Consider the following 423,220-nt stretch of genomic DNA (forward strand, 5'->3'; position numbering starts at 1 on the left):
GACAAGGCCAAGGCGCAGATCGAGGACACCTGGGCCCACGAGGGCGGCGACAACAAGCCAGAGGCCTTCGAGCCCGGCAAGGGCTTCGCCATCATGTACATCCCCAAGCTCGACGTCGTCGTCCCCATCGCCGAAGGCATCAGCAAACCCAAGGTCCTCGACAAGGGCATGGTCGGCCACTACGGCGAGGGCAAGCTCAAGACCGCCATGCCCGCCGACAAACAGGGCAACTTCGCCGTGGCCGGCCACCGCAACACCCACGGCGAACCCTTCCGGTACATCAACCAGCTCCGCCCCGGCGACCCCATCGTCGTCGAGACCAAGAGCGCCTACTACACGTACGAGATGGCCAGCATCCTGCCCCAGACCTCGCCCTCCAACGTGTCCGTGATCGACCCCGTACCGAAGCAGTCCGGCTTCAAGGCCCCCGGCCGCTACATCACGCTGACCACCTGCACACCCGAGTTCACCAGCACGTACCGCATGATCGTCTGGGGCAAGCTGGTCGACGAACGCCCGCGCAGCAAGGGAAAGCCGCAGGCGCTCGTAGGCTGAGACCCCACACCTCCGGACGGGACGACGGGACGACCTAGTGGCACGCGCGCGCAACCGGATCGCCGGGATCATCAGCCTCTTCGGCGAACTCCTCATCACTGCGGGCCTGGTACTCGGCCTCTTCGTCGTCTACTCCCTGTGGTGGACCAACGTCCTCGCCGACCGCGCCGCCGACAAGGACGGCGCCCAGGTCCGCGACCAGTGGGCCGACCAGGGACCCGGCGCCCTCGACACCAAGGACGGCATCGGCTTCCTCCACGTACCCGCCATGAAGAACGGCGAGGTCCTGGTGAAACAGGGCACCGGCAGCGACGTCCTCAACCACGGTGTCGCCGGCTACTACACCGACCCGATCAAGTCCGCGCTGCCGCGGGACAAGCAGGGCAACTTCACGCTCGCCGCGCACCGGGACGGGCACGGAGCCAAGTTCCACAACATCCACAAGCTGAAGACCGGGGACGCGATCGTCTTCGAGACCAAGGACACCTGGTTCGTCTACAAGGTCTACAAGACCCTGCCCGAGACCACGAAGTACAACGTGGACGTCCTCCAGCCCGTCCCGAAGGAATCGGGGAAGACCAAGCCCGGCCGCTACATCACGCTGACCACCTGCACCCCCATGTACACCTCGGACTACCGCTACATCGTCTGGGGCGAACTGGAACGCACGGAGAAGGTCGACCGCGACCGCACACCCCCGGCGGAGCTGCGCTGACCCCCCTTCCTTGACCCCCGTGTCCTGACCCGCGGACGCGGGAGAGCCCCGGCATCCTCACGGATGCCGGGGCTCTCCCCTTCGTGCGTGCCGCGTGCGGCCGGGCGTCAGTCGAAGAAGCCGCCACCGCCGCCGGGGTTGCCGTTGTTGTTGTCCCCGCCGCCTCCGCCGCCCATCGTCATGACGGTGATCGGCTGGTTGCTGGGAACCGTCGAACCCTCCGGCGGGTTCGTACCGAGGACCATCGCGTCCTCCTTGTCCGAACCCTGCTGGACGACCGTGAGGCCCATGCTCTGCAGCAGGTCCCGGACCTCCTTGAACTTCTTGCCGGTCAGGCCGGTCGGAAGCTGGACCTGGGTCTGCTGCGGGCCCTTGGAGACCTTCAGCGTGATCTGGACGTCCTTCGGCTGGTTCGAGGGACCCTGCGGAGTCTGGTCGACGACCGTGCCCGCGGGCTGATCGTTGTCGACCTCCTCCTTGGTCACGTTCGTGAAGCCGAGCGAGTTCAGCTGCTGGACGGCCTGGTCGTAGGTCCGGCCCTTGACGCTGGGAAGCTCGGACAGCTGCTTCTTCGCGACCGTGATCGTGACCTCGGAGTTCTGCTCCGCCTTGGTGTTGCCGTCCGGGTTCTGGCGCAGGACCGTGCCGGGGTCCTCGTCGGACTCCTCCTGCTCGACCTTGACCTTGAAGCCCTTGTCCTTGAGGCTCTGCTCGGCCCGCTCCTGGGACTGCTCGACGACGTCGGGGACCTCGATGAGCGGTGCGCCCTCGGAGATGAACACCTGGACCGTGCCGTCGGCGTCCATCTTCGCGGTGCCGTCCGCGACCGGGTCCTGGCGGCAGATCGCGTCCTTGGGCTGGTCGCAGCGCTCGGTGCCGGCCTGCTGGACCTTCACCTGGGCGTTCTTCGCGAGGCCCTGCGCCTGCTCCATCGTCTGCCCGACCAGCTGCGGGACCTTGACCTGCTGCTGCCCGTCCTTCTTGTCGAAGATCGAGACACCGATGAAGATCGCGCCGACGAGCACCAGGATGCCCGCGAGGACCAGGAGGATCGTCGAGGTGTTCGACTTCTTCTGGCCACCGCCGCGACGGCGGTCCGGACGGTCGTCGTAGCCGTAGCCGCCGTCGTCCGGGTTGACCGGCGGCAGCATCGACGTCTGGCCGCCCGGGTCGGCCTGGCGCAGCGCGGTGGTCGGCTGGTCCTCCGGCGGATAGCCGCCGTAGCCCCCGCCGTACGCGGGCGCGCCCGCCATGCCCATCCCCATGCCCATCGCGGCGGCGGCCGCGACCGGCTGACCGTCGAGGCAGGCCTCGATGTCCGCGCGCATCTCGTCGGCGGACTGGTAGCGGTAGTCGGGGTCCTTGACCAGCGCCTTCAGGACGATGGCGTCCATCTCGGGCGTGATCTCGGGATCGAAGTTGCTCGGCGGCTGCGGCTCCTCGCGGACGTGCTGGTACGCGACCGCGACCGGGGAGTCGCCGATGAACGGGGGACGGACGGTGAGCAGCTCGTAGAGCAGGCAGCCCGTGGAGTACAGGTCGGAGCGGGCGTCGACCTGCTCGCCCTTGGCCTGCTCCGGGGAGAGGTACTGGGCCGTGCCGATCACCGCGGCGGTCTGCGTCATGGTCATGCCGGCGTCGCCCATGGCGCGCGCGATGCCGAAGTCCATGACCTTGACCTGGCCGGTGCGCGTCAGCATGACGTTCGCCGGCTTGATGTCACGGTGCACGATGCCGGCGCGGTGCGAGTACTCCAGCGCCTGGAGGATGCCGACCGTCATCTCGAGGGTGCGCTCGGGCAGCAGTTTGCGCCCGGAGTGCAGCAGCTCGCGCAGGGTCGACCCGTCGACGTACTCCATCACGATGTACGGGATGGAGACCTGGTCGACGTAGTCCTCGCCGGTGTCGTAGACCGCTACGATCGCCGGATGGTTCAGCGAGGCGGCGGACTGTGCCTCACGGCGGAACCGGGCCTGGAAGGACGGGTCGCGGGCCAGGTCGGCCCGCAGCGTCTTCACGGCGACGGTGCGGCCGAGCCGGGTGTCCTGGGCGAGGTACACCTCGGCCATGCCACCACGGCCGAGCACCGGGCCCAGCTCGTACCGGCCGCCGAGGCGACGCGGCTCTTCCATAGCTAATCCAGCCCTCTCCGTCTGTCCCGACCGCACCCATGGGTGGTCCGGCGGTGTGTGCTGTTCGCGCATACGCTACCGGCCCCGGGAAGGCGTTCCGCCCGGGGCCGATAGCTGATACCTGACCGGTACCTGGCTCGTACGGGATCCGGGGGGTCAGCCCCGGGTCTTGATGACCGCCTTCATCACGGCCTTGGCGATCGGGGCGGCCAGGCCGCCACCGCTGATGTCCTCACGGTCGGTGCCCGCCGAGTCCTCGACGACGACGGCGACCGCGACCGGGGAGCCCTCGGACGTCTTCGCGTACGAGATGAACCAGGCGTACGGCCGCTTGGCGTTCTTCTCGCCGTGCTGGGCCGTACCCGTCTTGCCGCCGACCTTCACGCCGTCCATGTTCAGGTCGGCGTTGCCGCCGGTGCCGTTGGTGACGACGCTCTCCATCATCTGCTGGAGCAGCTGGGCGTTCTCCGGGGAGACCGGCCGGCTCATCTCCTCCGGCTCGTTCTGCTTGATGATGTCGACGTTCGGCGCCCGCAGCTGGTCGATCATGTACGGCTTCATCAGCTTGCCGTCGTTGGCGATCGCCGCTGTGACCATCGCCATCTGCAGCGGGGTCGTCGCGGTGTTGAACTGGCCGATCGACGAGAGCGCGTTTCCACCGCGGTCGGCGTTCTTGTCGTAGACGGAAGCCGAGGAGCGGACCGGGGTGAACTGCTCGGCGTTGAAGCCGAACTTCTCCGCCATCTCGACCATCTTGTCGCGGCCGACGTCGTCACCGAGCTTCGCGAACACCGAGTTGCAGGAGATGTCGAGGGCGCGCTTCAGGCTGGCGTTGGCGCAGCCGCTGGCGTGGTTCTTCATCTCCCGGTTGGAGAGGGGGATCTTCCAGCCCTCGGGGGTCTGGGTCGCCGCGTTGATGTCGGTGACCTTGCCGTTCTCCAGCGCCGCGGCGGCGGTGACGACCTTGAAGACGGAACCGGGCGGGTAGATCTCGCGGATCGCGCGGTTCAGCTTCGGCTTGTTCTTGTCCTTCTCCAGCGCGACCCAGGCCTTCTCGTCCTTGCCGGAGTAGCCGGCGAAGGTGGAGGGGTCGTACGAGGGCGTGGACGCCATCGCCAGGATCTTGCCGGTCTTCGGCTCGATGGCGACGACGGCGCCGGTCTTGCTGCCGAGGCCCTCGTAGGCGGCCTTCTGCGCGGCACCGCTGAGGGTGGTGATGACATCGCCGCCCTTCTTCTTCTCGCCGGTGAACATGGCGAGGGTGCGGTCGAAGAAGAGCCGGTCGTCGTTGCCGGTGAGGATGCCGTCCTCGATCTTCTCGATCTGGTTGGCGTCGTACGCCTGCGAGGCGTAGCCGGTGACCGGGGCCCACATGGGGCCGTCCAGGTAGGTGCGCTTGAACTTGTAGAACTTGTCGCCCGAGTCGACGGATCCCGTTATGGGCTTGCCGTCGACGATGATGTTGCCGCGCTCGTTCGAGTACCGCTCGATCTGGACGCGTCGGTTCTTGGGATGCGCGTTCAGCTCGTCGGCTCGGACGAGCTGGAGCCAGTTGTCCCGCAGGAGCAGGGCGAGGACCAGCAGGCCGCAGAAGATCGCGACCCGCCGCAGCGGCTTGTTCACGGACGGACCACCTGGGTCATCTCGGCGTCGGGGGACGGTGCGGGCGCGGGCGCGGGACGGCGCGCGGTGTCGCTGATCCGGATGAGGATGCCGATCAGGGCCCAGTTGGCGATCACGGAGGATCCGCCGTACGCGAGGAACGGCATCGTCATGCCGGTGAGCGGGATGAGGCCCATCACACCGCCGGCGACGACGAAGATCTGGAGCGCGAAGGCGCCCGAGAGGCCCATCGCGAGCAGCTTGCCGAAGGGGTCGCGGGCGGCGAGGGAGGTACGGATACCGCGCTCGATGATCAGCCCGTACAGCAGCAGGAAGACCATGACGCCGGTCAGGCCGAGCTCCTCGCCGACGGTGGCGAAGATGAAGTCGGAGTTGGCGGCGAACTGGATGAGGTCGGAGTTGCCCTGGCCGAGACCGGTGCCGAGGATGCCGCCCGAACCGAACGACATGAGCACCTGCGTCATCTGGTCGCAGGCGTAGGCCATGTTCGAGTTCGGGGGCGCCGTCTTGAGGCACTCGAAGGGGTCGAGCCACGCGGCCACACGGGACTGCACGTGGCTGGCGGTGGAGCCGACGACCACCGCTCCGGCCACGGCCATCAGCAGACCCATGACGATCCAGCTGGTCCGCTCGGTCGCCACGTACAGCATGATCACGAACATGCCGAAGAACAGCAGCGACGTACCGAGGTCGTTCTCGAAGACCAGGATGAGGAGGCTGACCGCCCAGATCGTGATGATCGGGCCGAGGTCACGGCCGCGGGGCAGGTAGAGCCCCATGAAGCGGCGGCTGGCCAGGGCCAGCGCGTCGCGCTTCACCATCAGGTAGCCGGAGAAGAAGACGGCCAGTACGAGCTTGGCGAACTCACCGGGCTGGATCGAGAAGCCGCCGATGCGGATCCAGATCTTGGCGCCGAAGCTGTCGGTGCCGAGGCCCGGGACGAGCGGCAGCAGCAGCAGGACGAGGGCCGCGACCATGGAGATGTACGTGTAGCGCTGGAGGACGCGGTGGTCCTTGAGCACCAGCAGCACGCCCACGAACATGGCGACGCCGATCGCCGAGTACATCATCTGGTTCGGCGCGGACTCGCTGAACGCCCCGTACTGGCGCTTCGCCAGCGCGATCAGCCGCGGCGACTGGTCCAGACGCCAGATCAGCACCAGGCCCAGGCCGTTCAGCAGGGTCGCCAGCGGCAGCAGCAGCGGGTCCGCGTACGGGGCCCACTTGCGCACCACGAGGTGGGCGACGGTCGCGAGCAGCGCCAGGCCCAGGCCGTATCCGGCCATTCCGGCCGGGACCTTGCCGTCCATGGCCAGGCCCACGTTGAGATACGCGAACACCGGGATGACGACGGCGAACGCCAGCAGCGCCAGCTCGGTGTTGCGGCGGCTCGGCGCCTCGATCGCGCCGATGGTGGTCGTGTTGGTGACAACGCTCATGGTGGTGAAAGGCCCCCTACGGGTGCTTACTGCTTGCCGCAGTTCGAGGCCAGCTTCTGCTCCTCCGCGGTGAGGGTGGGACCCGGGGACGGAGCGGCTGTGGTGGGCTTGGAGTCAGGGGTGGCGGTGCCGTCGGGCTTCTGCGTGGCCGGCGGCTTGCTCGCCTGGTCGGCGGCCTTCTCGGCGGCGGCGTGACGCTGCTCGGCCTTCTTGCAGGCCGAGGCCTGCACGGCCAGCTCGGAGATCTTCGTCTCGGCCTTGCCGAGGCTGCCGCCCGCGATCGTGTCCTCGACCTGCTTCCGCTGGTAGGCGGGCAGGTACTTGAGTTCGATCTCGGGGTGGTCCTTCTCGACCTTCGAGAGCGACACCCACGCCAGGTCCTGGCTGATGCCCTGGTACAGCGCCACGTGCTGGTCCTTGGAACCCACGAAGTACTGCGTCTGCGTCCAGCGCCAGCCGCCGTACAGCCCGCCGCCGACGAGGCCGAGGACGAGGAGCAGGAAGAAGGAGCGCTTGAGCCACTTGCGGCCCGTGCGCGGCTTGACGAAGTCGTCGTCCGTGTAGGAGTCGAAGGAGCTCTGCGGGGGCATGCCGCCGTAGCCGTGGTCGTCGCCGCTGCCGGGCGGGCCGAAGCCGCCGGCGGGCGGCTGCTGGTGCGGCGCGGGCCGGCCGAGACCCGAGGCACGACCGGCCGGGGTCTGCATCGCCCCGCCGTCGTTCAGCTGGGCCTGGTTCTCCGCGACGGCACCCACGATGACCGGGGTGTCGCTGAGGTGACCCGCGAGGGTGTCACCGCCGTCGACGTCGAGGACGTCGGCGACGATCACCGTGATGTTGTCGGGGCCGCCGCCGCGCAGCGCGAGCTGGATCAGCTCCTGCACGGTCTCCTGCGGGCCCTGGTAGCTGGCGAGGGTGTCCTCGAGGGTCTGGTGGGAGACCACGCCGGACAGGCCGTCGGAGCAGATCAGGTAGCGGTCGCCCGCCCGGACCTCACGGATCGACAGGTCGGGTTCGACGTGGTCGCCGCTGCCGAGCGCGCGCATCAGGAGCGAGCGCTGCGGGTGGGTGGTGGCCTCTTCCTCGGTGATCCGGCCCTCGTCGACGAGCCGCTGGACCCAGGTGTGGTCCTGGGTGATCTGGGTGAGGACGCCGTCGCGGAGCAGATAGGCGCGCGAGTCTCCGACGTGCACGAGCCCGAGTCGCTGGCCGGTCCACAGGAGGGCGGTGAGCGTGGTGCCCATGCCCTCCAGCTGCGGGTCCTCCTCGACCATCATCCGCAACTGGTCGTTGGCGCGCTGCACCGCCGTACCCAGCGAGGTGAGGATGTCGGAGCCGGGGACGTCGTCGTCGAGCGTGACGAGCGTGGAGATCACCTCGGAGGAGGCGACCTCACCGGCGGCCTGGCCGCCCATGCCGTCGGCGATGGCGAGGAGCCGGGGCCCGGCGTAGCCCGAGTCCTCGTTGCCCTCGCGGATCATGCCCTTGTGCGAGCCCGCGGCGAATCGCAGGGACAGAGTCATGCGCACCTGCCCTGTCGACGCTGCATCGGGGTACAGCCGGTCTCGACCCACACTGCCCACCCTCCGGTCGCTCCGGTCGCTTCAGTCGCTCCGGTCGGGAGCGCGGCACGTCCCGCGGCGGGGACCGTCCCGGCTCGCTCGCTCCGCTCGCGCCTATTCATGATGTAGCACTACTTCCGCAGCTCGATGACGGTCTTGCCGATGCGGATCGGCGCGCCCAGCGGAATCGGTGTGGCGGTGGTGAGGCGCGTCCGGTCGAGATACGTGCCGTTGGTGGACCCGAGGTCCTCGACGATCCACTGGCCGTCACGGTCCGGGTAGATCCGGGCGTGGCGGCTCGACGCGTAGTCGTCGTCCAGCACGATCGTCGAGTCGTGCGCCCGGCCCAGCGTGATCGTCTGGCCCTGCAGGGCGACGGTCGTGCCGGTGAGGGTGCCCTCGGAGACGACCAGCTTGGTCGGGGCGCCACGCCGCTGGCGGCCGCCCGTGCTCTGCTGGCCGCGCTGCTGCGGAGGCGCGGCGGCCTGGCGCGCGTTCTGCTGGGGTCGCGCCTCCTGGCGCCGCGAACCGCGCTGGGTGACCCGCGTACCGAACAGGTCGCTGCGGATGACCTGGACGGCCACGATGACGAACAGCCACAGAACGGCCAGGAAACCCAACCGCATGACCGTCAGGGTCAGCTCTGACATTGCCCCCGCTTCACCCTTCGGCTTGCCGGTAAACGATGGTGGTGCTGCCCACGACGATCCGCGAGCCGTCGCGGAGCGTAGCGCGGGTGGTGTGCTGCCCGTCCACCACGATGCCGTTGGTGGATCCCAGATCCTGGATCGTCGAGGGCGTTCCGGTCCGGATCTCGCAGTGCCGGCGGGAGACGCCGGGATCGTCGATCCTCACGTCCGCGTCGGTGCTGCGGCCGAGGACCAGGGTCGGGCGGGAGATCTGGTGGCGGGTGCCGTTGATCTCGATCCAGCGGCGCACCGGGGAGCCCGATCCGGCGTGGGTGCCGGGGCCGGGCATGGATCCGGGGCCGCCCGCCGGGCGCCCGGCGGGCGCCGTCGGCCGGTGGCCGGGCGCGCCGGGAGGCGGAGAGGCAGGCATGGGCGGGGCGCCGGCCGGGGGGTACCCGTAGCCGCCGCGGCCCTGCTGCTGTGCGTGCTGCTGCGGCCCCGCGGAGGGAGGCTGCGGCTGTGACGTACTCGACGCGAGCGTGCGGCTGCGGACCCGGTACAGGCCGGTGTCGAGATCCTCGGCCTTCTCCAGGTGGACCTTGATCGGGCCCATGAAGGTGTACCGCTGCTGCTTCGCGTAGTCCCTGACCAGGCCGGCGAGCTCGTCGCCCAGCTGGCCCGAGTAGGGGCTGAGACGCTCGTAGTCCGGCGTGCTCAGCTCCACGATGAAGTCGTTGGGGACGACGGTCCGCTCGCGGTTCCAGATCGTCGCGTTGTTGTCGCACTCGCGCTGGAGCGCGCCGGCGATCTCGACGGGCTGGACCTCGGACTTGAAGACCTTGGCGAAGGTGCCGTTGACCAGGCCTTCGAGACGCTGCTCGAAACGCTTCAGGACTCCCATGGGGCACCTCCTCCGTCGTTGTCGCCCTGGTACTGCTTACTGATCGTATCCACGCGTCGGGAAATCGGCTGGTTCCCCTTCTCTGCCCTGTGGACGAGTGTCACCTCTCACAGGCTTTCCCCACGGATCGTAGAGGCGGCCTGTGGACAGTGTCCCGCACCCGGCTGTGGGAGCGGAGGCTCGGGCCGGAGTTCGGGGGCGGTCCGTCCCCTTCCTCCCTTCTTCGTCCCTCCTCCGTTCCTCCTCCATCCCTCCTTCGTCCCTCCTTCGCCCTTCCGTCTCCCCGGTCGCAGGTCCTTGTCCCGCCCCGGTCTTTTTCCTCCTCTCCTCGCCCCTCGCTCCTCATTCCTCCCGGCACCGCGCGCTTCAGGGTCCCGGCGCGCCTCCCTCCCCTCTCCTTGTTCTCCGGGAGCGAGGGCGAAACAACGGATGTGAATCCACGGTCTGCGACGTGCTAATCTTCAGATGTCGCCAGGCGCTCCCACTGAAAAGTGAGAGGGCAGGGAGACCACCCAATGCGCGGGTGGCGGAATAGGCAGACGCGCTGGATTCAGGTTCCAGTGCCCGCAAGGGCGTGGGGGTTCAACTCCCCCCTCGCGCACCAGACGGAAGCCCCGTAGGTCATCGACCTACGGGGCTTCCGCGTTTCCCGGCGTCGGTGTGAGCCTTCCCACGTCCCCGTCGAGGATCTTCGAAGTGTGTCGGCAGGCCTCGGCGGACGCACGACTTTTGTCGTCGGACGGCGAGACGAAAGAGGGACGTCCGGGGCACCCGCCGCTGCCTAGGGTTCGAGCGTGGACGCTATGTCGAAGTCGGGGAGCTGGACCGCACGGGAGATCCGGGCCACCGCCGCCGCCTGGTGGCGCTGGTTCGCCGTGCCCGGACAGTGGTCACGGCGCAGGATCACCGGCGAGGTGGCCCTCGCCGTGGTCGTCGCACTGCTGGCCGCCGGGACCGAGGAACTCCTCGGCGGCGAGGGATGGCGGCTCGCCGCGGTCGCCGCCGGCGCGGCCGTACTGTCACTGCTGCGGCGCAGACTTCCCGCGAGCGTGCTCGTCCTGACCGCCGGCCTCACCCCCTTCGTCCCCGGACTCGGGCCCCTGCTCATCGTCGTCGGCTGGTCGTCCGGCCGGTACATCGCGACCGCCGGGCAGGCGCTGGCCGCGTTCATCGCCGCCTTCGTCCTCAACGTCGGCGGGACACTCCTGGAGACCTGGGACCGGCAGCGACTGCTCACCGTCGCCTTCATGGCGACCCTCTACTACCTGGGCACCACCCTGGCCCCCGGGCTCGCCCACCGCTACTGGACCCAGCGGCGGACCCTGCTGCACGCGCTCCAGGAGCGCAACGCCCAGCTGCTGCGCGAGCGGAACATGGTGGTCTGGCACGCCCGGCTGCGAGAACGCCAGCGGATCGCCCAGGACATGCACGACAGCCTCGGCCACCAGCTGGCGCTGATCGCCGTGCACACGGGCGCCCTGGAGGTAGACCGGGAGCTGAGCGACCGGCAGCGCGAGGTGGTCGGCGTCCTGCGGAACGCGTCGGTGACCGCCATGCACGAGCTGCGGGAGGTCGTCGGGATACTCCGCGACGGGGTCGCGGCCGACGACGGGACCGCGGCGGCGCCCGCGCCGGCCGGCGACGAGACGGGACGGGCCGCGCGCGGGACCGCCGGCATCGAGGGCCTCGTCGGAGCCGCCCGGGCCACCGGCACCTCCGTCGGGCTGAAGCGGCTGGGGGAGCCGAGACCGCTGGCGCCGGCCGCCGACCACGCCGCGTACCGGATCGTGCAGGAGGCCCTGACCAACGCCTACAAGTACGCGCCGGGCGCGCCGATCGCCGTCGAGCTGCGGTACGAGCCGGACACCTTCGTCGTGGAGGTCGTCAACGGCGACCCCGTGGACGGACCGGTGAAGGACGTCGTGAGCGGAGGGCAGGGACTCACCGGGCTCATCGAGCGGGCCCGGCTGGTGGGCGGCATGTGTCACGCGGGTCCCGCCGACGACGGCGGGTTCCGGGTCGCCGGGATGCTCCCGTACGGGGCGGCGCCCGTCGCCGAGGCCGCGCCTTTGGTCGATGCGGCGGACGACTTCCGGCAGCAGACCACGAAGCCGCTCCTCGGCGATGGTCGTCCGGTCACGGTCGGACCGGCCGACTGGACGTTCACGGAGCGGGAGCTGGCCATGGCGATGCGCGGGGGCAGAAGCAGGAGCACGGGCGGAGCGGTCGCGCTGGGCTGCGGGATCGCGTTCGCGGCGCTCGTCCTGCTGGTGGTGGCGGCGGGCTTCGGTCTCTACTTCCTGATGGGCTCGCTGAAGGACGGGATGATCGACCCCGGTCAGTACGAGGCCGTGAAGGTCGGGATGACCGAGAGGGAGGTCCGCGACCAGCTGCCCTCGGGCGACACCATCGCCACGGCCGGCCTCAAGGGCTCCGGGCCCACGAGGCCGGAAGGCTCCGAATGCCTGGTGCTGATGTCCTCGGAGCTGGGCGAGACCTACGAGGAAGAGCCCGTTTTCCGGTTCTGCTTCAAGGACGGCAAGCTGATCGAGAAGAAGTCGTACGTGGTCGAGCAGCGGTAGCGCTGAACCGCCCGTACCGGAGGCGTGGGGGAGAAGCTGTGGCAGGGCAGCCCATCAGGGTCGTGATCGCCGACGACGAGCCTCTGATCAGGGCCGGAATCCGGATGATCCTCATCTCGGACCCGGAGATCGAGGTCGTCGGGGAGGCCGCCGACGGGCGGGCGGCGGTCGAGGCCGCACGGGTGCACGCCGCCGACGTGGTGCTGCTCGACATCCAGATGCCCGTACTCGACGGCCTCTCGGCCCTGCCCGAACTGCGCCGTGCCGCGCCCGCGGCCCGGGTGATCATCCTGACGACCTTCGGGGAGCGGGAGAACGTCCTGCGGGCCCTGGAGCACGGGGGTGCCGGGTTCCTGCTCAAGGACACGGCGCCCGCCGAGCTGATCGGGGCGGTGCGGGCGGCCGCCGCGGGAGACGCCTACCTGTCGCCGGCGGCCACCCGGCACGTGGTGGAGCGCCTGGCCACCGGCCGGGAGGCGGCGCGCGCCGAGGAGGCGCGGACGCGGGTGGCCGCGCTCAGCGAGAAGGAGCGTGACGTCCTGTCACTGCTCGGGGAGGGCCTCTCCAACGCGGACGCCGGGAAGCGGCTGCACATGAGCGAGGCCACGGTGAAGACGTACGTGAGCCGGATCCTGGCCAAGCTGCACTGCGAGAACCGGGTGCAGGCGGCGCTCCTCGCGCGGGACGCGGGGCTGTAGGGGAGCTGGGGGGCGTGGCGCGCCGGCGAGGGGTGCTTCTCGGGCGAGGGGCGATTCTCGGGCGGGGTGCGGGGTGCGGGGTGCGGGGTGCGGGGTGCGGGGCCGCGGGCGGGCCCGGGGGTGGTTCAGCTCGGAGGGGGGACGGGGGCGGGGTTCGTGGCCGCGGCGTTGTAGCGCAGCAGGTACGCGGCGAAGCGCGCCAGGTCCTCGGCAGGCCAGTCCTCCAGGCGCTCCTCGAAGGCGGCGAGGCGGTTCGTCTGGGCCGCGGCGAGGACCTTGGTGCCGGCCTCGGTGGGGTGCAGGACGTGCACCCGGTGGTCGTCGGGCGCGGGGCGGCGCTCGACGAAGCCCAGCTTCTCCAGGCCGGCGACCTGACGGCTCACCGTCGACTTGTCCAGGAAGTAGTGGGCCGCGAGGTCCGTGGCGCGGCAGCCGCGCTGCTCCTCGATGTGGGCGAGGAGGGTGTACGAGACGAGCGGGAGCTCGGGGTGGACCCGGGCCGCCGCGGCACGGGCCCGGCGGGCGAAGGCCGTCAGCTCGCGCTGGATGACGTCCACGGACGCCTCGCGGGGTGGCTGTGCGCCGCCGGTCATCGTGCGCTCCCTCGGGGGTCGTTCTCAGGGCCGTATTCGGGGCCGTATTCGGGGCCGTACTCGGGGTCGTTCTCAGGGGTCGTTCTCGGGCGCTGATCGCTCACCGCGGGCTTTCGGTTGTATAGTACAACGAGTACTTAGTTGTAAAAGCCAACCATGGAGGTCTCGGTGTCCGCAGGACCGAACACCAGCGGTGCGTTGCGGCATGTCCTCGGACATCTGCTCACCCCCCTGTTGATGTGCGTCGGCATGGGGCTCGCCTACCTCGGTGCCTTCCACGCGCCCGAACCCCACGATCTGCGCGTCGACATCGTCGGCTCCGGTCCCACCACCCAGGTCCTCGCCCAGACGCTCCAGAACAAGGGCGCCGGCGCCCTCGACGTCCGTACCGTCGCCGACCGGGACACAGCCGCCTCCGCACTGCGCGAACAGCGCAGCTTCGGCGCCTACATCCCCGGCGAGAAGCCCGAACTGCTCGTCGCCTCGGGCTCCTCCGACACCAGCGCCATGGCCGTCGAGAAGGTGTTCACGAAGGTCGCCGCCGCCCAGGACGCCCCGCTCGAGGTCACCGACATCGCCCCCACGGCCTCCGGCGACCCCACCGGCCAGGGCGTCTTCTTCCTGCTCGTCGCCCTCAGCATCGGCGCGTACGCCTCGGTCGCCGTCATCGGCGGAGCCGGAGCCGTCCTGCCCATGCGCATCAGGGCCCTCCTCGCCGCCGGCATGTCACTCGTCGTCAGCCTGATCGGCACCCTCTTCGCCGGGCCGGTGTTCCACCTCGTCGACCAGGGGCTCGGCGGCGTCTGGGCGATGTCCTGGCTGTACGCGGCGGGCATCCTGGCCGTCGGCGTCGGCCTGCACACCTTCCTGCGCCGCTGGACCACGCTCGGCGTGATGGTGCTCTTCGTCATGCTCAACTTCACGAGCTCCGGTGGCATCTACCGGCCCGAACTCCAGCCCGGCTTCTTCGGCGCGCTGCACGCCTTCTGGAACGGCGCGGGCTTCGTCGAGGGTGTGCGCGGCCACGTCTACTTCGACGGCCACGGGCTCGGCAGGAACATCCTGGTCCTCACCCTCTGGCTCCTCGCCGGTGCCGTTCTCGTCGTCCTCGCCGGACTCACGGAGGCGCGGCGCCGGAAGGCCGGCGGCCAGGGCCAGGGCCAGGGGCAGGCGCCGGGCGGGGCCGGCGCGGTGGCGGCTGGTGCTGGTGCTGGTGCTGGTGTCGGACGCGGGGCCGAGGCCGAGGGCGAGATGGAGGAGGAGATGGAGGAGGAGATGGAGGAGGCCGTCGCGGTCTGAGGCCCGGGGCGAGGGCCGGGTCGGGAGGTTGTCCACAGGCTCGGGGAGGCGTTGTCCACAGGGGGAGACGGTCGATCGGGAACGGCGGTACGGTCAGGGCCGGATGATGTTGGACAACGCATCGGGGGAGGGCGTCCCATGGACGAGATCCGGGCCGTCGTGCCAGGACAGCGCGGTACGGACGGAGCACAGGGCGGGGCACGCGTCCCGCACGTGCCGGGGTTCGCGCGCCGCGCCGCCCCAGGCGTCGGCGTCTCCCCCAAGGACCGGGGCAAGCAGCTGCGCGAGCGGGTGCCCCGCTCCTCGCACGACCTGCCCGCCCTCGCCTCCGACCGCCCGGACGCCGTGCGCGCCGTCGAGGAATCGAGCCGCGGCCGCGTCCCCGAGCTCGCGCCGATACGGGTCGGCAGGATGGCGGCGAGCCCCTTCGCCTTCCTCCGCGGCTCCGCCGGGCTGATGGCCCAGGACCTCGTCGGCACACCCGTCACCGGGATCGCCGCCCAGATATGCGGCGACGCCCACGCCGCCAACTTCGGCCTCTACGGTGACGCCCGCGGCCGGCTCGTCATGGACCTCAACGACTTCGACGAGACCGTCGTCGGCCCCTGGGAATGGGACCTCAAGCGGCTCGCCACCTCCCTCGTCCTCGCCGGACGCGAGGTCGGGGCGGACGAGGACGTGTGCCGGGCCGCCGCGTTCGACACCGTCGGCGCGTACCGGCGGACCATGCGCCTCCTCGCCCGGCTGCCCGCACTCGACGCCTGGAACGCGATCGCCGACGAGGAACTCGTCTCGCACACCGACGCCCGCGACCTCCTCGGCACCCTGGAGCGGGTCTCCGCCAAGGCCCGCAACAACACCAGCGCCCGGTTCGCCGCCCGGTCGACCGAGGCCGTCACGGACGCCGAGGGCGGCGGCCGCAGGTTCGTCGACGCTCCCCCGGTGCTGCGCAGGGTCCCGGACGCCGAGGCGGCCGAGGTGGCCGACTCCCTCGGCGCGTACCTGGAGACCGTGTCCGAGGACAGACTGCCGCTCCTCGCCCGGTATGCCGTCCACGACGTGGCCTTCCGGGTGGTCGGCACCGGCAGCGTCGGCACCCGCTCCTACGTGGTCCTGCTCCTCGACCACCGGGGCGAGCCGCTGGTGCTGCAGGTGAAGGAGGCCCGGCCGTCGGCCCTGCTGCCCCATCTGCCGGCCGCCGGGTTCACCGTGCCGGACGCCGGCCACGAGGGGCGGCGCGTGGTGCTCGGGCAGAAGCGGATGCAGGTGGTCAGCGACATCCTGCTGGGCTGGACCACGGTCGAGGGGCGCCCGTTCCAGGTGCGGCAGTTCCGCAACCGCAAGGGCAGCGTCGACCCCGCCGCCCTCACCCCGGACCAGCTCGACGACTACGGGCGGATGACCGGCGCCCTGCTCGCCCGCGCGCACGCGCACAGCGCCGACCCGCGCCTGATATCCGGCTACTGCGGCAAGAACGAGGAGCTCGACGAGGCCGTCGCGGCCTTCGCCGTCACGTACGCGGACCGCACCACGGCCGACCACGCCGACCTGCTCTCGGCCGTTCGCACGGGTCGGATAGCGGCGGAACTGGGCGTCTGAGGTCTGCCGCGGGCGGGGCGGGGCGGGGGGAGACGAGAAAAGGGGGGAGGGGAGGGAGGGGGAGGGAGGGGGGAGGCCCCCTGGAGGACCGTAGGCTGGGTGGGACGAGGCGGAACGAGGACTTGGGCGGCGTGGACGTGAGCGTGGACCAGGGTGTGAACGAGGGACCCGGGGACGAGCGGCCCGAGGCCGGTTCGGCCGGGGACCAGCAGGCTTCGGCGGGCGAGGCCGTGGGGTCGCGGGCCGGGGACCAGCAGGTTTCGACTGCCGAGGCCGCGGGGTCGCAGGTCGGGGACCAGCAGGCTTCCGGTGCGGAGGCCGCGGGGGCGCAGGCCGGGGACCAGCAGGCTTCCGGTGCGGAGGCCGCGGGGGCGCAGGCCGGGGACGCGCAGGCTTCGAGTGCGGAGGCAGCGGGGTCGCAGGTCGGGGATGAGCGGCCTGAGGCTCGGTTGGAGCGGGCTGTGCGGGTGGCCGAGCAGGCACTGATCGAGTTCGAGATCGCCGTCGAGACCTTCCGGGTCGAGGTGGAGAACTTCTCGCGGCTGCACCACCAGAAGCTCGGGCCGATGTACGCGCGGCTCGACGAGCTGGACGCGCGGATCGCCGAGGCGCGGGCGGCGCGTACCGGGGACCCCGAGGATCTGCGGCGGGCGCAGGAGGCGCGGGCCGCGGTGCTGCCGATGCCCGGCGTGGACGAGCTGTTCCACGACTGGATCGACACCGACGGGCTCTCCCCCGAGGCCGCCGCGATGCTCACCGACCGGCCGGTGCAGTCCCCGAAGCGGGTCCGGCCCGGTGAGGAGGCCCGCAGGCTCTACCGGGAGCTGGCCCGCAAGGCCCACCCCGATCTGGCGCGTGAGGAGGACGAGCGGAAGCGGCGCGAGGAGTTCATCACGCGGGTGAACGCCGCCTACGCCCGGGGCGACGAGGCGCTGCTGCGTGAGCTGTCCGCGGAGTGGGAGGCCGGTCCCGCGCCGGCGGAGGAGCGGCTCAGCGAGAGCGAGGAGCTGTACGCGCGCCTGGAGTGGCTGGCCGAGCGCAAGGACATGCTGTCGGCGGTGGCGCGTGAGCTGGAGGAGAGCGCGATCGGCGCGATGCTGCGGATGGCGCCCGATGATCCGGACCGGCTTCTGGAGGAGATCGCCGAGCAGCTGCTGGCGCAGGTCTCCGAGCGGGAGAGCGAGCTCGCGGGGCTGGTGCAGTAGGTTTTCCGTGCGCCCGAGCCCTTCGGGCGGTTCTGACGAGAGAAGGCTTGTCCCATGAATTTCTCCCCGCTGCCCTCGGTGGACGCGGCTTCCGTGCCGGCCGATGCCCTGGTGCTGGACGTCAGGGAGGACGACGAGTGGACGGCCGGTCATGTCGAGGGTGCGCTGCACGTGCCGATGAGTGACTTCGTGGCCCGCTTCGGTGAGGTGACGGAGGCCGTGGCCGAGCGCGGTCGCGCCTTTGTGATGTGCCGGGTGGGTGGCCGGTCGGCGCAGGTCACGCAGTATCTGGTGCAGCAGGGCTTCGACGCGGTGAACGTGGACGGCGGGATGCTGGCCTGGGACGGTGCCGGGCGGCCGATGGTGGCGGAGAGCGGCAGCCCGGCGTTCGTCCTCTGACGGTGTTCTGAGGCGTCAGCCGAGGGGGTGGGTGGCCAGCAGGTCGCCGAGGGCCTCCTCGTGGGCCGCGGCGGGGCCGAGCGACAGTTCGAGGTGCTTGGCCCAGGCGTGGTAGCGGTGCAGCGGGTAGTCGGTGTCGGCGCCGAAGCCGCCGTGCAGGTGCTGGGCGGTCTGGACGACGCGGCGGACGCCTTCGGAGGCCCAGATCTTCGCGACGGCGATGTCTCCCGCTGCGGGGAGCGCGCCGGCGGTGTCGCCGGTGAGGCGCCAGGCGGCCTGCCAGAGGGTGGCCTCCATGGCGCGCAGGTCGATGTAGCGGTCGGCGGTCTGGACGGCGACGGCCTGGAAGGTGGCCACGGGGTGGCCGAACTGTTCGCGTTTTCCGGTGTATTGGCTCGTCATGGTGAGGACGGTCTCGCCGAGGCCGAGGGCGAGTGCGCAGGTTCCGGTGGTGAGCAGGTCGCGCAGCCGTTCCCAGGCGCCGTCGGTGGTGATGACGTCTGTCTCGTCGAGGCGTAGGGCTTCGAGGTGCAGTTCGGCGAGGAGTTCGCCGCTGGTGGAGTACTGGGCGGTGAGGTCGAGGCCCTGGTGGTCGCGGGGCACCAGGGCGAGGACGGTGCCGCCTTCGGGGGTGTGGGCGGGTACGGCGATGATGTCGGCGCTGTGGGCCCAGGGGACGGCGGTCTGGAGGCCGTCGAGGATCCAGGTCGTTCCGTCGTGGTGTGCGGTGACGGCGCGGTCGGCGGGTTCGTGGCCGGTGCGTCCGTGGGAGGCGGCGGTGAGGACGAGTTCGCCGCGGGTGACGCGGGGGAGGAGTCCGGCGGCCGTGTCGGGGTGGGCGTACCGCTCGACGGTCATGGCGACGGCGCTGGTCTCCAGGAGCGGGACGCGGGCGAGGACGCGGGCGGATTCGCGCAGGAGGAGGCAGAGGGCGACGGGGTCGAGTCCGGCGCCGCCGTGTTCGGGGGCCAGGGTGAGGCCGAGGAGGTCGGCGGTGGCGAGGCGGGTCCAGAGGGGCCGGTCGAGGTCGTCGGCCACGGCGCCCGGGGTGAGGGCGGGGCTGGGGACCGCGTCGGGGGTGACGTCCGAGAAGACCGCCTTGGCGGCTTCCACGGCCGCCTGCTGTTCTTCGGTGAAGGTGAAGTCCACTGTGCTGCCTTCCCGTTGCCGACCGTGTCTTCCTGACGGGTCGTCAAGATAGAACAGGTTCTAGGGGAAGGGAATGGTGGCGCCGCCCGCACTTGGGTGGCGCCACCTCTTCGTCGGTGTCCCGGACGGGTCAGCGGTCGAAGTCCAACTCCACGTCCGCGGTGGCCGGATGGGACTGGCAGGCCAGGACGTATCCGGCTTCCGTCTCCTCCGGTTCCAGGGCGAAGTTGCGGTCCATCCGCACCTCTCCGCCGACGAGGAAGGCGCGGCAGGTGCCGCACACTCCGCCCTTGCAGGCGTACGGGGCGTCCGCGCGGGCGCGGAGCACGGTGTCGAGGAGCGTCTCGCCCCGCTCCACCGGCCAGGTGCCGGACCGGCCGTGGAGGGTGGCCGTGAGGGTGGCGTGCGCCGGGGCGTCGGCCGCGGGGGCCGGGGCGGGCGCGGAGCCGTCGTCGACGTGGAAGATCTCCTGGTGGATCCGCCCGCGGTCGACGCCGAGGCCGCGCAGTGCCCGCTCGGCGCCCTGGACGAGTCCGAAGGGGCCGCAGAGGAACCAGCCGTCGATCGTGTCGACCGGCAGGAGCGCGGGCAGGAGTTCGGCGAGGCGCTCCTGGTCGAGGCGTCCGGACGGCAGGCCCGCCTGCTGCTCTTCCCGGGAGAGCACGGTGACCAGCTGGAACCGGTCCGGGTGGCGGTCCTTCAGGTCGGCGACCTCGTCGAGGAACATCGTGGAGGAGGCGGTGCGGTCGCTGCGGATGAGGCAGAACCGGGCCTCGGGTTCGCGGGCGAGCAGGGTGGCCGCCATCGACAGGACCGGGGTGATGCCGCTGCCGCCGACGACGGCGGCGAAGTGGCCGGGGCGCGGGCTGAGCGCGAAGCGGCCCATCGGTTCCATGACCTCGACGAGGTCGCCGACGGCCAGTTCCTTGAGCGCGTACGTCGAGAAGGAGCCGCCGTCGACGAGCCGGATGCCGACGCGCAGGACGGGGGGTTCGCCGGGCGGGGACGCGGGGGCGCAGATCGAGTAGGTGCGCCGGATCTCCTCTCCCTGTTCGCCGGTGCGGCGCAGGGCGAGGTGCTGGCCGGGGAGGTGGCGGTAGGCCTCGTGGAGTTCGGGCGGGACCGCGAAGGTGACGGCTACGGAGTCGTCCGTGAGGCGGTCGACCTCGCTCACCCGGAGCGGGTGGAATCCGGCCCGTCCGGCGGCTGAGGACTCCATCTACAACTCCTTGAAGTGGTCGAACGGTTCGCGGCAGGCGGTGCAGCGGCGCAGTGCCTTGCACGCGGTGGAGGAGAAGCGGCTCAGGAGCTCGGTGTCGGTGGATCCGCAGTGGGGGCAGCGGATCGCCAGGGTGAGCGGCACGGGGCCGCCGGCGGGTCCCTGGGGGCGTGGTGGGGCGATGCCGAACTCGGTGAGTTTGCGTCGTCCTTCGTCGCTGATGTCGTCGGTGGACCAGGCGGGGGCGAGGACGGTGACGACGGAGACGTCCGGTATGCCGTGCCGGTGGAGGGCCTGCTCGATGTCGGAGGCCATGGCCTCGATCGCGGGGCAGCCCGTGTAGGTGGGGGTGAGGGAGACCTCGACGCGGCCGGGGCCGAGGACCTGCACGCCCCGCATGACGCCGAGTTCCTCCAGGGTGAGGACGGGCAGCTCCGGATCGGGGACGGAGCCGGCGATGCGGCTCAGTTCCTCTTCCAGGGCCGTCATGGTCACCATGTCGCCCCCGGGTGGCTGCGGTGCAGGTGCTGCATCTCGGCGAGCATCCGGCCGAAGGACTCGGTGTGCAGGCCCTGCCGGCCGGCGCCCGCGCTCCAGGCGCCGGTGCGCGGTCCGGAGGGGACGGTGAGCGTGGCCCGGCCGAGGGTGTCGGTGACGGAGTCGAGCCAGGCGGTGTCGAGGGCGGAGAGGTCCAGGTCGAGGCCGTCGACGGGCTGGAACAGTTCGCCGGTGTACCGCCAGAGGGCGTCGACGGCTCGCTGCATCCGTCGGTGGCTCTCGGGGGTGCCGTCGCCGAGGCGCAGGGTCCAGTGCTCGGCGTGGTCCTGGTGGTAGGCGACCTCCTTGACGGCCTTGGCCGCGAGGCCGGCGAAGGGGCCGTCGCCGGAGGCCAGCTGTCCGTACAGGAGGCGCTGGTAGGTGGAGAAGTAGAGCTGGCGGGCGATGGTGTGGGCGAAGTCGCCGTTCGGCTGCTCGACCAGCTGGCTGTTCCGGAAGGAGCGTTCTTCGCGGAGGTAGGCCAGTTCGTCCTCGTCGCCGGCGAGGGAGAGCAGGACGCGGGCCTGGCCGAGGAGGTCGAGGGCGATGTTGGCCAGGGCGACCTCCTCCTCCAGGACGGGGGCGGAGCCGGCCCACTCCCCCAGGCGGTGGGAGAGCACGAGGGCGTCGTCGCCGAGGGCGAGCGCCGCGGCGGTGGTGCGGGTGTCGGTGGTGCCGGTCACAGGTGCTTCACCCCCTCGGGGATCTCGTAGAAGGTCGGGTGGCGGTAGGGCTTGTCCGCGGCCGGCTCGAAGAAGGGGTCCTTCTCGTCGGGCGAGGAGGCGGTGATCTCCGTGGAGGGGACGACCCAGAGGGACACGCCTTCGGACCTGCGGGTGTACAGGTCGCGGGCGTTGCGCAGGGCCATCTCCGCGTCGGGGGCGTGGAGACTGCCCGCGTGGGTGTGGGACAGTCCGCGGCGGGAGCGCACGAACACCTCCCACAGCGGCCAACCGTCGGTCGTCATGCCTGTGCCTCTCCGTGCTTGCCGGTGTGCTTCTCCGCGTAGGCCGCGGCTGCTTCTCTGACCCAGGCGCCGTCCTCGTGGGCCTGGCGCCGCTTGCTGAGCCGCTGGTCGTTGCAGGGGCCGTTCCCCTTGAGGACGTCCCAGAACTCGGTCCAGTCGATGGCGCCGAAGTCGTAGTGCCCGCGCTCCTCGTTCCACCGGATGTCGGGGTCGGGGAGGGTGAGGCCGAGGGCTTCGGCCTGGGGCACGGCGATGTCGACGAAGCGCTGCCGCAGTTCGTCGTTGGTGTGGCGCTTGATCTTCCAGGCCATGGCCTGGGCGGTGTGGGTCGACTCGTCGTCCGGCGGGCCGAACATCATCAGCGAGGGCCACCACCAGCGGTCCACCGCGTCCTGTGCCATGGCGTGCTGGGCCTCGGTGCCGTGGGAGAGGGCGAGCAGTGCCTCGTACCCCTGGCGCTGGTGGAAGGACTCCTCCTTGCAGACCCGGACCATCGCGCGGGCGTACGGGCCGTAGGAGCAGCGGCAGAGGGGGACCTGGTTGGTGATGGCGGCGCCGTCCACGAGCCAGCCGATCGCGCCGACGTCTGCCCAGGTCAGCGTGGGGTAGTTGAAGATCGAGGAGTACTTCTGGCGGCCGGTGTGGAGCTTGTCGAGCAGCTCGTCGCGGCTGGTGCCGAGGGTCTCGGCCGCGCTGTACAGGTACAGGCCGTGGCCGGCCTCGTCCTGCACCTTGGCCATGAGGATCGCCTTGCGGCGCAGCGAGGGCGCGCGGGTGATCCAGTTCGCCTCGGGCTGCATGCCGATGATCTCGGAGTGGGCGTGCTGCGCGATCTGTCGGACGAGTGAGGCCCGGTAGGCCTCGGGCATCCAGTCGCGTGGCTCGATGCGCTCGTCGGCGGCGACGGCGGCGTCGAACACGGCCTCGTAGGCGGCCTGCTCCGCCGCCGCGGCCGTGTCCGACACGCCGGGCACGCCCGTGGTCCCTGCCGTCCCTGCCGTCACTGCGGTCATTCAGATCCCCTACCGACCGATCGTTCGGTTGAATGACTTCAATGGTGGGTCGGCGGCCCGTATGGTGTCAACCCTGTGGATAACCGAGGTGGGCCGATCGGGATCGGGGCGGGATGGACGCGTACGTCGAAAAGGACGCGGTCGAGGTGAGCGACGACGGGCGGAGACCCCCCGAGGACCCGCCGGTCACCCCTCGCGAGGCCCCGGATCACGAGGCCCCGGAAGACCCCGTCGATGCCGGGACCGAGGGCTCGGGCGGCTCTGCCGGGACCACCGGGCCGGGCACCGGGATCATGGCCCTCTCGATGCCGTACCAGGTCGTCGTCGCCGTGGCGCTCGCCGTCGCCGGCGTTTTCGCCTGCGTCCACCTGGCGATGGTGTTCCTGCACGTGGCCCCGTCCAACACGCTGACCAAGCGGCACGGCGAGGCCGTCGGCGACTGGATCTACCCCGAGTTCGAGCAGAACTGGAAGCTCTTCGCGCCCAATCCGCTCCAGATGAACATCTCCCTCGAGGTCCGCGCCGAGCTCGCCACGGCCGACGGCGGACACCGCACCACCGGCTGGATCGACCTCACCGCCCAGGACATCGAGGCCATCCGCCACAACCCGATGCCCAGCCACGCGCAGCAGAACCAGCTCCGCCGGGCCGTGGACTTCTACCTCAACACCCACACCGACGACGGCCGCCCCAACGGCTCGCGCAGCACCTTCTCGGAGCAGTACATGCGGCGGCTCGCGATGCAGAGGCTCTACGCCCTCGAAGGCTCCGACGGACGGGCCCTCGGCCCCGACACGCGGCGCATCCAGATCCGCACCGTCACCCGGCCCGTTCCCGCCGCACGGTGGAGCGACGAGAAGGCGCGGACCAACCCCGGCTACCGCCAGTTCCCGTGGTGGACGATCACCGAGACCGACCGGTCCGTCGGTGACCGCGCGAGCCGTACGGAGGCGGGCCGATGAGCACCCCTCCCGCCACGCCCGCGCGTGCCCGCGAACCCTTCGACCGCAAGCTCGCCCGCGGCGTGCAGGCCGTCACGGGCCGCACCCTCGCCCCGTACCAGAGCGCGATCGTGCGGATCGGCTTCTCGCTGACCTGGCTGCTCTACCTGCTGCGCGAGCTGCCGCACCGGCACCAGCTCTACGGGCCCGACGGCCCCTGGTCCTGGGAGCTGGCGCAGCGGCTGATCGCCGACAACCGGGCCTTCACCGTCCTCATGTGGTCGGACGGCCGGATCTGGTTCGAGTTCGTCTACGGGGCCGCGGTGCTCTCCGCCGTGCTGCTCCTGGTGGGCTGGCGCACCCGGGCCGTGTCCGTGGTGTTCATGGTCGGCGTGCTGTCGCTGCTGAACCGCTCCATCTTCGTGGGCGACGGCGGCGACAACGTCCTCCACCTCGCCGCGATCTACCTCGTCTTCACCCGCTGCGGCCGGGTGTGGTCCCTCGACGCCCGGCGCGCGGCCCGGGAGGCTCGCGCGGAGAGCGCCGGGGAGCCCCCGCGACGCGATGTCGTCGGACCGCTGCTGTGGACCGTGCTCGGCGGCTTCCTGCTCGCCGCCACCTGGTTCAGCGACGTCAGCGGCGAGTGGTGGGTGATGGTGCTGCTGTGGGTGCTGTGGCTCGGGAACGGCCTGTGGTGGCTGGTCTGCCGGCTCGCGCCCGGGGAGCCGCGCACCCTGCTCGACGCCCTCGCCAACCTCGCGCACAACGGTGTCCTCGTCGTGCTCATGGTGGAGGTCTGCCTGATCTACGCCACGGCCGGCTGGTACAAGATCCAGGGTTCGCGCTGGCAGGACGGGACCGCGCTGTACTACCCGCTCCACCTGGACTACTTCTCGCCCTGGCCCGGCCTCTCCGACCTGCTCGGAGCCAGCGGGATCATGGTGATGCTGCTGAGCTACGGCACGGTGATCGTCCAGGTCGCCTTCCCGTTCACCCTCTTCAACCGCAGGGTCAAGAACGTCCTCCTCGTCGCGATGATGCTGGAGCACGCCGGGATCGCGGTGCTCCTCGGGCTTCCGGTGTTCTCGCTCGCGATGATCTCCGCCGACGCCGTGTTCCTGCCGACCGCGTTCCTGGTGGCGCTGGGGACCGGGGCGACCCGGGGCAGGGACCGGCTGCTGAGGCGGACCCCCGCCGGCACGGCCCCCGCCGAGACGCTGCCCGAGCAGCGCCGTACGGGTGAGGAGCACGGCCCCCGTACCCTCGTCGGGTGAGCACCACGGAAGAACAGCCCGAGCCGGTCCAGTACGACGAGGGCTTCGGCCCCGAGATCGGCGTCGGGCCGCACCCGGAGCCGTGGCCGCGGGACGAGCGCTACGACCCGGAGCTGCTCGCCGGCGGCGACCGGCGCAATGTCGTGGACCGCTACCGGTACTGGACGCGTGAGGCGGTCGTCGCCGACCTGGACACCCGCCGCCACGACTTCCACGTCGCGGTGGAGAACTGGGGCCACGACTTCAACATCGGCTCGGTGGTGCGGACCGCCAACGCCTTCCTGGCGAAGGAGGTCCACATCGTGGGCCGGCGTCGCTGGAACCGGCGGGGTGCCATGGTCACCGACCGCTACCAGCACGTCCGGCACCACCCGGACACGGCGTCGCTGACCTCGTGGGCGGCGGCCGAGGGCATCCCGGTCATCGGGATCGACAACCTGCCGGGAGCCGTGCCGCTGGAGCGGACCGTGCTGCCCCGCCGCTGTGTGCTGCTCTTCGGGCAGGAGGGTCCGGGGCTGACCGAGGATGCCCGCGCCCACGTGGAGATGGTCTGCTCGATCGCCCAGTTCGGCTCGACCCGGTCGATCAACGCGGGCGCGGCGGCCGCGATCGCCATGCACGCATGGGTGCAGCGGTACGCGGAGATCGAGGCGCCGTAGGCGTCGTGGAGGCCCCGGAGGGCCTCCACGAGCCCGTGCATCAGGCCTGGCGGCGGACCTCCACCACCCGGAAGCGGTTGGAGACGAAGGCGCCGTCGCACAGCGCGGCGTTCGCCGCCGGGTTGCCGCCGGAGCCGTGGAAGTCGGAGAACGCGGCCGTCTGGTTCACGTACACCCCGCCCGTGAGGTTCAGCGAGAGCTGGGCCGACTCCTCCAGGCAGACCTCCTCCACCGCGCGCTCGGTGTCCGCCGAGGTCGTGTAGGCGCCGACCGTCATGGCGCCCTTCTCGCGGACCGTGCGGCGCAGCAGCTCCAGGGCGTCGGCGGTGGAGTCCACCGAGACGGCGAAGGAGACCGGGCCGAAGCACTCCGAGAAGTACGCGGCCTCGGCGTCCGGCTTGGTGCCGTCCAGCTTCACGATGACCGGCGTCCGGACCACGGCGTCCGGGTACTCCGGGTTGACCACCTCGCGGGAGGCCAGCGCGACCTCGCCGAGGCCGGCGGCGGCCTCCAGGCGCGCCTTCACGTCCGGGTTGACCAGGGCGCCCAGCAGGCCGTTCGCCCGGGCGTCGTCGCCGAGCAGGCCGCCGACCGCCGCCGCGAGGTCGGCGACGACCTCGTCGTACGACTTGGGGCCCTGGTCGGTGGTGATGCCGTCGCGGGGGATCAGCAGGTTCTGCGGGGTGGTGCACATCTGGCCGCTGTACAGGGACAGCGAGAAGGCCAGGTTGGCGAGCATCCCCTTGTAGTCGTCGGTGGAGTCGACCACGACCGTGTTGACGCCGGCCTTCTCGGTGTAGACCAGGGCCTGGCGGGCGTTGGCCTCCAGCCAGTCGCCGAAGGCGGTGGAGCCGGTGTAGTCGATGATCCGGATCTCGGGGCGGACGGCCAGGGTCTTGGCGATGCCCTCGCCGGGCCGCTCGACGGCGAGCGTGACCAGGTTCGGGTCGAAGCCGGACTCGGCGAGCACCTCGCGGGCGACCTCGACGGTGAGCGCGAGCGGCAGGACGGCGCGCGGGTGCGGCTTGACCAGGACCGGGTTGCCGGTGGCGAGGGAGGCGAACAGGCCCGGGTAGCCGTTCCACGTGGGGAAGGTGTTGCAGCCGATGACCAGGGCGATGCCGCGGCCGACCGGGGTGAACTCCTTGCTCAGCTCCAGGGGGTCGCGCTTGCCCTGGGGCTTGGACCAGCCGGCCCGCCCGGCGGGTGTGCGGGTCTGCTCCGCGTACGCGTACGCCACGGCCTCCAGGCCGCGGTCCTGGGCGTGCGGGCCGCCGGCCTGGAACGCCATCATGAACGCCTGGCCGCTGGTGTGCATGACGGCGTGCGCGAACTCGTGGGTGCGGGCGGAGATCCGGGCGAGGATCTCCAGGCAGACCAGGGCGCGGGTCTCGGCGCCGGCGTCGCGCCAGGCGCCCATGCCCGCGCGCATCGCGGGGAGCAGCACGTCGAGGTCGGCGTGCGGGTACTCGATGCCGAGCGACGGGCCGTACGGCGAGGTCTCGGCGCCGGTCCAGCCGTCCGTGCCGGGCTGGTCGAGGTCGAAGCGGGTGTTCAGCAGGGACTGGTGGGCGGCGAGACCCGCCGCCGCGTCGAGCGAGCCGTCCGCGCCGTACGCCTTCGGGTGCTCGGGGTACGGCGACCAGTAGGCGCGGGTGCGAATGGTGTCGAGCGCCTGGTCGAGCGTGGACCGGTGCTTCTCGGCCAGACGGTCGGTGGTCAGCTGAGCGGTGGCCATGGATGGACCAACTCCTCGTCGAGCTGGGCAGGGAGACGCGTACGGAGTTAGAGTAACCGAACGATCGGTCGGGACAAGGGGGTCCGTCGATCCTGTGGAAAACCCATCGGGGAGGATCACTCCTATGAGCGCCAACGTGACCGTCAGGGGGAGCGACGACGTGACCGCCAGTGAGACCGCCGCCGTGGGACAGGACCGCATTCCGGGCATCGGAGGCGACCGCACCGTCGCCGTCGTCGGCACCGGGACCATGGGCCAGGGCATCGCCCAGGTCGCGCTGGTCGCCGGCCATCCCGTGCGCCTCTACGACAGCGCCCCCGGCCGGGCCGCCGAGGCCGTCGCCGCCCTCACCGCCCGCCTGGACCGGCTCGTGGAGAAGGGACGCCTCGACGCCGCCGCCCGGGAGGCCGCCGTCGGCCGGCTGCACGCGGCCGAGGACCCCGCCGAGCTCGCGGACGCCGCCCTCGTGATCGAGGCCATCGTCGAGGACCTCTCGGTCAAGCGGCGGCTCTTCGCCGACCTGGAGAAGATCGTCGGAGACGACACCGTCCTCGCCACCAACACCTCCTCCCTCTCCGTCACCGCCATCGCGGGAGGGCTGCGGCTGCCCGGCCGTTTCGTCGGCCTGCACTTCTTCAACCCGGCGCCGCTGCTCCCCCTCGTCGAGGTCGTCAGCGGCTTCGCCACCGACCCGGACGTCGCCACGCGCGCGTACGAGACGGTCAAGGGCTGGGGCAAGACGCCGGTGCGCTGCGCGGACACCCCCGGCTTCATCGTGAACCGGGTCGCCCGCCCCTTCTACGCCGAGGCGCTCCGTGTGTTCGAGGAGGGCGGGGCCGACCCCGCCACCATCGACGCGGCCCTGCGCGAGTGCGGCGGCTTCCGCATGGGGCCCTTCGAGCTGACCGACCTCATCGGCCAGGACGTCAACGAGGCCGTCACCCGGTCGGTCTGGGACTCCTTCCACCAGGACCCGAAGTTCACCCCCTCGCTCGCCCAGCGCCGGCTCGTCGAGTCGGGACGCCTCGGCCGCAAGTCGGGGCACGGCTGGTTCTCGTACGCGGAGGGCGCCGAGCGTCCCGAACCGCACACCGCGCCTCCGGCCGAGGCGCCCGAGCGGATCGCCGTGCGCGGCGACCTCGGGCCCGCCGAGCCGCTGGTCGGGCTCTTCGAGGAGGCCGGGATCAAGGTCCGGCGCAGGAGCGGCGAAGGGTACGTCCAGCTGCCCGGCGGCGCCCGGCTCGGTCTCGCCGACGGCGAGACGGCCTTCGAGTACTACGGCGAGGAGATCATCTACTTCGATCTCGCGCTGGACTACGCGCGCGCGACCCGGATCGTCCTGGCGACCGGCGAGCACACCTCGGCCGAGTCCCTCGCCGAGGCCGTGGGCCTCTTCCAGGCGCTCGGCAAGCAGGTGTCCGTGATCGGCGACGTCCCCGGCATGATCGTCGCCCGGACGGTCGCCATGCTCGCCGACCTCGCGGCCGACGCGGTCGCCCGGGGCGTCGCCACCGCCGAGGACGTCGACACGGCCATGCGGCTCGGGGTCAACTACCCGGCCGGCCCGCTGGAGTGGGCCGGGAAGGTGGGGCACGCGCGCGTGCGGGACCTTCTCCTGGAGCTGCACACGCGCTATCCGACGGGGCGGTACGCGCCGAGCCTGGCCACCGCCCGCCGGGGATACGCCGAGGAAGGGCAGGACTCCTGATGACCACGGCGAAGCGCGACACGTACACCCCCGAGACGCTGCTCTCGGTCGCGGTGCGGGTCTTCAACGAGCGCGGTTACGACGGCACGTCGATGGAGCACCTGTCCAAGGCGGCCGGGATCTCGAAGTCCTCGATCTACCACCACGTGTCCGGCAAGGAAGAACTGCTGCGGCGCGCGGTCAGCCGGGCGCTCGACGGGCTCTTCACGGTGCTCGACGAGCCGGGGGCCGGGCGCGGCCGGGCCGTCGACCGGGTCGAGTACGTCACGCGCCGCACCGTCGAGGTGCTGATAGCGGAGCTGCCGTACGTGACGCTGCTGCTGCGGGTGCGGGGCAACACCGCCACCGAGCGGTGGGCGATGGAGCGGCGCCGCGAGTTCGACCACAAGGTTGCCGATCTGCTGAAGGCCGCCGCCGCCGAGGGCGACCTGCGGGCCGACGTGGACATCCGGCTCGCGACCCGGCTCCTCTTCGGCATGATCAATTCGCTGGTGGAGTGGTACCGGCCGCATCCGGACGCGACGGCGGAGCGGGAGCAGCTCGCCGAGACCGTCGTCCACCTGGCCTTCGACGGGCTGCGGACGGCCCGCTGATCCCTCGTACGGGCCCGGGGCGGCGGCCCGCGCGGCCCGCTGATCCTCCGTACGGGCCCGGGGGTGGCCCGTACGGTCGCCGTTCCCTCGTACGGGCTACCGCGGGCTACCGCGGGCTCAGCGGCCCGGGTCGCGGTGGTCCGGGTCCAGGTCCGTCTCCTCGAAGACCAGCAGGGTCCGGGTGGAGAGCACCTCGGGGATCGACTGGAGCTTGGTGAGCACCAGCTCGCGCAGGGTCCTGTTGTCGGGGGTGTGGACGAGCAGCAGGACGTCGAAATCGCCGCTGACCAGCGCGATGTGCGCGGCTCCCGGCAGGGCCTGGAGCTGTTCGCGCACGGTGCGCCAGGAGTTCTGGACGATCTTGAGCGTGATGTAGGCGGAGGCGCCGTGCCCCGCCCGTTCGTGGTTGACGCGCGCGCTGAAGCCGCGGATCACCCCGTCGTCGATGAGCCGGTTGATGCGCGCGTACGCGTTCGCCCGCGAGACGTGCACCCGCTCGGCGACGGAGCGGATCGAGGCGCGGCCGTCCGTTTGCAGGATGCGCAGGATGTCGCGGTCGATGGCGTCCAGCGGGCGTGCCGGAGGCCCGGTGAGCCCCGCCGTCGGCGCCGGTGCGACGACCTGCTCCCAGTCCTCGGCCATTTGTTCATCCGCCATGTGCCCCCGCCTCTCTCCCGTGGACGACCTGCCCTTATCCCAGGCTGTGGAGAACCGTTTGTCCACAGGCTGGAGGTGCCTGTAGCCAAAATGCCTCCACGACCGAACAATCGGTAGGTGAGGCGCGCCACACTCGCGCCACCCGCCTTCGGGTCTTATGCCCGCTCCCACGAGGAGGTGGACTCGTTGCAACAGCGCAGTTCGACAGTCCAAGAGCCGCCCGGTGCCGTTCCCGCCCACCGGCACACCCCGCCGCCGGCCTGGCAGCCGCGCACCGACCCCGCGCCGCTGCTGCCCGAGGCCGAGCCGCTGCGCGTGCTCGGCACGGAGGCCGTGGCCGACGCCGACCCCGCGCTGCTGCTCCGGCTCTACGCGGAGCTGATCCGCGGCCGCCGGTACAACACGCAGGCCACCGCCCTCACCAAGCAGGGACGGCTCGCCGTCTACCCGTCCACCACCGGCCAGGAGGCGTGCGAGATCGCCGCCGCCCTCGCCCTGGAGGAGCGGGACTGGCTCTTCCCCTCGTACCGCGACACGCTGGCGGCCGTCGCCCGGGGCCTCGACCCCGTCCAGGCCCTGACCCTGCTGCGCGGCGACTGGCACACCGGGTACGACCCGCACGAGCACCGCATCGCGCCGCTCTGCACCCCGCTGGCCACCCAGCTCCCGCACGCCGTGGGCCTCGCCCACGCCGCCCGCCTCAAGGGCGACGACGTCGTCGCCCTCGCCATGGTCGGCGACGGCGGCACCAGCGAGGGCGACTTCCACGAGGCGCTGAACTTCGCCGCCGTCTGGCAGGCCCCCGTGGTCTTCTTCGTCCAGAACAACGGCTTCGCGATCTCCGTGCCGCTCGCCAAGCAGACCGCGGCCCCCTCCCTCGCCCACAAGGCCGTCGGGTACGGGATGCCGGGCCGGCTCGTCGACGGAAACGACGCGGTCGCCGTCCACCAGGTGCTCACCGAGGCCGTGGCCCGCGCGCGGCGCGGCGGCGGACCCACCCTCGTCGAGGCCGTCACCTACCGGATCGACGCCCACACCAACGCCGACGACGCCACCCGCTACCGCGCGGCCGGCGAGGTCGAGACCTGGCGGGCGCACGACCCGATCCTGCTGCTCGAACGGGAACTGACGGAGCGTGGCCTGCTCGACGAGGACGGCAGGCGCGCGGTGGCCGAGGCCGCCGAGACGATGGCGGCGGAGCTGCGTGAACGGATGAACGCCGACCCGGTGCTCGACCCGATGGAGCTCTTCTCCCACGTCTACGCGGAGCAGACCACGCAGCTGCGTGAACAGGCGGCGCAGCTGCGCGCCGAGCTCGAAGCCGAGGGTGAGGCGTGATGACGACCGCGACGACCGGCCCCGCGGCGGCCAGGACCGGCGGGAACGCCGGGAAGTCGAAGCCGGCCACGATGGCGCAGGCGCTCCAGCGCGCCATGCGCGACGCCATGGCCGAGGACCCGACCGTCCATGTGATGGGCGAGGACGTCGGCACCCTCGGCGGCGTCTTCCGGGTCACCGACGGACTCGCCAAGGAGTTCGGCGAGGACCGCTGCACGGACACCCCGCTGGCCGAGGCGGGCATCCTCGGCGCGGCCGTCGGCATGGCCATGTACGGCCTGCGGCCGGTCGTGGAGATGCAGTTCGACGCGTTCGCGTACCCGGCGTTCGAGCAACTGCTCTCGCACGTGGCGAAGATGCGGAACCGCACCCGCGGCGCGATGCCGATGCCGATCGTCATCCGCGTGCCGTACGGCGGCGGGATCGGCGGCGTCGAGCACCACAGCGACTCCTCCGAGGCCTACTACACGGCCACGCCCGGACTGCACGTCGTCACCCCGGCGACCGTCGAGGACGCCTACGGGCTGCTCCGCGCGGCCATCGCCTCCGACGACCCGGTGGTCTTCCTGGAGCCCAAGCGGCTCTACTGGTCCAAGTCCGACTGGTCCCCCGAGGCGCCCGCGGCCGTCGAACCGATCGGCAAGGCCGTCGTGCGGCGCCGGGGCACCGGCGCCACCCTGATCACCTACGGTCCCTCGGTGCCGGTCTGCCTGGAGGCGGCGGAGGCCGCCCAGGCCGAGGGCTGGGACCTGGAGGTCGTCGACCTGCGCTCGCTCGTGCCGTTCGACGACGAGACCGTCTGCGCCTCGGTGCGGCGCACCGGCCGCGCGGTCGTCGTCCACGAGTCGACCGGCTTCGGCGGCCCCGGCGCGGAGATCGCCGCGCGCGTGACCGAGCGCTGCTTCCACCACCTGGAGGCGCCGGTGCTGCGGGTCGCGGGCTTCGACATCCCGTACCCGCCGCCGATGCTGGAGCGGCACCATCTGCCGGGCGTGGACCGGGTCCTGGACGCGGTGGCGCGGCTGCAGTGGGAGGCGGGGAGCTGATGGCACAGGTGCTGGAGTTCAAGCTGCCCGACCTCGGTGAGGGACTCACCGAGGCCGAGATCGTGCGCTGGCTCGTCGCCGTCGGCGACGTCGTCGCCATCGACCAGCCGGTCGTCGAGGTCGAGACGGCCAAGGCGATGGTCGAGGTGCCCTGCCCGTACGGCGGTGTCGTCACCGCCCGGTACGGCGAGGAGGGCACCGAACTGCCCGTCGGAGCACCGCTCCTGACGGTCGCCGTGGGTGGCACGGGCGCGCCGGAGGAGCTCGCGGAGGCCGCTCCGGGAGCGGCACCGACGGTGGCCGGCGCCGACGCGGACGCGGCGGTCTCCTCGGAGTACTCGGGCAACGTGCTCGTCGGCTACGGCACGGCCGGGCCGGCCGCCCGGCGCCGCCGGGTGCGCCACGCGAACCCGGCGGCCGCCCAGGCTCCCGCCGGGACCGGGGCTCCGGCGGCCGTCCAGGCTCCGGCCCCCGCCCGAGCCTCCGTGGCCGCTCCGGCTCCGGCGGCCGCTCCGGCTCCGGTGCCGGCGTCGGCCGGGCACACGGGCCCCTTGCCCGTCATCTCTCCGCTGGTGCGGAAGCTGGCCCGTGACCGGGGTCTCGACCTGCGGGAGGTGCGCGGATCCGGGCCCGAGGGGCTGATCCTGCGGGCGGACGTGGAGCTGGCCCTCGCCGCCCTGGAGCGGCCGGTCGCCGCCCCGGCGCCCGTACCCGCCGCGGCGGTCGCGGCGCCGGCCGGTGAGCGGGTGCCGTTGCGCGGGGTCCGTGGCGCGGTGGCGGACAAGCTGTCCCGCAGCCGTACGGAGATCCCGGACGCGACCTGCTGGGTCGACGCCGACGCGACCGAGCTGATGGCGGCACGGACGGCGATGAACGCGGCAGGCGGGCCGAAGATCTCGCTGCTCGCGCTCCTCGCGCGCATCTGCGTCCACGCCCTGGCCCGGTTCCCCGAGCTCAACTCCACGGTGGACACGACCGCCCGGGAGATCGTCCGGCTGCCGTCCGTGCACCTCGGCTTCGCGGCCCAGACCCCGCGCGGACTCGTCGTCCCCGTGGTCAAGGACGCGGGGAGCCGGACGGCCGAGTCGCTGACGGCGGAGTTCGCCCGGCTGACGGAGGCGGCCCGGCAGGGCGCGATCACCCCGGCCGATCTGACCGGCGGCACGTTCACCCTCAACAACTACGGGGTGTTCGGGGTCGACGGCTCCACGCCGATCATCAACCACCCCGAGGCCGCCATGCTCGGTGTCGGCCGGATCATCCCCAAGCCCTGGGTGCACCAGGGCGAACTGGCCGTCCGTCAGGTGGTGCAGCTCTCGCTCACCTTCGACCACCGCGTCTGCGACGGCGGCACGGCGGGCGGCTTCCTGCGGTACGTGGCGGACTGCGTCGAACAGCCCGCCGTCCTGCTCCGCACGGTCTGACGCGGACGGCCGCACCGGACGACCCGTCCGGTGCGGCCGACCGAGCCCGCCTCTCGGCGGAGCCGCCCGTCTCAGCCGACCCGCCCGTCTCAGCAGAGGAGACGGGCCCGACAGCGGTGAGCCCCGGCGGCCCATACTGCTGGGGTGACCACCGCATACGACGCCGTCGTGCTCGCCGGGGGCGCCGCCCGGCGCCTCGGCGGCTCCGACAAGCCCGGCGTACGGGTCGGGGGACGGACGCTCCTCGACCGGGTGCTCGCGGCCTGTCCCGACGCCGGCCGGACCGTGGTCGTCGCGGACCCCCGCCCGACCGCCCGCCCCGTCCGCTGGACCAGGGAGGACCCGCCCGGCGGCGGCCCGCTGGCCGCCCTCGACGCGGGTGCCCGGGAGACCGGCGCCGACGTCCTCCTCGTCCTCTCCGCCGACCTGCCCTTCCTGGACGGGGCCACCGTCCGCCGGCTCCTCGACGCCCTCGACGAGGCTCCCGGGGCCGAGGCCGCGCTCCTCACCGACGACGAGGGCCGGGACCAGCCGCTCGTCGCCGCGTACCGCCGCACCCCGCTCCTGCGGGAACTGGCCCTCCTCGCCGAACGGCGGGGCACCCTCGCCGGCGGGCCGCTGCGTCTCCTCACCGGGGGACTGCACCTCACCCGGGTCGCCGCGGCCCCCCTCGCCTCCTTCGACTGCGACACCTGGGAGGACATCGCCACGGCCCGCGCCCGCATCAGGGAGCATGGGACCGTGCTGGATGAATGGATCACCGCAGTCAAGGACGAACTGGGCATCGAACTGGACGTCGACACCGGCGTGCTGCTCGACCTCGCCCGGGACGCCGCCCACGGCGTGGCCCGCCCCGCCGCGCCCCTGACCACCTTCCTGGTCGGTTACGCGGCGGCCCGCGCGGGCTCCGAGGGCGGACCCGAGGCCGTCGCCGAGGCCGCCCGCAAGGCCGCGGCGCTCGCGCAACGCTGGGCCGCCGAGCAGGACGAGGCCGGATGACCCTGAAGGAGCCCGTCCCCGTGGCCCCGGGAACCGCCACCGGAGCGAAGGCCGAGCCGCCGCACCGCGCCACCGCCTGGCCCGAGGCCCGGGCCGCCGCCGCCCGCGCCGGGACCGCCGCCCGGGCCGGGCGCGAGCCACGGCGGCTCCCGCTCGGGCAGGCGCTCGGCCACACCCTGGCCGAGCCGCTCCTCGCCCTCACCGACCTGCCCTCCTTCGACACCTCCGCCATGGACGGCTGGGCCGTCGCGGGCCCGGGGCCCTGGACGGTGCGTACGGAGACCCCCGTCCTCGCCGGTCACGCGCCCGCCGCCGCACTGACCGACGGCGAGGCCGTACGGATCGCCACCGGCGCCCCCGTCCCGCCCGGGACCACCGCCGTCATCCGTACCGAGCACTCCCGTACGGAGCGGACGGAGCGGACGGATACGGAGCCGGCGGATACGGAGCTGGCGGACACGGAGCCGGCGGACACGGAGCCGGCGGACACGGAGCGGCCCGGAGCCGTCGCCGCGCCGGGGCCCGTGCTGCACGCCCTGCGTGATGTGGTCCCCGGACAGGACATCCGGCCCCGGGGGCAGGAGTGCCGCGCCGGGGACGAACTGCTTCCCGCGGGCACCGAGGTCACCCCCGTCGTCCTCGGCCTGGCCGCGGCCGCCGGATACGACGAGCTCCCCGTACCGCCGCGCCCCCGGGTGGAGGTCCTCGTCCTCGGAGACGAGCTGCTCACGGCCGGACTCCCCCACGAGGGACTCATCCGTGACGCCCTCGGCCCGATGCTCGGCCCCTGGCTGGCGGCGCTCGGCGCCGAGGTGCTCGCCACCCGGCGGATCGGTGACGACGCCGAGGAGCTGTACGCGGCCGTCACGGGCTCCGCCGCCGACCTGGTCGTCACCACCGGAGGCACCGCCGCCGGGCCTGTCGACCACCTCCACCGCGTGCTCGACAAGGCGGGCGCCACGCTCCTGGTCGACGGGGTGAAGGTCCGTCCCGGCCACCCGATGCTCCTCGCGGCCCTGGGCGGCCACCGCCACCTCGTCGGCCTGCCCGGCAACCCGCTCGCCGCCGTCTCCGGGCTCCTCACGCTCGCCGAACCGCTGCTCGCCGCCCTGGCCGGCACCTCCGCCTCCGGTGGCCGCGCGCCCGTTCTGGACGAGGTGCACGGGCATCCGTACGACACCCGGCTCGTCCCGGTCGTCCGCCGGGGCGAGCAGCTGGTTCCCCTGCGCTACAACGGGCCGGCCATGCTCCGGGGCATCGCCGTCGCGGACGGCATGGCCGTCGTCCCGCCCGGTGGCGCCCGGTCCGGCCAGGAGCTGGACGTCCTCGACCTTCCCTGGCCGCCGACGTCGGGCGCCGTACCGGCCCAAGGAGCGTGTTTCACGTGAAACTTCCCAGTCGTGACGTGATGGCCCGCCACGCGGACGAGCGGATCACGGGCCCGCAGATCCGGCTGCCGCGCAGAGTGGTCGAGAGGCCGCTGCGTCAGGTCGGCAAGCGGCTGCTCATGGCGCTCGGCGTGCTGCTGGTGACGATCCTCATCGTCTACGTGGACCGCGACGGCTACCACGACAACGCCGACGAGACGCTCGACTTCCTCGACTGCGCCTACTACGCGACCGTGACGCTCTCCACCACCGGATACGGCGACATCGTCCCGTACAGCGACACGGCGCGGCTCGCCAACATCCTGCTGGTCACGCCCCTGCGCGTGCTGTTCCTGATCATCCTGGTCGGCACCACTCTCGAGGTCCTCACCGAGCGGACCCGGGAGGAGTTCCGGCTGAACCGCTGGAGGTCCACCTTGCGCGACCACACCGTCATCGTCGGTTTCGGGACGAAGGGGCGGTCCGCGATCCAGACGCTCTGCGCGACCGGGCTCCGCAAGGACCAGATCGTCATCGTCGACCCCTCCACCAAGGTGATCGAGACGGCGAACGCGGACGGGTTCGTCGGCGTCATCGGCGACGCGACGCGCAGCGACGTGCTGCTCCGTGCCGAGGTGCAGCGGGCCCGGCAGATCGTGATCGCCACCCAGCGCGACGACACGGCGGTCCTGGTCACCCTGACGGCACGCCAGCTGAACAGGGGCGCGAAGATCGTCGCCGCGGTCCGCGAGGAGGAGAACGCGCCGCTGCTCCGCCAGTCCGGCGCGGACGCGGTCATCACCAGCGCCAGCGCCGCCGGGCGTCTGCTCGGCCTCTCCGTGCTCAGCCCCAGCGCCGGCACGGTGATGGAGGACCTCATCCAGCAGGGCTCGGGCCTGGACCTCGTGGAACGGCCGGTGACCAAGAGCGAGGTCGGCAAGAGCGTGCGCGAGACCGGCGACCTGGTGGTGAGCGTGCTCCGGGGCCACCGGCTGCTCGGTTACGACGACCCCGCGGCCAGCCCGCTCCAGCTCACCGACCGGGTGATCACCATCGTGCGGGCCGCACCGGTGACGCCGCTCTCCACGCCGCCCGAGGACTGACGCGCGCCCCGCGGGGCCGGAGTAGCCTCGCCGCCATGTATGCGATCACGATTCCGGAACCCGGTGGTCCCGAGGCCCTCGTCTGGGCCGAGGTGCCCGATCCCGTACCCGGCGAGGGCGAGGTGCTCGTCGAGGTGGTGGCGAGCGCGGTCAACCGTGCCGATCTGCTCCAGCGCCAGGGCTTCTACGACCCGCCGCCGGGCAGCTCGCCGTATCCCGGCCTGGAGTGCGCGGGGCGGATCACCGCGCTCGGCCCCGGGGTGGCCGGCTGGGCCGTCGGCGACGAGGTGTGCGCGCTGCTCGCCGGCGGCGGCTACGCGGAGAAGGTCGTGGTCCCGGCCGGCCAGCTGCTGCCGGTCCCGGAGGGCGTCGACCTCGCCACGGCCGCCGCGCTCCCCGAGGTCGCGTGCACCGTCTGGTCCAACATCTTCATGATCGCCCACCTGCGCCCCGGCGAGACGCTGCTCGTGCACGGCGGCGCTAGCGGCATCGGCACGATGGCGATCCAGCTGGCGAAGGCCGTCGGCGCGCGGGTCGCGGTGACCGCCGGCGGCCCCGAGAAGCTGGCGCGCTGCGCGGAGCTGGGCGCGGACATCCTCATCGACTACCGCGAGCAGGACTTCGTCGAGGAGCTGGCGAAGGCGACGGACGGGGCGGGCGCGGACGTCATCCTCGACATCGTGGGCGCCAAGTACCTGGAGCGGAACGTGAAGGCCCTGGCCGTGAACGGGCGGCTGGTCGTCATCGGCCTCCAGGGCGGGGTGAAGGGCGAGCTGAACCTCGGGGCGCTGCTCGCGAAGCGCGCCGCCGTCATGGCGACCACGCTGCGGTCCCGTCCGGCGGCGGAGAAGGCGGCGATCGTCGCCGCCGTCCGCGAGCACGTCTGGCCGCTGATCGGCGCGGGCACGGTCCGCCCGGTCGTCGACCGGTCGGTGCCGATGCCGGACGCCGCCGAGGGGCACCGGGCGCTGGAGGACGGCGGCCACGTCGGCAAGGTCCTGCTGCTCGTGCCGGGCGCCTGACCCGGAGGAAGCGAAGGGCCCGGCACACCCCGTGTGCCGGGCCCTTCTCCGTGTACGGCCTGCGTGACCTGTACGACCTTCGTGGCCTGCGCGATCTACAGGTACGGTCCCGAGCGCACCGCGTGCCCGTGGCCGTGGTCGTCGTCATCGTCGTGCGACGCACCCGGAGGCAGTGCGCGGCGCATCTGCTCCAGCTGGGCGCGGGCCGCCATCTGCTGCGCGAAGAGCGCCGTCTGGATGCCGTGGAACAGGCCTTCCAGCCAGCCCACGAGCTGCGCCTGCGCGATGCGCAGCTCCGCCTCGGAGGGGATCGCCTCGTCCGTGAACGGCAGGGAGAGCCGCTCCAGCTCCTCGACCAGCTCGGGTGCGAGCCCGTCCTCCAGCTCCTTCACGGAGCTCGCGTGGATGTCCTTGAGCCTGACCCGGCTCGCCTCGTCCAGAGGTGCCGCCCGTACTTCCTCCAGGAGCTGCTTGATCATGCTGCCGATCCGCATGACCTTCGCAGGCTGCTCGACCATTTCCGTCACCGGGACCTCGCGGGGTTCGTCGTCGCCCTGAGCGCCGCCGAGGGCCATCCCGTCCTGTCCCACGATGAGGACCTGGGGGCTCTCCTGCGACCTGTCATTCCTCGGCATCTCCATGCCGCCATTCTCTCGTACACATGCGTCACCACAGGGTGTGCCCCTGTACGGGGGTGATCCACCCTCGTACAGGGGCACAGGACGGGAACGAGGACCGTCAGGTCGCCGCGCGCCGGGCCAGTGCCCCGCGCGAGCGGGTCACCAGGGCGGCGAGGAGCGCGGCGCCGAGCGGGACGGCGACGAGCAGGCCGGCCAGCGTCTCCCAGGGGACGACGATCGGCACGTGGGGCGGGGTGAGCTCGCCGCTCCAGCCCTCGGCGACGTTCTGCTCGTACATCCGGATCTGGTTGCGCTCCTCGGTGAGCCGGAGTCCGACGGCCGGCAGCAGTCCGGCGGCCGAGCCGAGGATCACACCCATCGCGGCGACCACTCCGCACTGGAATCCGCTGAGCGTGCGGCGGACCCGGGGCGGGGCTCCCACGGCGGCGAGCGTCTTCAGATCGGCCTCGGCGTCGGCCTGGGCGAGGCCGGTGGCGATGCCGGCGGCGCCGATGGTGACCAGGCCGGCGAAGATGGCCAGCGAGAGCAGGACGATGCCGTTGTCGTTGACGAAGCCCTCTTCGAGGTGCAGCTCGACGTTGCTGCCGAGCTTGGCGAGGTCGCCGTCGAGCTTCTGGCGCTGCTCGCTGTCCGGGAGCCGGTCGGTGCTGACGTACACGCCCATCGGCACCGTGGAGAGGCCGGCGGCCTTGGCGGTGGCGGGGGTCATGAGGGCCTGGAGGCCGTAGGACTTCTGGTCGCCGGGCACCAGGTAGGCGGGCAGGGAGCTGACCTTGCCCGGGGCGGGGCGGTTCTCCTCGGAAGCCTTGTCGGCGGCGGCGATGTCGGTGATCTGCTTGATCGCGATGGTGCCGTTCTTCTGGACCAGGGCGCGGTTGAAGCTGACGATCTTCCCGTCGGCGAGGGCCTTCACGGTCGCGGGGTCGTCGACGCCGAGGACCTGGAGCAGCTTGGCGTCACCGACGACCAGGCCTCCGTCGGAGAGGTACATCCCGCTGCTCGCGGAGTCCATGCACCGCCAGTCCTCGGTGACCAGCTTCCGCCGCTGCTCGGGCGTGTACTTCTCCGAGGGGTCGCCGCCGCCGGGGAGCGACGCGTACAGCGGGCACTCGTTCGCCCGCGGGACGATGACCTCGTAGCGGCCGCAGGCCGGGTCGCCGCCCCAGGGCGGGCAGCCGGGCTTGCCGACCGAGACGCGCTCGACGTCGGCACGGACGTCGACGGGGAACTGGCGCTGGATGGCCTCGCGGACCGCGGGGACGTCCCGGCCTCCCTCCTCCTGGACGAAGGCGGCGGCGACGCCGTAGGGCAGCGTGGCCTCGTACTCGGCCCTGTTCTGAGCCTCGCGGCTGGCCATGTACGTGGAGACGGCGACCGTGCCCGCGACGGCGGCGAGGACGGCGGCGACGGCCGGTGCCGTGCGGCCCCGGTTGCGGACGGCGTCCCGCAGCGCGAGGCGCGGGGAGAGCGGCAGCCAGCGGCCCGTCCGCCCGAAGAGGCCGACCAGGGCCGGGGTCATGGCGACGACGCCCAGTTCGGCGAGGGCGGAACCGGCCGCCACGAGGGTGACCTGCTCGGAGACCGTCGAGCCGAAGAGGGCGACCGCGCCGCCGAGGAGAAGGGCCGCAAGACCGATCAGGGGCAGCACCCGGCTGCTGCGGCGGATCCCGCGCCGGCCCGTGAGCGAGGCGAGGACGGTCTGCCGGGAGGCGGTGACGGCCGGGACGATCGCGGCGAGCAGGCCGGTCAGGACGGCGAGCAGCGCGATGCCGAGGAGTTCGAGGGGCCGGATGTCGAAGGCCCCGAACCGCTGGCCCATGGTGCTTTCGAGGACCGGCTGCAGCAGCAGGGTCAGGATCAGGGCGAGGACGGTGCCGGTGACGGCGGCGGCGATGCCGATGACGAGGCCGCCGCTCAGCACGATGGCCCGGATGTGGCTGCGGGCACCGCCGTTGGCCCCGACCAGACCGAGCTGGCGGCGCGAGCGGCGGGCGCCGACCGCGAAGGCGGGTCCGGCGAGAAGGCAGATCTCCAGCATCGCCAGGCCGACCACGGTGGCGAGGGAGGCGAGCTCGGCGGCGCCGGCCGCCGGGCTGGACTGGTAGTTCCCCCAGCCGTCCTTCTGGTAGAGCGGGACCTCGGAATCGGCGGGCGGGTCGATCATCACGGCGCGCGAGACGACGGCGACACCCTTGGTGTTGATCTCCTTGACGGTGTTCCACGTGAAACCACCGGCCTTGCGCACCAGGTACGAGAGGGAGGTGTCGGGCGCCGGCAGACCGGCCTTCTCGACCGCCTTCGCGTACGGGGCGAGGAAGGCTCCCGGCAGTGCGTTGACCTGGTCGGTGCCCAGCGCGTCGGGAAGTTCGTAGGAGCCGACGATCCGGTAGGGGCGGTCGAAGTTGCGGGCGGAAAGGGTCGAGCCGACCGACAGACCGCTGCTCTCCAGGAAGTGCGAGGTCGCCATGACCTCGTCGTTCTTCTCCGGGAAACGCCCGTCCAGGAGCGTCATGATGCCGCGGGCGACCGGATCGGAGGCCTTGAGCTCACGCACCTCGGTCATGAGCAGACCGTGGGTCGTCGTCAGCTTGGCCGAAGCGTTGCTGTCGGTGAGGACGGTGGAGCCCGCGGGTATCGCCTTGGTGACGTCCGTGGCGCCGCTCGGCCAGGGCTCGTTCTCGTACTCCTTGACCGGCGTGTGTATGTCGCCGGTCGGGTCCTGGAAGATCGGGACGCCGCCGACCTGGGCGTCCCTGAAGCGTGCGTCGGCCGCGCCGATCGTCCGCTCCACCCGTTCGGCGGGCGAGAGTTCGGAGCTGCGGTAGGTCAGATCGAGGGCGCTGACGCCCAGGATGGGCAGCGCGATCATCGCGAGGACGAGGGAGCTGCGGCCCTTGGAACGCCAGGCGTCGCGGCGGGCGATGCGGATCGCGGCCCGCCAGGAGTGGAACCAGGTCTTCACGCCTCAGCCACCTGGCCCGAGAGGAGCGAATCGGCCTCGCTGCGCACGGTCTGGTCGACGATGGCGCCGTCCCGGAGGAACACGACCCGGTCGGCCCAGGCGGCGAACCGCGGCTCGTGGGTGACGAGGACACCGGCGGCGCCCGCGTCGCAGCGGGTGCGGAGCAGGGCGAGCACGGACTCGCCGGTCTCGGAGTCGAGGGCGCCGGTCGGCTCGTCGGCGAGGACGAGCCGGCGGTCGCCGACGAGGGCGCGGGCGATGGCCACGCGCTGCTGCTGGCCGCCGGACATCTCGTCGGGGAAGCGGTCGGCGAGGTGGCCGAGCCCCATCTCCTCCAGGGCGGCGACGGCCTCGACACGCGCCTTGCGGGCGGAGGTCCCGTCCAGCTCGCGGGGCAGGGCGACGTTCTCGGCGGCGGTGAGGGCCGGGATGAGGTTGTAGTCCTGGAAGACGTACCCGATGCTGCGGCGGCGCAGGGCGGCGAGCTCCTTGACGCTCGCGGTGGTGATGTCGGTGTCCTCGACGATCACGCGGCCCGAGCTGGGGGTGTCCAGGCCGCCCGCGATGGTGAGGAGCGTGGACTTGCCGGAGCCCGACGGGCCCATGACGGCGACGAGTTCGCCGGGGTACACGGCGAGGTCGATGCCGCGCAGGGCATGCACCTCGGTGGCACCCGCGCCGTGGACGCGGGTGAGGTTCTGGAGTTGCAGCACGGGCTGCTGTGTCGACATGGAGGGGTCCCCCCGTTGGCCGTACGCGGCGGGTCGGCCGGGTACGGGAGCGTGCGGTGGAAGGTGGTGCGTCGGCGGTACGGGCGGGGCGCGAGCGTGCGGTCAACACGCCCCGGGCGTACCGGTGGTCGAGTGGGCCGAGCGGCGGCGCGCTAGGGGATCGACGTCCCGGGGGCGATCGAGGTGCTCGGGGCGGTCGGGCCGTTCGGTGCTGCTGCCGGGGGCGCCGGGGCTGCAGGGGCTGCAGGGGCGGCCGGGGCCGCGGGTGCGGACGCCGGGGCGCCCGTGGCGGCCGTCGCCGACAGGCGGATCAGACGGGACTCGCAGTGGTCCAGCCAGCGGGCCTCCGCCTCGGTCTGGAAGATCAGCTGCTCCAGGACGAGCAGCCAGGCCACGTCGTCGCGCTCCCGGGCCCCGCCGCCCTCGACGGCGAGCAGGGCCTGCGCCTTGAGCCGGGTGTAGTCCTGCATCGCCTTCACGGTGTGCCGGCGCTGGGACTGGATGACGGCGCGGATGTCGACGCCGGGTGCGCCCACGGCCATGGCGAGCTTGATGGCCAGCTCGTCGCGGGCGGGGCTGGTGCGGTCCACCGGCTTCTCGAACCAGGTCCTGAGCTCGGTGCGGCCGCTGTCGGTGATCGCGTAGAGCGTGTGACCGGCGTCGTCCTCGCCGCCCTGGGCGACCATGCCGTCGCGCTCCAGCCGGTTGAGGGTCGTGTAGACCTGGCCGACGTTGAGCGGCCAGGTGGAGCCGGTGCGGGACTCGAACTCCGTACGGAGCTGGGAGCCGTAGCGAGGGCCGCGTTCGAGGAGGGCGAGGAGCCCGTGGCGGATCGACATACTCAGTATGTATACCGGGTATGCCGCGGCGGACAACCGTCCTGAGGGGGAAGCGGGAGGTCCGACTCAAGGGGGACCCGGGCCCGTTCCGGACGGGTCAGCGGCGGCGCATCCGCAGCCCGAGGAAGCCGATGCCGAGCCCCATGAGGGCCATCCCCACGCCCAGGGTGAGGACGGGAATCCGCTGGTCGACGAGGGTGGGGGCGGCCTCGGCCGACAGTCCGGGCGCCGCGGCGGGCAGGCTGGCGGGCGCCGCCTCGGGCAGCACCGGGTCCTCCTCACGTACCGGTTCGTCCTCCTCCTCGGCGACCTCGTGCTCGCGCGGGCTTGTAGCAGTTTCGGTACGCGAGGGGCCCGGCGACGGCGGCGGGGCGCTCTCGGAGCGTCCGGGGCGCGGCCGGCCCTCACCGGCCGGCCGGCCCGCGAGGGAGGCGGAGTCGCCGGGGGTGGGTGCGTCGGAGGGCCCGGCGCTCGGCGAGGCCGCCGCGGACGCCCCGGTGCCGGTGGGCGCGGGCACGGGGGAGGCGGGCGGGCGGGTGCCGCCGGTGCCTTCCGGAGAGGGAGAGGAGGACGGGGCCTCCGGCGTCGGCGCGGACGGCGCCGCGGAGGACGGGCTCGCCGCCGGAGCGGTGGCGGTCGCGGCTGGCGTCGGGGCCGTGCTGCCCAGCGGGGTGCCGGGGACCTCCGCCGCGTACGCGAGGGGAGCGGCGTACAGGGCGCAGGTGAACGCGCAGGTGAGCGCGGGGCGGAGAGCCCGCGCGCGTGCCGTGCGGAGTGCTGGAGTCACGGGGTGACCCCCTCCCGTACCGAGCCGCCGAGGTGTTCAACTCAGCGTCACATGCCGGAACATTTCCGGCATCCGGGACGGGGGCAGGGGGCGTACGGCGGTCCCGTGACTACTGCGGCGGGTTGCCCGTCGAGATCTTCAGGGTGAACTCGGCGTCCTCGTCCGTGATGTCCTCACCGGCCGGCGGGAACTGCTCCAGGACCGTGCCCTCGCCGTACGTCGACTCGTCCACCGGGGTCTGGGTCATGATCTTCCAGCCCGCCGCCTGGACGCAGGCCTTCACCGACTGGATGTTCTTGTAGGTGAAGTTGGGGACCTCGAACTTCGTGGGGTCGTCGCTCGACTCCGAAGGCTGCGTGCACTTCTTCATGTCGATCGTCTTGGTCAGGTCGGGGCCCTTGTGCCCGGGCGCCGCCGACTCGCTCTGCTGCGTCTGCGTGCCACCGGTGCCGCCCGCCTGCGGGTCGGATTCGTCGTCCATGTTGAGCACGACGAGCAGACCGCCGATCGCGAGCAGCGCGACGGCGATCGCGCCGCCGATCACCCGGGTGTTCCGCCCGCGGCCGGAGCCGGAGCCGCCGGTCGCGACGGGGGCGGGCATGGGCATGGGCGCAGGCGTCGGGGCGTACGGGGCGGGGGCCGGCGTCTGGGCGTACGGCGCGGGCGTCGGGGCCTGGGCGTACGGCGCGGGCGTCGGAGCCTGCTGCGGGTAGCCGTACGAGGGGGCGGGCGCGGGCGTCGCCGGGCCGTACGGGCCGGGCTGCGGCGTCGGCGGGAGGTACGGCTGCTGCACACCGTGCGGGGCGGGCGGCGGGGTCTGTCCGACGGGCGGGAAGACCGCCGAGCCGACGCCCGCGCCGCTGCTGACCGGACCGCCCTGGACGATCACCGGCGCGCCGGTCTGGCCGGCCGCCAGCACCCGCAGGCACTCGTCGCGCATCGCCGCGGCGCTCGGGAACCGCTCGTTCGGGTTCTTCCGCAGCGCGCGGGCGACGAGCGCGTCCATCGCCGGGGTCACCGAGCGGTTGACGGAGGACGGGGCGACCGGCTCCTCCTGCACGTGCGCGTAGGCGATGGCGAGCGGCGAGTCGGCGTCGAAGGGGAGACGGCCCGTCAGCAGCTGGAAGAGCATGATGCCGACCGAATAAAGGTCGGAGCGCGCGTCCACCGCACGGCCGAGCGCCTGCTCGGGGGAGAGGTACTGAGGGGTGCCGACGACCATGCCGGTCTGCGTCATCGAGGTGACACCGGACTGCATGGCGCGCGCGATGCCGAAGTCCATGACCTTGACCACGCCGCGCTTGGTCGTCATCACGTTGCCCGGCTTGATGTCGCGGTGGACCAGGCCCATCTCGTGGCTGACCTCGAGCGCGGCCAGTACGTCGGCCGTGACCTTCAGCGCCTTGTCGGCGGGCATCGCGCCGTACTGCTGGACGTCGGCGGCGAGGACCGAGCCGAGCGGCTGCCCCTCCACGTACTCCATGACGATGTACGGCATGACGGCGCCGTCGAGGGTGTCCTCGCCGGTGTCGAAGACCGAGACGATGTTCGTGTGCGACAGCTTCGCCACGGCCTGCGCCTCGCGCCGGAACCGCTCGCGGAAGGACTGCTCCCGGCCGAGCTCCGTGTGCAGCGTCTTGATGGCGACCTGCCGGTCGAGGGCGCTGTCGTACGCCAGGTACACCGACGCCATGCCGCCCTCGCCGAGAAGATCGCGCAGCTGGTACCGGCCGCCCGCGACCGAACCGCCCGCATAGCGGCCCTGTGCGCCGTCCTGGCTCATCTGTGCTTCCCCCTACGCGCGCGTGGCGGCGTTGATCCGGAATTTCCTGGCGCAAGTCTGCCGTAGGGCAGTGACACGTCAAGCCGGGCACCGGTTCGGTACCCGTTCCGTGACCCTCCGCACAGGAAGCGTTTCCGCGCTCTCGGAGGAAACCCGTCGAATTTGCACAGGTGTACGTCGTGGGGGTTGGATGGCCGGTCCATCTCGGACCGTGGTGTCGTACGGAGCCTGTAGCGTGACGACTGGACACGGCACGACAGACGACGGCGAGGACTGATGGCACCCGAATCCGGAGCAGGTGGCGGTGTGCCGGACGCGTCGGCGGAATCCTGGGGCGAGGGCGGAGTCGTCGGCGACGGCCGGTACCGCCTGACGCACCGTCTGGGCCGGGGCGGCATGGCGGAGGTCTTCGCCGCCGAGGACGTACGGCTCGGCCGCACCGTGGCCGTCAAGCTGCTGCGCGCCGACCTCGCCGAGGACCCGGTCTCCAAGGCCCGCTTCACCCGCGAGGCGCAGTCCGTCGCCGGACTCAACCACCACGCCATCGTCGCCGTGTACGACTCCGGCGAGGACCTCGTGGGCGGCCGGCCCGTGCCGTACATCGTCATGGAGCTGGTCGAGGGCCGCACCATCCGCGACCTGCTGCTCAGCGCCGAGGCGCCCGGTCCCGAGCAGGCGCTCATCATCGTCTCCGGGGTCCTGGAGGCGCTGGCCTACTCGCACCAGCACGGCATCGTGCACCGTGACATCAAGCCGGCGAACGTGATCATCACGCACACCGGCGCGGTGAAGGTCATGGACTTCGGCATCGCGCGCGCCCTGCACGGCGCGCAGTCGACGATGACCCAGACCGGCATGGTCATGGGCACCCCGCAGTACCTCTCCCCCGAGCAGGCCCTCGGCAAGGCGGTCGACCACCGCTCCGACCTGTACGCGACGGGCTGCCTGCTCTACGAGCTCCTCGCGCTGCGTCCCCCGTTCACCGGCGAGACCCCGCTGTCCGTCGTGTACCAGCACGTGCAGGACGCGCCGATCCCGCCGTCCGACGTGACGGGGTCCGTGCCGCCGGAGCTCGACGGCCTGGTGATGCGCTCGCTCGCGAAGGACCCGGACGACCGGTTCCAGAGCGCCGAGGAGATGCGCGGCCTCATCCAGTACAGCCTGCAGATGCTCCAGCACCAGGGCGGCCACGTCGGCACGTGGAACACCGGGCCGGTCGAGATGGTGCACGACGGCGGGCACACCCCGGGCGGCGGCATGGCCGTGACGACCGCGATGGGTCACCCGATGCACGGGGAGACCGCGCAGGGTCCGATCCTGCCGCCGATGAACCCGGACGACGGCGGGTACGGCGGATACGACGCCGGCACGGTCGGCACCGGCGGCTACGGCCCTGACGGATACGGCGGCAACGGCGGCAGGGGCGGCCGGGGCAAGGTGTGGCTCTTCGCCGCGCTCGCGCTGATCGCGGTCGTGGCCGGGGTCGTCTTCGCCCTCGACAAGGCGGGCGAGAAGGACGGCGGTACGGGCGGCACCCCGCCGACCGTCAGCAACTCGCCGTCGACGGTCTCCGAGGAGCCCAGCCCCTCGGAGGAGCCCTCGGAGGAGCCCTCCGAGGAGCCGGGCACGTCGACCGGCGGCTCGACCGAGCAGCCGTGGACCCAGCCGCCGACGCAGGAGCCGACCGAGGCCACGGGCACGCCGACGACCGAGCCGCCGACGCAGCCGACGACCGCGCCGCCGACGGAGCCCACGAACACGCCGTCGCAGCCGACGACCGCGCCGCCGACCGACACCCCGACGGAGCCGACGGACGAGCCGACCGACGACTCCTCCGGCGGCAACACCAACCCGGACACCCCGCCGACGGGCACGGGCGCGCAGACCGGCTGACGGAGCCCGGCGGGGCCCGAATGACGCAGCCGCCGGGGACCGGCTGACGGAGGCCGGCAGCCGGAGTCCGGCTCAAGGCGGGACGGCTCACGGCCGCCCCGCCTTCGCCGTCCGTGCCGGTCAGCCGGCGAAGGCGTCGCGGACCGCCGCGTACTCGCGCGTCCACCAGACCGCCAGGGCCGACACCGCGGGGAACTGCGGGTCGGCCCGCCGGTCGTGCAGCTGGTAGCGCCAGCGCAGCGTCCAGAAGTCGTTGAGCCGCTCCCACCACACCCGTCGCGCCGCCGCGGCGAGCTCGGCGCCGTCCGCGCCCGTCGCCCGCCGGTACGCGCGCGCGTACGCCCGGACCTTCTCCAGGGCCAGCTCCCCCTCCGGCCGTACGAAGAAGATGGCGGCCGCCCTGACCGCCTCCTCGGCCCTGGGGCGGACCCCGAGCCGGTCCCAGTCGACGATCGCGGCGGGTTCGGCACCCCGGTAGAGCAGGTTCAGCGGGTGGAAGTCGCCGTGCACCCAGCCGGCGGCGGAGGCGGGCGGCGGCCGGTGGTGGGCGTGCTGGGCGAGCAGCCTGCGCCGCTCCCTGAGCCGGTGCTCGGCGAGCGCGTCGAAGCTGTCGCGGGGGCGGTGCGCGCGGGCGAGGCGGAGCAGTTCCTCGATGGCCCGGAAGGTGTCCTCGGGGCGGGCGCTCTCGTGGTCGCCGGCCGGGGGCGGGGACTCCATGACCTGCTCCAGGCAGGTGTGGACGCGGCCGAGGAGGGTGCCGAGGCGGCGTGAGCAGCCGGTGGAGAGCTGGGTGCCGTCGCGGTGCCGGCCGTCGACCCAGGGGTGCAGGGCGTAGCAGTGGCCGCCGAGGAGCGCGACCGTGCGGCCCCGGCTGTCGGGGAGCGGCGGGGCCACGGGCAGGCCGAGGGCGTGCAGGCGCTGGGTGGCCCGGTGCTGGCGGGTGATGGTGGCCCGGTCGGAGGTCGGGGCGTCCAGGTGCTGCTTGAGGAAGTAGGCGCCGCGGGTGGTGGAGAGCCGGTAGCCGCGGTTGAGCAGGCCCTCGGTGACGGGGACGCAGGAGAGGGGCTCGCCGATGCCCGTGTAGCGGCGCAGGAGGGGGCGGACGGGCGGAGCGAGGGGTACAGATGAGCGCGGCACTCCGCAGATGTTAGATCACGCTGCGTGGTGGAGATGTCGCTCCGTGGGAGGGGCCTCGGGGAGCGCCTCGGCGGACGTCCCGGAGGGGCGCTCGGCGGGACTCCCGGCGAGCTGTCCGGCGGGCGTCGCGGTCTCCTGGCGGCCGCTGTAGTCGAGCTCGTGGACCGTCACGAACTGCGGCTCTATCCGCATGAACACCGGGGTGAAGGGCTCGCCGTCCACCCGTACGGGCTCGGGGCCGAAGGCCGCCGTCTCCTCCGCGGTCGGCTCGACGATCTCGGCGGTGCCGGTGAACTGCACGGACCAGATGCGCTCGGCGCCGGAGTCGAAGTTGTCCGCGCCGTACGCGACGACGCTGCCGTTGCACGCGCGGTGGTAGCCGAGGCCCCGGTGCATCCGGAGCAGGACGCGGCCGTCGGCCACGATGTGCCGGGCGGGGGCGACGAACGGCATCGCCCGCATGCTCGTCGCCACCCGGCCGTACGACACGCGGCTGAGCAACTCGATGGCGCGGATCTCGTCGGAGGACATGGTTTCCACTCTCCGCCACCGGCACCGTGTCGGAAAAGGGGCCCCTGCCCCGGTTCGACGGGGACGTAGGTCCCGAGATCGGGCCGTCGGCCCCGCCCTCGCCCGTACGGGTGAGCGGGGATCAGTGGCGCTCGGCCTGGAGCCGCGCCACGTACGCCGCGGCCTGCGAGCGCCGCTCCATGCCCAGCTTCGACAGCAGGCTGGAGACGTAGTTCTTGATGGTCTTCTCCGCGAGGTGGAGGCGCTCGCCGATGACCCGGTTCGTCAGGCCCTCGCCGATCAGGTCCAGGATCCTGCGCTCCTGGTCGGTGAGGTTGGCGAGCTTGTCGTCCCTCTTCGGGTTGTTGCCGTCGCGCAGCCGCTCCAGGACCCGTGCGGTGGCCACCGGGTCGAGCAGGGACTTGCCGGCCGCCACGTCCCGCACGGCGTTGAGGAGTTCGTTGCCCCGGATGGCCTTGAGGACGTATCCCGAGGCCCCGGCCATGATCGCGTCGAAGAGCGCCTCGTCGTCCGCGTACGAGGTCAGCATCAGGCACTTGATCGACTCGTCCTGCGAGCGGATCTCCCGGCACACCTCCACCCCGCTGCCGTCGGGCAGCCGGACGTCGAGCACCGCGACGTCGGGGCGCGTCGCGGGGATCCTGACCAGCGCGTCCGCCGCCGTCCCGGCCTCGCCGACCACCTCGATGTCGTCCTCCACGGAGAGCAGCTCGTGGACGCCGCGCCGGACGACTTCATGGTCGTCCAGCAGAAATACCCGGATTTTTCCTTCTTCGCGCACGCAGTCAGTCTCACATATTGGGTCTTCCGGCGCCCGGGGTGCGCGGGATAACGTGCCGGATGTTCCGACGACGGCGTCGGGTCGTTGTCCATGCGCTGACCAGCGGCGCTTCCCCCATTTCTCGATTTACTTGGAAATCCAAGCAAAATCGCAGGTCAAGTGGGGTTTCGCGGTAATGCCGCGTAATGGGTAACGTGCCTATGACGGCGTTCGCCGGAGCACCTGTCACGCCCGACTCCGGCCGCGTCGCACCCACCCCGTGCGAAGGTACGGACAAGGCGGAGCCGCACTGGCCTCACCGGCGAACCCGGGGGCCGGACCGACGGAGGAGCACGCACGTGACCGTGGAGAGCACTGCCGCGCGCAAGACGACGCGACGCAGCAGCGGCACCAAGCGCACCGCAAGCGCGAGCACGAGCACCACCAAGAAGGCGACGGCGAAGCCCGCCACGGCCTCGGAGCCCGAGCTCGTTCAGCTGTTGACGCCCGAAGGGGAGCGCGTCCAGCACCCCGACTACGACATCGACCTGAGCGCCGAGGAGCTGCGCGGTCTCTACCGCGACATGGTCCTCACCCGCCGCTTCGACGCCGAGGCGACCGCCCTGCAGCGTCAGGGCGAGCTGGGCCTGTGGGCCTCGCTGCTCGGCCAGGAGGCCGCTCAGATCGGTTCCGGCCGGGCGCTGCGCGACGACGACTACGTCTTCCCGACCTACCGTGAGCACGGCGTCGCCTGGTGCCGCGGGGTCGACCCGACGAACCTGCTGGGAATGTTCCGCGGGGTGAACAACGGCGGCTGGGATCCCAGCACCAACAATTTCCACCTGTACACGATCGTCCTCGGCTCGCAGACCCTGCACGCCACCGGCTATGCCATGGGCATCGCCAAGGACGGCGCGGACTCCGCCGTGCTCGCGTACTTCGGTGACGGCGCCTCCAGCCAGGGCGACGTCAACGAGGCGTTCGTCTTCTCCGCGGTCTACAACGCCCCGGTCGTGTTCTTCTGCCAGAACAACCAGTGGGCCATCTCCGAGCCCATCGAGAAGCAGACGCGCGTCCCGCTCTACCAGCGCGCCCGCGGTTTCGGCTTCCCCGGCGTCCGCGTCGACGGCAACGACGTCCTGGCCTGTCTGGCGGTGACCCGGTCCGCCCTGGAGCGCGCCCGCCGCGGTGAGGGCCCGACGCTCATCGAGGCGTTCACCTACCGCATGGCCGCCCACACCACCTCCGACGACCCGACCCGCTACCGCCGCGACGCGGAGCGCGAGGCGTGGGAGGCCAAGGACCCGATCCTGCGCCTCAAGGCCTACATGGAGAACGAGGGCCACGCGGACGCGGCCTTCTTCGAGGAGCTCGAGGCGGAGAGCGAGACGCTCGGCAAGCAGGTCCGTGAGGTCGTCCGCGCCATGCCCGTCCCGGAGCACATGGCGATGTTCGACCACACGTACGCGGACGGGCACGCGCTCGTCGACGAGGAGCGCGCGCAGTACGCCGCCTACCAGGCGTCCTTCGAGGGCGGAGAGGCCGAGTAATCATGGCTGTTCAGAAGCTTCCCCTGGCGAAGGCGCTCAACGAGTCGCTGCGCAAGGCCCTGGAGACCGACCCCAAGGTCGTCATCATGGGCCTGGACGTCGGCAAGCTCGGTGGTGTCTTCCGGATCACCGACGGTCTGCAGAAGGACTTCGGCGAGGACCGGGTCGTCGACACCCCGCTCGCCGAGTCCGGCATCGTCGGCACCGCGATCGGTCTCGCCCTGCGCGGCTACCGGCCGGTCGTGGAGATCCAGTTCGACGGCTTCGTCTTCCCGGCGTACGACCAGATCGTCACCCAGCTGGCGAAGATGCGGGCCCGTTCGCTCGGCACGGTGAAGATGCCGGTCGTCATCCGCATCCCGTACGGCGGCGGCATCGGCGCCGTCGAGCACCACTCCGAGTCCCCCGAGTCGCTCTTCGCGCACGTCGCGGGCCTCAAGGTCGTCACCCCGGCGAACTCCTCGGACGCCTACTGGATGCTCCAGCAGGCGATCCAGAGCGACGACCCGGTCATCTTCTTCGAGCCCAAGCGCCGCTACTGGGACAAGGGCGAGGTCGACACCGAGGCCATCCCCGGCGAGCTGCACAAGGCCCGCGTCGCCCGCGAGGGCACGGACCTCACCCTCGTCGCGTACGGCCCGATGGTGAAGACCTGCCTGGAGGTGGCCGCGGCCGCCGCCGAGGAGGGCAAGTCGATCGAGGTCGTGGACCTGCGCTCGATCTCCCCGCTCGACTTCGACACCATCCAGGCCTCGGTCGAGAAGACCCGCCGCCTGGTGGTCGTCCACGAGGCGCCGGTGTTCTTCGGCTCCGGCGCCGAGATCGCCGCCCGGATCACCGAGCGCTGCTTCTACCACCTGGAGGCCCCCGTCCTGCGGGTCGGCGGCTACCACGCGCCGTACCCGCCGGCGCGCCTGGAGGAGGAGTACCTGCCGGGCCTGGACCGCGTGCTCGACGCCGTCGACCGCTCGCTGGCGTACTGAGGAGAGCACCGTGACGATCCGCGAATTCAAGATGCCCGACGTGGGCGAAGGCCTGACCGAGGCCGAGATCCTCAAGTGGTACGTCCAGCCCGGTGACACGGTCGAGGACGGACAGATCGTGTGCGAGGTCGAGACGGCCAAGGCCGCGGTCGAGCTGCCGATCCCGTTCGACGGCACGGTCCACGAGCTGCTGTTCCCCGAGGGCACGACGGTCGACGTCGGCCAGGTCATCATCTCGGTGAACGTGGGCGGCGGCGCCGCTCCCGAGGCGCCGGCGGCCCCCGCCGCCGTCGCGGCCCCGGAGCCGGTCGCCGCGCCGGCGCCGGCCGCCGAGCCCGAGCCGGAGGGCCGCCAGCCGGTCCTGGTCGGCTACGGCGTGGCCGCGAGCTCCACCAAGCGCCGCGCGCGCAAGGCGGCGCCGACGGCCGTCGCCCCGGCCGCCCCGGCGGTCGTGCCCGAGCAGCTGAACGGCCACGCGCCGGCCGGCCCCCGGCCGCTGGCCAAGCCGCCGGTCCGGAAGCTCGCCAAGGACCTCGGCGTCGACCTGGCGTCGGTCACCCCGACCGGCCCGGACGGCATCATCACCCGCGAGGACGTCCACCGCGCGGCGGCCCCGGCGCCCGCTCCGGTCGTCGAGGCCCCGGCGCCCGTGGCGGCTCCGGCCCCGGTCGCGGCGCCCGCCGTGGCGACGGCCGTGGCGTCCGACGCCCGGGAGACCCGTGTGCCCATCAAGGGCGTACGGAAGGCCACGGCGGCGGCGATGGTCGGTTCGGCCTTCACCGCGCCGCACGTCACCGAGTTCGTGACCTTCGACATCACGCGCACGATGAAGCTGGTCGAGGAGCTCAAGGCCGACAAGGACATGGCGGGCCTGCGGGTCAACCCGCTGCTCCTCATCGCCAAGGCGGTCCTGGTCGCGGTCAAGCGCAACCCGGAGATCAACGCGGCCTGGGACGAGGCGGCGCAGGAGATCGTCCTCAAGCACTACGTGAACCTGGGCATCGCCGCGGCCACCCCGCGCGGTCTGATCGTGCCGAACATCAAGGACGCGCACGCCCAGACCCTGCCCGAGCTCTCGAAGTCCCTGAGCGAGCTCGTCGCCACCGCCCGCGAGGGGAAGACGACCCCGGCGGCGATGCAGGGCGGCACCTTCACCATCACCAACGTCGGCGTCTTCGGCGTCGACACCGGTACGCCCATCCTGAACCCCGGCGAGTCCGCGATCCTCGCGGTCGGTGCGATCAAGCTCCAGCCGTGGGTCCACAAGGGCAAGGTGAAGCCGCGCCAGGTCACCACGCTGGCCCTCTCCTTCGACCACCGCCTGGTCGACGGCGAGCTCGGCTCCAAGTTCCTGGCGGACATCGCCGCGATCCTGGAGCAGCCGAAGAGGCTCATCACCTGGGCGTAGCGGGCGGGTTCGTCCGTTTCACGTGAAACATCCGGCGGTGGCTCATGCCACCGCCGGATGTCTACGTTGGGGGACATGGAGCTGCTTCTCGAACCCCCGCACGGCGCCGGGCCCGTACGTCTCGGCATGACCCTCGACCAGGCGGTGGCGGCCGTCTCCCCCTGGGGCGAGCCCCGGGTGCGCACCCGGCCGAACCGCGTCCTGGTGACGGTCTCGGCCGCCTGCGACGGGGTCGGCGTCCAGGTGCTCCTGGAGGAGCGGGACACGGTCACGGCCGTGGAGCTGTGGTGGCCGGGCGAAGGGCGGCAGAGCTCGACGCGGGTCCTCCTGGGTCAGGTGGATGTGTTCCGTACCCCCGCCGACGAGTTGCTGAAGGGGCTCCCGGCGCACGACGCCGACGGTGAGGACCCGTTCGTCCCGGGTCTCTCGCTCGGCTTCACCCGCCGCACCTCCCAGGAGGTCCCGCGCCGCCCCGACGGCCTTCCGCTCGGCTTCACCTCCGTGCTCGTCGGCGGCGCGGACTACTACGACCACCGCCTCCGGTAGGCGGTCCAGGATGCGGACGTGACTGCCTGTTGCACCTCTGTTGTATCTATTCTGTGCGCATGCCATCAGCGCCAGCCGGTCCCGCCCCCCAGCCCACCAAGCAGCCACCCGCCGCCGATCGCGTCTACATGCACGTCAAGCAGGCCGTGCTCGACCGGCGCTACGAGGGAGGGACCCTCCTCACCGAGGGCGAACTCGCCCAGGCCGTGGGAGTGTCCAGGACCCCCGTCCGCGAGGCGCTGCTCAAGCTGGAGATGGAAGGGCTGCTGAAGCTCTACCCGAAGAAGGGCGCCCTCGTCCTCGCCGTCTCCGCGCAGGAGATCGCCGACGTCGTCGAGACCCGGCTGCTCGTCGAGGAGTTCGCCGTCCGCCGGGCCGTGCCCGCGCCCGCCCCGCTGATCGCCCGCCTGGAAGAGCTCCTGGAGGAGCAGAAGCGGCGCGCCGAGGCCGGGGACCTCGCCGAGGTCGCCGTCACCGACCGCTGCTTCCACGCCGAGATCGTCAAGCACGCCGGCAACCAGATCCTCTCCCGCCTCTACGACCAGCTCCGCGACCGCCAGCTGCGCATGGGCGTCGCCGTGATGCAGTCCCAGCCCGACCGCGTCGCCAAGAACATCACCGAGCACGCCGAGATCCTCGACCGCATCAAGGCCGGCGACGTCGAGGGCGCCGCCCACTGCGTCCGCCAGCACCTCAGCTGGGTCAAGGTCCTGGTCCGGGGTGAGGACCGGTGAACAGCTCCTACGGATCGGCCGTCACCCTCCCCGGAGATCCGCCCGGCGGCCGCCGCGCCGCCCTCGTCTGGGGCGTCGGCGTCGCCGTCTACTTCGTCGCCGTCATCTTCCGCACGTCCCTGGGCGTCGCCGGGCTCGACGCCGCCGACCGCTTCGACGTCAACGCCTCCGCCCTCTCCACCTTCTCCATCCTCCAGCTGCTCGTCTACGCCGGCATGCAGATACCCGTCGGCCTCATGGTCGACCGGCTCGGCACCAAGAAGGTCCTGGCCCTCGGCGTCGTGCTCTTCACCGTCGGCCAGCTGGGCTTCGCGCTCTCCCCCTCGTACGGCACGGCCCTCGCCTCCCGCGCCCTCCTCGGCTGCGGCGACGCCATGACCTTCATCAGCGTCCTGCGGCTCGGCAGCCGCTGGTTCCCCGCCCGGCGCGGTCCGCTCATCGGCCAGGTCGCCGCCCTCTTCGGCATGGCCGGGAACCTGGTCTCCACCGTCTTCATCGCCCGCGCCCTGCACGGCCTCGGCTGGACGACCACCTTCGTCGGCAGCTCCCTCGCGGGCGTCGTCGTCCTCGTCCTGCTGCTGCTCCTCCTCAAGGACCACCCCGAGGGGTACGAGCCGGAGCCGGCCACGCACGCGGGTGCCGCCTTCGTCCGCCGCCAGATCGCCCAGTCCTGGCGCGAGCCCGGCACCCGGCTCGGCATGTGGGTGCACTTCACCACCCAGTTCCCGGCCATGGTGTTCCTGCTGCTCTGGGGCATGCCGTACCTCGTCGAGGCACAGGGCCTGTCCCGGTCCACCGCCGGGACGCTGCTCACCCTCGTCGTGCTGTCCAACATGGTCGTCGGCCTCGCGTACGGGCAGATCATCGCCCGCCACCACGCGGCCCGCGCCCCGCTCGCCCTCGGTACGGTCGCGGCCACCGCCCTGCTGTGGGCGACCACCCTCGCCTACCCCGGCGACCACGCGCCGATGTGGCTGCTCGTCACCCTCTGCCTGGTCCTCGGCGCCTGCGGACCGGCCTCGATGATCGGCTTCGACTTCGCCCGCCCGGCCAACCCGCCGGAGCGTCAGGGCACCGCCTCGGGCATCGTCAACATGGGCGGTTTCGTCGCCTCGATGACGACACTGCTCGCCGTCGGCGTGCTCCTCGACGCGACCGGCGACAACTACCGGATCGCGTTCTCCTCGGTCTTCGTCCTGGAGGCCCTCGGCATCGTGCAGATCCTGCGCCTCAAGGCCCGCACCCACCGCAGGGAACGGGAACGGCTCGTCGCCAGCCGCGTCGAGGCCGTGCACGTACCCGTCTGAGGGATCAGCGGGGCGTCACCGCGATGTTGTCCAGGATCGCCGCGGCCAGCCCGGCGTCGCCCTCGGTCTTGACCCGGTCGGCCACCTCGGCCGGCCGGACCCGGCCGCAGGCCAGGCGCACGAACGTCTCCCAGTCCGTCGCCAGCGTCACCGCGGGGCCGAGCGACGGCGCGCCGTCGATCGAACCGCGGCCCTCCGCGTCGACCCGTACCGTCCGCAGGAACTCCACCGGACCGGTCACGTCGAGCACCACCGCCGACGACGCGGGCGCCCCGGCGTCCTTCGCGACCACGTCCGGCAGCGCCTCCAGGAGCACGTCCCGGGCCACCAGCGCACCGGCCGAATCCAGGTTGCCCGGCACACCGAGCGCCGCCCGCAGGTCCTGCTCGTGCACCCACACGTCGAAGGCACGGTCCCGGTAGGCCAGTTCCAGGGTCTGCTCGGCGCCGAGGGGAGCGCGGATCAGATGCTCGGGGGAGCGGTTCTCGTTGCGCAGCTGACGGGCCCGCCGGATCAGGATGTACTCCAGCTCCGAGGTCATCTCCGGGGCGGTGTGGTGCCGCCGCACATCGACCTGGACCTCCATGTAGCGGGCGAAGTCACTGCGTACGTGGTACAGGTCGCGCGGCAGGGAGTGGATCGGCCGGGGGTCGCCGAGCATCTCCGTCTCCATGCCGATCACATGGGACACGATGTCCCGCACCGACCAGCCGATGCACGGTGTCGGCCGGTTCCACTCGCCCTCCACGAGCGGCTGCACCAGCTCGGCTATCGCCTCGATGGAGTGGGTCCAGGCGTCGGCGTAGTTCTGGAGGCTGGGATGGACGGTCACGGGACCCCTCGGCGGTTCTTCGGTGCGCGGGCTGAAAACACGACTGGGTGGGAGGCTCGGACGCTAAGTTACGCTGCCCGAAGGCACCCCGGCAGTGCTTTCGTGTGACGATCGTAGGCCGGTGTTGACGGCTCGAATGCCAGGACGGTGGTAGTGTGCGCGCCTCGCTGATCCAGATCGCGGTAGACCCGGACGAACCGGTCGACGCCCGTCGCGCCCGCGCGGCGCGTCTCGTACGGGAGGAATCCGGCCACGCCGACCTCGTCGTCCTGCCGGAACTGTGGACCGTCGGCGCCTTCGCGTCCGACCTCTTCGCCGCCGAGTCCGAGCCGCTGAACGGCCCCACCCACCGGGCGATGGCCGCCGCCGCCCGCGACGCCGGGGTCTGGCTGCACGCCGGCTCCTTCGTCGAGGCGGAGGCCGGCGCCCTCTACAACACCTCGCTCGTCCTCTCCCCCGACGGCGAACTCGCCGCCTCCTACCGGAAGATCCACCGCTTCGGCTTCGACAAGGGCGAAGCCGTGATGATGGCCGCCGGCGAGGACCTCGTCACCGTCGACCTGCCGCACCTCACGGTCGGCGTCGGCACCTGCTACGACCTGCGCTTCCCCGAACTCTTCCGCGGCCTCGTCGACGCGGGCGCCCAGGCCTTCGTCGTCCCGGCCGGCTGGCCCGCCCTCCGCCGCGCCCACTGGACCCTCCTGGCCCGCGCCCGCGCCGTCGAGAACCAGGCGTACGTCCTCGCCTGCGGCACCGCCGGCACCCACGCGGGCGTGGAGCAGGCCGGACACTCGATCGTCGTCGACCCCTGGGGCGAGACCCTCGCGGAGGCCGGCCCGGACGAGGAGATCCTGCGGGTCGTCCTCGACCCGGCGAAGGTCCGGACGACCCGGGAGCAGTTCCCGGCGCTGAAGGACCGGGTCCTCGGCATCGCACCACCGCGCACCCGGCGCGCCTGAGCTTTCACCGGGCGCGCCTGACCCCCGTCGAGTGCGCCCGCGCTTTCGCCGGGCGCGCCTGACCCCCGTCGAGTGCGCCCGCGCTTTCGCCGGGCGCGCCTGACCCCCGTCGGGTGGGCCCGCGCTTTCGCCGGGTGCGCCTGACCTCCGCTGGGTGCGCCCGCGCTTTCACCGGGCGCGCCTGACCCCCACCGGGCCCGTCCGAGCTCTGGCAAGGTGCGCCCGGCTCCCACCTGGCGCGCCCGAGCCCCCCACCCGGCGCGCCCGAGCCCCCTCCCGAGAGGCCCGCATCCTCGTGAACGACCGTGACAAGGCGGCGGTCGCCGCCTTCGCCGCGCTCTTCGGCCCGCCGCCCGAGGCACCCGCCGCACCCGCACCGCCCGTCGACTGGGACGCGGTCGAGGAGTGGCTCGGCCTGCGCCTGCCCGCCGACTACAAGGCGATCGCCGACGTGTACGGCCCGCTCGACATCGGCGAACGGCTCTGGCTGCACACCCCGTTCGCCGGCACCGCGCGCCTGTTCTCCTACGGCGGCTTCGTCGAGGAGGGCCGCCGCGACGCCCCCGGCGTCCTCCCCTTCGGCGCCACCCGCATGTCCGACACCCTCTACTGGGACACCACCGCCTCCGACGACCCGGACCAGTGGCCCGTCGTCGTCCACGTGCGGAACCTCGCGAACGCGGGCAAGGACCCCTGGCTCCGCCCCGGCACCACCCTCCTGCCCACCCTCACCGGCTTCGTCGCCGACGGCCTGCGCCCGGACCTCGCCCGCAGCGGCCTCGCCGGCGGCGACCTGTCAGCCTGGACCCCGCCGCCCCGGCGCCCCGAACCCACCCCCGCACAGCGGGCGGCCCTCGCCGGCGACGGCACCGGCCTCGACACCCTCACCGCCCTGCTGCCCCCGCCCCCCACCCCCCGCCTCGGCGAACAGAGCTGGGAGTGGCTGTACGCACGCCTCGGCACCCGCCTCCCCACCGAGTACGTCCGCCTGATGGAGACGTACGGCGCCGGGGAGTGGTGCCAGTGGCTGCGCTTCAGCTTCCCGCTGGGCACGGGGAAGTACGACCTCGCGCCCTGGGCGGAGTGGTACGGCGAGACCTACCGCGGCCACCGGGACAACTTCCCCGAGTTCCATCCGCTGGCCGCGTGGCCCGAGCAGGACGGGCTGTTCGCCTTCGCCGACTCCATCGACGGCGACCAGCTGTGCTGGCTCACCGAGGGCGACACCCCCGACGACTGGCCGCTGATCGTCGTCCCGCGCCACGCCCGCCAGGGCCCGCCGCTCTCCGGCACCCTCACCGGGACCCTCCTCGCCTGGCTGCGCGGCGAACTCCGCACCGAGGGCCTCCCCAGCCTCGTACACCCCCACGAGGACCCGCTGGACGTCATCGATTTCGAGCCGTACGGAGAGGACGGAGACGAGGGAGAGGAGACCGACTAGCCGGGCCGAGGTCAGTACTGGGACTCGGTCCAGAAGTGGGTCACGCGGGAGAGCCCGGCCCTCACCGCGCCGGCCCGCGTCAGCGCCGAGCGGTCCACACCCGCGAAGATCAGGGCGAGGGACAGGTCCCCGCCCTCGGCGCGCCCGTCGACGTGCACGGAGAGCCGGCGGCCCTTGCCCCGCCCGCTCTCGCGGACGGTGATCCTGACGCCGGGGTCCTCGTCGTCCGCCGCGCGGCTCAGGACGTGGCCGCGCTTGTCCAGGGCCGCGAGCCGGTAGTGGTCGCCCGCGTACCGCATCTCCAGGGCACGCTGCTCCAGGGTGGCGCCGAAACGGTTCCGCGTCACGTACACGATCCGGTCGCCGACCCGCAGCGTGGACCGGTTCAGGCCGGGCAGCCTCATCCCCTCGACGTGCATCCCGCGCGCCTCGAACGAGGCGGTCGGCAGCCGCCCGCCGCGCACCTCCGAGACGAGCGACTCGGGAGAGGTACGGGGGAGGGGACAGGTCAGCGTGATCTCGCCGAACTCCGGCGAGACCCCCTTCCAACCCGCCCGGTGGTCGTGCCGGTTCCCCTCCTTCCACGCCCGGAGGTCGAACGGCGTGACGTGCGTGTGCATGGGGATGTGACTCCTGCTCGGTCGAAGGGATCGGCTCCGTGCGCTGATGCCCGGAGGCCGGACGCTGATGCCCGGATGTCAGACGGTGATGCCCCGGAGGGACGACCGCCCCGGCGCCGCGGCCCGCGCCGGCCCCGGGGCGTACTCCTCCCAGGCGCACGCCAGTCTCCGTACCGCCTCCGTCAGCACCTCCGGCGACGCCAGGAAGTGCAGCCGCAGACGGCGGAGGCTGCCGCCGAGCGCGTCCGTCGTGGCGCCTGGGAGGACGGCCACCCCATGGCGGAGGGCGAGCTGCGCGAAGGAGACGCCGTCGCCGTGGGGGAGCCGCACCCAGAGGGTCTGGCCGCCGGCCGTCGGCGCGCAGGACCAGGAGGGCAGCAGCCGGGCCAGCTCGGCCCGCAGATGGTCGTGGCCCGCACGGGCCGCCCGCCGCCGGGCCTCCAGCACCGGCCCGTACCCGTCGAGCAGACGGACCGCCGCCAGCTGGGACGGCACGTCGCTGCCCAGGTCCTGCAAGGCCTTCAGCCGGGCGAGGCGCGCGATCAGCGGCGCAGGCCCGCGCACCCAGCCGACCCGCAGCCCGCCCCACACCACCTTGCTCAGCGAACCGACCCCGATGACCTCGCCGTACGAGGAGAGCGACGGCCCGCCGGCGTCCGTGTCCGCGTCCGCGTCTGCGTCCGCGTCGAAGGACAGGTCGGCGAGGACCTCGTCGTCCACGAGCGGCACGCCCAGCGCGTTCGCCGCCTCGACGAGCCGCCGGCCCGCGAGCGGCGGGAGGACCGTCCCCGTCGGGTTCTGGAACCGGCTGATCACATAGGCCAGGGCCGGGCGGTGACGTTCCATCACCCGCACCGCCTCCGGCACGTCCACCCCGTCCGGCCCCACGGCCACCGGCAGCGGCACGGCCGCCGCCTCCCGGAACAGATCCAGCGCCCCCGGATACGTCGGTGCCTCCACGAGCACCCCGTCGCCCGGCGCGAGCAGCAGCCGGACCAGCAGCGAAAGGGCCTGCTGGGCACCGGTGGTGACCAGGATCTGCTCCGGCCCGGTCGGCACGCCCCGCGCCGCGTACCGGGCCGCGACCGCCGCCCGCAGCGCCCCGATCCCCGCCGGGTGGTATCCGAGGTCCCCGTCCGGCAGCACGAGCGAGCGGTACGCCTCCGCCAGCTCGGCCGGCGGCCGTTCCGGGGCGGCGCAGCTCAGCAGGATCACGTCGTCCGGCGCCTCCAGGAGATGCAGGAAGAGCGGATTCGACGTCTCCTTCACCCGCGGGGTGTCCAGCGTCAGCGCGGCCGCGGCCACCCGGGTCCCGCTGCCCTGGCGCCGCACCAGCGCGCCTTCCCGCCTGAGCGTCTCGTACGCGGCGACCACCGTCGTACGGCCCACGGAGAGGGCCACCGCGAGCCGCCGGTCCGGAGGCAGGAGCGCGCCCGGCGGCAGCGCACCCTCGTCGATCAGCCGGCGCAGCCGGGCGGCGAGCAGCAGGTACAGCGGCCCGCGCCCGGCGGACCAGCGGCCGAGCCGGGCGACGAGGTCGTCCGGGCCGGGCAGGGATCCGGCGGGGGCAGGCAGGGGCCCGGTGGGGGCGGGCAGGGATCCGTCCGGGGCAGGCAGGGACCCGGCGGGGAGGGGCAGGGACCCGGCGGGGAGGGGCAGGGGCCCGTCTGGGTCAGGCAGGGACCCGGTGGGGCCGGGCAGGGATCCGTCCGGGAGGGGCAGGGGCACGTCCGGGAGGGGCGGGGACCCGGCCGGGACGGGGAGAGGCGTGTCGATTGGCTCCATCGCCGAACCAATCTGCCGGGATTGGACCTGTGAAGGCAACCGGCGCCGCACGAAACTGAGTTCATGACCGACTCCCCGCGCCCCGAGACCCTCGCCGTTCACCCGCCCCGCGTCGAGGTCACCGGCAGCAGGCCCCTCGGCGTCCCCCTCCACCAGGGACACGTCTTCGCCTTCGACTCGGCCGACGCCCTCGCCGAGGGCTTCACCTCGCCGGACGCCTTCCTCTACGCCCGCCTCGGCAACCCCACCGTCCGCACCCTGGAGGACGCCGTCGCCCGCCTGGAGGGCGGGACCGCCGGGCTCTCCTTCGCCTCCGGCATGGGCGCCATCAACGCCGTCCTCCTCGGCCTGCTCGGCAGCGGCGGCCACGTCATCGCCCAGACCTGCCTGTACGGCGGCACGTACGCCGTCCTCAGCGACCTCGCCGCCCGCTGGGGCGTCGACGTCACCTACGTCTCCGGCACCGACCCGGAGGAGGTGCGGGCGGCCCTGCGCCCCGAGACCCGTCTCCTCTACCTGGAGACCATCGCCAACCCCACCACCCGCGTCGCCGACCTCCCGGGCCTCGCCGCCGTCGCCGCCGAGGCCGGGGTCCCCGTCGCCGTCGACAACACCTTCGCGTCCCCGCTGCTCTGCCGCCCCCTCGACCACGGCGCCGACATCGTCGTCCACTCCGCCACCAAGTACCTCGCGGGGCACGCGGACGTCCTCGGCGGCATCGCCGTCTTCAAGGACACCGAGCTGTACGGGAAGGTCCGCCGCCACGCGGTCGAACAGGGCGCGTCCACCGACCCGTTCGCCGCCTGGCTCACCCTGCGCGGCATGCAGACCCTGTCCCTGCGCATCGAGCGCCAGTCCGCGAGCGCCGCCGAGCTCGCCGCCCGCCTCGAAGCGCACCCGGCGGTCGAGGCCGTCCGCCACCCGGCCCTCGCGAGCCACCCGGACCGGGCGATCGCCGCGCGCCTGCTGCCCGGGGGCGGCGGCGGGGTCGTCTCGGTCGACCTCGCGGGCGGCCGGGAGGCGGGCCGCACCTTCGTCGAGGCGGTACGGCTCGCCTCCCTCAGCGTCTCCCTCGGCGACGTGAAGACCCTGGTGATGCACCCGGCGTCCACCTCCCACCACCAGCTCGACGCGGCCGCGCTCGCGGCGGCCGGCATCGGCGCCGGCACGGTCCGGCTCTCGGTCGGCATCGAGCACGTGGAGGACCTGTGGACGGACCTGGAGCAGGCGCTGACGAAGACCGGCTGAGGTCAGTCCTCCCGCTCCCGCTCCGCCATCCGGATGACGCACACGGCGACGGCGATCTGCAGCGCCGCGTCCGCGTCCTCACGGACCACGTTCACCGCGTACGTCTCCCGGACGTGGAACCACTGCCGGGAGATGTGGGCCAGGAGCTCGCCCTCGTACTCGACGGTGAACTCCCGGTCCAGGATCCGGCCGCTGACATCCAGCCCGGTGCCGTCGACGAGCGTCACCCGGTAGTGGTTGCGGAGCAGGGAGAGCCGCTTGCGCCGGACGGTCGCGAGCGGCCGCTCGTCCCGCTCGATCGTCATGGCGTCCCGGAGGCTGAACATCTTCTGCCGCAGCGTGACGAGGACCTGCCCGTCGGGGTCCTTCAGCTCCAGGGTGTCGCGCAGCCGCAGGGCCTTCCCGTCGACGAGAAAGGCATGCCGCCCCCGCTCGTCCTCGATCCAGTAGTCGTCGCCGATCGCGAAGATCTTGTCCCGTACGAGATATTTCACGCGCCTATGTCTGCCCGGCGCCGGGGGTTTCTCACCCGAAGCGGCGGGTGAACGCGGGGAGCGGTTCGTTCCCGGGCGGCGCGTTCGGATCCACTGGGCGCGACCGGCCGTGGCCGGCGGATGGCAAGCTTGAACCATGAACGATGCCGCCCCGGCGCCCACCCCCGCGCCCGCGCCCCGACGTGCCCGTGTCCGTGCCCCCGAGCTGATCGGCAAGGGCGGCTGGCTGAACACGGGCGGAGAAGAACTGACCCTCGCCGACCTGCGAGGAAAGATCGTTCTGCTCGATTTCTGGACATTCTGCTGTGTGAACTGCCTGCACGTCCTCGACGAGCTTCGGGATCTGGAGGAGAAGCACCGCGACACGCTCGTGATCGTCGGGGTGCACTCGCCGAAGTTCGTGCACGAGGCCGAGCATCAGGCCGTCGTCGATGCCGTCGAGCGGTACGAGGTGCATCACCCCGTGCTCGACGACCCGGAGCTCGCGACCTGGAAGCAGTACGCCGTGCGGGCGTGGCCGACGCTCGTCGTGATCGACCCCGAGGGGTACGTCGTCGCCCAGCACGCCGGTGAGGGGCACGCCAACGCCATCCGGACGCTCGTCGAGGAGCTGGAGGCCGAGCACGAGTCCAAGGGGACGCTGCGGCGCGGGGACGGGCCGTACGTGGCGCCCGAGCCCGTCGCGACCGACCTGCGCTTCCCCGGGAAGGCCGTCATGCTCGCCGGCGGGAACTTCCTCGTCTCCGACACCACCCGGCACCAGCTCGTCGAGCTGGCCGAGGACGGCGAGACCGTCGTGCGGCGGATCGGGGAGGGAGTGTTCCGGGAGCCTCAGGGGCTCGCGCTCCTGCCGGACGGCAAGGTCGTCGTCGCCGACACCGTGAACCACGCCCTGCGCACCTACGACCCGGAGACCGGTGCGATCGAGCTCGTCGCCGGCACCGGCAAGCAGTGGTGGCAGGGGTCCCCGACCTCCGGGCCGGCCCTCGACGTCGACCTTTCCTCGCCGTGGGACGTCGCCTGGTGGCAGGGCAAGGTGTGGATCGCCATGGCCGGTGTCCACCAGCTGTGGACGTACGACCCCGAGAGCGGGACCGTCGAGGTCGCCGCCGGTACGACGAACGAGGGCCTCGTCGACGGGCCCGCCGCCGAGGCCTGGTTCGCGCAGCCCTCCGGGCTCGCCGCCACCGAGGACCGGCTGTGGATCGCCGACTCCGAGACCAGCGCGGTCCGCTGGATCGACACCGACGGCGTCGTCCACACCGCCGTCGGCACCGGGCTCTTCGACTTCGGTCACCGCGACGGCGCCGCCGAGCAGGCCCTCCTCCAGCACCCGCTGGGTGTGACAGCCCTGCCCGACGGCTCGGTCGCCGTCTCCGACACGTACAACCACGCCCTGCGCCGCTACGACCCCGCGACCGGTGAGGTCACCACCCTGGCCACGGATCTGCGCGAGCCCAGCGACGCGGTCCTCGTCGGCGGCGACATCGTGGTCGTCGAGTCCGCCCGGCACCGGCTGACCCGGCTGCGGCTGCCCGAGGAGGCCGTCCAGGTGGAGTCCGCCGCCTACCGGACGCAGCGCGAGGCCACCGACATCGCCCCCGGCCGGCTCCGGCTCGACGTCGTCTTCCAGGCGCCGACCGGGCAGAAGCTGGACGAGCGGTACGGTCCCTCGACCCGCCTCCTGGTCTCCTCGACCCCGCCGGAGCTGCTGGCGGGCGGCGAGGGGACGGGCACCGATCTCTTCCGGGAGCTCGAACTGAACCCGGACGTGACCGAGGGCGTGCTGCACGTGTCCGCGATGGCCGCGTCCTGCGACGACGACCCCGCGAACGAGTACCCGGCCTGCCACGTCCACCAGCAGGACTGGGGCGTCCCGGTGAAGGTCACGGAGACGGGAGCGACCCGCCTGCCGCTGATCCTCGCGGGCATGGACGGCTAGGTCCTAGCGGACGATCCCCTGGTTCCTGGACGGGCGCCCCGCGGCCCCGTCCAGGCAGCCCTCCACCCAGGCCGCCGGGTCGTGCACGGCCCGGTCGCCGCCCATCCCCCGCCGTTCCATCAGCGCGCACTCCCCGGCGAGCAGCGCCTTCGTGCGCGAGCCGTCGACGTCGTAGCCGCGGATGCGGGAGGCCTGGGTGAAGCCGCCCTCGTAGGCGATGTCCGTGCCCCACGGGGGCCGTTCGTCGTACCGGCCTATCAGGACGCCCGCCGCCGCCGTGGCGAGCACGGCGGCGGTGGTGACTGCGGCGGTGAACTTCCCCCGCGAGGGGCCCTCATGACGGTGCATGAGGGCGACGCTGTCAGGCGGGGGCTTTCGCGGATGTTTCGCCGGGGAGGTCAGCCCTCCAGGAAGGCGACCAGCGCGTTGGCGAGGAGGTACGGGTCGTCCGCGCCGCAGAGTTCGCGGGCGCTGTGCATCGAGAGGATCGCGACGCCGATGTCGACGGTCGAGATGCCGTGCCGGGCGGCGGTGATCGGGCCGATCGTGGTGCCGCAGGGCATGTCGTTGCTGGAGACGAAGGACTGCCAGGGCACCCCCGCCTTCTCGCAGGCGGCGGCGAAGACCGCGCGGCCGCTGCCGTCGGTGGCGTACCGCTGGTTGACGTTCACCTTGAGGATCGGGCCGCCGTTGACGCGCGGGTGGTGCGTCGGGTCGTGGCGCTCCGCGTAGTTGGGGTGGACGGCGTGGCCGGTGTCGGAGGAGAGGCAGACGGTGCCGGCGAAGGCGCGGGCCCGGTCCTCGTAGGAGCCGCCGCGGGCGTAGACCGAGCGCTCCAGGACGTTGCCGAGGAGGGGGCCCTGGGCGCCGGTGTCGGCCTCGGAGCCGTTCTCCTCGTGGTCGAAGGCGGCGAGGACGGGGATGTACGGGAGGTCGTCGCGGCCCGCGAGGGAGGCGAGCGCGGCGGTGGCGGCGTGGACGGAGAGCAGGTTGTCCATGCGGGGTCCGGCGAGGAGTTCGCGGTCGCGGCCGAGGTAGGCGGGGGCGTCGACGGCGTGGACCATGAGGTCCCAGCCGGTGACGTCCTCGGCGTCGACGCCGGCCTCGGCGGCGACGAACTCGATGAGGTCGCCCTCGTGGACCTGGCCGATGCCCCAGATGGGCTGCATGTGGCGCTGGCGGTCGAGCTTGAGGCCGTCGTTGACCTGGCGGTCGAGGTGGATGGCGAGCTGCGGGACGCGCAGCAGCGGCCGGTCGACGTTGACGAGGTGGTGGCTGCCGTCGCGGAGGGTGAGGCGGCCGGCGAGGCCGAGGTCGCGGTCGAGCCAGGTGTTGAGGAGGGTTCCGCCGTAGATCTCGACGGCGACCTGGCGCCAGCCCTGGGCGCCCATGTCGGGCTGCGGCTTGACGCGCAGGTTGGGGGAGTCGGTGTGGGCGCCGACGATGCGGTACGGGGTGTGGGCGGCGGCGCCCTCCGGCACGTACCAGGCGATGATCGCGCCGCCGCGGATCACGTATTTCCCGCCGCTCGTCCCGTCCCAGGCCGCGGTCTCCTCGACGCGGCGGAAGCCGACCTTCTCCAGCCGGTCGGCGGCGCTCGCCACCGCGTGGTACGGCGAGGGCGAGGCCGTCAGGAAGGCCATCAGGTCGTCGGTGTGGCCGCGGTCGAAGGGGCCGGCGGTGGGACGGGAAGCTGCGCTGCTCATGGGTTCACCTTACGCAGGGACCGGAATACGAATACGGGACCCCGGAGAATGGGAACCGGGAGCTTCGGGGTGCCCCGGGGGAACGGAACGCGGGCGGTCCCGGGCAGCAGAACGGCCCGCCCCCCTCCCCGGGGACGGGCCGTGCTCTCAGGACGAAGCGCGTCTTAGAACGCGGCCTCGTCCAGGTCCATGAGCGAGCCGTCGACGGTGTCGGCGAGCGCGCGCTCGGCGGAGACGCCGGGCAGGATGTTGGCGGCGAAGAACTTCGCGGCCGCGATCTTGCCCTGGTAGAAGGCGACGTCCTTGCCCGTGGCGCCGGCGGCCAGCTTCTCGGCGGCGACGGCCGCGCCCTTGAGGAGCAGGTAGCCGACGACGACGTCGCCGGAGGCGAGCAGCAGGCGGGTGGTGTTGAGGCCGACCTTGTAGATGTTCTTGACGTCCTCGCCGGTGGCGGTGAGGTCGGTGATCATCTTGCCGACGATGCCCTCCAGGTCGACGGCGGCCTTGGCGAGCGCGTCGCGGGCGCCGGCCAGCTCCTCGCCGCCGGTGCCGACCGCGAGGAACTTCTTGATCTCCTCGGACAGCGCGTTCAGGGAGGCGCCCTGGTCGCGGACGATCTTGCGGAAGAAGAAGTCCTGGCCCTGGATGGCCGTGGTGCCCTCGTAGAGGGTGTCGATCTTGGCGTCCCGGATGTACTGCTCGATCGGGTACTCCTGGAGGAAGCCGGAGCCTCCGAAGGTCTGGAGCGACTGCGCGAGCTGCTCGTAGCCCTTCTCGGAGCCGTAGCCCTTGACGATCGGGAGGAGCAGGTCGTTCAGGCCGTGGAGCGCCTTGGCGTCCTCGCCGGCCGCTTCCTTGACCGCGATCGCGTCCTGCACGGAGGCCGTGTAGAGGACGAGGGAGCGCATGCCCTCGGCGTACGCCTTCTGCGTCATCAGCGAGCGGCGGACGTCGGGGTGGTGCGTGATGGTGACCTTGGGCGCGGCCTTGTCCATGAAGTTGGCCAGGTCGGTGCCCTGGACGCGCTCCTTGGCGTACTCCAGGGCGTTGAGGTAGCCCGTGGAGAGGGTGGAGATCGCCTTCGTGCCGACCATCATGCGGGCGAACTCGATGATGAGGAACATCTGGCGGATGCCGTCGTGCTTGTCGCCGATCAGCCAGCCCTTGGCGGGGTGCTGGTCGCCGAAGGTCATCTCGCACGTGTTGGAGGCCTTGAGGCCCATCTTGTGCTCGACGTTGGTGGCGTAGACGCCGTTGCGCGCGCCCAGCTCGCCGGTCTCCCAGTCGAACTCGAACTTCGGGACGAGGAAGAGGGAGAGGCCCTTGGTGCCGGGGCCGGCGCCCTCGGGGCGGGCGAGGACGTAGTGGAGGATGTTCTCCTCCATGTCGTGCTCACCGGAGGTGATGAAGCGCTTGACGCCCTCGATGTGCCAGGAGCCGTCCTCCTGCTGGATGGCCTTGGTGCGGCCGGCGCCGACGTCCGAGCCCGCGTCGGGCTCGGTGAGGACCATGGTGGAGCCCCAGCGCTTCTCGACGGCGATCTGCGCGACCTTCTTCTGCGCCTCGTTGCCCTCGTTGTAGAGGATGCCGGCGAAGGCCGGGCCGGAGGAGTACATCCAGATGGCCGGGTTCGAGCCGAGGAGGAGCTCCGCGTAGGCCCAGATGAGGGAGCGCGGGGAGACGGTGCCGCCGATCTCCTCGGGGATGCCCAGGCGCCAGTACTCGGACTCCATGAAGGCGTTGTACGACTTCTTGAAGGTGGCGGGGACCGGGGCGGTGTTGGTCTCCGGGTCGAAGACCGGCGGGTTGCGGTCGGCGTCGGCGAAGGACTCCGCGAGCTCGTTCTCGGCGAGACGGCGGATCTCGTCGAGGATGCTCTTGGCGGTCTCGACGTCCATCTCCTCGAACGGACCGGTGCCGTAGACCTTGTCGCGGCCGAGGACCTCGAAGAGGTTGAACTCGATGTCGCGGAGATTCGACTTGTAGTGGCCCATGGCGACGGCTCCGTAAGGCTCGGGGAGGCAGGTTCCTCGTACACGTACCAGCGAGTAGCAACACGCTCTCTACGATGATGCTACCCACCGGTAATAAGAGCAACCCCTTTCGGGTCATCTGTGACGCAGTAGGCTCATGGCCCATGTACGGCTACGAGCAGAACCCGGGTGCCCAGCAGCAGTACGCGCCGCCTCCGCAGGGGCAGTACGCGCCGCCGCAGGCCGGCATGCAGGCCGGTATGCAGGGCGGCGGATACGCCCAGCAGCAGCCGCCGCTGTACCCGGAGCCCTCGCCGCCCTCCCTCGCGGACGCCGTGCGCGCCTTCACGACCGGCACCCTGGCCGCCGAGGACTTCCAGCAGATCTTCGCGACCTCCAAGGTCTACTGCCCGCGGGGCGACAACCCCGGTTTCCTGGCCCTGCACAACACCCAGCAGCCGGTGATCCCGATGTTCACCTCGCTCAAGGAGCTGCGGCGGTACGCGGGCAAGGAGTCGAAGTACTTCGTGATCACCGGTGCCGAGGTGATCGACCTGCTGCCCACCGGCTACGGCTTCGTCCTCGACATGGAGGGTGACCACCGCATGGTCTTCGACGCGAAGGCCGTGGAGCAGATGGTCGACTTCGCGATGCGGCGGATGTACGGCTGACGGAGGCTGGACACAAGGGAGAGCGCCCGGGAGGAATTCCTCCCGGGCGTTCCGCGTTCTGGGTGGCAGAAAGTTCAGTGTTCAACTAAAGTGGACGTACAAGGTCGCACCTAGGAGGTCCGGTCATGCCCGCTGTGACTGTCGAGAACCCGCTCACCCTGCCGCGCGTCGCCGCCCCGGCCGACGCCGTCTCCCGCCCCGTCCTCGCCGTCACCACGGCTCCCTCGGGCTTCGAGGGCGAGGGATTCCCGGTCCGCCGCGCGTTCGCCGGGATCAACTACCAGTACCTCGACCCGTTCATCATGATGGACCAGATGGGTGAGGTGGAGTACGCGCCCGGAGAGCCCAAGGGCACGCCCTGGCACCCCCACCGCGGCTTCGAGACCGTCACCTACATCATCGACGGGACCTTCGACCACCAGGACTCCAACGGCGGCGGCGGAACCATCACCAACGGCGACACCCAGTGGATGACCGCCGGCTCCGGCCTCCTCCACATCGAGGCCCCGCCGGAGTCCCTCGTCGTCAGCGGCGGCCTCTTCCACGGCCTCCAGCTCTGGGTGAACCTCCCCGCCTCCGACAAGATGATGGCCCCCCGCTACCAGGACATCCGCGGCGGCCAGGTCCAGCTCCTCACCACCCCGGACGGCGGCGCGCTGCTCCGCGTCATCGCCGGCGAGCTCGACGGCCACGAGGGCCCCGGCGTCACCCACACCCCGATCACGATGATCCACGCCACCCTGCGCCCCGGCGCCGAGATCAGCCTGCCCTGGCGCGAGGACTTCAACGGTCTCGCGTACGTGCTCGCCGGCCGCGGCACCGTCGGCACGGACCGGCGGCCGGTCCACACCGGCCAGACCGCCGTCTTCGGCAAGGGCGGCGCGCTCACCGTCCGCGCCGACGAGAAGCAGGACGGCAACACCCCGGACCTGGAGGTCGTCCTCCTCGGCGGGCAGCCGATCCGCGAGCCCATGGCCCACTACGGCCCGTTCGTCATGAACACCCAGGCCGAACTGCGCCAGGCCTTCGAGGACTTCCAGGCGGGCCGCCTCGGCACGATCCCGGCGGTCCACGGCATGGGCGAGTAACACCCGCCCGTACGCCGCTTGACGGGCCGTCACCCGTACGGCCCGTCAGCGCGCGACGACGCGCCGACGGGCGTGGTCCGGTGGTCGGGTGCAGACGAGCCGAGCGCCCCTCCTCCCCGAACCCGCCCGCCGGTTCGCCGCCTGGTGCGTCGTCCTGCTCCTCGCCGCCGGGGTCGCCGCCGTCTTCATCTGGCTCTGCGTCGTCTTCAAGACGGCCGTCACCCCCGCCCTGCTCGCGATCCTCGGCACCGCCCTCCTCGGGCCGCTCTACCGGCGCCTGCTGCGGATGAAGGTCGGCAAGGGGCTCGCCGCGGCGCTCACCGTCGTCGCCGTCCTCGTGGTCGTCGGCGGTGCCACGTACATCGTCGTCCTCGCCCTCATCGACACCGGCGACCAGATCGTCGCCTCGCTCCGGCAGGCCGCCCTCGACATCGCGAAGCACTTCGGCGCGGCCGGGACCTCCCTCGACGACCTCGCGAAGAACGCCAAGGTCCTCCTGGAGAAGTTCGGCGGGACCGCGGCCTCCGGGGTCATCAGCGGCGTCAGCATCGTCGGCCAGATGCTCGCCACCGCCGTCCTCGCGCTGCTCCTCATCTTCTTCTTCCTGAAGGACTCCGACCGGGTCGCCGGCGCCCTGCGCTCCCTCGCCCCCCGCACCACCGGCGACCTCGTCGAGGCCATGGCGCGCCGCGCCTTCGAGGCCGTCGAGGGCTTCATGCGCGGCACCACCTTCGTGGCCCTCGTCGACGCCGTCCTCATCGGCATCGGCCTGGTCGTCCTCGACGTGCCCGGCGCGGTCGGGCTCGCCGCGCTCGTCTTCGTCACCGCCTACATCCCGTACCTCGGCGCCTTCCTCTCCGGCGCCGTCGCCGTCCTCGTCGCCCTCGCCGACCGGGGCTTCGTCATCGCGCTCTGGGTCCTCGGCATCGTCCTCGCGGTCCAGGTCCTCGAGGGGAACGTCCTCCAGCCCATGGTCCAGAGCCGGACCGTGCAGATGCACCCGGCCGTCGTGATGCTCGCGATCACCGCCGGGGCGTCCGTCGCGGGCGTCCTGGGCATGCTGCTCGCCGTACCGCTGACGGCGGCGGCGACGGGGATCCTGGGGGAACTGCGGACGCGGTACGGGACACCACCACCGCCCTCGGAGGAGAAACCCCAGGCCGGGGCCGGCCCGCCCGGCTCGAACGAGGAACCCTAGGCCGCGGTCAGCCCGCCCGGCTCGAACGAGGCCAGCATCTGTTCCAGCGCCGCCTGGTCCGGCCCCACGAACGGGTCGGCGTCCGGAGCGCCCGCGATCGTCCGCAGCATCCGGTCGGTCATCCGCACGGCCGGCGGCAGGTGCGTGCACAGCACGATCTCCGGGTTCATCTCGGCCAGCGGCGCGAGCGTCGCCCGGTACTTCTCCGGGTCCACGAGGTGCACCCACGGGCTGTCGAGCGTCGCCCAGAGCAGCTGGGCCCGCTGCAGCTCCTCCGGCTTCAGGTCGCTCGCGTGCCCGCTCTCCGCGATCTCGGCGCTCGGCATCGGGCCGCCGAAGCAGTCGGAACTGAAGCAGATCCGCGTGCGGTCGTCGTAGAAGCCGACGGTCGCCGGGTTGTCGAAGAGCGGCGGACGGAAGGCGTGCAGCGTGCGGTCGCCGACGTCGAGGGACTCGCCGGGGTTGAGGAAGTACACCCGGTCCAGGGGCAGCGGCCGCTCGGTCATCATGATGCCCATGCCGAGGAAGGTCGTGATCACGCGCGCGCGTGGGGCGGCGTCGAGCAGGTCGAAGATCCCGCCGGTGTGGTCCCGGTCGGGATGGGTGAGCCAGATCCAGCGCACGTCGGCCGGGTCCATGACGCCGCCGAGCGCGGCGACGAAGTCGCGGTCCTCGACCGAGAGCCCGGTGTCCACGACCACGGGCTCGGCGGCGGTGAGGACGTAGGCGTTGGCGGGGATGTGCCCGACGCCCGGGGCTTCGAGACTGTCGGCGATCACCGTGGTGTCGCTGCCGACCTTGTGCGTGTCCATGGCGTACTCCGTGGTCCCCCCGGCGGCCGTACGAGACCAGTGTCCTCCGGAGGTCCGGGGCCCGCCCGTCCGGCGGCGCCCGCCTACGCGCGGCAGGCGTCCCCCGTGGGGGTCTCGTTCAGCTCGAACCAGATCGCCTTGCCCTCGCCCCGCGGGTCGACGCCCCACGCGTCCGCCAGCATCTCCATCAGGACCAGGCCGCGTCCGCTCGACGCCATCTCGCCCGGATGCCGCTTGTGGGGCAGCTCGTCGCTCCCGTCGGAGACCTCCACGCGCAGCCGCCGCGCCTTCTCGCCGCAGGCCACCTCCGCCACCAGGAGCGCGTCGCCGTCGGTGTGGACGAGGACGTTCGTGACCATCTCGGAGACCATCAGGACCGCCGAGTCGAGCTGGTCCTCGTCCGACCAGTCGTGCAGCAGCTGCCGGACCTGCTGGCGCGCCTCGGCGATCCGTTCCGGCTCGGCCTGGGCGATCGTCATCAGGGTGCGGCGCGGGGCCTCCCGGACGGTGCCGGCGGGCCGCCGGGAGAGCAGCAGGACGGCGATGTCGTCCTCGCGGCGGTCGGCGAGCGGACCCGTCGTGTGGTGCGAGCCGGGGCCGTGGACGGCCTCCACCAGGGCGTCGGCGAGCCGCTCCAGATCCTCGCCGTCGTGGGACTCCAGGAGCTCCCTGACCCGCTCCCAGCCGCTGTCCAGGTCGTGCCCGCCGGTCTCCAGGAGCCCGTCGGTGCAGATCATCAGGGTCTCGCCGGGGTCCAGGGTGAGCCGGGTGGTGGGGTAGTCCGTGTCGGGGTCGATGCCGAGGGGCAGCCCGCCGGCCGTGGGCCGCAGCAGAACCGTTCCGTCGTTCATCCGTACCGCCGGGTCCGGATGCCCCGCCCGCGCGATGTCGACCGTGCCCGTCTCCAGGTCGACCTCCAGATAGAGGCAGGTCGCGAAGCGGGGCCCGCCGCTCTCCTCCCCGTCGTCCCCGTCGGTGATCCCGTAGAGGAAGCGGGAGGCGCGCGAGAGGACCGCGTCCGGGCGGTGGCCCTCGGAGGCGTACGCGCGCAGGGCGATCCGCAGCTGCCCCATCAGACCGGCCGCCCGCACGTCGTGCCCCTGCACGTCGCCGATGACGAGGGCGATCCGGCCCGCGCCGCGCCCGCCGGTGCGGGAGGTGCCGCCGGGCAGCCGGATCATGTCGTACCAGTCGCCGCCGACCTGGAGCCCGCCGCCGGTCGGCACGTACCGCGCGGCGACCTGGATGCCGGGGATGCCCGGCCCGAGGACCGGCATCATCGTCCGCTGGAGGCCGAGCGACAGCTCGCGCTCGGACTCGGCCACGCCCGCGCGTGCGAGGGCCTGCGCGAGCATCCGCGCGACCGTCGTCAGCACCGAACGCTCGTCGGGAGTGAACGCCACCGGGTGCTTGAAGGCCGCCATCCAGGCGCCCATCGTCCGCCCGGCGACGACCAGCGGCACGAAGGCCCAGGAGCGGCGCCCGAAGCGCTGGGCGAGCGGCCAGGTCATGGGGAAGCGGCGCAGGTACTCCTCGGGCGTCGGGAGGTAGATGGCGCGCCCGGTCCGTGCGACCTCGGCCGCCGGATAGTCCGTGTCCAGCGACATCGACGTGAACGGCCCCTCGTCGCCCTCGCTGTGCCCGTGGTGGCCGATCACCGTCAGCCGTTCGCCCGCCACGCCGAAGACGGCGAGCCCGTCCGGAGAGAATCCGGGCATCGACAGGGAGGCCGCCACGCGCAGCACCTCGGCCGTCGACCGCGCCTCGGCGAGTGCCCGCCCCGCGTCGAGGAGGAAGGCCTCCCGGGAGCGGCGCCAGTCGCCGGTGATGGGGGTGCGGGCGGCGGTGCCGGGCAGCTGCTCGGCGACCTCCTGGAGGGTGCCGACCAGCTGGTAGTCGTTCCCCTCGATGAGCGGCTTCGACCTGCTCCGTACGGTACGGAGGACCCGTCCGTGCTCGTCCATGATCCGCAGCCGGGCCTCGGCGAGGGTGCCCTCGGCCACGGCGAGGTTGACGACCCCGTCGATCTCGTTCCAGTCGACCGGATGAAAGCGGGACCGTACGGCCGCCTCGGTGAGCCGCACGGGTTCGGCGGGCAGCCCCAGCAGCCGGGCGGCCTCGGCGTCGAGCGTGACGATCCCGGACGCGTTGTCCCAGCGCCACAGGCCGGTCGCGATCGCGGCCAGGACGTCCTCGGTGCGCATTGCCCCACTTTATGAATATCGGACAGCAGGTCGCCACCGAGAGTATTCGAAATCCGATCTTGGCCCGGCCGGTACTCTGGGTGGGTCTGCCCTCGTGTCCTGTGACATCCGTGACAGGGGCCACAGGGCGGCGTCCCTCACCCGAGATCCCGAAGACTGGATGAACGACGATGCATCGGTACAGGTCCCACACCTGCGGCGAGCTCCGCGCCTCTGACGTCGGCACCGACGTCCGGCTGAGCGGCTGGCTGCACAATCGGCGCGACCTGGGCGGCATCCTCTTCATCGATCTGCGCGACCACTACGGCATCACGCAGCTCGTCGCCCGGCCCGGCACCCCCGCCGCCGAGGTGCTCGACAAGCTGACGAAGGAGACCGTCGTCCGCGTGGACGGCAAGGTCGTCTCCCGCGGCGCGGAGAACGTCAACCCCGAGCTGCCGACCGGCGAGATCGAGATCGAGGCCCTCGAGGTCGAGGTCCTGGGCGCCGCCAAGCAGATCCCCTTCACCATCAACGCCGACGACGGCGTCAACGAGGAGCGGCGCCTGGAGTACCGCTTCCTCGACCTGCGCCGCGAGCGCATGCACCGCAACATCATGCTGCGCTCCGCCGTCATCGCCTCCATCCGCTCCAAGATGGTGGCCCTCGGCTTCAACGAGATGGCGACCCCGATCCTCGCCGCGACCTCCCCCGAGGGCGCCCGCGACTTCGTCGTCCCGTCCCGCCTGAACCCGGGCAAGTTCTACGCGCTGCCGCAGGCGCCGCAGCAGTTCAAGCAGCTGCTGATGATCTCCGGCTTCGACCGGTACTTCCAGATCGCGCCCTGCTTCCGCGACGAGGACGCCCGCGCCGACCGTTCGCCGGGCGAGTTCTACCAGCTCGACGTCGAGATGTCCTTCGTCGAGCAGGAGGACGTCTTCCAGCCGATCGAGAAGCTCATGACGGAGCTCTTCGAGGAGTTCGGCGGCGGCCGCCACGTCACCTCCCCGTTCCCGCGGATCCCGTTCCGCGAGTCGATGCTCAAGTACGGCAACGACAAGCCGGACCTGCGCACCGACCTCGAACTCGTCGACCTCACCGACGTCTTCGAGAACTCCGAGTTCAAGGCCTTCGCCGGCAAGCACGTCCGCGCGCTCGCCGTCCCGAACACCGGTGACCAGCCGCGCAAGTTCTTCGACCAGCTCGGCGACTTCGCGGTCTCCCTCGGCGCGAAGGGCCTGGCCTGGGTCCGCGTCGGCGAGGGCAACGCCCTCACCGGCCCGATCGCCAAGTTCCTCACCGAGGAGAACGTCAAGGTCCTCGCCGAGCGTCTGGGCCTGGAGCCCGGTCACGCCGTCTTCTTCGGCGCCGGCGAGTTCGACGAGGTCTCCAAGATCATGGGCCCGGTCCGGGTCGAGGCCGCCAAGCGCGCCGGCCGGTTCGAGGAGAACGTCTTCCGCTTCGCGTGGATCGTCGACTTCCCGATGTACGAGCGGGACGAGGAGACCGGCAAGATCGACTTCTCGCACAACCCGTTCTCCATGCCGCAGGGCGGCCTCCAGGCCCTGGAGACCCAGGACCCGCTGGACGTCCTCGGCTGGCAGTACGACATCGTCTGCAACGGCATCGAGCTCTCCTCGGGCGCGATCCGCAACCACGAGCCCGAGATCATGTTCAAGGCCTTCGAGATCGCGGGCTACTCCCGCGAGACCGTCGAGTCCGAGTTCGCGGGCATGCTCCGCGCCTTCGAGTACGGCGCCCCGCCGCACGGTGGCATCGCCCCGGGCGTCGACCGCATCGTGATGCTCCTCGCCGACGAGCCCAACATCCGCGAGACGATCGCCTTCCCGCTCAACGGCAACGCCCAGGACCTCCTGATGGGCGCCCCGACGGAGCTGGACGAGTCCCGCCTGCGCGAGCTGAACATCCAGCTCCGCAAGCCGGTCGAGAAGAAGACCACGGACATCACGGACGCGGTCCACCCGGACGCGGCGCGGTAGGAGTTCTTTGATGGCCGGAAGGGCCCGGAATCCCCAGGGGTTCCGGGCCCTTCTGATGTGTGTGAGCCGCGATGGCTACGCGTCGTCCTCCGCGAAGATCGCCTCGGCGGTGGCGACGGTGACGGCGCGTACGAGCCACCGGCGCAGCGTCTCGGGGTCGTTGCAGCCCTCGACCCGCTCCCGCACGGAGTCGGACACCGCGAGTCCACGCTGCTCCAGCACGATCAGTATGGCGTCCGCATTGCCCTGGGCTCGGCCTTCGTCCCGGAGCTCTTCGGACAGGTAGGAGGTGTAGAAGGAGAGGTCCACGGCCACCAGATTCCTCCAGACTTCTCTGGCAGGGCGGTTGCCCAGCCCCTGAGCGGTGAATTCGATGATCGGGTCCGCGACGTCCTCGGGGACGTCCCGCAGCGCGCTGGACAGGGCTTTCAGTATGGCACCGATGTCCGGATCGCCCGCGTGCGTGAGGGCCGACAGAGTGGCCAGTGCCAGGTCGGCCCGGGCCTCTGCCGGATCGGTGATCACCGGCATGTTGTGGGGGCCGACGACGATGGGCTGAACGGTGAGGGTGGGCATGTGCGGCGGCCCGCTGGCCACGGGCCGACCGGCCCATTCGGCGGTGCCCCGGTCCTGGCACACGACCAGCAGCGCCGTCGGAAGCCGGTACTTCGTCCACAGGTAGGCGGTGTAGTACGCCAAGCTCGCCGGTTTGGCCGGGTCCTTCTTTCCCTGCGCCTCGATGGCGAGGAGGAGAGAGCCGTCCCTCTCTGTGTCGAGCCGCAGGAGGGTGTCCACTCTTCGTTCGACCGGACTCGCCTCGGTCAGGTCGGTGGGCAGGAGAGAGATCTCGATCGGGGGCGGGAGAGAAAGTCCGAGCAGGTCGGAAAGACGGCTGAACAGTCGGGGGTCGTGCCGGAAGATCCGGTGCATCGCCTCATGGGGTGCGCTGACGATGGGATTCCTCCGCTTGGCAGTCGTTGCACGCGCCCGGTTCCGGGCCCCGGTAGGCGCGGTCGCAGGTGTCGCAGTTGTGGAGGGGGTGCCGGACGGAAGGCTGCTCAGGCGGACGGAACGGCGGCAGGGGCGGTAGTTGGGCCGTCAGCCGGTGGGCCAGGAGGGCGGCGGGGCGGTGGAGGGGTTCCGGGGGGAGGGTGGTGGTGAGGGCGCGGTGGACGGACTCCGGGGTGAACTCGCGTTCCAGCCAGGTGACGACGCCTGGTGCGAGGTGCTCGGCGTCGCTCTCGGAGATCAGCAGGCGGGGATCCGCGTGTCGGAGGCCGGAGAGGATGCCGATGGCCGTCCGGAGCAGGTCAGGGGTGGGGTAGGCGGGTTGCGGAACGGCCGGCAGGGCGGCCCGTCGGCGGGGTTCGCGCTGCTCGCGCCGTCGTGGTGGAGGCTCCGCCTCGGGCCTCGGAGGGGGGCCGTCACCCTTGGCGGGACGGGGCGAGGGGGCGCTCGTGCGTCGCGGGCCGCCGCCCGTGCGGCCCGGGCGGTTGCAGGAGACCGTGCGGGTCACGACCCGACCGGCCGCCGTGCGTTCTTTGGTGCGGCGCAGGTAGCCGTGGGCCTCCAGTTCGCGGAGGGTGGCGGCGATCCGTGTCGTGCCCTCCGGGAAGCGCCGGGCCAGCGACCTGATGTCCACGGGCGATCCGGCCGGCAGCGACTGGATGTGGGTCGCGAGTCCGATCGCCGTCAGCGAGAGCTCCGCGTGCTGTGCGAGGTGGTTGCCGACCACCGTGAAGTGAGTGGCGTGGCGGGTGTTCTCGTGCACCACTCCGCAGGAAGTACCCCGGGAAGGGTGGTTCTTGGCCCCGTTACGGGACAGGGCGGGCGCCTGGGCGCTACGGTTTTCTTCATCCATCGGGAAGGGGCTTACTTCCTTGGTGGTCAGGCCCTCGCATTGGGATTGCCGTCCCGGCGAGGGCCGACGCATGTCTGCGTCCGGATCGGTTGGGCAGAGCGTAGATCAAGCAACCCACCCCAAAGCCAGCTGAGTTGGGCATATTCACCCTCGCGAGTGAGACGGGCGTGAGTGGGAGGAGGGGTGGGGTTTGGTTCGGTTTCTTTCTCCCGGTGGTCGTTTCTTGGGAGACCGTCCAGCCGACCGGAGACCGGATTCGCGGGATTCGGTGAACCAACCCTTCGTGCAGGTCAGGGGCGTGGCAGGTCGAGTTCGGCCCAGACGGCCTTCCGGGGCACGGGACCGAGCTCGACGCCCCATCGGTCGGCCAGCGCCTCGACGAGGAGCAGCCCGCGCCCGGAGTCGCCCCCGGGGCAGGCCGGTTGGATGCGCGGGAGGTCCTCGCCCCGGGTGTCCGCCACCTCGATCCGGAGGGTGTCCGGTCGCGACTGCAGGACGAGCCGGAAACTCCGGCCGGCGACCCGGCCGTGCGTCGCCGCGTTCGCGGCCAGTTCGGCGACGACCTGGGTCGCCCCCTCAGTCACGCCGTACGGCAACTCCCTGTCCCGGAGCCACTCCACCGCGAGCAGCCGCGCGAGACGGGCCCCACGAGGGGTGGGCGAGAGGAGGACACCGAAGTGCGCTGGTGAGAGGGGTACTTGGGTGGTGTTCTTCTGATTCACGTCACCGAGCGTGGCGGCCCTCGCCTAGCGTGAACAGTGACGGCGTCGATGCGTACGGTGACTGTCCGGCGCTTGTCCACTGCTGTCCGGGCTGTCCGGACCCTCTTCACGGGTAGGGGCGTCGCGCCACGAAGGGGCGAGGGAAGGGTGCGGTATGTCGGTGGATGGTGCGGCACAGCGGCTCAAGACCGAGGCGGACGAACCGGGGTGGGAGGTCGACCCGGACGACGACTGGGGCGTGGCCGTGGTCGCCACCGTGGGTCGGCAGCTGAGGCTGCGGAGGGAGTCGGTGGGGATGCGGGCCGCCGAGCTGGGAACGGCCACCGGCTACGGCGAAGACCTCATCTACAAGATCGAGAGCGGCAAGCGGATCCCGCGCCCCGAGTTCCTGGACAAGGCGGACGAGGTACTGGGGGCGGGTGGCCTGCTCTCGGCGATGAAGGAGGACGTGGCGAAGGTCCGGTACCCGAAGAAGGTGCGGGCGTTGGCGAAGATGGAGGGTACGGCGGTGGAGATCGGGGTGTACGAGTGCAACATCATCGCCGGTCTGCTGCAGACGCCGGAGCACGCAAGGGCCGTGATCGAGGCGGCGCAGCCTCCGTACTCGCCGGACGATGTGGAGCGCATGGTGGCCGCTCGTGTGGCCCGGCAGTCGGTCTTCGAGAGGGACCCGGCTCCGTCGATTCATTTCGTGTTGGAAGAGGCACCGTTGCGTCGACAGGTGGGGGGCACAATGGTCTGGCGACGGCAGCTCGAACATCTGCTGGAGGTGGGGCGGTTGCGCAACGTCACGCTTCAGGCCATGCCCACGAACACTGAGGCCCACCCGGGACTGGACGGCCGGATCGAGCTGCTGAAGTTCCCGGACGGTACGGCCGTGGGGCGCTCCGACGGCGCGTTCAGCGGGCGGCCGATCACCGATCCCAAGCAGCTGCGCATCCTTGAGCTGCGATATGGCACCATCCGGGCGCAGGCTTTCTCGCCGAGGGAGTCGCTGGCGTTCATCGAGCAACTGCTGGGAGAGACATGATCCACAAGGCCTCCGCCGGGAATGCCTCCGAACTGGCGTGGTTCAAGAGCAGCTACAGCGGCGGCACCGACGGCGAGTCGTGCGTCGAGGTCGCCTGGCGCAAGAGCAGCTACAGCGACGGCAACGAGGGCGACTCCTGCGTCGAGGTCGCCACCACCCCCGCCACCGTCCATGTCCGCGACTCCAAGTGCCTCGGCGGCCCGCAGCTCGCGTTCCTGCCCGGTGCCTGGGCGGGCTTCGTCTCGTACGCGACGGCCGGCTGATCCCGTAACCCACACGTGTGAAGAGCCCGGATCCCTCGGTCCCGGGCTCTTGGCACATGCCGAACCGGGTCCACTGAAGTTTCGTCGCGCGGGCTGTCACACATCCCGTTCCGGCTCCGTCAGTGCAGTGTCCGGCTCGGTCGAGGCGGATACGGGAAAGGCCGAAGGAGCCGAGATGTTCGCCGAGATGTCCACCACCGCCATCGTCGTCACCGCCGTCGCCGCGTTCATGGCCGGCTTCTCCGGAGCCTCGATCTTCTTCCGGGCGAAGTTCGTCGTCGAGCCCCTCGCCCAGTACGGCGTGCCGCAGGCCTGGTGGAACTGGCTCGGGGCCGCCAAGGCCGCCGGGGGCGCCGGGCTCATCGTCGGGTTCTACGTCCCCGTCATCGGGACCCTCGCCGCCATCGGGCTCATCCTGTACTTCACCGGCGCGGTGATCACCGTGCTGCGGGCCCGCGCCTACGGCCACGCGCCCTTCCCGCTCGTCTACATGGCGCCCGCCGTCGCCGCCCTCGTCCTCACCTGGTGACCGTGGAGAAACGAGAAGGCCGCCGTCCCCGCAGAGCGGAGACGGCGGCCTTCGGCGTTGCGTCAGTCCTTCTTCGGCTCCTCCAGGCGCGGGAACAGCACCGCGCCCTTCGTCACCGTCGCGCCGGCCGGCAGCTGTCCCCACATGGCGGAGGACTGGACCGGCTGCGTGGCCAGGGCACCCAGGGACGCCTCGGCGCCCAGCGAGTCCCAGAGGGCCTGCGAGGTCTCCGGCATGATCGGGTTCAGCAGGACCGCGACGGCGCGGAGCGACTCGGCGGCCGTGTACAGGATCGTGGCGAGACGGGCGCGGCCCTCCTCGCTCTCGTCCTTCGCGACCTTCCACGGCTCCTGCTCCGTGATGTAGCCGTTGACCTGCTTCACGAAGTCGAAGATCGCCAGGATGCCGCCCTGGAAGTCCAGCTCCTCGCCGATCTTCAGGTCGGCCGTCGCGACCGCCTTGGCCAGGCCGTCCTGGATCGCCTTCTCCGCGTCACCGTCGGCCGTCGAGGCCGGCAGCTCGCCGCCGAAGTACTTGCCGACCATGGCCGCGACGCGCGAGGCGAGGTTGCCGTAGTCGTTGGCCAGCTCGGAGGTGTAGCGGGCGGAGAAGTCCTCCCACGAGAACGAGCCGTCGCTGCCGAAGGCGATCGCCCGCAGGAAGTACCAGCGGTAGGCGTCCACGCCGAAGTGCGAGGTCAGGTCCTGCGGCTTGATGCCCGTCAGGTTCGACTTCGACATCTTCTCGCCGCCGACCATCAGCCAGCCGTTGGCCGCGACCCTGCCCGGGACCGGCAGGCCCTGCGCCATCAGCATGGCCGGCCAGATCACCGCGTGGAAGCGCAGGATGTCCTTGCCGACCAGGTGCACGTTGGCCGGGAACGTCTCCGCGAACTTCGCCGGGTTCTCGTTGTAGCCGACGGCCGTCGCGTAGTTCAGGAGCGCGTCGACCCACACGTAGATGACGTGCTTCTCGTCCCACGGGATCGGGATGCCCCAGTCGAACGTGGAACGGGAGATGGAGAGGTCCTGCAGCCCCTGCTTGACGAAGTTCACGACCTCGTTGCGCGCCGACTCCGGCTGGATGAAGCCCGGGTTCGCCTCGTAGAACTCCAGGAGCTTCGGGCCGTACTCGCTCAGCTTGAAGAAGTAGTTCTCCTCCTTGAGGATCTCCACCGGCTTCTTGTGGATCGGGCACAGCTTCGTGCCGTCCTCGGCCTCGATGAGGTCGCCGGGGAGCTTGTACTCCTCACAGCCCACGCAGTACGGGCCTTCGTACCCGCCCTTGTAGATCTCGCCCTTGTCGTACAGGTCCTGCACGAACTCCTGGACGCGGTCGGTGTGACGCTTCTGCGTGGTGCGGATGAAGTCGTCGTTCGCGATGTTCAGGTGCTCCCAGAGGGGCTTCCACGCCTCCTCGACGAGCTTGTCGCACCAGGCCTGGGGCGTGACGTCGTTCGCCTCGGCCGTGCGCATGATCTTCTGACCGTGCTCGTCCGTGCCGGTGAGGTACCACACCTTCTCGCCGCGCTGACGGTGCCAGCGCGTGAGCACGTCGCCTGCGACGGTCGTATAGGCGTGGCCCAGGTGAGGAGCGTCGTTGACGTAGTAAATGGGGGTCGTGACGTAGAACGCCTTCGCCCCCTGCTTCTCGGATCCAGTGGCCGCCATGGTCGAAATCCTAACGGTCGGACGTAGATCCACTCACATCCATAAACCGGGGGGTGTGGATGATGAGCGGCATGCGTGTACTCGTAGCCGAGGACGAGCGCGACCTCGCCGCGCTCCTCGCCACCGGCCTGCGGCGGGCCGGCTTCGCCGTCGACACCGTCCATGCGGGCGACGACGCCCTGGAACTGCTCGGCCTGCCCGCGTACGACGGTGCCGCGCCCAGCCCCTACGACGTCCTCGTCCTCGACCGCGATCTGCCCCGCGTCCACGGCGACGACGTGGCCCGGCAGCTCGTCGCCGCCGCCTCCCCCACCCGGATCCTCATGCTCACCGCCTCCTCCGCCGTGGAGGACCGCGTCCAGGGCCTCGACCTCGGCGCCGACGACTACCTCGGGAAACCCTTCGACTTCCCCGAGCTCGTCTCCCGCGTCCGCGCCCTCCGGCGGCGCTCCGCCCGGCCCGCCCTGCCCCCGCTCCTGGAGCGCGACGGCCTCGTCATGGACACCGCCCGGCGGACCGCCACCCGCGACGGGCGGGACCTCGACCTCTCCCCCAAGGAGTTCTCCGTCCTCCAGATCCTCCTGGAGGCCGACGGCGCCGCCGTCTCCGCCGAGGAGCTCCTCGAACGCGCCTGGGACGCCCACGCCGACCCCTTCACCGGCGCCGTACGCGTCTGCATGAGCAAGCTGCGGGGGAAACTCGGCGACCCGGCGCTCGTCCGGACCGTCCAGGGCGTGGGGTACGTGCTGTGAGCGAGCCCGTGGTGAGCGAGTCCTTCCTCGGTGCCGGGTCCACCATCCGCACCCGCATCGCCCTCGTCTACGGCGGTGTCTTCCTGGTCCTCGGCGCCGTCCTGCTGCTCGTGGTGAACCTGCTGGTCAGAGCCGGCACGGACGCCGACACGGACGCGATCGTCGCCCGCGCCGACGACGTCGCCGTCGTCGAGGCGTACGAGATCGGCGACGACATCAGCCGGGCCGCCGGCCAGCAGATGCTCATGTGGTCCTGCATGTCCCTGCTCGTCATCGCCTGTGGCGCGGTCGTGGTGGGGTGGTGGACCGCCGGGCGCGTCCTGCGGCCCGTCCACGAGATGACCGCCCGGGCCCGGCGGCTCTCCGGCCTCGACGAGAGGCTCGACGTGCGCGGGCCCGACGACGAGCTCAAGGAACTCGGCGACACGATCGACGCGCTGCTCGGGCGCCTGGAGACCGCGTTCGACAGCCAGCGCCGGTTCATCGCCAACGCCTCCCACGAGCTGCGCACCCCGCTCGCCACCCAGCGCGCCGCGATCCAGGTGGGTCTCGACGACAGTTGCGACGTGCGACAGATCCTGCTCGACAGCAACCTTCGCAGCGAGCGCCTCATCGACGGCCTCCTGCTCCTCGCACGGAGCGAGCGGGGGCTCGCCGAACGCGAGGACGTGCCGCTCGGGGACGTCGTCGACGAGGAGTACGCGGGCGCGTGCGTGGTGGGCGACGGCGGTGTCGTACGGGGGAGCCGGGTGCTGCTCGCACAGCTCGTACGGAACCTCGTCGCGAACGCGGTCGCCTACAACGTGCCGGGGGGCGAGGTGCGTGTGCGGGTCGAGGCGCCCGGTGTCCTCACCGTCGTCAACACCGGGCCGGTCGTCCCCGAGGGCGACGTCGACGGGCTCTTCGAACCCTTCCGGCGCGGGGAGGGGCGGGACCGGATGGGGCCCGGCGCGGGGCTCGGGCTCTCCATCGTCCGCTCGATCGCCCTCGCGCACGGGGGCGCGGTACGCGCCGTGGCGCGGGGTGCGGCGGAGGGCGGCGGGCTGGTGGTGACGGTGACCCTGCCGGTCACCGTCACCACCGTGGCCGTCTAGAACTCCAGGCCGGCGAGCAGGCCCCGGTAGAACGCCGCGTGCGCCGTCTCGACGGGGGTCAGGCCCGCGAAGTACGTCGCCGTACGGGGGGTGCCGTCGAGCTTCCGGAGGTAGTCGAAGGCCTTGTTGTCCTCCTCGCCCCAGGCCACGAACCGCCAGTGCAGCGGGCGGTCGGCGGCCTCGGCGAGCGCCTGCGTGGCGGCCGTCTTCGACTCCGGCGCGCCGTCCGTCTGGAACACCACGAGTGCCGGGCGGGCCGGGTCGTTCTTCTCGTGGTGCGCGAGGACCTCTTCGACGGCCCGGTGGTAGTTCGTACGGCCCAGGCGGCCGAGCGTGCCGTTGATCTCCTCGACGCGGGTGGGCGTGAGGTCGGCGGGAGCCAGGTCGACGGTGCCGTCGATGTCCGTCGAGAAGAACACGGTCGTCACGGTGGCGGCCTCGTCGAGGTGCGCCGCGAGCGCGGTGACCTGCTCGGCGAGCCGCTGCACGGAGCCGTCCTTGAAGTACCCGCGCATCGACCCGGACCGGTCCACGACGAGGTACACGGCGGCCCGCGCGCCCGTGAGCCCCTGCTTCTTGAGCTGCGCCCCGGCGGCCTTGTACGCGTCCGCGAGGTGCGGGGCGGCGGCCTTGACGGCGGCGAGGGAGAGCGCGGGTACGGCCTCCACGCCGGTGGCGGGCGCCTCGTCGGCCTGAACGTCGTCGGCCGGCGCCTCGTCGGCCGGAACCTCGACGGGCTGAGCCTCCGGCTCGGCCACCGGGTCGGTGACCTCGCCCTCCGGCTGGGCCGCGGTCGTGTCGTCGGCGGCGACGGCCACTTCCGGCTCGGCCGGGGCCTCGGGCGCCTGCTCCTCCGGAGCGAGTTCGAGCGCGTCCGCGTCGGCGGTGACGGTTGTCTCCGGCTCCGCCGGGGTTGCGTCGTCCTCGACGACGGCCGCTTCCGGCTCGGCCGCCGGGACGGTGGCCTCGGCCTGCGGCTCCTCCGGGGCGGCGGCCTCCGGCTCAGCGGCGGCTTCGGACGTGTCCGCGTGGTCGGCGACGACCGTCTCCGGCTCCGCCAGGGTGGTGGCCTCGGCCTGCGGCTCGTCGGCGGCGTCGGCCTCCGGCTGGGTCGGGGTCGTGTCGTCGGCGGCGACGGCCGCTTCCGGCTCCGCCGGGGCCTCGGGCGCCTGCTCCTCCGGAGCGAGTTCGGGCGCGTCCGCGTCGGCGGTGACGGCCGTCTCCGGCTCCGCCGGGGTCGCGTCGTCCTCGACGACGGCCGCTTCCGGCTCGGCCGCCGGGACGGTGGCCTCGGCCTGCGGCTCCTCCGAGGTGTCCGCCTCCGGCTCGGTCGCCGGGGCGTCAGCCTCGGCCTGCGGCGCCTCCGCGGCGTCGGCTTCCGGCTCGGCCGGGGCCACGGGCTCCGTCTCCGCCTGCTCCTCCGGAGCGGGTTCGGACGCGTCCGCGTCCGCGGCAACAGCCGTCTCCGGCTCCGCCGGGGTCGCGTCGGCCTCGGCCTGCGCCCCCTCCGGGGCGTCCGCCTCCGGCTCGGCTGCCGGGGCCTCGGGCTCCGGCTCCTCCTGGGCCGCCGGGGCGGCAACCGCACCCTCCGGCTCGGCCGCCGGGGCGGTAACCGCGTCCTCCGGGTCCGCCGTCCGGGCCTTCGGGATGTGCGGGTTGTCGAAGGACGCCGCCACCAGGTCGTCCGCCGCGCGGCGCGCCGCGGCCTCCGGGGTGACCCGGGCTTCCGGGGTCTCCGGGGTGGACGTCTCCGGGGTCTCACGCGTCTGGGGCGGGACGGAGGTTGCCGGGGATTCCTCGCGGTCCCGGCCGAACACCTTGCGCAGCATGCTCCGAATACCCATGGGCGAACCCTTTCGCATGAGTGGGGGTGCAGTGTGAATGTCCGTACTGGGCGTTTCGGGACGTTCATCCCTGGCCAGGGCGGACACGTAAGGTTAGCGGCCACCCCCTCCCCCTCCGGTGACCCGGTCGCCCCCGGTTGCCGTGCATTCATTCGGCGTTCACTCCGGCGCCGTCCCTGTGCAGATGTGCGCACATAGCGTCGCCGCCGAAGGAATCCGACACCATGTCGGCGCAGTGGTGCGCCGGAGGAGGACGAAGTGCGCAAACTGCTGCCGCTGCTGAGCGCGAACCCCCACGGAGGCGGCCGTTCCGCTCTCACCTGCCGGTTCCGCTGCGGTGACGCCTGCTTCCACGAGGTGCCCAACACCAGCGACAACGAGTACGTCGGCGACGTCATAGCCGGCGTGCTCTCCCGCCGCTCCGCGCTCCGCGCCGCCGCCGTCGTGACGGTCGCCTCCGCGGCCGGTGGCGCCGTCGTCCTCGGGAACGCCCCCGCGGCCGAGGCCCGCCCGCAGTGGCCGCACAGGCCGGAGCGCACCGACGGAGCCCGCGGTCTCCGCTTCGCGCCGGTCGCGCCCAACAACGACGACCGGGTCACCGTCCCCGCCGGGTACGCGCAGAACGTGGTCATCCGCTGGGGCGAGCCCATCCTCCGCGGCGCGCCCGCCTTCGACTCGGAGAACCAGACCGCGAAGGCGCAGGCCGGCCAGTTCGGCTACAACAACGACTTCCTCTCCCTGCTGCCGCTGCGCGGGGAGCACGACCGCCAGGTCCTCGTCGCCAACCATGAGTACACCGACGAGGTGCTCATGTTCCGCGGGTACGACGCCGCCGACCCGACCCGCGAGCAGGTCGAGGTGGCCTGGGCCGCGCACGGCCTGTCCGTCGTCGTGGTCCAGGAGGAGCACCGTACGGGCAAGCTCACGCCCGTCATCCGCCACCGCCTCAACCGGCGTCTGCACACCACCAGCGAGTTCGAGGTCACCGGGCCGGCCGCCGGCAGCGCCCTGCTGAGGACCTCCGTCGACCCGACCGGCCGCACGGTCCTCGGCACGCTGAACAACTGCGCCGGCGGCACCACCCCGTGGGGCACCACCCTCCACGGCGAGGAGAACTTCAACCAGTACTTCGCCAACGGGTCGAGCGCCACCGACAAGCGGTACGGCGTCGGCACCGGGGCATCCGAGCGGAAGTGGGAGCGCTTCGACAAGCGCTTCGACCTCAAGCAGGAGCCCAACGAGGTGCACCGCTTCGGCTGGGTCGTCGAGCTCGACCCGTACGACCCGGAGTCCACGCCCCGCAAGCGCACCGCGCTCGGCCGCTTCAAGCACGAGGCCGCGCAGCCCCGCCTCACCGAGGACGGCCGTCCGGCGGTCTACATGGGTGACGACGAGCGGTTCGACTACTTCTACAAGTTCGTGTCGAGCAAGCGGATGAAGAAGGGGAACTCGCGGGCCGCCCACGAGCACAACCTCACCCTGCTCGACGAGGGGACGCTCTACGTCGCCAAGCTCACCGGCGACTCGCCCGCCGCCGAGATCGACGGCACCGGCAAGCTCCCGAACGACGGCGAGTTCGACGGCTCCGGCGTGTGGATCCCGCTCGCCACGGCCGGCCCCGACGGCGCCGTCTCGCACGTCCCCGGCATGACCGCCGAGGAGGTGTACGTCTTCACCCGTCTCGCCGGTGACAAGGTCGGCGCCACCAAGATGGACCGGCCCGAGGACGTCGAGCCGTCCCCGCGCAGCGGCCGCGTCTACGTCGCGCTCACCAACAACTCCGACCGCGGCAAGGCCGGCAAGGCGCCCGCCGACGAGGCCAACCCGCGCAACCTCAACAAGCACGGGCAGATCCTGGAGCTCGCCGAGCACTGGGACGACCCGTCGGCCGACGGCTTCGCCTGGCGTCTGTTCCTGGTCGCGGGTGACCCGAACGACCCGGCCACCTACTTCGCCGGCTTCCCCAAGGAGAAGGTCTCCCCGATCTCCTGCCCGGACAACGTGGCCTTCGACCCGCACGGCAACCTGTGGATCTCCACCGACGGCAACCAGCTCGGCTCGCACGACGGCCTGTTCGGCGTCGCCACGCGCGGCGAGCGGCGCGGTGAGCTCAAGCAGTTCCTGACGGTGCCGACCGGTGCCGAGACCTGCGGCCCGCTCGTCCAGGACCGCCGCGTCCTGGTCTCGGTGCAGCACCCGGGCGAGGTCGACGGCGCCTCCGTCGAGAAGCCCGCCTCCGTCTGGCCGGACGGCCCGGGCAAGATCGTCCGCCCGTCGGTCGTCGCCGTGTGGCGCACGGACGGCCGCGACATCGGCGTCTGACGCGCGGAGGGGCCCGGGGGTGGGGTCACTACTCCACTCCCAGGCCCTCCCTGAACCGCGTGAACTGCTCCTCCGGGTCGCCCGTGTACGCCCACGGCACCCACGCCGCCCGTCTGCCGAGCATCCCCATCAGCTCCCGGGCGATCTCCACCTGGCCCGCGTAGCAGGCGGCGTGCGCGAGGAAGTTGAGGTCGGCGACCTCCTCGGGTGCCACCGGGCGCTCCGGGTCCCGGCCGCCGATCCAGCGCGCGTGGGTGCGGCGCAGCTCCGTGACGGCCAGCTCGTGCTTCCAGTGCTGGTCGAAGCCGCGCACCGGGCCCCGGCCGAGCGCGCCGTCCGCGATGTACCGGTACTCCTCGACGCGGGCCACCTGCACGAGGACCGGCAGCGGCGAGCCGGGCGGTGCCACGCCCGCCGCGTCGCGGGCGAAGTCGTACATGCTGCCGTGGGTGCCGTGCCACCGCGCCGACCAGTAGCGCAGCACCTGGATGTGGCCCTCGGTGTTGTACGGGTCGCGGCGCCGCAACTCGTCGAACCAGTGGCGCAGTTCCCGGCGCGGCACCCCGCCGTCGTACAGCCGGGCCACCGACAGCAGGGACACCCACGGCATCGGGTCGGCCGGTGCGGCCTCGGCCGCGCCCCGGCAGGCGTCGACGGCGGCGTCGATCCGGCCCCGTTCGAGGGTGGCGCCCCGGCCGGCCGCGATGGCCGCGTCGAAGACCCGTACGACCTCGGTCGCGGCCCGCAGGACCGCGGCGTCGGGGTTTCCGGGTTCGGCGGCCCGCCAGGTCTCGACGGTGGAGCTGCCCGCGGCGGCGTGCGAGAGGAGCCGCAGCCGGTGGGTGCGGCGCGCCCAGTCCGTACCGGTGGCGCCGAGCAGGTCCCGTACGCCCTGCCAGCGGCCGATGACGATGTCGTGGCGCGCCTCGGTCAGCGCGCGGTCCCCGAAGTCCGGGTCGAAGTCGGGCGCGAAGCGCTCCGGACGTGCCGGGCGCGCGAGGCGGCGGCGTACGGCCATCGGGGGCCTCCTTCGGGTTCGGCTGCCGTCAGAAGTCGCTCGGTGTGGAAGAGAGGGGTCGTCAGAAATCCGTTGCGTAGTTCTTGTCGCGGGTTCCCGTACGCGGGCGCGTGGCCGGGGTCGAGCCCTCCGCCGCCGCGAGCGCGCGGACCGCGTCCAGGCGGGCGGGGCGGTAGTAGTCGCTGCCCTTCCGCCAGTACACGAGCAGCGGGACCACGCCGAGGAGGAGTCCGCCGAGGCCGATGGTGACGGCGGTCCTGGAGAGTTCGCCGAGCGATTCGGCGAAGGCCCAGAGCATGAAGGCGGAGCCGAGCAGCGGCCAGAGGCCGCCGAGGACCAGGTTCCGTACGGAGCGGAACAGGACCGACTTGTACGCGACGACGGCGGCGATGCCCGCGAGGCCGTAGTAGAACGCGATCTGGAGGCCGATCGCGGCGACGGCGTCGCTGAGGATCCGCTGCACGGAGCCGGCGGCCGCGGCCGCGCAGAACATCAGGAGGGCGGCGCCGCCGACGGCGGCGATGGCGACCCACGGGGTGTTCCAGCGGCGGTGCACGAGGCCGAGCGCGGCGGGCAGGGTCCGGTCGCGGCCCATCGCGAAGAGCGAGCGGGTGACCTGGAGGAGGGTGGTCTCCAGGGTGGCGACGGTGGACAGGAGGACCGCCACGACGAGCAGCTTGCCGCCGACGCCGGGCCAGATCTCCTGGCCGAGGACGGCGAGGACGTTGGGTCCCGCGGCGCGGATCTCCTCGGCGCTCAGCAGGACGTTGACGGCGACGGTGAAGGCCTCGAAGAGGAGGAAGACGAAGCCGACGCCGACGAGCGCGGCGAGTCCGGCGGTGCGCCGGCTGTCGCGGGTCTCCTCGCTGAGGTTGCTGGTGACGTCCCAGCCCCAGTAGTAGAACGCGGCGATCAGCGCCCCGGCGGCGAAGCCCTCGGGCCCGTGGAAGTTGTCGAGGGCGAACCAGGACCAGTCGAAGGCGGTGGCCCGGCCCCGGTGCGCGACGGCGGCGAGCACGAAGCCGAGCAGGATCAGCATCTCGACGCCGGACATCACGAGTTGTGCCCGTACGGTGAGCCGGGCGCCGCCCAGGACGACGAGCAGCATCATCAGGAACCAGCCGGCGCCGACGGCCGCGGCGAGCGGGGTGTTCGCGGCGAGGTCCGCGTCGATCAGGGAGAGCGTGAGGGAGCCGGCGGGCAGCGAACCGGCCACCATGAACACGGTGGCGGCGAAGACGAGCGCCCAGCCGGAGAGGAAGCCGAGGAAGGGGTGGAGCGTGCGGCCCACCCAGGAGTATCCGGCACCGGCGTTGACGTCGATGCGGCCGAGGCGGGCGTACGCCAGGACGATGCCGAGCATCGGTATCGCGCAGTAGAGCAGGGCGGCGGGCCCGGCGAGGCCGACCGCGCCGAAGAGGACGGCGGTGGTGGCGGCCAGCGAATAGGCGGGGGCGCTGCCGGCGACGGCCATCACGATCGTGTCGAAGGTACCGAGGACGTTGGGCTGGAGCCCTCTGTTCGTGGTGGTGCGCATGGCGGGTCCTCGGGGGCGCGGGGCTGAGGCAGGACGGGGGGCACGGCGGGGCAGGGCGAAGTGGCCCGTCCGCCGGGCCGGTTGCCGACGGCGGCGGGCGCGGATCACGGTGAATCGAGCGCATCGTAGTCGCCCGGGTGGCTTCCGGTAACGGCGGTGGGGAAGGTTCCGTTCCGTGACCGCCGGTAAGTCCTCCCGTACGCCCCCGGAGGGAGGTTTACCGCAGGTCGGGACCGGCGATGGCGCGGGCCGCGCCGACCTCCTGGCGGAGCGGCGCCAGGACTCCGCTCTCGTCGCCGGGGAGCTCCGCGCGGACCTCCACGAGGGTGTCGGTGCCGCGCAGTCCGTCCGCGAGCTCCCGCAACTCCCGCTCCACGGCGGCGACCTCCGCCGGGTCGGGCGCGGGGGCGCCGTGGTCGACCCTGATCCGGGCGGCGGTCGTCGCGTCCACGATCCGCTCCACCGCGACGACGAGCGGCCACCAGGCGGCGGCGCGGGTGCCCGTCGGCGGTGGTTCGGTCAGGGCCCGCTGGAACTCGGAGCGGACGGTCGACAGGTCCCGGTAGAGCTTCCGGCGGGCCCGCAGCCTGCCGCCGTGGTCCTCCTCGGCGCCGAAGGCCTGCCGCACGTACGCGGCGGTGTCGGCGACCGCGTCCGCGAGCCGGTCGCCGATGCGGGCGTGCCAGGACTCGGGCCACAGCAGATAGCCGGCGACCAGCGCGATCCCGCAGCCGATGAGGGAGTCGTACAGACGGGGCATGACGAGGTCGAAGCCCTGGTGGTTGAGGGTGTCGGAGAGCAGCAGGATGACCGGGGTGATGGCCGCGGTCTGGAAGGCGTACCCCTTCGCGGAGAAGGCGGGGATCAGCGCCGCGAGCACGGCCATCACCGGCACGTCCCACCAGCCGCGCGGCACCTCGGAGAGGACGAGGGCGGCCAGGACGAGTCCGGCGGCGGTGCCGGCGGCGCGGAGCACGGCCCGGGAGAAGACCGAGCCGAAGTCGGGCTTCATGACGAAGGTGACGGTGAGCGCGACCCAGTACGAGCGGGGTACGGCGATCAGGGACACCAGGGCCTGCGCGAGGCCGATGCAGAGCGCGAGCCGCAGGCCGTACCGCCAGGACGCCTCCGAGAGCAGGACGGCGCGGGCGGCCCGGCGGGCCCGGACGCGCAGTGCTGCGGGCCGCCCGAGCCGGTCGTCGACGTTGTACGGGTCGGCGTCGGCCTGGTGGACGACGGCCGCCGCGTGCCGCAGGGCGTGGTCCACGGCCTTCTCCGCGGGCCGCTCGGGCGCGGGCAGGTCCAGGACGGCGCCGCCGGTGCGGCCCTCCTCGACGGCGTCCGCGAGGTCCCGTACGGCCGCGGGGATCGCGGGGGACAGCGGGCCGACGAGCCGGGCCCGCAGGTGGGCGGCGGGCGCGGCCTCGACGAGCGGGATGACGACGTTGAGCTGGGCGAGGATCCGCACCAGGGAGGAGGCGCGGCCGTGCTGGCGGGCCCGGCGGGCGAGCACCAGGTCGTACGACTGGTTGAGCGAGGCGGTGACGGCCTGCCGCTTCTCGTCGTACGCGCCGGTGCCGGTGGCCTCGTACAGCTCGGCGACGGTGCGGTACGTCGCGGCGACGGCCTCCCGCTCGGGCGCGGCCCGGCGCATCGGCCAGCCGAGGAGGGTGAGGACCAGGACGAACAGCCCGCCCAGGGTGAGGAGCACGGGCGCCTTCCACCAGGGGTCGGGCATCGGCAGGCCCGCGCCGACCACGGCGTTGAGGAGGAGCAGCAGTCCCGAGACGGAGGCGACCGCGCCGATCGAGGAGATCATCCCGGAGACCATCGCGACGAGGGTCAGGACGGCGACGGCGAGCCAGCCCTGCCCGAAGACGAGCGTCCCGAGGGTGACGCCGAGCGCGCCGAACAGCTGCGGCACCGCGATGTTGTAGACCCGCATCCGGTAGGCGTCGGCGGTGTCGCCGATGACGCCGGAGAGCGCGCCCATGGAGACCAGTGCGCCGTACGCCGGCCGGTCCACCGCGAGCCCCACGGCGAGCGGCACGGACAGCGCGACGGAGGCGCGGACGACGGCGGCCCAGGGGATGGGGGTGGGGGCGGGCTTGAGACCGGCGGTGAGCCAGGCGGGCGGGGTGATCCGTGCGGGGGCTGCGGGACGTGCCATGCGTCCAACGTACGACGCGCCACCGCGCCGTTGCGGGCGGTGCCCCACCGCCGTGTGGGCAGGTGTCCCGCTTGGGGGTCCCCCCTGGACGAAGTCCTTGGGGGAGGGACGGGTGGGCACACGGGACGGCGCCCTCAGCGGCGCCTCCGCGTTCCGCGCCTGGACCCGCACCACGGACGCGGCGCACGTCGGGGTGCGGGTTCGGGCTCGGGAGCCTCTGGCGCCGGCAGGGGGCGCCGTCCGTTGTGCCCATCCGTTCCGCCCTGGGGGCACCTCCCGGACGAAGTCTGGGGGAGGAACGCATGCCCACAACGGGCGGGTGGTGGGTCAGTTGCGGTAGGACTCGACCTCGGTGGCCGGGCGGAGGGTCGCCTCGTCCGGGTCCTCCCCGAACTCCGCCTTCGCGCGCCGCTGCCGCAGCAGGTCCCAGCACTGGTCGAGGCGCACTTCGAGGTCGGCGAGGCGGGCGCGTTCCTCGGGCAGGAGGCCGCCGGTGCCGGCGCGCTCGCGCAGGGCGCGCTCCTCCTCGACGAGGGCGCCGATGTCGTCCAGGATCTCCTCGTTGTCCATGCCTTCCAGCGTGGCGGATCAGCGCCCGGTGTGCAGGTCGAGATCGGCGAGGACGGCCCGGTGGTCGGTGCCGGCGAGGCGGGGGAAGCGGACGCCGCGGACGGTGAAGTCGTCGCTGACCAGCACGTGGTCGATCTGGACGTAGGGCGGGAGGGGGCCTTCCGCGGGCCAGGTGGGGGTGCGGGCGGCGCCCGCCAGGCGGGCGGCGTCGTGGAGCCGGCCCGCGTCGAGGACGGCGCGGAGGGCGGCGTGGTCCTGGGAGGCGTTGAAGTCTCCGGCGAGGAGGAGGGGTCCCCCGGTGTGGCGGGCGGCGGCGTCCCGCACCCGGGCGAGTTCCCGTTTCCACCGGTGCACCTGGCGGGGCAGCGGCGGCAGCGGGTGGGCGAGCTGGACGCGGACGGACCGGCCGCCGATCTCGGCGGTGGCGCCCGGCATGCCCATGGCCGCGGGGAGGGCGGCCCGGTCGCGCAGCGGGTAGGCGCTGAGGAGGACGGAGCCGGTGGAGCCGGCGCCCTCGACGGAGGCGTGGTGCGGGAGTTCGGCGGCGAACGCGGTGGTGAGGGCGCGCCCGCAGGCGGGGTCGCACTCGGAGACGAGGACGAGCTGGGGGTGTTCGCGCCGGATGGTGCTGATCAACGCGGCGGTGGCGCGGCTGAATTCGACGTTGGCGGCGAGGACGCGGGGCCGGGCGACGACCGGCCCGTGCGCGGTGGTGGTGTCCGGCCCGTACGGCAGGAGTGTCCAGGCGGTGGCGGCGAGGACGACGACGGCGACGAGGGAGAGGGCGCGGCGGCGGGCGGCGGCGGCGAGCAGGACGGCGAGTCCGGCGGGGACGGTGAGCCAGGGGAGGAGGGAGAGCAGCTGCGGGACGGGTGTGACGGCGTCGGTGTCGAGCAGCCGGCAGCCGGTGACCAGGGCGGGCACGGCCAGGAGCAGCCCCGCGGCCCAGGCGGCGAGGCGTCGCCTGGGCCGGAGGGGGCTCACCGGGTCGGTGGGGGGCACGGGCTCGGCGGTGCGGACTCGGTCCACGCGCCTCAGTGCCGCAGGGCCTGCGCGATCTCCGCCTTCGGATCGCCGGAGAGGGTCCGATTGCTGCGTGCCGTACCGGTCTTGGACTTTCCGGGTTCGACGCCGTCGATGGTGAGGACGACGGCGTCGAGCAGATTGCCGTCGCTGTCACGGAAGTTGACCATGATCGTGTAGTCGGCGGTCTTGTCCTTGGGGTTGGTCGCGGTGATCGTGGAGACCGTGCGGTCCCCGTCGGTGCTGGTCGGTCCGGCGCTGACGTCGCCGCCCGCGTTCACCCCGTCCTTGACCTCGTTCATCTTCTCCTGGGCTGCCGAGGCGACGGCCGCGGTCGCGGAGGAGACGATCTCTCCGGCCTTGTCCGTGGCGGCGTCGCAGCCGGTGAGCGTGGAGAGGAGGGCGGTGGCGGCGAGCGCGATCCCGGTCGTGCGTCCCATCGGCCGGCGCCTCAGTACTTCTCGTCCGTGCCGTAGGCCTCGTCCGTGGCCAGGGCCCAGATCACGAAGATCGAGACGGCCATGGAGAAGAGCGCCCACCACGGCTGGTAGGGCAGGAAGAGGAACTGGAAGAGGATGTTGAGGGAGGCCAGGGCGATACCGGCGACCCGGCCCCACTCGGCGGCCTTGAGGATCCCGAAGCCGGCGATGGCGACGACGACGCCGAGGATCAGGTGGATCCAGCCCCAGGTGGTGAGGTTGAACTTGAAGACGTAGTCGCCGACGCGGGTGTAGATGTCGTCCTCGGCGATGCCGGCGATGCCCTGGAAGACGTCCATGATGCCGGTGACCAGCATGAGGACGCCGGCGAAGAGGGTGCCGCCGGCGGCCCAGGCGCCGGAGGTGCTGCCCGTCTTGCGGGGTGCGGTGTTCTGGCTCATGGCCCCATCGTCGGAGCGTTCGTACGTTTCCGAACTTTCAACTGGGCCGAACGAGTGAGCGAAGGAAGGCGTCGAGGGCCGCGTCGAACTCCTCGGGCCGTTCCAGGTTGGGCAGGTGCGCGGCCCGTTCGATCACGGTGAGCGTGGAGTGGGGCAGCAGTGCGTGCATCTCCTCCGCGTCCGCCACCGGGGTGTACGTGTCGTCCCGGCCGACGACGACGAGCGCGGGGACGGCGACGGTGGTGAGCGTCGCGCGGTAGTCGGGGCGCTCGGCCCGGCCGCGCAGGGCGGCCGCCGCGGCGACCGGGTCGGTGGCGCGCATCATGCGGTGGACGTGCGGTGCGGCGTGCGTGTTGTACGGGGCGACCATCAGGTCCAGGACCTCGTCGGCGTACCCCTGCATCCCCTCCTTGAGCAGCCGGTCGGCCATGGCGTTCCGCGCGGCCCTGCCCTCCTCGGTCTCGGCGGCGGGGAAGGTGTCGGCGAGGACGAGTCCCCGGACGCGCTCGGGGTGGCGGCGGACGAGCTCCATGGCGGTCTGGCCGCCCATGGAGAGCCCGGCGAGGACGCACTCCTCGACCTCCAGCGCGTCGAGGAGGGCGACGAGGTCCTCGGCGAAGTCACCGAGGCGGGTCGCGCCGGTCGACGCCCCCAGGGGCGTGGCGCCGTAGCCCCTCAGGTCGGGGGCGATGACGCGGTGGGTGCGGGAGAACCGGTCGATCTGCGGCTGCCACATGGTGTGGTCGAAGGGGTGGCCGTGGACGAGGAGGAGGGCGGGACCGGACCCCTGGTCCTCGAAGTGGAGCCGGGTGGCGAGGGTGTCGGTGAAGCGCATGACGGCAGGCTAGGCAGCCGCAATTGCTCGGTGCAATAAGATCTTTGCTCTCGGTGCAATGAGTGCCCGGCGATCGGGGAGGGGTTCGGGTGGACGAGTACCGGAGGATCGCGGACCGGGTCGAGGCGGCCGTACGGGACGGGCGGCTGCGCCCCGGCGACCGGCTGCCGCCCCAGCGGGTCTTCGCCCGCCGCCACGGCATCGCGAACTCGACGGCGATCCGGGTGTACGGGGAGCTGGCGCGCCGCGGTCTGGTCGTCGGCGAGGTCGGGCGCGGCACCTTCGTCCGGGCGGCGCCCCCGCTGCCCGGACCCGCGCTCGCCGAGGCGACCGGCGCCGCGCCCGTCGACCTCCAGCTCAACTACCCGGCGGCGGAAGGCCAGTCGGAGCTGATGGCCCGCGCGCTCGCGGCGCTCGCCCGGCCCGACGTGCTCGCCGAGGCCGTCTCCCGGCCGGCCGCGGCAGGCGGCACCCCGGAGGCCCGGGAGGCGGCCGCGGCCGTGCTCGCCCGGCCCGGCTGGGCACCGGATCCCGACGGCGTCCTCTTCGCCGGGAACGGCCGCCAGGCCATCGCCGCGGCACTCTCCGCGCTCGTGCCGCCCGGCGGCCGGCTCGGCGTCGAAGCCCTGACCTATCCCCTGGTCAAGGCGGTCGCGGAACGCCTCGGCATCCGGCTCGTCCCCCTCGCCCTCGACGCGGAAGGGGTACGGCCGGACGCCCTGGAGGCCGCCCACCGGGCCGCTCCCCTCGCCGCCGTCTACCTCCAGCCCACCCTGCACAACCCGCTCTCCACGACCACCGGGGAGGCGCGCCGGGCCGAACTCGCCGAGCTCCTGCGCCGCCTGGACCTGACGGCCGTCGAGGACACCACCTGGGCCTTCCTCGTCCCCGACGCGCCCGCGCCGCTCGCCGCCCACGCCCCCGAGCGGGTCCTTCTCGTCGACAGCCTCTCCAAGCGGCTCGCCCCCGGTCTGACCGTCGGCTATCTCGTGGTGCCCGCCCGGTTCCGTACGGTCGCGGCCGACGCCCTGCGCTCCGGCGCCTGGACGGCCGGCGGGCTCGCGCTCGCCGCCGCCACCCGATGGACCGGGGACGGCACGGTCGCCGAGGCCGTCGCCGCCAAGCGGACGGACACCGGGGCCCGGCACGCCCTGCTCCTGCGCCGGCTCGCGGGACACGCCCTCCGGACCTCTCCGCACGCGTACTACTGCTGGTGGGAGCTGCCCTCGCCCTGGCGCGCGGAGACCTTCACGGCGGCGGCGGCCGCACGCGCGGGCGTGGCGGTCACCCCGGGCAGCGCCTTCGCGGTGGGCCGCGGCACGGCACCCGACGCCATCAGGCTGGGGCTCGCGTCACCGCCGCACGCGGTGCTCGACGAGGCCCTGACCCGCCTGGCGGCGGTGGCGGCCGAGGAGCCGTGAGCCCGAGCCGGCCCTTCCACGGCAGGCGCTCGCCCGCGCCGGGATCGTCACCTCCGTCTCCGGCCCCAAGGGCGGCTTCCGCCTGGCGCGGGCCCTGGACCGGATCACGCTCATGGACGTCGTCACCGCGATCGAAGGTCCCGACGAGGCGTTCCGCTGCACCGAGATCCGGCAGCAGGGACCGGGGGCGGGAGTCCCGCGGACGTACGCCGCCGAGTGCGCCGTCGCCGGGGCCATGGGCCGGGCCGAGCCGGCCTGGCGCCGCGAACTCGCCGCCCAGACCCTCGACGACGTCCGGCAGCGCGCGGAGCTCCAGGCGCCGACGGCCCGCGCAGACCCTCAGCGGAGTCGCCGCGCTCGCCCTCCCGGGCATGCTCTTCGAGATCGACGCCGTCGCGGTGCGGCCCGACGCCTGATCCACTTGCGGGGCGCCGGCCACGGGTGTGCCCTGGAGGGTGCGGGAACGGGAAGCAGGGGGGCGAGAGACGAGGAGCTCCTGCCATGGCCGCACACGCAGCCGTACCGACCGGGCGGCGCATCACCCTGAACGGCTGGGGAGCCCCGGTCACGATCGGCGTCCTCTACGGCCTCTACGCGGCGACCAACGTCCGCCAGGGAGGCCCCACCACCATGGGCCAGCTCTGGCTCGGCATCATCTCCGCCATCGTCCTCGCCGTGGGGATCTGGACGCTCCGGCGCTATGGCCACGCCCTCCCGCGCGAGCTGCGCGGCGCCGCGTGGGGCTCGCTGGTGGGGATCGCGGTCGGCTTCCTCTACAGCCTCAGCGGCGCGAGCGTGTTCTCGTCGAGCATGCTGGGGCTGATGAGCGGAGGGGTGGCCGGGGCCGCGGCGTACTACCTCTTCTACACCCACGAGGACGCCACGGGTCACCCGGCGCCGTACTGACGGGTCGTCCCGCCGCGGGATCCGCCGCTCTGGCGATCCCGCGGTGACCGTCGGAGACTGGGAGGAGCGCTCTCCTTCGCGCGCGTCTGCTCCGCGCCCTCTTCTCCCGGAGGATCCACGGTATGACCGACCTCGCCATCGAGACCGAGGGCCTGGTCAAGGTCTTCGGGAGCAACCGCGCCGTCGACGGCATCGACCTCCGCGTGCCCTCCGGCACCGTGTACGGGGTCCTCGGGCCGAACGGCGCCGGCAAGACCACCGCCGTCAAGATGCTCGCCACCCTGCTCCGTCCCGACGGCGGCCGGGCCAGCGTCTTCGGCAGGGACGTCGTCAAGGACGCCGACGCCGTGCGGGGCCGGGTGAGCCTCACCGGGCAGTACGCCTCCGTCGACGAGGACCTGACCGGCACCGAGAACCTCGTCCTGCTCGGCCGGCTGCTCGGCCACACGCGGCCCGCCGCCCGCGAGCGCTCCGGGCAGCTGCTCACCGCGTTCGGGCTCGCGGAGGCCGCCGACAGGCAGGTCAAGAACTACTCGGGCGGCATGCGGCGCCGTATCGACATCGCCGCGTCCATCCTCAACACCCCTGACCTGCTGTTCCTCGACGAGCCGACCACCGGCCTCGACCCGCGCAGCCGCAACCAGGTCTGGGACATCGTCCGCGCGGTGGTCGCCCAGGGCACCACCGTCCTGCTGACCACCCAGTACCTGGACGAGGCCGACCAGCTGGCCTCCCGGATCGCCGTCATCGACCACGGCAAGGTGATCGCGGAGGGCACGAAGGGCGAGCTGAAGGCCTCCGTCGGCTCCGGTTCCGTGCACGTACGCCTCCGGGACCCCGAGCAGCGGCCCGGCGCCGAGCGGGTCCTCGGAGGCGCCCTGAACGCCACCGTCCAGCTGGACGCCGACCCGGTCGCGCTCACCGCCACCGTCAACGGCCACGGGACGGACCTGGGCGCCGCCGAGCAGGCCGCGCGGGCGCTGGCGGAGCTGGCACGGGCCGGGATCGTCGTCGACGACTTCGCGCTGGGGCAGCCCAGCCTCGACGAGGTCTTCCTGGCACTGACGGACAGGAAAGGAACGACGGCATGACCGTCACCACCGGCAAGGACACCCGGTCGGCCGACACGCTCGACTTCGTCGCCCCGAAGGCGGACGAACTCGCGGCGCTGCTCGTGGGCCACTCCCGGCCGCCGCGCCCCAGCGCGCTCTCCGCCTCGATGACCTTCGGCTGGCGGGCCATGCTGAAGATCAAGCACGTGCCGGAGCAGCTGTTCGACGTGACGGCGTTCCCGATCATGATGGTGCTGATGTACACGTACCTCTTCGGAGGTGCGCTGGCCGGCTCCGTCTCGTCCTACATCCAGTTCCTGCTGCCCGGCATCCTCGTGATGAGCGTCGTGATGATCACGATGTACACGGGTGTCTCGGTCAACACCGACATCGAGAAGGGTGTCTTCGACCGCTTCCGCACCCTGCCGATCTGGCGGCCGGCGCCGATGGTCGGCTACCTCCTCGGCGACGTCGTCCGCTATCTGATCGCCTCGGCCGTGATGCTGACCGTCGGCATGCTCATCGGCTACCGGCCGGACGGCGGCATCGTGGGCGTGCTGCTCGGGGTCGCCCTGCTCCTGGTCTTCTCGTTCGCGTTCTCGTGGATCTGGACCATGTTCGGCCTGCTGCTGCGCAGCGAGAAGTCCGTCATGGGCGTCTCGATGATGGTGATCTTCCCGCTGACGTTCCTGTCGAACGTCTTCGTCGACCCGAAGACGATGCCGGGCTGGCTCCAGGCCTTCGTCAACAACAGCCCGGTGACCCATCTGGCGACGGCGGTACGCGAACTGATGGCGGGCCACTGGCCGGCCGCGGACATCGCCTGGTCGCTCGGGTGGTCGGCGGTGCTCGTGCTCGTCTTCGGGGCGGTCACCATGCGGCTCTACAACCGCAGGTGACGGACCGCTACTTCCCGCGCGGGGTGGTCTGCTGGACCGCCCAGCGGTTGCCGTCCGGGTCGGCGAAGAAGACGAACGACCCCCACGGCAGGTCGGAGATGTCGCTGACCGTGATGCCTCGCGCGGTGAGCTCGCGGTGGGCCTCCTCGATGTCGGTGACGACGACCTGCATGTTGTCCAGGGAGCCCGGGGCCATCTCGGTGAGGCCCTTGCCGAAGGCGATCGAGCAGGCCGAGCCCGGCGGGGTCATCTGCACGAACCGGATGTCGTCGTCGACCGGCACGTCGTGGTCGGCGTGGAAGCCGACCTGCTCGTAGAAGGCCTTGGCGCGGTCGACGTCGGTGACGGGGACGGCGACCAGTTCCAGCTTGATGTCCATGACGGCATCATGCGCCGGGACGCCGCCCGGCGCACGGCGTGGGCGGCCCCCCGGTCGTCGGTCGTCAGTCGTCCGCCGTCTCGCCTCGTACGACCACCACGGGGCACGGCGCGTGCTGGGTGACGTGGGAGGAGACCGAGCCGAGGACGGCCGCCTTGAAGCCGCTGTAGCCGCGGTCGCCGACGACCAGGAGGTTCGCGCCCTCGGACGCGTCGACCAGGGCCTGGGTGGCGTTGCCGCTGACGACCGTGCGGGTGGTGGCGGCGGCTTCGGGCTCCGTGAGGGTGGCGTCCACGGACTGGTCGAGGATCTGCCGGGCGAGGGCCTCGGGGTCGAACTGCAGGGGGACGCCCGGCATCACGTTCGCCCAGGTCGCCGGGTACTCCCAGCTGATCACCGCCTGGAGCGAGTCCCCGGTGAGCGCGGCCTGCGCGGCCGCCCACCGCAGCGCCTTCAGGGAAGGTGCCGATCCGTCCACGCCCACCACGATCCTGCCGCCGGCCATCGCCGACCTCCGTTTCGCTGTCGGGACCCCGGGAGCCCTACGGGCCTCCCGGGCCTCCCCCACAACGTAACAAACCGATCAATCCAACCGCAGATCGGCCAACTGCTTCTCGAACGGGACGATCTCGTCGTCGTCCTCCCGGCGGGCGGGCCGGGCCGCGACGGTGTCCGCGAACTCGTGGCCCGCGCGGGTGATCCGGGCCGGCAGCCCGTCCGTGTACGCGTCGCCGCCCGAGCCCCAGTCCTCCGAGGCCGCGTAGACCGCGGTCGGGACGACGAGGGCCCGCAGGTAGGCGAAGAGCGGCCGCAGGGCGTGGTCGAGGACGAGCGAGTGGCGGGCGGTGCCGCCGGTCGCCCCGATGAGGACCGGGACGCCGGTCAGGGCGGCCGGGTCGATCAGGTCGAAGAAGGACTTGAAGAGGCCGCTGTAGGAGGCCGTGAAGACCGGGGTCACCGCGATGACGCCGTCCGCGGACGTCACCGTGTCGATCGCCTCCTGGAGCGCGGCCGACGGGAAGCCCGTGACGAAGTTCTTCGCGATGTCCACGGCCAGGTCGCGCAGTTCGACGACCTGGACGTCGACGGCGTACTCCTGCTCGGCCAGCCGGTACCGGGCCGCCTGCAGCAGCCGGTCGGCGAGCAGCCGGGTGGAGGAGGGGGCGCTGAGTCCGGCGGACACGGCGACCAGCTTCAACGTCTGCATGACCTCAGACCTCCTGGGACGCGAGGACGGCGGGGTGGAGCGGGGCGGTCTCGGGGACGCCGGCGGGGCGCAGGTTCGCGAACTCCTTGCGCAGCACCGGGACGACCTCCTCGCCGAGGATGTCGAGCTGCTCCAGGACCGTCTTGAGGGGCAGTCCGGCGTGGTCGACCAGGAAGAGCTGGCGCTGGTAGTCGCCCACGTAGTCGCGGAAGGACAGGGTGCGCTCGATGACCTCCTGCGGGGAGCCGACGGTCAGCGGGGTCTCGCGGCTGAACTCCTCCAGGGAGGGGCCGTGGCCGTAGACCGGCGCGTTGTCGAAGTACGGGCGGAACTCCCGTACCGCGTCCTGCGAGTTCTTGCGCAGGAAGACCTGGCCGCCGAGGCCGACGATCGCCTGCTCGGGGGTGCCGTGGCCGTAGTGCGCGTACCGCTGCCGGTAGAGGCGGACCATCTTCTCGGTGTGCTGCTTGGGCCAGAAGATGTGGTTGGCGAAGAAGCCGTCGCCGTAGTAGGCGGCCTGTTCGGCGATCTCGGGGGAGCGGATGGAGCCGTGCCAGACGAACGGCGGGACGCCGTCGAGCGGGCGCGGGGTGGAGGTGAAGCCCTGGAGGGCGGTGCGGAACTTGCCCTCCCAGTCGACGACGTCCTCCCTCCACAGCTTGTGGAGGAGCGCGTAGTTCTCGATGGCGAGCGGGATGCCCTGGCGGATGTCCTGGCCGAACCACGGGTAGACCGGGCCGGTGTTGCCGCGGCCCATCATCAGGTCGACGCGGCCGTCGGCGAGGTGCTGGAGGGTCGCGTAGTCCTCGGCGATCTTCACCGGGTCGTTGGTGGTGATCAGGGTGGTCGAGGTGGAGAGGATCAGGTTCTCCGTGCGGGCGGCTATGTGCCCGAGGAGGGTCGTCGGGGAGGACGGCACGAACGGCGGGTTGTGGTGCTCGCCGGTCGCGAAGACGTCGAGCCCGACCTCCTCGGCCTTGAGCGCGATGGCGACGGTGTTCTTGATGCGCTCGTGCTCGGTGGGGGTGCGGCCGGTGGTGGGGTCGGCCGTCACGTCGCCGACGGTGAAGATCCCGAACTGCATCGTGCTCACCTCTCGCGTTCCTGGTTAGTGGTTGAAGCTTAAACTATCCGCTCCAACGGCGCGACCCCCTCCTCTATTCCGGCCCGTACCCTGGACCGCATGACCGAGAAGGCGGCGCACGACAACGAGCAGTGGAAGGAGCGGGGCGTGATGCTCCGCGTCTTCGTGTACGTCTTCGCCACCCACGCCTTCGCCGGCTTCGTCTGGCTGCTCTTCTACGTCGGCCAGAACGCCCAGAAGTGACCGTCCGGTAAGACCCGGCCAGGGCTCACGTAAAGTCCCCGACGTGAACGCTGCGATATCGGTGGTGTCGGTCGTCGGAATCGGCGCGGACGGCTGGGACGGGCTCCCCGAGAGCTCCCGCCGCGTCCTGCGCGCCGCCGAGGTGCTGATCGGCGGCCCCCGCCAGCTCGACCTGCTGCCCGCCGGCGACTGCCCCGGCAGCCGGATCCCCTGGCCGAGCCCGCTGCGCCCCGCCGTCCCCGGTCTGCTCGCCGCCCACGAGGGGCGTCGCGTCGCCGTCCTCGCCAGCGGCGACCCCCACTTCTACGGGATCGGCCGCACGCTCGCCGAGCTCGTCGGCCCGGACCGCCTCGACGTCCGGCCGCACCCGTCCTCCGTCTCGTACGCCTGCGCCCGGCTCGGCTGGCCCCTGGAGGCCACCGAGACGGTCTCCCTCGTCGCCCGGCCGCTCGACGCGCTCACCGCCGCCCTCCACGACGGGCGCCGGCTCCTCCTGCTCGGCGAGGGCCCCGACAGCCCCGCGCGCGTCGCCGCGCTGCTGCACGAGCGCGGCTGGGGCGGCACCCGGATCCGGGTCCTGGAGCAGCTCGGCGGCCCCGCCGAGCGGATCCTCGACGCCACCGCCGCCGACTGGCCGTACGAGCGCGCCGACGCCCTCCACGTCCTCGCCCTCGACTGCGTACGCGACCCGGACACGCTCCGGCTCGGCACCACGCCCGGGCTGCCCGACGAGGCGTACGAGCACGACGGCCAGCTCACCAAGCGGTACGTGCGCGCCGCCACCCTCGCCGCCCTCGCCCCCGCCCCCGGCGAACTCCTCTGGGACGTCGGCGGCGGCTCCGGCTCCATCGGCGTCGAATGGATGCGGGCCCACCGCTCCTGCCGGGCCGTCGCGGTCGAGAAGTCCCCCGAGCGGGCCGCCCGCATCGCGCGCAACGCCGGCGCCCTGGGCGTACCGGGCCTGAAGGTCGTCACCGGCCCCGCACCCGCCGCGCTCGCCGGCCTGCCCACCCCCGACGCGATCTTCATCGGCGGCGGCCTCACCGCCCCCGGCCTGCTCGACACCTGCTGGGAGGCCCTGCCGCCCGGCGGCCGGCTCGTCGCCAACACCGTGACGCTGGAGTCCGAGGCGCTGCTCGCCGACCGGTACCGCCGCCACGGCGGCGAACTGATCCGGCTCGCCGTCTCCACCGCCGTGCCCGTGGGCGGCTTCACCGGCTGGCGCCAGGCCATGCCCGTCACGCAATGGTCCGTAACGAAGGGTTGTACAGAGGAATGACCGTCTACTTCATCGGCGCGGGCCCCGGCGCGGCCGACCTGATCACCGTGCGCGGCGCGCGGACCCTCGCGCGGTGCGGGGTCTGCCTCTACGCCGGCTCCCTCGTCCCCACCGAACTCCTCGCCGAGTGCCCGCCGGACGCGAAGCTCGTCGACACGGCGAAGCTGGACCTCGACCAGATCCTCGCCGAGATCACCGCCGCCCACGAGGCCGGCCAGGACGTGGCCCGGCTGCACTCCGGCGACCCCTCGGTCTTCAGCGCGGTCGCCGAGCAGATGCGCCGCCTGGACGCGGCCGGCATCCCGTACGAGGTCGTGCCGGGCGTCCCGGCCTTCGCGGCGGCCGCGGCGGCGCTGAAGCGGGAACTGACGGTCCCGACCGTCGGCCAGACCGTCATCCTCACCCGCATCGCCCAGCAGGCCACCCCGATGCCGGAGGGCGAGGACCTCGCCACCCTCGGCCGCAGCGGCGCCCTGCTCGTCCTCCACCTGGGCGCGCGGTACGTCGACCGGATCGTCTCCGAGCTGGTCCCGCACTACGGCGCGGACTGCCCGGCGGCGGTCGTCGCGATGGCCAGCCGCCCGGACGAGGTGGTGCTGCGCGGCACCCTGGAGGACATCGCGGAGCAGGTGAAGGCGGCGGGCATCACCAAGACCGCGGTCATCATCGTGGGCCGCACGCTGGCGGCCTCGGAGTTCCGCGACAGCCACCTGTACGACCCGGCGAGGGACCGCCACACCTGCTGACGGTCCCGACCGCGGCGGCCCGGTGCCTCAGGCGTTGGGCCGCTTGCCGTGGTTCGCCTTCTTCTTCTTGCGGGCCCGCTTCTTGTTGCCGCGCTTCGCCATGGGACTCCCTCTCGCTCGGGGGTTCTGCCGTGGCCAGCCTAGGTTCAGGAGCGGGCGGTCGCATCCGATGGACGTGTGCCGACCGGATCGTCGTCGTCACGGTCCGACGGAGGCCCGCTCGTCCACTCCGGCGCCAGCACCGACATCACCGTCGCGTCCACCCGCTCCCCCTCCCACAGCAGGGCGCCCCGCAGGACGCCCTCCGGGCTGAAGCCGGCCTTCTCGTAGACGCGGCGGGCGCGGGGGTTGAAGGCGTAGACCTCCAGCCAGATCCGGTACAGGCCGAGGGTCTCGAAGCCGTGGCCGACGATCAGCCGGGTCGCCTCCGTGCCGAGGCCACGGCCGACGGCGTCCGGGACGAACGCGATCCGGAAGGCGCAGGACTCGTTGCCGGGGTCCCACTCGGTGAGGACGGCCTCGCCGACGACCTGCCCGGTCGCCCGCTCGACCACGGCGAGGTCGAGCCGGTTGTCCGTCGCGCCCCGGGAGCCGTACCACTTCACCAGCGTCGCCTCGTCGAAGTGCGTGTGGTTCCCGGTCAGCCGGTTGCCCTCCGGGTCCTCGAACATGGGCAGCAGCGCGGGCACGTCCGCCTCGGTGACGGGCCGGAGGACCACCAGGTCGCCGGTGAGGGTGGGCTTGTGCGAGAAGTCGGTCATCCCCGGATTCTCGGTGGCGGCCCCGCCGGCTGTCGTCCGGATTACGGCCCCGCCACCGACGAGCGGCCCACGACCGTCCCCGCGCGGTCGATGCAGATCACGTCCACCGCGACCGGGGCGCCCCGCAGCACGGCCAGGGCCTCGTCGCGGGCGCGGGCGGCGACCAGGTCGCCCAGGGGCACGGCGGCGGCCTCGCAGAGGCGGAGGGCGGCGAGGCCCGTGTTGGCGGCCGTGATCTCGGCGGCGAGGGCCTCCGGGGCGCCGCCCGTGCGGGCCAGGTCGGCGAGGAAGGCCTTGTCGACCTGCGAGCGGGCCGAGTGGAGGTCCAGGTGGCCGGCGGCCAGCTTGGAGAGCTTGGCGAAGCCGCCGCAGACCGTGAGCCGGTCGACGGGGTGGCGGCGGATGTACTTGAGGACGGCGCCCGCGAAGTCGCCCATGTCGAGGAGCGCGATCTCCGGCAGGTCGTAGATCCCCGTGACCGTGCGCTCCGAGGTCGAACCCGTGCAGCCCGCGACGTGGGTGAGGCCGCCCGCGCGGGCCACGTCGACGCCCCGGCGGATCGAGTCGATCCAGGCGGAGCAGGAGTACGGGACGACGACGCCGGTCGTGCCGAGGATCGACAGGCCGCCGAGGATGCCGATGCGGGGGTTCCAGGTGGAGCGGGCGATCTCGGCGCCGTTGTCGACGGAGACGGTGATCTCGACGTCGCCGGGGGCGCCGTGCGCGGCGGCGACCGCGGCGACGTGCTCCCGCATGAGCTGCCGGGGCACGGGGTTGATCGCGGGCTCCCCGACGTCCAGGGGGAGGCCGGGCAGGGTGACGGTGCCGACGCCGGGGCCCGCGCGGAAGACGACGCCGGAGCCCGGCGGCAGGAGCCGCACCGTCGAGCGGATGACGGCCCCGTGCGTGACGTCGGGGTCGTCGCCCGCGTCCTTGACGACGGCGGCCGTCGCGGAGCCGCCCGACAGGGACTCGGCGGTCAGCGCGAAGGCCGGCGTCTGGCCCTTCGGGAGCGTGATCGTCACCGGGTCGGGGAAGTCGCCGGTCAGCAGGGCGGTGTACGCGGCGGTGGTGGCCGCCGTCGCACAGGCACCGGTCGTCCAGCCCGGGCGGAGGCCGGTGTGCTTGAGTTGGGCCTCACGCCCGCCGCCTGAAGTCACGAAGAGGCTCCTGTGCACATACTCATTCTCGGCGGGACCACCGAGGCCCGCGCCCTCGCCGGACTGCTGCACGGCGAGGTCCGGGTCACCAGCTCGCTCGCGGGCCGGGTGGCGAGCCCGCGGCTGCCGGCGGGCGAGGTCCGGATCGGCGGGTTCGGGGGCGTCGAGGGTCTCGTGGAGTGGATGGCGGGGCACGCCGTGGACGCGGTCATCGACGCCACCCATCCCTTCGCCGAGCGGATCAGCTTCAACGCGGCCCGGGCGGCCGCCACCGCCCATGTTCCCCTGCTGGCGCTGCGCCGTCCCGGCTGGGTCCCGGGGGACGGCGACGACTGGCGTCCGGTGGCGTCCCTGGAGGAGGCGGCCCGTGCTCTGGAGGGCCTGGGCGACCGGGTGTTCCTGACGACGGGCCGCATGGGCCTGGCGGCCTTCGCGGCCTGCCCGCAGTGGTTCCTGGTCCGCTCGGTGGACGCCCCGGACGCCCCGATGCCGGCCCGCACCGAGATCGTCCTGGACCGGGGCCCCTTCAGCCTGGACGGCGAGCGGGAGATCCTCGCCCGGCACCGGATCGACGTCGTGGTGACGAAGGACAGCGGTGGCGCGGCGACCGCCCCGAAACTGACGGCGGCCCGCGAGGCGGGCGTCCCGGTGGTGGTGGTCCGCCGCCCGCCGGTCCCCTCCGGCGTCCCGGTGGCGGCGACCCCGGAGGAGGCCGCCGCCTGGGTGGCTACGGGGTGACGGGCGTGCCGAGTTCGGTGACCTCGGCCCAGTTCAGGCTCGGGTCGTCGGCCCGGAGCATGTTCTCCCACTGGTCCACGGCGATGACGGTGTACATCACGTTCTCGCCGTCCGCGTCGCTCGGGTGCAGGAACGAGGTGGCCGTCCTGGAGAGGTACTCGACGCGGTGGGCGAGCCAGACGGTGCCGCCGTCGCCGTCGTCGTACTTCTCGGCCCGGTAGACCTCGTACCGCTTGAGGTCGGGCTCCGTGCTCGCGTCCCACTCGACGAGCACGCCGTCCTCGCGCGGCGTCGCCTTGAGGCCGGTGACGGGCGCCGGGGCGATCAGGTCGCCCTCGGTCGTGACCACGGCCTCGGCGGAGGCCGGGGACTCGTGGCCGGCCCGGTCGACCGCCGTGACCGTGTACCGGTACGTCGTGCCGTGCCAGAGGCCGTTCTCGTCGGTGTACGAGGGGGAGGAGGCGGTTCCGAGGAGGGAGCCGTTGCGGTAGACACGGTAGGAGGCCACGTCGGTGTCCGCCGGGGCGGTCCAGCGCAGGGCGAAGCCCCGGATGTGGCTGCCGGTGTCCACCGCGGTCAGGCCCGTGGGGGCCCCGGGCGCGTGGTCGCCGCGCGTGGCGGTGACGGCGGTGCGGGCCGAGGTGTTGCCGGCGGCGTCGACGGCCGAGACCCAGTAGGTGTAGCCGGTCCGCTCGGCGGCGGCGGTGTCCTTCCAGGTGGTGGCGGTGACACCGGTCGCGACCTGGGCGACGGGGTCGGTGGTGCCGGTGCGCTGCCGGTGGACGGTGTACGTCGCCGCGCCCGTGACCGGCTGCCACGCCAGGACGACGCCGGTGGAGCCGTCGGACGCGGCCACGCCCGCCGGGGCGGCGGTCGGGGTCCTGTCCACGGACACGACGGTCAGGTCGGCGCCGCCCGGGGACTCGTTGCCGGCCTTGTCGACGGCGCGGAGCTCGTACAGGTAGGTCTGGCCGGTCGGCGGCGGGGAGTTCACGTACGAGGTGCCCGTGATCAGTGCGGTGGCGCTGCTGACCTTCGTCCAGGTGGTGGAGGTGCTCAGCCGGCGGTAGAGGCGGTAGCCGGCGAGGTCCATCTCCTTGTTGGCGGCCCACTTCAGGGTGGCCTTGCCGAGGGTCTTGTCGTACGCGACGGTCGCGCCGGCCGGTGCGAGCGGACGGACCTTGTCGGTGGTCGCCGACGTGACGGGGGCGTAGGCGAACCTGACGTTCGCCGCGCCGGTCCAGGCCGCGTAGTACACGGTGATCGTGTGCTTGCCCGCGGGGACGGTGACGTTGACCGTCTTCTTCTGGGTGGTGGTGACGTTCTTCCACAGGTCGATCCTGCGGACGCCGTCGAGGTGGACGCGGATGCCGTCCTGGGCCTCGGCGGTGAAGGTGAAGGGACCGCCGGAGCCGAAGTCGCGGGTGACCGACCAGCGGACGGAGAAGTTGTCCTTGGGCAGCCTGCCGCCCGCCGGGTCGCCGGAACCGTAGTTCTCGGCGATGGCGCTGTCGCAGGACGTCAGCTTGGGGGTGCCGCTGAAGGTGGAGTTGGCGAAGTACTCCGCCTTCCACACCGGGGACGTGCAGGTGACCGCCGCGGCGGCCGGGGTGGCGGTCAGCAGTCCGCCGGATGCGGCGAGGGCGGCCGTGGTGGCCAGCGCGCTCAGCCGGGTGCGAGTCGTCACAGGGGGAGGGCCCTTTCCGGACCTATGGGAAACCGGTGAAACGGGGGAACTCCTGTGTGACTCCCGAGGTGGGGGAAGGGTTGTGCCCGCCCCCCACCTCGGATCTCGCGCCCCGAATCTCAGCCGTACCGCCGCGGCGTCCACGTGATCGTGCGGCCGTCGCCCCGCTCGACCGCCCGCGTCTGCGAGGAGCCGATCAGGAGGAGGGTGCGCATGTCGACCTCGGAGGGGTCCAGGGTCTTGAGGGTGAGGACCCGGACCGACTGCTCGGGGCCGCCGACGTCGCGGGCGACGACCACCGGGGTCTCCGGGGAGCGGAGTTCGAGGAGGAGGTCGCGGGCGGCGGCCACCTGGTGGGTGCGGGACTTCGAGCCCGGGTTGTAGAGGGCGATCACCAGGTCGGCGGAGGCGGCGGCGCGGAGCCGGGCCTCGATGACGTCCCAGGGCTTGAGCCGGTCGGAGAGCGAGATCGTCGCGTAGTCGTGGCCCAGGGGGGCGCCCGCGGCGGCGGCGGCCGCGTTGGCGGCGGTCACCCCGGGGAGGACCCGTACGGGCACGTCCGCGTACTCGGGCTCGCAGGCGACCTCCAGGACGGCCGTGGCCATCGCGAAGACGCCGGGGTCGCCGCCGGAGACGACCGCGACCTTCCGGCCGCGCCGGGCCAGGTCGAGGGCGAACTCGGCGCGCTCGGACTCGACCTTGTTGTCGGAGCCGTGCCGGATCTGCCCGGGGCGCAGCACCGGCACCCGGTCCAGGTAGGTGGTGTAGCCGACGAGGACGTCGGCGTTGACGAGGGCGCCGCGCGACTCGGGGGTGAGCCAGGGCGCCCCGGCGGGGCCGGTGCCGACGACGGTGACCTCGCCCGTCTCCCGGACGGGGGGCTCCTGGTCGACGCGGGAGGGGAGGACCGCGACGGAGAAGTACGGGACGGAGGCCGGGTCGACCTCGGAGAGGACGCCCGTGCGCTCGCCCGGCATGAACGCGCGCTCCACGTAGCGGGCGTCGTCCAGGCGGCCGGCCCGTTCCAGGGCCCGCTTCACGGTGGGGAAGGTGCGGCCGAGCTTCATGACGACCGCCGAGTCGGTGCCCGCGAGGCGGGCCGTCAGCTCGTCCTCCGGCAGGGTGCCGGGGATGATCGTGAGGACCTCCTCCGCCTCGCACAGCGGCTCGCCGAGCCGGGCGGCGGCGGCGCTGACCGAGGTGACGCCGGGGATGACGGTCGTGTCGTAGCGGTCGGCGAGCCGCTTGTGCATGTGCTGGTACGAGCCGTAGAAGAGCGGGTCGCCCTCGGCGAGGACGGCGACCGTGCGGCCGGCGTCGAGGTGGGCGGCGAGGCGGGCCGAGGCCTCCTCGTAGAAGTCGTTCAGGGCGCCCCGGTAGCCGCCCGGGTGGTCCGTGGTCTCCACCGTGAGCGGGTACATGAGCCGCTCCTCGATGTGGTCCTCGCGGATGTGCTCGGCGGCGATGGAGCGCGCTATGGAGCGGCCGTGGCGGGCCGAGTGGTAGGCGATGACGTCGGCCGAGGCGATGGCCTTCACGGCGGCGACGGTCATCAGGTTCGGGTCGCCGGGGCCGAGCCCGACCCCGTACAGCTTGCCGGTCACGGTGGTCATGCCTGGATCTCCGCTTCGTGGGCGAGGGCGTTGATCGCGGCGGCCGTCATCGCGCTGCCGCCGCGCCGGCCGCGTACGACGAGGTAGTCGAGACCGAGGGTGTTCTCGGCGAGCGCGTCCTTGGACTCGGCGGCGCCGATGAAGCCGACCGGGATGCCGAGGACGGCGGCGGGCCGGCCCGCGCCCTTCGCGACCATCTCCAGGAGGTGGAAGAGGGCGGTGGGGGCGTTGCCGATGGCGACGACGGAGCCTTCGAGGCGGTCCCGCCACAGTTCGAGGGCGGCGGCGGAGCGGGTGGTGCCGAGCTCGGCGGCGAGACCGGGGACGGCCGGGTCGGAGAGGGCGCAGAGCACCTCGTTGTCGGCGGGCAGCCGCTTGCGGGTGACGCCGCTGGCGACCATCTGGGCGTCGCAGAGGATGGGCGCGCCGGCGCGCAGGGCTTCGCGGGCGTTCGCGACGACCCGGGGCGAGTACGCGATGTCCTGCACGAGGTCGGTCATGCCGCAGGCGTGGATCATCCGGACCGCCACCTGGGCGATGTCGGCGGGCAGGCCCGCGAGGTCCGCCTCGGCGCGGATCGTGGCAAAGGACCGGCGGTAGATCTCCGTCCCGTCCTTCTCGTAGTCGAACATCCTGGTGCTCTCGCTCATCTCGTCGTGCGGGCCTTGGTCACTGCTTCGGGCAGGGCGGTACGGGGGGTGGGGACGCCGTCCACCAGGTAGCTGTCGTCGCCGGTGGCGAGGACGTCGACCCAGGTGCCGCGCGGATGGCCGCAGCGGCGCTCGCACCCGGAGTAGTGGACGGGCAGGCCTCCGTGGCGGACCAGGCCGGCGTCCGTCCGTACGTCGGCGAGGGACTTGGCGCAGCCGGGACGTCCGGTGCAGGCGCTGACCCCGACGGAGGGCAGGCCGGGCCGGGTGACCAGGCCGTACGGCTCCAGGGCGGGGAGCCTGGCGGGGTCGGTCACCACGACCGCCCCGCGCCAGGGCGTGAGCCGGAGCTCGTCGGCTCCGTCGGCCAGGGCCCGCAGCCCGTCGGCGGTCAGCCGGCCGAGGGGGGCGAGGACGTGCAGGGCGCCGTCGCCGAGCGGCCCGGGCGCGGGCGGCGGCGACACGGGCAGCGGCGGTGCGGATACGGGCTCCGCCGTGATCCCGGCCCGGGTGAGGGCCCCGGCCCAGTCGGGTGTGTGCGCCTCGGGCAGTTCGTGGGGCCGCCAGGCCCCGTTCCCGGCGGCCTCGGCGGCGTCGAGGAAGGCGAGGGCGGCGGTGAGGGCGGCCCGGACGGCGTCGGCGGCGGCGAGGCGGAAGTGCCGGGAGCCGAGGCGGAGCAGGGCGGACCCGTCCTGTCCTGCGATCAAGCTCACATCGCCGCCGAGTCCGGCGACGTCCCCGCGTCCGTCGTCCAGGACGAACAGGAACCGTCCCGAGAGGGATGCCGCCCGGGGTTCGGCGCACAGCGCGGTGTCCAGGGCGCGCGCCCACAACTGCACGTCCGCGTACCCGAGTCCGTCGAGGCCCGCGCAGGGCGAGGCGACGATGTTGCGGACGCGTTCGTGGGTGGGCGAGGGCAGCAGGCCCGCCCCGGCCAGGAGGGATGCCAGCTCCGCCCCGCAGTCCTCGGCGAGGCCGCGCAGCTCCGCGTTGCCGCGCGAGGTGATGCTGATCCTGCCGTCGCCGAGGGTCTCGGCGGCGCGGGCCAGGACCTCGGCCTGATGGGACGTCAGGCGTCCTGCGGGCAGGCGCAGTCGGGCCAGGCGTCCGTCGTCGGCGGGGTGCAGGCGCAGCGCCCCGGGGCAGGCGTCGCCACGGTCCCGTATGCGAGCTTCGCCCGGATCGGGCGTCGGGGGTGGGGTGGGCGGCATGGCGGCGAGCATACCCACGGGGAACCGGGCGGCCACCGAGTGTGATCCGGCCGACCCTCCGGCTCCCTCCGGCCCGGAGACCGCACGATCTAGGATGCAGATCGGCATGGGGTCCCAGGACCCCGGGGAGGAAGCCCGGTGAGAATCCGGCGCGGTCCCGCCACTGTGAGCCCGTGACCCACGGGTGAGTCAGGAACTCCCGCCGTCCATCTGACCACCCGGGGCGCGGACAACCCCGAGGAAGGCCTGAGCTCGCCATGCTCCTGCTGCTGTCGCACTCCGACACCGACCTGCTCAGCGCCCGCGCGGCGAACGCCGCCCAGGCCGAGGGAGCGGTCGAGTACCGCTTCGCCAACCCCTCCCGTCTCCCCCTGGCCGACCTCCCCGCCCTGCTCGACGGCGCCGACCTGGTCGTCGTCCGGCTCCTCGGCGGACTCCGCTCCTGGCAGGAGGGCCTGGACACGGTCCTCGCCGCCGGAAAGCCGGTCGTCGTGCTCAGCGGCGAACAGGCTCCCGACGCCCAGCTGATGGGGTCCTCCACCGTGCCCGTCGGCGTCGCCACCGAGGCGCACGCCTATCTGGCGCACGGCGGCCCGGCCAACCTGGAGCAGCTGGCCCGCTTCCTCTCGGACACGGTCCTGCTCACCGGCCACGGCTTCGAGGCCCCGGCCGCCGCCCCCACCTGGGGCCCGCTCGACCGGGTCGCGAAGGACACCGACGGCCCGACCGTCGCCGTGCTCTACTACCGCGCCCACCACATGAGCGGGAACACCGCCTTCGTCGACGCCCTGTGCGGGGCGATCGAGGACGCCGGGGCGCGGGCCCTCCCGCTGTACGTGGCCTCCCTGCGCGCCCCGGAGGAGGAGCTCGTCGAGACCCTCCGCACGGCCGACGCGATCGTCACGACCGTCCTCGCGGCCGGCGGCACCAAGCCCGCCGAGGCGCAGGCCGGCGGCGACGAGGAGGCATGGGACGCGGGCGCGCTCGCCGCGCTCGACGTGCCGATCCTGCAGGCGCTGTGCCTGACCGGTTCGCGCGCCGCCTGGGAGGAGAACGACGAGGGTCTCTCCCCGCTGGACGCCGCCAGCCAGGTCGCCGTGCCGGAGTTCGACGGCCGCCTCATCACGGTCCCGTTCTCCTTCAAGGAGATCGACGCCGACGGTCTGCCCGCGTACGTCGCCGACGCCGAGCGCGCGGCCCGTGTCGCCGGGATCGCCGTCCGGCACGCCCGGCTCCGCCACATCCCGAACGCCGAGAAGCGGCTGGCGCTCGTCCTCTCCGCGTACCCGACGAAGCACTCCCGCATCGGCAACGCCGTCGGCCTCGACACCCCCGCCTCCGCCGTGTCGCTGCTCCGCCGCCTCATCGCCGAGGGGTACGACTTCGGGCCGGAGGAGGACCTCCCCGGCCTGGTCTCCGGCGACGGCGACGAGCTGATCTACGCCCTCATCGAGGCCGGCGGTCACGACCAGGACTGGCTGACCGAGGAGCAGCTCGCGAAGAACCCGGTCCGCATCCCGGCCGCCGACTACAGGCGCTGGTACGCGACGCTCCCCGAGGAGCTGCGGACCCATGTCGAGGAGCACTGGGGCCCGGCGCCCGGCGAGATGTTCCTGGACCGCTCCCGCAACCCCGAGGGCGACATCGTCCTCGCCGCCCTGCGCCGCGGGAACCTGCTGATCCTCATCCAGCCGCCGCGCGGCTTCGGCGAGAACCCGATCGCGATCTACCACGACCCCGATCTCCCGCCGTCCCACCACTACCTGGCGGCCTACCGCTGGATCGCCGCCCGCGCCGAGGACGGCGGCTTCGGCGCCGACGCCATGGTCCACCTGGGCAAGCACGGCAACCTGGAGTGGCTGCCCGGCAAGAACGCCGGTCTGTCCGCCGCCTGCGGCCCCGACGCGGCCCTCGGCGACATCCCGCTGATCTACCCGTTCCTCGTCAACGACCCGGGCGAGGGCACCCAGGCCAAGCGCCGCGTCCACGCCACCCTGGTCGACCACCTGGTCCCGCCGATGGCCCGCGCCGACTCGTACGGCGACATCGCGCGCCTGGAGCAGCTGCTCGACGAGTACGCGCAGATCTCCTCCATGGACCCGGCGAAGCTGCCCGCGATCCGCGCCCAGATCTGGACCCTGATCCAGGCCGCCAAGCTCGACCACGACCTCGGTCTGGAGGAGCGCCCGGAGGACGACGGCTTCGACGACTTCCTGCTGCACGTCGACGGCTGGCTGTGCGAGGTCAAGGACGCCCAGATCCGCGACGGCCTGCACGTCCTCGGCGGCGCCCCGGAGGGCGAGGCCCGGGTCAACCTGCTCCTCTCCATCCTGCGCGCCCGCCAGATCTGGGGCGGCACGCAGGCGCTGCCGGGTCTGCGCGAGGCGCTCGGCCTGGACGAGTCGGCCGCGACCCGCACCACCGCCGACGAGGCGGAGGCCAAGGCCCGTGAGCTGGTCGAGGCGATGGAGGCCGCGGACTGGTCCGTGGACGCGATCCCGGCGGTCGCCGCCGCGTACGGCTCCGAGGTGCACGCCGTGCTGCGCTTCGCCTGCGAGCAGGTCGTGCCGCGCCTGGCCGCCACCACCGACGAGCTGGCGCACGCCGTGCACGCCCTGAACGGCGGCTTCGTCCCGGCCGGCCCGTCCGGCTCCCCGCTCCGCGGCCTGGTCAACGTCCTGCCGACCGGCCGCAACTTCTACTCGGTCGACCCGAAGGCCGTGCCGTCCCGCCTCGCGTGGGAGACCGGCCAGGCGCTCGCCGACTCGCTGCTCACCCGCTACCGCGACGACAACGGCGAGTGGCCCACCTCGGTCGGTCTCTCCCTGTGGGGCACGAGCGCGATGCGCACCGCGGGCGACGACGTCGCCGAGGCGCTCGCCCTGCTCGGCGTCCGCCCGCTGTGGGACGAGGCCTCGCGCCGGGTGAACGGCCTGGAGCCGATCCCGCTCGCCGAGCTCGGCCGTCCGCGCGTCGATGTGACGCTGCGCATCTCGGGCTTCTTCCGGGACGCGTTCCCGCACGTCATCGGGCTCCTCGACGACGCCGTCCGGCTCGTGGCGGGCCTGGAGGGCGAGTCCGCCGAGGACAACTACGTGCGGGCGCACGCGCAGGCCGACCTCGCCGAGCACGGCGACGAGCGGCGCGCCACCACCCGTATCTTCGGCTCCCGGCCGGGCACGTACGGCGCGGGCATCCTCCAGCTGATCGACTCGCGGGACTGGCGCACGGACGCCGACCTGGCCGAGGTGTACACGGTGTGGGGCGGGTACGCGTACGGGCGCGGGCTCGAAGGCCGTCCGGCGCGCGCCGAGATGGAGACCGCGTACAAGCGGATCGCGGTGGCCGCGAAGAACACGGACACCCGCGAGCACGACATCGCCGACTCCGACGACTACTTCCAGTACCACGGCGGCATGGTCGCGACCGTCCGCGCGCTGACGGGCACGGCCCCCGAGGCGTACATCGGCGACTCGACCCGTCCGGAGACCGTCCGCACCCGCACGCTCGTCGAGGAGACCTCCCGGGTCTTCCGCGCCCGTGTGGTCAACCCGCGCTGGATCGAGGCGATGCGCCGCCACGGTTACAAGGGCGCGTTCGAGCTGGCGGCGACCGTCGACTACCTCTTCGGGTACGACGCGACGACGGGTGTCGTCGCCGACTGGATGTACGACAAGCTCACCCAGGAGTACGTCCTCGACGCGGAGAACCAGGCCTTCCTGAAGGAGGCCAACCCGTGGGCCCTGCACGGCATCGCCGAGCGGCTCCTCGAAGCCGAGTCGCGCGGCATGTGGGAGAAGCCGGACCCGGAGACCCTGGCCGCCCTGCGCCAGGTGTTCCTGGAGACGGAGGGCGACCTGGAGGGTGAGGGCTAAGCCCCCACGAGCGACGGGGCCGGTGCCAGTTCCAGGCGGCGGCCCCGGAAGCCCTCCCGCAGCCGCCGGTCGTGGCTGACCACGACCAGCGTGCCCCGGTACTCCGCGAGCGCGGCCTCCATCTCCTCCACCAGGCCGGGGGCCAGGTGGTTGGTCGGCTCGTCGAGCAGGAGCAGATCGGCGGGGGAGGTCACGAGCCGGGCCAGTTCCAGTCTGCGGCGCTGGCCCGTCGACAGCAGCCGGACCGGGGTCGTCAGATCGCGGGCCGCGAAGAGCCCGAGGGCGAGCAGTTCGTCCTCGCGGCCCTCTCCGAAGGCCTCGCCCACCGTACGGGGGTCGAGGGGCGGGGCCGTGTCCTGGCGGAGCAGCCCGACCCGGGCGGGCACGGTCACCGTGCCCGCGTCCGGGGCGAGTTCGCCCGCCAGGACCCGGAGGAGGGTGGTCTTTCCCGCGCCGTTGGGCCCGGTGAGCAGGAGCCGCTCGCCCGGGTCGAGGCGGAGCGCGTCGAGGCGGAGCCGGCCGTCGACCCGCAGGCCGGCCAGGTCGACGGCCGTGCCCGCTCCGGTCCCGGCGCCGAGGTCCGCGCGGAAGCGGAGCGGTTCCGGTGGTGCGGGCACGGGGTGGGCGGTGAGCCGGGCGGCCTTCTCCCGGGCGGAGCGGATACGGCTCATCGCGCCGTGCGCCCGTGACCGGGCGCGGAAGGCGCCCGCCCCGCTGAAGGCGGCCGGGGCCTTGCGCGGGATGGCCGAGAACCGGTCGATGTTCGTGTCGGCGAGCGTCCGGTGCCGGGCGAGCTCGGCCTTCCACTCCTCGTACTCCCGCTGTCTGCGGGCCTGTTCGGCGGCGCGTCCGGTGAGGTAGCCGGCGTAGCCGTCGCCGTACCGCCGCACGGTGTGGCGGTCCTCGTCGACCTCCAGGACGGCGGTGGCGACGCGGTCGAGGAAGGCCCGGTCGTGGGAGACGGCCACGACCGTGCCCCGGTGGGCGCGCAACCGGTCCTCCAGCCAGGCCACGGCCTCGTCGTCGAGGTCGTTGGTCGGCTCGTCGAGCAGCAGCAGTTCGGGCTCGGCGGCGAGGACGGCGGCCAGGGCGAGCCGGGAGCGGTGTCCGCCGGAGAGCGTGCCGAGCGGCCGTTCGCGGTCGAGCGGGCCGGGCTCGCCGAGCCGGCGAAGGGTGGTCTCGACGCGCCGGTCGGCCCCGGCGCCGCCCCGGGCCTCGTAGGCGGTGAGCAGCCCGGCGTATCCGGCGAGGTCGCCGGTGGCGGCGAGCTCCGCCTCGGCCGTACGGATCGCCCGCTCCAGGTCCCGTATCTCCGCGAGCGCGTGGTCGACGGCGTCGCCGACGGTGGCGTCCGGGGGGAGGTCGAGGGTCTGGGCGAGGTGGCCGAGGCCGCCGGGGGCGTCGACGGTCACGGTGCCGTTGTCGGGGGACTCCAGGCCGGCGAGAAGCCGGAGGAGGGTGGACTTCCCGGAGCCGTTGTCGCCGACGACTCCGAGGCGTTCACCGGGGCGGACGGTGAGGGAGACCCGGTCGAGCACGGTCCGGTTCCGGTCGTGCCGGTCGTCGTAGCGCTTGGTGACGTCGGTGAGTTGGGCACGGAACAAGGGCGACCTCCTGACCTCGGGGACAAGGATCTAGCAATACGAGACGTCTCGTCTCGTTGCTCCGAAGGTACGTCAAGGCCGACCCTTTCGCAAGACGTTCCGTCTCGTCGGGGACGGGTCGGCGGCCGGCGGGGCCGGAGGAGCGCCGGCGCGACCCCGCCGACCGGCGCCGCAGCAGTGTGGGAAAAAGCGCGGAGGGATCCGCTGAACTCCGATGAGTTCCGGTGCGGCCGGGGGTCTACCCCCACGACAGGCTCACCACCGAGGAGATCACCATGGCCGAGACCGGCACCCGCACCCTGGACACCACCGGTGCGACCCTGCGCTACGACGTGCGCCCCGGCACCGGGACCGACGAGCGCCCCCTGCTGCTGATCGGCTCCCCCATGGACGCGAGCGGCTTCACCACGCTCGCCTCCCACTTCGCCGACCGGACCGTCGTGACCTACGACCCGCGCGGGGTGGCCCGCAGCGAGCGCACCGACGGCGCCGCGGAGACGCTCCCCGAGGAGCACGCCGACGACCTGGCCCGGCTGATCGAGGCGCTCGGCGCCGGGTCCGTGGACGTCTTCGCGAGCAGCGGCGGCGCGGTCAACGCCCTCGCCCTGGTGGCCCGCCGGGGCGACCTGGTGCACACCCTCGTCGCGCACGAGCCGCCGACCGCCCAGGTCGTCCCGGACCGGGAGGCGGCGCTCGGGGTCTGCGCGGACGTCCACGCGACCTATCTGCGGGACGGCTGGGGTCCCGCGATGGCCAAGTTCCTCGCGCTGACCGGCCGGCAGGGCGAGTTCCCCGCGGACTGGGCCGACGAGCCCGCCCCCGACCCGGCCGCGTTCGGCCTGCCCGCCGAGGACGACGGCTCGCGCGGCGACCCGCTGCTCGGGCAGAACATGCGCGGCTGCACCTCCTACCTCCCCGACTTCCCCGCGCTGCGCGCCGCGCCGACCCGGATCGTCGTCGCCGCGGGCAAGGAGTCCGAGGGCACGTTCGCCGCGCGCGCGGCGGTCGCCGTCGCCGAGGGGCTCGGCACCCCGCTCGCCGTCTTCCCGAGCCACCACGGAGGCTTCCTGGGCGGCGAGTTCGGACAGCACGGCGCCCCGGCGGAGTTCGCCGAGGCGCTGCGGGCCGCGCTGGACGGCGACCGGGGCTGATCGGGCTCCTTCTCGGAGGCGCTCTCCCTCGGGCGCGCTCCTTCTTCGCGGCGGCTGCCTGCTCGGCGGCCGCCGCTTCGGCGTTCCCGGGACCGACGCCGTCGAGAATCCCCTCCCTGCAACCGCATTGTTCTAGTAGAGTGCGAACAAGGGAGGTTTGCCATGAACCGTGCCACGTATCGTCTCCGCGTGCTCGCCGCGCTGCCCTTCGTTCTCGCCCTCGCCGTCCACCTGCTGGTGCTGGCCCTCCGGTACGACCGGCTGTCCGATCCCCTCGCCACCCACTTCGGGGCCTCGGGCCGCGCCGACGGCTTCACGAGCCGCGCCGCCTTCGCCGTGATCAGTACGGCCCTGCTCCTCGGTCTCGGCGCCGGCTGGACGCTCCTCGTCCGCCGCACCGCCCTGTGGGGGGCCTGGGCGACCGCCGGCTTCACCGGCGCGCTCCTCGTCCTCCTCGTACGGGACAACCTGGACGCCGTCGACGCGGCCCTGGTCTCCTCGCCCCTCGCGAACCTCACCGTCGCGGCCGCCGTCGCGGGCCTCCTCGCGCTCGGCGGCTGGGCCCTGACCCGGCTCGTCCCGCCGGTGGACGCCGAGGCGCCCGTCATCGACGGCCCGCGCCTCCCGCTCGGCGCGAGCGAGGTCGCCGGCTGGACCCGTGCCATCGGCTCCCGGCCGCTCACCGTCCTCGCGGTGCTCGCCCTCGCCGTCACCCCGGCCGTCCTGCTCCTCGCGCCCTGGCCGGGCGCCCTGCTCGGCCTCCTCGGCCTCGTCATCGGCGTGCCCGGGTTCGCCCTGGCCCGCATCCGGGTCAGCGTCGACCGGCGCGGCCTCACCGTCCGCCCGGCCATCGCCTCCCGGCCCCGTCTTCGGATCCCGCTCGACGAGGTCGCGGGCGCCGATGTCCGGGACGTCGACGCACTCGCCGACTTCGGCGGATGGGGCTACCGGGTCCGGGCCCACCGGACGGGCGTGATCCTGCGGTCCGGCGAGGCCCTCGTCGTACGGCGGACCGGCGGCCGCGAGTTCGCCGTCACCGTGCCCGACGCGCGGACCGCCGCGGCCCTTCTCAACACCCTCGCCGAGCGGCATGGGAAGGTCTGACCGTGCTCTTCCGTGTCGACCCGGCCTCCGCCGTCCCCCTCGGCGACCAGATCGCCGCCTGCGTCCGCGGGGCCCTCGCCGACGGCTCCGCCGCCCCCGGCGAGCGGCTCCCGGCCGCGCGGGAACTCGCCGACTCCCTCGGCGTCAACGTCCACACCGTCCTCCGCGGCTACCAGCGGCTCCGCGAGGAGGGCCTGATCGAGCTCCGGCGCGGCCGGGGCGCCCTGATCGTCCCGGGCGCCACCGCCCCCGACCGCGCCAGGCTGGTCTCCCGACTCCGGGAGGCCGCCGCCGAGGCCCGCGAACTGGGCCTGACGGAAGCCGAGTTCCTGGACCTGGCGCGTACGAGCCTGGGGTAGCGGGGTAGCGGGGTAGCGGGGTAGCGGGGGGCGTCAGCCCAGCTCCCGCACCGGCGACCCCGCCAGGAACGCCTCGACGTCCTCGACCGCCTGGCCGAAGTAGCGCCCGTAGTTGGCCTCCGTCACGTAGCCCAGATGGGGGAGGGCGAGGACGTTCGGCAGCGTCCTGAGCGGGTCGTCGGCGGGCAGCGGTTCCGTCTCGTACACATCGAGCCCCGCCCCCGCGATCCATCCCTCACGTAGCGCCCGCAGCAGCGCGGCGCCGTCGACGAGACCCGCCCGGGACGTGTTGACGAGGTACGCGGACGGGCGCATCGCCCGCAGTTCGGGCTCCCCGACCAGTCCCCGGGTGCGGTCGGACAGCACCAGGTGCAGGGAGACGAAGTCGCTGCCCGCGAGCAGGTCCCGCTTGTCCTTCGCGAGCCGCACGCCGTGCTCGGCGGCCCTCTCCTCCGTCAGGTTCGGGCTCCAGGCGGCCACGTCCATGCCGAAGGCGAGACCGATCCGGGCCACCCGGGCGCCGATCTTGCCGAGGCCGACGAGGCCGAGGGTCCGGCCGGCCAGGTCGGCGCCGACCGTGGACTGCCACGGCCCGCCCTCGCGCACGGCCCGCGCCTCCGCCGGTACGTGGCGGGCGAGGCCCAGGAGGAGCGCCCAGGTCAGTTCGGTGGGCGGTGCGGGGCTGCTCGCGGTGCCGCAGACCGTCACGCCCCGCGCGCGGGCGGCGGCGACGTCGATCGAGGCGTTCCGCATGCCGGAGGTGATGAGCAGCCGGAGCCGGGGCAGGCGGGCCAGGAGCTCCGCGTCGACCGGGGTCCGCTCCCGCATCACCACGAGGACCTCGCAGTCCTCGACGGCGGCGACGAGCGCGTCCCGGTCCGTCAGGTGCTCGCGCAGCACGCGGACGTCCACGCGGTCCGCGAGCGGGCTCCAGTCGGCGGAGGTGAGGGCGACGCCCTGGTAGTCGTCGAGTACGGCGCAGCGCAGCTTCATGACCGCATGATCGCGTACACCCGCACGCGCCATCCAGGGCGACAGAACGGTCACCCTTGCGCAGAATCGCCATATCTGTCCCGTGATGAGGAGTGGGTGCCATGAGCGAATCTGCCGGTGAAAGCGGCGACGAACTCTCGGTGCTCCGGGCCCGGGTGGCCGCCCTGGAAGCGGACAAGGCGGCCGCCCCGCCGCCCCACCACCGCCTCCGCTCCTTCTTCGCCGCCCTGCTCATCGTCATCGGCTGCGTCCTCGTCCCCCTGGGCATCGTCGCCTCCTGGACGTCGAGCATCGTCGGCGACACCGACCGGTACGTGCAGACCGTCGCCCCTCTCGCCGACGACCCCGACATCCAGGCCGCCGTCGCCACCCGGGTGACGAACGCCGTCATGGAGCACATCGACCTGCAGTCCCTCCTGGAGGGCGTCGCCCCCGAGCAGCGGCCCCTGGCGGCGAAGGCCCTCGGCAAGCTCGGCGGCTCCCTGGAGAGCGCGGTCAAGAGCTTCGTCCACGAGCGGGCGCAGGACGTCGTCGCCTCGTCGGCCTTCCAGACGATCTGGACCGACGCCAACCGCGCGATCCACACCTCCCTCGACCGCGCCCTGACCGGCAGCGACGAAGGGGCCGTGAAGATCGAGACGGACACGGTCACGATCGACCTCGCGCCCGTGATCGACCGCGTGAAGCAGCGGCTCGTCGACTCCGGGCTCGATGTCGCGGCCAAGATCCCCGAGATCCACACCAACTTCACGGTCGTGAAGTCCGACGACATCGGCAAGGTGAAGACCGGCTTCTCGCTGCTGCAGCTGATGGGCGTGTGGCTGCCGGTGATCGCGGTCCTGCTCGTCGCGGGCGGCGTGCTGCTCGCCGTGCGGCGCCGCCGCACCCTGATCGCCGCGGCCCTCGGCGTCGCCTTCGCGGCGATCGTCCTCGGTGTCGCCCTCACCGTCTTCCGCACGGTCTACCTGAACGCCCTGCCCGCCGACGTCTCCCCGGCCGCCGCGGGCTCCGTCTACGACACCCTGATCCGCTTCCTGCGCACCTCGGTCCGGGTGTACGCGACCCTCGGCATCCTGCTCGCCCTGGCCGCCTGGCTCTCCGGCCCGAGCCGCCCGGCCGTCCTCGTCCGCGGCCTCTGGCGCTCCGGCATCACGGCCACCCGTTCCACCGCCGACCACGCGGGCATGAACCTCGGCCCGGTGGGCCCCTTCGTCGCCCGCTACCGCACCTGGATCACCTGGATCCTCGTCGCCGGGGCGGCCGCCGTCCTCGTCTTCTGGTCCTACCCCACCGCCTGGGTCGTCGTGGGCGTCGTCCTCGTCCTGCTCCTCGTCCTCGCGGTGGTGGCCTTCCTGGCGGAGGAACCCGCAGGGGACACCTCCGCCTCCCCGCCGGAGAAGACGGCCGGTTCCGGCCCGGCCTAAGGGGCGTCCGGGGCCCAGGCGCCCCGGCGCCGGGTCTCGTTCTCCTGGGCCAGGCGGCGCAGGACGGCCAGGACCGGTTCCAGGAGGAGCACGACGACGGCGGCGTGCTCGGCCAGCTTGAAGCGGTCCTCGGAGCCGTCGAGCGCCTTGATCCGGTCCAGGTCGAGCTTCGCGGCGGCGGCGGCCAGTTCGGCGTAGGGCAGCAGGTCCTCGGTGCTGTAGTCGGCGCCGATGCGGCCCAGGTCCATGAGGCTCGCGGCGAGGGCGCGGCGGTGCGGCGAGTCCTCGGAGATCTCCCAGCCCATGGCCCGCACCAGCTCGTCGACGCGGGGCGCCTGCTCGTCCACCGAGTCCGTCTCGGCGGCGTCGACCGGCGTCGGGAGCGCGTAGTGCACGACGCCGAGCGTGGCGAGCGGATCGAGGGGCTCGTCCATGGCCGTGAGGACGTCGCGGGTGGCGGCGATCGACAGGCCGCCGCGGGCGGTCAGGGCACGGATGAGGCGCAGGCGCTGGAGGTGCTCGTCCCCGTACAGGCTCAGCGTGGCTCCCAGCTGCCGGCCGGGCGGCAGCAGGCCTTCACGCAGGTAGTACTTGATCGTCCCGACCGGGGTCCCGGACAGACGGCTCAGGTCAGAGATTCTCATGCGCGCTCTCGCTCGGTCTGTTCTGTGTGTGACCAGTCTCCCAGGCGTTCCCTGTGGCACCCCCTTCTGGATAGTGCCACTCTTCAACTGGAAAGTGGTACTTTCCAGAAAGCCGTTCACCTGCACAGACGGCACTCCCCTCTGCCCGTCGATCCCAGCGCCCCGCCGGCGCGCCACCGAAGCTGGAGCCCCTCGCCATGTCCGAACCGACCCCCCTCCTCCGGGTCAGCGCCAGCGGACTGCTGCGCCGCCGCGGGGTGTGGCTGCCGTCGGCGGTGGTCCTCGGCCTGCTGTCGCTCGTCCTGTCCATGCTCTATCTGGGGGCCAACAACGACCCCGTCGGCGCGACGAAGGACCTGCCGATCGCCCTGGTCGACAGCGACCGGGGGACGGAGGTGGCCGGGAAGCGGATCGACCTCGGAGCGCAGATCGCCACGCGGATCACCGGGTCCGCCGAACTCCGCGACAAGGTCTCCTGGAAGAAGGTCGACCGCCGCACCGCCGACGACCTGCTCGCCCGGGGCGAGGTCTTCGGCGCGCTCGTCATCCCGGAGGACTTCTCCGCCGACGTCGCCGCACTCGCCGGGCCTCCCCAGCGCGCACCGCACCCGCCGACCATGACGGTGCTGACCAACCCGGCGGCCGGAAGCTTCGGCTCCGGCATGGCCGCCGAGATCAACCACAAGGTCGTCGCCACCACCTCCGCGCAGGTGGGCCGCGGCCTCACCGAGCAGCTCGGCCGGCAGGCCGCGCGGCACCCCGCGTCCGCCGCCACCGGCCGGACCGCCGCGCCCGGCGGCGCCGCCGCCCAGCTGATGATCGCCGACCCCGTGAAGGCGACCGTCGAGGAGGGGCACCCCCTCGGCACCCACAGCGGCCTCGGACTGAGCGCCTTCTTCTACGCCCTCGTCCTGGTCCTCGGCGGCATGCTGGGCGCCAACGTGATCCACGCCCAGGTGGACACCGCCCTCGGCTACCTGGCCAACGACAAGGGGCCGTTCCGCTTCGTCAAGCCCGCCCAGCACATGACGCGCGTGCACCACTTCGTGGTCTGCTCGGTGCTGATGGCCGTCCTGTCGATGCTGACCTCCGCCCTCGCGATGGCCGGCGCGGTCGGCGTCGTCGGCATCGACGCCTCGCACCTGCCCCTGCTGTGGATCTTCGGAACGTGCGCCACGGCGGCGATGGGCATCACGGCCCTGGCCCTGCTCGCCGTCTTCGGGACCCCCGGCCCCATCGTCTCCATGCTCGTCCTGATCGGCCTGGCCATCCCGTCGGCCGGCGCCACCATCCCGCTCCAGGCGCTCCCGGACTTCTACCGCTTCCTGGCGGAGTTCGAGCCGTTCCGCCAGGTGGTCGACGGTGTCCGGTCCATCCTCTACTTCGGGGCGCGGGCCGACGCGGGACTCGGCCGCGCCTGGACCATGACCGCCGTCGGCTTCGCCGGGTCGCTCCTCCTCGGTCTCGCCCTCACCCGCCTCTACGACCGCAAGGGGCTGCACCGTTCGGATCTCCGGCTGACCCCGGCCGGCTGACCGGACCGGGGGCCGCCCGGACCGGGCGGCCCCCGCTCGGCGTCGTGGTCACGCGCCGCACGTCACCGGCGGACGGTGTCGTCGGTCTTGAGGTCCTCCACCTCGTCGTCGAAGTCGTCGAGCTTGTCCGGGCAGTAGACCTGGAGGACGATCCGCTCGGCCTGGACGGCCTTGGTGTCGGAGATGACGGGCCGCATGCCGGGGCCCGCGGCGCCGTTGGCCTGCTGGATCTTCCACAGCGCCGTCTTCAGGGCGTTGCCCGGCTGCTCGCAGACCTGGCCGCCGTCGGTGCCGAGCAGCCGCTCGATGGTGTCGGTGTCGGGGGCGGGGTATCCGGCCTTCACCAGCTCCTCCTGGAGCTGTTTGGCCTTGGACTCGGTCTCGTTGTTCGTCTTCACGCTCTCGTAGCGGACGAGGCCGGTGATCACGAGGCCGACGAGGATCACGATCGTGCCCCAGTAGATCACCTTGTGCTCGGAGGCGAAGCGGGTGGGACTCATGCCCGGTCTCCCTCGCTCGGGATGTCGGCGTCGGCGGTGCGCCAGCTCGGCTTGCGGAACTTCAGGAAGGCCCAGGGGATCAGGAAGCCCAGGATGACCAGGCCGCCGCCGACGATGCCGATGTACGCCCAGACGCTGCCGCTGCCGAACTGGGAGCTCGGGACGAAGCCGATGAACAGCGCGGCGAGCGAGGCGAGCAGGCCGGTGACGCACAGGACGCCCAGCGCGGGTGCCCGGTAGCCGCGGGGGTGGTCGGGCTGGGTCTTCCGCAGCCGCATCGCCGCGGTGAACATCAGCAGGTACACGATCAGGTACACCTGCGTGGTGATGACCGAGAAGATCCAGTAGGCGCTGGAGACGTTGGGGATCAGCGCGTACCCCAGGGCGATGATCGTGGTGACGACGCCCTGGGTGACCAGGATGTTCTGCTGGATGCCGTTCTTGTTCAGCTTCTGCAGGTACGGCGGCAGGTAGCCCTCCTGTCGGGAGATCTCCAGCAGGCCCTTCGAGGGGCCGGCGAGCCAGGTGAGCATGCCGCCGAGCGAGGCGGACACCAGGGCGACGGCGGCGATCGGGGTGAGCCAGCCGATGCCGAAGTACTGGAAGAAGGCGTCGAACGCCTGCATCACGCCCGCCGTGAGGCTGAGCTGGTCGGCGGGCACGACCCAGCTGATGGCGAGCGCCGGCAGGATGAAGATCAGCAGCACCAGGCCCATCGCCAGGAACATCGACTTCGGGTACTCCCTCGGCGGGTCCTTCAGCGAGGAGACGTGCACGGCGTTCATCTCCATGCCGGAGTACGACAGGAAGTTGTTGACGATCAGCACGAGGCTGGCCAGGCCCGTCCACTGCGGGAGCAGGTGGGAGGCGTTCATCGGGGCGGCGGAGGGGTTGCCCTGGCCGAGGAAGACCATGCCGAGGACCACGAGCAGGGTGCCGGGGATCAGGGTGCCGATGATCAGGCCCCAACTGGCCAGTCCGGCCAGCGCCTTGGTGCCGCGCGAGGAGATCCAGACGCCCGTCCAGTAGAGGACCACGATGACGATCGCGGTGTACGGACCGCTGGAGGCGAGTGCCGGATCGATGATGTACGCGATGGTGGACGCGACGAACCCGAGCAGGCTCGGGTAGTAGAAGATCGTCATCGCGAACTGGCACCACACGGCCAGGAATCCGAGCGGCTTCGAGAGCCCCTCCGAGACCCAGCGGTACACGCCGCCGTTCCAGCCGGAGGCGAGCTCCGCGGAGACGAGGGCGGTCGGCAGCAGGAACACGATCGCCGGGACGAGGTAGAGGAAGACGCAGGCCAGGCCGTAGACGGCCATCGTGGGCGCGGCCCGCAGGCTCGCCACCGACGCGGTGGTCATCAGGGCGAGGGTCACCCAGGTGAGCGTGGTGGGCGCGGGCCGTGTCGCCGCCCGCGGTTTGGGGACGTCGGCCGGTGTGTCGATGCTGCTCAAGGGGGCCTCCCGCGGGGTTGGGCGATCGGCTCAGCCTTGAACGGCCCCGGAGGCCCGGCAACCGGGGTCGGCCGTACGGGTTACGGCTGTGACGCCTGAGCCCCCTGACCCCCTGTCACCCCCGTGCCGCGTCGGGCCGCAGGCTCCTCTCGAGGCCGTCGAGCAGCGCGGTGAGTCCGAAGGCGAAGGTGTCCTCGGGGGACCCCGGCGTACTCGCCGGCCTCGTACCCGGCTCGGCCCTGGCCGTCCTCCTCCTCGCCCTGTGACCGCGCCGGAGCGCCGCCGGTCAGGACGTACGGCTGAAGGAACGGCGGTACGCCCGCGGGGGCACGCCCCGGCGGCGGACGAACTGGGCGCGGAGCACCGCCGCGCTGCCGAAGCCCACCGCGCGGGCGATCTCCTCGACCGGGAGCTCGGTCGTCTCCAGGAGCTCCTCGGCCCGGCTGAGGCGCAGCCCCAGCAGCCAGGCGTGCGGGGTGGTGCCGGTCGAGGCCGCGAAACGGCGGGCGAAGGAACGCCGGCTCATCAGGGCCCTGCGGGCCAGCTCGGCGACGGGCAGCGGCTCGTGGAGGTTCTCCCGGGCCCAGGCCAGGACGTCGGTGAGGCGCTCGTCCCGGCTGTCCTCGGGCACGGGGGTCGCCAGGTACTGGGCCTGGCCGCCGTCGCGGTGGGACGGCAGCACCAGGTCCCGGGCGATGGCGTTGGCCGTGGTCGCCCCGTACTCCCGCCGCAGCAGATGGAGACACAGGTCGAAGCCGGCGGCGGCGCCCGCGCCGGTCACCACCGTCCCCTGGTCGACGTAGAGGGCGTCGGGCTCGACGGTGACCTCCGGGTGCCGTTCGGCCAGGAGCCCGGCGAACCGCCAGTGGGTGGTGGCCCGCCGCCCGTCGAGCAGCCCGGCCGCGGCGAGCGCGAAGGCCCCGACGCAGTGGGCCGCGACCAGCGCCCCGCGCGCGTGGGCGACACCGAGCGCGTCGAGCACGGCGGGCCCCGGCGGCGTACGGAACCCGGCCCACGGCAGGGCGATCACCAGATCGGCGCCGGCCAGCCGCTCCAGGCCGTGGTCGACCACCAGCGGCAGCCCGACATCGGTACGGACCCGGCCGGGCCGGTCGGTGCAGAGCGCGAAGTCGAAGGCGGGCAGGCCCTGGCCGCGCGCGTCGAACACCTCCGAGACGATCCCGGCACCGAGCATGCCGACCCCGTGCGGGGCGTAGGCGGCGACGGTGAGGAAGGGCGGCACGCGGGAAGTGTGGCACGGGTGGCACGATTCCCGCGATCAGTGGCAGCACGGCCACTCGTGAAAGACCCCGCCCCGCAGAAGACTTGGGGCATGACGACGACGAAGAACACCGCCGCTGAGACCCTCCGGGCCCACACCGCCACCTACACGATCCTGACCACCGGCTACACGCTCTCCACCGGCCCCGGGGTCGCCGCCACCGTCTCGTACGTCCACGACGGCGACCGGCACGTGATCGTCGACCCCGGCATGGTCGCCGGCCGCGACCGGATCCTCGGCCCGCTCGCGGAACTCGGCCTCGGCCCCGACGACATCACCGACGTGGTGCTCAGCCACCACCACCCCGACAACACCATGAACGTCGGCCTCTTCGGCCGGGCCCGCGTCCACGACCACAAGGCGATCTACGAGAACGACCAGTGGACCGACCGCGACGCCGAGGGCCATGAACTCGCCCCTTCCCTGCGGCTGATCCGCACCCCCGGCCACAGTGCCGAGGACATCACCCTCCTCGCGGGCACCGCCGAGGGCGTCGTCGCCTTCGTGGGCGACCTGTGGTGGCGGCCGAACGGCCCCGTCGAGGACCCGGTGGCCCCCGACCACGCGCAGCTGCGCGACTCGCGCCTCCGCGTCCTCGCCGCCGCCGACGTCATCGTCCCCGGCCACGGCCCCGCCTTCCCGGCGGACGACACCGCGCCGCTCTAGGACGGCACGGCGCCGCGTCGGAAAGCCCTCTCTAGCGGGCGCCCGGCTCCTTGCCCGCGTCCTTCTCCGTGCGCCCGGTCTCCGCGTCCCCGGCCGCGTCCCGGTCCGCCTGCGCCTGCTCCGCCGCGCGGCGGTACTCGGCGTTGATGCGCTGGGCCTCCTCCAGCTGGTCCTCCAGGATGACGATCCGGCAGGCCGCCTCGACCGGGGTGCCCTGGTCGACGAGTTCCCGGGCGCGGGCGGCGATCCGCAGCTGGTAGCGGGAGTAGCGCCGGTGGCCGCCCTCGGAACGCAGCGGAGTGATGAGGCGGGCCTCGCCGATGGCGCGGAGGAATCCGGGGGTGGTGCCGAGCATCTCGGCGGCCCGCCCCATCGTGTACGCCGGGTAGTCGTCGTCGTCGAGTCGGTCGCCGAGCGGACTGTCCGCTGTCATCTGCACCTCTTCTTGGGGCCCTGGAGGAAATTCAACCACCGGAGGGTGCGGCGCCTAGAATCGGCTCTCATGTCGAAGCCTGACGAGCTGCTCGTAGACATTGCCGCCACGGTGGAGTCCGGGCGGAGCAATCAGATGTCCCTGACCGTGGTCGCGGGGGGTGTGGTGCTCACGGGGCGACTGGCCCCTGAGGCCCTGTGGAGACAGCGGGTGTCGGAGGTCCTGACGGATTCGTCCCGTCTGGCGGAGTTCTCCCGCGTCTTCAGTCCCGTCGCACGGAAGGACGAACCCCCCACCCACCTCCACTTCCACCTCGCCCGGATCCTCCAGGGCACGGTGGGCATGCCGGAGACCGGCGGGATGTACCGCGTCGCGATCGCGGACGTCAGCGCCTGGACGGTCGGCGACTTCAGCTATTCCGACCACTGAGCGACGACGAGGGCCCGACCGGGGTGCACACCCGGTCGGGCCCTCGTCGTCGGTGCCCGGTCACGCGATCACGTCACCGGGCGACCCGGTTTCAGACGCCCTCGGCGGGCTCGTCCCCGGGAAGGGTGGCGGCGGTGCCGCAGGTGAAGCCGAGGCGGGTCATCGCGCGGACGACCTCGCCGGAGCTGAAGTCCCGCCGGTCCTGGCGGGTGACGACCTCACCCACCTGCTTCGCGGGGTACCGGCGGCGGCCGATGGTCACGAAGTCGCCGGTGCCCGGCTCGGGCTTGACGCCCTTCATCGAATCCAGCACGCCGCTCTTCGTCAGGTCGAAGGGGAAACGGGCGATGACACAGCGCATGATGCCTCTCAGGGGGTAGGGGGAGGTCGGGGAGCCGGCGGACGCCTCAGGCGGTGCCGAGGGCGGGCCGGCGCGGTGCGGTGCGGCGCGTGGAGCGTGCGGGGCGGCTCCGCCGGGTGCGGCCGGGGCCGCCGTCCCGGCGGCTCTCGGCGACGGGCGCGGTGATGACGACGGGCACGCCCGACGGGGTCCGCGCGCCGGTGATGCGGTGCAGCTCGGGCTCGCCGGAGTGCACCTTCGTGACGTGCGGGCGGATGCCCGCGTCCGCCATGAGCCGGACCATGCCCCGCCGCTGGTTCGGGGTGACCAGGGTGACGACGCTGCCGGACTCGCCCGCGCGGGCGGTGCGGCCGCCGCGGTGCAGGTAGTCCTTGTGGTCCGCGGGCGGGTCGACGTTGACCACGAGATCGAGGCGGTCGACGTGGATGCCGCGGGCGGCGACGTTGGTGGCGACGAGCACGTTGACGTGCCCGGTCTTGAACTGCGTCAGGGTCCTGGTCCGCTGCGGCTGCGACTTCCCGCCGTGCAGCGCGGCCGCCCGTACACCGCTGTGGAGGAGCTCCCGGGTCAGCCGGTCGACGTCGTGCTTGGTGTCGAGGAACATGATCACGCGTCCGTCCCGCGCCCCGATCCGCACCGTCGTGGCCTGCTTGTCGTCGCCGTGGACGTGCAGCACGTGGTGCTCCATCGTCGTGACGGCACCGGCGGACGGGTCGACCGAGTGCACGACGGGGTCGTTCAGATAGCGGCGTACGAGCAGGTCGACGTTGCGGTCCAGGGTCGCGGAGAACAGCATGCGCTGCCCCTCCGGGCGCACCTGGTCGAGCAGCGCGGTGACCTGCGGCATGAAGCCCATGTCGGCCATCTGGTCGGCCTCGTCGAGAACGGTGACCGCCACCTTGTCCAGCCGGCAGGCGCCGCGCTCGATGAGGTCCCCCAGCCTGCCGGGGGTCGCGACGACGACCTCGGCGCCGGCGCGGAGCGCGCCCGTCTGGCGGCCGATCGACATGCCGCCGACGACCGTGGCCAGCCGGAGCCCGAGGGCGCGGGCGTACGGAGCGAGGGCGTCGGTCACCTGCTGGGCCAGCTCGCGGGTGGGGACGAGGACCAGGGCGAGCGGCTGCCGGGGCTCGGCGCGCTTCCCGGCGGTCCGGGCGAGCAGCGCGAGGCCGAAGGCCAGCGTCTTGCCGGAGCCGGTCCGGCCGCGCCCGAGGGCGTCCCGTCCCGCGAGGGTGTTCGGCAGGGTCGCGCCCTGGATCGGGAAGGGGACGGTCACGCCCTCGGCGGTGAGGGCGGCCAGCAGGGGACCGGGCAGATCGAGATCGGCGAAGGCCTCGACGGGCGGCAGCGCCGGGGTGATCGTCCGGGGCGGCGCGAACTCGGCCGGCGCGGCGACGGGACCCCGGCCGCGGGAGCCGCTGCCGGCGCCGGAGCGGCGGTGGGTGCGGCTGTGCGTGCGTGTGCGGTTCATGGAGAACCTTCCTCGATGCGGCACGTATCAAGGAATTCCCGCAGCAGACGTGCAGCACGGATAATTGCGAGACAAGCCGGACCGGAAGTATGGGTGCGCCCCGGGCAGATTTTCGGGCGGGGCCGCCGGGATATGCAACGAGCTGGGGCCCGCACCCCAAGGTGCGGGCCCCAGCTCGTACTGCGCGTCAGCGTCAGGCGGAGACGATGTTCTCGGCCGTCGGGCCCTTCTGGCCCTGCGCGATGTCGAAGGTCACCTTCTGGCCTTCCTGGAGCTCACGGAAGCCCTGCGAGGCGATGTTCGAGTAGTGGGCGAACACGTCCGGGCCGCCGCCGTCCTGCGCGATGAAGCCGAAGCCCTTTTCCGCGTTGAACCACTTCACGGTGCCAGATGCCATGTCATTTCTCCTTCGGGGCAGTGCTCGGAATCCACACCGTGCGGATTCCGTGTCGCCGCGATGATCGCCCCGACCGGAAAAAGACCGGCCAGCCGGAAGGACCGGCAATGCTCATGCTTTGGGAACCACAACTGCAACTGCTATCGACAGTAGCACGGGGGATACGGCCCGATGGGGTGACTTATTTCGCCCGGCGGCTGCGGGGGAGAAATTCTCACGGGGCTTCGTGCTGAATTCTCAGTTCGCCGTATCAGATTTCCTCGGCCGGGCCGCGCCGTTCACCGCTTGACCCCGGACACCACCAGGAACGGCGGATGGCCCGCCTCCGCCGGATCGCTCCCGAGCAGCGCCGACTGGTGGGTGAGGACGGGCTCGTGGACGTCCAGGTCGGTGAAGCCGGCCTTGCCGAGCACATCGAGGTACGTCTGGCAGGGCCAGTGGTGGTCGACCAGCTCCAGCGGAGCGCCGCCGGGCAGGTCGAGGCGCGACCGCCGCCGCTCGCCCTTGGTGTAGACGCGTCCGGGCTCACCGCTGCGGAAGGTGGAGAACCGGATGCCCGTGGTGCGGGGGTTGGCGTCCAGGACGGCGAACCGGCCGCCGGGGCGCAGCACCCGGTGCGTCTCGGCCGCGATCTCGTGCAGGTCGGCGATCTCCGCGGTGGTGACGAAGACGAAGCAGGCCATGGCGGCGTCGACGGAACCGTCGGCGAGGAAGCCGAGACCGCCGTCCTCGGTCAGCCGGTGCTCGATCCGCGGGTGCGGACGCCGCTCACGGGCGATCTCCAGCATGCGGGGCGAGATGTCGACGGCGACCACGCGCGCACCGGAGGCCTCGACGACGCGGGTGGCGACCCTGCCCGGCCCGCAGCCGTAGTCCAGGACCGTACGGACGGCGGAGGAGCCGATGCCGAGGGCGTGGAAGACGGCCGGGTAGCCGAGGAGCCGCTCGGGGACGTCGTCGTAGGACTCGTAGGCGTCGGCGACGTCCGGCCGGCCGCCGCCGTTGATCGCCCCGGCGGTCGGATCGTTGATCGCCCCGGTGGTCGAGTCGGTGGCCGCACCGGTGGTCGTGCCGTCGAGCGAGCCGGTGGTCGTGCGAGGGGTCATGAGGTGGGGGCCTTCCGGTAATGATCCACTTCGTCCGGAACGTACTGGTCGGGGGAGCCGCGGGACAGGGCCTCGGCGGCCCCCTCACCCGGGTGGGTCAACGGTCGCGGCCGCTGCCGAGCGCCCCGCCCGGCCCCATGGGTTGATGAGAGGACTGTCGACAAGTCCGTTGATCGAAGGGGAAACTGTGGCGCTCCACGAGATGAAGGCCCCGAAGAGTGCTGACGCGGCCACCGATGTGTTCGCCTCCGCCCTGAGCGAGCGCGTCCTGCCGAAGCACCGGATGCCGGAGGAGTCGTCCCTCCCCGCCGTCGTCTACGCGATGCTCCACAACGAGCTGCTGCTCGACGGCAACGCCTCGCAGAACCTGGCGACGTTCTGCACGACGTGGACGGACGACGAGGTCCGCAAGCTGATGAACGAGTGCCTCGACAAGAACATGATCGACAAGGACGAGTACCCGCAGACCGCCGAGATCGAGTCGCGGTGCGTGAACATCCTGGCCGATCTGTGGAACGCCCCCGGGAGCGCGACCGGCGAGGGCGCGGCGCTCGGCTGCTCCACCACCGGCTCCAGCGAGGCCGCCATGCTCGGCGGCCTCGCCCTGAAGTGGCGCTGGCGGGAGAAGCGCCGTGCCGAGGGCAAGCCGACCGACCGGCCCAACCTCGTCTGCGGCCCCGTGCAGATCTGCTGGGACAAGTTCGCCCGCTACTTCGACGTGGAGCTGCGTCAGGTCCCGGTCGAGCCGGGTGCCACCGGCCTGCGCCCGCACCAGCTGAAGGACTACGTCGACGAGAACACCATCGGCGTCGTCGCGATCCTCGGCGTCACCTACACCTGCGACTACGAGCCGGTCGCCGAGCTCTCGGCCGAACTCGACCGGATCCAGCAGGAGTCGGGCCTCGACATCCCGATCCACGTCGACGCGGCGAGCGGCGGCTTCATCGCGCCCTTCCTCCACCGGGACCTCGTCTGGGACTTCCGGCTGCCGAGGGTCTCCTCCATCAACGCCTCCGGCCACAAGTTCGGCCTCGCGCCCCTCGGCGTGGGCTGGGCCGTGTGGCGCACCGCCGACCTCCTGCCGGAGGAACTCGTCTTCCGGGTGAGCTACCTGGGCGGCGACATGCCGACGTTCGCCCTGAACTTCTCCCGTCCCGGCGGCGAGATCATCGCCCAGTACTACAACTTCCTGCGCCTGGGGCGGGCCGGCTACCGGCGCGTCCAGGAGGCCTGCGCGCTGACCGCCCAGTACCTCGCCGAGAAGATCGCGGCGATGGGCCCGTTCACGCTGCTCTACGACGGGCAGGGCGCGCTGCCCGCCGTCTCGTACACCCTCACCGACCCCGAGGGCGCGGGCTTCAGCCTGTACGACCTCTCCGACCAGCTCCGGATGCGCGGCTGGCAGGTCCCCTCCTACCCGCTGCCCCCCGACCGGCAGGAGACCGTCATCCAGCGCGTCATGATCCGTCACGGCATCGGCCGCGACGAGGTCGACCTGCTGGCGCAGGACATGGGCCGCGCCCTGGAGCGCCTGACGCAGGGCGTACCGGCGGACGCCGACCGCTCCGGATTCCACCACTGAGACGGTCCCGGCGCACACCGATCAGGATTCGAGAAGCGCCGGACCGGGAGGCACAACTAGCGTGAGGGCCATGGACATCACCATTCACACCAGCGCCCTCCCGCACGACGACCCGGACGCCTCCCTGGCGTTCTACCGGGACGCCCTCGGCTTCGAGGTCCGCAGTGACGTCGGCCAGGGCAGGATGCGGTGGATCACCGTCGGCCCCGCGGGGCAGCCGGAGACGTCCATCCTCCTGGCGCCGCCGGCCGTCGACCCCGGCATCACCGAGGACGAGCGCCGCACCATCGCCGAGATGATGGCCAAGGGCACCTACGGCTGGATCCTTCTGGCCACCCGGAACCTCGACGCCACCTTCGAGAAGGTGCGGTCCGCCGACGCGGAGGTCGTGCAGGAGCCGACGGAGCAGCCGTACGGCATCCGCGACTGCGCGTTCCGCGACCCCGCGGGCAACCTGATCCGCATCCAGGAACTCCGCTGAGGGTCAGGGGGGCTCCCATGTGCCACCCCGCGTGGGCGCGCGCCCGGACGACCGCGCTGCGCCTGGAGGAGTTCGCCCGCCTGCGGCGCGTCCGCGACCGGATCGACCGGGAGTACGACCGGCCGCTGGACGTCCTGGAACTGGCCCGCGGCGCGGGCATGGCGGCCGGGCAGCTGAGCCGCCGCTTCCGGACCGCGTACGGAGACTCGCCGTACGACTACCTGCTGACCCGCCGCGCGGAACGCGCGAGAACGCTGCTGCTGCGCGGCACCGCGTCCTGACACCGACCGACCACGAGGGGAACCCGCCATGAGCGCGAGCGACAAGTCCTACGACGGCTTCACGGCCGAGGAGCGGGACGCGATGAAGGAGCACGCCAAGGAGCTGAAGGCGACGAAGCGGCGCGGGGCGAAGGCGGACACCGAGCCCGACGTGCTCGCGAAGATCGCCGAGATGGGTGACGCGGACCGGGCCCTCGCCGAGCGCTTCCACGCCCTCGTCAAGGAGAACGCCCCGGGACTCACCGCGAAGCTCTGGTACGGCATGCCGGCCTACGCCAGGGACGGCAAGGTCGTCTGCTTCTTCCAGAGCGCCGAGAAGTTCAAGGCCCGGTACGCCACCGTCGGCTTCAGCGACCAGGCCGCCCTCGACGAGGGCCCCCTGTGGCCCACCTCGTACGCCCTGACGGACCTGGACCCGGCGACGGAGAAGAGCCTGGCGGCCCTCGTCGCCCGGGCGGCCGGCTGAGGCCCTTCCGGCGGTAGGCGGGTGAGGGGCCTACGAGGTTTCGGTGAGGGCGGGATAGTCGGTGTACCCCTCCTCGCCGCCCACGTACATCAGCCCCTTGTCCCGCAGCGGGTTGAGCGGCGCGCCCCGGCGCAGCCGTTCGACCAGGTCGGGGTTGGCGAGGAACGCCCGGCCGAGCGAGACGAGGTCCGCTCCGGCGGCCAGGAGCCGCTCGCCCTCCCGCAGGCCGCCGTCGGCGGGGAGCGGACCGGGCCACGGCAGCATGGGATTGGCGATCAGAGTGCCCTCCCAGTGCTTGCGGATGTGCTGGAAGAGGGGCTGGTCGGGGTCGGCGAAGACGACGTGCAGATAGGCGAGGCCGCTGCCGGAGAGGGCGTCGACGAGCGCCGGGTAGACGGTCTCGGCGTCGTCCTCGTGCATGCCGTTGGCGGTGACTCCGGGGGCGATCCGCAGGCCCACCCGCCCGGGTCCGACGGCCTCGGCGACGGCGCGCACGACCTCCACCACGAACCGGATGCGGCCGGCCGGGGAGCCGCCGTAGCCGTCGGTGCGGTGGTTGGTCCCGGAGGCCAGGAACTGGTGCAGCAGGTAGCCGTTCCCGCCGTGCACCTCCACTCCGGCGAATCCGGCGTCGAGGGCCCGGCGCGCGGCGGCGGCGAAGTCGGCGACGGTGGTGCGGATGTCGTCGGCGCTCATCTCGACCGGAACCACGGCGGGTCGATGCCCGCGGGGCGTGAAGATCGTGTCCGGGAGCGGCACCGGCGAGGGCGCGAGGGGATGCAGGCCGCCGCTGTTGTCGGGGTGCCCGATCCGGCCGCCGTGCTGCAACTGGAGGAACATCCGGCCGCCCGCGGCGCCCACCGCCTCCGTGACGCGCCGCCATCCGGCGACGTGGGCGTCGTTGTGGAGGGCGGTGATGTTCGGGTACGTCTGCCCGACCGCGTTCGGCGTCGAGGCTTCGGCGACGATCAGGCCGGCCGAGGCGCGCTGCGCGTAGTACGTGGCCATGATCGGGGTCGGAACGCCGTCGTCGTCGGCGCGGTTGCGGGTCATCGGAGCCATCACGAGCCGGTTGGGCAGCTCGACTCCGCCGAGCCGGACGGGATCGAAGACGGTGGTCATGAGGAACGTCCCTTGCAGGTAGGAGAGTCGGTGTGAGCGGAAGAGGGGGTGGTTCCACCCTCGGGCGGACGCTCCGGACGAACAAGATCGATCTCAGCTACGATCGGTGACCCACACTCACCGATGAAGGCATGGGGGGCCGCCGCGGTGGAGCGACACGAGATCGAGGTCTTCCTGGCGCTGGCCGAGGAGCTGCACTTCCGGCGCACCTCGGAGCGGCTCGGCCTGGCCCAGGGGCGGGTCAGCCAGACCATCAAGAAGCTGGAACGCCGCATCGGCGTCCCGCTGTTCGAGCGCACCAGCCGGCGCGTGGCCCTCACCCCGACCGGGCGGCAGCTGCGCGAGGACCTGCTGCCCGTCCACCAGCAGCTGCTGCGTGCCGTCGACCGCGCGGTGGCCATGGGGCGGGGCATCACGGGCGTGCTGCGCGTCGGCTACTCCAGCCCGATGGTCGCGGAGGTGCTGCTGAAGGCGGCCGACGTCTTCCGCGACCGCTACCCGGACTGCGCGGTCGAGGTCCAGGAGGTGCAGCTCTCCGACCCCTTCGGGCCGCTCAGGGGCGGCCGGCTCGACCTCCAGGTCACCGAGCACCCGGTGGACGAGCCCGACCTCACGCTGGGCCCGGTCGTGATCTCCGAGCCCCGGGTCCTGATGGTCCCGGCCGGGCACCGCTTCGCCCGCCGCGCGTCGGTGTCGCTGGAGGACCTGGCGGAGGCGACGCTCATCCCCGTGGCCGGAGACGTACCGCAGTACTGGCTCGACCACCACTACCCGCGCCGCACCCCCCGGGGCGTGCCCATCGCGCACGGCCAGGCCGCGACGTACTGGACGGAGATCATGAACCTCGTGGGCCTGGAGGGGGGCGTCTCCCCGGCCTGCAAGGACGCGGAGCGCTACTACGCCCGCCCGGACGTCGCCTGGGTCCCCTTCCGGGACGCCCCGACCGTCGACTACGGCTTCGTCTGGCCGACCACCACCGAGAACGCCCGCGTCCGCGCCTTCGTGGACACGGTCCGCGCGCTCTAGACGGCGACGGCCCGGGATCCCCCCGCGGGCGCTCCTCCGGTCCTGACCGGGACGTCGCCCACCGCAGGTGGCCCAGTCGGACCGCAGGGAATTGGCCTGTGTGGAGGGTCAACTGCGCACTACGGTAGGCGTAATGACGACAAGATCTCCTGCGACCGACCGGTCCGCGTCCGTGACCCTGGCCGAGGCGCCGACGCGTCAGGCCCGTAACTCCGCCGCCCTCTGGACCGCGACCGGGCGATCCCGGGGGCACGAGGTCGTCCGGCGCCGCGGATTCGTCGCGGTCGACGGCGACGAGCGTGCCGGCACGCGGATCCTGATCCAGGAACCCGACCTCGACCCGGGCGAACTGGCCGAGTTGAGCGAGCTGGTCCGCCGGGCCGCGGGCCCGGTGAACGCCGAGGACCCGTTCGGCTCGACCGACCTCAGCCACCTGTCCATGCGCCACTGGCAGATGCCGGTCATGCTGCGCCCGCCGGGGCCCGTCGACGCACCGGCGCTGGACGTGATCAAGGTGCGGCGGCCGGAGGACCTCCGGGCGGCCGAGCGGATCGTGATCGAGGGCTTCGAGCTGACCGGGTTCCAGCCCTACCGCCCCGGCGAGCTGTTCCCGACGACGCTGATCGAGCAGCCGGGCGTGGACGTGTTCGTCGCCCTGGCCGACGGCGTGGCCGCGGGGGCCTGCGTCAGCGTCGTGGACGACGGCGTCGGCAGCCACTACTGGGTCGGTACGTCCCCGGCCTTCCGGTCGCGTGGCGTGGGGCGGGCCGTCATGCTCGGCTCCCTCGCCCCCCTGGCGGACCTGCCGGTCACCCTCACCGCATCGAAGCTGGGCAGGCCGCTGTACGAGTCCCTGGGCTACACCGTCGCGGCGCCCTCCACCTGGTGGGCCTCCACTCCCGCGACACCGTAGCGACCGGCCCCAAGCCCCGGACACCGACGAAGCCCCAGGTCACCGACCTGGGGCTTCGTTCACGTGGGAGAAGCGGAGCCAGGGCCGCTCGTTCGCCTCACGCTGGGCCGTTCGGCGGGGCTCGCGACGCGTGTTCGCCGGGCAGGGGTGCGCCGCGCTCCGTCCGCCCGGGTGGACCTGAGGCGCGCCCGGGAGGTGCTGTCGGGGACCGGGTAGCCAGCAGTGTCGTCGTCCCCGATCAAGAGGAGCATCAGATGCGGCACAACCGGATCACCACCCTGGCAGCAGCGGGCATCTTCCTTTCCCTGGCCGTTCCCGCCGCCTCGGCAGGAGACGCCGGCGGGCGCGCGGCACCCGCGGTCTCCCGGGCGGAGGGCCCGTCCGTGACCCTGGCGGCGGGTGAGGCGCGTGAACTGCCGAGGGTGATCTGCCCGAGCGGTCAGACGTCCACCGGTGGCGGAGTCCGGCTCACCCCCGACAACGGGGTGTTCATCCGCGAGTCGAGCCCGGGCGGGACCGGGTGGGACGTCCGCGTCCACAACCTGAGCGATGGGCCGCGCACGGTGACCCCCCTGGTGGTGTGCACCTCGGATCCGACCATCACCCATCAGGTCGGGAACCTCGTCAGCGGCGACACGGCGATCAGCGGCGCGGGCTGTCCGCAGGGTCAGGTCACGGCCGGCGGCGGCGCCGCCGCGGAGCACCGCAACTTCCTCAGCCTGGGTGAGCCGTCCGTCGCCTTCTGGAACGCGCGGGCCAAGAACACGGGCTTCGTCCGGTCCGGGGTGATCGCCTTCGTCCGGTGCTCCGACCGGCCGCACTCCCTCGCCGGAACCAGCACCCTCACGCCCGTGCCGGCCAGCCAGACCCGATCGGCCCATGCCGAGTGCCCGGCCGGCCAGGTACCGACCGCAGGAGGGGGGTTCGGGCATCCGAATGTCCTCCACAACGCGTCCTTCCCCACCGCGACCGGCTGGACGATCCGCGCCACGAACACCGACAGCGTCCAGCGTTCGCTGGGCGCCACGGTGGTGTGCACCAGCCCGTGACACCCGCCGCGGCCGGCGAGCCCGGGCCGGGCCGGTTGGTTCGGATCGCTTCCGCCGCCCGAGGTGACCGCTGTTCACCGCCGCACGGGCACGTTGCTGTCTCCGGTCGCTCGGGCACCGTCAGGTGTCCGAGCGACGGCCGAGGATCTCGCGGGCGGGCAGGCCGGCCTGGAAGCGGGACCGGGCGTCCAGGGCGGTCATGAGGGCGGCGACCCGGCGGCGGTAGGTGCGCAGGGACACGCCCAGCCGGCGGGACGCCGCCTCGTCCGTATGACCGGTCGCCAGGGCCCGCAACTCGCCTGGACGATGGCCAGGTCACCGGTGGTCCTCCCGATCCCCGGCACCTCCTCGGTCGCCCACGTGGAGGAGAACACCGCGGCAGCCGACCTGCTCCTCACCCCGGAGGACCTTGCGGCCCTGGACGCGCTGCCGACCTGAGCCGCGGTCATGGAAACGACGAAGCCCCAGGTCGCTGACCTGGGGGCTTCGTTCAAGAGCGGATGGCGGGACAGGGGCCCCGATGCGGGGTGTCGCAAGCTCCTCAGGACTCGTGCCGCCGCCGCAGCGCGTCGGCGAGGGTCAGGAAGACGGGCAGGTTGGGGAAGCCGGGAGCCGCGAGCGTCATCCACGGCTTGCGGTCGCCGTGACGGCGGATCTCTACACGGCCCTGCTGCGCATCGACCCGTTCCACCTCCCGCCAGCCGATGCGGCGGCTGCCCTGCCCGATGCCGGAGATGTCGATGTCGACCACGCCGAAGTCGATGCGTTCACCGGCTTCCAGCCGGGCGGCGTCCCGCGGCACCCGTGCGCGGCTGAACGCGTCGCCGAGGCCCTCGGCGAACGGGACCATCCCGCTGAACTCGTCCCCCACCACGATCGCGGCGCCCTGCTCGGACGTGATGGTCAGCCGGTGCGTCGTGGCGCTGGTGACCCCGTTGGTCACCTTGACGTCCTGCCGGGTGACAGAGGCGATCTCGTCCCAGGTGTAGGCCTGTGTCTCCCCGCGGTCGATGTGCCAGAGGGCGCCGTGCTCGTACCAGCCCACCCAGACCTGGGGCGGTCGGGGGCGGAACAGCCAGGCGAAGAGGAAGTACCCGACGAACCCCAGCGGGATCGCCGCGAGAACGAGCAGCGGAAGCGAGTAGTACCAGGCGCCCTGCTCCCGCTGGTCCTCGATCGCGTACGAGAGGGCCAGCCACCCCAGGAACACTCCGAGCGCGCCCACGGGCAGCACACCACCCCACGGGAAGCGCTTCGGCTCGTTCTGCACCAGCCCCTTGCGGGCCCCCAGTCCGTGCTCCTGCGCTGCGGCACGTAACGCGTACGGGACCCGTGCGGCACTACGCTCCGACGACACCCAAGCCTCCCCCACCCGGAAACCAGGGCCACATTATGGAGGTCCGGCGTTCGCGTCCGGTAGAGCCGGTCGGGACAACGACGAAGCCCCAGGTCGCCGACCTGGGGCTTCGTGGAAGAGCGGCTGGACGGGAATCGAACCCGCGCTATAAGCGGGAATCACCGCTGCTTTGGCCGTCCGTACGGCCTCTGACCTGCGAACTAGCCCCTTCGGCGGGCCTGCCGGGAGGCTCGGCTCGCACCCGTGGTGACCGCTGTTCACCGCCTTGGAGGGCACGGATGGGGCACGTACCGGCTCCCGCCCGGCGGCCCGGTGCGGCTGGACGGGTGTAGTTCGGCACCGGCCTCCGGCTCTGTGCGCGACGAGCGCCGCGTCGCCGGATTACATGGGCCTGCGCCCCGGCGCGGGGCGTGCCGGTGCCCTTCGCGGTCCCGGACCCGACGACTGGAAGAGCACCATGGCAGAGCGCCACCCTCGCAACCGCACCGGCCGCGGCCCGCTACGTCGCGGGCTCGCCGCCGCCGTGCTCGCGGTCGGCATGCTGACGGCTTCGACGACACCCGGATACGGCACAGGCGAGGCCGCGCCGGTGCCCGGCCCCCAGTTCACGCCGCTGACGGCGGCGGTGATGACGGAACCGGCTCCGTTCATTGCCACGGACGGCAAGACGCACCTCTCGTACGAACTGCTCACCACGAACGCGCTGGCAAGCAGCGCACGGGTGCGGCTGGACCGTGTCGAGGTCCGGGACGCCCGCACACACCGGGTGGTGGGATCGCTGAGCGGGCAGGCGCTGGCCGATGCCGCCAACCCGGTGGGCGACCCCCTGCCGGGTGCGGACGGGTACACGCCGGCGCCGCCGGGGCCGACGCCGACCGTGATCCCGGGCTCCCAGCAGTGGGTCGTCTGGATCGACCTGGCCCTCGACCGCGGCCAGCGGGTGCCCAAGGTCCTTGAGCACCACCTCTCGGGCGCCGTCCTCACCGCCTCCGGCTCCGCCCCGTTCGAGGAGACGGTTCAGGTCACCCCGACCGACCGCACCGCGCCGATGAACCTGAACGCGCCGGTCCGCCCCGGCACCTGGTACTCCAGCGAGTCGTGCTGCGGCAACACCCACCACCGCCGCGGCCTCGGCCCGATCAACGGTCGCTTCTACGTACCGCAGCGCTTCGCGATCGACTGGTACCGGGTCGGCGAGCAGGGGCAGACCTGGGAAGGCGACCCCGCGCGGCTCACCAGCTACCTGAGCTACCGGCAGCCCGTCGTGGCGGCGGCCGGCGGCCGGGTGGTGGAGGTCCAGGACGGGATCCCCGACAACACGCCGCCCGTCACGCCGCCGGTCCCGCCCATCGAGGAGACCGTCGGCAACCACGTCACCGTGGAGGTCGCGCCCGGCCGCTACCTCCTCTACGCGCACCTGAAGCCCGGCTCGCTCAGGGTCCGGGAAGGCGACCACGTCGAACCCGGCCGGGTCCTCGGGCTGATCGGCAACAGCGGCAACTCGACCACGCCGCACCTGCACTTCCAGGTGATGACGACGCCCGAGTTCTTCCCGACCGACAGCCCCCCGTTCACCTTCCGGAAGTTCCGCGTCGTCGGACACGTCGAACCCCGGCTCTGGGACGACAACCTGGGCCTGCAGCCCACCGGTGTCCTCCCGATCACGCCCTCGCCCTACGACGGACCGCACCGCGCGCGCTACCCGCTCGACCGCGAGGTGCTGGAGTTCTGACCTCACCGGTACGCGATACCTGAAGAGGCATGGACGACGACGAAGCCCCAGGTCGCTGACCTGGGGCTTCGTAGAAGAGCGGATGACGGGAATCGAACCCGCGCTATGAGCTTGGGAATCCCCCGGCGCTTGAGTGCGTGCGTTCCGCCTGACCTGCGAGAACGGTCAGCGGCGACCTCGCTTCGGCCGACTTGGCGAAGCCTCTGGTGACCGCTGTTTACCGCCCCTACTGGCGCGTTGTGGCACGGGCCTCCGTTCAGATCCACGGGAGCCGTGGCCTCTTCGGAGGGTGACTCCGGGCCTTCCGGCCTTCCGACGTCGGCGCGCCCAGTCGCCGGTCTCGCCGATGACAACCATCAGGGCGGCGGACGCGGCGCTCGCCGCGAGGTCGGCCGGGTGGCCCGTCGCGTGTCCAGTGAGCCAGGCTGAGCGCGGCCCACCAGGCAGTGAGCGATGCGGCCTCAGGCGCCTGCGGCTGGTACGAGGTGTTGTGGCGGGCACGGGTCAGGAGTCACACCGTCCTGGCTGTGCGTGGGCTTGCCGCCCTGTTGCGGCGCGTTGCGGCCATCCTGCGTCTGTGGCGGCCCTGCTTCGGGGCTGCGTCTATGAGGTGCCGGAACGGCGCTGATCGCTTTCGTCGCGGAGGTGTGCGGTGCGCCGGGTGAGTGTGCCGACGCGCTCGGCCAGGTCGGGGCGCAGGGGGGCGAGGTGGGCGTGGGTGTGCGCGAGCGGCTCCAGGAGCAGGGCCGGGTCGCTGTCCGCGAGCGCCGCGGAGAGGTCTTCTCGCGCGTCTGCGGGCAGGGCGTCGAGGGCGGTGATCTGCCCGGCGAGCTGGCGCAGCTCGGCGGCGTTTCCTCGGGCCCAGGCCGTCACCGTGCGATCGGCGGCGCGGCGGTCGCGAGTCGTCTGGACGCGTTGCTCGCCGGTGGTCCCGGGGCTGCCCGGCCGTACCCGCAGGTAGCGGCGTTCGGCGGCCTGTCGGCTCGTGACGCCGAGCGGGTGGGCGAGTTCACCCCAGCTGGCACCCGCGTCCCGGGCGGCCTCGATGAATCCGGGCTCCCATGCGGCGAGCTGTTCGCGCAGTTCGCGCAGGAGGAGGAGTGCGGCGAGCGCTTCCTCCGGCGAGCTGTGCCGGGTTCTGTCGGGGGCGGTCGTGGACCGGGCCGCACGTACGGCTTCGTCGATCGCGGTCAGGGCCGCGAGGGCCGCATGGAAGGTGACCGGGTGGTCGGCTCCTGTCACGGAATCACGCCCTCTTCAGTATGTCGTCCATGCGTTGACGTATGACTTGTCGTCGTTCCGTTGACATGTTACAACGGTGTCAGATGAAGCGCATTGGCAGTCACTGCCTGATTCCGACTGGAGGTGTTTCGCGATGTTGATGCGCACCGACCCGTTCCGTGAGCTCGACCGCCTCACCCAGCAGATGCTGGGTACCACCGGGACCTGGTCACGACCTTCCGCCGTACCGATGGACGCCTACCGCGAGGGCGACGTCTACGTCATCGCCCTCGACCTGCCCGGCGTCTCGCCGGACGCGATCGACATCGACGTCGAGCGGAACATGCTGACGGTCAAGGCCGAGCGCCGCCCCGTCACGAAGGCCGATGACGTCCAGATGGAGCTGTCCGAGCGGCCCCTCGGCGTCTTCTCCCGGCAGCTGATGCTGGCCGACACCCTCGACACCGAGAAGATCACGGCCGACTACGAGGCGGGCGTGCTCACGCTGCGCATCCCGATCGCAGAGCGTGCCAAGCCCCGCAAGATCACCATCGGCCGGGGCGACGGCCCGCGGCAGATCAGCGGCTGAGCCGTAAGGAAAGCCGGGAGCGGAGGACGGAAGCCTTTCCCCCTCCTCCGCCCTCCGCTCCCCGTCATCCCGCATCCACGGATGCGAGAAGGGGGTCGTGATGAGACTGCGATGGCAGGCGTTCCTCGACGAGGTCCAGGAGCGCGGCGACTACAGCTCGCCCCAGGAGGCCGAACGCGCCGCACGCACCGTGCTGGCACTGCTCGGCGCCCATCTGGTCGGCGATGTGCGGGCCGCGCTCGCCGCCCGGCTGCCGGAGACCTTCGCCGTCGTGCTCCTCAACCCGCTCCAGGCCACCGAACCTCTCTCACCGGAACGTTTCGTACGCGCGACGGCCGCCTGGATCGAAGGAGCCACCGAGCGGACCGCCGCTTGGGACGTCAGCGCCGTCCTCAGCGTCGCCGCCGACGCTGCCGGCGAGGAACTGACCGCCCGGATACTCCTGCAGCTTCCACCCGGCTACGACCTCCTCTTCGGCCGGCCGCACCGCCCCCGGCCAGCCGACACCTGTTGAAACGTGTTCGCTCCGCCCGGCCGAAGCACCGGGCCCGAGGAGAACGGTGGTCTTCACCAGCATGACTCTTCAGACCGAGACCACGGCAGCCCCCGCGTCCGGACTCACCGGCACGGCTCCCTACTCCGCCATGCTCGGGCGTGTGCGCTACGAGGGCGCCTACCCGACCCTCGAGCGTGCCGATGAGGCCATCCGCTCCGTACTCGCCGCTCTGGGGCGACAGCTCGTCGGCGACGAACGCGTCGACCTCGCTGCCTGCCTCCCCATCGAAGCCGCTCTGGTCCTCACCGCCCAGATCCCTGCCGTCACACCCCTCACAGGATGGGAGTTCGTCAAGGACCTCGCCCAGCACTCCGGCAGCACCCCCGCCACCGCCCGATGGAACGTCGGCGCCGTCCTCGCCGCCGTAGCCCAGCTCGCCGGACCCGAACTCATCGACCGCATCATCAGCCGACTCCCCTCCGGCTATGCCCTGCTCTTCGGCAAGGCCGAACTCCACCAGCCCCACTACAGGTCCGGCACCGCCTGACTCCCGGGCGCTCCTCGGACCTGTCGTCCAACGGTGTCGGCGGAAGGCCGCCGACACCCCACGGGCCGGGGGCAGGCCGAGGAACCTTGGCCGGGCGGGATGGAGGACGGGCGGAATGAGGAACGGCCTTGCGTCACCCGGTCCTGATGCGGTCGCCGTCCGCGATCAACGCGGTGCCCGCGGCCGGCCCGGCCGCCGCCCGGTGGTGTTCTCATGGCCTCTCGCAAGACGCCATGCCTACCGATCGCCTGGAGCCGTTTCAGTCGGCATCGGTGTGATCGGACTGCTGAGTCGCTGTGCGGCGGTACTCGGCGTTGATGCGCTGTGCCTCTTCGAGCTGGTCTTCCAAGACGATGATGCGGCAGGCGGCCTCGATGGGGGTGCCCTGGTCGACGAGTTCCCGGGCGCGGGCGGCGATGCGCAGCTGGTAGCGGGAGTAGCGCCGGTGGCCGCCCTCGGAGCGCAGCGGGGTGATCAGACGGGCGTCGCCGATGGCGCGGAGGAAGCTCTGAGTGGTGCCGATCAATTCGGCGGCCCGGCCCATCGTGTAGGCGGGGTAGTCGTCGTCGTCGAGACGGCCGTACGAGTCATCTGCTGTCATTTGCACCTCTCTGCGGAACGCGTCGAGGGGCCCTGGTGCCGTACGGCACCAGGGCCCCGAAGGAACTACTACACCACCTGCCGGCCCTGATACTGCGCCGGCCTTCTGTGTCCGCCGACCCGACCTGGTTGCTGTCGGGAGTGCGGGGATCGCGGTTGCGTGACCGGAGACCACCTCACTATCGATGTCCTGCGGTACCCGGACTCACCACTCTGCCCGGGCGATCCTGATGGCGTGGTTCCTCCGTTCTCTTCTCTGGTAACAACTGCTTTTCATGGGGGTACTGCGCACTGCTGGGTACTGCTCCACCGCGTACTGCCGGTGATGCGAACTGCACCCCGTCAGGGACCGCCTCTGCCATGACCGCGGTCCCGCTGTGGCGGCCCCTGATCACCGCGGGCCACCCGGTCCGGCCGTCAGTCCCGTCGCCGTCCTGCAACAACCCTGGCTTCGAGACTCCACTGCCGCACCGCCTTGCGACTGCATGTACTGCGGCCGGCAGTTCGTCTCTGCCAGGCCCACTTTCTCTCTGGGGTACGAGAGAAAACATAGCTATGCCAGTAACTAATGTCTACTCTGGCCAACATAGATTTTTGAGTGTCCAGCGTCGAGGTAATCGGCCTCGGCCACGGAGGCCGTAGGGCACCACTGATCGCGGCCCCGGGCGTCCCGGAGCGCCGATCGCTGACCTCGCCGCCCCGGGGAGACCCACCCACCGATACGCGAGAGGGCCCGACCGGCGGGTGCCGGTCGGGCCCTCTCGGCTGCCCGAGTGTCAGCTCATGCTCGCCCGAGGGCCACGGTCAGGCCGCTGCCGGGGTACCGAGCATCGCGGAGGCGTGCCCGAGGGGGTCGCGGGCTCGGGCCGACGCGGTGTGCTGGGGGAGGCCACGACAGGTGAAGCCGAGCTTGGTCATGGCGCGGACGACCTCACCTGCGCTGAAGTCGCGGCGGTCCTGCCGGGTGATGACCTGGCCGACCTGCTTGACGGGGTAGACGCGGCGACCGATGATCACGGACTCGCCGGCGACCTCCTCGGGCTTGACGCCCTTCATGGCGTCCAGGACGCCGCTCTTGGTGAGGTCGAAGGGGAAGCGGGCGATGACACAGCGCACGATGCCTCACAGGGAGAGGAAGGGAAGGGGTCCGCCGTGCTGGGGCGGTTCACGCGAGGGCGAGGAGGGGGGCGGGGGCGCCCGGGGCCTCGTCCTGTCCACGTACGCCGGACGGGATGACGACCGCGCGGGGACGCACGGCCCGCCCGGTCGTCGAAGTGGTGGCCGAGGTGGGCGGCGCTCCGTCGCCGGAGATGTCGCGCAGCCGGAGCCGGTCCGTGTAGGCGGGGCTGTCACGGACGGTGGTGAGCTGGGCCCGGGTCACCAGACCGGTGCGCTGATCGTCGTTGTCGCAGACGATCAGGTGCCCGGCGCGGGCCCCGGCCATGACGGCCAGGGCGACCTCCACGGTCATGTCGTCGCAGACTTGCGGTCCGGACGTGTCCGCGGCGGGGGCCGTCCTCATGCGCGCCGGGGCGGGGCGCGGCGGGCGGGGCTGCATCTGGACCAGCGTCACAACGTGCCTCCTGAGGAGATGGGTCAGCTTCCGGATCACGTGGTGTTCAGGCCGCCGGGCTGACGACGGACCGCCGTCCGCCGGCGCGCCGGCCGGCCGCGGCGGGACCACGGCGGCTGCGGGGGGCCGCGCCGCGCCTGCGCTGCTCTGCGGGGGGCGCAGTGATCGTCACGGGGATCCCGGAGGGGGTCCGCGCGCCCGTGATCCGGCTGAGCTCCTCCTCGCCGGAGCGGACCTGGGTCGTCCTGGGCACGATCCCGGCGGCGGCCATGAGGCGGGTCATGGAGCGCCGCTGGTTGGCGGTGACCAGAGTGACGACGCTGCCGGACTCGCCGGCTCGCGCGGTGCGGCCGCCACGGTGGAGGTAGTCCTTGTGGTCGACCGGCGGGTCCACGTTGACGACGAGGTCGAGGTGGTCGACGTGGATGCCGCGCGCGGCGACGTTGGTGGCGACGAGGACGGTGACGTGTCCGGTCTTGAACTGCGCCAGGGTGCGGGTGCGCTGCGGCTGTGACTTCCCGCCGTGCAGGGCGGCGGCCCGGACGCCGCAGCCGAGGAGGTCCTCGGTGAGGCGGTCCACGGCGTGCTTGGTGTCCAGGAACATGATCACCCGGCCCTCGCGCGCCGCGATCTCCGTCGTCAACCGCTGCTTGTCGGTGCCGTGCACGTGCAGGACGTGATGCTCCATCGTCGTGACCGCTCCCTGGGAGGGGTCCACGGAGTGGACCACGGGGTCGGTGAGGTAGTGGCGGACCAGGAGGTCGACGTTGCGGTCCAGCGTCGCGGAGAACAGCATCCGCTGGCCCTCGGGGCGGACCTGGTCCAGGAGCGCCGTCACCTGCGGCATGAAGCCCATGTCAGCCATCTGGTCGGCCTCGTCCAGGACGGTGATCGAGACCCGGTCCAGTCGGCAGTCACCGCGGTCGATGAGGTCCTTGAGGCGGCCGGGGGTGGCCACGACGACCTCCACGCCCCCGCGCAGCGCGATCGCCTGCCGGCGGATCGGCATGCCGCCGACGACGCTGGTCAGGCGCAGCTTCACAGCGCGGGCGTACGGGGTGAGGGCGTCGGTGACCTGCTGGGCGAGCTCCCGCGTCGGGACCAGGATCAGGGCCAGCGGTCGACGGGGCTCGGCGAGCTGCCCGGCGGTGCGGGCCAGCAGAGCCAGGCCGAAGGCGAGGGTCTTGCCGGAGCCGGTCCGGCCGCGGCCCAGGACGTCACGGCCCGCCAGGGAGTTCGGCAGCGTCGCGCCCTGGATCGGGAACGGGACGGACACGCCCTGCGCGGTGAGCGCGGCCAGGAGACGCCGGTCCAGAGCCAGGTCGGCGAAGGTCTCGACGGCGGGCAGCGCCGGAGTGATCGTCTTCGGCGGTGCGAACTCTCCCTGCACCGCTCCAGGCCGACGGCCGTGGCCGCCGGAGCGGCTCGGAGCGCCCGAACGGCTCGGCGCGGACGAGGCGAAGCGGCTGCTCCGGGGTGAACCTCCGGTGGAGGCATACGCGTGACCGCCGTTGCGGCGGGTGCGGGAGGAACGGTTGTTCGTGCGTGTGGGGTTCATGCAGAACCTTCCTTGATACGGCGCGTATCGAGGAATTCCGGCAGCGTATGAGCGGCGTCGGGAATCACAGGCACGGGCCGAATGAAATGCGAAAGCAAGCGCCCTGAACCGGGTCGAACGACTGTCGACGCGCAAGCGGGCGAGCGAAAGAAATGCGGGTGTCTCGGTTTCGAGTAGAGGACCCGAGAAATGCGTGCAGCTGGGGCCCGCACCCCGAAGGATGCGGGCCCCAGCTACGTTTGGCGCGTCAGTGTCAGGCGGCGACGATGTTCTCGGCCGTCGGGCCCTTCTGGCCCTGCGCGATGTCGAAGGTGACCTTCTGGCCCTCCTGCAGCTCACGGAAGCCCTGGGAGGCGATGTTCGAGTAGTGGGCGAACACGTCGGGGCCGCCACCGTCCTGCTCGATGAAGCCGAAACCCTTTTCCGCGTTGAACCACTTCACGGTGCCAGCAGCCATGTCATATCTCCTTGGGGCAGTACGACGGAATCCGTACCGTACGGACGCCGTGTCGCCGCGATGATGCCCTGCCCGGAGAATGACCGGAAATACAAAGCGCTTCCGTGCGGCGTGCGGCCGACAGGAGGCGCTTGAAATTTTTGGGTACCAAAACTGCAACTGAGTTCGACAGTAGCACGTCGCCGCAGCCCGTGTGGGCCGAATATTTCTCCCTGTGTGTCGCCGACAAAAACTCTCCCTGCGGTGGTCGTTAAATTCTCAGGCCGCGAGCGCAGGTATTCATGTCTTCCGAGCGCAGCGCCTCGGAAGCCGGGCGGTCGATCCTGCGGCGTCGGCAGGGCATCGGAATCCGTCCGCACCCTGCCCGCTGCCGTGGCCCGCGTGAGCGCTTGCTGGCCGGTATGAATCGTCCGCGTTCGTCACAGTGCCGTCGGCGATTCATCAGATGGTGCGTACCCGTGTTCATCGGACGCGCACGCCGGACGGGTGTGGCTACGGTCGTTCGCGTCGTCCCACGGGGGCGGCATCGGTCGAGTGCCGCATGCGCCAGGACCGTCCCGGCCCTCCGCGCCGGTTCGGAGCGCGCCCGAGCGGCTCCCAGGGAGTGGACATGGGTTCTGTCGGTCGTAGGACCGTCGCGGTGATGGCAGCCGCTCTGGCGTCGCTGGGGGCGGGAAGCGGTGTCGCCGCGACCGCGACCCCCTCGTCGCCCACTCCGTGCAGCGGCGCGGAATGCCCCAGCCTGAAGCCGGTCAGGCTCACGACCAGCCAGGCGACTCTGAACGTCACCCAGATGCAACTGGAGAACATCCACGCGATGGCCTCCGACGCCATCACGGGGGAGCCCATCCGGGGGGCGAAGATCGTGTTCGCCACCGTCGGTGGCCGGACGCTGGGGGCCGCCTTCACCGACTACGACGGTGTCGCCTCGATCACCGCCCCGGAGAACCTGGGTCCCGGAACCCTCCAGGAGCTGCTCGGCGGCTACGAAGCCGCGCTCGTGGGCGACGGCGTGCACGCTCCCGTCGGGGCCCACGGCGCGATCACCGTCGGTACCGACCAGGGGCCCGGGGTGCCGGGCGCGCCCTGCTCGCTCTGCAGTGACCGTGGGCTCAAGCAGGACGTGGTCCCGGTCGACTGGAGCCGGTGACGATGCGGATCCGGATCCTCGGCAGGCGGGCCCGGGCGGCCGACGACGCTTCTCCGGACCCTTCCGCGGCAGGTCCACGGGACACCGTCGGCGTGGCCCCGGTCGGCGCGGTCAACGGCTTCGCCGTCCTGGATGCCGTGGCCGCGCTGCCGGTCAGCACCTGGCGCTATCTGTGGGAGCCCGAAGGCGTCCGTCACCTCGGGCCCATGGCCCAGGACTGGCACGCCGCCTTCGGATTCAACCGGGACGACACCAGGATCCCCGTCGTCGACGGCCTCGGCGTGGCCCTGGTCTGCATCCAGGCGCTCCAACGCCACGTGGAGGAGCTCAGGGCCGAAGTCGCCATGCTGCGCGAGGCCGTGGCCACGACTCCGTCCGAGGAGGGGCGATGACGGCGCACGGTCTGTCGCCGGTGTCCACGGATGCGATCTGGCGTCTTCCGGTAACGGTCTGCCGCATCACCGGGTTCCTGGGCGAGCGGACGGCTGGCCTCCTGCTGGAGCGTGCCATCGCCTCCACGGGTGACCGGCTCAGGCCTTCCCTGGTCCGGGACCGGGAGCTGGCCCCCGCCCTGCGCAAGTCCCGGTCGTGCCACGACTTCCAGGCGTCTGAGCTACTGGCGGCCATCGACGACGTCCGGGAGGCAGTCGAGCACACGCTGGGAATCGACTGCCGCCACACCGAGCCCAGTTACGGTCTCAACGTGCACAATGACGGGGACTTCTACGGGCCGCACCAGGACACCAGCGCCGCGTACTCCCCCCGCCGTCTGCTCACGTTCGTCTACTACCTGCACCGCACGCCCCGGCCGTTCGGCGGCGGCGAGCTGCGCGTCTTCGACGCCGCCCTGCCGCTGCACACCGAGACGACCGGAGAGTGGGAGGAACGTACCTGGCGGGACTGGGAGCCCGAGCACGACAGCATCGTGTTCTTCCTTCCCACCGCCTGGCACGAGGTGCGACCGGTCGTGTGCCCCGGAAGGCAGCACGAAGACAGCCGCTTCGCCGTCAACGGCTGGCTGTGCGCCCCCGACCCGACGCACCGCAGGGACGACGAGTGCCTGTGAGCAGCGGGCCCGAGAACCACGACAAAGCCCCAGGTCGCCGACCTGGGGCTTCGTAGAAGAGCGGATGACGGGAATCGAACCCGCGCTATAAGCTTGGGAATCACCGAAGCCGGCACCGATCATAAGGTTTCTGACCTGCGAAAACGCCCCTCCTCGCGGCTCCTTTCGGTGATCCGGCGATACCCGTGTCGACCGCTGTTCACCGTTCCGAAGGGCACGGATGGGGCACGATGCCACGGGGCCTCGGATGCAGAGCCGAGGTGCCCTCATGGACGCGCCCGGCCGCGGCGTCGAGTCCCGGGCGGCGGCGGTGGAGCCCGTGAACGTCAAGGCCGGGCGGCTCAGACGGGCCATGGCGCGGTAGGGGGTGCCGGCCACAGGAATCGAGGGCGCAGCCGAGTCGTCTACGCGGACACCGACACCGATGAGCTGCACAACGCCAGGCAGACCCACGACCGGGAACAGCCGCTGTGCCACGTTGGAAGGGCTCGGCGGGGTCGCGCCCTCGAAGCCAAGGCTCGCCCCGCCGGGGCACCGGCAGCGGCACCGAGTCAGCGCAGAAGGCCCCCGATGCAGAACACGGACACAGACGCCGAGGTTGTGGTCGCGCTGATCATCGCCGGCTCGACGCTCGGCGGTGCGCCGTAACTCCTCTCCACCGGCGTACTGGTGCTCATTGCCGCCGTTCCCCACCTCGGCGTGACTCCGTGGCACCCCGCCGCTTCGCCCACTGATCCACCCACAGGATCCTGGCCGCCGTTCCTTCTCCGCGGCCCGGCTTGCGCGCCGTAGGGCGCCGTGGGCCACGCGGAGCGCTGGTTCGTACGGGCGACGCCGGGCAGATTGATTAGTCACAATTCTTTACCGACGCACGACACCGGCGGCACGGCGTGTGATCAACAACCGGTGCTCCATGCCAATCTGCCCGAGCACGTGGTGGCTTGGAGCCGGAGGTACACCGCCCATGGCGGCGAACAACAACCCCACCGTCACAGGACGACGACTGGGGGCGGAGCTGCGCCGGCTCCGTGAGGACCGCGGTATGACCGGCACGCAGGTCGCGGCGGAACTGCTGATCTCCCAGGCCAAGGTCAGTCACATGGAGACGGGTCGCCGTGCGGTGAGTCCCCGCGACGTGCGCGATCTCTGCGTTCTCTACGGCGTCACCGACCAGCATCTTGTCGACCACCTGACTGCACTGGCCAGGGAGTCGAGCCGACAGGGCTGGTGGCACTCCTACGGCGACATCCCCCACAGCGTCTATCTCGACCTGGAGGCGGTCGCCACCTCCGTCCGGGCGTACGAGTCCATCGTGATCCCCGGCCTGCTGCAGACCCCCGCCTACGCCGCCGCGGTCATTGAGGAAACGATCCCCCTCGTCACGGTCGTCCAGGCCGCCGCGCGACTGAAGGTGCGACTTCGTCGTCAGCACCGGATCTACGACCCCGCCCGCCGGTTGCATCTGTGGGTCGTCCTGGACGAATCGGCCCTGCGGCGCGTCGTCGGCAGCCGGGAGATCATGCGCGAACAACTGGAGCACCTGCACGCGCTCAGCACAGAACCGCACATCACCGTCGAGGTGCTCCCCCACAGCGCAGGCGCTCACCCGGGGCTGACGGGACAGTTCTCCCTCCTGGAGTTCTCCGACACCCGTGAGGCGGTGGTGTATCTGGAGAGGTTCACCAGCGGCCTCTGCCTGGCGAAGGCGTCCGACGTACGGCAGTACAGCGTGACGCACGCCCGGCTGCGGGCGCTGGCCCTCGCCCCGGAGCAGAGCCGGCACTTCATCACCGACGCCATCAAGCTCTACGCGTGCATGAGGCGGTACGGCTGGGGGACCTTTCGTCCGTACTCGCGTGGCTGGATGAGCCGACGCCGTGCGTCTCCTGCCTTATGCCCTGGGGAGGGACCTCGCTTTGGCTCCTACGAGCAATGCCCGGCTGAGTGGAAACGGCCGCACCCGTGCCGCTCTCGCGTTGGCGCTGGCGCTGGCGCTGGCGACGCTGACGGCGTCGGCATCGGGATTCACTGCGCCGTCGGCGTTCGCCGACTCGGCCTCGGACGAGACCGTCCTGCCTGCGGCCCCGCGCTTCTCGCCTCGCGCCACCTCGATCCTCAACGCGGGGGAGACCGTCTCTGAGACGCGATTGAGCCAAACGGTCCGTTCGTTTATCGATCACGCTCGGCGCTACGGTTCCGATCCCGCACTCGTTCCGGCCGGCCACGGGGGCAACTGGTCCTTGCCTCTGAGTTCTTCGGCCTTGTCGAAGCACGCCTGAGCAGCAGCGGTTTCGCCGAAGTGCGCGTGGGTCCGTCCGACGGCCATCAGGGTGTCCATCGAGCCGCCGGCGTCGCCGACCTGACGTCGCAGAGCCAGAGCCTCGGTCAAGGCGTCGAGCGCTTCGTCACGCCGGCCGAGTGCGCGCAGGGTGTCGCCGAGATCTTCCAGGGCGATGGCGATGTTGGTGAGGTACCCCAGCTCGCGGCACATGGCCAACACCTGGCGGTACACGGCCTCGGCCTGCCGGAGTTCGCCAGCGGCGCGATGGGCCGTGGCCAGTCCGCTCAGGAGCGGAGCCTCGCTGCGCTCGCTGCCGGACCGCCTGAAGAGATCGATGGCCTTCCGCGCGTGGTCGAGGGCTTGCCGTGGGCGGTGCGTCCCGCTGTAGGCCCGGGAAAGGTTGGAGTAGACACCCGCCCGGCACTCGAGATCGCCGCTCGCCTCGAAATGGGGGAGGCAGTCCAGCAGGCAGGTGAGGCTGGCATCGTGCCGGTGCGCCATGCGGTGCGCCACTCCGAGGCGGAACAGGACCCATGCCTGCCCCTCGTGGTCGTCGTGCGCCTTCGCCGTGGCCAGCGCCGACCGCAGGCAGGTGTCCCACACGCCGGTCCACCAGTACGTGGTGGCGTAGCCGAAGAGGTTGAGGGCCAGCCGCCAGGCCAGATCCGGACGCGGGGACAGCGCGGCCGCCTGGACGGCTTCGCGCAGGTTGGGCAGCTCCTGCACGAACCACGCCAGCGCCCCGGCGGCGTCGGAGAAGCGCGGCGCCCGGCCCGCCGGGCCCTCCTCGAACCTCGGGCCGGCGGGCATGCCAGGCGCGATCGTCGCACTGGCCGCCTCGGTTGCGACGGTGTACCAGGTCAGGAGCCTCAGCAGCGCCGTCCTTCGGGCGGGCTCGGACTCCTCCGCGGCGCTGCGCTCGGCCGCGTACTCTCCGACCAGGTCGTGGAACCGGTATCGCCCGGGCTCCGGATTCTGCAGCAGATGTACGTCCCCCAGGAGTCCGAGCACCTCGGCGGTCCTGCGCGCGGGAAGGTCCAGCAGCGCGGCGGAGGCATCGATGCTCAGCCCCTCGCCGCGCCACAGGCTGAGCAGCCGGAAGGCACGCGCCGCATCGCGTTCGTGGCGGTCACGGCTGTCCCGCAGCATCAGATAGCTGGAGGCGAAGGAGCTGTGGACGGACAGGCTGCCGGCCGACAGGGCCCGCAGCCGGCCGTCGCCGGCTTCCAGTTGCTCCGCGATCGTGCGCAGCGGCCAGGAGGGGCGAACCCTCGCCTTCGCTCCGACGATCCGCAGGGCCAGGGGCAGTCCGGCACAGGCCGCTAGGATCCGCGTAGCGTCCCCTGCCTCCGCCAGGACCCGGTCGGCACCGCAGAACGCCGAGAGCATCGCCCGTTGGTCGCCTTCGCCGAGCGGCTCCAGGGGAACCCGGGCTCCGATGGGCAGGTCGGGCAGCGCGTTCCTGCTGGTGATCAGGACCGAGCAGCCGGCCGAACCCGGCAGGAGCGGGAGCACCTGCTCGACGTCGTGGGCGTTGTCGAGGACCATCAGCACGCCCCTGTCCGTCAGGCAGGTACGGAGCAGCGCCGAGCGTCCGTCGGTGTCGCCGGGTATCGGCAGGCCGGGACCGGCCGGAGTGTCGGACAGATCGCTCAGGAATCGCCCGAGCAGGTCGTGCGGGTCCTGGCGGGTACCGAGCCCGAATCCGTGCAGGTCCGTGAAGATCTGGCCGCCCGGAAAGCGGTCGCCCAGGATGCGCGCGGCGTGGACGGCCAGGGCGGTCTTCCCGACGCCGCTCATTCCGGTGACGACCGCCATGCGGGGGCCCCGGTCGTCCGGCCGGGGGGTGAGCAGCTCGATCAGGGTCCGCACCTCGTCGGCGCGCCCCGTGAAATCGGGGACGTCGGCGGGCAGCTGGGACGGAGCGGGCCAGGTCCTGACGGTACGCGGGTCAGCGGCTTCGTCGGGCACGTCGGCGTCGACGGACGCGCCGTCGCCGGGGTGCCCGCTGGCGGCGTGCACCGCATCGGCCTGTCGGCCGTTCTCGGCGGCGACGGCCGGGCCCGTCCACTGCAGCGCCGGGTCGTCGACCAGCAGTGACTGATGCAGATCGCGCAGTGCGCGGCCCGGATCGGTGCCGAGCTCCTCGGCCAGGTCATGGCGCACGCGCTCGAACGCGAGCAGCGCCTCGGCCTGGCGACCGCTGCGAAACAGGGCGAGGATCAGCTGGGCGCAGAACACCTCGTGCAGTGGGTACCGGGCGGTCCACCGGCTGATCTCGGGAACGATCTCGTGGTGACGCCCCAGCCGGAGCTCGGCCGCGAAGTGCCACTCCCGGGCCTGCACCCGCGCCTGCTCGTAGTGTGTGATCTGGGGACGCAGGGTCTCGGACACGGGGGCGTCAGCGAGCGGAGCACCGCGCCACAGCTGTTCGGCCGCCCGGGTCAGGCGGCTGACGGACACCCAGTCCTGCCGGGACTGTGCCGTCTTCGCCTCAGCGAGCAGCAGGGTGAACTCCTCGGTGTCCACCTCGCCGTCGTGGACGAGGAGTCGGTAGCCGGTCGGTACGGACGCGAGGCGCTCGGCGTCGACGGCCGACAGGGTTCGTCGCAACTGGCTCACGTAGTTGCTCAGGGCGGCAGCGGCCGTCGCGGGCGGACTCTCACCCCACAGCGCGGCCGCGAGCCGCTCACGTGAGACGAGGCGGTTCGGCTCGAGAAGCAGCGCGGCCAGCAGGGCCCTGCTCTTCGGAGTGGGAACGGCGAGAGGCCTGCCACCGGCGTCATGGACGGTCAGCGGACCCAGCAGACCGAACCTCATCCCCACCGCTCCGTGATCCCCGGGCACGCCACCGCGCTGATCATAGCCAGCGCCGAAACCGGGCCGTTGACGTTCCATTGCCGCCGCCCCGCAGACTCGGGCGCCAGAGACCGACGTGCACCGGAGCCGAGAAGAATCCGGAAGCCGAGAGGAACAAGGAGGCCCTGTGGCCAAGGTCGTGGAACTCACCTATTACCCGGTCAAGGGCTGCGCGGGCCTCTCCGTGCAGGATGCCTTCATGGCCCCGGCGGGACTCCCGCACGATCGCTCATTCATGATCGTCGACGAGAACGGAGTCTTCCGCAGCCAGCGGCGCGATCCCCGGCTGGCCCTGATACGCCCGAGCATCGCGGCCGACGGAACGCGCCTGACCTTGGAGGCCCCGGGTTCCGGCACCGTCACCGTCCCGGTGGACTCGTCGTCCGAGCGACGGCCGGTGGAACTGTTCGGAGCTCCGTTCACCGGCATCGATCAGGGCGACGAGGCAGCAGCCTGGCTCTCCGCGGTGACAGGCGGGCCGAGCCGACTCGTGCGGGTGCCGCCCGAGCACGACCGGATCACCGACGGACTCGTCGCGGGCACATCGGGCTACGCCGACAGCTGCGCGGTGCACGTCGTCTCCCGCTCGTCCATGGCCGCCCTCAACGAGCGCCTCGTCTCCGACGGCGCGGAACCGCTGCCGATCAGTCGGTTCCGCCCCAATGTCGTCGTCGACGGATGGGACGATCCCCACACCGAGGACCTCGCGCGCCGCATCACCGTCGGCTCGGTGGAGTTGGCGTACGCGAAGCTCGCCATCCGCTGCGCCGTCACCTTGGTCGACCAGCAGTCCGGGCGCCGGAGCGGGCGGGAACCGATCCGCACCCTCGCCACCTACCGGCGGGCCGCTGAGGGCGGCGTCGCCTTCGGCGTGAAGCTGGCCGTGGTCCGGCCCGGCCGACTGTCCGTTGGCGATGGCGTGACAGTCAGCTCGTGGGGAGTGTCCGAACTTCGCGCCGATGGTGCGGCGACGATCATGTGACCGGGTCGGACAGGTCTGGACAACGACGAAGCCCCAGGTCGCTGACCTGGGGCTTCGTAGAAGAGCGGATGACGGGAATCGAACCCGCGCTATAAGCTTGGGAAGCTCATGTTCTACCATTAAACTACATCCGCACAGCGGCCGGATGATCCGTGCCGCATCGTTGCACACTGTACCCCATGCGCCACTCGAGGCGAAGTTCACGCGTTCGGCGTGTGCGGAGTGCCGCGTGGAGGGTGCGCCCCCTTCATCCCCTAATGTGGCTGATCGTCCACCACAGGTGTAGGGGAAGGGACTTGATGGCTTCGATGGAGCGCACCGTCGTCCGTTGTGCCGAAGGGCATGTGTTCAGTACCGCCTCGTTCCCGCTTCAGCAGCTCGGTGCCGCGCGGATCGGGCCCGGGCGGCTCATCCGGTGTCCGAGGTGCGCGCGGTTGCGGCACGCGGTGCCGGTGGAGGTCGGGCGGCGCTGAGCCGTGAGGTGCCGGGGCGCGGGTGCCTGCCGATCGGGGCAGGTCCGCGCCCTCTTCGTATCGTGCGTATCGTGGGGGCGTGCTTCTCTCAGACAAGGACATCCGGGCCGAGATCGATGCCGGACGGGTGCGCATCGACCCGTACGACGAATCCATGGTGCAGCCCTCGAGCATCGACGTGAGGCTTGACCGCTTCTTCCGGGTGTTCGAGAACCACCGCTACCCGCACATCGACCCCGCCGTCGAGCAGCTGGACCTGACGCGTGAGGTCGAGCCGGAGGGCGACGAGGCGTTCATCCTGCACCCGGGCGAGTTCGTGCTCGCCTCGACCTACGAGGTCATCACCCTGCCGGACGACATCGCCTCGCGTCTGGAGGGGAAGAGCTCTCTGGGGCGGCTCGGGCTCGTGACGCACTCGACCGCCGGCTTCATCGACCCCGGTTTCTCCGGGCACGTGACCCTGGAGCTGTCGAACCTCGCCACCCTGCCGATCAAGCTCTGGCCGGGGATGAAGATCGGCCAGCTGTGCATGTTCCGGCTGAGCTCGCCCGCCGAGTTCCCGTACGGGAGCGAGCGGTACGGCTCGCGGTACCAGGGCCAGCGGGGGCCGACGGCCTCCCGCTCCTACATGAACTTCCATCGGACCCAGGTGTGAGGCGGTCGCAGGCATGAGTGAGGTACGCGAGAACCTGACGTACGAGGGCTTCGGGACCGCCGTCCGCGAGCTGGCGCAGACCATCGCCGACGACGGCTACGAGCCCGACCTGGTGCTCTCCATCGCCCGTGGCGGCGTCTTCGTCGCCGGCGGTCTGGCCTACGCCCTGGACTGCAAGAACATCCACCTCGTGAACGTGGAGTTCTACACCGGTGTGGGGACCACGCTGGAGATGCCGGTCATGCTGGCGCCCGTGCCCAACGCGATCGACTTCAGCGACAAGAAGGTGCTCATCACCGACGACGTCGCGGACACCGGAAAGACCCTGAAGCTCGTCCACGACTTCTGCGTCGACCACGTCGCCGAGGTCCGCTCCGCCGTCATCTACGAGAAGTCCCACTCCCTCGTGAAGTGCGAGTACGTGTGGAAGAAGACCGACGAGTGGATCAATTTCCCCTGGTCGGTCGAGCCGCCCGTCGTGAAGCGCGAGGGCCAGGTCCTCGACGCCTGACGGTACGGGCAGGGAACACGGAAGGGGCGACCCGCGAGACATCGCGGGTCGCCCCTTCGCGTGGGCCGGAGGCGTCAGTCCCAGACGTAGAGGCCCCAGCCGGCGGACTCGCGGAGACAGTAGTAGGACGAGTAGCCGTGGCGGACGTAGTACGCGCCGCCGCCCTGGCACTGTGCCTCGGAGCTGTAGTGCGTGATGAAGTGCATCGACGTGGTGGAGGCGGGAGCGGCGGAGGCGGTGCTCGACAGGGCCCCCGACATTCCGAAGGCGGCGAGCGCGGCCGAGAACACCGCTATGCGCGAAAGAGTGCCGGACATAAAACTCCTCGAAACGAATTGAGAATGAGTCCATGCGGTGGATCGGTGTTGATCTTTGTTGCGTGGTGGTGGCACGTCAACGGAACGGTGAAAGACGTGCCGGGAATGGCCGCCAACCGTCGTTCATGGCCGGTATTCGACAGTGTCGAACAGAGGAGAAGCCCCCCATCGCCGTGCGATGAGGGGCTTCTCCGTGTTCGTACGTGGTTACAGCGTGCCCAGCTTGATCAGGCTCAGCAGGGCCACCAGCTGGATCGCCGAGGCGCCCAGGGCCTTCGGCCACGGCAGGTCGTGCGAGCGGCTCACCATCAGGGTGAAGAGCGCCCCCGCCGCCAGCCAGGTCGCCCAGCCGATGACCTGCACCAGGCCGTTCTCGCCGCCCAGGAAGAGCGCGAAGACAAGGCGCGGGGTGTCCGTGATCGACATGATCAGCATGGAGAGGCCGACCGTGGGCTGCCAGGCCCCGTCACCGCCCAGCTGGCGCGCGAGGGTGTGGGTGACCGCGCCCAGGATCAGGCCGCCGAGCACGAAGCCGAGGGCGGTCATCAGGACGTACGGGATCGCACTCGACAGCGTCGCGTTGATCGCCTCGTCGCGGGCCTTGTCGAAGCCGAAGATCGCGAGGAGCCCGTAGAGGAACGTGACGATCAGCGCCGGGCCCCAGACGGCGTGGTCCCGCATCCGCAGGAACGTGTCCGCCGGGCGGAGCACGATGCCGCTCAGGAGCGGCTTCCAGGGGAGCCGGGGGCCCGTCGGTACGGGGGCGGGGGGCGGTCCGCCCTGGGCGTACGGGTCGTCGACGCTGAACATCTGGGTGTGGCCCGGGTTGTTCGCCGCCGCCGCGTGCTGCTGGTGCTGCTGCCCGCCGTAGGGCTCGCCGAAGTACTCCGGCTCCCCGTACGGCTGCTGCTGGTGCCCCTGCTGCCCGTACGGCTGCCGCTGCTGCCCCTGCTGTCCGTACGCCTGCCCCTGCTGTCCGTACCCCTGCTGCGGGCGGCCCTGCGGCGGCTGCTGCCACTGCTGCTGCGGGTGCGGCGGCGGGGCCGCGTTGTACCCGTACGGCGCCTGCTGCGGTTGTTGTTGCGGGGGGCGGTTGTCCCGGCCGCGTCCGTTCCTGAATCCAGCCACGTCGTCGAACGTACCCGCTTCCGCTGTGCGGGCGCTCCTCAGGCCGGGCCTTGCCACTGAGCTGTGACATCCCCTAGGGGACCCGACGGGTGTGACCCGGTCGCGCGGGAGGCACGGGGGTGCTGCGACAAATCCGGCTTATCGCCTCAATGGCGTAGTGACAAAGGGCCGCCCCGCGCTTTCGCGTGGGGCGGCCCTTTCACGTGTCCGGGATCAGACCGCGGGCTCCGGCTCCTCGGCCGGCTCCGGCTCCGGGTCGACCGGGGTCTTCACCGATTCCAGGAGCAGCTGGGCCACGTCGACGACGGTGACGGACTCCTTGGCCTTGCCCTCGTTCTTCTTGCCGTTCACGGAGTCCGTGAGCATGACGAGGCAGAACGGGCAGGCGGTGGAGACGATGTCCGGGTTGAGGGACAGGGCCTCGTCGACGCGCTCGTTGTTGATGCGCTTGCCGATCCGCTCCTCCATCCACATCCGGGCACCACCGGCGCCGCAGCAGAAGCCGCGCTCCTTGTGGCGGTGCATCTCCTGCTGGCGCAGGCCGGGGACGGCGGACATGATCTCGCGCGGCGGCGTGTAGACCTTGTTGTGCCGGCCCAGGTAGCAGGGGTCGTGGTAGGTGATGAGGCCCTCGACCGGGGTCACCGGGACCAGCTTGCCCTCGTCGATGAGGTGCTGGAGCAGCTGGGTGTGGTGGATGACCTCGTACTCGCCGCCGAGCTGCGGGTACTCGTTGGCGATGGTGTTGAAGCAGTGCGGGCAGGTCGAGACGATCCGCTTCGCCGACTTCGGCTTCTTGGTCGACTCGTCCTCGTCGTCCTCGCCGAACGCCATGTTCAGCATGGCGACGTTCTCCTGGGCGAGCTGCTGGAACAGCGGCTCGTTGCCGAGGCGGCGGGGGGAGTCACCGGTGCACTTCTCGTCGCCGCCCATGATCGCGAACTTGACGCCCGCCATGTGCAGCAGCTCGGCGAAGGCCTTGGTGGTCTTCTTGGCCCGGTCCTCCAGGGCGCCGGCGCAGCCGACCCAGTAGAGGTAGTCGAACTCCGAGAGGTCTTCGACGTCCTTGCCGACGATCGGGACCTCGAAGTCGACCTCCTTGGTCCACTCGACGCGCTGCTTCTTGGCGAGACCCCAGGGGTTGCCCTTCTTCTCCAGGTTCTTGAGCATCGTGCCGGCCTCCGACGGGAAGGCGGACTCGATCATCACCTGGTAGCGGCGCATGTCGACGATGTGGTCGATGTGCTCGATGTCGACCGGGCACTGCTCGACGCAGGCGCCGCAGGTGGTGCAGGACCACAGGACGTCGGGGTCGATGACGCCGTTCTCCTCGGCGGTGCCGATGAGGGGGCGCTCGGCCTCGGCGATCGCCGACGCGGGGACGTCCTTGAGCTGCTCCTCGGTCGCCTTCTCGTTGCCCTCCATGTCCTTGCCGCCGCCCGCGAGCAGGTACGGCGCCTTGGCGTGCGCGTGGTCGCGCAGCGACATGATGAGGAGCTTCGGGGAGAGCGGCTTGCCGGTGTTCCAGGCGGGGCACTGCGACTGGCAGCGGCCGCACTCGGTGCAGGTGGAGAAGTCGAGGATGCCCTTCCAGGAGAACTGCTCGACCTGGGAGACACCGAAGACGGCGTCCTCGGCCGGGTCCTCCCAGTCGATCTCCTTGCCGGCCGTCGTCATCGGCTGGAGCGCGCCGAGGGCGGTGGAGCCGTCGGCGTTGCGCTTGAACCAGATGTTCGGGAAGCCGAGGAAGCGGTGCCAGGCGACGCCCATGTTGGTGTTGAGCGAGACCGTGATCATCCAGGTGAAGGACGTGACGATCTTGAGGCAGGCGAAGAAGTAGGTGAGGTACTGGATCGTGCTCAGGTCCAGGCCGTCGAGGAGCGCGATCAGCGGGTACGAGGCGAAGAAGCCCGGCTCCCAGCTCGTCACGTGGTGCTGGACGCCTTCGAGGGCGCGGAGCGTCATGATGCAGACGCCGACGATCAGGATGACGGCCTCGACGAAGTAGGCCTGGCCGGTCTTGGAACCGGCGAAGCGGGACTTGCGGCCCGCCTTGGTCGGCTTGCTGAGCTGCCGGATCACGATGAGGGTCACGATGCCGAGGACCGTCATCAGGCCGAGGAACTCGGTGAAGATCTCGTACGGCAGCCAGTCGCCGATGATCGGGATCAGCCAGTCGGCCTGGAAGAGCTGGCCGAAGGCGTTGACGATCGTGAGGAGCAGCGAGAAGAAGCCCACCGCCACGAACCAGTGCGCGAAGCCGACGATGCCCCAGCGGTTCATGCGCGTGTGGCCGAGGAATTCCTTGACCAGCGTGATGGTGCGCTGCTTGGGGTCACCGGTGCGCGTGCCGGCGGGTACCGGCTGACCGAGCCGCACGAAGCGGTAGATCTGCACGGTGGCGCGGCCGAACAGCGCGACGGCCACCACCGTGATGGCGATCGACACGATGATCGCGGCGAGTTGCATGACGGGCTCCTCGGGCGGGCCTACTAAGCGGTAACTTATTGAGTTCCTGCTGAGATTACCCGGTCACGGCGCCGCGCTGTAGCGGCGCTCGCGGTGATATGTGTCGCTCAGGCAAACCTTGCCGCGCGACGCCTGCGGACTGCTGGAAGCGTACGCGCAAGGATCAGCAGATCCATCCCCAGCCAGTGGTGGTCCACATAGTGGAGATCGAGCAGTTCGCGCTCCTCCCACGGTAGGTCCGAGCGGCCGCTGATCTGCCACGGTCCGGTCAGTCCCGGACGTACGGAGAGCCGGCGGCGGCCCTCGCCCGTGCACTCGCGGTGGGCCGGGGTCAGCGGACACGGCCCGACCAGCGACATCCGGCCCGCGACGACGTGCAGCAGCAGGGGCAGCGCGGCCAGCGGGCTCCTCGTGCGGAAGGTCAGCATCGTGAACGGCAGGCCCTCCAGGCCGGCCACCGTCCGGCGGCGCAGCACCGCGCCGCTGCCGCTGAGGGTGACGGACAGGGCCGTGCCGGCGATCAGGGGCGCGAGCACCAGGAGCAGAAGGAGACCGCCCGCCACGTCGACCGCGCGCTTCGCCGTCATGCGCTCACACCCTTCGGCGGGAATCCTGGCATATGTCCGGACCCTCTCATGCGAACCGGGTCAAACGGGGGAGCGGCACGCCCTTTGAGTGGCCGGGAGAGTGAAGAGTTGAGTCGCCTCCGCTCAGGTCTGTTGACGGGATACGTTCCCTCGTGCATCCTTGAGTCTGTTCCACTCAAGTCAGTCAGCTGGAGGAATCGAAATGGCACGTGCGGTCGGCATCGACCTGGGCACGACTAACTCCGTCGTCAGCGTTCTGGAAGGCGGCGAGCCCACCGTCATCACCAACGCCGAGGGCGCCAGGACCACGCCGTCCGTCGTCGCCTTCGCGAAGAACGGCGAGGTGCTCGTCGGCGAGGTGGCCAAGCGTCAGGCCGTCACCAACGTCGACAGGACCATCCGGTCGGTCAAGCGCCACATGGGCACCGACTGGAAGATCGAGATCGACGGCAAGAACTTCAACCCGCAGCAGATGAGCGCCTTCATCCTGCAGAAGCTGAAGCGCGACGCCGAGGCGTACCTGGGCGAGAAGGTCGTCGACGCGGTCATCACCGTCCCGGCGTACTTCAACGACTCCGAGCGTCAGGCCACCAAGGAGGCCGGTGAGATCGCGGGCCTCAACGTCCTGCGCATCGTCAACGAGCCGACCGCGGCCGCCCTGGCCTACGGCCTCGACAAGGACGACCAGACGATCCTCGTCTTCGACCTCGGTGGCGGCACCTTCGACGTGTCCCTCCTGGAGATCGGCGACGGCGTCGTCGAGGTGAAGGCCACCAACGGTGACAACCACCTCGGTGGTGACGACTGGGACCAGCGCGTCGTCGACTACCTGGTGACGCAGTTCCAGAACGGTCACGGCGTGGACCTGGCCAAGGACAAGATGGCCCTCCAGCGTCTGCGCGAGGCGGCCGAGAAGGCGAAGATCGAGCTGTCCTCCTCCACGGAGACCTCGATCAACCTGCCCTACATCACGGCCTCCGCCGAGGGCCCGCTGCACCTGGACGAGAAGCTCACGCGCGCCCAGTTCCAGCAGCTCACCTCCGACCTGCTCGACCGCTGCAAGGTGCCGTTCCACAACGTCATCAAGGACGCGGGCATCAACCTCTCCGAGATCGACCACGTCGTCCTCGTCGGTGGTTCGACCCGTATGCCGGCCGTCGCCGAGCTCGTCAAGGAGCTGACCGGCGGTCAGGACGCCAACAAGGGCGTCAACCCGGACGAGGTCGTCGCCATCGGCGCCGCGCTCCAGGCCGGTGTCCTCAAGGGTGAGGTCAAGGACGTCCTGCTCCTCGACGTGACCCCGCTGTCCCTCGGTATCGAGACCAAGGGCGGCATCATGACCAAGCTGATCGAGCGCAACACCACGATCCCGACCAAGCGGTCCGAGATCTTCACGACGGCCGAGGACAACCAGCCGTCGGTGCAGATCCAGGTCTACCAGGGCGAGCGCGAGATCGCGGCGTACAACAAGAAGCTCGGCATGTTCGAGCTGACCGGTCTGCCGCCGGCCCCGCGTGGCGTCCCGCAGATCGAGGTCGCCTTCGACATCGACGCCAACGGCATCATGCACGTGACCGCGAAGGACCTGGGCACGGGCAAGGAGCAGAAGATGACCGTCACCGGCGGCTCCTCGCTGCCGAAGGACGAGGTCGACCGGATGCGCCAGGAGGCCGAGCAGTACGCGGACGAGGACCACCGTCGCCGCGAGGCCGCCGAGTCCCGCAACCAGGGTGAGCAGCTCGTCTACCAGACGGAGAAGTTCATCAAGGACAACGAGGACAAGCTCCCCGGTGACGTCAAGGCCGAGGTCGAGGCCGCGCTCGTCGAGCTGAAGGAGAAGCTCAAGGGCGAGGACACCGCCGAGATCCGCACCGCCACCGAGAAGGTCGCGGCCGTCTCGCAGAAGCTCGGCCAGGCGCTGTACGCCGACGCCCAGGGCGCCCAGGCCGCCGGTGACGCCGGCCAGGCCCAGGCGCAGGACGACGACGTCGTCGACGCCGAGATCGTCGACGAGGACAAGCCGAAGGGCGGCCAGGCGTGACCGAGGAGACCCCGGGCTTCGAGGAGAAGCCCGACGTCCCCTCCGGCGCCACACCTGACGACGCCGCCGAGGCCGTCGAGACCTCCGACGAGGACTCGACGGCCCCGGCCGGGGACGCTACGGACGTAGCCCTGCTGGCGCAGCTGGACCAGGCCCGTACCGCGCTCGCCGAGCGCACCGCGGACCTCCAGCGGCTCCAGGCCGAGTACCAGAACTACCGCCGCCGCGTGGAGCGGGACCGGGTCACGGTCAAGGAGATCGCCGTCGCGAGCCTCCTGTCCGAGCTCCTGCCCGTCCTCGACGACGTCGGCCGGGCCCGGGACCACGGTGAGCTCGTGGGCGGCTTCAAGTCGGTGGCCGAATCGCTGGAGACCGTCGTCGCCAAGATGGGTCTGCAGCAGTTCGGCAAGGAGGGCGAGCCCTTCGACCCGACGATCCACGAGGCCCTGATGCACTCGTACGCGCCGGACGTCACCGAGACGACCTGCGTGGCGATCCTGCAGCCGGGGTACCGGATCGGCGAGCGGACCATCCGGCCCGCCCGCGTGGCCGTCGCCGAGCCCCAGCCGGGCGCGGCTCCGGCCAAGGACGAGAAGAAGTTGGCCGACGAGGAGAGCGGTGCCCCCGAAGAGGGGTGACGCAACGATCGTCCGGAAGGAGGGACGTCGATGAGCACGAAGGACTTCGTCGAGAAGGACTACTACAAGGTTCTCGGCGTCCCCAAGGACGCCACCGAGGCCGAGATCAAGAAGGCGTACCGGAAGCTCGCCCGCGAGAACCATCCGGACGCCAACAAGGGTGACGCGAGCGCCGAGGCGCGCTTCAAGGAGATCTCCGAGGCGAACGACATCCTCGGCGACCCCAAGAAGCGCAAGGAGTACGACGACGCCCGCGCCCTCTTCGGGAACGGCGGCTTCAGGGCCGGCGGCCCCGGCGGCGGCTCGTTCAACTTCGACCTGGGCGACCTCTTCGGGGGCGCCCAGGGCGGGGCGGGCGGCTTCGGGGGTGGCGGCGGCGGCATCGGCGACGTCTTCGGCGGCCTGTTCAACCGCGGCGGTGGTGCGGGCACCCGCACCCAGCCGCGGCGCGGCCAGGACATCGAGTCCGAGGTGACGCTCAGCTTCACCGAGGCCATCGAGGGCGCGACCGTCCCGCTGCGGATGTCCAGCCAGCAGCCGTGCACGGCGTGCTCGGGCACCGGCGACAAGAACGGCACGCCCCGGGTGTGCCCGACCTGCGTCGGCACCGGGCAGGTCTCGCGCGGCAGCGGCGGTGGCTTCTCGCTCACCGACCCCTGTGTGGACTGCAAGGGCCGCGGTCTGATCGCCGAGAACCCCTGCGAGGTCTGCAAGGGCAGTGGCCGGGCCAAGTCCTCCCGCACCATGCAGGTCCGCATCCCGGCGGGCGTCAGCGACAACCAGAAGATCCGGCTCCGCGGCAAGGGAGCGCCGGGCGAGCGCGGCGGGCAGAACGGCGACCTCTACGTCGTCGTGCACGTCGACGAGCACCCGGTCTTCGGCCGCAAGGACGACAACCTCACCGTCACGGTGCCGGTCTCCTTCTCGGAGGCGGCGCTCGGCGGCGAGATCAAGGTGCCGACCCTCGGCGGCCCCGCGGTCACGCTCAAACTGCCCGCGGGCACCCCGAACGGCCGGACCATGCGCGCCCGGGGCAAGGGCGCGGTCCGCAAGGACGGCACGCGCGGCGACCTCCTCGTGACGGTCGAGGTCGCGGTGCCGAAGGAGCTGGACGACAAGGCACGTGAGGCCCTGGAGACCTTCCGCGAGGCGACCGCCTCCGAGGACCCGCGGGCCGAGCTGTTCCAGGCCGCGAAGGGAGCTTGAGGAGATGGAAGGTCGTCGCCGTAACCCGTACGAACTGACCGACGAGTCGCCGGTGTACGTCATCTCGGTGGCGGCCCAGCTCTCCGGTCTGCACCCGCAGACCCTCCGCCAGTACGACCGTCTCGGCCTGGTCTCCCCGGACCGCACGGCGGGCCGCGGGCGGCGCTACTCGGCCCGTGACATCGAGCTGCTCCGTCAGGTGCAGCAGCTGTCGCAGGACGAGGGCATCAATCTGGCCGGGATCAAGCGCATCATCGAACTGGAGAACCAGGTCGCGGCGCTCCAGGCCCGGGTGTCCGAGCTGTCGGCGGCGGTCGAGGGCGCGGCGGCGACGCTGCGCCAGCGCGAGGCCCAGGTGCACGCCTCGTACCGCCGGGACCTGGTGCCGTACACCGACGTGCAGCAGGCGAGCGCCCTCGTGGTGTGGCGCCCGAAGCGCGGCGAGTAGCCCTTCACCTCTGTCCGGAAGAGGCCCCCTCCCTGGTGGAGGGGGCCTCTTTCAGCTGTCCCGTTCGAGGATGCCGGACTGGGCGATCAGATAGCCGAGCTGCGCGCGGCTCCCGCTGCCGAGGGCGGCGGCGAGCTTGGCGATGTGGGCCCGGCAGGTCCGCACGTTCATCCCGAGCCGGCGGGCGATGGCCTCGTCGACGTGCCCCTCGACGAGGAGCTTGGCGATGGAGCGCTGGACGCCTCCGATGCCGTCGGTCTTGATGTCGTACGGGATCTCCTCCCGTATCGGCACCGCCAGCTGCCAGAACTGGTCGAAGACGCCGCCGAGGTAGGCGACCAGGCCGGGGTGGCGCAGCTCCAGGGCGACCTGGCGGTCGCTGCGGGCCGGGATGAAGGCGACCTCGCGGTCGACGATGATCAGCCGGTCGATGATCTCTTCGAGGGTGCGGACCTGGACCTCGGGGCCTACGTGCTCCAGATAGGTCAGCGTGAGCTCGGTGTGGCGCGCGGTGTGCTGGTAGAGGGTGCGCATGCTGATGCCGCGCCCGAGGAGCGGGGAGACGCGGTCGAGGGCCTCGGTGAGGGCCTGGGCGGGGCGGCCGCCGCCCGGCTGGACGGTGAGGAGTTCGTGGCGGCAGTCGGCCACGACACGGTCGAGGGTCGAGTTGATGCGGTCGATGCCCTCGAGGACGGTGATGGCGTGTGTGGTGGGTGAGTCGTGGGCGGTGATCGCCATGAACGGCTCGAAAGCGTCCGACAGGGCGACGGTGCGCCGCCGGCGGTCGAGTATCTCCCGTTCGATCGGCTGGAGGAGCTGTGCGAGCGCCGCCGAGGGGGGAACCGGACGCAGCCACTGCGCGTCGTCGGGGTCGGGGTGGAGCAGGGAGAGGTCGAGGAGGCAAGGGGCCTCGACCGCCTCTGACCGGGGTATTCGCCCGGTCCTCAATGCGGCCGCATACAGCTCGGAGCCCGCTTCGCACAGCTCGGCGTGCGAATGCGGGTGACCTGTTTCGTCCGCTTGTTTCCGCATATGTACACCCCCAGGCTCCTGCATCTCAGGAACATGATGCCTGGGTTTGGTGGTGCAGGCGCAGAGAGTAAGCCATCGTCTTACTCGCGGGGGTTGGAAAGAGACGTTGCCTTCAAGTGAGGTTGCTCGGTGATGATGAAGAAGCTCATACGCGCGGCGGCCGGAGTCGCCTTCATCGCGGCCGCCACAGTGGGCGCGGTGGGAGTGGTTCCGGATCCGGGCTGGCACTCGGAGACGGAGCAGGTGCAGGCCGCTCCGCTCGACCCGGGCTGGCACCTCGCCGGCCCCGCGCTCCTCGGTGACCCGGGCTGGAGCGTGGCCCCCGCGCAGGACCCCGGCTGGAACTAGACGGAACATGAATGTTCCCGATGACCCCAGGTTTCGCCGGGAGATGGCTTCGGCCTATCGCTCCGGCTGGCACTTCGTCGATCTCGCCACGGCCATCCCCCACCGTGGTGACTCGCTGAAGGTCACGCTCTTCGGAGAGCCGATCGTCGTCGCCCGCGAGCAGGACGAGGACGTCCGCGCGTACCGCTGTCTGCGCCGCCCCCGAGGCGCTCCACAGCCCATCCGCTGTGCCATCCGGTACGGCATGATCTTCGTCAACCTCGACCAGCGGGACCACCAGCTGATCGAACCCGAGACCATCACCGCCACCCCCCGCAGTGCCTGAGCGATTCCCCCGTCGTTGTAGATCGCTCCGGCACTTCCCCCACACAGCGGCGCCATCGCGGACCTGAAACGCGATGGCGCCGCTGTGCTTTTCCGTCTCCGCGCTCAGGCGCGGCCCATCGCCCGGGTGAGGGCGATCTCGATGACGACCCGGTCCGGGTTCGGGGCCGGCGTGCGGCCGTAGCGCTCGGCGTAGCGGGCGACGGCGTCGGCGACCGTCTCGGCCTCCGTGCGGATGCGGGCGACGCCCTCCAGGGTGGCCCAGCGGCCCTTGTCGACCTGGCAGACCGCGACCCGCGCGCCGTCCGAGCCCGCCGCCAGGACGTTGGCGACCTTGCGACTGTTCTTGTTGGTGATCACGCGCGCGTACCCGCCCTCGGGGTCGTACGTGACGCCGACCGCGACGACGTGCGGTGTGCCGTCCGGTCGCGGGGTGGTCAGGGTGCACATGTGGTACTCGCGCCAGAAGCTCAGGTACGTGTCTGAGGGGTTCCTCGGGTCTGTGGCCATGCCCGGAAACTACCTGTGACGGGACTCCCTCCGATACCTTGAGCGGAATGGACTCAACTTTGTGTACGTTGGAAGGGTCATAGAGAGAGACGACCCGCGACGTTCGAGGAGGAGCACCGCACGTGGACGCCGAACTGACCAACAGGAGCCGGGACGCGATCAACGCGGCGAGCAGCCGCGCCGTGTCCGAGGGGCACGCCGACCTGACCCCCGCCCACCTACTCCTTGCCCTCCTGGCCGGTCAGGACAACGAGAACATCACCGACCTGCTGGCGGCCGTCGGCGCAGACCAGGCCGCCGTCCGCGCCGGTGCGGAGCGGCTGATCGCCGCCCTGCCGAGCGTCACCGGGTCCACGGTCGCGCCCCCGCAGCCCAACCGTGAGTTCCTCGCCGTCATCGCCGACGCCGACAAGCGCGCCAAGGAGCTCGGCGACGACTTCCTCTCGACCGAGCACCTGCTCGCCGCGATCGCCGCCAAGGGCGGCCGGGCCGGTGAGATCCTCGACGCGCAGGGCGCGAGCGCGAAGAAGCTGCTCGACGCGTTCGAGAAGAGCAGGGGAGGACGCCGGGTGACCACACCCGACCCGGAGGGGCAGTACAAGGCGCTGGAGAAGTTCGGCACGGACTTCACCGCCGCCGCGCGCGAGGGCAAGCTGGACCCGGTCATCGGCCGCGACCACGAGATCCGGCGCGTGGTCCAGGTGCTGTCCCGCCGCACCAAGAACAACCCGGTCCTCATCGGTGAGCCCGGCGTCGGCAAGACCGCCGTCGTCGAGGGCCTCGCCCAGCGGATCGTGAAGGGCGACGTCCCCGAGTCCCTGAAGAACAAGCGGCTGGTCTCGCTCGACCTCGGCGCGATGGTCGCCGGCGCGAAGTACCGCGGCGAGTTCGAGGAGCGCCTCAAGACCGTCCTCTCCGAGATCAAGGAGAGCGACGGCCAGATCATCACCTTCATCGACGAGCTGCACACGGTCGTCGGCGCGGGCGCCGGCGGCGACTCCGCCATGGACGCGGGCAACATGCTCAAGCCGATGCTGGCCCGCGGCGAGCTGCGGATGGTCGGCGCGACCACCCTCGACGAGTACCGCGAGCGGATCGAGAAGGACCCCGCCCTGGAGCGCCGCTTCCAGCAGGTCCTGGTCGCCGAGCCGACCGTCGAGGACACCATCGCGATCCTCCGCGGCCTCAAGGGCCGCTACGAGGCCCACCACAAGGTGCAGATCAACGACTCCGCCCTGGTGGCCGCCGCGACGCTCTCCGACCGGTACATCACCTCCCGCTTCCTCCCCGACAAGGCCATCGACCTCGTCGACGAGGCCGCCTCCCGGCTCCGCATGGAGATCGACTCCTCGCCCGTCGAGATCGACGAGCTCCAGCGCTCCGTGGACCGGCTCCGCATGGAGGAGCTGGCCCTGAAGAACGAGACGGACCCGGCGAGCAGGCAGCGCCTGGAGAAGCTGCGGCGCGACCTCGCCGACCGCGAGGAGGAGCTGCGCGGCCTGACCGCCCGCTGGGAGAAGGAGAAGCAGTCCCTCAACCGGGTCGGCGAGCTGAAGGAGCGCCTCGACGAGACCCGCGGCCGTGCCGAGCGCGCCCAGCGCGACGGCGACTTCGACACCGCCTCCAAGCTGCTGTACGGGGAGATCCCGGGCCTGGAGCGGGAGCTGGAGGAGGCCTCCGAGGCCGAGGCCCAGCAGGAGTCGTCGAAGGACACCATGGTCAAGGAGGAGGTCGGCCCCGACGACATCGCGGACGTGGTCGGCTCCTGGACCGGCATCCCCGCCGGCCGCCTCCTGGAGGGCGAGACGCAGAAGCTGCTCCGCATGGAGGACGAGCTCGGCAAGCGGCTGATCGGCCAGTCCGAGGCCGTGCAGGCCGTCTCCGACGCGGTGCGCCGCACCCGCGCCGGGATCGCCGACCCCGACCGGCCCACCGGCTCCTTCCTCTTCCTCGGCCCGACCGGCGTCGGCAAGACGGAGCTGGCGAAGGCGCTCGCGGACTTCCTCTTCGACGACGAGCGGGCCATGATCCGCATCGACATGTCGGAGTACGGCGAGAAGCACTCGGTCGCCCGGCTCGTCGGCGCGCCCCCCGGCTACGTCGGCTACGAGGAGGGCGGCCAGCTCACGGAGGCGGTCCGCCGCCGCCCGTACAGCGTGGTCCTGCTCGACGAGGTGGAGAAGGCGCACCCGGAGGTCTTCGACGTCCTGCTCCAGGTCCTGGACGACGGACGCCTGACCGACGGGCAGGGCCGGACGGTGGACTTCCGCAACACCATCCTGATCCTCACCTCGAACCTGGGCAGCCAGTTCCTGGTGGACCCGCTGACCGCGGAGGACGTCAAGAAGCAGCAGGTCCTGGACGTGGTCCGGGCGAGCTTCAAGCCCGAGTTCCTCAACCGTCTGGACGACCTGGTCGTCTTCTCGGCGCTCGACCGGGCCGAGCTGGGCCGGATCGCCCGGCTCCAGATCGACCGGCTCGCGAAGCGGCTCGCCGAGCGGCGCCTCACCCTGGACGTCACCCCGGCGGCCCTGGAGTGGCTCGCCGAGGAGGGCAACGACCCCGCGTACGGCGCCCGGCCGCTGCGCCGCCTGATCCAGACGGCGATCGGCGACCGGCTCGCCAAGGAGATCCTCGCGGGCGAGGTCGTGGACGGCGACACGGTCCGGGTGGACCGCTTCGAGGACGGCCTGATCGTCGGGGCGGCGCAGTAGCTCAGGTGTCGAAGGCCTCCACACGTACGAGGGCGGTGACCCCGTCCTCGTACGTGACCCGGACGTGCACGTACAGCAGCTCGTCGTACGACACGTCCACGCACCGGTCCTGCGCGCAGGAGAAGGCCGGCTCTCCGGTCGGATAGGTCGCTTCCAGCCACCCGGCGACTTCGGAGCGTGGCATCCGGAACTCGGCCGTGGCCTGGGTGTCCTGCCAGTGGGCCGCCGTGCAGTGGGCGTCCTCGGCGCTCATCGGGAGGCTGCCCCGGGCGAAGGTCATCACCTCGGCGCAGTCGACCTGCTTCGTCTCGCCGATCTCGCTCCAGGCCATCGCGCCCCAGACCACGAAGGCGATCGGGCCGCCGCAGAGCAGGGTCACCACCACCGAGACCCAGACCCAGGTCCACGGCTTCGGCCTCACCGGTTTCGTCCTCTTCCCCGTTTTCTCCCCCATGAGGACCAGATCTTGTCAGCCCGCAGCGGATCGCGGGAGGTGGGACTTGCCACGTACCGCCCGGCATGGGGGAGGATGGCGAGCATCCGTACGAAGGGAAATAACGGTGAGCATCGACCCGTCCTCGATTCCGAATTTCGGGGGCCAGCCCCAGCCTCAGGCCGCAGGACCGGCGGGCCCCGTCGTCCCCGACCAGGACCTCGTCAAGCAGCTCCTCGAGCAGATGGAACTCAAGTACGTCGTCGACGACGAGGGTGACCTCGCGGCGCCGTGGGAGGAGTTCCGCACGTACTTCATGTTCCGCGGCGAGGGCGAGCAGCAGGTCTTCTCGGTGCGGACGTTCTACGACCGTCCGCACGCCGCCGACGACCGCGCCAGGATCCTCGACGCGATCGACGACTGGAACCGCCGCACCCTGTGGCCCAAGGTGTACACGCACCTGCACGAGGAGGAGGACGGCTCCGCCACCCTCCGCCTCATCGGCGAGGCCCAGATGCTGATCGGCACCGGCGTCGCCCTGGAGCACTTCGTGTCCTCCACGGTCAGCTGGGTCCGCGCCTCGATCGAGTTCGACAAGTGGATCGTCGAGCAGTTCGGTCTGGAGTCCCCCGAGGAGAAGGCCGCGGGCGACGAGGAGGCGTAAGCCCCCCCGCGCCCCGTAGCGCCACGAGAGCCCGGCCGGGCCGCGACCGTCAGGATCGCGGCCCGGCCGGGCTCTCTCGCGTCGGTGCCGCCGTGTCCGTCCGGCTCAGGCGCTGAGCGCCTTGAGGCGGGAGACGGCCTCCTCCAGGACCTCGGTCCGCTTGCAGAAGGCGAAGCGGACGAAGGGGGCGCCGGCCTCGCGGTGGTCGTAGAAGACGGCGTTGGGGATGGCGACGACGCCGGCGCGCTCCGGCAGGGAGCGGCAGAAGGCGAAGCCGTCGGTGGCGCCGAGGGGGCGGATGTCGGTGGTGACGAAGTAGGTGCCGGCCGGGCGGTAGACGTCGAAGCCCGCCTGCGCGAGGCCCTCGCTCAGCAGGTCCCGCTTGGCGCCCAGGTCGGCGCGGAGGGTGTCGAAGTAGGCGGCCGGGAGGCGGAGGGCCTCGGCGATCGCGTACTGGAAGGGGCCCGAGGAGACGTACGTGAGGAACTGCTTGGCCGAGCGGACGGCGGAGGTCAGCTCGGGGCTCGCGGTGATCCAGCCGACCTTCCACCCCGTGAAGGAGAACGTCTTGCCGGCCGAGCCGATGGTGACCGTGCGCTCCCGCATGCCGGGCAGGCTCGCGATCGGCAGGTGCTCGGCGCCGTCGAAGACCAGGTGCTCGTAGACCTCGTCCGTGACGACCAGCAGGTCCCGCTCGACCGCCAGCTCGGCGACGGCGGTCAGCTCGGCCCGGGTGAGGACGGTGCCGGTGGGGTTGTGCGGGGTGTTGAGCAGGATCAGCCGGGTCCGGTCGGTGACGGCGGCCCGCAGCTCGTCGAGGTCGAGGACGTAGGCGCCCTCGTGGGGGCGGAGGGTTACGGGAACCCTGGTGCCACCGGCCATCGCGATGCAGGCCGCGTACGAGTCGTAGTACGGCTCCAGGGCGATCACCTCGTCGCCCGGCTCGACCAGGGCGAGCAGGGCCGCCGCGATCGCCTCGGTGGCGCCCGCCGTGACGAGGACCTCGGCGTCGGGGTCGTACGAAAGGCCGTAGCGGTCCCGCTGGTGGTCGGCGATCGCGGACCGCAGCTCGGGGACGCCGGGGCCGGGCGGGTACTGGTTGCCGAGGCCGTCCCGCAGGGCGCGGACCGCCGCCTCCCGGATCTCCTCCGGGCCGTCGGTGTCGGGGAAGCCCTGACCGAGGTTGATCGACCCGGTCCTGGCGGCGAGCGCGGACATCTCGGCGAAGATCGTCGTCCCGAACTCGGCGAGGCGGCTGTTGAGCAGCGGTCGTGTCATGACCGCCATCCTGGGGCCAAGCTCTGGACTTGCTCAAGTGCGCTTTGGCCGGTGTCCGGAGGGGGGATCGCCCTGGCATGGACATCGCATTCTTCATCCTCGGGATCGCGGCCGTGCTCGCGTTCGGGGTGTGGCTCATCGCGAGCGGGATGAGAGGGACGAGCGGGACGAAGCGTGGCGGCGACAGCTGGTGGGCCGGTTCCTCGTCCACCTCCTCGTCCTCATCGACCTCCTCGTCCTCTTCCTCGTCCTCCTCCTGCTCCTCGTCGTCGTTCTCCTGCTCCAGCTCCTCGTGTTCGAGCTCCTCCTGCTCCTCGTCCTCGTGCTCCAGCTCCTCGTGCAGCTGAAGCTCTGGACTCGCTCAAGTCGGCTTTGACGGGGTGTCGGACCGGGCATCCCCCTCGCACAGAAGAACGGGGGTAGTACAGATGGAAATCGTCATCTTCATCGTCTTCGCAGTGGTGGTGATCGGCTTCTTCTCCGGCAGCCGGAAGGGGGGCGGCGGCAAGCGGCGCGGCGGACGCAAGGGCGGGAGCGGCAGCAGCTGGGTCGACGGCGGTGGCAGCGGCGGTGGTTGCGGCGGCGGCAGTTCCTGCGGGTCCGGCTGTGGCGGCGGTGGCTGCGGCGGCGGAAGCTGAGTGAACAAGTGAACTGTTGGGTCCCCGAAGGGGTTGGAAAACACAGCAAGTTGGGTAAAAACGCTGCGAGTCGCCCGGGTCCGTGGTTCTCTCGCTCCTGACAGAGACAGCCCTCGGACCGTGTGTGGACCCGAGCCGGCGATTCCCCATCCCGCAGAACTCTTCTCCGGGGCGCCCCCGGCCCACCCGTCAAACCGTGTTTGCGGAGCCGACCCATGCTCACCACCCTGAAAACCTCGTACACCGATACGCGTGCGGCCGATCTGGCCTGGGCCCTCGGGCGCGAGCCGCTGCCCGCGCTCGCCGTGCTCGATCTCGAACTCTCCGGAGCCAAGCTCCAGTTGAGGCTGCTCGGCGCCTCCCATCAGGTCCTCCTGGAGGAGGAGGGGCGCCACTGCTCGGAGACCGTGGCCTGCATGCCCGGAAGCAGCACCCCGCTCCCGCTCGGCGTCTCCAAGCGCGTCGGCGAATGGGAGTACGAATTCGCGGCGCGCGTCGAGACGCTCTCGCACGGCTCCTTCGCGGGCCGTGCGCAGGAGCTGCTCGCGCTCGTCGCCGACCACCCCAACGGGCTCGCGGGGACCTTCCCCGGTTCCCCGCATGCCTTCACGGCGATGCTGGCGCAGCGTCACGAGGGCCAGGTGCGGTGGCGCACCTGGCACGCCTACCCGCAGGAGGGGCAGTTGGTGGTGACCAGGACCCGTATCGGCGCACGTATGCCCGCAACGCTCTGATGCGCCCTCCCGGAGCTCCATGTGCACTCGTGTGGGTGACAAGGGGTGCGACAGTCGTGACGTAGCGTTACGGACATGATCGAGCCGACCGTGACCATGCCACCCAAGAGGGTGCGCCGGCCGCCTCCGCGGCGGTCCGTGCGGCCGCCGCGCGAGGCGGTGCGGTTCCGGGTCCTCGCGGTCGTCTTCGTCTGCGCCGCCTGCGGCCTGGTCTACGAGCTGGAACTGGTCGCCCTCGCCTCCTACTTGATCGGCGACTCGGTCACCCAGGCCTCCGTCGTGCTCTCCGTGATGGTCTTCGCGATGGGCGTGGGATCACTCCTCGCCAAGCGGCTGCGCTGCCGCGCCGCCGTCGGCTTCGGTCTCGTCGAGGCCGGACTCGCGCTGATCGGCGGCTGCTCGGCGATGGTGCTGTACGCGTCCTTCGCCTGGCTCGGCGAATCGCGGTACGTGGTCGTGGCGTTCTCGCTCGCGATCGGGGTGCTCATCGGCGCCGAGATCCCGCTCCTGATGTCGCTCATACAGCGGGCGGGGCGATCGGGCGGGCCCGGTTCCCCGGCGGACGCCCCGTCGGCGGCCGGCCGGACCGGCCGGCAGACCTCGCTCGGGGAGCAGGACGACGCCGCGGGGACGGTCGCCGACCTCTTCGCCGCCGACTACGTCGGCGCGCTGGTCGGCGGCCTCGCCTTCCCCTTCCTGCTGCTGCCCTGGCTCGGCCAGCTCACCGGCGCCCTCGTCACCGGCGCCGTCAACGCCGTGGCCGGCGGCGGGCTCGTGCTCTGGGTCTTCCGGCGCGACCTCACCCGCCGGTCCCGGGCCCTGCTCCTGGCCGTGAACCTGTGCGTCCTGGGCGTCCTCGCCACCGCGACCGTCCTCGTCGACGACTTCGAGCAGGCCGCGCGCCAGGCCGTGTACGGGGAGCGGGTGCGGGTCGCCGTCCACACCGACCTCCAGGAGATCGTGGTGACCGGGGGCGCCGAGGAACCGCCCGACCTGTTCCTCGACGGACGCCTGAGGGTGGCCGGCCGGGACGAGTACCGCTACCACGAGGCGCTCGTCCACCCCGCGATGAACGGCGCGCACGCCCGCGTGCTGATCGTCGGCGGAGGCGACGGGATGGCCGCCCGCGAGGCCCTGCGCTACGCCGGGGTCCGCTCCGTCACCGTCGTCGAGCTCGACCCGGGGGTCGTCCGCCTCGCCCGTACGGACCCGGCGCTCGCCGCGCTCAACGCGCAGGCCTTCCGCGACCCGCGCGTCCGGGTGGTCCACGCGGACGCCTTCCGCTGGCTCAGGGGCGCCGCCGATCGTCTGCAGGAACGGTACGACGTGGTGATCTCCGACCTGCCCGACCCGGGGATCACCCCCAGCACCAAGCTCTACTCGGAGGAGTTCTACGGCCTGGTGGCCCGGGTGCTCACGGACTCCGGACGGTTCGCCGTGCACGCCGGATCGGTCACCGACCGGCCCCGCACCTACTGGACCGTCGACGCCACCCTGCGCGCCGCCGGCTTCGCGACCCGCCCGTACAGCGCGAGCGGCCGCACCCCCGGCTTCGCCGCCGGACCCGACCGGGCCGACCGCACCAGCGGTACGGAGCGGGGGCCGGGGGACTGGGGCTTCCTCCTGGCCGTGCAGGGCGGCCGGCCGCCCGCCCTCGGCCTCGCCCCCGACGCGCCCCGGCTGCGCTCGCTCCCCGCGGGGACCCTGGAGAGCGCGGCGCGCCGCGCCGAGCGGACCCGTGGTGCCGCACCGCAGCCCTCGACCCTGGTGCACCCCCGGTACGGGGCCTGACCGACAGGACACCCCCGGGGGCAAACAGGCGACGCCGCGCCCCCGCCTGAGTAGGCTCGGCTTCCATGGAGCATGAGGTGTTCGTTCCCGTCCCGGCCGAGGCCCTGCGCGCGACGCTCACGGACCCGGCCCGCGTGGTGCGCTGCGTGCCCGGTCTCCAGCGGGATGCCGACGCGGAGGCGGGCCCCCTCACGGGCCGGCTCAAGGTGCGGGTCGGCGGCAACACCATCACCTACCGGGGCGCCCTGCGGGTCGTCGAGCGGGACGGTGCCATCACCTACGAGGGGGAGGGCACCGAGGCCCGCGGCAAGGGCTCGGCCGAGCTGTCCCTCACCGTCGTCCTCACCCCGGTGGCCGAGGGGACCAGCCTCAGCTTCACCGGCGCCCTCACGGCGGTCGGCCGGCTCGCCGACGCGACCGACGAGGCGCGCTCCACGGCGGGCGCCAAGCTCCTCGACCGGTTCGTGGAGGCCGTGGCCGCGCTGACGGAGAAGCCGGAGGAGGACGAGGCGTCCCTGGAGGAGGCCACCGACGACGACGGGGTCGACGACGGCGTGGAGGAGCCGGCCGGCCGGGGCTCCGTCTTCGACGCACCGGTCCCGCCGTCCTCCCTCGACCCCCTCGTCGACGAGGACTTCGGTGGGGACTTCGGCGAGGGGACGGGCGAGGGCCTGGGCGACGCCCCGATCGACTTCCCCGCCCCGCAGCCCGCCGCCGAGGCCGCCCACGCCCGCCGGACCATGATCGGACGGAGCGCCGAGGAGGTCGACCACGCCCCGCCGCGCGGCCGGTACGCCCCCGTCCCCGCCCCCGAGGCGACGAGCGCCGGTGCGACCCTGCGCTGGATCGCACCGGCCGCGGCCCTCGCGCTCGCCTCGGCCGTCGTCGTCGGCCGGGCACTGCGCCGCCGCCGCTGAAACGGCCCCATCGGGGCTAGGGTCGGGTCGTGAGCATGCAGACGCGACTGACGGCGGGCGACGCCGAGTTGACCATCGACCCCGAACACGGCTGCCGGATCGAGAGCCTGCGCATCGGCGGCACCGAGGTGCTGCGCCAGGGCGAGCGGTACGGAAGCTTCCCGATGGCGCCCTGGTGCGGGCGGACCGGGAACGGTCTCTTCCGCAACGGCGCCACCACGCACCGGCTGCCGGTCAACGCGGCCCCGCACGCCATCCACGGCACCGTCCGCGACCTCGCCTGGAAGACCGCCCGGACCTCGGAGACCGAGGCCGTGTTCACCTGCGAGCTCGGCGACCCCTGGCCGTACAAGGGCAGGGTCACCCAGGTCTTCGAGCTGGCCGGGGACTCCCTCACCCTCCGCTTCGGCGTCGAGACCTACGACGACTCCTTCCCGGCGCAGGCCGGCTGGCACCCCTGGTTCCTGCGCAACCTGGGCCGGGGCGGTCAGGACGTACGGGTCGACTTCACGCCCGCCTGGCAGGAGGAGCGCGGGGACGACCACCTCCCCACCGGCCGCCGCATCGACGTGCTCCCCGGCCCCTGGGACGACTGCTTCGGCATGCCCGGAGGCGTCGACGTCACCCTCACCTGGCCGGAGGAGCTGGAGCTGAAGGTCGCGAGCCGTGCCGAGTGGGTCGTGATCTACGACGAGCCCGAGGAGGCGGTCTGCGTCGAGCCGCAGTCCGGACCGCCGAACGGCCTCAACACCCTCCCGCGCCTGGTCACGCCGATCGACCCCCTGGAGGTCGAGAGCACCTGGAGCTGGCGGCGGCTCTAAGCTCAGGGGCATGACTGACGTACGCGCTGAACTGCTCCAGCAGATCAAGGACAAGGCCGTGGTGCACGGCAAGGTGACCCTCTCCTCGGGTCTGGAAGCCGACTACTACATCGACCTGCGTCGCATCACGCTGGACGGCGAGGCCGCACCCCTGGTCGGTCAGGTCATGCTCGACCTCACGGCCGACCTGGACTTCGACTGCGTCGGCGGCCTCACCCTCGGCGCCGACCCGGTCGCGACCTCGATGCTGCACGCCTCCGCCGCGCGCGGCCAGCGCCTCGACGCCTTCGTCGTCCGCAAGGCGCAGAAGGCGCACGGCATGCAGCGTCGGATCGAGGGCACGGACGTCAAGGGCCGTCGCTGCCTGGTCGTCGAGGACACCTCGACCACCGGCGGCTCGCCGCTGACCGCCGTCGAGGCCGTCCGCGAGGCCGGCGGCGAGGTCGTCGCCGTCGCCACGATCGTGGACCGGGGCGCCGCCGGGGCCATCGCCGACGCGGGTCTCCCGTACCTCACGGGCTACCAGCTCGGCGATCTTGGCCTGGCGTAACCGCCGCGAAGTCGTGACTTAGGTCCTGGACCCCGGTCAGAGCGGTCCTGACCTGCGTTTTTACCCAAGGGCGGGGTGTTTCACGTGAAACACCCCGCCCTTCGGCATGCCGTGCCCGTGGGAGCCCGCACAAGAGTCTGGAAAGATGGGCCGCGACGATGACGTCGCCCCTAGGTCAGGGACAGCAACGCACACACCCCGCACATCACAAGGAGCGGACGAATGCCCATCGCAACCCCCGAGGTCTACAACGAGATGCTCGACCGGGCGAAGGCAGGCAAGTTCGCCTACCCGGCCATCAACGTGACCTCGTCCCAGACCCTGCACGCTGCTCTGCGCGGCTTCGCGGAGGCCGAGAGCGACGGCATCATCCAGATCTCGACCGGCGGTGCCGAGTTCCTGGGCGGTCAGTACAGCAAGGACATGGTCACGGGCGCCGTTGCCCTGGCCGAGTTCGCGCACATCGTCGCCGCGAAGTACGACATCACGGTCGCGCTGCACACCGACCACTGCCCGAAGGACAAGCTGGACGGCTACGTCCGTCCGCTGCTCGACATCTCCGCCGAGCGTGTCGCCCGTGGCGAGAACCCGCTGTTCCAGTCGCACATGTGGGACGGCTCCGCCGAGACCCTCGCCGACAACCTGGCCATCGGCCAGGAGCTGCTCGCGAAGGCCGCCGCCGCCAAGATCATTCTTGAGGTCGAGATCACCCCGACCGGCGGCGAGGAGGACGGCGTCAGCCACGAGATCAACGACGAGCTGTACACCACCGTCGACGACGCCATCCGCACCGCCGAGGCCCTCGGCCTGGGCGAGAAGGGCCGCTACCTGCTCGCCGCGTCCTTCGGCAACGTGCACGGCGTCTACAAGCCGGGCAACGTCGTGCTCCGCCCCGAGCTCCTCAAGGACCTCCAGGCGGGCGTCGCCGCCAAGTTCGGCAAGGCCGACCCGTTCGACTTCGTCTTCCACGGCGGATCGGGCTCGACGGCCGAGGAGATCGCCACCGCGCTCGAGAACGGCGTCGTGAAGATGAACCTCGACACCGACACCCAGTACGCCTTCACCCGCCCGGTCGTGGACCACATGTTCCGCAACTACGACGGTGTCCTGAAGGTCGACGGCGAGGTCGGCAAGAAGTCCACCTACGACCCGCGCACCTGGGGCAAGCTGGCCGAGGCCGGCATGGCCGTCCGCGTGACCGAGGCGTGCGCCGCGCTGCGCTCGACCGGCACGAAGCTGAAGTAAGCGTGTGAACGACGGGCCCGGTACCTCCTGAGGTGCCGGGCCCTCGTGCGTCCGACGGGAAGGGCCTGATGTACGACTTCGACCGGGAGATAGACCGGCACGGGACCTGGTCGGTCCAGTGGGACGGCGTGGCGGACCGCTTCGGCGTCTCCGACCTGCTGCCCTTCACCATCTCCGACATGGACTTCGCCTCCCCGCCGGAGGTCCTCGCGGCCCTGCGCGAGCGCGTCGACCACGGGGTCTTCGGCTACACGGACTGGCGGCTCGGCGAGTTCCGGGAGGCGATCCGCCACTGGTACGCCAGCCGGTACGGCGCCGAGATCGACCCCGGCACCCTCGTGTACGCGCCGTCCGTGCTCTCCCAGCTCTCGCAGCTGCTCCAGATGTGGACCGCCCCCGGCGACGGCGTGGTCGTCCACACCCCCACGTACGACGGCTTCCGCAAGGCCGTCACCGGGCTCGGGCGCGAGCTGCGGGGCGTCCCGGTCGGTGACCTGGAGGCCCTGGAGCGGGAGCTGGCCCGGCCGGACAGCCGGATGCTGCTGCTCTGCTCCCCGCACAACCCGACCGGCCGGGTGTGGACGGAGGAGGAGCTCAGGGTCTTCGCCGAGCTGGCCGAGCGGCACGGCGCGGCCGTCGTCAGCGACGAGATCCACGCCGACCTGACGACCGACGGCCACCGGCACATCCCCTGGACGCGGATCGCCGAGCCGGGACGGGGCCGCCGCTGGGCCCTGGTCACCTCCGGCACGAAGGCCTTCAACTTCCCGGCGCTCTCCGGCTCGTACGGCATGATCGGCGACCCCGACGAGCGCCAGGCCTTCATCCGGCGCATGGAGACCGGCGAGGGGCTCGCCTCGCCCGCGGTCCTCTCCCTGACCGCCCACATCGCCGCGTACCGGCACGGCGCGGCCTGGCTGGACGAGCTGCGCGCCTATGTGGCGGGGACGATGGGCCTGCTCCGCGAGCGGCTGGCGGGTCTGCCGGGCGTGGACTGGACGCCCCCGCAGGCCGGCTATCTGGCCTGGATCGACCTGCGGCCGCTCGGGATCGAGGAGAGCCGGCTCCAGGAGGAGCTGGTGACGGTGGAGAAGGTCGCGATCATGCCGGGCGGGGTGTACGGCACGCCCGGCTTCGTCCGGCTGAACGTCGGGTGCCCCCGGAGCAAGGCCGAGCGGGGCGCGGACGCGCTGGTCAGGGCGGCGGAGCGGCTGCGCCGCGGCTGACGGGATACCGGGAGGCGGGGTGTCGGCGGCGTGATCTAGTCTGCGCTGACCGAGCCCCGATGTCCGTGGGCCGGAGACCATGTTTTTCTGGGGGGTCTCTTCATCGTGCGCAAGCGCACTCTCTCGGCCGCGACCTCGTTCGCGGTCCTCGTCAGCTCCGCGGCCCTGGTCGCGGGCGCGGCCGGCCAGGCGGCCGCCGACAGCAGCAAGGCCCTTCCGCTGTCGTCCGTGGGCGACATGGTGGTGGACGGCGTCCACCGGAAGATCTTCGTCAGCGACCCGTACCTCGGGAAGGTCGTCGCGACCGACTACGCGGGCACGGTGCTGAGCACCGTCACCGGCCTGCCCGGGGTCACCGGGCTCGCCCTCTCCGCCGACTCGGGGAGCCTGTACGCCGCGGTGCCGGGCGCCGACGCCGTGGTCGCCCTGGACGCGCAGGCGGTGACCGAGCGGGCCCGGTACGCCACCGGCGAGGGCACCGACCCGCAGTACGTGGCCTCCGCGGGCGGCAGGATCTGGTTCGGCTACGGCACGAACGAGGACGGTGACATCGGTTCGATCGACACGTCCGGCGAGCAGCCCGTGGTGACCCTGGGCCAGGACGCGGAGATCAACTACTCCGGCGCCCCGCGGCTCGTCGCCTCGCCGACGGACCCGAACGCCATCGCCGCCGTGTCCTCGTACTACCACTGGTTCCGGATCGGTGCGTACGACGTGAGCACGGGCACCGCGGTCCGCACCGCGCGGTCGTCCGAGTCCGAATCGTCCAGCGGGGGCATGGTCGGCGACCTCGCCTACACCCAGGACGGCAGCCGTCTGATCACGGCATCCGCGGGCAACCGCCACCGGGTCTGGCGGACGTCGGACCTCGCCGAGGTCGGGGCCTACGCCAGCTCGTACCACGGCGCCGCCGTGGCCGTCGCCGCCGACGGCACGGTGGCGGCGGGATCCGTCGCCGCGTACGACCCGGACGTGTTCGTCTACCGGCCGGGCGAGACGAAGGCCGTGCGCCAGTACGACTTCCCCAACACCGGGATCTACAGCGGTGGCGACAGCCTCGCCTACGGTGCCCTCGCCTGGGAGCCGGGCGGCAGCCGGCTGTTCGCGGTGACCACGGCCAGCAGCGGCGACAGCACGCGCCTGCACGTCCTGGACCAGCCCACCAAGTCCGTGCCGACGGTCACCGTGAAGGCCACGGCCGGCGTGACGGTCCTCAAGGCGGTCACCGTCTCCGGCACGGTCGCGGCGACGCTGGGGCTGCCGGTCGGCACGCCGCTCACCGCGACGCGGTACGACGCCGAGTTCCCGAAGGGCAAGGCGCTCGGCACGAAGAAGCTCGGGGCGTACGGGTCGTTCTCGTTCACCGACACCCCGACCGCGGCGGGGAACGTCACCTACCGGGTGACGTACGCGGGCGACGCCACGCACGTGGGCGCGAGCGGCACGGCGCTGGTCAAGGTGGCACCGTTCAAGACCGCGCTCACGCTGGACCAGAACCGTCGCACCGTCAACTACGGCACCAACGTGACGTACACCGCCACCCTCGGCTGGTCGTACCGGAACCGGGTGGTGGAGATCTGGTCCGACCCGTACGGGGCGGAGCCCAAGCGGCTGCTCAAGCGCGGCACGGTCAACTCGGCGGGCAAGCTGTCGGTGACGACGAGGATGACCCGCGACACCTGGGTGACCGCGGACTTCGCCGGTGACACCCGCTCCGGCCGCGCCCACGTCGGATCCACCGTGTACACGCGGGCCGGTCTGACGACCGCGCTGTCCCGGCACTACAAGTGGTCGAAGATCGGCACCATCTGGTACCAGACGTACCACCAGACCAGCGACCCGCTGGTCACCGCGTGGAACAACCCGTACCCGGGCCGCAAGACCAAGTACGAGCTCCAGGTCTGGTCCTCGGGCGCCTGGCGCACCGGCGCCGAGGACTACGTCCCGCTGACCAGCGGCGGCATGGCGTACTTCGCGTTCGACGGCGACGGAGCGGCCGGCATCCGCGCCCGGATCCGCACGGCGTACGTGGACGGCACGTCCGGTGACGACGTGAACACCACGGTCTACGGCGCCTGGAAGTACTTCAACTTCACCCGCTGACCCGTCGGCCCCGCCGCCCCGCCCACCGGACTCCGGTGGGCGGGGCTTCGGCGTTCGCGGGATCATGCAGGCATGGACATCCGGATGAGATCCGGGACGGGACACTGGATCCTCTTCACCACCGTCCTCGGGTCCGGGATGGCGCTGCTCGACTCGACCGTCGTCAATGTCGCCCTGCCGCACATCGGCGAGGACCTGGACGCCGACCTCGCCGTCCTCCAGTGGACGGTCAACGCCTACATGCTGACCCTCGCCGGGCTGATCCTGCTCGGCGGCTCGCTCGGCGACCGGTTCGGCCGGCGGAAGGTCTTCGTCATCGGGGTGGTGTGGTTCGCCCTCGCCTCCCTGCTGTGCGGGCTCGCCCCGAACGCCGGGGTGTTGATCGGGGCCCGCGCGCTCCAGGGCGTGGGCGGGGCGCTGCTCACGCCCGGCTCCCTCGCGCTGATCCAGGCGAGCTTCCACGAGGACGACCGGGCGCGGGCCGTCGGGCTCTGGTCGGGCTTCGGCGGGGTGGGCGCGGCCATCGGGCCGTTCGTGGGCGGCTGGCTGGTGGACGGTCCCGGCTGGCGGTGGGTGTTCCTGCTGAACGTGCCGCTGGCCGCCGTCTGCGTGCCGGTCGCCCTCCGGCACGTGCCGGAGTCGCGGGACGAGACCGCGCACGGCCGGTTCGACGTGCTCGGCGCGGTCCTGGGCGCGGCGGCGCTCGCCCTCGTCACGTACGCGCTGATCGGCGCGGCCTGGTGGGCCGGGGCGGCCGGGGTGCTGGTCGGGGCCGGGTTCGTGGTGGTGGAGCGGCGGCGCGGGGAGCGGGCCATGGTGCCGCCGTCGATCTTCCGCTCGCGCCTGTTCACCGCGGTCAACCTGGTCACGCTGTGTGTGTACGCGGCGTTCGGCGGTTTCTTCTTCCTGGCGGCCCTCCAGCTCCAGGTGGTCTCGGGGTACTCGGCGCTGGGCGCCGGTATGGCCATGCTGCCCACGACCGTGCTGATGCTGCTGCTCTCGGCGAAGTCCGGGGAGCTGGGGGAGCGGATCGGCCCCCGGATCCCGCTCACCGTGGGGCCGCTGCTGTGCGCGGCGGGGATGCTGCTGATGCTGCGGGTCGGGGAGGACGCCTCGTACGTCCAGGACGTGCTGCCGGCCATGGTGGTGCTCGGGCTCGGCATGACGGCCCTGGTCGCCCCGCTCACCGCCACCGTCCTCGCCTCGGTGGACGTGTCACGGGCGGGCCTCGCGAGCGGCATCAACAACGCGGCCGCCCGCGCGGCCGGGCTGATCGCGGTGGCCGCGCTGCCGCTGCTCGCCGGGATGGGCCCGGAGGCGTACCTCTCGGCGGAGGAGTTCGACGCGACGTTCCGGCGGGCGATGCCGATGTGCGCGGGGATCCTGGTGGTGGGCGCGGGCCTGGCCTGGACGACGATGCGGACGCCGGCCGCACCGGCGGACTGCCATCCGGAGTGCAAGGTCCACTGCGGGGTGCAGGCCCCGCCCCTGGACCCGGGACAGCGGGACGCCCCCGTCCGGGAGGCCCCCGCCGGGGAAGGGGACGGAGGGGCCGGCTCCTGAGGCAGACTGGGGCCCATGGCCATCCACGAGAACCTCCTGGGGGGACCGGCCCCCACCCACCTGCCCGACGACCCGGGTCCGCGCGAGCTGCTCGCGAACGGTACGGCGCCGGCGGACGTCGCCGCGAAGTACCCGACCTCCTCGCTCGCCTGGGCCCAGCTCGCCGACGACGCCTACGAGCGCGGCTCGGTCGTCGAGTCGTACGCCTACGCCCGTACCGGCTACCACCGCGGCCTGGACGCGCTGCGCCGCAACGGCTGGAAGGGCCACGGCCCGGTGCCGTGGGAGCACGAGCCGAACCGCGGCTTCCTGCGCGCCCTGCACGCCCTGGCCCGTGCGGCCGGTGAGATCGGCGAGAAGGACGAGTACGAGCGCTGCACGACCTTCCTGCGGGACTCCTCGGAGACCGCGGCGGAGACGCTCGGCTGACGCCTCCCGGCACCTGACGGAGCTCGTCACGGCACGCCCTTTCCCCCTCCGCGGGGGAAAGGGCGTCCCTGTTGATCGAACTCCGATTCGTGTCATGATGCGCTTGGGACGCGCGCGAAGAAGCACGCCTCCCGAGGGGACCGGAGCTCCCGTGGCGCCGCAGAGCGTGCACGGTGGAGCGGACCGCTACCCGGTAGCACGTATCGAGGAGACAGAAATGTCCACCTTCCCCGATGCCTCCGGAGCCGGATCGGTCGTCGACGACCCGAACCTCGACTTCGCGGGCACGACGCCGTACGAGGACTACGTCCAGGCGGACGTCCTCACCCACCTCCAGCACCTCCGCTCGGAAGACCCCGGCGAGATGGTCTTCCTGGTCACCACCCAGGTCATGGAGCTGTGGTTCACGGTGATCGTCCACGAGTGGGAGACCGCGAGCCGCGCCCTGCGCGAGGACCGCGTCCCCGTCGCGATGGACGCGCTCAAGCGCTCCGTGCGCGAGCTGGAGGCCCTCAACCACTCCTGGCGTCCGCTCGCCCAGCTCACCCCCGCCCAGTTCAACGCCTACCGGGCGGCGCTCGGCGAGGGCTCCGGCTTCCAGTCGGCGATGTACCGGCGGATGGAGTTCCTGCTCGGCGAGAAGTCCGCGTCGATGCTCGTCCCGCACCGGGGCGCGCCGCGCGTCCACGCCGAGCTGGAGAAGGCGCTCCACGAGCCGAGCCTGTACGACGAGGTCCTCGGGCTCCTCGCCCGGCGCGGCCTGCCCGTGCCGGCGGCGGTCCTCGGCCGTGACCTGGCGCAGCGGTACGAGCCCTCGCCCGAGGTCGAGGCGGTCTGGGCCGGCATCTACGCGGACGCCGACCAGAACGGCGAGCTCGTCCGGCTCGGCGAGGCCCTCAGCGACGTCGCCGAGCTGGTCTGGCGCTGGCGCAACGACCACCTGGTGGCGACCCGGCGCGCGATGGGCGCGAAGACCGGCACCGGCGGCTCCGCGGGCGTGGCCTGGCTGGAGAAGCGGGCCCAGAAGAACGTGTTCCCCGAGCTCTGGACGGCCCGCAGCCATGTCTGAGACGTACGAGGAGAGGGCCGCCCGCCTGGACGCGGCCGACGGACTGGCCGGGCACCGCGAGAAGTTCGCCCTCGACGAGGCGACCGTCTACCTCGACGGCAACTCGCTGGGCGCCCTGCCCGCGCACGTCCCGGCCCGCATGGCCGACGTCATCGGCCGCGAGTGGGGCGAGCTGCGCATCCGTTCCTGGGACGAGTCCGGCTGGTGGACCGCGCCCGAGCGGATCGGCGACCGGATAGCGCCGATCGTCGGGGCCGCCCCGGGGCAGATCGTCGTGGGCGACTCGACGAGCGTGAACGTCTTCAAGGCGGTCGTCGCCGCCGCCCGGCTGAGCGGTGAGGGCCGGGACGAGATCCTCGTCGACGCGACGACCTTTCCCACGGACGGGTACATCGCGGCCTCCGCGGCGCGGATGACGGGTCACGAGATCGTGGCATGCGACCCGGCCGACATGGCGGCCGCGGTGAGCGACCGCACGGCCCTCGCGCTCGTCAACCACGTCGACTACCGCACGGGCCGGCTCCAGGACCTGCCCGGGCTCACCGCCGCGCTCCACGCGGCGGGCGCGCTCGCCGTCTGGGACCTGTGCCACAGCGCGGGCGCGCTGCCCGTCGGCCTGGACGCCCACGGCGTCGACCTGGCCGTCGGCTGCACCTACAAGTACCTGAACGGCGGCCCCGGCTCGCCCGCGTACCTGTACGTCGCCGAGCGCCACCAGGCCGCCTTCGACTCGCCGCTGCCCGGCTGGAACTCGCACGCCGACCCGTTCGGCATGACCCCCGGCTACGAGGCGGCGTCCGGCGCGCTCCGGGGCCGGGTCGGCACGCCCGACATCCTGTCCATGCTGGCCCTCGAAGCGGCGCTGGACGTCTGGGACGGGGTCGATGTCGAGGACGTGCGGGCCAAGTCCCTCGCCCTGACGGACTTCTTCCTGGAGTGCGTCGAGGCGTACGTCCCCGAGGGCCGCGTCACCTCCGTGACCCCCGCGGCGCACGGCGAGCGCGGCAGCCAGGTGGCGCTGCGCTGCGCGGACGCGCCCGCCGTCATGGCGGAACTGATCAAGCGCGGCGTCGTCGGGGATCTGCGCCGCCCGGACATCCTGCGGTTCGGCTTCACGCCGCTGTACGTGGGGTTCGTGGACGCGGAGCGGGCGGCGAGGACCCTCGCGGAGGTTCTTCGGTAGGTCGGATCATCGCCTGATCTGCGGGGGTTCCGGGGCTGGTACCGTCCCCGCAGGTCAGGCCGATTCGGCCCCGTACCCGAGAGGTTGGAACAGCATGCCGGATCCCGCCGCGCGCGATGCCGCCGAAGAGGCGTCGGCCTTCTCGCACCCGGCCGTAGCCCCGGACGCCACCGCCGCGTACGGCGACCACCCGGACCAGGTGGTCGACTTCTACGCCCCGCGCGACGGGCGCACCCGGGCCCCGCTCGTCGTCGCCCTGCACGGCGGCGCCTGGCGGGCACCGTACGACCGGCAGCACCTGACCCCTTTCGTGGACTTCCTGGCCCGGCGGGGCTTCGCCGTGGCGAACGTCGAGTACCGGCGCGGCCCCGGCCTCCCCCATCAGGGCGGTACGGCCCCGGTCGCCGGTCGCTGGCCGGAGACCTTCGACGACGTGGCGGCGGCGCTCGACGCCGTGCCCGACCTGGCCGCCGCCCACCTGCCGCAGGCCGACCCGCGGCGGACCGTCCTCACCGGCCACTCGGCGGGCGGCCACCTCGCGCTGTGGGCCGCCGCCCGGCACGTCCTGCCCGCGGGCTCGCCCTGGCGCCTGCCGGCCCCGCCGGAGCTGCGCGGGGTCGTCGCCCTCGCCCCGATCGCCCACTTCGGGCGGGCGGTGGAGCTCGGGGTGTGCGGCGGCGCGGTCACCCAGCTCCTCGGCGGGGAGGCGGAGTACGCGGCGCGCGCGGCGGCCACGGACCCGTCCGCCCTCCTCCCGACCGGCATCGCGACCACCGTCGTCCAGGGCCGCGAGGACGCCGACGTGCCGTACGCGGTGGCCGAGGCGTACGCGGAGGCGGCGGCGAAGGCGGGCGAGGAGGTCGGTCTGACGCTCCTGGAGGGCATCGGCCACTTCCCGCTGATCGACCCGGCGGCGGACGCGTGCGCGGTGGTGGCGGAGGAGATCGCCCAGCTGGCCTGGTGAAGCGGAATTCCCCTGTCCACTCGTACAACCCTTCGAGAGGATCGCGAGTCTCATCGGGCGTCGCACTCCCGTGCCCGTTCTTCTCGTGGGGGTTTCACCTTGCAGCTCCGTTCCACCGGCACCCGTCTCGCCCTGGCCGTCACGGCCGTCCTCGCCGTCACGGCCGTGGGCGCGGGCACCCTGGCCACGGCCCCGACCGCCTTCGCGGCGACCACGGCCCCGGCCGAACAGGCTGACGCCCTTCCCGTTCTTCCGGAGGGCTCCGAGCTCGGGGGCGTGGGCTCCACCGGGTTCCTCAGCTGGTCCTTCGACAGGTCGGGGACGAGGATCCTGGTCTGGACGCCGTACGACGGCGGGGATCCGATCCGGTTCCAGGCTCCGGACGGCGGTGGCTTCGCCGTGGGCGGCGGCGACGTGGTCGTCCTCGGCGACGCGAGCTGGACTCTCCAGATGCGCAAGCTCACCCTGCGGAACATGGCCGCCCCGGCGGCCCCGGCCGTGGCCATCGACCTGGCCGCCCTGAAGGGCACCTTCGTGGCCGTGCTCAGCCCGACGAGCGTGCTCGCGCAGATCGAGACGGAGGACGGCTGGGAACTGCACGTCGTGACCAGGAACGGCGCCACGACGACCAGCCGCAAGATCGATGGTCTGCCGGAGGACGCCAACGAGTTCACCGCCTCGACGGTTCAGGACGGCCACGTCCTCGTCGGGTACGCGACGGGGCCGTACGAGGCGCGGACGGGTGGCAGGGCCCTGGTCGACGTGGCGGCCGGGACGGTGACCGAGCCCTACGCCTCCGTCGAGTCCGGCTACGACTTCACCAGCCTCATGTTCTCCGGTTCGCATGTGGCCTGGCTCGACTACACGTACGAGGACGGGCTGTACGTCACGTCCGTCGACCGCAAGACGGGCGAGCGGAAGAAGACCGTCCTGGGCCCCCGCGACAGCCAGGCGTACTTCGGGCTCGTGGGTGGCTGGCTGGTGTACGGGTCCCCCTCGGAGCCCGCTCGGGCCGTCTCCCTGACCGGCGGCGAGACCCGCGACCTCGGCGTCACGGCGTCGGCCGCGGCGTCCTCGGCCGACGGCAGCATGGTGCTGCAGGGCAGCCGGGCCACCGACGGCGACGGGCTGTTCCGCGTCGCGGCAGCGGAGGACGGTGCCCCGACGGTCACCAAGGCCGCGGCGACGGGCACGCTGGTGATGCCGCTGGCCATCGAGGAGGTCCACGTCCCCGAGGTGGTGAACCTCGACAAGACCGGCGGCAGGGTCACCCTGGGCTGGACGCTGTCGCGCGCCGACGCCTACCTGGACGTCACGCTCACGCACATCGCCACCGGCAAGGAGATCAAGAAGCGCCTGACCGCCCCCGAGTCCGGCACCGAGTTCTCCTTCGACTGGCACGGCGAGATCGAGCGGATGGACGGGGACGTGGACGCCCCGAACGGCAAGTACGCCGTCGAGGCCGAGGCGACGCTGCTCGACGGTACCGGTGAGCCCGCGTACCAGGGCTGGTTCATGAACCTCACCCGGACGTACAACTCGCACGACTTCAACGACAACGGCTCCACCGACGTCCTCTTCCGGGACACCGATGGAGTGCTGTGGCGTGAGGACCTGAGGGACCACACGCCGCTCTACGGCGAGGTCAGGACGACCAAGGCCACCCGTATTGGCGCGGGCTGGGGGATCTACAAGCAGATCGAGGCCGTCGGCAACGTGGGCGGCGCCGCCACCGGCGATGTGGTCGCGGTCGACGGATCCGGCGTGCAGTGGCTCTACCTGGGCAAGGGCGACGGCACGTTCGCCCCCCGCCGCCAGGTCGGCACGGGCTGGGGGATCTACAACAAGATCGCCGGTGGCTCGGACCTCGACGGCGACGGCCGCTCCGACCTCGTGGCCACGGACAGCGCCGGTGCCCTGTGGTTCTACAAGGGCACGGGCGACTACGCGAAGCCGTACGCGGCCCGCGTCCGGGTCGGTGGCGGCTGGCAGGTCTACAACCAGCTCGTCGCCGTCGGGAACATCGCCGGCACCGCCGCCGGGGACCTGGTCGCCCGCGACACCACCGGTGTCCTCTGGCTCTACCAGGGCAACGGCCGCGGCGGCTTCGCCACCCGCGTGAAGGTCGGCGGCGGCTGGGGCGCCTATTCCCACCTCGTCGGCTCCGACGACCTCACCAACGAGGGGCGCCCCGACCTGATCGCGGCCGATACACGCTACGCGTACGTCTACCGCTCGACGGGCGACGTCACCACGCCCTTCCGCAGTCGTCAGACAACGGACCTGTTCACTCACAACGGCCTCTGGTTCAACATCGTCGCCTGAGACCTGCCCTAGTCCTCAAGGGGGACCCGGAAGGATCCGCATCCAGCGGGACGACCGGGTCCCCCACCCCCCGTACCTTTTTCGGTGTGACTCAGACACAGACCACCGAGACGAGCCGCAGCCCCGAGTTCCGCCTGGCGCAGGACGCCCTCGGCGGTCTGCGCGCGGACCTCTTCCACGACGCCTTCGCCTACCGGCCGATGTCGCGCATGGACGTGAACACCGGGCCGACGCGCTTCCTGCCCGCGCGGATACGGATCTACGCGGGCCTCTTCCCGCACGCGGTCGTGGCGTTCTGCGCCGTGATCGTCTTCGCTCTGGGGTACGAGCGCATCTACTACGCCTTCGGTCTGCTGGCGTTCGTGACCACCTCCGCACCGGCCGTGATCGTGCTGCTCACCCTGGTCCGGCCGGTGCTCGCCTTCTGGGCCTCGCTCGCGGCGGCGCCCTTCGTGGGGTACATCACCGGGTACGACGGCGGCTGGCCCTGGGCGGCGAACTCGCTCGCCGCCCACCTGGTCGTCCTCGCCGTCGTCGCCGCCCGCACCCGGCCCCGTACGGCCGCCTGGATGTGGGTGGTGACGGCCGGCTACTGCCTCTTCTTCGAGATGTTCCTCGGGGTCGGGCGCGGCTCCGACTCGGTGCCGCTGCTGTTCGTCGCGGCTCTGGTCCTGCTCACCGTCACCGTCTTCCAGGTCCGCCGCCAGGCGACCCGTGACGTCTCCGCCCAGCAGACCGTCACCGCCCAGGAACGCTCCCGGCGGACCCTCCTGGAGGAGCGGACGACCATCGCCCGCGAGCTGCACGACGTCGTCGCCCACCACATGTCGGTGGTCGCCATCCAGGCGGAGGCCGCGCCCTACCGGGTGGAGAACCCGCCGCCGGAGCTGGAGCAGGCCTTCCTCACCATCCGGGAGAACGCCGTCGCCGCGCTGACCGAGCTGCGCCGCATCCTCGGGGTCGTCCGGGCCGAGGACTACGAGGCGCCCGACGCCCCGCAGCCGACCCTCGGCGACCTGGACGGGCTCGTCGCCAATGTCCGCGAGGCCGGGCTGGACGTCGAGAAGACGGTGACCGGCGCGGTGCGCGAGCTGCCGCAGGGCGTGGAGCTCTCCGCGTACCGGATCGTCCAGGAGGCCCTGTCGAACGTGCTGCGGCACGCTCCGGGCGCGGCGGCGAAGGTCGAGGTCAGCTATGTCCTGGGCGGTCTCGGCCTGCGCATCGCCAACGGTCCCGCGCGCGGTCTCGTGAAGCCTTCGCCGGGGGCCGGGCACGGCATCACCGGAATGCGGGAGCGTGTGACGATGCTGGGCGGGGAGATGACGGCCGAGGCGACCGACGACGGTGGCTACGAGGTGACGGCCTTCGTCCCCGTGAGCCGCGAGGAGGTCCAGCCGTGATCCGCGTACTGATCGTCGACGACCAGATGATGGTCCGTGAGGGGTTCTCGGTGCTGCTCGGCGCGATGCCGGACATCGAGGTCGTCGGGGAGGCGGTCAACGGCCGGGAGGCGATCGCGCAGGTCGCCGCCCTCCGTCCCGACGTGGTCCTCATGGACATCCGGATGCCCGAGCTGAACGGCATCGACGCCACCCGGGAGATCGTCGCCGCCGACGCGGAAGCGAAGGTGCTCGTCCTGACGACCTTCGACCTCGACGAGTACGTGTACCAGGCGCTGCGCGCCGGGGCCTCCGGCTTCCTCCTCAAGGACGCCTCGGCCCGGCAGCTCGCGGACGGCGTGCGGGTGGTCGCCGCGGGCGAGGCGCTGCTCGCGCCGACCGTCACCAAGCGGCTGATCACCGAGTTCGCGAAGGCGCCCGGCAGCTCCCCGCGCCCGCCGGCGATGGCGCAGATCGGCGAGCTGACGGAGCGGGAGACGGAGGTCCTCGTCCTCATCGCCCAGGGCCTGTCGAACGCCGAGATCGCCGACCATCTCGTCGTCGCCGAGTCGACGATCAAGACGCACGTCAGCCGGATCCTGGTGAAGCTGGGCCTGCGCGACCGCACCCAGGCGGCGGTCTTCGCGTACGAGGCGGGCCTGGTACGCGTCGGCGGCTGAGCCGGCCACCCGCCGGATCCGGTACGCGTCGGTGGCCGAGCGGTTGCCGTGTCGGGGCCGGTGCGCGTCGGTGGCCGAGGGGCGGTCGTGTCGGGGCCGGTGCGCCGGCGGTCGAGCACCCGCCGAGCGGCGGTCGTGTCGTCCGGGCCGGGGCGCGGGGGTAGCGTCCGGTCATGGATGCTGTGGAGGCTGTGTACGACCCCTGGTCGGCGGAGTTCGTCGCCGATCCCTATCCCGCCTACGCCCAGCTGCGCGCCGCCGGCCGCGCCCACTGGCACGGTCCCACCCGGCAGTGGCTCGTCCCGCACTACGAGGACGTGTCGGCGCTGCTGCGGGACCGGCGCCTCGGCCGGACCTACACCCATCGCTTCACGCACGAGGAGTTCGGGCGGGCGGCGCCGGACGCCGCGTACGAGCCGTTCCACACGCTCAACGACCACGGGCTGCTCGATCTGGAGGCGGCCGACCACACCCGGATCCGCCGGCTCGTCTCGAAGGCGTTCACGCCGAGGACGGTGGAGAACCTGACGCCGACGGTACGGCGCCTCGCGGCCGGGCTCGTCGGTGACCTGGTGGCGGCGGGCGGCGGCGACCTGCTGTCCGCCGTCGCCGAGCCCCTTCCGGTCGCGGTGATCGCCGAGATGCTCGGCATCCCGGCGGAGGACGAGGAACGGGGGCGGCTGCGCCCCTGGTCGGCGGCGATCTGCGGGATGTTCGAGCTGAATCCCTCGGAGGAGACGGCCCGGCGGGCGGTCGAGGCCTCCATCGCGTTCTCCGCGTACCTGCGGGAGCTGATCGCGCGGCGGCGGAAGAGCCCGGGGGAGGACCTGATCTCGTCCCTGATCGCGGTGGAGGAGCTGACGGAACAGGAGATGATCTCCACCTGTGTCCTGCTCCTCAACGCGGGTCACGAGGCCACCGTCAACACCACGGTCAACGGCTGGTGGACCCTCTTCCGGCAGGGCGTCCGTCCTGATCCCGAAAAGTTGTCCACAGCTGTGGAAGAACTTCTGCGCTACGACACCCCGCTCCAGATGTTCGAGCGCTGGGTCCTCGACGACATCGAGCTCGGCGGCGTCACCATCCCGCGCGGCTCCGAGGTCGCCCTCCTCTTCGGCTCCGCCAACCGCGACCCGGCCCGCTTCGGCCCCACCGCCGACGTCCTCGACCTCGAACGGGCCGACAACCCGCACATCACCTTCGGCGCCGGCATCCACTACTGCCTGGGCGCCCCGCTCGCCCGCCTGGAACTGACGGCGGTCTTCGGTGAGTTGCTGCGCCAGGCCCCCGGCCTCCGTCTCGCGGCCGAACCGGTGTGGAAGCCGGGCTACGTCATCCGGGGCTTCGAGGAGCTGCTCGTGGAGGTGTGACCCGGCCCCCCGGCTCAGCATGTGCCCGCCAGGACCTGGCGGAGGCGGGTCGCGTACGCCTCCGGGTGGCTGGTGTTGCCGTTGTGGCCGCCGGGGAACTCGACCAGTTCATGGCCGACGAGCTCGGCCAGTGAGGCCGCGCACAGGTAGTCGAAGACGGTGCGCGGGGTGGTGCGGCCGGCCGCGGGGATGATGCGCGTGCCGGTGCCCGCCAGCGCGGAGGGGTCGAGCGTGTCATGGACGATCGCGCCGAAGTCGTGGCGGATGAAGTGGTCGAAGTTGGAGATCCGCCGGGCGTCCATCGGCTGGGGCGTCAGGCCGGGCTCGGCGTCGGTGCGGGCGGGGTCTATGCCCAGGGTCCGCGCGATCTCCGGCAGTGCGGCGCCGAGACCTCCCTGGTCGTACAGCTCCTGGAGGCCGATGAGCTCCCGCTCGTGGTGGGTGCGCTCCCGGTCCGACAGCAGGCGCGGGGCGACGGGCTCGTGGGCGACGAGCGTGTGGATCAGGCCGGGGTGGCGCACGGCCGTGTGCAGTCCGATGACGGCTCCCAGGCTGCAGCCGAGCATGAGGACGGGCGCGTCGGTGAGGGCGGTGAGCAGGCGGTGGACGTCGTCGGCGTGCTCGGTCAGCGTCGCCCCCCGCTCCGGGGCGTCGAGCCGGCTGCGGGAGAGGCCGCGGCGGTCGTAGGTGATCACGCGGTAGGAGTCGGCGAGCCGGTCGACGAGGTCGGTGCTGCGGTCGGCGTCGCCCTCCCCGCTCTGCGAGATCAGCAGCGTCGGGCCGGTGCCCCGGACCTGGTGGTGCAGGACCGCGCCGGGCACGTCGAGCGTGCCGACGGTCGTGGTCGTGGCGGTGTCGGTCGCGGTCATGGTGGTGCTCCCCCTTCGTGTGCGGCGGGCCTCGCGCCCCCGTCCTCCTCACCAACGTTATTCCATCCAACTCGATACATCAATCCCGATGCATCAAGATGGATGAATCTATGTGGATGTACCTTGACGGGGTGAATGGAGCCGAACTGTTCCTGCTGGGCCGCGTCCTGATGAAGATCGGCGAGGAGGCGCTGCCCGAGCCTCCCGGTGGCGAGGGCCGGTACGCCGGCAGCGCCCGGCTGGTGCTGATCGTCGCCGGCGACATCGCCGCCCACCCCGGCAGCGCCGTCGGCGAGATCGCCGCCCGGACCGGTCTGCCGCAGAGCCAGGTGTCCACCGCCGTGGCCCGGTTGAAGGAGGCCGGCTCGGTGCAGGCCGTGCCGGACCCCGCCGACCGGCGCCGTGTGCTCGTGCGCCCCGCCCCGGAGGCGTCGGGGCGCGTGGCGGAGGTGCGGGCCACCCGGATCGAGAGCGCGCTCGCCGCGGCCCTGGGGTCCGACGACCCCGAGCGCCTGGGTGAGGTCACCCAGGCGCTCGAAGTGCTGGCCCGCACGCTCATGCCGGCGTCGCCGGCCCGCTCCTGAGAGCACGCCTCCTGAGAGCACGCCTCCCGGGGCTTACCGCCCCGCAAGCCGCACGGAGCCTCGGCACACCTCCTGAGCCGTCCCGGCCTCAGCCCGTCACGTCCCGCCGTCGCAGCCCCGCCAGCCCCGCCGCCGTCAGGGCCGCCGCCAGAGCCGTCAGGGCCAGGACCGGGGTCCAGGTCATGTCCGGGCCCGGCAGCTTCGGCAGGTGGCCGAAGGGGGAGAGGTCCAGGACCGCCCCGGGCAGGCCGAGCGCCGGTCCGATCCACCCGAGGGCCAGGCACAGCCCGGCCATGCCCCACGCGGCGTTCGCGGCCTTCGGGGCGGCGCCCCAGAGCAGCACCGCGAGCCCGGCGAGCGTCCAGACGGCCGGGAGCTGGACGAGCGCGGCCCCCAGGATCGGGCCGAGGTCGTGCCCGTACGACAGGGCCAGGCCGATTCCGGCGAGGACCAGGATCAGGGCCGAGCCGCCGAAGGCGATCACCAGGTGCCCGGCGGCCCACCGGAGCCGGCCGAGGGCGCCCGCGAGGAGCGGTTCGGCCCGCCCCGAGCTCTCCTCTCCGTACGGCCGCAGCACGGACCCGACCGCGTACAGCGCCGCGAGCATCCCGAGCAGGGAGACCATGGTGGCGAGGAAGGCGTCGGTGAGCGCGCTCTGGCCGCCCATCCGCTCGAAGATCTCGCGGGCCCGTTCGTTGTCGCCGACGAGGTCGGCCGCGCCCTCGGCCATCCCGCCGAAGGCGAGCCCGCCGAGCAGGAAGCCGAGCGACCAGCCGAGGAGGGTGCCGCGCTGGAGCCGCCACGCGAGCGCCCCGGCGGTGGCGAGGCGGCCCTCGGCCGGGCCGGGCCGGGTCGCGAGGAAGCTCGCGCCGACGTCCCGGCGGGCGGTCAGCGCGTACGCCGCCGCCGTCTGCGCGAGGACGGCCGCGAGGATCAGGAGCAGCACCCACCAGCGCTCGCCGGCGAAGGCGCGGACCTGCTCGGCCCACCCGATCGGCGAGAGCCACGTCAGGAAGGACGAACCGCCCGCGTCGCCCGCCGCCCGCAGGGCGAACGCCAGGCCGAGGACGGCCGCCGTCAGGCCCTTGGCGAGCCGGGCGCTCTCCGTGACCTGGGCGGCGAGCGCGGCCGTGGTCGCGAAGACCATGCCGGTGCCGGCGACCGCCAGACCGAGCGCGAGCGCCCCGGCGGTGCCCTGTCCGGCGAGGCCGGCGGTGATGAGGAGGGCGATCGCCGTGTTGAGGGCGAGGGCGGTGAGGAGCGCGGCCGTCAGCGGGGCCCGGCGGCCCACCGCACCGGCGGACAGCATCTCCTGACGGCCCGTCTCCTCCTCCTCGCGGGTGTGCCGGACCACCACGATCAGGCTCGCGACGGCGGCGAGGACCGCGCCGAAGGTGCCGAAGCGCCAGGCGACGAGCCCGCCGAGGGAGTCGCCGAAGACCGGCCCGTACAGCGCGCGCATCGAGCTGTTGGCGGTCATCGTGGCGGCGGCCTCGGCCCGCTCGGCTGCCGTGCCGTACAGCCCCTCCAGGGAGCCGGCGCCGCTCGCGACCATCCCGCCGGTGACGAGCGCCCAGACGGGGAGCGTCAGCCGGTCGCGGCGCAGGGCGAGCCGTGTGAGGACGCCGGTGCCGGTCATCGGGCGGCCTCCTCCGTGTAGTGCCGGAGGAAGAGCTCCTCCAGGGTGGGCGGGGTGGAGGTGAGGCTCCGTACGCCCGTGGCGGTCAGGGAGCGGAGGGCGGCGTCGAGCCTGTCGGTGTCGACCTGGAACGTCACCCGGCCGCCCCGCACGTCGAGGCCGTGGACGCCGGGGAGGTGGGCGAGGCCGTTGGGCGGTCCGGCGAGTTCGGCGGTGACGCTGGTACGGGTCAGGTGCCGCAGCTCCGCGAGCGAACCCGACTCGACGGTCCGGCCCTTGCGGACGATGCTGACCCGGTCGCAGAGGGCCTCGACCTCGCTGAGGATGTGCGAGGACAGGAGCACCGTCCGACCCTGCCGGCGGGCCTCCTCCACGCAGTCCTGGAAGACCTCCTCCATCAGCGGGTCGAGGCCGCTGGTCGGCTCGTCGAGGACGAGCAGGTCGACGTCGGAGGCGAAGGCGGCGACCAGGGCGACCTTCTGGCGGTTGCCCTTGGAGTAGGTGCGGCCCTTCTTGGTGGGGTCGAGCTCGAAGCGTTCGATGAGCTCGGCGCGCCGGGCCCGGTCGAGGCCGCCGCCCCCGCGCAGCCGTCCGTACAGGTCGATGACCTCGCCGCCGGACAGGTTGCGCCAGAGGGTCACGTCGCCGGGGACGTACGCGATGCGGCGGTGCAGCTCGACGGCGTCCTTCCAGGGGTCGCGGCCGAGGAGCTGGGCGGCGCCGGAGTCGGCGCGGAGGAGGCCCAGGAGGACCCGGATGGTGGTGGACTTCCCGGCGCCGTTGGGGCCGAGGAAGCCGTGGACCTCGCCGGTCTCGACGGTGAGGTCGAGGCCGTCGAGCGCGTGGGTGCGCCCGAAGGACTTGTGGAGTCCGACGACGCTGATTGCCTTCGTCATGCTTCTGAACGTACGGTAGTTTCACAAATTTGTGAAGTTAAGGAACCGTATAAAGTCAGAGGATGGGTGAGAGCGAGATGACGAAGACCGACGGGACCGGCGACGAGGCGGTCTCCCGCTTCGTGGAACGCTTCGCCGCCGAACTGACCGCCGCCGGCATGCAGCGCATGGCGAGCCGCGTCTTCGCGGCCCTGCTCGCCTCCGAGACGGCCTCCATGACCTCGGCCGAGCTCGCCGAACAGCTGCGGATCAGCCCGGCCGCGGTCTCCGGCGCGATCGGCTACCTCACCCAGGTGGACATGGTCGGCCGCGAGCGGGACCCCGGCACGCGGCGCGACCGGTACGTCCTCCACAACGAGCTCTGGTACGAGACCTTCACCCGCCGCGACCAGGTCCTGCTCCGCTGGGAGAAGGTCCTGAAGGAGGGCACGGAGACGCTGGGGCGCGACACGGCCGCGGGGCGCCGCACGGCCGAGACGGCCGAGTTCTTCGCCTTCCTGCACGACGAGATCGGCGGAATCATGGACCGCTGGCGCGCCCGCAAGGCCGCGGGGGCTCAGGAGGCCTGAGCCTCCAGGGGCGGGGCGAGCCGGTCGACCAGCGCGGCGAACTCCGGCCCGTCCGCCTCCTGGTACGGCCCCGCAGGCCAGTGCGGACGCCCGTCGATCCACGCCACGACGAACGGCCGGCCGTCCACGGTGAAGTCACGCCAGCCGTGCAGCTCGACGGTGCCGGCGGGCTTGGCCGGCAGACCGCGGCGCGGCTGCTTCGGCGGACCGGGCGGAATCAGCCGGAGCACCGCCTCGGGCCCGGCGTCCCAGCCGTCGTACATCGGGAAGAGCACCAGGACGGGCGCGCCGCCCCGCGGGTCGTACAGCAGGGTGTACCGGCGACGCACATGGACGGTGCCGGTCAGGGCCCGGACCATCGCCCGCGCCGCGGGCCTGCCGACGGTGAGCAGCCGGTGGCAGGAGTACACGAGAGCGCCCAGGACCAGCACGCCCACCGCGCCCAGCTTCAGCGCGTCCTCTTTGGGCGGTCCGGTCAGCGCGACCGCGCCCACGGCCGCGCAGAAGCCGAGCGCGATCACCACCCGGTGCACCCCGGCGACCCGGCGGAGGCTCCGCACCCGCCACCACGCCACCTCGCGCGCGTCCCGCTCGGGCCGGGGCGCCCGGCCGCCCCGCGGCCCGGCCTGCCGCCGGGCATGCTCGAAGAGCTCGGCGTACGTCGGCCCGGACGGCTCGGTCCGCGCCACGTCCTGCACGGCCTCAGGTCCCTGTACGTCCTCAGGTCCCTGTACGTCCTCCGGTCCTTGTACGTCCTCCGGCCCCCGCACGGCCTCCGGCCCCTGTACGTCCTCCGGCCCCTGTACGTCCTCCGGCCCCTGTACGTCCTCCGGCCCCTGTACGTCCTCCGGTCCCCGCACGGCCTCCGGCCCCTGTACGTCCTCCGGCCCCCGTACGTCCTCCGGCCCCTTTACGTCCTCCGGCCCCCGCACGGAATCCACGTCCGTCGCCTGATCCGGGCCCGGCACCGGGCCCGGCACCCGGTTCCCCGGCTGCCGTGGCGTCGCCCGGTGCATCAGGCCCTCCGCCTCCGCTCGCGCGACGACCCGCCGCCGCACGTGCCCGCCGCGCACCGGCTTCGCCCAGATCAGCTCCCCGCCGCCGGGAGGCGCCAGGACACCGCCCACGCGCGGGTCGCCGCACCACCACAGCACGCCGTCCGGGCCCGGCCGCACCAGTTCGTAGCGCTGCCGGGTCGCGATCACGGTCAGCGGCCACGCCTCGGAGCGGTCCGGGGAGCGCAGGACGACGGTCGTCGCGGTCCGGCCGTGGCCGATCGCCACGGCGGGGTGAACCGACCAGGTGCCCGCGCCGAGAGCCCGCCGCATCCGCCACGCGAGGCCCCACATGCCGGTCCCGCCGCCCAGCAGGAGGATCCCGGGCACGAAGGGCATGGCGGCCGTCCTGGAGGACACCGTGTCCACGAGAAGCGCCCAGAAGCCGACGGCCAGGGCGAGCGTCACCACCCCCGCGAGGATCAGTCCGCCGGCTCTTCGCCGGTACTTGTCCAGCGCCCCCGCCGTCTCCTCGACGTCCAGCGCAGACGTCATCGCAGACGTCGTCGCACGCGTTGTCGCACGCGTCATCGCACGTTCCCCCACCCGTCGGTACATGTCCCCACCCGTGAGGTTAGGCGGCCCCCCGCGGCGGCGTCAGCCCCCGGCCCTCGCCCGTGAGGTCACGCGGCGTCCCGCGGCAGCGTCAGCCCCCACGCCCCCGCCCGTATCGTCCAGGTGCGGCGCCGCACCGGCCCCGTCACCCGTCCGTCGGCGCGGTAGCGGAAGTCGGGGCCCGAGACCGTGACCGTGCGGGCCGTCGCGCGGCGGGGCGAGGCCGTGACCGGGTGGACGGTCACCTCGGCCCGGCCGGCGACCGGCCGGACCGTGAGGCCCTCCACCGGCGCGTCGACGTCGGCGAGCAGCACCCCGTCCGCCTCGACCCTCAGCCGGTGCGTGCGGACGGCGAGGGCGGCGGGGGCCGGGCGGACCAGGGTGCGGACGAGGGAGCGGCAGGTGCCCCAGACGGACGGCGCCGTGGCGGCGAGGGCGGGCGTGCCGGGCACCAGGAGGTCGCCGAGGACGACGCCGTCGCTGTCGTCGACGAGGAGGTCGAGGCGGCGCACGGCCCCGTGCAGGACCACGCGGGCCGCCGCCGGGGTGGAGCGCGGCACGCCGAGCGCGTGGGCCACTTCCAGGTCGTCCGGGGCGCCGATCGGGACGAGCGAGAGAGCCCCCTCGGCGAGCTCCCGCTCGCGGTGCAGAAGGGCCACGGTGCGCAGCAGCGCGCGGTCGTCGCCGAGCACCACGGGGCGCCGGGAGCCGCGCCGGGCCAGGGCCCTGGAGAATTCCTCGGGGCCGTCCGGCAGGCAGATCTTCGCCTCCGCGCCCGCGGACAGGACATCTTTCGCGATCCGTACGGACTCGCCGTCACTTCGGCGGGCGACCGGGTCGACGATGACCAGCAGCTGGTCGTGATCCGACACCTCGGTCCTTCCTCGGGTAGCATCTTTGTGCAAGAGCCCCTTGCGCTATTGCGCCAGGGGCTTCGTCTATTCCGGGGCACACCGGTGAGGCGGCGTATGCCCCCTGACCTTGGACATGCCCCACCCGGAAGGGGTGTACGCCTGTGCCCGCACTTGTGCTGCTCGGTGCTCAGTGGGGTGACGAGGGCAAGGGAAAGGCCACCGACCTCCTCGGTGGATCCGTGGACTACGTGGTGCGTTACCAGGGCGGCAACAATGCCGGCCACACGGTCGTCGTGGGCGACCAGAAGTACGCGCTCCACCTCCTCCCTTCCGGAATCCTCTCCCCGGGGTGCACCCCGGTGATCGGAAACGGTGTCGTCGTCGACCCGGCGGTCCTGCTCTCCGAGCTGAGCGGGCTGAACGAGCGCGGCGTCGACACGTCGAAGCTCCTGATCAGCGGCAACGCCCATCTGATCACCCCGTACAACGTCACCCTCGACAAGGTGACGGAACGGTTCCTCGGCAAGCGCAAGATCGGCACCACGGGTCGTGGCATCGGTCCGACCTACGCCGACAAGATCAACCGCGTCGGTATCCGGGTCCAGGACCTGTACGACGAGTCGATCCTCGTGCAGAAGGTCGAGGCGGCGCTGGAGGGCAAGAACCAGCTCCTCGCCAAGCTGTACAACCGCCGCGCGATCGAGGCGGAGCAGATCGTCGAGGAGATGCTCCAGTACGCGGAGCAGATCAAGCCGTTCGTCGCGGACACCACGCTGATCCTCAACAAGGCGCTCGACGAGGACAAGGTCGTGCTCTTCGAGGGCGGCCAGGGCACCCTGCTCGACGTCGACCACGGCACGTACCCCTTCGTCACCTCCTCGAACCCGACCGCGGGCGGCGCCTGCACGGGTGCGGGCGTGGGCCCGACGAAGATCAGCCGTGTCATCGGCATCCTCAAGGCGTACACGACCCGTGTCGGCGCCGGCCCGTTCCCGACGGAGCTCTTCGACGCGGACGGCGAGGCGCTGCGGCGCATCGGCGGCGAGCGCGGCGTCACCACCGGCCGTGACCGCCGCTGCGGCTGGTTCGACGCGGTCATCGCGCGCTACGCGACCCGGGTCAACGGCCTGACGGATTTCTTCCTCACCAAGCTCGACGTGCTGACGGGCTGGGAGCAGATCCCGGTCTGTGTCGCGTACGAGATCGACGGAAAGCGCGTCGAGGAGCTGCCCTACTCGCAGACCGACTTCCACCACGCGAAGCCGATCTACGAGATGCTGCCGGGCTGGTCCGAGGACATCACGAAGGCGAAGACCTTCGCGGACCTGCCGAAGAACGCGCAGGCGTACGTGAAGGCGCTGGAGGAGATGTCGGGCGCCCCGATCTCCGCGATCGGTGTCGGCCCCGGCCGCACGGAGACGATCGAGATCAACTCCTTCCTCTAGGAGCACGAGGCTCCTCCAGGAGCACGAGACTCCTCCAGGAGCACGCGGAAGGGCCCGCACCCCGGTTCACCGGGGTGCGGGCCCTTCTCCATGAGGTCGGGCGTCGAGGTCAGGCGTCGAGCTTCGTGTCCCGGCCGACCTTCTCCCAGGCGACCAGGTCGCCCCGCACCTGCTCCAGGTGGCCGAGGATCGTGTCGATCGAGTCGTCGCCCAGGGCGAGCCGGAGCGGGGTCTCGTCGGCGTTCAGCGCCGTGAGGACCGCCGCCGCGGCCTTCGCCGGGTCGCCGGCCTGGGTGCCGCCGCCGGTCTCGACGAATCCGCGGGTGGCGCCGACGGTGTCGGCGTAGTCGGCGATGCCGTCGCCGCTGAGGCTGTGGTTGCCGAAGAGGCCCGTGCGGAAGGCGCCCGGCTCGACGACGAGGACCTTGATGCCGAGCGGTCCGACCTCGGCGGCGAGGGCCTCCGACAGCCCCTCCAGGGCGAACTTGGTCGCGCTGTAGGCCCCGAAGCCCGCCATCGACATCTGGCCGCCGACGCTGCTGAGCTGCACGATCGCGCCGGAGCGGCGGGCCCGCATGTGGGGCAGGACGGCGCGGGTGAGGGCGGCGGGGCCGAAGACGTGGACGTCGAAGAGCGAGCGAAGCTCCTCGTCGGAGGTCTCCTCGACGGAGCCGACGTGGGTGCGGCCCGCGTTGTTGACGAGGACGTCGACGCGGCCGTGGCGCTCGACCAGCGCGGCGACGACCCGGTCGACCGCCGCCGTGTCGGTGACGTCCAGGGCGACCGGGTCGACCTGGTCGGGGTGGGCGGCGACCAGGTCGTCCAGGGTCTCGGTGCGGCGGGCCGCGGCGACGACGACGTCGCCGGCGGCGATCGCGGCCTCGGCGAAGGCGCGCCCGAAACCGCTGTTGGCTCCCGTGATCAGCCAGACCTTGCTCATGTGCGTGTTCCCCCTGTTGTCGCTTGCGGTGGTGCAACAAGCTTGTGGCGGGCGGGTGTTGTCTGTCCAAGATCCGCCGTGATAGCCAGAAGGCATGGATGTGCACGGGCGGGATCTGCGGTACTTCCTCGCGGTCGCCGAGGAGCTCCACTTCACCAGGGCCGCCGAGCGGCTGTACGTCTCGCAGCCCGCGCTCAGCAAGCAGATCCGCGCCCTGGAGCGGCAGCTCGGCGCGCCCCTCTTCGACCGCGACCGGCAGGGCGTGGCCCTCACCTCCGTCGGTACGGCGCTGCTGCCGCACGCGCGGGCCGTGCTCGCGGCCTGGGAGGAGGGCCGGGAGGCGGTGGGGCGGGCCAGGGCGGCGGCGGACGGCACCCTGGTCGTCGGCATGAGCACCAGCCCCGGCCGTGGCGGGCTGCTGCCGGCGATCCGGTCCCGGTTCACCGAGGCGCACCCGGAGGCCCGGCTCAGGCTGCGGCAGGTGGGCTGGGAGGACCCGACCGCCGGGCTCGCGGACGGCACCAGCGACGTGGCCTTCGTCTGGCTGCCGCTGGCCGGGGCGGACCGTTTCCGCTGGGTCGTCGTCGCCACCGAGCCCCGGCTCGTCGCCCTTCCCGAGACCCATCCGCTGGCCGCGCGCGAGAGCCTGGACTTCTCCGAACTCCTCGACGAGCCGTTCCTCGCCCTCCCCGGCACCGGGCCCGAACTCCGCGACTACTGGCTGGCCGTGGACGCCCGGGGCGGCCGCCCGCCGGTCGTCGGCGCCGAGATCGCCAGCGCGGACGAGACGTACGAGGCGCTGGTCGGCGGCCTCGGCATCTGCCTGGTCGCCGCCGGGAACGCGCCCCTCCTCACCCGCGACGGCGTCGTCACCCGCCCCGTCCGCGGTGTCACCCCCAGCCGCTTCGCCCTCGCCTGGCGCGCGGCCGATGCCCGCCCCCTGGTCCGCGACTACGCCCGCGCGGTGTCCGGAGTCGTACCCCGGGAGGCCTGAACTCGCCTTGTTCCGCTGGGGTGTCGGGGGCTTAATGGGGCTCCGTTTCAGCCCGTTCCGGCACAGGGGGAAGCATGGGAACACCGCCACCACAGCAACCGCCGAGACCCGCACACGCGCCCGCGCCTCCGCGGACCCCGCCCCGTCAGAGCCTGCTCATCAGCAAGCGGCTGCTCTGGGTGCACGGGGCCGCGTACCCGCTGGAGAACATCGTCCGCGTCCACACCTTCGATCTCACGCCGCGCCGGGGAGCGGCCTTCGCGCGGTTCCTGAAGCGCGGCGGGGTCACGCTGCTCATCCTCCTCCTCCTGATGTGGATCTCGGACGCGACGAGCGGGGGATGGGGCAGCAGCAGCGATCTCGCCGACGTGGCCGGGTTCCTCATGATCGTCGTGGTGTTCGCGCTGATCTACTTCATCGGCGACATGCTGGCCGTGGTCTTCGCCGGGACCCACCACGTCCTCGCCGTCGAGACCAACGGGCGCTCCACCGCCCTGGTGACCGCACCGCGCGAGCAGCTGAACGAGCTCGTCGTCTCGATCGCCGAGGCGATCGACAAGCCCGACGCGGAGCTCCACGCCCACGTGGCGTCGCTGGCGATCACCAACTACGGCAACTACCACTTCGGCAACTCGGTCAACATGTACGGCGGCAGCGGCAACACGGGGGTGTCGAGGTGAGCGGGGACAACTACTACGGGGACGTCGTGAACATGCACGGCGGCCAGGGCAATCAGGGCATCGTCCACCACCATGGCTCGCCCGACGTCGAACGGGCCCTGGCGGCCGTGCTCCAGCGCGTCGAGGAGCTGCGGGGCAGCCTGCCGGCCGGGGCGGTGGAGTCCGTCGACGGTGCCACGGCCGACCTGGCCGTGCCGGACCGGCGGCGCGGCGCGCTCCAGGTCCTCCAGGCCGTCGCCGCCACCGTCGGCGGCATCGGCCAGCCCCTCCTGGACTCGGTCCGGGCCGCCCTCGAACTCCTCGCCCGCTAGGGCCTGTCCTTCGGAGCGGGCCGGGCTCGCGGGGGCCGGCTCAGTCCCGGACGAACTCGCCCGGCTCCCCGTCCGCCGTCATTCCGTAGATCTGCAGCCGTTCCTTGCCCCGGTACTTCACGATCCGGAGGTTGCTGGAGCCGTTCTCGGCGCAGTCCGGGTCCCAGGTGTCCGGGTCGCGGGTCTCCGGGCCGATGACGAGGAGCGAGCCCGCGCTGCCGACGAGGGCGGTGGACGCGCAGTCGATGTCGTCGGCGAGCAGGTTGCCCTGGTCGTCCATGCGCGGGTACGACTGCTCGAAGCGCACGAGCGGTGCGCCGACCGGCCCCTGGATGACGGTGACCCGGTAGGACCAGCGGTCGGGCTGGGGCTGGAGCACGGTGTCCGGTGCCTGCTTCCAGGTGCCGACGTACGCGGCGGGGACGACGTCCGTGCCGGCCTTGACCCGGCGGAAGGTGCTCTTGGCGACGCCGGAGCCCCATTCGACGACGTCGGTGGAGCGCAGTGTGAGGGTCTGGCGGGCGGCCGGGGTGCAGCGCTGGGCGGGCACGCTCGCGGTGATCTCGGCCTCGCCGAGGACGAGTTCGCCGTCGGTGGCGGAGATCAGGGTGGCCCGGCCGATGCACAGCCGTTCCCCGGTGACGTGGGTGTAGACGGCGGACCTGGAGCCGGCGGGGCCCTGGGTGATCTCGATCCGGCTGGTCTCGTACGGGACGTCCGCCGAGCCCTTCAGGACGCCTTCCCAGGCGCCGAGGAAGGCGGCCGGGACGATCCCGGGGGCGGGGCGGGTGGCGGTGGTGCCGCCGTTCTTCCGCCCGCCCGCGGTGCCACCGCCGCCGTCGTCGCCCCGGCCGGGCCAGTAGGTGTACGCGACTCCCGCCGCCGCGGCGACGGCGAGGGCCGTGAGGGCGGCGAGCAGTGCGGTACGGCCCCGGCGCCGGGGCGCGGCGGCGGGCGCGGGCGCGGCTGTCCCTGCCGTCCCGGGCGCCCCGGCCGTCCCGGGCGCCCCGGCCGTCCCGGCCGTCCCGGCCGTCCCTGCCGTCCCCGTCGTTCCCGTCGCCCCGGTGGGCGGCGGGGGAGTGTCGGCGGTCCGAGCGCTTCCCTCGGCCTCCAGCAGCCGTGCCGCGTGCCGCCCGAGCCGGGCCAGGACGTCCGCCGGGAGCCAGGGGTCGGCCACGGGGAGCGTCTCGACGATCTCGGTGGCCGTGGGCCGGGCGGCGGGGTCCTTGGCGAGGCAGGCCCGGATGAGTCCGGAGAGTTCGGGCGGGAGGTCCGTCAGGTCGGGCTCGTCGTGGGCGATGCGGAACATGGTGGCGTGGACGCCGCTGTCCGCCGTGCCGAAGGGAGCGCGGCCGGTCGCCGCGTACGCGAGGACGGACCCGAGGCAGAAGATGTCCGAGGCGGGGGAGACCTGGTCGCCGCGGACCTGTTCGGGCGACATGAACCCGGGGGAGCCGACGACGGCGCCGGTGGTGGTCAGGTCGCCGCCCTCGGCGACGCTGTCGACGGCGCGGGCGATGCCGAAGTCGATGATCCGCGGCCCGTCGACGGTCAGCAGCACGTTGCCCGGCTTGAGGTCGCGGTGGACGAACCCGGCGGCGTGGATGTGGTCGAGGGCGCGGGCGAGCCCGGAGGCCAGGGCCCGTACGGTCGCGGGCGGCAGCGGTCCGAACTCGTCGCCGACCACGGTCCGCAGCGAGGGCCCCGCCACGTATCCGATGGCGACCCACGGGGAGTCGGCGGCGGTGTCCGAGCCGAGGACGGGCGCGGTACCGGTGCCGCCGACCCGTTCCAGGGCGGCGACCTCGCGGGCGAACCGGCGCCGGAACTCGTCCTGGGCGGCCAGCTCCGCGTGCACCACCTTGACCGCGACGGTCCGCCCGCCGGCCGAGCGCGCCAGGAACACCCGGCCCATCCCGCCGACCCCGAGGCGGCCGATCAGACGGAACGGGCCGACGCTGACCGGATCTTCCGCGTTCAATGACTCCACGTCGCCAGAGCATGCCAGACGGTCAGGTCAGCCGTCTCCGCAGACCTTCAGCCCCTTCGGGGTGGCGCAGGGCAGGTGGCCGTGGGCGCTGATGACGTCCTGGCCGCGCCCCGACCGGAGGTAGGTGAGAAAGCTGGAGGTCAGGGAGTCGGCCCGGGGCAGGCCCCAGGTGTAGGCGTACTCGATCTCCCGGTAGGGGTAGGGGGATGCGCCGAGCTCGTCCACGGCGGGCCCGCGGCCGTCGACGGAGACCCTGTGCAGGCCCTTCCGGCCGTCGCTCGCGCGGAGTTCGGTGTAGCCGATGGCCCCGGGGAGCCGGGCGACGGCGGCCAGGACCTGTTCGGTGGAGTCGAGTTCGCAGCGGATCACCTTCGAGGCGGCGTCGTCGAGGTGCTCGCAGTCCCGGGAGGAGTTGGCGGGTTCGTTGTGGCCGAGGACCCGGCGCTGGAAGACCTCGCGGGTGCCCGAGTTGGCGTCCCGGCTGACGAGGAGGATGGGCAGGTCGGGACCGCCCACCTCGCTCCAGTACCGGATCTCGCCCCGGTAGATCCGCCCGACCTGGTCCAGGGTGAGGTTGTCGACGGGTGTGCCGTCGTTGAGGACGAGGGTGAAGAGGGAGACGGCGACCATGCTCTCCCGCAGCTCGGGGAAGCCGCCCGGCGCGTGTCCGTCGGAGAGGGCGATGACGGTCGGCGACCCCTTCCCGGCCTTCGCGCCCGCCTCGGCCAGCTCGCGGATGCCGGCGGTCGAGCCGTGCACGTCGACGGCGACCGTGGAGCCCTCGCAGTCCTCCTCGTACCGCTTCGCCGCCTCCCGCAGGGCGGGCGCGAAGGCCGTCGAGCCGGTGACGGTGAGGGCGCCCCGGGCGCAGCCGATGGGCGGCGGGGTCTGCTCGCGGACGATGATCGCGGCCAGGGCCACGACGCAGGCGGTGAGGACGAGGGTGACGTTCCGGGCGGTGGGGCTGAAGCGGGGCGGCTTCTCGTCGGGGGTGGTGCTCCTGTTGCGCCGGATCGTGCCGCCCTGGAGGCTCCCGTCGATCTTGATGTCCCGGTCGGCGACCCCGCCGGAGAGCTGGACGAGCAGCTTGAAGTACTGGCCGCGTTCGAGGGCCACCTTGGGTACGAGGACCGCGCTGCCGTTCCGGCCGAGCGTGGGCGTGCGCTCCAGGTCCTCCCGTACGGAGTCCCAGCCCGCCGGGATGGTGGCGACGACGCCCTGCACGGTCCGCTCGCCGAAGGTGATCCTCAGCCCGTGGGGGTCGGCGGCGGCCCCGTAGTCCTCGGAGCTGATGTCGAGCTCGCGGTCGTTCTCGATGCGGAGGAGGACGAGCGTGGATCCGTCGGTGGGCGTCGCCATGCCCACCACCTGGCCCTCGCGCACCGTCTGGACCCCGCTGTCCTGGTTCTCCTCCCGGTGGAGCGGAGTGTTGAGCTGCACGCGGTAGCCGAGCCGCTTGCGTTGCGGCGAGAAGCGGTCGATCCAGACGACGGCGAGCGTGACCAGGACACCGATGAGGGCCGTCCCCACGGCGATGACGTTCTCTGCGGTTATCCACTCCATGGCCGGGACGGTACGGACGCCTGTGCGAACGCGGGGGCGGTGTAGCGGCCCGCCACCTGGACTTCGCCGTTCGTTCAGGAGCGCCCCGCGGGGGACTCCCCGGGTGGACCGACAGGGGTTGCCCGGGGCTGTGGAGCGTGGGTGTAATGGCCACGAGGGGGCCTTCGTCTGAGGAGTACCCCATGCGTGTCGTCGAAGTGACCGCCTACGGCGGACCCGAGGTCCTCAGGATGGCCCGCCGGCCGGAGCCGGAGGCCGGGGCCGAGCCGGGGAAGGTGCGGGTGCGCCTGAAGGCGGCCGGAGTGAACCAGGCGGATCTGCGGATCCGCGCGGGCCGGTACGCCGACTCGGTCGGCCCGCTCAAGCCCCCGTTCGTGCTGGGGACGGACTTCGCGGGCAAGCTGCTCGATGAGGCGCCCGGCATGCCCGTGGGCACCCGCGTGGGCGGTTTCGTGCCCTGGTTCGAGATGCTGACGGGCGACGGGACGTACGCCGAGACCATCTGGGCCGACCCGGAGTGGCTGGCCGTGATCCCCGACGACGTGGACTTCACCGTGGCCGCGTCCCTCCCGCTGGCCTCGGCCACCGCCCAGCAGGGCCTCGGCCGGCTCGCCCTCCCGGCGGGGGCGACGGTGCTCGTGACCGGCGCGAGCGCGGTGGTGGGCCGTCTGGCCGTCCAGTACGCCTCGGCCGCCGGACTGCGGGTCGTGGCCGTCGCGCACGAGGGTGACGAGCCCGAACTGAGGGTGCTCGGCGCGGACCACGTGGTCCCGCGCGGTGTCCCGGAGGACATCGTCGCGAAGGTGCGCGCGGGCGACCCGGACGGGGTGGACGGGGTCTTCGACGGCGGGATCATCGGCGAAGCCCTCCTCCCGGTGGTCAAGGACGGCGGGGCGTTCGCGGCGATCGCGCCCGACCGGGTGCCGGCCGCCGAGCGGGGCATCCGCGTCGAGACCGTACGGGCCGTGCCGGACGCCGCCCGGCTCGCGGAGAGCCTCCGGAAGGTGGCGGCCCGGCAGCTGGTCACCCGGGTGGCCGACGTCATGCCGCTGGAGGAGGTCGCGGAGGCGCACCGCAGGGCGGAGGCGGGGCACCGGCCCGGCCGGATCGTCCTGATGATCTGAGCGGCCGCCCAGGGTGAAAGTGATCTGAGTCACAGGTTCTGGACCTCAACTTTGGTTGAGGAAGCAGGCTTCTTCTCGTCGGCGAGAGAGCAGAAGCCGGCGAGAACCGCGACCCAGGAGACGATCCCCATGGCCACGCTGCTTCACCTCGACACGTCCATCAGCGGCGAGAACTCCCACTCCCGCGCCGTCACCGCCGCCTTCCGCAAGGCCTGGGAGGCGGAGCACCCGGAGGGGACGGTGATCTACCGCGACCTCGCCGCGGAACCGGTCCCGCACCTGGACGCCGCCGCCTACTCCACGGGCGGCACCGCGCCCGACGAGCGGTCGCCGGAGGAGCGGGCGGCGTTCGAGCTGCGCGGGAGGCTGATCGAGGAGGCCGAGCGGGCGGACGTGATCCTGATCGGCGCGCCGATGTACAACTACTCGATCCCGTCCACCCTGAAGGCCTGGCTGGACCAGGTCTTCCTCGTGGGCCGCACCGCGATCGCGGAGAACCCCTCGCTCGCCGGCAAGCGGGCCGTCGTCGTCGCCAGCCGCGGCGGCTCCTACCGTGAGGGCACGCCCCAGTTCGGCAACGACTACGTCGAGAACTACCTGCGGCTGATCCTCGCCGACGTCTTCGGCACGGACGTCAGCTTCATCACCCCCGAGCTGACCTTCGCCCCGCACGTCCCGGCGATGGCCGAGCTCGTCCCGCTCTTCGAGGCCTCCCGTGCCGATTCCCTCGTGACGGCCGAGTCCCTGGCGAAGGAGCTGGCGGTGCAGTTGGCCGCCTAGCCGTCGGGCCGTCAGGTCGTGAGGCGCTCCACCTCGGTGGGGCGCTTTCTCCGTTGCGGGGGCAAGTGGAATCCCGCCTGTCACAACTTCTGGTCTAGACCTTGACAGGTCCAGACCAATCGCGCTTCGCTGTGCTTCCCATCCGGCTCCACCCGGCCCCACCCGGAAGGAAGTACGCATGCTGCGTAAGTTGGTCACCTCGCTGGCCGCGCTCTGTACGGCCGTCGGACTCGCCGTCCTCCTCCTCCCCGCCGCCTCCGCCGGAGCGGCCGCCGCCTGCGCCGCCGCGTGGAACTCCTCCGCCGTCTACACGGGCGGGATGACGGCCTCGCACAACGGCCACAACTGGCAGGCCAAGTGGTGGACCCAGAACGAGACTCCCGGCACGACCGGCGAGTGGGGCGTCTGGGCCGACCAGGGCGCCTGCGGCGGCGGTGGCACCACCCCGCCCACCACCCCGCCCACGACCCCGCCGTCGAGCGGTGGATTCGTCGTCTCCGAGGCCCAGTTCAACCAGATGTTCCCGAGCAGGAACCCCTTCTACACGTACGCGGGCCTCGTGGCCGCCCTCAAGTCCTACCCGGCCTTCGCCAACACCGGCAGCGACACGGTGAAGAAGCAGGAGGCCGCGGCCTTCCTCGCGAACGTCTCCCACGAGACGGGCGGGCTGTACTACATCGTCGAGCAGAACACGGCCAACTACCCCCACTACTGCGACACGACCCAGCCCTACGGCTGCCCGGCCGGCCAGGCCGCCTACTACGGCCGCGGCCCCATCCAGCTCTCCTGGAACTTCAACTACAAGGCCGCCGGTGACGCCCTCGGCATCGACCTGCTGAACAACCCCTGGCGCGTCGAGCAGGATCCGGCCGTCGCCATGCAGACCGGCCTCTGGTACTGGAACACCCAGAACGGCCCCGGCACGATGACCGCCCACAACGCCATGGTCAACGGCGCCGGCTTCGGCCAGACCATCTGGGCCATCAACGGCAGCCTGGAGTGCAACGGCGGAAACCCGGCCCAGGTCCAGAGCCGGGTCACCAAGTACCAGCAGTTCACCCAGATCCTGGGCGTGCCCGCGGGGGCGAACCTGTCCTGCTAGTCAGTTCTGCCAAGCGATGAACGCGGTCCAGGCGACGGGCTCCACGGTGAACGTGGGCCCGTCGCTCTGCTTGGAGTCGCGGAGGTGGACGGCGTGGGCCGCGGTGGCGACTTCTACGCAGTTGCCGCCACCGCTGTCGCTGTAGCTGGACTTGAACCACTGCAGGGTGTCGTTCATCTCCGTACTCCCGCCAACTCCTCGATGACGCCCAGCGACCTGCGTGGATCCAGGGCCTGTGCCCGGATCTTTGCATACCGCTGGCGGTGCGTACTGACCTTCGTCCGGTCGACGACCAGCAGGCTCTCCCCCTGGATCTCCAGGAAGGTCACATGGTCGTGGGCAGGGTTCTCCACGATGTTCAGATCACCACGGTCGCCCGCATATTTGCCCCCCACCCCCGCATCCAACGGCAGGACCTGAAGGTTCACGTTGCTCCTTCGGGCGCACTCCGCCAGATACAGCAGCTGCTCCCGTGCGACCTCCTCATCCCCGATCACTCGCCTCAGCACCGACTCGTCGAGGACCAGCTCGATCTCGCACACCGGCTTCCGCTCGAAGAGCGCCTTCCGTCCCATCCGGGCGACGACCAGCTCCTCGACCCGTTCCGGCGTGGGCTCCGGGTGGCCGCCCGCGATCAACGCCCGCGCATACGCCTCCGTCTGGAACAGCCCGTGCACCACGTGGTTCGCGTACAGCCACAGCGCCACCGCCTTCTGCTCGATCGGCGCGTACCCGCGGAACTGCTCCGGCAGTTTCTCCAGGCGTACGAGTTCCCGCATCTCCTCGAAGATGCCCGTGCCGCCGCCCAGGACGCGTTCGAGCTGGACGAGCATGTCGTCGCTCACCGGGTGGATGAGCCGCTCCATCGCGCTGATCGCCGCGCCCGTGAAGCCCATCTGGGCGCCCAGATACTCCTGCGTCCAGCCCTGCTTCTGCCGCAATCTCTTCGCCACGGAGGCCGCCATACGGGCCGCAGGGCCCACTGATTCCTTGTTCTCCGCTCGCGCCATTCACGCTCCCCATTCGGACTCAACCGATCTCAACCGGTCTCAACTGCTCCCCGCCGAATTCGACCGCGTAGGGGGCGCGTTGACGCAGGTCAAGGGGTTGTCGACGCGCCCGCCGCAGTCGTGGAAAACGCTAGCGCCGGCGCGGGAGCATGTCCTCGTGAATGCAGAGAATCGGGAAGTTGATGTGAGTTGGATTCCTGTTTCCGGATTCCAACTCCGTAAGGCGGGCGTACAATTCGACGCCGTTCGGGTGGACGGTGACGAAGGCCGGAGGCTCGCCGACTGGATGGAGGCGCTGACCGGGGGAGACCCCGGGCCCGTCGTCATCGAGGCGAACGGGCGGCGGGGCGTCTACTTCCTCGTCCCGCCCGGCTCGACGGCCCGACGTGCGTGGCCGCGCGGGGTGACCCGCTTCAACGCGGGGCCGGCGCACGTCAGCTACGTGCCGGTGCCGGCCCTGACGGGCAGGACCTGGCCCCTGGCGTGGCGGTTCCCCCCGACGGGCCCGGACCGCTTCGTCCACCCGCTGCTCCTGCGGAGCACGGTCACCGAACTGCTCGCGACCTCCTGACGGTTCACCCGTCCGACGGAGGCTCCTGGTAGCTCGCGTGGACCGTGTCCATGGCCGCCGACAGCCGCTCCAGGACGCGTACCGTCTCGTCGAAGGCCTCCTGGCCGCCCAGTTCCCGCATCAGCAGGGCGGCGAGTTCCGCGTGGCCGGGGTCGATGCGGCGGACCGCCGCCCGCCCGGCCTCCGTCGGGGCGAGGAGCTTGGCGCGCCGGTGGGCCGGGTTCGGCTCGTAGGCGGCCAGTCCCTCCCGGACGAGGAGGTCGGCGACGCGCTGGACGCTCTGCCGGGTGATCCCCATGACGCGGGCGATCCCGGCGACGGGAAGGGGCTCGGGGAGTACGGCTCCGAGGACCTGCCACCAGGCGGCGGTGAGGCCCGCCGGTTCGGCCAGCTTCTCGGACACGGCGAGGAACTGGCCGTTGAGGCGGAAGACGCCCAGGGCCGTGCGGGAGAGGGCGTCCTGCTGCTCGCGGCTCACGCGTTCAGCTCGTGGAAGGCGGCCGGGTCCGAGTGCTGGAAGAGGCGGTACCAGGCGTCGCGCTTGCCTTCGTACGCGCCGAGCCGGGCGAAGATCTCGCGCGCGAACGCGACCGGCTCCGTCGGGCCCGCCGTGATCAGGTCCCCGGCCGTGAGCGCGTCCGTGTCGACGAAGTGCTCACCGCCCTTGTAGCCGGTGGCGGCGAGGTAGAAGGAGACCGCGCTCGTGTGGGGGCGGTCGTCGAGCAGGCCCTCCTTGGCCAGGCCGGCCGTGGCGCCGCAGATCGCGGCGACCGGGACCCCGGCGTCGAGGAAGGTGCGGGCCTTCGCGGTGAACGGGGCCAGTTCGTCGCCCTCGTCGTACTTCTCGGCGCCCGGGAGGATCAGCAGGGCGCTGTCCTCGGGGTCGAGGTCGGAGAGGGCGAGGTCGGGGACGATCCGGAGGCCGGCGAGGGTCGTGACGGGCTCCCCGGCGACCGGTCCGACGGTCCGGATCGTGTATCCGGCGCGGGCGAGCCAGGCCGTGGCGTGGCCCGTCTCCCAGTCGGCGAGGGTGTCGTAGACGGCGAGGTGAACGGTCTTGGTGTCAGTCGCTGTTCCCATGACAGAAGACTGTCATTTCGACAGCATGCTGTCAATGGTTCGCGAGGGGAGAGCGCGGCGCCGCATCCGGGGAACAACGTGTCGCGTCCGCCACGGTCTCGATGGACAAGATGGCCATGGCCCGTCCCACCTGCGGTTCCTTACCCTCGAACCATGACCCCTCACGTCGAACCCGATCCCCAGGCCGGCGCGGCCGTCAAGGCCGCCGACCGCGCGCACGTCTTCCACTCCTGGTCCGCACAGGGACTGATCGACCCGCTCGCCGTCGCCGGCGCGGAGGGTTCGTACTTCTGGGACTACGACGGCAACCGCTACCTCGACTTCACCAGCGGTCTCGTCTACACGAACATCGGCTACCAGCACCCCAAGGTGGTCGCCGCGATCCAGGAGCAGGCCGGGAAGCTCGCGACCTTCGCGCCCGCCTTCGCCGTGGACGTCCGCTCCGAGGCCGCACGCCTCATCGCCGAGCGCACCCCGGGCGACCTGGACAAGATCTTCTTCACCAACGGCGGCGCCGAGGCCGTCGAGAACGCCGTCCGGATGGCCCGTCTGCACACGGGCCGCCACAAGGTGCTCTCGGCCTTCCGCTCGTACCACGGCGCCACCTCCACCGCGATCAACCTGACCGGCGACCCGCGCCGCTGGGCCTCCGACACCGGCTCCGCGGGCGTCGTGCGCTTCTGGGCGCCGTTCCTCTACCGCTCGCCCTTCTACGCCACCACCGAGGCGGAGGAGAGCGCGCGGGCCCTCCAGCACCTGGAGGACACGATCGCCTTCGAGGGTCCGGCGACGATCGCCGCGATCATCCTGGAGACCGTGCCCGGCACCGCCGGCATCATGACCCCGCCGCCCGGCTACCTCGCCGGGGTCCGCGCGATCTGCGACAAGTACGGCATCGTCATGGTCCTCGACGAGGTCATGGCCGGCTTCGGCCGCACCGGCAAGTGGTTCGCCGCCGAGCACTTCGACGTCGTGCCCGACCTGATGACCTTCGCCAAGGGCGTGAACTCCGGCTACGTGCCGCTCGGCGGCGTCGCCATCAGCGCCGAGATCGCCGCCACCTTCGACAAGCGGCCCTACCCCGGCGGCCTGACCTACTCCGGTCACCCGCTGGCCTGCGCCGCCGCCGTCGCCACCATCCAGGTGATGGAGGACGAGAAGGTCGTCGAGCACGCCGCCCACCTCGGCGAGAACGTCATCGGCCCCGCCCTGCGCGAGCTCGCCGAGCGCCACCCGTCGGTCGGCGAGGTGCGCGGTCTCGGTGTCTTCTGGGCGCTCGACCTGGTCAGGAACAAGGAGACCCGCGAGCCGCTCGTCCCGTACAACGCGGCCGGCGAGGCCAACGCGCCGATGGCCGCCTTCGGCGCCGCGGCGAAGAAGAACGGCCTGTGGCCCTTCATCAACATGAACCGCACGCACGTCGTCCCCGCCTGCAACGCCTCCGAGGCGGAGGTCAAGGAGGGCCTCGCGGCCCTGGACGCGGCCCTCTCGGTGGCCGACGAACACACCGCGTAACCGCGGAACGGGGAGCCCCGCTCCGTCTGGACTAGGGTGTCCGGAGCCGGACGGAGGGGGGCGACCCATGCCCGCGAGCGGAGCTGTCACCCGCAACACCCTGCGACAGCAGATCGCGGACGCGCTCCGTGACGAAGTGCTCGCAGGCCGTCTCCAGCCGGGCGAGGAATTCACGGTCAAGCAGATCGCCGAGCAGTACGGCGTCTCCGCGACGCCCGTCCGCGAAGCCCTCGTCGACCTCTGCGCCCAGGGCCTCCTCGACTCCGACCAGCACCGCGGCTTCCGCGTCCACCAGTACTCGATCGCCGACTACCGGGGCATGGTCGAGGCCCGGATGCTCGTCGTCGACGGCATCTTCCGCCGCGACGCCGCCCTGGTGCCGCCCCGCTCCGCGCTCACGGAACCCGACCTCGGCATCGGCGTCGCGCTCGTCTCCATACGGCGCCGGGGCGAGGCCGCCGCCCGCGCCGCCCGCGCCGGCGACGTCGACATCCTCATCGGCTACGACATCCGCTACTGGCGCGAGCTGGGACGCCTCGTCTCCGCCAACGACTACATCGCCGACTTCCTGCACCGGCTCCGCGTCCAGGCCTGGGTCTTCTCCGTGCCCTACCTGCGCTCCGAGCGGGACGTCCTCGGCTGGCTGTGGAGCGGGCACGTGGACCTGGTGGACGCGATCACCCGCGGCGACGCGGAGGCGGCCGTCCAGGTCGTACGGGACTACAACGCGCACTCGCTGGAATGGGCCGACCGCCTGGAGGCCAGGACCCTCCGCTGACCGGCCGTCGGGTTGAGGCCGGGCCTCCGGGGGCAGGTCCTCAGCGGGTGGGCGTGGTCGGCCGAGCCGACTACCCTGGCCGTCCCTGCAACTGACGGAGAGCGAGCCTCCCTTGGCCTGTGACCTGTGGCTGGTCCCCCTCGTCGACGTGCTGTGCCACAGCCCCGACAACCCCTTCGCCGAAGAGATAGCCGCCTACGACGCCGTCCTGAGCGCCTCGGGGCTGCCGACCGTGCCCGTCTACGCGTACATGCCGGGGCTCTCCGGCGACGTGGCGCCGGTCGCCGGCTTCGACTACGAGGCCCTGCACTTCCTGCGCCGCGCCTACCTGCTCCAGATGTGCGGGCTGCCGGTCGAGCCGGTCGGCGAGCTCGGCGGGGACTACGAGCAGCTCCTGGAGATGTTCGAGGCGACCGCCCAGCAGTCGCACCTGGTCTGGCACTACGACCACGCGGGCGCGTACGTGCCGGTCGAGTTCCCGGTGCCGCTCGCCAGCGACGAGCTCCTCGAAGGCGGCGGGCCGCTCGGCTCCTCCTACGGGCTGCTGCGGGAGCTGGAGTTCGTGGCGCCCTCGATCGGCATCGACCCGGCGAACCCGCCGGCGGCCCCGCGGCCGCCGGACCGGCCCACCACCCTGGAGGAGCCGGCCGTGGCCGTGCCGTACGACGGCCACCCCTTCGCGCGCGAGCGGCACGTGTGGCTGGGGCTGCACGCGGCGGCGACCCGGAGCCTCGCCCAGGGCTCGATGATCATCCTGAGCTGAGGCGGTCCGCTCCCGGGCCCCCGGACCGGCCCTAGCGGGTCTCCGGGGGCCGCTGGCGCGGCATGTTCGGCCGGGTGCCCGGCGGCAGCGGGAAACGGCCCGAGGGATGCGAGCTCTCCGCCCTGGCGGGGACCACGCCGACCGACTGGAGCGCCAGCGGCGCCGGGCCCGAGCGGAACTCGACCATCCAGTCGGCGGTCTCCGCCCGCACCAGCTCCGTCACGTCCTCCGAGAAGCGGCGCAGCACGCCCAGACAGCGCTCGGCCGCCTCGCTCGCGGTGCCCTCCGTGGGGCCCAGGACCTCCCGGACGCTCTCCGAGGCCCAGTCGAACTGGAGCGCCTGGAGACGGCGCTGCACGGCCTGTGCCGTCGCCACGTCCCTTATCCAGCCGGACGTCAGCCCGAAGTACCGGTCGCAGGCCATGCAGGCGGCACCCAGCAGCAGCGACAGATAGCCCCAGCCCGCGGTGCCCTCGGCGACTCCGGTCAGGTCGAGCAGCGGGAGCGCGGCGCCCGCGATGACCCCGACCGCCGTGCCGATCCGCAGGATCCGGGCGCTGCGGCGCTTCCAGACGCGGTCGGAGAGGTACCACTCGGCGGTGCGCAGGGCGTTCGTCTCGACCCAGCGGTACAGCTCGTCGAGCCGTTCGGCCGGCTCGCCCCAGTCGCCCAGGGGGAACGGCGTACCGGTCAGATCGCGGGTGACGTCTCCCCCGGGGGGTCCCGGTGGCTGCATCTCCGGCTGCTGGCTCACCGGGGGACTCCTCTGTTCAGCTCAGCGCTCGTGTCCTTCTGTGACGTGCGGTGCACGTGGTGCCTGCCCTTCCTACCGCCGAATGGTGGGCGATGGGCCCGGAATCCCGGGATTTCCGCCCGCAAGAGGGTGTTGATCAGGTAGAGGAGCCCGCAGTTTCTCACTCGAAAGAGTTGCGTCGGCACCCCGGTCGAGGAGCACGTAGGCTCGGCATACCGACGTTCCGAAGACCAGGACGTTCCGAGAAGTAGGAGTGAGTGACCGTGATCCCCGGTGGTGGCCAGCCCAACATGCAGCAGCTCCTCCAGCAGGCCCAGAAGATGCAGCAGGACCTCGCCCGGGCGCAGGCCGAGCTCGCCGCGACCCTGGTCGACGGCCAGGCGGGCGGCGGCCTCGTCAAGGCGACCGTCACCGGCTCGGGCGAGCTGCGCGGCCTGGTCATCGACCCCAAGGCGGTCGACCCGGAGGACACCGAGACGCTGGCCGACCTGATCGTCGCCGCCGTCCAGGCCGCCAACGACAACGCGCAGCAGCTCCAGCAGGCCAAGCTCGGCCCGCTGGCGCAGGGCATGGGCGGAATGCCGGGCCTGGGCTTCTGAGCCCTTCTAAGGCTCGCTTCCAGCCACTACCGTAAGAATCAAGCACCTCCGAGAAGGGCGTCGGCGTGTACGAAGGCGTGGTTCAGGACCTCATCGACGAACTGGGCAGGCTGCCCGGCGTCGGTCCCAAGAGCGCGCAGCGGATCGCCTTCCACATCCTGCAGGCCGAGCCCACGGACGTCCGCCGTCTCGCGCACGCGCTCCTGGAGGTCAAGGAGAAGGTCAGGTTCTGCGCGGTCTGCGGGAACGTGGCGCAGCAGGAGCAGTGCAACATCTGCCGCGACCCGCGCCGCGACCTGACCGTCATCTGCGTGGTCGAGGAGCCCAAGGACGTCGTGGCCATCGAGCGGACGCGCGAGTTCCGCGGGCGGTACCACGTCCTCGGCGGCGCGATCAGCCCGATCGAGGGCGTCGGCCCGGACGACCTGCGCATCCGCGAGCTGCTCGCGCGGCTCGCGGACGGCACCGTGACCGAGCTGATCCTCGCGACCGACCCGAACCTGGAGGGCGAGGCCACCGCGACGTACCTGGCGCGGATGATCAAGCCCATGGGGCTCAAGGTGACCCGCCTCGCGAGCGGGCTGCCGGTCGGCGGCGACCTGGAGTACGCCGACGAGGTGACCCTCGGCCGTGCCTTCGAAGGGCGGAGGCTGCTAGATGTATGACGACAGGGCCGGCGCGCTCTCAGGGAGGCTGCTCGATGTCTGACGCCACACTGCACTCCGTCACGCAGGATCCGGACGACTTCGCCGTCCAGATCGCCGACTCGATCGAGAGCTTCATCGTCGCGACGACCGAGGTCGCCAAGGGCGACGAGCCGGACAGTGCGGTGCCCTTCCTGCTCCTGGAGATCTCCCAGCTGCTCCTGGCGGGCGGCCGGCTCGGCGCGCACGAGGACATCGTCCCGGACGAGCGGTACGAGCCGGACACGGGCCCCGAGCCGGACGTCGACGAGCTGCGCGAGCGGTTCGCGGTGATGCTGGAACCGGTCGACGTCTTCTCCGAGGTCTTCGACCCGTACGAGCCGCGCAAGGCCCCGGTCCCGGCCCGGATCTCCGACAACCTCGCCGACATCGTCACCGACCTGCGCCACGGCCTCGCCCACTACCGCGCGGGCCGCACCAGCGAGGCGCTGTGGTGGTGGCAGTTCTCGTACTTCTCCAACTGGGGCCCGACCGCCTCCGCCACCCTCCGCGCCCTCCAGTCCCTCGTCGCCCACGTCCGCCTCGACCAGCCCCTCGCGGCCCTCGACGGCCTCGACACGGACGAGGACCTCACCGAGGACGACCTCGCCGAGGAGGCGGGGCGCGTGATGCTGGAGGAGATCGGAGCGCCGCTGGGGCTGCGCGGCCGGTCGGTCGGGAAGTAGCGGCTGACGCTTGACGGGGAGGGCGGACGCCTCCGGCGACCGGGCGGTCGCGGCGGGCGGGAACATCGGGCAGGTCGTCACGGGGGACTTCTCGACCCAGGTCGAGCACGGCGTCCTCCTGCCCGCCGAGTCCCTCTCCGTACCGGCCTCCGGCCTCGTCCACCTCCCCGAGCGCACGGCGCTCTTCGTGGGACGGGCCGGGGAACTGGCCAGGCTGGACGCGGGCGCGCCCTCGGGCGTCCAGGTCCTGTGCGGGCTCGGCGGCATCGGCAAGTCGACCCTCGCCGCGCACTGGGCGGCAGGCCGGATCGACGACCACCACCCGGTGTGGTGGATCACCGCGGAGACGGCGGGAGAACTGGACGCGGGCCTCGCGGCCCTGGCCCGCGCGATGCAGCCCGCGTACGTCGGAGTCCTCCCCGAGGACGCCCTGCGGGAACGGGCCCTCCAGTGGCTGGCCGCCCATGACCACTGGCTGCTGGTCCTGGACAACGTCTCGGACCCGGCCGACGTGAAACCGCTGCTGGCGCGGGCGACCCGCGGCCGCGTCCTGATCACCTCGCGCCGGGCCACCGGCTGGCAGGACCTCGCCGAGACGATCGCGGTGCCGGAGCTGGACCCCGAGGAGGCGGCGGCGCTGTTCGCCCGCGTCTGCCCGGGGGACGGCGTGGCCGAGGTGTGCGCGGAACTGGGCCACCTCCCGCTGGCCCTCCGGCAGGCCGCCGCGTACTGCTCCGAGGCCGGGATCAGCCCCCGCGCCTACCTGGACCTCCTGGCCCGCTACCCGGCGGAGACGTACGCCCTGACGGCGGAGGGCGGCGAGACGGGCCGGACGGTGGCCCGGGTCTGGCAGGTGACCCTGGACCGCCTGGCGGACACGCCCCTGGCGGGCCGGATCCTGGGAGTCCTGGCCTGGTGGGCCTCGGAGGGCATCCCGCGACGGCTCCTGGAACCGCTGGGAAGCCCGCTGGAGGTGACGGAGGCGATACGCCGGCTGCGGGCCCACAGCATGATCGCCCTGGACGGCGACTCCCTCTCGGTACACCGGGTCGTACAGGCGGTGGTACGGGCGGGGGGCGCGGGGCGGGAGGAGGCGGGGGCGCTTCTGGTGGACGTGATGCGCGCACACCCGCCCCTGGACGAGGTCCGGGCGAACCCCCGTGCATGGCAGTTGATCGCGGCTCAGGCAGAGGCACTTGCGCGGTACACGGAACCGGGTGAGGACACCGCGGATTGGGCCGTCCTCTTCGAATGGGCCGGGCTGCTCTTCGGAGTGGACGCCGAGGAACGCACGTTCTTCCTCTTCGGCCGAGCCCTGCTCGGCTACGCCCGTCTGCACGGGGCGAAGGACAATAGGACCCTGGCTGTGATGCGCAGCCTGACCATGGTTGCTCAACGCGTCGAGGACGTGCCGACGCCGCACGAGGAGCTCCTGGCGCTCCACATCAGTGCGTTCGGCCCGGACGACCCCCGAACGATCGAAGCCCGGGGGTGCCTGGCGGAGGTCCTCCTGGAGTCGTCCCGGGGCCGCGCCGTGGAGCTGCTGCGGGAGAACCTGGACCGAGCGGTCCGGTCGCTTGGGGAGGACGCCCCCGTGGCCTTGAAGGCCCGGTGCGACCTGATTGCCGCCGGGTCCGACCCGTCGGTCGCCGCCGACGATCTCGAACTACTCCATGCCCACGCCCGGGGCGTCCTGCCGGAGGGGGACCGCCTGATCCGGATGATCGAGGTGTCACTCCTCTCCGCCCTCTGGGACGCGGGCCGGACGGAACGGGCTCTCGAATTCACCGAGGCGGCGGCCGAGGAAACGCGGGCCAGGTTGGGTGCCACGCACCCGGACACCCTCACCAAACGTGGCTACCATGCCGTTGCCCTGGCCAAATCGGGCGATGTCGAATGTGCTCGACGGCTGGCACGGACACTGCTTCACGACTGCCAATCCACCCTGGGTGAGGCGGCCTTCACGCGCATCATCCGGGAACTTGCCGAAGTACAGCTGCGGTCGGACGACTGACTCCCGCATCATGGGCACATGGCAGCCAACACCCCCTCAAAAGCCCTCCTCCGGAGCGGAATCGGCGTCGCCGCACTCGGGGTCGTCGCCCTCGGCGCCGTCGCCGTCGCGGACCTCGGCAAGGCCGACCAGATCGCGAGCGTCGTCGGTGCCGTCCTGGCCGCCGCCGGGCTCGGGCTCTCCCTGTGGGCCCAGTTCGGGCAGCGCTCCGGGGGTGCGGTCGAGCCCACCCAGGCCCCGCCCGTCGTCGCGGTGGAGGCCACCGGGGCCCGGTCCGTCGCCGTGGGCGGGAGCGTCGGGACCGTCGTCACCGGCGACGGGGCGCAGCTTCCCGCCGCCCCGCCCGCCATGCCGTCCGGCGGGGCCGCCGCCACCGGCCCCGTGACCGCCTCCGGGGAGCGTTCCGTGGCCGCGGGCGGTGACATCGGGAGCGTGTCGACGGGCGACGCGTGAGCGGGTCCTCGCGCCGGAGGGCGTGGGTCCGGTCCGCAGATCCGCCCTCGTGATCACTCCGCGAGCAGCCCGTCTCACCATGCGATATCACGCTGGCGTTTCCGGGTCCCTCGATAGACTGAGCCGATCGCAGCGCCGGCTGCGGCACAGACTGAGCGAGGAGCGCACGTGGGCCTTGTCGTGCAGAAGTACGGAGGCTCCTCCGTTGCCGATGCCGAAGGCATCAAGCGCGTCGCCAAGCGGATCGTGGACGCCAAGAAGAACGGCCACCAGGTGGTCGTCGTGGTTTCCGCGATGGGCGACACGACGGACGAGTTGATCGATCTCGCCGAGCAGGTATCCCCGATCCCTGCCGGGCGTGAGTTCGACATGCTGCTGACCGCCGGAGAGCGGATCTCCATGGCCCTGCTGGCCATGGCGATCAAAAACCTGGGCCACGAGGCCCAGTCGTTCACGGGCAGCCAGGCCGGTGTCATCACCGACTCGGTCCACAACAAAGCGCGCATCATCGATGTCACGCCGGGCCGGATCCGTACCGCCCTCGACGAGGGCAACATCGCCATCGTCGCCGGCTTCCAGGGTGTGTCCCAGGACAAGAAGGACATCACCACGCTGGGCCGTGGCGGTTCCGACACCACCGCCGTGGCGCTGGCCGCCGCGCTCGACGCCGAGGTCTGCGAGATCTACACCGACGTCGACGGTGTGTTCACGGCCGACCCGCGCGTCGTGAAGAAGGCGAAGAAGATCGACTGGATCTCCTTCGAGGACATGCTGGAGCTCGCCGCCTCCGGCTCCAAGGTGCTGCTGCACCGCTGCGTCGAGTACGCACGCCGTTACAACATCCCGATCCACGTCCGCTCGTCCTTCTCGGGGCTGCAGGGCACCTGGGTCAGCAACGAGCCGCAAGGGGACCGCAAGGTGGAGCAGGCCATCATCTCGGGCGTCGCCCACGACACCTCCGAGGCGAAGATCACCGTCGTCGGCGTGCCGGACAAGCCGGGCGAGGCCGCGGCCATCTTCCGCGCCGTCGCGGACGCCGAGATCAACATCGACATGATCGTGCAGAACGTGTCCGCCGCCTCCACCGGCCTCACGGACATCTCCTTCACCCTCCCCAAGGCCGAGGGCCGCAAGGCCATCGACGCCCTGGAGAAGGCGAAGGCCGCGATCGGCTTCGACTCGCTGCGCTACGACGACCAGATCGGCAAGATCTCCCTGGTCGGCGCCGGTATGAAGACCAACCCCGGCGTCACCGCGGACTTCTTCCGGGCGCTGTCCGACGCGGGCGTGAACATCGAGCTGATCTCGACCTCCGAGATCCGCATCTCCGTCGTCACCCGCGCCGACGACGTCAACGAGGCCGTGCGCGCCGTCCACACCGCCTTCGGTCTGGACAGCGACTCGGACGAGGCCGTCGTCTACGGAGGCACCGGCCGATGAGCCCGAAGCCGACGCTCGCGGTCGTGGGAGCGACCGGGGCGGTCGGCTCGGTGATGCTCCAGATGCTCACGCACCACGCGGACGTCTGGGGCGAGATACGCCTCGTCTCCTCCCCCCGCTCGGCCGGCTCCAAGGCCTCCGTGCGCGGGGAGGAGTGCGAGATCCTCGCGCTGGGCGAGGAGGTCTTCGACGGCGTCGACCTGGCGCTCTTCCTCGTGCCCGAGGACATCGCGGCCCGCTGGGCGCCCGTCGCCGTCTCCAAGGGCGCCGTCGTCGTGGACACCTCCGCGGCCTTCCGCGCCGACCCCGACGTGCCGCTCGTCGTCCCCGAGCTCAACGCGCACGCCGCGCGGGTACGCCCCCGGGGCATCGTCGCGGGCCCCGGCTCCACCACCCTCGCGCTGATCGTCGCCGTGGGATCCCTGCACGCCGAGTTCGGGATCGCCGAACTGGTCGTCACCGCCCAGCAGGCCGCCAGCGGCGCCGGTGCCGGACAGGCCGGCGTCGACGCGCTCCGCGCCCAGCTCGGCCAGGTCGCCGGCATCGACGACCTGGGCACGCAGCCCGGCGACGTACGGCGGGCCGTCGGCGAGAACACCGGGCCCTTCCCCGGCCCCCTCGCGCTCAACGTCCTGCCCTGGTCGGGCACGCCCGGCGCCGACGGGGCCTCCTCCGAGGAGGAGCACGTCCGCGACGAGACCCGCCGGATCCTCGGCCTGCCCGGCCTCCGGATCGCCGCCACCTGCGTGCGCGTCCCCGTCGTGACCGGGCACTCCGTCTCCGTGCACGCGCGCTTCGAGCACCCCGTCCCGGTCGCTCGCGCCCACGAGGTCCTGGCGACCGCGCCGGGGGTCGTGCTCTGCGACGACCCGGCCGCGGGCGACTTCCCCACCCCCGCCGACGTCGTCGGCACCGACCCCGCCTGGGTCGGCCGGGTCCGGCGCTCCCTCGACGACGAGCGCGCGCTCGACTTCTTCGTCTGCGCCGACAACCTGCGCAAGGGCGCCGCCCTGAACGCGCTTCAGATCGCGGAAGCGCTTGTCACGGATTTGTGGGATCTGTGAACGAGCTGTGAGCAAATAGGCGTCAGATACCTCTTGAACTGCGACGATGCCGTGGTCGACGATGCACTTCCCCCGTACTGCAACCAGAGTTGGGCGGGGCGCGTCTCTGCGTTCACCCACGACCGTGTGGCGTGGGACACGCCGAAAGCGGGGCATCGGGGGAGAACGGTTACGCATGAGGACGAACAACTCACCGTCGAAAAGGGTGGCGTGCGCGTACAACCCTTCCGGGGGTAAGCGTGTCCAACAGGCGTGGCAGAGGTACTCGACATTGCGACCATCGCCCCGCTGCGCGGCGCGGGTACGGCGGTGCTCCCCGTGCGGAGCGGCGCCGTCGTTCCCGTACGCGGCTCCGCGGTCCGTCCGCTCAGGCGTCCGCGCCCACTCGGCGGCATGCCGGTGATCGCCCCCGTGCCCACCGGATCCCGCACCGGCGGAGTGGACGGCATCCCGTCGCCCCGCAAGAGTGCCGAGGCCGCCCCGGCGGCCGGCACCACGGTCGACCACCTGACCGAGACCTACCGCGCCCACTACCGGTCGCTGCTGGGTCTCGCCGCGCTGCTCCTCGACGACACGGCCTCCTGCGAGGACGTCGTCCAGGAGGCGTTCATCCGCGTCCACTCGGCCCGCAAGCGGGTCCGTGAGCCGGAGAAGACGCTCGCCTACCTGCGCCAGACCGTGGTGAACCTCTCCCGGTCCGCGCTGCGCCGCCGCATCCTCGGCCTGAAGCTGCTGTCCAAGCCGATGCCGGACATGGCCAGCGCGGAGGAGGGGGCGTACGAGCAGCTGGAGCGCGAGGACCTGATCAAGGCGATGCGCGGACTCCAGCGGCGCCAGCGCGAGGTGCTCGCCCTGCGCTACTTCTCCGACATGACCGAGGTCCAGGTCGCCGAGACGCTCGGCATATCCCTGGGCTCGGTGAAGGCGTACGGTTCGCGGGGCATCGCGGCGCTGCGCGTCGCGATGGGAGCGACGACATGAGCGAGGCACCCGGCGGGGACGGCGTGGCCCACGAGAACCGTGACGGCGACGACGTCCCCGAGAGGCATGCCGCCGAGGCGGCGCGCGAGTCGGCGCGCGAGGACGGCACCGCCGCCGAGAAGCCAGACGCCCTGGATGAACGTGACGAGCTGAGTGGACAGCGCATGGTGAACATCGAGCCCGGGCCCGGAGAGGGCGACGACGAGCTCGCGCTGCGGCGGCTCTTCCAGGACGCCGTGGGCGGCATGGAGCCCTCCCTCGGCTCGCTGGAGCACCTGCGCCGTGCCGTGCCCGCGCGGCGCGCCCGCAAGCGGCAGGCCATCGTCGGCGCCGCGGCCGCCGCCGTCCTCATCGGCACCGCCGTCCCCGCCTTCGTACACGTCGCCGCGTCCGGCGGCCTCTCCGCCGCCAACCCCGTGAACGCCGGCCACGGCGAGCAGGCGCAGGGCGGCACCGGCACCGAGACCGGCGTCGAGGGCGGCCAGAGCTCGACGGCCCCCGCGAGCAGCGTCTCGCCGAGCCCGGGCGCGTCCGACGGCACCTCGGGCAAGCCGCAGCGCCCCGGCACCGGCGCCTCCGGCGACGGCCCGCGGGCGACGGTGGGCGCCGACCCCGGCTCCACCCCCCGGTGCTCCGCCGACCAGCTCGGCGTGGCTTCCGCGCAGGCCGGCGGAACCGAGGGCGACGGCAAGGTCTACGGCAGCTTCCGCATCGCCAACATCTCCGGCCAGGCCTGCCTGGTGGACGGCGCGGGCCTCGTCAACTTCGAGGCCCGGGGCGCGGCGAACCCGGGGCAGATCTCGGTGGCGCGGCACACCTCGGGGGACGGGGGCAGCGGACTGCCCGACCCCTCGCAGGAGGTGTCCTCGCTCGTCCTGAAGCCGAGCGGCAGCTACGAGGTGAAGTTCGTCTGGGTGCCGAGCGAGACCTGCCCGACGACCGGCACCACGCCGACGCCCACGCCGACCACCCCGACCGAGCCGCCCGTCACGCAGCCCCCGACGTCGGAGCCCCCGCCGACCCCGACGGACGACCCGACGAGCGGTGCCGGCGGCACCGACGGCTCGGGCACGGAGGCGGGCAACGGTGCGGGCGCCGGCATGGCACCCCAGCTGCTCCACGAGGACGGCGCTCCGGCGGACGGCAGCGTCGTGGTCAGCCACACCGCGGAGCCGGGCGGCCCCACGGCCTCGGCCGTCGTCCCGAACGCCTGCGCCGGCATCATCTACCGAACCGGAGTCCTGGCCACCTCCTGACCCACCCCCGCGCGGCGCCCACGAACCCGCGCCGCGCGGAAGCCTTTGCGCCCCACAGGCGGGCCCGTCGCCCGAGCGGCCTCATCCCGCGGGCCCGTCGCCCGAGCGGCCTCATCCCGCGGGCCCGTCGCCCCAGCGGCCTCGTCCCGCGGGCCCGGCGCCCCAGCGGCCTCGTCCCGCGGGCCCGGCGCCCCGCGGGGTCTACAGGCCCAGCGCCGCGTCTCGGGAGGCTTCCGCCTCGCGGCGTACGAGGCGGAACCACATGAAGACGACGAAGCCCGCGAAGACGAACCACTCCGCCGTGTAGCCGAGGTTCTGGAAGGCCTTCGCGTCCAGGCTCGTGCCCGCCGCCGCCACCGCCGGGACCGGCGTGAGACCGGCGGGGGAGTCCGCGAGGGTGATCCAGGCGTCGTAGACGTCCTCCGTGACCACGTTCACCAGGGACGCCGCGCTGATCATGCCGAGCTGGCCCTCGGGCAGCCCGCCCGCCGAGTGGACGCCCTTCGTGCCCGGGTTCTCCGAGGCCTGGAGCGCGCCCACCACCGTGACCTCGCCGGACGGCGGGGCGGGGGCCTTCGCGCCCGTGGGGAGCCAGCCCCGGACCACCGGCAGCGACCGGCCGCCGTCGGTCCTCAGCAGCGTCAGGACGTACGAACCGGTCCGGCCGTCCAGCTCGCGGTCCGGCACGAGGAACTGCTCCCCGAACCGTCCGCGCGCCTCCGCCGAGCGGCCCGAGGTCTCCTTGTCCACCGGCAGCAGGGAGTCCAGCGGCTCGGCCTTCAGCGAGCTCGCGGCGGGCCGCTCCTCGGCCTCCCGGTGGGAGTCGACGCGGTCCTCGAACTTGCCGAGCTGCCATGTCCCCATGAACACGCAGAACGGGATCGCGAGGAGGACGAAGACGTTGATCCCCCACCAGCGGGGCGTTCTCAGGAACCGGTACACGCCCCCCACGGTACGCAAGCCGGCTCAGGCCCCCGCAGCCCGGGTCCCCAGGTGTCTCGCCGCGAAGTCCAGGTCCAGGCCGACCTGCTTGATCCGCTCCTCCACCACCAGGGAGCCGTGGCCCGCGTCGTACCGGTACACCTCGTGGACCGCGCCCCGGGCCGCGAGCCGGTCGACGTAGTTGTCGATCTGACGGATCGGGCAGCGCGGGTCGTTGACGCCGGCCGACACGTGCACCGGGGCCTTCACCGCGTCCACGTACGTCAGCGGCGACGAGGCCGCGTACCGCTCGGGCACCTCCTCGGGAGAGCCGCCCAGGAGCGTCCGGTCCAGCGCCTTGAGGGCCTCCATCTCGTCCTCGTACGCCGTGACGTAGTCCGCGACGGGCACGGCCGCGAGACCGACCGCCCAGTCGTCCGGCTGGGTGCCCAGACCGAGCAGCGTGAGGTACCCGCCCCAGGAACCGCCGGAGAGGACGAGCCGCTCCGGATCGGCGAGGCCGCTCGCCACGGCCCAGGCGCGGACCGCCGCGATGTCCTCCAGCTCGATCAGGCCGACCCGGTGCTTGAGCGCGTCGGTCCACTCCCGGCCGTATCCCGTGGAGCCCCGGTAGTTGACCCGTACCACCGCGTACCCGTGGTCCACCCAGGCCGCCGGGCCCGACGCGAAGGCGTCGCTGTCGTGCCAGGCGGGTCCGCCGTGCACCTCGAAGATCGTCGGGAAGGGGCCCTCGCCCTCCGCCGGGCGCTGCACGAGCGCGTGCACCCTGCCGCCGGGGCCGTCCACCCACACGTCCTCCACGGGCACGGAAGGCGGAGCCTTGGGGCCGGGCGGGTCCAGCACGACACCGCCCGCCGTGGAGCGCACCACCGGCGGCTCGGCGGCCGAGGACCACAGGTACTCCACGGAGCCGTCGGGCCGGGCCGTCGCGCTCGACACCGAACCGGCCGGGGTCTCCACCCGGACCAGGGCGCCGGTCGCGATCTCGTAACGCCACAGCTCGCTGCGGGCCTCGAAGCCGTGCACGATCAGCAGCCCCGAGCCGTCCGGGTACCACTCCGCCGACACGTCGCCCGGCAGGTCGAGCCTGAGGTCGGTCTCGGTGCCCGTCGCCACGTCCCACAGCATCGGCTCCCAGCGGCCGCGCCGCTGGTGGCCGACGAGCAGCCGGGTGTCCCCGGCCAGCGGGGCGAAGCCGAGGACGGTGAGCCCCAGCTCCTCCGTGCCGCCCTTGGTGTCGTCGAGCTCGGCCACCACGCCCGCGTCCGAGGCACGCAGCACGCGCAACGACGAGTGCATCGCGTCCCCGTGCTCGGTGTGCTCGATCGCGATCAGCGAGCTGTCGTGCGAGAGGTCGCCGACGCCGGCCGACTCCCGGTGCCGGTAGATCTCGACCGGGGCGGCGGCCCCGGGCCGTACGAGATGGACCGTCGAGCCGTCCTCGTCCGTGGAGCGGCCCACCACGAGCGTGCCCTCCCGGCCGATGGCGAGACCGGCCGGGTACGAGGGGGCGAGACCGGGCACGGCGGGCTCGTCCGCGCCGCCCGTGAACGGCTGGCGCATCCACACCCCGAACTCGTCCCCGTCGGTGTCCGCGAACCACCAGATCGAGGCGCCGTCCGGCGACAGCGTGCCGTCCGTCGTCCCGTTCGGCCGGTCCGTGACCTGCCGCTGCCCGCCACTCGCCCGGTCCCAGGCGTACAGCTCGTACGTCCCGGTCGCGTTGGACACGAACAGTGAGCGGTCCGGGGCCTCCTCGGCCCACTCGGGCAGGGAGACGCGGGGCGCCCGGAAGCGCTGCTCCCAGACGGGGGTGTCGCGGTGCTTGCTCTCGGTAGTCATGGCGTCCATGATGCTCCGCCCGGCCGACAATCGGGTCGCGTCGCCCGCAGCCTGTGGATAACCTCGCCGACATGTACTCCCCGACCCCCGAGGACTGGCGCGAGGCCAACCGCGCCCGCTGGGACGAGCGCGTCCCGATCCACGCCGCCAGCGAGTTCTACGACCTCGACGCCTTCCGCGCGGGCAAGGACGCCCTGCGGGACTTCGAGCTCGCGGAGATCGGCGACGTCACCGGGCGCTCCCTGCTCCACCTCCAGTGCCACATCGGCCTGGACACCCTGTCCTGGGCCCGGCACGGCGCCTCCCACGTCGTCGGCCTGGACTTCTCCGAGCCGGCCGTCGAGACCGCCCGCTCGCTCGCCGCCGACCTGGGCCTCTCGCAGGAGCGGGCCGCCTTCGTCGCCGCCGACGTGTACGACGCCGCCGAGGCCGTGCCGGACGCCTCGTACGACATCGTCTACACCGGCCTCGGGGCGCTGTGCTGGCTGCCCGACCTCGACCGCTGGGCGGAGACCGCCGCCTCGCTCGTGGCCCCGGGCGGCTTCCTCTACCTGGCCGAGTTCCACCCGCTGACCGACTCGCTCGACGACGAGACCGGCAGCCGGGTCGTGAACGACTACTTCGTCCGAGACCCGTGGGTGGACACCAGCCCGGGGACGTACGCCGACCTCGACGCCGTCACCGTGAACAACCGCAGCGTGGAGTGGGTGCACCCGGTCGGCGAGGTCGTCACGGCGCTCGCGAGGGCGGGCCTGCGCATCGAGTTCCTGCACGAGCACGAAGCCTCGCTGTTCCCCCGCTACGGAGCCCTGCAGCGCCACGAGGACGGCTACTACCGCTTCCCCGCGGAACGCCCCCGGATCCCCCTGATGTACTCGATCAAGGCGTCCCGCCCCGCGTGATGCCGAGCGTCAGGGCGTCGCGCCCGGCCCGATCCTGATGACGGCCCGCCCGCCGCCGAGATCCACCGTCGAGTGGCGCGGCGGGGCGCCGTCCTCCTCGTCGTCGCGCATCACCAGGGCGCTCTGCCGCTCCTTGAGCTCGTTCTGCTTGCCCTGCGAGAACGTGGCGTGCAGCTGTTCGAACCCCGTCGAGGAGACCTGCCCGGTGCGCTTGCCGCGGCCGGTCATGCGGAGGATCTGATCGGCGAAGGCGACCACGGTCAGCAGGATGACGAGGCCGGGCAGCGTCACGAACACGGCGAACTCCATACGGCCATCAGAACACGCCCCCGGCGCCGTGTCAGGAGCCGGTCGCGGGCCGGATGCGGTGGGTGCGCCGGCCGTCCGCGCCGATGACCTGCGCGCCGATCTTGTGGGTGCGCAGGGAGACCGCGGTGCCCGTGATCCGCAGCGCGGGCGCGGCCCGCACCAGCCCCGCCGTCACGTCGTGGAGCTCCTCGACGGTACGGAGCCACATGGCGAGGGCCAGGTTGTGCGGACCGGTGACCGAGGTGACCACGCGGGTCTGGCGCAGCCGGGCCAGCGAGGCCACGGACTCGGCCACCTCCAGGGGCGGAACGACCGCCGTGACCATCGCCCACACGGGCCGCCCGGAGAAGCGCGGCGCGGGCAGGCAGTGGTGGTGGCAGGCGCCGGCCGCGCCGAGGGCGTCCAGCCTGCGGCGTACGGTCGACTCGCTCGTGCCGCACTGCCGGGCCAGCTCGGCGGCGCTGCGCCGGGCGTCCCCCGCGAGCTCCGCGACGATCCTCTGGTCGAGCTCGGTGACGAGCGGGTGCGCGCGCGTGGCGGACCGGCCCCGCCGCTCGCCGCCGGTGATCTCCGTGAGGTGCTGCACCTGCCCCGGGGTGAGCTGTTCGATCCGTGAGCGGTACGGGCGGTTGTGCAGTTGGGTGACGACCTGGGTGCGGGCCCTCAGCACCCCGGGGAGGCGCCGCACGCGGTCGGTGAGATAGCCGTCGAGGGCGTGCAGGTCGGGGCAGTTGACGAGCAGGATCAGATCGGCGTCGCCGGTCACCTGGTGGACGCCGAGGGTGTACGGATCCTCCGCGATCTCGGTCGCGGTGGCCTCGGTGTCGCCGGCCGCGCATTCCAGCTCCACCCACGCGTAGAGGGTGCCTTCCGTGCCGCGGTGGGTGGTGAGCATCGAACTCCACGCGTATCCCCCGGTGGTGAGGGTCTCCCAGCGGCGGGCGAGGGTGTCGGGGCTCACGGCGAGCACGGCGGAGAGCTGGGTCCAGCTGGCGCGCGGTGCTATCTGCAGTGCGTGGATCAGCGCCAGATCCGCCTCCCCCAGGACGGATTCCCTGGTATGCATGTGCCTCCTTGGTCGATCCCGGGGAAACCCTGGGTGTGGGCACGGGAAGGCCCCAGGATGTGGACCAGGGCAAATGTATTCAAGCCGCGATGGTGGCTGAATTCCATGAAATCCGTCCTAAGTCACAGGAGAAGGGCGGAGAAGTGACACGGGGGCTGGACCGCATGTGGGCAGGAGAACCACCGGAGACCGAACTTCTGTGGGGCGAGCCGGTGGGCCTGGACCAGGTCGCCGCGGCCGAGCGGGGGTACGCGAGCTGCGGCCCGGACGAACAGCTCCTGTGGGAGCGGCTGTCCGTCTTCGAGGGGGCCTTCGGCCGGGAGGCCGTCCGCGAGGTCTGCGCCTCCGGCACGCTGCCCGCCGGGGAGATCCAGGCCGTCCTCGACCGGCTGGCGCCGCTCGCCCTCCTCCCCGTCGACGACCTCTTCGACGGCGAGGACGGCCTGCCCCGCTACTGGATGCCGCACCCGATGCGGGCCGTCGGTGCCCGCCGCCTCACCGCGCGCGGTGACCGCTGGGCCGTCCTCCTGCACCATCGCAGGTGGTGCGTGAAGGTGGCCCGGCGGGCCGCCGACTGGTGGCAGCGGGGGCGGCAGATCGACGCGCGGGACCTCGCGCTGCGTGAACTCCCGGACCTGGCCGCCGCCATGGACCCGACGACGGCGCCCCTCTCGCCGAGCGCCGAGGCCGAGACGTCCGTGGAGATCGCCGTCTCCCTGTGGTTCCTGTGGGTGGCCTGCGGGCGGACCGCCGAGGGGCGCACCCGGCTGCGGCACGCCCTCAGCCTGCAGGCGGGGCCGCCGTCCGCCCGCGCCCTGTGGCTCGCCGCCTTCCTGGAGCTGGAGTCGGGGCGCCCCGAGGACGCCGACCCGCTCCTCGCCCAGGCCTGGGCCGCGGCCGTACGGGACGGTGACGAGCGCTGTCTGGCGCTCCTGGCCCATCTGCGCGGCGCGACCGCCCTCTACCAGGGGCGTTCGCGCGCGGCGGCGGACGAGTTCCGGGAAGCCCTCGCGCTGATGGAGGAGCACCCGGAGTTCGGGCCGACCCGGAAGGCGTGCTGGGTCGGGCTCGCGCTCTCCCTGTGCCGCTCGGACCCGGAGGGGGCGCAGGAGGCGCTGGACCAGGGGGACCTGGACCGCGAGAGCCGGCGGGCCTGGGTGGGCCGTGACGTGTTCGCCGAGGCCTGGGCGTACCACGTGCGGGCCGAACTCGGCGCCTGGGACGGGGACCGGGAGCGCGCCGCGGAGTACGCGCGGCGGGCCCTGCGCGAGCATCTGCGGCTCGGTTCCGCGGTGGGCGCGGCCTGCGCGGCGGAGCTCCTGGCCCAGATGCGGGCGTTGGAGGGGCGGCACGACGCGGCGGCCCATCTCCTGGGCGCCGTCGACCTGTTGCGGACCTCGGTCTTCGACTCCTCGTACCGGCCGGCGGAGTACTGCGTGGTCACGCGCGCGCGGGGCGAGGAGGTCCTCGGGGGGCTGCTCGTCGACCCGGAGCTGCGGAGCGCGTACGAAGAGGGCGCGAGGCGCGGCCTGTTCACGCTGGCGGCCGAGATCTAGGGCCGGTTTTCCACAGGGTGCGGCCGACGCCCGGGCCGTTGTCGGCCCCGGTGCCTACGATGTCGGAATGTTCGCCTTCGTCGTGGCCGCCGTCTTCCTGCTGCTCTTCGGGGCCGGTGTGCTGCGCGACCGGCGCCGCTTCGGCAACGCCGTGTATCTCGGTCTCGCCGTCACCTTCCTCGGGATCGGTCTCCTCTTCGGGATCGACGAGGCCCGGCCCGGGCTCGCCGAGACCGTGATGGTCCTCGTGCTGCTCGTGCTCGGCCTCGGCCCGGTGGTCCTCGCCGGGCTGCTCTGCGCGAACGGCGTGAAGATGATCCGCAAGGAGGGCAGACGTCCGGCCAATCTGCTCGCGCTCCTCGCCGGGCTCGGCATGTTCGGGGTGATGGCCCTGACGGTCGCGGCGGTCGTCACCCGCTCGCGGATCCTGGGCGTGCTCACCGGCACCACCCTGCTGGTGCTGGGATACGTCTCGTTCCTCTTCCTCTGCTTCGTGGGCTACGCCTACCTGTACGGCCGGATGCGGATCCGCCGCGACGCCGACTACGTCGTGGTCCTCGGCTCCGGCCTGATCGGCGGCCGCCGGGTGCCGCCGCTCCTCGCGAGCCGCCTGGACCGCGGCCGGGAGGTGTACGAGAAGCTGGCCGCCCGCGGCGGGGACGCTCCCGTGCTCATCACCTCCGGCGGGCAGGGCCCCGACGAGGCGCTGCCCGAGTCCCACGCCATGGCCGACTACCTGACCGACCGGGGCTTCCCGGCGGAGGCGGTCGTGCGCGAGGACCGCTCGCGCACGACCGAGGAGAACATGCTCTTCAGCAAGGAGCTGATGGAGCGGGACCGGCCCGGCTCCTCCTGCGTGATCGTCACCAACAACTTCCACGCCTTCCGGGCCGCCCTGATGGCCCGCCGGGCGGGGGTGGACGGCCAGGTGGTGGGCTCGCCGACCGCCGCCTACTTCTGGCCCTCGGCGACGATCCGCGAGTTCGCCGCGGTCTTCCTCCAGTACAAGGCGGTCAACCTCGGGATCTGCCTGACGCTGGTCGTGCTGGGCGCCCTGACGTGGTTCCTGCGCTGACTCCTCCGCCGTTCACGGGGTGACGACCGGGAACCGGGGGTCGGGCTTCGTCACGTACGAGAAGAGCCGGGTGAGCAGGGCCGGGTCGCCCTCGACGCCGATCCCGAGCTCCTGGAGGCTCTTCCCGGCGAGGAGGCCGAGCAGCTGGGCCTTCCCGAGGGAGAGGGTGAGCCCGGCGGGCTCCCGGGGCTCGGCGATCACCCGGTGGGTGAGGGCGCCGTTGTGCAGGGTGAGGCGGTGCCGCTCGCCGGCGTCCGTGGGGACGTCCAGGAGGACCAGGTCGATCGTCAGGTCGTCGTCCCAGGCACGCGGCCCGTCGATCGCGATGGCGATCGAGTCGATCAGCATGGGGACGGTGAGGGCCATCGCCATCTCGGGGTTGGTCACGTCGACCATGTCGCCCGTGACGCCCTGGCGGAGCTCCTGGGCGCCGCGCAGGTAGAAGTTCCGCCAGGTGGCGTTCTCGGCGCCGTGGCCGAGCTTCTCGTACACCCCGGCGAGGGCCTCCTTCGCCTCCTCGTTCCCGGGGTCGGCGAAGACCACGTGGGCGAGGAGGGTCGCCGCGAACCGCGGGTCGCCGTCCTCGGCGTAGCGGCGGGCCTTGGCGAGGGCCTCGGCGGGTCCGCCGGCCACGTCCACGTACCGCCGCGCGAGCTCCACCGGCGGGTGCTCCCACAGGTGGGCCGGGTTGCCGTCGTACCAGCCGAGGTACCGCTGGTAGATCGCCTTGCTGTTGTGGCTGAGCGAGCCGTAGTAGCCGCGGGCGTGCCAGGCCTTCTCCAGGGCGGGCGGCAGCTCGATCCGCTCGGCGATCTCGACGCCCGTGCATCCCTCGTTGAGCAGGCGGAGGGTCTGGTCGTGCATGTACGCGTAGAGGTCGCGCTGCTCGGACAGGAACCGCACCACGTTGTCGTGGCCCCAGGTGGGCCAGTGGTGGGAGGCGAAGCCGACGTCGTACTGCCCGTGGAAGAACTCGATCGCCTCGTCCAGGTAGTGGGCCCAGATCCGGGAGTCGCGGACGACGGCGCCGCGCAGGGTGAGCACGTTGTGCATGTTGTGCGTGGCGTTCTCCGCCAGGCACAGGGCGCGCCGGTCGGGGAAGAGGAAGTTCATCTCGGACGGGGCCTCGGTGCCCGGCGTCAGCTGGAAGACGATCCGCACGCCGTCGACGGTCTCCTGCTGCCCGGTCTCCGTGATGTCCACGGTCGGCGGGATCAGGCTGATGGTGCCGGTGGAGGTGCCCTGGCCGAGGCCCACGCCGATCTGGCCGTCCGGCGCCTTCGGCAGGCCGACGCCGTACATGTAGCTCGCCCGGCGGGTCATCGCGTTGCCCGCGTACACGTTCTCGCTGACCGCGTGCTCCAGGAAACCGGCGGGGGCGAGGATCGGGACGCCCTCCTCGGTGCCGTGCGGGAGGACCCCGCGGACCCCGCCGAAGTGGTCGCCGTGCGAGTGGGTGTAGATCACGCCGGTGACCGGCCGGTCGCCCCGGTGCTCCCTGTACAGCGCGAGGGCGGCGGCCGCCGTCTCCACGGAGATCAGCGGGTCGATGACGATCACCCCGCGCTCGCCCTCGACGAGCGTCATGTTGGAGATGTCGAGACCGCGGACCTGGAAGATGCCGTCGGTGACCTCGTACAGGCCCTGGCGCGCGGAGAGCTGTCCCTGCCGCCACAGACTGGGGTGCGCGGTGTCCGGGCAGTCGCCCTTGAGGAAGGCGTAGGCGTCGTTGTCCCAGATCACACCGCCGTCCTCGGCTCTGACGACACCGGGGACGAGCGCGCCCAGGAAGCCCCGGTCGGCGTTGCCGAAGTCGGTCGTGTCCTCGAAGGAGGGCAGGCTGTCGCTCATGTGCCAGGTGCTCCGTTCCGCACGGGCGGTGATCGGCGTACCGGTCCATCTGAACACCGGGGTACTACGACCGCACTTCGGAGCGGCGGGAGCGCCGGACCGTGCCTACGCTGGAGGTACGCGTCCCGCTCCGGCGGGGCACGTGTCCCATTCCGGCGGTTCCGGCGGTACGGAGGTGGCCCATGAGGGCACGCCACCACTTCCACATCGACTACCTCGGGCACTCGGTCTCCGCGACCGTCCAGACCGGGCACAGCCCGGTCGTCGAGGTCCTCGTCGACGGCAAGGAGACCGGCTATGCCAGGACTCACGCCGACGGGCCGACGGACGTCGGGATCGAGCTGCCGACCGACCCGCCGACACCGGTGACGGTACGGGCGACCCCGGGGCCCGGCGAGCCGCGCTGCCTGCTGCTCACGGAGGCGGACGGGGAGCCGCGGGTGATGGCGCCCAGACCGTACTGATCGCGGGGCGGGGGAGGGCCGGGGCGGGCTCAGGACAGCCAGGCCATCCCGATGATCAGGAAGACCACGAAGGCGATGGCCCCGGCCACGGCGGCCGTCTTGCGCGGATGACGCCGGGAGAGCTCGGCGAGCTTGTCGCCGGTGCTCGCCGGGCTCTGGCGACGCCGGGCGGCGGGAGCGGACCGGGGCGCCGGCGGCCGGTTCATCGGCGGCGGGGTCGGCGCGGGCGTGTGCACCGGCGCGGGCATGGGCATGGGGGCGTGCCCGGCCGTCTGATGAGGCGGGGGCCCGACCGGGGCGTGCCCGGCGGCCCGGTGCGGCGTGTGGGGCCGGACCGGGGCGGCCCCGGGGTAGGAACGCCAGGCTCCCGAGGAGAACCAGTCCGCGATCGCCTGTGCCGGGGGTCGCTGCTCCGGCTGCTTGGCGAGCAGGCTCAGCAGGTACGTCTCGAACTCGGGCGGCAGCGCCGCCCCGAGCCGGCTCGGGGGCACCGGCGCGGTGTCGATGTGCTGGTAGAGCAGGGCCGTCGCGGTGTCCGCGCGGAACGGCGGCCTTCCGGTGAGGAGTTGATACAGCACGCAGCCCAGCGAGTACACGTCGGAGGCGGGTGACGCGGGCTGCCCGAGGGCCCGTTCGGGCGCGAGATAGAGCCCCGTGCCCACGATCTGACCCGTCGTCGTGAGGGCGGCCGAGGGGTCGTCGACGAACCGGGCGATGCCGAAGTCGGCCAGCTTCACGGTGCCTTCGGCGTCGACGAGGAGGTTCCCCGGCTTGATGTCCCGGTGCACCACGCCCTGCCGGTGCGCGGCCGCCAGCCCGGCGGCGGCGTGCGCGGCGACCACGGCGACCCGCTCGGCGGGCAGGATCAGCGGGTCGGAGGGGCTCCCGGCGAGACTGTCGCCCTCCACCAACTCCATCACCAGGAACAGCTTTCCGTCCCAGGTGCCGAAGTCGAAGACGCCCACCACGTGCGGATGACTGAGCCGCGCGGCGGTCTGCGCCTCCAGGCGGAAGCGGTCACCGGCGGAGGGGTCGGTCGCCTGGGCCAGCATCAGTTTCACGGCCACGGCCCGGCCCAGGACCTCGTCGGTGGCCTGCCACACCTCGCCCATGCCGCCCCGGCCGATACACACATGAAGCCGATATCGGTCCGCGACCAGCACCTGGAGACCACCCTTTCGACGATCGATCAACCTGACGGAAGAGAACCAGCGTAGAGCCGCCCGCCGTCGACTCTCGCCGCGCTCCCCCCTCCGGGCTCCCGTCCGGTGCACGACACCCGAGGTCCGGGTGAACGGAAGGTGTCCCCGGGCGGTTAGCATCGCGGCCCGGAGCGAGTACGGAGCGCGTTCCGGAGCGAGTCCGGAGCAGTTCCGGAGCGAGTCCGGAGCGGGTTCCGGCGGACATGGGACGGAGTGGGTCGTGGCGCGACCGCGTGTAGGTGTGGCGGTACTGACGATGGGCACGCGCCCCGCCGAGCTGCGGGCCCTGCTCGACGCCGTGGCGGGCCAGGACGAGCCCGCCGCCCGGATCGTCGTCGTCGGCAACGGCACCGGGTCGCTCCCGGCGCTCCCCGAGGGGGTGACCGGGGTCGAACTCCCCGAGAACCGTGGCGTCTCGGGCGGCCGGAACGTCGCGATCGAGACGCTGCGCGCGTTCGGCGACGTCGACATCGTGGTGGACCTCGACGACGACGGTCTCCTCGTCGACACGGACGTCTTCCGCCGCCTCGCCGACCTGTACGAGGCGGACCCGGCCCTCGGCATCGTCTCGTTCCGCATCGCCGACGAGACGGGCGAGACGCAGCGCCGGCACATCCCCCGCCTCGGGGCGAAGGACCCGCTGCGCGGCGGCGAGGTGACCACCTTCCTCGGCGGCGGCCACGGCCTGTCGATGCCGATGCTCGACCGGATCGGCGGCTGGCCGGAGGACTTCTTCTTCACCCACGAGGAGACCGACCTCGCCTGGCGGGCGCTCGACGGGGGCTGGAAGGTCCTGTACGCGCCGGAACTCCTGCTCCAGCACCCGAAGACCAGCCCGGCCCGGCACGCCGTCTACTACCGGATGACCGCCCGCAACCGGGTCTGGCTGGCCAAGCGCAACCTGCCGGTCCTGCTCGTCCCCGTCTACCTCGGCGTGTGGACCCTGCTGACCCTGGCCCGCACCCGCTCCCTGCCGGGCCTCAAGGCCTGGTTCGGCGGCTTCGCGGAGGGCGTGCGCCGCTCCTGCGGCCCCCGGGCCCCGATGCGCTGGTCCACGGTCGTCCGCATGACCCGCCTGGGCCGCCCGCCGGTGATCTAGGAGAGGACGCCGGGGGCTGCCGGCCGGCAGCCCCCGGGAGCGGTGCTCCGAAGCCTCCCCGGAAACCACTCAGGGGCCCGACCCGCTTTCGCGGATCAGGCCCCTGAACTGGTCTTACGGCTGTCGGGGTGGCGGGATTTGAACCCACGACCTCTTCGTCCCGAACGAAGCGCGCTGCCAAGCTGCGCTACACCCCGATGTCGCTGCTTTGTTCTTCACGTCGCGGCGACATCGATTACTTTAGCCCACGCGCGCGCTCAGACGAAATCCGGTATTCGGGGGACCTCGGCGCAGGTCGGATGCGGTCCAGGCCGACGATCGCGAGACCGAGGGCGAAGAAGGCCGCGCCGAGGACGACGGCGTTGGTGAGGACGCCCGCGTAGCCGTGGACGGTCACGTCGAGGAACGGGTACGTGTAGCGGGTGGGCGCGTCGGGGGAGATCAGCGCGCCGCGGACCAGCGCGAAGGCGAAGTAGAGGCCCGGGGCCGCCAGCCACTGGGCGGCGTGGCGCCACCGGAGGGCCCCGGGCGCCGTGAGCAGGAGGAAGTCGAGGGCCGCCCCGATCGGGGTCACGGTGTGGAGCAGCTGGTTGGCGACGGCCTTCGCGCCGGTGAGCCGGGCGATCTCGGCGGCCTGGTTGAACTCGCTCGCCTCGTTGTCGAGGACCAGATGGAAGACGAGGCCGACGACCGAGATGCAGAGCAGCGCCCCGCCGGTCCACAGCGCGGGCAGCGGGGGGCGGCGGGTCCAGGCGCGGACGGCGCCGAGGCCGAGGACGACGGCGATCAGGATGTTGGACCAGATGGTGAAGAAGCTCAGGACGACGAGCACGCTCCCGTGGACGCACTCGATGACCAGGCCCGTCGCCGCGGCCAGGGCGATCAGGCCCCGGAAGGCCGCCGCCCGGGGGCGGCGGCGGGCGGCGGGTACGACGGCGGAGGCCGGCACGGCCACGGTTCGGGGCGTGAACATGCCCCCACCGTAGGTGGTCAGTCGCGCGCCGTCAGGGTGAGCAGGGTGACCTCGGGCGGGCAGGCGAAGCGGACGGGGGTGAAGCGGCTGGTGCCGCAGCCCGCCGAGACGTGGAGGAAGGAGGTCCGGTCGGCGACGGTGTGCGTGGAGAGCCCCTTGACGCGGTCCGTGTCCAGGTCGCAGTTGGTGACGAGCGCCCCGTAGAAGGGGATGCAGAGCTGGCCGCCGTGGGTGTGCCCGGCGAGGACCAGCTCGTAGCCGTCGGCCGTGAAGGCGTCGAGCGCGCGCAGGTACGGGGCGTGCACGACGCCCACCGTGAAGTCGGCCGAGGCGTCGGGGCCGCCGGTCACCCGCTCGTACCGGTCGCGCTTGATGTGCGGGTCGTCCAGGCCGGTGAAGGCGAGGTCGGCCTGCGGCAGCTTCAGCCGGCCGCGGGTGTTGGTGAGGTCCACCCAGCCGGCCGCGTCGAAGCCGTGCTTGAGGTCCTCCCACGGGTTGTGTACGGCGCCGACGACGGGCTTGTTGCCGTTGAGGCCGTGGCGGCCCTGCACCTTCTCCACCAGGTAGCGGCCGGGGTTGCGCAGCTGGGGGCCGTAGTAGTCGTTGGAGCCGAAGACGTACACGCCGGGGAACTCCATGAGCGGCCCGAGCGCGTCGAGGACCTCCGGCACGGCCTTCGGGTCGGAGAGGTTGTCGCCGGTGTTGACGACGAAGTCCGGGCGGAGCCCCGCGAGGGACTGCAGCCAGGCCCGCTTCTTGCGCTGGCCGCTCACCATGTGGATGTCCGAGACCTGGAGGACCCGCAGGTCGCGCATGCCGCGCGGGAGGACGGGGACCGTCACCCGGCGGAGCCGGAAGGAGCGGGCTTCGAAGCCGGCCGCGTAGACGATTCCGGCCGCTGCCGTCGCCGTGAGGCCTGCCGTGATCTTCAGGGGGATGCCGTACCGTGCGCGCATCCCCCCATCGTCGCAGACCCGCTGAGCCGAAATGCGCGGGCGGTTCGGGTGGCGCACCTGCCACACTTGACCCCATGACCACGCTCAAGGCGAAGCTCCAGGACGACCTCAACGCCGCGATCCGGGAGCGCGACGAACTGCGCTCCTCGACCCTGCGGCTCACCATCACCGCGATCACGAAGGAGGAGGTCGCCGGTACCACCAAGCGCGAACTCTCCGACGACGAGGTGCAGAAGGTGATCGCGAAGGAGGCGAAGAAGCGCCGCGAGGCCGCGGACGCCTTCGCCAAGGGCGGTCGCCACGAGTCCGCCGAGCGGGAGAAGGCCGAGGGCCTGCTCCTCGACGCGTACCTGCCGAAGCAGCTCAGCGACGAGGAGCTCGACGGCATCGTCGCGGCGGCCGTCGCGGAGGCGAAGGCGGCGGGCGCCGAGGGGCCGCGTGCCATGGGCGCCGTCATGAAGATCGTGAACCCGAAGGTGGCCGGCCAGGCCGAGGGCGGCCGTGTCGCCGCCGCGGTGAAGAAGCTGCTCGCGGGCTGACCCGCGGAGAGACGTACGAGAGAGGGCGCCCCACCTGACCGGTGGGGCGCCCTCTCTCGTGTCGCGTATCAGCGCGTCAGCGGTTTCCGCCGCGGTTGTTGCCGCGTCCGTCCGCGCCGCCGATCAGGTCCGGCGGGAGCGTGATCCCGCCGATCGGGTCGGTCGGCTTGGTGTCGCCGGGCTTGCCGTCGCGGGGCTTCCGGGGCTTGTTCGGGCCTTCGTCGCCCTCCTTCTCCGGGTCCTTGGGCTTCTCGGCCCGAGGCACGGAGACGGGGACGAAGCCCGGGGTCTGGCCGGCGTCCAGCGCGCCCGTCATCGCGATCTTCCAGATGGGGCCGGGGAGGCAGCCACCGCAGACCTTCTCGTAGTACTCGCCGCCGATGGTGATGTCGTACATCGACTTCTTCTCGCCGACGTCGTCACCGACCCAGACGGCGGTGGACAGGTTCGGGGTGTAGCCGACGAACCAGGCGTCCTTGCGGTCGTTGGTCGTACCGGTCTTGCCCGCGTTGTCGCGGTCGCTGAGACCGGCCCGCGTACCGGTGCCGTCCTCGACGACGCCCTTCAGCATCTGGTTGACGGTGTCGGCGGTCCGGTCGCTCATGGCGCGCGTGCACTTGGTCTGCGGCACGTTCAGCTTGTCGCCGTTGGCGGCCTTGATCGACTCGATGGCGACCGGCGTGCAGTAGATGCCGCGGTTGGCGAAGGTCGCGTAGACGGACGCCATGTCGAGCGGGGTGCTCTCGATACTGCCGAGGGTGGCGGACGGGCTCTGCTTGATGGGCTTGCCCAGCTCGCGCTCGTAGCCGACGTTCTTCGCCATGGTCAGCGTCTCGCAGAGGCCGGCCATCTGCTCCAGCCTGGCGAAGTAGGTGTTGATGGACTTGCCGAGGGCGCTGGTCATGTCGTAGACGCCCTTCTCCGACTTGGTCTCGTTGTTCACCTCCCAGTTCGCGTAGCCGGAGGGCTTGCCGTCGCAGCGGGTGTACTCGTTCTCGCCGATGTTGATCTGCGCCGGGTCGTTGAAGCTGGTCGCCGGGCTGATGCCCTTCTCCAGGGCGGCCGCCGCCGTGATCGGCTTGAAGGTCGAACCGACCTGGAAGCCGTACGTCGTGCCGCCCATCTTGCTGCCGACGGCGAGGTTCAGCGTCGTCTGGTGCTGCTTCTGGTCCAGGCCGTACGGGCGGGACTGGCCCATCGACAGGATGCGGCCGGTCTTGGGCTGGACCTGGACCACCGAGGCGGCGACCGGGTCGTCCTTGTTGATCTTCGCGATGGCGGCCTCGTTGGCGGCGGCCTGCGCGCGCGGGTCGAGCGTGGTCCTGATGGTGAGACCACCCAGGTTCCACAGCTTCTGCCGCTCCTCGGACGTCTTGCCGAAGACCGGGTCGTTGAGGATCGTCTTGCGGACGTAGTCGCAGAAGAAGCCGGCGCCGTCGACGGCGGTGATGCAGCCGTTCCTCGGGGTCTTGACCTTCAGCTTGATCGGCTTGGCCTTGGCGGCGTCCGCCTCGGCCTGGCTGATGTCCTTCACGTCGGCCATCCGCTGGAGGACCGTGTTGCGGCGCTTGGTGGCTTCCTGGATGTCGTTGATCGGGTCGTAGCGGCTCGGCGACTGGACCAGACCGGCCATCATCGCCGCCTCGCCCAGGTCCAGGTCGGCGGCGGGCTTGGAGAAGTACCGCTGGGACGCGGCCTCGATGCCGTAGGCCTGCTGCCCGAAGAACGTGATGTTGAGGTAGTTCTCCAGGATCTTCTTCTTGCCCAGCTCCTCCTCGACCTGGATCGCGAACTTCAGCTCGCGGACCTTGCGGCCGATGGTCTGCTGGGTGGCCTGCGCGACCTTCTCGGGGTCGTCACCGGCCTCCTCGACGAAGACGTTCTTCACGTACTGCTGGGTCAGCGTGGACGCGCCCTGCGCGACCCCGCCCGACTGCGCGTTGCGGTTGATGGCGCGCAGCACGCCCTTGAGGTCGATCGCCCCGTGCTCGTAGAAGCGCCCGTCCTCGATCGCGACGATCGCCTTCTGCATGTACGGGGAGATCTTGTCGATCGGCACGACCTTCCGGTCCCGGGAGTACACCGTGGCGATGAGGCCGCCCTCGGAGTCCAGGATCGTGGTGCGCTGACTCAGCGGTGGGGTCTTCAGATTGGACGGGATCTCGTCGAACCCTTCGACCGTGCCCTTCGCGGCCAGCCCGAGCGCACCGGCCGCGGGCAGGGCGATGCCCGCCAGCACGGCTCCGGCGAGCACACTGACACCGAGGAACTTGGCGGCCTGCTGGGTCCCGGTCAGACCACCGCCCGAGCGCTTCTTTGCCATGGGGGCAGCCTACGTTCTCATTCGCCGGACACACGTATATGCCTTGGCCTAAGCTGCTCCCAACTGTCACAGCAGTGTGGTCTCGCATCAAGACCCGTGCGTGACATCGGTATGAATTCCCGTGACCCCGAAACACGGGAAGCTCGTGTCCGATTCCGGCTCATGCGTCACACGGTGCCCGAAGTGGCCCCGTCGAGGAAGGGCGTATCCGCGCGATATGTCCGCTATCACACGCATGTCCATCGATCACTCCCCTGGGTGATCTGACGCGCACGCATAGTCCGTTCGGGCCATTCAAGATTGGGCCCGAAGGGGGTGTTGCGCTGTGCCCACCTTCCGTAACGTCCCAACTGGCAGCGGTGAATATGCCGCTGCCGCCGTGGGGGAGCCTCGATTCGGGAGAGGACGGCGCCGGTATGGGCTGGGTAGCTGACTGGAGTGCGCAGGCGGCCTGCCGCACTACCGATCCGGATGAACTTTTCGTGCAGGGAGCGGCACAGAACAGGGCAAAGGCGGTGTGCACCGGATGCCCGGTGCGGACCGAGTGCCTGGCCGACGCCCTCGACAACCGCGTGGAGTTCGGCGTGTGGGGCGGCATGACGGAGCGCGAGCGCCGTGCCCTGTTGCGCCGGAGGCCGACGGTCACCTCGTGGCGCCGGCTGCTGGAGACCGCGCGGACGGAGTACGAGCGGGGAGCGGGCCTGCTGCCCGTGGCGATCGAGGACGACGCCACGTACGAGGCGTACGCCGCGGTCGGCTAGCCCGACCCGTACGAGACGCGGGTACGCGTACGGATACGGGTACGCGTACGCGAGACGGCTCAGGCCGAGGGGGTCCGCCCCGCCATGAGCCGGTCACCGATGGCCCGCAGCCCGGCGAGGTCGTGCACATCGCCGGGCAGGGCGGCCACTTCGGTCACCGCCACCTCGGGGTGGAGCGCGGTGAAGCGGTCGCGGGTGCGCTGCTCACGCGAGAGCACCCGCATGCGCTCGGCATGCAGGCGCAGAAGTCCCGCGGTGAGATGACGTACGTCCACGTCTGGTGCGTCTGTTTCCTGTGCCGGTTCGGCTGTGGGGGCAGCCTCGGGTACGGGATGTGCGGCGGCGGTGGCGAGTTCGTTCGGCTCGGGCTCGGTGGCCGGGGAGCCACGCAGTCCAGCCTTCCCGCCCCCCTGATCCACAATGCGCCCCTCGTCAAGATTTTCCGCGGCGGCCCGCGCCCGCTCGGCCGACAGCCGGGCGGCGCCGCTGCCGTGGACGCGGTTGAGGACGAGACCGGCCAGCGGCATCTCCTCGGCGGCCAGCCGCTCCACGAAGTACGCGGCCTCGCGCAGCGCGTCCCGCTCCGGCGTCGCGACCACGAGGAAGGCCGTGCCCGGAGCCTGGAGCAGCTTGTACGTGGCGTCCGCGCGGGTCCGGAATCCGCCGAACATCGTGTCCATCGCCGCCACGAACGTCTGCACGTCCTTGAGGAACTGACCCCCCAGCAGCTTCCCGAGGGTCCCCGTCATCATCGACATGCCGACGTTGAGGAACTTCATCCCCGCCCGGCCGCCCACCTTCGCCGGGGCCATCAGCAGCTTGATGAACTTCCCGTCGAGGAAGGACCCGAGCCGCTTCGGCGCGTCCAGGAAGTCCAGCGCGGACCGGGACGGCGGGGTGTCGACGACGATCAGGTCCCACTCGTCGCGGGCCCGGAGCTGGCCCAGCTTCTCCATCGCCATGTACTCCTGCGTACCGGCGAAACCGGCCGACAGGGACTGGTAGAAGGGGTTCTCCAGGATCGCCCGCGCGCGCTCGGGATCCGCGTGCGCCTCGACGATCTCGTCGAACGTCCGCTTCATGTCGAGCATCATCGCGTGCAGCTCGCCGCCGTCGGAGCCCTTGATGCCGTCGACCTTGCGCGGGGTGTTGTCGAGGGAGTCGATGCCCATGGACTGGGCGAGCCGGCGCGCCGGGTCGATGGTGAGGACGACGACCCGCCGGCCGCGCTCCGCGGCCCGCACGCCGAGCGCCGCCGCCGTGGTCGTCTTGCCGACCCCGCCCGCGCCGCAGCAGACGATGATGCGGGTGCCCCGGTCGTCGAGGAGCGGATCGAGCTCGAGAACGGGCGCACGGTCGATCCCGGACGCGCCGTCGGGCCCGTCCGCGGTGGGGTCGGCGTCGTCCGCGGGCCCGACGGCGGCCGCCGTCATGCCGGTCGCGTCGGTGTCGTCCGCGGGCCCGGCGGAGGCCGCCGCCACGCCGGTCGCGTCGGTGTCCGCCCCGGCACCCGTGGCCCCGGCGCCCGCTTTCTCCGTCACGCGCCCACCCCTTGCTTCCGCAGTTCCTTCGCCAGCCGGTAGAGCCCGGCGATGTCCGCCCCGTCGCCCAGGAAGGGCAGTTCGTACGAGGGGACGCCGACGCCGTCCAGGACCGCGCGCTGCGCCCGCTCCAGCTCCACCCGCCGCGCGTGCTCGGCCGCCTGGTCGAGGAGCGGCTCGACCAGGCGCGTGCCGCCCGTGACGCCGACGGAGGCCAGGGTCCGCGCGATCGCGTCCCGGTGGTCGCCGGAGGCGGCCCGTACCGCCGCCTCGTCGAGGACGTGCGGACGGACCATGTTCACCACGACCCTGCCCACCGGCAGTTCGGCGGCCCTCAGCTCCGCGATGCCGTCCGCGGTCTCCTGGACCGGCATCTCCTCCAGGAGGGTCACCAGGTGCACCGCCGTTTCGGGGGACTTGAGGACCCGCATCACGGCCTGCGCCTGGTTGTGTATCGGGCCGATCCTGGCCAGGCCCGCGACCTCGTCGTTCACGTTGAGGAAGCGGGTGATGCGGCCGGTGGGCGGCGCGTCCATGACCACGTGGTCGTAGACGGGCCGGCCGTCCTTCTCACGTCTCCGGACCGCCTCGCACGCCTTGCCGGTCAGCAGCACGTCCCGGACGCCCGGCGCTATCGTCGTCGCGAAGTCGATCGCGCCGAGCTTCTTCAGGGCCCGTCCCGCACCGCCCAGTTTGTAGAACATCTGGAGGTAGTCGAGGAGCGCGCGCTCGGCGTCGATCGCCAGCGCGTACACCTCGCCGCCGCCCGGGGCGACGGCGATCTTGCGCTCCTCGTACGGAAGGGCTTCCGTCTCGAAGAGCTGTGCGATGCCCTGTCTGCCTTCGACCTCGACGAGGAGGGTCCGCTTGCCCTCCGTCGCGAGGGCGAGCGCGAGGGCGGCGGCGACCGTCGTCTTACCGGTACCGCCCTTGCCGCTGACGACCTGGAGCCTGCTCACGCTGTCGAGCCTAACCACTGGCGGCCGCGCGCAATCAGCAGGCCGCCCCGGAGATGCCACCTAGGGGCCGGGTCGGGGGCAGCGCCGGAGGAGCGGAGGGGGCCGCCTCGGCGGGCAGCCCCGCGGCAGCGGATACAGTCGGCCCCATGACCAAGTGGGAGTACGTCACGGTGCCGCTTCTGGTGCACGCGACCAAGCAGATTCTGGACACCTGGGGCGAGGACGGCTGGGAGCTCGTCCAGGTCGTGCCCGGGCCGAACAACCCCGAGCAGCTCGTGGCCTACCTGAAGCGGGCCAAGTCGTGAGCGGGGCCGTCGAGGCGCGCATCGCCGAGCTCGGCCTGACCCTGCCCGAGGTCGTGCCGCCGATCGCGTCCTACCAGCCGGCCGTGCAGTCCGGCGTGTACGTCTACACCTCGGGCCAGCTCCCGATGGTGGCGGGCAAGCTTCCGCTGACCGGCAAGGTCGGCGCCGAGGTCACGCCGGATGAGGCCAAGCAGCTCGCCGCCACCTGCGCGCTCAACGCCCTCGCGGCCGTGAAGTCGGTCGCCGGTGACCTCGACCGCATCAAGCGCGTCGTGAAGGTCGTCGGCTTCGTCGCCTCCGCCGCCGACTTCACCGGGCAGCCCGCCGTCATCAACGGCGCCAGCGAGCTGCTCGGCGAGATCCTCGGCGAGAAGGGCGTGCACGCGCGCAGCGCCGTCGGCGTCACCGTGCTGCCGCTCGACGCGCCGGTCGAGGTCGAGGTCCAGGTCGAGCTCGTCGACGCCTGACATCCCGTCGCGGAGCGCTGATCGCCCGCACGCACGCGTGGAGCCGGTTTCCCGATCGGGGGAAACCGGCTCTCGTGCATTCCGATGCTTGCGCATAGCATCCGGCCATGCCGAATGGTCAGTCGAAGCAGTCGAACGGTCAGTGGTACCCGGCGGAGTGGCCCGACCGCATCCGCGCCCTCGCCGCCGGTGAGCTCACCCCGGTGGCACCGCGCCGCGCCGCCACGGTCCTGCTCCTGCGGGACGGGGCCGCCGGTCCCGACGTCCACATGCTGCGCCGCCGCACGTCGATGGCCTTCGCGGGGGGTGCGTACGCCTATCCCGGCGGCGGCGTCGACCCGCGCGACGAGCAGCCGGTGCGCTGGGCGGGCCCGTCCCTGGAGACGTGGGCGGCCCGGCTCGGCCTGGACGACGCCGCGCAGGCCCAGGCCGTGGTCTGCGCCGCCGTGCGCGAGACCTTCGAGGAGGCGGGCGTGCTGCTCGCCGGGGAGACCGAGGACGGCGTCGTCGGCGACACGACCGGCGAGGAGTGGGAGCGGGACCGGGAGGCGCTCGTCGCCCGTGAGCTGTCCTTCGCCGACTTCCTGGACCGGCGCGGCCTGGTCCTGCGCTCGGACCTGCTGGGCGCGTGGGCCCGCTGGATCACCCCGGAGTTCGAGCAGCGCCGGTACGACACCTGGTTCTTCGTGGCGGCGCTCCCGGAGGGGCAGCGGACCCGGGACGTCTCCGGCGAGGCGGACCGCACGGTCTGGATCCGCCCGGCGGAGGCCGCGGCCGGCTACGACCGGGGCGAGCTGACGATGATGCCGCCGACGATCTCGACCCTGCGCACCCTGGAGCCGTTCGGGACGGCCGCCGAGGCGCTGGCGGCGGCGGGGGAGCAGGACATGGCTCCGGTCCTCGCGCAGGCGCGCCTGGAGGGCGACGAGCTGGTCCTCAGCTGGCCGGGGCACGAGGAGTTCACCAAGGTGATCCCCCGCGGGGGTGCGCGATGAGCGATGCCGCCGCCCTGCCGGGCCAGCCGCGCGGGCTCGTGGTCTCCGGGCCCGCGACCGAACGCGCCGTGAACGTCCTGGCGCCGAACCCGTCCGCGATGACCCTCGACGGCACCAACACCTGGCTGCTGTCCGAGCCGGGCTCCGGCCTCGCCGTCGTCGTCGACCCGGGCCCGCTCGACGACGGCCATCTCCGGCATGTGATCGACACCGCCGAGAAGCTCGGCAAGCGGATCGCGCTGACCCTGCTGACCCACGGCCACCCGGACCACGCGGAGGGCGCGGGCCGTTTCGCGGAGCTGACGGGGACGGCCGTGCGGGCCCTCGATCCGGCGCTGCGGCTCGGTGACGAGGGGCTCGGCGCGGGGGACGTGGTGACCGTCGGCGGCCTGGAGCTGCGGGTCGTCCCGACGCCCGGGCACACCTCGGACTCGCTCTCCTTCCACCTGCCGGCCGACCGGGCGGTGCTGACGGGCGACACCATCCTGGGGCGCGGGACGACGATGGTCGCGCACCCGGACGGGCGGCTCGGGGACTACCTGGACTCGCTGCGGCGGCTGCGTTCGCTGACGGTCGACGACGGGGTGCACACGGTCCTGCCGGGGCACGGGCCGGTCCTGGAGGACGCGCAGGGGGCCGTGGAGTTCTATCTCGCGCACCGGGCGAGCAGGCTCGCCCAGGTCGAGACGGCGGTCGAGGCCGGGTACCGGACGGCGGCGGAGGTCGTCGCCCACGTGTACGCGGACGTGGACCGCTCCCTGTGGCCGGCGGCGGAGCTGTCCGTACGGGCGCAGCTGGAGTACCTGAGGGAGCACGGCCTGGTCTAGGAGGTGTCCTGTCGATCAGACCGGGCTCGCGGCGGTCCGGGCCCCCGGCTCCCGGGATCCCGGGCTCGCGGCGGTCCGGGCTCCCCGGCTCCCGGGATGTCCGGAGTGGGGGCCTCCGGGGCGGTCGTCACGATCCTGTCCCGAGGAGGCCCCCGGCCTTTTGGCGTTCCTGACCCGTGTTTTACGCTCCGCTTACTTCTGGCCGTAGCTTTCGGGGGGAACGCCCGTGTTCGTCATCGCCATCCTGCTGGTCATAGCCGCAGTGGTGCTCTTTTTCGTCGGCCGCGCCAATGACTCCACGGGGCTGAAGTTCGGCGCCCTGGGCGCGGTCCTGGCCGGTCTCTTCTCGCTCATCGTGAGCATGACGTACGTGATCAGCGCCTACGAGGTCGGCGTGCCGGTCGCCTTCGGCAAGGTCGGTTCGCCGATGACCTCGGGCATGCACGTGAAGTCGCCGTTCACGGACGTCACGACCTTCTCCACCCGCCCGGTGGACCTCAACCTCTCCGACAAGGACGTGGTCGAGGTCCGCTCCTCGCAGGGCGGCGTCATGTACGCCGAGGTCACCGTGAAGTGGTCCGTCGACCAGGCGAAGGCCGTCGAGCTGTACAAGCTCGCGGGCAGCGAGGACGCCATCCAGCAGCGCCTCGTCTACCCCGACAGCCGCGAGATCGTCCGTAACGTCTTCGCCCACTACACGAGCGAGCAGGGCTACGCCTCCGACCGCGAGAAGATCAACGCCGAGATCGGCCGCCTGATCACGGAGCGCCTGGCCCCCCGCGGCATCGACGTGACCACGGTCAACCTGCGCAACGTGAAGCCCTCGGACTCCCTCCAGGCCCAGATCGACCGCAAGATCCAGCAGCAGCAGTCCACCGAGCGAGCCCTGGAGGCCTCCCGTACGGCGAAGGCCGAGTCCGACCGCCGCCGGATCGAGGCGGAGGGCATCGCCCGCGCCAACAAGATCCTCAACGACTCGCTGACGGACAAGGTCCTGATGAACCAGTGCATCGACGCCTACAAGGAGGCCGCGGCGAAGAACCCGGTCTACGCGGTGCCCTGCGGGAACGCCGGCTCCGCCCCGGTGATCGTGGACGGCTCCAAGCGCTGACCGTCCCCCAGGACGCGAGAAGGCCGCCCCGGTCCTCGGACCGGGGCGGCCTTTCCGTGTGTACGGGGGTGCTTACCGCGAGCGCTTCGCGAGGCGCTCCACGTCCAGCAGGATCACGGCGCGGGCCTCCAGGCGCAGCCAGCCGCGCTGGGCGAAGTCGGCGAGCGCCTTGTTGACCGTCTCGCGGGAGGCGCCGACCAGCTGGGCCAGCTCCTCCTGGGTGAGGTCGTGGACGACGTGGATGCCCTCCTCGGACTGCACGCCGAAGCGGCGCGACAGGTCGAGGAGCGCGCGGGCGACACGGCCCGGGACGTCGGAGAAGACCAGGTCGGACATCTGGTCGTTGGTCTTGCGCAGCCGGCGGGCGACGGCGCGCAGCAGCGCGGTGGCCACCTCGGGGCGGGCGTTCAGCCAGGGCTGGAGGTCGCCGTGGCCGAGGCCGAGCAGCTTGACCTCGGTCAGCGCGGTCGCGGTGGCGGTGCGCGGGCCCGGGTCGAAGAGGGACAGCTCGCCGATGAGCTCGCCGGGGCCGAGGACGGCCAGCATGTTCTCGCGGCCGTCGGGGGACGTGCGGTGCAGCTTCACCTTGCCCTCGGTCACCACGTACAGGCGGTCGCCGGGGTCGCCCTCGTGGAAGAGCGCGTCACCACGGGCGAGCGTCGCCTCACTCATCGAGGCGCGCAGCTCGGCTGCCTGCTCGTCATCGAGCGCCGCGAAGAGCGGGGCGCGCCGCAGAACGTCGTCCACGAGTTCTCTCCTACTGTCGACCTGCTCAAAGGACCTGGGTCCCATGATGCCGGACGCACAAAACAGTGCGATCAATCACAACAAGTTTGACGCACCGAGCCGCCGGTCCGTACGCCAGGGGCCCGATTGGGCTCCGATCGGCCACGCCCGGGGCGGATGTCGGTGGCGGCGCCTAGGCTGGCCGGGTGTCCAACTCGCCGGTGAGAGCGCAGGCCAAGGGGGCTGAAAGAGTGTCGGCCGAAGGTAATTCCGCTGTGGGCGAACACGGCGTGTCGAAACAGGCAAAGGGTGCAAAAGGGAAGCCTGTGAAGCCCGCCGCGCCCGCCGGTCCCTCGAAGTCCGCGGCCACCGCCAAGCCCGCGAAAGCCGCGGCCACCGCCAAGCCGGCGAAAGCCGCCGCGCCCGCCAAGCCGGCGAAGAAGTCCGCCGCGCCCGCCAAGCCCGCCAAGCCCGAGTCGCGGCTCGCGATGGTCCGCCGGGCGCGCCGGATCAACCGCGAACTGGCCGAGGTCTACCCGTACGCCCATCCGGAGCTCGACTTCCGCAACCCCTTCGAGCTGCTCGTCGCCACGGTCCTCTCGGCCCAGACCACCGACCTGCGGGTCAACCAGACCACCCCCGCCCTCTTCGCGAAGTACCCCACGCCCGAGGACCTCGCCGCAGCCGTGCCCGAGGAGGTCGAGGAGCTGATCCGGCCGACCGGCTTCTTCCGCGCCAAGACCAAGTCGATCATGGGCCTCGCCACCGCCCTCAGGGACGACTTCGGCGGAGAGGTCCCCGGCCGCCTGGAGGACCTCGTCAAGCTCCCCGGCGTCGGCCGCAAGACCGCCTTCGTCGTCCTCGGCAACGCCTTCGGGGTCCCCGGCATCACCGTCGACACCCACTTCATGCGCCTCGCCCGGCGCTGGCGGTGGACCGAGTCCGACGACCCGGTGAAGATCGAGGCCGAGGTCGCCGCGATCTTCCCGAAGAGCGAGTGGACGATGCTCTCGCACCGGGTGATCTTCCACGGCCGCCGCATCTGCCACGCCCGCAAGCCTGCCTGCGGCGCCTGCCCGATCACCCACCTCTGCCCCTCGTACGGCGAGGGCGAGACCGATCCCGAGAAGGCGAGGAAGCTGCTCAAGTACGAGATGGGCGGCCTCCCCGGCCAGCGGCTGAACCCGCCGCCCGGCTACCCCGGCCGCCCCGCGCCGCCCCTCGGCGGCTCCGCCTGAACCCCGTCCGGGGAGCCCGGCGGGGGGCGCCCACCGGGAACGAACACGTCCATCGATCGCGTTGTGAACCACGGGGGTGCCTATGACGCGCACTGACGAAGAGATCCACGGCCCCGGCACGGGCCGCCTGCTCAGCCGGGACGGGCTGCCGGACTGGCTCGGCCCCGTCGACCGGGCCGCGCGCACGATCCGGCCCGAGCAGCTGAGCCGCTTCCTGCCGCCCGAGAGCGGCGCCGGACGCCAGTCCGCCGTCCTCGTCCTCTTCGGCGAGGGCGAGCGCGGACCCGAGCTGCTCCTGATGGAGCGGTCCGGCAGCCTCCGCTCGCACGCGGGACAGCCCTCCTTCCCCGGCGGCGCCCTCGACCCCGAGGACGGCGACCCGGCGGACGGCGGGCTGCTGCGCGCCGCCCTGCGCGAGGCCCAGGAGGAGACCGGCCTCGACCCGCGGGGCGTCCAGGTCTTCGGCGTCCTGCCCCGGCTCTACATCCCCGTCAGCGGCTTCGTCGTCACCCCCGTCCTCGGCTGGTGGCGCACCCCCAGCCCGGTCGGCGTCGTCGATCCCGGCGAGACCGCCCGCGTCTTCACCGTCCCCGTGGCGGATCTCACGGATCCCGAGAACCGCGCGACCACCGTCCACCCGAGCGGCCACCAGGGCCCCGCGTTCCTCGTCGCATCCGCTCTGGTCTGGGGTTTTACGGCCGGAGTCATCGACCGGCTGCTCCACTTCTCGGGCTGGGAGCGACCCTGGGACCGGTCCAAGCAGGTCCCGCTCGACTGGCGCTCATGACAGGCTGGCCCCCGGGCGCGCCGGCCTTCGGGCCGGCTGACCCCGGGCGACCGGAAACGAATCTGCGAGGCTACTGACGGTGAACGTGCTGGACATCCTGTTGCTGCTCGCCGCCGTGTGGTTCGCGATCATCGGTTACCGCCAGGGTTTCGTGGTCGGCATCCTCTCGGTGATCGGCTTCCTCGGCGGCGGTCTCGTCGCCGTCCTGCTGCTCCCCATCCTCTGGGACCAGCTGACCGACAACAGCGAGGTCTCGACCACGGCCACCGTCGTCTTCGTGATGGTGGTCATCGTCTGCGCCTCCGTCGGCCAGGCCTTCACCACCCACCTCGGCAACAGGCTGCGCCGCCACATCACCTGGTCGCCGGCCCGCGCCCTGGACGCCACCGGCGGCGCCCTCGTCAACGTCGTCGCGATGCTGCTCGTCGCCTGGCTGATCGGCTCGGCCCTCGCCCGTACCTCGCTGCCCACCCTGGGCAAGGAGGTGCGGAACTCCAAGGTGCTGCTCGGCGTCGAGCAGGTGATGCCGGATCAGGCCTCCGGCTGGTTCGACGACTTCAGCTCCACCCTGGCCCGCAGCGGCTTCCCCCAGGTCTTCAGCCCCTTCGCGAACGAGCCGATCACCCCGGTCACCCCGCCCGACCCGGCGCTCGCCGACAGCCCGGTCGCCGCCCGCGCGCAGCGCTCCATCGTGAAGGTCGTCGGCACCGCGCAGAGCTGCGGCAAGGTCCTCGAAGGCACCGGCTTCGTCTTCGCCGACCGCCGCATCATGACCAACGCCCACGTCGTCGGCGGCGTCGACGAACCGACCGTCCAGATAGGCGGCGAGGGCAAGCTCTACGACGCCAAGGTCGTCCTCTACGACTGGCGGCGCGACATCGCCGTCCTGGACGTGCCGGACCTCAGGGCGACGCCGCTGGCCTTCACCGACGAGGACGCCCGCAGCGGCGACGACGCGATCGTCGCCGGATTCCCCGAGAACGGCTCGTACGACGTGCGCTCCGCCCGCGTGCGGGGCCGCATCAGCGCCAAGGGCCCCGACATCTACCACCGCGACGAGGTGCGCAGGGACGTCTACTCGCTGTACGCGACGGTCCGCCAGGGCAACTCCGGCGGTCCGCTCCTCACCGAGGACGGCGAGGTGTACGGCGTGATCTTCGCCCGCTCCCTCGACGACGCGAACACCGGATACGCCCTGACGGTCGACGAGATCCGCGAGGACATCGAGCGCGGCCGGACCGCCGACCAGCAGGTCGACACCCAGGCCTGCGCCCTCTGAGCCCCGCCCTACGGGGTGTCTCTGGGGTGCCGGAGCCGGGCCGAGACCCAGCGGGCCCGGCGGCGCAGGATGCGCGAGATCCCCACCCCTTGCACCGCGTGGCCCTGGTCCGGCGGGCCACCCCTCTCGCGGGAGCCCGGCCCCGTGGCCGAGCGGCGGTCGCGTGCTGTCGTGTCACCGTAGTCGTGCGTCCAGCCCATACCTCGACGTCTGCCCGGGGGCCAAGGTCGGTAACCGCCCCGGGGCCCGCCAATTGGAGTATGCGCGAGGCACATGGCCGTTCGACGGACGCCTGTGCGCCGCCGCCTCCGTGACGGAGGCTCAGGAGTCCCCGCTCAGCGGTCGGGCTCGGGGTCCTTCAGCCAGTTGACGAGCTCCGTGGTGAAGGCCACCGGGTCCTCCTCGTGCGGGAAGTGCCCGAGGCCGTCGAAGAGCCGCCAGCGGTACGGAGCCTCCACGTACTCGCCGGATCCCGCGGCGCTGCGGGTCCGCATCACCGGGTCCAGGGAGCCGTGCAGATGGAGCGTCGGCACCCGGACCGGCCGCTTCATGCGCCGGTTGAACTGGATGCCGTCCGGGCGGGCCAGCGACCGCACCATCCAGCGGTACGGCTCGATCGAGCAGTGCGCCGTCGACGGGACGCACATCGCCCGCCGGTACACGTCGAGGGACTCCTCGTCGACCGGCTTCGGACCCGACCAGTCCCGGATCAGCTCGCCCACCAGCGCCCCGTCGTCCGCGACGAGCTGACGCTCCGGGATCCACGGCCGCTGGAAGCCCCACACGTGCGAGCCGGCCCGCGACTGCGCGAAGTCGGAGAGCATCGCCGAGCGCCAGCGGCGCGGGTGCGGCATCGAGGAGACCACGAGCCGGCGCACCAGCTTCGGCCGCATGACGGCGGCCGTCCAGGCGAGGTAGCCGCCCAGGTCGTGCCCGACGAGCGCCGCGTCCGGCTCGCCCAGGGAACGGACGACCCCGGTGATGTCGAGGGCCAGGTTGGCGGGGTCGTAACCACGCGGTGTGCGGTCGCTGCCGCCCACCCCGCGCAGGTCCATCGCGACCGCCCGGAACCCGGCCTCGGCCAGGGCGGGCAGCTGGTGGCGCCAGGTCCACCAGAACTGCGGAAAGCCGTGCAGGAGCAGCACCAGCGGGCCGTCGCCCATCTCGGCGATGTGGAAGCGGGCGCCGTTGGCGGCGACGTCGCGGTGGGTCCACGGCCCGTCGAGGCGTACGGGCCCGCCGTTGCCGCTGCTGCTCTCGGGGAGGGTCATACGGACGAGCGTGCCACAGCGGAGGCCTTGTCCAGCGCCGGACGCTGCTCCGGACGGGGGTGCGGCTTCGCGTTCTGCATGATCGCCGCCGTCTGCTTGGCGGAGGCGATGGACCTCTCCGGCGGCTTCACCTTCTTGAACTTGGAGTACGCGATCAGCCCGAGGAGGGTCGCGAGCAGCACGTTGAAGGCGAAGGACAGCAGGAAGCACCAGACGAGGTTCCAGCCCCCGTTGCCGTTGTGCCCGCCGGTCCAGGTGTTGATGGCGTACGCGAGCGCGAAGCTCAGCATCGGCAGCGAGAACAGCAGCACCACAAGGGCGCCGATTCCCATGATGCTGCCGAACGCACCGCGCTTGACGTCCTGTCGCAGTTCGGCCTTGGCCAGGGCGATCTCGTCGTGCACCAGCGCGGACATCTCGGCGGTCGCCGAGGCGACCAGCTGGCCGAGGCTGCGCTCGGTTCCGTCGAACGGGTCGCTCATCGCTGCTCCCTCTTCTCTTCTGCGGTCCGAGGCCTCTTCTACGGTGCGAGCCTCTTCCACGGTCCGAATCAGATCATGCCGGACGGTCGGCCCCGTCGCGCGATGCCCCCGCCACTTGGGCGCGCTCCCGGTGTTCCGCGGCCTTCCTCTCGTAGATCTCGGCCATCCGCAGGTGGTACTCCGGATTGTCCTGCTCGTAGATGTCGGGGATGCCGTCCTCGTCCTCGTCACGCTCCTCGTCGGAGACGAGCGCCTGGTACTTCCGGACCCGCAGCTTCAGCAGGACGGAGGCGAGGACGGCCGCGATGAGCGAGCCGATCAGGACGGCTGCCTTCACCTCGTCGGTGAGGACGTCGTCCCCGGCGAAGGCGAGCTCGCCGATGAGCAGCGAGACCGTGAAGCCGATCCCGGCGAGGGTGGCGACGGCGAACACGTCCGGCCAGGCCAGGTCGGGGTTGAGCTCCGCCCGGGTGAAGCGGGCGGCGAGCCAGGTGCCGCCGAAGATGCCGATCGTCTTGCCCACGACGAGACCGAGGACCACGCCGAGGGTGACCGGCTGGGTGAAGACGTCGTGGATCGCGCCGCCGGAGACGCTCACACCGGCGGAGAAGAGCGCGAAGAGGGGCACGGCGAGGCCGGCCGAGAGCGGCCGGACCAGGTGCTCGATGTGCTCGCCGGGGGAGTGCTCCTCGCCCTCCCGGGTGGTGCAGCGGAGCATCAGGCCCATGGCGACGCCGGCGATGGTGGCGTGGACGCCGCTGTTGTACATCAGGCCCCAGATGACCAGGGCCAGCGGCACGTACACGTACCAGCCGCGGACGCCCTTGCGGAGCAGTACCCAGAAGACGACGAGTCCGGCGACGGCGCCACCGAGCGCGGCGAAGTTCAGGTCGCTGGTGAAGAAGATCGCGATGATCAGGATCGCGAAGAGGTCGTCGACGACGGCGAGGGTGAGCAGGAAGGCGCGCAGCGCCGACGGCAGCGAGGTGCCGATGACGGCGAGGACGGCGAGCGCGAAGGCGATGTCGGTCGCGGTCGGCACGGCCCAGCCGTCCATCGAGCCGCCGCCGAGGGCGTTGACCAGGGCGTAGACGAGGGCGGGGGCCGCCATGCCGCAGAGCGCCGCGACGACGGGGAGCGCGGCGGCCCTGGGGTCGCGCAGCTCGCCCGCGACGAGCTCGCGCTTGAGCTCGATGCCGGCGACGAAGAAGAAGATCGCCAGGAGGCCGTCGGCCGCCCAGTGCTGGATCGACAGGTCGAGGCCGAGGGCGGCGGGGCCTATGTGGAAGTCGCTGACGGTCTCGTAGCTCGCGCTGAGCGGGCTGTTCGCCCAGACGAGGGCGGCGACGGCGGCGAGGAGTAGCAGCACGCCGCCGACGGTCTCGGTGCGCAGCGCGTCGGCGAGGTACCGCCGCTCGGGCAGCGAGAGGCGGCCGAGGAACTTGCGGTCGGTGGACTCGGACACGTGGGGGACCTCCGTCGGGCAGGCAGGGCGAAGCACATGCCGACCAGACTTCCCGGCTCACCTAGGTCTTTCTGTCGCGTTCCTGACGCGGTCCTTACTTTACCTAACGAGATCGGGGTGTGTCCGGCGGGATTCACTCTAGGGAGATTCGCCCCTTTCGTCCCGTCGGGATGGAGCACTCGGGCGGGGTCGTGGGCGGGGTGTGGGCGGGGTACGCGGAGGGGGTACGCGAACGCCCGCCCCGAGCGGCTCGGGGCGGGCGTTCATGCCGTACGGGGGAGGTCAGTCCTCGCTGGACGTGGCCGGCAGCTGGGTCTGGATGAGCGACATGACCGAGGAGTCGGTCAGGGTGGTGACGTCACCCAGCTCGCGGTTCTCCGCGACGTCGCGCAGCAGACGGCGCATGATCTTGCCCGAGCGGGTCTTCGGCAGCTCCGCCACCGGCAGGATCCGCTTCGGCTTGGCGATCGGGCCGAGCGTCGCGCCGACGTGGTTGCGCAGGTCGGCGACCAGGTTGTCGTCCTCGCTCGCCGTGCCGCGCAGGATGACGAAGGCGACGATGGCCTGACCGGTCGTCTCGTCGGCGGCGCCGACGACGGCCGCCTCGGCCACCGACGGGTGCGAGACGAGGGCCGACTCGACCTCGGTCGTCGAGATGTTGTGACCCGAGACGAGCATGACGTCGTCGACCCGGCCGAGCAGCCAGATGTCGCCGTCGTCGTCCTTCTTGGCGCCGTCACCGGCGAAGTACTTGCCCTCGAAGCGGGACCAGTACGTGTCGATGTAGCGCTGGTCGTCGCCCCAGATGGTGCGGAGCATCGACGGCCACGGCTCGGTGAGCACCAAGTAGCCGCCGCCGCCGTTCGGGACCTCGTTCGCCTCGTCGTCCACGACGGTGGCGGAGATGCCCGGCAGCGGGCGCTGGGCGGAGCCCGGCTTGGTCTCGGTGACGCCCGGCAGCGGCGAGATCATCATCGCGCCGGTCTCGGTCTGCCACCAGGTGTCCACGATCGGGGTCTTGCCCGCGCCGATGTGCTCGCGGTACCAGACCCAGGCCTCGGGGTTGATCGGCTCGCCGACCGAGCCGAGCACGCGGAGGCTGGACAGGTCGAACTTCGCGGGGATGTCGTCGCCCCACTTCATGAACGTGCGGATCGCGGTGGGCGCCGTGTAGAGGATCGTGACGCCGTACTTCTGCACGATCTCCCAGAACCGGCCCTGGTGCGGGGTGTCCGGGGTGCCCTCGTACATGACCTGCGTCGCGCCGTTGGCCAGCGGGCCGTAGACGATGTACGAGTGTCCGGTGACCCAGCCGATGTCGGCGGTGCACCAGTAGACGTCGCTCTCCGGCTTGAGGTCGAAGACGGCGTGGTGGGTGTAGGCGGCCTGGGTGAGGTAGCCGCCGGAGGTGTGCAGGATGCCCTTCGGCTTCCCCGTGGTGCCCGAGGTGTAGAGGATGAAGAGCGGGTGCTCCGCCGGGAACGCCTCGGGGGTGTGCTCGGTGGACTGACGGGCGACGATGTCGTCCCACCAGACGTCGCGGCCCTCGGTGAAGGCGGTGTCCTGACCCGTCCGGCGGACCACGAGGACGTGCTCGACCTGCGGGCACTTGGCGACGGCCTCGTCGATGGCCGGCTTGAGGGCGCTCGGCTTGCCGCGGCGGTAGCCGCCGTCGGCGGTGACGACCAGCTTGGCGTCGGCGTCCTGGATGCGGGAGGCGACGGCGTCGGCCGAGAAGCCGCCGAAGACCACGGAGTGGGCGGCACCGACGCGGGCGCAGGCCAGCATCGTGATGGCGGCCTCGGGGATCATCGGCAGGTAGACGGCGACCCGGTCGCCCTTGCGGACGCCCAGCTCGGTCAGGGCGTTGGCGGCCTTGGAGACCTCGTCCTTGAGCTCGGCGTAGGTGATCGCGCGGCTGTCGCCGGGCTCGCCCTCGAAGTGGATGGCGACCCGGTCGCCGAGGCCGGCCTCGACGTGCCGGTCGACGCAGTTGTACGCCACGTTCAGCTCGCCGTCGGCGAACCACTTGGCGAACGGCGGGTTCGACCAGTCGAGGGTCTCGGTCGGCTCGGTGGCCCAGCTCAGGCGCCTGGCCTGCTCGGCCCAGAAGCCCAGCCTGTCCGCCTTGGCCTGCTCGTACGCCTCCGCCGTCACATTGGCGTCCGCGGCCAGCTCGGTGGGCGGCGCGAACCGCCGCTCTTCCTTGAGCAGGTTGGCCAAGGATTCGTTGCTCACGACATCTCCCTTTCCCAGGGCGTCCTCTGTGCGTATGTGTCCCGCGTCATAGCTCATCAGTCAGATGCCCGGGTGACAAGAGCCTCCAGGGAATTGGTTTAGACCTGTGAGTGGCTTGACGTGCGGTGGCCCCTTCTTCCCGAGCGGTGGGAGAAGGGGCCACACAGTCTCACGGCCGGGGGGACCGGAAGGTTCAGGACGCGCGCGCCGACTCCAGGTGGCCCGTCGGCATGACCTGGGTGAAGACGTCGTCGTAGCTGTGCACCTCGTCCGTACCGGAGAGGAGGTACGCCTGCGCCTCGCCCACATGGAAGTACACGCCGTGCAGCGTGAGCGTGCCCTCGGCCAGCCGGCGCGCCACCGGCTCGTACGCCCGCAGGTGCTCCAGCTGCTGGACCACGTTGGTCAGGCAGAGCTGCTCGACCGCGTCGGCCGGAAGACGCCCGGAGATCCGCGCCCAGGCGTGCCGCCGGCTCGCCATCCGCTCCAGGCTGGGCCGACCGTGACGCAGCCAGCGGCGGAGCGGGGTCGGCGGGTCGTCCGGGCCGCCGCTCAGCAGGGCCTGCATCGCGCCGCAGCCGGAGTGGCCGCAGACGGTGATCGACTCGACCCGCAGCACGTCCACCGCGTACTCGATCGCCGCCGCCACCGAGTCGTCCCCGCTCTCCTCGCCGGGGAGCGGGACGAGATTGCCGACGTTGCGCACGGTGAAGAGGTCACCGGGGCCGCTGGAGGTGATCATGCTGGTGACGAGACGGGAGTCGGCGCACGTCAGGAAGAGCTGCGAGGGACGCTGTCCCTCCCGTGCGAGCCGCGCGAGCTCGTCCCGCACGAGCGGTGCCGTGTTCCGCTGGAACTTGCCGATGCCGCTCGCCAGGTGCAGCCCCGTCGTCCGTCTGGGCTCGGCGGTCCGGCTCGTCTCGGTGGTCTCCGTGGTCTCGCCGGCTTCGGTGGTCCCGGTGGGCTTCTCGCCGCACTGGTGGTTGTGCCAGGGCGTCCAGGGGCGGCAGCACGGGTGCGAGGCGGAGGCGGTGACCGGGGCCGGCTCGGCGATCCGGACCCCGGAGGGGCCGGTCGTCTCGACCGTCCCGCCGTGGGCGAGGTGCCCCGCGGTCCAGTCGCTCAGCGCCTCGTAGGCGGCGTGGTCCATGAAGGACCCGTCCAGCTCGACCACCACGTCGGACCCCCGCGGCAGCTGGTGCAGGGCCCGGCTGAGCCGCGGCACGGCGAGGAAGGTCAGCTGGCCCCGGACGTGCAGCAGCTGGCGCCCGTCCCGCTCCTCCCGGGTGATCCGGGTGCGGGCCAGCCGGTGCAGCGCGACCGCGATGGCCACGGCGATGCCCAGGGCGACGCCCTCCAGGATCCCGACGAGGACGACGCCGGTCAGCGTCACCGCGTAGACGACGACCTCACGGTGCCGTGTGACCGTACGGATGTGGGTGATGCTCACCATCTGGATGCCGACCACCATGACGAGCGCGGCCAGCGCGGGCAGCGGGATCAGGTCGAGCACCGGCACGAGCAGCAGCGCCGCGAGCACGACCCAGAGGCCGTGCAGCATGGTCGAGGCGCGACTCACCGCGCCCGCCGAGACGTTGGCGACGCTGCGGACCGCGACACCGGCGACCGGGAGGCCGCCGAGCGCCCCCGAGAGCACGTTGGCCGCGCCCTGTCCGGCGAGCTCGCGGTCGAGGTCGGAGCGCGGGACGCCCCGGCCGAGGTCCCCGCGGGCGGCGACCAGCTTGTCGACCGCGACGGCCGACAGCAGCGACTGCACGCTGGTGACGAGGGTGATCGTGAGCACCCCGGCGGCGATGCCGAGGACCGGACCCTCGGGCAGGCCCGGCAGCGCGTGGCTGCTCCAGGACGGCAGGTCCACGCGGGGCACGGCGAGTCCGGCGAGGGCGGCCACGGCCGTCGCCCCGGCGACCGCGACGAGCGCTGCCGGGGCCTTCCGGGCGAGCCGGCCCGCCCGGCCGGGCAGCCGGGGCCAGCACAGCAGCGCGGCCACGGTGAGGGCGCTGATGACGAGCGCGGCCGGCTGGGCGTGCGCCAACTGGGCCGGCAGCCCGAGGACGTTGTCCACGGCGGAGCTCTGGGGGGTGCCGCCCAGCACGATGTGGAGCTGGGCGAGGGCGATGGTCACGCCGATGCCGGCCAGCATGCCGTGCACGATCGCGGGCGAGACGGCGAGTGCCGAGCGGGCCACGCGCAGGGCGGACAGGGCGAGTTGGGTGAGGCCGGCGAGGGCGGTGATGGCGCAGGTGGTGCGCCAGCCGTACCGCTGGATCAGCTCGGCGGTCACGACGGTGAGTCCGGCGGCGGGGCCGCTCACCTGGAGCGGGGAGCCGCCGAACCGGCCGGCGACGAGGCCGCCGACGGCGGCGGCCACCAGGCCGGCCTGGAGCGGGGCTCCGGTGGCGAGTGCGATGCCGAGTGAGAGCGGCAGCGCGATCAGGAAGACGGCGACGGACGCGGAGAGGTCGGCGCCGGCGACGCGGAAACGGCGGGGCCCCTCCGGCGGGCTGTGGGGCCGCTGGATCCGAGGCCTGTTGGTCGTGCGGGCAGGGGTGCAGAGGGTCATGTTCCCGTCTCCTCCGGGGCAGCGCGGTCGCGGCTCGTGCGGGGTGCAGCGGCGGGATTCCCGGCGCCCCCTCCGGAGAGGGGAGATCAACGCTCGGTAAATGGATAGTAATGGAGAGTAAAGACTGCGGCACTATTTTCGGGGCAAACAGGGCAATGATTCACCGGATCCGGTGACAGAACGTGCGCACGCCGCTTGTCGTTGACGCTCCTCGGTCCTCGTGGTGCGAGGTTGACGCCGCTTGTACGGAAATCGCTTGTAGTGAAATCCGAGGATCTGAGGAGAGGTGCGCGGATGTCAGCCGCCCGCAGAACGACCACCGTCCGGAGGAAGGCGCTCGCCGTCGGCGCCGTCACCCTCGCTCTCGCCACCGGCCTCGCCGGCTGTTCGGGCTCCGGCGGCACCGCCACGAAGGGCTCGCCGGGCGGCACGGGCGCCAAGAAGGGCCCGGCCGCCGCCCCGCAGACCGCGCCCCGGCTGATCGGCGACGGATCGACCGCCTTCACCGGCGCCCAGCCCCACCAGCCCGTCTGGAAGAAGCTCGAGCCGGGCGAGACCCCGCCGCAGTTCGTCGTCTTCTCGTGGGACGGCGCGGGCGAGGACAGCCAGAAGCTGTTCTCCCACTTCCGCTCGGTGGGCAAGAAGTACGACGCCACCATGACGTACTTCCTCAGCGGCGTGTACCTGCTGCCCGAGGAGAAGCGGGAGCTGTACGACCCGCCGCAGCACAGCCCCGGCCGCTCCGACATCGGCTTCAACGACGTCGAGGGCATCCGCGCCACCGTTCGCGAACTGCGCGGCGCGTGGCAGGAGGGCAACGAGGTCGGCACCCACTTCAACGGCCACTTCTGCGGTGCGGACGGCGGCGTCGGCAACTGGTCGGTCGAGGAGTGGAAGAGCGAGATCAACCAGGCCAAGTCCTTCGTCAAGAACTGGAAGACGAACGCCGGCCTGCGCTCCGAGCAGCCGCTGCCCTTCGACTACGACAAGGAGCTCGTCGGCGCCCGCACCCCCTGCCTGGAGGGCCGGAAGAACTTCGTCCAGGCGGCGGCGCAGATGGGCTTCCGCTACGACACCAGCGGCGTCAACGACCAGATCTGGCCCAAGAAGGACCTGGGCCTCTGGGACCTGTCGATGCAGCTCGTGCCCGTCCCCGGACGCGCCTTCCAGACGCTCTCCATGGACTACAACTTCCTGGTGAACCAGTCCCCCGGCACGACCCAGGGCGACCCCTCCCAGCAGAAGTACTGGGGCGACCAGATGCGCGACGGCCTGGTGCAGGCCTTCGAGCGCTCCTACCGGGGCAACCGCGCGCCGCTGATCATCGGCAACCACTTCGAGTCCTGGAACGGCGGCACGTACATGCGCGCCATCGAGGAGACCATCGCCACCGTCTGCGTGCAGAAGGACGTCAAGTGCGTCTCCTTCCGCCAGCTCGCCGACTGGCTCGACGCCCAGGACCCCGACGTCATCGCCAAGATGCGCACCCTGAAGGTCGGCGAGGCACCGGCGGACGGCTGGAAGGGCTTCCTCGCCCCGCAGCCGGCGGCCCCGGCGGGCGCCCCGGCCACCAAGCCGGCAGCACGGCACTGACCCCTCCGCCCACCACGCCCCCGGGGCCGGCCCGCACCACCGGCCCGGCCCCGGGGCCTCCCTGCCGGCCGGGCGCCGGAGTGCCGTTCAGGGCTTCGTCCGCCGGACTGCGGGGGCGCCGCGTCGGGCTTGGTCGCCGTCGGCTGTCGGCGGTGCCGCGTCGGGCTTGGTCGCCGTCGGCCACGGGCGGGTCGCCTCAGCCGAACTGCGGCACCGCGAGCCCCTCGTCCAGCACGAACCCGGGGTCGACCTGCGCCGCCAGGTCGGCCCCCGTCTTGGCGTTGCCCCAGCTCTCCGCGTTGCGCAGGTGGAAGTGGACCATCTGGCGCGTGTAGCGCTCCCAGTCGCGGTGGGTGTACGAGTCGTCCGCCGCGTCCTGGAGGGCCTGGAGCGACATGCGGTTCTCCGCCTCCAGGAGCTCGAAGCGCGGCGGGCGGCCCTTCTCCATCGCGCGGACCCAGTCCGAGTGCCCCACCGTCACGAGCAGGTCCTCGCCGACCTCCTCGCGCAGGAAGTCGAGATCGTCCCGGCCCTGCACCTTGTTGCCGACGACCTTGAGCGCCACGCCGAAGTCCCGCGCGTACTCCTTGTACTGGCGGTAGACCGAGACGCCCTTGCGGGTCGGCTCGGCGACCAGGAAGGTCATGTCGAAGCGGGTGAAGAGACCGGAGGCGAAGGAGTCCGAACCCGCCGTCATGTCGACGACCACGTACTCGTCCACCCCGTCGACCAGGTGGTTGAGGCAGAGCTCCACCGCGCCGACCTTCGAGTGGTAGCAGGAGACCCCGAGGTCCGACTCCGTGAAGGGCCCCGTCGCCATCAGCCGGATCTCGCCGTCGTCGAGCCGCACCGGACGCGCGCACGCCTCGTACACCGGGTTGTCCTCACGGACCCGCAGCAGCCGCGAACCCTCTCCGGGCGGCGTCGTCTTGATCATCGTGTCGGCGGAGGAGATCCGCGGGTTGCTGCCCCGCAGGTACTCCTTGATGAGCGGCAGATGCGCCCCCATCGCGGGCAGCGCGGCGGCCTCCGCCTCGGGCAGGCCGAGCGCGGCGCCCAGGTGCTGGTTGATGTCGGCGTCCACGGCGACGACCGGTGCTTCGTTGGCGGCGAGGTGGCGGATGAAGAGCGAGGACAGCGTCGTCTTGCCGCTGCCGCCCTTCCCCACGAAAGCGATCTTCATGTTCACCTAGGGTAGCGGCACGATCGCGGCGCGTGGTCAAGCTGCGTGAAGAAGACCACTCCATCGTGGGGTGGGCCCCCGGGGCGCGTAGCCTCCCTACTTATGAGTACGCACGCCTCTGACCCCTTGGCCGCCCTCGGCTCCCTGCCGGGCGTCGCCGAAGCGGTGGACTCCGTACGCAAGGCCGTCGACCGGGTCTACGGCCACCGCGTGATGCGCCGCCGCAGCAACGAGATCTCCTCCGAGGCGGCCCTGCGCGGCGCGCGCGGCTCGGCTGCCCTGTCCGGGGCCGACTGGGCCCTGGAAGAGGTCCGCCGGCGCACCGACTTCAGCGCCGACGCCGAGGCGCGCACGGTCGGCGCTGCCCTGCGCCTCGGCGCCGAGGCCGGGCAGCTGCTCTCCATCTGGCGCCAGTCGCCCCTGCGCGTGCTCGCCCGTCTCCACCTGGTCGCCGCCGGCGACGCGGGCGTCCCGGGCGGTACCGGTCCCGGCGACTTCGTCGGCCGGCCCCGGCTGGACGGCGAGACGGTCGACGAGCCCTTCATCGACGCTCCGCTGCCGACGCCCGCCGAGGTCGCGGGGCGGCTCGACGGGCTCGCCGAGCTGATCGTCGCGGGCAGCGAGGCCCCGGCGCTCGTGACGGCCGCCGTCGTGCACGGCGAGCTGCTCGCGCTGCGCCCCTTCACCTCGTACAACGGCCTGGTCGCGCGGGCGGCGGAGCGGATCGCGCTGGTCGGCAGCGGCCTCGACCCCAAGGCGATCTGCCCGGCCGAGGTCGGCCACGCCGAACAGGGCCGGGCCGCGTACCTGGCCGCCTTCGACGGGTACCTCTCGGGCACCCCGGAGGGCGTCGGCGCTTGGATCGCGCACTGCGGGCGCTCGGTCGAGCTGGGTGTCCGGGAGTCGACGGCCGTCTGCGAGGCACTCCAGCGCGGCGCCGCCTGACAGCCCCCCACTTCCATCGGTCGGTCGCGGGCCGGTCCGGGTGGCTGGTCTGTGCGCGGGACCCGGCTCTCGCGTGACGGGGTTTCCTGCGCGGGGCCTAGTTCGCGAGGGGTCCGGCACTTGCGCGCGGGCTCCTCGCCGGGGCCGGACATGGGTTGCGGCGGCACCAGTCCTGGTACCGCCGCTGGCACTTCCACCCAGTTACCAAGCGTCCTCGATATGTGCCCATCAGGCCGGGAACTTTGCCCGTGGCCTGGTGCGGCTGGCCCGTAATCGACGGGTCGACGTCGCGTGGGTGCCCGGTTTCGGTGCTAGGTCCGTGGGGCCTTCATGCTCAACAGGTGATCCTCTCGGATGTCCTCGGTCTCGCGGGCCTGATTCCTTTCTACTCCTGTCCGGGTGGAAGCGAAAGTGCTGGCTCCACTTCTCTGCGGGCAGCTCAAATTCGGGCAAAGTCCCCGGCGAGCCGTTGGGCGAGGGCGGCCTGCCGGCGCCGGGCGGCGTACCAGACGAGTCCGGCTCCGACCGCCGCCGCTCCCACGGCCGCTGCGGCGACGAGCGTGGGACGGGGCGGCATCCGGAACTCGGGCAGCCGCTGCTTGAGGCGGACCGGCTTCTCGAAGGCGAGAACCGGCCATTCCCGTGCCACGGCCTCACGGCGCAGCGTCCGGTCGGGATTGACGGCGTATGGGTGGCCGACGGCCTCCAGCATCGGGATGTCGGTCGCCGAATCGCTGTACGCGTAGCAGCGCGAGAGGTCGTATCCCTCCGACTCCGCCAGCTCCCGGACCGCCTCCGCCTTCGTCGGCCCGTAGGCGTAGTACTCCACCTCCCCGGTGAAGCACCCGTCCTCGCCGACCACCATCCGGGTGGCGACGACCCGGTCGGCACCGAGCATCTCGCCGATCGGCTCGACGACCTCGGCGCCGGAGGTCGAGACGATCACGACGTCGCGGCCGGCGGCGTGGTGCTCCTCGATGAGGGAGGCCGCTTCGTCGTAGATGATCGGGTCGATCAGATCGTGAAGGGTCTCGGCGACGAGCTCCTTTACCTGGGCGACGTTCCAGCCTTTGCAGAGCGCGGAAAGATATTCACGCATCCGCTCCATCTGGTCGTGATCGGCTCCGCCCGCCAGGAAGACGAACTGGATGTAGGCCGTCCGCAGGGCGGCGCGGCGGCTGATCAGTCCGCCCCGGTAGAAGGACTTGCTGAAGGTCAGCGTCGATGACTTCGCAATGACCGTCTTGTCCAGGTCAAAGAAGGCGGCTGTGCGCGGCAAGGAGTGGTTTTCCACAAGCCCGAGCATAGGTGCCCGCCATTCGGCGTACGCTGGGGCGCGTGGGTTTGCCTGAGAAGGCTCTCGGGTACACCATGGAAGTCACGGATCGTTCGCGACCGTGCTAACCCGGTCCGGCTCCTCCCCCCCCGAGTCGGCCGGAGAGACGACCCCAGCTCTCCCCCCCGGCTGGGGTCGTCGCATGTCCGGAGCCATTTCGGCCCTGTGTGTCATCGCCTGCTCCCTTCCTTCCGCTCTTCGGTCATGAGCCGACCGGGGCCCCGCCCGGCCCTCGATTCATCACTCACAGTAATCGGCGGACTGCGTTCCGGACAGTCCCCGGAGGAGTGGCGAAGTTATTCACAGCCCCTCGCTTATCCACAGTTTTTCGGCAAGATCGGCACGATTTCCGAGACGGCCCCACGGTGATTCCTGTCGCGAAGTTCGCGGACGGCAGGAATCACGAGAGGGGTGTGTGTCGTGGAGACATCCAGGACTTCCGGGGCCAGGGGTACGACAGGCGGTTCGGCGCCGTGGGTGCGGAGCCTGCGGGGGCCGGAGCCGCGCGGAGCGGGCTCGCCGGGGGCCGGCGTGCCGGGTGCGGACGGGCCGCGCCGGGCCGGGCCGCTGATCGTCACCGAGGATCTCGGCCTGCTCGACGACCTCCTGCGACTGTGTGCCGCCGCCGGGGTCGAGCCCGAGGTGCACCACCGGGTGCCCGAGCGGCGGGCGAGCTGGACCGACCCGCCGCTCGTCCTGGTCGGCGACGACGCCGCGGCCCGCTGCCGGGGAGCCGTGCGCCGGCCCGGGACCCTCCTCGTCGGCCGTGACCGGGACGATCCCGGGCTGTGGCGGCTGGCGGTGGAGATCGGCGCGGAGAGCGTGCTGAGCCTCCCGGGCGCCGAGAGCCTCCTCGTCGACCGCCTCGCCGACGCGGCCGAAGGGGTGGGCAGGCCGGCGCTGACCGTCGGCGTCGTCGGCGGCCGCGGCGGTGCGGGGGCCTCCACCCTGGCCTGCGGTCTCGCGCTGGCCGCCGCGAGGGCCGGGCACCGCACCCTGCTCGTCGACGGCGACCCGCTGGGCGGAGGGCTCGACGTGTTGCTCGGCGGCGAGCGCGAGGAGGGCAGACGATGGCCCGACTTCGCCGCCTCTAAGGGCCGTCTGGCGGGCGGCGCCCTGGAGGAGTCGCTGCCGTCGGTGCGCGGGGTCCGGGTGCTCAGCTGGGGCAGGGAGCCGGCGGCGCCGGTGCCGCCCGAGGCCGTGCGGTCCGTCCTCGCCGCCGCGCGGCGCAGGGGCGGGGCCGTCGTGGTCGACCTGCCGCGCGGGAGCGACCCGTCGGTCACGGAGGCCCTGGCCCAGCTGGACCTCGGACTGCTCGTCGTGCCTGGGGAGTTGAGGGCCGTCGCGGCCGCCCACCGGATGGTCTCGACGATCGGCCCGGCCGTGCGCGACCTGCGCGCCGTGGTTCGCGGGCCGTACGCGGTGGGGCTCGACGAGCGATGGGTCGCCGACGCGCTGCGGCTGCCGCTCGCCGGTGAACTCCCTTACGACCCGGGGATCGTGTCCGATCAGGACGCGGGAGTGCCGCCGGGTGCCGAGCCCCGGGGGCCCCTCGGCCGGTTCTGCGCCGCCTTCTGGGAGCGGGCTCTCGTGCCCGGTGGTGCGGCATGACCGGGGCAGGGGTCGCGGCCCGGGGTCCGGGCGACGGCGCGGGGCTTCTCGACGCCGTGCGGCAGCGCCTCGCGGCGAGCGGGGCCGAGCCCACCCCGGCGCGCGTGGCGGCGGCGTTGCGCGCCCAGGGGAGGCTGCTCGGCGACGCGGAAGTGCTCGGCGCGGCGGAGGAGTTGCGGTGCGAGCTGATCGGCACCGGCCCGCTGGAGCCGCTGCTCGCCGACCCGGCGGTCACCGACGTCCTGGTCTCGGCGCCCGACCGGGTGTGGGTGGATCGGGGCACCGGCCTGGAGCGGGCCCCGGTGTCCTTCCCCGACGCCGCCGCCGTCCGCCGGCTCGCGCAACGCCTCGCGGCGGTGGCCGGGCGCAGGCTCGACGACGCCCGGCCCTGGGTCGACGCGAGACTCCCCGACGGCACCCGGATGCACGCGGTGCTGCCGCCGGTCGCGGTCGGCTCGACCTGCCTGTCCCTGCGGGTGGTCCGCCCACGCGCCTTCTCCCTGGAGGAGCTGGTCGCGGCGGGCACCGTGCCACCGGGCGGCGCCCCGATCCTGCGGGCCCTGATCGACGCGCGGGTGTCCTACCTCGTCAGCGGCGGTACCGGGACGGGCAAGACCACCCTCCTCGCCTCGCTCCTGGGGCTCGTGGGGGAGCGGGAGCGGATCGTGCTCGCCGAGGATTCGGCGGAGCTGCGGCCGGACCACCCGCACGTGGTGCGCCTGGAGGCGCGGCCCGCGAACCAGGAGGGCGCCGGACTCGTCACCCTGCGGGACCTGGTCCGCCAGGCGCTGCGGATGCGCCCCGACCGTCTGGTGGTCGGCGAGGTCAGAGGCGGCGAGGCCGTGGACCTGCTCGCCGCTCTCAACACGGGCCATGAAGGCGGCTGCGGAACGGTCCACGCCAATACGGCGGCGGACGTTCCGGCACGGCTCGAAGCCCTGGGGACGGCGGCCGGGCTCGACCGGGCCGCCCTGCACAGCCAGCTGGGCGCGGGTCTGTCGGCCGTGCTGCATGTCGTACGGGACCGGGACGGGCGGCGACGGATCGCCGAGGCGCACGTCCTGGAGCGGGACCGGGACGGGCTGGTCCGGACGGTGCCGGCGCTGCGGTGGGGTGCGGCCGGCTTCGAGCGGGAGCGGGGCTGGGAGCGGCTGAGTTCGCTGATCGGAGGGGGAGCGCGGTGACGGTGGAACTGGTGCAGGTGCGGGGCGCCGCACATGCGGCGGCGGCGCTCTGCGCGGTGCTCGCCCTGGCGTGGGCGGCCGAGTGGAGGCGCGGCGCGGACCGGGCACGGGCGGTGCTCGCGGACGGAGTTCACGGCGGGCCGAGCGGTGGGGAATGGCGGGCGGTGGCCGCGCGGTGGCGGGCCGTGCTGTGGAGGCGGCGTGCGTGGCTGTGCCTGCCGGTGGCGGGAGTCCTCGCACTGCTCGGAGCGTCACCGCTGCCGCTGCTGGCGGGGGCGCTCGCGGTGCCCCTGGTAGGACGGCGTCTTCGGGCCTCCGGGCGCAGGAAGGAACGGGAGACGCGGGCCGAGCGGGTGGTGGCCCTGTGTGGGGCGGTCGTCGGGGAGTTGAGGGCCGGATGGCAGCCCGCGCAGGCGCTGTCCTTCGCGGCCCGGGAGACGGGCGCGCTCGGCGCCGCGGAGGCCCCGGTGCTGGCGGCGGCCCGGTTCGGCGGGGACGTGCCGGAGGCGCTGAGACGAGCGGCCCGGCAGGACGGGGCCGACGGGCTGGCGGGCATGGCGGCCTGCTGGCAGGTGGCTGTGGACGGAGGCGCGGGTCTGGCCGCCGGGCTCGACCGGTTGGAGGCCGCCCTGCGGGACCACCACGAGCAGCGCGACCGCCTGCGGGCCGAACTGGCCGGCGCCTGGGCCACGGTGACGGTCCTGGCGCTGCTGCCGGCGGCCGGACTCGCCCTCGGTGCCGCGCTGGGAGCCGACCCGCTCCGCGTGCTGCTGCACACCCCGGCCGGCCTGGGCTGCCTGGTCGTGGGCGGGGCGTTGGAGGCGGCCGGACTGTGGTGGGCCGCGCGGATCGTACGGGGAGGAGAGCGGTCGTGATCCAGGAAGGGGCGCGACACGCGCTGGACGTCCTTCGGGCGGCGGGCCTTCCGCTCCTGGCCGTCGCCCTGGGTGCACAGGGCGTCGTGGAGGTGCTGCGTGGCCTGCGGGCACGCCGGACGCGGCGGCGGGCGGGGACGCTCCTCGCGCACCCGGAACCGCGACGGCGCAAGGCCCGCGGCGGGCTGCCGCCGTGGGTGCGGCTCTGGGCGGCGCCCCTCGCGGGGGTGGGCATCGGCTGGGTGCTGTTCGGAGTGCTCGGCGGCCTGTGCGCCGGGATTCTGGTGGCCGCCACGGTGCGGTGGAGGGCCGCGCGGCGGGTCTCGCCGCCGGCAGGTGACGAGGAGGCGGTGCGTCATCTTCCGCTCGCCGCCGATCTGTTGGCGGCCTGCGCCGCATCCGGGGCCGGGCCCGGTGAGGCGGCGGAGGCGGTGGGCCGGTCCCTGGGCGGTTCGCTCGGCGAGCGCCTGACCCGCACGGCCGCCGAGCTGAGGCTCGGCGGCGAACCGGCCGAGGTGTGGGGGAGGTTCGGCGCGATACCGGGCGCGGAGGGGCTGGCCCGCTGCATGGAGCGGGCCGGTTCCTCGGGAGCGCCGGCGGCGGAGGCCGTCGCCCGGCACGCGGCCGCCCTGCGCGCCACCCGCGCCCGCGCGGCGGCGGCTGGGGCACGCCGGGCACAGGTGCTGATCAGCGCGCCCGTGGGGCTCTGCTTCCTGCCCGCCTTCCTGGCGGTGGGAGTGGCTCCGGTGGTGATCGGCCTCGCGGCGGGACTGCTGGACGGATGACTCCGGCGACACGGCTCGACACGACACGACACGACACGACACGACACGACACGCACGACGCGACGAGACAGGACGAGGAACGGCGACATGACGAAGCAGGGCGACATGACGAAGAACGGCGAGGTACGGCAGGACATGGCAGGACGGGACGAGGCGATCGGCATGGGGGTCAGGGCACGGCTCGGCGGCTGGTTGCGGGCGCGGCGGGCGGCGGCGCGCCGTGACGAGGGGATGACCACGTCCGAGTACGCGGTGGGGACGATCGCCGCGGCGGCGTTCGCCGCCGTGCTCTACAAGATCGTGACCAGCGGGGCGGTCTCGGGGGCGCTGGAATCGGTGATCGGGAAGGCTCTCGATGCGCCGTTCTGACCGGGGTTTCGTGACCGTTGAGGCGGCGATGGTCCTGCCTGTCCTCGCGCTGTTCACGGTGACGCTGCTCTGGGCGCTGGCCGCGGCCGCCGCGCAGATCCGGTGCGTGGACGCGGCGCGGGCGGGGGCGCGGGCGGCGGCCCGATCGGAGCCGGTGGCCTCGGCCGAGGCGGCCGCCCGGGCCGCCGCGCCCGAGGGCGCACGGGTGTCGGTGGCGAGGGAGGGCGAGCTGTGGCGGGTGACGGTGGAGGCCGATGCCCCGGGCCCCCGGGGCATGGGAGTCACCCTGAGAGCCGGCGCGGCGGCCCTCGCGGAGGACGCGCCGGCCGGAGGAGCGCCGTGACGGCCGCCGAGGACGGGGCCACCCGCCCCCGGACCCGCCGGTGGCCCCGTGACGCGGGCCGGAGCACGACCCGACGGGCGGCCCGGCGAGCGGCTCCCCCGGTGGACCCCGGTGTGGGGCGGGTCGGTCTCCGGGGCGCGGCTGGGAAGGAGGGGCTGTCGGCCGACTGGGAGCCCGGTCGGGCCGCGGGCCCGAGCCCAGGCCCAGGCCCAGGCTCGGTCCGGGGCCGGGCCGGGCCGGGGAGCATGGGGGGTGATCGTGGGGTGGCGACCGTGTGGGCGGCGGTTGCGGCGTGTGCGTTGTGCGTGGTGTTCGGGGTGGTGCTCGCGCTCGGGCAGGCGGTGGCGGCCCGGCACCGGGCCGGCGGGGCCGCCGACCTGGCCGCTCTCGCCGCCGCCGACCGGGCCCTGTGGGGTGAGGCCGAGGCGTGCGCCGGCGCCTCGCGGGTGGCCGTCGCGCAGGGAGCCGAGCTGGTGGGGTGCGCGGTTCGGGACGGGGTCTCGGAGGTGACCGCCCGGGTCGTGCGCGGTCCGTACCGGCCGGAGGTCAGGTCGCGGGCGGGGCCTCCGGGGCCTCCCTCAGGAGTTCCGTGAGGAGGCGGACGGCGCCGCGCTTGTGGAGCGGATCGTTGCCGTTGCCGCACTTCGGGGACTGGATGCAGGAGGGGCAGCCCGCCTCGCACTCGCAGGAGGCGATGGCCTCGCGGGTGGCCGTCAGCCAGGCGCGGGCGGTGTGGAAGGCGCGCTCGGCGAAGCCCGCGCCGCCCGGATGCCCGTCGTACACGAAGACGGTGGGCAGCAGGGTGTCGGGATGGAGCGGTACGGAGACGCCGCCGATGTCCCAGCGGTCGCAGGTGGCGAAGAGCGGCAGCATGCCGATGGAGGCGTGCTCGGCGGCGTGCAGGGCGCCTCCGAGGATCTCCGGGGTGATCCGGGCGGCGTCGAGCTGGTCCTCGGTGACCGTCCACCACACGGCCCGGGTGCGGAGCGTGCGGGGCGGCAGGTCGAGCTTGGTCTCGCCGAGCACCTCGCCGGTGATGAGGCGGCGGCGCAGGAAGGAGACGACCTGGTTGGTGACCTCGACGGAGCCGTAGCAGAGGCGTCCGGCTCCCCAGGGGATCTCGGTGTCGGTCTCGAGGACGGTGATGGAGGTGGTGTCGCGGGCGGTGGTGGAGTACGGCGGGACGGCCTCCTCGACGAGGGCCACGGAGTCCTTGAGGTCGAGCTCCCGCACCAGATAGGTGCGGCCCTGGTGGAGGTGGACGGCGCCCTCGTGGACGGCGGTGTGGGAGGCGGCCTCGTCGACCGTGCCGAGGAGGCGGCCGGTGCCTGCCTCCACGATCCGGACGGGGCTGCCGCCGCCGCCCCGGATGTCGGTCAGGTCGGCGGCCCGCTCGCGGCGGGTCCAGTACCAGCCGGTGGAGCGGCGGCGCAGCAGGCCGGCCCCTTCCAGCTGGGGCAGCAGGCCGGGCGCGGCCGGGCCGAAGAGGGCCAGGTCCGGCTCGGTCAGCGGGAGCTCGGCGGCGGCGGCGCACAGATGGGGGGCGAGGACGTAGGGGTTGTCGGGGTCCAGGACGGTCGTCTCGACCGGCTGCTCGAAGATCGCCTCCGGGTGGTGGACGAGGAAGGTGTCCAGCGGGTCGTCCCGGGCGACCAGGATCGCGAGGGCGCCCTCGCCCGAGCGGCCGGCGCGGCCCGCCTGCTGCCACAGGGAGGCCCGGGTGCCCGGGTAGCCGGCGATCACGACGGCGTCCAGGCCGGAGACGTCCACGCCCAGCTCCAGGGCGGTCGTGGCGGCCAGGCCGAGGAGCTCGCCGGAGTGCAGCGCCCGCTCCAGGGCGCGGCGCTCCTCGGGCAGGTAGCCGCCCCGGTAGGCGGCGACGCGGCGGGCGAGCGCGCGGTCGGTCTCGGCCAGCCGTTCCTGGGCGATCACCGAGATCAGCTCGGCGCCGCGCCGGGAGCGGACGAAGGCGACCGAGCGGACGCCCTGCCGGGTCAGGTCGGTCAGCAGGTCCGCGGTCTCGGCCGTGGCGGTGCGGCGTACGGGCGCGCCGCGCTCGCCGTGCAGCTCGGTCAGCGGCGGCTCCCAGAGGGCGAAGACCAGCTCGCCGCGCGGGGAGGCGTCGTCGGAGACCTCGGTGACCGGCAGGCCGGTGAGGCGGCCGGCGGCCAGGGCCGGTTCGGCGGAGGTGGCCGAGGCGAGGAGGAAGACCGGTTCGGAGCCGTACCGGGCGCAGATCCGGCGCAGGCGGCGCAGCACCTGGGCGACGTGGGAGCCGAAGACGCCCCGGTAGGTGTGGCACTCGTCGATCACGACATAGCGCAGGGAGCGCAGGAAGGAGGACCACCTGGGGTGGGAGGGGAGTATGCCCCGGTGCAGCATGTCGGGGTTGGTCAGCACGTAGTTCGCGTACTGGCGGACCCACTCGCGTTCCTCGATCGGCGTGTCGCCGTCGTAGACGGCGGGGCGGATCCGGTTGCCGAGCGGGGCGGCCAGTTCCCGCACGGCGCGCCGCTGGTCGGCTGCGAGGGCCTTGGTGGGCGCCAGGTAGAGGGCGGTGGTGCCGCGGCCGTTCGGGGCCTCGGAGCCGTCCAGGAGGGTGCTGAGGACCGGGGCGAGGTACGCGAGCGACTTGCCCGAGGCGGTGCCGGTGGAGATCACCACGGATTCGCCGTCCAGGGCGTGCTCGGCGGCCTCCGCCTGGTGCGCCCAGGGGTGCTCGATCCCGGCCGCCTCGATCGCCGCGATGACCTCCGGACGGATGCGGTGCGGCCAGACGGCATGGCGACCCTCCCGGGCGGGCATGTGCTCCGTATGAGTGATGCGCGCGGCCCGGCTCTCGCCCGAGGAGAGCCGGTCGAGGACCATGCCGGGAGAGGGGCGGCTGCCCGTTTCCCCGGCCGGACGACGGGGGCGGTGATTCTTGGCCATCGGCACCGAGTGTGTCACTGCCATGACGGACAATGCTTCCAAGGCGTCGTGCATGGCTGCTGGTAAGTGATTGAATGCCATCGCGGCTGGCGTTCCGTTCCTCGGCTCCGCCCCGGAGACCCGAGGGGACGATCGCCCGATAGCAAGGTGCTGGAGGATCCGTGGACCTGTCCCTGTCGACTCGCAATGTGTCCGGCGCTGGTGGTGACCGTACGGTCGTCGAGGTCGGTGGCGAGATTGATGTGTATACCGCGCCCAAGCTGCGCGAGCAGTTGGTCGAGTTGGTGAACGACGGCAGCTACCACCTGGTCGTCGACATGGAGGGCGTGGACTTCCTCGACTCCACCGGCCTGGGTGTGCTCGTCGGTGGCCTGAAGCGTGTTCGCGCCCATGAGGGCTCGCTGCGCCTGGTCTGCAACCAGGAGCGCATTCTCAAGATTTTCCGGATCACGGGTCTCACCAAGGTGTTCCCGATCCACACCTCGGTCGACGAGGCCGTCAACGCCGTCGACTGAGCCCAGGGGGTTCGCATGGCCACCGTTGAACTCCGCTTCAGCGCTCAGCCCGAGCATGTCCGCACGGCCCGTCTGGTGGCGGCAGCGGTCGCGCGCCGGGCGGGCGTGGACGAGGCGGTCCTCGACGAGGTGCGTCTCGCTGTGGGTGAGGCCTGTTCCCGTGCGGTCGGGCTGCACCGCAGCAATGACGTCACGACCCCCATCCGGGTCGTCCTGACCGAGGAGGAGAAGACGTTCTCCATCGAGGTCGGCGACGAGGTGCCGGGTGCGGGGGTGGCGGCGGCCGATGCCGCCGGTGTCCCCGGCGCGCGGGCCTCGGCCCCGGCCGAGGACTTCGACGACGCCGACGGCGAGGACGAGATGGGTCTCGCGGTGATCCGCGGACTCGTCGACGACGTCGAGGTGAGCGCCGGAGAGGACGGCGGCACGATCCGGATGAGCTGGCCGGTGAGCGCGGCGGACGTCCTGTCCTGAGCCCTGTTCCAGGGTGACTGGTGGACGTCCGGTCCTGACCCGTGCTCGTACACGTGCACGTACGAACAGAAGAGGCCCCGCATCGCGGGGCCTCTTCTGCTGTGCCGGGTGTCCTCGCCCACGAATTGGTGCATCCCCGTCTGTACCGGTTCGTCTCCCTATGATCCGTCCCCATGTACCCCACATCTCTCGCCGCGGCGGTGCTCACGAGCGGGAACCGGACGATCGTGATCGTCGTCGCGGCCGTCGCTCTCGCCGCGCTGGTCGTCGCCCGGATCCTCATCCGTCAGGTGCTCGCGGCGGGTGAGGGCACCGAGAAGATGAAGGAGATCGCCGCCGCCGTGCAGGAGGGGGCCAACGCCTACCTCGCGCGGCAGCTGCGGACCCTCGCCGTCTTCGCGGCCGCCGTGTTCTTCCTGCTGATGCTGCTGCCCGCCGACACCTGGTCGCAGCGCGCCGGTCGTTCGCTGTTCTTCCTGGTCGGGGCGTTGTTCTCGGCGCTCACCGGCTACATCGGCATGCGGCTGGCCGTACGGGCCAACGTGCGGGTCGCCGCCGCGGCCAGGGAGGCCACCCCGGCGCCGGGCGAACCCGAGAGGGACCTGAACGAGGTCGCGCACCGGGCCATGCGGATCGCGTTCCGTACGGGCGGGGTCGTCGGCATGTGCACGGTCGGCCTCGGGCTGCTCGGGGCCGCCTGCGTCGTCCTCGTCTACGCCGCCGACGCGCCCAAGGTCCTGGAGGGATTCGGGCTCGGTGCCGCGCTCATCGCCATGTTCATGCGGGTGGGCGGCGGGATCTTCACCAAGGCCGCCGATGTCGGCGCGGACCTCGTCGGCAAGGTCGAGCAGGGCATCCCCGAGGACGACCCGCGCAACGCCGCCACCATCGCCGACAACGTGGGCGACAACGTCGGCGACTGCGCCGGCATGGCGGCCGACCTCTTCGAGTCGTACGCCGTGACGCTGGTCGCGGCGCTCATCCTCGGCAAGGCGGCCTTCGGCGACCACGGTCTCGCGTTCCCCCTGATGGTGCCGGCGATCGGCGTGGTCACCGCCGTGATCGGCATCCTCACGGTCGCCCCGCGGCGCGCCGACCGCGGCGGGATGAGCGCGATCAACCGTGGATTCCTGGTCTCGGCGGTGATCTCGCTGGCGCTCGTCGCCGTCGTCTCCTTCGCGTACCTGCCGTCCTCGTACGCCGAGCTCGAAGGCGTCACGGAGCCGGGCATCCGTGAGCACGGCGGCGATCCGCGGGTCCTCGCCGTGGTCGCGGTCGCCCTCGGCATCGTCCTCGCCGCGCTCATCCAGCAGCTCACCGGCTACTTCACCGAGACCAGCCGGCGGCCGGTCAGGGACGTCGGGAAGTCCTCGCTCACCGGTCCCGCGACGGTCGTCCTCGCGGGCGTGGCGCTCGGCATGGAGTCGGCCGTCTACACGGCCCTGCTGATCGGGCTCACCGTCTACGGTGCGTTCCTGCTGGGCGGCGCCTCGATCATGCTGGCGCTGTTCGCGGTGGCGCTCGCCGGGACGGGGCTCCTCACCACGGTCGGCGTGATCGTCGCCATGGACACCTTCGGCCCGGTCGCCGACAACGCCCAGGGCATCGCGGAGATGTCCGGGGACGTCACGGGGGCGGGCGCGCAGGTCCTCACCGACCTCGACGCCGTCGGCAACACCACGAAGGCCATCACCAAGGGCATCGCCATCGCCACCGCCGTCCTGGCGGCCTCGGCGCTCTTCGGCTCGTACCGGGACGCCATCGCGACCTCGGTCGCCGACGTCGGGGAGTTCGGCGTGAGGGCGGGCGAGCTGACACTCTCGATGGACATCTCGCAGCCCAACAACCTCTTCGGGCTGATCCTGGGCGCGGCAGTCGTCTTCCTCTTCTCGGGGCTCGCGATCAACGCCGTGTCCCGCTCGGCCGGATCGGTCGTCTACGAGGTGCGGCGGCAGTTCCGCGAGCACCCCGGGATCATGACCTTCACCGAGAAGCCGGAGTACGGGCGGGTCGTCGACATCTGCACCAAGGACGCGCTGCGCGAGCTCGCCACGCCCGGACTGCTCGCCGTGATGGCCCCGATCGCGGTCGGCTTCGCGCTCGGTGTCGGCCCGCTCGGCGCGTACCTCGCCGGGGCGATCGGTACGGGCGCGCTGATGGCGGTCTTCCTGGCCAACTCCGGTGGCGCCTGGGACAACGCGAAGAAGCTGGTCGAGGACGGGAACCACGGCGGCAAGGGCAGCGAGGCGCACGAGGCGACCGTCATCGGGGACACGGTCGGCGACCCGTTCAAGGACACGGCGGGCCCGGCGATCAATCCGCTCCTGAAGGTGATGAACCTGGTGGCGCTGCTGATCGCCCCGGCGGTCGTGCGGTTCAGCTACGGCGGCGACGCGAGCGCCGGGTTGCGGACGGCGGTCGCGGCGGTCGCGCTCCTTGTCGTGGTCGGCGCGGTCCGGGTCTCCAAGAGGCGCTCGGTGGCGGTCTCCTGACGTGATGTCCGTCGCAGCTCCTGACGCGATGTCCGGCGTGAATCCTGACGTGTCGTCCGTCTCATTCCCGGGCGTTTCCCGGGTGTTCGGGGGGCTCCTCCCTTGGTTCAAAAGGTTGCAACATGGGACGAATCCGTCGCACGAAAGGTGGAAGTAGCCCGTTCGGCGTGTATGTTCCGGGGCCGAGAGCCTTGGAAGGGACCGATCCGTTGAACAAGAAGCTTGCGGCCGCACTGTCCGGCGGCGCGGTACTGGTGCTCGCGCTGTCCGGTTGCAGCGACGACGAGGGCGACAAGGTGGGTGACTGGGCGAAGACGTTCTGCGACCAGGCGAAGCCTCAGATCCAGAAGCGGGCCGACGCCCACCAGATCATCATCTCGACCGCCGCGGACAGCAAGCCTGCAGAGATCCAGGCCGCCGACTCGAAGGCGTTCCAGGACATCGCGAACGCCGACCGCGCCCTCGCCAAGGCCGTCGAGGCCGCCGGGGCCCCGCCCGTCGAGAACGGCGAGAAGGTCCAGCAGGACGCGATCAAGGAGCTCAACGCCACCGCGCTGGCCTACGAGGGGCTCAAGAAGCAGGTCGACGCGCTGGACCCGACGAACCAGCAGAAGTTCGCGGACGGTCTCCAGGGCGTCGCGGACGGCCTGACCAAGATCGAGAAGATGGACCAGAACGCCCTGTCCAAGCTGGAGGAGGGCGAGCTGGGCCAGGCGATGGCCAAGCAGCCCGGCTGCCAGAAGCCCACGGCCGCGGTCCCGCCGAAGACCTCCGCCTCCCCGAACTCCGGCTCCACCGCGGACTCCGGATCGACCTCCGACTCGGACTCGGACTCCGACTCCGGGTCCTCGGGTTCGACCAAGAAGCCGTCCGCCAAGCCGACCAAGAAGTCCACGGCCGGCAAGAGCGAGGAGTAGGGCCCGGGGCCCGATCGGCCCGGCGGTGGCGGCGATCCGCCGCATGCCGCCGGGTCGGCCGCCCGGATGTCGGTGGCGGCCGTCACAATGGAGCGGTGAGTACGACCAGCCTGCCTCCCCGCCTCCCGGTGCCCGCGCACGCCGCCCGTCTGCGCGAGGCCCTGCTCGCCGCCTACTTCACCGCCGACGGACTGCTCGACCGGCTCGGCGCCCCGGCCTACGCGGCGCTCGCCCGCAGCGAGACCGTGCCCGCCCTGCGCGCCACCCGCGGCGACTCCCCGCTGGAGACCCTCGTCCGGCTCTTCCTGCTCCAGGAGCCCGTCGCGGCCGACCGGGCCGCCGCCGCGCTCCCGCTCGACGAGGCCCTCGCCGACGGCTGGGTGGTCCGCGAGGACGACACCGTGCTCGCCACGGTCGACGTCCGGCCGTACGGCGGACCGGACGGCGAGGACTGGTTCATCGTCTCCGACCTGGGCTGCGCCGTGGGAGGCGCCGGAGGGATCGGGAAGAAGGACGAGGGGGTCGTCCTCGGCGTCGGCGGCGCCTCCACGACCCTCGCCGGCATCACGGTCCGTACGCCGGTCTCCTCCGCGCTCGACCTCGGCACCGGCTCCGGGATCCAGGCGCTGCACGCCGCCCAGCACGCCACCCTGGTCACCGCCACCGACCTCAACCCGCGTGCCCTGGACTTCACCCGGCTCACCCTCGCGCTCTCCGGGGCCCGGGAGGCCGAGCTGCTGACCGGCTCGCTCTTCGAGCCCGTCGACGGCGACACGTACGACCTGATCGTCTCCAACCCGCCCTTCGTGATCTCCCCCGGCGCCGGGCTCACCTACCGGGACGGCGGGATGAGCGGCGACGACCTGTGCCGCACGCTCGTGCAGCAGGCCGGGGAGCGGCTCAACGACGGCGGGTACGCCCAGTTCCTCGCCAACTGGCAGCACGTCGAGGGCGAGGAGTGGCAGGAGCGGCTCCGGTCCTGGGTGCCGCGCGGCTGCGACGCCTGGATCGTGCAGCGCGAGGTCCAGGACATCACCCAGTACACGGAGCTGTGGCTGCGGGACAGCGGCGACCACCGCGGCGACCCGGAGGCCTACCGGGCGGCGTACGACCGCTGGCTGGACGAGTTCGAGGCGAGCAAGACCCGCGCGGTGGGCTTCGGCTGGATCACGATCCGGCGGACCGAGGCCGTGGCCTCGGGCGCGGTCGAGCCCTCGATCGTCGTCGAGGAGTGGCCGCACCCCGTCGAGCAGCCCCTCGGCCCCACCGTCCTCGCCCACTTCGAGCGCCAGGACTACCTGCGCGGCCACGACGACGCCGCACTGCTCGCCGACCGGTTCACCCTCGCGCCCGAGGTGGTGCAGGAGCAGGTCGGTCTGCCGGGCGCCGAGGACCCGGAGCATGTGGTGCTCCGGCAGAACCGGGGCATGCGCCGTGCCACCCGGGTCGACCACGTCGGCGCCGGGTTCGCCGGCGTGTGCGACGGCACGCTCAGCGCGGGCCGCATCCTCGACGCGATCGGGCAGCTGATGGGCGAGGACCCGGTCGTGCTGCGGGACCGCACCCCGCAGGCGATCCGGCTGCTCGTCGAGGAGGGCTTCCTGCTGCCCGTGACCGAGCCGCTCACGGCCGAGGGGAGCGGTGCTTGATACGGGTCGAGCTGGACGAGGCCTCGCTGGGGGCCACGAGGATCGCGATCAGCCCGCTGCGCGACGCGTTCTGCGCGATGCACCTCGCGCTGCCCCGGCGCCGCCCTTCCTGGCCGTACCAGGAGTGGGTGGGGCAGGCGCGCGAGGTGTGGCGCGAGGACGACAGGCTCCGCCCGCTGTGGGACCTGTTCGAGGAGGGGCGTCGTGAGGTCTCCGACTTCCTGCTGCCCCGCCCGTTCGGCACGGTCCACGTCCACGAGGAGATCGCCGCGCTGCGGGCGACCGACCCGGCGTTCGTCCGCGCCCAGGTGGCCGAGTGCTACCCCGGCACGGCCGACGCGCCCTTCGTGCAGCCCTATCTGAAGGACCCGGAGGCCGCCTGCGCGGCGCTCGCCGACGCGTACGCCGCGTACTGGGAGGGCGCGATCGAGCCGTACTGGCCGACGATGCGCCGGCTCGTCGAGGACGAAGTGCTCGTCCGGGCCAGGACGTTCGCGACCGAGGGCGTCGACGCGCTCTTCGCGGGCCTGGAGACGCGGGGGCGGTGGCAGCCTCCCGTACTCGAACTGACCAAGCACATCGACACGGAGTACGCCCCCGGTGAGCGGCGGCTCGTCCTCGTGCCGCTGGTCTTCGCGGAGGGCTGCCGGCTGTACTCGACCGACGACCCCGAGGTGTTCGCGCTCAGCTTCCAGGCCAGGGGCGCCGCCGCGCTGCGCGAACCGGCCGAACCCGTCGCCGAGGACCGGCTCGGGCTGATGCTCGGCCGGGGCCGGGCGGCGGTCCTGCGCGAGCTGGGCGGGCCCCTGAGCACGGCCGGTCTCGCCGACCGGCTCGGCCTCGCGCCCAGCACGGTCTCCGAGCACCTGTCGGTCCTCGCCGAGGCCGGTGTCGTGACCCGCCACCGCGTCGGGCGCTCGGTGTACTACCAGCTCACGGACACGGGCCGTTCGCTGCTCGCGCTGCTCGCCGGGGAAGGCGTCCTCGCGGCCGTGGCCTGACGAGGAGGGCGTCGCCCGCGCCGTCGGACACCAGGTCCGACCCGTGCGGGCCCGTGGCCGTGGCCCGTCGATTCGGGGCCTCCCGAATCGATGGCCCGGCCCCTCCGCCGGCTCCTAACGTCCGGCGCATGCTCGCAATCGAGGCGGACACGCTGCGCCGCACCTACACCAGCAGGACCGGATGGCCGAGGTCCCGGCGGACCGAGACGGAGGCCGTGCGCGGGGTCACCTTCGAGGTGAAGCCGGGGGAGCTGTTCGGCCTCCTCGGGCCCAACGGCGCCGGCAAGACCACCACCATCAAGATGCTCAACACCCTGCTCCTGCCGACCTCCGGCACGGCCCGGGTGTTCGGCCACGACGTGGCGCGCGACCCCGTCGCCGTCCGCCGCAGGATCGGGTACGTCTTCGGCGGCGACCGGGGCCTGTACGACCGGCTCTCGGCCCTCGACAACCTCCGCTACTTCGCCGAGCTGTACGGCGTCGCCGCCCGCGACCAGAAGCGGCGCATCGCCGAACTCCTCGACCTGGTCGGACTGGTGGGCCGGGAGAAGGAGCGCGTCGAGGGGTACTCGCGCGGCATGCGGCAGCGCCTCCACATCGCCCGCGGACTGCTCCACCACCCCGACGTCCTCTTCCTCGACGAGCCGTCCATCGGCGTCGACCCCGTCGCCGCCCGCGACCTGCGCCGCACGGTCGCCGACCTGGCCGCCGCCGGCACCACCGTCCTCCTCACCACCCACTACATGGCCGAGGCCGACGAGCTCTGCGACCGGATCGCCGTCATCGCGGGCGGCCGGATCCGGGCCCTCGGCACTCCCGGGAGCCTCAAGTCCCGCGTCGGGGACCGGGACGTCCTCGACATCGAGGCGTACGGGGCGGGCGACGAGGTCATCGACCGGGTGCGGCGGGTGCCCGGCGTACGGGGAGCGTCCGTCGAGGACCGGGGCGCGGTCCAGACCGTGAGCGTGCAGACGGACCGCGGTGCCGAGCTGCACGCGCCCGTCCTCGCCGCCTTCGACGGCGTCCGGCTCGGGCGGGTCGTCAGCCGCGAACCCTCCCTGGAGGACGCCTACATCGCGATCGTCGAGGAGGCGGCGGGCTCCGCCGCGCCGGAAGGGGTGCCCGCGTGATCCGCGTCCTGCGCCTGATCGGCGTCGGGGTGCGCACCCACGTCTCGTACATGTCGCGCTCCCCGATCGAGATCACCTTCGCCGTCCTCGTCCCGCTCGTCTACGCGACCCTCGCCGTCTATCTGTTCCGCGCCGCGGGCGACCCGGACCGGCTGCTCACCGCCTCCGTCGGCGCCGGACTCATGGGCATCTGGGGCTCGGTCCTCTTCGGTTCGGGCGGCGCGGTGCAGAACCAGCGGTGGCTCGGCACCCTGGAGACCCTCGTCGTCGCACCGACCCCGCTCGCGCTCGTCCTCCTGCCGATCACCCTCGCGACCGCCGTCATCGGCACGTACGCGATGGGCGCGACCGTCCTGTGGGGCGTGCTGCTCTTCGGCGTGCCGCTCGACTTCGCCCACCCGCTGCTCTTCCTCGTCGCCGTCCCGGTGTGCGTCCTCGCGCTCGGCATGATGGGGCTCCTCCTCGCCGCCACCTTCGTCCTCCTGCGGAACGCCAACGCCCTCGCCAACCCGCTCGACACGCCGGTCTGGCTGCTGTCCGGGCTGCTCGTCCCCGTCACCGTGCTGCCCGCCTGGACCCACCCGGTCTCCTGGGCACTCCCCACGACCTGGGGCGCGCGGGCCGTGCACGCGGCGACCTCCGGCGGGGACGTGATCACACCGCTGCTCACCGCCGCCGCGCTCGGCGCCGGATACGCCCTCGCCGCCGTCCTCGTCCTCGGCCGGGTGGAGCGCCGGGCCCGCGCCGCGGCCACCCTCGCCCTCGCCTGAAAGGCCACCCCCGGATGTTCCGCTTCCGCTGCCGATCCCTCGGCTTCCGCTTCCACGCGTTCTCCCGGCTGCTGGTGGTCGGCGGGGCGATCTCCTACCGCGCCCTGTTCAACTGGACGACCCCGCCCATGTTCATCGGAACACTGCTGGTCGGACCGCTGCTCCAGGTCTTCTTCTTCGTCTTCCTCGGCAGGGAACTGGGCGTCGCCGACGATCGTTTCCACCTCGTGGGCAACGCCGTCCTCGCAGCTTCCGCCTCCTGCGTGTACGGCGGCACGATGGCCGTCGCCAACGAGCGCCGGTACGGCACGCTCGGGGCCGTCCTGCTCTCCCCCCGGCACCGGGTCCCGCTGTGGCTCGGGCGAGCCCTCCCGTACGTCCTCAACGGGCTGTTCGTCAGTGCCTTCGTGCTCACCGCCGCCGCGCTCGTCCTCGGGCTGCCCGTGTCCGCAGGGGCGCTGCCCGGGCTCGGTCTCGTGCTGCTGGTCGCGGCGGGTGCCTGTTCGGCCTTCGGGCTCGCGCTCGGGGCGCTCGGGCTGCGCTTCCGCGACGTGTTCCTGGTGTCGAACGTGGCCAGTTCCGTGCTGTTGCTCCTGACCGGCGCCGCCGTGCCCCGGGGGACGCTGCCCGGGTGGATGCGGACCGCCGGTGACCTGCTGCCGCTGACGCACGCGGCGGACGCGGCGCGCGGGCTCACCGCCGGCGGCGGCCTGGACGGGCGCCTTCTCGGGGCCGAGCTCGCGGTCGGTGCCGGATGGGGGCTGCTCGCCGTCGTCCTCCTCGCCGCCTTCGAGCGGGGGAGCCGGCGCCGGGCCACGCTCGACACGATGTGACCGGCGTGACCGGCGTGACCGGCGTGACCGGCGTGACCGGCGTGACCGGCGTGACCGGCGTGACCGGCGTGACCGGCGTGACCGGCGTGACCGGCCGGCGGGACTCCTCGGACGGCTGTGACCTCCTCGGACGGCTGTGACCGGCGAGGCGGACGAGCGGTGAGGAGTGGGTCACTACCGGCCATCTTCGTGAACCGGGCACGGGACGGCCCACGCCGTTCACCCGGAGTTCGCGCCCACGACTCCCAGGGGTGTCAGCCTCGGCCCCGAGAGGCGAACACCGCACGTGAACGGAACGGGGTACGGGCATGGAGAGCGGGCCGGCGATCTTCGCGGGGGCGGCGTTCACGCTGTTCGGAGGCGCGCTGCTGCTGTGGACCACCGTGCGGACGCTGCACCGTGAGCCCGTGGCGCACGGGGTCGCCCCGCGCACCGCGGTCGCGCTGACGAGCCTCTCCGGCGCCGCCTTCCTGGCCCTCGGCCTCTGGTGCTTCGGCCGCCTCTGATCCCCTCCGCCGGCTCCGCCCGCGACCCCTCCAATGACGGCACCCGCCGGGACGCCCGCCCCGCCCGACCGGGAGTCCGGGCGGCAGGAATGCCAGGACTCGGGTTACCGTTCGAGTGGCCGTTGCGGGCTTTCGCCGTTTGACACGGGGGCGGGTTGTACCGTCACACTCCGCAGCGACGGGAGCGTCACCGTCCGTGCCGCTGCCGTGCGTGCCAGTGCCGTACGTGCCAGAGAGTGTCGATCCGGAGAGAAGAGCGAAGTTGTCCCCGACCAGCGAGACCGCACACGGCGGCCGCCGACTCGTCATCGTCGAGTCGCCTGCCAAGGCGAAGACGATCAAGGGCTACCTCGGCCCCGGCTACGTCGTCGAGGCGAGCGTCGGGCACATCCGCGACCTCCCCTCCGGCGCCGCCGAGGTGCCGGAGAAGTACACCGGTGAGGTGCGCCGCCTCGGCGTCGACGTCGAGCACGACTTCCAGCCCATCTATGTCGTCAACGCCGACAAGAAGGCGCAGGTCAGGAAGCTCAAGGAGCTGCTCGCCGAGTCCGACGAGCTCTTCCTCGCCACCGATGAGGACCGCGAGGGCGAGGCCATCGCGTGGCACCTCCAGGAAGTCCTGAAGCCCAAGGTCCCGGTCCACCGGATGGTTTTCCACGAGATCACCAAGGACGCGATCCGCGAGGCCGTCGCCAACCCGCGCGAGCTGAACCAGCGCATGGTCGACGCCCAGGAGACCCGCCGCATCCTCGACCGTCTCTACGGCTACGAGGTCTCGCCGGTCCTGTGGAAGAAGGTCATGCCGAAGCTCTCGGCGGGCCGCGTCCAGTCGGTGGCCACCCGCCTCGTCGTCGAGCGGGAGCGCGAGCGCATCGCCTTCCGCTCCGCCGAGTACTGGGACCTCACCGGCACCTTCGGCACCGGCCGCTCCGGTGACGCCTCCGACCCGTCCTCGCTGGTCGCGCGCCTCGCGACGGTCGACGGCAAGCGCGTTGCGCAGGGCCGTGACTTCGGCGCCGACGGCCGGCTGAAGACCGAGAACGTGCTCCACCTGGACGAGCAGAACGCGCGGGCGCTCGCCGCGGCGCTCGCCGAGACCGCGTTCTCGGTGCGCTCCGTCGAGTCGAAGCCGTACCGCCGCTCCCCGTACGCCCCCTTCCGGACCACCACCCTCCAGCAGGAGGCGAGCCGCAAGCTGGGCTTCGGTGCGAAGGCGACCATGCAGGTGGCGCAGAAGCTGTACGAGAACGGCTTCATCACCTACATGCGTACGGACTCCACGACCCTCTCCGACACCGCCGTCGCGGCGGCCCGGGCGCAGGTCACGCAGCTGTACGGCGCCGACTACCTGCCGGAGAAGCCGCGCGTCTACGCGGGCAAGGTCAAGAACGCGCAGGAGGCGCACGAGGCGATCCGGCCTTCGGGTGATCGTTTCCGCACTCCGGCGGAGACCGGCCTCACCGGCGACCAGTTCAAGCTGTACGAGCTGATCTGGAAGCGGACCGTCGCCTCCCAGATGAAGGACGCGACCGGCAACTCGGTCACGGTGAAGATCGGCGGCACCGCCACCGACGGCCGCGACGCCGAGTTCAGCGCGTCCGGCAAGACGATCACCTTCCACGGCTTCATGAAGGCGTACGTGGAGGGGGCCGACGACCCGAACGCGGAGCTCGACGACCGCGAGCGGCGCCTGCCGCAGGTCGCCCAGGGCGACGCGCTGACCGCCGAGGAGATCACCGCCGACGGCCACGCGACCAAGCCGCCGGCCCGCTACACCGAGGCCTCGCTGGTCAAGGAGCTGGAAGAGCGCGAGATCGGCCGCCCGTCGACGTACGCCTCGATCATCGGCACCATCCTCGACCGCGGCTACGTCTTCAAGAAGGGCACGGCGCTCGTCCCGTCCTTCCTGAGCTTCGCCGTGGTCAACCTCCTGGAGAAGCACTTCGGGCGGCTCGTCGACTACGACTTCACCGCCCGCATGGAGGACGACCTCGACCGCATCGCGCGGGGCGAGGCCCAGTCCGTGCCGTGGCTGAAGCGTTTCTACTTCGGTGAGGGCGAGTCCGGCGGCGGTGCCGCGGACGCGGGGAACGGCGACGGGGACCACCTCGGCGGTCTCAAGGAGCTCGTCACCGACCTCGGCGCGATCGACGCGCGCGAGATCTCCTCCTTCCCCGTCGGCAACGGCATCATGCTCCGCGTCGGCAAGTACGGCCCGTACATCGAACGCGGTGAGAAGGATCAGGAGGGCTACCAGAAGGCCGACGTCTCCACCGAACTGGCGCCCGACGAGCTGACCGTCGAGTACTCCGAGGAACTGCTCGCCAAGCCGAGTGGCGACTTCGAGCTGGGCACCGACCCGGTCAGCGGCCACCAGATCGTCGCCAAGGACGGCCGCTACGGCCCGTACGTGACGGAGATCCTGCCCGAGGGCACCCCGAAGACCGGCAAGAACGCGGTGAAGCCGCGCACGGCCTCCCTCTTCAAGTCGATGGCCCTCGACACCGTCACCCTGGAGGACGCCCTCCGGCTGATGTCCCTGCCGCGGACCGTCGGCGCCGACGCCGAGGGCGTCGAGATCACCGCGCAGAACGGCCGCTACGGCCCGTACCTGAAGAAGGGCACGGACTCGCGGTCGCTGACGGACGAGGAGCAGCTCTTCACGATCACGCTGGAAGAGGCGCTGGCGATCTACGCCCAGCCGAAGCAGCGGGGCCGGGCCGCGGCCAAGCCGCCGCTGAAGGAGCTGGGCACCGACCCGGTCAGCGAGAAGCCCGTGGTCGTCAAGGACGGCCGCTTCGGCCCGTACGTGACGGACGGCGAGACCAACGCCACCCTGCGCACCGGCGACAGCGTGGAGACGATCACGCCGGAGCGCGGCTACGAGCTGCTCGCCGAGAAGCGGGCCAAGGGACCGGCGAAGAAGACCGCCAAGAAGGCCCCGGCGAAGAAGACCGCGGCGAAGAAGACGGCCACGAAGACGGCGGCGAAGAAGACCACGACCGCCAAGAAGACGGCCGCGAAGAAGACGACCACCGCGAAGACGGCCACGGCGAAGAAGACCGCCGCCAAGAAGACGGCGGCGGCCAAGCCGGAGTAGTCCACGGCGCGGGCGGTAGGGGGCGGGAGCTGAGGCTCCCGCCCCCTACGTTTGTTCGGGCGCGGGCCGCGGGGAGCAAGGCCGTCCGGATAGGGTGGACGGATGACGCGAGCAGAGCAGCCAGACCGCCTGGGCGATTCCGACGCGGCACTCGTCGCGGATTCCCGGGAACGCGCCGTACGCGCCCTCTTGCGCCATCAGCCGCTGCGCAGGCTGTGGAGCGCCCACCTGGTCGGCAGCACCGGTGACGCCCTCGCCCTCCTCGTCCTCGTCCTCCTGGGCCTGCAGGCCGCGGTCGCCGAGGGCGCGCTCGGGGGCGGCTACCGGGGGGCCGCGCTCGCCGTGGCCGCCGTCGTCGGCGCCCGCCTGCTCGCCTCGGTCCTCTTCGGCGCCGTCCTCCTCGGGCCGCTGACCGCCCTCACCGGACCGTCCGGCCCGCTCGACCGGCGCTGGACCATGATCGGCGCCGACGGGCTGCGGATCGCGCTGCTCGTGATCGCCCCGCTGTGGATCGACTGGACCCCGGGCCACGCCCTCTGGTACCTGCTCGGCACCGTCTTCGTCGCCGGTGCGGCCGAGCGCCTGTGGACCATCGGCCGCGAGGGCGCCGCGCCCGCGCTGCTGCCCGCGCCGCCCCTGGAGGGCGCGGCCGTGCGGCCGCTGCCCGACCACCTCGGCGCGCTGCGCCGGCTGTCCCTGAGGACCGGCTTCCTCGCCGTCCCCGCCGCGGCCGCCGCCCTGCTCGTCGCCACCCTCGTCGGGAATCTGCTGGGCGCCGGGATCGAATGGTTCTCGCTGCACCAGGCGGCCCTCGGCTCGTACCTGGCCGCCGGACTCTTCGCCGCCTCCGTCACCGTCCTGTACGCCATGGCGCTGCCCGGCGGGGAGACGCCCCGGCCCCGCTCGCCCCTGGAGGGCCTGCGCCGGCCGTCGGCCCCGAAGGGCGCGGAGAACGGCTCCCCGAAGGGTTCCGACGAGGGCAGGGGCCGCACCGGCGCCCTGCCGCTGCTCGTCCTCGCCTCCGCCACCGTCGCCGGGGCGATCGCCGCGGCCGCGTCCGTCGCCGTGCTCCACGCCTACGACCTGGGCGGCGGGCCCGTCACGTACGCCCTCCTGATCCTGGCGCTCAGCGGTGCCACCGCCGTCGGCATCCGCACCGCGGGCTCCGTCCTGCCCGTCCTGTCGCGGCGCCGGCTGCTCGCCCTCGCGACCGCCGTCACCGGCGTCGCCCTGATCGCGATGGGCCTGGTGCCGGACACGGCGACCGTGCTGTTCCTCTCCGCCCTCGCCGGGTACGCGGCCGGGGTCGCCGCGAACACCGGCCACACCCTGATCGACCAGGAGACCGAGGAGCCCCGCCGGGCCCGGACCACCGAGCACCTCCAGGCCACCGCGCGTGTCGCCATGGGTCTCGGCGCGCTCGCCGCGCCGCTGCTCGCCGCCGCGATCGGGCCGCACCGGCTCGCCTCCGGCGAGTTCGTCTTCGCGCACGGCGGCGCCGCCTTCACGCTCGTCCTCGTCGGCGCCCTGCTGCTTCCGGTCGCCGCGCTGGTCCTCGCGAAGACCGACGACCGGGCGGGCGTCCCGCTCCGCCGCGACCTGCGCGACGCGCTGCGCGGCTCCGACCCGGTCCAGGCACCGTCCCCGACCGGCTTCTTCATCGCCCTGGAGGGCGGCGACGGCGCCGGGAAGTCCACGCAGGTCCAGGCGCTCGCCGAGTGGATCCGCGCCAAGGGCCACGAGGTCGTCGTCACCCGCGAACCGGGTGCCACCCCGATCGGCAAGCGGCTCCGCTCGATCCTCCTCGACGTGTCGTCGGCGGGGCTCTCGAACCGTGCCGAGGCCCTGCTGTACGCGGCCGACCGCGCCGAGCACGTCGACTCCCTGGTCCGTCCGGCCCTGGAGCGGGGCGCGATCGTCCTCTCCGACCGGTACATCGACTCGTCCGTGGCCTACCAGGGCGCGGGCCGCGACCTGTCCCCGACCGAGATCGCCCGCATCTCCCGCTGGGCGACCGACGGTCTCGTGCCGCACCTGACCGTGGTCCTCGACGTCTCCCCGGAGACCGCGAGGGAACGGTTCACCGAGGCGCCCGACCGGCTGGAGTCCGAGCCGCCGGAGTTCCACGCGCGCGTACGGGCCGGATTCCTCGCCCTCGCCGCCGCCGACCCCAGCCGCTACCTCGTGGTCGACGCCGGCCAGGAGCCCGAGGCCGTCACCACCGTCGTACGCCACCGGCTCGACCGGATGCTGCCGCTCTCCGAGGCCGAGGTGAAGGCCGCGGAGGAGGCCCGCCGGAAGGCGGAGGAGGAGGCCCGGCGCCTGGCGGAGGAAGAGGCCGCCCGCAAGGCCGAGGAGGAGCGGCTGGAGCGCGAGCGCCAGGAGCAGCTCGCCAAGCTCCGCGCCGAGGAGGAGGAGCGCAAGCGCCGCGAGGAGGAGGAAGCCCGCCGCCTGGAGGCCGAACGGCAGGCGGAGGAGGCCCGTCGCAGGGCCGAGGAGGCCCGGCTCGCCGCCGAGGAGGAGCGCAGGCGCCTCGCCGCCGAGGAGAAGGCCCGCCAGGAGGAGCAGGAGCGGCTCCGCAAGGAGGCCGAGGAGGAGGCCCGGCTGCGGGCCGAGGCCGAGGAGCGCCGCCTGGAGAAGCAGCGCAAGGCCGAGGAGGCCCTGCTCCGTGCCGAGGAGGCCCGCCGGATGGCCGAGGCCGCCGCTGCGGCGAAGGCCGCCGAGGAGGCCGCGGCGAAGGCCGCCGCCGAGAAGATCGCCGCCGAGGCCGCTGCCAAGGCGGCGGCGGAGCGTGCGGCCGCCGAGCGCGCCGCGGCGGAGCTCGCCGCCGCCCAGCGGGCCGAGGCGGCCAAGGCCGCCCGGGAGAAGGCCGCCCGGGAGCGGGAGGCCGCGGAGAAGGCGGCCGCCGAGCGGACGGCCGCGGCCGAGCGCGCGGCGGCCGAACGGACGGCCGCCGCCGAGCGGGCCGCTCGTGCCACTCGCGCCGCCGAGGTGTCGGCGAACGAGGTCACCGTGGCGACGCCGGTGGTCAAGCCGGAGACGCCGTCCGGGAAGCCGGACGCGCCGACCGTCTCGCCGAACGAGGTGACCCTGGCAACGCCGGTCGTCAAGCCGGAGGCGGAGACCGTCTCGCCGAACGAGGTGACCCTGGCGACGCCGGTCGTCGAGCCGGAGGCGGAGACCGTCTCGCCGAACGAGGTCACCGTGGCGACGCCGGTCGTCACACCGGAGACGCCGTCCCGGAAGCCGGAGGCGGAGACCGCCGTCCTGCCGCAGATCCGCGACCCGCGGGCCGCCGACGAGACCGCCGTGCTGCCCCCCGTACGGGACGCCCGGGCGTCCGACCCCGCCGACCGGGTGCCGCCGGGCATCTTCCGCGACGAGCGGGACGAGCCGCACGGCGCGAACGACCGGACCCGGGAGCTGCCCCAGCTCGACGAGAACGGCCGGCCGCGCCGCCGCTCCGACTGGGCGGAGGAGACCCCGCTCGACGACCTGCCGACCCTCGCGGACGAGCTGTTCGGCCCGCACGAGGACGAGGGCGAGGGCCCCCGCCGCCGCCGCTGAGGCCCCGTGGGGGTGGAGCTAGCTCCACCCCCGCTCCGGAAGCCAGCCCCATACCGCTGTGACCTGCGCTTTTCTAGCGTTGCCGGTATGACGACGACAGCAGTGACGGAGAACGGCGCCGCCCTCGCCCTGGACGGGGTGAGCCGCGCGTACGGACGCGGGGCGCCCGCGCTCGACGGGGTCGACCTGGTCGTGCCGCGCGGGCGGTTCGTGGCCGTGATGGGACGCTCGGGCTCCGGCAAGTCCACCCTGCTGCGCTGCGCGGCCGGACTCGAACGGCCGACGGCCGGGAGGGTACGGATCGGGGGCACCGACCTCGCCACCCTGAAGGCGGCCGGCCTGACCCGGCTCCGGAGGGACCGGATCGGCTTCGTCTTCCAGTCGCTCAACCTCGTCTCCGCCCTGAACGTGCGCGAGAACGTCACCCTGCCGCTGCTCCTCGCCGGAGCCCGCGAGGGCCGCGCGCTCGACGCCCGCGCCCTGGCCGGTCTCGACGCCGTCGGGCTCGCCGACCGGGCCGAGGACCGGCCCGAGAACCTCTCCGGCGGCCAGCGGCAGCGGGTGGCGATCGCCCGGGCCCTGGTCAACGAGCCCGAGGTCGTCTTCGCCGACGAGCCGACCGCCGCCCTCGACCCGGTCACGGCGGCCGGAGTCCTCGCCCTGCTGCGCCGCGCCGTCGACGAGCGGGGGCGCACGGTCGTCCTCGTCACCCACGACCCGGTCGCCGCCACCTGGACGGACGAGGCCGTGTTCCTGGACCGGGGCCGGATCGTCGGCCGCCTCGACCGCCCGGACGAGGCGGCCGTACGGGAGGCGCTCGGCGCTCACGCCGAGACCGGCCGGCACCTGGCGGTGGCGCGATGAGCCGGGGCGGGAAGCGGGCCTCGGGCGGCAGCGGGGACCCGGCCGTGAGCCTCGGGAATCCGGCCGGGCGCCGGGTCGGGAATCCGGCCGTGCGGCTGCTCGCCGCCCGGTCGCTGCGAACCCATCGCAAGGCGTGGGCCGCCGTGTTCGCGGCCGTCGCCGTCACCTCCGCGCTGCTCGGCGGGCTGGCCCTCGCGCTCGGCTCCGCCGGGCTCGGCCACGCGCGCGTGGAGCGGTACGCCGCCGCGCCCGTCGTCGTCGCCGGTGACCAGGAGGTCAGCTGGACGGCCACGCCCTGGGGCAGCGAGCCGACGACCGAGACGGCGGGCCTGACCGAGCGGGTACGGATCCCCGCCGCGGCCGTCGACGTCCTGCGGGCCGTCCCCGGAGTGCGGGAAGCGGTCCCGGACGACACGTTCGTCGTACGGGAAGTGGGCGCGGACTCCGCTCCGGGCACCGGCACGCGCGCGTACCCCGGGCGCTCCTGGGACGCGGCCCGGCTCGCCCCCTACCGGCTGACCGACGGGCGCGAGCCCCGGGGGGCCGGGGAGACCGTCGCGGGTGCCGGACTCGGCGCCGCCGTCGGGGACACCGTGGCCGGGCGCGAGGTCGTCGGCGTGGCCGACGGGCCGGCCGCGCTCTACGTCACGGCCGGAGAGGCGCGGCGGCTCGCCGGGCATCCCGGGTCCGTCGACGCGGTCGGGGTCCTCGCCGAGGCCGGCGTCCCCGTGGACACCCTCCACGCGCGCGTACGGGCCGCCCTGGACGGTGCCGGGCTCCGGGACACCGCCGCCGGGCAGCCGCTGCGGGCCCTCACCGGGGACGGCCGGGGCGGCGCCGAGCACCTCGGCGCGCCGCCCGCGCGCGCGGAGCTCCTCCAGCTCCTCGCCGCCGTCTCCGGGACCCTCGTCCTGGTCGCCGTCCTCGTCCTCGCCTCGCTCGTCGCGCAGGCCCTCCAGCAGCGCGCCGCCGAGCGGGAACTGCTGCTCTCGGTCGGCGCGACGCCCCGTCAGGTGCGGGCCGCGGCGGGCCGGGAGGTGACCCGGGTGGCGGGTGCGGCGGCGCTGCTCGGCGCGCTCCTGTCCGTACCGGCGTTCCTGATGCTGTGGTCGGCGCTGCGGGCCCGTACCGGAGTCGTCCCGGAGGGCCTCGAACTCCCCACCCCGCCCTGGCTGTTCGCTGCCGTCCTCGTCGTCGCCGCGCTCGTGGTGGGCATCACCCGGCTCGTCGTCCTCCTCGCGGCCCGCCGGCCGGGACGCCCGGGGAAGGGCGGCGTCCGCCGCGTCGCCGGGCTCGTGCTGCTCGTGCTCGGCGTGGGCTCGGCCGCCACCGCCACGGTCCAGGGCGGCGCCGCGGCCGCCGCCGCTGCCGGGGCGGCCACGGTGACCCTGGTCGCCGGGTGCGCGCTGCTCGGGCCGTGGATCGCACGGGCCGCGATGACGGTCCTCGACCGGCCGTTCCGGTGGTTCGGCGGCGCGCCCGGACGGCTCACGGCAGCCGGTGCCGGCGCGCACTCGCGCCGGCTCGGGGCCGCGCTCGTCCCCGTCGTCCTCGTCACCTCCTTCGCGCTGGTGCAGCTCTCGGCGGGCGCCACGATGGAGCGGGCCGCGGCCGCGCAGGCACGGGCCGCGACCACCGCCGACCTCGCGTTCACCGGAACGACGGCGGAGCGGGTGCGGCGGCTGCCGGGGGTGGAGACGGCCACGGACGTGCTGCGCTCGTCGGTGGTCCTGGCCCGCACGGAGGCCGGCACGCCGCGCCTCGACCGGCTCCCCGTCCTCGGTGTGGACGCCGAGGGGCTCGCGGGCACGCTCGACCCCGGAGTCGTCGCCGGCGACCTGTCCGGACTCGCCCGGGCGGGTACGGTCGCGGTGGGCGCGGACACGGCCCAGTCCCTGGAGCTGAAGCCCGGTTCGACGGTGGAGCTGCGGCTCGGTGACGGGACACCGAAGCGGCTGAAGGTGGTCGCCGTGTACGAACGCTCGCTCGCCCTGGGCGAGTTCCTGCTGCCGAAGGCCGAACTGGCCCCGCACATGAGCGATCCGTACCCCGCGCGCGTGCTGGCGTCCGGCACCCACGGGACTTCTCCCGTCGCCCCCGAGGCGGTGACGACCCCGGGGGCCGAGCTGAACGGGATCGTCTCCGGCGGGATCGTCGCCGCGATCGGCGGGCTCACCGTCCTCTCCGTGCTCAGCACCCTCGCCCTGATCGGCGCCGGGCGCCGCGGCGAGCTGGCGCTCCTGCGTCAGGTCGGAGCCTCCGCGGGCCAGCTGCGCCGGATGCTCGGCCTGGAGGCGGGGTTCCTGACCGCGACGGGCCTCCTCGTCGGGCTCGTGGTGGGCGCGCTGCCGCTGACCGCGTTCGCCTGGGCGCTCACCGGCGGCCTGCCCTACCTGCCGCCCGCGCAGGCCGGCGCGATCGCGGGCGTCGTCCTCGTCACGGTCGTGGCGGGCGTGTTCCTGCCGGCCGCCCGGAGGGGGCTCACGCGTTGAGGTAGGCGAGGACGGCGAGGACCCGGCGGTGGCCGCCGCTGTCGCTCGGCGGCAGGCCGAGCTTGAGGAAGACGTTCCCGATGTGCTTGTGCACGGCCCGCTCGGTGACCACCATCGCGCGGGCGATCGTGCCGTTGTCGTGGCCCTGGGCCATCAGCCCCAGGACCTCGCGCTCGCGGGGCGTGAGGGAGTCCAGCGGGTCGTCGCGGCGGCGGGCCATCAGCTCGGTGACGACCTCCGGGTCCAGGGCCGTACCGCCGGAGGCGACCCGTTCCAGGGCGTCCAGGAACTCGTCCACCCGCCCCACCCGGTCCTTCAGGAGGTAGCCGACGCCCCGCGCGCCGCCGCCCAGGAGCTCGGTCGCGTACGTCTCCTCCACGTACTGCGAGAGGACGAGCACCGGCAGCTCCGGGAGCTGCTCGCGGGCCGCCAGCGCCGCCCGCAGGCCCTCGTCGCGGAAGCCCGGCGGCATCCGGACGTCGAGGACGGCCACGTCCGGCCGGTGCTCCAGGAGCAGCGGCAGGATCTCGGGGCCGGTGGCCGCCACCCCGGCGACCTCGTGGCCGGACGAGGTCAGCAGCAGCACCAGGCCCTCCCTGAGGAGGGCGTTGTCCTCGGCGATCACCACACGCACGGAAGCTCCACTTCGATCACGGTCGGGCCCCCTTCGGGGCTGGTCAGTCGTACGGTGCCGTCGAGCGCGGCGACCCGCCGCCGCATGCCCGTCAGGCCGGAGCCGCCGCCCTCGCCCGTTTCGGCCCCGCCGCGGCCCTCGTCCCGCACGCGCACGCGGAGAGCGGCCGGTTCACGGGCCAGGGAGACGGAGGCGCGGTCGGCGCCGCTGTGCCTGGCGGCGTTCGTGAGCGCCTCGGCGACCACGAAGTACGCGGCGGCCTCGACGGCGGCCGGGGCGCGGGGGCCCTCCTGCGGGTGGTCGCCGAGACCGGTCACCGAGACCGCCGCCTCCAGGCCGCTGCTCGCGGCCAGGGCGCGGACCGCCCCGGTCAGGCCGCGGTCGGTGAGGATCGGCGGGTGGATGCCGCGCACCACGTGCCGCAGCTCGGCCAGCGCCTCCTCGGCCTGCGTCTGGGCGTCGTCGAGGAGCCGGCGCGCGGTCACGGGATCGGAGTCGTACGCGCGCCGCGCCAGCCCGATCCGCATGGACAGCGCCACCAGGTGGGCCTGCGCGCCGTCGTGGAGGTCCCGCTCGATCCGCCGCAGCTCGGCGCCGTGCGCGGCGATCGCGCCCGCCCGGGTCTCCGTGAGCTGCTCGATACGGGCCGCGAGGGCGGCGTCCCGGGCCGCCGACGGGGCCGGCGTCAGCAGCGCGCGCGACCCGTCGGCCGCCAGGCCGGCGAGCCGGCCGATCAGCGGCAGGGCCACCGGCCGCCGCCCCGCGAGCCCGGTCCGGACGCCGTCGACCAGGAGCGCGGGCGCCCAGAGGATCAGCGAGAGGTACCAGAGCAGCAGGCCGTAGAGGAGCTGCGCGGCGGCCCAGAGCAGGTCCTGCCGGGTGCCCGGATCGGTGACCGCGGTCCGCACGCGCGCGGGGAGGGGTCCTTCGAGCGGCAGGTACGACTCGGGGACGGGCGTCCCGGTCCAGGCGGCCGCACGGCGCCGCTCCCAGCCGGCGAGCCGGCGCAGCAGCAGCACGCTCTCGGGGAGCACGCCGGCGCCGATGACCGTGAGGGTGAGGAAGGCGGTGAAGAGGACGACGCCCACCATCAGATAGCAGAGGAGGGAGATCGCGGCCCCGATCGTGAGGTGGAGCCACGCCCGGGCCGCTTCCTTGATCGCCTCTCGCATGGAGCAAGGGTAGGCGGCGGCGGAAGGGGAGACGGTGGAGCGGGCTACACCCTCGCCTCGGGAGCGGGCACCGCTGCGCGCGGAAGCGGCGCGGACCAGGATCGAAGAGCACCGGGAACCGCCCCGGCGGCCCCACCCCACGACCCGCCCCACGGAGGCATCCCATGCGCGCCCTTCTCTGGCTGCTGCTCGCCGCGAGCGTCCTCGCCAACGTCTTCATCAGCACCTTCGCCGGCTGGACCGGAGCCCTGCAGATCGCCGGCAGCGTGTGCACCGGCGCGGTCCTGCTCGGGTCGGCGGCCGGCCTCTGGCTGACCAGGCCCCGCAGCGAGGGCTGACGAGGGTTGTCAGAGCGCTGCCCCACAATGGAGGACGTACCTGAGGAGGGGCAGACATGGCCGTATGGGACGACCTGGTCGGACAGACCAAGGTCGAGGAGCAGCTCGCCGCCGCCGCGCGCGACGCCGACGCGCTCGTGACCGCCCACGCCGCCCGCGAGCCGGCTCCCGAGGCCTCCAAGATGACCCACGCCTGGCTCTTCACCGGCCCTCCCGGGTCCGGCCGGGCGACCGCGGCGCGCGCGTTCGCCGCCGCGCTGCAGTGCGTGAGCCCCGACCGGGCGCTCGGCGGGGCCCCGGGCTGCGGTTTCTGCGACGGCTGCCACACGACCCTCGTCGGCACCCACGCGGACGTCGAGATCGTCCGCACGGACCTGCTGTCCATCGGTGTGAAGGAGACCCGCGACCTCGTCCGGCGCGCCCAGCTCTCCCCGGCCGGCGGCCGCTGGCAGGTCATCGTCCTGGAGGACGCCGACCGGCTCACCGAGGGCGCGGGGAACGTGCTCCTGAAGGCCGTCGAGGAGCCCGCGCCGCGCACGGTCTGGCTGCTCTGCGCGCCCTCCCTGGAGGACGTGCTGCCCACGATCCGGTCCCGCTGCCGCCACCTGACCCTGCGCACCCCGCCGGTGGAGGCCGTCGCCGACGTGCTCGTGCGGCGCGACGGCATCGATCCGGAGACGGCGCAGGCCGCCGCCCGGGCCACCCAGGGGCACATCGACCGGGCCCGGCGGCTCGCCACCGACGAGCGGGCCCGCGCGCGCCGGTCCGTCGTCCTGAAGCTGCCGCTGCGGGTCGACGACGTCGGCGGCTGCCTCAAGGCCGCGCAGGAACTGGTCGACGCGGCCGCGGAGGACGCGAAGCAGGTCGCGGAGGAGATCGACGTCAAGGAGACCGAGGAGCTGAAGGCGGCCCTCGGCGCGGCGCAGGGCGGGCGGATGCCGCGCGGCACGGCCGGGGCGATGAAGGAGCTGGAGGAGCGGCAGAAGCGGCGCAGGACGCGCACGCAGCGCGACAGCCTGGACCTCGCGCTCACCGACCTGACCGGCTTCTACCGCGACGTCCTGGCCCTCCAGCTCCGCTCGCGCTCGGCCCTGGCCAACACGGACGTGCGGGACGCCCTGGAGCGGATCGCCCGCGACACCACGCCCGAGCGGACCCTGCGCCGCATCGAGGCGGTCCTCGCCTGCCGCGAGGCCCTCGACCGGAACGTGGCGCCGCTGCTCGCGGTGGAGGCGATGACGATGGCGCTGCGGGGTTAGGGAAGGAGCGGCGGATCATGGCCGGCGGGCGACTCCGGGCGATTGGACACGGTCCGTACCGGTGCGGATACGCTCCGGGGATGGATTCCAGGCGTTTGCTCCGCACGTCCGCCACGGCCCTCGCGGCCGCCGGGCTGATCCTCACCGGCTGTTCGGGCGGAAGCGACGCCGCCGCACCTCGCACGACCGCTCCGGCGTCCGCCTCCGCCTCCGCCTCCTCGTCCGAGGCGCCGAAGCTGAAGAAGTACTACGACCAGAAGCTGAAGTGGCGGGACTGCGGCGTCGAGGGTTTCCAGTGCGCCACCCTGCGCGCCCCGCTCGACTACGCGAAACCGGACGGGGAGGAGGTCGAGCTCGCGGTCTCCCGGATCAAGGCCACCGGCCCCGGCAAGCGGCTCGGCTCGCTCCTGGTCAACCCGGGCGGCCCCGGCGGCTCCGCCGTCGGCTACCTCCAGGGGTACGCGGGCATCGGCTACCCGGCGCCCGTCCGCGCCCGCTACGACATGGTGGCCGTCGACCCGCGCGGAGTGGCCCGCAGCGAGCCCGTCGAGTGCCTGACGGGCCCGCAGATGGACACGTACACACAGGTCGACCAGACCCCGGACGACACGGCGGAGATCAACGGGCTCAGCGCGGCCTTCAAGGACTTCGCGGCCGGCTGCGCGAAGAAGTCGGGGCAGGTGCTGCCCCACGTCTCCACCGTCGAGACGGCCCGCGACATGGACATCCTGCGGGCGGTGCTCGGCGACGAGAAGCTCACCTACGTGGGCGCGTCGTACGGCACGTTCCTCGGCGCCACCTACGCCGAGCTGTTCCCCGACCGGGTCGGCCGGCTCGTCCTCGACGGGGCGATGGACCCCTCGCTCTCGGCGCTCGACCTCAACCGGGACCAGACCGGCGGCTTCGAGACCTCCTTCCGCGCCTTCGCCGCCGACTGCATCCGCAAGCCGGACTGCCCCCTGGGCACCGAGTCCGTCGCCGCGGCCGGGGCGGCGATGAAGAAGTTCTTCCGCGACGTGGACGCCGCGCCCCTGCCCACGGGCGAGAGCCGTGCGCTCGGCGAGTCCCTCGCCACCACCGGGGTGATCGCCGCGATGTACGACGAGGGCGCCTGGCCGCAGCTGCGCGAGGCCCTCTCCCGGGCGAAGGACGGCGACGGCTCCGGCCTCCTGGCCCTGGCCGACAGCTACTACGAGCGCGAGCCGGACGGCACGTACGCCAACCTCATGTTCGCCAACGCCGCCGTGAACTGCCTGGACCTGCCGCCCGCCTTCACCGGCCCCGCCGACGTGGAGAAGGCCGTCCCGTCCTTCGAGAAGGCCTCCCCGATCTTCGGCGAGGGCCTCGCCTGGGCAGCCCTCAACTGCACCTACTGGCCCACCCCGCCCACCGGCCACCCGCACCGCATCGCGGCCGAGGGCGCCGCCCCGATCCTCGTCGTCGGCACCACCCGCGACCCGGCGACCCCGTACCACTGGGCCCAGTCCCTCGCCGAGCAGCTCTCCTCCGGGACGCTGCTGACCTACGAGGGCGACGGCCACACGGCGTACGGCCGGGGCAGCGACTGCATCGACACGGCGGTCAACACGTACCTCCTCGAAGGCACTCCTCCGGCGGACGGAAAGCGCTGCTCGTAGGCCTGATCCGGGGGTGGTCGGAGCACCTCCGGAAACTGTGTAGACTTGGCGACGCTGCTGCACCCACCATGGGTCACACAGCGCGCCGCCTTAGCTCAGTTGGCCAGAGCAACGCACTCGTAATGCGTAGGTCTCGGGTTCGAATCCCGAAGGCGGCTCAGAGAAGGGCCAGGTCAGACATCGTCTGACCTGGCCCTTTCTGGTGTCTGCGGGGTGTTCGCGGGGGAGTGCGCCCGCGGGGGCCGCTCGGGGCGGCCTCCCGCGGACCGGCAGCCGTCAGGGCGCGGGGGTGAGGCCCGGCTGGTCGAAGGTGTCCGGGACCGGCAGGGTCGACCAGTGGGTGACCGGCCACGCGATGACGACCGCCCGGCCCACCACGTCCGTCACCGGCACCATGCCGCCCCGGGCGTCGCTCCGGTGGTAGCGGGAGTCCTGCGAGGCCTGGCGGTGGTCGCCCATCACCCAGAGGCTGCCGCTCGGCACCGTGACCTTGAACTGGCCCTCCGGGTCCGTGCTGCAGGCCGTGTTCCCCGGGAAGACGTACGGCTCCGTCAGCGGCTTGCCGTTCACCTTGAGGGGGCCCTCGCCCTTGCACTCGACGGTGTCGCCCGCCACGCCGATCACCCGCTTGATGAGGTGCTGTTCCCCCGCCGCGGGCATCAGGCCCACGAAGCCCAGGGCCTTCTGGACCGTGGTGGGCTCCTTCACCGGCCGTCCCGCCAGCCAGCCGCCGGGGTCGCGGAAGACCACGACCTCGCCCCGGTCGGGCTCCGAGCCGAACCAGGGGGTGAGCTTGTCGACCAGGACCCGGTCGTCCACCTGCAGGGTGTTCTGCATCGAGCCCGAGGGGATCAGGAACGCCTGGAGCAGGAACGTCTTGATCAGGAACGCCAGTACCAGCGCGATCCCCGCGAGCATCGGCAGCTCGACCCAGAACGGACGGCGCCGTTTCGCGCGCTCTGCCTCCGCGCCCTCCCGGTCGGATCGCGCCTCGGTCGCCAAGTCGCTCATGTCCACCCTGACTTCGTCGTGTGCCTGTTGTCTGCACGGACCCTATGCCCAGGGGTGCCCGGGCGGTGACCGCGGAGCGCTCTTCACCACGTACGGGTGACCCCGCGCGCTCAGGGGGCGGGCTGCTCGCGGTCCTGCTGGGCCAGGAGGTATCCGGCCTGGAAGCGGCTCTCGGCGCCGAGCGCGGCCATCACGTCGGCGACGTGCCGGCGGCAGCTGCGGACCGAGAGGCCCAGGCGCCGGGCGATCGCCGCGTCGGTGAGGCCTTCGGTGAGCAGGCGGACGATGGTCTGCTTCAGCTCGTCGGAGATGTCCATGATGGTCTGCCGGTCCCACTCCGTCTCGAACGGCAGGGCCTCCAGCCACAGCCGTTCGTACGCGCCCACCATGAACGCGACCACGTGCGGCTCGCGGATCAGGACCGCCGCGTGCGGGTCGTCCGGGACCGGGATGACCGCCGTGGCGCGGTCGAAGACGAGCATCCGCATGAACTCGTCGTCCAGGGTGCGGACCTGGGCGCCGAGCCGCCCGACCCGCTCCACGTAGGCGCAGGTGCCCGAGGAGAAGCGGGCGGTGTGCTGGTAGAGGACGCGCATCCGGACGCCGCGGCGCAGGAGTTCCTCGTCGCGGGCCACCGCCTCCTCCAGGACCTCGGCGCGCCGCCCGCCGCCCGGCTGCGCCGTCATGACCTCGCGCTCGCAGGTCCGGCCCAGCTCGGTGATGGCCTCCCGCACCGCGCGCAGATCGGTGAGCAGCTCCACGTACTCCGCCTGGCGCAGGTGCGTCAGCCGGAGCAGATGCGACTCGTAGAGCGGCATGAAGGCCATCAGTTGTTCGCGCGTGCGTTCCATGTGCTGGCGGCGGGCGCGCATCTCGCGCTCCAGCGGCCCCAGGGTGCGCTGGACGGCCTCGTCCGGCGCCACGGGGAGCACGGCCCGCTCCTGGTCCCGGCGCAGCAGGCCCATGTCGAGGAGGGCGGAGACGGCCGACTCCACGCGGGCGAGCGGCAGTTCCAGCTCCGCCGCGAGGTCGGCGGGGCGGGCCGGCGGGTGGGCCGGGTCCCGGGCCAGGAGGCAGGTGTAGACCCGGGTCAGGGGGTCGTCCGGGCTCCCGGGGTCCTCGGAGGGCGGCGCGGGGACGGGGGGACCGGCCGCGCCGATCGCGGCCAGGGCGGTGACTTCCGGCGCCGTCTCCGCCGGAGCCGGCTCGGCATCTGCGGTCCCGCGGTCGTTCTGGGCCCGCTCCATGTCTGGTATCGCCACCTTTTCCCCCGTTTGTGACAGCGTCCTCTTGCTGCCATGCAGCCTAATGAGCCATGCGGTCCGCCCCATAGGCATGCCGTCGCGGATACGTTCGTACCACCGCCCACAAGGTCAAAGCGCATCAAGCTCGCACAGCCCGCGAAGCTCGCAACCCACCACGGAAACCCACGACTTACTCCTCGCGGAAGCGGAAAGAGAGCACACGACATGAAGCGGCGGATCCGCACCACCCTCCTCACCACCCTGGTCGTCGGCCTCGCGGGCCTCGCCACCGTCACCACCGACCGGCTCGCCGGCGGCACCGGCACCGACGACACCGGCTGGGGCGCTGCCGTCCTCACCGGCGCCTACGACACCGGCTGGGGCGCCCCGGCCGCCGGCGCGGGCACGAACGACACCGGCTGGGGGTGACCCGGATGACCCTGCTCGACTGCACCCTGCGCACCGGCGGACGGCTCACCGGCGGATCCGTACCCCCCGCGCTGGCCGCCGACTACCTCGCGGTCTGCGCGCGGCTCGGCATCGACGTCATCGAGCTGGGCAGCGTCCACGACCCCGCCGACCGCTCCGCCCCGCGCGGCGCGCTCCTGCCGGTCCCGCTCCCCGAGCGCTACGGCCCCCGCTTCTCCGTCCTCCTCGACACCGCGGGACTGCCCGCCACGGACGCCGCCGCCACGGCCTCCGCCGGGCGGATCGCCGAGGAACTCGCCGCCGCCGCCGTCCCCGTCGGCCTGGTCCGCCTCGCCGTCCGGTACGACCGGGTGGCCCGCGCCGCCGCCCCCCTGCACCACCTGCGCGAAGCCGGCTTCGGCGTCTGCCTCTTCCTCACCCACATCGACCTCGCCTCCTACCCGGAACTCGACCGCTGCCTCGGCGAGAGCGCGGCACTCGGCCCGCTCGACGCCGTCTTCCTCGTCGACTCGCTCGGCTCGCTCCGCCCCGAGCGCGTCATCGAACTCGTCCAGTCCACCCGCGCCGCCGTCTCCGCGCCCGTCGGCATCCACGCCCACGACAACCAGGGCTTCGCCCTGCACAACACCGTCGTCGCCGGGAGCGCCGGCGCCACCTGGCAGGACGCCGCCGTGCACGGGATCGGCCCGGGCGCCGGCCTGACCCGTACCGAGCAACTCCTCGCCCTCCTCGGCGCCACACCCACCGACCTCGCGCCCCTCCTCGCCCTCATCGCCACCCATGTCGCGCCGCTCAAGCGGCGGTACGGGTGGGGGGCGGGCCCCCGCCAGGTCATGGCCGGCCTCGCCCGCATCCCGGTCACGTCGGTGACGGGGCTGGATCCGAACACCGCCCCCTGAGGCCCGAGTTCCGTCGCTCGGGACCCGTCCGCCGTCCGCACCCGCGTACCGAGGCCCGTCGCCCCGGGCCCCGCTTCCCTCCGCTCCCGCGTCACGAAGCCCGGAGTCCGTCGCCCGGGCCCCGTCCGCCGTCCGCACCCGCCTCCCGAGTTCCGTCGCCCCGCACGCCGGCCGCCGTCCGCACCCGCCTCCCGAGGCCCGGAGTCCGTCGCCCCGGACCCGGCCGCCGTCCGCACCCCGGCCGCCGTCCGCCACCGCCTCCCAGGAGACCCGGCCAGCCTCCTCGTCCGCCCTTCCAGGAGACCCCATGCCCTTCACCTCGCCCATCCTGCCGCCCGGAGAACCGGCCCTCGCCCCCACTCCGTACCGCGGCCTCACCCCGAGCCCCGGAGCCGTCCCCATGGCCGACCGCCGTTTCCGTATCGACCGCAGCGCCGCCACCGAGGAGTTCGGGCTCGCCTGCCAGCGGCTCATCCCGTGGCCGGGCGGGGACGCAGAGCCGCCCGTCGGAGCGATGGCCTGCTTCCTGAAGCCCGGCGGGGAGTCCGACCCCGACTGCCACAACCAGGACGAGGTCATGATCATCCTGTCCGGCACCGGCAGCGTGACCCTCGACGGCGCACCGGAGCCGCCGTTCCGCGCGGGCGACATCGTCGTGCTGCCCCGGAACCAGGAGCACGTCGTCCACAACACCGGCGACGCCGAGCTGAGCTGGGTCTCCCTCTACTGGCCGCTGCGCGAGCCCGCCGTCCGTACCGAGAACGAGGAGGTCGCCGCGTGAGCGACAAGACGATCGGCCACTGGATCACCGCCACCCCGCCCACCCCCAACGGCGACCTCCACATCGGCCACCTCGCCGGGCCCTACCTCGCCGGCGACGTCCTGCGCCGCTTCCTCGCCGCCGAGGGCACCGGTCCCGTCCGCTACACCACCGGCCTCGACGACCACCAGAGCTACGTCCCCGTCCGCGGCCTCAACGACGGCGGACGCAAGGGCGAGGAGGTCGCCGACGGCTACGGCGCCTCCATCGAGTCCGTCTGGCGGCAGGCCGGCGCCGACTTCGACGCGATCGTCCGCCCGCGCCGCGACGTCGGCTACCGGGCTGCCGTCCAGGACTTCTTCGCCGACCTGTACGACGCCGGGCACATCGTCGCCCGTACGCGACCGCTGCCGTACTGCACCGACTGCGAGCGCTGGCTGTACGAGGCCTACCTCAAGGGCGACTGCCCGCACTGCGGCGCCGGCTCCAACGGCAACGCCTGCGAGCCCTGCGGCCGCCCCAACGACTGCGCCGACCTGACCGACCCCGTCTGCACCGGCTGCGGCGCCACCCCCGAACTCCGGGACTGCGAGCGGCTCTACTTCCCCCTCGCCCCCTGGGAGGAGCAGCTCACCGCCTTCTGGGACCAGGTCGACATGCCGCCGCACCTGCGCTCCCTCTGCGAGCGGATGCGCGCCGACGGGCTCCCCGAGATCGCCGTCAGCCACCCCTCCGAGTGGGGCGTGCCGGTGCCCGTCACGGGCTTCACCGAGCAGCGGATCTACGTCTGGTTCGAGATGGCACCCGGCTACCTCCTGGAGTGGACCGGCGCCGGAGGCACCGGGCCCGCCCCCGCGCCCGTCCAGTTCTTCGGCTTCGACAACGGCTACTTCCACGCCCTGCTGTTCCCCGCCGCCTTCCGGGCGTACGACCCCGAGATCGCGCTGCCCCGGGCCTTCGTCGTCAACGAGTTCTACCGGCTCGAAGGGCTCAAGTTCTCCACCAGCAGGCGCCACGCCATCTGGGCGCACGAGGAGCTCGCCCGCACCAGCGCGGACGTCCTGCGCTACCACGTCCTCTCCGACCGCCCCAACGGGCGTCAGACCAGCTTCAGTTCGGCCGCCCTCGCCATCAGCCGGGAACGGCTCGCCGAGCGCTGGGACGGCTGGCTCGGCCGGCTGCTCACCGCCGTCGCCGAGTCCGGTGGCGCCGCCCCCGCCGAGGCGCCGCAGGGCCCCGCGTGGGACCGCCTGCGCGCCCGGCTCGCCGAGACCGTCGGGCAGCTGCGGGACGCCTACGGCATCGAGGGGTACGACGCGCGGCGCGCGATCGCCCTGCTCGACGAAGTGGTGGGCCTCGCCGAGGACTTCGGATACGTGAACGGCTTCGAGGCCGAGCGTCCGGACGGCGCCTCCGCGTACCGCTCCGCGCTCTCCGCCCAGCTCGCCGTCGCCGCCGCCCTGTCCGCCTGGGCGGCGCCGGCCCTGCCGTACGGCTCCGCCCGCCTCGCCGCCCTCCTCGCCCTCGCGCCGGAACCGCGCCGGGTCGACGCGGAGGCGCTCGCGCCGCTCGCCCCGGGCACACCGGTGGCGGCCTGGCCCGGGGCGGTCTTCAGTGCCTGAGGCTTCCGCGGCCGGGGCCGGGGCCGGGGCCGGGGCCGGGGAGCTCCCGCGCGGCGCCGTCGTCGGGCCCTTCTCCGGGCCCCGGGCCGTCTGGGGCGAGCACCTGGAACGGGCCGCCGAACGGTACGGGAAGGCCGTGACCTGGGAGCTGTACGACGACCGGGGCGAGGCCGAGACGGCCCGGCAGATCGCCGAGGCGGTCGTCGCCGAGGGCCGGCACGCGCTCGTCGTCGGGCACTTCAACAGCGCCGGCGCGGCGGCGGCCCTCCCCGTCTACCGGGCCGCCGGACTCCCCGTCCTCCTCCCGCTCGCCACCACGCCCGGCCTCCTCGCCGACAGCGCGGGCACCCTCCTGCGCTGGTGCCCGGACGACCGGGCCCAGGCGGTCGACCTGCTCGCCGCCGTACGGGACGCGGGACACACCCGGTTCGCCGTCACGCACGACGGCAGCGCGTACGGGGAGCGGCTCGCCCTCCTCGTACGGGACGCCTCGGCCGTCGCGCGGCCCGCGCTCCCGTCGGGGGCCGTGGTCTCCGACGGGAGCGGGCCCGCGACGGGCGCCGTGCCCGTGCCGGCGGTCCTGGCCGAGCCCTCCCCCGAGGTCCTCGACGTGCCCGAGGCGCGGACGGCCGCGGCCGTCACCGCGCTCGTCGTCTGCGGGACGCACGTCGGGGCGGCGCGGGTGGGCCGGGAGTGGCGGGCGGCCGGGTTCGCGGGCGCGTTCTGGTTCACCGACGACTGCGCGGTGGACGAGTTCGCCGAACTGCTCGGCTCGCCGGCGGGGGTCGGCGGGGCGTCCGTGGCGGTCGGCGGGGCCTCCGTGGCCCGGATGCGGGGTGGGCCCGAGGCCCACGTGGACGCGGCCTTCGCGGCCGCCGCCGCCGCGCTCTCCGAGGACCCCGGGCGCACCGGGCGCACCCTCCTCGCGGCCGTACGGGCCCACGCCGACCGGGGGTTCACCGCCCTCGGCGAACCCGAGGCCGGGAGCGTGGGCTGGGACTTCGTGCCGGTGCCCGCCGTGACCGCTGCGGAGACCCCGCGTACGGCCGGGCGTCACGGGCGGGCCTACGACGTCATCGTCGTCGGCGCCGGGGTCGTCGGCGCCGCCACCGCCTCCGCACTCGCCCGGCACGGCGCGAGGGTCGCGCTCGTCGCGCCCATGGACGGGCGCCAGGACCACGCCACCGCCTGGTCGGGCGGGCTCGTCCGGTCCTTCGAGGCCGACCCGTACCTGCGCGGACTCGCCCTGCGCAGCCACCAGCTCGCGTGGGGGCCCGCCGCGCTCGCGCCGGGGCCGTACGGCTTCATGACCACCGGGTCGCTCGTCCTCTGCGGCGACGCCGACCTGGAACAGGCCGAGAAGGGCGTCGCCGAGCTCAACGGGGCCGGGGTGCCCGCCGAGTTGCTGGATCCGGGCGTGCTCGGGGCCCGCTTCCCCGGGCTCTCCGTCGACGGCGTCACCGCCGCCGTCTGGGAACCCGAGGCCGGTTACGCCGACCCGCCCCGCACCGCGCGCGTCTACCGCGACCGGGCCCTCGCCCACGGGGCCCGGCTGCTGCCCGCCCGGGTCCGGGAGCTCGACGCCCCGCCCGGGGCCGACCGGGTCCGCGTCCTCCTCGAACCCGGCGGACCCGTCGAGGCCTTCGCCGTCGTCCTCGCGGCCGGCGGCGGCACCGGGGAGATCGCCGGGCACCGGCTGAGCGGCGCGGACGCCGGGCGCACCAAGAGCATCCGGTACGGCTTCTTCCACCACCCCGCCACCGCCGGCCTGCCGACCGTCGTCGACATGGTCAGCGGCGTCTGGGGCCGGCCCCAGCTCACCGGGGAGGCGGCCGGCGGCTACATGGCCGGGCGGCCCGTCGACGAGTGGGACGTGCCCCCCGGCGGCGAGGCCACGCTGACCGACGCGCACGTGGCGTACATCCGCCAGGGGGCGGCCGCGCGGTGGCCCTGGCTCGCCGACCCCGCGACCCGCTTCCTCGGCGGCCGCCAGGGCGTCGACCTCTACACCCCGCACGCGCGTCCGCACCTCGGCCGCGAACGCGCGGGCAGCCGGATCGTCCTCGCGACCGGCTGGTCGGGCGCGGGCTTCAAGACGGCCCCGGCGGCCGCGGAACTCGCGGCGGCGGAGGCGCTGGACGTCCTGGACGGCGCCCACACCCGTGTGGGCAGGCGGGACGGGTGGGCACACGGGACGGCGCCCTTCGCAGCGCCTCCGCCTTCCGAGCGCTCCTCACCGGAGGTGACACCATGACCGATCTCCTGCGGCGGCGGCCCGACGCCGCCCCACCCCGCACGGCCCTGGGCGTACGCGCGCTCGTCGTGTTCTACGTCAGCAGCCTCGTGGGGACCGGCATCCTGCTCGTGCCGGGCCTCACCGAACGGCAGGCCGGTCCCGCCTCGATCCTCGCGTGGCTCGCGCTCGCCCTCAGCTCGTACCCCTTCGCCCGCTTCTTCGCGGAGATGTCGGCCTGGCGTCCCGACGCCTCCGGTCTCGCCGCGATGGTGGAGGCCGGTTTCGGCCGCCGCCCGGGGCGGGCGGCGGCCCTCCTGCTCGTCGCCACGTACGTCATCGGGAATCCGGTGATGGGCATCGTCTCGGCCCGCTGCCTGCTGGGTCTGCTGGGCCAGCCCGACGGACCGGTCTACCCGATCGCGATCGGCTTCATGGCGCTGTCCGCCGCGTTCACGCTGCTGGGGCTCACGGCCGGAGCCCGGGTCCAGACCGCGGCCCTGGTCGTACTGCTCCTCGGCCTCGGCGGCGCCGTGGTGCTCGCGGTGCCGCGGTTCGACACGGGGGAGTACACCCCGTTCCTCACGCACGGCTGGGGCGGCGTCGGCATCGCCGTCGTCACCGCCTTCTTCTCGTTCCTCGGCTGGGAGAACGTCTCCACCCTCGCCGAGCAGGTCGACGACCCGGCCCGCAGCTACCGGCGGGCGATCCGCTGGGCGGTGCCCATCGTCGGGCTGCTCTACGCGGCGGTGACGGCCGCCTACCTGGCCGTTCCCGGCGACGAGCCCGTCGTCATCACCGCCCTCCTCGGCGCGTCGCTCGGTGACGGCGGGGCGATCGCCGGCGACCTCCTCGCCCTCGGACTCGCCGTGGTCGCCACCAACGCCTGGGTGCTCGGCGCGACCCGGGTCGTCCGGGCCGCCGCCCGCGAGCGGATCCTGCCGCGGGCCCTGGCCGACCGGCCGGTGCCGGCGACCGTCGCGCTCGCCCTCGCCTACGCCGCCGTCCTCGGCACCCTGACCCTCACCGGCACGGGGGAGGAGCTGGTGCTCGTCGTCACCAGCAGCGCGTTCCTGCTCCTGTACGTGGCCGCCGCCGCGGCCGCCCTGAGGGCGCGCGGCACCGGCCGTGCCCTGCGCGCGACCGCCGTCGTGACCCTGCTGATCGCGGCCGTCTTCCTCTCCTTCGCCGGCACGGGGCTGCTGTTCGCCCTGCTCCTCGCCGCCGGCTGCGCCGCCCTCACCGGCCGCCGCGCCCGCACGTCCTGAACCCCCATCCACGGAAAGGCACTTCGCATGACCGCCCTGAACGCCATGAACGAGACCACTCCCGTCTACGACGTCGTCGGTGTCGGCTTCGGGCCCGCCAACCTCGCCCTCGCGATCGCCGTCGAGGAGTACAACGAGCAGGCCGCGCCCGGCGAGGAGCTGACGGCCGTCTTCCTGGAGAAGCAGCCGAACTTCGGATGGCACCGGGGCATGCTCCTGCCGGACGCCACCATGCAGGTCTCGTTCCTGAAGGACCTGGCCACGATGCGCAACCCGCTCAGCCGCTTCGGCTTCGTGCCGTACCTCCACGACCGGGGCAGGCTGGTCGACTTCATCAACCACAAGATGCTGTTCCCGACCCGCGAGGAGTTCCACGACTACCTCCAGTGGGCCGCCAACGGCGTGGACCACATGGTCCGTTACGGTCTTGAGGTCACCGCCATCCGTCCCGCGGGGACGTCGGGCCCCGTCGTCGAGGTCGACGTCGCCGCCGCCGGGGAGGGCGAGGCCGTCACCTACCGGGCGCGGAACCTCGTCATCGGCACCGGCCTCGTCCCCCGGCTCCCCGACGGCGTCGCCTCCTCCGAACGCCTCTGGCACAGCAGCGAGTTCCTGCACCGGCTGGCCGCGCTGCCCACCGAGGAGCCGCGCCGCTTCGTCGTCGCCGGGGCCGGGCAGAGCGCCGCCGAGATCGCCGACCACCTCCACCGGGAGTACGAGGGGGCCGAGGTCGTCGCCGTCCACACCCGGTACGGCTACAGCCCCGCCGACGACAGCCCGTACGCGAACCGGATCTTCGACCCGGAGGCCGTCGACCTCTACCACGCGGCCGAGCCGTCCGTCCGCAGCACGCTCATGGACTACCACCGCAACACCAACTACGGCGTCGTCGACATGGACCTCATCGAGGAGCTCTACCGCCGCTCGTACCAGGAGAAGGTCCGCGGCGAGCAGCGGCTGCGCATCCTCGGCGTCACCCGGCTCACCGAGGTCGAGGAGGGCCCCGACGGCGTCCGCGTCCAGGTGAGGAACCTCGCCACCGGCGAGACGGAGACGATGGAGGCGGACGCCGTCGTCTACGCCACGGGTTACTCCGAGCCCGACCCGGCAAGGCTGCTCGGCGCGCTCGACGCCGCCTGCGCGCGCGACGAGGACGGCCGGCTGCGGGTCCGCCGCGACTACCGGGTGGAGACCGCGCCCGAGGTGGAGGCCGGGATCTATCTGATGGGCGGCACCGAGCACTCCCACGGCATCACGGCCAACCTGCTGTCGATGGCCGCCGTCCGGGCCGGCGAGATCTGCGACTCCCTGGTGGCGCACCGCCGTTCCGACAGGCGGGCGCCGGTGGCGGTGACGGGCTGATCCCCCGTACAACACCTACACCCGCACCCGAACGAGAGCCTGGACGAGAGGGCACCATGAGCACCACCACGGAGACCGGCGACGAGCCGGCCGTCACGGAGTCCGCCGTCACCGAGCCGGTCGTCCCGGAGTCCGCCGACACGGAGCCGGGCGCGCCGGCCGTGCCGGCCGACGCCGGTCTCGCCGTCACCGAGCGGACCCGGCTGCGCCGGATGCGTCACAAGGGCAGCCATCGGCGGGCCGACCTGGACGCCGTGCTCGCGGCGGGCTTCCTCTGCCACCTCGGCGTCACCGTCGACGGCACGACGATGGTGGTGCCCACCGCGTACGGAGTGGACGGCGACCGGCTCTACCTCCACGGTTCGGTCGCCAGCCGCAGCCTGGTCCAGGCCCCGGACACCACCGTCTGTGTCACGGTGACGCACGTCGACGGCCTCGTCCTCGCGCGTTCCGTCTTCGAGCACGGGGTCAACTACCGCTGCGCGATGATCTACGGCGTTCCCGAGCCGGTCACGGACCCGGAGGAGAAGTTGCGCGGTCTGCGGGCCCTGACCGAGCAGAGCTCCCCGGGACAGTGGGAGTACGCGCGGCAGCCGAGCCGCAAGGAGCTGGCCGCGACCGCGCTGCTCGCGCTCGACCTGACCGAGGCGTCCGTGAAGACCGCCGACGGCCCGCCGGACGACGGCGACTCCGAGGACGCGGCGCTCGGCCTGTGGGCGGGGGTCCTGCCGGTGGTGACCACCTTCGGGGCACCGGTCACGGACCCGGTCCTCCCCGCGGACTTCGCCCCGCCGGCCCACGTCGCCGCGCGTGCGGGCCGGGGGGTGCACGAAGCCCTTCCCGGTCGGTGAGTCGGTGACCCCGAGGGCCGGGGCGGGTGATCCCCAGGCCCCCAGGGGTACCCGTCCGCCCGCCGGACCGAGCCCAGCCGTCAGCGGCTGGGCTCCGCTGTGTCCGCCCCGACGGAGGGATCAGTCGCCGTGCCCGGTGCCTCCGCTGCCGAAGCCTCCGCTGGAGATGCCGCCCCATTTGCGCTTCTCCTCGGTCGGCGGGTCGGGTGAGGTCTCCCCGGCGTTCTTGAGCTGGTAGGGCATGAGCCGGTGCTCGCCGTCGTTCTGCGGCATCTCGGCCGGCCTGCGGTATTCGGACGTCTCGCCGGGCAGTGCTCCGGTGTCGGGCCGGTGCGGCTGATCCTCCGGCTTGGGTGTGTCGGACTCGCGGTCGCTGAGCCGGAAGCCCAGCCAGACGGCGCCGATGAGGACGCCGACGATGACGAGCCCGCCGATGACCTGGGCCAGACCTGACTGCCAAACCCCAGCGGCCAGGTTCTCTGCTGCGCTGAGAGTGTTCATACCTTCAGGATTACCCGATTCCGCTTATTCGGATACGTCGAGCGGGAATCCTCTCCGATTCCCGCGAATCCGTCTGAAACATTTCCGCGGCCCCATCGCGTCAATGAGGTGTACGGCGACCACGCCACGTGACCGCGAGGGAAAGGAGGGGCATGAAAAGGTCCCGCGCGGACGAGTTCCTGGAGTTCGCCTCCGCACGCACCGGGCATCTGTTCCGCTCCGCGTGCCTGCTGACCAGTGGCGACACGCATCTCGCCGAGGACCTCACCCAGGAGACGCTCGGCCGGATGTACGCCCTCTGGGGCCGCATGGCGCGCATCGGGAACCCCGCCGCGTACGCCCAGACCGTGCTCGTCCGCACCTTCCTCAGCCACCAGCGGCGCCGGTCGGCCACCGAGCGCCCCCTCGGCGAGCTGCCCGACCGCGCACCGGAGCACGGCGAGGACCCCGCCCTGCGGATCGCGCTCCTCGACGCGCTGGCCGGCCTCGCGCCGAAGGACCGGGCGGTCGTCGTGCTGCGGTACTGGGAGGACCGCAGCATCGAGGAGACCGCCGACGCCCTGCACGTCAGCTCCGCCGCGGTGCGCACCCGCTCGGTGCGGGCGCTCGCGAAGCTGCGGGAACGACTCGGCGGCAGCGTCGCCGCATTCGCCACCCGCTGACCACGCACTTTTCCTACGGACCCGGAGACGGTGATCTCGGCATGCCCCAGAACGAAGGACCCCAGCACGACGCAGCCCCGCACGAGGGCTTCGAGGAGGAGCTCGGCGCGGTCCTCCGCAGCACCGGTGACGGCTTCTCCGTCGACGTCCGGAGCGAACTGGTCGCGGGCGGCCTCCGGCGCGGCCGGCGCCGCCTGGTGCGCCGCCGCCTCGCGGTGACCGGGGGCGTCCTCGCCCTCGCCGCCGTCGGCATCGGCGGCGTGTACGGCGGCTCGCTGCTCGGCCCCGCCGGGCAGGCGACGACCACGTCCGTGGCGGCGCCCCCGCAGACGGGTGCAGCCAACGGCACCGGATCGAAGCCGGAGTCCCTCCCGACGCTCCCGGTCAAGGACCTCGCCGCCGTCCTCAAGGCAAATGTCCCGGCCGGGCAGTGGCAGATCGACAACCTGGCCGGCCAGGGCCAAGCGGTCACCGGCGTCTACGACGACGGCAAGGGCAAGGCGGGCGTCACCGTCGGCCTCTACCGGGCGGGTACGACCGGCGAGGCCGGTGAGGACCAGGTCACCTGCCCCGACAAGGTGGTCGTCCCCTACGACAGGTGCGTCAGCGAGCGGCTGCCGGGCGGTGACCGGTTCATGGTCCTCCAGGGGTACGAGTACCCCGACAAGCGCGTGGAGACCAAGGCTTGGCGGGCGGTTCTGCTCACCAAGGACGGCTTCCTCGTCGACGCGAGCGAGTACAACGCCGCCGCCGAGAAGGGCGCGTCGATCACCCGCGAGAACCCGCCCTTCAGCGCCTCCCAGCTGAAGAACCTCGTCACCGCCGAGGGGTGGCGCCCGCTGCTCAAGAAGCTGGGCGAGACTCCGAAGCCCGCCCCCGGCGACGTCCAGCTGCCCCCCGTGCCGAGCGCCGCCGCCGTCCAGGCCACCCTGCGCTCCCTGCTGCCCGAGGGGGTCACCGTGAAGTCCCACGGCGGGGGCGACGGCCACGGCTACGTCGTCGTCGACGACGGCAAGGGCGAGAGCCTCGTCGGGGTCGACGTCCAGCCCTCCGCCGGGGAGGCCGTCGCCGAGCTCTTCACCCGCGACGGCGTCGTCACCCTGCCCGACGGCACCAAGGTCAGGTCCACCCAGCAGCCCGGCGAGAAGGGCGGTGCCGGTGTCGTCTGGTGGAGCGTCGACACCCTGACCCCGGAGGGCTTCCGGGTCGGCGTCTCCGCCTTCAACTCGGGCGCGCAGCACGAGGCCGCCACCCGCGCCGAGCCCGCGCTGACGATGGAGCAGCTGAAGGCGCTCGCGCTGAGCCCGAAGTGGCGGAAGCTGCCGCTGAAGTAGGCGGCGCACGAGACCGCCGGCGGTACGGGGAGCTCCGTACCGCCGGCTACTTCGCGTCCGCGTACCGCTCGACCGTCGCCGTCGTGAACGGGAACCGGACCGGCGTCTCCCCGAACGCGATCCGCCCGGCCTCGTCCCCCGCCGCCCGGATCGCCTCCGTCACCGCCTCCGCCTCCTCGGCCGGACAGTGCACGATCACCTCGTCGTGCTGGAAGAACACCAGCTCGGCCCGCATCCCCGAGAGGGAGCGCCGCAGCGCCGCCAGCATCAGCAGCGCCCAGTCGGCGGCGCTGCCCTGCACGACGAAGTTACGGGTGAACCGGCCGCGCGCCCGCGCGTTCCCCGAGGCGTACCCGGGGACGAACTCGCCGCTCTCCGGCTCCGGTTCGCCGGTCTCCTGCGGCAGTCCCGCCTCCTCGTCCTCGCCCGAGCCGACCGCCCGCGGGCTGGTCCGCCCCAGCCAGGTCCGTACGAGTCGGCCCTCCTCGCCCGCCTTCGCGGCATCGTCGACATAGGCCACCGCGCGCGGGAAGCGGCGCCGCAGCGCCGCCAGGTTCTTCAGGCCGTCGCCGCTGGTCTGCCCGTAGATCGCGCCGAGCAGCGCGAGCTTGGCGTGGTCGCGGTCGCCGGAGAAGGCCCGGTCCGACAGCCGGGTGTACAGGTCGTCGGGGTGGCCCGCGACCTCCATCAGGCCCGGGTCGCGGGAGATCGCGGCGAGGACGCGCGGCTCCATCTGGTCGGCGTCGGCCACCACGAGCCGCCAGCCCTCGTCGGCGACCACCGCCCGCCGGATCACCTTCGGGATCTGCAGGGCACCGCCGCCGTTGGTGGTCCAGCGCCCGCTGACCGTGCCGCCGGGCAGGTACTCCGGCCGGAAGCGGCCGTCCCGCACCCAGTCGGCCAGCCACGACCAGCCGTGCGCCGTCCAGATCCGGTACAGCTTCTTGTACGCGATGAGCGGCTCCACGGCCGGGTGGTCGATCTCCGCGAGCTCCCAGCGGCGCGTGGACCTGACCCGGATCCCGGCCTGCGCGAAGGCCTTCACCACATCGGCCGGCAGATCCGGCCGGACCCGGCGGCCGAACGCCGCCGACACCTCGTCCGCGAGCTCCGCGAGGCGTCGCGGCTCGCCACCGCCCGCGTACCGCCCGCCGAGCAGCTCGTCGAGCAGTTCCCGGTGCACGTCCGCCCGCCACGGCAGCCCGGCCCGGTGCATCTCGGCGGCCACCAGCATCCCCGCCGACTCGGCGGCCGTGAGCAGCCGCATCCGGCCGGGGTGCTCCGCCCGGTCGTGCCGGCGCAGCTGCTCCGCGTAGACCGCGAGGAGCCCGTCGAACGGTACGGAGACGGTGGGCCGCGGCTCGAAGAGCGAGTCCTGCGAACCGGGCTCGGCGGCGCGCTGCGGCGGATCGGGCGGCACGGGCGCGTTCCGCAGGCGCGCCCAGGCGGCTGCCGCGGACCGCGGCTCGCCGAGCCGCCCCTCATGGCCGAGGAGGAGCTGCTCGGCGTCCTCGATGTCGTAGCACCGCCCGACGCGGACGCCGGCGGCGAGGAGCCGGGGATAGACCTCGGCGGTCGACCGCCACACCCAGCGGGCCACCTCGGGACGCGCCCGCACGGCGGCCACCAGGTCCGGCTCGCGGCGCACGGGCCCGGCGGGCAGCCCGTCCGGACCGAGGGGCACGAGCAGCGCTCCGTCCCCTTCGCCCTCGGCGCCCAGCGCCCACCTCTCGCTCACGGGTGCGAGTCTGGCACCCGGCACTGACAGTGCCGGGTCACGACATCACGCGCCCTTCACGCCGCCGCGTGGAAGAGGGCCGCCGCCTCGCCCCGGGAGCCGACCCCCAGCTTGTTCAGGATGTTCGCGACGTGGAACTTCACCGTCGACTCGCTGATGTGCAGCTCCTCCGCGATCCGCCGGTTCCGGTGCCCGAGAGCCAGGTGCCGCAGCACCTCCACCTCCCGCTCGCCGAGTCCGGTGAGCGGGTGCGCGGCCTCGACCGGGGCCTCCGGGGTGGCGAGCGGGATGACGGCCGTGATCGTCGTGCCCCAGCCCGGGACCGCGTCCATGTCGAGCCGCCCGCCGAGCACGTCGAGCCGGTCCCGGATCGTGCCGGCGCCCAGGTCGCAGGGGGCGAGCGCGCCCGCGCCGTCGTCGCGCACGGAGGCGCGCAGCTCGTGCTCGGTCAGCTGCCAGCCGACGTGGACCCGGTGCACGGACTCCTGCTCCAGGACGATGAGGAGCAGCGACCGGACGATGGCCCGCGCGCTGTGGGCGACGTCGGCCGCGAGCGAGCGCGCCGAGTCGGGCGCCCCCAGGTCGAGCCGGACCTTGCTGTGCCGCAGCATCGGCCGCAGTTCGCCGGCGAGCCGCTCGAAGGCGTCCTCCGCGGGCTCCTCCGCGAGCGCCCGGTCGCGCCGCTGTTCGGCGCGCATCTCGATCAGCGCAGACGCGGCCAGGTCGGTGGCGGTCGTCCGGGCCGTCGTGTCGTCGAGGGCCCGGCTGCGCAGCACCCCGAGGACGCCGGAGAGCGCCGCCGCGTGCGAGGCGGTGAGTTCGGCGATCACGCGTGCGCGTGTGTCGGCCGCCGCCCGCGAACGGGCCAGCGCGCCCGGCACGGCCTCCGTCGCGAAGCGTTCGAAGTGTCCGGTGACCAGGTCCCACAGGGCCTGCGCCGTGGTGAGCGCGGCGGCGTCGGCCGGGGCGGCGCCGTCCTCCCGCACGAGTACGAGGACCGCTCCGCGCCGGGTGGCGTGACTGGTGACGGCGACGACCTCGCGCTCCCGGCCGCCGATCGTCGCGCGCCCCTGCCAGGGCGCCCCGGGGACGCCGTCCGCGAGCAGCGGGGTCAGTTCGGCGGCGGTCATCAGCTCCGTGCCGCCGAGGGCCTTGAAGGGGGAGTGGGCGCAGTGCGTGGAGAGTTCGGCCGCGTCCACGTGCGGGACCAGGGGGGCGAGGGCGGCCGAGACCTGGGGGAGGATCTCCCCGAGCGGCTGCCGGATGATCTCGTACGCGGTGGTCAGCGTGAGCGCGTCCATGCGGCTCAGCCTAGTCAGCGGCGGCCAGGTGACGGCCCGTCTTTCGGCCAGGTGGGACTGGCCGTTGGAGGGGCGGGGGGAAGGGGGCCGGGGGCGCAGGCTTGGGGCATCGAAGATCGAACGGGCGGCAGCGGAGGCTGAGATGGAAGCGATCGTGTACGAGGAGTTCGGCGGCCCCGAGGTGCTGCGCCACGAGACGGGCGTCGCGAAGCCGGAGCCCGGCCCCGGCGAGGTCCGGGTCAAGGTGGCGGCGGTCGGCCTCAACCCGGTGGACTGGAAGCGGCGTTACGGCTGGGTCGAGGAGTTCTACCCGACCACCTTCCCCGCCGTCCCCGGCCTGGAGTTCGCCGGCACCGTCGACGCGCTCGGCGAGGGCGTCACCGACCTGGCCGTCGGCGACGAGGTCCTCGGCTGGACGAAGACCGGCGCCTATGCCGAGTACGCCATCGCCGGCACCGTCGCCCCCAAGCCCGCCGGGCTCTCCTGGGAGGCCGCCGCAAGCCTCCCGGTGGCCGGCGAGACCGCCCAGCGCGTCCTGGACCTGCTCCGGGTGCGGGCGGGCGAGACGCTCTTCCTGCACGGCGCGGCGGGCGTCGTCGGCTCGGTGGCCGTCCAGCTCGCGGTCGCGGCCGGGATCACCGTGATCGGCAGCGCCTCGGAGGCCAACCACGCGTACCTGCGTGAGCTCGGCGCCGTCCCCGTCACGTACGGCGACGGCCTGGCGGACCGGGTCCGCGCCGCCGCCCCGGAGGGCGTCGACGCCGTCTTCGACGCGGCCGGGCACGGCGTGCTGCCCGTCGCCGTCGAGCTGCTCGGCGGCGGCGACGCGGCGAAGGAGCGGATCGTGACGATCGCGGCGACGGACGCGGCGGAGCACGGCATCGTCTTCTCGGGCGTCACGGCGGAGCCGGACGCCGTACGGCGCGGGCTCACCGCCCAGGCCCGCCTGGCGGTGGAGGGCGCCCTCACGGTCCGCATCGCCGAGGCGCTGCCGCTCAAGGAGGCGGCCCGCGCGCAGGAGTCGAGCGAGTCGGGGCACGTACGGGGCAAGATCGTCCTGATCCCGTAGTGCTGTGACGTGAGGAAGGCGATGCCGATGTACGCGATGTCCCTGGGTGACGACGGCGCGGAGCTGCGCCCGCTCGAACCGTGGCAGGCCGGGGAGTTCCTCGCCCACATGGACCGGGGACGGGAGTTCATCGGCGCCCGCAACGGACTCCCCGACGTCGTGACGGACCTGGAGTCGAGCCGGGCCTTCCTCCGCGCCTACGCGGAGAGGGCGGCGGCCGACACCGGACGCATCCACGGCATCTGGTCCGACGGCACGCTCGTCGGCGCCGTGATCCTCCGCAAGCTCGACACCGTGGACGGCACGGCCGAGGCGGGCTGCTGGCTGGAGCCGGCGGGCGTGGGCAAGGGCCTCGTGACCCGGGCGGCCCGGGCGCTCATCGACTGGGCGATCGAGGTGCGGGGGGTCCACCGGGTGGAGTGGGTGGTCTCCTCCGACAACGAGCCCAGCATCGCGGTGGCCCGGCGGCTCGGGATGACACGGGACGGCGTCCTGCGGGGCAGCTACCCGTACCGGGGCAAGCGGCACGACGAGGAGATCTGGTCCGTCCTGGCCCCGGACTGGCGCGCGACGCGGTGACCCGCGCGGCGCCGGCCCCGCGCGGTGCGGTGCTCCGGCCGCACGGGGGTGGGCCGGGGCGCCGTGCCGCGCGGGGCCGGCCCTGAAGGACCGGGCGGGGCGGTGACCCGGCTCCGACCCCGGTCGCCGCCCCGTCGTCCCACCATCGCCGCTCACCGCGTGAGGCGCCACGCGGGGACGCCCGACGAGGCGACCGCGACCGCCGCGCACACTCCGGCCGCCACCCCGACCGTGCCCCACGGAAGGGCCAGAGCGACGGGCGCCGAGAGGGCCGCCAGGCCCGCTCCCAGAGCGCCCAGGACGACCGCCGTCACCGCCAGGCCGAGCAGCGTGCCGATGGCGACGGCGAGCGCCGCCTCGCCCGTCACGACCCGCAGGACCTGGCCGCGGGTGGCCCCGGCGAGCCGCAGCGAGGCCAGTTCCCCGCCCCGTACCGAGGTCGCCATCAGCAGGGTGTTGGCGAGGCCGATGGTCGTGTAGACGAGGGCGATGCCCAGGACCAGGATCATGCCCAGGCGGTTCTGCGGGTTGCCGGCCGCCTGGCGTTCGGGGGCCGTCCGGACGGTCCCGCCGCTCGTCTCCAGGGCGGCCCGCACCTCCGCCGCCCCGCCCCCGCGCGCGTCGATCCGGTCGAGGCCGGCGCCCGGCGCGTTCGCCCGGGTGACGTACGGCCCGTTGTCGCCGGTCCCCAGCGCGAGGACGGCCACGACCCGGAGCCGTACCGGACCGCTTCCGTCCGCCCGCCACACCTCGACGGTCTCGCCGACCCGGTGCCGCTCGAACTCCTCGTTCACGACGATCGACCGGTCGTCCAGGTCCCGCAGGTCACCGGCGGTCACCGGCAGCCGGGCGAGCTCCGCGAAGGCGGCCGGGTCGGCGACCGCCCGCGCCCCGTACTTCACGACGGCCTCGTCCCCGTCCCGTACGAAGACGGAGGTCGCCCCGGTCGGCGAGAGGACGGCCCCGGCCGGTGCGGCCGGCGACCTCAAGTCGTCGCCGCTCACCACGTACTGAGCCGTCGTCTGCTCCCGTGCCTCGGCCTCCTTCGCGCGCGTGACGCTCGTCGCCGAGCCGAAGAGCGTCCCGGCGAGCGCCACGGTCACGAGGACGGGCGCGGCGACGGCGGCGGTACGGCGGACGGCGGCCGCGCTGTTCTCCCGTACGAGCGTCCCCACCGCCCCGCGCGCCCGCAGCAGCCGGGCCACGGGCCGGACGAGGAGCGGGGAGAGCAGCGCGACGCCGGTGATCAGGAGCATCGGGAGGGTCGTGTACGTCTTCCGCTTGAGCAGTCCGGACGGCTCGGTGGCGCAGGTCCAGACGAGCAGCCCGAGCCCGGCCAGGAGCAGCCCCGTGCCGAGGACGGCCCGGCCGAGGGGCAGGGTGTCGGCGTCGACGTCCGCCTCGCGCAGCGCGGCCGTCGGGCCGACCCTGCCGGCCCGCCGGGACGCGGCGACGGCGCCGGCGAGGGCGACGGTCACGCCCGTCCAGAAGGCCGCGTGGAAGGGCCAGGACGCACCGCCGATCGTGAACCACGCGGGCGCGAGGCCGCCGTCGACGAGGGTCCGGGCGAGGACGGGCCCGCCGAGGGCGCCGAGCGCGCACCCGGTGGCGGAGGCGAGCACGCCGAGCGCCGCCGCCTCCGCGAGGAGGAGCCGCCGGATCTGGCCGGGGGTGGCCCCGGCGGTGCGGAGGAGCCCGAACTCGCGGCGGCGCAGCGCGACGGCGAAGGCGAAGGTGGAGGCGACCACGAAGACGGAGACGAAGGCGGTGACGCCGCCGGAGGTGCCGAGGAGGGCGTTGAGCGCGACGAGGGCGCGGGCGTCCCGCTCGGGGTCGGGGTCGGCCTGCCTGCGCTCGTTCCCGGTGAGGACCCGGGCGCGGTCGCCGACGAGCGCCCGGACCTCGGCGGCGGGGGCGTCGACGCCGACGGCGTCGGGGCCGCCGGTGGTGGTGACGGCCCAGCGGGCGCGGAGCTCGCGGAGCACTCCTTCGTCCACAGGCTGTGGACGGTCGAGCCGCTGCTCGACGGGCACGGTGCCGGGCCCGCGCCGCACGTCCAGCGTCAGCCGGTCCTGTCCCTGGACGACGACGGGCGAGGAGGCGAACCGCTGGGGAGAACGCTCGGGCGCGTCGAAGGTGGCGGAGAGGCCGAGTCCCATCGTGGTGAGCAGCCCGACGCCGAGCGCGAGCGCGACGAAGCCCCCGAGGAAGGAGGCCCAGCGGTCACGGAGTCCGGAGAGCACGACGGTCAGCACGACGGACCTCCCACGGGGACGCCCGCCGTCTCCAGCGCCGTCATCCGCGCCGCGACCGTCTCCACCGTCGGCCCCGCCAGTTCGCCCGAGACCCTTCCGTCGACCAGGAAGACCACGCGGTCCGCGCGGGACGCCGCCACCGGGTCGTGGGTGACCATGACGATCGTCTGGCCGTCACGGTCGACGAGGTCCCGCAGCATGTCGAGCACCTCGCGGCTCGTCGTCGAGTCGAGCGCGCCGGTCGGTTCGTCGCCGAAGAGGACGGCGGGCCGGGTGATCAACGCCCGGGCGATCGCGACCCGTTGCTGCTGGCCGCCGGAGAGCTCGCCGGGCCGGTGCCGCTCCCGGCCGGCGAGCCCCACGCGCGCGAGTGCCTCCCGTGTCTCCGTACGGGACGGGCGGCGGCCGGCGAGCCGGAGCGGCAGGGCCACGTTCTGCGCGGCGGTCAGGGAGGGCAGCAGGTTGAAGGACTGGAAGACGAAGCCGATCCGGTCCCGCCGCAGCAGCGTGAGGCGCCGCTCGCTCAGCCCCTCCAGGGCGGTGCCGCCGACCTCCACGGTCCCGGCGGTGGGCCGGTCGAGACCGGCGGCGCACTGGAGGAGCGTGGACTTGCCGGAGCCGGACGGCCCCATGACGGCGGTGAAGGTGCCCGCGCGGAAGTCGAGGTCGACGCCGTCGAGGGCGCGGACGTCGCGATGGTGCCGGGCGAGCCGGCGGAGCCGTACGGCGGTGTTCGAGGTCATGGCTCAAGCGAACCGTTTCGGCCGGCTCCGATCACGACCACCACCGGGCGTCCCGGCGGTAGGCCTGGCCCTACCCCTCCCGTACCGCCTTCACGAACACGTCCAGCGCGTCGAGGGGTTCACGCCCGCCGAGCAGCGCGCGCAGGTCGTTGCGCGCCACGCCCGTACCGTCCAGGAAGCCGTGGGCGATCGCCGAGTACGTGCTCGCCAGCATCGGCACCTGGAAGGGCATGGCACCGGAGGCGGCGATCGCGGCACGGGCCTCCGCGAGCGTGCCCGGGACGTACGCGGCGCCGAGGGCCGCCGCCAGGTCGGCGCCGCCGAGCGGACGCTCGCCGACGAGCTCGTACACCCGGTTCCGGTGGGCCGCCGGGTCCGTCGCGACGGAGACGGCGATGTCGGCGAGGTCCGCGCGGGCGACGGCGGCGAGCCGACCCTCGCCGAGGGGGCCGGTGATGCGGTGCTCGGCGTCGGGGGCGGCGATCCAGGTGAGGAACTCGGCGTAGAGGCCGTTGCGGAGGATCGTCCAGTCGAGCGTCGTGGACCGCCGGAGCCGCCGCTCGGTCCAGCGGTGCGCGAGCGCGTACGTCAGGTGGTCGCCGTCACCGGAGAGGCTGGTGTAGACGACGTGCCGGACGCCGGCGGCCTCGGCGGCCGAGATCGCGGCCCCGTGGCGGGCGACGACGACGTCGTCCTCCCCGTACCCCGCGGATATGAGGAGCAGGGTCTCCACGCCGGCGAAGGCCCCCGGGAGGGTCTCCGGCGCGTCGAAGTCGAGCCGGCGGGTGCCGGGACGTCCGGCGCGGGTGCCGAGGACGACGTCCTCGCGGCCGGCGAGCCGTTCGGCGACGAGCGAGCCGAGGGCGCCGGAGACGCCGGTGACGAGCAGCATGGATTCCCCCTGGGGTCGTGACGGCTGAGACCATCGGGTTCCATCGTGAGCGGACGGACAAGATCGCGGAAGGAGGCACATCGATGTCGGAAGGGCACACGGAGGTAACCACCGAGCCCCTGGTGAGCTGCGCCGAGGACTGCGGGGTGCGGGACGTCCAGGACCGGCTCGGCGACAAGTGGACGGTGCACGTCGTCGTCGAACTCGCCTCGGGTGCACGGCGGTTCAGGGAGCTCCAGCGGCTCGTCACCGGGATCTCGCAGCGGATGCTCACCCTGACGCTGCGCCGCCTCGAACGGGACGGCCTCGTGTCGAGGACGGTGTACCCGACGACCCCGCCGCAGGTGGAGTACGCGCTGACGGAGACCGGCCGCAGCATGACCCACCTGATCAAGCAGCTGGTCGACTGGTCGCTCGACCACCGCGCGGTGATCGCCCGGTCGCGCGAGGAATGGGACGCGAGGGGCACGGCGTGAGCACGACCATCGACAAGGCCTTCGAGGCGCTGTACGCGAGCGACGACGGCTCCCTCGACACGGCGGCCTCCCTGCTGGCCGCCGACCCGGGCACGGACGCGGAGCTGGCACGGCGCGGCGAGGAGTTCGTACGGACGTTGTGGACGCGGGGCTGGCAGCCGGCCGACCTGGTCCGGATGGCACGGCGCGACCTGGCGGACGAACACGTCCGCCTCGTCTCGGACCTGATCAGGACGGAGACGGCCGGCTACGGGCGGCTGCCGCACCGCTGGCAGGCGCAGATCGACGCACTGGACGACTCGGCCGCCCGGCCGACGGACCGCTTCTCCCGGGCCACGACCGTCCTGGAGCTGTACCGGCTGCTCGTCCGGCTGCCGCGCCTGGACGCGGTCGGCCCGGTACCGGGGGAGACCCTGCCGCCCGCGGCGGCGGGCGAGCCCCGGATGCTCACCCGGATCAGGGCGCTGCTCGCGAAGGCGGAGGCCACCGGATACCCGGAGGAGGCGGAGGCGCTCACCGCGAAGGCGCAGGAGCTGATGGCCCGGCACAGCCTGGACGAGGCCACGCTCGCGGCGGGCGCGCCGACCCCGGAGACGCCGGGCGCGATCCGGATCGGGGTGGAGCCGCCGTACGAGCAGGCCAAGGCGATCCTGCTCGACGCGGTGGCGACGGCGAACCACTGCCGGGCGGTGTGGAACGAGACGTACGGCTTCTCGACGGTGGTCGGCTTCGAGGCGGACCTGGACCCGGTCGAGCTGCTGTACACCTCGCTCCTCGTGCAGGGGACGGCGGCGATGACGCGGGCGGAGGCGGAGCAGCGGGCGGGCGGCCGGAAACGCACGAAGTCCTTCCGGCAGTCCTTCCTCCTCGCGTACGCGAACCGGCTGGGCGCCCGGCTCGCGGCGACGTCCCGCCGGGTCGCCGCCGAGGCCCCGACGCTGCTGCCGGCCCTCGCGTCGCGGGAGGTCGCGGTCACCACCCGCACGGACGAACTCTTCCCGGAGACCCGGACGACCCGGGTCCGGGCGGCGTGGGACGAGGCGGGCTGGACGCACGGCGCCTCGGCCGCCGACCGAGCGGGCCTCCACCCGAACCGCCCCCACTTGCCGTAGCACCGGCGCCGTGTGCCCGCGCCGGGGTGGGCGGCGCCCCCGCCCCCGTGTGTGGCCGCGCCCTGGAGGGCGCCCGCCCCCGTGTGGGCAATCGTCCCAGCGGAACGATTGCCCACAACGGGCAGGGCACGACCGTCCGTCGTGGGGGGAAATGCCCGGTTCAGGGCGCGCGGATACGCTCAGGGGCATGAGCTGGCTCCGGGCCCTGAAGGAGACCGCCCGCTCCGGCCTCACCGTAGAGCGGCGGCGGCTCGAACCCGTCGTAGCGGCCCGCGCCGCCCTGGGTCTCGCCCTCGTCGTGGGCGTCTCCCTCGCCCTCTTCGGCCCCTCCGTCGCCGCCTCCTCCGCCTTCGGCGCCTTCCAGGCGGCCATCGCCACCTTCCAGCGCTCCTGGCGCCCCCGCCCCACCCTCGCCCTCGCCTCCGGCGCCAGCCTCGCCGCGTCGACGTTCTTCGGCTATCTCACCGGCGCCCACGAGGTCCTCTTCCTCGCCCTGCTGCTGCTCTGGACGTTTCTGTCGGGGCTGGCCTGGGCCGCCGGCCCGACCGCCGGCATGATCGCCTCCTCCAACGTGGCGATCATGCTGGTGACGATCACCCTCCCGACCTCCGTCGCCACCGCCGCCGGCCACGCCGCCATGATCTTCGCGGGCGGTGTCGTCCAGGCCGCCCTGGTCGTCCTCCTCCCGGTCCGCCGCTGGGGCGCCCAGCGCGACGCCCTCGCGGACGCGCTGGCGGCCGAGGCGGACTACGCCCGTCGCCTCCGCCACGACCCGGTCGCCCCGTTCGACCCCGTACCGCTCATGACGGCCCGCAGCGCCGCCGCCGTGACGCCCCGCCAGGCCCGTACCCGCCCGGCGGAGCTGCACGGGGCGCGGGGGCTCGCGGAGCGGATCCGGCCGGTCCTGGCCTCGCTCGCGGACCCGGCGGTCGGCGTGCCGGAGGAGGGGCCGGAGCGGGGCCGGGTGCGGGAGCTGCTCGGCGCGGCGGCCGACGTCCTGGACGCCGCCGCGCACGCGATCCGGCACGGCGAGCCGGTCGTCCTGCCCCCACCCGCCCTCGCCGCCCTCCGTACCCCGGACACCGGCACGATCCTCAAGGGCCCGTCGCGCCGGGCGGCGCTCCGCCTGACGGCGCTGCTCGGCGACGTCGTCGAGACGGCGGAGCCGCGTCCGGAGAGGCCGGATGCGGACGACGGAGCGGCCCGCACGCGCCCGACCCTGCCCCGGCTCGCGCCCCTGGTGCTCGCGGAGGTGCGCGGAGAGCTGCGCCCCGACTCCCCGGTCCTGCGGCACGCGGTCCGCGTCTCGACGGTCACGGCGGCCGGCTATCTGCTGGGGGCGTGGCTCCCGTTCGGGCACGGTTACTGGGCGCCGATGGCCTCGGTGATGGTGATGCGCCCGGACTTCTCGCAGACGTACGCGCGCTCGGTGGCGCGGTTCGGAGGCACCCTCGTCGGCGTGGCGCTGGCGACGGCGGTCGTGCAGTCGGCGCACCCGGGCACGTACCTGTCCGCCGCGCTCGCGGTGGTGTGCGCCTTCGGGATGTACCTGCTGATGCGGACGGGGTACGCGGCCGCCCAGGTCTTCGTCTCCGCGTACGTCGTCTTCCTGCTCGGCATGGACGGCGCGGGCCTGACCCAGACCGTACGGGACCGGGTCCTGCTGACCCTGCTCGGCGGACTCCTCGCGATGGTGTCGTACGCCGTCTACCCGGCCTGGGAGACACCCCGGCTGCGCGGCCGGCTCGCGGACTGGCTGGCGGCGGTCGGCGCGTACGCGGCCGTCGTCACCGCGCGGTACGCCGACCCGGCCGGGCCGGCCAGTCCCGACGTGCGGGAGGCGCTCCTGCGGACCCGCGAGGCCCGGGTCGCCTGGCAGGAGGCGGTGGCCCGGGCGACGCACGAACCGGTGCGGCACCGGGGGCTCTCGCACGCGGCGGTGGAGCAGGCCGAGCACGCGCTCGCGGAGTTCGGCCGGGTGGCGATGCTCCTGGAGGCGCACCTGCCGGAGCGCGGCGCCCCGCCGGTGCCCGCCGCGGCGTCCCTCGCCGAGTCCCTGCACCGGTCGACGGAGCGGGGCGCGAAGGAGGTGCGGGAGCGCAGGGAGCCGCACTGGGACGACCTGCGCGAGACGGTCACCGCCTGGTCCGCCGTGCCGCCGGACCACTTCCTGCTCGACAAGGGCGCCGTCCTGCTCCTGGACTCCCTGGAGGAGCTCACCACCGCCCTGACGGAGTCGAGGCGGCACCACTAGCGAGGTGGCACGCCAGAGATTTCGACGGCACGTCATCCAGCGGCGCACCGGGCGGAGTTGAAAGGGGGGAGGGTCGCGAACGGTCGTGGTCCCAGGAGATCCCAGGAGCAACCGGATGAAGAAGTACCTGCTGGCCGCGGCCGGTGTCGTGGCCGCAGCGGTGATGGCGGCACCGTCGGCCGTGGGCGCGTCCGCCGAGACCTCCCTCAAGCCGGTCACCGCGCCGGCCGCCGCCGCGCCGGCCGCCGAGCAGGTCACCGCGCCCGTCTCCCTCCCCGCCGCCGCCCCGACCCGGATCCGTACCGTCCGTTCCGGCGAGCGTGTGGACGCCGGTCAGGGGTACACGGTGTGGCTGACGGAGGACGGCAAGCACTGGGCGGGCCCGGACGGCTTCGAGAACTTCCGCAGCGTCGTCGACGGCAACATCGACCGCTCGCACCCCGGCGTCAGCCACCAGAGCGAAGGCAGCGAGGCCGGCGTCTTCCACTCGGGCCTGTACTACGGGACGCGGAAGGCCGGCCGCGTCGAACTCACCGACGCCGAGGGCCACAAGACCGTCGCCACGCTCGTCGCGCTGCCGGGCCGCTCCGACTGGGGCGTCTGGTACGCCCACACCGGGCCGTCCAAGGACAGCCCGGCCGTGGCGCTGTACGACCGTGCGGGCAAGCTCCTGGCCGACCTGCCCGCCCGGACGTTCTGACCCGGCGCAAGCCACCGGGTGGGGCCCGTCACGGGGCGGGCCCCACCCGGTCCACCTCTCCCCCCAGAAAGCGAGGTCCGACACCGTGCCGGACGAGTCCGCCACCGAGGACGACGGCTTCGCCGAGTTCGCCGTCGCCGCCTGGCCCCGGCTGGTGCGCACGGCCCAGCTCCTGACCGGGGACTTCCACGAGGCCGAGGACCTGGTGCAGACGACGCTGGCCAAGGTCTACGGGCGCTGGCGGCGGGTTCCCCGCGCCGAGATCGACCTCTACGTGCGCCGCGCGCTGATCAACAACAACCTGAGCAGGATCCGCAGGAAGCGGGTCGCCCACCTTCTGACGCCGGTGCTGCCGGAGTCGCTCCGCCAGCCCTCGGCCGGTCACGCGGAGGCGGTCGAGGAACGCACCGCGCTCCTCGCCGCGCTGGCGGATCTCACCGCCCGCCAGCGTGCCGTGATGGTGCTCCGCTACTGGGAGGACCTGACCGAGCCACAGATCGCGAGCGTGCTCGGCTGCTCGCTCGGCACGGTCAAGTCCCACGCCCGGCGCGGTCTGTCGGCCCTGCGCGCCGACCCCCGGCTCGCCCCCGCCCCGACGGCCGACCCCGCCCCGGTCCCGGCGGCCACCCTGAGCGCTGCCCCTGCCCCGGCGGCAGCCCCAGGCCCTGCCCCGGCAGCCGTCCCGAACCCTGCGCCTGCCCCGGTGGCCGCCTCCGTCCCGCCGCTCCCTGTCCCGCCGCTCCCGGTCCCTCCCCTCCCCGTCCCTCCCCTCCCCGTCACCTCCGGAGCCCGACGATGAACCCCACGCCTCTGCCGGACCCCGGCCCGTCCCCGTCCGACCCCGGTGAGAGCGAGGTCAGGGCCGTGTTCGCGCGCGTGGCTCTCGACGTGACCCCCGGTCCGGTGCCGCTGGCCGCCGTGCGGCGCGCGGGCCGGGCGAGGCGGCGGCGCCGGGCGGCGGGTCTCTCGGTGCTCGGAGCGGCGGCGGCCGTGGCGGCGGTCGTCACCCTGGTTCCCGTACGAGCCTCCTCGCCGGCCCCCGAGCCGGTCGCCGCCCCGCCGACCGCCGTCCGGACCTCGGTGCCGGCCGTCAGCCCGACCGTGGCCCCGACCCGGATCCGTACCGTCCGCCCGGGCGAGCGCGTGGACGCCGGTCAGGGGCACCTGGTGTGGCTGACGGAGGACGGCAAGCACTGGGCGGACACGGACGGCCTGGAGAACTTCCGCAGCGTGTCCGACGGCAACATCGACCTCGCGCACCCCGGCATCAGCCACCAGAGCGAGGGCGGTCCGGCGGGAGCGTTCCATTCGGGCCTGTACTACGGGACCCGCACGGCCGGCCGCGTCGAGCTCACCTACGCCGGGGGGCGCCCCGTCCTCGCCACGCTGCTCGAACTGCCGGGCCGCCCCGGCTGGGGCGTCTGGTACGCCTTCACCGGCCCGGGGGGCGGCCGGGCCACCGTCACGCTCTACGACAGCGCGGGCCGCCGTCTGGCCGACCTCCCGGGCTGACGGACGCGGCCCCGCCCCCGTACCCCTGTCACCAGGAAGCCTTCCGCACCCCCGGCAGGAATCCCGCGTGTGCCTGCTGCCGCACCCGCACCCGGGACAGTCCGAACCTCCGCAGGTGGCCCCGGGGCCGGCCGTCCACGGCGTCCCTGTTGCGGACGCGGGTCGCGCTCGCGTCCCGGGGCAGGCCGGCCAGCCTCCGTACGGCCGCCTCACGCGCGGCCGCCGGGGTGGAGGGGCGCCGGACGACCTCCTTCAGCTCGGCCCGCCGCTCGGCGTACCGCGCCACGACCGCCTTCCGCCGTTCGTTGCGGGCGATCTTGCTGCGCTTGGCCATCAGACCTTTCCTCCGCGCGCCCGGATGCGCGCCACGGCGGCCTCGACGCCGATGGCGTCGACGGTCCTGATCGCCCGGGCGCTCAGCGTCAGGCGCACGTACCGGCGCTCGCCGGGCAGCCAGTACCGCTTGCTCTGGACGTTCGGGTCGAAGCGGCGCGAGGTGCGCCGGTGGGAGTGCGAGATCCGGTTGCCGAATCCGGGCCGCGCTCCGGTCAGCTGGCAGTGGGCGGACAAGGGGTGACCTACCTCTCCACGGAGTCCCACCGGGCTTCCAACAGGATTGTTGGCAATGGGATTCATTTTCATTTACTCTACACACCATGGCACGCAACGAGCTCCGCCCCGTCATCAAGCTCCGGTCCACCGCCGGAACCGGATTCACCTACGTCACCCGCAAGAACCGCCGCAACGACCCCGACCGCCTCACCCTGCGCAAGTTCGACCCGGCCGCCGGCCGGCACGTCGACTTCCGAGAGGAGCGCTGAACCACCCCATGAAGCCCGGCATCCACCCCACGTACGAGCCCGTCGTCTTCCGCGACAAGGCCGGCGGCTTCGCGTTCCTCACCCGCTCCACGCTCACCGGCGAGAAGACCGTGGAGTGGGAGGACGGCCGCACCTACCCCGTCGTCGACGTCGAGATCTCCTCGGCGAGCCACCCCTTCTACACCGGCACCGCGCGCGTGCTCGACACCGCCGGCCGCGTCGAGCGCTTCGAGAAGCGGTACGGACGGCGCGAGGCGCGCTGATGTTCACCGTCGCCCTCGTCGGAGGCCTGCACTCCGACGCCCGCCGCGCCGCCGTGGACCGGCTTCTGGCCGTCGTCCCCGGCGGCGTGGCGCTCCACCACGACCTCGCGACGGCCCCGGAGACCGGGACCGTCGTCCGGACCGTCCGCGACGCCACCGGCCTCCTCTCCGCCGGTGAGACCCCGCTCGTCGACGACTGCGCCTGCTGCGCCCTGCGCGAGGACCTCGTCCCCGAACTCGAACGGCTCCGCGCCGCCGGGCTGACCCGCCTCGCCGTCGTCGAACTCTGGGACTCGGTCGAGCCCCGGGCGATGGCCGAGGTCGTCGCGGCCGCGGGCTTCCGGATCGGCGCCGTCGTCACGGCCGTCGACCCGGCGCTCCTCCTGCCGTACCTCGGCAACGGCGACGACCTCGCCGACGCAGGCCTCGCCGCGGCCGCCACCGACCGGCGCACCATCGCCGACACCTGGGCACGTCAACTGGAGTACGCGCCCGTGCTCGCCGTCGCCGAGGGGCCCGAGGCGGACGCCGAGGACCGGGCGCTGCTCGATCAGCTCCACCCCACCGCCCTGCGCGTCCCGGTCGGGGACGGGGCGGCCCTCGCCCGCGCGGTCTTCGCCGGTTTCGACGTGGAGGCCGCGGCCGCCGCCCAGCACCCGGCCTGCGCGCTGCTGCCGCAGGAGGCGGACGAGCACGGGGTCGCCACGTATGTCTGGCGCCACCACCGGCCCTTCCATCCCGGCCGGCTGTACGCGGCCCTGGAGGGGCTGACCTGTGCCGCCGCCCGCAGTCGCGGCCGCTTCTACCTGGCCGACCGGCCCGACACCCTGCTCGCCTGGGACGCGGCGGGCGGTGCGCTCTGCGTCGAGAGCGCGGGGCCCTGGCTGGCCTCGCTGCCCGACGCGGCCTGGGAGACGCTCCCGCCGGTACGGAGGGCGGCGGCGGCCCTCGACTGGCACCCGGAGCACGGTGACCGCTGCCAGCACCTGGTCTTCACCTCGCCCGGCCTGGACCGCGACGGCCTGGCCGAGCTCCTCGGCTCCTGCCTCCTGACGGACGCCGAGTACGCGGCGGGGCGTGACGCGTGGAAGGGGCTCGCGTCGGCCTTCGACGCGTTCCTGGACGCCTGACCTCCACTGATGGACCGTCAGGCATCGCACTACCCGCCGGTAGCACGCTCTGTCGCGTAGTCGCTACGCCACCCCTTGTGCACGTGCATCTGCTCATGCATCCGCATATGAACACAGCTATGATCCGAGGAAGTTGACACCTGCACCAAGCAACTCGGGGAGCTACCAGTGCATCATGCGCATCACGCGTACAACGGCATGGCGGCCACGGAGCTGCGAGGAGTCGTGTGGCAGAAGAGCCGGCACAGCAACTCCCAGGGATCCTGCGTCGAGTTCGCGAAGCTGCCGGGGGGCGACGTCGCCGTACGGAACTCGCGCCACCCCGACGGGCCCGCGCTCGTCTACACGCCCGCGGAGATCGAGGCGCTCCTGCTGGGTGTCAAGGACGGGGAATTCGACCACCTGGTGTGAGACGCGAGATCCGATCATCTCCGGGTGAGACGCGCGAAGGGCCCCGACGGTTTCCGTCGGGGCCCTTCACGTACGTCTCGCGCTACTCCGGTCCGATCCGGAACAGCGCCCACACCACCTTGCCCTGGAGGGTGCCGGCGAGCGGGTGCCAGCCCCAGCTGTCGCTGAACGAGTCCACCAGGAACAGACCCCGCCCCGACTCGGCGGCGAAGTCCTCCTCGCCGCCGCGCGCCTCCGGGCTCTCCCTGCTGGGGTCGCGCACGGCGCACACCAGGCGCGAGGCCCAGCGCATCAGGTGCAGCCTGACCGGCGGGTTCTGGCCTTCTTCCTGAGGCGCGTCGGCGGGCACGGCGTGACGCAGTGCGTTGGTGACGAGCTCGGAGACGACCAGGGCCACGTCGTCGAAACGCTCCGTCAGTTCCCAGCGGTCGAGCGTGGCGCTGGTGAACTTGCGGGCCCCGCGCACGGCTTCGTACCGGGCGGGCAGGGCGCAGGAGGCGGAGGTGGAGACGGCGCCGGGATCGATCGGCGGAAGGCCCTGCCGTAACGGCTCGAGCACGGTCGATCCATTCGTCCCCATGCGAGGCACTCCCGGGAATCGCGACTGTGGTGCGACAACACGACAACACGAACGAGTACGCGGCTGCGCGGGCTCCATGGTTCCGAATGCGCGCAGTGGATGCAAGGGCAGATGCACGTGCACGCGCCGGACCTGTCCGCCCACGTGCCGAATCTGTGCATAAGTCGTCCACACGATGAGGGGAACTTCCCGCGATTCGCACGCACTGTGCCCTCAGTGTGCGCGCGGATGCCCGGAAGTCGCCGCCTTTCCGTAATCGAATGTGTACGCGCTGAAGCGTTTGATGGCAGAATCCGGGGCTCGACGGGGGCTCGACACCGTAAAGGGGAGGCGAAGAGCCGTGACCGCAGGCGAATCGAGCGGAGCGAGCGGGAGCGTGGTGCGGCGCATCCTGCTGGGCTCCCAGCTGAGGCGGCTGCGCGAGTCGCGCGGGATCACCCGCGAGGCGGCCGGGTATTCCATCCGCGCGTCCGAATCCAAGATCAGCCGTATGGAGTTGGGACGGGTGAGCTTCAAGGCCAGGGACGTCGAGGATCTGCTCACCCTCTACGGGGTCGGGGACGAGGCCGAGCGCGGCGCGCTCCTCGGGCTCGCCCGCGAGGCCAACGTCGCCGGCTGGTGGCACAGCTTCGGCGACGTCCTGCCCGGCTGGTTCCAGACGTACATCGGCCTGGAAGGCGCCGCCTCCCTCATCCGCGTCTACGAAGTGCAGTTCGTCCACGGCCTGTTGCAGACCGAGGCCTACGCCCAGGCCGTCGTCACCCGGGGCATGCCCGACGCCCCGCGCGCCGAGATCGACCGCCGGGTCGCCCTGCGCCTGGAGCGCCAGAAGGTCCTCGTCTCCGAGCGCGCCCCGCAGTTCCACGCCGTCCTCGACGAGGCCGCGCTGCGCCGCCCCTACGGCGACCGGTCGGTCATGCAGGGGCAGTTGAGGCATCTCATCGAGATCTCCGAGCACCCGGGCGTCACGCTCCAGGTCATGCCCTTCAGCTTCGGCGGTCATGCCGGCGAGAGCGGCGCCTTCACGATGCTGAGCTTCCCCGAGTCCGACCTCTCCGACATCGTCTACCTCGAACAGCTCACCAGCGCCCTCTACCTCGACAAACGCGAGGAGGTCGCCCAGTACCAGCGGGTGATGGAGAAGCTCCAGAAGGACGGTCCGGATCCGGCCGAAAGCCGGGACCTTCTCCGAGGCCTCCTTCAACTCTCCTGATACATCAGTACGATGACGCCACATCAGTCGCACTGCAGGTAGCGGGTAGAGGGGTCTCAACCATGTCGCACTTCACCGACCTGGCCCACCAGTACATCGACGGCGAGTGGAAGCCCGGCAGCGGTTCGTGGGACATCATCGACTTCAACCCGTACACGGGGGAGAAGCTCGCCTCGATCACCGTCGCCACCGCCGGTGAGGTCGACCGCGCCTACCGGGCCGCCGAGCGCGCCCAGACCGCGTGGGCCGAGACCAACCCGTACACGCGGCGGCTCGTCTTCGAGCGCGCCCTGCGGATCGTCGAGGACCGCGAGGAGGAGATCGCCGAGACGATCGTCGCCGAGCTCGGCGGCACCCGTCTCAAGGCGGCCTTCGAGCTGCACCTCGCCAAGGAGTTCCTGCGCGAGGCGATCCAGCTGGCGCTGCGCCCCGAAGGCCGCATCCTGCCCTCGCCGGTCGACGGCAAGGAGAACCGCGTCTACCGCGTCCCCGTCGGCGTCGTGGGCGTCATCTCCCCCTTCAACTTCCCCTTCCTCCTCTCGATCAAGTCCGTCGCGCCCGCGCTCGCGCTCGGCAACGCCGTCGTCCTCAAGCCGCACCAGAACACCCCGATCTGCGGCGGCACGCTGGTCGCGAAGGTCCTGGAGGAGGCCGGTCTGCCGGCCGGCCTGCTGAACGTCGTCGTCACCGACATCGCCGAGATCGGCGACGCGCTCCTGACCCACCCGGTCCCGAAGGTCATCTCCTTCACCGGCTCCGACAAGGTCGGCCGCCACGTCGCCACGGTCTGCGCGCAGAACTTCAAGCACGCCGTCCTCGAACTCGGCGGCAACAGCGCCCTGATCGTCCTCGACGACGCCGACGTCGACTACGCGGTGGACGCGGCCGTCTTCAGCCGCTTCGTGCACCAGGGCCAGGTCTGCATGGCCGCCAACCGCATCCTGGTGGACCGCACCCTGGAGGAGGAGTTCACCGAGAAGTTCGTGGCGAAGGTGAAGACCCTCCGCGTCGGCGACCCGGCCGACCCCGCCACCCACATCGGTCCGCTCATCAACTCCCAGCAGGCGGAGTCCGTCTCCTCGCTCGTCGACCAGACGGTGGCGGCCGGGGCGACGGCGCTGCTGCACGGCACGGTCGACGGCAACCTCGTCTCGCCGTCCGTCCTCACCGGCTTCGCCCCGGACGCCCCGGTCCTGAGCCAGGAGATCTTCGGCCCGGTCGCCCTGATCCTGCCCTTCGACGGCGAGGAGGAGGCCGTACGGATCGCCAACGACACTCCGTACGGGCTCAGCGGCGCCGTCCACACCGGGGACGTCGAGCGGGGTGTACGGGTCGCCAAGCGCATCCACACCGGCATGATCCACATCAACGACGGCACCGTGCACGACGAGCCGATCGTGCCCTTCGGCGGCGAGAAGCACTCGGGCGTGGGGCGGCTCAACGGCGAGGCGATGGTGGAGTCCTTCACCACCCAGAAGTGGATCTCGATCCAGCACGGCCGCAGCCGGTTCCCGTTCTGATTCTTTTGCGGGTTTCCGCTTGAGGACCGAAGCTGTCCGCAAGGGTCCGTAGCGTGGGGGTTGTCGAAGAGACCACAGCTACGTAAGGCGGAGATCATGGTTGCCCTTGTTCCCACGGAGGCCCACGGCGACGAGCGCGGCGCGTTCCTGAACTTCGTCGAGGCCCAGCGCGCCGCGCTCCGCCGCTCGCTCCTCGGTCTCACCGAGGAGCAGGCGGCGAGCCGCCCCAGCGCCAGTGAGCTCAGCCTGTCCGGGCTGGTCAAGCACGTCGCCGAGGTCGAGCTCAACTGGCTGCGGCTGGCCCAGGAGCGGCCGAACGAGCGGCAGCGGACCGAGGAGACCTGGGGCGAGGCCTTCCGGCTCGTGGACGGCGAGACGATCCCCGAGGTCCTCGCGTTCTGGGCGGACGTCGCGAAGCAGACCGAGGCCTTCGTCCGCTCGGTGCCGAGCCTGGACGACACCTTCCCGCTGCCGCCCGCGCCCTGGTTCCCGAAGGACGGGCGCGTGTCGGTGCGCTGGATGCTGCTGCACCTGGTCCAGGAGATGGGGCGGCACGCGGGCCACGCGGACATCGTCCGCGAGTCCCTGGACGGCAAGGGTTCCTTCGACCTGATCGCGGACGAGAAGGCGCTCGCTTAGTCAAGGTTGACTAACATCGAGGCATGTCAGCGATCCGACTTCTCGTCCTGGGCGCGGTCAAGCAGCACGGCCGCGCCCACGGCTACCAGGTGCGCAACGACCTGGAGTACTGGGGCGCGCACGAGTGGTCCCACGCCAAGCCCGGCTCGATCTACCACGCGCTGAAGCAGATGGCGAAGCAGGGACTGCTGCACGCGCACGAGGTCGCGCCGAGCGCCGTGGGCGGGCCGCCGCGCGTCGAGTACGAGCTGACGGGGAGCGGTACGGAGGAGTACTTCGCGCTGCTGCGCGAGGCGCTGACCACGTACGACCAGAAGATGGACGTCCTGTCGGCGGCCATCGGCTTCATGGTGGACCTGCCCCGCGAGGAGGCCGCCGAGCTGCTGCGCCGGCGGGTGCGGGCGCTCGACGAGTGGCGGGCGGCGGTCACCGAGTACTACACGCCGGAGGGCGGCCCGGAGCAGCTCGGGCACATCGGCGAGATCATGCACATGTGGGTCCACTCGGCGGACGCCGGCAAGGAGTGGACGCTCGGTCTGATCGAGCGGATCGAGGGCGGGGCGTACGTCTTCGCGGGCGAGGGCGACCCCTTCGTGGGGGTGCTCGCCGAGGGCGAGGAGAACCCGTACGCGAGCTGATCCGCGTATTAATCAAGTTTGATTAATGGCCCGAGAGGGCATACCGTCTCCCGTCGGCAGCTGCTAGTCAAACTTGACTAAGGCGCATGCGGGAGGAGACGGGATGACATCGGAAGCGGTCCTCGTGGAGGGCGCGCGGAAGCGGTACGGGGAGAAGAACGCCCTGGACGGGCTCGACCTCGCCGTCGGACGGGGGACCGTCCACGGCCTGCTCGGCCCCAACGGCGCGGGCAAGACCACGACCGTACGGATCCTGGCCACCCTCCTCCGGCACGACGAGGGCCTGGTGCGGGTCGCGGGCCACGACGTGCGGACCGGGGCCCGGGAGGTACGGCGGCGGATCGGTCTGCTCGGACAGCACGCCGCCCTCGACGAGGAGCTGGGCGGCCGGCAGAACCTGGAGATGTTCGGCAGGCTCCACCACCTGGGCGCCCGGAACGCCGGCGCGCGGGCCGACGAGCTCCTGGAGCGCTTCGGCCTCGCGGACACCGGAGCCAAACCCGTCCGGCAGTACAGCGGCGGCATGCGGCGGCGGCTCGACCTGGCCGCCTCGCTGATCACCGAGCCCGAGGTGCTCTTCCTCGACGAGCCGACCACCGGACTCGACCCACGCGGGCGCGTGGAGGTCTGGGACTCGGTGCGCTCCCTGGTCGGCGGGGGCACGACCGTCCTGCTCACCACGCAGTACCTGGAGGAGGCCGACCAGCTCGCCGACCGGATCTCGGTCGTGGACCGGGGAAGGGTCGTCGCCGACGGCACGCCCGACCAGCTCAAGGCGCGCGTGGGGGCCGACCGCATCGACGTGGTCGTCCGGGACGCGGCACGGCTCGACGAGGCGGCCGGGCTGCTGCCCGTGCCTCGGACGGAGGTGGGCGTGGACGCCGACCGGCGGCGGCTCAGCGCACCGGTCACCGACCGGATGGCCACGCTCGCCGAGACCGTCCGCGCGCTCGGCGCGGCCGGGATCGAGGCGGAGGACATCGCCCTGCGGCGGCCGACGCTGGACGAGGTGTTCCTGCACCTGACGGAACGCGAGCCGGCGCGGGACGAGGAGGTGGCGGCATGAGCGCGGCGTACGTGGTGAGCGACTGCTGGACGATGACCCGGCGCGAACTGGCCCACTGGGCGCGGCAGCCCGTGCAGGTCCTCGTCGGGCTCGTCTTCCCGGTGATGATGCTGCTGATGTTCGGCTACCTGGTCGGCGGCGGCCGGACCGTCGACGGCGCGTACGTCGACTACCTGGTGCCCGGGATGCTCACCCTGACCATGGTCTTCGGTCTCGAAGGCACGATGACGGCGGTGACGCGGGACCTCGACAAGGGCGTGATCGACCGGTTCCGGTCCCTGCCGATGGCCGACGGGGCGGTGCTCGTGGGGCGGGCCGCCGCCGACATGCTCCAGTCGGCGGTGGGCCTCCTGGTGATGGTCGGCGTGGGACACGCGATCGGCTGGCGGGCGGAGGGAGGCCTCGGGGCCGCCCTCGGGGCGCTGGGGCTGCTGCTCCTGCTGCGGTTCGCGATGCTGTGGATCGGGATCTTCCTGGCCCTGGTCGCGGGGCGGGCCGAGCTGGTGCAGGCGGTGCAGATCCTGGTCTGGCCGGTCGGCTTCCTCTCCAACGCCTTCGCCTCGCCGGACTCGATGCCGGGCTGGCTCGGCACGGTCGTGGAGTGGAATCCGATGTCGGCGACCGCGACGGCCGTGCGCGAGCTCTTCGGCAACCCGGGCGGCGAGCCGGGGCATGTGACGGCGGCGGTGGTGTGGCCGGTGGTGCTGCTGGTGCTCTTCTTCCCGCTGGCGGTACGGAAGTTCGGGCGGCTCGGGAAGTAGGGGCGAGGAAGTGGGAACCCGGGGGCGGCGAGCGGTGTATTGAGAGCAGCGGTTCACCGCGGACCGCCCGAGGGGCAAGGGGGATCATGCGATGCGCAGGCTCGCGGGAGCGACCGGCGCCGTCGTGGCGCTGGTGTTGGCGGTACTGAGCGGGTGTACGGGACGGGGGCCGGATCCGAGCGGTTCGGGCCCGGAAGGGTCGGGCTCGGGGTCGGGCTCGGTGGGTTCTTCGGCGGGCTCGGGTTCGGGTTCGGGTTCGGCGGGTTCGGGGGTCTTCGGGGCGCCGCCCCGGATGCCGTCCGCGCCGGGGCTGCCCGGCTGGGCGCACGGGCTGGGGTTCGCGCGGGACGGCAGCGGGTTCGCACTGCTCGCCGCGTGCGTGAGCGATCCGGCGGCCCCGGAGAGCGGCTTCTGCCGGCAGCACGTGGCGGTGCGGGACGCCGGGGCGGAGGAGTGGGTGCTGCGGCGCTCCCCGCTGCCGGAGATACCGGCGACGGACGGCGTCTCGGCGACTCTGCTGGTGCTCGGTCCCGGCCGGGCGCTGGTCGAGGAGAGCTCGGCCGGGCCCGGAGGCCGCACCTGGTTCACCCGGGACGGCGGCCGGAGCTGGCGCGCGGGCGACCGGCGCACGGTCGGCACGGTCCCGGAGATACCCGCCGGGGCGGTGCTCACCACCGACTGCGCCGCCCCGGCGGGGGCCCTGCCCGACGCGTGCGAGCGGGAGCGGCTCGTGGTGGTCTCGCCGCAGGACGGGCGGCGCCGGGCCCTCGCCCGGATGCCGCTGCTCGGGGCGCATCCCCGGCCGGCGGAGCAGCCGGAGCCCGACGGTTCCTGGTGGGTCTCGGGCACGGACCCGCTCTCCGGACGGCCGGCGGTCGCCGTCTCCCGTGACGGGGGCCGCGGCTGGACGGTGGGGCGGCTGCCGAGCACCGCGACGGGACCGGGGCGGTACACGGCGGTGGCGGTGGGCCAGGACGCGGTGTACGCGGCGGAGATGGGCGAGCTGACGGGCGGTGCCCCCGTGAAGAACGGGATGCGGGCGCTGCACCGTTCGTCGGACGGGGGCAGGAGCTGGCACCGGATGTGGACCACGGGGCCGGTCGAGGAGCCGCGCACCCTGATGGGGCTGCCGGTGCCGGGCCCCGGTGGTCGGGTGGAGATCGCCGGGGAGCTGTCGGGATACGGGAGCGTGGACGGCGGGCGCACCTTCACGGAGCTGAAGGACGGCACCCACTATGTCCGGCGCACCCCGCTGGGCCTGCTGCGCGAGGGGTCCCGCTGCCGGTACGCGCTGACGGCGGACGGGGTGCGGTGGTCGGAGTTCCGGCTCGCCTGCGGGGAGGAGGAGTCCTGAGCCCCGCTCCGGCCGTGGGCTCGACGCGGCCGTGGGCTCGGCCCGGCCGCAGGGCTCGGCCGGGCCGGTAGGGGTCAGCGCAGGAGCGGCCGGGCCGTGGAGGTCAGCGCAGTGCTCGGCCCGTCCCTGGAGGTCAGCGCAGGGAGTGGCCCTCGTGGTCGAGTTCGAGCTGGGGGCGGCCGGTGACGATCAGCCAGGCCGGGAGGGAGGCGAGGCAGAGCACGGCGAGCATCGTGGGGGAGGAGGCGAGGACGGCGCCGGTGAAGAGGCTGATCCAGCCCTGACGGGTGGTGGCGAGCAGGACGCCCATGACGGCGGAGGAGACGGCGACGGCCGGGGGGATCTCGGGGACGAGGGCCTGGGCGCACAGGCCGAAGGAGGCGCCGATGAAGACGGCGGGGAAGATCCGGCCTCCCGGGAAGCCGCAGGAGGCGGCGACGAGGAGGGCGAGGAGTTTGACGACGGCCAGCTTCATCAGCTCGCCCGAGGACCAGCTGCCGACCGAGGCGGTGAGCTCCTTGGTCTCCGCCAGGCCCTTGAAGAGGGTCAGATGTCCGCCGAGGGCGCCGAGCAGGCCGAGGGTGAGGCCGCCGAGGGGCAGCATCACCATGGGGTGCCGCAGCCGCCGGAAGGCGGCGTGGACGTGGGGGAAGAGGTAGCAGGCGGCGAGGCCGAAGAGGGCGGCGGCGGAGGCGATCACCAGCGCGGCGAGGATGTCGCCGAAGCCGGGGTCGTCCAGCGGCGGGAGTCCGACGTCGAAGCTGGGCTGGGAGAGGAGCTGGGTGGTCAGCGCGCCGGTGCCGGCGGCGACGAGCGGGGCGAAGAGCCGGTCCCAGAGGGAGCCGCGGCCCGGCTGGCCGGCCAGGGCCTCGGAGAGGACGAGGGCGGCCGCCACCGGCGTGCCGAAGAGGGCGCCGATGGTGGCGGCCGAGGCCAGCGCGACCCAGGCGGCGCCGGGCATGGACGGTGCCGCCTTGCGGCCGAGCCAGTAGGTGAGCGCGATGTTGGAGGCGATGATCGGGTTCTCGGGGCCGAGGCTGACGCCGCCCGCGAGCGCGAGGGTGCTCGCGAGGAGCAGCCCGGGCACCACGCCGGGGGCGTGCGGCGTTCCGCCGAGCCCTTCCGAGGACGGGTCGGGTCCGGCGTGCCCGGGGAACTTCCACACGACGAGACCCACGGCGATGCCCGTCGCCGTGAGCATGACGATCATCCAGAGCGAGGAGTAGTTCCCGATGCCGAGCGCGTCCGGCAGGTCGTTCCAGAGCACGTGCTGGAACTCCTCCGCGAGGGCGCTGATCCCGAGGAAGAGCAGGCTCGCCCCCACCCCGACGAGGAGCGCGGGGAGGATCTGGGGGAGCAGGAGCCGGGCGGACGCCTCCACGGGAGGCGGAGCATGATCGGTGGCCACCGCCCCACCATAAGTGAGCAAAAGGCGCACAACACCCGGAAGCGGGGCCGGTCGCCCCTTGCACCTCACGTCGCGTCAGGACCCAGGCTGAACGGCGTACCGACAGAGAAAGGGCGGACGGCCGATGGGCTACTCCGTGGGACAGGTGGCCGGCTTCGCCGGGGTCACGGTGCGCACCCTGCACCACTACGACGCGATCGGGCTGCTCTCGCCGGGCGGCCGCAGCACGGCGGGCCACCGCCGCTACGACGACGCGGACCTCGACCGGCTCCAGCAGATCCTGTTCTACCGGGAGCTCGGCTTCCCCCTCGAAGAGGTCGCCGTCCTCCTCGACGACCCGCACGCCGACCCGCAGGAGCACCTGCGGCGCCGGCACACGCTGCTGACCGCGCGGATCGGCGAGCTCCGGAGGATGGCGGCGGCCGTCGAGCACGCCATGGAGGCGAAGAAGATGGGTATCAACCTCACGCCCGAGGAGAAGTTCGAGGTCTTCGGGGAGAAGGACCCCGAGCGCTACGCGGAGGAGACCGCCCGCCGCTGGGGCGGCTCCCACTCGCACCAGCAGGCCCAGGCACGCGCCGCCGGGTACGGCAAGGAGGAGTGGCAGCGGATGAAGGACGAGGTGGACGCATGGGGCGCCGCCTACGCCGCGCTGATGGGCGAGGGCGGGGACCCGGTGTCCGAGGCGGCGATGGACCTCGCCGAGGCCCACCGCCGCCACCTCACCACCTGGTTCTTCGACTGCCACCCGAGGACCCACGTGGAGCTCGCCGAGATGTACGTCGCCGACGAGAACTTCCACGCGTTCTACGAGTCGATCCACCCGGGCCTCCCCGAGCACCTGCGGGAGGCGATCCGGGCGAACGCCGCACGACAGGCGGCCTGAGCCTCAGGCGCGCGGTCCGATCACCACCGCCGTGCCGTAGGCGCACACCTCCGTGCCCACGTCCGCCGCTTCCGTCACGTCGAAGCGGAACATGAGCACGGCGTTCGCGCCGCGCGCCTTCGCCTGCTCGACCAGGCGTTCCATCGCCTGGTTGCGGGTCTCCACGAGGGTCTTCGTGAGGCCCTTCAGCTCACCGCCGATCATCGATTTCAGGCCCGCGCCGATCTGGCTGCCCAGATGGCGGGAGCGGACGGTGAGCCCGAAGACCTCACCGATCACCTGCCGGACCTCGAAGCCCGGCACGTCGTTCGTCGTCACGACCAGCACCTCGGGGTGCGGCCCCTGGCCGCCTCCGTACTCGTCGATGCCCATCGGCATGCACCTCCTGACCCCCAAGACTCGGGCCGCCGGGCCGGGTCCGCATCCTGTGGGACCCGGGTGGAACCGGGGGGCGGCGGCCCGCGTTGATAGCTTGGGGCCAGCCGTCCCCAAGCCCCCACCGACCGCAGGAGCCCGGAACCCCGTGAACACGCTTGCCCTCGGACCGAGCTGGCTGGACCCGGACAACCTGATCGGGACCTTTGGTCTGGTCGGTGTCCTCGTCATCGTCTTCGCCGAGTCCGGCCTCCTCATCGGGTTCTTCCTGCCCGGCGACTCCCTGCTCTTCACCACCGGCCTCCTCGTCACCACCGGCAAGCTGGACACCCCGCTGTGGGCGGTGTGCGCGCTGGTGGTGGCCGCCGCCGTCATCGGCGACCAGGTCGGCTACCTCTTCGGCCGCAAGGTCGGCCCGGCGCTGTTCAAGCGCCCCGACTCCAAGCTCTTCAAGCAGGAGAACGTCGAGAAGGCGCACGAGTTCTTCGAGAAGCACGGCCCGAAGTCGCTGATCCTGGCCCGCTTCGTCCCCATCGTGCGGACGTTCACGCCGATCATCGCCGGCGTGAGCAAGATGAACTACCGCTCCTTCGTCATCTTCAACGTCATCGGCGGAGTGCTGTGGGGCGCGGGCGTGACCCTGCTCGGCGCCTCGCTCGGCAAGGTCGAGTTCGTCCACCGGCACATCGAGTTGATCCTCGTCGGCATCGTCCTGATCTCGGTGATCCCGGTCGCGATCGAGCTGCTCCGGGCCCGCTCCCAGGCGAAGAAGGCCCAGGACCGGGGCGACCACGACGCTCCCGGCACCCCGAACCCGCAGAACTCCCGCGGCCGCCACGCCAAGCGGTAGGACCGGACGCTAGAAGCCTCGGGTGCGCTTCGCCGCCCGCCGCGCCGCCGCCGCGCCCGGGGCCTGCATGAAGAGACGGGCCAGTTCGCTCCCCAGATTCACACCGATCGCGATCGCCAGGGCGATCGCCGCCGCCTTCGCCAGCGAGGCGAAGCCCTGGTCCAGGTTGTTCTGGGCGATCGCGAGCACCCCGAAGTACGTCGCCGAACCGGGCAGCAGCGGCCCGATCGCCGCCGTCACGTAAGGCAGCGACGAGGTGTGCTCGTAGCGGGCGATCAGCTGCCCGAAAAGCCCCACCAGGCCCGCCGCCACCGCCGTCGCCATCACCGTCGAGCCCTCGGCGGTCACCGCGATCGACGCGTAGATCACCCAGGCCACTCCGCCGTTCAGCGTCGCGAAGAGCACCGTCGCCCGCGACTGCTGCAGCAGGACCGCGAAGGTCGCGCACAGCACCATCGACGCCAGGATCTGCGTCACCGGCCGCTCCACCGCCCGCAGCGCCCCCTCGGGGTTCAGCTGCGCGTCGAACTGCACCGCGACGTACAGCACCGACAGCACGCCCACCACGATCGCGACGAAGAAGTACGCGACCTCCAGGAGCCGGGCCGAGGCCGTGATGTAGAAACCGGTCAGACCGTCCTGCACGGCCGCGACCAGCGCCCGCCCCGGGATCAGCGCGAACAGGCCACCGGTGATCACCGCCGAGGGCCTCAGATCCGCGTGCAGCATCGTCAGGAGCACACCCATCGCCGCCGGCGGCATCGCCGCCACCAGGAACTGGTAGAACTCCGGCAGCCCACGCCCCGCGAACAGCCACGCCAGCCGGTCGCCGAGGACCGCGCCCAGCGCCGCCACGAAGAAGACCGTCGGACCGCCGCCGAGCAGCACCGAGGCCGCACCGGCCAGGACGCCCGCCGCCGCCGTCAGGACCCAGCCGGGGTACGGGTGCCGGTTGCGCCGGATCTCCGCCAGCCGCCGGTACGCCTCCTCCGGCGTCACCTCGTGCGCCCGCGCGTTGATGTCAGCGAGCAGCTGGTAGACGGCCGCGAGCCGCGTGTAGTCCGTGCCCCGGCGGCGTACCGTCCGGTTCGCCGTGACCGGGTCGTCCACCAGAGAAGGCTGATAGGTGACGGACAGAAGGGTGAACGTCACCGTCGGCTCCACCCGGTCCAGACCGTACGAGCGGCAGATCGCGAACATCGCCGCCTCGACGTCCTCCGCGCCCTCCCCGCCCGCGAGCAGCAGCTCGCCGATACGCAGGGTCAGGTCGAGCACACGCGGCACCGAGGGCCCGGACTCGTCCTCCTTGCGCGGCGCCTCGGGCACCGGCCGCTCACCCACCGGCAGCCGCAGCATCGTCCGCATCCGGTCCTGCCACGGCGCGTCCTGCGGGAGCCGCACCAGCGGCACCCCGTACGCCGGCGTGAACGCCGGCGGCGAGCTCTTCGCGGAGTACGTGGCCGGCGGAGCGAACGCCGAGCCCTCCGGCTCCTGCGCCGGCTCCGGCGCCAGACCCGGCGGCAGGGCGAACTCGGAGGTCGCATGCTCCTCCTCGGGCGGCGCGGGCTGCTCCACCCCGGCCGGCGGGACGAACGCGCTCCGCGCCTCGTCCGACTGCGGCTTCCGGTCCTCAGGAGCGCCGTCCTCCGGCTCCGCCACCACTCTCTCCGCCTCATCCCCAGGGAATCGTGGATTCCAGTATGAAGGTGTGACGGATACGCGAAAGGCGGTGCACCCCAAGAGGTGCACCGCCTTCACGCCTTCACCCGATCACGCTCCCGCGCGACCGGACGGGGACCGGGGCTCAGTGGCCGCCCTGCTCCTTGGCGCGCGCGTACGACTTCTCGATCTCTTCCTCGGCCTCGGCGCGACCGACCCAGTCGGCACCCTCGACCGACTTGCCCGGCTCCAGGTCCTTGTAGACCTCGAAGAAGTGCTGGATCTCCAGGCGGTCGAACTCGGCCACGTGGTGGATGTCGCGCAGGTGCTCCATGCGCGGGTCCGTCGCCGGGACGCACAGCAGCTTGTCGTCGCCGCCGGCCTCGTCCGTCATGCGGAACATGCCGATGGCGCGGCACTTGATCAGGCAGCCCGGGAACGTGGGCTCGTCGAGGATGACGAGCGCGTCCAGCGGGTCGCCGTCCTCGCCGAGGGTGTTCTCGACGTAGCCGTAGTCGGTCGGGTAGGCCGTCGACGTGAAGAGGCGACGGTCCAGGCGGATGCGACCGGTCTCGTGGTCGACCTCGTACTTGTTCCGCGATCCCTTGGGGATCTCGATGAGAACGTCGAACTCCACGGGTGGCTCCTCCTGAATCAACACAAGTGAATGCTCGCGACGACGCGCGGTGATTAAGTGTCCCTCACGCACGTGTGTGATCGCGAAAGGGGCTGGTCAGCAATGCCGGAGCCGAGGACGTGGCAGCTCACGGCGGGCTCCGCCGCCCTCGGTCTCGTCCTGGCCGCCGCAGCGGTGACCGCGGCCGGACCATGGGACGGAGGCCAGCGTACGGCCGAGCGGGCCCGCGCCGCCGCCCCCACGACAGGTGGCACGCATCACGCCCCGCCCCCGGCCCCCGCCGCGCCCCGCCGCCCCGCGCCCGCCCCCAGCGCCCCCGGCGTCCTCACCGCCCTGCACGCCCCCGCCGGCCGCGCCGCCGACCTCGCCGCCGTCCTCGTCCCGCTCCTCGCCGACCCCGGCCTCGGCCCGCTCCGGACCGCCTCCGTGGTCGACACCGCCACCGGCAAGCAGCTCTACGGCGAGGGCGCCGGCACCCCCATGACACCGGCCTCCACCGTCAAGATCGCCACCGCCGCGGCCGCGCTCTCCGCCCTCGGCCCCGACCACCGCATCCCCACCACCGTCACCGCCACCCCCGACGGCAGGAGCATCACCCTCACCGGAGGCGGCGACCCCACGCTCGACCCGGCCCGTCTCAAGGCCCTGGCCGCCGACACGGCCCGCGCCCTCAAGACCCGCGGCCACACCTCCGTCCGCCTCGCCTACGACACGAGCCTCTACCGCGGCCCCGCCCTCCACCCGATCGGCCCCAACGAGAACATCGCCCCCGTCGTCGCCCTCATGACCCGCGAAGGACGCCTCGACGACAGCCACAGCGGCCCCGCACCCCGCACCGCCGATCCGGCCGGCGACACCGCCACCGCCTTCGCGGACCTCCTCACCCAGGCCGGCATCGACGTCACCGGCGACCCCGCCCCCGGCCGCACCCCCCAGGCCGCCCCCCTCGCCCGTACCGACTCCGCCCCCCTCGCCGACCTCGTCGAGCGCACCCTCACGAACAGCGACAACGACCTCGCCGAAGCCCTCGCCCGGCAGACCGCCCTCGCCCGCCGACAGCCCGCCGACTTCCAGGGCGCCGAGAAGGCCGTACGCGACGAACTCGCCCGGCTCGGCCTCCCGGTCGCCGGCGCCCGCTTCGCCGACGGCAGCGGACTCGACCGCCGCGACCGCGTCTCCGCCGCCCTCCTCACCGGACTCCTCACCCGAGCGGCCGACCCCGCCCGCCCCGCCCTGCGGCCCCTCCTCACCGGACTGCCCGTCGGCGGCTTCACCGGCACCCTCGCCGACCGCTTCGACACCACCCCCGCCACCGCCGGCGCCGGACTCGTCCGCGCCAAGACCGGCACCCTCACCGGCGTCAACACCCTCGCGGGGACCGTCGTCACCGCCGACGGACGCCTCCTCGCCTTCGCGTTCCTCGCCGGACGGACCGTCTCGCCCTACGAGGCACAGCCCGCGCTCGACCGGCTCTCCGCCGCCCTCGCGGGCCGCAAGTGACCGCACACGCCCCCCATCGAACCCTCACCGAACAGGCGCCGAGCCCGTACGGTTGACGCATGACGAGCATCGGTGGCGCAGGCACATCCGGGATGGTCGACTGGAACCTCGCGGTCGCGACCGCGACCCGCCTCGTGCGGCCCGGACCCGAAGTCAGCCGCGACGAGGCCCGCGAGGTCGTCGCCGAACTCCGCAGGCACGCCAAGGCATCCGAGGAACACGTCCGCGCCTACACGCGGATGATCCCCGAAGGCGTCGAACCCCACGACACGCCCGTCCTCGTCGTCGACCGCGCCGGCTGGATCAAGGCCAACGTCGCGGGCTTCCGCGAACTCCTCACCCCGCTCCTCGGCAAGATGCAGGACCGCCGCTCCACCACCCCCGGCAACACCGTCCTCGGCGCCGTCGGCGGCAAGGTCACCGGCGTCGAACTCGGCATGCTGCTGTCCTTCCTCGCCTCCCGCATCCTCGGCCAGTACGAGACCTTCGCCCCCGCCACCCGCGACCTCCCCGCCGGAACCAACGGCGGCGGACGCCTCCTCCTCGTCGCCCCCAACATCGTCCACGTCGAACGCGAACTCGACGTCACCCCGCACGACTTCCGGCTCTGGGTCTGCCTCCACGAGGAGACCCACCGCACCCAGTTCACCGCCGTCCCCTGGCTACGTGACCATCTTCAGGGCGAAATCCAGTCGTTCCTCGCCGCCACCGAGGTCGACCCCGGAACCTTCGTCGAGCGCCTCCGCGAAGCCGCCCAGACCCTCGCCGGCGGCCGCCCCGAGGGCGAGGAGGGCGAACCCGCCCCCTCCCTCGTCGAACTCGTCCAGACCCCCGAACAGCGCGAGATCCTCGGCCGCCTCACCGCCGTCATGTCCCTCCTCGAAGGCCACGCCGACTACGTCATGGACGGCGTCGGACCCCAGGTCGTCCCCTCCGTCGCCGAGATCCGCGAGAAGTTCCAGGCCCGCCGCGCCCGCGGCGCCTCCCGGCTCGACCTCGCCCTGCGCAAGCTCCTCGGCCTCGACGCCAAACTCCGCCAGTACCGCGACGGCGAGCGCTTCGTCCGCGCCGTCGTCGACCAGGTCGGCATGGACGGCTTCAACCGCGTGTGGACCTCGCCCAACACGCTCCCCACCAAGAGCGAGATCGCCGCACCCGCCGACTGGATCGCGAGGGTGCACCGTAAGGCAGACTCCTGAGACAGGTGCGGCACACGGCACAGGAACACGTGAGAACACTCCGCCAATCACCCATCCGAGGGACCCTGGGCATGGGGTGAGGCGTGCAATGCTCGGGTAACGGCCGGGTTTCTGTCACCATCGACGCACTCTGAGTGACCGAACCCCCCTTTCCGACCGTTAAGACTCCGACCGAGGCACCCCACCCCCATCACGAAGGGCACCGGACATGGGTCCCCATCCTGCGGTCGCGGCGATACGCCTGGCGGTCCGCCGCGTACTCCACGACGTCCTCACCGACCACACCACCACGGACGCCGAGCACACCCCCCTCGTGCTCGTCGCCTGCTCCGGAGGCGCCGACTCCATGGCACTCGCCTCCGCCCTCGCCTTCGAGGCCCGCAAACTCCCCCTCCGCGCCGGCGGCGTCACCGTCGACCACGGCCTCCAGGACGGCTCCGACACCCGGGCCGCCGAGGTCGCCGGACGCATGACCGCCCTCGGCCTCACCCCCGTCGAGGCCGTCACGGTCACCGTCGGCCGCGAGGGAGGCCCCGAAGCCGCCGCCCGCGACGCCCGGTACGCCGCCCTCGACGCCGCCGCCGAACGCCACGGCGCCACCGCGGTCCTCCTCGGCCACACCCGCGACGACCAGGCCGAAACCGTCCTCCTCGGCCTCGCCCGCGGCTCCGGCATCCGCTCCCTCTCTGGCATGGCCGCCGTCTCCGGCACCTCCGGCCGCTACCGGCGCCCGTTCCTCCAGCTCGACCGCCAGACCGTCCGCAAAGCCTGCATCGCCCAGGAACTCGCCGTCTGGGACGACCCGCACAACACCGACCCCGCCTACACCCGCTCCCGGCTCCGCCACGAGGGCCTCCCCGCCCTCGAGAAGGCCCTCGGCAAGGGCGTCGTCGAAGCCCTCGCCCGAACGGCCCAGCTCTCCCGCGACGACGCCGACGCCCTCGACACCTGGGCCGCCGACGCCGAGACCGCCGTACGCGACGAGGCGGGCGCCCTCGAATGCGCCAAGCTCTTCGGGCTGCCCCCCGCCGTACGCCGCCGAGTCCTGCGCCGCGCCGTCATCGCCGAGGGCGCCCCCGCCGGCTCCCTCTTCGCCCGACACATCGAAGAAGTCGACCGGCTCATCACCGGCTGGCGCGGCCAGGGAGCCATCAACCTGCCCGGACGCGTCGAAGCCCGCCGCCAGGGTGGCAGACTGGTCATCCGGCAAGGCTGACGCACGCTGCAACGAAAGTGACCCGGGTGAACGAGAAGGACATGGGCACCGACCTCCAGTCGGTGCTCATCACCAAGGAAGAGATCGACGCCAAGCTGGCAGAGCTGGCCGCGAAGATCGACGCGGAATACGCGGGCAAGGACCTGCTCATCGTCGGCGTCCTCAAGGGCGCGGTGATGGTGATGGCGGATCTGGCTCGCGCCCTTTCCACCCCCGTCACCATGGACTGGATGGCCGTCTCGTCCTACGGCGCCGGCACCCAGTCCTCGGGCGTCGTCAGGATCCTCAAGGACCTCGACACCGACATCAAGGGCAAGCACGTCCTGATCGTCGAGGACATCATCGACTCCGGTCTGACCCTGTCCTGGCTCCTCTCGAACCTCGGCTCGCGCGAGCCCGCCTCCCTCGAGGTGTGCACCCTGCTGCGCAAGCCCGAGGCCGCGAAGGTCGCCATCGACGTCAAGTGGATCGGCTTCGACATCCCCAACGAGTTCGTCGTCGGCTACGGCCTCGACTACGCCGAGAAGTACCGGAACCTTCCGTTCGTCGGCACACTCGCCCCGCACGTCTACGGCGGCTGAGACCTCCCCCTCACGGGGAACCCGCACCGCCTTCCCTCCGTTGAACCACGGGAAGGCGGTCGCGGGCGACGATGCTGAGGTACCGTCCGAAGAACAGCTTTTTCACACAGCAGCTCTCACAGCAGCATTTTCCTACGGGCAGGAGGGACGGGGCGTTCTCGCTCCGTATGGATGGACGTGAAGCGATACTTCCGTGGGCCGGTCATGTGGATCGTGCTGGCCGTCCTCGCCGTGGTCGTGCTGATGCAGGTCGTCGGCTCGTCCGAGGGCTACAAGACGGTGGACACCGGCCAGGTCGTCCAGGCGATCGACAAGAACCAGGTCAAGCAGGCAAAGCTCACCACCGGTGACGAGCAGATCATCAAGATCGAGCTCATCGACGGCCAGAAGATCGACAAGAGCAGCAAGGTCCAGGCCAGCTACATCGGCACCCAGGGCGCGGACCTCGCCGACAAGCTCCAGGAGAAGTTCGAGGCCGGGCAGATCGAGAAGGGCTACACCGTCTCCCCGACGAAGCAGTCGCCCTTCGTCTCGATCCTGCTCTCGCTGCTCCCCTTCGTCCTCATCGTGGTCGTCTTCCTCTTCCTGATGAACCAGATGCAGGGCGGCGGCTCCCGCGTCATGCAGTTCGGCAAGTCCAAGGCCAAGCTCATCACCAAGGACACGCCGAAGACCACCTTCGCCGACGTCGCCGGCTCGGACGAGGCCGTCGAGGAACTCCACGAGATCAAGGAATTCCTCCAGGAGCCCGCCAAGTTCCAGGCCGTCGGCGCCAAGATCCCCAAGGGCGTCCTGCTCTACGGCCCCCCCGGAACCGGCAAGACGCTCCTCGCGCGCGCCGTCGCCGGCGAGGCCGGGGTGCCCTTCTACTCGATCTCCGGCTCCGACTTCGTCGAGATGTTCGTCGGCGTCGGCGCCTCCCGCGTCCGCGACCTCTTCGAGCAGGCCAAGGCCAACGCTCCGGCGATCGTCTTCGTCGACGAGATCGACGCCGTCGGACGCCACCGCGGCGCCGGCCTCGGCGGCGGCCACGACGAGCGCGAGCAGACGCTCAACCAGCTGCTCGTCGAGATGGACGGCTTCGACGTCAAGGGCGGCGTCATCCTCATCGCCGCGACGAACCGCCCCGACATCCTCGACCCGGCACTCCTGCGCCCCGGCCGCTTCGACCGGCAGATCGCCGTCGACCGCCCGGACATGCAGGGCCGCCTGGAGATCCTCAAGGTCCACCAGAAGGGCAAGCCGGTCGCCCCGGACGTCGACCTCAGCGCCGTCGCCCGCCGCACCCCCGGCTTCACCGGAGCGGACCTCTCCAACGTCCTCAACGAGGCGGCGCTCCTCACCGCTCGCAGCGACCAGAAGCTGATCGACAACAAGGCTCTGGACGAGGCGATCGACCGTGTGGTCGCGGGCCCGCAGAAGCGGACCCGGATCATGTCGGACAAGGAGAAGAAGATCACCGCGTACCACGAGGGCGGCCACGCCCTCGTCGCGGCGGCCTCGCCCAACGCCGACCCGGTCCACAAGATCACCATCCTGTCCCGCGGCCGCGCCCTGGGCTACACGATGGTGCTCCCGGAAGAGGACAAGTACTCGACCACCCGCAACGAGATGCTCGACCAGCTGGCCTACATGCTGGGCGGGCGCGCGGCCGAGGAGCTCGTCTTCCACGACCCCACCACGGGCGCGGCGAACGACATCGAGAAGGCCACCGGCACGGCCCGCGCCATGGTCACGCAGTACGGCATGACCGAGCGGCTCGGCGCCATCAAGTTCGGCGGCGACAACACCGAGCCCTTCCTCGGCCGTGAGATGGCGCACCAGCGCGACTACTCGGAAGAGGTCGCGGCGCTGGTCGACGAAGAGGTCAAGAAGCTCATCGAGACCGCGCACAACGAGGCCTGGGAGATCCTCGTCGAGAACCGCGACGTCCTCGACAACCTGGTCCTCGCCCTCCTGGAGAAGGAGACGCTGGGCAAGGAGGAGATCGCCGAGATCTTCCGCCCCATCGTCAAGCGCCCGGCCCGCCCGGCCTGGACCGGCTCCAGCCGCCGCACCCCGTCCACGCGTCCGCCGGTGCTCTCCCCCAAGGAGCTCGCCCTGACGAACAGCGCGAACGGCACGGCGACCCCGGCGGTCGACACCACCAAGGGCATCGACATCGCCCCGGTGGACACCCCGGAGGACTGACCTCTCGGTCGACCCGGAATGGATGCCGCGCCCCCACAGGTTCTAGCCTGTGGGGGCGCGGCTTTTCGCGCACGGAGCACAGACGGAACGAGGCAGAGATGACCGACCCGGTGACGCTGGACGGTGAGGGCAGGATCGGCGAGTTCGACGAGAAGCGCGCCGAGAACGCCGTGCGGGAGCTTCTCATCGCGGTCGGCGAGGACCCGGACCGCGAGGGCCTCCGCGAGACGCCGGCGCGGGTGGCGCGGGCGTACAGGGAACTCTTCGCGGGGCTGTGGCAGAAGCCCGAGGATGTCCTGACGACGACCTTCGATCTCGGGCACGACGAGATGGTCCTGGTGAAAGATATCGAACTGACGTCTCAGTGTGAACATCATTTGCTACCATTCCATGGCGTAGCTCACATTGGGTACATTCCGGCTGAAACGGGCAAAATTACCGGCCTGTCGAAGCTGGCCCGACTGGTCGATGTCTTCGCTCGCCGCCCACAGGTGCAGGAGCGCCTCACGACGCAGATCGCCGATTCGTTGATGCGCATCCTCGATGCCCGCGGCGCGATCGTCGTCATCGAGGCCGAGCACATGTGCATGGCGCTGCGTGGAGTCCGCAAGCCGGGCGCCAAGACGACGACCTCGGCGGTACGTGGCCAACTTCGCGACGCTACCACCCGCGCTGAGGCCATGTCCCTGATATTGGCCCGTTAGTAGCGGACTGTCCGCCTTGCTCCATAGCGTCCTTGATCAGCGGAGTTCATCGCTGATCAAGGGGGCGGTATGGGGTACGGACCGACCAGCAAGATGCTGGTCAACCTGGTGGACGGCTGCGCTCAGGCCAAGAACGTGGCTCCGGGCAGCGCGATGTGGACGCTGGACGGCGACCGGACGGTGCAGACCACGGTCGTGGACGTGACGGCGGTGAAGGGGCGGCAGGCCGTCGACGTGGTCACGGACCACATGACCTTCACCGTCGGCCCGGACCACGAGGAGGACTTCGCCTCCCGCTACGCGACCGCTCTGACCGCCTGTACGGGTCTGCCTGCCCGCCTCGAAGCGGTGAGTCGGCCCTCCGGCTTTCTGAAGCGCGACCTGCCGGGTTTCAGGGTGCGGGTGGTCTCCTCGTACCTGTCCGACGCGATGCGGCACTACGCAGGTGGGGACGCCCACCATATGCGGCAGCACTTTCCGCGGGTGGTCCTGAGGGACATCGATACCTTCCAAGGCTTCCTGGACGGCTACATCGACGGCGACGGCTGCAACGTCAAGCACGGCTGGGGCCGAATGATCGTGAGTGCCAACGTGCCGTTTCTGGTGGAGCTGGCGACGATCATCGGGGCGCGGTTCACGCCGTCGAAGCGGGGACTGGCTTCGCGGCTCTACGTATCGAATCGCTGGGCCGACCGGAACACCTTCGTCCCCGAGCACCACCGGATCAGCCCCCCGGAAGCCACCTGGATCAGGGTCCATGAGGTCCGCCCCCGGCCCGCCCTCGGTGCCAAGCCCTTCACCTTCTACAGCTACCGGCTGGCCCCGTACCCCACCTTCCTGGTGAACGGGCACCTCGTGCGGGAGCCCTGGTGAGGGTCAGGCGGTCGGGGCGCGGCCCTTGTCGTTGTCGTCGTCCTCCGGGAGTTTGCAGACGCGCTCCAGGAACAGGGCGGCGGCGATGACGGCGATGCCCGCCGCGACCGAGAGGGCCGCGTAGAGGGCCTGGTCGCGGCGGGCGGGGACGTCGAGGGAGCCGAGGAGGAAGACGCCCGTGCCGCCGTACAGGCCGGCGACGAGGGCGGCGACCAGGGCGCTCGCCTGGCCGAAGACCACCGCGCGGGCCGCCATCAGGGGTTCGACGCCCTTGGCGCCGGGGCGGCGCTCGCGCTGGGCCTTGAGGCGGACGCGGATCGACAGGGCGGTCGCGGTGAGGATGGCGGCGATCACGGCGAGGACGATGGGCGCGGCGATCGGCACGCTGGGGAGGGTGCCGACCGAGTCCCAGAGGCGGGCGGCACCCCAGGAGAGGATGCCGGCCACGAGGAACAGTCCGGTGAGCACCTTCAGCCGCAGTTGTTTCACCGGATGTCCTTCGTGTCGTCGCTGGGGCGGTCTGGCACGAGCGTAACGACTACTCCGGGAGACGGAGTTCCAGGTCGGCACGGGGAGTGACGCCTTCGTGGCCGAGGGCGGCGAGGAGGTCGGCCACGGGGCCGTGGCCGGGGAGCTGTGCCTGGGGGTCCACGTCGTGCCAGGGGGCGAGGACGAAGGCGCGCTGGTGGGCGCGGGGGTGGGGGAGGGTGAGGACGGGGTCCTGGGAGACGACGTCCGCGTAGGCGACGATGTCGACGTCGATGGTGCGGGCGCCCCAGCGCTCCTCGCGGACGCGGTGGAAGGCCTCCTCGACGGCGTGGGCCCGCTCCAGGAGGGAGGAGGGCGGCAGTGTCGTCTTCACGAGGGCGACGGCGTTGAGGTAGGAGGGCTGGGTGCCGGGCTCGACGCCCCAGGGGGCCGTCTCGTAGACGGGCGAGACGGCTTTGACGCGGAGGCCGGGCGTGTCGCCGAGCGCGTCGACGGCGCCCTGGAGGGTCTCCAGGCGGTTGCCGAGGTTGGCGCCGAGGGCGAGGACGGCCCAGCGCGGGTTGGAGAGGGTGGTGTCGGCGGCGTCGACGGTCTCGACGACGGAGGCCGGTACGGGCTGGACGGTGGGGTCGCTCTGCATCGGCTTCATCGTCGGCTCCGGGTGATCGTGATGGTCACGTCGTCGAAGGGCACGGTGATGGGTGCGTCCGGCTTGTGGACGACGACTTGCACCTCTTGTACCCCGTCGTGGCTGAGGCATTGCTGGGCGATGCGCTCGGCGAGGGTTTCGATGAGGTCGACGGGCTCGCCCTGGACGACGTCGACGACTTCTTCGGCGACGATTCCGTAGTGCACGGTCTTCGCCAGGTCGTCATCGGCGGCCGCCGGGCGCGTGTCCAGGCCGAGGACCAGGTCCACGATGAAGGTCTGGCCCTCCTCGCGCTCCTTGGGGAAGACGCCGTGGTGGCCTCGGGCCTTGAGGCCGCGCAGCGCGACACGATCCACGCGAATCACTCCTGCTGTCGTAGTTCGGGTGGCCACGCAGCCGGGTGCGGACGGCCGGGTGTCCACTTCGAATCTACCTGCGAGGACCGACAGCGCTTGCCCTTGGGGGGGCCGAGGGCGCGTCAGGCCGGGGATTCCGTGGTGTCGGGGCCGGTGTCGGGGCCGTCCGTTCCTTCGGTGTCGCCGAGGACGGGGGAGGCGTGGTGGGACCAGATCCGCCAGCCTCCGGGGGTGCGGCGGAACACGTTGGTGGCGACGACGAGCTGGCCGACGAGGGGTCCGAGCTCGGCGCCGTCCTCGGCGGGTCCGCCGCTGAGGATGTTCTCGGTGCAGGTGACGAGGGCGGTGTCGCCGGCGAGGGAGATCCGCAGGTCGGTGAGGAAGAACTGGATGTAGTCGGTGTTCGCCATGATCAGGGCGTACGAGCGGAGGACCTCGCCGCGGCCGGTGAGGACGGGCCAGCCGGGGTGGACGCAGGTGATGGGGGTGGCTCCGTCGTCGAGCCAGAGCGCCGAGAGGTTCTCGAAGTCGCCGGTCTCCATGGCCTCGTAGAAGGCGGTGTTGGCGGCTTCGACGGCTGCCTCGTCGGCGCTGCGGTCCGTGCGGCTCACGCGGCTCCCTCGACGGCCCTGGCGACGCGTACGGCGTCGGCGGTGGCTCGTACCTCGTGGACGCGGACGGCCCAGGCGCCGGTGTGGGCGGCGATGGCGGAGACGGCGGCGGTGGCGGCGTCGCGCTCGCGGGCGGGGGGCGGGGTGGCGCCTTCGCGGGTGAGGACGTGGCCGAGGAACCGCTTGCGGGAGGCGGCGACGAGGAGGGGCCGGCCGAGGGCGCGGAGCTCGGGGAGGTGGGCGACGAGGGCCAGGTCGTGGGGGGCGAGTTTGGCGAAGCCGAGGCCGGGGTCGATGACGAGCCGCTCGGGGGCGATGCCGCCGTCGATGACGGCTTCCATGCGGGTGCGGAGTTCGGTGACGACCTCGCCGACGACGTCGTCGTAGACGGCGAGGCTGTTCATGTTGTCGCTGAAGCCGCGCCAGTGCATGACGACGAAGGGGACTTCGGCTGCGGCGACGGCGGGGACCATGCCGGGGTCGGCGAGGCCGCCGCTGACGTCGTTGACGAGGACGGCGCCGGCTTCGACGGCGCGGGCGGCGACGCTGGCGCGCATGGTGTCGACGGAGACGGTGACGCCTTCGGCGGCGAGGCCGCGGACGACGGGGACGACGCGGCGGAGCTCTTCCTCCTCGTCGACGCGGGTGGCGCCGGGGCGGGTGGATTCGCCGCCGACGTCGACGAGGTCGGCGCCCTCGGCGACCAGGTCGAGGCCGTGCTTGACGGCGGCGGTGGTGTCGAACCAGCGGCCGCCGTCGGAGAAGGAGTCGGGGGTCACGTTGACCACGCCCATGACCGCGCAGCGGTCCCACTCCGGCAGGCCCAGCGCCGTGCCCCGGTCGATCGTCGTACTCATGTCTCCAGCGTAGGGCCCGGGGGTGATATCGGGCCGCGCGGATCCGGTGCCGGGGCCGTGCGTGCCCCCGTCAGGCCGCGCGGACCTCTCGTTCGGCGGTCGGGGCGGGGACGATGTGGGCGCAGGGGCGGGGGGCCGGGGCGGGGCGCCTGCGGGTGAAGGGGCGGGGCAGGGAGAGGTTCACGAAGCCTTCGGCCTGCATGGCGGCGAAGCCGATGCGGGGGAGGTCGCGGCTGTTGCGGTAGACGACGAAGCGGGGTTCCCAGCGTGGCCGGAACTTGGCGTTGAACTTGTAGAGGGATTCGATCTGGAACCAGCGGGAGAGGAAGACGAGGAGTCCGCGCCAGACGCGCAGGACGGGTCCGGCGCCGATCTTCTCGCCGCGGGCGAGGGCGGCGCGGAACATGGCGAAGTTGAGGGACACGCGCGCGATGCCGAGGGCGGGGGAGGCCTGGAGGGCGGCGACGATGAGGAGCTCGTTCATGCCGGGGTCGGCGGAGCGGTCGCGGCGCATGAGTTCGAGGGACATGCCGTCGGTGCCCCAGGGCACGAAGTGGATGATCGCCTTGAGGTCGCCGTAGGGCGAGGTGTCGTCGTCCTTGTGGGCGGTCGCTATGACGGCGTCGCCGTCGCCGGGGGCGCCGATCCGGCCGAGGGCCATGGAGAAGCCGCGTTCGGTGTCGGTGCCGCGCCAGTCGGCGGCGGCGCGGCGGACGCGTTCGAGTTCGTCGTCGTCGAGGTCACGGACGCGGCGGACCTGGGTGGTGTAGCCGTTGCGTTCGATTCGCTTGACCATTTGGCGGACGTTGCGCATGGCCCGGCCGGAGAGGGAGAAATCCGCGACGTCGACCACCGCCTCGTCGCCGAGTTCGAGGGCGTCGAGGCCGGTCTCGCGGGTCCAGACCTGGCCGCCGGTCTCTGAGCAGCCCATGACGGCGGGGGTCCAGGAGTGGGCCTTGGCCTCGTCCATGAAGCGTTCGATGGCGCCGGGCCAGGCTTCGACGTCGCCGATGGGGTCGCCGCTGGCGAGCATGACGCCGGAGACGACGCGGTAGCAGACGGCTGCCTTGCCGCTGGGGGAGAAGACGACGCCCTTGTCGCGGCGGAGGGCGAAGTGTCCGAGGGAGTCGCGGCCGCCGTGCTGGTCGAGGAGGGCGCGGAGCCGGGTCTCGTCGTCGTCGGTGAGGCGGGCGGCGGGGTGCTCGGGGCGGAAGGCGAGGTAGATGGTGGTGAGGGCGGTGAGCATGCCGAGGGCGCCGAGGGAGTAGCCGACGGTCCAGTCGACGCCCTTGGTGTAGGCGACGGGGCCTTCGATGCCGAGGAGTCCGTAGAGGACGTGTTCGAGGCGGTCGGCGAGGCTGGGGCTGCCGACGACGCGGCGCGGGTGGGCGCTGACGATGACGAGGCCGAGGGCGATGGATCCGGCGCCCATGACGACGAAGTTGGCGAGGGCCCGCCAGCGGCTGCGGGGGTCGGGGAGGGCGGCGAACTCGCCTCGGTGGCGTACGAGGAGGGTGAGGAGCAGGAGGGAGAGGAGGGCGCCGAGGACGGAGTGGCGCCAGACGAACTGGGCGACGGCGCCGAGGGGGAGGAGGACGACGGCGGCGCGCCAGGCGCGGCGCTTGTGGCGCTTGAGGCCGTGGGCGAGGAGCAGGAGGAGGACGCCGGCGCTCAGGGAGAGGGCGGCGGAGAGGGGGCCGAGGGTGCCGGGGAGGACTTCGGCGACGGCGTGCATGCGGCTGGCGCGGAAGCGGGGGAAGACCCCGGCGGCGATGTCGATGAGGCCGATGAGGGTGCAGGCCGTGCCGACGAGGGCGGGGACCTTCTCGGGGCGGGGGCCGCGGAGAATCCGCCGCACCCGAACCGGAACCAATCCGGATTTGTCCCCATCTACCGTGACAGACATGGCTTCCCGTACTTCCCGTGGTCCTGCGCAGGGTCTTTGACTCCGGTCGGGCCCTGCGGCGCGTTCGGCGGGCCGTTCCGGCTGGTGCGCCTTCTATGACGGCGGCGTACGGGGTCGGGTTCATCCGTCCACAGGAAAATCTCGGAAAGAAGGCTCGGTCGTCTCATGGGTCTCACCAGCGACAAAGTCCTCGTGTCGGCCGTGGTGCTGGCCGTGGTCCTGTTCCTGGCCACGGTCTGGCTCTGGCCGAGGCTCGCGCGGCGTGGCTGGCGGTCGGTCGTGGGCCGGGTCGGGCTGCTGCTCGTGACCCAGGTGACGCTGTTCGCGGCGGTGGGCCTGGCGGCGAACCGGTCGTTCCTCTTCTACGGCTCCTGGGCCGACCTGCTGGGTCAGGAGCAGGACATGGGGGTGGTCGTGGACCACGCGGCCGGTTCTAAGGACGTGCGGGTGGTGGGAACGCAGGCGCTGGACGTGCCGGGCGGCGGCCGTCCGTCGGTCGGGGGGCAGATCCAGAAGGTCGTGGTGGCGGGGGACCGGTCGGGGATCGTCTCCCCGGCGTACGTGTACCTGCCGCCGGAGTACTTCCAGCCGCGGTACGCGAAGCGGACGTTCCCGGCGTCGGTGGTGCTCACGGGGTATCCGGGGACGGCGGAGAACCTGATCAAGGGGCTCAGGTATCCGAAGTCGGCCTTCCTCGAGGCGAAGGCGGGGCGGATGCAGCCGATGATCCTGGTGATGCTGCGTCCGACGGTCGCGCCGCCGCGGGACACCGAGTGCGTGGACATCCCGGGGGGCCCGCAGACGGAGACCTTCTTCGCGGAGGACCTCCCGAGGGCGGTCTCGGAGACGTACCGGGTGGGGACGAAGCCGCGGAACTGGGGGTTCATGGGGAACTCGACGGGTGGTTACTGCGCGCTGAAGATAGCCCTCCACCACCCGGACCGGTTCGCGGCGGGGGCGGGCTTCTCCGCGTACTACCGGGCGGCGGAGGACGTCACGACCGGGGACCTGTTCCACGGGGACGACGCGCTGCGCAAGCGGGGCGATCTGCTGTGGAGCCTGGATCACGGGCGGCGGGGGAACACGTCGTTCCTGGTGACGTCGTCGAAGAAGGGGGAGAGCAACCTGAAGGGGACGCGGGAGTTCATCAGGAAGGTGAAGGCGCCGGCGCGGGTCTCGTCGATCGTGCTGGAGAGCGGCGGGCACAACTTCAACACGTGGAACCGGGAGATCCCGCCCGGTCTGGTCTGGATGGGCGGGAAGCTCTCCGCGAACTAGCTCTCCGCGAACTAGCCCTTCACGGGCCGGCTCTCCCCCGGCCGGCTCTCCCCCGGCAGGTTCTCCGTCGCCAGGTTCTCCGCGGGGGCCGAGGCCCGGCGCAGGGCGCGGTGGACGCCGGCCGGGGTGAGGACGCCGAGCGGCCGGCCGTCGTCGTCGGTGACGGTGAGGCGGCCGGCGTCGTGCTGGAGGAGCGCGGCGAGGGCGTCCTTGAGGGAGGTCCCGAGGGGTACACGGGCGCCGTCCTCGTATTCCTCGGGGCCTCCGACGTAACCTTCGTGGCTTCCCTTCCAGAGGTCGAGGTCGTCCTCGGTGACGGGGGTGACCGCGAGCCGCTTGAGGCCGCGGTCGTTGCCGACGAAGTCCGCGACGTACGGGGTGGCGGGGGAGCCGAGGACGGTGGCGGGCGTGTCGAACTGCTCGATGCGGCCCTGCCCGTAGACGGCCATGCGGTCGCCCATGCGGACGGCCTCCTCGATGTCGTGGGTGACGAGGAGGACGGTCTTGCGGACGGTGGCCTGGAGCGCGAGGAACTCGTTCTGGAGGCGCTCGCGGACGACCGGGTCGACGGCGCCGAAGGGCTCGTCCATGAGGAGGACGGGCGGGTCGGCGGCGAGGGCGCGCGCGACGCCGACCCGCTGGCGCTGGCCGCCGGAGAGCTGCGCCGGGTAGCGGGAGCCGTACACGGACGGGTCGAGGCCGACCAGGTCGAGGAGTTCGGCGGCACGCGCGCGTGCGGCGGCCTTCTTCCAGCCGAGGAGGGCGGGGACGGTCGCGGTGTTGTCGAGGACGGTGCGGTGGGGGAAGAGCCCGACCTGCTGGATGACGTAGCCGATCTTGCGGCGCAGGGCGACCGGGTCGACGCCCGCGATGTCCCGGCCGTCGACGAGGACGCGGCCCGAGGTCGGCTCGACGAGCCGGTTCACCATCATCATCGTGGTCGTCTTGCCGCAGCCGGACGGGCCGACCAGGGTGACGAGTTCGCCCTCGGCGACCTCGAAGGAGAGGTCGTCGACGGCCGTGGTGCCGTCGTCGTACCGCTTGGTCACGTGCTCGAACCGGATCATGGTTCCCCATTCTGGCCCCTGGTTGCCGGGGGTGTGTGAAGGGCGTGTTGCCGCATTGTGGCGGGTCTCGGGGATTGTCGGTGGCGGGGGTTAGGGTCGTCACACAAGCGTTCGGGAGGGTGGACGAACCGGGGGGAGGGACGATGAGCGCGCCGAACTGTCTGGTCACGAACGACTGGATCTGCGGTGAGTATCTGCGCACGCGCGGCGAGGAGTTGACGGACGCGCTGCTCCAGCATGTGGGAATCACGGTCGTGTCGGTGCTGATCGCGCTCGCCGTGGCGGTGCCGCTGGCGCTGCTCGTCCGCGCCCGGCCGCGGTTCGCGGGCCCGGTCCTCGGTCTGACCACCCTGCTCTACACGGTGCCGTCGCTCGCGATGTTCTCGCTGCTGCTGCCGTTCTTCGGTCTCTCGGCGGCCCTCGTCGTGACCGGCCTCGTGCTCTACGCGCTGACGATCCTCGTGCGGAACACCCTGGCGGGGCTCGCCGCCGTGCCGGCCGAGACGCGGGAGGCCGCCCGGGGCATGGGGTACGGCTCGCTGCGGATGCTCTGGCAGGTCGAACTCCCGCTGGCACTGCCGGTGCTGATGGCCGGTGTGCGGATGGCGACGGTCTCCACGATCGCGCTGACGACGGTCGGTTCGGTCGTCGGCCGCGGGGGCCTGGGCAACCTCATCGAGGACGCGCTGCCGACCTTCTTCAAGGCGCAGATGCTCGCGGCCTCGGTGCTGTGCGTGCTCCTCGCCGTCACCGCCGACCTGCTGCTCCTGGGTCTCCAGCGGCTGCTCACGCCGTGGACCCGGATACGGACCGCGCCGGGAGGTGGGTGAGATGGGCATCGTGACGGAGGCCTGGGGCTGGCTCACCACCGGCGCGCACTGGACGGGCGAGGACGGCATCGGGCAGCGGCTCGCCGAGCACGTGTACGTGAGCGGGGCCGCGCTCCTGATCGCCTCGGCGCTCGCGCTGCCGCTGGGCCTGTGGCTCGGCCACCTCGGCCGGGGCGGGGCGCTCGCGGTGAACGTCTCCAACGTGGGGCGGGCGATCCCCGTCTTCGCGGTGCTCGCGCTGTTCATGGTGTCCCCCCTGCGGAACGCCGGCTATGTGCCGACGGTGGTGGCCCTGGTGCTCTTCGCGATACCCCCGCTCCTCACCAACGCGTACGTGGGGGTGCGGGAGGTGGACCGGGCCGCGGTGCGGGCCGCGCGGGGCATGGGGATGACGGGCGGCCAGCTCTTCCTGCGGGTCGAACTCCCACTGGCCCGGCCGGTGGTGATGACCGGGGTCCGCTCGGCCGCGGTGCAGGTGGTCGCCACGGCGACGGTCGCCGCGATGGTGGGCCAGGGCGGCCTGGGCCGGATCATCACGGCCGGCTTCGCCACGTACGACACCGCGCAGGTCGTCGCGGGCGCCGTGCTCGTGGCGCTGCTCGCCCTTCTGGTGGAGGGCGTCCTGGTGGGCGCGGACCGCCTTTTCGCACGGCACGGACGACTTGATGAACGCTGATGGAACGCTGACTGGGATGGGTGATCTCGTGAACAGGGTCTCGCGTATCGCGGGCGCGCTGCTGGGCACGGCGGCGCTGACCGCCGCCCTCGCCGCGTGCGGCGGTGACAGCCTGGAGCAGGGCAAGGAGAAGGGCTCCGGGGGCTCCGGCGGCGGGCAGAAGGGCTCGCTGGTGGTGGGCGCGGCCGCCTTCACGGAGGCCAAGGTCCTCGCCGAGCTGTACGCGCAGTCGCTCCGGGCCGCCGGTTACTCGGTGTCGATCACCACGGTGAAGAATCGCGAGCTGTACGAACCCTCGCTGGAGAAGGGCGAGATCGACGTCGTCCCGGAATACGCGGCGACGATCGCGGAATTCCTCAACGCGAAGGTGAACGGCCCGAAGGCGCCCGAGGACAAGCCGGTCGCCTCGGGCGACGCGACGGCCACGGTCGACGCGCTGCGGAAGCTCGCCGAACCGCGCGGTCTGAAGGTCCTCGCGGCCGGGGAGGCGGTCGACCAGAACGCCTTCGCGGTGACGAAGGAATTCGCCGCGAAGAACAAGCTGACGACGCTTTCCGATCTCGGTCGCGCGAAGCTGAAGGTGAAGATCGCCGCCGGTGACGAATGCGCGGTGCGCCCCTTCTGCGCGCCCGGTCTGAAGAAGACGTACGGGATCGACGTGGCCGGGATCGACCCCAAGGGCGTCGGTACGCCGCAGGCCAAGCAGGCGGTCAAGGACGGGGTGGACCAGCTGGTCCTGACGACCACCACGGACGCCACCGTCGACAGCTACGGCCTCGTCTTCCTCACCGACGACAAGAAGCTGCAGAACGCCGACAACGTGCTGCCGGTGGTCAACGCCAAGGACGCCGGTTCCCCGGAGATAGCCGCCGCCCTGGACAAGATCACCAAGGTGCTGACCACAGCGGATCTCGCCGAACTCAACCGCAAGGTGGACGCCGAGCGGGCGAAGCCGGAGGACGTCGCCAAGGAGTATCTGGAGACGAAGGGGCTGCTCAAGAAGTAGACGGCGGGGGAGGGGAGTCGGCCCGAAACGGAACCGGAACCGTCGATATCCACTTCTGATGGCGAGAAGTGGCCAAGAGATTGCCGGGCCGACGCCCCACATGGCGCCTACGCACGGTAAATTTCAGGCCATGCCACGTGGACGCCACCGCCATTCCCCGCCTCTGCACAAGCTGCTGCCGCCCTCCGCGGTCGCCGGCGCCGCGGTCGTGTGCGCCGCGGCCGCCTGGCTGCCCGGCGACCCGGTGATCGCGCGGCTGCTCGCGGCCGCGGCGGCGGCCGCCGCCGTCACCGGTGCCGTCCTCATGCGCAGTTGGGACCGGAGCGCCGGCCTGAAGGTCGCCGAGCTCGACCGGGCGCGCACCGCCGACCAGTGGAAGGCCGAGGAGCGGACCGCCGAGCTGGAGTCCGACCTGGACGAGTCGCGCGCGCTGCGCGCCCGGCTCGACGCCAAACTCCGCGCCAAGCGCGTGGAGCTCGCCGGACTTCGCGGCGAGCACGCCGACCTGCTCCGCCGGTACGCCACCGCGGAGACCGAGCGGGCCAGCGCCCTGGAGGGCCGCCGCGTCCTCGCCCTGGAGACGAGCGGCACGGCCGACGCCAAGGCGCTGCCGGCCGCCGGCTCCACGCCCACCCCGGAGGCGTACCGCCGCGCCGCCCAGGCCCTGCGCGACCTCCCGCGCAACGCCGCCGCCCAGCAGGCCCGCCGTACGGCCGAGGCCGCCCGCGCCCGTGACCTCGCCGAGCGCGCCCGGGAGACGGAGGAGCCGCAGGGGAAGCACGCGGCGGCCGCCGGAACCGAGCACACCCGTACGGCCGCCACCGCCCCCGCGCTCCCGCCGGCCGCGCCGGTCCCGGCCGCCTCCACCGCCCTCCCGGCGGTGCCGGTCGCGGCGGCGATCGTGCCGTACGCGGCCCGCAGGCCCGTCCCGCGCCCCGAGGGCGGCTTCGACTTCTTCGGTACGCAGAAGGCCGCGGACGTCATCGAGGCCGTGCAGAACAGCGACCTCGCCGACGTCGTGGGCGAGGAGGTCCTCGAAGAGGCCCTGGCCTCCGGGACCCCGCTGCTCACCCCGGTCGCCGCCCCCGCCGTCTCCCCGCTCGCCCCGCACGTCCCGGCGGCGCCCCGGGCGGTCGGCCAGGTCATCGACCTGACCGCGCACGACGAGACCGAGCAGCTGGACGTGGCCGAACTGCGCGGCGCCGTCAACTCGTGACGTACCGCCTGGCCCACCTCCCGGGCGACGAGCTCGCGGGCCGCCGCGACGAGCTCCTCGCCCTGTGCGCCCAGGCCTTCTGCGGCGGCCCCTGGCACGAGCCGCCGCTCGGCGCCGTACGGACCGTGGACAGGCTGCTCGGTTCGGCCGCCGGGAAGGACGGCTTCGCGGCGGTGGCCGCGCTCGACGCCGAGGAGGCCCTCCTCGGGTTCGCCGCCGGCTGGACCGACACGGTCCTCTCCGGGGACGCCCCCGCCTTCGAGTTCGCCGAACTCGTCGTCGCCCCCGGTCACCAGGGGCACGGCATCGGCCGCCGGCTCCACGACGCGCTGCTCGCGGGCGCGGCCCCCGGACCGGCCCTGCTCATGACCCTCGACGTACCGGAACTGACCGACCGGTACGCGCGCTGGGGCTGGACCGTCGTCGACCGGCGGCGGCCCGGCAGGGAGCGGCGGGAGTACGTCGTGATGCGCCGGGCTCAGTGACGCCCGGCCGGGCCCGGTGACGCCCGTGCCGGCGCCTGCTACTTGTCGATGTCGCCGACGACGAAGAAGAGCGAGCCCAGGATCGCCACCATGTCGGCGACGAGCGTCCCCGGCAGCAGCTCCACGAGCGCCTGGATGTTGTTGAACGAGGCCGAGCGCAGCTTCAGCCGGTACGGGGTCTTCTCGCCCTTGGACACCAGGTAGTAGCCGTTGACGCCGAGCGGGTTCTCGGTCCAGGCGTACGTGTGGCCCTCCGGCGCCTTCAGCACCTTCGGCAGCCGCTGGTTGATCGGGCCCGGCGGCAGCTCGGCCATCCGGTCGAGGCAGGCGTCCGCCAGGTCCAGGGAGTTGTGCGTCTGGTCGAGCAGGCACTCGAACCGCGCGAGACAGTCGCCCTCCTGCCGCACGGCGACCCGCAGCGTGTCCTGGAGCTCCCCGTACGCGAGGTACGGCTCGTCGCGGCGCAGGTCGAAGTCGACGCCCGAGGCACGGGCGATGGGCCCGGACACCCCGTACGCGTGGACGGCCTCCGGGCTCAGGACGCCGACCCCGCGCGTACGGCCCCGGAAGATCTCGTTGCCGAGGACGAGCCTGTCGTACACGTCCATCCGCGAGCGGACGTCGGCGACGGCCTGGCGTGCCCGTCCCAGCCAGCCGGCGGGCAGGTCCTCCTTGAGGCCGCCGACCCGGTTGAACATGTAGTGCATCCGGCCGCCGGAGACCTCCTCCATCACCGCCTGGAGCTCCTCGCGCTCCCGGAAGGCGTGGAAGACGGGGGTGATGCCGCCCAGCTCCAGCGGGTACGAGCCGAGGAACATCAGGTGGTTGAGGACCCGGTTCAGCTCGGCGAGGAGCGTCCGCGTCCACACGGCCCGCTCCGGGACCTCCATGCCGAGCATCCGCTCGACGGCCATGACCACGCCGAGCTCGTTCGAGAAGGCGGACAGCCAGTCGTGGCGGTTGGCCAGCATGATGATCTGCCGGTAGTCCCGGGCCTCGAAGAGCTTCTCGGCGCCCCGGTGCATATAGCCGATCACCGGCTCGGCGTGCCGGACGACCTCGCCGTCGAGCACGAGCCGGAGCCGGAGCACGCCGTGGGTCGAGGGATGCTGCGGGCCGATGTTCAGCACCATGTCGGTGCTCTCCGCCGCGCCGCCGATTCCGACCGTCGTCTCCGTCATGCGGCCAGTATCCCCTGCCGCCCCGGGCCACCGGGCCCCTGCCCGGGGGACGGACAGGGGACGGACGGGGGAGTTACCGGAGGCGGCGGCGCCGGGGCCCGGGACGGGGCTCCGGGGCGTCGTCAGCGGGCGGCGGTGTCCGGGACCCGCTGGGTCAGCCAGAGGAAGTCGCCGAGACCGCCCCGGGCGGTGAGCTCGGCCGCCTCGCCGGCGGAGGCGAGCGCGCGGACGTAACCGGCGGGGTCGGTCGAGGCGAGCGCGAGCGGCGGCCGCTCCCCGGACACCCCGAGCCGCCGCAGGGCCTCCCGCTGCGTGACCAGCTCGGCCGCGAGGCCCCCGCACGCGTCCAGCGCCACGTGGGACGTCACATCGCAGCTTCCGTCCGGGACCGGGGGGACCTCGCGGCCCGCGCGGAAGCCGGTCAGGGAGCCGAAGGGCGGTCGGGAGGCGCGTACGTGCGCGTAGTCCACGGCCACCGCCCGGCCCGCCGCCAGGGAGGCGACCGCCGCCGCCCAGGCCTCGTCGCGGGGGCGCCCGATCTCGGCGCGCGCGCCCGGCTCCCGCAGCGGCCACCAGCGGGCCAGCCACTCCGCGTCCGGTCCGGAGACGGGGGCGCCGAGCCGTTCGGTGCCGTCCGGCGCGACCTCCACGTACCGGACCGTGCCCTCGGGGTCCGCCTCGGCGACGTCCACCGGCACGTTGTCGAGCCACTCGTTCGCGAAGAGCAGCCCGCGCACGCCCCGCGGCACCCGGTCCGTCCACTCCACCCGCGGGTCGAGCCCGGCCGGGCGGGCGGCGCGCTCGACGGCGTGGGCCCGCACCGAGAGCGAGGAGCCGACCGCCGCCAGCACGGCCGTCAGCAGCTCACCGCGCCCCGCGCCCACGTCCACCAGGTCCACCTCGTCCGTCCCCAGCTCCTCCGCGACCTCGCCGAGCAGCCGGGCCACGGCGGCGGCGAAGAGCGGGGAGGCGTGCACCGAGGTGCGGAAGTGCCCGGCCGGGCCCTCGGGGCGCAGATAGAAGCCCCCGGGGCCGTACAGCGCCCGCTCCGTGGCCTCGCGCCACCCCTGCCACTGACACGTCTCATCCATCACGGGCCCCAGTCTCCACCTCGGGGAGTACGGGCCCCGCGCCAAGGATCGACCCCACGGTTGATCCCTGCACCTATCCGTCTTCCCTACTCTGGGTGACGTGCAGAGCCTCTACGACTTCATCCGCAGACACCCGACGGGCGTCGACACCTTCTGGGCCGTCGTCCTCCTCGGGTTCTCCCTGCTGTGGGTGGTGTCAGCGGGCACGGTGGGGGGCAGCGCCCTCGGGTACGGCCTCGTGGCCCTGCTCTTCTCCCTCGTGGTCGCCCTGCGGCGACGGGCGCCGGAGAAGATGCTGCTGCTCGCGGTCGGTCTCGGTCTCGCGCAGCTCGCCCTCGGCCTCAAACCCTTCATGGCCGACTTCGCCATGCTCGTGATCATCTTCACCGTCGCGGCGCACGACGGACCCCGCTGGGCGTCCCGGCTCGCACTCGTCGGCGGACTCGCCGCCTCCACGCTCTCCCAGGTCAGATGGCCCCTGGAAGAGACGAACTCCGGCGCGGCCATGGTCTTCTTCACGATCATCATGACCGTGCCGTTCGCCCTCGCCTGGGTCCTCGGCGACTCGCTCCGCACCCGCCGCGCCTACTTCGCGCAGCTGGAGGAGCGGGCGTCCCGTCTGGAGCAGGAGCGCGAGGCCCAGGCCAAGGTCGCGGTCGCCGCAGAGCGGGCCAGGATCGCCCGCGAGCTGCACGACGTCGTCGCGCACAACGTGTCGGTGATGGTGGTGCAGGCCGACGGCGCCGCCTATGTCATGGACTCCTCCCCGGACACCGCCAAGCAGGCCCTGGAGACGATCTCCACCACGGGCCGGCAGGCGCTCGCCGAGATGCGCAGACTCCTCGGGATCCTGCGCACCGGCGAGCACCAGGAGGCCGGGGAGTACGTGCCGCAGCCCGACGTGGGGCAGATCGAGGACCTCGTGGAGCAGGTCCGGGGCGCCGGTCTCACCGTGGACTTCGCGATCGAGGGGAGCCCCCGCCCGCTGCCGAGCGGCGTCGAGCTCACCGCGTACCGGATCGTGCAGGAGGCCCTCACCAACACGCGCAAGCACGGCGGTCCGGACGTCGGTGCCAGCGTGCGCCTCGTCTACTTCGACGACGGTCTCGGCCTGCTCGTCGAGGACGACGGACGGGGCGCTCCGCAGGAGATGTACGAGGACGGGGGTGCCGACGGGCGGGGTCATGGTCTGATCGGCATGCGCGAGCGGGTCGGCATGGTCGGCGGCACCCTGGACGCGGGGCCGCGGCCCGGCGGCGGTTTCCGGATCAGCGCCCTGCTCCCCCTCAAGCCCGCTCACTGACGACCCCGCCCGCTCACTGACGACCCCTAAGGAACTGACCTGATGTCCATCCGCGTGATGCTCGTCGACGACCAGGTGCTGCTGCGGACCGGATTCCGCATGGTGCTCGCCGCCCAGCCGGACATGGAGGTCGTGGCGGAGGCGGGCGACGGGGTCGAGGCCCTCGAAGTGCTGCGTTCCACGGCGGTCGACGTCGTCCTGATGGACGTGCGCATGCCGAAGCTGGACGGGGTGGAGACGACCCGGCGGATCTGTTCCGAGCCGGACGCCCCGAAGGTGCTGATCCTGACGACGTTCGACCTCGACGAGTACGCGTTCTCGGGCCTGAAGGCGGGTGCGAGCGGCTTCATGCTGAAGGACGTGCCGCCGGCGGAGCTGCTCGGGGCGATCCGCTCGGTGCACAGCGGTGACGCGGTGGTGGCGCCCTCCACCACGCGCCGGCTCCTGGACCGCTTCTCGCCGATGCTGCCCTCCTCCGGGAAGGAGCCTCAGCACAAGGAGCTGGAGCGGCTGACGGAGCGGGAGCGCGAGGTGATGATGCTGGTCGCGCAGGGCCTGTCGAACGGCGAGATCGCGGCCCGGCTCGTCCTCTCCGAGGCGACGGTGAAGACGCACGTGGGCCGCATCCTGACCAAGCTGGGTTTGCGCGACCGGGTCCAGGTCGTGGTCCTGGCGTACGAGACGGGCCTGGTCCGGGCGGGCGGCGGCGCCGCCTAGGGCCTGTCCGACCCTGGTCCGCCGGACAGGCCCTGGCGCGGGCCCCCTACGGGAGGCCGGCGGCGGCCCCTCCGGTAGGCCGCCGCCCACGCGGCCCCCTACCGGAGGACCGACTCCAGGAAGTCGCTGCCGAGCCGGGCGACGACGGAGAAGTCGAGCTGGTGCAGCACGTAGCGCCCCCGGCGCTGGGTGGTGAGCAGACCGGCCTTCTTCAGGACGGAGAGGTGGCGGGAGACCTCGGGGGCGGTGATGCCGTACGCGTCGGCCAGCTCGCTCGTCGAGTACGAGCCGCGCGCCAGGTTGCGGCACAGCCGCATCCGCATGGGGTGGGCGATCGCCTCCAGGCGCAGCTTGACCGTCTCGACGGGCTCGGAGCCGCCGACGTCACGGCTGGCGGCCGGGTACTGGATCACGGGCTGCCAGCCGGGCGCGCTCGTGGCGAAGAGGTGCGGCCAGCCGAACGCCGTGGGCACCAGCGTCACGGCGGCGCCCTGGGCCTCGGCCCGGCCGTGGACCAGCTTGTCGACGACGATGCGGCTGCCCTGCTCCCCCTCCTCCAGGCTGAGCGCGGGCGAGGCGGCCGCGAGGGCCTCGGCCAGGCCCTTGCGGCGCAGCAGCTCGGTCTTGTGGCGGGCGTCGGCGGCGAGCTGGACGCGGACGCGGCGCCAGGTGTCGGCGAAGAACGCCTCGTCGCAGTCCTCCAGGAGCCGGCGGATCCACGCGCGGGTGGCGGTCGGTTCGGCCAGCATCTGCTCCACGAAGGCGGCCTGGCGCGGGCCGCGCGCTGCGGCCAGGTCGAGGGCGCGGCGGCGGGACCGCTCGTCGACCAGCGGGGAGGGGATGCCCTCGGAGTAGCGGCTGCTGCAGGAGATCTCCAGGGCGGCGCCGACGAACGTCTCGTCGCTCATGCGGTCGACGTCGTCGAGTTCCTCGGCGAGCGTCTCGCGCGGCTGGGCGGGCAGCAGGAAGTCGGAGCGGGTGGACCGCCACATGAAGTCGGCCTCGTGCAGCCGGTCCGCGAGCTCCGGCTTCAGCGCGGAGGAGGTGGCGGTCGTCCAGGCGTGCAGCCGCGCGTGGTGGGCGGGCTCGGCGAGGGCGTGCAGGGCGTTGCCCAGCTCGGCCAGCGGCGAGGGGCAGAAGGTGATCCGCTCGTGCGGCAGTCCGGTGATGTCGATGGTCACGCTCACCCGTCCATGGTGCGGGGTGGGGCGGGGGAGCTGTCGTCCCGTTTGACGGGGGCCGTCAATCGACGGGCCCCGGATTGACGGGGGTGGTCAATCCGGGGGCCGGACCGTGGCGGCGCGGCGCACGGTGACGCCATGAACGCACTGCACCAGTACCTTCTCGACACCCACCGCGCCGCCCGGCTCGGCGAACCGGTGCCGCCGGCGCCCGGTACCCATGACGTCGCCGTGTTCCGGGCCGTCCGGGACCACCGCCGCTTCGAGCGGGTGGTGGCGGGCCACCCGGCGCGCGGCGCCGTCCGCGCGGCCCTGCACCGATGGCTGCACCCCGCCGGCCAGGGCCTGTCCGGCGGATCAGGGCCGGACACCGCCTAGGACCGCCACGCCTCGACCTCTAGGACCGTCACGCGTCGACCCCTAGGACCGTCACGCCTCGACGCCTAGGACCGTCACGCCTCGACGCGCGCCAGGAAGTCCCGTACCGCCTCCTTCACGTCCTCCGCCGTCCACTCCAGGCCGGGTCCCGTCACGGTCACCTCCGTCACCGCCACCCCCGGCGGGCCGCCCGCGCCCGGGGAGAACCAGCGGCGGAACAGCGCGGTGCCGGTGTCCTCGGTCTGGGCGAGGGCCGCCGCCGTCAGGGCGTCCGGGTCGTACGGCAGCCAGACCTGGAACTGGTGGGTGTGCGGGGTCCCGGGGTGGATCCGGGACCAGCCGGTGCCCGCCTCCGCGAACGCCTCCCGGATCGCGTCGGCCACCACGCGCGCGTGCGTCACGTACGAGGGCAGCCGGGGCAGCTCGACGTCCAGGCCGCGGAGCGCGGAGAGGGCCGTCGGGTAGTTCTGGGCGACCAGGCCCCCGTACCGGTGCCGCCAGACCCTGGCCTCCTCCATGAGGTCCTCGGGCCCGGCGAGCGCGGCCCCGGACAGGCCGCCGAGGGACTTGTAGAACGAGACGTACACGCTGTCGGCGAGCTCCGCGATCTCCGCGAGTCCCCGGCCGAAATGCGTCGTGGTCTCCCACAGCCGGGCGCCGTCGAAGTGGACGACCGCGTCCCGCTCCCGGGCCGCCGCCACCACCTCGGTCAGCTCCTCCCAGGACGGCAGCACGAAGCCCGCGTCCCGCAGCGGCAGCTCCAGCATCAGCGTCCCGAAGGGCTCCGGGTGGTCCCGCACCTCCTCGGCGGTCGGCAGCCGGGGCGCGTCGGTCGGGTGGACCGTACGGAGCCCGGAGACGGCCCCGAGGGCCCCGCCCTCGTGGACCTCGGGGTGGGCGAGCGGGTGGAGGGCGACGACGGGGCTGCCGGTGCGGCCGGCCCAGCAGCGCAGCGCCACCTGCTGGGCCATGGTGCCGGTCGGGAAGAAGACGGCGGCGGGGAGGCCGAGCTCCTCGGCGACGCGCCGCTCCACCTCCTCCACGAGCCCGTTCCCGTACATGTCGACCGGGGCCTCCGCGTGGCCCGCGGCCTCCGCCCAGGCGACCAGTTCCCGCAGCCGGGATCCGACCGTGCCGTCCACCGAGGTGTCCCAGAGCCTGCGCTCGGCGCCGCCCCACACCTTCGCCCGGTGGAGCCGGGCCGCTTCCTCGTCCACAGGAGTCTCAGGATTCATGGGTCGATCATCACACCACCGCCCACACCCTGTGGACAGGCCACGGAGCAGCGCGAAACGCTGGCGTAGCATGACCAGAAATCGTCCGGTACCCGCCGAGGACTGGAACGGAAGGCCGTCCCCACCGTGAACGCACCAGCAGCGCCAGAGCCCAGAGCAGCGGAGCCCCGGGCCGAGGACCGACCCGCCCGGCTCACCGTCGGAGTCGTCGGCGCCGGCCGCGTGGGCCCCGCCCTCGCCGCCTCGCTCCGGCTCGCCGGGCACCGCCCCGTCGCCGTCTCGGCGGTCTCCGACGCCTCCCGGCGCCGCGCCGCGGAGCTCCTGCCCGACGTCCCGGTCGTCGAGCCCGCCCGGGTCCTCGCCCTCGCCGACCTGGTCCTGCTGACCGTCCCGGACGACGCGCTGCCGGGCCTGGTCGAGGGCCTTGCCGACACCGGAGCCGTACGGCCCGGGCAGCTGATCGTGCACACCTCCGGGCGGTACGGGGCGCGGGTCCTCGACCCCGCACGCCGGGCAGGCGCCCTGCCGCTCGCCCTGCACCCCGCCATGACCTTCACCGGCACCGCCGTCGACGTCCAGCGGCTCGCCGGCTGCTCCTTCGGGGTGACCGCACCCGAGGAGCTGCGGCTCGCCGCCGAGGCGCTGGTGATCGAGATGGGCGGCGAGCCCGAATGGATCGCGGAGGAGGCCCGGCCGCTCTACCACGCGGCCCTGGCCCTCGGCGCGAACCACCTGGTCACCCTGGTGGCCCAGTCGATGGAGCTGCTCCACAAGGCCGGCGTCGCCGCGCCCGACCGCATGCTGGGCCCGCTCCTGGGCGCCGCCCTGGACAACGCCCTGCGGTCCGGGGACGCGGCCCTCACCGGCCCCGTCGCGCGCGGTGACGCCGGTACGGTCGCCGCCCACGTCGCCGAGCTGCGCAAGCACGCGCCCGGCACCGTCGCCGGCTATCTGGCGATGGCCCGCACGACCGCCGACAGGGCGCTCGCGCACGGCCTGCTCAAGCCCGAGCTGGCCGAGGACCTGCTGGGCGTGCTCGCCGAGCAGGCGAGCGGAGCCGCCCACCCCGCCGACCCCGCCGACGGGCCGCAAGGAGACGACCGATGAGCCTGTTCGCCAGCAAGCGCGCCGAGGGCGGCCGCCCCGTGCGCCACCAGCCGGCGGAGCTGGTCCCCACGGCCGAGGACCTCCACGACGCCGCGGCCCACTTCGGCGCCCCCGGCGGGAACGCCGTGGTCATGACCATGGGCGCCCTCCACGAAGGGCACGCCACCCTGATCCGGGCCGCACGCGAGCGCGTGGGCGCGAAGGGTTTCGTCGTCGTCACCGTCTTCGTCAACCCGCTGCAGTTCGGCGCGGGGGAGGACCTCGACCGCTACCCCCGCACCCTCGACGCCGACCTGGAGCTGGCTCTCGACGCGGGCGCGAGCGTCGTCTTCGCGCCCTCCGTCGACGAGGTCTACCCGGGCGGGGAGCCCCAGGTCCGGATCACGGCGGGGCCCATGGGGGAGCGCCTCGAAGGCGCCTCCCGGCCCGGCCACTTCGACGGCATGCTGACCGTCGTCGCCAAGCTGCTCCACCTCACCGCGCCCGACCTGGCCTTCTTCGGCCAGAAGGACGCCCAGCAGCTGGCGCTGATCCGCCGGATGGCCCGCGACCTGAACTTCCCCGTCGAGATCGTCGGCGTGGAGACCGTCCGCGAGACCGACGGCCTGGCCCTGTCCAGCCGCAACCGCTACCTGTCGGCCGGGGAGCGCCGGACGGCCCTCTCGCTGTCCCGCGCGCTGTTCGCCGCCCGTGAGCGGCTCGCCGCCCAGGAGGCGCTGCGCGCGCGTGCCGCCTCGCTGCCCGGTGCCCAGGGCCGGGCGGAGAACCGTGCCGAGGGCCTGTCGCGGCTCGGCGAGGCCCGGGCCGCCGCCGACGCCCACGCGGTCGCGCAGGCCGCCGAGGGCGGCTGCGCCGAGGCCGTGCGGGCCGCGGCCCGCACCGTCCTGGACGAGGCGGCCAAGGCCGATCCGCCGCTCACCCTGGACTACCTGGCCCTCGTGGACCCGGCGGACTTCACCGAGGTCGCCGACGGCCACGACGGGGAGGCGATCCTCGCCGTCGCCGCGCGCGTGGGAAGCACGCGGCTCATCGACAACATCCCCCTGACCTTCGGAGCCACCAAGTGACCGGAATACGGCTGCACGCGCCCGCGCCGGGCTGGGCCATCGACGCCGACGTCGTCGTGGTCGGCTCCGGGGTCGCCGGGCTCACCGCCGCCCTGCGCTGCACCGCGGCCGGGCTGCGTACCGTGGTCGTCACCAAGGCCCGGCTCGACGACGGCTCCACCCGCTGGGCCCAGGGCGGCATCGCGGCCGCGCTCGGCGAGGGAGACACCCCCGAGCAGCACCTCGACGACACCCTCGTCGCCGGCGCCGGGCTCTGCGACGAGCGGGCCGTGCGGGCCCTGGTCACGGAGGGACCGGACGCCGTCCGCCGGCTGATCTCGACCGGCGCCGACTTCGACAAGACCTCCGACGGCGAGATCGCGCTGACCCGGGAGGGCGGCCACCACCGCCGCCGGATCGCCCACGCCGGCGGGGACGCGACCGGCGCCGAGATCTCGCGCGCCCTGGTCGAGGCGATACGGGACCGGGGCGTGCGCTTCATCGAGCACGCCCTCGTCCTGGACCTCCTGACGGACGCCGAGGGCCGTACGGCGGGTGTGACCCTGCACGTCATGGGCGAGGGGCAGCACGACGGCGTCGGCGCCGTCCACGCGCCCGCGGTGGTCCTCGCCACCGGCGGCATGGGCCAGGTCTTCTCCGCCACCACCAACCCGGGCGTGTCCACCGGTGACGGCGTCGCGCTGGCGCTGCGCGCCGGGGCCGAGGTCTCCGACCTGGAGTTCGTCCAGTTCCACCCCACGGTGCTCTTCCTCGGGGCCGGTGCCGAGGGCCAGCAGCCGCTGGTCTCCGAGGCGGTACGGGGCGAGGGCGCCCACCTGGTCGACGCCGACGGCGTCCGCTTCATGCTCGGGCAGCACGAGCTGGCCGAGCTCGCCCCCCGGGACATCGTCGCCAAGGCGATCACGCGCCGGATGCAGGAGCAGGGCGCCGACCACATGTACCTCGACGGCCGTCACTTCGGCGCCGAGATGTGGGCGGAGCGCTTCCCGACGATCCTGGCGGCCTGCCGCGCCCACGGCATCGACCCTGTGACGGAGCCGATCCCGGTCGCCCCCGCCGCCCACTACGCCTCCGGCGGTGTCCGCACGGACCTGCGGGGCCGGACCACCGTGCCGGGCCTGTACGCGTGCGGGGAGGTGGCCTGCACGGGCGTCCACGGCGCCAACCGGCTGGCCTCGAACTCGCTCCTGGAGGGCCTGGTCTTCGCCGAGCGGATCGCCGAGGACATCACGGCCGCCGCCCCGCGCGTGCCGGGCGCCCCGGTGCCGCACCCGGCCCCGGTGACCCTGCCGCTGCCCGTGGCCGGCGCGCGGACCCGTATCCAGCGGATCATGACGGCCGGCGCGGGGGTGCTCCGCTCGGAGGCCAGCCTCCGGGAGGCCGCCGAGGCTCTCGACGCCCTGCACAGCGACGCCGTGGCCGGCGGCGACGACGACACCAAGGCGGCCGAGCCGGGCGTGGAATCCTGGGAGACCACGAACCTGCTGTGCGTCGCCCGGGTGCTGGTCGCCGCGGCCCGCCGCCGCGAGGAGACCCGCGGCTGCCACTGGCGCGAGGACCACCCCGACCGGGACGACGCGCAGTGGCGCAAGCACCTCGTCGTCCACCTCACGCAGGGGCGGACCCTGGAGGTCCGCACCACCGACACCTTCGACTTTCCCCCCACCCTCGACGCCCCCAGGGAGCCGTAAGTGACCACGCCCGAGGAAGCCCGTCCCGAGCCCGTGGACGTCCCTCTCATCCAGATCAACACGGTCTCCTCCGACGAGGCCGGCGGCTGCGGCGACGGCTGTGGCTGCGGCGGCGGCGAGGAGTTCGAGTGCGGGCTCGACCCCGCGCTCGCGCAGCTGCTCGCCGACGCCGGTCTCGACCCCGTCCAGGTCGAGGACATCGCCCACCTGGCGATCGCGGAGGACCTCGACGGCGGGGTCGACGTCACGACCGTGGCGACCGTCCCCGAGGACGCCGTCGCCACCGCCGACTTCACCGCCCGCGAGGCCGGTGTCGTGGCCGGTCTGCGGGTCGCCGAGGCGGTCCTGTCGATCGTCTGCACCGACGAGTTCGAGGTCGAGCGGCACGTCGAGGACGGCGAGCGCGTCGAGGCCGGCCAGGTGCTCCTCAGCGTCACGGCCCGCACCCGCGACCTGCTCACGGGCGAGCGCAGCGCGCTCAACATCCTGTGCCGTCTCTCCGGCATCGCCACCGCCACGCGCGCGTGGGCGGACGCCCTGGAGGGCACGAACGCGAAGGTCCGCGACACCCGCAAGACGACCCCGGGCCTGCGCGCCCTGGAGAAGTACGCGGTCCGCTGCGGCGGCGGCGTCAACCACCGCATGTCGCTCTCCGACGCGGCCCTCGTCAAGGACAACCACGTGGTGGCGGCCGGCGGCGTCGCCGAGGCCTTCAAGGCCGTCCGCGAGCTGTTCCCGGAGGTGCCGATCGAGGTCGAGGTCGACACGATGCACCAGGTCCGCGAGGTCCTGGACGCGGGCGCCGACCTGATCCTGCTCGACAACTTCAGCCCGGGCGACACCGAGGAGGCCGTCGCCCTGGTCGCGGGCCGCGCCGTCCTGGAGTCCTCGGGCCGGCTGACCCTGGAGAACGCGGCGGCGTACGCGTCGACCGGCGTCGACTACCTGGCGGTCGGTGGCCTGACCCACTCCTCCCCGATCCTCGACATCGGCCTCGACCTGCGCGAGGTGCGCTCCTGATGCTGCTCACCATCGACGTCGGCAACACGCACACGGTGCTCGGTCTCTTCGACGGCGAGGAGATCGTCGAGCACTGGCGGATCTCCACGGACCCGAGCCGTACCGCCGACGAGATGGCGGTCCTGCTCCAGGGCCTCATGGGCATGCACCCGCTGCTCGGCGTCGAGCTGAGCGACGGCATCGAGGGGATCGCCATCTGCGCGACGGTCCCCTCGGTGCTGCACGAACTGCGCGAGGTCACCCGCCGGTACTACGGGGACGTGCCGGCGGTCCTCGTGGAGCCGGGCGTCAAGACGGGCGTCCCGATCCTCACGGACAACCCCAAGGAGGTCGGCGCCGACCGCATCATCAACGCGGTCGCGGCCGTCGAGCTGTACGGGGGCCCCGCGATCGTCGTGGACTTCGGCACGGCGACGACGTACGACGCGATCACCGCGCGCGGCGAGTACGCGGGCGGCGCGATCGCGCCGGGCATCGAGATCTCCGTGGAGGCCCTGGGCGTCAAGGGCGCCATGCTCCGCAAGATCGAGCTGGCCCGCCCGCGCAGCGTGATCGGCAAGAACACGGTCGAGGCCATGCAGTCGGGCATCGTCTTCGGGTACGCGGGCCAGGTCGACGGCGTGGTGGCCCGGATGAAGCGGGAACTGGTCGGGCCGAAGGGCGATCCCTCCGACGTGACGGTGATCGCGACCGGCGGCCTCGCGCCCATGGTCCTCGCCGACTCGAAGGAGATAGACGAGCACGAGCCCTGGCTGACCCTGATCGGCCTGCGCCTCGTGTACGAGCGGAACGTCTCCCGCATGTAGGGGGCTCGGCGGGATGATCGACACGGCGCGCCGGAATGATCGCTAAGAGAAAATTGTCCGATTAGCGCGTATCGTCGGCCCATGCCCACGCCATACGGATCCCGCGGCGGCATGGCGTTCAGCGCGGACGAGCTGCGTGTGCTCCGCCGCGCCCTTGCCATCGCCCTCCACCCTGCCCCCCTCCAGGACGAGGACGTCCAGGACTGCCTGCGCCTGGCCGAATCCGTGGACGAGGCGGTACGCGAGGCCGGCCGGCTGCGCGCCTTCCTCCTCGACGACCTGGCCCGCTACCGCGAGGCGCTGCCCGGGTCCCTCAGCGGCTACCTGGAGCTCCTCCAGGACGCGCTGGCCGCCGGCCACGACCCCGCCGCCGACGACCTCGCCGCCCTGCGCGCCCTGCGCCGTAACCCGGCCGCCGCCGAACTGCTCGCCCGCTGCCAGGTCCTCGCCGAGCGCTCCGTACGCGCGCGCCTGGCCCGGGTCTCCCAGGCCACCGCCTCGACCGCGGCCGGCACGCCCTCCGTCTCCCGGGCCCGGCTGCTCGCCCTGCCCGGCGGGCGCGCGGCGGGCGACGAGCCCAAGCCGACCCCGCCCGCCCCGGCCGAGCGCCCGGTGCCCAAGCCCTCCGAGGTGTTCCCGCCACGCCGACGGCCCGTTCCGCCGCCCCCGCCCGAGGAACGGGTCGCCGGATAGCTACTCTGGACGGCATGGACTACGTATCCGCGCTCCTGCCGCCCGTCGTGATGGCCGCGTTCTTCATCGCCCTCGTCACCGTGATCGTCAAGAGCCAGGGCGGCCCGAACAAGGCCAAGGAGGACGCGGTCGTGGACGCCGCCATCGCCCGCGCCGAGGCCGCCCGCCAGGCGGACGGGTCCTAGTCCGCCCCGTACAGCAGCACCGAGGGTGTACGACCGCTTCCGGTCGTACACCCTTTTCGTCCTTCTCGGGGCGAAATAGCCGTCAATTACCGTTTCTCCCACTATGGTGGCAAGGTGCCCCGCCCCCTGGGAGAACTCGAAGACGCGGTCATGACGCGCGTCTGGCAATGGAACCGCCCGGTCACCGTCCGGGAAGTCCTGGAAGACCTTCAGCAGGAACGGTCCATCGCCTACACCACCGTCATGACCGTCATGGACAATCTCCATCAGAAGGGCTGGGTCCGCAGGGAGGTCGAGGGCCGCGCCTATCGATATACGGCGGTCTCCACCCGCGCCGCCTACTCGGCCGCGCTGATGAACGAGGCCTGGGCCCAGAGCGACAACCCCGCCGCCGCACTCGTCGCCTTCTTCGGCATGATGTCGCCGGAACAGCGGGAGTCGCTGAACGACGCCATCCGGATCGTCCAGCGCGACAGCCCCCTCCCCGCCGCCCCGCGGGAGGCCGAGGGTGACGAAGGCGCACCCCGCCCGTAGCGATAGCGTCCCCCCATGTCGACCTCCGTCAAAGCCGTCACCGTACGCAGGGCCCGCACCAGCGATGTGGCCGCGGTCCGCCGTCTCGTCGATCCTTTCGTGCAGCGCGGCATCCTGCTCGACAAGGCCACCGTGACCCTTTACGAGTCGATCCAGGAGTTCTGGGTCGCGGAACGCGACGAGGACGCCACCGTCGTCGGCTGCGGCGCACTCCACGTGATGTGGGAAGACCTCGCCGAAGTCCGCACTCTCGCCGTCGATCCCGAGTTCAAGGGAGCCGGCGTAGGACATCAGGTGCTGGACAAGTTGTTGCACACGGCCCGATGGCTCGGGGTGCGGCGGGTATTCTGCCTGACCTTCGAAGTCGACTTCTTCGCGAAGCACGGCTTCGTCGAGATCGGCGAGACCCCGGTCGACGGAGATGTCTACAGCGAGCTCCTGCGTTCCTATGACGAGGGAGTCGCCGAGTTCCTCGGTCTCGAACGAGTGAAGCCGAACACCTTGGGTAACAGCCGGATGCTTCTGCACCTGTGACGGGGAAGCCCGGGGATCCTCTCGCGGAACCCTATGTCCGAATCGCGCACGTTTCCCGCGTTGCCGGGGATCTGAACCTCTCCCAGGGGTTTGTGTTTTTCCGGGAAAAGCGGTTTCCTTTCCGCGTACTGCATTTTCGATGAAAGGAAATCCGGTGGCACAGAAGGTTCAGGTCCTTCTTGTCGACGACCTCGACGGCGTCGAGGCGGACGAGACCGTGACGTTCGCGCTGGACGGCAAGACCTACGAGATCGACCTCACCACCGCCAACGCGGAAAAGCTCCGTGGCCTGCTCGAGCCGTACACCACGGGAGGCCGTCGTACCGGTGGCCGCACCACCGGCGGACGCGGCAAGGGCCGCGCCGTGGCGACGGGCAGCCAGGACACCGCGAAGATCCGCGCGTGGGCCAAGGAGAACGGCATGAACGTCAACGACCGCGGTCGCGTTCCCGCCGACATCAAGGCGGCCTACGAGGACGCGAACCGCTGAGGCGACCGCTGCTGAGCCGCCCCGCGGGTACGGGCACTCAGCAGCCGCACCCGATGGCACTCCGCCGCGGCGGCGGCCACGAGACGCACCAGGCAGGGGGCGCCCGCAACGCCCCACGGCGCGGACCGCAGTGCCGGAAGCGAGGACTCGACCTCGCGACCCGGCACGGGCGCCCGCAGCCACACCGCGGCGCCCGGCGCGCCGGATCCGCTCCACCCCGGGGGAAGGGGTGCGGTCATCCGGCCGTCGGCACCGAGGGCCGCGAGATCCAGCGAGATCCCGCCCCACTCCAGCCAGTCGAGCAGTCCCGGTAGCTCCTCCGCGCTCCCCGCGGCCACGAGCAGCCCCATCCGGCGCCCCATCAGGGCCACCGGCCCCGTCGTCGCGCCCATCCGGCGCAGGACACCCCGGCCGGCCGCGGCGGGCACCTCCAGGACGTCGAAGCGCAGCCCCGTGACCAGCCCCGCCGGCGGGCCCGCCACCGCGGCCCAGCCGAGCTCGTCCTCGTACCACCGCGCGATCCCGCCGTCGGGCGACGTACGGGGGAGCGGGACGGTGAAGGCCATGTCCGGGGAACTCCCATGAGGGCACCTTGGTTACGCCCGCGGTGACACACAGTCCTCCCGCGAACGCGCAAGGTGTCCGTGATGGGGCGTACGCGTGCATTCGGCAGCGCAAGGGTGTTCGCTGGTAGCGGAGGGAACCGGGGTGTGCCGCATGGAGTGTCAGTGCTTACGGGTAAGACATTCCTAGTGGAGAGGGGCGACTCGCGGGCTTCGGCGTCTCACGTTCGCCATCGGCGTACTGATGGCGCGGGTAACTACTTGGCCTGCGGGAACATCGTCTCGCACCATCGGGTTGGAGCATTTGTCGGCTGTTCGGCAGCAGGTCTCCCCGCTGAAGAGGGGGTGATCCGGACGGATGTCGGCAGTTGGAATGAGCGGTCCCCGCTTGCGGGACTAAGCTGCGGAAGGACAGGGAGGGGATCGACCCCTAACTGACTGACCGCTCTGAGGAGCGATTAACGATGTTCGAGAGGTTCACCGACCGCGCGCGGCGGGTTGTCGTCCTGGCTCAGGAAGAAGCCCGGATGCTCAACCACAACTACATCGGCACCGAGCACATCCTTCTGGGCCTTATCCACGAGGGTGAGGGTGTCGCCGCTAAGGCCCTGGAGAGCCTCGGGATTTCGCTCGAGGCGGTCCGCCAGCAGGTGGAGGAGATCATCGGCCAGGGCCAGCAGGCCCCGTCCGGGCACATCCCCTTCACCCCTCGTGCCAAGAAGGTCCTGGAGCTCTCGCTCCGCGAGGCCCTCCAGCTCGGCCACAACTACATCGGCACCGAGCACATCCTGCTCGGCCTGATCCGCGAGGGCGAAGGCGTCGCCGCCCAGGTCCTCGTGAAGCTGGGCGCCGACCTCAACCGGGTGCGGCAGCAGGTCATCCAGCTGCTCTCCGGCTACCAGGGCAAGGAAGCCGCCACGGCCGGCGGTCCTGCCGAGGGCACCCCCTCGACGTCCCTGGTCCTCGACCAGTTCGGCCGGAACCTCACCCAGGCGGCCCGCGAATCCAAGCTCGACCCGGTCATCGGGCGCGAGAAGGAGATCGAGCGGGTCATGCAGGTGCTGTCCCGCCGCACCAAGAACAACCCGGTCCTCATCGGCGAGCCCGGCGTCGGCAAGACCGCCGTCGTCGAAGGCCTGGCGCAGGCCATCGTCAAGGGCGAGGTGCCCGAGACCCTCAAGGACAAGCACCTCTACACCCTGGACCTCGGCGCGCTGGTCGCCGGCTCCCGCTACCGCGGTGACTTCGAGGAGCGCCTGAAGAAGGTCCTCAAGGAGATCCGCACCCGCGGCGACATCATCCTGTTCATCGACGAGCTCCACACCCTCGTGGGTGCGGGCGCCGCCGAGGGCGCGATCGACGCCGCCAGCATCCTCAAGCCGATGCTGGCCCGCGGTGAGCTCCAGACCATCGGTGCCACCACGCTCGACGAGTACCGGAAGTACCTGGAGAAGGACGCGGCCCTCGAGCGCCGCTTCCAGCCCATCCAGGTCGCCGAGCCGTCGCTGCCGCACACCATCGAGATCCTCAAGGGTCTGCGCGACCGGTACGAGGCCCACCACCGGGTCTCCATCACGGACGAGGCCCTCGTCCAGGCCGCGACCCTGGCCGACCGGTACATCTCGGACCGCTTCCTCCCGGACAAGGCGATCGACCTGATCGACGAGGCCGGTTCCCGGATGCGCATCCGCCGGATGACCGCGCCGCCGGACCTCCGCGAGTTCGACGAGAAGATCGCCGGCGTCCGCCGCGACAAGGAGTCCGCGATCGACTCGCAGGACTTCGAGAAGGCCGCCTCGCTCCGCGACAAGGAGAAGCAGCTCCTCGCCGCGAAGGCCAAGCGGGAGAAGGAGTGGAAGGCCGGCGACATGGACGTCGTCGCCGAGGTCGACGGCGAGCTGATCGCCGAGGTCCTCGCGACCGCCACCGGCATCCCGGTCTTCAAGCTGACCGAGGAGGAGTCCTCGCGTCTGCTCCGCATGGAGGACGAGCTCCACAAGCGCGTCATCGGCCAGAAGGACGCCGTCATCGGCCTCTCGCGGGCCATCCGCCGTACCCGTGCGGGTCTGAAGGACCCGAAGCGCCCCGGTGGCTCGTTCATCTTCGCCGGTCCGTCCGGTGTCGGTAAGACCGAGCTTTCGAAGGCGCTCGCCGAATTCCTCTTCGGCGACGAGGACGCGATGATCTCCCTCGACATGTCGGAGTTCAGCGAGAAGCACACGGTTTCCCGCCTCTTCGGTTCGCCGCCCGGATACGTCGGCTACGAAGAGGGCGGCCAGCTCACCGAGAAGGTGCGCCGCAAGCCGTTCTCCGTCGTCCTCTTCGACGAGGTCGAGAAGGCCCACCCCGATATCTTCAATTCCCTTCTCCAGATCCTGGAGGACGGTCGCCTGACCGACTCCCAGGGCCGGGTCGTGGACTTCAAGAACACGGTCATCATCATGACCACCAACCTCGGGACCAGGGACATCTCGAAGGGCTTCAACCTGGGCTTCGCCGCCCAGGGCGACACGAAGTCCAACTACGAGCGGATGAAGGCGAAGGTCAGCGACGAGCTGAAGCAGCACTTCCGCCCGGAGTTCCTCAACCGTGTGGACGACATCATCGTCTTCCCGCAGCTGACGCAGGAGGACATCCTCCAGATCGTCGACCTGATGATCGGCCGCGTCGACGAGCGCCTCAAGGACCGGGACATGGGCATCGAGCTCTCCCAGTCCGCGAAGGAGCTGCTCGCCAAGAAGGGTTACGACCCGGTGATGGGCGCCCGGCCGCTGCGCCGGACGATCCAGCGCGAGATCGAGGACACGCTGTCGGAGAAGATCCTCTTCGGCGAGCTGCGCCCCGGTCACATCGTGGTCGTGGACACGGAGGGCGAGGGCGAGGAGCGCAAGTTCACCTTCCGCGGCGAGGAGAAGACGGCCCTGCCGGACGCCCCGCCGATCGAGGCGACGGGCGGCACGGGCCCGAACCTCTCGAAGGACGCGTGACACCGCGCTGAGCGCGTAGTGCCGAAGGGGCGGCCCCGGAACCGGACGGTTCCGGGGCCGCCCCTTTTGCTCAGGTGACGATCTGGACGGTCGGAGGCAGCTGCTGGGTCCCCGTGAGGGTGACGCCGTCGGCGTGGAGTTCGGTCAGGCCGCTCAGCGTGGCAAGCGGGGCCACGTCCACGGTCCCGTCGAGGTCGGAGAGGAGGGCGAACTGCTTCAGCCCGGGGAATGCACTCGCCGCCCGCTCGAACGACGGCTGTACGGCGCTGAACACGCAGACCACGGCCTGGGTGATCCGGGGGAGCACGAGATTCCGAGGGATGGTGTTCAGACCCACGGCCTCCGTCACGATCGACCGGAGCTGGGTCAGTTCCGCCACTCCGTGCCAGTCGGCGGCGGTCACATCCAGGTGCACCAGGGTGAGTCGCTGAAGGCGTGGCATGGCGGCCAGCCCAGCCGCTCGCTCGACCGGCCAGGACCAGAACGACAGTTCCACCAGTGACGCCGCCTCGGTGGGGAGGTCCGCGAGGCTCCAAGCGCTGTCGGCCAGGACCTGGAGGGACAGCGACTCGAGCCGGACCAGGGACTTGAGCGCCGTCAGATCCGGCCTCTCGCTGTCCCGCGCGAGCACGAGTACGCGCGGATCACACGGGGCGAGGAGTGCGGTCAGCGAGGAGTCCGACACGCCGTCGCCGATCTCCAGCCGTTCCGGAGTGATGCCGAGGCGGAGCAGCTCCGCTGCCTGGCTGTCGCTGACCACGGAGAACAAGAGGTCGGTCGGGTCGATCGCGGCCATGATCGCCTCTCCGTAGGCGCGTGGCTCGAAGCGCTGCCATCCCCAGGCGAGCTGTGCCCTGACCGGCAGTGCCTCGTGGCGGGCGAAGCGGGCCAGGTAGGGGATCGACGCGTCGACGGAGACGTGCGTTGCGGTTGTCACCACCAGACGGGCCTCCTCGTCGGACAGTCCCTCCGGCCCGGGCAGGAGGTCGAGGACCAGGCGCCCCACCGTTGCCAGCTCGCGGGCCTCCTCCGCCGTACGGGGCGGGATCACCTCCGCTGTGCGGGCCAGCACCTTTTCCCGTACCTCCGGAGGGACCTCCGTCGCGTGGTCCAGGGCGGTTGCCGCGAGCAGCACCAGGCGGAGCTGGGCCGCGCGTTCGGTGGTCGTGTCCGCCGCCTTCAGGAGTTCCCGCAGGATCTCCGCGCACTCGTGCGGGCGGGCGTGGCCGACCGCCATGCGGATGACGTCCTCCCACTGGTCGTCGGCGGCGTGCCCGATCAGGACGCCGATGTCCCAGCGCTCCACCAGGGCCTTGGCGGCCAGGTAGTCCTGGAAGGTGCGGTGGATGAAGTCCACCGTGTCCTCCGTCGGCTCGCGCAGGAGGCCGCTGCGGTGGAGGAGGTGGGTGAAGACCGTGTCCGGGGGATGATGCGCGGCCTCCTGGACCGCAGGGACCGCCTCCCGGACGAGGGACTCCGCGTGGGCCCGGTCCAGCTGGGTGCGGCCGTTGAGCGTCAGCCAGTACGCGAGCCGCTGGATCAGCTGGATCTGCGGGGCCTCGTCGAGGGCGAGGCCGGACGGTGCTCCCATGTCCCGCTCGCGGTCGCGGCGGGCGAGGAGCATGGAGAGGGCGGCCTCGTAGAGCGCCTTGCGGCCGCGGGGCAGGAAGCCGCGCCGGTCTCGGTGGAGGGCGCAGATGAGCCCGCACATCAGGGGGTTGGTGGCGAGCTGGGCGACGTGCTCCGTGGTGCGCAGGGCGTCGAGGAGCGGCAGTTCGTACGGCTCGGCCTCGGGCCCGGCGGCCCGGTGCCAGCGGCGTACGAAGGCGGTGACCTCGGAGCGTGTCATGGGGGAGAGGGTCAGCTCGGTGAAGCCGTCGCCGGCCAGCCAGTCGTCGCGTACGGCGGTGGGGCGCGAGGTCACGAGCCAACGGTTGCCCTCGTACGTGTCCAGGAGGCTCCGGAGCCACTCGCGGGCCCGGCCGCGTTCGGCCTCGGGGATCTCGTCGATGCCGTCGACGAGGACGACGCCCCGGCCGGCGGCGAGGACCCGGTCGGCCCAGCCGTCGGGCGGGGTGAGCGGGCACCCGGCGGCGGGGAGGAAACGGTCGGGGGCGGGGAGCGGCTCGCCGTGGCGGGTGAGGGCGCGCAGGGGGAGCACGAAGGGGACGCGGCCCCGCAGGTACGCCATGCCCTCCGCGCGCGCCTCGGTCGCCGCCGAGACCGTCAGCCACTGGACGAGGGTCGTCTTGCCCGAGCCCGCGAGGCCGCGGAGCAGGACCTTGTCGTGGCGGGAGAGGGCGAGGTCGGCGCGGACGGCCTGTTCCCGCTGGTGCGGGGCGAGGGGTTCGTCGATCACCCCCGGTACGGGTGCTTCGCCGGTGGCCTCCAGGGAGAGGTAGGCGAGGTCCAGCGGCCACCGGTCCGGTGAGTGGTGCAGGTCGATGCCGTAGATGGTGAGGCGGCCGTGCCTCTTCGCGAGGTGTTCCAGGTAGCGGCGCTCGAAGTCCGTGTCCCGTGAGTCCGCCCGGGGCGTCCTGCGGATGACCTCGTCGACCTTCGCGATGAGCTCGGCCTGGGCCCGGGTCTGCTCGACCAGGCTGCGGGCCACGAAGGTGGAGCGCTGGGTGAAGAACTCCAGGATGTGCAGGCAGGCCCATTCGGTCAGGGACTCCAGGTACAGGGCCGAGTCCGTGGAGAGGCCGTCCGGGGGCGGGGCCGCCGCCCGCAGGAGGCGGGCGAGGGCGCGGTGGCCGAGGCGGACGGCCTGGACGTCGTCCATGTCGAGGTCGCCGAGGGCGAGGAGGGTCTTCGCGAGGGTGTCGGTGACGGCCTCGGTCTCGTCGGCGGGGAAGGGCCGCTCGCCGTCGCCGCTCAGGGACCGTTCGACCAGGGTTCCGGCGAGTCTGCGGACGTCCTTCTCGCCGAGGGTGCGCCTCTCGCCGCGGAAGGACACCAGGGAGGAGAGCCGGACCTTGTCCGCCGGGGCGGTGAGGCCGGCGCCCGGACCGTCGCTGACCAGCAGTTTCTTCAGCAGTGGGCCGATCGCGGCCGAGGCGAGGCGGGTGCCGATGAGTGCCGGTTCCATGTGTGTCCCCCCGTGGATTCCCGAAGCGGTCAGCGTAGTGCGGGACGGCGTTCCGGGCGGCTCGGTTGCGTGACCCAGGTCCCATTCGGGGCGGGCCGCTGGTGACAAGGCGCACAGGGGATTTGAGGGGTACTAAGCGGGTTAGTCGCCACTATCAGTGGTGATTCGGGACGTTTAGGGATCAAGTGGGGGATCTTTGGTCCCCAGGGGTCCCGAACCGGGCGGTGTGCCGCGATTCGGGCGGTTCAGGACAGGCTCGACATGCGGATAAACCGGTTTCGTGAGGTTGTTTTGTCCGATTTCGTGACGTGGCCGCAGGGCCGTCAAGGGCCTCATTCCCGTGGAGATCGCTACGACGTCATGTCGTAGATGGGGTGTTTTGGCCGGGCCGGGGGTCCGGGTTACCAAGGATGAGCAAGCCCGACGCAGAGCACCGTTCGCGTCGGGTCCCGTACTTCCCGGAGGTTTCCCCCGTATGTCGAAGCGCATGAACCCCGCCGCCCGTGTCACCGCCGTCGCTCTTGCCGCCGCCGGCCTGGGAGCGACGATGGTGGCCGGAGCTGGGTCCGCCTTCGCCGCCGAGGGCAAGGCCGTCACCGCCCCGGTCGCGCTGACCGCGTCCGCCGCCGTCGCCGCCCAGGCCGACGCCCAGGCCCACGTCGCCGCCCAGGTGAAGGCCGCCGTCGCCAAGGCCGCCGCTGTGAAGGCCACCCCCGTGAAGGCCGTCAAGAAGGCGACCCCGGCCTGGGTCAAGCCGGTCACCGCCTACGCCCTCAGCGCCTCCTTCAACCAGGGCGGCGCCATGTGGGCCCACAAGCACTCCGGCCAGGACTTCGCCGTCCCGGTCGGCACCCCGGTCAAGGCCGCGGGCGCCGGCACCGTCGTGAAGGCCGGCCCGAACGGCGGCGGCGACGGCCCCGCCTACGGCAACGCGATCGTCGTCAAGCACGCCAACGGCACGTACTCGCAGTACGCCCACCTGTCGAAGATCCAGGTCCACATCGGCCAGAAGGTCGGCGCCGGCCAGCAGATCGCCCTCTCGGGCAACACCGGCAACTCCTCCGGCCCGCACCTGCACTTCGAGATCCGTACGACCCCGAACTACGGCTCCGCCGTGAACCCGATGGCCTTCCTGCGGTCCCACGGCGTCGGCGTCTGACCCGACTACCGGCCCTCGTGGGCCCGGTCGATGAGATCGAGGGCGACCTCGAGGACAGCTTCGTGCTTCTCCTCGGGGTCGCCCTCGACGCGTTCCACGAAGAACGTGCCCGCGTGCAGCGTGAAGACCGCGCTGACGCAGCGGACCTTCTGCTCGATGGTGAAGTCCGGCTCCTGGAGGAACTCGGTGAGGGTGAGCACGCGCTCCTTGAAGGTGAGGCCGACGCTCAGCTCGCGCACGGTGGCCTGGTTCTCCTGCATGAAGCGGAAGAGCGGGGCCGCGGCGAGCAGCGCCACCTGGTAGCGGCGGAGGGTCTCCCGCTTGATCTCCAGGGTCCGGGGCTGCTCCCGGGCCCAGTCGATCAGCTCGTCCATCGGCCGGGTCAGGTCCTCGAAGATCCCGACGAGGATGTCTTCCTTGGTCTTGAAGTGGTAGTAGAGCGCGGCCTTGGTGACGTCGAGGCGCTCCGCGATCTCACGCAGCGAGGTCTTCTCGTAGCCCTGCTCGGCGAAGAGTTCGAGAGCCACGTCCTGGATGCGCTGGCGGGTGTTGCCTCGGGCCATGGTTGCTCTCCACTTTCCACAAAACTTACTTGACGCCCGGCTAGTTACCGGCCTACCGTCCTCAGTGTAGTAACTAGCCGGGCGGCAAGTAAGGGATCGACATGGCGAAGAAACAGAACGTTCAAGCAGCTCAGGGGGAGGCTGCACCGCAGCCGCGCAGCGTCCGCGTCGTCCTCCTCGCCCTCATGATCGCGCTGCTGCTCGCGATGCTGGACAACATGATCATCGGCACCGCGATGCCGACGATCGTCGGTGAGCTCGGCGGCCTGGAGCACCTCTCCTGGGTCGTCACCGCCTACACCCTGGCCACCGCCGCCTCCACCCCCCTCTGGGGCAAGCTCGGCGACATGTTCGGCCGCAAGGGCGTCTTCCTCACCTCGATCGTGATCTTCCTGATCGGTTCGGCGCTCAGCGGCATGGCCCAGGACATGGGCCAGCTCATCGGCTTCCGCACCATCCAGGGCCTCGGCGCCGGCGGCCTCATGGTCGGCGTCATGGCGATCATCGGCGACCTGATCCCGCCCCGCGAGCGCGGCAAGTACCAGGGCCTGATGGCCGGCGTGATGGCCCTCGCCATGATCGGCGGCCCCCTCGTCGGCGGCACCATCACCGACCACTGGGGCTGGCGCTGGTCCTTCTACATCAACCTGCCGCTCGGCATCGTCGCCCTCGCCATGGTCACCACCGTCCTGCACCTGCCGAAGAAGCAGCGCGCCACGGGCACCCGGATCGACTTCCTCGGCGCCGCCCTGCTGACCGCCGGCATCACCGCGATCGTCCTCGTCACCACCTGGGGCGGCACGGAGTACGCCTGGGGCTCGGCCACCATCGTCGGCCTCGCGATCGGCGGTGCCGTCGCGCTCGCCGCCTTCCTCTTCGTCGAGACCCGGGCGAGCGACCCGATCATGCCGCTGCACATCTTCCGCAGCCGCAACTTCACCCTGATGTCCCTGATCGGCTTCATCACCGGCTTCGTGATGTTCGGCGCGGTCCTCTACCTGCCGATCTTCCAGCAGTCCGTCCAGGGCGCCTCGGCCACCAACTCCGGCCTGCTGCTCCTGCCGATGCTGCTGTCGATGATGGTCGTCTCGCTGCTCGTCGGCCGCTTCACCACCAGCACCGGCAAGTACAAGATCTTCCCCATCGCGGGCGGCGCGCTCATGATGACCGGCCTCTTCCTGCTCTCCACGATGGACACCGGCACCTCGCGCCTCGTCTCCGGCGTCTGGATGGCCGTCCTCGGCGCCGGCATGGGCTTCCTCATGCAGATCACGATGCTGGTCGCCCAGAACAGCGTGGAGATGAAGGACATGGGCGTCGCGTCCTCCTCCACCACCCTCTTCCGGACGCTCGGCTCCTCCTTCGGCGTCGCGATCATGGGCGCGCTCTTCACCAGCCGCGTCCAGGACGACATGGCGTCCCGCGGTGGCGGCGGACTCACGGAGCGGACCGCGCAGCTCGACGCGGCGAGCCTCGCCAAGCTGCCGGCCGCGCTCCGCGAGGCCTACCAGCACGCGGTGGCCTCCGGCACCCACGGCGCCTTCCTGGTCGCCTCGGCCGTCGCCGTCCTCGGCTTCGTCCTCGCCTTCTTCGTCAAGGAGGTGGCGCTCCGCGGCGCCGGACCGGCCGCGGCCCCGAAGGCGGAGTCCGGCGACACCACGAAGGTCGCCGAGACCGTCTGAGACCGGCGGCACGTACGGCGGAGGGGCCGGGTCCACGACATGGACCCGGCCCCTCCGCCGTACCTCCTCGCCCCGGGCCTTCCGTCGTACGTCTTCGCCCCGGGCCTTCCGTCGTACGTCTTCGCTCCGGCCCTTCGCCGTACCTCTCCGCCCGGCCCGCTCCGCCGTACCGCTCAGTCCGGCATCCGCAGGATCGGGAAGCTGCCCGTGTTCGTCGGCGCGTGGTCCGGCAGCCACAGCACCGCGATGGCGCCGCCCACCCCGTCCGGAGCCCCCTCCGCGGCCACGTTCCGGAAGGTCAGCCGGGCGCCGAGCACCCGGGCCTGGCCCGCCGCGATCGTCAGGCCCAGGCCGTGCCCCTGGCCCGCGCGGTCGCTCGTCCCCGTACGGAACCGGCTCGGGCCCTCCTTGAGGAGCGCCTCGGGGAAGCCCGGACCGTGGTCGCGGACCCGGACCACCCGGCCCTCGACGGTGACCTCGACCGGCGGCTTGCCGTGCTTGGCCGCGTTGGCGAGCAGATTGCCCAGGACGCGCTCCAGCCGGCGCGGGTCGGTGTTCACCCAGGACTCGTGCACGACCCGGACCACGACCTCCGGGTCCAGGGCCCGCACCCGCCGCTCCACGAACTCGCCCAGCGCGATCTCCTGGAGCTCGGCCCGCTCCGACGCGCTGTCCAGCCGGGCCACCTCCAGGACGTCCTCGACCAGCGTCCGCATCGCCTGCGCCCGGTCCCGTACCAGCTCGGTCGGACGCCCCGGCGGCAGCAGCTCCGCCGCCGTGAGCAGCCCGGTGACGGGGGTGCGCAGCTCGTGCGCGATGTCGGCGGTGACCCGGCGCTCGGCCTCGATCCGCTCGTTCAGCGCGTCGGTCAGGGCGTCCACCGCCCAGGCCAGGTCGTCGGTCTCGTCCCGTACGACCCCGCCGACCGCGTCCCGCACCCGGACGTCCGTATTGCCCTGCGCCACCCGGCCGGCCGCGACGGCGGCCTTCCGCAGCCGCCGCGAGAGCTGGCCGCCGATGAGCACGCCGAGCGCGCAGCCGCCGAAGACCACCGACACCGAGCCGATGACGAGGGCCCGGTCCAGATCGTTCATGATCGTCGCGCTGCGGTCCGCGAAGGGGATGTGCAGCGACAGCACGTCGCCGTTGGCGAGCGGCACCGCCGCCCACACGTCCGGCGGCCCGCCGTGCCGGTGCTCCTGCACGTACGTCCCGCGCCGCTTGTCCCGCATCAGCTGGTCGAGCTGGGGCGGCAGCGCCGGATCGTTGATCTTCGTGCCGAAGCGGGGTTCCTTCGGCTTCGACGTCTCGTACATCCGCTGGGCGAAGAGCAGCCGTTCCATCTGCACCTCGCGCGCGTTGTCCAGCATGGAGATGCGGGCGGCGTTGTGCACGACGATGCTCAGGGTGACCGCGATGAGGGCGCCGACCGCCGCGATGGCGACGGCGATCTTCCAGCGGACTCCGGTCCGCAGGGGGAGCAGCTTCACGGGCGCGGGCCCGTCTCGGGTGTCTGGTGGATCATGCCGGGCTAGCTCTTGAGCTTGTAGCCGAAGCCGCGCACGGTCTCGATACGGTCCTGGCCGATCTTGGCGCGCAGCCGCTGCACATGGACGTCCACGACCCGGGTGTCACCGCCCCAGCCGTAGTCCCAGACCCGCTCCAGGAGCTTGTCCCGGGACAGCACGGTGCCCGGCGCCGAGGAGAACTCCAGGAGCAGCCGCATCTCGGTCGGGGTCAGCGCCACCGGCGCACCGCCCTTGCGGACCTCCATGCCCTCGGTGTCGACCTCCAGGTCGCCGAAGGCGAGCAGACCGCCGCCGTCCGCCGTCTCGTCCCCGCGCTCGCCCGCGCCCAGGCCGCCCGCGTGCCCGAAGCGGCGCAGCACGGCCCGGATGCGCGCCATCAGGACGGAGCCGTCGAAGGGCTTGGTGACGTAGTCGTCGGCGCCGGCCTCCAGGCCGAGCACGACGTCGATCGAGTCGGCGCGCGCCGAGAGCATGATGACGGGAACCGTCGACTCGTCGCGGATGCGGCGGCAGAGGCTGACCCCGTCCATCCCCGGCAGCATCACGTCGAGGAGGGCGATGTCGGGCCGCTGCGCCCGGAAGGCGTCCAGGCCGGAGAGTCCGTCGGGCATGGCGGTCACCCGGAAGCCGTCCCGCTCCAGGGCGAGCTGGGTGGCCTCACGGATGACGTCGTCGTCCTCGACGAACAGGACATGGGTTTCGGCCATCGTGCGTGCCCTTCGGGGTCGGTGCGTTCTCTCGGTCCACGGCTCAGTCGGCGGGGGGCTCGCTCGGCGCGGGCTCCGCGCCTTCCCCGTCGCCGACGGCCCGGCTGTAGTCGTTGTGCACCCAGTCGTGCTGGGTGAACCTGTTCCCCGACCAGCGGTAGGTGATCACGTCCTCGCCGGAGGGGTACGCGACCGGGTCCCCCTTCGCGTACACCTGCTTGGTGACGACGAGATCGCCCCGGTCGATCGTGGCGTAGACCGCCGCGTCCTCGGCCATGAACACGTTCTCGTACCGGTTGCTCTGCTTGCGGTACACGTACGTGCCGATGCCGACGGCGTCGCCGCAGGTCATCACGTTGACGACGACGTCGGGTGCGGCGGAGTTCGTGAGGTTTCCGTAGGAGGCGTCCACCGGATAGGCGTCCGCGACGCACGGCTTCAGATCGGTCTTGAGCCGCTCACCGATCTTCGGGTCGCCCTTCAGGAGCGCGATCGGATCCACCCGCTCGGCCGTCCGCGGGCCGTCGTCGGCCGCGACGGAGGGGGTGGGCGCCGCGGCGGCGACCTCGTCGGTGCGGGCCGCGCCCTCGTCGCGGGAGCCGGTGCCGCCGGTGGAGCAGGCGGCCAGGGACAGCCCGACGGCGACGAGCCCGGCTGTCGCCGTGACGCTCGCCGCCGTGACGGTACGGCGCGAGCGGCGCCGCCCGGTCGCGTACCGGTCGTCGCCGCCCACACCGTGGTGGCCTTCGTGTCGTCTGCCGTCGGGTTCGCCGTCTAGGCCGCGCACCGCTCCCGCCCCCCTTCGTCGCCTCGTACGGTCGTCCGCTCCCCGGTCCGCCCCAGGGCACGGGCGTCGAGGTCACGGCTCTCCAGCTCCTGGCGGAGCCGGGCGAGCGCGCGGTGGAGCGTGGACTTCACCGTACCCGTCGACATGCCCAGCGCCGCCGCCGTCTCCTCCGTGCTCATCTGCTCCCAGTGACGCAGGACGACGACGCTGCGCTGCTTGGGCGCGAGGACCTTGAGGATGTCCATGAGGAGGGCGCGGTCGGCGTGCTGCTCGGTCGGGTCCTCGACGCTCGCGTCGGGCAGCTGCTCGGTGGGCACCTCTTCGAGCTTGCGGGAGCGCCACCACTCGGTGCGGGTGTTGATCATGACCCGGCGGAGGTAGGCGTCGGCGAGGGACTTGTCGGCGATGCCGTCCCAGCGGCCGTACGTACGGGCCAGCGCGGTCTGGAGGAGGTCCTGGGCGTCGACGGGGTCGGCCACGAGACGGCGGGCACTGCGCAGCAGCGCGTCCTGCCGCGTGCGTACGTACTCCTCGAAGTCGAGCACCTCGCCGTGCCTCATCCGAACCGCCTCCGATCCCCGTGACCTGCTTCGTTCCTCGTGTCGTCGATGACGCTACGGAGCGGTTGTCACGGGGCTGTGCGGGGCAGCCGTCGGTGGACGCACGGCTACCCATCGGTTGTGTAACAGCGGGGACGGAGAAGGTTTCGGCGGCGCGGTCCCGGGAGAGCGGGGCCCGGACCCGGGACCCCGGGCAGTGGCCCCGGCCCCTGACCCGTCCCCGGGACTGCGGGGAGGCGGTCCCGGACCCGTCCCCGGGACGGCGGGACGCCGGGAGGGCGTCCTCGGCCCCTGACCCGTCCCCGGGACAGCGGGAGGCGGGCCCGGTCCCGGTCTCAGGACAGCGGGAGGCGGTACCGGCCGCCGTCCAGCGGTTCGACGAGGCCGTCCGCGACCAGCCCGTCCAGGGCCCTGGCCCGCTGCACCGGCTCGTCCCAGACCATGTCCAGGTCCGCCTGCGCCACCGGGTCCGCGGACTCCCGCAGCACGGCGAGGAGCCGGCCGCGGACCTGACGGTCGGTCCCGGCGTACGTCTGGCCCCGTCGCGGCGGACCGTCGTGCGCCGGCTTCCCCGCGAGCCGCCAGGCGCACCGCTCGGCGATCGGGCAGCGCCCGCAGTCCTCGCTCTTCGCCGTGCAGACGAGCGCGCCCAGCTCCATGGAGGCGGCCGCCCAGCGGGACGCCTTCGTCTCGTCCTCCGGCAGCAGCGCGCGGGCGAGCCGCCGCTCGGCGGCCGTGGTCGCGTTCGGCGGGTACTGGACGCCGGTCGCCGCCCGCGCGAAGACCCGGCGCACATTGGTGTCCAGGACGGCGTGCCGCTGCCCGTACGCGAAGGAGGCCACCGCCGCCGCCGTGTACTCGCCGATGCCGGGCAGTGCGAGCAGCTGTCCGTGATCGCGGGGCACGTCGCCGTGGTGGCGTTCCGTTATGGCGACGGCCGCCGCGTGCAGCCGCAGCGCCCGGCGGGGGTAGCCGAGCCGGCCCCAGGCGCGGACCGCCTCGCCGGGGGCCTCGGCGGCCAGGTCGGCCGGGCGCGGCCAGCGCGCCAGCCACTGCTCGTACACCGGCAGGACGCGGACGACGGGGGTCTGCTGGAGCATGAACTCGCTGACCATGACGCCCCAGGCACCGGCCTCGGGGCGGCGCCAGGGCAGGTCACGGGCGTGCCGGTCGAACCAGGCGAGGACGGGCCCGTGGAGTGCGGCGGGGAGCGCCGGGTCGACGGGGGCCTCGGAAGTCGGGGGAGTGTCGATGGAAGTCATGGCACCCCCGATCCTGGCACGTCCGGGGCGGGATCAGTACGCGCCGTGACGTGCGCGCGAGCGTCGCTCGGAGTGCGCGGGAGCGTGCGCGGAGGCGTGCGCACTCGGCCCGCGCCCCGCGCACCACACCACGGCCGAGCTCCGGCTCGACCGCGCCGTCTCCACCAGCGACCGTACGGGCCGCTCCGCGAGCCGCATCACGAGGAACGCGACCAGGGCGCCGACCAGCAGGCCCACGGTCACGTCGTGCGGGTAGTGGACGCCGACGAAGACCCGGGAGAAGGCCATGAGCAGCGCCATCGGGACGGTCAGCCAGACGATCCCGCGCCAGGACAGGGCGAGCGCGATCGCGGCGGCGCCGGCGATGGCCGAGTGGTTGCTGGGGAAGGACCAGTCGCCGTGCGGCGGGCAGGCGACGAGCGACACGGGCGCGCCGGCGACCGCGCGGCACGGACGTTCCTCGTCGATCAGCGACTTCAGCGCCTCGCTCACCACGTAGCCGAAGCCGGTGGCGACCGGGGCGAGCAGCGCGAGCGCCATCGCCCGACTCGAACCCTCCCGGGAGCGCCACCAGCCGACGAGGAACAGCACGCCGAAGAGCAGCAGCCCGAGCTCCGTCCACACCTCGGCGAGCCACTGGAACCAGTGCGGCGTGGAGTGGGCGAAGTCGGCGACGTCGAGATACAGACGGTCGGAGAGGTCGAGAAGGGTGTTCATGGTGCACGACGCTAACCGGAATCCGGAGTCCGCCGCCCCGGGCCAACGGCCAGAACGACCCCCGACGAAAGTGGGGGGTTGCGATTCGCGCCGGTTCCCTACGGTTTCAGGCGGGGTTCCGGGAAAAGTTCCCGGAACCGACGGATGTGATCATCGGCAAAACTTGAGGTCTCGGGCGGCGGGTGGGGCGGGAGTTGGGCCGGATCTCTCGTAAGGTTCGGGTCGTGGGATCTTTGCGCAATCCGGTCGGGCCGCTTCCCTCCACCATCTACTGGCGACGGAGGGCGGTGGCGCTGTGCCTGGTGGCGCTTCTCTCCCTGCTCGCCGTATGGGCCTTCACCTCCGGTGAAGGCGGTGGGAAGAAGGCGAACGACGCCGCCAACGGCTCGTCGCCGACCCCGCCGTCGATCACCCCGGGGCCCTCCGGCTCCGGCCCGGCGATCAGCCAACAGCCCGGCGGGCGCGACGAGTCGGGCGACTCCGGCGACACCTCGGGCACCGGTGGCGGCTCGGGCGACTCCGGTACGGACGCGGGCGCGGGCGCCGACGCGGGGGCGGACGCCGGCACGGACGCGGGCACCGGCTCCGGTACCGGCAAGAACGGCGACACCGACGGAGCCGGCGGCGACGGCGGCGCGGGCACCGGCGCGGGCCAGCAGGTCCCGGCCGGCTCCAAGCTCCCGAACTGCCCTGCCGGAGCACTGCAGTTGACGCTCCGCTCCACCAAGGTCACCTACGAGACGGGGGAGAAGCCCCGCTTCCACCTCGTCGCCAAGAACACCTCGAACACCACCTGCAAGGCCGACTTCGGGCCCCGCAGCGCGGTTCTGACGATCAGCGACGACCGGGACGACGAGGTCTGGTCCACCGCCGACTGCCCGCGCCCCGGCAACCCGGTCCTGCTGCGCGTCCCCGCGCACGCCACCGTCACCCACACCGTGGAATGGGACCGCGGCCGCAGCGCCCCGCAGTGCGCCACCGCCCCGGCGGGCCAGGCCGGCCCCGGCACCTACCTGGTGGAGGCGACCATGCCGGGCGTGAAGGTGCTCCCGGCCTCGTTCCGGCTCGCGAAGGACTGAGCCCCAGGGCCCTTGAGAGCCCCAGGGCCCCTGAGAGTCCCAGAGCCTCTGAGAGCTCCAGGGCCCCTGAGAGTCCCAGAGCCCCTGAGAGCTCCAGGGCCACCTGGACCCCGGTCCTCCCGGGAGCCCCGGGGGGATCAGACGTACCGCTCCAGGATCGAGGACTCCGCCAGCCGCGACAGGCCCTCGCGGACGCTGCGGGCACGGGCCTCGCCGACGCCGTCGACGGTCTGGAGGTCGTCCACGCTCGCCGCGAGCAGCTTCTGCAGCCCGCCGAAGTGCTCCACGAGGCGCTCGATGATCGCGCCGGGCAGCCGCGGGACCTTCGCCAGGAGCCGGTAGCCGCGCGGCGAGACCGCCGAGTCGAGGGTCTCGGGCGAGCCGCTGTAGCCGAGGGCCCGCGCCACCACCGGAAGTTCGAGCAGCTCGGTGTGGGTGAGCGCGTCCAGCTCGGTGAGCGCCTCGGCGACCGTCCGCGAACGCTTCGCCGTCGGCTCCGGCACGTAGTCCCGGATCACCAGCTCGCGCTCCGGCTCCACGCCCGCGATCAGCTCGTCGAGCTGGAGCGAGAGAAGCCGCCCGTCGGTGCCGAGCTCGACCACGTACTCGGCGATCTCGGTGGCGATCCGGCGGACCATCTCCAGGCGCTGCGCGACCGCGGTGACGTCCCGGACCGTGACCAGGTCCTCGATCTCCAGGGCCGAGAGCGTGCCGGCCACCTCGTCGAGTCGGAGCTTGTACCGCTCCAGGGTCGCGAGCGCCTGGTTCGCCCGGGACAGGATCGCGGCCGACTCCTCCAGGACCCGGCGCTCACCGTCCACGTACAGCGCGATCAGACGCATCGACTGGGAGACGGAGACGACCGGGTACTTGCACTGCTTGGAGACCCGGTCCGCCGTGCGGTGGCGGGTGCCGGTCTCCTCGGTGGGGATGGAGGCGTCCGGGACCAGCTGCACGCCCGCGCGGTGGATCTTGGTGATGTCCTTGTCGAGGACGAGCGCGCCGTCGAGCTTGCACAGCTCACGCAGGCGTGTCGCGGTGAACTCGACGTCCAGCTCGAAACCGCCGGTGCACATCGAGTCGACCGTCCTGTCGAGGCCGAGCACGATGAGACCGCCCGTGTTTCCCCGGAGGATCCGCTCCAGGCCGTCGCGCAGCGCGGTGCCCGGCGCGACCGCGCTCAGGGCGGCGCGCATCAGCGCTTCGTTGCCGGAGCCCGCGCCGGACTTTCCAGGAGCTGCTGCCCCGTCCTTGGCTGCCACTGCACTCCTCCGGCTCGTACGGATGGGCGAGACCAGGGCAAAGTCTAGCGACACCACCCCGCGGGGGTTGTGGGCATGCGGTCCGCCGGGGCGGAACGGGTGGGCGGGACCCCCGCCGGAACGGGTCCCCCGCCCGGGCCGCGGGCATGCCTCGCCCGGAACGGCTCCCCGATCCGGGCGGGCCGAGCCGCCCTCAGCCGCCCGGCGCGTCCTCGGCCGCCTTCGCCCGGCGACTCCGCGGCAGCACCCGCAGCGCGTCGCCCACGTCCGCCACCTCCGTCACCTTCATCCCGGCCGGCACCTTCCCCGGGTCCACCGGGACCAGCGCGTGCGTGAAGCCCAGCCGATGCGCCTCGGCGAGTCGCCGCTGCACACCCGTCACCCGCCGCACCTCGCCCGCGAGCCCGACCTCGCCGATCGCGACGAGGTTCTTCGGCAGCGGGGTGTCGCTCGCGGCGGAGGCCAGGGCGAGCGCGATCGCCAGGTCGGCGGCGGGCTCGGTGAGCTTCACCCCGCCCACGGTCGCGCTGTAGATGTCCCGCTTGCCCAGCGCGCTGATCCGGCCGCGCTGCTCCAGGACCGCCAGCATCATCGAGACCCGGGAGGTCTCCAGGCCCGAGGTCGTCCGCCGCGGCGACGGGATCTGCGAGTCGACCGTCAGCGCCTGCACCTCGGCCACCAGCGGACGCTTGCCCTCCAGGGTGACCGTCAGACAGGTGCCCGGCACGGCCACGTCACGCCGGGTCAGGAAGAGCCCGGAGGGGTCGGCGAGCCCCGTGATGCCCTCGTCGTGCAGCTCGAAGCAGCCGACCTCGTCGGTCGCCCCGTACCGGTTCTTCACGCCCCGGACCAGACGCAGCCGCGCGTGCCGGTCGCCCTCGAAGCTCAGGACGACGTCGACCAGGTGCTCCAGGAGCCGGGGTCCCGCGATGGCCCCGTCCTTGGTGACGTGGCCGACGAGGAGCGTCGACATGCCGCGCTCCTTGGAGGCCCGGATGAGGGCTCCGGCGACCTCGCGGACCTGCGCCATGCCGCCGGGCGCGCCGTCGATCTCGGGCGAGGCGACGGTCTGCACCGAGTCCATGATCAGCAGCGAGGGCTTCACGGCGTCGAGGTGCCCGAGGACGGCCGACAGATCGGTCTCGGCCGCCAGGTACAGATGGTCGCTGAGCGCGTCGATCCGGTCGGCGCGCATCCGGACCTGGCTCGCGGACTCCTCGCCCGTCACGTACAGCGTGCGGTGCTCGTCGCTCGCCGCCTTGGCCGCCACGTCGAGCAGCAGCGTGGACTTGCCGACGCCGGGCTCGCCCGCGAGCAGCACGACGGCGCCGGGCACGAGCCCTCCGCCGAGGACCCGGTCCAGCTCGCTCACGCCGGTCGAGCGTGCGGTCGCCTGCCGGCCGTCGACCTGACCGATGGGGAGCGCTGCGGTGGAGACGCGACCGGCGGCGGTCGTCCGGACGGCGGGCGCGCCGTACTCCTCGACCGTCCCCCAGGCCTGGCACTCGGGGCAGCGGCCGAGCCACTTGGCCGTCTGCCAGCCGCACTCGGTGCAGCGGTAGGACGGCCGGTCCTTGGCGGTTTTCGTACGGGCAGCCATGGGCCACACCGTATCCGCCGCCACCGACAACGGGCCGCCGTCGTCCACAGGGGGAGCCCCGCGGCGCCGGAACACCCGCTTCCTGTCCCCCTTCGAGCGATACCTTCACCCGTAAGAATGAGAATGGAGCAACCGGTACGAAGAGTGCCCACCGTCCGCCTACGGTCGCCCAGTGACGAGCAGCAGGCTGGATTCCCCCGTACGCACCACCGGCGCACACCGGGCGCACCGCGCCGTGGACCAGGGACCGCGCACGCTCGGCCGGCGGCCCCCCGCCCGCTACGAGGCCGCCCTCGACGGCCTCTTCACGTACTGCCTCTCCGTCCTCTGCGACCACGACACGGCCACCGCCGTCCTCGGCGACGTCCTCGCCGTCGCCGAGCGCCACCACGGCCGCTGCCCCTCCGACGAGGACGGACGCACCGCCTGGCTGTACGCCCTCGCCCGCTGGGCCTGCCTCCGCAGCCTCGGCGAGCAGCGCCGCAAGCGCCAGGGCGCCCACACCGGCCGCCCGGCCGTCACCGCACCCGAGCCGCCCCGGGTCTCCGAGGAGACCGCCGAACGCCGCCGCGCCGAGCTCGCCCGGCTCGCCTGGCCCGAGGCCGCCGGCACCACGCCCGAGCAGCGCGAGGCCCTGGAACTCGCCGTGCGGCACGGCCTCAGCCACCGCCAGGTCGCCGCCGTGCTCTCCCTCGACCCGCTCGCCGCCCGCGAGCTCCTCGCCACCGCCGGCTGCGAGGTCGAGCGCACCCGCGCCGCGCTCGCCGTCGTCGAGACCGGCAGCTGTCCCACCGTCGCCCGGCTCACCGGCGACCACCGGGTGCTCCTCTCGGCCGCCCTGCGCGCCGAACTCGTCCGGCACGTCGACGACTGCCCCCGCTGCCGCCGCGCGGCCGAGCGCGTGGGCGCCTCCGGCCCCTGGCCCGGCGCCACGGCCCTCCCGGCGGACCGGCTGCCGCTCGTCGAGGCGCCCCGGGCCGCCGCGTACATGGCGATGCTGCACGTCCCGCGCGCGCGTGCCGGCGCCCCGCGCTTCACGCCGACGGGCTTCCCCATGGACCCGAAGGACCACGTCGCCCGCCGCGACCGGATGCGGGCCCGGGCGGTGACCACCACCGTCGTCGCCGCCGTGGTGGCCGCCCCCGTCCTCGCGCTCTGGACCTCCTACCGGGGCGCCCCGGCCGCGGACACCGCCGGGCACGACGGATCCAGGATCAGCGCGCGCGAGGCCGACGAACCGGTGTCCCCGGACGGCGACCGCTACGAGAACGCGGGCAACGCCCGCACCACCCCCGAGCCCCGCTTCACCCAGGGCAGCCGCGCCCCCGACGTCTCCGTCGAGGTCGTCAGCCCCGGCGGCCCCACCGAACCGGGCCGCCCCGGCGAACCCGCCGCCGGCTGGATCACGGTCGCCGCCACCGGCCGCGGCGACCTCACCCTGCTCACGCTCAGCGCCTCCGGCGGCTCACCCGTCGACTGGTCGCTGTGGACGGACGCCCCCTGGCTGTACGTCAGCCGGGCCTCCGGCACGCTCCGCCCCGGCGAGAAGATCACGGTCACCGTCCGCGTCGACCACGGCCGCGAACCCGTCGGCCCCTGGAGCGCGCGCCTCGGGGTCAACCCCTCGGGCGCGGTGGTGAGGATCGACGGCTACCGCCAGCCGCCGCCGACGGACGACCGCGCGATCACACCCCCACCGGTCACGACGCGGCCGACGACGCCGCCGACGACCCCGCCCACGTCCCCGCCGACCACCGAACCGACCACCCCGCCGACGACCCCGCCCACGACGGAACCGACGACGCCGCCCACGACCGAGCCCACGACCCCGCCGCCGACCACCGAGCCGACGACGGAACCGACCACCCCGCCCCCGACGACCGAGGAGCCCCCGCCCACGACCTCGGACCCGGGCAACCAGCCGTCGGCGGAGGAACCGCCCCCGTCCTCCTAGGGTCGCTCCGACCCTGATCCGCCGGACAGGCCCTAGGCGACCGGATCCGCCGGGTGCGGAGCCACCAGCGGCAGCTGCGAGGCGAGCCGCGCCTCGCAGAGCCCGGCCAGGACCCCGTACGCCTCCTCGCCCATCATCTCGACGAGCTCCGGCCGGTACGAGACGTACACCGGCTCACCGCCGACGTGCGCCGACGTCGCCGTCGTGCAGTACCAGTGCAGGTCGTGGCCGCCCGGACCCCAGCCGCGCCGGTCGTACTCGCCGATCGACACCTGGAGGACCTTGGAGTCGTCGGGGCGGTCGATCCAGTCGTACGTCCGCCGCACCGGCAGCTGCCAGCACACGTCCGGCTTCGTCTCCAGCGGCTCCCGGCCCTCCTTCATCGCCAGGATGTGCAGAGAGCAGCCCGCGCCGCCCGCGAACCCGGGACGGTTCTGGAAGATGCAGGACCCCTCCCAGCGGCGGGTCTGCCGGTCGCCGTCCTCGTCGAGCTGCACCCAGCCCGAATCCGTCCCGACGTCGTGGAACTGCCACAGCTCCGGAGTGAGCCGGGCCACGTGCCCGGCGACCCGCTTCTCGTCGTCCTCGTCGGAGAAGTGCGCGCCCAGCGTGCAGCAGCCGTCGTCGGCGCGCCCCTCCTGGATGCCCTGGCAGCCGTTGCCGAAGATGCAGGTCCAGCGCGAGGTCAGCCAGGTCAGGTCACAGCGGAAGACCTGCTCCTCGTCGGCCGGATCGGGAAACTCGACCCACGCGCGCGCGAAGTCGAGGCCCTTCTCGTCGGGCTCCTCGGCCTTGCCCCGCTTCTGCTTCCCGACCTTGACCGCCTTCACGGCCTTCGCCGCGTGCGCGGTCCTGGCCGCCTGCACACCGCCGTCGCCGCCACGGTCTTTGTCCGGCTTCGCCTTCTTCGTCTTTGGCACAGGACCAAGCGTATGACGGCGGGCGCAGTAGCGTTCCGCCCATGAGACTCGGAGTCCTCGACGTCGGTTCGAACACAGTGCACCTGCTCGTGGTGGACGCCCACCCCGGCGCCCGGCCGCTGCCCGCCCACTCGCACAAGGCGGAGCTGCGGCTCGCCGAGCTGCTCGACGAGCGGGGCGCGATCGCGCCCGGCGGCGTCGAGCGGCTCATCGCGACCGTGCGGGACGCGCTCCTGGCCGCCGAGGACAAGGGCTGCGAGGAGGTGCTGCCCTTCGCGACCTCCGCGGTGCGCGAGGCCAGCAACGCCGACGCGGTCCTCGCGCGCGTGAAGGACGAGACCGGGGTCGACCTCCAGGTCCTCACCGGCGAGGAGGAGGCCCGGCTCACCTTCCTCGCCGCCCGCCGCTGGTTCGGCTGGTCCGCGGGCAAGCTGCTCCTCCTCGACATCGGCGGCGGCTCCCTCGAAGTCGCGTACGGCATCGACGAGGACCCGGACGCGGCGGTCTCCCTGCCCCTCGGCGCCGGCCGGCTCACGGCGGGCTGGCTGCCCGGCGACCCGGCCGACACCGCCGACGTGAAGGCGCTGCGCCGCCATGTGCGCGCGCAGATCGCCCGAACGGTCGGCGAGTTCAGCCGCTTCGGCCGCCCCGACCACGTCGTGGCCACCTCCAAGACCTTCAAGCAGCTCGCCAGGATCGCCGGCGCGCCCGGCTCGGGGGAGGGCCTCTACGTCCAGCGGATCCTGACCCGCAAGTCCCTGGAGGAGTGGGTCCCGCGCCTCGCCGCGATGACCGTGCCCGAGCGCGCCGCCCTCCCCGGTGTCTCGGAGGGCCGCGCCGGTCAGGTCCTCGCGGGCGCGCTCGTCGCCGAGGGCGCGATGGACCTGCTCGGCGTCGAGGAGCTGGAGATCTGCCCCTGGGCCCTGCGCGAGGGCGTCATCCTGCGCCGCCTGGACCACCTGCCGGAGCACTGACGGGGGCGGCGGCGAGCCGCGCCGCGCACGGCGGCCGGGCGTGACCGGAACCACCCCCCGGCCCCCCGGCCCGCCCCGTACCCTGTCTCCGTGGCAGAACCAGTGGTGCGCATCCCGGATGCGAAGGTCGCCCTGTCGACGGCCTCGGTCTATCCGGAGTCGACGGCGACGGCCTTCGAGATCGCCGCGCGCCTCGGGTACGACGGCGTCGAGGTCATGGTGTGGACCGACCCGGTCAGCCAGGACATCGAGGCGCTGCGCCGGCTCTCCGACTACCACCAGGTCCCGATCCTGGCCGTGCACGCCCCCTGCCTCCTCATCACCCAGCGCGTCTGGTCCACCGACCCGTGGATCAAGCTCCGGCGCGCGCAGGCGGCGGCCGAGCGGCTCGGCGCGTCGACGGTCGTCGTGCACCCGCCGTTCCGCTGGCAGCGCCAGTACGCCAAGGACTTCGTGACCGGCATCTGGCGGATGGCCGACGAGACGGACGTGCGCTTCGCCGTCGAGAACATGTACCCGTGGCGGTACAAGGACCGCGAGATGCTCGCGTACGCGCCCGAATGGGACGTCACCAAGGACGACTACCGGCACTTCACCGTCGACCTCTCGCACACCGCGACCGCCCGCACCGACGCCCTCGCGATGATCGACCGCATGGGCGACCGGCTCGGCCACGTCCACCTCGCCGACGGCAAGGGGTCCGCCAAGGACGAGCACCTCGTCCCGGGCCGCGGCACCCAGCCCTGCGCCGAGCTCCTGGAGCGGCTCGCGCTCACCGGCTTCGACGGGCACGTCGTCATCGAGGTCAACACCCGCCGCGCGATGTCAGCCGCCGAACGCGAGGCCGATCTCGCGGAGGCCCTCGCCTTCACCCGGCTGCACCTCGCCTCGGCGGCGGGCCGCCCCGCCCCGGCACCCCGCCCGACCGAGCGGGCCCCCCGCCCGTGACCGCCCCGGCCGCGCCCCCGACGGAACGGGCTCCCGCCCCATGACCGACCCGGCCCCGCGCCGGCGCGGCCGCCCGTCCCGTACCGACGAGGAGAGCGGACCGGGCGCGCGCGAACGCATCCTGGCGGCGGCCCGCACCCAGTTCGCCGAGCGCGGCTACGACAAGGCCTCGGTGCGCGGCATCGCCAAGGCCGCCGGCGTGGACCCGGCGCTGGTGCACCACTACTTCGGCACGAAGGACGAGGTCTTCGCCGCCGCCATCGAGGTCTCCTTCGAGCCCGCGGCCGTCCTCCCGGCGATCCTCGGCGGCCCGCGCGAGGCCATCGGCGAACGCCTCGCGCGCTTCTTCATCGGCGTCTGGGAGAACCCGGCCTCCCGCGCCCCGCTCCTCGCGATCGTCCGCTCCGCGCTCACCCACGAGGCGGCGGCCAAGGTGCTGCGGACCTTCGTGCTGCGCCGGCTCCTGGAGCGGATCGCGGCCGAGCTCGACGTGCCGGACCCGAGCTTCCGCGCGGAGCTCGCCGCCTCCCACATGATCGGGATCGTGATCATGCGGTACGTGATCCAGGTGGAGCCGCTGGCCTCGGCGGACCCGGAGCGGATCATCGAGCAGGTGGCCCCGACGCTCCAGCGCTACCTGACCGAAAGCTGAACACTCGTCCCGAATCGCGGACACCCTGTCCGGATCTTGGAGCCTCGGCGTACGCTCGAATGCAAGCACACCCGTCACGAGGAGCGAGCGACGATGCCCGAGCTGAGGTCCCGCACTGTCACCCACGGCCGCAACATGGCGGGCGCACGCGCCCTTATGCGCGCCTCCGGTGTACCCGGCGCGGACATCGGCCGGAAGCCGATCATCGCCGTCGCCAACTCCTTCACCGAGTTCGTCCCCGGCCACACCCACCTCCAGCCGGTCGGCCGGATCGTCTCCGAGGCCATCACCGCCGCCGGCGGCATCGCCCGCGAGTTCAACACGATCGCCGTCGACGACGGCATCGCGATGGGCCACGGCGGCATGCTCTACAGCCTGCCCTCCCGGGACCTGATCGCGGACAGCGTGGAGTACATGGTCGAGGCGCACTGCGCCGACGCCCTGATCTGCATCTCCAACTGCGACAAGATCACCCCCGGCATGCTGATGGCGGCCCTGCGCCTCAACATCCCGACGGTCTTCGTCTCCGGCGGCCCGATGGAGTCCGGCCGCGCCACGCTCGTCGACGGCTCGGTCCGCACGCTCGACCTGGTCGACGCGATCTCCGACGCGGTGAACCCGAAGATCTCGGACGAGGACATCGCCCGCATCGAGGAGAACGCCTGCCCGACCTGCGGGTCCTGTTCCGGCATGTTCACCGCCAACTCGATGAACTGCCTGACCGAGGCGATCGGCCTCTCCCTCCCCGGCAACGGCACGGTGCTCGCCACCCACACCGCCCGCCGCGCGCTCTACGAGAACGCGGCCCGCACGGTCGTCGACATCACCCGTCGCTACTACGACGAGGACGACGACTCCGTTCTGCCCCGCTCGATCGCGAGCCGCGCCGCCTTCGAGAACGCCATGGCCCTCGACATCGCCATGGGCGGCTCGACCAACACGATCCTCCACCTGCTCGCCGCCGCCCAGGAGGCGGAGCTCGACTACGGCCTGCCGGACATGGACGAGGTCTCCCGCCGGGTTCCCTGCCTGGCCAAGGTCGCCCCGAACGTCGCCAAGGACCGCACGTACTACATGGAGGACGTGCACCGGGCGGGCGGCATCCCCGCCATCCTCGGCGAGCTGTACCGCGCCGGACTGCTGAACGAGGACGTCCACGCCGTCCACGCGCCCTCCGTCAAGGAGTGGCTGGAGACCTGGGACGTGCGCGGCGGCTCCCCCTCGGAGGAGGCCGTCGAGCTGTGGCACGCGGCCCCCGGCTGCGTCCGCTCGGCGACCGCCTTCTCCCAGTCGGAGCGCTGGGACACCCTCGACACGGACGCGGCGAACGGCTGCATCCGCGACGCGGCCCACGCGTACTCGAAGGACGGCGGCCTCGCCGTCCTGCACGGCAACCTCGCCGTCGACGGCTGTGTCGTGAAGACCGCCGGCGTGGACGAGTCCATCTGGACCTTCGAGGGCCCGGCCGTCGTCTGCGAGTCGCAGGAGGAGGCCGTCGAGAAGATCCTGAACAAGCAGGTCAAGGACGGCGACGTGGTCGTCATCCGCTACGAGGGCCCCAAGGGCGGCCCCGGCATGCAGGAGATGCTCTACCCGACCTCCTTCCTCAAGGGCCGCGGCCTGGGCAAGACCTGCGCCCTCGTCACGGACGGCCGCTTCTCGGGCGGCACCTCGGGCCTCTCCATCGGCCACGCCTCGCCGGAGGCGGCCTCGGGCGGCACGATCGCGTTCGTCGAGGACGGCGACCGCATCCGCATCGACATCCCGAACCGCTCGATCGAGCTCCTCGTCGACGACGCCACCCTGGCGGCCCGCCGTGAGGCCCTCGGCGGCGTGTACGCGCCGAAGAACCGGGAGCGCAAGGTGTCGGCGGCGCTGCGGGCGTACGCGGCGATGGCGACGAGCGCCGACAAGGGCGCGGTCCGGGACGTGACGAAGCTGGGCTGAGCCCGGTAGGGGACGTACGACGGAGGGGAGCGGGCCGAGAAGCCCGCTCCCCTCCGTCGTTCTGTCCGTCGTTCCGTACGTCAGACGCTCACCAGGACGCAGGATCGCGCGCGTCCACCGCGAACACCGAGCCGTCCGGCGCCGTCCCGAACACCCGGTCCCCGGCGACGAGCGGCGCGGGCACCAGGGACGCGTAGCCGAGGCGGCCGTTCTGCAGCCGCGGCCTGGTCTGGCCGATCACCGCTCCGCGCGCGGTGTCGACGGCGATCAGCCGGCCGTCCCCGGCGGAGAAGTAGAGCCGGTCGCCGTCGCCGAGGACCGGCGCGGACACGTTCCCGGCGGCCGTCTCCAGGTCCCACAGCACGCGGCCCTTCGGCGCGGCGGTGTCGAAGGCGGTGAGGTGCCCCTCCGCGTCGAGCAGATGGACGACGGCGCCGCGCACGGCGATGCCCCGGAGGTCGATCCGGTAGGGCAGGGACACCGTGCGCACGGGGGCGTCGTCGCCTCCGCCGGGGCCCACCAGGACCAGGGACTCGACCAGCGAGGACTGGTAGAGGGAGGCGAGGACGAGCGTGCCGTCGCCGGTGCGGCCCAGCGGGTCGAGGTCGCCGTCCAGGTTCCGCTGCCAGACCACCTCGCCGGTGCCGGGGCGGATCGCGCCCACCCGCGTGTGCGTCCCGTCGAACGAGTTCTCGGAGACCGTGAGGAGCCCGGACGGCGCGTCGTACGGTCCGGGGAGCGGGACCCCGAAGCCGGTGAGGCCGTGCCGCCACAGCTCCTTGCCGCTGCGGGCGTCGACCGCCCGGATGCCGCCGACGCCGTCGGACAGGACGACCGCCGAGCCGGCCGGCCGGTGCACCTCGGGGAGCTTCCCGCGGGCCGTCCAGCCGGGGGCACCGTCCCCGCCCGCGTACGCCCGCAGGGGACCCGTCGGAGCGGCGGCGCCGACCAGGCCGTCCGCGAGGAACACGGGGGCGTCCGGGGTCTCCTGCTCGACGGGCGCGGTCCGCGACCAGAGGATCCGCCCGGTGACCGGGTCGAGCCGGGCGAGACCGATGCCCCGGGCCACGCAGTACAGGGCGCCCGCGTCGTGGGAGCAGGCGGGGGCGGCCGACGGGCCGTGCTTCTGGAGTCCGGTGTGCCAGCCGGTGAAGGACGTGGCCACCTCGGCCGGGCTCGTCGGGGTCTCGGGCCCGCGGTCCGCCGGCCGGCTGAGCGCCGCGTACACGCCGGCCGCGGTGAGCGCGAGCGCGGCGGCGACGGCGATCGTCGGGCGCGGCCGGATCCGCGGCCGCGGGGGGACCCGCAGGCCCCGGCGGCGCGGGGCCGGCGCGGTGACCCGTACCGGCGTGTCCGCGTCCCACGCGGGCGCGGGGCCGCTCTCGCCCTCGGGCAGGGCGGGCCGCCGCCGCTGTGCCGGTATGAAGGCCTCGGCCGCGTACGAGGGAGGCAGCAGCGCCTGCATGATCTGGTCCGGGGTCGGCCGCTCGACGGGCTCCTTGGCGAGGCAGCGGGCGACGAGCGGCGCGAGGTCCGCCGGGACGCCCGTCAGGTCCGGCTCGTCGTGGACGACCTGGTACGCCACGATGTACGGGCTGTCCGAGTCGAAGGGGCCGTGCCCGGTCGCCGCGTGCACCAGCACGGAGCCCAGCGCGAACACGTCCGCGGCCGGCCCGACCTCCCTGGGCCGCTGGAACTGCTCGGGCGCCATGAACGGCGGCGAGCCGATGAGTTTGCCCGTCTCCGTGTGCAGGTCGCTGTCGACCGGCCGGGAGATCCCGAAGTCGATGACCTTGGGCCCGGTGTCGGTCAGCAGGACGTTGCTGGGCTTGAGGTCCCGGTGCACGACCCCGGCCCGGTGGATGTCGCGGAGCGCCTCCGCGAGCCCGGCGGTGAGGCGGCGCAGTTCGGCCGGGGACAGCGGGCCGTTCCGCTTCACCTGGTCGGCGAGGGTGGGGCCGGGCACGTAGAGCGTCGCCATCCAGGGGCGTACGGCATCGGGGTCGGCGTCGACGACCGGTGCGGTGAAGGCCCCGCTGACCCGGCGGGCGGCCGCGACCTCCTGGCGGAAACGCGCCCTGAACTCAGGGTCCTCCGCGTACCGTGCGTGCACGACCTTGACCGCGAGCCGCAGCCCCGAGGCGGAGGCCGCGAGGTGCACGACGCCCATGCCGCCGGCGCCCAGACATGCCTGGAGGCGGTAGTCGCCCGCGTATTCGGGCTCTTCCGCTTCCCGGTCGGCACCGGTACCGCGCAACGGTGGCATCGCCCACCCCCGTGAGTCCCCGTCCGCGTCGCGCGCACGTGCGCGACCCGACGGAGCCTAGTCCATGGTGCCCGCGAAGTCGGTGGGGCTTGCTAGCCTGCGCGTCGCGGAGAGTGAAACTCGGCGGAGCGCTTTTGCGCCACAGGGGGAGGACGTCATGACCACGCGCTACGAGGTCGCACCGGGGTACCGGGTCAACGTGCGTTCGGGACCGAGCACCAAGTACCCGGTCGTCCGCTCGCTCGCACCGGGAGCGACGGTCGCGATCAAATGCCAGAAGTACGGCGAGTGGGTCGACGGCCCGTACGGCACGACGAACATCTGGGACAACATAGCGCCGGGCGAGTACCTCTCCGACGCGTACGTGCACACGGGCAGCGACGGCATGGTCGCGCCGCGCTGCGTCTGAGCCTCTTCGCCGGCGCCCCGGGGATAATCGACCCCGTGAGCGACGAAGAGCAGACCCCCAGCAAGATCGGCAGCGGCCCGCGGCCGGAGGAGATCCGCTTCTTCGGCACGACCTGGGTCGACCACAGCGGCAACTACGCCCTGCGCCGCGCGGGCCTGGCCGCCGGTTCGCTCGCCGCCGCCGTCGCGGCCTGCTTCGTGCTGCGCTTCGCCTACGAGGGCCTGCAGATCGCCGACGTCGGCGGCATCGTCAACCTGCTGGTCGTCATCATGTTCGCGATCTGCAGCGCCATCGCCTTCCGCAAGACCTGGGAGGGCTTCGTCCGCCGCCCGGCCGACCCGGCCCGCGAGGAGTCCCTCCGCAGCCTGAAGATGATCGGCTTCATCGGTTCCCTCCTCGCCTACGGCGCCCGCTGCTTCGTGGAGGCCCCGGGCGAGAAGCTGCACCGCGCGGAGTACGAGACGGCCGTCGCCCAGTACGAGAAGCGCCGCTCCACCCGTACGGGCAACCCGGCCACCCGCAAGAAGCCGAAGCGCAAGTAGGAGCCCGGTCCCGTCCCGGTCCTTGACGCTCGGCACCCCCAGGCGCACTATTCATCACATGATGAATTACTCGGCGGGCGAGGCCGTCGACAAGGCATCCACCCGCGGCGCAGCCGCCACCGCGGCCGTCACCGCACAGAACCTCACCGCCACACGAGGCGACCGCCAGGTCCTCCGCGGCCTCGACTTCACCGTCCCCGCCGGCCGCATCACCGGCCTCCTCGGCCCCTCCGGCTGCGGCAAGACCACCCTCATGCGCACGATCGTCGGCACCCAGGCCAAGGTCACCGGCACCCTCCAGGTCCTCGGCCGCCCCGCCGGCGACCCCGCCCTCCGCTCCCGCATCGGCTACGTCACCCAGGCCCCGTCCGTCTACGACGACCTGACCGTCCGCCAGAACCTCGACTACTTCGCCGCCGTCCTGCTCCCCGGCCGCGCCCACCGCCACGACCGCCGCACCGCCGTCGACCGGGCCATCGAGGACGTCGACCTCGCCGACCACGCCGGCTCCCTCGCCGGACGGCTCTCCGGCGGCCAGCGCAGCCGGGTCTCCCTCGCCGTCGCCCTGCTCGGCACCCCGGAGCTCCTCGTCCTCGACGAACCCACGGTCGGCCTCGACCCCGTCCTCCGCCGCGACCTGTGGAACCTCTTCCACCGGCTCGCCGCCGAACGGGGCACCACCCTCCTCGTCTCCTCCCACGTGATGGACGAGGCCGAGCGCTGCCACCGGCTCCTCCTCATGCGCGAGGGCGAGATCCTCGCCGAGGACACCCCCGAGGCGCTCCGCCGCCGCAACGACACGGCCACCGTCGAAGAGGCCTTCCTCCACCTCGTCGACGCGGCGAACACCCGCGCCGCCCAGGCCGCCCGGGCCGCCCGAGGAACAGAGGCAACCACCGAGGAGCCCCGCCCGTGAACGCGAACCGCACCCTCGCCACCTCCGCCCGCGTCCTGCGCCAGCTGCGCCACGACCCGCGCTCGATCGCCCTGATGCTCCTCGTCCCCTGCCTGATGCTCTTCCTGCTCCGCTACGTCTTCGACGGCAGCCCGGGGACCTTCGACAGCATCGGCGCCTCGCTCCTCGGCATCTTCCCCCTCATCACGATGTTCCTGGTGACCTCCATCGCCACCCTCAGGGAACGCACCTCCGGCACCCTCGAACGCCTCCTCGCCATGCCCCTCGGCAAGACCGACCTCATCGCCGGCTACGCCCTCGCCTTCGGACTCGTCGCCGTCCTCCAGTCCGTCCTGGCCACCGGCCTCGCCGTCTGGTTCCTCGGCCTCGACGTCATCGGCTCCCCCTGGCTCCTCCTCCTGGTGGCCCTCCTCGACGCCCTCCTCGGAACCGCCCTCGGCCTCTTCGTCTCCGCCTTCGCCGCGTCCGAGTTCCAGGCCGTCCAGTTCATGCCGGCCGTGATCTTCCCCCAGCTCCTGCTCTGCGGCCTGTTCACCCCGCGCGACCGGATGGCCCCCGCACTCGAAGCGATCTCCGACGTCCTGCCGATGTCGTACGCCGTCGACGGCATGAACCAGGTCCTCCGCCACCCCGACGTCACCGGCGACTTCGTCCGCGACGCCCTCGTCGTCGCCGGCTGCGCCGTCCTGGTCCTCGGCCTCGGCGCGGCCACCCTCCGCCGCCGCACCGCCTGACCGCCCCTGACCGCCCCTCGGACACCCCACGCACCCCGGCCCCCACCGGTGAAAGGATGTCCAAAAGACCCCCTCCGGCGAGGTGAACAGACCCATGACCCAGACCGTCGCAGTCCTCGGTACCGGCAAGATCGGTGAAGCGCTCCTCAGCGGCATGATCCGCGCCGGCTGGCGCCCCGCGAACCTCCTGGTCACCGCCCGCCGCGCCGAACGCGCCGAGGAGCTCCGCACCCGCTACGGCGTCGAGACCGTCACCAACGCCGAGGCCGCCAAGCGCGCCGACACCCTCATCCTGGCCGTCAAGCCCCAGGACATGGGCCGCCTCCTCGACGAGCTCGCCCCGCACGTCGCCGCCGACCGCCTGGTCATCAGCGCCGCCGCCGGCATCCCCACCTCGTTCATCGAGGACCGCCTCACCACCGGCACCCCCGTCGTCCGCGTCATGCCGAACACCCCCGTCCTCGTCGACGAGGGCATGTCCGTCATCTCGGCCGGCAGCCACGCCACCCCCGAGCACCTCGCCCACACCGAGGAGATCTTCGGCGGCGTCGGCAAGACCCTCCGCGTCCCCGAGTCCCAGCAGGACGCCGCCACCGCCCTCTCCGGCTCGGGACCCGCGTACTTCTACTTCCTCGTCGAAGCCATGACCGACGCCGGCATCCTCCTCGGCCTGCCCCGCGCCCAGGCCCACGACCTCATCGTCCAGGCCGCCATCGGCGCCGCCGTGATGCTCCGCGACAGCGGCGAACACCCGGTCAAGCTCCGCGAGGCCGTCACCTCCCCGGCCGGCACCACCATCAGCGCCATCCGCGAGCTGGAGAACCACGGCGTACGCGCCGCCCTGATCGCCGCGCTGGAAGCGGCCCGCGACCGCAGCCGCGAGCTCGCCTCCGGCAACAGCTGACCTACGCGGCCGAGACCGCGCCCTTCACCACGTCCTCCGTGGTCACGACCCGGGCGAACCGCCCGCCGTGCAGCGACACCGCCGTCGCCCGGGTCAGCTCCTCCGCCGTCTGCGTCCAGCCGAACGGCCCGGCCAGATCGAACGTGTGCATCGCGTCCAGCGCGAACAGCACGTCGTACCCGAGGTTCCCGCCCATCCGGGCCGTGGTCTCGTTGCACATGTTGGTCTGGATCCCCACGACCACGATCTGCCGGACCCCGGCACCCTTCAGCCAGGCGTCCAGGTCCGGCTCCCCGTAGAAGGCGGAGTTCACCGACTTCGTCACCAGGAGCTCGGGACCGGACCCCTTCCCCCGCCGCTCCTCGACGAACTCCTTGAACCCGTTCCCCTCGGTCCCCGGAGCCAGCGGCGAACCCGCCTGCGAAGAGTCGTGCCGTACGAAGACGACCGGCCGCCCCGTCCCCTGCCAGGCATCGATCAGAGCCGCGATGTTCGCCTCCGCCTCAGGATTGTTCCGCCGGCCCCAGAACTCCTGCTCGAAGCCCTTCTGCACATCGACGACCACCAGCGCTGCGTTCTCGTTGATCTCCATGACAACGATCCTCCCGCCGGACCACCCCGCCTCCCAGAGGGGGGAATGCCAGCGATCGATGTTTTACTGCCAGGCGTGTCACGGAAGCCCACGCCCCACCCCCAACGCATCGCGCTCGTCGCCTTCCCCGGCGTCCGCGCCTTCGACATCTCCGTCATCACCGAGGTCTGGGACAGCGACCGCACCCTCCGCGGAGTCCCGCCCTTCGAACTCCGCCGGACCGCCACCGACCCGCACACCCCCATCCCCCTCCGAGGCGGCCTCACCCTCACCCCCGACCGCCCGCTCACCTGGCTCGACGACCTCACCCCCACCGACCTGGTCGTCGTCCCCGGCATAGAGGACCCCGACGCCGACCTGCCGGCCCCCGTCCTCGACGCCCTCCGCCGCGCCCACACCGCGGGCATCCCCGTCGCCTCGCTCTGCGCCGGCGCCTTCGTACTCGCCCGCGCCGGACTCCTGGACGGCCGCCGCGCCGTCACCCACTGGCACCTGGCGAGCACCCTGGCCGCCCGCCACCCGGCCGTCAGGGTCGAACCCGACGCCCTGTTCGTCGAGGACACGGGCATCTGGACCTCGGCCGGCACCGCAGCGGGCATCGACCTCTGCCTCCACCTCGTCCGCACCGCCCACGGAGCCGAGGCCGCCGCGGCCGTCGCCCGCTCGATGGTCACCGCCCCCTTCCGTACGGGGACCCAGGCCCAGTTCATCGAGCACCCCACGCCCCGCGCCGACCGCGACGCCGACGCCCTCGCCGCCGTACGCGCCCACGCCCTGGCCCACCTCGCCGAACCCCACACCGTCGCGAGCCTGGCCGCCCTCGCCGGCATGTCCCCCCGCTCCTTCGCCCGCCACTTCCAGGCCACGACGGGCACCACCCCTCTGCACTGGCTCATCACCCAGCGCGTCGCGGCAGCCCAGAAGCTCCTCGAACGGACCGACCACCCGCTCCCCGAGGTGGCCCGCCGCGCGGGCTTCGGCAGCGAGGTCACGATGCGCCAGCACTTCGCCTCCCACCTGGGCACCAGCCCCCGCGACTACCGCCACGCCTTCCGTCACCCGGGCAGAGGTACGCCCATGGACCAGGGTTGACACGGAACCCCCCGATCCGTAAGGTTCTCCGAGTTGTCCGACGTGAGCACCGACCCCGGTCGGCCCCGGACAGCCATTCCGCAAGAACCAGTGAGCCTGACGGCGCTTTGTCGTGCCGCCATGCTTTCCGTGCGTTTTTGCGAAATGAGGAATCCGCGTTCGAAGGTTTGAGCGCAGCCGCCCGATTAGCGTCGGAGGCAGGGAATCCACTAAAGTCTCACTCGTCGGAACGGCCCAACGGCCGAAAAGACAAACCCCGCTGACTGGGGGTCAGACACCGAAAGGATCTGATAGAGTCGGAACCGCCGGAAGGGCCCGGAGCGAAAGCGAAAGGGACCGGA

At 72.6% G+C, this 423,220-nt stretch carries 398 protein-coding genes, 4 tRNA genes, 3 pseudogenes and 1 riboswitch; of the genes and pseudogenes, 242 read left to right on the top strand and 163 right to left on the bottom strand.

Annotation, left to right across the window (positions count from 1 at the left end):
• Both IE237_RS17825 and IE237_RS17830 read left to right on the top strand, forming a co-directional pair.
• A partial coding sequence (locus tag IE237_RS17825; RefSeq protein WP_189802998.1) for a class E sortase occupies positions 1-555 on the top strand: 555 nt, incomplete at its 5' end.
• A 37-nt stretch (positions 556-592) separates the two neighbouring features.
• Positions 593-1,270 carry a class E sortase gene (locus tag IE237_RS17830; protein WP_189802999.1) on the top strand — a complete coding sequence of 226 codons (678 nt, stop codon included), beginning with the start codon at positions 593-595 and terminating at the stop codon, positions 1,268-1,270.
• A gap of 107 nt (positions 1,271-1,377) precedes the next feature.
• On the opposite strand, the gene pknB is transcribed toward IE237_RS17830, so the two are convergent.
• The 6 genes from pknB to IE237_RS17860 all read right to left on the bottom strand — a co-directional run bounded on the left by pknB (position 1,378) and on the right by IE237_RS17860 (position 9,553).
• Positions 1,378-3,402, bottom strand: a complete 2,025-nt coding sequence (gene pknB, locus IE237_RS17835) for a Stk1 family PASTA domain-containing Ser/Thr kinase (protein ID WP_189803000.1) — start codon at positions 3,400-3,402, stop codon at positions 1,378-1,380.
• A gap of 156 nt (positions 3,403-3,558) precedes the next feature.
• Positions 3,559-5,025: a peptidoglycan D,D-transpeptidase FtsI family protein gene (locus tag IE237_RS17840; RefSeq protein ID WP_189803001.1), complete on the bottom strand. Its 1,467-nt coding sequence runs from the start codon at positions 5,023-5,025 to the stop codon at positions 3,559-3,561.
• The gene (locus IE237_RS17845) at positions 5,022-6,464 is read right to left on the bottom strand and encodes an FtsW/RodA/SpoVE family cell cycle protein (protein WP_189803002.1); all 1,443 of its coding nucleotides are present in this window, start codon (positions 6,462-6,464) and stop codon (positions 5,022-5,024) included. Before IE237_RS17845 ends, IE237_RS17840 begins: the two co-directional genes overlap by 4 nt.
• Before the next feature lie 26 nt (positions 6,465-6,490).
• On the bottom strand, positions 6,491-7,984 hold the full coding sequence (locus tag IE237_RS17850) for a Stp1/IreP family PP2C-type Ser/Thr phosphatase (protein ID WP_189803003.1): 1,494 nt from the start codon (positions 7,982-7,984) through the stop codon (positions 6,491-6,493).
• A gap of 170 nt (positions 7,985-8,154) precedes the next feature.
• Positions 8,155-8,673, bottom strand: a complete 519-nt coding sequence (locus tag IE237_RS17855) for an FHA domain-containing protein FhaB/FipA (RefSeq protein WP_189803004.1) — start codon at positions 8,671-8,673, stop codon at positions 8,155-8,157.
• 10 nt (positions 8,674-8,683) lie between these two features.
• A complete protein-coding gene (locus IE237_RS17860) occupies positions 8,684-9,553 on the bottom strand; it encodes an FHA domain-containing protein (protein ID WP_189803005.1) in 870 nt (289 codons plus the stop codon).
• Between the two features lie 517 nt (positions 9,554-10,070).
• On the opposite strand from IE237_RS17860, the gene IE237_RS17865 reads away from it, so the two are divergent.
• From IE237_RS17865 to IE237_RS17875, 3 genes are all read left to right on the top strand, one after another.
• A tRNA-Leu gene (locus IE237_RS17865) sits at positions 10,071-10,157 on the top strand.
• 199 nt (positions 10,158-10,356) lie between these two features.
• Positions 10,357-12,135: a sensor histidine kinase gene (locus tag IE237_RS17870; protein WP_189803336.1), complete on the top strand. Its 1,779-nt coding sequence runs from the start codon at positions 10,357-10,359 to the stop codon at positions 12,133-12,135.
• 38 nt (positions 12,136-12,173) lie between these two features.
• Positions 12,174-12,833 carry a response regulator transcription factor gene (locus IE237_RS17875; protein ID WP_189803376.1) on the top strand — a complete coding sequence of 220 codons (660 nt, stop codon included), beginning with the start codon at positions 12,174-12,176 and terminating at the stop codon, positions 12,831-12,833.
• Positions 12,834-12,958: 125 nt separating this feature from the next.
• Here the strand turns inward: IE237_RS17875 and IE237_RS17880 are convergent, their stop codons facing one another.
• Complete coding sequence (locus IE237_RS17880) at positions 12,959-13,426, bottom strand: MarR family winged helix-turn-helix transcriptional regulator (RefSeq protein ID WP_189803006.1); 468 nt, start codon at positions 13,424-13,426, stop codon at positions 12,959-12,961.
• A gap of 156 nt (positions 13,427-13,582) precedes the next feature.
• On the opposite strand from IE237_RS17880, the gene IE237_RS17885 reads away from it, so the two are divergent.
• The 4 genes from IE237_RS17885 to IE237_RS17900 all read left to right on the top strand — a co-directional run bounded on the left by IE237_RS17885 (position 13,583) and on the right by IE237_RS17900 (position 17,928).
• On the top strand, positions 13,583-14,725 hold the full coding sequence (locus IE237_RS17885; protein ID WP_370468199.1) for an ABC-2 transporter permease: 1,143 nt from the start codon (positions 13,583-13,585) through the stop codon (positions 14,723-14,725).
• A 138-nt stretch (positions 14,726-14,863) separates the two neighbouring features.
• Positions 14,864-16,324, top strand: coding sequence for a DUF2252 domain-containing protein (locus tag IE237_RS17890; RefSeq protein WP_189803008.1), 1,461 nt, complete (start codon positions 14,864-14,866; stop codon positions 16,322-16,324).
• A 449-nt stretch (positions 16,325-16,773) separates the two neighbouring features.
• On the top strand, positions 16,774-17,529 hold the full coding sequence (locus IE237_RS17895) for a hypothetical protein (protein WP_189803337.1): 756 nt from the start codon (positions 16,774-16,776) through the stop codon (positions 17,527-17,529).
• Between the two features lie 54 nt (positions 17,530-17,583).
• Positions 17,584-17,928: a rhodanese-like domain-containing protein gene (locus tag IE237_RS17900; RefSeq protein ID WP_189803009.1), complete on the top strand. Its 345-nt coding sequence runs from the start codon at positions 17,584-17,586 to the stop codon at positions 17,926-17,928.
• 15 nt (positions 17,929-17,943) lie between these two features.
• On the opposite strand, the gene IE237_RS17905 is transcribed toward IE237_RS17900, so the two are convergent.
• From IE237_RS17905 to paaA, 6 genes are all read right to left on the bottom strand, one after another.
• Positions 17,944-19,077: an acyl-CoA dehydrogenase family protein gene (locus IE237_RS17905; protein WP_189803010.1), complete on the bottom strand. Its 1,134-nt coding sequence runs from the start codon at positions 19,075-19,077 to the stop codon at positions 17,944-17,946.
• A gap of 130 nt (positions 19,078-19,207) precedes the next feature.
• Positions 19,208-20,296: a 2Fe-2S iron-sulfur cluster-binding protein gene (locus tag IE237_RS17910; RefSeq protein ID WP_189803011.1), complete on the bottom strand. Its 1,089-nt coding sequence runs from the start codon at positions 20,294-20,296 to the stop codon at positions 19,208-19,210.
• Positions 20,297-20,794 carry a 1,2-phenylacetyl-CoA epoxidase subunit PaaD gene (paaD, locus tag IE237_RS17915; RefSeq protein ID WP_189803012.1) on the bottom strand — a complete coding sequence of 166 codons (498 nt, stop codon included), beginning with the start codon at positions 20,792-20,794 and terminating at the stop codon, positions 20,297-20,299.
• Positions 20,788-21,516 (bottom strand): 1,2-phenylacetyl-CoA epoxidase subunit PaaC, encoded by a 729-nt coding sequence (gene paaC / locus IE237_RS17920; protein WP_189803013.1) that lies wholly within the window; start codon positions 21,514-21,516, stop codon positions 20,788-20,790. Before paaC ends, paaD begins: the two co-directional genes overlap by 7 nt.
• Positions 21,513-21,800 (bottom strand): 1,2-phenylacetyl-CoA epoxidase subunit PaaB, encoded by a 288-nt coding sequence (gene paaB, locus IE237_RS17925; RefSeq protein ID WP_189803014.1) that lies wholly within the window; start codon positions 21,798-21,800, stop codon positions 21,513-21,515. The genes paaC and paaB overlap by 4 nt, the downstream gene beginning before the upstream one ends.
• The gene (paaA, locus tag IE237_RS17930; RefSeq protein ID WP_189803015.1) at positions 21,797-22,813 is read right to left on the bottom strand and encodes a 1,2-phenylacetyl-CoA epoxidase subunit PaaA; all 1,017 of its coding nucleotides are present in this window, start codon (positions 22,811-22,813) and stop codon (positions 21,797-21,799) included. The genes paaB and paaA overlap by 4 nt, the downstream gene beginning before the upstream one ends.
• 113 nt (positions 22,814-22,926) lie before the next feature.
• On the opposite strand from paaA, the gene IE237_RS17935 reads away from it, so the two are divergent.
• The 3 genes from IE237_RS17935 to IE237_RS17945 are packed head-to-tail and all read left to right on the top strand — an operon-like array spanning position 22,927 to position 25,687.
• Positions 22,927-23,775 (top strand): DUF5819 family protein, encoded by an 849-nt coding sequence (locus tag IE237_RS17935; protein ID WP_189803016.1) that lies wholly within the window; start codon positions 22,927-22,929, stop codon positions 23,773-23,775.
• Positions 23,772-25,028 carry an HTTM domain-containing protein gene (locus IE237_RS17940; RefSeq protein ID WP_189803017.1) on the top strand — a complete coding sequence of 419 codons (1,257 nt, stop codon included), beginning with the start codon at positions 23,772-23,774 and terminating at the stop codon, positions 25,026-25,028. The genes IE237_RS17935 and IE237_RS17940 overlap by 4 nt, the downstream gene beginning before the upstream one ends.
• Positions 25,025-25,687 (top strand): TrmH family RNA methyltransferase, encoded by a 663-nt coding sequence (locus IE237_RS17945; RefSeq protein ID WP_189803018.1) that lies wholly within the window; start codon positions 25,025-25,027, stop codon positions 25,685-25,687. The genes IE237_RS17940 and IE237_RS17945 overlap by 4 nt, the downstream gene beginning before the upstream one ends.
• Positions 25,688-25,727: 40 nt before the next feature.
• On the opposite strand, the gene paaN is transcribed toward IE237_RS17945, so the two are convergent.
• Positions 25,728-27,425 carry a phenylacetic acid degradation protein PaaN gene (paaN, locus tag IE237_RS17950; RefSeq protein ID WP_189803019.1) on the bottom strand — a complete coding sequence of 566 codons (1,698 nt, stop codon included), beginning with the start codon at positions 27,423-27,425 and terminating at the stop codon, positions 25,728-25,730.
• Between the two features lie 124 nt (positions 27,426-27,549).
• On the opposite strand from paaN, the gene IE237_RS17955 reads away from it, so the two are divergent.
• Positions 27,550-29,133, top strand: a complete 1,584-nt coding sequence (locus IE237_RS17955) for a 3-hydroxyacyl-CoA dehydrogenase (protein ID WP_189803020.1) — start codon at positions 27,550-27,552, stop codon at positions 29,131-29,133.
• Positions 29,133-29,726 carry a TetR/AcrR family transcriptional regulator gene (locus IE237_RS17960; RefSeq protein ID WP_189803021.1) on the top strand — a complete coding sequence of 198 codons (594 nt, stop codon included), beginning with the start codon at positions 29,133-29,135 and terminating at the stop codon, positions 29,724-29,726. Before IE237_RS17955 ends, IE237_RS17960 begins: the two co-directional genes overlap by 1 nt.
• A gap of 117 nt (positions 29,727-29,843) precedes the next feature.
• On the opposite strand, the gene IE237_RS17965 is transcribed toward IE237_RS17960, so the two are convergent.
• Positions 29,844-30,368, bottom strand: a complete 525-nt coding sequence (locus tag IE237_RS17965) for an Lrp/AsnC family transcriptional regulator (RefSeq protein WP_189803338.1) — start codon at positions 30,366-30,368, stop codon at positions 29,844-29,846.
• 192 nt (positions 30,369-30,560) lie between these two features.
• Between IE237_RS17965 and pdhA (IE237_RS17970) the strand changes: the two genes are divergently transcribed.
• From pdhA (IE237_RS17970) to IE237_RS18000, 7 genes are all read left to right on the top strand, one after another.
• Positions 30,561-31,721, top strand: coding sequence for a pyruvate dehydrogenase (acetyl-transferring) E1 component subunit alpha (gene pdhA, locus IE237_RS17970; RefSeq protein ID WP_189803339.1), 1,161 nt, complete (start codon positions 30,561-30,563; stop codon positions 31,719-31,721).
• Positions 31,721-32,767: an alpha-ketoacid dehydrogenase subunit beta gene (locus IE237_RS17975; RefSeq protein ID WP_189803022.1), complete on the top strand. Its 1,047-nt coding sequence runs from the start codon at positions 31,721-31,723 to the stop codon at positions 32,765-32,767. Before pdhA (IE237_RS17970) ends, IE237_RS17975 begins: the two co-directional genes overlap by 1 nt.
• On the top strand, positions 32,767-34,191 hold the full coding sequence (locus IE237_RS17980; RefSeq protein ID WP_189803023.1) for a dihydrolipoamide acetyltransferase family protein: 1,425 nt from the start codon (positions 32,767-32,769) through the stop codon (positions 34,189-34,191). The genes IE237_RS17975 and IE237_RS17980 overlap by 1 nt, the downstream gene beginning before the upstream one ends.
• 144 nt (positions 34,192-34,335) lie before the next feature.
• A complete protein-coding gene (locus IE237_RS17985; protein WP_189803024.1) occupies positions 34,336-35,190 on the top strand; it encodes an NTP transferase domain-containing protein in 855 nt (284 codons plus the stop codon).
• Positions 35,187-36,578, top strand: coding sequence for a molybdopterin molybdotransferase MoeA (locus tag IE237_RS17990; RefSeq protein WP_189803025.1), 1,392 nt, complete (start codon positions 35,187-35,189; stop codon positions 36,576-36,578). The genes IE237_RS17985 and IE237_RS17990 overlap by 4 nt, the downstream gene beginning before the upstream one ends.
• A 20-nt stretch (positions 36,579-36,598) precedes the next feature.
• A complete protein-coding gene (locus tag IE237_RS17995) occupies positions 36,599-37,660 on the top strand; it encodes a potassium channel family protein (protein ID WP_229842776.1) in 1,062 nt (353 codons plus the stop codon).
• Positions 37,661-37,695: 35 nt separating this feature from the next.
• Positions 37,696-38,682 (top strand): NAD(P)H-quinone oxidoreductase, encoded by a 987-nt coding sequence (locus IE237_RS18000; RefSeq protein ID WP_189803027.1) that lies wholly within the window; start codon positions 37,696-37,698, stop codon positions 38,680-38,682.
• Between the two features lie 95 nt (positions 38,683-38,777).
• Here IE237_RS18000 and IE237_RS18005 read toward each other — a convergent pair whose 3' ends face one another.
• The 6 genes from IE237_RS18005 to IE237_RS18030 all read right to left on the bottom strand — a co-directional run bounded on the left by IE237_RS18005 (position 38,778) and on the right by IE237_RS18030 (position 46,425).
• Entirely contained in the window at positions 38,778-39,323 is a 546-nt protein-coding gene (locus tag IE237_RS18005; RefSeq protein ID WP_086826813.1) for a bacterial proteasome activator family protein, read from the bottom strand.
• A gap of 97 nt (positions 39,324-39,420) precedes the next feature.
• Positions 39,421-42,285: an FtsX-like permease family protein gene (locus tag IE237_RS18010; RefSeq protein ID WP_189803028.1), complete on the bottom strand. Its 2,865-nt coding sequence runs from the start codon at positions 42,283-42,285 to the stop codon at positions 39,421-39,423.
• Positions 42,282-43,016 (bottom strand): ABC transporter ATP-binding protein, encoded by a 735-nt coding sequence (locus IE237_RS18015; RefSeq protein WP_189803029.1) that lies wholly within the window; start codon positions 43,014-43,016, stop codon positions 42,282-42,284. Before IE237_RS18015 ends, IE237_RS18010 begins: the two co-directional genes overlap by 4 nt.
• Positions 43,017-43,168: 152 nt before the next feature.
• Positions 43,169-43,855: a PadR family transcriptional regulator gene (locus IE237_RS18020; protein ID WP_189803030.1), complete on the bottom strand. Its 687-nt coding sequence runs from the start codon at positions 43,853-43,855 to the stop codon at positions 43,169-43,171.
• Between the two features lie 97 nt (positions 43,856-43,952).
• Entirely contained in the window at positions 43,953-44,642 is a 690-nt protein-coding gene (locus IE237_RS18025) for a hypothetical protein (RefSeq protein WP_189803377.1), read from the bottom strand.
• Positions 44,643-44,751: 109 nt separating this feature from the next.
• Positions 44,752-46,425: a protein kinase domain-containing protein gene (locus tag IE237_RS18030; protein ID WP_189803031.1), complete on the bottom strand. Its 1,674-nt coding sequence runs from the start codon at positions 46,423-46,425 to the stop codon at positions 44,752-44,754.
• A 276-nt stretch (positions 46,426-46,701) separates the two neighbouring features.
• Here IE237_RS18030 and IE237_RS18035 point away from each other — a divergent pair, with 276 nt between their 5' ends.
• Positions 46,702-48,318, top strand: a complete 1,617-nt coding sequence (locus tag IE237_RS18035) for a protein kinase domain-containing protein (RefSeq protein WP_189803032.1) — start codon at positions 46,702-46,704, stop codon at positions 48,316-48,318.
• Positions 48,319-48,438: 120 nt separating this feature from the next.
• On the opposite strand, the gene IE237_RS18040 is transcribed toward IE237_RS18035, so the two are convergent.
• The 3 genes from IE237_RS18040 to IE237_RS18050 form a co-directional block, all read right to left on the bottom strand.
• Positions 48,439-49,455 (bottom strand): phosphotransferase, encoded by a 1,017-nt coding sequence (locus tag IE237_RS18040; protein ID WP_189803033.1) that lies wholly within the window; start codon positions 49,453-49,455, stop codon positions 48,439-48,441.
• A 15-nt stretch (positions 49,456-49,470) separates the two neighbouring features.
• The gene (locus tag IE237_RS18045; RefSeq protein WP_189803034.1) at positions 49,471-49,986 is read right to left on the bottom strand and encodes a pyridoxamine 5'-phosphate oxidase family protein; all 516 of its coding nucleotides are present in this window, start codon (positions 49,984-49,986) and stop codon (positions 49,471-49,473) included.
• A 121-nt stretch (positions 49,987-50,107) separates the two neighbouring features.
• Positions 50,108-50,767 (bottom strand): response regulator, encoded by a 660-nt coding sequence (locus tag IE237_RS18050; protein ID WP_189803035.1) that lies wholly within the window; start codon positions 50,765-50,767, stop codon positions 50,108-50,110.
• Positions 50,768-51,105: 338 nt separating this feature from the next.
• Here IE237_RS18050 and pdhA (IE237_RS18055) point away from each other — a divergent pair, with 338 nt between their 5' ends.
• The 6 genes from pdhA (IE237_RS18055) to IE237_RS18080 all read left to right on the top strand — a co-directional run bounded on the left by pdhA (IE237_RS18055) (position 51,106) and on the right by IE237_RS18080 (position 57,274).
• Positions 51,106-52,296, top strand: coding sequence for a pyruvate dehydrogenase (acetyl-transferring) E1 component subunit alpha (gene pdhA / locus IE237_RS18055; RefSeq protein ID WP_189803036.1), 1,191 nt, complete (start codon positions 51,106-51,108; stop codon positions 52,294-52,296).
• A 2-nt stretch (positions 52,297-52,298) separates the two neighbouring features.
• Positions 52,299-53,279 carry an alpha-ketoacid dehydrogenase subunit beta gene (locus tag IE237_RS18060; RefSeq protein WP_030692395.1) on the top strand — a complete coding sequence of 327 codons (981 nt, stop codon included), beginning with the start codon at positions 52,299-52,301 and terminating at the stop codon, positions 53,277-53,279.
• 10 nt (positions 53,280-53,289) lie between these two features.
• Complete coding sequence (locus IE237_RS18065; RefSeq protein ID WP_229842745.1) at positions 53,290-54,687, top strand: dihydrolipoamide acetyltransferase family protein; 1,398 nt, start codon at positions 53,290-53,292, stop codon at positions 54,685-54,687.
• 75 nt (positions 54,688-54,762) lie between these two features.
• Positions 54,763-55,233, top strand: coding sequence for a hypothetical protein (locus tag IE237_RS18070; RefSeq protein WP_189803037.1), 471 nt, complete (start codon positions 54,763-54,765; stop codon positions 55,231-55,233).
• Positions 55,234-55,292: 59 nt separating this feature from the next.
• A complete protein-coding gene (locus IE237_RS18075) occupies positions 55,293-55,967 on the top strand; it encodes a GntR family transcriptional regulator (protein ID WP_189803038.1) in 675 nt (224 codons plus the stop codon).
• Positions 55,964-57,274 carry an MFS transporter gene (locus tag IE237_RS18080; protein WP_189803039.1) on the top strand — a complete coding sequence of 437 codons (1,311 nt, stop codon included), beginning with the start codon at positions 55,964-55,966 and terminating at the stop codon, positions 57,272-57,274. Before IE237_RS18075 ends, IE237_RS18080 begins: the two co-directional genes overlap by 4 nt.
• 4 nt (positions 57,275-57,278) lie before the next feature.
• Here IE237_RS18080 and IE237_RS18085 read toward each other — a convergent pair whose 3' ends face one another.
• The gene (locus IE237_RS18085; protein ID WP_189803040.1) at positions 57,279-58,106 is read right to left on the bottom strand and encodes a maleylpyruvate isomerase family mycothiol-dependent enzyme; all 828 of its coding nucleotides are present in this window, start codon (positions 58,104-58,106) and stop codon (positions 57,279-57,281) included.
• A gap of 155 nt (positions 58,107-58,261) precedes the next feature.
• On the opposite strand from IE237_RS18085, the gene IE237_RS18090 reads away from it, so the two are divergent.
• Entirely contained in the window at positions 58,262-59,065 is an 804-nt protein-coding gene (locus IE237_RS18090) for a carbon-nitrogen family hydrolase (protein ID WP_189803041.1), read from the top strand.
• 295 nt (positions 59,066-59,360) lie between these two features.
• Positions 59,361-60,506: an SMI1/KNR4 family protein gene (locus IE237_RS18095; protein WP_189803042.1), complete on the top strand. Its 1,146-nt coding sequence runs from the start codon at positions 59,361-59,363 to the stop codon at positions 60,504-60,506.
• A gap of 11 nt (positions 60,507-60,517) precedes the next feature.
• On the opposite strand, the gene IE237_RS18100 is transcribed toward IE237_RS18095, so the two are convergent.
• Together IE237_RS18100 and IE237_RS18105 are read right to left on the bottom strand one after the other, a co-directional pair.
• The gene (locus IE237_RS18100; RefSeq protein ID WP_189803043.1) at positions 60,518-61,126 is read right to left on the bottom strand and encodes a hypothetical protein; all 609 of its coding nucleotides are present in this window, start codon (positions 61,124-61,126) and stop codon (positions 60,518-60,520) included.
• 78 nt (positions 61,127-61,204) lie between these two features.
• Complete coding sequence (locus IE237_RS18105; protein WP_229842746.1) at positions 61,205-62,854, bottom strand: aminotransferase-like domain-containing protein; 1,650 nt, start codon at positions 62,852-62,854, stop codon at positions 61,205-61,207.
• A gap of 120 nt (positions 62,855-62,974) precedes the next feature.
• Between IE237_RS18105 and IE237_RS18110 the strand changes: the two genes are divergently transcribed.
• Positions 62,975-64,159, top strand: coding sequence for a trans-sulfuration enzyme family protein (locus tag IE237_RS18110; protein ID WP_189803044.1), 1,185 nt, complete (start codon positions 62,975-62,977; stop codon positions 64,157-64,159).
• 2 nt (positions 64,160-64,161) lie between these two features.
• Here the strand turns inward: IE237_RS18110 and IE237_RS18115 are convergent, their stop codons facing one another.
• Positions 64,162-64,653 carry an LURP-one-related/scramblase family protein gene (locus IE237_RS18115; protein WP_189803045.1) on the bottom strand — a complete coding sequence of 164 codons (492 nt, stop codon included), beginning with the start codon at positions 64,651-64,653 and terminating at the stop codon, positions 64,162-64,164.
• Between the two features lie 136 nt (positions 64,654-64,789).
• On the opposite strand from IE237_RS18115, the gene IE237_RS18120 reads away from it, so the two are divergent.
• On the top strand, positions 64,790-66,595 hold the full coding sequence (locus IE237_RS18120) for an NHL domain-containing thioredoxin family protein (RefSeq protein ID WP_189803046.1): 1,806 nt from the start codon (positions 64,790-64,792) through the stop codon (positions 66,593-66,595).
• 3 nt (positions 66,596-66,598) lie between these two features.
• Here IE237_RS18120 and IE237_RS18125 read toward each other — a convergent pair whose 3' ends face one another.
• The 3 genes from IE237_RS18125 to IE237_RS18135 form a co-directional block, all read right to left on the bottom strand.
• Positions 66,599-66,943: a hypothetical protein gene (locus IE237_RS18125; RefSeq protein ID WP_189803047.1), complete on the bottom strand. Its 345-nt coding sequence runs from the start codon at positions 66,941-66,943 to the stop codon at positions 66,599-66,601.
• A gap of 50 nt (positions 66,944-66,993) precedes the next feature.
• On the bottom strand, positions 66,994-68,301 hold the full coding sequence (locus tag IE237_RS18130) for a M18 family aminopeptidase (protein ID WP_189803048.1): 1,308 nt from the start codon (positions 68,299-68,301) through the stop codon (positions 66,994-66,996).
• A gap of 164 nt (positions 68,302-68,465) precedes the next feature.
• Complete coding sequence (locus IE237_RS18135; protein WP_189803049.1) at positions 68,466-70,295, bottom strand: acyl-CoA dehydrogenase; 1,830 nt, start codon at positions 70,293-70,295, stop codon at positions 68,466-68,468.
• A 143-nt stretch (positions 70,296-70,438) separates the two neighbouring features.
• Here IE237_RS18135 and IE237_RS18140 point away from each other — a divergent pair, with 143 nt between their 5' ends.
• From IE237_RS18140 to IE237_RS18150, 3 genes are all read left to right on the top strand, one after another.
• Positions 70,439-70,945, top strand: a complete 507-nt coding sequence (locus tag IE237_RS18140; protein ID WP_189803050.1) for an SseB family protein — start codon at positions 70,439-70,441, stop codon at positions 70,943-70,945.
• Positions 70,946-71,070: 125 nt separating this feature from the next.
• Positions 71,071-72,033 carry a pirin family protein gene (locus IE237_RS18145; RefSeq protein ID WP_189803051.1) on the top strand — a complete coding sequence of 321 codons (963 nt, stop codon included), beginning with the start codon at positions 71,071-71,073 and terminating at the stop codon, positions 72,031-72,033.
• Positions 72,034-72,121: 88 nt separating this feature from the next.
• Positions 72,122-73,231, top strand: a complete 1,110-nt coding sequence (locus IE237_RS18150) for an AI-2E family transporter (protein WP_189803052.1) — start codon at positions 72,122-72,124, stop codon at positions 73,229-73,231.
• On the opposite strand, the gene IE237_RS18155 is transcribed toward IE237_RS18150, so the two are convergent.
• Together IE237_RS18155 and IE237_RS18160 are read right to left on the bottom strand one after the other, a co-directional pair.
• A complete protein-coding gene (locus IE237_RS18155) occupies positions 73,228-74,043 on the bottom strand; it encodes an MBL fold metallo-hydrolase (RefSeq protein WP_189803053.1) in 816 nt (271 codons plus the stop codon). The genes IE237_RS18150 and IE237_RS18155 overlap by 4 nt on opposite strands.
• Positions 74,044-74,126: 83 nt before the next feature.
• Complete coding sequence (locus IE237_RS18160) at positions 74,127-76,247, bottom strand: SpoIIE family protein phosphatase (RefSeq protein ID WP_189803054.1); 2,121 nt, start codon at positions 76,245-76,247, stop codon at positions 74,127-74,129.
• Between the two features lie 170 nt (positions 76,248-76,417).
• Here IE237_RS18160 and aspS point away from each other — a divergent pair, with 170 nt between their 5' ends.
• Positions 76,418-78,226 (top strand): aspartate--tRNA ligase, encoded by a 1,809-nt coding sequence (aspS, locus tag IE237_RS18165; protein ID WP_189803055.1) that lies wholly within the window; start codon positions 76,418-76,420, stop codon positions 78,224-78,226.
• Positions 78,227-78,301: 75 nt separating this feature from the next.
• On the opposite strand, the gene IE237_RS18170 is transcribed toward aspS, so the two are convergent.
• The 3 genes from IE237_RS18170 to IE237_RS18180 form a co-directional block, all read right to left on the bottom strand.
• Complete coding sequence (locus IE237_RS18170; protein WP_229842747.1) at positions 78,302-79,156, bottom strand: hypothetical protein; 855 nt, start codon at positions 79,154-79,156, stop codon at positions 78,302-78,304.
• Positions 79,157-79,160: 4 nt separating this feature from the next.
• Positions 79,161-80,087, bottom strand: coding sequence for a helix-turn-helix domain-containing protein (locus IE237_RS18175; protein ID WP_189803056.1), 927 nt, complete (start codon positions 80,085-80,087; stop codon positions 79,161-79,163).
• Positions 80,088-80,377: 290 nt separating this feature from the next.
• A complete protein-coding gene (locus IE237_RS18180; RefSeq protein ID WP_189803057.1) occupies positions 80,378-80,809 on the bottom strand; it encodes an ATP-binding protein in 432 nt (143 codons plus the stop codon).
• Between the two features lie 154 nt (positions 80,810-80,963).
• Between IE237_RS18180 and IE237_RS18185 the strand changes: the two genes are divergently transcribed.
• From IE237_RS18185 to IE237_RS18195, 3 genes are all read left to right on the top strand, one after another.
• The gene (locus IE237_RS18185) at positions 80,964-81,839 is read left to right on the top strand and encodes a helix-turn-helix domain-containing protein (RefSeq protein ID WP_189803058.1); all 876 of its coding nucleotides are present in this window, start codon (positions 80,964-80,966) and stop codon (positions 81,837-81,839) included.
• Positions 81,836-82,102, top strand: coding sequence for a DUF397 domain-containing protein (locus IE237_RS18190; RefSeq protein ID WP_189803059.1), 267 nt, complete (start codon positions 81,836-81,838; stop codon positions 82,100-82,102). The genes IE237_RS18185 and IE237_RS18190 overlap by 4 nt, the downstream gene beginning before the upstream one ends.
• 175 nt (positions 82,103-82,277) lie before the next feature.
• Positions 82,278-82,631: a DoxX family protein gene (locus IE237_RS18195; protein WP_229842748.1), complete on the top strand. Its 354-nt coding sequence runs from the start codon at positions 82,278-82,280 to the stop codon at positions 82,629-82,631.
• A gap of 62 nt (positions 82,632-82,693) precedes the next feature.
• On the opposite strand, the gene metG is transcribed toward IE237_RS18195, so the two are convergent.
• Positions 82,694-84,301, bottom strand: coding sequence for a methionine--tRNA ligase (metG, locus tag IE237_RS18200; protein ID WP_189803060.1), 1,608 nt, complete (start codon positions 84,299-84,301; stop codon positions 82,694-82,696).
• 71 nt (positions 84,302-84,372) lie between these two features.
• Here metG and IE237_RS18205 point away from each other — a divergent pair, with 71 nt between their 5' ends.
• Together IE237_RS18205 and IE237_RS18210 are read left to right on the top strand one after the other, a co-directional pair.
• On the top strand, positions 84,373-85,053 hold the full coding sequence (locus IE237_RS18205) for a response regulator transcription factor (RefSeq protein WP_189803061.1): 681 nt from the start codon (positions 84,373-84,375) through the stop codon (positions 85,051-85,053).
• The gene (locus IE237_RS18210; protein ID WP_229842749.1) at positions 85,050-86,147 is read left to right on the top strand and encodes a sensor histidine kinase; all 1,098 of its coding nucleotides are present in this window, start codon (positions 85,050-85,052) and stop codon (positions 86,145-86,147) included. Before IE237_RS18205 ends, IE237_RS18210 begins: the two co-directional genes overlap by 4 nt.
• Here the strand turns inward: IE237_RS18210 and IE237_RS40800 are convergent.
• Positions 86,144-87,991: a VWA domain-containing protein gene (locus tag IE237_RS40800; protein WP_229842750.1), complete on the bottom strand. Its 1,848-nt coding sequence runs from the start codon at positions 87,989-87,991 to the stop codon at positions 86,144-86,146. The genes IE237_RS18210 and IE237_RS40800 overlap by 4 nt on opposite strands.
• 258 nt (positions 87,992-88,249) lie before the next feature.
• Here IE237_RS40800 and IE237_RS18220 point away from each other — a divergent pair, with 258 nt between their 5' ends.
• Positions 88,250-90,313: a PhoX family protein gene (locus tag IE237_RS18220; protein ID WP_189803062.1), complete on the top strand. Its 2,064-nt coding sequence runs from the start codon at positions 88,250-88,252 to the stop codon at positions 90,311-90,313.
• Between the two features lie 28 nt (positions 90,314-90,341).
• Here IE237_RS18220 and IE237_RS18225 read toward each other — a convergent pair whose 3' ends face one another.
• From IE237_RS18225 to IE237_RS18260, 8 genes are all read right to left on the bottom strand, one after another.
• On the bottom strand, positions 90,342-91,331 hold the full coding sequence (locus IE237_RS18225; protein ID WP_189803063.1) for a hypothetical protein: 990 nt from the start codon (positions 91,329-91,331) through the stop codon (positions 90,342-90,344).
• A 61-nt stretch (positions 91,332-91,392) separates the two neighbouring features.
• A complete protein-coding gene (locus tag IE237_RS18230) occupies positions 91,393-92,868 on the bottom strand; it encodes an APC family permease (RefSeq protein WP_189803064.1) in 1,476 nt (491 codons plus the stop codon).
• A gap of 217 nt (positions 92,869-93,085) precedes the next feature.
• On the bottom strand, positions 93,086-95,038 hold the full coding sequence (locus IE237_RS18235; RefSeq protein ID WP_189803065.1) for an FUSC family protein: 1,953 nt from the start codon (positions 95,036-95,038) through the stop codon (positions 93,086-93,088).
• A gap of 327 nt (positions 95,039-95,365) precedes the next feature.
• Entirely contained in the window at positions 95,366-95,608 is a 243-nt protein-coding gene (locus IE237_RS18240) for a DUF2630 family protein (protein ID WP_189803066.1), read from the bottom strand.
• A gap of 18 nt (positions 95,609-95,626) precedes the next feature.
• Complete coding sequence (locus IE237_RS18245; RefSeq protein ID WP_189803067.1) at positions 95,627-96,637, bottom strand: endonuclease/exonuclease/phosphatase family protein; 1,011 nt, start codon at positions 96,635-96,637, stop codon at positions 95,627-95,629.
• Between the two features lie 5 nt (positions 96,638-96,642).
• Positions 96,643-97,071, bottom strand: coding sequence for a hypothetical protein (locus IE237_RS18250; protein WP_189803068.1), 429 nt, complete (start codon positions 97,069-97,071; stop codon positions 96,643-96,645).
• Positions 97,072-97,082: 11 nt separating this feature from the next.
• Positions 97,083-97,511 carry a DUF7144 family membrane protein gene (locus IE237_RS18255; protein WP_189803069.1) on the bottom strand — a complete coding sequence of 143 codons (429 nt, stop codon included), beginning with the start codon at positions 97,509-97,511 and terminating at the stop codon, positions 97,083-97,085.
• Between the two features lie 37 nt (positions 97,512-97,548).
• A complete protein-coding gene (locus IE237_RS18260; protein WP_189803070.1) occupies positions 97,549-98,346 on the bottom strand; it encodes an alpha/beta fold hydrolase in 798 nt (265 codons plus the stop codon).
• 89 nt (positions 98,347-98,435) lie between these two features.
• Between IE237_RS18260 and IE237_RS18265 the strand changes: the two genes are divergently transcribed.
• The 5 genes and pseudogenes from IE237_RS18265 (at position 98,436) to IE237_RS18285 (ending at position 102,624) form a co-directional block, all read left to right on the top strand.
• Positions 98,436-99,767, top strand: coding sequence for an aminotransferase-like domain-containing protein (locus tag IE237_RS18265; protein ID WP_189803071.1), 1,332 nt, complete (start codon positions 98,436-98,438; stop codon positions 99,765-99,767).
• Between the two features lie 22 nt (positions 99,768-99,789).
• Positions 99,790-100,122 (top strand): annotated as a pseudogene (locus tag IE237_RS18270) (RrF2 family transcriptional regulator); the annotation flags it as partial.
• A 146-nt stretch (positions 100,123-100,268) separates the two neighbouring features.
• Entirely contained in the window at positions 100,269-100,673 is a 405-nt protein-coding gene (locus tag IE237_RS18275) for a hypothetical protein (RefSeq protein WP_189803072.1), read from the top strand.
• 122 nt (positions 100,674-100,795) lie between these two features.
• Positions 100,796-101,764: an ATP-binding cassette domain-containing protein gene (locus tag IE237_RS18280; protein WP_189803073.1), complete on the top strand. Its 969-nt coding sequence runs from the start codon at positions 100,796-100,798 to the stop codon at positions 101,762-101,764.
• On the top strand, positions 101,761-102,624 hold the full coding sequence (locus tag IE237_RS18285; protein ID WP_189803074.1) for an ABC transporter permease: 864 nt from the start codon (positions 101,761-101,763) through the stop codon (positions 102,622-102,624). The genes IE237_RS18280 and IE237_RS18285 overlap by 4 nt, the downstream gene beginning before the upstream one ends.
• A 7-nt stretch (positions 102,625-102,631) precedes the next feature.
• Here IE237_RS18285 and IE237_RS18290 read toward each other — a convergent pair whose 3' ends face one another.
• The 4 genes from IE237_RS18290 to IE237_RS18305 form a co-directional block, all read right to left on the bottom strand.
• Positions 102,632-103,003, bottom strand: a complete 372-nt coding sequence (locus IE237_RS18290; protein WP_189803075.1) for a VOC family protein — start codon at positions 103,001-103,003, stop codon at positions 102,632-102,634.
• A gap of 64 nt (positions 103,004-103,067) precedes the next feature.
• Positions 103,068-103,508: a universal stress protein gene (locus IE237_RS18295; RefSeq protein ID WP_189803076.1), complete on the bottom strand. Its 441-nt coding sequence runs from the start codon at positions 103,506-103,508 to the stop codon at positions 103,068-103,070.
• A 78-nt stretch (positions 103,509-103,586) separates the two neighbouring features.
• On the bottom strand, positions 103,587-104,210 hold the full coding sequence (locus tag IE237_RS18300) for an FMN reductase (protein WP_189803077.1): 624 nt from the start codon (positions 104,208-104,210) through the stop codon (positions 103,587-103,589).
• 4 nt (positions 104,211-104,214) lie between these two features.
• The gene (locus IE237_RS18305) at positions 104,215-105,294 is read right to left on the bottom strand and encodes an LLM class flavin-dependent oxidoreductase (RefSeq protein WP_189803346.1); all 1,080 of its coding nucleotides are present in this window, start codon (positions 105,292-105,294) and stop codon (positions 104,215-104,217) included.
• Positions 105,295-105,393: 99 nt separating this feature from the next.
• Here IE237_RS18305 and IE237_RS18310 point away from each other — a divergent pair, with 99 nt between their 5' ends.
• From IE237_RS18310 to cobM, 3 genes are read left to right on the top strand one after another with little or no spacing between them, the layout of a single operon-like run.
• Positions 105,394-105,537: a DUF6126 family protein gene (locus tag IE237_RS18310; RefSeq protein ID WP_189803078.1), complete on the top strand. Its 144-nt coding sequence runs from the start codon at positions 105,394-105,396 to the stop codon at positions 105,535-105,537.
• 43 nt (positions 105,538-105,580) lie between these two features.
• The gene (gene cbiE, locus IE237_RS18315; protein WP_189803079.1) at positions 105,581-106,816 is read left to right on the top strand and encodes a precorrin-6y C5,15-methyltransferase (decarboxylating) subunit CbiE; all 1,236 of its coding nucleotides are present in this window, start codon (positions 105,581-105,583) and stop codon (positions 106,814-106,816) included.
• Positions 106,813-107,562 carry a precorrin-4 C(11)-methyltransferase gene (cobM, locus tag IE237_RS18320; protein ID WP_189803080.1) on the top strand — a complete coding sequence of 250 codons (750 nt, stop codon included), beginning with the start codon at positions 106,813-106,815 and terminating at the stop codon, positions 107,560-107,562. Before cbiE ends, cobM begins: the two co-directional genes overlap by 4 nt.
• 27 nt (positions 107,563-107,589) lie before the next feature.
• Here the strand turns inward: cobM and IE237_RS41720 are convergent, their stop codons facing one another.
• The 3 genes from IE237_RS41720 to IE237_RS18330 are packed head-to-tail and all read right to left on the bottom strand — an operon-like array spanning position 107,590 to position 109,483.
• Entirely contained in the window at positions 107,590-107,664 is a 75-nt protein-coding gene (locus tag IE237_RS41720) for a 50S ribosomal protein bL37 (RefSeq protein WP_099895366.1), read from the bottom strand.
• A gap of 44 nt (positions 107,665-107,708) precedes the next feature.
• Entirely contained in the window at positions 107,709-108,323 is a 615-nt protein-coding gene (locus tag IE237_RS18325) for a GNAT family N-acetyltransferase (protein WP_189803081.1), read from the bottom strand.
• 41 nt (positions 108,324-108,364) lie between these two features.
• On the bottom strand, positions 108,365-109,483 hold the full coding sequence (locus IE237_RS18330; protein ID WP_189803082.1) for a cobalt-precorrin-5B (C(1))-methyltransferase: 1,119 nt from the start codon (positions 109,481-109,483) through the stop codon (positions 108,365-108,367).
• A 12-nt stretch (positions 109,484-109,495) separates the two neighbouring features.
• On the opposite strand from IE237_RS18330, the gene IE237_RS18335 reads away from it, so the two are divergent.
• Positions 109,496-110,221, top strand: a complete 726-nt coding sequence (locus IE237_RS18335) for a cobalt-precorrin-6A reductase (protein ID WP_189803083.1) — start codon at positions 109,496-109,498, stop codon at positions 110,219-110,221.
• Here the strand turns inward: IE237_RS18335 and IE237_RS18340 are convergent.
• From IE237_RS18340 to IE237_RS18355, 4 genes are all read right to left on the bottom strand, one after another.
• Complete coding sequence (locus tag IE237_RS18340) at positions 110,211-111,908, bottom strand: fibronectin type III domain-containing protein (RefSeq protein ID WP_189803084.1); 1,698 nt, start codon at positions 111,906-111,908, stop codon at positions 110,211-110,213. The two genes, IE237_RS18335 and IE237_RS18340, sit on opposite strands and share 11 nt — an antisense overlap.
• A gap of 119 nt (positions 111,909-112,027) precedes the next feature.
• Positions 112,028-113,521: a precorrin-3B C(17)-methyltransferase gene (cobJ, locus tag IE237_RS18345; RefSeq protein WP_189803085.1), complete on the bottom strand. Its 1,494-nt coding sequence runs from the start codon at positions 113,519-113,521 to the stop codon at positions 112,028-112,030.
• Positions 113,518-114,153 (bottom strand): precorrin-8X methylmutase, encoded by a 636-nt coding sequence (locus IE237_RS18350; RefSeq protein WP_189803347.1) that lies wholly within the window; start codon positions 114,151-114,153, stop codon positions 113,518-113,520. The genes cobJ and IE237_RS18350 overlap by 4 nt, the downstream gene beginning before the upstream one ends.
• A 14-nt stretch (positions 114,154-114,167) precedes the next feature.
• Positions 114,168-115,394 (bottom strand): ferredoxin-like domain-containing protein, encoded by a 1,227-nt coding sequence (locus IE237_RS18355; protein ID WP_189803348.1) that lies wholly within the window; start codon positions 115,392-115,394, stop codon positions 114,168-114,170.
• A 78-nt stretch (positions 115,395-115,472) separates the two neighbouring features.
• A riboswitch (cobalamin riboswitch) is annotated at positions 115,473-115,601 on the top strand.
• A 38-nt stretch (positions 115,602-115,639) separates the two neighbouring features.
• Here IE237_RS18355 and cobN point away from each other — a divergent pair.
• Positions 115,640-119,257, top strand: coding sequence for a cobaltochelatase subunit CobN (gene cobN / locus IE237_RS18360; protein WP_189803086.1), 3,618 nt, complete (start codon positions 115,640-115,642; stop codon positions 119,255-119,257).
• On the opposite strand, the gene abc-f is transcribed toward cobN, so the two are convergent.
• Positions 119,254-120,861: a ribosomal protection-like ABC-F family protein gene (abc-f, locus tag IE237_RS18365; RefSeq protein WP_189803087.1), complete on the bottom strand. Its 1,608-nt coding sequence runs from the start codon at positions 120,859-120,861 to the stop codon at positions 119,254-119,256. The genes cobN and abc-f overlap by 4 nt on opposite strands.
• Positions 120,862-121,136: 275 nt before the next feature.
• Between abc-f and IE237_RS18370 the strand changes: the two genes are divergently transcribed.
• From IE237_RS18370 to IE237_RS18380, 3 genes are all read left to right on the top strand, one after another.
• Complete coding sequence (locus IE237_RS18370) at positions 121,137-122,012, top strand: alpha/beta fold hydrolase (protein WP_189803088.1); 876 nt, start codon at positions 121,137-121,139, stop codon at positions 122,010-122,012.
• Between the two features lie 162 nt (positions 122,013-122,174).
• A complete protein-coding gene (locus IE237_RS18375) occupies positions 122,175-123,116 on the top strand; it encodes a DUF1648 domain-containing protein (RefSeq protein ID WP_189803089.1) in 942 nt (313 codons plus the stop codon).
• Between the two features lie 2 nt (positions 123,117-123,118).
• Positions 123,119-123,475, top strand: coding sequence for a GntR family transcriptional regulator (locus IE237_RS18380; protein WP_189803090.1), 357 nt, complete (start codon positions 123,119-123,121; stop codon positions 123,473-123,475).
• A 33-nt stretch (positions 123,476-123,508) separates the two neighbouring features.
• On the opposite strand, the gene IE237_RS18385 is transcribed toward IE237_RS18380, so the two are convergent.
• The gene (locus tag IE237_RS18385) at positions 123,509-124,468 is read right to left on the bottom strand and encodes a D-2-hydroxyacid dehydrogenase family protein (RefSeq protein ID WP_189803091.1); all 960 of its coding nucleotides are present in this window, start codon (positions 124,466-124,468) and stop codon (positions 123,509-123,511) included.
• Between the two features lie 101 nt (positions 124,469-124,569).
• Here IE237_RS18385 and IE237_RS18390 point away from each other — a divergent pair, with 101 nt between their 5' ends.
• Positions 124,570-125,892: a hypothetical protein gene (locus IE237_RS18390; RefSeq protein WP_189803092.1), complete on the top strand. Its 1,323-nt coding sequence runs from the start codon at positions 124,570-124,572 to the stop codon at positions 125,890-125,892.
• On the opposite strand, the gene IE237_RS18395 is transcribed toward IE237_RS18390, so the two are convergent.
• A complete protein-coding gene (locus IE237_RS18395) occupies positions 125,889-126,536 on the bottom strand; it encodes a MerR family transcriptional regulator (protein ID WP_189803093.1) in 648 nt (215 codons plus the stop codon). The genes IE237_RS18390 and IE237_RS18395 overlap by 4 nt on opposite strands.
• Positions 126,537-126,733: 197 nt before the next feature.
• Between IE237_RS18395 and IE237_RS18400 the strand changes: the two genes are divergently transcribed.
• Positions 126,734-128,071: a YhgE/Pip domain-containing protein gene (locus tag IE237_RS18400; RefSeq protein ID WP_189803094.1), complete on the top strand. Its 1,338-nt coding sequence runs from the start codon at positions 126,734-126,736 to the stop codon at positions 128,069-128,071.
• 62 nt (positions 128,072-128,133) lie between these two features.
• On the opposite strand, the gene IE237_RS18405 is transcribed toward IE237_RS18400, so the two are convergent.
• The 3 genes from IE237_RS18405 to IE237_RS18415 all read right to left on the bottom strand — a co-directional run bounded on the left by IE237_RS18405 (position 128,134) and on the right by IE237_RS18415 (position 131,226).
• Positions 128,134-128,571, bottom strand: a complete 438-nt coding sequence (locus IE237_RS18405; protein WP_189803095.1) for a hypothetical protein — start codon at positions 128,569-128,571, stop codon at positions 128,134-128,136.
• The gene (gene gadC / locus IE237_RS18410; protein WP_189803096.1) at positions 128,568-130,031 is read right to left on the bottom strand and encodes a glutamate/gamma-aminobutyrate antiporter GadC; all 1,464 of its coding nucleotides are present in this window, start codon (positions 130,029-130,031) and stop codon (positions 128,568-128,570) included. Before gadC ends, IE237_RS18405 begins: the two co-directional genes overlap by 4 nt.
• Before the next feature lie 286 nt (positions 130,032-130,317).
• Positions 130,318-131,226: a GlxA family transcriptional regulator gene (locus IE237_RS18415; protein WP_189803349.1), complete on the bottom strand. Its 909-nt coding sequence runs from the start codon at positions 131,224-131,226 to the stop codon at positions 130,318-130,320.
• Positions 131,227-131,364: 138 nt separating this feature from the next.
• On the opposite strand from IE237_RS18415, the gene IE237_RS18420 reads away from it, so the two are divergent.
• Positions 131,365-131,979, top strand: a complete 615-nt coding sequence (locus IE237_RS18420; protein WP_189803097.1) for an MBL fold metallo-hydrolase — start codon at positions 131,365-131,367, stop codon at positions 131,977-131,979.
• Positions 131,980-132,010: 31 nt separating this feature from the next.
• Here the strand turns inward: IE237_RS18420 and IE237_RS18425 are convergent, their stop codons facing one another.
• On the bottom strand, positions 132,011-132,412 hold the full coding sequence (locus IE237_RS18425; RefSeq protein ID WP_229842752.1) for a helix-turn-helix domain-containing protein: 402 nt from the start codon (positions 132,410-132,412) through the stop codon (positions 132,011-132,013).
• A gap of 69 nt (positions 132,413-132,481) precedes the next feature.
• On the opposite strand from IE237_RS18425, the gene IE237_RS18430 reads away from it, so the two are divergent.
• A complete protein-coding gene (locus IE237_RS18430) occupies positions 132,482-132,841 on the top strand; it encodes a hypothetical protein (protein ID WP_189803098.1) in 360 nt (119 codons plus the stop codon).
• A 91-nt stretch (positions 132,842-132,932) separates the two neighbouring features.
• Here IE237_RS18430 and IE237_RS18435 read toward each other — a convergent pair whose 3' ends face one another.
• The 4 genes from IE237_RS18435 to IE237_RS18450 all read right to left on the bottom strand — a co-directional run bounded on the left by IE237_RS18435 (position 132,933) and on the right by IE237_RS18450 (position 136,176).
• A complete protein-coding gene (locus IE237_RS18435; RefSeq protein WP_189803099.1) occupies positions 132,933-133,202 on the bottom strand; it encodes an SCO5918 family protein in 270 nt (89 codons plus the stop codon).
• 46 nt (positions 133,203-133,248) lie between these two features.
• Complete coding sequence (locus tag IE237_RS18440) at positions 133,249-134,673, bottom strand: DEAD/DEAH box helicase (protein ID WP_189803100.1); 1,425 nt, start codon at positions 134,671-134,673, stop codon at positions 133,249-133,251.
• A 193-nt stretch (positions 134,674-134,866) separates the two neighbouring features.
• Complete coding sequence (locus tag IE237_RS18445; protein ID WP_189803101.1) at positions 134,867-135,070, bottom strand: cold-shock protein; 204 nt, start codon at positions 135,068-135,070, stop codon at positions 134,867-134,869.
• A 278-nt stretch (positions 135,071-135,348) separates the two neighbouring features.
• On the bottom strand, positions 135,349-136,176 hold the full coding sequence (locus IE237_RS18450; protein ID WP_189803102.1) for a class I SAM-dependent methyltransferase: 828 nt from the start codon (positions 136,174-136,176) through the stop codon (positions 135,349-135,351).
• Positions 136,177-136,363: 187 nt separating this feature from the next.
• Here IE237_RS18450 and gad point away from each other — a divergent pair, with 187 nt between their 5' ends.
• The 4 genes and pseudogenes from gad to IE237_RS18470 all read left to right on the top strand — a co-directional run bounded on the left by gad (position 136,364) and on the right by IE237_RS18470 (position 138,986).
• The gene (gene gad / locus IE237_RS18455) at positions 136,364-137,758 is read left to right on the top strand and encodes a glutamate decarboxylase (protein ID WP_189803103.1); all 1,395 of its coding nucleotides are present in this window, start codon (positions 136,364-136,366) and stop codon (positions 137,756-137,758) included.
• A gap of 70 nt (positions 137,759-137,828) precedes the next feature.
• Complete coding sequence (locus IE237_RS18460) at positions 137,829-138,239, top strand: VOC family protein (RefSeq protein ID WP_189803104.1); 411 nt, start codon at positions 137,829-137,831, stop codon at positions 138,237-138,239.
• Between the two features lie 17 nt (positions 138,240-138,256).
• A pseudogene (locus tag IE237_RS18465) lies at positions 138,257-138,517 on the top strand (helix-turn-helix domain-containing protein); the annotation flags it as partial.
• Between the two features lie 31 nt (positions 138,518-138,548).
• Positions 138,549-138,986 (top strand): iron chaperone, encoded by a 438-nt coding sequence (locus tag IE237_RS18470; RefSeq protein WP_189803106.1) that lies wholly within the window; start codon positions 138,549-138,551, stop codon positions 138,984-138,986.
• A 30-nt stretch (positions 138,987-139,016) separates the two neighbouring features.
• On the opposite strand, the gene IE237_RS18475 is transcribed toward IE237_RS18470, so the two are convergent.
• Entirely contained in the window at positions 139,017-140,108 is a 1,092-nt protein-coding gene (locus tag IE237_RS18475) for an alkene reductase (RefSeq protein WP_189803107.1), read from the bottom strand.
• 123 nt (positions 140,109-140,231) lie between these two features.
• Here IE237_RS18475 and IE237_RS18480 point away from each other — a divergent pair, with 123 nt between their 5' ends.
• From IE237_RS18480 to IE237_RS18495, 4 genes are all read left to right on the top strand, one after another.
• Complete coding sequence (locus IE237_RS18480; RefSeq protein WP_189803108.1) at positions 140,232-141,134, top strand: LysR family transcriptional regulator; 903 nt, start codon at positions 140,232-140,234, stop codon at positions 141,132-141,134.
• Positions 141,135-141,267: 133 nt separating this feature from the next.
• Complete coding sequence (locus IE237_RS18485) at positions 141,268-142,047, top strand: GNAT family N-acetyltransferase (protein ID WP_189803109.1); 780 nt, start codon at positions 141,268-141,270, stop codon at positions 142,045-142,047.
• Between the two features lie 254 nt (positions 142,048-142,301).
• The gene (locus IE237_RS18490) at positions 142,302-143,096 is read left to right on the top strand and encodes a hypothetical protein (RefSeq protein ID WP_189803110.1); all 795 of its coding nucleotides are present in this window, start codon (positions 142,302-142,304) and stop codon (positions 143,094-143,096) included.
• Between the two features lie 306 nt (positions 143,097-143,402).
• Positions 143,403-143,534: an aldo/keto reductase gene (locus IE237_RS18495; protein WP_440862291.1), complete on the top strand. Its 132-nt coding sequence runs from the start codon at positions 143,403-143,405 to the stop codon at positions 143,532-143,534.
• A 103-nt stretch (positions 143,535-143,637) separates the two neighbouring features.
• On the opposite strand, the gene IE237_RS18500 is transcribed toward IE237_RS18495, so the two are convergent.
• Positions 143,638-144,453 (bottom strand): DUF6585 family protein, encoded by an 816-nt coding sequence (locus IE237_RS18500; protein WP_189803112.1) that lies wholly within the window; start codon positions 144,451-144,453, stop codon positions 143,638-143,640.
• Between the two features lie 457 nt (positions 144,454-144,910).
• On the opposite strand from IE237_RS18500, the gene IE237_RS18505 reads away from it, so the two are divergent.
• Positions 144,911-146,185, top strand: coding sequence for a M23 family metallopeptidase (locus IE237_RS18505; RefSeq protein ID WP_189803113.1), 1,275 nt, complete (start codon positions 144,911-144,913; stop codon positions 146,183-146,185).
• Positions 146,186-146,788: 603 nt separating this feature from the next.
• On the opposite strand, the gene IE237_RS18510 is transcribed toward IE237_RS18505, so the two are convergent.
• Positions 146,789-147,427 (bottom strand): type III effector protein, encoded by a 639-nt coding sequence (locus IE237_RS18510; RefSeq protein ID WP_189803114.1) that lies wholly within the window; start codon positions 147,425-147,427, stop codon positions 146,789-146,791.
• A 133-nt stretch (positions 147,428-147,560) separates the two neighbouring features.
• Between IE237_RS18510 and IE237_RS18515 the strand changes: the two genes are divergently transcribed.
• From IE237_RS18515 to IE237_RS18525, 3 genes are all read left to right on the top strand, one after another.
• A complete protein-coding gene (locus IE237_RS18515) occupies positions 147,561-147,995 on the top strand; it encodes an Hsp20/alpha crystallin family protein (RefSeq protein WP_189803115.1) in 435 nt (144 codons plus the stop codon).
• A gap of 100 nt (positions 147,996-148,095) precedes the next feature.
• Positions 148,096-148,509: a DUF2267 domain-containing protein gene (locus IE237_RS18520; protein WP_189803116.1), complete on the top strand. Its 414-nt coding sequence runs from the start codon at positions 148,096-148,098 to the stop codon at positions 148,507-148,509.
• Between the two features lie 61 nt (positions 148,510-148,570).
• Positions 148,571-149,038: a DUF2267 domain-containing protein gene (locus IE237_RS18525; protein ID WP_189803117.1), complete on the top strand. Its 468-nt coding sequence runs from the start codon at positions 148,571-148,573 to the stop codon at positions 149,036-149,038.
• A 259-nt stretch (positions 149,039-149,297) separates the two neighbouring features.
• Here IE237_RS18525 and IE237_RS18530 read toward each other — a convergent pair whose 3' ends face one another.
• The 5 genes from IE237_RS18530 to IE237_RS18550 form a co-directional block, all read right to left on the bottom strand.
• Positions 149,298-149,639 carry a MerR family transcriptional regulator gene (locus IE237_RS18530; RefSeq protein WP_189803118.1) on the bottom strand — a complete coding sequence of 114 codons (342 nt, stop codon included), beginning with the start codon at positions 149,637-149,639 and terminating at the stop codon, positions 149,298-149,300.
• A gap of 803 nt (positions 149,640-150,442) precedes the next feature.
• Entirely contained in the window at positions 150,443-150,754 is a 312-nt protein-coding gene (locus IE237_RS18535; protein ID WP_189803119.1) for an SCO5918 family protein, read from the bottom strand.
• Between the two features lie 49 nt (positions 150,755-150,803).
• Positions 150,804-151,211, bottom strand: a complete 408-nt coding sequence (locus IE237_RS18540; RefSeq protein WP_370468202.1) for a CBS domain-containing protein — start codon at positions 151,209-151,211, stop codon at positions 150,804-150,806.
• A gap of 46 nt (positions 151,212-151,257) precedes the next feature.
• A complete protein-coding gene (locus IE237_RS18545) occupies positions 151,258-152,769 on the bottom strand; it encodes a DEAD/DEAH box helicase (protein ID WP_189803120.1) in 1,512 nt (503 codons plus the stop codon).
• 253 nt (positions 152,770-153,022) lie between these two features.
• Positions 153,023-153,226, bottom strand: coding sequence for a cold-shock protein (locus IE237_RS18550; RefSeq protein ID WP_189803121.1), 204 nt, complete (start codon positions 153,224-153,226; stop codon positions 153,023-153,025).
• Between the two features lie 643 nt (positions 153,227-153,869).
• Between IE237_RS18550 and IE237_RS18555 the strand changes: the two genes are divergently transcribed.
• The 4 genes from IE237_RS18555 (at position 153,870) to IE237_RS18570 (ending at position 157,582) form a co-directional block, all read left to right on the top strand.
• Positions 153,870-154,376, top strand: a complete 507-nt coding sequence (locus IE237_RS18555) for a hypothetical protein (RefSeq protein ID WP_229842753.1) — start codon at positions 153,870-153,872, stop codon at positions 154,374-154,376.
• 2 nt (positions 154,377-154,378) lie between these two features.
• Positions 154,379-154,768, top strand: coding sequence for a tail fiber domain-containing protein (locus tag IE237_RS18560; RefSeq protein ID WP_189803351.1), 390 nt, complete (start codon positions 154,379-154,381; stop codon positions 154,766-154,768).
• A complete protein-coding gene (locus tag IE237_RS18565; protein ID WP_189803123.1) occupies positions 154,765-155,442 on the top strand; it encodes a 2OG-Fe(II) oxygenase in 678 nt (225 codons plus the stop codon). The genes IE237_RS18560 and IE237_RS18565 overlap by 4 nt, the downstream gene beginning before the upstream one ends.
• Before the next feature lie 964 nt (positions 155,443-156,406).
• Entirely contained in the window at positions 156,407-157,582 is a 1,176-nt protein-coding gene (locus IE237_RS18570; RefSeq protein WP_189803124.1) for a helix-turn-helix domain-containing protein, read from the top strand.
• Positions 157,583-157,630: 48 nt separating this feature from the next.
• On the opposite strand, the gene IE237_RS18575 is transcribed toward IE237_RS18570, so the two are convergent.
• On the bottom strand, positions 157,631-160,543 hold the full coding sequence (locus tag IE237_RS18575; protein WP_189803125.1) for an AfsR/SARP family transcriptional regulator: 2,913 nt from the start codon (positions 160,541-160,543) through the stop codon (positions 157,631-157,633).
• A gap of 166 nt (positions 160,544-160,709) precedes the next feature.
• Between IE237_RS18575 and IE237_RS18580 the strand changes: the two genes are divergently transcribed.
• Complete coding sequence (locus tag IE237_RS18580; RefSeq protein ID WP_189803126.1) at positions 160,710-161,564, top strand: MOSC domain-containing protein; 855 nt, start codon at positions 160,710-160,712, stop codon at positions 161,562-161,564.
• 63 nt (positions 161,565-161,627) lie between these two features.
• Here IE237_RS18580 and IE237_RS18585 read toward each other — a convergent pair.
• Positions 161,628-161,698, bottom strand: a tRNA-Gly gene (locus IE237_RS18585).
• Between the two features lie 418 nt (positions 161,699-162,116).
• Here IE237_RS18585 and dcd point away from each other — a divergent pair.
• A complete protein-coding gene (gene dcd, locus IE237_RS18590) occupies positions 162,117-162,692 on the top strand; it encodes a dCTP deaminase (RefSeq protein WP_030690788.1) in 576 nt (191 codons plus the stop codon).
• Between the two features lie 13 nt (positions 162,693-162,705).
• Complete coding sequence (locus IE237_RS18595; RefSeq protein WP_189803127.1) at positions 162,706-163,203, top strand: phosphoribosyltransferase; 498 nt, start codon at positions 162,706-162,708, stop codon at positions 163,201-163,203.
• Between the two features lie 74 nt (positions 163,204-163,277).
• Here IE237_RS18595 and IE237_RS18600 read toward each other — a convergent pair whose 3' ends face one another.
• The 4 genes from IE237_RS18600 to IE237_RS18615 form a co-directional block, all read right to left on the bottom strand.
• On the bottom strand, positions 163,278-163,520 hold the full coding sequence (locus tag IE237_RS18600) for a hypothetical protein (protein WP_189803128.1): 243 nt from the start codon (positions 163,518-163,520) through the stop codon (positions 163,278-163,280).
• 207 nt (positions 163,521-163,727) lie between these two features.
• On the bottom strand, positions 163,728-164,648 hold the full coding sequence (locus IE237_RS18605; RefSeq protein ID WP_189803129.1) for a Yip1 family protein: 921 nt from the start codon (positions 164,646-164,648) through the stop codon (positions 163,728-163,730).
• 213 nt (positions 164,649-164,861) lie between these two features.
• Positions 164,862-167,117 carry a (Fe-S)-binding protein gene (locus IE237_RS18610; protein WP_189803130.1) on the bottom strand — a complete coding sequence of 752 codons (2,256 nt, stop codon included), beginning with the start codon at positions 167,115-167,117 and terminating at the stop codon, positions 164,862-164,864.
• Positions 167,118-167,224: 107 nt separating this feature from the next.
• Positions 167,225-167,704: a sugar transferase gene (locus IE237_RS18615; protein WP_189803131.1), complete on the bottom strand. Its 480-nt coding sequence runs from the start codon at positions 167,702-167,704 to the stop codon at positions 167,225-167,227.
• Positions 167,705-167,906: 202 nt separating this feature from the next.
• Here IE237_RS18615 and dnaK point away from each other — a divergent pair, with 202 nt between their 5' ends.
• From dnaK to IE237_RS18635, 4 genes are read left to right on the top strand one after another with little or no spacing between them, the layout of a single operon-like run.
• Positions 167,907-169,745, top strand: a complete 1,839-nt coding sequence (gene dnaK, locus IE237_RS18620) for a molecular chaperone DnaK (RefSeq protein ID WP_189803132.1) — start codon at positions 167,907-167,909, stop codon at positions 169,743-169,745.
• Complete coding sequence (grpE, locus tag IE237_RS18625; protein WP_189803133.1) at positions 169,742-170,383, top strand: nucleotide exchange factor GrpE; 642 nt, start codon at positions 169,742-169,744, stop codon at positions 170,381-170,383. The genes dnaK and grpE overlap by 4 nt, the downstream gene beginning before the upstream one ends.
• 30 nt (positions 170,384-170,413) lie before the next feature.
• The gene (gene dnaJ / locus IE237_RS18630; RefSeq protein WP_189803134.1) at positions 170,414-171,589 is read left to right on the top strand and encodes a molecular chaperone DnaJ; all 1,176 of its coding nucleotides are present in this window, start codon (positions 170,414-170,416) and stop codon (positions 171,587-171,589) included.
• A 4-nt stretch (positions 171,590-171,593) separates the two neighbouring features.
• Positions 171,594-172,037, top strand: a complete 444-nt coding sequence (locus IE237_RS18635; RefSeq protein ID WP_189803135.1) for a heat shock protein transcriptional repressor HspR — start codon at positions 171,594-171,596, stop codon at positions 172,035-172,037.
• Between the two features lie 51 nt (positions 172,038-172,088).
• On the opposite strand, the gene IE237_RS18640 is transcribed toward IE237_RS18635, so the two are convergent.
• Positions 172,089-173,069 (bottom strand): helix-turn-helix transcriptional regulator, encoded by a 981-nt coding sequence (locus IE237_RS18640; protein WP_189803136.1) that lies wholly within the window; start codon positions 173,067-173,069, stop codon positions 172,089-172,091.
• Between the two features lie 132 nt (positions 173,070-173,201).
• On the opposite strand from IE237_RS18640, the gene IE237_RS18645 reads away from it, so the two are divergent.
• Both IE237_RS18645 and IE237_RS18650 read left to right on the top strand, forming a co-directional pair.
• Entirely contained in the window at positions 173,202-173,417 is a 216-nt protein-coding gene (locus tag IE237_RS18645; RefSeq protein WP_189803137.1) for a hypothetical protein, read from the top strand.
• Positions 173,418-173,424: 7 nt separating this feature from the next.
• Positions 173,425-173,742 carry a Rieske (2Fe-2S) protein gene (locus tag IE237_RS18650; protein ID WP_053649837.1) on the top strand — a complete coding sequence of 106 codons (318 nt, stop codon included), beginning with the start codon at positions 173,425-173,427 and terminating at the stop codon, positions 173,740-173,742.
• A gap of 104 nt (positions 173,743-173,846) precedes the next feature.
• Here IE237_RS18650 and IE237_RS18655 read toward each other — a convergent pair whose 3' ends face one another.
• Complete coding sequence (locus tag IE237_RS18655) at positions 173,847-174,251, bottom strand: pyridoxamine 5'-phosphate oxidase family protein (protein WP_189803138.1); 405 nt, start codon at positions 174,249-174,251, stop codon at positions 173,847-173,849.
• 122 nt (positions 174,252-174,373) lie between these two features.
• Here IE237_RS18655 and clpB point away from each other — a divergent pair, with 122 nt between their 5' ends.
• The gene (gene clpB / locus IE237_RS18660) at positions 174,374-176,965 is read left to right on the top strand and encodes an ATP-dependent chaperone ClpB (RefSeq protein ID WP_189803139.1); all 2,592 of its coding nucleotides are present in this window, start codon (positions 174,374-174,376) and stop codon (positions 176,963-176,965) included.
• A 1-nt stretch (position 176,966) separates the two neighbouring features.
• On the opposite strand, the gene IE237_RS18665 is transcribed toward clpB, so the two are convergent.
• Complete coding sequence (locus IE237_RS18665) at positions 176,967-177,386, bottom strand: hypothetical protein (protein WP_189803140.1); 420 nt, start codon at positions 177,384-177,386, stop codon at positions 176,967-176,969.
• A 139-nt stretch (positions 177,387-177,525) separates the two neighbouring features.
• On the opposite strand from IE237_RS18665, the gene IE237_RS18670 reads away from it, so the two are divergent.
• Entirely contained in the window at positions 177,526-178,062 is a 537-nt protein-coding gene (locus IE237_RS18670; protein WP_041129979.1) for a YbjN domain-containing protein, read from the top strand.
• Positions 178,063-178,167: 105 nt separating this feature from the next.
• Here the strand turns inward: IE237_RS18670 and IE237_RS18675 are convergent, their stop codons facing one another.
• Positions 178,168-179,349, bottom strand: coding sequence for a pyridoxal phosphate-dependent aminotransferase (locus IE237_RS18675; RefSeq protein WP_189803141.1), 1,182 nt, complete (start codon positions 179,347-179,349; stop codon positions 178,168-178,170).
• Positions 179,350-179,470: 121 nt separating this feature from the next.
• Between IE237_RS18675 and IE237_RS18680 the strand changes: the two genes are divergently transcribed.
• The 19 genes from IE237_RS18680 to IE237_RS18770 all read left to right on the top strand — a co-directional run bounded on the left by IE237_RS18680 (position 179,471) and on the right by IE237_RS18770 (position 200,327).
• Positions 179,471-179,716, top strand: coding sequence for a hypothetical protein (locus tag IE237_RS18680; RefSeq protein WP_189803142.1), 246 nt, complete (start codon positions 179,471-179,473; stop codon positions 179,714-179,716).
• Between the two features lie 52 nt (positions 179,717-179,768).
• The gene (locus IE237_RS18685) at positions 179,769-179,978 is read left to right on the top strand and encodes a hypothetical protein (protein WP_189803143.1); all 210 of its coding nucleotides are present in this window, start codon (positions 179,769-179,771) and stop codon (positions 179,976-179,978) included.
• 215 nt (positions 179,979-180,193) lie between these two features.
• A complete protein-coding gene (locus IE237_RS18690) occupies positions 180,194-180,712 on the top strand; it encodes a DUF2617 family protein (RefSeq protein WP_189803144.1) in 519 nt (172 codons plus the stop codon).
• A gap of 75 nt (positions 180,713-180,787) precedes the next feature.
• Positions 180,788-182,503 carry a polyamine aminopropyltransferase gene (locus IE237_RS18695; RefSeq protein ID WP_229842755.1) on the top strand — a complete coding sequence of 572 codons (1,716 nt, stop codon included), beginning with the start codon at positions 180,788-180,790 and terminating at the stop codon, positions 182,501-182,503.
• 65 nt (positions 182,504-182,568) lie between these two features.
• Entirely contained in the window at positions 182,569-183,420 is an 852-nt protein-coding gene (locus tag IE237_RS18700) for an SRPBCC family protein (RefSeq protein WP_189803145.1), read from the top strand.
• Positions 183,421-183,455: 35 nt separating this feature from the next.
• Positions 183,456-184,241, top strand: coding sequence for an aldose epimerase family protein (locus tag IE237_RS18705; protein WP_189803353.1), 786 nt, complete (start codon positions 183,456-183,458; stop codon positions 184,239-184,241).
• 10 nt (positions 184,242-184,251) lie between these two features.
• Positions 184,252-184,791 (top strand): orotate phosphoribosyltransferase, encoded by a 540-nt coding sequence (gene pyrE, locus IE237_RS18710; RefSeq protein ID WP_189803146.1) that lies wholly within the window; start codon positions 184,252-184,254, stop codon positions 184,789-184,791.
• Positions 184,792-185,013: 222 nt separating this feature from the next.
• Positions 185,014-186,036 (top strand): class II fructose-bisphosphate aldolase, encoded by a 1,023-nt coding sequence (gene fbaA / locus IE237_RS18715; RefSeq protein WP_189803147.1) that lies wholly within the window; start codon positions 185,014-185,016, stop codon positions 186,034-186,036.
• 68 nt (positions 186,037-186,104) lie between these two features.
• Positions 186,105-187,262, top strand: coding sequence for a MalY/PatB family protein (locus IE237_RS18720; protein WP_189803148.1), 1,158 nt, complete (start codon positions 186,105-186,107; stop codon positions 187,260-187,262).
• A 105-nt stretch (positions 187,263-187,367) separates the two neighbouring features.
• Entirely contained in the window at positions 187,368-189,365 is a 1,998-nt protein-coding gene (locus tag IE237_RS18725) for a YncE family protein (RefSeq protein WP_189803149.1), read from the top strand.
• Positions 189,366-189,437: 72 nt separating this feature from the next.
• Positions 189,438-190,928 (top strand): MFS transporter, encoded by a 1,491-nt coding sequence (locus tag IE237_RS18730; RefSeq protein WP_189803150.1) that lies wholly within the window; start codon positions 189,438-189,440, stop codon positions 190,926-190,928.
• Positions 190,929-190,943: 15 nt separating this feature from the next.
• Positions 190,944-191,357 carry a DUF3151 domain-containing protein gene (locus tag IE237_RS18735; protein WP_189803151.1) on the top strand — a complete coding sequence of 138 codons (414 nt, stop codon included), beginning with the start codon at positions 190,944-190,946 and terminating at the stop codon, positions 191,355-191,357.
• A gap of 217 nt (positions 191,358-191,574) precedes the next feature.
• Positions 191,575-192,426: a tryptophan 2,3-dioxygenase gene (locus tag IE237_RS18740; protein ID WP_189803152.1), complete on the top strand. Its 852-nt coding sequence runs from the start codon at positions 191,575-191,577 to the stop codon at positions 192,424-192,426.
• A complete protein-coding gene (kynU, locus tag IE237_RS18745) occupies positions 192,419-193,609 on the top strand; it encodes a kynureninase (protein ID WP_189803153.1) in 1,191 nt (396 codons plus the stop codon). Before IE237_RS18740 ends, kynU begins: the two co-directional genes overlap by 8 nt.
• A gap of 94 nt (positions 193,610-193,703) precedes the next feature.
• Positions 193,704-194,573 carry an alpha/beta hydrolase gene (locus IE237_RS18750; RefSeq protein WP_189803154.1) on the top strand — a complete coding sequence of 290 codons (870 nt, stop codon included), beginning with the start codon at positions 193,704-193,706 and terminating at the stop codon, positions 194,571-194,573.
• Between the two features lie 99 nt (positions 194,574-194,672).
• Positions 194,673-196,898 (top strand): FG-GAP repeat domain-containing protein, encoded by a 2,226-nt coding sequence (locus IE237_RS18755; protein WP_189803155.1) that lies wholly within the window; start codon positions 194,673-194,675, stop codon positions 196,896-196,898.
• A gap of 86 nt (positions 196,899-196,984) precedes the next feature.
• The gene (locus IE237_RS18760; protein WP_189803156.1) at positions 196,985-198,298 is read left to right on the top strand and encodes a sensor histidine kinase; all 1,314 of its coding nucleotides are present in this window, start codon (positions 196,985-196,987) and stop codon (positions 198,296-198,298) included.
• Entirely contained in the window at positions 198,295-198,957 is a 663-nt protein-coding gene (locus IE237_RS18765; protein ID WP_189803157.1) for a response regulator, read from the top strand. Before IE237_RS18760 ends, IE237_RS18765 begins: the two co-directional genes overlap by 4 nt.
• A gap of 173 nt (positions 198,958-199,130) precedes the next feature.
• Positions 199,131-200,327 carry a cytochrome P450 gene (locus tag IE237_RS18770; protein WP_370468204.1) on the top strand — a complete coding sequence of 399 codons (1,197 nt, stop codon included), beginning with the start codon at positions 199,131-199,133 and terminating at the stop codon, positions 200,325-200,327.
• Positions 200,328-200,341: 14 nt separating this feature from the next.
• Here the strand turns inward: IE237_RS18770 and IE237_RS18775 are convergent, their stop codons facing one another.
• Positions 200,342-201,196: an alpha/beta fold hydrolase gene (locus IE237_RS18775; RefSeq protein ID WP_189803158.1), complete on the bottom strand. Its 855-nt coding sequence runs from the start codon at positions 201,194-201,196 to the stop codon at positions 200,342-200,344.
• Between the two features lie 170 nt (positions 201,197-201,366).
• Between IE237_RS18775 and IE237_RS18780 the strand changes: the two genes are divergently transcribed.
• Positions 201,367-201,780, top strand: coding sequence for a MarR family winged helix-turn-helix transcriptional regulator (locus IE237_RS18780; RefSeq protein WP_390162306.1), 414 nt, complete (start codon positions 201,367-201,369; stop codon positions 201,778-201,780).
• An 88-nt stretch (positions 201,781-201,868) separates the two neighbouring features.
• Here the strand turns inward: IE237_RS18780 and IE237_RS18785 are convergent, their stop codons facing one another.
• Positions 201,869-203,419, bottom strand: a complete 1,551-nt coding sequence (locus tag IE237_RS18785) for an ABC transporter permease (RefSeq protein WP_189803159.1) — start codon at positions 203,417-203,419, stop codon at positions 201,869-201,871.
• On the bottom strand, positions 203,416-204,315 hold the full coding sequence (locus IE237_RS18790; protein WP_189803160.1) for an ABC transporter ATP-binding protein: 900 nt from the start codon (positions 204,313-204,315) through the stop codon (positions 203,416-203,418). Before IE237_RS18790 ends, IE237_RS18785 begins: the two co-directional genes overlap by 4 nt.
• Positions 204,316-204,377: 62 nt before the next feature.
• Here IE237_RS18790 and IE237_RS18795 point away from each other — a divergent pair, with 62 nt between their 5' ends.
• A complete protein-coding gene (locus IE237_RS18795) occupies positions 204,378-204,884 on the top strand; it encodes a GbsR/MarR family transcriptional regulator (RefSeq protein WP_189803161.1) in 507 nt (168 codons plus the stop codon).
• Here IE237_RS18795 and IE237_RS41360 read toward each other — a convergent pair.
• Together IE237_RS41360 and IE237_RS18805 are read right to left on the bottom strand one after the other, a co-directional pair.
• A complete protein-coding gene (locus IE237_RS41360; RefSeq protein ID WP_189803162.1) occupies positions 204,872-206,434 on the bottom strand; it encodes a collagen-like domain-containing protein in 1,563 nt (520 codons plus the stop codon). The two genes, IE237_RS18795 and IE237_RS41360, sit on opposite strands and share 13 nt — an antisense overlap.
• A gap of 128 nt (positions 206,435-206,562) precedes the next feature.
• Positions 206,563-207,366, bottom strand: a complete 804-nt coding sequence (locus IE237_RS18805; RefSeq protein WP_229842756.1) for a diacylglycerol kinase family protein — start codon at positions 207,364-207,366, stop codon at positions 206,563-206,565.
• A gap of 143 nt (positions 207,367-207,509) precedes the next feature.
• Between IE237_RS18805 and IE237_RS18810 the strand changes: the two genes are divergently transcribed.
• A complete protein-coding gene (locus IE237_RS18810; protein WP_189803164.1) occupies positions 207,510-208,793 on the top strand; it encodes an adenylosuccinate synthase in 1,284 nt (427 codons plus the stop codon).
• A 109-nt stretch (positions 208,794-208,902) separates the two neighbouring features.
• Here IE237_RS18810 and IE237_RS18815 read toward each other — a convergent pair whose 3' ends face one another.
• Positions 208,903-209,733, bottom strand: coding sequence for an oxidoreductase (locus tag IE237_RS18815; RefSeq protein ID WP_189803165.1), 831 nt, complete (start codon positions 209,731-209,733; stop codon positions 208,903-208,905).
• Between the two features lie 94 nt (positions 209,734-209,827).
• Between IE237_RS18815 and IE237_RS18820 the strand changes: the two genes are divergently transcribed.
• The 3 genes from IE237_RS18820 to IE237_RS18830 all read left to right on the top strand — a co-directional run bounded on the left by IE237_RS18820 (position 209,828) and on the right by IE237_RS18830 (position 211,718).
• Complete coding sequence (locus tag IE237_RS18820; protein ID WP_189803166.1) at positions 209,828-210,727, top strand: LysR family transcriptional regulator; 900 nt, start codon at positions 209,828-209,830, stop codon at positions 210,725-210,727.
• Between the two features lie 74 nt (positions 210,728-210,801).
• Positions 210,802-211,407 carry a DUF6232 family protein gene (locus IE237_RS18825; protein ID WP_229842757.1) on the top strand — a complete coding sequence of 202 codons (606 nt, stop codon included), beginning with the start codon at positions 210,802-210,804 and terminating at the stop codon, positions 211,405-211,407.
• The gene (locus IE237_RS18830) at positions 211,404-211,718 is read left to right on the top strand and encodes a hypothetical protein (RefSeq protein ID WP_189803167.1); all 315 of its coding nucleotides are present in this window, start codon (positions 211,404-211,406) and stop codon (positions 211,716-211,718) included. Before IE237_RS18825 ends, IE237_RS18830 begins: the two co-directional genes overlap by 4 nt.
• A 40-nt stretch (positions 211,719-211,758) precedes the next feature.
• Here the strand turns inward: IE237_RS18830 and IE237_RS18835 are convergent, their stop codons facing one another.
• Together IE237_RS18835 and IE237_RS18840 are read right to left on the bottom strand one after the other, a co-directional pair.
• Positions 211,759-213,708: a serine/threonine-protein kinase gene (locus IE237_RS18835; RefSeq protein WP_189803168.1), complete on the bottom strand. Its 1,950-nt coding sequence runs from the start codon at positions 213,706-213,708 to the stop codon at positions 211,759-211,761.
• A gap of 27 nt (positions 213,709-213,735) precedes the next feature.
• Entirely contained in the window at positions 213,736-215,271 is a 1,536-nt protein-coding gene (locus IE237_RS18840; RefSeq protein WP_189803169.1) for a substrate-binding domain-containing protein, read from the bottom strand.
• 182 nt (positions 215,272-215,453) lie between these two features.
• On the opposite strand from IE237_RS18840, the gene IE237_RS18845 reads away from it, so the two are divergent.
• The 3 genes from IE237_RS18845 to IE237_RS18855 all read left to right on the top strand — a co-directional run bounded on the left by IE237_RS18845 (position 215,454) and on the right by IE237_RS18855 (position 218,277).
• A complete protein-coding gene (locus IE237_RS18845; RefSeq protein WP_189803170.1) occupies positions 215,454-216,395 on the top strand; it encodes an NADP-dependent oxidoreductase in 942 nt (313 codons plus the stop codon).
• Positions 216,396-216,524: 129 nt separating this feature from the next.
• The gene (locus IE237_RS18850) at positions 216,525-217,175 is read left to right on the top strand and encodes an FMN-dependent NADH-azoreductase (RefSeq protein ID WP_189803171.1); all 651 of its coding nucleotides are present in this window, start codon (positions 216,525-216,527) and stop codon (positions 217,173-217,175) included.
• 178 nt (positions 217,176-217,353) lie between these two features.
• The gene (locus tag IE237_RS18855; protein WP_189803172.1) at positions 217,354-218,277 is read left to right on the top strand and encodes a glycoside hydrolase family 19 protein; all 924 of its coding nucleotides are present in this window, start codon (positions 217,354-217,356) and stop codon (positions 218,275-218,277) included.
• Here the strand turns inward: IE237_RS18855 and IE237_RS18860 are convergent, their stop codons facing one another.
• Positions 218,278-218,454 carry a DUF397 domain-containing protein gene (locus IE237_RS18860; RefSeq protein WP_189803173.1) on the bottom strand — a complete coding sequence of 59 codons (177 nt, stop codon included), beginning with the start codon at positions 218,452-218,454 and terminating at the stop codon, positions 218,278-218,280.
• Positions 218,451-219,287 (bottom strand): helix-turn-helix domain-containing protein, encoded by an 837-nt coding sequence (locus IE237_RS18865; RefSeq protein ID WP_189803174.1) that lies wholly within the window; start codon positions 219,285-219,287, stop codon positions 218,451-218,453. The genes IE237_RS18860 and IE237_RS18865 overlap by 4 nt, the downstream gene beginning before the upstream one ends.
• Positions 219,288-219,444: 157 nt before the next feature.
• On the opposite strand from IE237_RS18865, the gene IE237_RS18870 reads away from it, so the two are divergent.
• Positions 219,445-219,858, top strand: coding sequence for a hypothetical protein (locus IE237_RS18870; protein WP_189803357.1), 414 nt, complete (start codon positions 219,445-219,447; stop codon positions 219,856-219,858).
• Positions 219,859-219,862: 4 nt separating this feature from the next.
• On the opposite strand, the gene IE237_RS18875 is transcribed toward IE237_RS18870, so the two are convergent.
• Complete coding sequence (locus tag IE237_RS18875) at positions 219,863-220,336, bottom strand: MarR family winged helix-turn-helix transcriptional regulator (RefSeq protein ID WP_189803175.1); 474 nt, start codon at positions 220,334-220,336, stop codon at positions 219,863-219,865.
• A complete protein-coding gene (locus tag IE237_RS18880) occupies positions 220,333-220,938 on the bottom strand; it encodes a DJ-1/PfpI family protein (protein ID WP_189803176.1) in 606 nt (201 codons plus the stop codon). Before IE237_RS18880 ends, IE237_RS18875 begins: the two co-directional genes overlap by 4 nt.
• Positions 220,939-221,091: 153 nt before the next feature.
• On the opposite strand from IE237_RS18880, the gene IE237_RS18885 reads away from it, so the two are divergent.
• The 3 genes from IE237_RS18885 (at position 221,092) to IE237_RS18895 (ending at position 223,994) form a co-directional block, all read left to right on the top strand.
• Positions 221,092-222,453, top strand: coding sequence for an aspartate aminotransferase family protein (locus IE237_RS18885; protein ID WP_189803177.1), 1,362 nt, complete (start codon positions 221,092-221,094; stop codon positions 222,451-222,453).
• A 67-nt stretch (positions 222,454-222,520) separates the two neighbouring features.
• On the top strand, positions 222,521-223,231 hold the full coding sequence (locus IE237_RS18890) for a GntR family transcriptional regulator (RefSeq protein WP_189803178.1): 711 nt from the start codon (positions 222,521-222,523) through the stop codon (positions 223,229-223,231).
• Positions 223,232-223,343: 112 nt separating this feature from the next.
• On the top strand, positions 223,344-223,994 hold the full coding sequence (locus IE237_RS18895; protein ID WP_189803179.1) for a putative DNA-mimic protein: 651 nt from the start codon (positions 223,344-223,346) through the stop codon (positions 223,992-223,994).
• Positions 223,995-224,025: 31 nt separating this feature from the next.
• Here the strand turns inward: IE237_RS18895 and IE237_RS18900 are convergent, their stop codons facing one another.
• Entirely contained in the window at positions 224,026-224,730 is a 705-nt protein-coding gene (locus IE237_RS18900; protein ID WP_229842782.1) for an SLATT domain-containing protein, read from the bottom strand.
• A 281-nt stretch (positions 224,731-225,011) separates the two neighbouring features.
• On the opposite strand from IE237_RS18900, the gene IE237_RS18905 reads away from it, so the two are divergent.
• From IE237_RS18905 to IE237_RS18945, 9 genes are all read left to right on the top strand, one after another.
• Positions 225,012-225,347 carry a YbaB/EbfC family nucleoid-associated protein gene (locus tag IE237_RS18905; RefSeq protein WP_189803358.1) on the top strand — a complete coding sequence of 112 codons (336 nt, stop codon included), beginning with the start codon at positions 225,012-225,014 and terminating at the stop codon, positions 225,345-225,347.
• Between the two features lie 65 nt (positions 225,348-225,412).
• Positions 225,413-226,012 carry a recombination mediator RecR gene (recR, locus tag IE237_RS18910; RefSeq protein ID WP_041662562.1) on the top strand — a complete coding sequence of 200 codons (600 nt, stop codon included), beginning with the start codon at positions 225,413-225,415 and terminating at the stop codon, positions 226,010-226,012.
• Between the two features lie 35 nt (positions 226,013-226,047).
• On the top strand, positions 226,048-226,716 hold the full coding sequence (locus IE237_RS18915; protein ID WP_189803181.1) for a DUF5063 domain-containing protein: 669 nt from the start codon (positions 226,048-226,050) through the stop codon (positions 226,714-226,716).
• A 10-nt stretch (positions 226,717-226,726) separates the two neighbouring features.
• The gene (locus tag IE237_RS18920) at positions 226,727-228,730 is read left to right on the top strand and encodes a tetratricopeptide repeat-containing protein (RefSeq protein ID WP_189803182.1); all 2,004 of its coding nucleotides are present in this window, start codon (positions 226,727-226,729) and stop codon (positions 228,728-228,730) included.
• A gap of 18 nt (positions 228,731-228,748) precedes the next feature.
• Positions 228,749-229,183 carry a hypothetical protein gene (locus IE237_RS18925; RefSeq protein WP_189803183.1) on the top strand — a complete coding sequence of 145 codons (435 nt, stop codon included), beginning with the start codon at positions 228,749-228,751 and terminating at the stop codon, positions 229,181-229,183.
• Between the two features lie 168 nt (positions 229,184-229,351).
• Positions 229,352-230,623, top strand: a complete 1,272-nt coding sequence (locus tag IE237_RS18930) for an aspartate kinase (protein WP_189803184.1) — start codon at positions 229,352-229,354, stop codon at positions 230,621-230,623.
• Entirely contained in the window at positions 230,620-231,687 is a 1,068-nt protein-coding gene (locus tag IE237_RS18935; RefSeq protein ID WP_189803185.1) for an aspartate-semialdehyde dehydrogenase, read from the top strand. The genes IE237_RS18930 and IE237_RS18935 overlap by 4 nt, the downstream gene beginning before the upstream one ends.
• Positions 231,688-231,939: 252 nt before the next feature.
• Positions 231,940-232,668, top strand: a complete 729-nt coding sequence (locus IE237_RS18940; RefSeq protein WP_189803186.1) for a SigE family RNA polymerase sigma factor — start codon at positions 231,940-231,942, stop codon at positions 232,666-232,668.
• Complete coding sequence (locus IE237_RS18945; protein WP_229842758.1) at positions 232,665-233,924, top strand: hypothetical protein; 1,260 nt, start codon at positions 232,665-232,667, stop codon at positions 233,922-233,924. Before IE237_RS18940 ends, IE237_RS18945 begins: the two co-directional genes overlap by 4 nt.
• A 201-nt stretch (positions 233,925-234,125) precedes the next feature.
• On the opposite strand, the gene IE237_RS18950 is transcribed toward IE237_RS18945, so the two are convergent.
• Positions 234,126-234,866 (bottom strand): SURF1 family protein, encoded by a 741-nt coding sequence (locus tag IE237_RS18950; RefSeq protein WP_189803187.1) that lies wholly within the window; start codon positions 234,864-234,866, stop codon positions 234,126-234,128.
• Positions 234,867-234,890: 24 nt separating this feature from the next.
• Positions 234,891-236,708 carry a S9 family peptidase gene (locus IE237_RS18955; protein ID WP_189803188.1) on the bottom strand — a complete coding sequence of 606 codons (1,818 nt, stop codon included), beginning with the start codon at positions 236,706-236,708 and terminating at the stop codon, positions 234,891-234,893.
• A 71-nt stretch (positions 236,709-236,779) separates the two neighbouring features.
• On the opposite strand from IE237_RS18955, the gene IE237_RS18960 reads away from it, so the two are divergent.
• Complete coding sequence (locus IE237_RS18960) at positions 236,780-237,610, top strand: class I SAM-dependent methyltransferase (protein ID WP_189803189.1); 831 nt, start codon at positions 236,780-236,782, stop codon at positions 237,608-237,610.
• A gap of 9 nt (positions 237,611-237,619) precedes the next feature.
• On the opposite strand, the gene IE237_RS18965 is transcribed toward IE237_RS18960, so the two are convergent.
• Positions 237,620-237,919 (bottom strand): DUF6191 domain-containing protein, encoded by a 300-nt coding sequence (locus IE237_RS18965; protein ID WP_189803190.1) that lies wholly within the window; start codon positions 237,917-237,919, stop codon positions 237,620-237,622.
• Positions 237,920-237,950: 31 nt separating this feature from the next.
• Positions 237,951-238,985 (bottom strand): Lrp/AsnC family transcriptional regulator, encoded by a 1,035-nt coding sequence (locus IE237_RS18970; protein WP_189803191.1) that lies wholly within the window; start codon positions 238,983-238,985, stop codon positions 237,951-237,953.
• Between the two features lie 143 nt (positions 238,986-239,128).
• Here IE237_RS18970 and IE237_RS18975 point away from each other — a divergent pair, with 143 nt between their 5' ends.
• Both IE237_RS18975 and IE237_RS18980 read left to right on the top strand, forming a co-directional pair.
• Positions 239,129-240,541, top strand: a complete 1,413-nt coding sequence (locus IE237_RS18975) for a tetratricopeptide repeat protein (RefSeq protein WP_229842759.1) — start codon at positions 239,129-239,131, stop codon at positions 240,539-240,541.
• Between the two features lie 67 nt (positions 240,542-240,608).
• A complete protein-coding gene (locus IE237_RS18980; RefSeq protein ID WP_189803192.1) occupies positions 240,609-241,616 on the top strand; it encodes a YdcF family protein in 1,008 nt (335 codons plus the stop codon).
• 12 nt (positions 241,617-241,628) lie between these two features.
• Here IE237_RS18980 and IE237_RS18985 read toward each other — a convergent pair whose 3' ends face one another.
• Positions 241,629-243,467, bottom strand: coding sequence for an alkyl/aryl-sulfatase (locus IE237_RS18985; RefSeq protein ID WP_189803193.1), 1,839 nt, complete (start codon positions 243,465-243,467; stop codon positions 241,629-241,631).
• A 182-nt stretch (positions 243,468-243,649) separates the two neighbouring features.
• On the opposite strand from IE237_RS18985, the gene IE237_RS18990 reads away from it, so the two are divergent.
• Positions 243,650-243,931, top strand: coding sequence for a hypothetical protein (locus IE237_RS18990; protein ID WP_189803194.1), 282 nt, complete (start codon positions 243,650-243,652; stop codon positions 243,929-243,931).
• 29 nt (positions 243,932-243,960) lie between these two features.
• Here the strand turns inward: IE237_RS18990 and IE237_RS18995 are convergent, their stop codons facing one another.
• Positions 243,961-245,094 carry a serine/threonine-protein kinase gene (locus IE237_RS18995; protein ID WP_189803195.1) on the bottom strand — a complete coding sequence of 378 codons (1,134 nt, stop codon included), beginning with the start codon at positions 245,092-245,094 and terminating at the stop codon, positions 243,961-243,963.
• A 259-nt stretch (positions 245,095-245,353) separates the two neighbouring features.
• Between IE237_RS18995 and IE237_RS19000 the strand changes: the two genes are divergently transcribed.
• Complete coding sequence (locus IE237_RS19000; RefSeq protein ID WP_189803196.1) at positions 245,354-246,232, top strand: glycosyltransferase family 2 protein; 879 nt, start codon at positions 245,354-245,356, stop codon at positions 246,230-246,232.
• A gap of 123 nt (positions 246,233-246,355) precedes the next feature.
• Here IE237_RS19000 and IE237_RS19005 read toward each other — a convergent pair.
• The 3 genes from IE237_RS19005 to IE237_RS19015 form a co-directional block, all read right to left on the bottom strand.
• Positions 246,356-246,429: transfer RNA gene (locus IE237_RS19005), tRNA-Pro, on the bottom strand.
• A gap of 38 nt (positions 246,430-246,467) precedes the next feature.
• Positions 246,468-247,205 (bottom strand): Pr6Pr family membrane protein, encoded by a 738-nt coding sequence (locus IE237_RS19010; protein WP_189803197.1) that lies wholly within the window; start codon positions 247,203-247,205, stop codon positions 246,468-246,470.
• Between the two features lie 17 nt (positions 247,206-247,222).
• Positions 247,223-248,161 (bottom strand): metallophosphoesterase, encoded by a 939-nt coding sequence (locus IE237_RS19015; RefSeq protein ID WP_189803198.1) that lies wholly within the window; start codon positions 248,159-248,161, stop codon positions 247,223-247,225.
• 74 nt (positions 248,162-248,235) lie between these two features.
• Here IE237_RS19015 and IE237_RS19020 point away from each other — a divergent pair, with 74 nt between their 5' ends.
• Positions 248,236-248,700 carry a GatB/YqeY domain-containing protein gene (locus tag IE237_RS19020; RefSeq protein WP_189803199.1) on the top strand — a complete coding sequence of 155 codons (465 nt, stop codon included), beginning with the start codon at positions 248,236-248,238 and terminating at the stop codon, positions 248,698-248,700.
• A 76-nt stretch (positions 248,701-248,776) separates the two neighbouring features.
• On the opposite strand, the gene IE237_RS19025 is transcribed toward IE237_RS19020, so the two are convergent.
• A complete protein-coding gene (locus IE237_RS19025; protein ID WP_189803200.1) occupies positions 248,777-251,023 on the bottom strand; it encodes a transglycosylase domain-containing protein in 2,247 nt (748 codons plus the stop codon).
• A gap of 416 nt (positions 251,024-251,439) precedes the next feature.
• On the opposite strand from IE237_RS19025, the gene IE237_RS19030 reads away from it, so the two are divergent.
• Complete coding sequence (locus IE237_RS19030; protein ID WP_015034550.1) at positions 251,440-251,784, top strand: WhiB family transcriptional regulator; 345 nt, start codon at positions 251,440-251,442, stop codon at positions 251,782-251,784.
• A 59-nt stretch (positions 251,785-251,843) separates the two neighbouring features.
• Here the strand turns inward: IE237_RS19030 and bagB are convergent, their stop codons facing one another.
• Positions 251,844-253,217 carry an ATPase BagB gene (bagB, locus tag IE237_RS19035; RefSeq protein ID WP_370468224.1) on the bottom strand — a complete coding sequence of 458 codons (1,374 nt, stop codon included), beginning with the start codon at positions 253,215-253,217 and terminating at the stop codon, positions 251,844-251,846.
• A gap of 104 nt (positions 253,218-253,321) precedes the next feature.
• A complete protein-coding gene (gene bagA / locus IE237_RS19040; protein ID WP_189803201.1) occupies positions 253,322-254,284 on the bottom strand; it encodes an ATPase BagA in 963 nt (320 codons plus the stop codon).
• A gap of 146 nt (positions 254,285-254,430) precedes the next feature.
• Here bagA and sp36 point away from each other — a divergent pair, with 146 nt between their 5' ends.
• The 5 genes from sp36 to IE237_RS19065 all read left to right on the top strand — a co-directional run bounded on the left by sp36 (position 254,431) and on the right by IE237_RS19065 (position 257,989).
• Complete coding sequence (sp36, locus tag IE237_RS19045; RefSeq protein WP_015034547.1) at positions 254,431-254,589, top strand: Sp36 family protein; 159 nt, start codon at positions 254,431-254,433, stop codon at positions 254,587-254,589.
• Complete coding sequence (locus IE237_RS19050) at positions 254,586-255,056, top strand: RidA family protein (protein WP_189803202.1); 471 nt, start codon at positions 254,586-254,588, stop codon at positions 255,054-255,056. The genes sp36 and IE237_RS19050 overlap by 4 nt, the downstream gene beginning before the upstream one ends.
• 107 nt (positions 255,057-255,163) lie before the next feature.
• A complete protein-coding gene (locus IE237_RS19055; RefSeq protein WP_189803203.1) occupies positions 255,164-256,051 on the top strand; it encodes an NUDIX hydrolase in 888 nt (295 codons plus the stop codon).
• Positions 256,048-256,878, top strand: a complete 831-nt coding sequence (locus IE237_RS19060) for an MBL fold metallo-hydrolase (RefSeq protein WP_189803204.1) — start codon at positions 256,048-256,050, stop codon at positions 256,876-256,878. Before IE237_RS19055 ends, IE237_RS19060 begins: the two co-directional genes overlap by 4 nt.
• A gap of 226 nt (positions 256,879-257,104) precedes the next feature.
• Complete coding sequence (locus IE237_RS19065) at positions 257,105-257,989, top strand: prohibitin family protein (RefSeq protein ID WP_189803205.1); 885 nt, start codon at positions 257,105-257,107, stop codon at positions 257,987-257,989.
• A gap of 72 nt (positions 257,990-258,061) precedes the next feature.
• On the opposite strand, the gene IE237_RS19070 is transcribed toward IE237_RS19065, so the two are convergent.
• Complete coding sequence (locus IE237_RS19070; protein WP_015034542.1) at positions 258,062-258,736, bottom strand: Crp/Fnr family transcriptional regulator; 675 nt, start codon at positions 258,734-258,736, stop codon at positions 258,062-258,064.
• A 305-nt stretch (positions 258,737-259,041) separates the two neighbouring features.
• Here IE237_RS19070 and nth point away from each other — a divergent pair, with 305 nt between their 5' ends.
• From nth to IE237_RS19085, 3 genes are all read left to right on the top strand, one after another.
• Positions 259,042-259,953 (top strand): endonuclease III, encoded by a 912-nt coding sequence (nth, locus tag IE237_RS19075; RefSeq protein WP_229842761.1) that lies wholly within the window; start codon positions 259,042-259,044, stop codon positions 259,951-259,953.
• Positions 259,954-260,035: 82 nt separating this feature from the next.
• Positions 260,036-260,740, top strand: coding sequence for an NUDIX hydrolase (locus tag IE237_RS19080; RefSeq protein WP_189803207.1), 705 nt, complete (start codon positions 260,036-260,038; stop codon positions 260,738-260,740).
• Positions 260,741-260,819: 79 nt separating this feature from the next.
• Positions 260,820-262,019, top strand: coding sequence for a MarP family serine protease (locus IE237_RS19085; protein WP_189803208.1), 1,200 nt, complete (start codon positions 260,820-260,822; stop codon positions 262,017-262,019).
• 8 nt (positions 262,020-262,027) lie between these two features.
• Here the strand turns inward: IE237_RS19085 and IE237_RS40810 are convergent, their stop codons facing one another.
• The 6 genes from IE237_RS40810 to IE237_RS19110 form a co-directional block, all read right to left on the bottom strand.
• Positions 262,028-262,219, bottom strand: coding sequence for a hypothetical protein (locus tag IE237_RS40810; protein WP_229842762.1), 192 nt, complete (start codon positions 262,217-262,219; stop codon positions 262,028-262,030).
• Between the two features lie 135 nt (positions 262,220-262,354).
• Positions 262,355-263,290, bottom strand: coding sequence for an alpha/beta fold hydrolase (locus IE237_RS19090; protein WP_189803209.1), 936 nt, complete (start codon positions 263,288-263,290; stop codon positions 262,355-262,357).
• A complete protein-coding gene (locus IE237_RS19095) occupies positions 263,287-263,772 on the bottom strand; it encodes a phage holin family protein (protein WP_189803210.1) in 486 nt (161 codons plus the stop codon). The genes IE237_RS19090 and IE237_RS19095 overlap by 4 nt, the downstream gene beginning before the upstream one ends.
• A gap of 73 nt (positions 263,773-263,845) precedes the next feature.
• Entirely contained in the window at positions 263,846-265,237 is a 1,392-nt protein-coding gene (nhaA, locus tag IE237_RS19100) for a Na+/H+ antiporter NhaA (protein ID WP_189803211.1), read from the bottom strand.
• Between the two features lie 282 nt (positions 265,238-265,519).
• Positions 265,520-267,475, bottom strand: a complete 1,956-nt coding sequence (gene acs, locus IE237_RS19105) for an acetate--CoA ligase (RefSeq protein ID WP_189803212.1) — start codon at positions 267,473-267,475, stop codon at positions 265,520-265,522.
• A gap of 193 nt (positions 267,476-267,668) precedes the next feature.
• Positions 267,669-270,059, bottom strand: a complete 2,391-nt coding sequence (locus IE237_RS19110) for a SulP family inorganic anion transporter (RefSeq protein WP_189803213.1) — start codon at positions 270,057-270,059, stop codon at positions 267,669-267,671.
• Between the two features lie 294 nt (positions 270,060-270,353).
• Here IE237_RS19110 and IE237_RS19115 point away from each other — a divergent pair, with 294 nt between their 5' ends.
• On the top strand, positions 270,354-271,652 hold the full coding sequence (locus IE237_RS19115) for a polysaccharide deacetylase family protein (protein ID WP_189803214.1): 1,299 nt from the start codon (positions 270,354-270,356) through the stop codon (positions 271,650-271,652).
• 196 nt (positions 271,653-271,848) lie between these two features.
• Here IE237_RS19115 and IE237_RS19120 read toward each other — a convergent pair whose 3' ends face one another.
• Positions 271,849-272,835 (bottom strand): ATP-binding protein, encoded by a 987-nt coding sequence (locus IE237_RS19120; RefSeq protein WP_189803215.1) that lies wholly within the window; start codon positions 272,833-272,835, stop codon positions 271,849-271,851.
• Between the two features lie 102 nt (positions 272,836-272,937).
• On the opposite strand from IE237_RS19120, the gene IE237_RS19125 reads away from it, so the two are divergent.
• Positions 272,938-273,780, top strand: a complete 843-nt coding sequence (locus IE237_RS19125; protein WP_189803216.1) for a Fic family protein — start codon at positions 272,938-272,940, stop codon at positions 273,778-273,780.
• Between the two features lie 439 nt (positions 273,781-274,219).
• Here the strand turns inward: IE237_RS19125 and IE237_RS19130 are convergent, their stop codons facing one another.
• A complete protein-coding gene (locus IE237_RS19130; protein WP_189803217.1) occupies positions 274,220-275,086 on the bottom strand; it encodes an HAD family hydrolase in 867 nt (288 codons plus the stop codon).
• A gap of 561 nt (positions 275,087-275,647) precedes the next feature.
• Between IE237_RS19130 and ssd the strand changes: the two genes are divergently transcribed.
• From ssd to IE237_RS19165, 7 genes are all read left to right on the top strand, one after another.
• Complete coding sequence (gene ssd / locus IE237_RS19135) at positions 275,648-276,727, top strand: septum site-determining protein Ssd (RefSeq protein ID WP_189803218.1); 1,080 nt, start codon at positions 275,648-275,650, stop codon at positions 276,725-276,727.
• Positions 276,724-277,911: a TadA family conjugal transfer-associated ATPase gene (locus IE237_RS19140; RefSeq protein WP_189803219.1), complete on the top strand. Its 1,188-nt coding sequence runs from the start codon at positions 276,724-276,726 to the stop codon at positions 277,909-277,911. The genes ssd and IE237_RS19140 overlap by 4 nt, the downstream gene beginning before the upstream one ends.
• On the top strand, positions 277,908-278,786 hold the full coding sequence (locus tag IE237_RS19145; protein ID WP_229842763.1) for a type II secretion system F family protein: 879 nt from the start codon (positions 277,908-277,910) through the stop codon (positions 278,784-278,786). The genes IE237_RS19140 and IE237_RS19145 overlap by 4 nt, the downstream gene beginning before the upstream one ends.
• Complete coding sequence (locus IE237_RS19150) at positions 278,783-279,571, top strand: type II secretion system F family protein (protein WP_229842764.1); 789 nt, start codon at positions 278,783-278,785, stop codon at positions 279,569-279,571. Before IE237_RS19145 ends, IE237_RS19150 begins: the two co-directional genes overlap by 4 nt.
• A gap of 162 nt (positions 279,572-279,733) precedes the next feature.
• On the top strand, positions 279,734-279,940 hold the full coding sequence (locus tag IE237_RS19155) for a DUF4244 domain-containing protein (RefSeq protein WP_189803363.1): 207 nt from the start codon (positions 279,734-279,736) through the stop codon (positions 279,938-279,940).
• 10 nt (positions 279,941-279,950) lie between these two features.
• Positions 279,951-280,283 carry a TadE family type IV pilus minor pilin gene (locus IE237_RS19160; RefSeq protein WP_229842765.1) on the top strand — a complete coding sequence of 111 codons (333 nt, stop codon included), beginning with the start codon at positions 279,951-279,953 and terminating at the stop codon, positions 280,281-280,283.
• Positions 280,284-280,528: 245 nt separating this feature from the next.
• Positions 280,529-280,876, top strand: a complete 348-nt coding sequence (locus IE237_RS19165; RefSeq protein ID WP_189803221.1) for an Rv3654c family TadE-like protein — start codon at positions 280,529-280,531, stop codon at positions 280,874-280,876.
• On the opposite strand, the gene IE237_RS19170 is transcribed toward IE237_RS19165, so the two are convergent.
• Positions 280,830-283,295, bottom strand: coding sequence for a DEAD/DEAH box helicase (locus IE237_RS19170; RefSeq protein ID WP_189803222.1), 2,466 nt, complete (start codon positions 283,293-283,295; stop codon positions 280,830-280,832). The genes IE237_RS19165 and IE237_RS19170 overlap by 47 nt on opposite strands.
• Before the next feature lie 80 nt (positions 283,296-283,375).
• Between IE237_RS19170 and IE237_RS19175 the strand changes: the two genes are divergently transcribed.
• The 15 genes from IE237_RS19175 to IE237_RS19240 all read left to right on the top strand — a co-directional run bounded on the left by IE237_RS19175 (position 283,376) and on the right by IE237_RS19240 (position 303,524).
• Positions 283,376-283,729: an STAS domain-containing protein gene (locus IE237_RS19175; RefSeq protein WP_015034520.1), complete on the top strand. Its 354-nt coding sequence runs from the start codon at positions 283,376-283,378 to the stop codon at positions 283,727-283,729.
• Between the two features lie 15 nt (positions 283,730-283,744).
• Positions 283,745-284,203 carry an ATP-binding protein gene (locus tag IE237_RS19180; RefSeq protein WP_189803223.1) on the top strand — a complete coding sequence of 153 codons (459 nt, stop codon included), beginning with the start codon at positions 283,745-283,747 and terminating at the stop codon, positions 284,201-284,203.
• 173 nt (positions 284,204-284,376) lie between these two features.
• Complete coding sequence (locus IE237_RS19185; protein WP_189803224.1) at positions 284,377-286,695, top strand: sodium-translocating pyrophosphatase; 2,319 nt, start codon at positions 284,377-284,379, stop codon at positions 286,693-286,695.
• Between the two features lie 209 nt (positions 286,696-286,904).
• Positions 286,905-287,612: a small secreted protein gene (locus tag IE237_RS19190; RefSeq protein ID WP_229842766.1), complete on the top strand. Its 708-nt coding sequence runs from the start codon at positions 286,905-286,907 to the stop codon at positions 287,610-287,612.
• Positions 287,613-287,707: 95 nt separating this feature from the next.
• Entirely contained in the window at positions 287,708-289,261 is a 1,554-nt protein-coding gene (locus tag IE237_RS19195) for a DUF7059 domain-containing protein (protein WP_189803226.1), read from the top strand.
• Positions 289,258-290,262: an ArsR/SmtB family transcription factor gene (locus IE237_RS19200; protein ID WP_189803227.1), complete on the top strand. Its 1,005-nt coding sequence runs from the start codon at positions 289,258-289,260 to the stop codon at positions 290,260-290,262. The genes IE237_RS19195 and IE237_RS19200 overlap by 4 nt, the downstream gene beginning before the upstream one ends.
• A 128-nt stretch (positions 290,263-290,390) precedes the next feature.
• Positions 290,391-291,392: an ABC transporter ATP-binding protein gene (locus IE237_RS19205; protein WP_189803228.1), complete on the top strand. Its 1,002-nt coding sequence runs from the start codon at positions 290,391-290,393 to the stop codon at positions 291,390-291,392.
• Positions 291,389-292,162 carry an ABC transporter permease gene (locus tag IE237_RS19210; protein ID WP_229842767.1) on the top strand — a complete coding sequence of 258 codons (774 nt, stop codon included), beginning with the start codon at positions 291,389-291,391 and terminating at the stop codon, positions 292,160-292,162. Before IE237_RS19205 ends, IE237_RS19210 begins: the two co-directional genes overlap by 4 nt.
• 14 nt (positions 292,163-292,176) lie before the next feature.
• Complete coding sequence (locus IE237_RS19215; RefSeq protein ID WP_189803229.1) at positions 292,177-292,995, top strand: ABC transporter permease; 819 nt, start codon at positions 292,177-292,179, stop codon at positions 292,993-292,995.
• A gap of 5 nt (positions 292,996-293,000) precedes the next feature.
• The gene (locus tag IE237_RS41365; RefSeq protein WP_268253706.1) at positions 293,001-293,135 is read left to right on the top strand and encodes a hypothetical protein; all 135 of its coding nucleotides are present in this window, start codon (positions 293,001-293,003) and stop codon (positions 293,133-293,135) included.
• 168 nt (positions 293,136-293,303) lie between these two features.
• Positions 293,304-293,501: a hypothetical protein gene (locus tag IE237_RS19220; RefSeq protein ID WP_041129895.1), complete on the top strand. Its 198-nt coding sequence runs from the start codon at positions 293,304-293,306 to the stop codon at positions 293,499-293,501.
• 262 nt (positions 293,502-293,763) lie between these two features.
• The gene (gene topA / locus IE237_RS19225; RefSeq protein WP_189803230.1) at positions 293,764-296,601 is read left to right on the top strand and encodes a type I DNA topoisomerase; all 2,838 of its coding nucleotides are present in this window, start codon (positions 293,764-293,766) and stop codon (positions 296,599-296,601) included.
• A 102-nt stretch (positions 296,602-296,703) separates the two neighbouring features.
• Complete coding sequence (gene tmk, locus IE237_RS19230; RefSeq protein WP_189803231.1) at positions 296,704-300,168, top strand: dTMP kinase; 3,465 nt, start codon at positions 296,704-296,706, stop codon at positions 300,166-300,168.
• Positions 300,169-300,255: 87 nt separating this feature from the next.
• A complete protein-coding gene (locus IE237_RS19235) occupies positions 300,256-301,032 on the top strand; it encodes an ABC transporter ATP-binding protein (RefSeq protein ID WP_229842768.1) in 777 nt (258 codons plus the stop codon).
• Between the two features lie 44 nt (positions 301,033-301,076).
• Positions 301,077-303,524, top strand: a complete 2,448-nt coding sequence (locus IE237_RS19240; RefSeq protein WP_189803232.1) for an ABC transporter permease — start codon at positions 301,077-301,079, stop codon at positions 303,522-303,524.
• Here the strand turns inward: IE237_RS19240 and IE237_RS19245 are convergent.
• Complete coding sequence (locus tag IE237_RS19245) at positions 303,514-304,158, bottom strand: response regulator transcription factor (RefSeq protein WP_189803233.1); 645 nt, start codon at positions 304,156-304,158, stop codon at positions 303,514-303,516. The genes IE237_RS19240 and IE237_RS19245 overlap by 11 nt on opposite strands.
• The gene (locus tag IE237_RS19250; RefSeq protein ID WP_189803234.1) at positions 304,146-305,330 is read right to left on the bottom strand and encodes a sensor histidine kinase; all 1,185 of its coding nucleotides are present in this window, start codon (positions 305,328-305,330) and stop codon (positions 304,146-304,148) included. The genes IE237_RS19245 and IE237_RS19250 overlap by 13 nt, the downstream gene beginning before the upstream one ends.
• Positions 305,331-305,494: 164 nt before the next feature.
• Here IE237_RS19250 and IE237_RS19255 point away from each other — a divergent pair, with 164 nt between their 5' ends.
• The 4 genes from IE237_RS19255 to IE237_RS19270 all read left to right on the top strand — a co-directional run bounded on the left by IE237_RS19255 (position 305,495) and on the right by IE237_RS19270 (position 308,722).
• Positions 305,495-305,668 (top strand): hypothetical protein, encoded by a 174-nt coding sequence (locus IE237_RS19255; RefSeq protein WP_189803235.1) that lies wholly within the window; start codon positions 305,495-305,497, stop codon positions 305,666-305,668.
• Between the two features lie 56 nt (positions 305,669-305,724).
• Positions 305,725-306,927: a DNA polymerase III subunit delta' gene (locus IE237_RS19260; protein ID WP_189803236.1), complete on the top strand. Its 1,203-nt coding sequence runs from the start codon at positions 305,725-305,727 to the stop codon at positions 306,925-306,927.
• An 80-nt stretch (positions 306,928-307,007) separates the two neighbouring features.
• On the top strand, positions 307,008-308,564 hold the full coding sequence (locus IE237_RS19265; RefSeq protein WP_189803237.1) for an alpha/beta hydrolase: 1,557 nt from the start codon (positions 307,008-307,010) through the stop codon (positions 308,562-308,564).
• Positions 308,565-308,648: 84 nt separating this feature from the next.
• Positions 308,649-308,722 (top strand) — tRNA-Thr (locus tag IE237_RS19270).
• A 118-nt stretch (positions 308,723-308,840) separates the two neighbouring features.
• Here the strand turns inward: IE237_RS19270 and lepB are convergent.
• Together lepB and IE237_RS19280 are read right to left on the bottom strand one after the other, a co-directional pair.
• Positions 308,841-309,482, bottom strand: a complete 642-nt coding sequence (lepB, locus tag IE237_RS19275) for a signal peptidase I (RefSeq protein WP_189803366.1) — start codon at positions 309,480-309,482, stop codon at positions 308,841-308,843.
• Positions 309,483-309,685: 203 nt separating this feature from the next.
• Positions 309,686-310,837 (bottom strand): helix-turn-helix transcriptional regulator, encoded by a 1,152-nt coding sequence (locus tag IE237_RS19280; RefSeq protein ID WP_229842770.1) that lies wholly within the window; start codon positions 310,835-310,837, stop codon positions 309,686-309,688.
• A 207-nt stretch (positions 310,838-311,044) separates the two neighbouring features.
• On the opposite strand from IE237_RS19280, the gene IE237_RS19285 reads away from it, so the two are divergent.
• The 8 genes from IE237_RS19285 to IE237_RS19320 all read left to right on the top strand — a co-directional run bounded on the left by IE237_RS19285 (position 311,045) and on the right by IE237_RS19320 (position 320,243).
• A complete protein-coding gene (locus tag IE237_RS19285; protein ID WP_189803238.1) occupies positions 311,045-311,248 on the top strand; it encodes a hypothetical protein in 204 nt (67 codons plus the stop codon).
• A 5-nt stretch (positions 311,249-311,253) separates the two neighbouring features.
• The gene (locus IE237_RS19290; RefSeq protein WP_189803239.1) at positions 311,254-312,147 is read left to right on the top strand and encodes a hydroxymethylglutaryl-CoA lyase-like TIM-barrel protein; all 894 of its coding nucleotides are present in this window, start codon (positions 311,254-311,256) and stop codon (positions 312,145-312,147) included.
• Positions 312,148-312,454: 307 nt separating this feature from the next.
• Positions 312,455-312,928, top strand: coding sequence for a cupin domain-containing protein (locus tag IE237_RS19295; RefSeq protein WP_189803240.1), 474 nt, complete (start codon positions 312,455-312,457; stop codon positions 312,926-312,928).
• The gene (locus tag IE237_RS19300) at positions 312,925-314,529 is read left to right on the top strand and encodes a class I tRNA ligase family protein (RefSeq protein WP_189803241.1); all 1,605 of its coding nucleotides are present in this window, start codon (positions 312,925-312,927) and stop codon (positions 314,527-314,529) included. The genes IE237_RS19295 and IE237_RS19300 overlap by 4 nt, the downstream gene beginning before the upstream one ends.
• The gene (locus IE237_RS19305; protein WP_189803242.1) at positions 314,522-316,783 is read left to right on the top strand and encodes an FAD-dependent oxidoreductase; all 2,262 of its coding nucleotides are present in this window, start codon (positions 314,522-314,524) and stop codon (positions 316,781-316,783) included. Before IE237_RS19300 ends, IE237_RS19305 begins: the two co-directional genes overlap by 8 nt.
• Positions 316,780-318,030, top strand: a complete 1,251-nt coding sequence (locus IE237_RS19310) for an APC family permease (RefSeq protein ID WP_189803243.1) — start codon at positions 316,780-316,782, stop codon at positions 318,028-318,030. The genes IE237_RS19305 and IE237_RS19310 overlap by 4 nt, the downstream gene beginning before the upstream one ends.
• 27 nt (positions 318,031-318,057) lie before the next feature.
• Positions 318,058-319,392 (top strand): lysine N(6)-hydroxylase/L-ornithine N(5)-oxygenase family protein, encoded by a 1,335-nt coding sequence (locus tag IE237_RS19315; RefSeq protein WP_229842771.1) that lies wholly within the window; start codon positions 318,058-318,060, stop codon positions 319,390-319,392.
• A 212-nt stretch (positions 319,393-319,604) separates the two neighbouring features.
• A complete protein-coding gene (locus IE237_RS19320; RefSeq protein WP_189803369.1) occupies positions 319,605-320,243 on the top strand; it encodes a pyridoxamine 5'-phosphate oxidase family protein in 639 nt (212 codons plus the stop codon).
• Positions 320,244-320,363: 120 nt separating this feature from the next.
• Here the strand turns inward: IE237_RS19320 and IE237_RS19325 are convergent, their stop codons facing one another.
• Positions 320,364-320,744 carry a DUF6479 family protein gene (locus tag IE237_RS19325; protein WP_189803244.1) on the bottom strand — a complete coding sequence of 127 codons (381 nt, stop codon included), beginning with the start codon at positions 320,742-320,744 and terminating at the stop codon, positions 320,364-320,366.
• Between the two features lie 152 nt (positions 320,745-320,896).
• Here IE237_RS19325 and IE237_RS19330 point away from each other — a divergent pair, with 152 nt between their 5' ends.
• Together IE237_RS19330 and IE237_RS19335 are read left to right on the top strand one after the other, a co-directional pair.
• Complete coding sequence (locus IE237_RS19330; protein ID WP_189803245.1) at positions 320,897-321,406, top strand: SigE family RNA polymerase sigma factor; 510 nt, start codon at positions 320,897-320,899, stop codon at positions 321,404-321,406.
• A gap of 41 nt (positions 321,407-321,447) precedes the next feature.
• Positions 321,448-322,740 (top strand): hypothetical protein, encoded by a 1,293-nt coding sequence (locus tag IE237_RS19335; RefSeq protein ID WP_189803246.1) that lies wholly within the window; start codon positions 321,448-321,450, stop codon positions 322,738-322,740.
• A gap of 46 nt (positions 322,741-322,786) precedes the next feature.
• Here the strand turns inward: IE237_RS19335 and IE237_RS19340 are convergent, their stop codons facing one another.
• Positions 322,787-324,478: a bifunctional 3'-5' exonuclease/DNA polymerase gene (locus IE237_RS19340; RefSeq protein ID WP_189803247.1), complete on the bottom strand. Its 1,692-nt coding sequence runs from the start codon at positions 324,476-324,478 to the stop codon at positions 322,787-322,789.
• A gap of 56 nt (positions 324,479-324,534) precedes the next feature.
• Positions 324,535-325,779: a helix-turn-helix transcriptional regulator gene (locus IE237_RS19345; protein WP_189803248.1), complete on the bottom strand. Its 1,245-nt coding sequence runs from the start codon at positions 325,777-325,779 to the stop codon at positions 324,535-324,537.
• Positions 325,780-325,921: 142 nt separating this feature from the next.
• On the opposite strand from IE237_RS19345, the gene IE237_RS19350 reads away from it, so the two are divergent.
• Both IE237_RS19350 and IE237_RS19355 read left to right on the top strand, forming a co-directional pair.
• Positions 325,922-326,848, top strand: coding sequence for an NADP-dependent oxidoreductase (locus tag IE237_RS19350; protein WP_189803249.1), 927 nt, complete (start codon positions 325,922-325,924; stop codon positions 326,846-326,848).
• A 27-nt stretch (positions 326,849-326,875) separates the two neighbouring features.
• Positions 326,876-327,427, top strand: coding sequence for a GNAT family N-acetyltransferase (locus tag IE237_RS19355; protein ID WP_189803370.1), 552 nt, complete (start codon positions 326,876-326,878; stop codon positions 327,425-327,427).
• Positions 327,428-327,579: 152 nt separating this feature from the next.
• Here IE237_RS19355 and IE237_RS19360 read toward each other — a convergent pair whose 3' ends face one another.
• The 3 genes from IE237_RS19360 to IE237_RS19370 form a co-directional block, all read right to left on the bottom strand.
• Entirely contained in the window at positions 327,580-329,682 is a 2,103-nt protein-coding gene (locus tag IE237_RS19360) for an ABC transporter permease (protein WP_189803250.1), read from the bottom strand.
• Complete coding sequence (locus tag IE237_RS19365; RefSeq protein ID WP_189803251.1) at positions 329,676-330,425, bottom strand: ABC transporter ATP-binding protein; 750 nt, start codon at positions 330,423-330,425, stop codon at positions 329,676-329,678. Before IE237_RS19365 ends, IE237_RS19360 begins: the two co-directional genes overlap by 7 nt.
• Before the next feature lie 70 nt (positions 330,426-330,495).
• A complete protein-coding gene (locus IE237_RS19370) occupies positions 330,496-331,317 on the bottom strand; it encodes an NAD(P)H-binding protein (protein WP_189803252.1) in 822 nt (273 codons plus the stop codon).
• A gap of 83 nt (positions 331,318-331,400) precedes the next feature.
• Here IE237_RS19370 and IE237_RS19375 point away from each other — a divergent pair, with 83 nt between their 5' ends.
• From IE237_RS19375 to IE237_RS19400, 6 genes and pseudogenes are all read left to right on the top strand, one after another.
• A complete protein-coding gene (locus IE237_RS19375; RefSeq protein ID WP_189803253.1) occupies positions 331,401-331,793 on the top strand; it encodes a winged helix-turn-helix transcriptional regulator in 393 nt (130 codons plus the stop codon).
• The gene (locus tag IE237_RS19380) at positions 331,769-332,905 is read left to right on the top strand and encodes a DUF2786 domain-containing protein (protein ID WP_189803254.1); all 1,137 of its coding nucleotides are present in this window, start codon (positions 331,769-331,771) and stop codon (positions 332,903-332,905) included. Before IE237_RS19375 ends, IE237_RS19380 begins: the two co-directional genes overlap by 25 nt.
• 187 nt (positions 332,906-333,092) lie before the next feature.
• A complete protein-coding gene (locus tag IE237_RS19385) occupies positions 333,093-335,159 on the top strand; it encodes an FUSC family protein (protein WP_189803255.1) in 2,067 nt (688 codons plus the stop codon).
• A gap of 115 nt (positions 335,160-335,274) precedes the next feature.
• Positions 335,275-335,859 carry a hypothetical protein gene (locus IE237_RS19390; protein WP_189803256.1) on the top strand — a complete coding sequence of 195 codons (585 nt, stop codon included), beginning with the start codon at positions 335,275-335,277 and terminating at the stop codon, positions 335,857-335,859.
• Positions 335,860-335,944: 85 nt separating this feature from the next.
• A pseudogene (locus IE237_RS19395) lies at positions 335,945-336,448 on the top strand (SigE family RNA polymerase sigma factor); the annotation flags it as partial.
• A gap of 206 nt (positions 336,449-336,654) precedes the next feature.
• Positions 336,655-337,371 carry a hypothetical protein gene (locus IE237_RS19400; protein WP_189803257.1) on the top strand — a complete coding sequence of 239 codons (717 nt, stop codon included), beginning with the start codon at positions 336,655-336,657 and terminating at the stop codon, positions 337,369-337,371.
• A gap of 28 nt (positions 337,372-337,399) precedes the next feature.
• Here IE237_RS19400 and rpsN read toward each other — a convergent pair whose 3' ends face one another.
• Entirely contained in the window at positions 337,400-337,705 is a 306-nt protein-coding gene (rpsN, locus tag IE237_RS19405; RefSeq protein WP_189803258.1) for a 30S ribosomal protein S14, read from the bottom strand.
• Complete coding sequence (rpmB, locus tag IE237_RS19410; RefSeq protein ID WP_189803259.1) at positions 337,705-337,941, bottom strand: 50S ribosomal protein L28; 237 nt, start codon at positions 337,939-337,941, stop codon at positions 337,705-337,707. The genes rpsN and rpmB overlap by 1 nt, the downstream gene beginning before the upstream one ends.
• Before the next feature lie 86 nt (positions 337,942-338,027).
• Here rpmB and rpmG point away from each other — a divergent pair, with 86 nt between their 5' ends.
• The 4 genes from rpmG (at position 338,028) to IE237_RS19430 (ending at position 339,996) form a co-directional block, all read left to right on the top strand.
• Entirely contained in the window at positions 338,028-338,192 is a 165-nt protein-coding gene (gene rpmG, locus IE237_RS19415) for a 50S ribosomal protein L33 (protein ID WP_189803260.1), read from the top strand.
• 8 nt (positions 338,193-338,200) lie between these two features.
• The gene (locus tag IE237_RS19420; protein ID WP_189803261.1) at positions 338,201-338,455 is read left to right on the top strand and encodes a type B 50S ribosomal protein L31; all 255 of its coding nucleotides are present in this window, start codon (positions 338,201-338,203) and stop codon (positions 338,453-338,455) included.
• Positions 338,455-339,585, top strand: a complete 1,131-nt coding sequence (locus tag IE237_RS19425) for a CobW family GTP-binding protein (RefSeq protein WP_189803262.1) — start codon at positions 338,455-338,457, stop codon at positions 339,583-339,585. Before IE237_RS19420 ends, IE237_RS19425 begins: the two co-directional genes overlap by 1 nt.
• A gap of 198 nt (positions 339,586-339,783) precedes the next feature.
• Positions 339,784-339,996, top strand: a complete 213-nt coding sequence (locus tag IE237_RS19430; RefSeq protein WP_063992029.1) for a DUF397 domain-containing protein — start codon at positions 339,784-339,786, stop codon at positions 339,994-339,996.
• Positions 339,997-340,078: 82 nt separating this feature from the next.
• On the opposite strand, the gene IE237_RS19435 is transcribed toward IE237_RS19430, so the two are convergent.
• Entirely contained in the window at positions 340,079-340,576 is a 498-nt protein-coding gene (locus IE237_RS19435; protein ID WP_189803263.1) for an ATP-binding protein, read from the bottom strand.
• Between the two features lie 340 nt (positions 340,577-340,916).
• Here IE237_RS19435 and IE237_RS19440 point away from each other — a divergent pair, with 340 nt between their 5' ends.
• From IE237_RS19440 to IE237_RS19470, 7 genes are all read left to right on the top strand, one after another.
• Complete coding sequence (locus IE237_RS19440; protein WP_189803264.1) at positions 340,917-341,789, top strand: Sco1979 family transcriptional regulator; 873 nt, start codon at positions 340,917-340,919, stop codon at positions 341,787-341,789.
• 62 nt (positions 341,790-341,851) lie between these two features.
• Positions 341,852-343,309, top strand: a complete 1,458-nt coding sequence (locus IE237_RS19445) for an aldehyde dehydrogenase family protein (RefSeq protein ID WP_189803265.1) — start codon at positions 341,852-341,854, stop codon at positions 343,307-343,309.
• Positions 343,310-343,405: 96 nt separating this feature from the next.
• A complete protein-coding gene (locus IE237_RS19450) occupies positions 343,406-343,948 on the top strand; it encodes a DinB family protein (RefSeq protein ID WP_189803266.1) in 543 nt (180 codons plus the stop codon).
• A gap of 23 nt (positions 343,949-343,971) precedes the next feature.
• The gene (locus IE237_RS19455; RefSeq protein WP_189803267.1) at positions 343,972-344,586 is read left to right on the top strand and encodes a PadR family transcriptional regulator; all 615 of its coding nucleotides are present in this window, start codon (positions 343,972-343,974) and stop codon (positions 344,584-344,586) included.
• Between the two features lie 103 nt (positions 344,587-344,689).
• Positions 344,690-345,652: an ATP-binding cassette domain-containing protein gene (locus IE237_RS19460; RefSeq protein WP_189803268.1), complete on the top strand. Its 963-nt coding sequence runs from the start codon at positions 344,690-344,692 to the stop codon at positions 345,650-345,652.
• Positions 345,649-346,413 (top strand): ABC transporter permease, encoded by a 765-nt coding sequence (locus IE237_RS19465; RefSeq protein WP_189803269.1) that lies wholly within the window; start codon positions 345,649-345,651, stop codon positions 346,411-346,413. The genes IE237_RS19460 and IE237_RS19465 overlap by 4 nt, the downstream gene beginning before the upstream one ends.
• Before the next feature lie 292 nt (positions 346,414-346,705).
• Entirely contained in the window at positions 346,706-347,767 is a 1,062-nt protein-coding gene (locus IE237_RS19470; RefSeq protein WP_189803270.1) for a beta propeller repeat protein, read from the top strand.
• A gap of 133 nt (positions 347,768-347,900) precedes the next feature.
• Here the strand turns inward: IE237_RS19470 and IE237_RS19475 are convergent, their stop codons facing one another.
• Complete coding sequence (locus IE237_RS19475; protein WP_189803271.1) at positions 347,901-349,175, bottom strand: ion channel protein; 1,275 nt, start codon at positions 349,173-349,175, stop codon at positions 347,901-347,903.
• A gap of 124 nt (positions 349,176-349,299) precedes the next feature.
• On the opposite strand from IE237_RS19475, the gene IE237_RS19480 reads away from it, so the two are divergent.
• Entirely contained in the window at positions 349,300-350,061 is a 762-nt protein-coding gene (locus tag IE237_RS19480; RefSeq protein WP_189803272.1) for a MerR family transcriptional regulator, read from the top strand.
• A gap of 3 nt (positions 350,062-350,064) precedes the next feature.
• On the opposite strand, the gene IE237_RS19485 is transcribed toward IE237_RS19480, so the two are convergent.
• The gene (locus tag IE237_RS19485; protein WP_189803371.1) at positions 350,065-350,433 is read right to left on the bottom strand and encodes a YbjQ family protein; all 369 of its coding nucleotides are present in this window, start codon (positions 350,431-350,433) and stop codon (positions 350,065-350,067) included.
• Between the two features lie 151 nt (positions 350,434-350,584).
• Here IE237_RS19485 and IE237_RS19490 point away from each other — a divergent pair, with 151 nt between their 5' ends.
• Positions 350,585-351,286 (top strand): DedA family protein, encoded by a 702-nt coding sequence (locus tag IE237_RS19490; protein WP_189803273.1) that lies wholly within the window; start codon positions 350,585-350,587, stop codon positions 351,284-351,286.
• Between the two features lie 9 nt (positions 351,287-351,295).
• On the opposite strand, the gene IE237_RS19495 is transcribed toward IE237_RS19490, so the two are convergent.
• Positions 351,296-352,948 (bottom strand): threonine/serine exporter family protein, encoded by a 1,653-nt coding sequence (locus IE237_RS19495; protein WP_189803274.1) that lies wholly within the window; start codon positions 352,946-352,948, stop codon positions 351,296-351,298.
• 142 nt (positions 352,949-353,090) lie between these two features.
• The gene (locus tag IE237_RS19500; RefSeq protein WP_024758444.1) at positions 353,091-353,582 is read right to left on the bottom strand and encodes an inorganic diphosphatase; all 492 of its coding nucleotides are present in this window, start codon (positions 353,580-353,582) and stop codon (positions 353,091-353,093) included.
• 102 nt (positions 353,583-353,684) lie between these two features.
• Here IE237_RS19500 and dacB point away from each other — a divergent pair, with 102 nt between their 5' ends.
• From dacB to IE237_RS19535, 7 genes are all read left to right on the top strand, one after another.
• Positions 353,685-355,082 (top strand): D-alanyl-D-alanine carboxypeptidase/D-alanyl-D-alanine endopeptidase, encoded by a 1,398-nt coding sequence (gene dacB / locus IE237_RS19505; protein ID WP_189803275.1) that lies wholly within the window; start codon positions 353,685-353,687, stop codon positions 355,080-355,082.
• Between the two features lie 59 nt (positions 355,083-355,141).
• Positions 355,142-356,281 carry a zinc-dependent metalloprotease gene (locus IE237_RS19510; protein WP_189803276.1) on the top strand — a complete coding sequence of 380 codons (1,140 nt, stop codon included), beginning with the start codon at positions 355,142-355,144 and terminating at the stop codon, positions 356,279-356,281.
• A gap of 208 nt (positions 356,282-356,489) precedes the next feature.
• A complete protein-coding gene (gene tilS / locus IE237_RS19515; protein WP_189803277.1) occupies positions 356,490-357,497 on the top strand; it encodes a tRNA lysidine(34) synthetase TilS in 1,008 nt (335 codons plus the stop codon).
• Positions 357,498-357,538: 41 nt separating this feature from the next.
• On the top strand, positions 357,539-358,078 hold the full coding sequence (hpt, locus tag IE237_RS19520) for a hypoxanthine phosphoribosyltransferase (protein WP_030219931.1): 540 nt from the start codon (positions 357,539-357,541) through the stop codon (positions 358,076-358,078).
• A 171-nt stretch (positions 358,079-358,249) separates the two neighbouring features.
• Positions 358,250-360,268, top strand: coding sequence for an ATP-dependent zinc metalloprotease FtsH (ftsH, locus tag IE237_RS19525; RefSeq protein ID WP_189803278.1), 2,019 nt, complete (start codon positions 358,250-358,252; stop codon positions 360,266-360,268).
• A 98-nt stretch (positions 360,269-360,366) separates the two neighbouring features.
• A complete protein-coding gene (gene folE / locus IE237_RS19530; RefSeq protein WP_189803279.1) occupies positions 360,367-360,972 on the top strand; it encodes a GTP cyclohydrolase I FolE in 606 nt (201 codons plus the stop codon).
• 69 nt (positions 360,973-361,041) lie between these two features.
• Positions 361,042-361,845 (top strand): hypothetical protein, encoded by an 804-nt coding sequence (locus IE237_RS19535; RefSeq protein ID WP_229842773.1) that lies wholly within the window; start codon positions 361,042-361,044, stop codon positions 361,843-361,845.
• Positions 361,846-361,848: 3 nt separating this feature from the next.
• On the opposite strand, the gene IE237_RS19540 is transcribed toward IE237_RS19535, so the two are convergent.
• The 6 genes from IE237_RS19540 to IE237_RS19565 all read right to left on the bottom strand — a co-directional run bounded on the left by IE237_RS19540 (position 361,849) and on the right by IE237_RS19565 (position 366,713).
• Positions 361,849-362,334, bottom strand: coding sequence for a DUF3180 domain-containing protein (locus IE237_RS19540; protein WP_189803280.1), 486 nt, complete (start codon positions 362,332-362,334; stop codon positions 361,849-361,851).
• A gap of 49 nt (positions 362,335-362,383) precedes the next feature.
• On the bottom strand, positions 362,384-362,983 hold the full coding sequence (folK, locus tag IE237_RS19545) for a 2-amino-4-hydroxy-6-hydroxymethyldihydropteridine diphosphokinase (protein ID WP_189803281.1): 600 nt from the start codon (positions 362,981-362,983) through the stop codon (positions 362,384-362,386).
• Entirely contained in the window at positions 362,980-363,339 is a 360-nt protein-coding gene (folB, locus tag IE237_RS19550) for a dihydroneopterin aldolase (RefSeq protein ID WP_189803282.1), read from the bottom strand. Before folB ends, folK begins: the two co-directional genes overlap by 4 nt.
• Positions 363,340-363,461: 122 nt before the next feature.
• Complete coding sequence (locus tag IE237_RS19555) at positions 363,462-363,881, bottom strand: nuclear transport factor 2 family protein (protein ID WP_229842783.1); 420 nt, start codon at positions 363,879-363,881, stop codon at positions 363,462-363,464.
• A gap of 65 nt (positions 363,882-363,946) precedes the next feature.
• Positions 363,947-364,807 (bottom strand): dihydropteroate synthase, encoded by an 861-nt coding sequence (gene folP / locus IE237_RS19560; RefSeq protein ID WP_189803284.1) that lies wholly within the window; start codon positions 364,805-364,807, stop codon positions 363,947-363,949.
• Positions 364,808-364,877: 70 nt separating this feature from the next.
• On the bottom strand, positions 364,878-366,713 hold the full coding sequence (locus IE237_RS19565) for a phosphatidylglycerol lysyltransferase domain-containing protein (RefSeq protein ID WP_189803285.1): 1,836 nt from the start codon (positions 366,711-366,713) through the stop codon (positions 364,878-364,880).
• Between the two features lie 165 nt (positions 366,714-366,878).
• On the opposite strand from IE237_RS19565, the gene IE237_RS19570 reads away from it, so the two are divergent.
• The gene (locus IE237_RS19570) at positions 366,879-367,991 is read left to right on the top strand and encodes an alpha/beta hydrolase (RefSeq protein ID WP_189803286.1); all 1,113 of its coding nucleotides are present in this window, start codon (positions 366,879-366,881) and stop codon (positions 367,989-367,991) included.
• 11 nt (positions 367,992-368,002) lie between these two features.
• Here IE237_RS19570 and IE237_RS19575 read toward each other — a convergent pair whose 3' ends face one another.
• On the bottom strand, positions 368,003-369,058 hold the full coding sequence (locus tag IE237_RS19575; protein ID WP_189803287.1) for an ABC transporter ATP-binding protein: 1,056 nt from the start codon (positions 369,056-369,058) through the stop codon (positions 368,003-368,005).
• 143 nt (positions 369,059-369,201) lie between these two features.
• Here IE237_RS19575 and IE237_RS19580 point away from each other — a divergent pair, with 143 nt between their 5' ends.
• The 5 genes from IE237_RS19580 (at position 369,202) to IE237_RS19600 (ending at position 373,271) form a co-directional block, all read left to right on the top strand.
• On the top strand, positions 369,202-369,888 hold the full coding sequence (locus tag IE237_RS19580) for an ABC transporter permease (protein ID WP_189803288.1): 687 nt from the start codon (positions 369,202-369,204) through the stop codon (positions 369,886-369,888).
• Between the two features lies 1 nt (position 369,889).
• Positions 369,890-370,564, top strand: a complete 675-nt coding sequence (locus IE237_RS19585; RefSeq protein ID WP_189803289.1) for an ABC transporter permease — start codon at positions 369,890-369,892, stop codon at positions 370,562-370,564.
• 16 nt (positions 370,565-370,580) lie between these two features.
• Entirely contained in the window at positions 370,581-371,570 is a 990-nt protein-coding gene (locus IE237_RS19590) for an ABC transporter substrate-binding protein (protein ID WP_189803290.1), read from the top strand.
• A 130-nt stretch (positions 371,571-371,700) separates the two neighbouring features.
• Entirely contained in the window at positions 371,701-372,786 is a 1,086-nt protein-coding gene (locus IE237_RS19595; RefSeq protein ID WP_189803291.1) for a hypothetical protein, read from the top strand.
• On the top strand, positions 372,783-373,271 hold the full coding sequence (locus IE237_RS19600) for a GNAT family N-acetyltransferase (RefSeq protein ID WP_189803292.1): 489 nt from the start codon (positions 372,783-372,785) through the stop codon (positions 373,269-373,271). Before IE237_RS19595 ends, IE237_RS19600 begins: the two co-directional genes overlap by 4 nt.
• A 38-nt stretch (positions 373,272-373,309) precedes the next feature.
• Here IE237_RS19600 and IE237_RS19605 read toward each other — a convergent pair whose 3' ends face one another.
• Both IE237_RS19605 and IE237_RS19610 read right to left on the bottom strand, forming a co-directional pair.
• Positions 373,310-374,452 carry an NADH-quinone oxidoreductase subunit D gene (locus tag IE237_RS19605; RefSeq protein ID WP_189803293.1) on the bottom strand — a complete coding sequence of 381 codons (1,143 nt, stop codon included), beginning with the start codon at positions 374,450-374,452 and terminating at the stop codon, positions 373,310-373,312.
• Between the two features lie 122 nt (positions 374,453-374,574).
• A complete protein-coding gene (locus tag IE237_RS19610) occupies positions 374,575-375,543 on the bottom strand; it encodes an SAM-dependent methyltransferase (RefSeq protein WP_189803373.1) in 969 nt (322 codons plus the stop codon).
• 100 nt (positions 375,544-375,643) lie between these two features.
• Between IE237_RS19610 and IE237_RS19615 the strand changes: the two genes are divergently transcribed.
• Positions 375,644-376,846 carry a sensor histidine kinase gene (locus IE237_RS19615; RefSeq protein WP_189803294.1) on the top strand — a complete coding sequence of 401 codons (1,203 nt, stop codon included), beginning with the start codon at positions 375,644-375,646 and terminating at the stop codon, positions 376,844-376,846.
• Positions 376,847-376,888: 42 nt separating this feature from the next.
• A complete protein-coding gene (locus IE237_RS19620; RefSeq protein ID WP_189803295.1) occupies positions 376,889-377,563 on the top strand; it encodes a response regulator in 675 nt (224 codons plus the stop codon).
• Positions 377,564-377,661: 98 nt separating this feature from the next.
• Here the strand turns inward: IE237_RS19620 and IE237_RS19625 are convergent, their stop codons facing one another.
• Positions 377,662-378,750, bottom strand: coding sequence for a DUF5937 family protein (locus tag IE237_RS19625; protein ID WP_189803296.1), 1,089 nt, complete (start codon positions 378,748-378,750; stop codon positions 377,662-377,664).
• Between the two features lie 132 nt (positions 378,751-378,882).
• On the opposite strand from IE237_RS19625, the gene IE237_RS19630 reads away from it, so the two are divergent.
• A complete protein-coding gene (locus IE237_RS19630; RefSeq protein WP_189803297.1) occupies positions 378,883-379,122 on the top strand; it encodes a hypothetical protein in 240 nt (79 codons plus the stop codon).
• 74 nt (positions 379,123-379,196) lie between these two features.
• Here IE237_RS19630 and IE237_RS19635 read toward each other — a convergent pair whose 3' ends face one another.
• A complete protein-coding gene (locus tag IE237_RS19635) occupies positions 379,197-380,357 on the bottom strand; it encodes a threonine aldolase family protein (protein ID WP_189803298.1) in 1,161 nt (386 codons plus the stop codon).
• Between the two features lie 126 nt (positions 380,358-380,483).
• On the opposite strand from IE237_RS19635, the gene IE237_RS19640 reads away from it, so the two are divergent.
• The 10 genes from IE237_RS19640 (at position 380,484) to IE237_RS19685 (ending at position 388,484) form a co-directional block, all read left to right on the top strand.
• Entirely contained in the window at positions 380,484-381,464 is a 981-nt protein-coding gene (locus tag IE237_RS19640) for a Rossmann-like and DUF2520 domain-containing protein (RefSeq protein ID WP_189803299.1), read from the top strand.
• Positions 381,461-382,531, top strand: coding sequence for a pantoate--beta-alanine ligase (gene panC, locus IE237_RS19645; RefSeq protein ID WP_189803300.1), 1,071 nt, complete (start codon positions 381,461-381,463; stop codon positions 382,529-382,531). The genes IE237_RS19640 and panC overlap by 4 nt, the downstream gene beginning before the upstream one ends.
• The gene (locus IE237_RS19650) at positions 382,528-384,222 is read left to right on the top strand and encodes an L-aspartate oxidase (RefSeq protein WP_189803301.1); all 1,695 of its coding nucleotides are present in this window, start codon (positions 382,528-382,530) and stop codon (positions 384,220-384,222) included. The genes panC and IE237_RS19650 overlap by 4 nt, the downstream gene beginning before the upstream one ends.
• On the top strand, positions 384,223-385,242 hold the full coding sequence (gene nadC, locus IE237_RS19655; RefSeq protein WP_189803302.1) for a carboxylating nicotinate-nucleotide diphosphorylase: 1,020 nt from the start codon (positions 384,223-384,225) through the stop codon (positions 385,240-385,242).
• Positions 385,242-386,048: a type III pantothenate kinase gene (locus tag IE237_RS19660; protein ID WP_189803303.1), complete on the top strand. Its 807-nt coding sequence runs from the start codon at positions 385,242-385,244 to the stop codon at positions 386,046-386,048. The genes nadC and IE237_RS19660 overlap by 1 nt, the downstream gene beginning before the upstream one ends.
• 111 nt (positions 386,049-386,159) lie before the next feature.
• Positions 386,160-386,741 carry a hypothetical protein gene (locus IE237_RS19665; RefSeq protein WP_189803374.1) on the top strand — a complete coding sequence of 194 codons (582 nt, stop codon included), beginning with the start codon at positions 386,160-386,162 and terminating at the stop codon, positions 386,739-386,741.
• A gap of 14 nt (positions 386,742-386,755) precedes the next feature.
• Positions 386,756-386,926 carry a hypothetical protein gene (locus IE237_RS19670; RefSeq protein ID WP_189803304.1) on the top strand — a complete coding sequence of 57 codons (171 nt, stop codon included), beginning with the start codon at positions 386,756-386,758 and terminating at the stop codon, positions 386,924-386,926.
• A gap of 114 nt (positions 386,927-387,040) precedes the next feature.
• A complete protein-coding gene (locus IE237_RS19675) occupies positions 387,041-387,460 on the top strand; it encodes a BlaI/MecI/CopY family transcriptional regulator (RefSeq protein ID WP_189803305.1) in 420 nt (139 codons plus the stop codon).
• A 15-nt stretch (positions 387,461-387,475) separates the two neighbouring features.
• Positions 387,476-387,994 (top strand): amino-acid N-acetyltransferase, encoded by a 519-nt coding sequence (locus tag IE237_RS19680; RefSeq protein WP_189803306.1) that lies wholly within the window; start codon positions 387,476-387,478, stop codon positions 387,992-387,994.
• Positions 387,995-388,148: 154 nt separating this feature from the next.
• Positions 388,149-388,484: a histone-like nucleoid-structuring protein Lsr2 gene (locus IE237_RS19685; protein ID WP_189803307.1), complete on the top strand. Its 336-nt coding sequence runs from the start codon at positions 388,149-388,151 to the stop codon at positions 388,482-388,484.
• Here the strand turns inward: IE237_RS19685 and IE237_RS19690 are convergent.
• Positions 388,463-389,050: an SCO3374 family protein gene (locus IE237_RS19690; RefSeq protein WP_189803308.1), complete on the bottom strand. Its 588-nt coding sequence runs from the start codon at positions 389,048-389,050 to the stop codon at positions 388,463-388,465. The two genes, IE237_RS19685 and IE237_RS19690, sit on opposite strands and share 22 nt — an antisense overlap.
• A 461-nt stretch (positions 389,051-389,511) precedes the next feature.
• Here IE237_RS19690 and IE237_RS19695 point away from each other — a divergent pair, with 461 nt between their 5' ends.
• On the top strand, positions 389,512-392,034 hold the full coding sequence (locus IE237_RS19695) for an ATP-dependent Clp protease ATP-binding subunit (RefSeq protein WP_189803309.1): 2,523 nt from the start codon (positions 389,512-389,514) through the stop codon (positions 392,032-392,034).
• Positions 392,035-392,104: 70 nt separating this feature from the next.
• Here IE237_RS19695 and IE237_RS19700 read toward each other — a convergent pair whose 3' ends face one another.
• Positions 392,105-395,122: an NACHT domain-containing protein gene (locus tag IE237_RS19700; protein ID WP_189803310.1), complete on the bottom strand. Its 3,018-nt coding sequence runs from the start codon at positions 395,120-395,122 to the stop codon at positions 392,105-392,107.
• 475 nt (positions 395,123-395,597) lie between these two features.
• Between IE237_RS19700 and IE237_RS19705 the strand changes: the two genes are divergently transcribed.
• Complete coding sequence (locus tag IE237_RS19705) at positions 395,598-396,281, top strand: M23 family metallopeptidase (protein ID WP_189803311.1); 684 nt, start codon at positions 395,598-395,600, stop codon at positions 396,279-396,281.
• A 5-nt stretch (positions 396,282-396,286) separates the two neighbouring features.
• On the opposite strand, the gene IE237_RS19710 is transcribed toward IE237_RS19705, so the two are convergent.
• Positions 396,287-396,844, bottom strand: coding sequence for a TetR/AcrR family transcriptional regulator (locus tag IE237_RS19710; protein ID WP_189803312.1), 558 nt, complete (start codon positions 396,842-396,844; stop codon positions 396,287-396,289).
• A 101-nt stretch (positions 396,845-396,945) separates the two neighbouring features.
• Here IE237_RS19710 and IE237_RS19715 point away from each other — a divergent pair, with 101 nt between their 5' ends.
• Complete coding sequence (locus tag IE237_RS19715) at positions 396,946-398,526, top strand: MDR family MFS transporter (protein ID WP_189803313.1); 1,581 nt, start codon at positions 396,946-396,948, stop codon at positions 398,524-398,526.
• Positions 398,527-398,699: 173 nt separating this feature from the next.
• Here the strand turns inward: IE237_RS19715 and cseC are convergent, their stop codons facing one another.
• From cseC to IE237_RS19745, 6 genes are all read right to left on the bottom strand, one after another.
• Positions 398,700-400,016, bottom strand: coding sequence for a two-component system sensor histidine kinase CseC (gene cseC / locus IE237_RS19720; protein ID WP_189803314.1), 1,317 nt, complete (start codon positions 400,014-400,016; stop codon positions 398,700-398,702).
• 41 nt (positions 400,017-400,057) lie between these two features.
• Positions 400,058-400,762 carry a two-component system response regulator CseB gene (cseB, locus tag IE237_RS19725; RefSeq protein WP_189803315.1) on the bottom strand — a complete coding sequence of 235 codons (705 nt, stop codon included), beginning with the start codon at positions 400,760-400,762 and terminating at the stop codon, positions 400,058-400,060.
• Between the two features lie 43 nt (positions 400,763-400,805).
• Entirely contained in the window at positions 400,806-401,549 is a 744-nt protein-coding gene (locus tag IE237_RS19730) for a hypothetical protein (RefSeq protein ID WP_189803316.1), read from the bottom strand.
• Entirely contained in the window at positions 401,537-402,109 is a 573-nt protein-coding gene (locus tag IE237_RS19735) for a SigE family RNA polymerase sigma factor (RefSeq protein WP_189803317.1), read from the bottom strand. Before IE237_RS19735 ends, IE237_RS19730 begins: the two co-directional genes overlap by 13 nt.
• Before the next feature lie 335 nt (positions 402,110-402,444).
• On the bottom strand, positions 402,445-403,371 hold the full coding sequence (locus IE237_RS19740; protein ID WP_229842774.1) for an iron-sulfur binding domain-containing protein: 927 nt from the start codon (positions 403,369-403,371) through the stop codon (positions 402,445-402,447).
• A 33-nt stretch (positions 403,372-403,404) separates the two neighbouring features.
• Positions 403,405-404,088, bottom strand: coding sequence for a phosphatase PAP2 family protein (locus IE237_RS19745; protein ID WP_189803318.1), 684 nt, complete (start codon positions 404,086-404,088; stop codon positions 403,405-403,407).
• Positions 404,089-404,312: 224 nt separating this feature from the next.
• Here IE237_RS19745 and IE237_RS19750 point away from each other — a divergent pair, with 224 nt between their 5' ends.
• A complete protein-coding gene (locus IE237_RS19750; protein WP_189803319.1) occupies positions 404,313-405,167 on the top strand; it encodes a hypothetical protein in 855 nt (284 codons plus the stop codon).
• 137 nt (positions 405,168-405,304) lie between these two features.
• On the opposite strand, the gene disA is transcribed toward IE237_RS19750, so the two are convergent.
• Complete coding sequence (gene disA / locus IE237_RS19755; protein ID WP_189803320.1) at positions 405,305-406,429, bottom strand: DNA integrity scanning diadenylate cyclase DisA; 1,125 nt, start codon at positions 406,427-406,429, stop codon at positions 405,305-405,307.
• Positions 406,430-406,622: 193 nt separating this feature from the next.
• Complete coding sequence (radA, locus tag IE237_RS19760; RefSeq protein ID WP_189803321.1) at positions 406,623-408,029, bottom strand: DNA repair protein RadA; 1,407 nt, start codon at positions 408,027-408,029, stop codon at positions 406,623-406,625.
• A 172-nt stretch (positions 408,030-408,201) separates the two neighbouring features.
• Here radA and IE237_RS19765 point away from each other — a divergent pair, with 172 nt between their 5' ends.
• A complete protein-coding gene (locus IE237_RS19765; RefSeq protein WP_189803322.1) occupies positions 408,202-409,983 on the top strand; it encodes a BACON domain-containing protein in 1,782 nt (593 codons plus the stop codon).
• Between the two features lie 32 nt (positions 409,984-410,015).
• On the opposite strand, the gene IE237_RS19770 is transcribed toward IE237_RS19765, so the two are convergent.
• Positions 410,016-410,903 carry a DUF3109 family protein gene (locus IE237_RS19770; RefSeq protein ID WP_189803323.1) on the bottom strand — a complete coding sequence of 296 codons (888 nt, stop codon included), beginning with the start codon at positions 410,901-410,903 and terminating at the stop codon, positions 410,016-410,018.
• Between the two features lie 41 nt (positions 410,904-410,944).
• Between IE237_RS19770 and IE237_RS19775 the strand changes: the two genes are divergently transcribed.
• From IE237_RS19775 to ilvD, 4 genes are all read left to right on the top strand, one after another.
• Entirely contained in the window at positions 410,945-411,877 is a 933-nt protein-coding gene (locus IE237_RS19775; RefSeq protein WP_189803324.1) for a Ppx/GppA family phosphatase, read from the top strand.
• A gap of 90 nt (positions 411,878-411,967) precedes the next feature.
• Entirely contained in the window at positions 411,968-412,825 is an 858-nt protein-coding gene (locus IE237_RS19780; protein ID WP_189803325.1) for a sugar phosphate isomerase/epimerase family protein, read from the top strand.
• Positions 412,826-412,865: 40 nt separating this feature from the next.
• Positions 412,866-413,477, top strand: a complete 612-nt coding sequence (locus tag IE237_RS19785; RefSeq protein ID WP_189803326.1) for a TetR/AcrR family transcriptional regulator — start codon at positions 412,866-412,868, stop codon at positions 413,475-413,477.
• A 93-nt stretch (positions 413,478-413,570) separates the two neighbouring features.
• Complete coding sequence (ilvD, locus tag IE237_RS19790) at positions 413,571-415,424, top strand: dihydroxy-acid dehydratase (RefSeq protein ID WP_189803327.1); 1,854 nt, start codon at positions 413,571-413,573, stop codon at positions 415,422-415,424.
• 88 nt (positions 415,425-415,512) lie between these two features.
• Here ilvD and IE237_RS19795 read toward each other — a convergent pair whose 3' ends face one another.
• Entirely contained in the window at positions 415,513-417,690 is a 2,178-nt protein-coding gene (locus tag IE237_RS19795; protein ID WP_189803328.1) for a serine/threonine-protein kinase, read from the bottom strand.
• Between the two features lie 64 nt (positions 417,691-417,754).
• Here IE237_RS19795 and IE237_RS19800 point away from each other — a divergent pair, with 64 nt between their 5' ends.
• From IE237_RS19800 to proC, 5 genes are all read left to right on the top strand, one after another.
• Entirely contained in the window at positions 417,755-418,099 is a 345-nt protein-coding gene (locus IE237_RS19800) for an SH3 domain-containing protein (protein ID WP_370468222.1), read from the top strand.
• Between the two features lie 35 nt (positions 418,100-418,134).
• Positions 418,135-418,641 (top strand): hypothetical protein, encoded by a 507-nt coding sequence (locus IE237_RS19805; protein ID WP_189803330.1) that lies wholly within the window; start codon positions 418,135-418,137, stop codon positions 418,639-418,641.
• 58 nt (positions 418,642-418,699) lie between these two features.
• Positions 418,700-419,557 (top strand): ABC transporter ATP-binding protein, encoded by an 858-nt coding sequence (locus IE237_RS19810; protein WP_189803331.1) that lies wholly within the window; start codon positions 418,700-418,702, stop codon positions 419,555-419,557.
• Positions 419,554-420,291: an ABC transporter permease gene (locus IE237_RS19815; RefSeq protein WP_189803332.1), complete on the top strand. Its 738-nt coding sequence runs from the start codon at positions 419,554-419,556 to the stop codon at positions 420,289-420,291. The genes IE237_RS19810 and IE237_RS19815 overlap by 4 nt, the downstream gene beginning before the upstream one ends.
• 94 nt (positions 420,292-420,385) lie before the next feature.
• Positions 420,386-421,195 (top strand): pyrroline-5-carboxylate reductase, encoded by an 810-nt coding sequence (proC, locus tag IE237_RS19820; RefSeq protein ID WP_189803333.1) that lies wholly within the window; start codon positions 420,386-420,388, stop codon positions 421,193-421,195.
• 1 nt (position 421,196) lies between these two features.
• On the opposite strand, the gene IE237_RS19825 is transcribed toward proC, so the two are convergent.
• Positions 421,197-421,787, bottom strand: a complete 591-nt coding sequence (locus IE237_RS19825; protein WP_189803334.1) for a cysteine hydrolase family protein — start codon at positions 421,785-421,787, stop codon at positions 421,197-421,199.
• A 45-nt stretch (positions 421,788-421,832) separates the two neighbouring features.
• On the opposite strand from IE237_RS19825, the gene IE237_RS19830 reads away from it, so the two are divergent.
• Complete coding sequence (locus tag IE237_RS19830) at positions 421,833-422,879, top strand: GlxA family transcriptional regulator (RefSeq protein ID WP_189803335.1); 1,047 nt, start codon at positions 421,833-421,835, stop codon at positions 422,877-422,879.
• The last annotated feature ends 341 nt before the right edge of the window (positions 422,880-423,220 follow it).

Source organism: Streptomyces tanashiensis (assembly GCF_014648895.1).
Taxonomy (GTDB): Bacteria; Actinomycetota; Actinomycetes; order Streptomycetales; family Streptomycetaceae; genus Streptomyces; species Streptomyces tanashiensis.

Bases quoted from the DNA above. Each gene is read 5' to 3' on its own strand.
- IE237_RS19670 (WP_189803304.1), top strand. From the start codon at position 386,756: ATGGACTACGTATCCGCGCTCCTGCCGCCCGTCGTGATGGCCGCGTTC.
- IE237_RS19450 (WP_189803266.1), top strand. From the start codon at position 343,406: ATGGTTGCCCTTGTTCCCACGGAGGCCCACGGCGACGAGCGCGGCGCG.
- IE237_RS18555 (WP_229842753.1), top strand. From the start codon at position 153,870: ATGGCAGCCGCTCTGGCGTCGCTGGGGGCGGGAAGCGGTGTCGCCGCG.
- IE237_RS18795 (WP_189803161.1), top strand. From the start codon at position 204,378: ATGGGTGAGAGCGAGATGACGAAGACCGACGGGACCGGCGACGAGGCG.
- IE237_RS19365 (WP_189803251.1), bottom strand. From the start codon at position 330,425: ATGACCTCGAACACCGCCGTACGGCTCCGCCGGCTCGCCCGGCACCAT.
- IE237_RS18885 (WP_189803177.1), top strand. From the start codon at position 221,092: ATGACCCCTCACGTCGAACCCGATCCCCAGGCCGGCGCGGCCGTCAAG.
- IE237_RS18250 (WP_189803068.1), bottom strand. From the start codon at position 97,071: ATGGGACGCACGACCGGGATCGCGCTCGCCGCCACCGCCCTCCTCTCC.
- IE237_RS18350 (WP_189803347.1), bottom strand. From the start codon at position 114,153: ATGTTCGACTACGAGAAGGACGGGACGGAGATCTACCGCCGGTCCTTT.
- IE237_RS18305 (WP_189803346.1), bottom strand. From the start codon at position 105,294: ATGCAGTTCGGGATCTTCACCGTCGGCGACGTGACGGCCGACCCCACC.
- IE237_RS18170 (WP_229842747.1), bottom strand. From the start codon at position 79,156: ATGCACCGGATCTTCCGGCACGACCCCCGACTGTTCAGCCGTCTTTCC.
- IE237_RS19140 (WP_189803219.1), top strand. From the start codon at position 276,724: ATGACCGGGGCAGGGGTCGCGGCCCGGGGTCCGGGCGACGGCGCGGGG.
- IE237_RS19605 (WP_189803293.1), bottom strand. From the start codon at position 374,452: ATGACGGAGACGACGGTCGGAATCGGCGGCGCGGCGGAGAGCACCGAC.
- IE237_RS19310 (WP_189803243.1), top strand. From the start codon at position 316,780: ATGACCGATCTCCTGCGGCGGCGGCCCGACGCCGCCCCACCCCGCACG.
- IE237_RS19575 (WP_189803287.1), bottom strand. From the start codon at position 369,058: ATGATCCGGTTCGAGCACGTGACCAAGCGGTACGACGACGGCACCACG.
- IE237_RS18545 (WP_189803120.1), bottom strand. From the start codon at position 152,769: ATGAACCCCACACGCACGAACAACCGTTCCTCCCGCACCCGCCGCAAC.
- IE237_RS18780 (WP_390162306.1), top strand. From the start codon at position 201,367: ATGAAGATCGGCGAGGAGGCGCTGCCCGAGCCTCCCGGTGGCGAGGGC.
- paaN (WP_189803019.1), bottom strand. From the start codon at position 27,425: ATGGCCACCGCTCAGCTGACCACCGACCGTCTGGCCGAGAAGCACCGG.
- IE237_RS19695 (WP_189803309.1), top strand. From the start codon at position 389,512: ATGTTCGAGAGGTTCACCGACCGCGCGCGGCGGGTTGTCGTCCTGGCT.
- IE237_RS18185 (WP_189803058.1), top strand. From the start codon at position 80,964: ATGTCGGTGGATGGTGCGGCACAGCGGCTCAAGACCGAGGCGGACGAA.
- IE237_RS17885 (WP_370468199.1), top strand. From the start codon at position 13,583: ATGGAGGTCTCGGTGTCCGCAGGACCGAACACCAGCGGTGCGTTGCGG.
- IE237_RS18655 (WP_189803138.1), bottom strand. From the start codon at position 174,251: ATGGCCACAGACCCGAGGAACCCCTCAGACACGTACCTGAGCTTCTGG.
- IE237_RS19260 (WP_189803236.1), top strand. From the start codon at position 305,725: ATGGCCGTATGGGACGACCTGGTCGGACAGACCAAGGTCGAGGAGCAG.
- paaD (WP_189803012.1), bottom strand. From the start codon at position 20,794: ATGGTGACCATGACGGCCCTGGAAGAGGAACTGAGCCGCATCGCCGGC.
- IE237_RS19090 (WP_189803209.1), bottom strand. From the start codon at position 263,290: ATGACCCTCCCCGAGAGCAGCAGCGGCAACGGCGGGCCCGTACGCCTC.
- IE237_RS18945 (WP_229842758.1), top strand. From the start codon at position 232,665: ATGAGCGAGGCACCCGGCGGGGACGGCGTGGCCCACGAGAACCGTGAC.
- IE237_RS18570 (WP_189803124.1), top strand. From the start codon at position 156,407: ATGGCGGCGAACAACAACCCCACCGTCACAGGACGACGACTGGGGGCG.
- IE237_RS18690 (WP_189803144.1), top strand. From the start codon at position 180,194: ATGCTCACCACCCTGAAAACCTCGTACACCGATACGCGTGCGGCCGAT.
- IE237_RS18190 (WP_189803059.1), top strand. From the start codon at position 81,836: ATGATCCACAAGGCCTCCGCCGGGAATGCCTCCGAACTGGCGTGGTTC.
- IE237_RS18645 (WP_189803137.1), top strand. From the start codon at position 173,202: ATGATGAAGAAGCTCATACGCGCGGCGGCCGGAGTCGCCTTCATCGCG.
- IE237_RS19775 (WP_189803324.1), top strand. From the start codon at position 410,945: ATGAGACTCGGAGTCCTCGACGTCGGTTCGAACACAGTGCACCTGCTC.
- IE237_RS18890 (WP_189803178.1), top strand. From the start codon at position 222,521: ATGCCCGCGAGCGGAGCTGTCACCCGCAACACCCTGCGACAGCAGATC.
- IE237_RS19095 (WP_189803210.1), bottom strand. From the start codon at position 263,772: ATGAGCGACCCGTTCGACGGAACCGAGCGCAGCCTCGGCCAGCTGGTC.
- IE237_RS19445 (WP_189803265.1), top strand. From the start codon at position 341,852: ATGTCGCACTTCACCGACCTGGCCCACCAGTACATCGACGGCGAGTGG.
- IE237_RS18770 (WP_370468204.1), top strand. From the start codon at position 199,131: ATGGATGCTGTGGAGGCTGTGTACGACCCCTGGTCGGCGGAGTTCGTC.
- IE237_RS19130 (WP_189803217.1), bottom strand. From the start codon at position 275,086: ATGCTCGGGCTTGTGGAAAACCACTCCTTGCCGCGCACAGCCGCCTTC.
- IE237_RS18160 (WP_189803054.1), bottom strand. From the start codon at position 76,247: ATGCGCACCGAGGACGTCCTGGCCGCGATCGCGACCGGCCTGTGGCGC.
- IE237_RS19485 (WP_189803371.1), bottom strand. From the start codon at position 350,433: ATGGGCATCGACGAGTACGGAGGCGGCCAGGGGCCGCACCCCGAGGTG.
- IE237_RS40810 (WP_229842762.1), bottom strand. From the start codon at position 262,219: ATGGGCTGGACGCACGACTACGGTGACACGACAGCACGCGACCGCCGC.
- IE237_RS18130 (WP_189803048.1), bottom strand. From the start codon at position 68,301: ATGAGCAGCGCAGCTTCCCGTCCCACCGCCGGCCCCTTCGACCGCGGC.
- IE237_RS17850 (WP_189803003.1), bottom strand. From the start codon at position 7,984: ATGACTCTGTCCCTGCGATTCGCCGCGGGCTCGCACAAGGGCATGATC.
- IE237_RS18100 (WP_189803043.1), bottom strand. From the start codon at position 61,126: ATGCACACGCACGTCACGCCGTTCGACCTCCGGGCGTGGAAGGAGGGG.
- rpsN (WP_189803258.1), bottom strand. From the start codon at position 337,705: ATGGCCAAGCGCAGCAAGATCGCCCGCAACGAACGGCGGAAGGCGGTC.
- IE237_RS18980 (WP_189803192.1), top strand. From the start codon at position 240,609: ATGTTCGCCTTCGTCGTGGCCGCCGTCTTCCTGCTGCTCTTCGGGGCC.
- IE237_RS18295 (WP_189803076.1), bottom strand. From the start codon at position 103,508: ATGGCCGGCGGCAGGATCGTGGTGGGCGTGGACGGATCGGCACCTTCC.
- IE237_RS18020 (WP_189803030.1), bottom strand. From the start codon at position 43,855: ATGTCGATCCGCCACGGGCTCCTCGCCCTCCTCGAACGCGGCCCTCGC.
- IE237_RS18125 (WP_189803047.1), bottom strand. From the start codon at position 66,943: ATGCACCGTCATGAGGGCCCCTCGCGGGGGAAGTTCACCGCCGCAGTC.
- ilvD (WP_189803327.1), top strand. From the start codon at position 413,571: ATGCCCGAGCTGAGGTCCCGCACTGTCACCCACGGCCGCAACATGGCG.
- IE237_RS18195 (WP_229842748.1), top strand. From the start codon at position 82,278: ATGTTCGCCGAGATGTCCACCACCGCCATCGTCGTCACCGCCGTCGCC.
- IE237_RS19700 (WP_189803310.1), bottom strand. From the start codon at position 395,122: ATGGAACCGGCACTCATCGGCACCCGCCTCGCCTCGGCCGCGATCGGC.
- IE237_RS18485 (WP_189803109.1), top strand. From the start codon at position 141,268: ATGACGACAAGATCTCCTGCGACCGACCGGTCCGCGTCCGTGACCCTG.
- IE237_RS19430 (WP_063992029.1), top strand. From the start codon at position 339,784: ATGGCGGCCACGGAGCTGCGAGGAGTCGTGTGGCAGAAGAGCCGGCAC.
- IE237_RS18005 (WP_086826813.1), bottom strand. From the start codon at position 39,323: ATGGAGATGCCGAGGAATGACAGGTCGCAGGAGAGCCCCCAGGTCCTC.
- IE237_RS18815 (WP_189803165.1), bottom strand. From the start codon at position 209,733: ATGAGCAAGGTCTGGCTGATCACGGGAGCCAACAGCGGTTTCGGGCGC.
- IE237_RS19255 (WP_189803235.1), top strand. From the start codon at position 305,495: ATGCGCGCCCTTCTCTGGCTGCTGCTCGCCGCGAGCGTCCTCGCCAAC.
- IE237_RS18480 (WP_189803108.1), top strand. From the start codon at position 140,232: ATGAAGGCATGGGGGGCCGCCGCGGTGGAGCGACACGAGATCGAGGTC.
- IE237_RS19165 (WP_189803221.1), top strand. From the start codon at position 280,529: ATGGGGGGTGATCGTGGGGTGGCGACCGTGTGGGCGGCGGTTGCGGCG.
- ftsH (WP_189803278.1), top strand. From the start codon at position 358,250: ATGGACGTGAAGCGATACTTCCGTGGGCCGGTCATGTGGATCGTGCTG.
- IE237_RS19705 (WP_189803311.1), top strand. From the start codon at position 395,598: ATGTCGAAGCGCATGAACCCCGCCGCCCGTGTCACCGCCGTCGCTCTT.
- IE237_RS18070 (WP_189803037.1), top strand. From the start codon at position 54,763: ATGGAGCTGCTTCTCGAACCCCCGCACGGCGCCGGGCCCGTACGTCTC.
- IE237_RS18600 (WP_189803128.1), bottom strand. From the start codon at position 163,520: ATGTCCGGCACTCTTTCGCGCATAGCGGTGTTCTCGGCCGCGCTCGCC.
- IE237_RS18290 (WP_189803075.1), bottom strand. From the start codon at position 103,003: ATGGACATCAAGCTGGAACTGGTCGCCGTCCCCGTCACCGACGTCGAC.
- folE (WP_189803279.1), top strand. From the start codon at position 360,367: ATGACCGACCCGGTGACGCTGGACGGTGAGGGCAGGATCGGCGAGTTC.
- IE237_RS18560 (WP_189803351.1), top strand. From the start codon at position 154,379: ATGCGGATCCGGATCCTCGGCAGGCGGGCCCGGGCGGCCGACGACGCT.
- IE237_RS19825 (WP_189803334.1), bottom strand. From the start codon at position 421,787: ATGGAGATCAACGAGAACGCAGCGCTGGTGGTCGTCGATGTGCAGAAG.
- IE237_RS19435 (WP_189803263.1), bottom strand. From the start codon at position 340,576: ATGGGGACGAATGGATCGACCGTGCTCGAGCCGTTACGGCAGGGCCTT.
- IE237_RS18635 (WP_189803135.1), top strand. From the start codon at position 171,594: ATGGAAGGTCGTCGCCGTAACCCGTACGAACTGACCGACGAGTCGCCG.
- IE237_RS41360 (WP_189803162.1), bottom strand. From the start codon at position 206,434: ATGACGTCTGCGCTGGACGTCGAGGAGACGGCGGGGGCGCTGGACAAG.
- IE237_RS18400 (WP_189803094.1), top strand. From the start codon at position 126,734: ATGTCCGAACCGACCCCCCTCCTCCGGGTCAGCGCCAGCGGACTGCTG.
- IE237_RS17935 (WP_189803016.1), top strand. From the start codon at position 22,927: ATGGACGCGTACGTCGAAAAGGACGCGGTCGAGGTGAGCGACGACGGG.
- IE237_RS18960 (WP_189803189.1), top strand. From the start codon at position 236,780: ATGTACTCCCCGACCCCCGAGGACTGGCGCGAGGCCAACCGCGCCCGC.
- IE237_RS17995 (WP_229842776.1), top strand. From the start codon at position 36,599: ATGGCCCGCCACGCGGACGAGCGGATCACGGGCCCGCAGATCCGGCTG.
- paaA (WP_189803015.1), bottom strand. From the start codon at position 22,813: ATGACCGCAGTGACGGCAGGGACGGCAGGGACCACGGGCGTGCCCGGC.
- IE237_RS18000 (WP_189803027.1), top strand. From the start codon at position 37,696: ATGTATGCGATCACGATTCCGGAACCCGGTGGTCCCGAGGCCCTCGTC.
- IE237_RS19480 (WP_189803272.1), top strand. From the start codon at position 349,300: ATGGGCTACTCCGTGGGACAGGTGGCCGGCTTCGCCGGGGTCACGGTG.
- IE237_RS18355 (WP_189803348.1), bottom strand. From the start codon at position 115,394: ATGCTCGCCGCCATGCCGCCCACCCCACCCCCGACGCCCGATCCGGGC.
- kynU (WP_189803153.1), top strand. From the start codon at position 192,419: ATGTCTGAGACGTACGAGGAGAGGGCCGCCCGCCTGGACGCGGCCGAC.
- IE237_RS19320 (WP_189803369.1), top strand. From the start codon at position 319,605: ATGCGTCACAAGGGCAGCCATCGGCGGGCCGACCTGGACGCCGTGCTC.
- IE237_RS18825 (WP_229842757.1), top strand. From the start codon at position 210,802: ATGGGAACACCGCCACCACAGCAACCGCCGAGACCCGCACACGCGCCC.
- IE237_RS18610 (WP_189803130.1), bottom strand. From the start codon at position 167,117: ATGCAACTCGCCGCGATCATCGTGTCGATCGCCATCACGGTGGTGGCC.
- proC (WP_189803333.1), top strand. From the start codon at position 420,386: ATGACCCAGACCGTCGCAGTCCTCGGTACCGGCAAGATCGGTGAAGCG.
- cseB (WP_189803315.1), bottom strand. From the start codon at position 400,762: ATGGCCGAAACCCATGTCCTGTTCGTCGAGGACGACGACGTCATCCGT.
- pyrE (WP_189803146.1), top strand. From the start codon at position 184,252: ATGACTGACGTACGCGCTGAACTGCTCCAGCAGATCAAGGACAAGGCC.
- IE237_RS19660 (WP_189803303.1), top strand. From the start codon at position 385,242: ATGCTGCTCACCATCGACGTCGGCAACACGCACACGGTGCTCGGTCTC.
- IE237_RS19355 (WP_189803370.1), top strand. From the start codon at position 326,876: ATGTACGCGATGTCCCTGGGTGACGACGGCGCGGAGCTGCGCCCGCTC.
- IE237_RS18370 (WP_189803088.1), top strand. From the start codon at position 121,137: ATGGCCGAGACCGGCACCCGCACCCTGGACACCACCGGTGCGACCCTG.
- IE237_RS19020 (WP_189803199.1), top strand. From the start codon at position 248,236: ATGACCACGCTCAAGGCGAAGCTCCAGGACGACCTCAACGCCGCGATC.
- IE237_RS18275 (WP_189803072.1), top strand. From the start codon at position 100,269: ATGGCCGCACACGCAGCCGTACCGACCGGGCGGCGCATCACCCTGAAC.
- IE237_RS18375 (WP_189803089.1), top strand. From the start codon at position 122,175: ATGAACCGTGCCACGTATCGTCTCCGCGTGCTCGCCGCGCTGCCCTTC.
- IE237_RS19590 (WP_189803290.1), top strand. From the start codon at position 370,581: ATGGGTGATCTCGTGAACAGGGTCTCGCGTATCGCGGGCGCGCTGCTG.
- cobM (WP_189803080.1), top strand. From the start codon at position 106,813: ATGACCGTCTACTTCATCGGCGCGGGCCCCGGCGCGGCCGACCTGATC.
- IE237_RS19080 (WP_189803207.1), top strand. From the start codon at position 260,036: ATGACGCGCACTGACGAAGAGATCCACGGCCCCGGCACGGGCCGCCTG.
- IE237_RS19595 (WP_189803291.1), top strand. From the start codon at position 371,701: ATGCCACGTGGACGCCACCGCCATTCCCCGCCTCTGCACAAGCTGCTG.
- IE237_RS19250 (WP_189803234.1), bottom strand. From the start codon at position 305,330: ATGCGAGAGGCGATCAAGGAAGCGGCCCGGGCGTGGCTCCACCTCACG.
- IE237_RS19830 (WP_189803335.1), top strand. From the start codon at position 421,833: ATGCCAGCGATCGATGTTTTACTGCCAGGCGTGTCACGGAAGCCCACG.
- IE237_RS18475 (WP_189803107.1), bottom strand. From the start codon at position 140,108: ATGACCACCGTCTTCGATCCCGTCCGGCTCGGCGGAGTCGAGCTGCCC.
- IE237_RS18520 (WP_189803116.1), top strand. From the start codon at position 148,096: ATGAGACTGCGATGGCAGGCGTTCCTCGACGAGGTCCAGGAGCGCGGC.
- IE237_RS18970 (WP_189803191.1), bottom strand. From the start codon at position 238,985: ATGCATACCAGGGAATCCGTCCTGGGGGAGGCGGATCTGGCGCTGATC.
- radA (WP_189803321.1), bottom strand. From the start codon at position 408,029: ATGGCTGCCCGTACGAAAACCGCCAAGGACCGGCCGTCCTACCGCTGC.
- IE237_RS19370 (WP_189803252.1), bottom strand. From the start codon at position 331,317: ATGCTGCTCGTCACCGGCGTCTCCGGCGCCCTCGGCTCGCTCGTCGCC.
- IE237_RS18955 (WP_189803188.1), bottom strand. From the start codon at position 236,708: ATGACTACCGAGAGCAAGCACCGCGACACCCCCGTCTGGGAGCAGCGC.
- IE237_RS17890 (WP_189803008.1), top strand. From the start codon at position 14,864: ATGGACGAGATCCGGGCCGTCGTGCCAGGACAGCGCGGTACGGACGGA.
- IE237_RS18425 (WP_229842752.1), bottom strand. From the start codon at position 132,412: ATGACAGCGGACAGTCCGCTCGGCGACCGACTCGACGACGACGACTAC.
- sp36 (WP_015034547.1), top strand. From the start codon at position 254,431: ATGACCAAGTGGGAGTACGTCACGGTGCCGCTTCTGGTGCACGCGACC.
- IE237_RS18820 (WP_189803166.1), top strand. From the start codon at position 209,828: ATGGATGTGCACGGGCGGGATCTGCGGTACTTCCTCGCGGTCGCCGAG.
- IE237_RS18695 (WP_229842755.1), top strand. From the start codon at position 180,788: ATGATCGAGCCGACCGTGACCATGCCACCCAAGAGGGTGCGCCGGCCG.
- IE237_RS19785 (WP_189803326.1), top strand. From the start codon at position 412,866: ATGACCGACCCGGCCCCGCGCCGGCGCGGCCGCCCGTCCCGTACCGAC.
- IE237_RS19610 (WP_189803373.1), bottom strand. From the start codon at position 375,543: ATGGATGAGACGTGTCAGTGGCAGGGGTGGCGCGAGGCCACGGAGCGG.
- cobJ (WP_189803085.1), bottom strand. From the start codon at position 113,521: ATGACCACCGTGACCGGCAAGCTGTACGGGGTCGGGCTCGGCCCCGGC.
- IE237_RS18925 (WP_189803183.1), top strand. From the start codon at position 228,749: ATGGCAGCCAACACCCCCTCAAAAGCCCTCCTCCGGAGCGGAATCGGC.
- hpt (WP_030219931.1), top strand. From the start codon at position 357,539: ATGGGCACCGACCTCCAGTCGGTGCTCATCACCAAGGAAGAGATCGAC.
- IE237_RS18230 (WP_189803064.1), bottom strand. From the start codon at position 92,868: ATGCGCACCACCACGAACAGAGGGCTCCAGCCCAACGTCCTCGGTACC.
- IE237_RS19795 (WP_189803328.1), bottom strand. From the start codon at position 417,690: ATGCCACCGTTGCGCGGTACCGGTGCCGACCGGGAAGCGGAAGAGCCC.
- metG (WP_189803060.1), bottom strand. From the start codon at position 84,301: ATGGCGGCCACTGGATCCGAGAAGCAGGGGGCGAAGGCGTTCTACGTC.
- IE237_RS19630 (WP_189803297.1), top strand. From the start codon at position 378,883: ATGAACGCACTGCACCAGTACCTTCTCGACACCCACCGCGCCGCCCGG.
- IE237_RS18405 (WP_189803095.1), bottom strand. From the start codon at position 128,571: ATGAGTCCCACCCGCTTCGCCTCCGAGCACAAGGTGATCTACTGGGGC.
- IE237_RS17980 (WP_189803023.1), top strand. From the start codon at position 32,767: ATGGCACAGGTGCTGGAGTTCAAGCTGCCCGACCTCGGTGAGGGACTC.
- IE237_RS18495 (WP_440862291.1), top strand. From the start codon at position 143,403: ATGGCCAGGTCACCGGTGGTCCTCCCGATCCCCGGCACCTCCTCGGTC.
- IE237_RS19665 (WP_189803374.1), top strand. From the start codon at position 386,160: ATGGCGTTCAGCGCGGACGAGCTGCGTGTGCTCCGCCGCGCCCTTGCC.
- IE237_RS18030 (WP_189803031.1), bottom strand. From the start codon at position 46,425: ATGAGCCAGGACGGCGCACAGGGCCGCTATGCGGGCGGTTCGGTCGCG.
- IE237_RS18685 (WP_189803143.1), top strand. From the start codon at position 179,769: ATGGAAATCGTCATCTTCATCGTCTTCGCAGTGGTGGTGATCGGCTTC.
- IE237_RS18850 (WP_189803171.1), top strand. From the start codon at position 216,525: ATGGCCACGCTGCTTCACCTCGACACGTCCATCAGCGGCGAGAACTCC.
- IE237_RS18565 (WP_189803123.1), top strand. From the start codon at position 154,765: ATGACGGCGCACGGTCTGTCGCCGGTGTCCACGGATGCGATCTGGCGT.
- IE237_RS19015 (WP_189803198.1), bottom strand. From the start codon at position 248,161: ATGCGCGCACGGTACGGCATCCCCCTGAAGATCACGGCAGGCCTCACG.
- IE237_RS17910 (WP_189803011.1), bottom strand. From the start codon at position 20,296: ATGGAGTCCTCAGCCGCCGGACGGGCCGGATTCCACCCGCTCCGGGTG.
- IE237_RS19170 (WP_189803222.1), bottom strand. From the start codon at position 283,295: ATGGCATTCAATCACTTACCAGCAGCCATGCACGACGCCTTGGAAGCA.
- dacB (WP_189803275.1), top strand. From the start codon at position 353,685: ATGCCGGAGCCGAGGACGTGGCAGCTCACGGCGGGCTCCGCCGCCCTC.
- IE237_RS19125 (WP_189803216.1), top strand. From the start codon at position 272,938: ATGAGTACGCACGCCTCTGACCCCTTGGCCGCCCTCGGCTCCCTGCCG.
- IE237_RS18965 (WP_189803190.1), bottom strand. From the start codon at position 237,919: ATGGAGTTCGCCGTGTTCGTGACGCTGCCCGGCCTCGTCATCCTGCTG.
- IE237_RS19295 (WP_189803240.1), top strand. From the start codon at position 312,455: ATGCCCTTCACCTCGCCCATCCTGCCGCCCGGAGAACCGGCCCTCGCC.
- IE237_RS19345 (WP_189803248.1), bottom strand. From the start codon at position 325,779: ATGGACGCGCTCACGCTGACCACCGCGTACGAGATCATCCGGCAGCCG.
- IE237_RS19110 (WP_189803213.1), bottom strand. From the start codon at position 270,059: ATGACCCTCTGCACCCCTGCCCGCACGACCAACAGGCCTCGGATCCAG.
- IE237_RS19460 (WP_189803268.1), top strand. From the start codon at position 344,690: ATGACATCGGAAGCGGTCCTCGTGGAGGGCGCGCGGAAGCGGTACGGG.
- bagB (WP_370468224.1), bottom strand. From the start codon at position 253,217: ATGACGGCGGCCGCCGTCGGGCCCGCGGACGACGCCGACCCCACCGCG.
- IE237_RS18550 (WP_189803121.1), bottom strand. From the start codon at position 153,226: ATGGCTGCTGGCACCGTGAAGTGGTTCAACGCGGAAAAGGGTTTCGGC.
- IE237_RS19510 (WP_189803276.1), top strand. From the start codon at position 355,142: ATGACGAGCATCGGTGGCGCAGGCACATCCGGGATGGTCGACTGGAAC.
- IE237_RS18155 (WP_189803053.1), bottom strand. From the start codon at position 74,043: ATGGACACGCACAAGGTCGGCAGCGACACCACGGTGATCGCCGACAGT.
- IE237_RS18845 (WP_189803170.1), top strand. From the start codon at position 215,454: ATGCGTGTCGTCGAAGTGACCGCCTACGGCGGACCCGAGGTCCTCAGG.
- folP (WP_189803284.1), bottom strand. From the start codon at position 364,807: ATGAGTACGACGATCGACCGGGGCACGGCGCTGGGCCTGCCGGAGTGG.
- IE237_RS18175 (WP_189803056.1), bottom strand. From the start codon at position 80,087: ATGGATGAAGAAAACCGTAGCGCCCAGGCGCCCGCCCTGTCCCGTAAC.
- IE237_RS19680 (WP_189803306.1), top strand. From the start codon at position 387,476: ATGTCGACCTCCGTCAAAGCCGTCACCGTACGCAGGGCCCGCACCAGC.
- IE237_RS17975 (WP_189803022.1), top strand. From the start codon at position 31,721: ATGACGACCGCGACGACCGGCCCCGCGGCGGCCAGGACCGGCGGGAAC.
- IE237_RS17845 (WP_189803002.1), bottom strand. From the start codon at position 6,464: ATGAGCGTTGTCACCAACACGACCACCATCGGCGCGATCGAGGCGCCG.
- tmk (WP_189803231.1), top strand. From the start codon at position 296,704: ATGACGCGAGCAGAGCAGCCAGACCGCCTGGGCGATTCCGACGCGGCA.
- IE237_RS17965 (WP_189803338.1), bottom strand. From the start codon at position 30,368: ATGGCCGAGGACTGGGAGCAGGTCGTCGCACCGGCGCCGACGGCGGGG.
- IE237_RS19325 (WP_189803244.1), bottom strand. From the start codon at position 320,744: ATGAACACTCTCAGCGCAGCAGAGAACCTGGCCGCTGGGGTTTGGCAG.
- IE237_RS19740 (WP_229842774.1), bottom strand. From the start codon at position 403,371: ATGACTTCCATCGACACTCCCCCGACTTCCGAGGCCCCCGTCGACCCG.
- IE237_RS18435 (WP_189803099.1), bottom strand. From the start codon at position 133,202: ATGCGCTGTGTCATCGCCCGTTTCCCCTTCGACCTGACGAAGAGCGGC.
- IE237_RS18440 (WP_189803100.1), bottom strand. From the start codon at position 134,673: ATGAACCGCACACGCACGCACAGCCGCACCCACCGCCGCTCCGGCGCC.
- IE237_RS18730 (WP_189803150.1), top strand. From the start codon at position 189,438: ATGGACATCCGGATGAGATCCGGGACGGGACACTGGATCCTCTTCACC.
- IE237_RS18395 (WP_189803093.1), bottom strand. From the start codon at position 126,536: ATGAGAATCTCTGACCTGAGCCGTCTGTCCGGGACCCCGGTCGGGACG.
- IE237_RS18505 (WP_189803113.1), top strand. From the start codon at position 144,911: ATGGCAGAGCGCCACCCTCGCAACCGCACCGGCCGCGGCCCGCTACGT.
- IE237_RS19180 (WP_189803223.1), top strand. From the start codon at position 283,745: ATGGCCACCGTTGAACTCCGCTTCAGCGCTCAGCCCGAGCATGTCCGC.
- IE237_RS18720 (WP_189803148.1), top strand. From the start codon at position 186,105: ATGTACGACTTCGACCGGGAGATAGACCGGCACGGGACCTGGTCGGTC.
- dnaJ (WP_189803134.1), top strand. From the start codon at position 170,414: ATGAGCACGAAGGACTTCGTCGAGAAGGACTACTACAAGGTTCTCGGC.
- IE237_RS18145 (WP_189803051.1), top strand. From the start codon at position 71,071: ATGCCCGCTGTGACTGTCGAGAACCCGCTCACCCTGCCGCGCGTCGCC.
- IE237_RS17990 (WP_189803025.1), top strand. From the start codon at position 35,187: ATGACCCTGAAGGAGCCCGTCCCCGTGGCCCCGGGAACCGCCACCGGA.
- IE237_RS19555 (WP_229842783.1), bottom strand. From the start codon at position 363,881: ATGGAGACCGGCGACTTCGAGAACCTCTCGGCGCTCTGGCTCGACGAC.
- rpmG (WP_189803260.1), top strand. From the start codon at position 338,028: ATGGCACGCAACGAGCTCCGCCCCGTCATCAAGCTCCGGTCCACCGCC.
- IE237_RS19620 (WP_189803295.1), top strand. From the start codon at position 376,889: ATGTCCATCCGCGTGATGCTCGTCGACGACCAGGTGCTGCTGCGGACC.
- IE237_RS18135 (WP_189803049.1), bottom strand. From the start codon at position 70,295: ATGGGCCACTACAAGTCGAATCTCCGCGACATCGAGTTCAACCTCTTC.
- IE237_RS18750 (WP_189803154.1), top strand. From the start codon at position 193,704: ATGCCGGATCCCGCCGCGCGCGATGCCGCCGAAGAGGCGTCGGCCTTC.
- IE237_RS19115 (WP_189803214.1), top strand. From the start codon at position 270,354: ATGTCAGCCGCCCGCAGAACGACCACCGTCCGGAGGAAGGCGCTCGCC.
- IE237_RS19235 (WP_229842768.1), top strand. From the start codon at position 300,256: ATGACGACGACAGCAGTGACGGAGAACGGCGCCGCCCTCGCCCTGGAC.
- IE237_RS18860 (WP_189803173.1), bottom strand. From the start codon at position 218,454: ATGAACGACACCCTGCAGTGGTTCAAGTCCAGCTACAGCGACAGCGGT.
- IE237_RS19330 (WP_189803245.1), top strand. From the start codon at position 320,897: ATGAAAAGGTCCCGCGCGGACGAGTTCCTGGAGTTCGCCTCCGCACGC.
- IE237_RS19010 (WP_189803197.1), bottom strand. From the start codon at position 247,205: ATGTTCACGCCCCGAACCGTGGCCGTGCCGGCCTCCGCCGTCGTACCC.
- IE237_RS18225 (WP_189803063.1), bottom strand. From the start codon at position 91,331: ATGGCCGTACGCCGCCGCCTCGCGCGCCCGGCACGTCCGGAGCGCTTC.
- IE237_RS19535 (WP_229842773.1), top strand. From the start codon at position 361,042: ATGGGGTACGGACCGACCAGCAAGATGCTGGTCAACCTGGTGGACGGC.
- IE237_RS18530 (WP_189803118.1), bottom strand. From the start codon at position 149,639: ATGACAGCAGATGACTCGTACGGCCGTCTCGACGACGACGACTACCCC.
- IE237_RS19425 (WP_189803262.1), top strand. From the start codon at position 338,455: ATGTTCACCGTCGCCCTCGTCGGAGGCCTGCACTCCGACGCCCGCCGC.
- IE237_RS18280 (WP_189803073.1), top strand. From the start codon at position 100,796: ATGACCGACCTCGCCATCGAGACCGAGGGCCTGGTCAAGGTCTTCGGG.
- lepB (WP_189803366.1), bottom strand. From the start codon at position 309,482: ATGCTCGCGGGGATCGCGCTGGTACTGGCGTTCCTGATCAAGACGTTC.
- IE237_RS18235 (WP_189803065.1), bottom strand. From the start codon at position 95,038: ATGGCACGTCCCGCAGCCCCCGCACGGATCACCCCGCCCGCCTGGCTC.
- IE237_RS19420 (WP_189803261.1), top strand. From the start codon at position 338,201: ATGAAGCCCGGCATCCACCCCACGTACGAGCCCGTCGTCTTCCGCGAC.
- IE237_RS19690 (WP_189803308.1), bottom strand. From the start codon at position 389,050: ATGGCCTTCACCGTCCCGCTCCCCCGTACGTCGCCCGACGGCGGGATC.
- IE237_RS19580 (WP_189803288.1), top strand. From the start codon at position 369,202: ATGAGCGCGCCGAACTGTCTGGTCACGAACGACTGGATCTGCGGTGAG.
- IE237_RS19335 (WP_189803246.1), top strand. From the start codon at position 321,448: ATGCCCCAGAACGAAGGACCCCAGCACGACGCAGCCCCGCACGAGGGC.
- IE237_RS17900 (WP_189803009.1), top strand. From the start codon at position 17,584: ATGAATTTCTCCCCGCTGCCCTCGGTGGACGCGGCTTCCGTGCCGGCC.
- IE237_RS18985 (WP_189803193.1), bottom strand. From the start codon at position 243,467: ATGAGCGACAGCCTGCCCTCCTTCGAGGACACGACCGACTTCGGCAAC.
- IE237_RS18990 (WP_189803194.1), top strand. From the start codon at position 243,650: ATGAGGGCACGCCACCACTTCCACATCGACTACCTCGGGCACTCGGTC.
- IE237_RS18430 (WP_189803098.1), top strand. From the start codon at position 132,482: ATGTCGAAGCCTGACGAGCTGCTCGTAGACATTGCCGCCACGGTGGAG.
- IE237_RS19565 (WP_189803285.1), bottom strand. From the start codon at position 366,713: ATGTCTGTCACGGTAGATGGGGACAAATCCGGATTGGTTCCGGTTCGG.
- IE237_RS18445 (WP_189803101.1), bottom strand. From the start codon at position 135,070: ATGGCATCTGGCACCGTGAAGTGGTTCAACGCGGAAAAGGGCTTCGGC.
- IE237_RS18650 (WP_053649837.1), top strand. From the start codon at position 173,425: ATGAATGTTCCCGATGACCCCAGGTTTCGCCGGGAGATGGCTTCGGCC.
- IE237_RS19285 (WP_189803238.1), top strand. From the start codon at position 311,045: ATGAAGCGGCGGATCCGCACCACCCTCCTCACCACCCTGGTCGTCGGC.
- IE237_RS18595 (WP_189803127.1), top strand. From the start codon at position 162,706: ATGAGTGAGGTACGCGAGAACCTGACGTACGAGGGCTTCGGGACCGCC.
- IE237_RS18740 (WP_189803152.1), top strand. From the start codon at position 191,575: ATGTCCACCTTCCCCGATGCCTCCGGAGCCGGATCGGTCGTCGACGAC.
- IE237_RS18675 (WP_189803141.1), bottom strand. From the start codon at position 179,349: ATGGCGGTCATGACACGACCGCTGCTCAACAGCCGCCTCGCCGAGTTC.
- IE237_RS17955 (WP_189803020.1), top strand. From the start codon at position 27,550: ATGAGCGCCAACGTGACCGTCAGGGGGAGCGACGACGTGACCGCCAGT.
- IE237_RS18450 (WP_189803102.1), bottom strand. From the start codon at position 136,176: ATGACCCCTCGCACGACCACCGGCTCGCTCGACGGCACGACCACCGGT.
- IE237_RS18045 (WP_189803034.1), bottom strand. From the start codon at position 49,986: ATGTCCTCCGACGAGATCCGCGCCATCGAGTTGCTCAGCCGCGTGTCG.
- IE237_RS17880 (WP_189803006.1), bottom strand. From the start codon at position 13,426: ATGACCGGCGGCGCACAGCCACCCCGCGAGGCGTCCGTGGACGTCATC.
- panC (WP_189803300.1), top strand. From the start codon at position 381,461: ATGAGCCTGTTCGCCAGCAAGCGCGCCGAGGGCGGCCGCCCCGTGCGC.
- IE237_RS18325 (WP_189803081.1), bottom strand. From the start codon at position 108,323: ATGACCGACTTCTCGCACAAGCCCACCCTCACCGGCGACCTGGTGGTC.
- IE237_RS18460 (WP_189803104.1), top strand. From the start codon at position 137,829: ATGGACATCACCATTCACACCAGCGCCCTCCCGCACGACGACCCGGAC.
- IE237_RS18240 (WP_189803066.1), bottom strand. From the start codon at position 95,608: ATGGACAACGAGGAGATCCTGGACGACATCGGCGCCCTCGTCGAGGAG.
- IE237_RS40800 (WP_229842750.1), bottom strand. From the start codon at position 87,991: ATGGGTATTCGGAGCATGCTGCGCAAGGTGTTCGGCCGGGACCGCGAG.
- IE237_RS19380 (WP_189803254.1), top strand. From the start codon at position 331,769: ATGGGACGCGAGGGGCACGGCGTGAGCACGACCATCGACAAGGCCTTC.
- IE237_RS18735 (WP_189803151.1), top strand. From the start codon at position 190,944: ATGGCCATCCACGAGAACCTCCTGGGGGGACCGGCCCCCACCCACCTG.
- IE237_RS17940 (WP_189803017.1), top strand. From the start codon at position 23,772: ATGAGCACCCCTCCCGCCACGCCCGCGCGTGCCCGCGAACCCTTCGAC.
- IE237_RS18865 (WP_189803174.1), bottom strand. From the start codon at position 219,287: ATGGCGCGAGCGGAGAACAAGGAATCAGTGGGCCCTGCGGCCCGTATG.
- IE237_RS19585 (WP_189803289.1), top strand. From the start codon at position 369,890: ATGGGCATCGTGACGGAGGCCTGGGGCTGGCTCACCACCGGCGCGCAC.
- IE237_RS18700 (WP_189803145.1), top strand. From the start codon at position 182,569: ATGGAGCATGAGGTGTTCGTTCCCGTCCCGGCCGAGGCCCTGCGCGCG.
- IE237_RS19265 (WP_189803237.1), top strand. From the start codon at position 307,008: ATGGATTCCAGGCGTTTGCTCCGCACGTCCGCCACGGCCCTCGCGGCC.
- IE237_RS19635 (WP_189803298.1), bottom strand. From the start codon at position 380,357: ATGAATCCTGAGACTCCTGTGGACGAGGAAGCGGCCCGGCTCCACCGG.
- folK (WP_189803281.1), bottom strand. From the start codon at position 362,983: ATGAAGCCGATGCAGAGCGACCCCACCGTCCAGCCCGTACCGGCCTCC.
- IE237_RS19185 (WP_189803224.1), top strand. From the start codon at position 284,377: ATGTACCCCACATCTCTCGCCGCGGCGGTGCTCACGAGCGGGAACCGG.
- cobN (WP_189803086.1), top strand. From the start codon at position 115,640: ATGCTCCTGCTGCTGTCGCACTCCGACACCGACCTGCTCAGCGCCCGC.
- IE237_RS18390 (WP_189803092.1), top strand. From the start codon at position 124,570: ATGAGCGAATCTGCCGGTGAAAGCGGCGACGAACTCTCGGTGCTCCGG.
- IE237_RS19030 (WP_015034550.1), top strand. From the start codon at position 251,440: ATGGGCTGGGTAGCTGACTGGAGTGCGCAGGCGGCCTGCCGCACTACC.
- IE237_RS19055 (WP_189803203.1), top strand. From the start codon at position 255,164: ATGCCGAATGGTCAGTCGAAGCAGTCGAACGGTCAGTGGTACCCGGCG.
- IE237_RS18785 (WP_189803159.1), bottom strand. From the start codon at position 203,419: ATGACCGGCACCGGCGTCCTCACACGGCTCGCCCTGCGCCGCGACCGG.
- IE237_RS19290 (WP_189803239.1), top strand. From the start codon at position 311,254: ATGACCCTGCTCGACTGCACCCTGCGCACCGGCGGACGGCTCACCGGC.
- dnaK (WP_189803132.1), top strand. From the start codon at position 167,907: ATGGCACGTGCGGTCGGCATCGACCTGGGCACGACTAACTCCGTCGTC.
- IE237_RS19375 (WP_189803253.1), top strand. From the start codon at position 331,401: ATGTCGGAAGGGCACACGGAGGTAACCACCGAGCCCCTGGTGAGCTGC.
- IE237_RS19800 (WP_370468222.1), top strand. From the start codon at position 417,755: ATGGTGCCCGCGAAGTCGGTGGGGCTTGCTAGCCTGCGCGTCGCGGAG.
- IE237_RS18775 (WP_189803158.1), bottom strand. From the start codon at position 201,196: ATGACCGCGACCGACACCGCCACGACCACGACCGTCGGCACGCTCGAC.
- IE237_RS19390 (WP_189803256.1), top strand. From the start codon at position 335,275: ATGAAGAAGTACCTGCTGGCCGCGGCCGGTGTCGTGGCCGCAGCGGTG.
- pknB (WP_189803000.1), bottom strand. From the start codon at position 3,402: ATGGAAGAGCCGCGTCGCCTCGGCGGCCGGTACGAGCTGGGCCCGGTG.
- tilS (WP_189803277.1), top strand. From the start codon at position 356,490: ATGGGTCCCCATCCTGCGGTCGCGGCGATACGCCTGGCGGTCCGCCGC.
- IE237_RS18075 (WP_189803038.1), top strand. From the start codon at position 55,293: ATGCCATCAGCGCCAGCCGGTCCCGCCCCCCAGCCCACCAAGCAGCCA.
- IE237_RS19715 (WP_189803313.1), top strand. From the start codon at position 396,946: ATGGCGAAGAAACAGAACGTTCAAGCAGCTCAGGGGGAGGCTGCACCG.
- IE237_RS18385 (WP_189803091.1), bottom strand. From the start codon at position 124,468: ATGAAGCTGCGCTGCGCCGTACTCGACGACTACCAGGGCGTCGCCCTC.
- IE237_RS18470 (WP_189803106.1), top strand. From the start codon at position 138,549: ATGAGCGCGAGCGACAAGTCCTACGACGGCTTCACGGCCGAGGAGCGG.
- IE237_RS19470 (WP_189803270.1), top strand. From the start codon at position 346,706: ATGCCGTCCGCGCCGGGGCTGCCCGGCTGGGCGCACGGGCTGGGGTTC.
- IE237_RS18060 (WP_030692395.1), top strand. From the start codon at position 52,299: ATGGCTGTTCAGAAGCTTCCCCTGGCGAAGGCGCTCAACGAGTCGCTG.
- IE237_RS18615 (WP_189803131.1), bottom strand. From the start codon at position 167,704: ATGACGGCGAAGCGCGCGGTCGACGTGGCGGGCGGTCTCCTTCTGCTC.
- IE237_RS18015 (WP_189803029.1), bottom strand. From the start codon at position 43,016: ATGTCGACACAGCAGCCCGTGCTGCAACTCCAGAACCTCACCCGCGTC.
- IE237_RS18035 (WP_189803032.1), top strand. From the start codon at position 46,702: ATGGCACCCGAATCCGGAGCAGGTGGCGGTGTGCCGGACGCGTCGGCG.
- IE237_RS18575 (WP_189803125.1), bottom strand. From the start codon at position 160,543: ATGAGGTTCGGTCTGCTGGGTCCGCTGACCGTCCATGACGCCGGTGGC.
- IE237_RS18840 (WP_189803169.1), bottom strand. From the start codon at position 215,271: ATGGAGTGGATAACCGCAGAGAACGTCATCGCCGTGGGGACGGCCCTC.
- IE237_RS19120 (WP_189803215.1), bottom strand. From the start codon at position 272,835: ATGAAGATCGCTTTCGTGGGGAAGGGCGGCAGCGGCAAGACGACGCTG.
- IE237_RS18855 (WP_189803172.1), top strand. From the start codon at position 217,354: ATGCTGCGTAAGTTGGTCACCTCGCTGGCCGCGCTCTGTACGGCCGTC.
- IE237_RS18525 (WP_189803117.1), top strand. From the start codon at position 148,571: ATGACTCTTCAGACCGAGACCACGGCAGCCCCCGCGTCCGGACTCACC.
- fbaA (WP_189803147.1), top strand. From the start codon at position 185,014: ATGCCCATCGCAACCCCCGAGGTCTACAACGAGATGCTCGACCGGGCG.
- paaB (WP_189803014.1), bottom strand. From the start codon at position 21,800: ATGACGACCGACGGTTGGCCGCTGTGGGAGGTGTTCGTGCGCTCCCGC.
- IE237_RS19465 (WP_189803269.1), top strand. From the start codon at position 345,649: ATGAGCGCGGCGTACGTGGTGAGCGACTGCTGGACGATGACCCGGCGC.
- IE237_RS19155 (WP_189803363.1), top strand. From the start codon at position 279,734: ATGGGGGTCAGGGCACGGCTCGGCGGCTGGTTGCGGGCGCGGCGGGCG.
- IE237_RS18935 (WP_189803185.1), top strand. From the start codon at position 230,620: ATGAGCCCGAAGCCGACGCTCGCGGTCGTGGGAGCGACCGGGGCGGTC.
- IE237_RS19060 (WP_189803204.1), top strand. From the start codon at position 256,048: ATGAGCGATGCCGCCGCCCTGCCGGGCCAGCCGCGCGGGCTCGTGGTC.
- IE237_RS19400 (WP_189803257.1), top strand. From the start codon at position 336,655: ATGAACCCCACGCCTCTGCCGGACCCCGGCCCGTCCCCGTCCGACCCC.
- IE237_RS18705 (WP_189803353.1), top strand. From the start codon at position 183,456: ATGCAGACGCGACTGACGGCGGGCGACGCCGAGTTGACCATCGACCCC.
- IE237_RS19350 (WP_189803249.1), top strand. From the start codon at position 325,922: ATGGAAGCGATCGTGTACGAGGAGTTCGGCGGCCCCGAGGTGCTGCGC.
- IE237_RS19220 (WP_041129895.1), top strand. From the start codon at position 293,304: ATGGAGAGCGGGCCGGCGATCTTCGCGGGGGCGGCGTTCACGCTGTTC.
- IE237_RS18790 (WP_189803160.1), bottom strand. From the start codon at position 204,315: ATGACGAAGGCAATCAGCGTCGTCGGACTCCACAAGTCCTTCGGGCGC.
- IE237_RS17860 (WP_189803005.1), bottom strand. From the start codon at position 9,553: ATGGGAGTCCTGAAGCGTTTCGAGCAGCGTCTCGAAGGCCTGGTCAAC.
- IE237_RS18255 (WP_189803069.1), bottom strand. From the start codon at position 97,511: ATGAGCCAGAACACCGCACCCCGCAAGACGGGCAGCACCTCCGGCGCC.
- IE237_RS18415 (WP_189803349.1), bottom strand. From the start codon at position 131,226: ATGCTCGGTGCCGGGATCGTCTCGGAGGTGTTCGACGCGCGCGGCCAG.
- IE237_RS18205 (WP_189803061.1), top strand. From the start codon at position 84,373: ATGCGTGTACTCGTAGCCGAGGACGAGCGCGACCTCGCCGCGCTCCTC.
- IE237_RS19710 (WP_189803312.1), bottom strand. From the start codon at position 396,844: ATGGCCCGAGGCAACACCCGCCAGCGCATCCAGGACGTGGCTCTCGAA.
- IE237_RS19455 (WP_189803267.1), top strand. From the start codon at position 343,972: ATGTCAGCGATCCGACTTCTCGTCCTGGGCGCGGTCAAGCAGCACGGC.
- IE237_RS18110 (WP_189803044.1), top strand. From the start codon at position 62,975: ATGACCGACTCCCCGCGCCCCGAGACCCTCGCCGTTCACCCGCCCCGC.
- IE237_RS17870 (WP_189803336.1), top strand. From the start codon at position 10,357: ATGTCGAAGTCGGGGAGCTGGACCGCACGGGAGATCCGGGCCACCGCC.
- IE237_RS17960 (WP_189803021.1), top strand. From the start codon at position 29,133: ATGACCACGGCGAAGCGCGACACGTACACCCCCGAGACGCTGCTCTCG.
- IE237_RS19385 (WP_189803255.1), top strand. From the start codon at position 333,093: ATGAGCTGGCTCCGGGCCCTGAAGGAGACCGCCCGCTCCGGCCTCACC.
- IE237_RS19025 (WP_189803200.1), bottom strand. From the start codon at position 251,023: ATGGCAAAGAAGCGCTCGGGCGGTGGTCTGACCGGGACCCAGCAGGCC.
- IE237_RS18300 (WP_189803077.1), bottom strand. From the start codon at position 104,210: ATGCAGACGTTGAAGCTGGTCGCCGTGTCCGCCGGACTCAGCGCCCCC.
- IE237_RS19810 (WP_189803331.1), top strand. From the start codon at position 418,700: ATGATGAATTACTCGGCGGGCGAGGCCGTCGACAAGGCATCCACCCGC.
- IE237_RS19315 (WP_229842771.1), top strand. From the start codon at position 318,058: ATGACCGCCCTGAACGCCATGAACGAGACCACTCCCGTCTACGACGTC.
- IE237_RS18915 (WP_189803181.1), top strand. From the start codon at position 226,048: ATGTCTGACGCCACACTGCACTCCGTCACGCAGGATCCGGACGACTTC.
- IE237_RS19745 (WP_189803318.1), bottom strand. From the start codon at position 404,088: ATGAACACCCTTCTCGACCTCTCCGACCGTCTGTATCTCGACGTCGCC.
- IE237_RS18900 (WP_229842782.1), bottom strand. From the start codon at position 224,730: ATGCAGCCACCGGGACCCCCCGGGGGAGACGTCACCCGCGATCTGACC.
- IE237_RS18120 (WP_189803046.1), top strand. From the start codon at position 64,790: ATGAACGATGCCGCCCCGGCGCCCACCCCCGCGCCCGCGCCCCGACGT.
- IE237_RS18310 (WP_189803078.1), top strand. From the start codon at position 105,394: ATGACCGAGAAGGCGGCGCACGACAACGAGCAGTGGAAGGAGCGGGGC.
- IE237_RS18515 (WP_189803115.1), top strand. From the start codon at position 147,561: ATGTTGATGCGCACCGACCCGTTCCGTGAGCTCGACCGCCTCACCCAG.
- aspS (WP_189803055.1), top strand. From the start codon at position 76,418: ATGCATCGGTACAGGTCCCACACCTGCGGCGAGCTCCGCGCCTCTGAC.
- IE237_RS18640 (WP_189803136.1), bottom strand. From the start codon at position 173,069: ATGCGGAAACAAGCGGACGAAACAGGTCACCCGCATTCGCACGCCGAG.
- IE237_RS17855 (WP_189803004.1), bottom strand. From the start codon at position 8,673: ATGTCAGAGCTGACCCTGACGGTCATGCGGTTGGGTTTCCTGGCCGTT.
- IE237_RS18285 (WP_189803074.1), top strand. From the start codon at position 101,761: ATGACCGTCACCACCGGCAAGGACACCCGGTCGGCCGACACGCTCGAC.
- IE237_RS18420 (WP_189803097.1), top strand. From the start codon at position 131,365: ATGACGACGACGAAGAACACCGCCGCTGAGACCCTCCGGGCCCACACC.
- IE237_RS19215 (WP_189803229.1), top strand. From the start codon at position 292,177: ATGTTCCGCTTCCGCTGCCGATCCCTCGGCTTCCGCTTCCACGCGTTC.
- IE237_RS19735 (WP_189803317.1), bottom strand. From the start codon at position 402,109: ATGAGGCACGGCGAGGTGCTCGACTTCGAGGAGTACGTACGCACGCGG.
- IE237_RS18880 (WP_189803176.1), bottom strand. From the start codon at position 220,938: ATGGGAACAGCGACTGACACCAAGACCGTTCACCTCGCCGTCTACGAC.
- IE237_RS19205 (WP_189803228.1), top strand. From the start codon at position 290,391: ATGCTCGCAATCGAGGCGGACACGCTGCGCCGCACCTACACCAGCAGG.
- IE237_RS18140 (WP_189803050.1), top strand. From the start codon at position 70,439: ATGTACGGCTACGAGCAGAACCCGGGTGCCCAGCAGCAGTACGCGCCG.
- IE237_RS18260 (WP_189803070.1), bottom strand. From the start codon at position 98,346: ATGCGCTTCACCGACACCCTCGCCACCCGGCTCCACTTCGAGGACCAG.
- IE237_RS19570 (WP_189803286.1), top strand. From the start codon at position 366,879: ATGGGTCTCACCAGCGACAAAGTCCTCGTGTCGGCCGTGGTGCTGGCC.
- IE237_RS18490 (WP_189803110.1), top strand. From the start codon at position 142,302: ATGCGGCACAACCGGATCACCACCCTGGCAGCAGCGGGCATCTTCCTT.